This window comes from Conyzicola lurida (genome assembly GCF_014204935.1).
Taxonomy (GTDB): Bacteria; Actinomycetota; Actinomycetes; order Actinomycetales; family Microbacteriaceae; genus Conyzicola; species Conyzicola lurida.
In genome coordinates, this window is sequence record NZ_JACHMJ010000001.1 from 3009566 (window position 1) to 3461261 (window position 451696).

A 451696-nucleotide genomic window follows, 5' to 3' on the forward strand; every position below is an offset into this window, starting at 1 on the left:
GCCGTGCAGTAGCCGTCCAGCCTCACGACGGCGCGCCCCGCATCCATTGCGCAGCGGAGAAAACGAATGTTATTCTCCATGCAATTCCCGGCGTGCAATCCCCGGATCGTGCGCCCTGAACTTACCGTCAGCTCGGCGGCCGGTCCGGACCTTGCTGGCCGCCGAGCGCCACGGAACGCCGTGGCAACTCGAACACGCAGGGGCTCACCGTGATCATCAGCACCGCCGCCGTCGCCGTCCATTCGAGCGCGGCCGCGGCCGCCATGAGCGGGGCGGTGATCACCTGGTGGGCGGTGAGCGGGTGCCTCGTGGTGTGTCTGATCGCGAGCGCGGGCGCCGTCGTCCTCGCGGCGCGTGCACGCCACCAGAACGAGCCGCGCTACCGCCGGCATTCCCCGACGGGGCCTCCCGGCGCGCACGGGCCGGAGTAGCGGCGAGACGTCCGCGAACACGGCGTCGCTCAGCGCCCCACGCATCGGCCGCGCGGCGTTTTTTCGCTTGCGCGCGCGAATATTCGACCGCGGCGGCGAAAATTGACCGCGCGACCGGGCGGTGCGCCGCACCGGGGCCGCGCCGACGCCCGTAGCCGCACAGTGGCCGGCGAGGGGCCGCGCTGCGTTTTATCGCGCACGCGCCCGCACGAACACCCGCGCCCGGCACAAAACGCCGCGCGCCCACACCAAACCTCCGCGACCGCGACGTCGCTCAGCGCCGCACAAGCACCGCGCCGCACACGCACCGAACCCGCGCCACGACTTCGCGGCGCTACGTGCCCCGGGCAGGAGCGGCTACGCGTTGGAGGCGCGCACCATCTCTTCGCGGTCGACGACCTTGATGCGCGTGCGGCCGACGGCCTCGCCGAGGGCGAGCTCGTGCTGGTCCAGGTTGTGCCAGCCGTCGAGGTTGGTGAACTCGACGCCGCGGCTCTCGAGCAGTTCGACGACCGCTGACTCCTCGGGGTGCGCGGGCGCCCACCAGTTGGCCTGGTCGTTCATGACGTGCTTGATCGTCTCCATGGCGTCGCTCTTGGTGTGGCCGATGAGTCCGACGGGGCCGCGCTTGATCCAGCCGGTCGCGTAGACGCCGTGCACCTGCTCGTCGTTGTCGTCGATGACCTGGCCCTCGCGGTTCGGGATCACGCCGCGCTTCTCGTCGAACGGGATTCCCTCGAGCGGCGAGCCGAAGTAGCCCACCGCGCGGTAGAGCGCCTGGATCGGGATCTCGCGGATCTCGCCCGTGCCACGCGTGCCACCCTCGCCGTCGGGCTCGGTGCGCTCGAACTTGATCGACTCGACGTGCGAGGTGCCGGTGATCTCGAGCGGCTTCGCGTGGAAGTGCAGGTGCAGGCGACGCGACGCGCTGCCGGTCTCGCGGGCGCGCCACTGGTTCAGCACCTTGTCGATCACGAAGACCTGCTTGTTGCTCGCGATCGCGGCCTTCGACGCCTCGTCGTACTCGAAGTCCTCGTCGTAGACGATCATGTCGACGTCCTCGAGCTCGCCGAGTTCGCGCAGCTCGAGCGGGGAGAACTTCACCTGGGCCGGTCCGCGGCGCCCGAACACGTGCACGTCGGTCACCGGCGACGCCTTGAGGCCCTGGTACACGTTCTCGGGGATCTCGGTCGACAGCAGGTCGTCGGCGTGCTTCGCGAGCATGCGCGCAACGTCGAGTGCCACGTTGCCGTTACCGATGACGGCGACGGATGACGCGTCGAGCGGCCACTCGCGGGGGAAGTCGGGGTGTCCGTCGTACCAGGAGACGAAATCGGCGGCGCCGTAGCTGCCCGGCAGGTCGATGCCGGGAACCACGAGGGGGGCATCCTTGATCGAGCCGGTGGAGAAGATCACGGCGTTGTAGTGCTTCTTCAGATCGTCGAGGGTGATGTCGCGGCCGAACAGCACATTGCCGAAGAGACGGATTTGGCCCGAGTCGAGCACGTCGCGCAGCGCGTTGATGATGCCCTTGATGCGCGGGTGGTCTGGGGCGACGCCGTAGCGCACGAGTCCGTAGGGCGCGGGCAGCTGCTCGAAGAGGTCGATCGAGACGTCGAAGCTCTTCTCCGCCTTGAGAAGGATGTCAGCCGCGTAGATGCCGGCGGGTCCGGCTCCGACGATGGCCAATCGCAGTTTGGTCATGTTCGTCTCTTTCGATTGTGGGGTTTCGCTACGGCCGTGGACGGCCTACTCAACCACCGGAGTTACGTGTTAGTTGGAGCGCTCGACCACGGAGTCGGCGAAGCGCGTCAGGGACTTCTTCACGGGGCCCGCGGGCAGCGGGGCGAGCGCGGCGACGGCCTCGCGCGCCCAGCGGTGGGCCTCGGCGAGCGTACGGGCGGTGACCTCGTGCGCTCGCAGTTCGGCGATCGCGGCTGTGAGGTCCGCGTCATCCGCCTCGGTCATTTCGCCCTCGGAGATCGCCGTCACGTCGCGCTCGATGCGCGCGAGCAGGGCGGCGGCATCTGCGTCGGTCTCGGCGAGCTCGCGCAGGTAGAGCAGGGGCAGCGTGGAGACGCCGGCGCGCAGGTCGGTGCCGGGCACCTTGCCGGTCTCGCTGCCGTCGCCCGCGAGGTCGATGATGTCGTCGATGAGCTGGAAGGCGACCCCGATCTTCTCGCCGAAGGTGACGACGGGGATGCGGTACTCCTCGGGAGCGCCGGCGACGATCACGCCGATCTCGGCGGCGGCGGAGATGAGCGAGCCGGTCTTGTCCGCGAGCACCTGCAGGTAGTGCGCGATGACGTCTTCGCCCTCTCGCGGGCCGATCGTCTCGTGCAGCTGGCCGAGGCAGAGTCGTTCGAAGGTGTCGGCCTGCAGCTGGATGACGCGTTCCCCGAGTGACGCGACGAGCTTGCTCGCGCGCGCGAAGAGCAGGTCGCCGGTGAGGATCGCGACCGAGTTGCCCCAGACCGCCTGGGCGGAGGGGACGCCGCGGCGCATCTGCGACTCGTCCATCACATCGTCGTGGTACAGCGAGGCGAGGTGGGTGATCTCGATCGCCTTCGCGGCAGAGTAGACCCGGTCGTCGTTGCCGCCGCCGAGCTGGGCGGAGAGCAAAGTCAGCAGCGGCCGGACGCGCTTGCCGCCGGCTTCGAGCAGATAGCGGCTCGTGACATCCGCCATGTCGTCGGCGAAGGACATCTCGACCAGGAGGCCTTCCTCGACGACGTCGAGTCCCTCTTCGATCTCCCTGACGAATCGTCGCTCGTCGCTCGACGCGAAAAGCTTCTCGCCCAGGCCGAGCGAAGAGCTCAGGGTGTTCCTGCGACGAGCCAAAGGAACGCTCGCGTTCACTGCCTGCTCATTTCTAGAGTTGCCATGTCGGCGAAGTTACTGGGGCTGGACGGGGATCGAGCGGGTGGTGCGCTTGGCAATCGACGCGAGCACGGCCGCGTCTTCGGGCTTGCGGCCACGGTGCAGCGCCACGACGCCCGCCGTGAGGTTGCGCCAGGCCACGCGGGTGAAGCCGACGCCGCGGATCCACCGACTCAGCTCGCCCTGGTCGGGCCACGCGCGGATGGATTCCTCGAGGTAGTCGTAGGCCGCCGTGTTGGAGCTGGTGGCTCCCGCGACGACGGGCATCACGTACTTGAGGTACGCGTTGTAGCCGGCGCGCAGCAGAGCGCGCGGCGGCTTCGAGAATTCGCAGATGACGAGACGGCCGCCGGGCTTGAGCACGCGGTACATCTCGGCGAGCGCCGCCTTGGGATCGTTGATGTTGCGCAGGCCGAAGCTGATCGTGACGACGTCGAACTCGTCGTCGCCGAACGGCAGCTGTTCGGCGTTGCCCTGCACGAACTCGAGATCGGGGTGACGACGACGACCCTCGGCGATCATGCCGGGCGAGAAGTCGAACGCGACGACGGAGGCGCCGGTCTTGGTGAGAGCCACGGAACTCGTGCCGGTACCGGCCGCGATATCGAGGATGCGCTCCCCGGGTTGCGGGTCGATTGCTCGCACGGTCGCGAAGCGCCAGATCGGGGCATTGCCCGCCGACAGGACGTTGTTCGTCCGGTCGTAGTGCTTCGCGACGCCGTCGAACATGTCAGCTACCTCGTCGGGCTGCTTCTGCATGTCGGCTTTAGTCACCACACAAGTCTACTGAGATACGGGTTTCACTGTCTGAGGGTACGGCGGGGGTACTGTGGGGATGTGAGTACGCCTGCCGGATCCATTGCCCATCTGGCAGTCGAAACAGCGGTGATCGACGACATCGGTCCCCTGATTCCCCTCCTCGACCCCCGCGATCCGCTGCTGTTCATCCGCCGCGGCCAGGGCATCGCCGGCATCGGCGAGGCGCTCCGTCTCGAGTTCACCGGCCCCACGCGCATGACCGACGCCGCCGCGGCCTGGCGCGAACTGCTCGCCGCCGCGTCGATCGTCGACCCGCTCGGCATCCCCGGCACCGGCCTCGTCGCACTCGGCAGCTTCGCATTCTCCGAACACTCGGCGGCGACCAGCGTGCTCATCGTTCCCTCGGTCATCGTCGGGCGCCGCAACGGCGTCAGTTGGATCACCCGGGTCAACACCGATGCACCCCGGCCGCAGCCCCGCGCGTTCGGCGCGGAATACCGCATCTCCCTCCTGCCGGGGTCGATGACAGCCGACAGCTTCCTCGCCGCGGTCGACACGGCTCTCGAGCGCATCCACGCGGGCGACGTACGCAAGGTCGTTCTGGCCCGCGACCTCGTCGGGCACCTCCCCGAGGGCGCCGACCTGCGGCTCGTGCTCGCGTCCCTCTCGCTCGGCTACCCCGACTGCTTCACCTTCGCGGTCAACGGCTTCATCGGCAGTTCGCCGGAGACCCTCGTGCGCGTGGATGCCGGAACCGTGAGCGCCCGCGTGCTGGCCGGCACGATCAGCCGTGGTGCCGACGCTCAGGCCGACCACGACGCGGCGGTGTCCCTCGCCACGAGCACCAAGGACCTCGACGAGCACCAGTACGCGCTCACCTCGGTGCTCACCGCGCTCGCTCCGCACAGCTCGACGCTCGCCACGAGCGACCAGCCGTTCACGCTCAAGCTCCCGAACCTCTGGCACCTCGCCAGCGACGTCGCCGGCACCCTCAGCGACGGCTCCACGTCGCTCGACCTGATCGCCGCGCTGCACCCCACCGCCGCGGTCGCGGGAGCGCCCACGCAGGCCGCGCTCGACCTGATCCACGAACTCGAGCCCTTCGACCGCGGGCGCTACGCCGGACCGGTCGGCTGGGTGGGCGCGAACGGCGACGGCGAGTGGGCCGTGGCGCTGCGCTCGGCGCACGTGTCGGCCACCGGCCGCGTCACCGCGTACGCGGGCGGCGGCATCGTCGACGGCTCGGTCGCGGCGCGCGAACTGGCCGAGACGAAGATGAAGTTCCGGCCGATCGTCGAGGCGTTCAACTAGACGCCAGGGCGGATTGAGCATGTCGACATCCTCCGACGCGCTCCGTCACTGGATTTCGACAGGCTCAATCCGCTAGCTCGCGGCCAACCGCGCCTTCTCCGCCTCCACGTCGTAGTCCGCGGCGGGCCAGCCGAGATCGAGTCCGCGCAGCGCGTCGAGCAGGAGGCGCTGCACGGCCAGTCGGGCGAACCACTTGTGGTCGGCGGGAACGACACTCCACGCGGCATCCGGGGTCGACGTCCTCTCGAGGGCGATCTGATACGCCTCCTGGTACGCGGGCCAGAGCAGGCGTTCGTCGACGTCGCCGGGGTTGTACTTCCAGTGCTTCTCGGGGCGCTCGAGCCGTTCGGTGAGGCGCTTCTTCTGTTCCTCGCGGCTGATGTGCAGCATGACCTTGACCAGCGTGGTGCCGTTCGCCACCAGCTCGGACTCGAAGTCGTTGATAAGCCCGTAGCGTTCCTCGATCTGGGACGGCGTCGAAAAGCCGCGTACCCGGTGGATCAGCACGTCTTCGTAGTGCGACCGGTCGAAAACCCCGATGTAGCCGGGCGGCGGCAGCTGCTTGCGCACCCGCCAGAGGAAGTCGTGCCGCTTCTCCTCGTCGGTCGGCGATTTGAACCCGAACGCGCGCACGCCCTGAGGGTTGACCGCTCCGACGACGTGCCGCACGATCCCGCCCTTGCCCGCGGTGTCCATGGCCTGGAGCACGAGCAGCACCGACCGCCTGCCGCCGAACAGGCTGTCGGCGAAGAGCCGTTCCTGCAGGTCGGAGAGCTCGTCGGCGCCCGCGGCGAGCGCGCGTGCCCCGGCCTTCTTGCCGCCGTCGAAGCCGGGGGTGGACGCCGGATCGACGTCGGCGAGCGAGAAGCCCGGGCCGACGCGCAGTGAATCGCTCATGGGGGCAAGGGTAGCCCTCGAGTTCGGTGGTTGAGTAGCGCGGTGGACCTGCGGCAAGCGCGCCAGCGTTTGCGCGATCCCAGCGCCGAGGGAGCCTGCGACCGAGGTCGACGCGGCGCCGGGATTTCGACAGGCTCAATCCGCGGGTGGTCAGCGGGCGAGCGGCACCTCGATGATCGTCGGCGCATCCGACGCGGTCAGTCCCGCGTCGAGTTCTCCGCGGTTCGCGATGCGGCGGTACTCCCAGCCGTAGGCCGCGGCGAGGCTCTCGATCGACACGTTCTGCGCCGTGAGCATCACCCGGTCGAGCGGGCCGGATGGCGCGGACGCAGCCACCTCGAGGGAGTCGAAGATCGTTCCGCCGCCGTCGTTGCCGACGATCACCTGCAGGCGGGGACGCGGTTCCCCGACCCCGAACAGCAGAGAGCCGGCGTCGTGCAGCAGAGTGAGGTCGCCGAGAAGCACGCGGGTGATCCCGGCCGCCGCCTGGCCCTCGAGCGCCTGGCTCGCGAGGGCGATGCCGGTCGCGGTCGCGATGGTGCCGTCGATGCCGGCGAGGCCGCGGTTGGCGTGCACGCTGATCTTCTTGCCCGGCACGACGCGGTCCGCCTCGCGGATCAGCCGGGACGCGCCGAGCACGAGCCGGTCGTGCGGCCAGGTCATGCGCCACACGGCCTCGACGAGGGAACGCCGGGTGACGGGGGCGCGCAGGCCGGCCATCACCTGCCGGGAGAACGCGGCCTGGTCGGCGGGTGTGGAGGAGATGGCGAGCTCGACGGCGGGGGCGTCGTGCTGCTCGAGCAGCGCGCGGGAGGTGGTGACCCACCGCCCGAGCCAGGCACGTCCGGCACTCGAGTTGTCGGGCTCGCCCGTGACGCGGATGGCGTCCGCGAAGGTCGCGACGGCGTGGCCCGGGTTGTAGTCGTCGGCGGTGGTCGACCGCACGACGACGGTCGCGACATCCGGTCTCTGGATCAGTGCCGGGATCTCACGGCTGAGCGTGGGGTGACCGAAGACGATGACGCGTTCGACCCGGTCGCCGAAGTCGATCGCCGAGAGCAGCTCGCGGTAGGCGACGACGAGGTTGGGTCCGAAGTGGGCTCCGCTCGACACCTCCGCGAGCAGCGGGGCGCCGAGGGCACGGGCCGTCGACTCGGCGACAGGGCCGGCACCGTGGCCGGCGACGACGACGGTTCCCGGCATCTGGAAGACGGGGAGCGGGTCGCCCGTGAGGCCGGGGGCCGCGTACGTCACGGCTTCGCGGGCATCGGGAACCGGGACGATGGCCGAGAGCGGCTCGCTGAAGGCGATGTTGAGGTGCACGGGGCCGGGGGTGAGCACCGACGTTCCGGCGGCGGTCATCGCGTCGCCGGCGATGGTGGCCGCGACCGCGAGCTCGCCGGGCGCTCCGGTGGGCGCCATCACGTCGAGCGTGGCCCGCACGGCGTCCCCGAAGATGCCGGGCTGCTCGGTGGTCTGGTTCGAGCCGATGCCGCGCAGCGCGACCGGGCGGTCGGCGGTGACGACGATGAGCGGCACACCGGAGTGGTGCGCCTCCAGCACGGCGGGGTGCAGGTTCGCGACCGCGGTGCCCGACGTCGTGATGACCAGCACGGGGGCCGACGTCTCGACCGCGAGGCCGAGGGCGAGGAAGCCGGCTCCGCGCTCGTCGATGCGTACGCGCAGACGGATGCGGCCGGCCTCTTCGAACTCCGCCGCCGCGAGGGCGAGCGCCTGCGAGCGGGAGCCGGGACTCAATACGACATCGCGCACCCCCAGTCGCACGAACTCGTCGAGCAGGGCGACGGCGAACAGGGAGGCGGGCGAGCTACTCCTTGGGTGGGTCATCGTCGAGTTCGGCGAGTTCCTGTTCGAGGCGGCGGATGCGCTCGTCCTGCTCTTCGTCGCGGCGGATGTTCTTCAAGAAGTTGGGGTCGTCGTCGGGCGCGAGGGTGCGGCGCTGCCCCTCGGAATCGGGACGGTCCTTGCCGAGGAAGAACCAGAGGGCCGGGCCGACGACGGGGATGATCACGACGAAGAACCAGGCGGTCTTGTTGAGGGCGCGAATGCGGCGACGGTCGGTGAGAATGACATCGACCATGGTGAAGATCATGAGCGCGATGACCACCACGCCGAAGATAAGTAACAACCGTGGACCCATGCAGTCAATCTTATGCTTCGCGCTGCCTACACTTGTCAGGTGAAGCCATGGTTGTTATATAGCGTGATCCGTCTGGCCCTGTTCGCCGCGGTTCTGACGGTGCTCTTGCTCGTCGGAATCGAGGGATGGCTGGCCGCGATCATCGCCGCCGTGGTCGGGCTGTGTGTTTCCTACCTATTCCTCGGCCGGCTGCGCACGCAGGTGGCGAAGGGCGTGGAAGACCGCCGCACGGGCAAGACCCGCGCCGCCACCGACGACGAGGACGCCGAAGACACCCTCGAGAACAACGACTTCCTAAAAGGCGATCGCCCAGCTCAGGATTAGCCCGTAGGCGAGGCCGGCGAAGCTGGTCAGCTGCAGCACGAGGATCAGCTCCTTCGCGGTCTTCGCGGTCAGCGCGATGATCACCGCGGGCAGCGCGATCAGCAGCGTCGCGTAGGCGAAGTAGGCGTTGACGAACTCGAGCGTGAACACCACGAGGATGCCGTACGGCGCGAGCAGCAGCACGGCGAAGAGAATGCGTGACGCGCGGTTGCCGATCAGCACGCTCAGCGTGCGCTTGCCGGCGAGCTTGTCTTGCTGGATGTCGCGGGTGTTGTTGATCACGAGCACGGCGACCGAGATCAAGCCGATGGCGGTGCCGGCCAGCCAGTTCTCGAAGCTGACCTCTCCCACCTGCACGTACATGGTTCCGGCGGTGGCGACGAGGCCGAAGAACACGAACACGGCGACCTCGCCGAGCGCGTTGTAGCCGTACGGCTTCTTGCCGCCGGTGTAGAACCAGGCGGCGACGATGCAGACGGCGCCGACGGCGAGCAGCCAGTAGAAGCCCGTGAGAACCACGAGGGCGATACCGGCGAGCGCGGCGAGGCCGAAGAACGCGAGCGCGACGCCGAGCACGGCGCGAGGGCTGGCGGCTCCCGATCCGGTGAGGCGCGAGGGGCCGACGCGGTTCTTGTCGGTGCCGCGCACGCCGTCGGAGTAGTCGTTGGCGTAGTTGACGGCGATCTGCAGGCCGAGCGCGACGGCGAGGCAGAGCAGCGCGCGCACCCAGTGCCAGCCGTCGTCGGTGACGATGTAGGCGGTCGCGGTGCCGAGCGCGACGGGGGCGACGGCCAGCGGGAGCGTGCGCAGGCGGGCGCCGCCGATCCATTCGCGGGGCCCGGCCTTCTTCACCTTCGCGACACCGGGCGGGCGTCCGCCGGGGCGGCCGCTCTTTCCTCGGGCGGCGGGGGCTACGGTCTTCTTCTTCGCATCAGGCACGACCCGATTGTATCCAGCGACGGCCGTGGTCTACTCCGCGATGGCAGCGCGCACGGCGACGCGGTCCGGCTTGCCGGAGGACAGCAGCGGCATGCTGTCGAGCCGCACGACGCGGGCCGGCACCGCCGCCCGCCCGAGCCGCTCGGTGACGAGCGCCTTCAGGTCGTCGATCCGGTAGTCGACGGTCGCTACGAGCACGGGCACCTCGCCCCACCGCTCGCTCGTCTCGCGCACGATCACGGCGTCCCCGAGCCCGGGAAGGTCGCGCACCAGCCGCTCGAGCGCCCCGAGCGACACCTTCAGCCCGCCCGAGATGATCACGTCGTCGAGTCGCCCTGTCACGCTCAGCACGCCGTCGACGATCTCGCCCTGGTCGCCGGTGCGGTACCAGCGCTGACCCTGCTCGCTGTGGAACGCCCGGTCGGTACGCTCGGGGTCGCCGAGATAGCCCTCCGCGAGCACCGCGCCCGAGAGCTCGATCTGCCCGTCGACGACGCGCGCCCGGGTCGCTCCGATCGGGACCCCGTCGTACACGCACCCGCCGCTGGTCTCGCTCGACCCGTAGGTGCGCGTCACGTTGAGGCCGAGTTCGAGGGCCGCGGCGATGAGGGGCAGCGGCGTGGCCTGGCCCCCGACGAGGATCCGGTCGAACCTGCGCAGGGCCCCGAGTGCGGCATCCGTCTCGATCAATCTCGACAGCTGGGCCGGCACGAGCGAGGTGTAGCGCTGCGGGTGATCCATGACGCCGGCCGCGGCGATGAAGGCGTCGGCGCTGAAGTGCCCGGGCGCCAGCTCGACCGGGGCGGTCTCGGCGCTGAGCGAGCGCACGAGCACGTTGATGCCGGCGATGTAGGTGGTCGGCAGGGCGAGCAGCCACTGCCCGGGGCCGCCGAGGGCGGTGTCGGATGCCGCGGCCGACGCCAACAGCGCATCGCTCGAGAGCGCGACCCGTTTCGGGGTCCCCGTGGATCCGCTCGACTCCACGACGAGTGCGACGCGCGTCGGCACGGACTCGGGCAGCGGCGACGACGACTCCCCCGCGAACACGGCCGGACCGTCGCCGCCCAGGGCGTGGCGCAGGGCGTCGAGCATCTGCTCGCCGCCGAACTGGCGCAACGCCCGGGTCATCAGTACTGCCAGGGGTAGGGCGACCAGTCGGGCGCGCGCTTCTCGAGGAACGCGTCGCGGCCCTCGACCGCCTCGTCGGTGCCGTAGGCGAGACGGGTGGCCTCGCCGGCGAAGACCTGCTGGCCGACCATGCCGTCGTCGACGGCGTTGAACGCGAACTTGAGCATGCGGATCGCGGTCGGGCTCTTGCCCAGGATCGTGTTGGCCCAGCGGTACGCCTCGACCTCGAGCTCGGCGTGCGGCACGACGGCGTTGACCGCGCCGATCTCGAGCGCGCGCTGTGCGTCGTACTCCTCGGCGAGGAAGAAGATCTCGCGGGCGAACTTCTGGCCGACCTGGCGGGCGAAGTAGGCGCTGCCGTAGCCGCCGTCGAACGATCCGACGTCGGCGTCGGTCTGCTTGAACTTGCCGTGCTCGGCGCTCGCGATGGTGAGGTCGCAGACGACGTGCAGCGAGTGCCCGCCGCCGGCCGCCCAGCCGGGGACGACCGCTATGACGACCTTGGGCATAAACCGGATCAGGCGCTGCACCTCGAGGATGTGCAGGCGGCCCGTGCTCGCGGCGGAGTGGGTTGACCCTGTCGAGACCTCCCCGTCGTTCACCTCGTACAGGTACCCGTCGCGCCCGCGGATCCGCTGGTCGCCGCCCGAGCAGAACGCCCAGCCGCCGTCCTTGGCGCTCGGCCCGTTGCCGGTGAGCAGCACGACGCCGATGCGCGAGTTCTGTCGCGCGTCGTCGAGCACGGTGTACAGCTCGTCGACCGTGTGCGGCCTGAAGGCGTTGCGAACCTCGGGGCGGTTGAACGCGATGCGGGCCACCCGGCCCTCCGTGTCGTGGTGGTACGTGATATCGGTGAGCGAATCGAAGCCGGCTACCGGCATCCAGACGTTCGCATCAAAAAGTTCTGAGACCTCGGGCATGCACCCAGCCTACGAGCCTGTGGCGACCGCCACGACGAGGGCCGCGAAGAGCAGGAGCCCGACGCCGGCGATCGCCGCCAAGACGAGCAGCATCACCGCCACGGTGCTGCGCCGCTTGCGCGGGGCGGTGTCGAGCGTCTGCATCATCGGGGCGGTCGTGACCCCGCCCAGCGCGAGCCGCTTCTGCGTTTCGTCGAGTGTCTCGGGGCGTTGCTCGTCCATGGGGTGCCTTCCGGCTAGGTGCTGCTCGCGACGGTGCCGAAGAAATCGAGGATCTGCATGAGGGTGAACGGGTTGACGAGCACGCTGAGCACGGCGGCGGCGAGCCCCCACCAGCGACCGCGGCCCGCGACGACCGCGAGCACACCGAGCAGGAACGTGCAGACGGTGCCGACGATGACGACCCAGGCGAGGGTCGTGGCACGGGGGTAGTCGCCGGTGGCGCCCGCGCCGACGGCGATACCCTCGATCACGGCGAGCAGCAGGACGGCGACGAAGACGACGGGGCCGAGCAGGCGGCGGCCGCGGCGCGGGCCGGGCTGGGCGGCGTCTCCCGTGTCTCCGCTATAGATGACGCTGGTGCGTGCCGGGTTCTGGTCGGTCATCGGTCTCGCTTCCTCGTCGCGTTTCACCCTAGCCCACCCGTTCGCGGTCGAACCTTGCGAGACTGGGGGCATGCTGGCATCGCTGACTGACATTCTGGCCACCGCTCGCGTCGTCTCGATCCCGCTGCGGCAACGCTTCCGGGGCATCGAGACCCGCGAGGTCATGCTCTTCGAGGGGCCGGAAGGCTGGACGGAGTTCTCGCCGTTCGTCGAGTACGACGACGAAGAGGCCGCGGCCTGGCTGGCCGCCGCGCTCGATTTCGGCTGGGTGCCCACTCCCCCGCTGCTGCGCGACTCGGTCGCCGTGAACGCCACGCTGCCGGCCGTCGAGGCGGCCCGGGTCGCCGACGTGCTCGACCGTTTTTCGGGATGCCGCACCGTCAAAGTCAAAGTCGCCGAGACGGGGCAGACGCTCGCCGACGACGTCGCCCGGGTGGCCGCCGCGCGCGCGTACCTCGGCGCCGAGGGCCGCATCCGCATCGACGCGAACGGCGGCTGGAACGTCGACGAGGCCGAGCACGCCATCCACTCCCTCGCCGAGTACGACCTCGAGTACGTCGAACAGCCCTGTGCGAGCGTCGACGAGCTCTGGCAGATCCGGCAGCGGGTCAAATACATGGGCCTGCCGATCGCCGCGGACGAGAGCGTGCGCAAAGCCGCCGACCCGTTGCTCGTGGCGCGGCAGGAGGCCGCGGACCTGCTGGTGATCAAGGCGCAGCCGCTCGGCGGCATCCACGCCGCGCTCGACATCGCCGATCAGGCCGGGCTGCCGCTCGTCGTCTCCAGCGCGCTGGAAACGTCGGTCGGCATCTCGATGGGCCTGCACCTGGCGGCCGCGCTTCCCGAGCTCCCGTACGACTGCGGGTTGGCCACGGTGAGCCTGCTGTCGCTGGATGTCGCCGTCGATCCACTCATCCCGGTCGAGGGGAGCATCGCGGTGCGCCGCGTCGTGCCGAACGGCCGCGTCTTCGACGACTACGCGGCGCCGGCCGAGCGCGATGCCTGGTGGCGCGAGCGCCTGACCCGCTGCTACGCCCTTTTGGACGTGTGAGCCCCGCCATCGCACGTCCGACAGGATGGCGCGGGCGACGCGCCGCGATCGGTCCTGCCGAGCGTGCGAATCGCGCGATTCGCCCTGTCGACGAGCGCCGCGGGCGGGCGCCGGGCGATCTACAGGCCGCTGTAGGCGTGCAGACCCTTGAAGAAGAGGTTGACCACGGTGAAGTTGAACATGACCGCGGCGAATCCGATGATCGCGAGCCAGGCGGAGCGTGAGCCACGCCATCCACGGGTCGCCCTGGCGTGGATATAGCCGGCGAAGATCGTCCAGATGATGAACGTCCAGACCTCCTTCGTGTCCCAGCCCCAGTAGCGTCCCCACGCGCGCTCGGCCCAGACGGCGCCGGCGATGAGGGTGAAGGTCCAGAAGACGAAGCCGACGAGGATCAGCCGGTAGGCCAGGTTCTCGAGCTTCTCGGCGTTCGGCAGCGTCGCGAGGAACTTGAACCCCTCGCCGCCGCGCGCCTCACGACGCGCCTGCAACAGCTGCACGAGGGAGAGCCCGCCGCCGAGCGCGAAGAACGAGGTGCCCAGGATCGCCACGAAGACGTGGATGACCAGCCAGGTCGACTGCAGAGCCGGCGGCTGCGGTGCCACGGCGACGTAGAGGTTGACGGTCGCGAGCCCCATAAACGCGAGGCAGAAGCCCACGATGTAGGCGCCGAGGAACCGCAGGTCCTGCCAGAACTGCACGGCGAGGAACACGCCCACGATGATCGCCGTGGCGGTGATCGCGAAGCCGTACATGTTCGACCACGGCACGTACCCGGCGGCGAGACCGCGCAGCACGACGCCGACGACGTGCAGCACCCAGCCGACGAGCGCGAACGCCATCGCGAGGCGCAGCGAGCGCGAGCCCTTGTCGCGGCCCGGAGTCGTGTCGTTCGTGGTCTTTTCCAGCAAAGCCGTCGAGCCGGATGCCGCGGCGAGCTGCCCGACCGGACGGGACTCCTGCGCGACCGCAACGGGCACCACGGACGACCGACGGGCGAGGTCTACCGTGAACGCGATGAACGCGAGCGTGTAGATCGCCATCGCCGAGTACACGGCGAGGAGGGAGTACGTCTCAAAATCCATGGTCACGGTTCCACCTTAAGCCCGAGTTGTTTGCTGTGCGCAGCGGCGATTCCCGCGACGGCCTCTTCGAGCCGGGGGTCCTCGCCGCGGGCGAGTCCCGCGTATTCGAGGGTGACGGCGCCGTCGGCCGTCTCGGTCGCCTTGACCCAGACACGGCGGCGCGGGATGAAGAGCCCGGTGAAGAGCCCGGCGAGCACGAGGATCGCGAACAGCAGCACCCAGAACTGGGACGGGTCGTTGTGGATGTCGAACGAGGCGAACCGCTTGACGTCGGTGAGCTCGATCGTGCCGAGTCCGTTCGGCAGGTCGACCGTGTCGCCCACGCCGAGCTGCAACGCGTCGACGTCGGCACCGCCGCCCGCGATGGGGGTGAGGTCGTCGAGATCGAGCTCGTAGACCGACCGCGGCACACCCGCGTCGAGGCCGAGGTCGCCCGTGTAGACGCGCAGCGACAGCACGGGGTTGAGCAGGTCAGGGTAGCCCGAGGCGAGCGCGCCGGACGGCAGCTCGGCCTGGGTCGGGTAGAAGAAGCCGATCATGCCGACCTGTTCGGCGAGGCCGTCGGGGATCTTGATCGTGCCGAGCGAGGTCAGGTTGGTGTCCTGGGGCAGGAACGGCGTGGAGTCGGTCCAGACGACGTTGCCCTCGGGGTCGCGCACCACGATCGTGGGGGCGTAGCCGTTGCCGAGCAGGAACACCTGCGTGCCGCCGATGTCGAGCGGCTCGTTCACCTTGATGTTGGCCTGGCTCTCGTCGCCGTCGGGCGTCGTGGTGGTCACGTACGCCGAGTAGTCGGTGGCCTGGCCGATGGCCGCGGTGTTCTCGAGCTCGTAGGTGGCGCTGAACTCGTCGAGGCTGATGCGGTACGGGGCGAGCACGTCGCTTTCGAAGAACCGGCCCGGGTTGAACGAGTCGTAGTCGCCGAGCACGTTGACGAACTTCTGGCCCTCGACCACGACGCGCTGGCCGCTGTAGCCGTAGCTGCCGCCGATGGCGACCGAGACTAGGATTCCGACGAGCGCCGTGTGGAACACGAGGTTGCCCGTTTCGCGCAGGTAGCCGCGTTCCGCGCTGACGCTGAAGGAGGCCAGTCCCGCCCGCGTCTTCGACGGGTAGAGCTCGGTGCGGTACCCCAGCCGCTTCAACTGCGACTTCGCGAGATCGATCGCGCCCGCGGCATCCGTCTCGACTGTCTGGGAGGTGTACCCGGCCAACCGGGTCAACCGGGCCGGCGTCTTCGGCGGCCGCGCGCGCAGGGCCTTGAAGTGGTGGATCGACCGCGGGATGATGCAGCCGATGAGCGAGACGAACAGCAGAAGGTAGATCGACGAGAACCAGACCGAGGTGTAGGTGTCGAAGACCTGCAGCTTGTCGAGGATCGGGTACAGGTCGGGGTGGTCGACCCGGTACTGGATGACGCCGTTGGGGTCGGAGCTGCGCTGGGCGACGAGGGAGCCGGGGATCGCGGCGAACGCGAGCAACAGCAGCAGGAACAGCGCCGTGCGCATGCTCGTCAGCTGGCGCCAGAAGAACCGCAGGTAGCCGACGACGCCGAGCGCGGGCTGGGTGACCGACTTATCGGGCTCCGGGGAGTCGAAGTGGTCAGAGGGGCGTGACGAAGACATTGATCACCGCTCCCAACTGACTCATCCAGATCGACCACAAGCCTGTCACCATCAGCACACCGATGATGACCAGCATCGAGCCGCCCACGATGTTGACGAGGCGAATGTGCTTTTTCACCCAGCTGACGGATGTCGCGACCCAGCCGAAGCCGAAGGCGACGAGCAGGAACGGGATTCCGAGGCCGAGCGAATAGACGAGCCCGAGAATGACACCCTGCCATGCCGAACCACTGGTCAAGCTGATAGTGGTGATCGCGGCGAGCGTCGGCCCGAGGCACGGGGTCCAGCCGAGACCGAACAGGATGCCGAGCAGCGGGGCTCCCGCGAGGCCGGTGGCCGGCATCCACTTCGGCTTGACCGTGCGCTGCATAAAGGTGAACTGGCCGATAAAAACGAGACCGAGCAGGATGACGAGAACGCCGGCGAACCGCGTGATGGTGTCGCCGTAGATGTAGAGCCAGGTGCCGAGTGCCCCGAACGCGGCGTTCGTCGCGACGAAGACGAGCGTGAAGCCGAGGATGAACAGACTGACGCCGAGAACGAGCCGCGAGCGGTCGCGCTTGCCACCGGTGCCGCTCAGCCCGCCGACGTAGCCGAGGTAGCCGGGGACGAGCGGGAGGATGCAGGGCGAGAGGAACGACAGCAGGCCGGCGAGCAGCGCGATCGGCAGCGCGACGAGGAGTTGCCCGTCGCCGACGAGCTGGCCGACATCGGGCACAGCTAGCCGTCCTCGGCGAGGATCTCGCTGACGATCGTCTCGAGGCTGGACGCGGCACCGATGGCACCGAGGAACCGTGCGGCGACGCGCCCCTGCTTGTCGATGACCAGGGTCGTGGGTACGGCGTTGGGCGCGACGGCGCCGGAGTAGGCGAGCAGCATGTTGCCGTCGTCCGCGTCCATGACCGACGGGTAGGTGACGCCGAGCTCCTCGGCGAAGGCGAGGGACTGCGGGATCTGGTCGCGCACGTTCACGCCGAGGAAGCTGACACTGTCGTCGGCGAACGTCGTGGCGACTTCTTCGAGCTGCGGGGCCTCGACGCGGCACGGCGGGCAGCCGGCGTACCAGAAGTTGAGCACCAGCACCTCGCCGGCGTAGTCCTCGGAGGTCACTGTCGTCCCGGCGTCGGTCTCGCCCTCGAACGAGATGGCCTCGCCGCGGTCGGCGGCGGCGATCTCGGTGACGGTTCCCTCGCCCGAGATGTAGTTCTTGGTAGTGCCGGCCGCGTACTGCTCGGCCAGCGGATCGCTACTGCAACCGGCTAGGAGGGTTACGGCGACCACCGCTGCTGCGGTGAGGGAAAGGGCGCGCTTCACACTGCTCCAAAGTCGACGGATGCTGCGAGCAAGTCTTTCGCAGGTTCCTGATAGTTGACCTCGACGAAACGGTCGCCCTCGCGCTTGAGGGTCGTGATGCTCGAGAGCGCGCAGCGGCGCTTGCGCGGGTCGTGGTGCAACTTCATGTTCTTGACGGAGCGCGCGACCATCACGATCGGCATCTGGTGGCTGACCATGACGACTTCGCCGTCGGGAGCTTTCTCCCACGCGTCGCCGACCGCGGCGAGCATGCGCTCTTCGACGCTCACGAAGGGCTCGCCCCAGCTCGGCTTGAGCGGGTTCATGACCCAGGGCCAGACGCGCGGACGCAGCAGTACGCCCGGGCCGAACTCGAACTTCTTGCCCTCGAACTTGTTGTACGGCTCGATGATGCGGTCCTCGGTGACCACGGGCAGGCCGAACAGCTTCGCCCACGGCTGGGCCGACTCCTGCGCGCGCTGCAGCGGGCTGGCGTAGACGGCGGTGATCGGATTGCCGACGAGACTCGCGGCCGCGGAGGCCGCCATCTTGTGACCGAGCTCGGAGAGGTGGTACCCGGGGATCCGTCCGTAGAGGATGCCGTCGGGGTTGAAAACCTCGCCATGACGCACGAGATGGATGAGAGAGGCGGGCATGCTGCAATTCTACGTTTGCCGGGTGGTTGGGTTAGGCCGCCTGCGGCCTGTATCGAAACCCGTCGCCCGTGGTTTCGATACGGTGCCCGGGCGACCTACTCAACCACCGGTGACGGTAAACTCCTCGGGTGACTGAACGCACCCTCATCAAGAACCTGGCCGCGGCATCCGACGGCCCCATTTCCGTATCCGGCTGGGTCGAGACGGTGCGTGATCAAAAGAAGGTGCAGTTCGTCGTGCTCCGCGACGAGTCCGGCGCCGTGCAGCTCGTGCACCCGCGCGTCTTCAACGACGACGGCACCCCCGCCGAGGACGCCATCGCCGAGACCATCTCCGGTCTCGCGCAGGGCACCTTCCTCACCGCCGGCGGCGAGCTCAAGCACGACGAGCGCGTCAAGCTCGGCGGCGTCGAGATCAAGCTGGACGCGATCGACATCGCAGCCGCCGCAATCCCCGAGACCCCCATCGCCGAGGACTCGAGCGGCGACAAGCGCATGGACTGGCGCTTCCTCGACCTGCGCGTGCCCAAGAACGCCCTCGTCTTCAAGATCCAGACCACGTTCCTGCACGCGCTGCGCACCTACTGGGTCGACAACGACTTCATCGAGATCCACACCCCGAAGCTCATGGCCTCCGCGAGCGAGTCCAAGGCCGAGCTGTTCGAGGTCGACTACTTCGAGGGCAAGGCGTACCTGGCGCAGAGCCCCCAGTTCTTCAAGCAGATGGCACAGCCCGCGGGCTTCGGCAAGATCTTCGAGGTGGGCCCGGCATTCCGCGCCGACCCCTCCTTCACCAGCCGTCACGCCACCGAGTTCACCTCGGTCGACACCGAGTTCAGCTGGATCGAGAGCCACGAAGACGTCATGAAGGTGCACGAGGAACTCCTCGTCGCCGGCTTCCAGGCAGTCAAGGACAAGCACGGCGACGAGATCAAGGCGCTGTGGGACATCGACATCACCGTGCCGACCACGCCGTTCCCTCGCGTGCCGCTCGCCGAGGCGAAGCGCATCGTCGCCGAGCGCGGCTACGAGGTGCCCCGCACCGACGACGACATGGACCCCGAGGGCGAGCGCCAGATCTCGGCATGGGCGCAGGAGACCTACGGCCACGAATTCGTGTTCCTCACCGACTATGCGTCGAGCATCCGGCCGTTCTACCACATGCGTCACGAGGGCGACCCGTCGCTCACCAACAGCTACGACCTCATCTTCAACGGCGTCGAGATCTCCACGGGCGCGCAGCGCGAGCACCGCGTCGACGTGCTGATCGAGCAGGCCGCGCAGAAGGGCCTCGACCCCGAAGAACTGGACTTCTACCTCGACTTCTTCCGTTACGGAGTGCCGCCGCACGGCGGATTCGGCATGGGTCTCAGCCGCGTGCTGATGCTGATGCTGCACCTGCCGAACATCCGCGAGGCGACGTACCTGTTCCGCGGACCGACACGCCTCACGCCGTAGTCGCAGTCCACCGATCGACGGGCCGTTCCAGCACGCTGGGGCGGCCCGTCGTGGTTAACCCGGGGGCCTCGGATCACGGAACAGTTTCACCTTCGACCGCTCACCGACCGCGGTCCGATTCGTTCACTTCGATAGGGCAAGATACGTCCTATGTCCAAGAAAATTGACTCAGCGCGTAAGGACCTCACCAAGGCCCTCAAGAAGCATGCCGCCGTCGTCGGCGCCACCGCCGTCTCTCTGAAGAAGGCGCAACGCGCCGCTTCCGAGGTGCACATCGCGGCGATCGCCTACGCGGCCGCCGTCGAAGCCAAGACGGGGCTCACGAGCCCTTTCGGCGACGCCCTGCAGCCGGGACTCGACACCTCGACGATGGACTCGCTCACCGCCGAGCGGGACGCGATCTCGAAGAAGTCGAAGAAGTAGGTCTCTAGCGGATTGAGCCTGTCGAAATCGTCCTTCGGGTTTCGACAGGCTTCACCCGCCTAGGCCTCGAAGTCGACGGCCGAGCGCAGCTCGACCAGCGGGCGGATCACGTGAGTCGCCGCGACGTGGTCGGGGTGCACCTGGTACGCCTCGAGGTCCTCGAGCGACTCGTAGTCCGCGACCAGCACGACGTCCCAGTTGTTCTCGGGGTACGCCACGTTCGTGCCGACCTGCAACGACAGGATCTGCGGGATGACCGCCGGCAGCGCGGCGAGTGTTGCCGAGATGGTCGCGGCCTGCTCGGCCCGAGCCGCGGCATCCGCCCCATTCAGCTTCCAGCTGACGATGTGCCTGATCATTCCGCGACCTCCAGGATTGCTGCCTTGAGACGCACAGGATCGATGCGCCAGATGTTGTGGACCTTGCCGTTGAGGAGCACGACCGGGATCTCTTCGACGTACTTCTCGTAGAGGTCGGGGTGCTCGAGAATCGACAGCTCTTCGACGGTGACGGATGCCGCGTCGCCGAGTTCCGCGACGACGCCGTCGACCACGTCCCGAGCGGTTTCGCAGAGGTGGCAGTCGGGCTTACTGACGAAGGTGAGCTGGATATCGGGCACCAGCCCAGTCTAGTTAAGACGCAAAAAGCGCCAGACCCGAAGGTCTGACGCTAGTGCTGAGAAGTATCTCTACTTCTTGTTGCGACGCTGGTGGCGCGTCTTACGAAGCAGCTTGCGGTGCTTCTTCTTCGCCATACGCTTGCGGCGCTTCTTGATGACTGAACCCATGGGTACCTCACTGGTTACTGAATTAGACCGACCCGGTCCGATTCGGAACCGCGGAAAAATGTACTGCGTAAGTCTAGCGCATCACGGCTGGGTGACTAACCGGTGTGTGAAATCGGCGTCTGGATGACGGCGACGACGGCCGATTCGGGGATGCGGAACGAGCGGCCGAAACGGATGGCGGGCATTTCGCCGGCGTGCACCATGCGGTACACGGTCATCGTCGAGACCCTCATCATGTCGGCCACTTCCTGGACCGTGAGAAAACGCACATCGGAGAGATCCCCTGACATGTCTGTGCCCCTTTAGCTGCTGGAGCACTCGTTACGGGTGTGACTGGAGTGCTGAAACGTAACACTAGGGGCTGGAGTGAGTCGCTGTCTATGCTTTGTTGCCCCAGCGGCGGGTGACCGAATCGGGCAGCGCGTGCGCGACCTTCTCTGAAGCGCCGTGGAAAGCGGTGCGGGCCTGGTACGAGCGGTCGGCGATGGTGCGGCCGATCGTGGCGCCCACGTCGGTGCCCGCCCAGGCCGCGAAAACCGCGGTGTCGTCGACGGCGGATGCCGCGAGCTCGTCGCCGCCCGCAGCGTCAGACTCCGCGAACCCGTCGCCGACGAAGGGTGCGAGCCAGGCCTGCAGGGCGTCGAACGGGGCGAGTTCGAGGTGGAAGTAGCGCAGGCGCCCCTCCTCGCGCGCGGACACGAATCCGAGCTCGCGCAGCACCCCGAGGTGCTTCGACGCGGTGGGCGTGGTGACGCCGACCAGCTCGGCGAGATCGGCCGCCGTGATCTCGCCGGCACCGCCCCGCTCGAGCAGTGCGGTCAGGATTTCACGCCGCGTGGAGTCGGCAATCGCGTCAAAGTTGTCGGCCATCCCGACAGGCTAGCGAATCCGTGGTCGGAGTAGCATGTCAAGCTGTTCCGAGCACCCGTTCGAAATCGGTAGGAAGAGGTCAGGAATGCGCACTAGGCCCGTGCTGCGCAGCTCTTTCCTCGGCCGCGTCCAAGATGCCTTCGAGGGCTTCGCCGCCGCCACGCCCGCGCGCTTCGCGATCCTGATCTTCGCCGCGCTGGTGCTGGTCTTCACCCTGCTCTTCTCGCTGCCGGTCTCGACCGCGTCCGGCGAGGTCCCCCGTTTCGCCGACGCCTTCTTCACCGCCGTCTCGGTCATCTGCGTCACCGGCCTCTCGACCGTCGACATGGGGTCGTACTGGTCGCCGCTCGGCCACGTCTTCATCCTCATCGGCGTGGAGATCGGCGGTATCGGCGTGCTGACGCTCGCGTCGATCCTCGGCCTGATCATCTCCCGCAAACTCGGTCTGCGGCAGCGCCTGCTCGCCGCCGGCGACGTCAACCCGCTGCGCATGCACAAGGGTTCGATGGCCGAGAGCCAGGCCGTGCGCCTCGGCGAGGTCGGTTCGCTGCTCGTCACGGTGGCGGTGAGCGTCTTGGTGATCGAGATCGGCGTCGCCCTGCTGCTGTTTCCCCGACTGCTGCTGGCCGGGCACCCGCCGCTGACCGCCGCGTGGGAGTCTTTCTACTACTCGACGATGGCGTTCACCAACACGGGATTCCAGCCCACGAGCAACGGTCTCGTGCCGTTCGCGACCGACTACTGGTTCCTCAGCGTGCTGATGATCGGCGTCTTCCTCGGCGCCGTGGGCTTCCCGGTGATCTACGTGCTGATGCGCAACCTCAAGCGCCCGAAGAAGTGGTCGCTGCACGTCAAACTGACGCTGACCACGACCATCCTGCTGTTCGTCCTCGGCGGCCTCGCGTTCGTCGTGCTCGAGTGGAGCAACACCAAGACCTTCGCGTCGCTCGACCTCGGGCAGCGGTTCTTCCAACCGTTCTTCCTGTCGATGATGACCCGGTCGGGCGGCTTCAACACCATCGACATCGGCGAGTTGCACGGCTCCAGCCTGCTCGTCGCCGACATGCTCATGTTCATCGGCGGCGGCTCCGCGTCGACCGCCGGCGGCATCAAGGTCACGACCCTCGCCATCCTGTTCCTCGCCGCCTTCGCCGAGGCCCGCGGCAACGAGGGCATGGAGGCGTTCGACCGCCGCATCCCGGGCGACGTTCTCCGGCTCAGCGTCAGCGTCGTGCTCTGGGGTGCCACGACCGTGGCGACGGCGTCCATCATCCTGTTGCAGATCTCGGGGGCGAGTCTCGACTACGTGCTCTTCGAGGTGATCTCCGCCTTTGCGACATCCGGTCTCAGCACCGGTCTCACGGCGGAACTACCCGATTCCGGCGTGTACGTGCTCGCCGCGACCATGTTCCTCGGCCGAGTCGGTACGGTGACACTGGCGGCCGCACTCGCGGCCAGCCAACGCCGCCAGCTGTTCCGGCGAGCAGAAGAAAGGCCCATCGTTGGTTGACAGAATCGCGCACAACGCGCCCGTACTCGTGATCGGTCTCGGCCGGTTCGGCGCGGCCACGGCCGGCCAGCTCGACCGCCTCGACCGCGAGGTGCTCGCCGTCGACGCCGACGAGGGGCTCGTGCAGAAGTGGTCGGAACGCGTCACCCACGCCGTTCAGGCCGACGCCCGCTCGATCGACGCCCTGCGCCAGATCGGCGCGCAGGAGTTCTCCATCGCCGTCGTGGCGGTCGGCTCCTCGATCGAGGCGAGCGTGCTCATCACGGCCAACCTCGTCGACCTCAAGATCCCCCAGATCTGGACCAAGGCGATCAGCCAGTCGCACGGCAAGATTCTCTCCCGCATCGGGGCCAACCACGTGATCTACCCCGAGGCCGAGGCCGGCGAACGCGTCGCGCACCTCGTCTCCGGACGCATGATCGACTTCATCGAGTTCGACGACGACTTCGCCCTCGTCAAGATGTACCCGCCGAAGCCGATCCGCGGCATCCGTCTCGCCGAATCGCAGGTGCGCAAGAAATACGGCGTCACGGTGGTCGGCGTCAAGGCGCCCGGCAAGGACTTCACCTATGCGACGCCCGAGACCGTGATCTCCAACCACGACCTCATCATCGTGAGCGGCAACTCGGCCGACATCGAGCGGTTCGCGAGCCTCTCCAGCTGACGATTACACTCTCTGGGTGGTAACTGTCATCATCCCCTGGCGCCCCCAGCCGTCGCGGCTCGCCGCCTTCGAAGCAACCTCCGGCTGGTATCGCGAGAACCTGCCGGGCGCCGTCGTCCGCACGGTCGACTCCGGCGAGGTTCCGTTCAACCTGGCGCGCTGCCGCAACGTGGGGATCGCCGAGATCGCGGACCCCGACGAGGTGGTGATCATCGGCGACGCGGACACCATCCCGAGCATCGAGCCGTTGCTCGCGGCGATCGAGGCGGCCGCGACATCCGGCCTGGTGCACCTGCCGTACACGGCCTACCAGTGGCTCGGACGCGAGGGCACCGCCGCCTTCTTCGACGGTGCCCCGCTGCCGTCGATCGAGGCCACACTGGTGCGCGGCGCGTGCTCGGGCGTCTACGTGACGACCCCGCGTACCTGGGCGTCGCACGGCGGGCAGGACGAGCGCTTCCGGGGCTGGGGCTTCGAGGATTCCGCCTGGTTCGCCGCGCACACCACACTGCTCGGCTCGCAGCCGCAGCGGCACGAGGGCAACGTCTACGCGCTGCACCACGAGACGCAGCTTCGCGAGGGCGAGCAGTACGACAAGAACGCCGCGCTGCGGGAGCGCTACCGCGAGGCCGAGTCGTCGCCCGAGGCGATGCGCGAGCTGGTGTTCGGGGCGTAGTTCCCGGGGGTTCGCCGCGCACGCGCCCAAAGGTGGCATAGTGCTGTTCCCGAGCACGCCGGCGAGCATTACACACCCCTGAGAGCGTGGATGCCGCGGCGAGCACACCACGGCGGGCCCTACATCGGCGGCAAAACGCTCTTCGCCCGCCCCGGGAAGCGCACTTTGCCGCCGATCAGCATCGTTTCGCCCACTTCGGCCCCGATTCGCGGCCGACACGGGGCGTTTTCGGGCACAACGACGAGCTCGCACCCGCGAGTGAGGAGTTTCGGTACGGCCGCAGGCGGCCTACTCAACCACCGAGAAGCGCGCGGCGAGCGCGCTCGCGCCCGGGCGTCTCGCGCAGCGACGCGGAGAGCGCGTCCAGCGCCTCGGTCGGCAGCGCCAGCACCCGGGACATTCCGTCAGCCAGCTCGTCGACCGTCGCGGTGTTCGGCGCGAGGGCCACGCCGAAACCGGCGTCCTCGAGGGCGGCCGCGCCCGCGAACTGGTCGGTCGAGAACGGGAGCACGAGCAGGGGCACTCCCGCGGTCATCGCCTCGGTGACGCTGTTGTTGCCACCGTGCGTGACGGCGGCCGCGGCATCCGACAGCAGTCGCACCTGCGGCAGGAACTCGCGCACCAGCCACGACTCGGGCAGCTCGCCGAGCTCGGCCCGGTCGGCCGACCCGATGGCGACCGCCACCCGCAGTCCGAGCGCGTCGAGCGCGGCCAGCACGCGGGCCAGCACGTCGCCGCGCACCGAGAGGAAGCTGCCGAAGCTGACGTAGACGAAGGGGGCGTCGCTGGCCTGGAGCCAGTCCTCGACGGCGGGGTCGACGGGTTCGGAGCGCACGGAGGAACCGATGAACTCGTGCGGCGGCAGCAGCGCGCTGCGCGACGGCGCGTGCAGTTCGCGCGGGTAGTTGTAGAGCAGCAAGTCGCCGTGCTCTGCGAACGCGCTCGACGTGCGCAGGTGGGACGCGCCGAGACCGTCGAGGGCCGCGTTCCACTCGGCGGTGAACGAGTCGCTCACGTCCTGGCAGAGTTGCCAGAGGGCGGCGACGGCCGCGGCATCCGGGGTGAAAGCCGCAGGCCAGGCGGGCGGGAAGCCGTAGACCTCGCCCTCGAGCGGCAGCGCCGACGGGTGGCCGAGCACGACGTCGGCATACGGGGTGCCGTGCGCGAGCAGGGCGAGCCGCGCGCTGAACGCGAGGTGGTCGACGATCACCCGGTCGGGCTGCACCTCGTCGACGACGCGCTGCACGGCGCGAGCGGTCTCGACGGGGTTCCAGAGCAGGTCGTTCTTGCGGGCCGAGGCCTGGAATGCGAGCGTCTCGACCATGCCCTGGCGGGTCGCGTCGAAAAAGCCGCGCAGGGCGTCGTCCTCGCCCGTGGGCTGGTCCTCGGCCTTGATGATGCCGGGGTTCGAGCCGCGACCGAGCTGCAGGTGCACGCGCTCGAAGCCGAACGACTCGACGATCGACGCGGTGGCGGGGCCGGTCGCGACCACGACGCGCTCGCCCGCGTCACGCCAGGCGGTGCCGAGCGTCGCGAGCGGGAGGAGGTGGGAGGCGTAGTCGGGGCTGATGATGAGGAGCGTCACCGGGCGGCCACGCTGTCCGCGTGCTGCTCGGGCGAGCTGACGCCGGTGTAGACCACGCCGAGCGCGCGGGCCATCGCCTGGATGGTGAACGTGCGGGCCACCGTGTCGCGCGACTTGTGCGGGCGCGCGTCGGTCGTCGCCGGTTCGAGCGCCTCGAGCGACATCGCGTCGAGCGCGTCGCTCATCGAGGCGGCGAGAAGCGCGGGGTCGGAGGTGCGGGTGAGGAAGCCGGTGACGCCCTCCTCGACGTAGGTCGCGGGTCCGCCGCCGGCGGGGGCGACCACGAGCAGGCCGGCGGCCATCGCCTCGAGGATCGCGATGCCGAACTCCTCCTTCAGGCTTCCGCAGACGTAGACGCCGCCGGGCGAGGCGAGGCCGGGAACGCCGAAGCGCGCTGCGGCGACCCAGCGGGCGACCTCGTCATTCGGGCGGTGTCCGGGCATGAGCAGGCCTTCGGACGCGGCCGTCGAACGGGACACGGTGCGGTCGATGCGGTCGAGCTGCTCGAGCTCGTCTGCCGAGGGGTTTTCGAGGTCGCCGCCGACCAGCAGCAGGTTGGCGCGCTCGCGCAGCGGACCGTTGGCCCACGCCGCGGCGACGGTCGCCATGCCCTTGATGCGGTGGAAGCGGCCGACCGAGATGAGCAGCGGCAGGTCGCGGCGCTCCTCGGGCAGCTGCGACAGCAGGGTACGCAACGAGGCGAGCGCGGGTGTGGCCGGGGCGCCGGCGGCGTGTTCGGCGGCCTCCTCGACGGCGCGGTCGACGACCGCGAGGTCGATGCCCTCGGGAACGATCGAGTGGCGCTCGGGGTGCGCCGTGATGTCGATACCGACGAGCTCGCGCATGTCGGCCTCGAGGTTGGGCCGCGGGAACAGCACGGTGTGCGCCGCATCGCCGGCGAGACGCTGCACCAGACGGGCGCGGAACCAGAAGTGTTCCTTCTCGTCGGTCTCGCCGAAGTTGGCGCGGGTCAGATCGCCGGCCATGTCGAGGGTGCGGATGACGGCGTGCGGGTCGGGCGCGACGGTGAACACCACCGGGATACCGAGGTCGCGCGCCACGTTGGCCGCCGCGAGGCTGCCCACGTCGGCCATGCGCAGGTGCAGCACGTCGACGCTTCCGGCGGCACGAAGGACACGACGGATGCCGCGTTCCGCAGCCACCCGCAACTGCCACGCGTCCGACGAGGCGACGGGCTCGCTCAGCAGGGGCACCGACGCGTAGGCGTGTCCGCGCACGGTCGAGCCGACCGACGAGAGGCTGTCGAGGGCGTCGGTGGCGCTGCCGCGCGAGAGCGTGATGACCCGCTGGATCGCGGAGTCGTCGGCCGCGGCATCCGCCCCGCCCGACGCGGCGAGCGCGTCGCCCAGCCGCACCAGCAGGGTCGCGATACCGCCGTTGTCGCCGCTGCCCGCACGGGTGAGCTGCGGGTCGATGTCGGCGTGCAGAAAGAGCTGGGCGACCGTGAGTCCGGTCTGCCAGGGTGCGCGCACGACCTCGGCAGCCGTGAGGTCGACGAGGGCGAGACGGGCGGCCTCGGCCACGAAATCGTCGCCGGCGGCGAGACGGGTCACGATGTCGATGCTCGAGGTGTCGCCGGCACGGTCGCCGAGTCCCGCGACGGCGGCGACGCGCACGACGTCGGACTCGGACTCGTTGCGCGCGATACGGATGAGCGCGGCGGTGGCGATGCGGCCCCGGGAGACGCCGAGCGACTCGACGATGCGGCGGCGGGCCCGGCTCTCGGTCACGCCGATGAGCGCGCTCTCGAGACCGATCGCGATCTGGTCGGGCGCGGACGACGCCCACGACTGCAGGGTGCGCTGGGCGAGCATGCCGCTGAACCCGCCCTCGACGACGAGGCCGATGAGCCGGGCGATCGTGGTGAAACGAGGCAGACGGGCGGAGAACGCCCAGGCCGCGTGTTCGCGCAGGTAGCCGCGGTCGCTGGAGAGCAGCTTGGCCAGCACGTCGTCGGCTTCGTCCTCGAAGACCTGGGCGAGCGCGTGGGTGGAGGCGATAGCGGTCAACTGGTCGTCGCCGTCGAGCGTGGCGGCGAGGACACGCACGGTGCGGGCGCCGCCGTTACGGCTCGCGACGAACGCGAGCTCGTCGGCGACCCGCATCGCATCGACGATGTGGGTCGTCTGGCGCAGCTCGTCGAGAGAGGTCTGAATACCCACTGTCGTACTTCCTTATCTGTTGACCATCTTCATTATCAACGGGAAGCCTGACCTCACGCCGCCAAGCCCCCGAACCAGTGAGGGCTTGTCAGCGCGATGCACAGCGAGTAGGTCGGATCAGCCTTCTTCGGCGTCGTCGTCCGATCCCGTGTCGTCGGAGTTCGGAGCGGTGGGGCGTTCCTGATTGGTGCCGCTGCCGGGCATGTCCGGGCGGGTTCCATCGCCGGATTCGCGGGTGCCGTTCGGCCCGCCTCCGGGGAAGCCGCCTTCGCTCATGCCGGGACCGCCGGTCACGGAGCCGCCGTTCGGCAGCGCCAGACCGAGGAGCACACCGCCGCCGAAGAACAGCCCGGCGACGAGCACGGCACCGACGGCGATTCCGGCGATGGCGAGACCGCCGAGCTTGCGCTTCGGCTTTGCCGGGGGAACGACGGGAGGAGCCGGCGGGACCTCGGATGACGGAGCCGCGGTCGGCGCGGAAGCCGCGACCTCCGCGGGGAGAGCCTCGGTGTGCGCGACGGCTGTGGGCGTGGGGTCCGAGCCCTCGGGCTCGGGAATGGCTGCGACGGTTTTTTCCATACAGGCACAGTGCCCGGCGGGGCTATGCGCACCCTATGTGTGCCGTACGAGTGGGCTGGGACTACGCGCCGAGCTCGACGGCCCGCGCCAGTGCGGCGGCGGTCGCCCGGTCGAACGTGGCCTTGAAGCCGGCCCGCTCCAGTTCGGCGACGGCACGCTCGGTCGTGCCCTTGGGGCTCGTCACATTGATGCGCAGCTGAGTGGGCGACAGATCGGATGCCGCAAGCAGCTGGGTCGCTCCGATAAAGGTCCCGTCCACCATGGTCTTCGCCTGTTCCGCGGTGAAACCGAGGTCGACGGCCGTGCGGGTCAGTTCCTCGATCAGGTAGAAGACGTAGGCCGGGCCGGAACCCGAGATCGTGCTCAGCGCGTTGATCTGGCTCTCGGGGATCTCGAGCACCTCTCCCACGGTCTCGAACAGCGCCCGCACGACGGCGAAGTCGTCGTCGCTCGAGCGGGTTCCCGCGGCCAGCCCCGTGACTCCGCGGCCGACGACCGCGGGGGTGTTCGGCATCGAGCGCAGCACGACGCCGGGAACGAGCGCCTCCATCGTCGCGATCGTCACGCCCGCGGCGACGCTCACCACGATCGCGTCGGGCTCGAGGCTGTCGGCGATCTCGGCGAGCAGGTCGGGCACCATGGCGGGCTTCACGCCGACGAGCACGATGCGCGCGCCCCTCACGGCCACCTTGTTCGCGTCGGGGTCGATGCTCGTGGCCAGCGAGGTGACGGTGTCCGAGGCCAGCGCCTCCGCCTTCTCCGTCGACCGGTTGGTGACCCGGATGCCGCCCTCCACGGTCACCCCCGGCTGCAACAGTCCGCTGAGAATCGCGCCGCCCATCGATCCGGTTCCGAGGATGGCAATGGAGGGCAAAGTGATCGTCATGCGACCATCCTAAGATTGGCCCTATGAGCGCATCCGGTGGGAACAGGGCAATAATCGCGGCACTCCTCGCAAACCTGGGAATCGCGGTCACGAAGTTCATCGCATTCGCCTTCTCCGGCTCGAGCTCGATGCTCGCCGAGGGTGTGCACTCGCTCGCCGACACCGGCAACCAGGGCCTCCTGCTGCTCGGCGGCCGCAAAGCGAAGAAGAAGGCCAACGCCGACCACCCGTTCGGGTTCGGACGCGAACGCTACGTCTACGCCTTCGTCGTGTCGATCATCCTGTTCTCCATCGGTGGAGTCTTCTCCATCTACGAGGGCATCGAGAAGCTGCAGCACCCGCACGAGCTCGAGAACGCCTGGCTGCCGATCCTCGTGCTCGTGATCGCGATGAGCCTCGAAGGATTCTCCTTCCGCACCGCGATCAAAGAGTCGAACCACGTGCGCGGCAAGCAGGGCTGGGTGGCGTTCATCCGTCACGCGAAGGCCCCCGAACTGCCCGTCGTGCTGCTCGAAGACTTCGCCGCGCTCATCGGCCTCGCGCTCGCGCTCCTCGGCGTCGGCCTCTCCGTCATCACCGGCGACGCCACCTTCGACGCCATCGGGACCCTCGCCATCGGCGTGCTGCTCGTTCTCGTCGCGATCGTGCTCGGCATCGAGACGAAGAGCCTGCTCGTCGGCGAGGGCGCATCCGTCGCCGACACCGAGGCGATCCGCGCCGCGATCAACTCGCAGCCGCAGGTCGAAGCGCTCATCCACATGAAGACGCTCTACCTCGGGCCGGACGAGCTGCTCGTCGGTGCCAAAGTCGCCTTTGCCAGAACCAGAAAGCTGGCGGATGTCGCGAACGACATCAACGAACTCGAAGCGAGCATCCGCGCGGCGGTGCCTATCGCACGGGTGATCTACATCGAACCCGACGTGTACGTGCGGCCGAACGACGCGAACCCCGCGACCGACGCGATCGTGATCAAGGCCGCCGACTGACCTCCGGCCCCTGAGGCTGTCGAAGGGCCTCGACAGGCTCGACCCGCGACGGGTCAGCGCTTCGAGCTGAAGAAGTCGAGCAGCAGGTCGGCGCACGCCTCGGCCTCGATGCCGGCGACGACCTCGACCCGGTGGTTCAACCTCCGGTCGCGCAGCAGGTCGTAGACGCTTCCCACCGCCCCGGCCTTCTCGTCCCACGCGCCGAAGACCACGCGCGGGATCCGCGAGTTGAGGATCGCCCCCGCGCACATGATGCACGGCTCGAGCGTGACGACGAGGGTCGTGTCGAGCAGGTGCCAGTCGCCGAGCGCCTGCGCCGCCTCCCGGATCGCGAGCACCTCGGCGTGGGCCGTCGGATCCTTGTGCAGCTCGCGCTCGTTGCGTCCCGTGCCGATACGGTTGCCCGCGGCATCCAGCACAAAAGCGGCCACGGGCACGTCGCCGGTGTCGAACGCGAGACGCGCGTCGGCGATCGCCTCGCGCATCCACTCCTCGTACTGAGTCATGCCCACCTCCTGAACCCCACCGAGCCTATTCGACCTCCCGCTGCGGGCGGGAAGCGCGGTGCACTCCAGTAGATTGGGCACATGCGAGTTCACGTTGCCGACCACCCGCTCATCACGCACAAGCTCACCGTGCTGCGCGACAAGACGACACCGTCGCCGACGTTCCGCGCCCTCGCCGAAGAGCTGATGACCCTGCTCGCCTACGAGGCCACCCGCAACGTGCGCACCGAGGTCGTCACCATCCAGACCCCGGTCTCCGAGACCCAGGGGCTCGCGATCAGCACCCCGCGTCCACTGGTCGTGCCCATCCTGCGCGCCGGTCTCGGCATGCTCGAGGGAATGGTCAAACTCGTCCCCACCGCCGAGGTCGGATTCCTCGGGATGGTGCGCAACGAAGAGACACTGCAGCCCGAGACCTACGCCGAGCGTCTGCCCGACGACCTGTCGAACCGCCAGTGCTTCGTGCTCGACCCCATGCTCGCCACGGGCGGATCGCTCATCGCGGCGATCGACTTCCTCTTCGCCCGCGGCGCCGTCGACGTCACGGCCGTCTGCCTGATCGCGGCTCCCGAGGGCCTCGCGGCCGTCGAGAAGGCGATGGAGGGACGCGGCGACGTGACCATCGTGCTCGGCGCGCTCGACGAACGCCTCAACGAGCACGGCTACATCGTTCCCGGCCTCGGCGACGCCGGCGACCGCCTGTACGGGCTCGTCTAGCCTCGACGCCCCTCCACACCCGGCCCGACGCACCACCCGGCCGCTTCGGCACGTTCGACGCGCCCCGAAACCGCGCGGGGTGGCCAGCCGGCGGTGAATTCTTGGTTGAAGCGACAACCGCACTTGACACGACGGTGACTCGTGCCAGATAGTTGCATCTATGACTTTCCACGCGCACTCCCTGTCAGGCCTCACGGCCCGCGGGACCGACGGCATGATGCCGGTCGGCGCGATGTGTTGTCGAATGTGTGCCTAACGGCCAACCCCTCGCCGAGTTCCGCTCTTATTCCTTGAGAGTCCGAGAACTCCAGGTCGCCTCCTTTCATTACGGAGAGCCTCCACCCCCGCGTCACAGAATTACCCAGAAGGAATCACACCCTCATCATTAGAGGCCCTTCACCCCTTTCAAGGACTCTCGAAGCCATGTCGCTCGCAACCATTGACCGCCCGACCACCTCTTTCACTTCCAGCCCCGCACGTTCGCTCGTCGCGACGGAGCAGCTCTCCTCCCCCGTCAGCACGCAGGCGACCGATTCGGCGCAGCCCCGCCTCCGCGCCGTCCCCGCCGGAACCGAAGCCCGCGGCTTCGTGCTCTACGTGGGCGTCGACGAGCTGAAGGCGGAACTCGCCGGCCTCGAGCTCGGCCAGATCGTCGAGCAGCTGAAGCACCTCGTCACCGGCCTCGTGCCCAGCGCCGAAACCTACGCCGCCGTCGCGCTCGCCCCCCAGGGTGCCGGCGGACGCGACGTCGACGTCGTGCGCCTCGCCCTCCAGGACCCGGCCGCACTCGCCCGCCAGCGCCAGACCCCCGCGGTCGAGGCCAAGCCCCGCGGCGGAGTCGTCATCGACATCTCGCGCAAGCGCCTCCTGCTCGACGGCGACACCGCTCCCCTCACCTACAAGGAGTTCGAGCTGCTGCAGTACCTCGTGCTGCGCGAGGGCCGCACGATCGACCGCGCCGAACTGATCAGCTCGCTCTGGGCCGCCGGCGACGACGAGATCCCCAACGAGCGCACCATCGACGTGCACGTGCGTCGCCTGCGCTCGAAGCTCGGCGCCTACGAAGACATCGTGCGCACCGTGCGCGGCGTCGGCTACCGCTTCGACCGTCACGCCGACGTCTCGATCCGCCAGGCGACGACCCCGAGCCCCGACTTCATCTAGGCCCAGCCCTATCCGGGCCACGGCCTCGTCTACCCAGCGGCGTCCTTCGGGCAACGTCGTGTCGGAGGCGGCGGCGTCGTTTAGGCTCAGGGCAAGCCCGGGGCGTTTCCCGCCCCGGTGGAGAACCGGAGGAACACCGTGCCGATCACATCGCTGCTCGCCCTGACCATCAAGCCTGAATCCGTCGACGAGGCGCACGCCGTCATCTCGGGGGTACTCGAGGCGACGCGTGTATTCGACGGCAACCACGGCGTCGACGTGCTGGTGGACGAGAACGACCCCACGCACATCGTGCTGAGCCAATCGTGGGAGTCCTTCGCCCACGACGACGCCTACCGCGCATGGCGTGCGACCCCCGAGGGCGCCAGCAATCTCGGCACGATACTCGCCGAGCCGCCGACGCTCGTGCGGTACAGCGTCGCCGAAGACGTCTGAGCCCTAGCCGGATCTGAGCCCTAGCTGGATCTGAGCCTTAGCTGGATCTGAGCCCTAGCCCACCCGGCGCTCGAGCACCGCGAGGTAGTGCGGGTTGTACATCACGCCCAGCACGTTGCCGAAGGGGTCGATGACCGAGGCGCCGATAAACCCCTCGCCGAAATCCCGTGGCGGCTGGAACGGCTGCGCGCCGAGTTCGATCAGCCGGTCGTAGGCGACCTGCGCGTCGTCGACGTGCCAGTAGACGATCGCGCCGCCCGGGCCGGCGGGAACCGCGTCTGACCCACCCGCTTCCGACCCGCTCAGGTCGCCGAGGAACCTGCTGTCCAGAATGCCGAGTTCGTGCTCGTAGTCGCCGATTCGGAACTCGACGTACTCGGTGCGGTCGAAGTACGGCTCGGTACCCAGCACCTCCGTGTACCAGTTCTTCGCCGCGTCCAGATCGGCCGCCAGATAGGCCACCGTGGTGAGTCCTCGCAACATGGTCCGCTCCTCTCGTCATTGCGATTCGCTGGTTCCACGCTGGGCCGGACCACCGACACGGTCACCCCCGAGAGGCGGAGTCCGCGAGCGGCCCCAGCACCATGTCCCCCGGCGCGCGGAGCGGGCGCCACGGCACCGGACCCGGCCGGGCGGCAGCCGCGACCAGCACATCGGCGGCGACCAGGTCGCCCAGGTCGAGGCCGGTCAGGGACGCGACATCCGACACCGGCACTTGGAACGTGCGGAACGGTCCCAGCGGCGGCGGGTCGCCCGCGGCGATCGCCCGGGCGGTATCGAGATCGACGTCGTCGAGCGCCGGCGTCTGGTCGAGCACGTAGGCGGTAGCCGCGAGTCCCGCGGACGTCGCCCAGGCCGCGGCCTTCCAGAACAGGCGCGGGATCCGCACTCCCCGATATTCCGGGTCGTCGCCGGCAAAGACCGGCCCGGTGAAGACGCTGAGGCGCTGGCGGTTGGCGCGGGCGTGCTCGAGCACGTGGTCTTCGAGCCCGACCCAGAGCTCCTTCGACTGGTTGAACCCCGCGGCCTGCGGTGCCGCGTTGGTGTAGACGAAGCTGTCGACGTTGGCGCGTCGGGCAGCGGCGGCCGTGCCCCAGACCGGGTCGCGGCGCCGCACGAGATGCCCGCGGTCGAGATCGTTGCGCGCGTACAGCTGCGGGCCCGCCTGCTCGTCGGCCGGCACCCGGTCGTCGAGGTGCCAGTCGTCGCTCCTCGCGACATCCCGCAGTAGAGAACCGTCGATGTTGACGGATGTCGCGGCCGCCAGCCTGCGCACCGGGTCGAGCTGCACGGTGAAGTGTTCGTAGTCGAGCACCCGGATCAGCCGCCCCGCAGCGGTGCCGGGCAGGGGCAGTTCGGGCCCGAGGAAGTCGCTCGCGTAACCGGTCATGCGTCCAGCCAAACACGCACCACCGTCACCGGAGGCGTTCGCGCGCGCGTTGCCGCGAATCGACCTGTTTCTCGCGAAGATGGGTCGATATGCGGCATCCTGCGGGGAAAGGGCTGGCGGGCAGTCGGGCGGGCGAACAGTCGGGCGGGCAGCGACGGCGGGCAGCGACGGCGGGCAGCGACGGCGGCTGCGGGCGGCGACTGCGGGCGGCGGCGGGCGCCCGCGGGGCGATCAGCCGCGGCGACGCGTCAGCAGCACGTCGACCAGTGTCGCCGCGAGCACGACGAGCGCGGCGACGCCCAGCGCGATTCCCGCGGTCGCCGGCGTGATCACGCCGACCTGGTCGGGGGTCGGCATCGTGAGGAACACGAGCGAAAGCACGCCGGTCGCGATCGCGACCACCACCGCGAGGGTCTGCCGCACGAAACCGGCGAGCAGGCGGCGGTCGCGGCGGTCGGCGAGCAGCCGCACATTGACGTTGAGGGTGCCGGTCTCGAGCGCGTTGCCGATGCGGTCGAGACGGCGCGGCAGGCGTCGGAGTCCCGGCGCCAGCGCGAGCAGCTCGGTCGTCACGAGGTCGCGCACCGACTCGGGGTTCATCAGCTCGCCCACCTGTTCGCTGGCGAGGGCGCGGGATTCTTCGAGCAGGTCGAAGTCGGGCAGCAGGGTGCGGATGGAACCGTCGAGGATCACGAACGCGCGCCCGGCCGCGACCAGCTCGCTCGGAACGGCGATGCCGTACCGGCCGAAGACGTCGACCGCGGCATCCACGGTGTCGGCGTCTATTTTCGCCCCCGGCCCGAGTTCGTAGGTGATGAACGTGGAGAGGTCGCGGCGGAAGGCCTCTTCGTCGCCGCCGTCGGCGAGCGGGGCGAGGGTGAGCATGCCGTCGGCGATGCGCTGGGTGTCGCCCTGCAGGTAGGCGATGACGAGGTCTTGGATCGTCTCGCGCAGCCCGCGGTCGAGGCGCCCGACCGAGCCGAAGTCGACGAGCACGGGGCGGCCGTCGGCGCGCAGCATGATGTTTCCGGGGTGCAGATCGGCGTGATAGACCCCGTCGAACACGACCTGGCGCACGAAGGCGCGCAGCACGAGGCGCATCGTCGCGGTGAGATCGCGGGAGGTGCCCGAGGCGGCCTTGACCGCGCTCAGGGTGTCGCCCTCGATGAACTCCATCACGAGCACACGGCCCGACGACAGTTCGCCGAACAGCTCGGGCAGCAGCACCTCGTCGGCCCGTGGGCTGCGGGCCTGGGTGGCCCGCAGCGCGGCGAGGTTGATGGCCTCCAGCCGGAAGTCGACCTGCCGCACGAGATCCGCGGCGTACTGCTCGGCGATCTTCTCGATGCCGAGCTGCCTGGCCGCGGCGGAGGTGCGCGCGATGATGCGGGTGACGCGCAGCGCGATGTCGACATCGCGGCGCACCGCGGCGGCGATACCGGGACGCTGGATCTTCACGGCGACCGTCGTACCGTCGGCCAGCGTCGCGCGGTGCACCTGGGCGATGGATGCCGCGGCCACGGGCTCGCGGTCGAACGACGCGAACACCTCGTCGAGGGGAGCGCCGAGCTCGCCCTCGAGCAGGGCCTCCACCTCGTCCCACGGGGCGGGCGCCACGTTCTTCTGCAGGTGTGCGAGTGTCGACGACCACTCCTCGGGCAGCAGGTCGTCGCGGGTGGAGAGCAGCTGCCCCATCTTCACGAACGCGCCGCCGGCCTCCTCGAGCGCGCGACGCAGCCCCTCGGCCTGCGCGAGCCGGGTGACGGCGGCGTCGGGGTCACGGCTGAAGTCGAGCTTGCGGAAGGGAAGCAGCCCGTGCTTGCGGGCGATACGCACGAGCTCGCTGAACCGGCGTCCGCGGCTTCGCAGCGACGCGTCATCCGGCTTCTCGCCCTCCGTGAATTCGCCCAGCTTGGGAAGGGAGACACCTCGCGTTGCGGCCATGGCTCCATTGTGGCCCCGGATGCCGCGTGGACGCTGGGTTCGCGCGCTTCTCGGCCGCCCGCGGGCGTCAGATCTCGCAGCCGTCGGCGCGCACGTCGACGGCGAGGCCGGCCTCGGTCAGCGCCCACGATAGCCGCGCGGTCGTCCGCGCCCGAGGGGCCCGGGCGAAGATACACCGATCGGACGACGAGCGCCTCCTCCTTGCGGCGGCGCGGCTCTCCGAGCGGAGCCGGCGGTGGTCAACGCTGTACGGAGAGCACTTCCGGGCGCTTTTTGGCGGCGCGCTTCGGACGCTTCGGGGTCAGCAGCCAGACCACGAGCCCCGGCACCAGCGCGAGGGGCAGCAGCAGCCAGACGGGCGGGCCGCCGCGTTCCGGCACCCGGTTCTCGACGCGCAGGTCGGGCACGAGGTCGCGGGCGACGTCGGCGCTGCTGAGCGAGGCGCGGGTGAAGTCGGGGGTGTAGGCGGAGATCTGCTCGAGCTCGCCGGACTCGGTGTCTGCCCAGTAGAACCAGGCCCTGTTCTCGCCCGAGTCGTCGCCCGCGTACACGAGCGCCGTGCCGTCGTCACGCCAGCCGATCGCTACGCCGTAGTCGACTCCCGACAGCGGGACGGTGCGCTCGACCGCGTCGCGCCCGGACACGTCGACCACGTGCAGGGCGTGGCCGAGCTGGAAGGCGAAGCTCTCGCCGTCGGGCGCCCAAGCGTCGCCGTCGAGCTGCGCGTACCTCGCAACGATGTCGGTCGCTGTCACCCGGCCGTCGGCGACGTCGATCAGCACCACCCCGTCGTCGGTGTCGGCGACGATGCGCGAACCGTCGGGCGAGATCGCTGCCGAGTTGGTCCCCGCGACCTCGGCGAAGTCGCGCAGTTCGCCGGTTTCGAGGTCGAGCAGGGCGAGGTCGGCGTGCAGCCGGAAGTTCATGTCCTGGTACGGCGTCAGGGTGTCGTCGCTGGTGAGCAACAGGACCGACCGGCCGTCGGCCGTGATGCTCGCCGGGATCGCGCTGCGCCCGTCGTCGATCGTGATCGAGCGGCTCTGCCCGTCGCTCAGGCGCAACACCTCGATACTGCCCTTGCGGCTGCTGCCGGCGATGACCACGAAGGTGCCGTCGGCCGAGAGCACGCTGGCGGCCGGGTCGCCCTGGTTCTCCGGGAACGACCGCCCTTCGGCGGCGCCGAGCCGCCGGTAGGTACTGCCGTCCGTGCCGATCAGCACGGCCTGCGGGAAGTCCATGAATTCCACGCCGACGCCGTTCTGATAGACGACGACCGCGGCATCGACCTCGGAGCCCCGGAGCCCCGCCGTCCACCACGAATAGCTCGCGACCTGGCTCGGGAACACCGCGCCCTCGCTGTCGGTGCCTCCCGTCGACGGCAGGAACGACAAGGCCAGGATCACTAGCGCGGCCACCGCGGTGACAACCAACGCGGGCAGCGGATTGCGGGCGGTGGCGGTCGGCTCCTCGATCTGGTCGGACACGGGTCTCCCCTCGGCGGCGGCGGGTTCGTGCCTGTCACTGTAGGGCTCCGCGCGTTCGCGCGGGCGAATGCGAGGTGAATATTGCGCGCACCTCGACACCTAGGCTGAATCCATGGACCTCCTCGAACCGACACGCATCCGCCACGAACTCGACCAGGTGTCGCAGCACTGGACCCCGCGGGTCGTCGGCCGGGTCAACGACCAGTACGTCAAGGTCGCCAAGCTCCTCGGCGAACTCGTCTGGCACGCGCACGACGGTGAAGACGAGATGTTCGTCGTGGTCTACGGCAGCCTGCGCATCCAGCTCGAGGGCGACCGCGAGGTGGCTCTCGAGGCCGGCGACTTCTACGTCGTGCCGAAGGGCGTACGGCACAACCCCGTCGCGGCGGAGGAAGTCGGGATCGTGCTGATCGAGACGGTGACGACGACGCACACCGGCGACGTCGTCATCGACAGGACCGTGCCGATCGATCGCCAGCTCGGCAGCGCCTGACCACTCCCGTCGACGCGCGACCGACAGGAGGAGATCGCCGCATGAGCCGCTCGACAGGACGGATCGCGGGGCGCCGGCCGCGGCATCCTGTCGACGGACTGCCGTTCTAGGCTGGTCCCATGAATTCTGCCGGCCCGCTCGCGGTCATCGTCACCGACGAGGCCGTCGCGAGGACCGGCGGCGGTGTCGTCGTGCGCCGGTCCGAGCCGGTGCGGGATGCCGCGGCCGCAGCCGCGCCGACGTTCGTCTGGTCGCACGGGGGCGGGTTCTTCCGCGGCGGCCTCGACCAGCCCGAATCCGACGCCGTCGCACGAGCGCTCGCGACCCGCGGCATCCCCGTCGTCGCGGTGGACTACCGGCTCGCGCCGCTCCCCGTGGTCGGGCGCACGTCCACGAGCCGCGTGCGCTTCCCCCTGCCCGTGCACGACGTGCTCGCCGTGCATCGCGATATCGGCGAACAGGCGCCGCACGGCATCGTCGTCGGCGGCGCGAGCGCGGGCGCATGCCTCACCGCGGCCGCCGCGCTCGACGGAGCGGGCATTGCGCAGCCGAAGGGCGTTGTGCTCGCCTACGGGTTCTTCCACGCCACATTCCCGCGCGTCCGCGAGATCCAGCGGCGCGTGCGCGGCCACCGCCGCCTCTCGCACGCGCCGTGGGCGCTCGACGCGATGAACCGCAACTACGCCACGTCACGCGACGGCCGGCAGCAGAGCCTCGCCTTCGCCGGCGGGCACGACCTCCGCGGGTATCCGCCGACCCTGATGGTCGACGCCGACCGGGACGGCATGCGCGCGTCGAGCGAGCTCTTCGCCGCCGAACTCGTCGACGCGGGGGTCGAGGTGGAACGCCACGTGCTGCCCGAGGCCCGGCACGCGTTCCTCAACCGGCCGCACTCCACCGAGTTCGCGACGACGATCGACCTCATCGCGGCGTGGTGCCTGCGGCAGCGCGCGGTGCCGTCGGCCTAGCTCAGGGTGCGATCGAGTCGACGTACCCGCCGTCGACCCGGACCGCGCCGCCCGTCGTCGCCGACGCCTGCCGCGAGCTCAGGTAGACGACCATGTTGGAGATCTCCTCCGGCTCGATCAGCCGCTGCAGCAGGGACTGCGGACGGTGCTCGGCCATAAAGCGGCGCTGCGCCTCGTCCCACGGCACCGACCGGTCGATCAGTTCGTAGACGAGGTCTTCGACACCGCCGGTGTGAGTGGGGCCGGCGATGACGGAGTTCACCGTGACGCCCGACCCCGCGGCCACCTTCGCGAACCCGCGCGAGACGCCCAGCAGGGCGGTCTTGGAGACGCCGTAGTGGATCATCTCGATCGGCGTGACGAAGGCCGAGTCGCTCGCGATGTACTGCACACGGCCCCAGCCCCGCTCCATCATCCGCGGCAGATAGGTTCGAGTCAGGCGCACCGCGGACAGCACGTTGGTCTCGAAATAGCGTCGCCATTCGTCGTCGCTGATCTCGAGAGCATCCTGCGAGCCGAAGATGCCGAGATTGTTGATCAGGATGTCGACATCCGGGAAGAGTTCGGCCGCCGTGCCGGCTCCCTCCTCGGTAGCGAGATCGGCGACGAGGGTCGCCACCTGCGCGCCGGCCACGGCTGACCGGATCGCCTCGGCCGCGGCGTCGGCGCTTTCCGCCCGGCGCCCGTTCACGATGACGTGGGCGCCGGCATCCGCGAGCCCGGTGGCGATCGCGAGTCCGATGCCCTGGGTCGATCCGGTGACGAGGGCCGTGGTTCCAGTGAGATCGAGTTTCATGCTCTCATCCTCACCGATCGGGCTGGCAAGGGCATCCGTTACTCAGAAGCGGGCGACTCCCGGGCGTCGATGGGGCGAGAGTCCACCGAACCACACGACGCTGGGAGGGTCGCAGCGTCGCCCCGCCGACAGGACGAGACGGCCCGGTGAGCCGCTCGACAGGGTGATTTCGCCGGTTTCGGCACCGCCATCCTGCCCGCAAAAGCCCGGAAATACGGGCCTTGAACGGCTCTCAGAAAACTCGCAGAAAAATAACGATTGCATAACTAGCGCTTCGTTACCGCACCGTTATATATTTATCGAGCTGAAGTTGTTTGCTGTGGCAACTGAAGCGGAATGTGATTGCAGGACACTCTTGGTGCAAGGGAGAGGGTCGGTTTCTAGCCTCTGAAACCGACCCTCAATCCTGTTTAACGGGCCTTCTGAACGGCCCTACTCCCCCGGCGGACAATCTGTCGAGTTTCCGCGGGCAATTGCCGCGAAGTCGGTGCAGGTGCATAGAGTTGTCGCGTGAGTGATAAGTCGTTAGCCGTCGATGCGTGGGAATCGCTCTTCCGCGCCCAGGTCTCCGTACTTCGCCAGCTCAACGCGGAGTTCCCCACCGCCGAACTCTCCTTCAACGAATACGACGTGCTGTTCAACCTCACCCGGCAGCCCGAGCGTCGCCTCCGCATCCGCGATCTCAACCGCCACCTGCTGCTGACCCAGCCGAGCGTCAGCCGTCTGGTCGACCGTCTCGTGCAGCGTGAGCTCGTCACCAAGCAGAGCGACCCCGGCGACGGGCGCGGCACCATCGTGAGCATTACGGATGCCGGATACGAACTCTTCCGCCGGGTGGCAGTCATCCACGCCCAGTCGATCCGCGACCGCGTGGGCAGCGTGCTCGACGCCGACGAGCTGCGCCAGTTGACCGCGCTCACCGAGAAGCTGCGCCTAGGCAAGCAGTGAGCGGCGACCAGGCCCCCTCGATCGTCTGGCTGCGCGACGACCTGCGCCTCGCCGACAACCCCGCACTGACCGCGGCCGTCGACCGCGGCGCGCCCGTCGTCATCGTCTACCTGCTCGACGAGGTGAGCAACGGCGTGCGCCCGCTCGGTGCCGCGCTCAAGTGGTGGTTGCACGGCAGCCTCACGTCGCTCGGCGCCGACATCGACGCGCTCGGCGGCCGGCTCGTGCTGCGCCGCGGCGGGGCCGAGACCGAGATCCCGAAGCTCGTCGAGGAGACCGGGGCCGGGGCCGTCTACTGGAACCGCCGTTACGGCCGCGCGCGCGACATCGACGCCGCGTTGAAGTCGAGCCTGCGCGACCGGGGGCTGACCGTGGAGAGCTTCCGCGCCAACCTGCTGTTCGAACCGTGGACGGTCACGACGCAGGACGGCAATCCGTTCCGCGTCTTCACCCCGTTCTGGAAGGCGTGCCTCGAGCAGGGCGTCGCGCGCGAACCGCTGGACGCGCCATCCGCACTCTCATCGGCACCGGCGACGAGCGACGACCTCGAGAGCTGGGCCCTGCTGCCGACCGCGCCCGACTGGGCCGGCGGTCTGCGCGAGCACTGCGCCCCGGGCGAGAGCAACGCGCACGACCGGCTCGAGCGCTTCGCCGACGACGTGCTCGAGGACTACCACCGTCGCGACGAGCCCGGCATCGAGACGACGAGCGGCCTGAGCCCGCACCTGCGTTTCGGCGAGATCAGCCCGCTGCAGATCTGGCACCGGCTGCGCGGCTCGCTCTCGCGCGAGGCGCAGGCGAACGGTGCGAAGTTCCTGAGCGAGGTCGGCTGGCGCGAATTCAACTGGAACATCCTCTACAACTTCCCCGAGCTGCACGAGCGCAACTACCGCTCGGCGTTCGACGCCTTCCCGTGGGCAGACACCCCTCAGTGGGCGATCGACGCCTGGCGCCAGGGCAAGACCGGCGTGCCGCTCGTCGACGCCGGCATGCGCGAGCTCTGGCAGACCGGCACGATGCACAACCGCGTGCGCATGGTCACCGCGAGCTTCCTGATCAAGAACCTGCTCGTGGACTGGCGCGTGGGCGAGCAGTGGTTCTGGGACACCCTCGTCGACGCTGACGAGGCGAGCAACCCCGGCAACTGGCAGTGGGTCGCCGGCAGCGGTGCCGATGCCGCGCCGTACTTCCGCGTCTTCAACCCCGTGCTGCAGGCCCAGAAGTTCGACAAGCAGGGCAGCTACATCAACCGCTGGGTGCCCGAGCTGGAGACCGGGGAGTACCCGCCCGAGCCGATCGTCGACCTCGCGAAGTCGCGCAAAGACGCGCTCGCGGCCTACGACACGATGAAGGCCACGGCGCCCGCACCCGAGTAACGGCCGGCTGGCCAGCCGGTGCGATTTCCCCCGCCACCAGACCGTCCCGCGTGGCCGGCTGCAACAGAAGCGGGATGCCGCACGCCGACGCCGCCGCAGATTGGCAGCCATAACAGGACCGGGTTGCGAGCGCACTCGGCATTTGCGGAGGTTCGGCCGCGCCATCCAATCGACGCCCGTCATGGCGGTGATCGACGGGGCATGACTTTCTTCGTAACCACCCTCGATCGGGGGTCAGGGCGAAAACCCACCAATCCGGTTCCCCGGGTCGATCCGGACCCCCAGTGCACTCGGGAACGACCGGCCTCACTGGTTCGGGGAGATCCGAGGGCCTATATGAAGGAGTTCAGCAATGAACAACATCACGAAGAAGACCATGACCGTCGCCGGTGGAGCAACCGCAGCCGCCGCACTCGTATTCGTCGGTTTCGCCGGACCCGCGTCCGCCGACACGACGAGCGACTCCTCGACGGACAGCACCACCACGAACACCAGCACTGACCTCTTCGGAGACATCTCCGAGCTCTTCGGCTCCGTCTCGCTCGGCACCCCCGTCGTGCTCGCCCCGCAGGTGGGCGACGTGAACGTGGGCGACGTCGCGAGCGGCGACGCACTCAGCGGCAACGACGTCGCCGCACCGGTCGCCTCGGGCAACGATGTGGCCGCGCCCATCACCGCACCGATCGCGTCGGGCAACGAGACGCCCATCGCTTCGGGCAACGACACCGCGGTCGACGCACCCGTCACCGCGCCGGTCACGGCTCCCGTCACCCCCGAGGTGACCGCGCCGGTCACCGCCCCGGTCGCACCGGTCACCGACGTCGCCCCCGAGGTCGTCGCTCCTGTGACGCCCGAGGTCGTGGCACCGGTCGCACCCGAGGTAACGGCACCGGTCACCGGCGGCTCGACCTCGTCTGACATCGGCTCCGACGTGGGCGACCTCGTCGACGGCGTCACCGAGGTCGACGGCCTCGTCGGCGACCTCACGAGCAACCTGGGCCTCGGCTCGCTGCTCAGCCGCTAATCCGGCACCACTGACGAAGGCCCCCGGTTCACACCGGGGGCCTTCGTGCGTCGCGCCGCTATTTAGCGACGCGAGCCAGCCACCTCGCGACGGCGGCGGACCACCAGCAGGGTGAGACCGAGCATCAGCAGCAGCGCCGCACCGCCGGCGGCCGGGCCGACGTCGACGCCGGTGGCCGCGAGCTCGGGCTCTGCAGCCGCGGGCTCCGTCTCGACCGGCGGAACCGCCGCGGCCGGCTGCGTCACCGCGAGCGGCACGCGCACGACGGTGCCCGACTCGGCCGAGGTCACCACGAGCGTGGTGCTCGCCGGGGCGTCGGCCGGAACGGTGAACGCGAGCGCGCCGTCGGCCGCGAACGCCGCCTCGACGGGCGCTGCCGCGCTGCCGTCGAACGCCAGGCTGACCGCGGTCGTCGTCGGGCTGCCGAGCGACGTGAGGTCGAGCGTGCCGAGGGTGAGCGACGCTTCCGCGCCGGCTTCGACCGATGCGGGAACGCCGGAGACGGCGACACCGTGACGGGCGAAGTCGGGCGAGAGCGGGCTGCTCGCCGAGATGTAGCCGATCCACGCGTCGCGGTCGATCAGGCCGGAATCACGGGTGTCGGTGCCGTTCGCGAACTCGCGGAAGTTGTCGCCGCCGAGAACCAGGAAGCTGAACGAACCGATGCGGTAGCCCCGGGCCGGGTCGATCGGCTCGCCGTCGACGGTGATGCTCGTGATGTGCTCGCCCTGCGCCGCGGCCGGGTCGAACGTGTAGTTCACGTTGCTCGAGAGGCCGAGGTTGAGGAACGGGCGGGAGGGCACGTCGCCGTTCTCGTCGAGCTGCCACTGCTGCTCGAGGAGAGTCGCGAACTGCGCGCCGGTGAGCGTGGTCGTCCAGAGGTTGTTGACGAAGGGCAGCACCGCGTTGGCCTCGGCGTAGGTCACGACGCCGTCGCCCTCGCCGACCGCGGAACTCGCGAAGGTGAGGTCGGAACGCAGACCGCCGGGGTTGACGACACCGATCTCGGCGCCGCCCAGCGTCTCGTCGGCCAGACTCGTGACGAGCGAGTTCGCGACCAGGTTGCCGAGCGTGGACTCCGAGGCGCGGTCGTCGCGCTCGCCCTCGGCGAAGGCCGTGGTGATGTCGGCGGTGATCGACCCGATCGGCTGGTCGCCGATGGTCGCGGCGGCGGCGAGCGCGGCGGTGACGATGGTGTTCACCTCGGCGACGCGCGGGTAGGCCGCGATCAGTTCGGCGTCGTCGGTCTCGGTACGCGCGACGTTGCCGGCCACGTAGCTGACGACGTCGCCGGTGGTCGCGTCGACGGTCAGCGCGATCTGGCCGATGTTCTCGCCGTAGTTGCCGGTCTGCAGCACGGGGCGGGTCTTGCCGGGCACGCCGGGAACCGGGGCGTCCCACGAGTACTGCTTGTGGGTGTGGCCGGTGAAGATCGCGTCGACGCTCGCGCTGGTGTTCTGCACGATGCTTGTGAACGCGCTGTCGAGGGCGAGCTCGGCTTCGAGTGTCGCGCCATCGGGCGTTCCCGCGCTCGCGCCCTCGTGGTACTCGGCGACGATGACGTCGGCGAGGCCGGCGCTATCGATCTGCGCGGCGACGCGGTTCACCGCCGCGACGGGGTCGCCGAAGTCGACCGTGGTGATGCCGCCGGGCGAGACGAGGGTGGGCGTCTCGACGGTGACGGCGCCGATCACGGCGATGTCGATGCCGCCGACGGTGAAGATCTCGTACTCCTGCAGCGCGGGGGTGGTCGTGCCCTTCTGGTACACGTTGGCGCCGAGGTAGCTCCAGTCGGCCGCGGTGGCGACGCGGCCGGCGAGGTCGGAGAAGCCCTTGTCGAACTCGTGGTTGCCGACGGCCGAGGTGCGCAGCTCGAGCGCATTCAGCACGTCGATCGTGGGCTGGTCGTCCTGCGACGAGGAGGCGAAGAGCGAGGCGCCGATGTTGTCGCCGTCGGAGAGGAACAGGGTGTTCGCCTCGCCCGCGGCGGCGCGCAGCTGCTCGACGGTTCCGGCGAACTTCACGGTGTTCTCGTCGATGCGGCCGTGGAAGTCGTTGATGTTGAGCAGGCTGATCTCGACGACGTCGCCGGGAGCAGCCATGGCCGGCGCGGTCGCCAGCGGCACGGCGGCGAGTGCGAGCCCGAGCGCGCCGGCGAGGCCGACTCTCGTGCGGGAGCGGTGTGATTGCGTCAAAACTCTGGTCCCCTGTCGTCGGTCGGGCGCTGCGGCTTGTCGCGCCGGTGTCACGAACCTAGCCCCGGCATGTTAACCAAAGGTTTCGTCACGGAGTCGGCGGGTTGGCCGCGCGTGAGCCCACCGGCGTCCGCTCGTCTGAATCAGTCGCGTAGCGACCGGTAGTGCCGATTGCGGGCACCGAGGATCACCGCGCCGATGCTCGCCGCGACGAGGGAGCCCGCGAGGACGCCGACCTTGACGTGGTCGTCGGAGGCGCTGCCCGATCCGAACGACAGTTCGCCGACGAGCAGCGAGACGGTGAAGCCGATGCCGGCCACGAATGCCATGCCGATCATGTCGACCCACTTCAGCGAGGGGTCGAGCTGTAGACCCGGCACGCGGGTGACGAGGAACGTCGTCGCGGTGATGCCGATCGCCTTGCCGAGCACGAGACCGGCGACGATTCCGAGGGCGATTGTGTCGCTGAACGATTCGGCGAGCCCGGCGATGCCGCCGACGGTGACCCCGGCGGAGAAGAACGCGAACAGCGGGACTGCGACGGCGGTGGAGACCACGCTCCAGCGGTCGGCGAAGTGGGCGGCGAAGCCGTCGTAGAGCTGCCGGCCGGACGCGTCGGTTCCGGCCGCGACCCGGGCGCGCTTCGTCGCGATCACGGGCACCATAAAGCCGAGCAGCACGCCGGCGACGGTGGCATGGATGCCGGAGGCGTGGACGAGCGCCCAGGTGACGACGCCCAGCGGGATGAGGATCCACCAGGCGCGGACGCCCCGCTGCACGGCGACCGCGAAGAGGGCGAGCGGAATGACCGCGAGGCCGAGGTAGAGGAAGTCGATCTCGTCGGTGTAGAAGACCGCGATGATGGAGATGGCGAGCAGGTCGTCGACCACGGCCAGCGTGAGCAGGAAGGTGCGCAGCGCGGGCGGGAGATGACGGCCGACGACCGCGATCACGGCGACCGCGAAGGCGATGTCGGTCGCGGCCGGGATCGCCCAGCCCTGCAGCGCGGCCTCGCCGGAGTTCAGGTTCACCACGACGTAGATCAGTGCCGGAACGATCACTCCTCCGACGGCCGCCGCGATGGGCACGATGGCGGTGCGGATGTTGCGGAGCTTGCCCGCGACGAACTCCTCTTTCAGCTCGAGCCCGACCACGAAGAAGAAGATCGCGAGCAGCCCGTCAGCGGCCCAGGCGCCGACGCTGAGGTTCAGGTGCAGCGACTCGGGGCCGAAAGTGAAGTCGCGCAGGGAGTTGTAGAACCCCGCGGCACCGGTGTTGGCCAGGATCAGGGCGAGCACGGTGGCGCCGAGCAGCAGGGCGCCGCCGACGGTGTCTTTGCCCAGCGTCTGGTGGATGCCGCGCCAGATGGAGTGCGGCGCCTGGTCGGCGGGAAAGTGGGGGTCGTGGGCCATCTGGCTGCTTTCGTTATCCCGGACGGGGTCCGGTCGCGTCGAGAGCGGTCGTCTGACCGCCCGCCGACCAGACTTCCCGGCACACCGGTTACCAGCCTACGCGGTCGCGCCGTCGTCACTGTGTGCGAACGGCGACCGACCGGTAGACCACGCCGACCGCCAGCACGACGACCCCGCCGATCACGCCGGCGACGGGCAGCGTCGCGACGAGCACCAGGCAGGCCACCGCCCCGACGATCTGCATCGCTTTCGGGTACCGCCGCTGCGCCGCCGGCTGGCCGAACGCCGCGACGTTGGCCACGAAGTAGTAGACGAGCACCCCGAACGACGAGAACGCGATCGCGCCTCGCAGGTCGACCGCGACGACGAGCACGCTCACCACGACGGCGAGGGCGATTTCGGCGTGGTGCGGCACCCGGTACCGCGGGTGCACGGCGGCGAGCCATCCCGGCAGGTCTCCCTCGCGCGCCATCGCCAGGGTCGTGCGGCCGATGCCGGCGATGAGCCCGAGCAGCGCCCCGAGCGACGCGGCCGCGGCGCCGACGCGGACCACGGGCGCGGCCCACTCCCACCCGCTCGCGGTGACCATGTCGGCGACCGGGGCGTCGGACGACGCGACCCCGTCGGCTCCGAGCGAACCCAGCAGCGCGACGGCCACCGCCGCGTAGACCACGACCGCGGCGGCCAGGGCCACGACGATGGCGCGCGGGATCGTGCGGGCCGGGTCGCGCACCTCCTCCCCCATCGTGGCGATACGCGCGTACCCGGCGAACGCGAAGAAGAGCAGTCCGGCCGACTGGAGGATGCCGTAGACCCCGCCGGCGAGCAGGCCGTCGGCCAGCGGCAGGGCAGGGGGCATGGATGTCGCCCCTGCGGCGACGGCGATCGCGAGGGCGAGCAGCACGACGACGACGATCGCGCGGGTGAGGGCCGCGGTCCGGGTGACCCCGAAGTAGTTGACGGCCGCGAGGGCGAGCACCGCCACCACGGCGACCGGCCGTTCCCATCCGGCCGGAGCGGCGTAGGCGGCGAACACGAGCGCCATCGCGGCGCAGCTCGCGGTCTTGCCGACGACGAACCCCCACCCGGCCACGAAGCCCCACCACGGGCCGAGGCGCTCACGGCCGTAGACGTAGGTTCCGCCCGAGACCGGGTAGACCGCGGCGAGCTGCGCGGTCGAGGTGGCGTTGCAGAGGGCGACGAGCGCGGCGACGGCGAGCCCGATCAGAAGGCCGTTACCCGCAGCCTGCGCCGCCGGGGTGAAGGCGGCGAACACGCCGGCGCCGACCATCGACCCGACGCCGATGACGATCGCGTCGGCCAGCCCGAGTCGGCGGGCGAGCGGAGCGGAGGTCACCTCGGAAGGATAGCGGGGCTCGTCACCAGCCGGCGCAGCGCGTCGTCGATCGAGGGGAACGTGGCGACGACGCGGTTGGACCAGTCGCGCAGCTCGAAGCCGTCCGTTCCGCGCCAGATCCGCGCGGCCGCCATCGCGGTGTCGCGGTAGCGCACCTCCCACCGACCCTGACCGGCGTCGACGAGATCGAAGGCTTCGCTGTAGGTCATGCGGCCCACGGTAGACAGCAGGGGTGAACGGGTGGCCACCGACGGGTGAACGTCGGCCGCGGCATCCGCCCGCCTAGGTGGTCTTCGGTACTCCCATGTAGTCGGGGATCGAGTTCGTCATGCAGTTCATGAACAGGTCGGCCCCCTGCGTCCACGCCGTGGCGGCGTCGGGATCCCACCCGGCCGCGCCCGAGTCGATGTCGGCGTACAGCTTGTAGCCGATCATCGCGACGTCGCCCGCGGCGGCCGCGTAGCCGAGCGGTCCCTTGAGCTTGTCGGCGACTTCCTGAGCGGAATCGGCCGCGGCCGCTCCCTTGGCCTTGATCGAGGCGAGGATCTTCGAGGTCGAGGATGCCGCTCCCTGGCCGGTATCGGTGACCACGGTCGCGGCCTTCGCGTCCTTGAACATGTTGACGGTGACCATCTGCTCGTAGATCTCGGCCTGGCGCTTGGCGTCGACCGCCTTCTGCGCGGCGTTGATCTTGTCGGTCGCGACGCTGCCGATCTTCGTCGCCGCCGTCGAGCTGACCGTGGGCGCCGCTGCCGCATTCGACGCGAGTGCCCACGCCGTGGTGCAGGTGGTGGTAGCGCTGATCATGTCGAGTGTCTGCGAGAGCGCCTTGATGCCGTTGGTGAAGCTCGCGAGCCCCTCGGAGCTGAGGCCGAAGCGGTCGGCGATCGCCTGCACGGCCTGCCCGAGCAGAACCACGAGGTTCGCAGCGAGCATCACCGGGTTGTCGCCGACGAGGAACGCGCCGGCGACCGCCGCCGCGACGCCGACCGCCTTCTTCGCACCGACCGCGATGTTGTTGGCGACCGAGGTGATCCCGTCGACGATCACCTGGCCGATCGACTTCGACTCGTAGTTGGCGTACACCGCGGTGTCGCCGTCGATCGTGACCCAGGCGTAGTTGCCCTCCTGGCCGTCGGGCGCACCGGTGAAGCCGCGGAAGTTCTTGTTGCCGGCGCCGGTCGCCGTGAACGTGACCGAGGTGCCGCCGACGTACTTCTGCTCGCTCGCCGGGGTGTCGGGGCAGTTCGGTTCGACGTCGACGTCGAGCACGTCCAGGTTCGTGCGGAGGGTGAAGCAGTGCACCTGGTAGGTGGCGGTTACCGCCGAATACTTCGCCGAGCCGTCGAGCACGATCGGAGTCTTCGGTGCGATCGAGGTGCCGAGTCCGTTGCTCCACTCGATGAAGGAGTAGCCCGACGATTCGCCCGGTGCCCGGAGGAACACCGGCTGGTCGACCGTGTACGCGTTCGTCGCGATCGGGCAGTCGGGCGCCGCGGAGGCGCCGACGAACTGGCTGCCGACGTTGACCGTCGTCGTGTGCTTCGTGCCGTTCGGGCTGATCAGGGTGACCGACGGCGTCAGCGATTGGCAGGCCCACGCGGTGTACGACGTCTTGCCGTAGGCGTTGACCGTGAGCGAGTTCTGCGCGACACCCTTGATCGCCGCTTCGACGGTGGTGCCGGCCCGGTCCACCTGGCGGCGGGTGGATCCGCTCCATCCGAGCAGGGGGTCCCCTCCAGTGGCCGTGGCCGTCAACGTGATGGTCTCGCCGCCGCCCTCGCCGTACTTGTAGCTGAGCATGCCGGCCGGGCACCCGTTGCCGGGGGTCACGACCGATGCGGTGACCGCTCCGGCGGGACGTGCCGTGAGGCCGACCGGGACACAGCCGTTCTTGCTGTAGAAGTTCGCGCTGAGCGTTCCGGAACGGTCGAGGGTGATGGTGTTGCGCTTCGAGGCGGGGTCGAGCCGGTCGGCGTAGTCGCCGGTGAACCCGCCGAAAGCACCGGTGTTGACGTCGACGGCAGTGACGATATTCACCGTTGTGCCGGGCACATACCAGCCGGCGCCCTTGTTCGGACAGTTGCCCGGCGACGAGACCTCGACGGTGCCGTAGTAGTACTTGTGGAAGTACGAATTGTTCACGAAGACCTCGTTGAAGCCGGTCGCCGTGGCGCTGAAGCTGATGCACTCGTTATAGGTTGCGGTGATCGGCCGGTTCGACTCGGGGCTGACCACGACTGTGCCGACGGAGACCTTCGCGTTCGTGGCGGCGGCGACGGGGGTGACGGGGTAGCTCCAGCGTTCGAAGTACGCGTCGCCGATGGGCTTGGTGGTCGCCGTGACCGTCGACTTGTCGGCGAAGCCCGCACCCGCGGCATCCCAACAGGTATTCGCGCTGAGCTGGGCAGTGCCCTTCGCCGGCGGCGCGAACGAGATGCCGTGGTAGCAGGTGACACCGAACACGGCGCCGATCTCGTTGTCATCGTCGAATCCGGTGTTACGGACGACCGTGTACGACTGGGTGAGCGCCAGCGGGTCGGCCAGGGCGCCGAGGCCGTTCCAGTTGTAGAGCGACTGCGACGGGGCGCTGGCCCGAACCGACGGCGGCCTCGCGGTCAGGCTCAGCACGGTGTCGGGCAGGTACCGCGCCGTCTTCGTCTCGGGGTAGTAGGTCGGCGTGTTCGTCGTGGGATTGCTGTACTTCCAGCCGGTGCCGCAGTTGGGCTCCGGAGACACGTCCACGAACGCGGTCGAGGTCGCCCGGAGCTCGGCGGCGACCCCCACGTTGACGACGACCGTGACGCACTGACGCGCGAAGAACGCCGTTTCGTCGACGGTGCCGTACTCGGTGACGAGGATCGTGCGGCTGGTCCCCGTCTCCTCCGAGTCGGCCCATCCGACGAAGTCGTAGTCGGCGTTGGGCGTAGCGAAGACGATGATCTCCTGTCCGACGAGGAAGCCGGTGCCCTTGTTGCAGGTGGGCGCCGTGAACAGGATGACGCTGCCGCCAGCCGCCGGCGACGCGGCGACCTTCGCCGGAACGCAACTGGTCACGCTCTGCGCGACCGTGCGGCTCTGGCTCTTCCAGTTGACGTTGCCCTCGTAGTTCAGTGTGAACTCGCCGTTCAGCGCGTGCTGCTCGAACGTGTAGCTGCAGGAGCCCTTCAGCGCGGTGGAACGGCAGACCTCGGTACCTCCGCGCGAGATGACGACGGTCGATCCGGCATCGGGCCCGTACACCGCCCACGTCAGGGTGACCGGTTCGCCGGCGATCCAGCGCTTGCTGGCAGCGAATTCCACGGTGGGAGTGCGCGTGGAGGGCTCGACTCGCAACCGCTCCGATGTCACGGCCCCGTAGAGTGCGTCGCCCTCGTAGGTCGCGGTGAGGTCGGTGCTGGCGTCGACGGGGAAGGTCAAGGCGCAGCGCGCTTCGGCGCCGCCCGGAACGCGGCCCAGTTCGGCCTCGCAGACGAGGCCGTTGTAGCTGTCGGTGAACGTGACGGTGCCGGTCGGGTCAGGCGAGGACGCGGCCACGCCCGGACCGAAGAGCACGGTGGCGGTGTAGCGGTACGGCACGCCGACCGCGACCTCGCCCTGGTACGCGGCGGGGGCAAGAGAGATGGTGAGCGGGAGACCCTGGACATAGGCGCCCTGGACGGCCCGCGAGGGCAGGAAGTCCGTCGCAGAGGTCGGGTTGTAGATCGCCGTGACGTCGACGGCACCCTGCGCCTTCGGGGTGTAGGCGACGGACGCGACCCCGTTGGTGCCGACGGGCGCGGTGCCGATGACCTCGGTACCGACCATGAAGGTCATGGTCCCGGTGGGCGGGGCGCTCGTCGTCTCGTTGCGCACCCGCCCCTGCACCGCGACCGACCGACCGATGTAGACGGCTCCGCCGATGCCGACCATGGTCGTGGTCGTCGCTCCCGTGACGTTGCGCGCGAGGGCGTTCGAGGTCTCGGCGACGTAGTTGAAGTCGCCGTTGTAGCGGGCGGTGACGCTCTGCTCGCCCGCGGGCACGACGATCTCGATGAGGGTGCGGTACGACGTGACCGGCACGGTCGCGAGCTCGCGCGTTCCGGCGGCGCCCGTCGCGGTGACCGTGATGGTGCCGGTCGGCGCGACACCGGTGGTCGGGATCTCGACGACCACGGTCTCGGGGGTGCCGTAGCCGACCGGGTCCGGCTGCGATCCGGTGAGCACCGGCACGGGTGCGCCAGGGGTCGTGTCGAACGGCTGGCCGGCGAGGTCCGCCGCCGTCAGATGGGGGTTCGACCCGACGTAGGTGGCGTCGACGTAGTTGCGGCCGACGGCGAAGGTCTTCGACTTCAGTACGGCGACACCGTCGACGACGACGGCGCTGCCCAGGTTCTCGCCGCGGGAGGTGAAACGCACGTAGCCGGGCGTCTCTCCGTACCCGGTAACCGTCGACACGGTCGCCGTGACGACCGTGGGCTTGTCGCTGGTGCTCTCGCCGACGCCGACCGTGACGAGCGCCTTGCCCTGCTGCACGTAGATCTGCTCGAGGTCGCTCGAGGAGTTGAAGTTCGCGGTCGCCTCGAAGCGCGCGACGACGTTCACCCGGTTGAACGGCGAGCCGACCCCGCTCGGGAGCCCGCCCGTGAAGGTCGCGACACCGTTCGCGTCGACCTCGGCCGTACCGACGATGGAGCCGCTGCCGAAGAATGTGACCGTGCCCTCGGGCGTCGAGCCTCCGCTGGCGTTCGCGACCGTGGCGGTCATCGTGACCGGCACGCCGTACACGGTGTTCTGCGCCGACAGCACGAGGTCGGTCGTGGTGGTGGCCGCGCCGACCGAATAGGTCACCGTCGTCGACGAGGTCAGGTACGCGTCGGTGCCGGGCTCGAAGGTCGCCACGTATTCGTGGCTGCCCGCACCGGGCGAGAAGATCGTCTTCGAGCCGGTGCCGCCGTCGAGTTCGATTGTCGCGACGACGACGGTGCCTTCCTTCACGACGATGCGTCCGGTCGGGACCCCGCCGCCGGGGGAAACGACCGCGGCGGTGCCGTCGAGGCGCAGCCGCGTGCCGTACGTGCTGGTGCTGCCGGGCGTGATGACGAGCTGGGTGTCGACGGATGCCGCGGCGACCCGCTGCGCGAGAGCGGACGAGTCGACCGCGGTGTACGAGGCCGATCCCGCGTAGGCCGCGGTGATGCGGCTGGAGCCGAGCGGCAGGGTCGCGACGGCGAGGGTCGCGATGCCGTTGGAGAGGGTGGCCGTTCCGAGAACCGTGTCGCCGTTCCTGAAAGTGACGACGCCGTCCGGGATTCCGGTGGTGCCGGCGGGACCGGTGACGGCGGCGTTGAGAGCGACGCTCTGTCCGGTGACCGCGGGGTTGGCGCCCGAGGTCAGCGCGATCGCGGGGTCGGCCTTCGTCACGACGACGGTGCCGGCGGTCGACGCGGTGGGGACGAACTGGCCCGCGGTGGCCGGGACGAACTCGGCGACGACCGTGTTCGAGCCGACCGGAAGCTGCCCGGCGGTGGTGACGAGCGTCGCGACGGCGCGGATCTCGCCGTTCTGCACGAGCGGGGCGCTGCCGATGCTGACGCCGCCGACGGTGAAGTCGACGGTGCCGGTCGGGGACTTCTCGGAGCCGGGCGCGGTGGTCGCGACGGTGCCCGAGAGCGTGATGGGAGTGCCGTACGCGGTCGAGCCGGTCGGCGAGATGCCGAGCGTGGTCGCGACCGCGGCGGCGCGGACCGTGACCGGGATGTCGGTCGCCCGGCTGGAGGCGTAGACGTCGTCGGCGCGGTAGTCGGCGTAGATCGCTGTCGTGGTCGACGCGAGGTCGCGGATGGTCACGGTGGCCGAGCCCGCCGCGTCGAGCGCGGGCTGCAGCACGGTGCTGCCCGCGAGGCCGTCGTAGCTGATGTAGAACGATCCGGTCGGGACGATTCCGGCGTAGGTGGTCGGAACGGTGAAGGTCACCGACACGGGCACGCCGAATGCGACATCCACGTCACTGATCGACGTCTCAACGGTGCTCGGGGCCTGAACGACTTGGGCGAAAGGGGCGGACCGGGTCGGCGCGAGGTCGGCTCCGTCACCGCTGTAGTCGGCGACGATGGTGCGGCGGCCGGCGGGGAGGGTCGACGTCGGGATGCTCGCGGCGGACGCGGCGTACTCGCCCACGAGCGGCACGTCGGCGGCGATGACCGTCGACCCGCCGCCGGTGACGTCGGTCAGGGTGACCGTGCCGGTCGGCGCCAGCTCGGTACCACGCACGGAGACGCGCACGCGGAAGGTGACCGTGGAGTCGAGCGCGGCGGGAGTGCCCGAACTGCTGATCTCGACGGCGACGGCCGATTCTTCGATGACCTGGCTGAGTGGGGCCGAGGTGCTGACAGCGTAGGTCTGCGCATCCGACGTGAGGAAAGCGGCGGTCACCGCGTGGGTTCCGACGCTCAGCCCCGAGGTGGAATAGCGGGCGATGCCGTCGGAACCGAGGGTGACCGGCGGGCCGGCTGTCGCGCCGTCGATCGAGAACTGCACGGCGCCGCTGGCGACGGGTGCCCCGCCGTCGGTCTGGGTGACGACTGCGGTGAAGATGACCGCGTTGCCGTAGGTCTCCGAGAGGTCGGAGGAGGTGAGGATGGTCGTCGTGCCGTTGCCGAACTCGACGGCGCCGACCGAGCAGCCGACGGCGAGCCGCGCCGCGCCGCGCTGGTCGACGGGCGCGCACGCGACGGCGCCCGTTCCCTGGCCGCCGGCCCCGATCGCGGCGTTGACGGGCGCGCCCGGGTTCGAGGCGATGAGGGAGTGCACCTGCGGCGCGACGGCCGAGACCGACGCGAGCGGGCGCACCGACGGACCGGTGTTCGGCACGGTGCCGGGGCAGGTGGTGTCGCCGCCCGAGACCACGTTGTTCTTGCCGGTGATCTCGTTCGATGACGAGTTGTAGCCGCACGCGGCTACGCCGGCGTTGCCGCCCGCGAAGAGGGAGTTGTTGAGCGTCGTGACGTACCCGTTGATGCCGAAGTTGAAGATCGAGCTCGTGCCGCGGGAGTCGTAGAACGTGCTGTTGTTGACCGTGAGCGACGTGCCGTAGTTGTAGATGTCCGCGCCTCCGGGCACGAAGTCCTGGGTTGCACCCACGGTGTTCGACGAGAAGGTCGAGTTCACGACGCTGAGGCGGCCGTTGTTGATGATCGCGCCGCCCGCGCCCGTCGCCGTGTTGTGGTCGAAGGTCACGCTGTCGACGACGCTCGTCGCGGTGGTCGCGACGCTGAGTCCGCCACCCGCCTGGTTGACTCCGGTCAGTCCGTTGCTGATCTGCACGCTGTTCAGGTACAGGCCCCAGCCGCGGCCGTAGAAGGCCATCACTTCGCCGGTGTTCTGGCCGTCGAGCACGATCTTGTGGTTCGCGCCGGAGATCGTCACGGTACCGGCGGTGCTCGGACCCTCGCCGCCCTGCAGGTCGAACATGAGCGGGCGGTTCGCCGTAACGGGGATCGTATAGTCCCCCGCGAAGACGATCGAGATGGTGGAGTAGGTGCCGGACAACGCCGCGACACGGGCCTCGGCGAGCGCCGCCCGCAGTGTGCAGTCGGCCGCAGCGGAGACGCAGTTCGCCTGCTGGTCGGCGAGCGCGACCTCGTCGACCGTGTCGACCGCCGAGTTCACGACGAACTGCAGCTGGGCGGCGGCGGGCACGGCCTGCGCGGCCCCGACCGGCATCACGAAGAAGCCGATGAGCAGCACCGCGGGCATCAGAAGGGCGACCCGGCGGATGGCGGCGGGCGCGAGCACCGGACGGAACGGCTTCTTCGCGACCCAGGCGTCGCCCGTAGCGTACGGAGCGGTGCGCGAGGTGGGCGGCGTGGCACCGGCGGGCGTCGCCTGGGCGAGCCGGAACAGCACGGTCAGCACGACGACGGGCAGAGCGACGAGCACGGACTGCGCGAGCACCTGGGCGACGAGCGTGCCCGTGTTCGCCGCTCCCCCGCCGCCGAGCAGCGAGCCGAGCGAGGTGAGAGCGACCTGCAGCAGCAGACCGAGCGCGAACGTGCCGGCGAGCACGCCGATCATCGCGACGACGCGGCCGCGCATCAGCGGTGCGCCCTCGCGCAGGGCGGTGACCGGGCCGATGTCGCTCAGCGTGGCCGCGGGGATGAAGAACAGCCCCTCGGTCAGCCAGCGCGCGGCGAACGCGAACGGCACGGCAGCCCAGACCAGCTGGCGCACGGTGGGCCAGCGGTCGAGGAAGCCCGCGCGGCGGCGGCGCACCAGCGCCACCCCGACGGTGAGCACGAGCCCGACGATGCCGAGCACGGAGAGCAGCGGCGACAGCACGATCAGCAGGAGCGTGCCGACCACGAGCAGCAGGGTGGAACGGACGAGCGACCAGCTGCGCGAGTACGAGTGGAAGAAGGCACGGATGGCGCGGGGCTTCGTCCCGGCGAGGATGTCGTCGACCAACCGCACCGAGGCGGCGAGGCCCGCGAGGCTGATCGGGAGTCCGACGATGAGCGTGAGACCGATGACGGCGAAGATGACGGCGGCGATGGGCCCGGTGTTCTCAGCGCTGAGAGCGAAGACGTCGGTGCCGATCACCAGGGAGGCGACACCGGTGATGACGAGGACGCTGGCGGCGAGGGCGACGCCCGTCGCGAGCTGCAGGAGCGCGAGCCTCCACCAACCTGTTTTGTAGAACCGCAGGGTGTCCGTAACCGCTCGCGTGAACATGGTGCTCCAACCACTCGATTGCCGCGCGTGTCGAGAGCAGCTATTGAATGTAGCGAACTAGTGGGAGCGGAGGGTAGCCGTTGGCGACGATTTGTAGCACCCCAAAAGAGGGGCCAGTATCACCAGGTCCCGTCGGGTGATTTGACGGTCGGGACGACGGCCTGAGACCAGTGCGCGCCGTTCGCGTAATGCCCGGTCGCCCACGGCGACGCCCAGATGGCCGATTCGGTCACGGCGGTGGGCGACGACGCCGCGAACGCCGCGACGAATCCCGCGTAGCCGGGGATCTCGTAGAAGGCTTCGGCCGCGTTCTGTGCGGCGAGGTCGAGGTTGTCGTAGGTGCCGGTTCCGCCCGCGCCGCCCGAACCCCAGCCGTTGTTGAGCGGATTGTTGCGGTTCCACCAGTCGTCGGTGCCGTTCTCCTGACGCATCCAGCGCACGAACACCGTCACGTTCTCGTCGGTGAGCGGCAGGTCGGCGTAGAGCAGCACGAGTTTCGCCCAGTCGTAGTTGGTGCCGCCGGCGGCCAGGCTCGCGTACCCCGGTGTGGAGGAGAAGGAGTCACGGGCGACCGTGGGCGCCGCGGCATCCGCCGGCACTGTGACGGACTGGGCGTTCTCTGCCACGAAGGCCTGCACCCGGGCGGCGACCGGCGGCGCGGGAGGGAAGGCGAGCACGGGTCCGGCGCAGAGGGTCAGCACCACCACCGCTGCCGCCACCGCGAACAGGTCGCGCACCCGGAACAGCGGGCGCGCGAGCAGTCGCAGAGCGCGGTGGGAACGGTGGGGAGCGGCCATATACCGGGCGAGCCTACTCCCGCGCCCGGTCTCCGACCAGTGTGCCGCCGCTCGCGCGATCGACGCGGCAGCGGAAACAGATGTGCGAAATCGCTCTGCCACCTCAGCGTGGCAGCGATTTCGCGCACCGTCTGCCATGGTGCGGCACGGGCACGTACGCTCGGAACATGGACTACGTGAAGCTCGGCAGCACCGGTTTGGATGTCTCTCCCATCGCCCTCGGGGCGATGAGCTACGGCGATCCGGAGCGCGGCGCGCACGCGTGGTCGCTGCCCGAGGAGGAGAGCCGCGGGTTCCTGCGCCGCTCCGTCGAGGCCGGGATCAACTTCTTCGACACCGCCAACGTCTACTCAGACGGGTCGAGCGAGGAGATCCTCGGGCGCGCGCTGCGCGAGTTCGCGAACCGCGACGAGACCGTCGTGGCCACGAAGGTGTTCAGCCAGATGGGCACCGGCCCGAACCAGCGCGGCCTCTCGCGCAAGGCGATCCTGCAGGAGATCGACAACAGCCTGCGCCGGCTCGACATGGAGTACGTCGACCTGTACATCATCCACCGCTTCGACCCGCACACCCCGCTCGAGGAGACGCTCGAAGCCCTGAACGACGTCGTGCGCTCGGGCAAGGCGCGCTATCTCGGCGCGTCGTCGATGGCAGCGTGGCAGTTCGCCAAGGCGCTGCACACGCAGCGGGAGCACGGCTGGGCGCGCTTCGTCTCCATGCAGAGCCAGTACAACCTGATCAGCCGGGAGGACGAGCGCGAGCTGTTCCCGCTGAGCCTCGACGAGGGAATCGGCCTGACTCCGTGGAGCCCCCTCGCCCGCGGCCGCCTCACTCGCGACTGGGACGCGACGACCGCGCGCAGCGGCACCGACGAGTTCGGCAAGACGCTGTACCGCCAGTCGGAGGACTCCGACCGCGCGATCGCCGCGGCCGTCGCCGAGATCGCCGCCGAGCGCGGAGTGCCGCGCGCGCAGGTCGCCCTGGCCTGGGTGTCGGCGAAGCCCGGTGTCACCGCGCCCATCGTCGGCGCGACCAAGCCCGGTCACCTCGACGACGCGCTCGCCTCGCTCGAGATCACGCTGACCGCCGACGAGATCGCCCGGCTCGAAGCGCCGTACACGCCGCGGATGCCCGAGGGATTCTGACCGGACGCCGCGGGTTCGCGCGGTGTTTTGTCGCCCGCGCGGCCGAATATTCGGGCGCGACGGCGATAAACCACCGCGCGAGCTCCCGCGAGCGGCTCAGTGTCCGCTGAGCGTCTCGAGCACGGCGTGGTAGCTGCCGTTCGCCTCGGCGAACCGCAGCGGGTACACGCGCTGCACGAGGATCTCGTGCGCGTCGGGCTGCGTCTCGATGAGCGTCATGACCTCGCTGAGGAACTCCTCGAGCGGCATCGCGTTCGGGTCGTCCTGCTGGCCGAGCAGTTCCGTCTGCACCGCGGGCGGCGCAAGCTCGATGACCTGCACGCCCGTGTCGGCGAGCTGCACGCGCAGCGACTCCGAGAACGAGTGGATCGCCGCCTTCGTCGCGTTGTAGGTCGGCGTGATCGGCAGCGGCACAAAAGCGAGCCCGGACGAGACCGTCATGATCGCGGCATCCGGCTTGCCCGACAAATGATCGACGAAGGCGGCGACGAGACGCAGCGGTCCGAGCAGGTTCGTCGTGATCGTGGACTCCGCCACGGCGAGGAAGTCGCCGGTGTGCAGGTCCTCGATTCGCATGATCCCGGCCATGGTGATCAGCACGTTGGTCTCGGGGAACCGTGCTTTTACCTCGTCGGCGGCCCGGGTGATGGATGCCGCGTCCGCCGTATCGACCGTGACGGCTTCGATGCCGGGGTTCTGCGCGACGATCTCGGCGAGCAGTTCCGTACGGCGGCCGGCGACGATCACCCGGTTGCCCGCGGCGTGCAGCCGGAGGGCGAGACCGAGGCCGATGCCCGAGGTGGCGCCGGGGATGAAGATGGTGTTTCCGCTGATGTTCACGGTAGTCCTTAATGTTTCGCTGGTGGGGTCTCCACTTCACCGCGGCCACGGAGGGGCAACAAGGACGCGCTTATCCACTGACTCGCGCAGCGTGGCTACGGCGACCGCGGCGCGGGAGACTGGAGCCATGGAGAATCCCGAGCTGGCCGCCTTCGTGCGCACCCGCCGCGAGGCGCTGCAGCCGGAGGACGTCGGCCTGCCCCGCGGGCAGCGCCGGCGCACACCCGGGCTGCGGCGCGAAGAGGTCGCGGCTCTCGCGGGGATGTCGTCCGACTACTACGCGCGTCTCGAGCGCGGCAACGGGCCGCAGCCCTCGGAACAGATGGTCGCGGCGATCGCCCGCGCGCTGCGCCTCTCGCTCGACGAGCGCGACCACCTGTTCTTGCTCGCGGGGCACGGTGCACCGCACCGGGTGCAGCGCACCGACCACGTGAGTCCCGGGCTGATGCGCGTGCTCGACCGCCTGCAGGACACCCCGGCGCAGATCATGACCGCGCTCGGCGAGACGCTCGTGCAGACGCCGCTCGCCGTCGCGCTGCTCGGCGAGCAGACCGGATACACGGGGGCGCGGCGGGCGAACGTGTACCGCTGGTTCACCGAGCCGGAGTCGCGGTCGGTCTACCGCGCGTCCGACCAGGCAGCACACGGCCGCACCTTCGTGGCGCAGCTGCGGCACGCGCTCGCCCTGCAGGGACCCGGCTCCCCCGCCGCCGCGCTCGTCCGCAGGCTGCGCGGCGAGAGCGACGAGTTCGCGGAGATCTGGGACGCGCAGGAGGTCGGCCGCGAGTTCCACGAGAAGCACTTCGCGCACGCCGAGCTCGGCGAGCTGGTGCTGCACTGCCAGATCCTGCTCGAGGCCGACCAGCAGCAGTCGCTGCTCGTCTTCACGGCGACGCCCGGCAGCGAGAGCTACGAGAAGCTGCAGCTGCTCGGCGTGATCGGCAGCCAGCGATTGAGCGGGGCGCGGGCGTAGCGCTGCGGGGTTCGCGTTCGCGGCGTCACGGCGGGTTCGCGCGGTCTTTTGTCGCCTGCGCGCGTGAATATTCGGGCGCGCAGGCGACAAAACACCGCGCGACCCGTGCAAACCTGCGCGAGCTCCGCACACCTGCGCGCACGTGACGACGCTGAGCGTCGTCGTGGCCGGGAGCTCAGGCGGGGTCCGAATGCCGGTGCAACACGGTGCGGTTGCTCAGCACTCCGGCGAAGAGCACGACCATCAGCCCCGCAGCGGGCACGATGAGCAGACCGAACCGCAGTGCCGAGTTATCGGCGATGAACCCGACGATCGGCGGCGAGACGAGGAACCCCACCCGCATGAGCCAGCTCACGATCGTGAGCCCCGTGCCCGCGCGCAGGCCGGGCAGCTCGTCGGCGGCCTGCATCGCCGCGGGGATCAGCGTCGACACCCCGAGCCCGGCCAGACCGAACCCGGCGATGGTGCCGGCGACCGTCGGGAAGGCGAGCGCCGTTCCCATCCCGAGGAAGACGACGATGCCGCCGACCCGGGCGACCGCTCGCTGCCCGAACCGGTCGACGAGCCGGTCCCCGAGGATCCGGCCGACGAACTGCATGCCCTGCAGCGCGACGAAGCCGGTGCCGGCGAGGAAGGCGGACGCCCCGAGCGGCCCGGCGAGGTAGATGGCCGACCACGAGGCGCCCGAGTCCTCGACGATCGCGCCGGCCGAGGCGATGAGCACGAGGGCGACCAGCACCCCGTACTTGGCGAGCGACGACTTTCGCGCGGCACCGCGGCTGGCGTGTTCGACGGGCGCGGCCTCCGGTTCGGCGGGCTCGGCGCCCGGCAACAGGAAGCGGTACGCCACGAGGGCCGCGGTCGCGAAGAGCACGAGCGAGATCGCGAGGTGCAACGGGATCGGGATGCCGAGCTGCGCGGCTCCCGCGCCCAGGATGCCGCCGACCACGGCGCCGATGCTCCAGATGGCGTGGAACGAGTTGAGGATCGACCGTCGGTAGAGCCGCTGAACTCGCAGGGCGTGCGAGTTCTGCGCGACATCCGTAATCGAGTCCATGGCCCCGGCGAGGAAGAGCCCGGCGGCCAGGGCGAGCCACGACTGGCCGGCGCCTCCGACCAGGATGCCCACCGCGGACAAGACCGCGGCGGCGACCGCCACCCGGGACGAGCGGAAGCGGCGCACGAGGGCGCCCGCGCTCAGACCCGCGAGCAGCGCACCCAGCGGGAACGCGGCGACAGCCAGTCCGAAGGCGGCATTGCTCAGGTCGAGCCCGCGCAGGATCTCGGGATACCGCGGCAGCAGGTTCGCGAAGATCGCGCCGTTGGTGAAGAACAGCACGGCGACGCCGAAGCGTGCGCGCACGGCGACGTCAGAGGGGCGCGGCTTCGGCGACGTGGAGCTCATGCACCCATTGTGCCGTGAGCGCCGCGGGGCTCGTGCCGTCACTGCTGCGTGGCAGCGGCTCCCGGGTCGGGGATCGCATGCTCGGCGGCGCGGCTGACTTTCTCCCAGCTCTTCCAGTCCGTCATCCGCTGTTCGGAAATCGTGAACGCGAGGTCGTAGACCATGTCTCCCAGCAGCAGTCGCGACGGGGGTTCGTCGCTGTCGACGAGTTTCATCACCGCGTCGGCGGCGAGCTTCGGGTCGCTGTCGATGCTGCCGTCCTGCATCTGGGCGGCGATCTCGGCGCGCATCGCCGCATACTCGGGCAGTTCGGACGCGGTCTGCATGCGGTTGTAGAGGTCGGTCCAGTAGCCGCCGGGCTGCACGATCGTCAGCTTGATGCCGAACTGGGCGGCCTCCATGGCGAGCGCCTCGCTGAAACCCTCGAGCGCGAACTTGCTCGCGCTGTAGATGCCGCTGGTGGGAAAACCGCCGAGGCCGCCGATACTCGAGATCTGGATGACGCGGCCGCCGCCCTGGCGACGGAGCACGGGCATCACGGCCTGACTCACCCAGACTGCACCGAAGAAGTTCGTCTCGAGCTGGTCGCGCACCTGCTGCTCGGTGAACTCCTCGATGAAGCCGTTGGCCATGGTGCCGGCGTTGTTGACCACGATGTCGAGGCGGCCGAAGCGCTCGACCGCCGCGTCGACGGCACGGAACACGGCGTCCCGGTCGGTGACGTCGACGTTCAGGCGCAGGGTCGTCTCGGGGTCGAACGGCTCGTCGGACTGCTCGATCGTGCGCGAGACGGCCACCACGCGGTCGCCGCGGTCGATCGCCGCCCGCGCGAACTCGCGGCCGAGACCGCTGCTCGCTCCGGTGATGAACCACACCCTCTGGTCGGTCGTCGGATCCGTCATCCCGTGCCCCTCAATCGCCGTCGGTCTCGGCTCCATCACAGCTGAAACCAATCCAGTTCCGCAACTGCGCCGAACCCATTACCAGCACCCGGGTAATCACATCGGAAGCTCAAACAAAGGATTTCATCATGCGTAAGTTCTACAAAGTCACCGTCGGTATCGCCGCAGCCACCGTGCTCGTCGGAGGCCTCGCCGCCTGCTCGACCGGCACCAGCAGCACCACCGAGTCCTCCTCCTCGCCCAGCGCCACGGTCGAAGCCGACCCCACGCCGCTGGCCTCCATCCCCGCCCTCGACGGCGTCGACACCCAGGTCACCCTGGACGCCGGCTTCCTCGAAGCCCTCACCACCCTCGGCCTCACCCCCGGCGTGACCGGCACCGCGACCCTCGACGCCGCCACCGGCACCCTCGCCTTCCCGATCACCGGCGGAAACGTCGACTACTACGACCCCGCCGAGGACTACCGCCCCTACGTCCAGGGCGAGATCGACCACGAAGGCTCCGGCATCACCCTCACCGGCGGCGACATCACCGTCGGACTCTCCGACTTCGTCATCGACCCCGGCACCAGCCGCCTCACCGGCACCGTGACCGCGAACGGCGAAGAGGTCGGCACCGACGTCTACATCTTCAACCTCGACGGCTCGACCCTGAACCCGCTCGAGACCGACGCCGACGGCAACGCCGTCCTCGAAGGAACCACCGTCCTCGTCAGCCCCGACGCCGCCGGCCTCCTCAACGAGACCTTCGGCACCGACGCCGTCACCGACGAACTCGTCGTCGGCATCGCGAAGATCACCGCCAAGGCCGCCGAGTAACTCTCCGACCACAGCGCTCAAGCCCGTCCCGCTCACGCGGGGCGGGCTTTTTCGCGTCGTGGGCGCCGCGCGACCGGCGCTGGGTGGTGGCAAATTGCTGTTCCTAGGGCCTGGGAACAGCAATTTGCCGCCGATGGACGTCCGACTACCGGTTCAGGGGTGCCCTATTGCGCTTCCCGGCCGGCACGCTGAGCAGCATTCCACCCCTGACGGCCGGGCGGCGTCGCTTACCGGTGCGACCCGCCCGTATCGGCGGCGAAATGCTCTTCCCGTGCCCCGGGAACAGCATTGCGCCGCCGATGAGAGGGCGTATCGGGCGGGCGCGAAGCGAGTTCGCGAGGCGCAAACTATCTCGCGCGCCCGAACCCGCGGAACGTCGTGACGCGTCAGCTTGCGGGCGGCGCGGCCTTCTTCGGTCCGGTGTCGCCGCGGCCGCTCAGCAGCTTCCAGACGGCGAAGCCCGATCCGAGCAGCACGGCGAGGTCGTCGGTGAGACCGAGCGGGCCGGTGAGCAGTTCGGGGATCACGTCGACCGGCGAGATGCCGTAGAGGAGCGCGGCGGCGGCAACGAGAATGGCGGCGGCGGTACGGCGACGTGGGCTCATACGCTCAGGCTAATCAGCGGGCCCGGGCCGGAACAGCCCCCGGGTTGCGCTGCCAGCGATCAGCCAGCCGATTCGCGGATTCGCGAGACGAAGGCGTCGACGTCGCTCCGCGACCGCAGCCGCACCACCCGCAGCGCCGGGTACTCGCGCTCGGCCGCCCGCACCTGCTCGCGTACCAGCCCGATCGACCGCCAGCTCCAGCGGATCATATGGTTCGGCTCGACCAGCACGGTCCAGAGCGGCGGCTCCACGTTGCCCGCCCAGAGCACCTCGTGTCCACGACGGCTCGCCACGGTGCGGCGCACGAGCCGGCCGATGACCAGCCAGCGCGGCAGGTCGAGCCAGACCAGGGTGTCGGCGCGCGACGCGATGAGCGGCCGCGCCTCGTCGTACTGCCACTCGGTGATCCAGCGGTCGCCGCGGATGACCGCGGATACCTCCTCCACGAACCCGGGCCGGATCGTCCAGTCCGGGCCGTGGGCGATGCCGTCGAGCTCGACGGCCTCGGCCCCGAGCAACGGAGCGAGGGTCCGTGCCAGGGTCGTCTTGCCCGCACCCGGCGCGCCCGCGATCGCCACGCGCGACGGTCGCGGATCGAGGGTGTCGGCAGCACTCAGCACGGTCGCGAGCCTAGCGGCGGGACCTGTCTACGCGGTCAGCCCCGGCGCACTCAGCCCCCGACCGGGCGTACCCGGCTTGGCGAGCAGTCCGCGCCGCGCGAGCACGACGCCGATGACGGCGACCGCGACGAGCGGCACCCCGCCCGACACGAGCATGCCGGTCTGCGCGCCGAAGTGTTCGACGACGAGCCCCATGAGCGGCCCGCCGATCGACTGGCCGCCGAGCAGAACGAGCACGTAGAGCGCCATCACCCGGCCCCGCACCCCCGCGTTCGACGACAGCTGCACCAGCGAGTTCGCCAGCGTGATGAACAGCAGCCAGGTCAGCCCGACGGCCGCGAGCGCGACCGCGAAGCTCTCCTCGGTCGGCATCAGACCGCTGACCGTCTGCACGAGCGAGTAGCAGAGCGCCGCGACGACGATGCCGCGCAGGCCGAATCCGCGACGCCGCGTCGACAGCAGCGCGCCGGTGAGCGCGCCGACCGCGACGAGCGTGTTGAACACCCCGTAGCCCGCCGCCCCGACGCCGAACACGTCTTTCGCGTACGCCGAGAGGATCACCGGCAGGTTCTGCCCGAAGACGGCCAAGAACCCCATGATGACGATCGTGTAGAGAATGGCCGGCTTCGACGAGACATAGCGGATGCCGGCACGGAGCTGGCCGCGCTCCCGCGGCATCGACGGGGTGCGGTACAGCTCGCTGGTGCGCAGCCGCGCCAGGCTGACGACGACGAACGCGCAGCCGAGCGCGTTGAGACCGAACGACCAGCCGGCTCCGACGGCCACGAGCAGGGCGCCGCTGAGCGCGGGCCCGATGAGCGCGCCGACCTGGAACGTCGACGAGTTGACGCTGATCGCGTTGCGCAGGTGGAAGGGTCCGACCATCTCGCCGGTGAACGACTGGCGGGCCGGGTTGTCGACCACGGTGACGAAACCGAGCACGAGCGCGGAGAGGTAGATGTGCCAGACCTCGACCGTGCCGGTGAGCACCAGTGCGGCGAGCGTCGCGCTGGTGAGCACGGCGATCGACTGGCAGATCATCAGCAGCGTGCGCTTCGGGTAGCGGTCGACGATCACGCCGCCGAGGAGGCCGAAGACGAGCATCGGCGCGAACTGCAGCGCGACGGTGATGCCGACGGCGGTGACGCTGCCCGAGAGTTCGAGCACCAGCCAGTCCTGTGCGATCCGCGCCATCCACATGGCCGTCATGGCGATGAGGTTGGAGAGGGCGAAGATGCGGTAGTTACGCACCTTGAGGGAAGAGAAGGTCTGCTTCCACGGCGGTGGGGAGGTGAGTTGGGTCAGTGGTTCTGTCGGCGGGAAGCCGACGCTTGTCGCGGTAGTCACGTATGTCCTGGATTTAGTTGCGTACGGCCGGATAAGAGCGGCCCATTCGACGGTAGCGAGCGCGGCACTGATCGCGATAGTCAATTGCGGGTATAACTGGCATTACGTTTTCGAATGAGAGGCCGCCATGTTCGACCCGGTACTGCTCCAGACCTTCCTCGCCGTCGCCGAGACGCGCAGCTTCACCGGCGCCGCGGCCCAGCTCGGGCTGAGCCAGCCGACGGTGAGCCAGCAGATCCGCAAGCTCGAGACCGCGTCGGGCCGGCTGCTCGTCGCCCGTGACACGCGCGAGGTACGGCTCACCGACAACGGCGACGCCATGGCCGGTTTTGCCCGCACGATCCTCGCGGCCCACGCCGCGGCATCCAGCTATTTCAGCGGCTCTGCCACCCGGGGACGCATCCGGTTCGGCGCCGCCGACGACCTGGCCACGACGCAACTGCCGCGCATCCTGCGCCACTTCCGCCAGCAGTACCCGCACATCTCGCTCGAGCTCGTTGTGAACCAGAGCGGCGTGCTGCACCGCCGTCTCAAGGCCGGGCAGCTCGACCTCATCTTCATCAAGCAGTTCCCCGAGGCGACCGACCCCGCGTCGACCGACGTCGGTACCGTGGTGCGAACCGACGAGATGGTCTGGATGGCGCAGGAGAAGACACTGCTCGAACCCGACGAACCGGTGCCGCTGGTGATGTACCAGTCGCCGAGTATCAGCCGCCGGCTGGCGATCGAGGCGCTGGAGGCGGAGGGCCGCACCTGGCGCATCGGCTGCAACACGCGCGAGGTCAACGGGGTGCTCACCGCGGTGCGCGCGGGTCTCGGGCTCGCGGTGTACCCGCACACGCTGATCCCCGAGGATCTGGTGAAGGTGAGCGTGCGGTTCGCCCTGCCGACCCTCGGGCAGGTGCGCTTCACGCTGCTGTCGAATCCGCTCGCGCCGGCCGAACCTGTGGCGGCGCTGACCGAGGCGATCATGGCGCGGTCGCTGGTGTAGCGGCGGGCGGCGGCGCTTCGACAGGCTCAGCGACCGGCTCAGTCGAGCTGGTCGTGCAGCCAGCCCGCGATCTCGTCGCGCAGCGACTGGTCGTAGAGCAGCGAGAGCGCGTGGGCCGTGCCGGGGACCGCCACGTAGGTGACGTCGATGCCGACGGCCTCGAGTGCGGCGACGAAGACCTCGGCCTGCTCGACGGGCACGAACTCGTCGAGGGAGTGCGCGACGAAGAACGGCGGATCGCTCGCGTCGACCTGGTACAGCGGCGACGCGTCTCGCGCGTCGGCGCACTCGTCGAACGACGCGCAGCCGAGGTAGGCGAGCTCCACCCGCTGGAAGTCCTCGGCGAGATCTCCGAGGGCGGCACCCTCGCGCGTCAGGTCGATCGGACCGCTGAGGTCGACCACCGCGGCGACCCGCGATCCGGTCGTCGTATCGCCCTCGCCCCGCGTGCCGAGCAGCGCGGTCAGGTTGGCGCCGGCCGAGTCGCCGAACGCACCGAGCCGCGCCGGGTCGTATCCGAACCGGTCGGCCTGCGCGTCATCCCGGATCCACTCGACGGCCGTCGTGACGTCGTCGATGCCGGCCGGGTACGGGTTCGCCGGGGCCAGCCGGTAGTTGGTCTGGAAGACGACGAAGCCCTCCGAGGCGAGCCACGCGCAGATCTCACGCCACGGGCGTTGCCCCTTGTCGCCGCCGCTCCAGCTGCCGCCGTGCACGCCGATGATCGCCGCGCGCGGCTCCGACGCGTCGCCCTCGGGCATGCAGACGTCGAGCCGCACTCCGCCGGGCGCCCCGTAGTCGAGGTCGTCGACGAAGGCGACGCCGCTGTAGGTCGTCGAGGGTGCGACGAGCGCACCGTCGGGTTCGGCCTGCGTGCAGCCGGTCAGGGCAACGACGCCGACGAGCACCGCGGCGACGAGCACGCGCGGCCGGCGCGGGATCCAGCAGCGCACCGCGTCGCGATAGCGGCGGAACTCGTCGCCGAACCGCTTCTCGAGATCAGCTTCCTCGTGGGGCCGCACGGCGTAGTTCCAGAGCACCGAGCCGATCAGCGCGTAGACGACGACCAGCCACGACGACAGCATCAGGCCGACCGCGGCGCCCTGCACGATGCCGGCGACCGCCATCGGGTTGCGCACCCAGCGGTACGGACCGGCGATCACCAGCGCGGTGGGCATCGCCGCGGGCAGCGGGGTGCCCTTGCCGAGGGTCGACATCGTGATCGCCGCCCAGATTCCGAGCGCCGAGGCGAGGGTCAGGATGACGCCGCCGACGACTCCCACGAACCATGGCGCATCGGACCCGACGCCCCAGCGCTGCTCGAGGAACGAGATCAGCAGGGGCACGACGACCAGGAAGAATCCCCAGAACACCACGATCTGCCCGAACGTCGCGGCGACGTGCAGGAGGTCGCGACTTCGCGGCATCGCCGGGCGGAACGCGAAGGGGCCGGCGATGACCCACTCGGTCGGGATGCGCCCGAGCACGACGAGGCCGAGCGCGACCACGGATCCGCCGGCCGCGGCCACCATGACGACGACGCCCCAGCCCGCCTCGCCCGTGACGGTGGCGAAGCCCGCGAGCCCGACCGCGACGAGCAGCGTCCACGCCGCTGCGACCCAGGCCGCGGGCTTCACCCCGGCCGCGGCGAGCGCGGAGGCGACGACGAACAGCGGGATGTCGAGCACGGCGAGCGCGACCGGGTCGAGACTGCCGAGCGTCGCCTCACGCACGAACGGCGAGAGCGCGACCGCGATCCACCACGCGGCGCCGGCCACAGCCTGAAGCGCGAAGTAGACGCGCCCCCAGATCATGCCCGAACACTAGCACCGGCTCTCACTCGTTCCGCGAAGATTCCACTGTCGCAACTCAGGCAGAAAGTGCGGGGCGGATGTCGCGGCCGCGAGAATCCGCCACCACGCGGCATCCGCCCTCGAACCTGCCTGAGTCGCGACCGGCAGGCCGAGCGGGAAACGAGCGAGCGCCTAGCCAAGGTCGCGCCGCCGCACCAGATTCATCATCACCTGCGTCATCACGACCTCGCCGCGCTGGTTGCTGAGCTCGATGCGGGTGTGCAGGAGTCCGCGGTCGGGTTTCGACGCCGACGGCCGCGCGGCCACGACGGTGAAGCGCGCGGTGAGCTCGTCGCCGGCCCGCACCGGCAGCGGGAATCGCAGTTCGTCGACGCCCGGCGAGCCGAGGCTCGTGCGCTCGTTGAGGAAGTTGTCGACCATGAGCTTCATCATGACCGCGGTGGTGTGCCAGCCGCTCGCGATGAGCCCGCCGAACGGCCCCGACCGCGCCGCCTCCGCGTCTGTGTGCATCGCGTGCGGGTCGAACGCCGTGGCGAACGCGACGATCTCCGCGTCGCTCACCCGGGCCGGACCGAACTCGGCGACGAGACCCACGGGGTAGTCCTCGAAGTGCCGTTCGTGCAGCGGCGGCAGGAAGTCGGTGGTCATGCGCGGGCGGCCTCTCGTCCGACGGCGGGGTGCCGTCCGGCTGCTCGATGCTACCGGCCCCGTGGATCAGCCGCGCTCGTACGCCTCACGCAGCCAGCCGAGCAGTTCGTCGTCGATCTCGTCGACCGCCGTCACGTTCACCCGGTGCGAGCACATGGCGTTGCCGGCGAGCAACCGGTCGGTGACCGGCTCCCCCTTCAGCTGCAGTCCCAGCTGCACCCGCACGGCGCTCGGCGCCTCGATCAGCGCGAACTGCTTCGACCGGCGCAGCGACACCCCGGTCTTCTTGGGCACGATCTCGACGTCGTCGCCGAGCTCCATGGCCGCGGCGACCAGCCTCTCGTAGACCGGGCGCAGAGCGCCCTTCGCCCCGTCGTACTGCGCGGCCACGAGGTCGTCCTCGGTGACGGAGGCGTCGCGGTTGCGGAAGGCGAGCGCGATCCCGTTGGCAAAACCGTGCGTCAGTCCGTGCTCGGTCTTCAGCCAGTTCAGGATGTCGCGGTGCGAGGTCAACCCGCTCGCCTCGACGACACCGATCCACTCGGGCATCGCGCGCCCGGTCTTCTCCTTCAGAAAAGTGAATGGGTCACTCATGACTCGATTGTGGCCCGGGGTGACCCTCGTCGAAAGCCCTACTCGTGCAGCAGCGTGCGCAGCTCGGCGATGCGGCCGTCGCGCACGGTGATCAGGTCGATGCCGCGGGCGACCGGGCTGCCGCTCGGGCCGAAGGTCCAGGCGAGCGCTCCCGCGTCCGCGCCGGTGTAGGCGATGCCGTCGTCGGCGAACTCGAACTCGGCGGGCGCCCCGTCGAGCAGCGCGGCGGCCTTCGCCTCGACCGCGTCCCAGCCGGTCACCGATTCTTCGGGATCGGTGAAGACGACGTCGTCCGTGTAGATCGTCTCGATCGCCCGCCGGCGGGCGGCGGCGTCACGGTTGCCGAAGACGTCGTGCAGGTTCGAGGCGAGTAGTTCGAGCGGGCTGGGCATGGCGGTCTCCTGACGTGGCGGGTGGGAAGGGCGGGCATGAGGTGGAATCAAATCTAGACCGCCTCTCGACATGTTCACGCTGTCTACATAAACTGTTCGGCACCGGTCCGCCACTGTCGCAGCGCCTGTCGGTTCCGGCGATATCCGTTCGATCTCGGCCTGACAGCGAGTGCGCGCCGACCGGAGAGTGCCCATGGCTGACACCGACGAGACACCCGCCGCCGCGGCATCCGCCCCTGTCTACGAGCCGCCGACCGGCGGCGGACGCACTTTCGCCCAGATCCTCGTCAACACGGCCGTCGCGAACGTGACGACGAGCTTTCTCTGGTTCGCGCTGACGTTCTGGGTGTACCTCGAGACGCGCTCGGTTCTCGCGACCGGCATCATCGGCGGCGCGTACATGCTGCTCGTCGCTGTCTGCTCGATGGCTTTCGGCACGATCGTCGACCGGCACCGCAAGCACCAGGTGATGGTGTTCGCCGGCGCCGTCACGCTGGTCTCGTTCGCGATCAGCTTCGGGCTGTACACGGCGTTCCCCGAGAGCGTGCTGCTCGATCTGGGCGGACCGATGTTCTGGTTGTTCAGCGGCGTGATCCTTTTCGGCGCCGTCGTGGAGAACATGCGCAACATCGCGCTGTCGACCACGGTCACCCTGCTGATCCCGGTCGACCGGCACGCGAACGCCAACGGCCTCGTCGGCACGGTGCAGGGGCTCGCGTTTATGGTGACGAGCGTGTTCAGCGGGCTCGCGATCGGCCTGCTCGGCATGGGCTGGACGCTGATCATCGCGATCGCCCTCTCGGCCGCGGCCCTCGTGCACCTGCTGTTCCTCCGCGTTCCCGAGGAGCGGCCGCATCAGGACGGCGAGCGCCAGCCGCTCATCGACCTGCGCGGCAGCATCACGGCGGTGCGTGCGGCGACCGGGCTCTTCGCGCTCATCATCTTCTCTACGTTCAACAACCTCATCGGTGGCGTCTACATGGCGCTGATGGACCCGTACGGGCTCGAGCTGTTCCCCGTTGAGTGGTGGGGCGTCATCCTCGGTATCACGTCAACCGGGTTCATCATCGGCGGCCTTCTGGTCGCGAAATTCGGTCTCGGGCGCAATCCGATCCGCACCATGCTGATGCTCGTCATCCTCATGGGCGTTCTCGGGGCACTGTTCACGATCCGTGAGTGGTGGTGGCTCTACGCCGCGGGCATCTGGCTCTACATGACACTGATCCCGGCGGTCGAGGCGTCAGAGCAGACCGTCATCCAGAAGGTCGTCCCCTTCCGCACGCAGGGCCGGGTGTTCGGTTTCGCGGCGGCGTTCGAGTCCGCCGCGGCACCCGTGACGGCGTTCCTGATCGCGCCGATCGCGGAGTTCCTGATCATCCCTTTCATGAACTCCGACGACGGTCGTTCCAGCCTCGGCTGGCTGCTCGGCGACGGACAGGCCCGCGGCATCGCCCTGGTCTTCCTCGTCGCGGGCATCGTCATGGTGCTCGCCGCGGTCGGGGCGTTCTTCACCAGGTCGTACCGCATCATTTCGGCCCAGTACCTGGGTCAGGATGACGCGGCCGATGCCGTCGGACCGACCGTGGATGCCGGACAGGACGCCACGCATTGACCCGGCGGATCGGGGCTCGAAGACGGCGCACCTCTACCGGCAATCATTCGCGCGCCCGTGCGATTGCACAATCCTCTCGGCGCGCCCGGCGCGAGGCATAGTGTGAGTTCATGTCGACGACGGAGCGCGAAACACGACTGGCGGCGATGTTCGTAACCCTCGCCGACGTGGCCGATTCAGACGCCGGAATCGTGGAAGTGCTCCACGAGCTGTCTCTGGCCACGCTCACCATTCCTGCCGTCGGCGACACCGGCATCCTGCTCGCCGACAGCGCCGGGGAACTGCACGTCGTTGCGTCCTCCAGCGAGCGAGCCGACCACATCCAGATGCTGCAACTCGGCGCCGGCTCCGGGCCCTGTATCGAGTGTTTCACCACGGGCCTTCCCGTGAACGTCGACGACATCGGTACCGCTGCCACCGCCTGGCCCGACTACTACCGAGCGGCCCGTCGACAGAACGTTCGCGCGGTGCACGCTCTGCCTCTCCGCCTCCGCGATCACACCATCGGCGCGATGAGCATCTTCTCCGAACAGACCGGCGACTTTTCCGACCAAGACGCGGCCCTCGCGCAAGCTCTCGCTGACGCCGCCACCATTGCAATCCTGCAGATCCGCACCCGCGACACCCAACGTCGCACCGAGGAGCAGTTGAAGATCGCGCTGGAGAGCCGCGTCCTCATCGAACAGGCCAAGGGGATCGTCGCCGGAGGGCGCAAGATCCCCGTCGACGACGCCTTCGAACTCCTCCGGAGCTACGCGCGCGCGAATCAGGCGAAACTGCACGAGGTCGCCCAGCTCGTCGTCGACCACCGGCTGACGCTCTGACTCTCTGACGTTCCGCTCGGTAGGGTGACCGTCATGGATCCCTACGGCCTGCCGCGCTTCGCGGGCGACGACGCGCTGGCCCGGTGGACCGACCACTCCCGCATCGAGACGCGCACCGTGCGTGTCTTCACGAGCGGGCCGCTCACCGCGACGGTCATCTCCCACCCGGGCGTGTGGGACCTCATCGTGAGCGACGGCCGTGGCGGGGTCGCGTTCTCCGTCCTGCCGCCCGACGAGATCGCGGCAGCACTGCGCGCCCTCGAGTAGCGGCGGTCACTCCGGCCCTGCCGTCGGCTGCTCCTCCGGCAGAAGACGTCGAACCCCTCCACGGGCGAGCATCAGGACGATGATCAGCGCGGTCACCTGGAAGAAGCCGCCGAGGTACACCGAGTCGCCGAACACCAGCGCGACGAGTTCGAGCACGAGGAACTTGCTGCCGGGGAGCACGAGCAACAGCACGACGACGTTGGCAATCCGCACGACGGGGAGCCGCGACATCCGGATTCGTTCTATCGTGCGTTTTTTGACCAGCAGCACGACCTCGAGCACGACCTTGAGCAGGATCGCCGTGAGGAGCGCCAGCACGAACGTCTCCGAGATCACGGCAGGGAAGATCTGCGTGAACAGGCCGAGCACGACCAGGTACACGAAGACGTCGACAAGATCGATCGCTCGGATCCGCACGGGACGAGTGTACTGCGGCCCGTTTCGACGTCTCAGTTGACTTGTGCGGACACTCCTTCAGTGCCGGCGGATGCCGCGACCTCGCGACTGCGGCGGGTGACGAGCCACGACCCGGAGAGCACGAGTGCGAAGCCGACCACGGTCCAGACGGTGACCCGCTCCCCCAGCACGAGCACGCCCGCGATGATCGCGACGGCCGGGTTGACGTAGGTGATCGTGGTCGCCTTGACCGGGCCGATCTCGGCGACGAGGCCGACCATCAGCAGAAACGCGAGGGCGCTGCAGACGACCGCGAGCACGATGATCGATCCGGTGACCTGCGCCGAGGGCCAGGCCGTGGGCCAGCTCTGCGTGAGAACGACGACCGGGACGTAGATGAGCGCGGCCCCGGCCAGCGAGACCGCCACGACGCCGACGCCAGGCAGGTCCGGCATCCATCTCGACAGGATCGCCGGACCCACCGCGTAGCCGACGACCACGACGCCCATCTCGAGCACGCTCGGCAGATCGGAGCCGCCGACGTCGAGCCCGACCAGGCCGGCCACACCGAGCATGCCGATCGCGATGCCGAGCCAGTTCATCCCGGTGAGCCGGGCGGGCCGCCCCATAAAGAACGCCACCGCGACGCCGGCCAGCGGCACGGCCGCGAGCAACAGCCCCGCCGTCGAGCTCGGCAGGGTGCGCTCGGCCGAACTCAGGAAGTACCACGGCACCACAATCTCGACGACCGTGTAGGCGAGCATCGGCTTCCACCGCCGCAGCACGGTGAGAACCTCGCGCCGGAAAACCGCGAGCGGGATCAGCAGAACCGCCGCGAGCGCCGAACGCGCGAACACGACCATGGCCGGCTCGAGTTCGCCGACCGCGACCTTGATGAACAGATACGGGATGCCCCAGGCGATTCCGAGGCCGGCAAAGAGGAGGAGTCCGCGGCGAGTCACGGATCTATTGTGTCCCCGTCATCCGACACGAACAGGGCTCGGGATGCCGCAGGCAGAACCTCGACGAAGAGTGGCAGTTCTGCGTGGTCGGCCGGGGTCACGCCGCCAGGTGGAACGTCGTCGCGAACCGGTCGAGCAGCGCGCCGCGGCCGTGCAGCACCTCGACGACGCCGGTCGCGATCGCCCGGTCGGCGGCGAGCTCGCCGGAGATGACCCGACGGATACCGGGACCCGCCGCGAAAGCGAGGTCGGCGGGGCCGTCGCCTCGGCTCACGTCGAGCGTCCTCCCGTCGACGCGGATGAGCAGCTCGGCCTCCCCGACGCGTGCCGCGTACGCGGTCGCGGGAAGCTCGGCCGCGATTCCCGCGCGGAAGGCGGAGCGCAGGTCCATCGTCATCGAGTCGGGGGTGATGACCTGCTCGTCGCGTGGGTCGTCGAGCGCCTTGAATCCCCACGCCCCGAGCGCGAGCACGACCGGCTCGAGCTCGTGGCCGTAGGGGGTCAGCTCGTAGACGATGACGCGCGAGCGCGGCGCCCGACGCAGCACGCCGGCCGCCTGCAGCTCTTTGAGCCGCGCCGCGAGGACGTTGCTCGGGATCCGGGGAAGTCCCGCGGCGAGTTCGCCGTAGCGGCGCGGACCGACGAGGAGGTCGCGGACGATGAGCAGCGCCCAGCGCTCGCCGATGAGCTCGAGGGCGCGCGTGACGCCGCCGTACTCCCCGTAGTCGCGGGCCGCCATCGGCCTCAGGCCTGCTGATTCGCGAAGGCCTCGGGGCCCTGCTCGGCGGCGACCGGGTCCATCCAGCCGAACTCGAGGAAGTTGCCGTCGGGGTCGGTGAGCTGGCGCTGGTACATAAAGCCGTAGTCCGAGGCCGGACGAGGCTCCGCTCCGCCCGCGGCGATGCCGTCGACGGCAGCCTTGTCGACCGCCTCGCGGCTGTCGAGGAAGATGGCGGTCGACACCGTGGGGTTCACGGCCGGGTCGCCGATGGGCAGGTCGGTGAAGGTCTGGAAGAACTCGCGCACCAGGATCATGAAATAGTTGTGGCCCTCGTCGACGACGACGCACGCGGCGTTGTGGTCGGTGAAGGCCGGGTTGATGGTGAAACCGAGAGCGGTATAGAACGCCTTCGCGCGTTCCAGGTCGGTCACCGGCAGGTTGACGAACATCTGGGCCATTGTGGTCTCCATCTCGTGGGTTCGATATATGAACGACACCACACTTGCAAAAAACAAGTAGCCGGTCAAGACCCCCTCGGAACGGCGGGCTAGTCGCCGCTGTGCGACTCCTCGAACCAGACGGCGATGTTCGGGCTCATAAACAGCGACAGTTGCAGGTCGCCGGCCGTCGCGAAGTCGACGAAACCGCCGCCGAGCAGGGCGGCCGCTGCCAGCCGCGTCTTCAGGGCGGGTACGTCCTGCGACGGATGCAGCACGTACTGCTTGCCGCCGAACCGGATGCGGTGGGTCGTCACGCCGCTCATCGGTCGGCCCCCACGGCGGCAATGCCCGCCGGTTGGTGCACGAGGGCCCCGAGACGCGCGACCGCATCGATCTCGTCCTCCCCGGCGAGGATCATCACGACGACGGTCACCCCGGCGCGGCGGAACTCGTCGATCCGGCCCTGAATCTGCTCCGCGGACCCGACGAGCGCGAGCGCTTCGATCCACGCGTCGGGCATGTCGGCGACGAAGGACCGATACGAACGGGCCGCCAATCGGGCGAACCTCAACTCGTCGGCGAAATCCAGCCCCACGAGCGCCGCGTCCCAGTCGGGTTCCTCCAGCACGGCCAGCGTGGCGCGCGCCTCGGCGACGGCCTCCTCGCGACACTCCGCGTGCGCGGTGACCTGGGCGACCGCGACCCGCGTCGGCGCGAAGACCGTCGCGAGCGCCGCGAACGAGGGCGACGACAGGTACGGGAGGACGACCCCGTCGCCGTCGACCTCGACCGACGAATCGTGGAAGACCAGCGGCGGCTCCTCGACGCACTCGTCGAGGGCGACGGAGAAGTTCACGCCGGAGCTCACCGAGACGTCGATCTCGCCGCCGTTGAGGAGGTGGCGGATCGTCCGCGCGTGCTCGGCAGCGACACCGGCCGCGCCGGATTCCTCGGCGGAGAGGCCCGGCTCGTAGTAGAGCGAGCCCGCGTCGGCCGTGACCGCGGCGAGGAGCCGGTGCGGGAAGATGCGCGCCAGAGCAGCGAGCTCGAGCGACGTGCTGACCGGGTTACGGGCCGGGCAGGCGAGTAACCGCACGCCCACCGTCAGCGTCGACGTGACCGAGAGGATGACGCACGCTTGCGCGACGACCCCGCGGTGGAACGGTTCCTCGACCACCCAGACCTCGCTGAATCCCGAGGACTCTGCCGTGCGGGCGAACGATGCGATCTGTGTCGGATGAATACTGCGGGGAAGAACGACCCCGATGTTTCGAGCCATGCGTAGCTGCTTCCAAGTGCCGGAATAGTCGCCGGTTCGGGCCGGCGGAACGATGGTCCTGTGGCGTGTGGAAGCGGTGACGCCGCGGACCTGGTGAACCGACTCGGCCCATCGGAGCTGGCTGCCCTAATGGTGAGTCGAATTCTATTTTGACGGCTGTCATTATTTTTTCACTAGGTGTTGTGGTGTTACAGCCCGCCTGATAGGCCCGGGCGGACTACTCGCCGTTGTACTCGGCGTCCGTGATGTGCTCTGCCCAGGTGGTGGTCGCCGCGGCATCCTCGGCGTTCTGGATCATGGCGATGTGCTCCATAAAGACTCCGGGAGCGGCGGCGTGCCAGTGCTCCTGGCCGGGAGGCGTGTACAGCGTCTGGCCGGGGTGCACCTCGATGATCGATCCGTCGCGGGTGCCGAAGCGGCCGATGCCCTGGGTGACGCGGAGGTACTGGCCGTGCTGGTGCGAGTGCCAGGCCGTGCGGGCGCCGGGGGCGAACCGTACGGTCGCGACGACCATGGTCTGGTCCGGCTCGTGCGGGAGGGCGATCGGGTCGAGCCAGACGTCGCCGGCGAACTGGGCGGGCGGGTTCTTCGAGGTCGGGATGGCGGGTTCGATGTTCATGGGATTTCTCTACTTCGTTTCGGTGAAGAGCTTCTTGGCGACGCCCATGGCCGACATGCCCTTGGGCCAGCCGGCGTAGAGGGTCACGTGGGTGATCGCCTCGATGAGCTCCTCGCGGGTGACGCCGTTCTTCTCGGCGAGCGCGAGGTGGGAGCCGAGCTGCTCGGTGTTGCCGCCGGCCGTGAGCACGGCGACCGTGATGAGGCTGCGGTCACGGGGCGAGAGCTCCGGACGGTTCCAGACGTCGGCGAAGAGCATGTCGTCGGTGAGCTCGGCGAGCTTCGGGGCGAAGTCGCCGAACATGTCGCGGCCCTTGCCGACCTGCTTGGGGTGGGTGGTCATGGTGTTCCTTCCGATGCTTGGGTCTTGATCTGGGCGAGGGCGTCCATAAAGCCCTCCGAGCAGCCGCTCGACCCGGCGAGCCGGTCGACGGCGAGGTCGTCGACGCTCTGGCCGACGATGGCGTCGGGCAGCGCCGCCGCGAACTGCTGCTGGTAGCCCAGCGAGGTCTCGTCTTCGGCGGGCGTGGTGATCTCGACGGCGGTGACGATGTCGTCGGCGATGGTGAGCGTGACGTCGTGGTGCGACGGGAGACCGCCGTACCAGCCGGTCGCCGAGTACTCGCCGTCGGTGTAGACGGAGTCGGCTGCTTCGGGCGCGGGCGTTTCGGGGGCGGCTGTTCCGGGCGCGGCTGGGGTCGCCGCCGTCTCGGGCGCCTCCGCGCTGCACCCCGTCATCCCGACCGCCGCGACCATGACGGCCGTGCCGACCGCCGTGCGTGAGAAACGCATACTGCGGCTACCGACGCCGTGCCGCCGGAGCGAGCTCCGCCGTGCCGTAGCTGTTGTCGTCGGGGTTGATCGTCTCTCCCGGCGCGACGAGGGCGTCGATGCGGTCGAGGGTCTCGGTGCTGAGCGTGATGTCGGCCGCCGAGATCTGCGACTCGAGCTGCTCCATGGTGCGCGGGCCGATGATCGCCGAGGTGATGCCCGGGTGGTTGATGACGAAGGCGATCGCGAGCTCGATCAGGGTGATCCCGGCGTCAGCGGCGATGCCGGCGAGCGCGTCGACGACCTCGAGCTTCTGCTGGTTCGCGGCGGTGCTCATGTCGAAGCGGGCGGGCGGACGGTTCGCGGATGTCGGCACGGGTGCGGCATCCTTTCGCCACTTGCCCGAGAGCCAGCCGCCGGCGAGCGGGCTGTAGCTGAGCGTGCCCATGCCGTAGCGCTGGGTCGTGGGCAGTACGTCCTGCTCGATGCCGCGCACAAGGATCGAGTACGGCGGCTGTTCGGTGACGAAGCGGGCGAGGTGTCCGTCGCGCGAGGCGACCTGCGCCTCGACGATCTGGCTGCCGGAGTACGACGACGACCCGATGTACCGGATCTTGCCCTGACGCACGAGGTCGGTGAGGGCGCCGAGCGTCTCCTCGACGTCCATCAGCGGGCTGGGACGGTGCACCTGGTAGAGGTCGATGTAGTCGGTGCCGAGGCGGCGCAGCGAATCCTCGACGGTGCGCATGATGTACCGGCGCGACCCGCCGCCGCGGTTGGGGCCCTCCCCCATCGGCATAAAGAACTTGGTGGCGAGCACGACGTCGTCGCGGCGGCCCTTGAGCGCCGCGCCGACGATCTCCTCGGATTCCCCCGCGGAGTAGACGTCGGCGGTGTCGACGAAGTTGATTCCCGAGTCGAGGGCGTGGTGGATGACGCGGACCGAGTCATCGGTGTCCTTGTTGCCCCACGCGCCGAACATCATGGTGCCGAGCGCGAGCGGGCTGACCTCGACGCCGGTGCGTCCGAGAAGGCGGTAGTCCATGGGTGGTCTCCTTATTCGAGTGAGCTGAGGTCGGCGAGTACGCTGCGGGGTTCGGATGACGCGGGCATGTTGCCCTCGTCGCGAACGCCGTCGATCGTTCCGACCGGGTCTGAGTCGAGCGCCGCGAAGACGGGTTCGAGGTCGGCCTGTTCGGCACCGCGCTCGGCCACCAGCTCGAAGGTGAGGTGGTCGGCGGCGTCGGAGGCGAGGCTGTCGACGAGCACGCGGGCGATCTGGCGCCGGGCGACGACCCCGTCGGCGGGGCTCGCCGCGTGGCGGGTATCGCCCTGCAGCAGGGTGATCTCGAGCTGGTCGGCGTCGTTGTAGTCGAACCAGCCGGGCCGCACGATCGTGTACGCGTTGCCGCTGGCGCGGACGAGGCGTTCGCCGCGGCGCTTCCAGTCGTGGCTGTTGCCGCGGCGGGTGACGCCGATGGCGGTCATCAGCGCGATGCGCACCGGTCGGCCGTCGAGCGCCACGAGCACGTTCTTCACGGCGCCGTAGTCGACCGACTCGGCGGCCGTCGCGTCGCCGTAGGACGATCCCTGGGTGAAGACGACGGCGTCGATGCCCTCCACGGCATCGGCGAGGGTCGTCGCGTCGGTCAGCTGGCCGACGATCTTGTGTGCAGCGGGGTTCAGCTTGCCGGCGCGTGCGGCGTCGCGCACGAGCGCCCGCGTCTCGTAACCCTGGCGCACGGCTTCCGTCACGACGTGGCGGCCGACGCTTCCGGTAGCTCCGACGACGAGGACGACGCGGGGCTTCGTGGCGGCGGTCACGCTTCGGGGATCTCTCGCCCGAAGGCCTCGAGGGTGACCGCTTCGGGCTCGGGGCCGCCGCGCACGCCGGTGTCGAGGGCGTCGATGGCGCCCATCTGCTCGGCGGTCAGCTCGAAGTCGAACACGTCGAAGTTCTCGGCGATGCGTTCGGGCTTGGTCGACTTCGGGATGACGGAGCGACCGTGCTGCAGGCCCCAGCGCAGCATGACCTGCGCCGCGCTCTTGTCGAACCGTGCGGCGATGTCGAGGAGGACGGGTTCCTCGAACGCGCTCTTCCCGCCGCCGCGGTACGACGTGATGCCGCCGATGGGCGACCAGGCCTGCGTGACGATGCCGCGCTCGGCATCCGCCGCCTGCACGTCGGGCTGAGAGAAGTAGGGGTGCAGTTCGATCTGGTTGATCGCGGGCACGACGGTGGTCTGCTCGATCAGCGCGTCGAGGTGCGAGCGCATGAAGTTGCTGACGCCGATGGCTCGCACGCGGCCGTCGGCGAGCAGCCGCTCGAGCGCTGTATAGGCGTCGACGGTCTTCTGGAATTCGCCGGGGAGTGCCTGGTGCAGGATCAGCAGGTCGATCTGGTCGACGCCGAGCTTGCCCGCGCTCTTGTCGAACGCGTGCAGAGTCTCGTCGTAGCCGTAGTCGCTGATCCAGACCTTGGTCTCGACGAAGATCTCGTCGCGGGGTACGCCGGACTCGACGATGCCGCGGCCGACCTCGCGCTCGTTGCCGTAGGCGGCGGCCGTGTCGATGTGGCGGTAGCCGGTTCCGAGAGCGGAGACGACGGCGGCCGTCGTTTCTTCGGGCGGGGTCTGGAAGACGCCGAGGCCGAGTGCCGGCATAACGATGCCGTTGTTCAGTGTGATGTCGATCATGGTGTTCCTGACTTTCCGTTACGGGCGGACGAGTACTTTGAGCGCTTCGCGGTCGGCCATCGCCTGGTAGCCGGCGGGCACGTCGTCGAGGCCGATGGTGCGGTCGAAGACACGGCCGGGCTCGATCGTGCCGTCGAGCACGAGGGGCAGCAGCTCGTCGATGTACGCGCGGGCCGGGGCGACGCCGCCGGTGAGGGTGATGTTGCGCATAAACTCGGGGAAGCCCAGGGGCACCTCGGAGAATTGCGGGGCGCCGACGCGGCTGATGATGCCGCCGTCGCGGACCACGGCGATCGCGGTCTCGAGCGCGGGGCGCAGGCCGACGGCCTCGAGCACGACGTGGGTTCCGTCGCCGCCGGTGAGCTCCTTGACGCGGGCTATGCCCTCGTCGCCGCGCTCGGCGACGATGTCGGTGGCGCCGAACTCGCGGCCGAGGTCGGTGCGGGCGCGGTGACGGCCCATCAGGATGATGCGCGACGCGCCCATGAGCTTCGCGGACAGCACCGCGGAGAGGCCCACGGCACCGTCGCCGATCACGGTGACGGTCTGTCCGGGCTCGATGCGTGCCTTCTTGGCCGCGTGGTAGCCGGTCGACATGACGTCGGAGAGGCTGAGCAGCGAGGGGATCAGCTTCTCGTCGAAGCCGGCGCGCACGACGACGAGGGTGCCGGATGCCTGCGGGACGCGGGCGAATTCGCCCTGTCCGCCATCCTCGTGGCCGCCCCAGTGGCCGCCGTGACGGCAGCTCGTCTGGAGGCCCTCGAGGCAGAAGTCGCAGGTGCCGTCAGAGGCGACGAACGGTGCGATGACGAAGTCGCCGACGGCCAGGCCGGATGTCGCGGCGCCGAGCTCCTCGACGATGCCTACGAACTCGTGGCCCATGCGGGAGCCCTCGTCGGTGGCGGCGCGGGAGGCGAAGGGCCAGAGGTCGCTGCCGCAGATGCAGCCGGCGACAATGCGCACGATCGCGTCGGTCGGCTCCTGGATGGTGGGGTTGGGAACGGTTTCGACGCGGACATCGCCGGCGCCGTACATCAGTGTTGCTCTCATGACTCCAGTCAACGCCTCCTTGCGCCGATACGAGAGACCCTGCTGATCGGGGTACTGGCAGTGCCTCCCTTATTTCGCGTCGGCTCGCGCCTCAGCCGCGGTCGTCGCCGCCCAGCTGGCGAGCAGGCGCAGCGACGCCTCGGTCGCCGACGCGGGTTCCGCCCCGTAGACGATCAGCGCCTGGCCGGGATCGGCGGGGAGGTCCATCGTCTCGAAGGTGAGGTCGAGGTCGCCGACCTCCGGGTGGTGCACGGTCTTGAATCCGGTGTCGTGGTACCGCACGTCGTGCGACGCCCAGTGTGCGGAGAACTCGGCGCTGCCGGCGAGCAGCTCGCCGATCAGCTCCTGCAGCAGCCGGTCGTGCGGGTCGCGGCCGACCTCGGTGCGCAGGTTCGCGACGACGTCGGCGGCCGCCTTGTTCCAGTCGCGGAAGAAGACCCGCGCCTTCGGGTTGAAGAACAGGAAGCACACCGTGTTGACCGGTTGCCCGGGCGGCACGTCCTCGTAGATCGGCGAGTACAGGGCACGGCCGAGGGCGTTGCTCGCGAGCAGGTCGCGGCGGTTGTTGCGCACGAACGCCGGGGCGTCGGCGAGGCCGTCGACGACCCGCTGCACCGCCTGCCGCACGTGCGGCGAGGCCTCGCGGTGGCCGCCCGGCTTGATGGTCGCGGTCGCGTTGGCGAGGTGGAAGAGGTGCTCCCTCTCGGGCGCGTCCAGTTGGAGGGCACGTACGAGGGCCTCGAGCACTCCCTCCGAGACGGAGCCGAAATTGCCCCGCTCGAGCTTCGTGTAGTAGTCGACGCTCACGCCGGCGAGCATCGCGACCTCTTCGCGGCGCAGCCCGGCCACTCGGCGGTTGCCGCCGTAGGCGGGCAGTTTCGCCTGCTCGGGCGTGATTTTCGCACGCCGCGAGGTCAGAAATTCTCGGATGTCGTCGCGGGGGTCCATGGGGGCGACTTTACGCCGACCCTCTCTCGGGTGAGAGGCCCTGCGAGTACCTGCTCCCATGGACCCGGGCGACCGGCGGTTAGAACCGGATGAGCGACTTGAGCGCCTGGCGGCTGTCCATCGCCTTGTAGCCGTCGGCTGCCTCGTCGAGGCTGATCGTCTGGTCGAAGACCAGTCCGGGGTTCACCTTTCCCGAGAGGATGTCGGGGAGGAGCTCGTCGATGTAGGCGCGAACGGGTGCCGGACCTCCGGTGAGCGTGACGTTCTTGCCGAACAGGCTGCCGAATCCGATCGGGGCGTCCTCGTACTGCGGCACTCCGACGCGGCTGATCACGCCGCCGGGGCGCACCACGCCGAGGGCCTGGTCGTAGGCCGCACGGTAGCCGACGGCCTCGAGCACGGTGTGAGTGCCGTGGCCGCCGGTGAGCTCGAGGACCTTGGCGATGCCCTCGTCCCCGCGCTCGGCGACGACGTCGGTCGCGCCTAACCGGATACCCAGGTCGGTGCGGGCCGTGTGGCGGCCCATCAGGATGATGCGCTCGGCGCCGAGGCGCTTGGCGGAGAGCACGGCCATCAGGCCGACCGCGCCGTCGCCGATGACCGTGACGGTGGTGTCGGCGGTGATGCGGGCCTGCTTCGCGGCGTGGAAGCCGGTGCCGTAGACGTCGGCGAGGGTGAGCAGCGACGGGAGCAGCTCGGAGTCCTCGGCGACGGGCAGCACCACGAGGGTGCCGTCTGCCTGCGGCACGCGGATCGCCTCGGCCTGGCCGCCGCCGACCCCGCCCGCGGCGAAGAAGCCGCCGTGCAGGCAGGAGGTCTGCAGCCCGTCGAGGCAGAACTCGCAGGTGCCGTCGGCCCAGGCGAACGCGGCCACGACGAGGTCGCCCTTCTTCACCGTGGCGACGTCGCCGCCGATGTCTTCGATGACGCCGAGGAACTCGTGGCCCATCGGCACACCCTCGGCCGCGTCATCCATGTCGTGATAGGGGTGGAGGTCGCTGCCGCAGACGCAGGCGCGGACGATGCGCACGATCGCGTCGGTCGGCTCCTGGATGGTGGGGTCGGGAACGGTGACGGTGCGGACATCGCCGGCGCCGTACATGAATGCTGCCTTCATCTGTTTCTATCCTTCGGTTGGAGTGCGCTACCCAGACAACAGGTGTTCGGCGGTGCGGGGAAGTCCGATCCGATAGGGGCACTGACAGTGACTGCTTCGTCGCGGGACCGCCGCCTACAGTCGAGGGTATGGACAGCAACACCGAGATGAAGGACTTCCTCGCCACCCGACGCGGCCGGGTCCAGCCCGAAGACGTCGGGCTGCCCGCCGGGCGCAACCGCCGCGTGCCCGGACTGCGGCGCGAAGAACTCGCCGCCCTCGCCGGCGTCTCGGCCAGCTGGTACACCCGGCTCGAACGCGGCGACGCGACCGGCGTCTCGGCCGAAGTGCTCGACGCGATCTCGCGCACGCTGAAGCTCGACGACGTCGAGCGCGCGCACCTGTTCGACCTCGCGCAGCTGACCCAGGGCGGCATCCGCCGGCAGCAGCGACGCCGCGTCACCGCGCCGCGGGTGCGGCCGGTGCTGCAGCAGATCCTCGACCAGATGACCGATCTGCCCGCCGCGGTGCAGAACGAGTGCCACGACATCGTCGCGGTCAACGCGCTCGGTCGGGCGCTCTACGCCGACATGTACGAAGCCGGCCACGACACGGTCAACTTCGCCCGCTACATCCACCTGGACCCCCGGGCGAAGCTGTTCTACCCCGAGTGGGACGACGTCGCGGCCATGAGCGCCGCGATGCTGCGCGTCGCCGCCGCCCGCGGCCCGTACAACCGCGACCTCTCCGACCTGATCGGCGAGCTCGCCACGCGAAGCGAGCACTTCCGGGTGCTCTGGGCGTCGCACGACGTGCACGAACACCGCACGGGACTGAAGAAGATCCACCACCCGGTCGTCGGAGACATCGACCTGTCCTACGAGGCCATGTCGTTCCCCGGCGAACCCGGACTGAGCCTCATGGTCTACACGGCGGAACCGGGCAGCCCGTCCGCCGACGCCCTGCGGCTGCTGTCGGCGTGGACCGCGCCGGCCGCCGGCGGCCAGGCCGTGGAGTCACGCGGGCTGTAGAGCGGCGCGGCGGTTCGCGAGACTGCCCGGCACGATCAGCGCCAGCGTCGTGACGAGCGCGAGCAGCAGCAGCCCCGTGCCCGCGGTGAGCGCGGTCGACGCCTCGGCCGTGATCGAGGCCGCCGTCTCCACCCCGGGGGCGGGTGCCGCGATCGTCGCGACCGCGACCAGAATGCCGAGCCCGACCGAGGTGCCGAGCTGGTGGAACGTGTTGACGACGCCGGACGCCGCGCCGGCGTCCTCCGGGGTCGTGCCGGCGATGCCGAACGTCGTCATGGGGGCGAACGCGAGTCCCTGACCGGCGCCGATGAGCAGCATGGGCGCGGCGACCGCGGCGAGGTACCCGCTGTCGGGGGCGATGCGGCTGAGCCAGAGCATCCCGCCCAGCGTCAGCACGATGCCCGCCACGAGCAGCACGGTGTTGCCGACCTTGTCCGACAACCGCGGGATCGTGAGCGCGACCGCGAAGTTCACCAGCGTCATCGGCAGGAACGCGATTCCCGCCTGCAGCGGCGTGAACCCGAGGCTGCCCTGCAGGAACTGGGTGGTGAAGTAGAAGAACCCGATCATCGCGCCGAGGTAGAGGAAGCGGGTGAGGTAGGCGCCGGTGCGCTCCCGGCTCGCGAACAGGCGCAGCGGCATGATCGGCTGGGCGGCGCGGGACTCGGCCACGACGAACACGACCAGGAACACCGCGGCGAGCACGAAGGCGATGACCGTCAGTGCGTCATCCCAGCCGTTCTCTGATCCGTGCAGGATGGCGAACACGAGGCCGCCGACGCCCAGGGTCGCCGTAATGGCGCCGACGATGTCGAACCGGCCCTTCTGCGTCTGCGTCTCGGGCAGGAAGCGTGGGGCGAGCGCGATCATCGCGATGCCGATCGGCACGTTGACGAAGAACCCGGCACGCCAGGAGAACCACGAGGCGAGTGCACCGCCGACGACCATGCCGAGGCTCGCGCCGATTCCGGCGGTGGCGGCGTAGGCGGCGACGGCACGGGCGCGCTCGCGGCCCTCGAAGCTCGCGGTGAGCAGCGACAGGGCGGAGGGCGCGACGATCGCAGCACCGATGCCCTGCACGGCGCGGGAGGCGATGAGGAACCAGCCGGCGGGCGCGAAGGCGATGAGCAGGGAGGCGACCGAGAACACGACGAGACCGAAGATGAACACGCGCTTGCGGCCGAGGAGGTCGCCCGCACGGGCGCCGAGCAGGAGCAGCCCGCCGAAGACGAGCGTGTAGGCGTCCTGCACCCAGGCGAGCTCGGAGGTCGAGAGGCCGAGGTCGGCCTCGAGGCTGGGCAAGGCGGTGAAGATCACCGAGTTGTCGAGCAGGATCATGAAGTAGCTGACGAGGATGATCGTCAGGATGGCGCCCTTGTGGGGAGCACGCGTGGGTGTCGGGTTCATGTATCCATGCCACCACCGCCCGCGAATGGGTGGCAGTGCCGGGTATGACCGGTACCGCGAGTACCCCTCAGACCGGGCCGCCGAAGTCGCGGCCCGGTCTGCACGCGATCAGTTCTCGGGGATCGTGAACTGCCCGGGCGGGCGCACGGCGTCGGGGTCGGGGCCGCCGCGCACGCCGAGGTCGAGGGCGTCGATCTGCCCGAGCTGGTCGGCGCTGAGTTCGAAGTCGAAGACGTCGAGGTTCTCGGCGATGCGCTCGGGCTTCACCGACTTCGGGATGATGCTGCGGCCCTGCTGCAGGTGCCAGCGCAGCATGACCTGCGCGTTCGACTTGCCGTGCTCGGCACCGATCGCGGCGATGACCGGGTCGGACAGCGGGTTCTTGCCCGTCCCGTCGCTCCAGCCCGGGTAGAACGTGATTCCGCCGATCGGCGACCACGCCTGCGTGAGGATTCCCCGCGCCGTGTTGGCGGCCTGGTTGTCCTTCTGCGCGAAGTACGGGTGCAGCTCGATCTGGTTGAGGGCCGGCACGACGGTCGAACCGGCCGCGAGACGCTCGAGGTGCGCACCGGTGAAGTTGCTCACGCCGATCGACCGCACGCGGCCGTCGGCGAGCAGGGTCTCGAGCGCGCGGTAGGCCTCGAGCGTGGTGTCGAACTGCCACGGGGCGGGCTGGTGCAGGATCAGCAGGTCGAGGGTGTCGACCCCGAGCTTGCGGGTGCTCAGGTCGAACGCGTGCAGGGTCTCGTCGTAGCCGTACTGGCTGATCCAGACCTTCGTCTCGATGAAGATCTCGTCCCGGTCGACCCCGGACGCGCGGATCCCCTCGCCGACCTGGCGTTCGTTCATGTAGGCGGCGGCCGTGTCGATGTGACGGTACCCGGTGCGCAGCGCGGTTTCGACGGCGGAAGCCGTCTCGTCCGCGGAGCTCTGGAAGACGCCGAGTCCGAGGGCGGGCATCTGCACGCCGTTGTTGAGAGTGATGTAGTCGGTCATGGTGCCACGGTACGTCGGCGACAGTGGCCGAGGCAGGCTCTGACACAGCCTCCTTGGGCGTTATTCGAGGATGTCGGGCTGGGTGAGTCTCAGCGCTTCGCGGTCGAGCCGGGTCTGGAGGGTGCGCAATGCGGTGTCGCTGATCGTGCCGTCGTCACGGAGCGCGATCATCACGTCGCGCTTGCGTTCCAGCAGCCCCAGCCGCAGGGCCACCGCCTGACGGTCCTGTTCGCGCAGAGTCTCGCTGTCGTCCGTCTCCGGCGACAGCACCGCGCGGTGTTCCTCGTACAGCTCGGCGACCCGGTCGCGCACGTCGTCGCCGATCTTCAGCCGTGCCGCGACCTCGGGCAGGTGGGCGATCGCGTCGTCGGCCGCCTCGGCTTCGGCGCGCGCCAGCTCGTCGTCGAACGTCGTGTCGGGCGCGAAGGTCGCCCAGCGGATGACGAGCGGCAGCACGAGCCCCTGCACCAGCAGGGTGAGCAGCACCACTCCCGCGGTCACGAAGACGATTTCGTCGCGGCCCGGGAACGGCTCCCCCGACGCGAGCACGGTCGGCACGGCGAGCGCGACGGCGAGGGAGACCGCACCGCGGAAACCCGCGGTCGTCGAGACGACCCGCGCGCGGTGCGACATGCGCCGGGTGCGTTGCACGGGTCGGCGGTCGAGCAGCCGGATCAGCGAGATCGACACGATCTGGAACACGAAGCGGATGACGAGCACGGCGATCCACGCGAGCACGGTGAGCAGCAGGAGGGGGCCGAGCTGGTCGCCCGCGACATTCGCGGCGGCAACGTGCACCTCGATGCCGACGAGCACGAACAGGGCGTTGTTGAGCAAGAACGTCGTCAGCGACCAGAACGAGAACGTCTGCTGCCGCGACTGCGGCGTGCTCACCCGGGGGCCCGACTGGCTGAGGGCCAGACCGGCGACGACGACGGCGATCACCCCGGAGGCGCCGACGAGCTCGGCGAGCAGGAAGGCCGCGAACGGGATGAAGACAAGCGCCGCGTTGTTGGCGATCGGCTCGTGGAGCCGCCGGAGCAGCAGCGTGCCGCCCCACCCGGCCGCCGCCCCGATCAGTCCCCCGCCCAGATACGCGAGGGCGACGAGGCCGGTGATCTGCCAGCCGGTGTAGTCGATCTGGCTCACACCGGCGCCGATCGCGATGCTGAAGATGACGAGGGCGGTTCCGTCGTTCATGAGGCTCTCGGCCCGCAGCACCGTCAGGTTGCGATGGGGCAGGGATGTCGCCATGGAACCCACCGCCGTGGCGTCGGTCGGCGCCAACGCCGCGCCGAGGATGAGCGCCGCGCCCCAGGTGAGCCCGAGGGCCGTCGCGATGCCGGCGACCCCGAAAGCCGTCGCGACCACGAGCAGGGTCGACAGCAGCAGTATGCCGCGGAGGTCGCGGCGGATCTCGCGCAGCGACGTGGTGAGGCTCTCCCAGAACAGCAGGGCCGGGAGGAAGAGCACGAGCACGGCCTCCGACGGCAGCTGCACGTGCTGCACCTGCGGGATGAACCCGACCGCGACGCCGAGCAACAGCATGAGCAACGGAGTGGGCATGCGGAGCCGCGGCGCGATCGCGGCGCCGACGACGATGACGGCTCCGATCAGCACGATCACTTCGAGCGCTTCCATGTTTCCCTGTGCTCCCTACGAACTCCAGCTCGGCCCCTGCTTTTCTCACTGTATGGATGCGCGCGGGGATGAGGGAGGCCCGGACAGTGCCCCACCGCTCGCGGCCCCTGCCGCGTTCGACGGATCGGGGCTATCGTGATTGCGAAATCGCGATCGTGAGGGGATTCAGACCATGGACATGCTGACGGGCGAGGAGATCGCCGCCGCGGAACTGACCGACTGGCGCAAGTTGGCCCAGGGGCTGCACGCCCGGTACCTGGTCGACGACTTCGGCACCGGTGCGCGGTTCGTCACCGCCGTCGGGGAGGCGGGTTCCGGTGCCGCGCACTACCCCAGCGTGTCGGTCGGCGCGGGGCACGTCGACCTCAAGCTGGTCAGCGCCGACGCCGTCTACCGCGACGACGACGGCACCGAGTACGTCGTCGAGTGGGTCACCCAGCAGGACGTCGACCTCGCACGGCGGATCACCGACATCGCGGCCGACCTCAGCATCGAGGCCGACCCGGCCGCGGTCAGCGTGCTCGAGCTCGGCCTCGACACGGGTCGGTCATCGGCCATCGCCCCGGTGTGGGCCGCACTTCTGACCGGCGACCCACGAGCCCAGGGCCACGGTTCGCCGAGCGACGAGATCCGGGACCCGGGCGGGCGCATGCCGAACCTCTGGTTCGGCGACGCGGGCGAAGCGGGCAGCCAGCGCTTCCACGTCGAGGTCTACGTCGCGGCCGAGGTCGCCGCGCAACGCATCGCGGCCGCCGTCGCCGCGGGAGGCACGGTCGTCGACGACAGCGGTGCGCCGGGGCTCACAGTGATCGCGGATCAGGACGGCAACACCGGGGTGGTGTGCGTGGCGTAGTTTCCGGCGCGCGCGGTCCTAGTTCTCGACGGTCGCCATGTTGGCCTCGTCGTGGCGGGCTCCGGCCGCGGGGGTGAGGGTGTCGAGACGCTCGATCTGGCTCGGGGTCAGCTCGATGGCGTCGGCCGCGATGTTCTCTTCGACCCGGGCGATGCGGCGGGTGCCGGGGATCGGGGCGATGTCGTCGCCTTTGGTGAGGATCCACGCCAGCGCGGTCTGGGCCGGGGACGCTCCGTTTTCCGCGCCGATCGCCTTCACCTCGTCGACGATCGCGAGGTTGCTGGTGAAGTTCTCCCCCGTGAAGCGCGGGTTGGTCTTGCGCCAGTCGTCGTCGGGGAAGTCGTCGACCGACCGGATCTGGCCGGTGAGCAGGCCGTGGCCGAGCGGCGAGTACGGCACGAATCCGATGCCGAGCTCGCGCAGCAGGGGGAGGATCTCGGCCTCGACGTCGCGGGTCCAGAGCGAGTACTCGGTCTGGAGCGCGGCCATGGGGTGCACGGCGTGGGCACGGCGGATGGTCGCGGCGCCCGCCTCGGAGAGTCCGTAGTAGCGGATCTTGCCCTCGGCGACGAGTTCGGCGAGGGCGCCGACGGTCTCCTCGATGGGCGTGCCCGGGTCCATACGGTGCTGGTAGAACAGGTCGATGTAGTCGGTGCCGAGACGCTTCAGCGAACCCTCGACCGCGCGGCGCACGTTGGCAGCGCTGCCGTCGGGGCCCATGCCCCACGCGCCGTCCGCCTCGTGCGTGAGGATGCCGAACTTGGTCGCGATCTGCACCCGGTCGCGGCGACCCTTGACTGCCTCGCCGACGACCTCTTCACTGTGGAACGGGCCGTAGCCCTCCGCGGTGTCGATGTGGGTGACGCCGAGCTCGAGGGCGCGGTGGATGGTGCGGATCGATTCGGAGTCGTCGGTCGCGCCCTCTGCCGTGTAGGTACCCGCCATGGTCATGGCGCCGAGGCCGATACGGCCCACTTCGAGGCCGCCGAGATGTGCGTTCTTCACTGTCGTTCTCTTCTCTTCGAGGGGCTGGAGCTGTGGTGTGATTCCAGTCAACTCCGGCGCCCAGAAGTGAGACAGTCCCGCCCTATAGGGTCCCCGGCAGGGACCCTCTCCGCGAGGATCTGTGGCGTATGTTCGTCGCATGGACAGCCATAACGAGATCCGCGACTTTCTCGTCTCGCGACGCGCGAAGCTCTCGCCGGAACAGGCCGGCCTGCCGGACTTCGGCGGTCGCCGCAGAGTCGAGGGCCTTCGTCGCGAGGAAGTCGCACTGCTGGCCGGAGTGAGTACCCAGTACTACACGCGCCTGGAACGCGGGACCGCGACCGGCGTCTCCGAGGGCGTGATCGACGACATCAGCCGGGCGCTCAAACTCGACGAAGCCGAACGCTCCCACCTCTATGACCTGGTGCGCGCCGCCAACGCCGGCGCTCACCCGCAGCGCAGGCGGCAGACGAACCGGTCCCAGCTGACCGCGAGCATGCAGCAGACCATCGACGCCATGTCCACGGTCCCGGTCTTCGTGCAGAACGGACGCCTGGATGCCGTCGCCACGAACCGCCTCGGCCGCGCGCTGTTCTCGGTGATGTTCGAGGACGCGCGACCGCCGGTGAACGCTGCCCGCTTCGTGTTCCTCGACCCGGCGGCGCAGGACTTCTACCGGGACTGGGAAGCTAATGCCCGCCAGATCGTCGCTATTCTGCGTGCCGAGGCCGGCCGGTCGCCGTACGACCGACAGCTCAGCGACCTCGTCGGCGAGCTCTCCACCCGCAACGACCTGTTCCGCAAACTCTGGGGGTCGCACGACGTGCGCGAACACCGCACCGGCACCAAGAGCGTCCACCACCCCGTCGTGGGCGACCTCGATCTGACCTTCCAGGGCATGGACCTCGTGTCCGACCATGGGCTGCAGATGCTGGTCTTTTCCGCCGAACCGGGCTCTGCCTCGTACGACGGGCTGCAACTGCTCTCCAGCTGGGCCGCCACGGAAACCTTGGACACCGTGACGGCCGATACCGTCGCCGAAGCCCCCTGACGGCCAACCGCCAGAACGTTTAACGACGAAAGCCCCGCACGACTGTGCGGGGCTTTCAGCGGTGCGCCCGGAGGGATTTGAACCCCCGGCCTATTGATCCGTAAATCCTCGGAACTCAAGGGATTTTCGGCTGGCAGCGGCAATGTCGTTCACACACGATCTTCGCCGAGTGTGGGCAAAATGTGGGCACGGATATTGGCGCGGCATCATGCTGCCGGACTAAACCTACGGCTGAAGGTCTGGCCTGACTGCACCGAGCTCTGTGCCGACCGCAGCCGCTTCTTCTCGTACTTGAGCAGGGCATCGGCGATCAAACGCCCGTCGAGTCCGCGCCGAGCGGCCGCCTCGATGACGTCGGCGAGAACCTCGGCGTCGTCGAGCGCCTGGGTGAAGCCGCTTCCGGTCATCGGAGTGGCGACGTGGGCGGCGTCGCCGACGATGGCGAGGCGCCCGTTGACGACGTGGTGAGGTACGTATTCGCTGATCGGGGTGCCGATGACCCGCCCGGCGCGCAAGCTGGCCTGCATCACCTCGGTCCATTGCGGGGACCAGCGGCCCCGCCCCATTCGCGCCAATTGCTCCGCGAGCTCGTCGGGTATCTCGTCCGCGGAGACGGAGTGGTGCACGACCGAACCCTGCACATTGCCGTTGCGGTAGAGAAGGTCGTTGTGAGTGCTGTCGTAGACGGCCCAGCCGATGGTGCGACGTCCGCGTTCGGTGCCGCCGTCCTCGCCGGGAAAGCTGCCGCCGAGGAGCATGGCGTCGTCGTCGCCGAGGAACACGTTCTGGTCGAACGCACGGTGTCCGCGGATGGACTCTGGAAGGCCGGTTTCTTCCATGGTCGCGATCCAGACAAGGTAGCCCGCGAAGGTGGCATCCGGATGACTCGGGGCGACGGCCGCGCGGACGACGCTGCGATGCCCGTCGGCACCGATGACGACGTCGGCGCGAAACACGCGACCATCGTCGGCGGTCGCCCAGGCCGCGCTATCGCCCTGATCGGCTGAGGTGACCCGCGCGTTGTGAATCACGGTGACGCCGGGGTCGTGTTCGACGGCCGCGTAGAGCGCGGTGAAGATAGTGTGCCAGGAGTGCATTCCGCCGGAGAGAGTGGTCGGCACTCGCGGCGACCCGGGCACGAGGCCCCATCCCGTTACACGTTCGACGAGGCCGTCGGACACGAGCAGTCCGCCGCCCCGGCTCCGGCCGGGACCGCTGCGTTCGAGCAAGGTCACCGCCACGCCGACCCGGGATAGGGTGAGCGAGGTCATGAGTCCGGCGAGGGATCCGCCGACCACGATCGCGGTCGGCGGCCGGTTGAGTGTCCGGTCGTTCACAGAGGTTCCTTACTTGGCGTTGCGAAGGACGTCGAGATCGTCCCGGAGTCGTTGCGGCTCGTCCGCGAGAGGAAGGTTGTCCCGGTCGCGGATGCCGTCGACCGATCCCACCTCATCGGGGTCGAGCCCGGCGAACAGCGGGCCGAGATCGGCCTGCTCGTCGCCGCGTTCGGCGACGAGCTCGAGGGTGCGGCCGATGGCATCTGGTTCGGTGAGGCTCTCGACGAGGACGCGGGCGATCTGCGCCCGGGCGATGGAGCCGTCCGCCGGCGAACCGGTGAATCGGGTATCGCCCTGCAGCATCGTGATGCGGTGCTGGTCGGCGTCGTTGTAGTCGAACCAGCCGGGTCGGATGATCGTATACGGGTTGCCGCTGGCGCGGACGAGGCGTTCGCCGCGCCGCTTCCAGTCGCTCATATCGTGCCGGGCCGTCGCGCCGATCGAGGTCATCAGGGCGATCCGCACCTTGCGTCCGTTCAGGGCGTGGAGGACGTTCTTGACGGCACCGTAGTTGACCCGTTCGCCGTCGTTGCTGCCGTGGGTGAAGATGATCGCGTCGACGCCGTCGAGCGCCTCGGTCAGGGTGCCGGCCTCGGTGAGGTCGCCGACGAACGCTTCGGCGCCAGCATCAAGACGGCGGGCGCGGCGGGATTTGCGTACGAGGGCTCGGGTGGCGTGACCAGCGCGCACGGACTGTTCGACGACCTTGGTGCCGATGCTGCCGGTCGAGCCGACGACGAGCACTGTGAAGGACTTGGGCATGGTGTTCCTGATCTTGTGTGGCGGTGCCGGACCAAGGCCGGTCCGGCACCGCCGGTGCTGAGGATTTAGAAGAAGGTGGGTTCGCGCGGTGCGTAGGGGCCCTCGAGTGCGGCTACTTCTTCGTCGGTCAAAGTGATCTCGAGTGCGGCGGCGGCGTCCGTGAGGTGCTTCGCCTTGGTGGCGCCGACGATCGGGGAATCCACGACCGGGTTCTTCATAACCCAGGCGAGGGCGACGGTCGCCATGGCGACCCCGCGGTCGGCGGCGATGCGCTCGACAGCGTCGACGATGGCCTTGTCGGACTCGACGAACATCGGGCGGCCGAACTGGTCGGTGCCGGGAGTCGAGGCACCGCGCGTGGTGCTCTTGTCGCCCCACGGGCGGGCGACGAGGCCACCGTTGAGCGGGGACCAGATCAGATTGCCGACGCCCTGGTCGGCGAGCAGTCCCTGCATCTCGCGCTCTTCTTCACGCTGGAGCAGGTTGTACTGGTCCTGCATCGAAACGAACTTCGTCCACCCGTTCTGCACGGCAGCGGACTGCATCTTCGCGAACTGCCACGCCCACATCGACGAGGCGCCGATGTAGCGCACCTTGCCCGACTTGATCACGTCGTGAAGGGCTTCCATCGTCTCTTCGACCGGGGTTTCGGGGTCGAAGCGGTGGATCTGCATCAGGTCGATGTAGTCGGTGCCGAGACGGGTCAGCGAGCCGTCGACCTGTTCGAGAACAGCCTTGCGGCTGAGGCCGCCGCCGCCGGGGTTCTGGCTCATCGGCCAGTAGATCTTCGTCGCGAGGACGGTCTCTTCGCGGCTGGAGTATTCGCGCATGGCGCGGCCGGTGATCTCCTCGGAGGTGCCGCCGCCGTAGACATTGGCGGTGTCCCAGAAGTTGATGCCGAGCTCGACGGCCTGCTTGAACAGCGGTGCGGCCGCTTCGTCGCCGAGCGCCCAGGGCTGGAAGTCGTTGGGGGTGCCGAAGCTCATGCAGCCGAGGGTGAGGGCGCTGATCTTGAGACCGGAGTTGCCGAGTCGTGTGTATTCCATGGTTCGTTTCCTATTCAGTGAGTCGGATGGATGTCGCGGGGATCAGGCTTCGGGGATCGGGAAGGCGTGATCGGTGAGGTTGATGAAGCCGGGCGGGGGTCCGCCGCGCACGCCGGTCTCGAGGGCGTCGACCGCCGCGAGCTGATCCGGGGTGAGCTCGAAGTCGAGGGCGAAGTTCTCCGCGATACGCTCTGCCTTCGTCGACTTCGGGACGACCGCCCGGCCCTCGGCGAGGTGCCAGGCGAGCATGACCTGGGCGACGGATTTGCCGTGCTCGGCCGCAATCGCCTTGAGGGTCTCATTCTCGAGAACGCTCGTGGCGCCGGGCGTGTAGGTGGTGACGCCGCCGATGGGCGACCATGCCTGCGTGAGGATCCCGTGCGCGGCGTTGGCGGCCTGGACGTCTTTCTGCTGGAAGTACGGGTGCAGCTCGATCTGGTTGACGGCGGGGACGACCGTGGTCGCGGCGAGCAGCTGCTCGAGGTTGTCGGTGGTGAAGTTGCTGACGCCGATCGCACGGACCTTGCCGTCGGCGAGCAGCTGCTCGAGCGCCTTGTAGGCCTCGATCGTGAGGTCGAACGCGGACGGGAGCGCCTGGTGCAGCAGGACCAGGTCGATGTAGTCGACGCCGAGCTTGCCGGCGCTCTTCTCGAACGAGTGCAGGGTCGCGTCGAAACCGTAGTCGCTGATCCAGATCTTCGTCTCGACGAAGACCTCCTCGCGCGGCACACCGGAGTTGCGGATACCCTCGCCGACCTCGCGCTCGTTGCCGTAGGCGGCAGCGGTGTCGATCAGGCGGTAGCCGGCGCGCAGCGCCTCTTCGACCGCGGCGGTGGTGACGTCGGCAGGGGTCTGGAAGACGCCGAGGCCGACGGCCGGAATCTCGATTCCGTTGTTCAGGGTGATGGTGGTGTTTGTCATATCCCGAACGTAAGCGCGCACCTCTCCCGGGTGAGAGTTCACGATATTCACCCCCAGGGCGGAGGGCTGGGGGTGAATTGTGTGCACTCCCAGAAACAACCGGTACTCGGCTAGCGTCACGGGTATGGATAGCAAGAACGACGTGCAGGAGTTCCTCACCGCGCTGCGGGCACGGCTCACCCCGGAGAAGGCCGGTCTCACGACCTTTGGCGGCGAACGCCGCGTCCCTGGCCTACGACGGGAAGAAGTGGCCCAGCTCGCCGGTGTCAGCACCGCCTATTACACGCGCATGGAACGCGGCGACCTCAGCACCGTCTCCGAGAGCGTCCTCTTCGCCCTTGTCCGTGCACTGCAGCTGAACGATGCGGAATCCGCGCACCTGTTCGATTTGTCGAAGGCAGCCTCCGGTCCCCGTCGCGAAACGCGGGCCAAGCCAGAAGCCCGCGTGTCCCCCGCCGTTGCCCAGCTGCTCGACACCATGCGCGACGTGCCCGCGGTCGCGATGAACCGCATCACCACCACCGTCGGCTCCAACCCGCTGGGACGTGCCCTCTTCCCGCTGCTGTTCCCCGCCGACGGCAAGCCGGTCAACAGCGCTCGTTCCTTCTTCCTCGACGACCGGGCCAAAGAGTTCTTCCTCGATTGGGAGACCAGTGCTCGCGAGGCAGTTTCCGCTCTCCGTCTCCTCGCCGGCCAAGATCCCAGCGACAAGGCGTTGATGGCCCTCGTTGGTGAACTCGCCACCCGCAGCACCGACTTCCGCACCTGGTGGGGCGGCCACACCGTCCGCACCCACGTCTCCGGCACCAAGAGGATCAACCACCCGATCGTCGGCGAGATGACGCTTACATTCGAGACACTGATGCTTCCGTCGAGCGGTGGCATCATGATCTCGACCTACCTCGCCGAACCAGGGTCACCGTCCGCCGACGCGCTCGACCTGCTCCGCAGCTGGAGTGCAGAGCCTGTCAGCTCGGTCAACGACATCTCAGGCACGAGTTAGCTACAAATCAACCCGGTCTCGCCGCGCCGCACCACCCAAGCTCAATTGCTCAGTGTCGAGCTTCTTTTCCTGCGTGATCCCCCTGCCTACCCAGCCGTAGGCCTCTATCAGCCGGGTCGCTCTACTTCCCGCCCCCTCGAAATGTGGGCACGAGCCGATTCGACACCGCCGCTTAACGACGAAAGCCCCGCACGACTGTGCGGGGCTTTCAGTGGTGCGCCCGGAGGGATTTGAACCCCCGGCCTATTGATCCGTAGTCAATTGCTCTATCCGCTGAGCTACGGGCGCATGTCGAGCGATTCGCGGAACCCGCAAATGCCAACTCGAAGACTATACCAGTGGTTTCGGCATCAATTGTCCAAAGCCGAGATCTGACGCTTGAGAGCGACCTGCCGGTACGAGGTATCGATGATCTCCGCGACCTCGGTCCAGTCGGTGTCGGGAGCCTCGAGGTCGACGGCGAGCCAGCCGCCCGGGCCCCAGTACGGCGGCGAATAGAAGGGTTCGCGGGCCAAGTATGCCTCCCGCTCACCCGGTGCGGGCTTGAACACGATGGTGTGCGACCGGTCCATCGATGCCGACATCATCACGAAGATCTTCTTGCCCGCGCGGAAGGTCGGGCGGCCCCATGCCGCGACCTCCACCGACTCCGGGTACGCGAGCGCGATGGCGCGGATCCGTTCGACGAGTGGATGCCCCGGGTCGATTACCAGAGGATGCTCCATGAGGGCGAGGGTAGTCGGGGGTTTCGACAGGCTCAACCCGCTGAGAAACACAATCCGTGCCCGTGTCGGCCCGCTCGATTAAGCTAGACCCCGATGAACACGCCAATCGCCACCCCGTATGAAGACCTGCTCCGTCACGTACTCGCGACGGGCTCGGTGAAGACCGACCGCACCGGAACCGGCACCACGAGCGTCTTCGGCGCGCAGTTGCGGTTCGACCTCTCCCAGGGCTTCCCGCTCATCACCACCAAGCGCGTGCACTTCAAGTCGATCGCCTACGAGTTGCTCTGGTTCCTGCGCGGCGAGGGCAATGTGAACTGGCTGCAGGAGAACGGCGTCACCATCTGGGACGAATGGGCGGATGCCGCCGGCGACCTCGGTCCGGTCTACGGCGTGCAGTGGCGTTCCTGGCCCACGCCGTCGGGCGACCACGTCGACCAGATCAGCCAGGTCATCGACACCCTCCGCACCAACCCCGACTCGCGTCGCATGATCGTCTCCGCGTGGAACGTCGCCGAGATCCCCAACATGGCCCTGCCGCCGTGCCACGCCATGTTCCAGTTCTACGTCGCCGACGGCAAGCTGTCCTGCCAGCTCTACCAGCGCAGCGCCGACCTGTTCCTCGGCGTGCCCTTCAACATCGCCAGCTACGCCCTGCTCACCCACCTCGTCGCGGCGCAGGTCGGCCTCGAGGTCGGCGACTTCATCTGGACCGGCGGCGACTGCCACATCTACGACAACCACCGCGACCAGGTCGCCGAGCAGCTGACCCGCGAGCCCTACGCGCCGCCGACGCTGAACATCACCGCGAAGCGCGACAGCATCTTCGACTACGAGTACGGCGACCTCGAGGTCGTCGACTACCAGCACCACCCCGCCATCAAGGCGCCCGTCGCCGTATGAGCGAGGCACCGCGGCCGGGTGTCGGCCTGAACGGTGTCGGCCTGATTTGGGCGCAGGCGCACGACGGCGTTATCGGGCACGCGGGCGTTATGCCGTGGCATCTGCCCGAAGACCTCGCGCGGTTCCGCGCCGTGACGATGAAACACCCGGTCGTGATGGGGCGGCGCACGTGGGATTCCATCCCCGAGAGATTCCGTCCGCTGCCGGGACGCCGCAACATCGTCGTCACGCGTGATGCGGAGTGGGGCGGGCGCAATGCGTCGGCCGAAGCGGCATCCTCTCTGTCTGACGCTCTTGAAACGGCCGGCGACGGCGACGTCTGGGTCATCGGCGGCGGCGAGATCTACCGTCAGGCCCTGCCGCTCGCCACCCGGCTGCACGTCACCGAGATCGACCTGGCCGTGCCGGGCGACACGGTGGCGCCCGAGATCGGCGACGACTGGGGCGTGGATGCCGCGGGCGACTGGCTCGAGTCGAAGAACGGTATCCGCTACCGGTTCGTCGAGTACCGGCGGTAGACGATGGCGGTCAAGCACTCCCGGCACCGGCGGCGCACCGACGTCGAGGTGCAGCGCGTCTACGACGGCGACGTCTACGTGCGCGTCAACTCGATCGGCGCCACGGGAGTTCGGCCGTTCCTGCTGATCCCGGGAATCGGCGTCTCGTCGACCTACTTCGAGCGGCTCGCCCCGAACCTGCTCGAGTTCGGCCCCGTGTACGCGCTCGACCTGCCCGGCTTCGGCGGCGTGCCCCACCCCGACGACGCCATGTCGATCCGCGCCTACGCCGACCTCGTCGGCAAGGTGATCGACGAGCTCGAACTCGACGACCCGATCGTGGTCGGCCACTCGATGGGCAGCCAGGTGGTGAGCGACCTCGCCGCCCGCCGCCCCGACCTCACGAGCCTCGTGCTCATCGGACCGGTCGTGAACCCCGCCGAACGCCACCTCCTCACGCAGGCGCGCCGCTTCCTCGGGGCGGCCTGGCACGAGCCGGCGACGGTCAAGATCCTCGCGGTGAGCGCCTACCTGTTCTGCGGGTTCAAGTGGTTCTCGCGCGTGCTGCCCAAGATGATGCACTATCCGATCGAAGAGGCGCTGCCGAAGATCCGGGCGCACACGCTCGTCATCCGCGGGGAGTTCGACGGCGTCGCCCCGCGCGCCTGGGTCGAGAAGGTCGGCGAGCTGCTGCCGTCGTCACGACTCTGGGAGATGCCCGGCGCCGCCCACTCGGTGATGTACGCCCATGCCGACGAGGTCGCCCGACTCTGCGTGGAACACGCCCGCTCGACGCCGACTCCCGGCGACAACACGCTCAGAATCGTGGATGTCGCGGCCGACGCCGCCTCGGACCCCGACGTCACGCTCGGCCAGGTCGCCAGCGCGATCGGGGGCCGTCTCGTCGAAACGGTCGGCGTCATCAAGGGCGACGACGACCTGATCGCCGAGGGCAAGACCAAGCACGCCGAGGCGATGGACGGGTCGGACAAGCCCGCCGAGTAGCGCGGCCCCTGTGGGCGCGCTGTTCATCCGAGGGCGCGCAGTTCCTCCGAGGTGGCGCCGCCCTCCGAGGGCGCGCTGAGGTTTGTCTCGGACGCGCCCGTTCGTGCCCCCGCGTGCGCGACAAACCTCAGCCGCGACGCACCAAACCTCCGCGCGCTCGACGACGCTGAGCGCCGCACACCGCACGCCGCACACCGCACACCGCGCGCTGCCTAGTCGGTGGCGGTCAGGGTTCCGTCGACGCGGCTCGCCGAGGGGGCGGGCGACGTGGTGCGGTCGGGCTTGTAGACGACGCGCGAGTGGTAGACGAAGCGGATCACGAACCCGACCGCGATGAGCAGCGCCTGCGCGAGGATGCCCGGCACCGAGGTCGACTCGACGATCAGGAACAGCACCCCCGTGCGCACCGCGGTCTCCGTGCCGTTGAACGCCACGGACTGCGCGAACCTCTTCCACACGGAGTGGGCGCCGTCGCGCAGGTCGTGGAACACGAACCGCTCGAGCAGCACGAAGTTGCCGAGGATCGTGACCACCGCGGCGACGATCGCGGCCGCGAGGTACCAGACACCGAATGCCTGCAGCGCGGCCATGATGCCGAGGTTGGCGACGGCTCCGACGGCGCCGATCGCGGCGAAGCCGGAGAGCCTGCCGAAGCGGAGGGCCGCGATCTGGGCGAGGAACGTGAATCCCTGGCGCAGGTCGGCCTTCGACTCCCCCGCGTGGCGCTCGGCGAAGACGAACGGCTCCTCCACCACGGTGAGCGGGGTGCGGGCCAGGATTTCGAGCAGGATCTTGAAGCCGTGCGGGCGAAGCGTGGAGAGGTCCACCGACGAGCGGCGCACCGCGAAGAAACCGGTCATCGGGTCCGTGCAGTCGCGCAGCTTGATCGGGAACATCGCCCGCGTGAGCACGGTGGCGCCGGTGGAGACGAGGTGGCGCAACGCGCCGGAGAGCCCCGCGTCCGCGCCGCCGGCGATGTGGCGGGAGGCGACGACGACGTCGGCGTTCTCCGACTCGCCCGAGGCGACGAGAACCGGGATGAGCTCGGGCGGGTGCTGCAGGTCGCCGTCCATCACGACGCTCCAGCGTCCGCGGCTGGCTTCGAGCCCCGCGACGACCGCTCCCGAGAGGCCGCCGGTCGCGACATCCCGATGGATCAGGCGGATGGGCAACGGAGACCTCGCCGCTTCGCGCCGCACGGCAGCGGGAGTCTCGTCGCTGGAGTCGTCGACGACGATGATCTCGGCGGCGAGCCCCTCGACGGCGGCTTCGATGCGCGCCACGAGCTCGGCGACGTTGTCGGCCTCGTTATAGGTCGGCACCACGATCGAGACTTCGATCTGCTGTGTCGTCATGGTGCCTCCGATTGTTCGCCGGGCCAGAATCCCGGCGGCACCTCTTGTTCGGAGCCGTCGCGGTTCCGGACGCCCCTTCGGCAGAAATAGTTGGCCGTTGACGCTGTTTCCGCGCCGCGAGTAGGGTTCGAGAGGGCCCAGCCGGCCCGTCACGGAACCCGCCCGAGGAAGTGCGACCATGACATCGACCCACACGACTCCCGTCTCCGGCGGCACGCTGCACTACGAGATCCGCGGCAGCGGCCCGGTGCTGATCATCACCGGCGCACCGATGGGCGCCGCCGCGTTCGCGCCGCTCGCCGACGCGCTGAGCACCGACCACACCGTCGTCACCCACGACCCGCGCGGGGTGGGCGGCAGTGTGCTCCACGACCCGGGGAGGGATTCCACGCCCGAGTTGCGCGCCGACGATCTGCTCTCGATCCTCGACTCGCTGCAGGCCGAGGACGCCGACGTCTTCGGCAGCAGCGGCGGCGCCGTCACCGGTCTCGCGCTGATCACCCGGCACGCTGACCGCGTGCGCACGCTCGTCGCGCACGAGCCGCCCCTGCTCGAGTTGCTGCCGTACGCCGCCGACTGGCGGGAGAAGACCGAGAGCATCATCGAGACCGCGCGCGAGCACGGGGTCGGTGCCGGGTGGGGCGCGTTTATGCGCTCGGCCGGGTTCGACACGGGCAACGCCCCGCCGCCGCCCGAGACCACGCCCACCCCGCAGGAGATCGCCGACAGCGTGCACTTCTTCGAGCACGAGCTGCGCGGCACCACCCGGTACGTGCCGGACTTCGAGTCGCTCAAGCCGCACGTGGGGCGCATCGTCGTCGGGCTCGGCGAGGACTCCGGGCACCTGAACACCGACGCGACGACGCGCGCGCTGGCCGCCCTGCTCGACGTCGAGCCGGTGCTCTTCCCCGGCGACCACGCCGGGTTCATCGGGCAGCCGGCGGAGTTCGCCGCGCGGCTGCGCGCGGTTCTCGCGACCGACTAGGCGCGGGGCCCGCTCGACGGGGGACGCCAGGCCGCGACATCCACCCCGTAGACCCAGCGCTTGCCCGGGAATTCGGTCACCGACCAGACCTGTCCGCGCTCGGGCCAGACGGCGATGTCCTCGGGGCCGGGCGGCAGCACACCCTCGTACCGCGTCCAGGCGTCGGGCGCGCCCGTCCAGAGGTCGCCGCCGAGCTTGTCGCCGCGGCTCGCGTTGACGAACCAGACGCCGTCGACGATGACGACGCCCTGCATCTGGGCGATACCCGGCACGTGGGTGTCGTCGATGGTCGACGCGTCGTCCGCGAGCAGGAAGCGCGACAGGCGTCCGCCCTCCCCCGTGCTGTACTCGCCGACGACGAGCCGCAGCTCGGCGTCGTCGGTCGGATCCTCCGCCACGAACGAGTAGCGCAGCATGCCGTTCTTCGGGGCTTTCGGCTGGCGGAACTCCCCGTGCTGCGGCAGCAGGTAGCGGTAGCCGAACACCCGCTCGCGCTTGGCGTCGAGGATGTCGCTCAGCCGGAACTCGAGCAGCCCGCCCTTCGTCGCGGCGACCAGCAGCCGGTCGCCCGACCAGACGATGCCGCCCGCGTGCACGACCACCGGGTCGAACGCGAGCGTGGCGCCCTCGCGCCGCGGCGAAACCAACAGCACGTGGTGGAACCGGGGGCGCTTCGGGTTTCGCAGGTCGATCACGCTGATGCGCACGCCCTGCTCGACCCCGCGCTTGGGCTGTGCGTACCAGCTCGTGATGACGATCGGCACGCCGCCGAAGTCGCCGGTCGCGATGCCCTGCGGCCACCAACGCTGCGTGAATGTGTCGAAGAGACCCCAGCCGTAGCCGACGACCGCGGCACTGCCGGGCACGCGGGCACGGCGCAGGCGGCGGCCCCGGTCGGCAAGCAGACCGAGCAGGCCGACGCGGGTGTGCGTCGCCGCGGCATCCGCCCGCACTGACGGGTCGGCCGGCGAACCGTGCAGCTCGAAGCGGGTCACTGGCGCTCGGCCACCTGGTAGTCGGAGTCGCTGTAGACGAGCGTGTAGTTCGTGCCGGGGTGCAGCTGCTCGGCGTAGACGGCGGCGTCGGCGGGGGCGTTGCCGCCCCAGGTGCCGTTGGTGCGGTCCATGATGATGTACTCGGCACCCGGGTTGCCCGGATTGCCGAGCCAGAACACCGTCGTGTCGGGCACGAGGTAGTGCATCAGCGCGATGTCGGCCTCGACCGTCGCGCCGTCGGGGATGACGTCCATCGCCTCGTACGCCTGCTCCGCGCGCGCCGGCGGGGTGAAGGTCTCGGGTTTGACCAGCGCGCCGAGCGCCTGGCTCGGCAGCAGCATGATGGCGACGGTGACCACCACGGCAGGCACCGCCTGCGCGTACGACCGCATCCACGGCAGCCGGCTGACCCGCCCGCTGCGAACCGCGTCGACGAGCGCGAGGTACAGCACCGGCATCAGCACCGCGCTGTAGTGCCAGCCCGGCCCCCAGTAGCCCTCGTTGGTCGAGACGAAACGCCAGGCGAGAGTCGGAACCATGATCAGCACGAGCGGCGAGCGCAGCGCGAGGCCGGCGCAGGCGAGCAGCAACAGCCCGACGGTCTCGTAGCGCTTGCTGGGCAGCACGAAGTCGAGGATCGCCTGGCCCAGCGGCTTGAACTCCTCGGTCGTCGAGAGCCCGTAGGCGTAGTGACCTCCCGTATTCAGAAGGGGCAGGATGACGACGAGCGCGAGTATCAGCCAGCCGACGCCCCAGCCGACGAGCGCGAAACCGAGCTTCGCCCCGGCCTTCCAGACGAGGTAGCCGCCGATGAATGCGACGGTCAGCCCGAGGTCTTCTTTCACGAATACGAGCGGCGCGGCCCAGAGTGCCGCGGCACGCCAACGCTGCTCGAGAATCGCCTCGAGGCTCAGCGCCAGCAGCGGCAGCGCGAACGCGATCTCGTGGAACTGCACGTCGACGGCCGCCTGCAGCCCCCAGCTCAGGGCGTAGGACGTGCCGATCAGGGCACCGGGCCCGCGGCCGAGAGCGCGCGTCGCGGCGCGGGTGACGACGAAGGCGGAGACGCCGATGAGCACGTTCTGCACGATCAACAGGGTGAAAGCCGAGGGGAAGACCGCGAACACCGGTCCGAGCAGCACGAGCAGCGGGTGGAAGTGGTCGCCGAGCAGGTTGAAGCCGTCGCCCTTGATCGGCACGATCGGCGCCTCGAACCGCGAGTAGGCCTTGGCCAGTTCGGTAAAGATGCCGAGGTCCCACGACGGGGACTTCAGCGTGATCCACTGCGAGTACGACAGCACGGAGTACAGGGCCGTGGTGACGGCCGCGACGACCCACGCGGCCGGCGGTTGCGCCCTCAGCGCCTCGGCACCGCGCTCGAGACGCACGCGCTGGCGGATGTCGGTGAGGGTCGGCACGTGTGGAACTCTAGCCGAGCGGCGTTACCGTGGAGCCACGCGAATCTGGAGGCGACAATGTTGACCGAGCACCGAGGCATCTCCCCCGCCGTCGACCCCGACGCCTACGTGGCGCCCACCGCCGTGCTGGTCGGGGACGTGCGTGTCGCCGCGGGCGCCCGCATTCTGCACGGCGCCGTGCTCACGGCCGAGGACGGCCGCGTCGTCGTCGGCCGCAACACCGTGGTGATGGAGAACGCGCTCGTGCGGGGCCGCGCCTCCCACCCCGCGATCATCGGCGACTCCGTGATGGTGGGACCGCACGCCCACGTGAACGGCAGCATCGTGGGCGACGAGGCGTTCGTCGCAACGGGCGCCTCGCTGTTTCCCGGCAGCAGCATCGGCGGCGGGGCGGAGGTACGCATCAACGCCGTCGTGCAGGTCAACACGGTGGTCGCCGCGGGCACGGTCGTTCCGATCGGCTGGGTCGCGGTGGGCGACCCCGCGCAACTCTTCTCGCCCGACCGGCACGACGATATCTGGGCGGTGCAGCGGACGCTCGACTTCCCGGGAACGGTCTACGGCGTCGGACGCGACGCCTCGATGCGCGACATCATGCGCGGGCAGTCCGAGTTCTACGGCGAGCACGCGGACGACCGGCCGGTCTGACCCGCGCGTTGCCACGAATCGACCCATCCGGCGCCGGGATGGGTCGATTTGCGGCAACGCGGGGGCCCAGCGGGGCGGCGGGGCCTGGGCTGGGCAGCGCGCGGCGGCTACCGCGGCACCGCCGCGCGGCCCAGCGCCGCGACGATGACCGCCCGCGCGTCCCGCCCCGAGCGGATCGGCAGCAGCGGATAGACGTGCACGTCGCCGACCCCCTCCTGGAAGTCGAGCTCGACGCCGGCGACGCGGGCCCTCTCTACGAGGAGGTGCGCGTCGGGGTTGAGCACGTCGCGCGTGCCGGAGAACAGGGTGATCGGGCCGAGCCCGGCGAGGTCGCCGGCCAGCGGGCTGACCAGCGGATCGAGCAGGTCGAGGTCGCCGCGCCACTTCTCGGCGAGCACCCGGCCACCCGGTACCCCGAGCCACGGGTCGGTCGGCTGCACCGCGGGGATGCGCGGGTTGCTCCAGGTGAGGTCGAGCGCCGGCGAGATGAGCACCGTGCGGGGAAGCACGACGCCGTGCTCGTCGCGCAACACCTGCGCGACCGACAGCGCGATCTGCCCGCCCGCCGAGTCGCCGGCGATGCTCGCGGAGCCGTACCGCTCGATGCTCTCGCGCACGATCGTGGAGACGCCGGCCGCGGCATCCGTCGCCGTCCCGAACGGCACGAGCGGGTAGATCGGCAGGATCACGGTGGTGTTCGACTCGGCCGCGATCTGGGCCGCGAGCTGCCAGTGCTGCAGCACGATCTGGTTCACCCAGCCGCCGCCGTGCACGTAGACAACGCTGCCGGTCGGTGTTCCCCGCCGTGGCGAGACCGTGTAGACCGGCCAGTCGTGGCCGAGCACGACGTCGACGCGCACGTCGGGGCGCAGCCGGCTCGGCGGCCCGTACGTCGACGGGCGCAGCTCGCGCTCGCGCACTTTGCGATGGGCGCCGGCAGCGCTCACGAAGGTGCGGTTCGCACCGGCCACACGCAGGAAGATCGGCACGAGGCCACGGGGAAGGGTGAGCATTTTTCTCCTCGGTTCCCTCCGGATGCTACCCCCGGGTGCCGCAGAGAAACCCTAGAGCGTCATCCGCCTGCCCACGATCTCGGCCGCGACCTCGGCGATTCCGAGCTGGTTGGCCCGCGCGTGGGCACGGATCAGGGCGAACGCGTCGTCCACCGACACCGACCGCGAGTGCGCGACGACACCCTTCGCCTGCTCGATGAGGATGCGGCTGTTCAGCGCGTTCTGCAGCTGGGCCTGGACAGCTCCGCTCTCGCGCAGAGATCTTTCATGCAGGATGCCGATGGTGGCGACATCGGCGAACGCCTGTGCCGCGATCAGGTCCTGGTCGCTCATCTGGCCGAACTCGCTCTGGAACAGGTTGAGCGTGCCGATCGTCGTCTCGCGCAGCCGCAGCGGCACCGCGTAGACCGCGGCGAATCCCTGCTGCAGCGCGGAGTCGCGGAAGCGCGACCACTCCGGCGGCACCGCGCCGATGTCGGAGACGACCACGAGCTCGCCGATCTCGTAGCTTGTGACGCAGGGCCCGGCCTCGGCCGCGAGCTGCATCATCTCGACGAGCCGGCTGGACTCGCTGGTCGAGGCGATGAGTTCGAGTTCGCCGTCGCTGTTGGCGAGCAGGATGCCCGCGGCGGTCGCACCCAGGAGGTCTCGACAGGTCTCCACCAGCAACTGCAGCAGGTCGACGACGTCGTAGCCGACCACGAGCGTGTCGGCGAGTTTCGCGAACGTCTGGAGCAGCTGGCCCTCACGTGTCTCCGTGCTCATTCGGAGGCCTCGATTCCTGTGCTGCGGACGGAGAAGTTCAGCTCTCCGTTGACGATGTCGGTCGCGACATCCATCATCGACCGGTTGGAGGCGAAGGCGTGGCCCTCGATGACGAGACGGGCGTCGTCGATCGGCACGTCGAGCTGGCTCAGCACCATGCCCGTCGCCTGATGGATGACGCGGCGCGAGAACGCGTTCACCGCTTTGTCTTCGCTGCCGTCGCTGCCGATGCGCATGAGCGCCTGGCGCAGCACCTGACGACTGACGGCATCGGCCATCTCGCTCGCCTGGCGCGATTGGATCGGGGTCAGCTCGGTCGGCCGCTTGGAGTAGAGGTCGACGGCGCCGATCCGCAGCGGGCCGATCACGAGCGGGAAGGCGAAAATGGCGCCGAGCTCGTCGGCGTCGATGGCGCGCGCGAAAGCGGGCCAGCGGCGCGGTGACTGGGTGCGCACGTCGGGCGTCAGCACCGGACGGGCGGTGGTCATGGCGTCCCAGCACGGGCCCTCGCCGAGATCGAACTGCAACTCGTCGAGCCGGGCGGCCTGCGGGTCGCTCGCCGAGAGGGTCTCGCTGCCGAGCAGACGGCCCAGCGTCGAGACGGCCGCGCCGGTCACGGGGAACACGTCGACGAAGGGAAAGGAGAACGACGAGCTGTCGTCCGTCTGCCTGCTCAGGGCATCCATTGCCGCGGGAAAGGAACCATTCACCCGATCCACGTTAGCGGCTCGCGAGCGCGCGAAATAAGGGGGTCGACTCAGCTCACGTGCACGTCGGGACGGCGGGCGCGGTCGGTCTCCGCGCGGCGCAGCACCTCGCGGGTGACGGGCGCCACCTCGCCGGTTCCGGTGATGAGGAACCGGAACATGTTGGAGAGCGGATTGCCCTCCGTCCACTCGAAGTAGATGCCCGGCACGACGCCGGTGAGGTCGCGGATCGCGAGCAGCACCGCGGCCGTCGTGTTGGGCACATTGCCGCTGTTCACCTGCAGCACGCGGTAGCCGTGGCGGATCACGCCGCGCACGACCAGGTCCTCCTCGAAGTTCGACGAGTCGCCCGGGTGCACCTCGAGGAACACCACGGGAGCCCGCGCCGGGATGCCGCTGTCGCGGCGTTCGTCGTGCAGCTTGCGGCGGTACTCGTCTTCGCTGCCCTCGTCCGGCTCGTGCGCGATAACGTGCACCGACCCGTGCTGGTCGCTGTCGGCCGTGACGAACTGCTCGGCGACCTCGTCGAGCTCGACCGAGGTCGCGCGCAGCTGGAACGACCGCTGCACGCGCGACACCAGGGAGACGACGAGGATGCCGAGGATGAACAGGGCCGCGATGCGCACGCCGTCGGGCCGCTCCACCACGTTGACGATGGTCGTGTAGACGAAGACGAGCGCGATGACGGCGAAACCGACCGTGCGCTTGCGCTGCTGCTTGTGCAGCGCCGACAGCGTCACGGCCACCGAGGCCGAGGTGATGAGCACGAGCACGCCGGTGGCGTACGCGCCGCCCTGCGCGTCGACGTCGGCCTGGAAGGCGATCGTGATAGCGAACGCGATCACGGTGAAGACGAGCACGAGCGGCCGCACGGCGCGTGCCCACTGCGGCGCCATGCCGTAGCGCGGCAGGTACCGGGGCACGAGGTTGAGCAGGCCGGCCATCGCCGAGGCGCCGGCAAACCAGAGGATGCAGATAGTGCTCACGTCGTACAGCGTGCCGAAGCCGTCGCCGAGGTAGGCGTGCGCGAGGTAGGCGAGCGCGCGGCCGTTGGCCTCCCCACCCGCCTGGAACTCCTCCTGCGGAATAAGGAACGTGGTGACGATGCTCGACGTGATGAGGAAGGCGCTCATGATGAGCGCGGCCGTCGTGAGAAGGCGCTGGGCGCCGCGGATGCGTCCCTCGGGGTTCGCCTCGGTGTCGCGGGCACCGCCGCGGATCTGCGGCATCACGGCGACCCCGGTCTCGAAGCCGGAGAGCCCGAGCGCGAGCTTGGGGAACACGAGCAGCGCGATGCCGACCATCAGCACGGGGTTGCTGTGCTGCGCGGTGAGGGCGCCCCACCAGTCGTCGACGACGGTGAAATCGGCGCCGATGTGGAAGAACGAGACGACGATCACGACCGCGTTGAGCAGCAGGAACACGGCCACGAGCACGACCGCGATGCTGATGGCCTCCTTGAACCCGCGCAGGAACACCGCGGCGAGCAGCCCGACGAAGACGAGGGTGATGAGCACCTCGTTGCCCTCGAACCACGCGGGGGCGAAGGGGTTCTCGACGGCGTGCGCCGTCGCATCCGCTGCCGACAGGGTGATGGTGATCATGAAGTCGGTCGCGGCGAAGCCGAGCAACACGAGCACGAACAGTTTGCCGCCCCACCAGGGCAACAGCCGCTCGAGCATCGAGATCGACCCCTCGCCACGGAAGCTCTCGCGCGCGACCCGGCGGTAGACGGGCAGCGCGCCGAACAGGGTGAGCAGCACGAGCACGATGGTCGCGAGCGGCGAGAGCAGGCCGGCGGCGACGGCCGCGATCGCCGGCTGATAGCCGAGGGTGGAGAAGTAGTCGACGCCGGTGAGGCACATCACCCGCCACCAGGAGTGGGTCTTCTCGACCGACTCGGCGTGCGGCCCGGGGTGCGACGCGGCCCGCGACGGCATGCCGCGCAACAACCAGGAACGGGTGGCGTCCCGGCGCGGGGTGGCGGACGGCGATACCTGCTGTGACACGACGGAACCCTGTTTCTCTGCGAAACTCCCACGGTAGGCGGTCGGCCGCCCACCGCGGGAGTCCGCGGCGTAAGGATTCCGTTAGGGTTTAGGCGCTCGTCGCGTCCTCGACCTCGCCCACGAGTTCCTCGATGATGTCCTCGAGGAACAGCACGCCGGTGGTGACGCCGTCGGCGTCCATCGACTTGGCGACGTGCGAACCGGCACGGCGCATCGACGCGAGGGCGTCCTCGAGGTCGGACGACGCGAGCACCGCCGTCAGCCGGCGCACGCGCTTGGCGGGCACGGGGCTCGTGAACGCGACGCTGTCGGTAAGGTCCATCACGTCCTTCAGGTGCAGGTAGCCGGTCGGCTCCGACTCCCCGTTCGTCAGGATGTACCGCGAGTAGCCGTGCATTGCCACCGCCTTCTGGATGTCGGCGGGCGTCGAGTGCGGCGGCAGCAGCACCATCTCGGCGATGGGCACCTGCACGTCGGCGACCTTCTTGGTGGTGAACTCGAACGCGTTCGTCAGGGCGCCGGACGCGTCGGCGAGCACCCCCTCGCGGGTCGACTGCTCGACGATGTCAGCCACCTCGTCGAGCGTGTACGTGCTCGTCGCCTCGTCCTTGGGCTGCACGCGGAACAGCAGCAGGATCATGTTCGCCAACCAGTTGAGGCTGCCGATCACGGGGCGGAAGACCTTCGAGACGAAGACCAGCGGCGGCGCGAGCAGCAGCGCCGCGCGGTCGGGCACCGAGAACGCGAGGTTCTTCGGCACCATCTCGCCGATGACCACGTGCAGGAACGTCACCAGAAGCAGGGCCACGACGAAGCCGATCACCCCGATCGCCTCGCCCGACAGGGCGGTGAGGCCGAGCGGGATCTCGATGAGGTGATGGATGGCGGGCTCTGACACGTTGAGGATCACGAGGGAGCACACGGTGATACCCAGCTGGCTCGTGGCCAGCATCAGGGTCGCGTGTTCCATCGCCCAGAGCGTGGTCTTCGCCGCCTTGCTGCCGGCCTCGGCGCGCGGCTCGATCTGCGAGCGGCGCGCGGAGATGACCGCGAACTCGGCTCCGACGAAGAAGGCGTTGACGATCAGCAGCACGACGAGCCAGATGATGCCGGGCAGGTACTCGCTCATTTCAGGTCCTTCTTCAGCTCGTCGACGATCCCGTCATGCGTCTCTTCGGCGGGCGTGAAGCTCAGCCTCAGCACCCGGGCGCCGTCCACGCGCTCCACCCGCATCGCGCCCGTCGGCAGCGCGACCTCGTCGCCCACCTCGGGGATCCGGTCGAGCTCGTCGGCGACGAAGCCCGCGATGGTCTCGTGTTCCGATTCGGGCACCACGATCCCCGCGCGCTCGAGCAGTTCGTCGGGGCGCCATCCCGCATCGAAAGTCACGGTCTTACCCGCTCGGATGAGACCGGGCTTGTGGCGGTCGTGTTCGTCTTCCAGCTCGCCGACGATTTCTTCGACGAGGTCTTCGAGGGTGGCGATGCCGGCGGTCCCGCCGTACTCGTCGGTGACGATGGCGATCTGGAAGCCGCTGCGGCGCAACAGACCGAGCAGGGTCTCCACCTCCATCGACTCGGGCACGCGGGCCGGTTCGATCATCATGTCGCTCGCGGTGACCGAGCGGCGCTGCGCCAGGTCGATCGCGAAGGACTGCTTGACGTGCACCACGCCGAGGATGTCGTCGGTGGATTCGCCCGTGACCGGGAACCGGGAATAGCCGGTCGAGTGCGAGAGCTGCAGGATCTCTTCCGCCGTGGCATCCGCCGTCACCCAGCTGACCTGCACGCGCGGCGTCATGACGTCGGCGGCCGAGTGCTCGGAGAACCGGAGGGTGCGGTCGAGCAGCGTGGCGTGGTCCTGATCGAGGAAGCCCTCCATCGCCGAGCGGCGCACGAGCGAACCGAGCTCTTCGGCCGAGCGGGCACCCGAGAGCTCCTCCTTCGGCTCGATGCCGAAGGAGCGGATGATGGCGTTCGCGGTGTTGTTGAAGGTGAGGATGATCGGCTTGAACACCGTGGTGAACAGCGTCATAAACGGCACCACGAACTTCGCGGTCGCGAGCGGCAGCGCGAGTGCGAAGTTCTTGGGCACGAGCTCGCCGATCACCATCGAGAACAGGGTGGCGAGCAGGATGCCGATCACTGTGCCGATTCCGGGCACGATCGCCGCGGGGATGCCGAGCGCGGTCAGCGGGGCCTCGAGCATCGAGCTGACGGCGGGCTCGAAGGTGTAGCCGGTGAGCAGCGTCGTGATCGTGATGCCGAGCTGAGCGCCCGAGAGGTGCGTCGACGTGATCTTCAGCGCCCTGATCGTGGGGCCGAGTCGCCTCTCGCCGCGCGCCTGGCGGTTCTCGAGGTCGTTGCGGTCGAGGTTCACCAGCGCGAACTCGGAGGCCACGAACATGCCGGTACCGACGGTCAGAACCAGACCGATACCGACCATGATCCACTCATTCATCTCTCGCCCCTTCCTGAGCTCGGGCCGCGCGGGTCACGGGGCGGGAGGGCTGAAGGGGCTGGGATCTGTGATGGGGAGGGTCGTCCATGTTTCTCACCATATCGAGCGAACCACGGCTTTGCCTGAGCGACCCCTGCAAACGACGACGGCCGCCATCCGGAATCGGATGACGGCCGTCGGGTGCGGGGTGTTAGCTCGCGACCTGCTCGCGACGCGGCAGGACCCAGCCCGGGCGCACGAAGTGGCACGTGTAGCCGTTGGGGTAGACCTGCAGGTAGTCCTGGTGCTCGTCCTCGGCCAGCCAGAAGTCGCCCAGAGGCTCGACCTCGGTCACGACCTTGCCGGGCCAGAGACCCGACGCGTCGACGTCGAGGATGGTGTCGCGGGCGACGGCCTCCTGCTCGGCGTCGGCGTAGTAGATCGCCGAGCGGTAGCTGCGGCCGCGGTCGTTGCCCTGACGGTCCTTCGTCGACGGGTCGTGGATCTGGAAGAAGAACTCCAGCAGCTCACGGAAGTTCGTCTTCTCGGGGTCGTAGGTGATCTCGATCGCCTCGGCGTGGTCGCCGTGGTTGCGGTACGTGGCGTTCGGGGTGTCTCCGCCGGTGTAGCCGACGCGGGTGGAGACGACGCCCTCGCGCTTACGCACGAGCTCCTCCATGCCCCAGAAACAGCCGCCTGCCAGTGTCGCGGTCTTGGTTGTTGCGCTCATCGTGTGGCCTCCTCGGCTGTAAACAGGTTACGGAAGTCTCCGTAACCCTCCTTCTCCAGATCGTCGACGGCGATGAAACGCAACGCTGCCGAGTTGATGCAATAGCGAAGCCCGCCGCTCTCGACCGGGCCGTCGTTGAACACGTGTCCGAGGTGGCTGTCGCCGTGCGCGGATCGAACCTCGGTGCGCACCATTCCGTACTCGCGGTCCTGCTTCATCACGACGTTAGCCGCATCGATGGGCACAGTGAAACTGGGCCAGCCCGATCGGCTGTCGTACTTGTCGGTGGAAGCGAATAGCGGCTCCCCCGACACGATGTCGACGTAGATGCCGGCGTCCTTGCTGTCCCAGAAACGGTTGCGGAAGGCGGGCTCCGTCGCCGCCTCCTGCGTCACGCGGTACTGCGTGGGGGTGAGGCTCGACAAGGCCTCGTCGGTCTTGCGGTACTCGGTTGGCATTCGGTCCCTCTCTGCTTCCGTCGCTGGCTGCGACGGCATTCGATGGGTACAACGCCGGGGTGCCGCGGTTAGTTCCCGGGATGCGCCGCACACACGGCTCGCTCTCAGGAACCGGGTCCCTTAGCCTGTCGAAGGGTCACGCGTCGGAACGGCGAGTGACGATCTCGGCGTACGACTCATCGTCGAGGAGTCCGCTGTCCGCTGCTTCGATGACGTCGAGGAACGAGCCGGGAGGCGATACCTGCAGGCCGTCATGGCTGTGCGGTGTACCCATGGGCGGGTACTCCCACCGCGCCAGCTCGTCGACGACCTGCTCCCGGGAGATCTGGCCGACGGCAAATCGCTGGGCCACTTCCCATGGCGTCGCGCCAGAAAAGCCAGACCGAGGTGCGGCGACGGGTTCCGCAAAAGCTTCCTCGATGGTGGTCGGCGGAACTCTCAACTCCGCCGCAATCTGCCCCGCGGACAAGCCGTTCGAGAGCGCACGTAGCGCCCGCACGTAGTCGATCCGAGCCAGGTCGAGGCGGTGCTTCAGTACTCGCAACACCACCAGATCATCATCCGGACCGACGGCCCCGTTCGTCTCCGTCACTGCGTGGCCCCCAGGCGTTCGGTCGACGATCTCGCCGTAGATTTCCGCGTCGATGAGATCCCGGTCCAGCGCGCGGAAGACTTCTTGGAACGAGCCGGGTGGCGACACGAGAAGCCCGTCGATGCCGTCGGTGAGCTCCGTGGGCGGGTACTCCCACCGCGCCAGCTCGTCGACGACCTGCTCCCGGGAGATCTGCCCGACTGCGAAGCGTTGCGCGACCTCCCACGGGGTGGCACCCGAAAACCCGGGTCGCGGGTCGGTGACGGGCTCGTCCAGTGCCGCTTCGACGGCGGACGGCGGGCCGCCAAGTTCGGCCGCGATCTCCTTCGCGGTCAGACGCGTCGCCAACGCCCGCAGCTCTCTCAGATAGTCGAGGCGGTCGAGCTCGAGCCGGTGCTTGAGCACGCGGGCTACGGCGACGTCAGCGTCGGCCATCAGCTCGACCGGTCCGCCGCGGCGTTCAGGATCTCGTCGTAGGTGGCCCCGTCGATCAGCCCGTGGCCGGCGGCATCCGTCACCTCGTCGAACGAACCGGGGACCGACACCACCAGCGCGTCGAAGTCGTCGTGCGTGCCCTGCTCGAGCGGGTAGTCCCAGCGCGCGAGCTCGTCGACGAGCTGTTCCCGCGGGATCTGCCCGTCGGCAAAGCGCTGCGCGATCTCGTAGGGCGACGCCCCCGAGAAACCGGCAACCGGCTCGGCGATGTCCGCCGCTTCGGCGAGCGCGGCGCTCACGTGCGAGGGCGACGAACCCGTGCGGTCGGAGATCTCGACCGCCGTCAGCGTCTCGGCGAGTCGGCGCAGCAGCCGCAGGTAGTCGAGCCGCGCGAGATCGAGGTGCAGGCGCAGCGCGCGGGCCCTGCCCAGGTCGGAATCGATGTCAGTGGAACTCATAGGTGCCGCCTCCTATTGAGGATTCTATAAGTATTGCCCGCGAATGCCACGGCCCCTGAGCCTGTCGAAGGGCAAATCACAGTGCACTTCGACAAGCTCACCGACCGAGCGCCAACCGCTCCCGGGCGAGGTCGGCGAGGGTCGCCGCGTGCAACCCGAGCAGCGAATCGTCGAACACCGCGCGCTCGCCGTGCATCGACGGCGCTCCGTCGGCCGCGACATCCGCCGGTCTGGTACCCAGGAAAAGCAGCGTGCCCGGCACCTCCTCGAGAACGTAGGCGAAGTCTTCAGAGGCCATGGATGGCGCGGGCAGACGGTACACCCGGTCGGCGCCGTGACGCGCTTCCAGGGCGGCCAGCACGCGGGAGGTCTCCGCCTCATCGTTGTGGGTCACCGGGTAGGAGTCGATGAACTCGGTCTCGACGGTGCAGCCGTGCGCCTCGCCGATGCCGGTGACCAGCTCGCCGGTCGAGGAACGCACGAGGGCGAAGGTGGCCCGCGACAGGGTGCGGATGTTGACGAACACCTCGACCCGGGTGGCGAGCACGTTGGGCGCGGTCGAGTCGCTGTTGATGCTCACGACCGAGACGACGGCGGGGTCGGCGGCCGGCACACGGCGGCTGACGAAGGTCTGCAGTGCGAGCACGATCGCGGCCGCGGCCGGGATGGGGTCGACGGCGAGGTGCGGGAAGGCGGCGTGGCCGCCGGTGCCCGTGACGTGGATGCGGAGGCCGCTCGCGCTGGCCATGATCGGACCCGGGCGGGAGACGAACAGGCCGGGGTCGGTCGAGCAGTCGACGTGCATCGCGTAGGCGGCGACCGGGCGCTCCCCCGCGGCGTCGAGCACGCCCTCCTCGATCATGATGCGGCCGCCGGCGTGGCCCTCCTCACCGGGTTGGAACATGAACACCACGGTGCCCGCCAGCTCGGACCGGCCCGCGGCGAGCAGCCGGGCGGCGCCGACGAGTCCGGCCATGTGCAGGTCGTGGCCGCACGCGTGCATCGCGCCGTTCGTCGCGGCGTAGTCGAGACCGGTCGCCTCGACCACGGGCAGGCCGTCCATGTCGGCGCGTAGAAGCACGACGGGGCCGGGCAGGCCGCCGCGCAGCACGGCGGTGATCGAACTGAGGCCGGTGCCGGTCGTGATCTCGAGGTCGAGGTCGGCGAGTTGCTCGAGCAGGGTCGCCTGCGTCACCGGCAGGTCGAGGCCGAGCTCGGGTTCGGCGTGGAGGCGACGACGCAGGGCGACGAGTTCAAGGGTCATGACGACGCCCGCACGCGGCGCATCCGCTCGGCCAGCGCGGGGTTCCGGTACGGCCCGGGCGCCTCGAGCGCGGCGGTGACGCGGTCGACTACCTCGGCCGGCTTGTCCTGGCTCATCTTCTCCTTGGCCTCGACCCGGGTGACGCGCATGCGGAACCCGACCGTGCCGTGCACGATGCGCTCGGCGTAGGCGGCGTTCTCGGCGGTGCCGCGCATGCGGAACGGGTTCGGCAGCGGGTCTTCGAAGTGGTCGACGAGACGCTCGAGCACGGCGAGGTTCTCGGCGTCGCTGAGGATCTCGGGCACGCCGTACGCGTGCACGGTCGCGAAGTTCCAGGTCGGCACCGCGCGCTCGACGCCGTACCAGCTGGGCGAGACGTAGCCGCTCGGGCCGTAGAACACGACGGCGATCTCGGAGGATCCGAGACCGTGCTGCTGCTCGTCGGGGCGGCCGACGTGGCTCACCAGCACGAGGTCGTCGCCGTCCTCGAGCAGGAACGGGTAGTGCGACACGACGACACCCGCGGGCGTCGCGCTGACCATGGTCCCCCAGGGGTACTCGCTGATGAGCGCACGCACCTCGGCGATGTCGGTCATTCCGTAGTCGGGATTCTCACGCATCGGCACGGCCCGCCGTCCGGGCGAGGGCGAGCACGAACTCGGGCCAGAGCTCGACGGGGATGTCGTGCCCCATCTCCTCGTAGAGGTGCAGTTCCGCCTGCGGCATCACGCGCGCGGTCTCGAGGGCGGCACTCCAGTGCAGGCTCTGGTCGCCGCGGCCGTGGATCACCACGGTCGGCACCGTCACCGTGGCCATCTCCTCGCGGCGCTCGAGCGGCCCGCGCAGCAGCGCGTTCCACTGCCGCACCAGGCCGGTGGGCGTGTAGGCGCGGTCGAAGTAGCGGCCGCCGAGCTCTGCCGACGCGGCCTCGTCGAACGGGAAGCCGGGCGACTGGTAGTTCCGCTGCCCGCCGATGAACATCGCGATGTAGGCGTCACGGTCGAGCACGGGCGGCACGAACGCGACCGGCTCGCCCGAGTGCTCGCCGACGAGGAACTCGGGGGCGGAGGTCAGCGACGTCGACATGAGGCCGAGAGCCGAGACCCGTGATGGATGGCGCAGTGCCAGCAGCTGCGCGATGTAGCCACCCATCGACATCCCGGTCACCATGGCGCTCTCGACACCGAGGTCGTCGAGCACGGCCACCACGTCGTCGGCCATGTCGGCGAGGTCGTAGGTCGCCTCGTAGTCGTCGGGGCCGCCGGTGGCCTGGCTGAGGCCGACGTCGCGGTTGTCGGTGCGGATGACGAAGAATCCGGCGTCGACGAGCAGGGCGCAGAACCGGTCGTCCCAGCCGATGAGCTGGGCGCCGCCGCCGTGCAGCAGCACGAGGGGCTTGCCGTCGGGCGAACCGTCGGTCTGGTAGTAGACGGCGATTCCCGCGGGGGTGGTGATGAGGGGCATGGCGTGTCCTCGCTAGATCGTGCTGAAGGTGATGCGGCCGCCGAGCAGGGTGGCCGCGACGGGCATCTCGCGGAGATTGTCGGAGAGCGCCGGGTCCTCGTCGACGAGCACGAGGTCTGCGAGGGCGCCCGGGGCGACGACGGCGCCGCGGGTGCTCGACTCCAGGGCGACGTCGAGCGGGAGCCGCTCGGCGGGGTGCCAGGACTCACGGCCGTCGCGCTGCCGGCTCACCGCGGCGCCGATCGCGAGCCACGGGTCGAGCGGAGCGACCGGGGCGTCGGAACCGAGGGCGAGGGTCGCGCCGGCCCGGTGAAGCGACCCGAAGGCGAACGCGCGGTCGGTACGGCCTGCCCAGTAGCGGTCGGCGACGTCGCGGTCGTCCATGGCGTGTTCGGGCTGCACGCTCGCGGTCAGACCGAGGCGGCCGAAGCGGGCGAAGTCGGTGCTCGAGACGAGTTGGGCGTGCTCGACGGTGCCGGCGATGCCGAGCCGCTCGAAGGCATCGAGCACGGCGCTGTTGGCGCGGTCGCCGATCGCGTGCACGGCGGGGGCGATACCGGCGTCGCGGGCGCGTGCGAGCAGCGCCTCGACCTCCTCGGGCGGCACGCTGAGCACGCCGCACGGGTGCGGGTGGTCGGCGGCGATACCCGGGTACGGATCCCAGCAGAAAGCGGTGCGGGTGTTGAGCGAGCCGTCCACCACGATCTTCAGCCGGCCCATGCGGATGATGCCGCTCGCGTCGAGCGCGTCGCCCGTACGCAGCCCGGCCGCGATCGCGGCGTCGAGCCGGTCGGGCCAGACCGAGGTCTCGACGCGCAGCGCGGTGACACCGGCGGCGACCCGGGCGGGCCAGAGGGCGGTGTTGTCGGCGTTCTCGAACTCGACGATACCGACCACTCCGCGCGCGGCTGCGGCGTCGGCGGCCGCGCGGTAGGCGTCGGTGCCGGGCTGGCCGTCGCGGTCGAGCACGTCGAGGGCGGCGATCCACTCGAACTCGCGCAGCACGCCGTCGTGGGGCACCTCGACGCCGAGGTGGCGGCCCGCCGCGGTGTTCATCCACCCGCAGTGCAGGTCGCCGCTGATCAGGATCACGGGGCGGTCGGGCGCGATCGCGTCGAGCGCGGCGCGCGTGGGCGCGTCGGCCCACAGCCCGTCGCGGAACCCGTAGCCGACGAGCACCCGGTCGTCGCGGTGCAGGGCGTCGCGCATGATGCCGACCGCGGCGGCGGCGCTGTCGGCCGGCGCGAGGTCGACGCGCTGGCGGCGCACCACCCACTGGGTGAAGTGCACGTGGGCGTCCCACAGGCCGGGCATCAGCCAGCGGCCGTCGGCCTCGAGGGTCGGGATGCCGCCGGCCGACGCCCCGGCCGGTGCGACCGACGCGACCGTTCCGTCACGCACCACGACGTCGCGCAGTCCGTCGCGGCCGCGCACGCGGGCACCGCGGATGATCAACTCGGTCACGCGTCCTCCAGGTCGAGCGGGCGGCCCATCACGGGCACGGCGCGCAGCAGCTCGCGGGTGTACGGGTCGCTCGGGTCGGTGAGCACGGCCTCGGTGGAGCCGTGCTCGACCACGCGGCCGGACCGCATCACGGTGACCTCGTCGCTGACGTAGCGCACCACGGCGAGATTGTGCGAGATGAACAGCATGGTGAGGTCGAGCCTCTGCTGCAGTTCGCGCAGCAGGTTGAGCACGACGCCCTGCACCGAGACGTCGAGGGCCGAGGTGATCTCGTCGGCGATGAGCACCTCGGGTTCCGCGGCGAGCGCGCGGGCGATCGTGATGCGCTGGCGCTGCCCGCCCGAGAACGAGGCCGGCCCGTCGTCGGCGCGCTGCGGGTCGATGTGCACGAGGTCGAGCAGCTCGCGCACGCGGTCGGTGCGCTGCGCCGCGGTGTGGCGCCTCCCGGTCGCGAGCAGTCCCTCGGCGATCGAGGATCCCACCGACATCCGGGGGTCGAGGGCCGACAGGGGGTCTTGGAAGACCATCTGTACCCGGCGGCGCGCGAGTTTCGCGGCCGGGTCCTTGCTCGTGATGTCGACGCCGTCGAGAAGGATGCGCCCGGAGGCGGGCCTGGTCAGGCCGACGGCGACGCGCGCCACCGTCGATTTGCCGGAACCGGACTCGCCGACGAGCCCGTGGGTCGTGCCGGGGCGCACCGTGAGGTCGACCGCGTCGACGGCGGTGTTGGCCGTGCGTCCGCTGCCGAAACGCACGGTGACGGCCTCGAATCGTAGCTCGCTCATACCGTTATCTCCTCGTCGGCCGCCGCGATCACGGGCAGCACCGCGGTGCGGTCGGTGGTCATGTCGGGAACGCAGGCGATCAGGCCGCGCGTGTAGGGGTGCTGGGCTTCGTCCAGGCGGTCGGCGGCGATCTCCTCGACCACGCGCCCGTCACGCATCACGATGATGCGGTCGCAGAACCCGCTGACCAGCGCGATGTCGTGCGAGATGAAGAGGATCGCGGCGCCCGTGGTGTTCTGCGCCTCGCGCAGCGCCTGCATCACCTGGCGTTGCACGGTGACGTCGAGGGCGGTGGTCGGTTCGTCGGCGATGATCAGCCGCGGGTTGCCCATGAGGCCCATCGCGATCATCGCGCGTTGGCGCATGCCGCCCGAGAACTCGTGCGGCAGCTGGCCGATGCGGCGCTCCGCGTCGGGGATGCGCACCAGGTTGAGCTTGTCGACGGCCCGGCGCAGCGAGTCGGCTCGGCTCATTCTGGCGTGCACCTCGCTGGCCTCGCGCATCTGCCGGCCGATGGTCAGGGCCGGGTTGAGCGAGGTGAGCGGGTCCTGGAAGATCATCGCCTGCTCGAGCCCGAGACGACGGCGTTCGGAGGCGTTCGGCACCGCGGTCATGTCGATCTCGCGGAACATCAGTCTCGTGCTGGTCACGAGGGCGTCGGGGCCGAGGAGGCCGGCGACGGCGGACGCGGTGACCGACTTGCCCGAGCCGGACTCGCCGACGATGCCGACGGTCTCCCCCGGCTGGATGGTGAGGCTGACGCCGTGCACGCGCTCGACCATCCCGCCGTCGCGGCCCGGGAATGCGACCCGCAGGTCGGTCATCTCGAGCGTCGTGGTCTCGTCGGTGACGGGTGCCACGTAGTCGGTGGAGCGGCGGCGGCGCACGGCCTTCGGCGGCAGGCGGCGACCGCCCGACTCGCTGAACACCTCGCCGAGCAGGGCGAACACGACGCCGACGAGGACGATCGCGATGCCCGGCCCGATGGCGGCCATCGGGTCGACGTAGATGCGCTTCGAGCCCTCGTTGAGCAGGCGGCCCCAGTCGTACTCGGGCGCCTGCACGCCGAGGCCGAGGAACGACAGGGCGGCGAAGGAGAGCAGGGTGACCGAGGCGTGCGCCGCGGTGTTGACGAGCAACGGCGGCAGGATGTTCGGCACGACGTGGCGGAACGTGGTGCGCAGGTTGCCGCTGCCGAGCATGCCCGCGGCGCGCACGTAGTCGCTGCCGGCGACCGACGCGGCGAGTGTGCTGGTGAGCCGGGCGAACACGGGGATGCCCGCGAACCCGACGGCGAGCATCGCGCCCACGGCCGTGGTGCCCCAGATCACCGAGAAGAACAGGGCGAGGAGCAGCCACGGGAACGACAGCAGGATGTCGATGAGCCCGGCGACGAGCCGCTGCAGCACCTTGGGGAGCAGCACTGCGATGACGCCGAGCAGCACTCCGCCGACCACGGAGATGCCGGTGGCGCCGAGGGTGAGCAGAACCGAGACGCGGGTCGCGACGACGACGCGCGCGAACAGGTCGCGGCCGAGCTCGTCGGTGCCGAAGGGGTGGCCGAGGCTGGCGCCCTGCTGGCGGTCGGGGATCGACCGCTCGGTGGCGAGGTCGCCGAACACGATGGGTCCGAACACCGTGGCGAGAATCACCAGGACGAGACCGATGGATGCCGCGAGGCCCTGGGGGCTGCGCAGGAACGACGGGATTCTCATGGCTTAGGCCTCCGCAATGGTGGAACGCGGGTCGAGCGCCGCGAGCAGCAGGTCGATCACGAGGTTGGCGGCGAGCACGAGCACGGCGTACATCAGCACGACCCCCTGGATGAGCGGATAGTCCTTCGTGGTGATCGACGACACGATCGTGGACCCGATGCCGGGGATGACGAAGACGGTCTCGATGAGCACCGTGCCCGCGACGAGGCCGGTGAGCACGACACCGCCCGCGGTCAGGGTGGCGGTGACGATGTTCGGCAGCGCGTGCCGCAGGTAGATGAGGTGCGCCGGCATGCGCTTGCTTCGCGCGGTGGTGATGTACGGGGCGTCGAGAACCCGCACCATCTCGACGTGCACGATGCGCGCGAGGTAGGCGAGCGGGCCGATGGCGAGCGCGAGCACCGGCAGTACCGCGTGCTGCACGCTGCCCCAGCCGGCCGAGGGGGCGAGCGGGATCACGATGCTGAACAGCCAGATGAGCACGACCGCCAGCAGGAAGTTCGGCACGGCGATGATCACGCCGAGGAGGCCGGAGACCCCGAGGTCGAGCGCACGGCGACGTCCGCCGCGGGCGGAGACCGCCGTGGCGACGCCGATCGGGAAGGCGCCGAGGGCGGCGACGACGAAGGCGACGACCGAGAGCATCAGCGTGGCGGGCAGGCGCTCGGCCAGCGTGGAGCCGACCGGGCGCTGCGTGCTGATCGAGACGCCGAGGTCGCCGCGGAACAGGCCGCTGACGTAGTTGGCGAACTGCTCGCCGAGCGGCAGGTCGAGGCCGAGCGCGCTGCGCAGCACCGCGACGGTCTCGGCCGGGGCGGTCGGCCCGAGGGCCGCCCGCACCGGGTCGCCCGGCACGAACTGCACCATAAAGAAGGAGGCGACGAGGACGAGCGCGAGCGCCACGGCGGCGCGGGCGAATCTCTTGATCAGGAAGGCGAGTCTCGGCGAGCCGACGACCGCCAGGAGACGATCCCCCCGACGCGCGGGCGAGGGCTCGGTCGGCGTAGTCGCCGGGACGGCCGTGACCACGGTCGAGGGAATCGTCATGGTGTTATCCCAGCATCCGGATGGTGGTCGGCGCGATTGCGCCCGGACGGTCGAGCGTAACGCCGCTGAGGTACATCGGCGTCTCGGTCTCGGCGAGCGGGAAGATGTCGACCCGCTCGATCAGCTCGGCCTCGGCCTGCTTCCAGATGCCGCACGCCTCGTCGGCGGACTCGGCGGTGAAGGCCTCGGTCGCGAGGGCGTTGTACTCCGGGTTCGAGACGGCCATGAAGTTGTAGCCACCGTTCTCGCTCGTCTCACCGAGGAAGAACAGGCTCAGCACCACGGGGCTGGACGGAGCGAGCTGGATGAATCCGGTGTCCCAGTCGTAGCTCTGGTAGAGGTCGGTCGACCATCCGGCCGGGTCCTCCGCCACGAGGTCGGTGGTGATGCCGAGCTCGTTCCATTCCTGCTGCACCTCTTCGGCCGCGGCACCGTGCGACGGGGTTCCCGCGTCGTAGATGAAGCGGATGGTGAGCGGCTCGCCGTCCTTCGACCGCAGTCCGTCGGAGCCGAGCTCGTAGCCGGCCTCGTCGAGCAGCTCGCCGGCCGCTTCGACGTCGGTGTCGGGGAGGGTCCATTCGGGGCCTCCGGCGACACAGGTGAGCGGGATCTGGTTGACGAGCGACACCGACTCGACGGCGTTGCCGTCGGTCACGAGCTCGCCGACCGCGTCACGGTCGAGCGCGAGGGTCAGTGCCTGGCGCACGCGCACGTCGGCGGTCGGGCGGTCGGCACGCTCGTTGAACAGCATCTCGCCGATCGGGTTGAGCAGGCTCTCGGTCTCGAGGCCGGCGGAGTCGAGGCGGGCACGGTCGGCGCCCACGACGGATGCCGCGTTGAGCTCGCCCGAGAGCAGCAGGTTCGCTGCCGTCGCCTCGTCGGTGATGACGCGGCCGAGGATCTCGTCCGGCAGACCCTCGGTGTCGCTGGTCACGCCGTCGGGGCCCCAGGTGTAACCGTCACGCTTCGTGTAGGTGTACTCCGAGCCCGGGGTGGAGTCGGACAGCGCGTAGAGCGCGGTGCCGTTGGTCGCGTCGGTCAGGGTCTCGGGGTCGTCGAGGCCGGCCTGGCAGACCATCTCGATGCTGCCGGTGCCCTCGAGCAGGAACGGGTTGTTGGTCGCGGAGGTGATGGTGAGCACGTTGCCCTCGGCCGCGGCCGTCATGTCGGCGGTGATGCTCGACCCGAACCAGAACGTGCCGTTCGCGGCATCCGCCTGGTAGGAGATGTTGGCGGCGGCGGTCTCTGCTGTGAAGTCCGTGCCGTCGGCGCAGGTGATGCCGTCCTTGAGCGTGTACGCGATCGAAGTGCCGGTGACCTCCCAGCTGTCGGCGAGCCACGGGATGACCTCGCCCTCGGGGGTCGTGTAGGCCAGCGAGTCGTAGCCGAAGGCGACGAGCGCGCGCTGCACGAGCGAGACGCCGGTGAGCGGCGAGAGGCTGCCCGGGTCGTCGTTCAGCGCGACCGAGAAGGTGCCGCCGGAGACGACGTCGGTGCCGCCGTCCGATCCGCCGGACGGTGCACTGCACGCGGTGAGCGCCAGTGCTGTTGCGAGGGTAGCCGCCGCGACGGCGACTACGTGGTGCTGTCTTTTCATGATGCGTCCTTCGGAGTGTGCGAGGCGAGTGGTGCGGGATTCCCGATCAGGGCCAAGGGACCGGCGGCTTTCACGGAGACTTTGAGGGTGGCGCGCGTCGCGTAGGAGACCGGGGTCTCGAGCACGTCGACGATTTCCACGAGGCGCGGGTCTGCCCCGGCCTGGATCGCACGTTCGATGGCGGTGCGTCCCGCCGCCTCGATGGCGGTCGCGCGGTCGGCGTAGTCGCACATCTGGTCGGCGCGGCCGCCGGCGAGGGCGATAGCGGCTCCCACCGCGTTCGCCACGTTGCCGCGGTCGGGGTGGAGCACCTCGCTCGCGCCGAGCACCCGGTCGGGCACGAGGAATCCGCCGCCGCCGACCACGACGAGCGGGAGGCCGACACGGCCGAGCGACATTCTCTCGACCGCCGCCTCGATGCGGTCGTGGGCCACGGCGAGGGCGTTGCCCAGACCGGAGCGGGTGGAACGGTCGAGCGTGGGCAGCGAGCGCCCGTCGATCATTCCGGGCATCTGCATCGCCGCGGCATCCGTCAGTGTCGGTGTCGGACCGCCGAACAGGAGGGCCTCTTCGGTGAGCCGGTAGCCGACCGAGTCGTGGCCGGGGGTGCCGGTCGCCGTGTCGACGATCGTGCCGCCGCCGATGCCGACGCTGAGGATGTCGGGCATACGGAAGTTGGTGCGCACGCCGCCGATCTCGCGGGGCAGCGTCGATTCGCGCGGGAACCGGTCGACGAGCACGCCGAGGTCGCTCGTGGTGCCGCCGACGTCGATGATGATGGCGTTGTCCGCGCCGGAGAGGAAGGCGGCACCGCGGATCGAGTTCGCCGGTCCCGAGCCGATGGTGAGCACGGGGTAGCGGGCCGCGTACTCGACGGCCATCAGCGTGCCGTCGTTCTGGGCGAAGAAGGTGGCCGCGTCGAGCTGCTCCTCCTCGACGACGGTGAGCAGGCCCTGCGTGACATCGCGGGCGACACCGTGCAGCGCGGCGTTCAGCACCGTGGCGTTCTCGCGCTCGAGCAGGCCGAGGGCGCCGATCTCGTGGCTGAGCGACACGGGCAGGTCGACGCCGACGTGGTCGCCGATGAGGGCGGCGACTTCGAGCTCCTGCTCGGGGAACGAGGGGCTGAAGATGCCGCAGACGGCGACCGCGTCGAAGCGGCCCTCGATCGAGTCGAGGAAGCGGCGGATGCCGTCGGTGTCGAGCGGGGAGAGCGGGTACCCGTCGACCAGGTGGCCGCCGCCGGCGAGCAACGAACCGGCGAGCACGGTGTCGCGCAGGTCGGCCGGCCAGCCGGTGAGGCTCGGGTGTTCGGTCGAGGCGGGGGCGCCGAGGCGGATCACGGCGACTCGGCCGAGGTCGCGGCGGCGCACGATCGCGTTGGTGGCGTGGGTGGTGCCGAGCATGACACGGGAGACACGCGAGCGGTCGTCGCCCAGGTCGCCGAGCACGGCGGAGAGGGCGGCGCGGATGCCGCCGGTGACGTCTTCGGTGGTGGCCTGCTTGGTCCAGGCGATCACCGCGCCGTCGGCGTCGAGCACGACCGCGTCGGTGTTGGTGCCGCCGACGTCGATGCCGACGGAGAGGTCGCGGAGGGCGTTCATCGTGCCACCTCCGCGGTCGCGGCGACGCTGGTATCGCTCGTCGGCCCGTCGAACGGCACGTACGGGAAGTCGAAGTCGAACGCCGCGGGGCCGGCGAGCTCGATGCCGCGGGGCGTGCGCCAGAGCGGGTCGCAGGCCCAGGCGAGCACGCTCACCCGCTGGCCGAAGCGCAGCATCTCGGTCGAGATCGCCTCGCCCGTCTCGGAGTCGAGGATCGAGACGAGGTCGGGCACGCTCACGACGACCGCGCCGTCTTCGATCACGACGAGGTTCTCGTTCTGGATCTCGACCCGCACCATGCGGCCGCGGTCGCCGCCGATGCCCTCGATGGTGACGGAGCCGCGGGTGAAGCCGCCAGCGGTGTTGCGGTCGATGTCGATGACTTTGCCGCGCAGCAGCACGGCGGCATCGAGTTCGTCGGCGATCTCGGCGACGGGCTCGGTCGCGGCGAGAAGACGACGGCCGACTTGGATGGCGCGGCTGACAGTCCCCTCGATGACCGCCCCGGGAGCGGTCTCGCTCGTGAGCAGGTAGTGGGCGCCGAGGGCGATTCCGCCGGCGGCGACCGTGAACGCGCGGGCGTGGCGCTCGAGCCATGCGATGTCGACGGTGCGCAGCACGGTGACGTTGCCGACGACGTCGCTCATGACGGCGAACTCGCTCGGCAGGCCCGCGACGTTCATCGAGATCATCGTGGCCTTGGGAAACGCGCGGCCCATGCCGTCGGCGTCGAGCACGGCGAGACCGAGTTCGGCCGCCCAGCCGACGGGCGCGACGCCGTTGCTGCCGCCGATCTCGGCCGCCATGACGGTGGTGATGGGCCGGCCGACGAGACGCTCGACCTCGCGCAGCAGGGTGTGCGCCTGACTTGCGGAGCCGAGCATCTCGATACCGACGGAGGGGGCGCCCATGCCCGACATGATGATGACCGCATCGTCGGCGGTGAGGTCGGCGACACCGACGACCCGCACGGGGCCGTTCTTGTCGATGGCAGTTTCGACCGACAGTTGGGCGCCGTGCACCGAACCGCCGCCACCGGTTCCGAAGACCGCGCAGCCCGCGGCGAGGGGAGCCACGTCGTCGCGCGTGATCAGGCGGACGGGTGGGGAATCGGTGGGGCGCGTCGAACTCATTCCTTGAGCGTAGTGAGGGGGTCAAGCGGGTGGAATGTTTTACCAACCCAAGGAATTGCGGCATATTGGTGTCATGGCACAGATAACACTCGCCCAGATCGTGGAACAGAGCGACGGATTCGACCTGCGGTACCGCGCGGGCGACTCCGACGACGTCGTGGTCGAGGGCGTGGAGATGCTCGCGCTCGACGACGTGGGCGCCGCGACGGCCGGCCACCTCGTCATCGTGCTGACCGGTGCGGGCGACGAACCGCGCGCGTACCAGATCGACATCGCCATCCGACGGGCCATCGCGGTCGAGGCCGCCGCCCTGCTCTTCGTCGGCGAGATCGCCCTGGCCGAGACCTCGCGCACGCTCGCCGACCGCGGCTCGCTGCCCGTGCTGTCGGCGACCGCGGCGCCCTCCGACATCGCGGTCTTCGTCGACCGCATGCTACGCGGCGGCGCGGCCGAGGCCATGGCGCGGGCCGAGCGCGCGGTGGCCGCCGTGGGGCACGCGGCCGATGCGGCTCCGCTCGACGCCAGGGGCGCCATCCTCGATGCCGCCGGTTCCGCCCTCGGCGTCGACCTGGACATCGTCGAGGACCCGACGGTGCGCTGGACCGACTCCGACGCGGTCTGCATCGGTGAGGTGCCGATCGGCCGCCTCGTCTCGCCTGACCACGACACCGCTCTCGCGATCGCGATCCCCGTGGTGGCCGCGGTTCTGTCGCGCGCGCTGCAGCGCGAATCGCAGGCCCGGTTCGGCCCCGCCCGCTCGCGGGCCGACCTGATCGTCGAGCTGCTGCTCGCCGAGTCCTCGCGCATCGACGCGCTCGCGGTCGACGCCGCGCGCGCCGGCCTGCCGGTGCAGCTCGCCCACGCCGCTGCCTGGATCGCGCCGAAGCACCGCGACGACCCGGCGCAGCGGCTGCCGCCGTCGCTCATCGCCGCGATCGAACTGCGCGCGTTCCAGCTCATCGACGGGCGCGACGAGGTGTGGCACCTCGCCGGTTTCCACGACGACCTCGTTGTCATCGCCTCCGAGGAGGCCGGAGCGCCGAACCACCAGCGCCGCCTGCGCGACGTGATCGAGCAGCTGGTCGCGCACGGCAGCACCATCGCGGGCGACGAGTGGACGTTCACCGTGGGGCTCGGCACCCCGCAGTCCGGGGCCTCCGGCCTGCGCCAGTCGGCGACCGAGTCGCGCATCACCGCGGAATCCGCGGTCGCCGCCGGCCGCCTCGGCGCGATCGAGGTCACCGACGTCACCGGCCTGCGCCGCGTGCTGCTCGACTTCTACGCCTCGCCGCTCAGCCGCGCCCTGCTCGACGACGTGCTCGAGCCGCTCGACGCGCTCGGTGCCGAGCGCTCCGCGATCTCGGTGCGCACGCTGCTGGCCTACCTCAGCAACCGCAACTCGCTCGCCCGGGCCGCGGAGATCCTCACGCTCCATCCCAACGCTGTCAACTACCGCATCCGCCGCATCGAGCAGTCGCTGCAGCTCGACCTCGAGGACCCCGACACCCGCTTCGCCCTCGAACTCGCCTGCCGGCTGCGGGTGATGGCGACGGCGCGGTAGCCCGGCCGCGCGTCGCAAAGCCGCACTCCCCTACCGCAGCAGCGCCGACACCCTCTCGGCGAGCTCGCGCGCCGCCGCCTCGACTTCCGCCGCGTTGGCCTGCATGTACTGCGTGGTGCCGACGACGCAGGCGGCCGCAGCGACCGTGCCGCTCGAGTCGCGCACCGGCGCCGACACCGACACGATGCCCGCGTCCTCGAACGCCTGCATCGAGAGCACCCCGTCGCGGTCGACCCGGCGCACGCGCTTCAGGAACACGTCCAGCTCGTGCGCGGTGTGCCGCGTCGGGAACAGTTGCGTGACTTCCTGCGCGCCGAAGTCCATCAGCAGCGTGGGCCCGCCGTCGGAGCCGATGATCGGGTGCGCCCGCCCCAGCCACGACGACATCTGCAAGCCATCGCCCGCCATCTCGAGTTCCTCGACCAGGGTGAAACTGCGCATGCCCTTGAGCACGGTGATGAACCCGCAGGTACGGGTGCGGTTCGCGATCTCCGCGGCGAGCGGTTTGCCCCCGGCGACGATCGTCGGCGCGGCGGCAGCGCGGTACCAGCCGTGCACGATCCAGCCGAGGCCGTAGCGGCTCTGGTCGCGGTTCGCCCAGACGAAACCGGCCCGCCTGCACGACTCGATCAGTCGCAGCGTGCGGTCGGGGCGCAGGCCGACGGCCCGCGCGGTGCCCGCGACCGTGTCGGGACCTGCGGCGAAATGCCGCAGGATGCGGAACGCGGCCTCGAGCGCGCTGGCCCCGGCGGGTGCGGCGAGGTCGGGCTCCGGCGAGCGCGGCTCGTCGATCCACTCCGCGAGCGACCGCTCGATCGTACGGCGTGCGGTGACCACGGCCCGCCGCGCCCGCGGCAGATTCTGGCCGACGCGGTTGATCGGCAGCCGCAGGGCGACCACTGCCACGTGCGCCCCCGCCGGCGTGAGCACCGGCGCGGCGATCTCGACGCTCATGCCGATCGTCGACTCGACCCAGGGCTCCGGCGACTCGACGGCAGCCGCGGTGGCCGTGCGCATCACCGCGCTCCGCTCGTCGGCGACCAGGTCGCCGACGTCGGCCGGCGAGTGCAGGGTCCACAACGACTCGACAGAATCGATAACCCGGATGCCGCCGGCCGACCGAGCGGTCAGAAAAACGGTCTCGCCCGTCTGCTGCGCGGCCAGGGTCAGCGCGAACCGCACCGTGCGCGCGAACGGTGCCGCCGCGCCGCCCGACAGCCGGATCGCGTCACGCCCGAGCCGATAGGTGCCGTACGCGTCGCCGCGGCCGAGGAACCCCGCCGCCTCGAGCTCCGAGCACAGCCGCGACGCGCTGCTCAGAGTCACCCCGAGTTCGCGCGAGATCGTCCCCACGCTCAGCGGCGCGGTCGGGTCGCGTCGGCCCGCGACCACCTGCACCGCGGCCAGCCCCTGCACCACTCGCGAACTCACGGCTGCGGCATCCTCTCGACACAATGTGCAATCTCACACGGGGAGGTTTGCGCTGAGTACGCACTGTAACAGAGCCGGTTCTCCCTTTTCCTATAGTGATCGCACTCGCCCGGCGTCCATGCCGGACGGTCCCCCGCACACGAGGAGTCCCATGAAACCGCCCGCCGCCGAGGTGCCGCAGATGCGCGTGCAGAGGGGTGGCGACGAGCGGCGCGACGTCACCTTCTACGGCGGCGCGGCCGGTCTGAGCGTCGAGCGGTATTTCGGCGCCAGCACCGCGCTGCCCGCCCAGGTCATGCTCTACTCGCTCGCGCCGGGCTCCTCCGAGGGCGAGCACCTGCACCTCGAGGGCCACGACGAGAGCTGCTCCGTCACGAGCGACGACGAGCTGTACGTCGTCGTCGCCGGCGAGGTCGTGATGACCGTCGACGGCGAGCGCGAGGTGTTGCGCGCGGGCGACGCCGCGTATGCCCCGGCGGGCAGCCTGCACGGCGTGGCCAACGAGTCCTCCGAGCCCGCGCGACTCGTGCTCGTCTACGGGCAACCGGTACCACCGACATCCAGAACCACCACGAGCGGAAAGTGAACAGCACCATGGAGACATTCGACGTTGCCGTCATCGGAATGGGTGCGCTCGGCAGCGCCGCCGCGTACCACCTCGCCCGCAAGGGTGTCAGTGTCGTCGCGTTCGAACAGTTCGAGCTCGGCCACGTGCGCGGGGCGTCGCACGACACCTCGCGCATCCTGCGCACGTCGTACGGCGCACCACAGTACGTGCGGCTCGCGCAGTCGGCGTACAAGGACTGGGCCGACTTCGAGGAGGTCGCCGGCGAGACGTTCGTCACCGTCACGGGCGGGCTGATCTTCATCCCGACCGACGGCCCCTACGCGTCCTCCGACTTCACCACGAGCCTCGACGCCGAAGGGGTGCCCTACGAGCTGCTCTCCCCCGCCGACGTGCACGCCCGCTGGCCGCAGTTCACCCTGCCCGAGAACGTCGAGACGGTCTACACCGCCGACACGGGCATCGTCCCGGCTTCGCGCTCCGTCGCCGCGTTGCAGCTGCACGCGCGGTTCAACGGCGCGGTGATCCGCGACCGCACGGCCGTGGAGCGTCTCACGCCCGACGACGCCGGTGTCGTCATCCACACCTCGACGGGCGACGTGCGCGCGGGCAAGGTCGTGCTGGCCACCGACGCGTGGACCAACACCCTGCTCGAACCGCTCGGGGCCGCCATCCCGCTCGAAATCATGCAGGAGCAGGTCACCTACTTCAAGCCGGCCGCGCCCGACGACTACGCCCGCGAGGTCTTCCCGGTGTGGATCTGGGAGGACGAGTTCTGCTACTACGGCTTCCCCACCTACGGCGAGCCGACGATCAAGGCGGCGCGCGACAAGTCCGACAACCTGATGTCGCCCGCCGACCGCACCTACGTGCCCTCGCCCGAGCTACTCGAACAGCTCAGCGGATTTATGGCGGCGACAATCCCGGGCAGCGGCGAGGTGTTGCGTACGGTGACCTGCCAGTACGCGATCACCCCCGACCGCAACTTCGTGCTCGGCCCGCTCGACGAGTACCCCGACATCATCGTCGCGCTCGGCGCCGGCCACGCGTTCAAGTTCACCCCCGCGATCGGGCGCATCCTCGCCGAGCTCGCGGTCGACGGCGACACGAGCGACGACATCTCCACGTTCCGACCGCCGTCGCGCACCGGCGCGCCGGCGGCATCCCCGTTTCCCGCCTCGTTCTAAGGAAAAGAATCATGACAGCATTCGTCGACGTCGGGAACATGGTGCGCTGGGTAGCGAGCCGCGGTGCCGGCACCATCATCCGCGAGATGGCCGAGTACCTCGACGAGGACTTCCGTCGCTGGCAGTCGTTCGACAAGAGCGAGCGCGTGGCGAATCACACCCCGTTCGGCGTGATCGAGCTCATGCCCATCAGCGACCCCGAGCTCTACGCCTTCAAGTACGTGAACGGGCACCCGTTCAACCCTTCGCGCGGCTACCAGACGGTGACCGCGTTCGGCGTGCTCGCAGACGTGCACAACGGGTACCCGGTGTTCCTGGCCGAGATGACCGTTCTCACGGCGCTGCGCACGGCCGCGACATCCGCCCTCATCGCCCGGGCACTCGCCCGGCCCGACGCTCGGGTCATGGCCATGATCGGCGCGGGCAGCCAGTCGGAGTTCCAGGCCATCGCCTTCCGCGAGCTGCTCGGCATCACGCGCCTGCGCATCTGGGACACCGACCCGTCCAGCATCGAGAAGTTCGTGCGCAACCTCAGCGCGCTCGGCTTCGAGATCGAGGTGGCGACGAGCGGAGCCGACGCCGTGCGCGGCGCCGACATCATCACCACCTGTACCGCCGACAAGGCGAACGCGGTCGTGCTCGCCGACGCCGACGTCGTGCCCGGCGTGCACATCAACGCGATCGGCGGCGACTGCCCGGGTAAAACCGAGCTCGACCCCGCGATCCTCGACCGGTCGACGGTGTTCGTGGAGTACCCGCCGCAGACCCGGATCGAGGGCGAGATCCAGCAGATGGATGCCGCATTCCCCGTGACCGAGGTCTGGGGTGTACTCGCGGGCCAGACCCCCGGCCGCGTCTCGGCCGAGCAGGTGACCGTGTTCGACTCCGTGGGGTTCGCGCTCGAGGACTTCTCGGCGCTGCGCTACGTGCGCGACCAGACCGACGGCACGCGGTTCTCGACGTGGCTCGACCTCGTCGCCGGCCCCGAGAACCCGAAGGACCTGTTCGGCTTCTCGACGAACGTGCTGGTGAGCTGAGGCGGGGTCGGGGCCTCGTGATCGGCGGCGAAATGCTCTTCCGGCCTGCGCGGAAGAGCATTTCGCCGCCGATAAGAGCTGTTCAGCCGGCTAGCTCGCGGTGAACTTCGCGATCGCGGCGGTCGCGGCGGTGTCGCTCACCCCGAGGCCGGTGAGCAGGGCGTGGGCCGGCGCGGAATCTCCGCGCACCAGCGCGCCGTACGCGGAGTCCGCCTCGCTCGCGACCGCCGGGGTCAGCTCGCCCCTGATGCCGAGCTGGTCGGCGAGCTGCTGCGCGGTGTCCACGCCGAACGCGCTCCGCAGGTTCGCCGGAAGGCGATAGGTCGAGTACGGGCCAAGTTCCATGGTGCTGTTCCTTTGGTCGGTGGCCACCGGCGGGCCGTCCGAGCTCGACCCTAGGCGACGATGGCGGCGCAGTCGTGGGGTGGACACCCGCCCGAAGCCGTGCAAACCGCTGCATATCGGCGGCGAAATGCGCTTCCCGGCCGCGCGGAAGAGCATTGTGCCGCTGACAAGGGCTGCGATGGCCGGGGCGGCCTCGCATCGTGGAGAGTTAGGCTTCCCCGACGCATTCCCCGCGACATCTACGACTTCGGAGGGCCTGACCGTGAGCACCGACTGGACCGACCACGTGATCTGGTGGCACACCTACCCGTTGGGCTTCGTCGGCGCCCCGATCCACGTCGAGCAGCGCGACGGCGCCGTCGCCCACCGCCTGGGCGCGATGGAGCCGTGGCTCGACCACATCGTCGAGCTCGGCCTGAACGGCCTCATCCTCGGCCCGGTCTTCGCGTCGACCAGCCACGGCTACGACACCCTCGACCACTTCGCGATCGACGACCGCCTCGGCGACGAGTCCGACCTCGTTCACCTCGTCGACACCGCGAGGGAGAAGGGCGTGCGGGTCCTGCTCGACGGCGTCTTCAATCACGTCGGACGGCAGCACCCGTGGTTCCTCGACGTCGAGGCGAACGGTCCCGACTCGCCGCACGCCGGGCTCTTCCGCATCGACTGGCAGGGCTGGACGCCGGGCGACCCCGTGAAGTCCGACGTGTTCGAGGGTCACGACATCCTCGTCGCCCTCGACCACGAATCGGCGCAGGTGGAGGACCTCGTCGTCGACGTCATGACCTACTGGCTCGACCGTGGCATCGACGGGTGGCGTCTCGACGCCGCCTACTCCGTGCCGCCCGCTTTCTGGGCGCGCGTGCTGCCGCGCGTGCGCGAGCGGCACCCCGACGCGTGGTTCACGGGCGAGGTCATCCACGGCGCCGACGTCGACTTCGTCGCGCGGTCGACGATCGACTCGCTCACCCAGTACGAACTGTGGCAGGGCATCTGGCACGGCATCGCCGACGGCAACCTGTTCGAACTCGGCCACGCCATAGGACGCCACAACACCCTGCTCGCCGAGTACGTGCCCTCGACCTTCGTCGGCAACCACGACGTCACCCGCATCGCCTCGGCTATCGGGGCCGACCGGGTCGGCCACGCCGTCGCCGTGCTCTTCACCGTCGCCGGTGTGCCGTCGGTCTACGCCGGCGACGAGTTCGGCTGGGAAGCGGTCAAGGAACAGCGCATCGGCGGCGACGACGCCATCAGACCCGCCTTCCCCGCCCGGCCGCCCCTCGACGCCGAGCTCGACGAACCGTCGGCCGCCCTGCTGCACACGCACCGCCAGCTGATCGGCGTGCGCCGCCGTCACCCCTGGCTCGTACGCGCACACTCCGATGTGGTGGATGTCGCGAACGGGACTCTCATCGTGCGTACCGCGGTCGGCGCAGACGCCGTCATCACCGCGCTCAACATCTCGGACGCCGAACTGCGCGTCCCCGGCACTGCCGCGAACGAGCTGGTCGCCGGCGACGCGGCGCTCGACGGCGACCACATCGTCGTCCCGGCGGGCGGTTGGGCGGTCGTCAGCACCGAGCGGAGCGCCTAGCCCGCCCGCGGATCCCGCGTCGGGGCGACATCCGCCCGCAGTATTTGTTTTCTCGGTGGGATTGCGCCCCATGCCGCCGGGGCGAAGGATGGACGCGTACAAGTGTTGTCCAGGAGTCTCGGGGGAGACGGTTCCCGGCGGCGCGATCTGAGAAATGAGGGGTATCTGATGAGTACGCAGAAAATCCGGGTCGGCAACAAGCGGTTCATCCTGTCGCCGTCGCAAGACCTCGGCGATCTCAAACGGAAGATCGTCGACGCGGTGCTCGCCGGCGGGGCTTTCGTGCCGCTGCTCGCCGCCGGCGACGAGTTCGTGAGCGTTCTGGTGACGCCACACTCCGTCGTGTACATCGAGGAGGCCGAGGGCTACTCCGACAGGGTCGGCGAGCCGGGCGAGTTCGTGTCCGCCGGGTTCGGTCCCGACGAGCCGCTCGCCCTGTACGAGGCGCTGCGCGTGTAGCCCTCGACAACCGCGGGATCTGTCTCAGAGCAGCGGGCGCCCGCCCGTCACGGCGATGACCGCGCCCGTCGTGTAGCTGGACTCGTCGGAGGCGAGCATCACGTACGCGGAGGCGAGCTCTGCGGGCTGGCCGGCCCGGCCGAGGGGCGTGTCGGTACCGAACGACTCGACCTTCTCGGGCGGCATGGTCGCGGGGATCAGCGGCGTCCAGATCGGTCCGGGCGCGACGACATTGGCCCGGATGCCGCGGGGGCCGAGCAACTGCGCGAGCGACGTGGTCAGGTTCGTGATCGCCGCTTTGGTGGCCGCGTACGGCAGCAGCTGAGGCGTCGGACTGTCGGCCTGAATCGAGGATGTCGCGATGATCGACGCCCCGCTCTCCAGGTGCGGCTCCGCGGCCTTCGCGAGGTGGAAGTAGGCGCTGAGGTTGGTCGCCAGCGTGTGGTCCCACTCGGCGTCGTCGATCTCGGCGAGGTTCTCGTGGGTGCGCTGGAACGCGGCGTTGTGCACGAGCACGTCGAGGCGGCCGAACCGCTCGATCGCGACATCCACGAGCCGTCGGCATTCGGCGGGGTCGGAGAGGTCACCGCGCACCAGGACGGCCGTACGGCCTGCCTCTTCGACCCAGCGGCGGGTCTCCTCGGCGTCGGCGTCCTCTTCGAGATAGCCGATCACCACGTCGGCGCCCTCCCGCGCGAACGCGATGGCTACGGCCCGCCCGATGCCGCTGTCGGCGCCCGTGATGATCGTGGTCTTGCCGAGCAGCTTGCCCGACCCGCGGTACGAGTCCTCGCCGTGGTCGGGACGGGGCGTGAGCTCGTCGGTCAGGCCGGGGGCTTCGATCTGCTGTGCGGGTATCGACATGGAGGTCTCCCATTTCGTTCGGTGGTCGGCTTCCTGTCTAGCCCGGGACACGGTTCGGGGCCAGCCCCAGAGGAGCTGGCCCCGATTCCGCCTGAACCGTGTAGGGCGATCAGGTGGTGAGCGTCGGCTGGTTCTCCGAACCGCTGGCCTGCGTGGCGATCTCGATCTTGCGCGGCTTCGCCTTCTCGCTCACCGGCACGATCACGCTCAGCACGCCGTTGTCGTAGTGGGCGCTGATCCGGTCGCGGTCGATGCCGACCCCGAGGCTGAACTGGCGCAGGTAGCTGCCGTACGGGCGCTCCTGCGAGAGCCACTTCGCGCCGTCGGGCTGGGCCGCCGTGCGCTGCGCGCGGATGGTGAGCAGCTGGCCGTCGACGTCCACGTCGACCGACCCGGGATCGATGCCCGGCAGGTCGGCGGCGAGCACGTACTGGTCGCCGTTGCGATACAGATCGACGGGCATCAGCCGCGGTCCACGCCGCAGCTGGAGCAGGTTGTCGGCGACGCGGTCCAGTTCGCTGAAAGGATCAAACGACATGTCCATAATGAGGATTCCCCTTCCGTTGAGGCGAGCCCTGATTGGCTCGACAACAATTTTTTAGCACTCTCAGGCCGAGAGTGCCAAGTGGGATTTCTGGGAGTTCGCCGAGAGCGCACGGCCGCCGTAATCCCCCTTCGCGCTCCGGTGTCGTTGTGCCCTCAACGTCGAGCTGATGCGTTCGGTACCCGGATCGGTGGGAAGGATCGTGGAAGGGAACACCGCGACCGTACCTCAACGTGGCGCGGCAATGGTGTCGTCGCACCGACCGCGGTATGGGCTGGCCTGAGAGAGCGCTCGTGTAGGCGCCGTGGACGAGGCGGCTATCCCAGACACACAAAAACCCGCTAGATCGAGAGGATCTAGCGGGCTTGAAGTGCGGAGACGGAGGGATTTGAACCCTCGGTACCCGTTAGGGTACTCCACCTTAGCAGGGTGGTGCACTAGGCCGAACTATGCGACGTCTCCCTAGTTGTTCGTCAGCAATCATAGCCAATTCCCGCCGGCAGTTTGTGCGCGCCCGCGGAAAGGGCCCTATTGGGCGATCGAACAGGTCGAGTCGGCGGCGGTCTGCCCACGCAGGTCGAGCTCGTCGAGGGGCTCGGCGGTCGCGGCATCCGACGTCTCGGGAACGGCGGTCGGATCGGCGGTCGCGCCTTCGCCGTCGCCCCCGGCCGGCAGCGAGAAGGGCTCGTCGGCGAGGATCTTCGCAAAGAGCTCGCTGGCCTGCGCCTCGACCGGCTGGACCTTGCCCGCGTAGACGCCGGTACCGCCCGTGGTGCTCGGGTACTGCACGAACGAGAAGCGGTCGAGCGGGATGTCCCTGAGCGCGAGCGCGATCGATGCGAGCGTGTCGAGCTGGGCGAAATTGGACGACAGGGTCATCGACGAGGTCGCAGCCCGGGCCAGGTTGTACACCTTCACCGGGTCGCCGAGGGTGTCGCTGCTCTTGATCGTGCGCAGCAGCGACGACAGGAACACCTGCTGCGAGCTGATGCGCGTGAGGTCGCTGCCGTCGCCGACGCCGTGACGCGAGCGCAGGAACGCCAGCGCCTGCTCGCCGGAAAGGGTGTAGGTGCCCGCCTCGGGCAGCACGAGCCCCGAGTACTTGTCGTCGATCGGACCGCTCACGCAGACCGGCACACCGCCGATCGCGTTCGACATGGCGACGACGCCGCTGAATTTGATAAGACCGGCATATTGGATGTCGAGTCCCGTGAGTTCCTCGACGGTGAGCACGGTGCACGGCAGTCCGCCGTACGACAGGCTGACGTTGATCGGCTGTGCGGACATCGCGGAGTAGCTGCCGCTGCCGTCGGCTTCGGGGCAGGACGGGATCCGCACGACCATGTCGCGGGGGATGCTCACCGCGACCGCGTTGGTCTGGTCTTCCGACACGTGCAAGAGCATCGTGACGTCGTTCAGCTCGGCCGAGCCGCGGCCGGCGCAGCCCGACCCGTCTTCGCAGACGTCGCTGCCGACGATGAGGATGTTGAAGCCGCCCTCGATCGCGCCGATCGCCGGCGCTTCGCCCGACTCCTGCCCGGCGAGCTCGACCGTGTCGATTTCGTCGCTCACCTGGGCCGCGACGATCGCCACGATCGACGCCGACGCGACGAGCATGACGGCGACGGCCGCCGCGATGAACTTCACGACCGTCGACCAGCCGCGCGGATGCTTCAACCGTCCGTGGCGCGCGATGGTGCTGGGCGATTGACTCTGAGGCCCCTCGTCGAGTTCATTCATGATGACTCCCGTCGGTGCGTGGTGGCGCAGCGGACTGCGCCCATTGTGCCGGATCGCCTAGTTATTGGCGACCGAGCATGTGTAGTCGGCGGCCGTCTGGCCGGTGATGTCGAGAACGGCGAGCGGGTCGACGGCCGGGTCCGCGGTGGCCGTCGGGTCGACGACCTCGACCGGTGCGTTCGGGTCGACCTCGGAACCGCGGTCGTCGCCGACGTTCGCCAGGGCGAACGGGGTGTCGGCGGCGATCAGGGCGAAGAGCTCGTCGGCCTTGGCCGTCACGGGGGCGACCTTGCCGGTGTAGACGCCGCCCACACCCGTGGTGCCGGGGTACTGCACGAAGGTGACCGATGCGAGCGGGATGTCCTTGAGCGCGAGACCGATCGAGACCAGGGTGTCGAGGCTGGAGAAGTTCTGCGACAGGGTCATCGACTGCGTCGCGGCCTGCGCGAGGTTGTAGAGCTTGAGCGGGTCGCCGAGGGTCTCGCTGCTCTTCAGCGTGCGCACGAGCGAGGAGAGGTAGACCTGCTGCGAGCTGATGCGCGTGAGGTCGCTGCCGTCGCCGACGCCGTGACGCGTGCGGAGGAAGTTGAGGGCGTCCTGACCGCTCATCGTGTACGTTCCCGCGGCGTCGATCTTGAGCCCGGTGTACTTGTCGTCGATCGGTCCGTTGACGCAGACCGGCACGCCGCCCACGGCGTCGCCCATCTTGATGACGCCGTTGAAGGTGATGAGGCCGGCGAACTGGATGTCGAGGCCGGTGAGCGCCTCGACCGTGAGGACGGTGCAGGGAAGTCCGCCGTAGTAGAGCGTCTCGTTGATGGGGCGGGCCGACATGGCCGAGTTGTTGCCCGAGCCGTCTTCGCGCGGGCACGAGGGGATCGGCACGACGAGGTCGCGCGGGAAGCTCACCGCGACGGCGTTGGTCTGGTCTTCCGAGACGTGCAGGAGCATGGTGACGTCGTTGAGCGTGGCGGTGCGGTCCTCGCACCCGCCTTCCTTCTCACACTGGTCGCTGCCGACGATGAGGATGTTGAATCCGCCCTCGTAGGCGCCGATGCTGGGCGGAGGCCCCTCGGTCTCGCCGACGAGGGTGACGGTGGTGACCTGGTCGCTGATCTGGTTGACGACGATGGCGGCGACGGAGGCCCCGCTGACGAGGACGACGACGAGCGCCGCCCCGACGATCTTGAGGATTGTCGCCCAGGGTCCGCTTTTCTTCAGCTGTCCGTGACGAGCGATGCCGGCGACCGTTGCAGACCTGTTTGATCGTGGACGAAGCTCACTCATCGCGGACCCTTTCGGTAGTGGAACGTGGTGAAGTCGAAACAGCGGAGGGCGTGGGATTCGAACCCACGAATGCTTTCACATCACCAGTTTTCAAGACTGGCTCCATCGGCCGCTCGGACAGCCCTCCAGGCAAATCAAGTCCCGAGTGTATCCGATGGCCGACGCGCAACCCTGAATATCGGCCCCTACCGGGTGAAAGGGGGGTTAGAACGAGGCCAGAACCCGCGCGACACCGTCGTTGATGTCTGTTTCGGTCGACTCGTTCGCGGCGGCGACCACCTCGGCCGGCGCCTGCCCCATAGCGACTCCGCGACCCTCGGCGGAGGCCCACTCGAGCATGTCGACATCGTTACGCCCGTCTCCGATCGCCAGCACTCGCGAACGCGGGACGCCGAGCAGCCCGCGTACGCGTTCGAGCGCTGTCGACTTGTTCACGCCGTCGGGAGCGATGTCGAGCCAGGCGGTCCAGCCCACGTTGTAGCTGACCTTGTGGAGACCCATGCGTTCGACGACGGAGAGGAAATCCTCGATGTCGTGCTCGGGCGAGATGACGACGACGCGGGTGGCGTCGTGCTCGAGCAGCTCGTCGAACTCGACCTTCTGGCTGCTCGCCCCGAGAGTGCCGTCGGGGAAGAACCCGGTGAAGCGGTACAGGCCGGTCTCGTCTTCGACGGCGTAGTGCGCCGCTTCGAGGTTGGCCTTGATGGTGGTGAGCACCTCGCCGGGGTTGAACGTTTCGACGAAGTGGCGTGCGTAGCCGGTCGGCGCGTCGGCGTCGCGCTTGAGCGTGATCGCTCCGTTGGAGCAGACCAGGTAGTCGGGAGTGATGCCGAGGCGGTCGAGCACCGGCAGCGTCATCGCGACCGAGCGGCCGGTCGCCAGCATGACCTCGTGGCCGAGACCGCTGACGCGCAGGATCTGCTCGGCCACGCTGTCGCTGAGGGTGCCGTCCTCGTGCAACACCGTTCCGTCGATGTCGAGGGCGATCAGCCAGCGCTCGGCGTCCGTCGACCCGGCGCTCATCAGGCGACCGGCTCGAAGATCTCGAGTCCGCCGAGGTACGGGCGCAGCGCCTCGGGCACGACGACGGATCCGTCGGCCTTCTGGTGCGTCTCGAGGATCGCGACGAGCCAGCGCGTGGTGGCGAGGGTGCCGTTCAGGGTCGAGACCGGCGAGGTCTTGCCCGTCTCGCCGCGGTAGCGGATGTCGAGACGGCGCGCCTGGTACGTGGTGCAGTTGCTGGTCGAGGTGAGCTCGCGGTAGGTGCCCTGGGTCGGAACCCACGCTTCGATGTCGAACTTGCGGGCGGCGCTCGAGCCGAGGTCGCCGGCGGCCACGTCGATCACGCGGTAGCTGAGACCGCAGGCCTGCAGCATCGACTCCTGGTAGCCGACGAGCTTCTCGTGCTCGGCCTCGGCGAGGTCGGGGTGCACGTACGAGAACATCTCCAGCTTGTTGAATTGGTGCACCCGCAGGATGCCGCGATTGTCCTTGCCCGCGGAACCGGCCTCGCGGCGGTAGCAGGTGCTCCACCCGGCGTAGCGCAGCGGCCCGTCGCTCAGATCGAGGATCTCGTCGGAGTGATACCCGGCGAGCGCGACCTCGCTCGTTCCGGTCAGGTACAGGTCGTCGGCCGGAAGGTAGTAGATCTCGTCGGCGTGCTCGCCGAGGAACCCGGTGCCGGCCATGATCTCGGGGCGCACCAGCGTCGGCGTAATAAGAGGCACGAAGTCTTCGGCGAGCGCCTTGTCGAGCGCCATGTTCATCAGGGCCAGCTCGAGGCGGGCACCGACCCCGCGCAGGAAGTAGAAGCGGCTGCCGCTCACCTTGGTACCGCGGGTGATGTCGATCGCCTTGAGCATCTCACCCAGCTCGGCGTGGTCGCGCGGTTCGAAGTCGAACGTCGCCCTCTCCCCCACCTCGCGAAGGGTGACGAAGTTCTCCTCGCCCCCCGAGGGCACGCCGTCGATGATGGGGTTCTGGATGGCGCCGACGATGCGGGCGAACTCTGCCTCGGCGTCGGTCGACACCTGCTGGGCCGCTTTGACGCGGGCCGCGAGTTCCTGGGCTTGGGCCACGAGGGCACGCTTCTCGTCCTTGGGCGCCTGGGCGACCGTCTTACCGAACGCGTTCTGCTCGGCACGCAGGCTCTCGAACTCGCCGATGGACGTGCGGCGTCGCGAATCGGCGGCGATCGCGTCATCCACGAGGGAAACGGACGAACCGCGTGCCTCCTGCGAACGTCGGAGGATTTCGGGGCTGTCGCGCAGAATCTGTGGGTCAATCACCCGATCAGTCTACTTTGGAGCGCATTCGGGCGACCGCGTCTGCCGTGCATTAGCGTTGCCCCCGTGGCGACACCGAAAAATACGCATCCCCAGCTAGCCGCCGTCGTCTACAACCCCATCAAGGTCGACATCCTCGCCCTCAAGACTTCCGTCGCGCGCGCCGCCGAAGAAGCCGGCTGGCAGCACCCGCTCTGGTTCGAAACCAGCGTCGAGGATGCCGGACAGGGTGTCACCGCGGAGGCGATCCGCCTGGGTGCGCGGCTCGTGCTCGCGGCAGGCGGAGACGGCACCGTGCGTGCCGTGGCCGAGGGCCTGCGCGACACCGGCGTGGCGATGGCGCTGCTCCCCTCCGGTACCGGCAACCTGCTGGCCCGCAACATCGACGTGCCGTTCACCGACCTCGATACGACCGTCGACATCGCCTTCAACGGCGTCGACCGTCAGATCGACCTCGGTCTCGCCTCGATCGTGCGCGAGGACGGCGACCGCGAAGAACACGTCTTCCTCGTGATGGCGGGCCTCGGGCTCGACGCCAAGATGATCGCCAACACCAACAGCAAGCTCAAGAAGGCGGTGGGCTGGCTGGCCTACGTCGACGCCGGCCTGCGCTCGCTGCCCGAGATCAAGCCGGTGAAACTGCGTGTGAGCATCGACGGCTCGCCGGAACGCAAGGTCAGCGTGCACACGATCATCATCGGCAACTGCGGCAAGCTGCCCGGCGGCATCCTGCTTTTGCCCGATGCCCACCCGGATGACGGCATCCTCGACTTCGTCGCACTACGCCCCCGGGGGCCGTTCGGCTGGGTGAAGATCTGGAACAAGGTCGCGTGGGAGAACGGGGTGCTGCGCAAGAGTGCTCTCGGCCGTCGCATCATCGACCTGTCGCGCGACGTCAAGGACGTCACCTACCTGACCGGACGCGACCTGCGAATGACTGTCGACGAGCCGCAGCAATTCCAACTCGACGGCGACGAGTTCGGCGAGGCCAAGTCGGTACACGCCTGGGTCGACCCCGGCGCCCTCCTGGTGCGGGTCCCCGCCCACAAGGCGGGTTGAGCCCGTCGAAACCCCCAGCGGGTTGAGCCCGTCGAAACCCAGCGGGAGCGACCTACTCAATCGCCGGGAGTGATGAGCCCGTCGAGCCATTCCCGCGCCGCCGTGAAGCTGTCGTCTTCGTACCGCTGCGACACCTCGATCTCGAGTTTGTCGGCGCGGGGATAGCTGCCGAGGAAGATCACGTTCGGGCTGAAACGCTTGAGACCGAGCAGGGCGTCGGCGACGCGCTCGTCGAGGATGTGCCCGTCGAGGTCGATGTTGAAGCGGTACCGTCCCAGCGCGTCCCCGATGGGGCGCGACTCGATCAGGCTCATGTTCACCCCGCGGGTGGCGAACTGCTCGAGCATCTCGAGCAGGCGCCCGGCCTTGTCGTCGGGGAGCTCCGCGATGATGCTCGTCTTGTCGGCGCCGGTCCGTGGCGGAACCGCGACCGTGCGGCTCACCAGCACGAACCGGGTGACCGCGTTCGGGTTGTCGCCGATACCGTCGGCCAACACCTCGAGGTCGTAGTGCTTCGTGATTCCGGGAGGCGCGACTGCCGCGTTCGCGTGGTCGTGCGTGAGCAGGTTGGCGGCGGCCGCGACGTTCGAGCTCGCCGGGATGTGTCCGTGGCCGGGCAGGTTCTTGTCGAGCCAGAGGTGCGTCTGCCCGTAGGCGACCGGGTGGGCGTTCACGACGGTGACATCGGCGAGCGTCGTGCCGGGGCGCGCGACGAGGACGAAATTCACCGAGACGAGGTACTCGCCGATGATGCGCAGGTCGGGGATCGTCGCGAGCGCATCTTGCGTGGCACTGACCCCGCCCTCGATCGAGTTCTCGATCGCGATCATCGCGGCGGTGCTGCGTCCGGCGACGACGTCGGCGAGCGCTTCGCCCACGTTGTTGACCGACCGCCAGTGCTTTCCCGCGGCTTCCGGAACCTGCGCCAGAGCGGCCTCGGTAAACGTGCCGGCCGGGCCCAGATAGCTGTAGGTCTCGTGCGGGGGCGTGGCGTCGGCGGGCATGCTGTCGAGTTTAGGGCGTGGGATCGAGGGGTGCGGCGACGGCGATGAGGCCAAGCAGACCGACTCAGCCGAGCGGATGCCGAGGGCAAGGGCTTCGCAGACCCGACGGATGCTGGGAAGATGAAGCCATGACAACTCGCGCCGGGCAGCCCGCCCAGGAAACCGATCTCATCAACGTCGAAGAACTCGTCGCCGCGTACTACGAGAAGGTGCCAGACGTCACCAATCCCGACCAGAAGGTGGTGTTCGGCACCAGCGGGCACCGCGGCTCGAGCTTCGACTCCGCGTTCAACGAGACGCACATCGCCGCGATCACGCAGGCGATCGTCGACTACCGCACCGAGCAGGGCATCACCGGCCCGCTGTTCATCGGCAAGGACACGCACGGCCTGAGCCGCCCCGCCGAGACCACCGCGCTCGAGGTCCTCGCCGCCAACAACGTGCGCGCACTCGTCGACGAGTTCGACGACTACGTGCCGACGCCGGCGCTCAGCCTCGCGATCATCGTCTACAACGCCACGGGACACGACGACCAGGCCGACGGCATCGTCATCACCCCGAGTCACAACCCGCCCCGCGACGGCGGCTTCAAGTACAACCCGCCGCACGGCGGACCGGCCGACAGCGACGCCACGAGCTGGATCGCCGACCGCGCCAACGAGCTGATCGCGAACGAGCTGCGCGACGTCAAGCGCGCCGAGCCGACCGCCGTCGAGACCTACGACTACCGCGGCGCCTACGTCGCCGACCTGGCCAACATCATCGACTTCGACGCGATCCGCGCGGCCGGCCTGCACATCGGCGCCGACCCGCTCGGTGGAGCGAGCGTCAACTACTGGAAGCTGATCGCCGAGCAGTACGACCTCGACCTCACCGTCGTCAACCCGCGGGTCGATCCGCAGTGGGGCTTTATGACGCTCGACTGGGACGAGAAGATCCGCATGGATCCGTCATCCCCCTCGGTCATGGCGTCGGTTCTCGCCTACCAGCACGACTACGACATCGTCACCGGCAACGACGCGGACGCCGACCGCCACGGCATCGTCACCCCCGACGGCGGCCTGATGAACCCGAACCACTACCTCGCCGTCGCGGTGCAGTACCTGTACACGCACCGTCCCGAATGGCGAGAGGATGCCGCGATCGGCAAGACCCTCGTCTCGAGCACCATGATCGACCGGGTCGCCGAGTCGCTCGGCCGACGACTCTGGGAGGTGCCGGTCGGCTTCAAGTGGTTCGTTCCCGGCCTGATCGACGGATCCGTCGCGTTCGGCGGTGAAGAGAGCGCCGGCGCGAGCTTCCTGCGCAAGGACGGCACGTCGTGGACGACCGACAAGGACGGCATCCTGCTGGCGCTGCTGGCGAGCGAGATCCGCGCTGTGACCGGCAAGAGCCCGTCGGCGCTGTACGCCGAGCTCGTCGAGCAGTTCGGCGACCCCGTCTACCAGCGCGTCGACGCCGTCGCGACGAAGGCCCAGAAGGCGGCGCTCGGCAAGCTCAACGGATCGGCCATCAGCGCCGAGACGCTCGCGGGCGACCCGATCATCGCGCGCCTGTCGGAGGCGCCCGGCAACGGCGCGGCCGTCGGCGGGGTCAAGGTCGTCACCGAGAAGGCCTGGTTCGCGGCCCGCCCGAGCGGTACCGAAGACGTCTACAAGATCTACGCCGAGTCCTTCGTGGGCGAGGAGCACCTCAAGCAGGTGCAGGCCGAGGCGAAGGAGATCGTCGACGCCGCGCTGGGCGGTTGAGCATTAGTGGGTGCGCGCCGGAGGCGGCGCTACTCGACCACCGACAGCCCGATCGTCACCGCGTCGCCGACACCGACTCCGGCCTTGGTGCGCACGGCCTTCTTGATCGGCAGAACGTAGGCGCCGCGGTCGACGCCGGGGAAGATCGACGTCGACCACTCGGACGAGCCGAGCCGCACGCGCACCTTCACCGCACCGAACCCTGACGGTGGGCGCGGCTGGTCCGCGATCTCGTCGGAGACGTCCTCGGGCAGGCTCGCGAACACCCACAGCTCCTTGCGCGCGGTCCACGCCCAGAGCGTCGACTCGAACTCGTAGCTCTCGCCCGGCATCGCCTTACGGGACCTTCCAGAACCAGGCGAGGGCGCCGGGGTGGTCGACCGTGATCGTGGTGTCGAAGTCGCGCCAGTTGCTGTCGAGGTTATGGCCCACCATGAGGATCTGCTGCACACCGTCGACCACCCGGATGTCCGACACGATCTGGATGTGGTCGGCGCTGTCGTTGTCGTTCCAGTCGAAGACCACGATGTCGCCTACCTCGACCTGGTCGCGCTGGTCGACCGTGAGCCGGGTGAAGCCGAGCTCGGGGCTGGCCAGCAGGTAGTTCTCGAAGCTCGGGGTGTAGATCCAGCTGCCCGAGTACTTGGTCGGCGAGGTGAAGTTCCACCCCGAGGTCTGCGCGATGCCGCGGGCGATGAGCGTCTGGCTGACGAAGTTCATGCAGTCGCCGCCGACGGAATTGAACTCCCCGTAGGTCGCGAGGTTGTAGGTGTCGGTCGACCAGTGCTGGAACGCGTACTGCAGCTGCGCGTCGACGGGCGTGAGCACCGCGCGCTCGTAGGTCAACGGTGCGGCAGAGGCCACCTCGACGGTGTCGGCGTAGACGTGCACGTCCTCGATGGTCGGCACGTACTCCGCGGCCACGGGAACCGCGGCCGTCACCTGGGTATCGCTGACCACCGTGACATCCGTCGCCCCCACGCCCGCGAACGTGACACGGGTCACGTCGCTCAGGTTCTCCCCGGTGATCGTGACGATGCCGCCCGAGACCAGCGACCCGCTGGTGGGCTCGATCCCCTGCACGCTTGCGGTCTGCTCGACGGCGGCGGGGGGCGAATCCGCCGGTTCGGCGCCGGTCGCGCAACCGCTGAACAGCACGGCGGCGGCGGCGAGCAGAGCCACCGCCCCGGTGCGGGATCGAAGCGGACGCGGGTGGCGGAGTATGGGGCGCATAGACATGACCAGACAATTATCGTCCGCCACCCTGTGAAGCTTGCGGAGACCTTGCCGTCGGTGTAACTTTGCACCTCACGCAATATTTACCCCGCCGTCGGATGCGTTCCGCGGCGGCGTTGTCGTTAACACCCCCACAACCACCCCCGATACTCACGAGGTTCCATGTCACGCGTTGACTCCAAGGGCAAGCAGCAGGCCCAGGCGATCAAGGATGTCGGCGGCGTTATGACGCACCGCCAGATCCTGTTCGTCATCTTCGGCCTCATGGCCGGTATGTTCCTGTCGTCTCTCGACCAGACCATCGTCTCCACGTCGATGCGCACGATCGCCGACGACCTCGACGGGCTCAGCCAGCAGGTCTGGGTGACCACGGCGTACCTGATCCTCGCGACGATCTCCACGCCGATCTACGGCAAGCTCAGCGACATCTTCGGTCGCCGCCCGCTGTTCATCATCGCGATCAGCATCTTCCTCGTCGGGTCCATCGCGGCCGGCTTCGCGAGCTCGATGTACGAACTCGCGGCCTTCCGTGCGATCCAGGGCCTCGGCGCGGGCGGGCTGATGGCCCTGCCGTTGGCCATCATGGGCGACATCCTCGCCCCTCGTGAACGAGCCAAGTACCAGGGCTACTTCCTCGCCGTCTTCGGCGTCTCCAGCGTGGTCGGCCCGCTCATCGGCGGACTGTTCGCCGGCACCCCCGAGATCCTGTTCGTGACCGGATGGCGCTGGGTGTTCCTGATCAACATCCCGATCGGCATCGCGGCCCTCGCGATCGTCATCCGCTTCCTGCACATCCCGCACGAGCGCCGCAGCGTGCGCATCGACTGGTGGGGCGCGACCACGATCATCGTCGGCCTCGTGCCGCTGCTGCTCGTCGCCGAGCAGGGCCGCGAGTGGGGCTGGGGCTCGCTCGGCGCCATCTCCTGCTACGTGATCGGCGTACTCGGCCTCGCCGCGTTCGTGCTCAGCGAGAAGCTCATGGGCGACGACGCGCTCATCCCGCTCAAGCTGTTCAAGAGCCACACCTTCTCGATGGCGACCGTCCTCGGCGTGCTCGTCGGCTTCGGCATGTTCGGCGCCATGATGACGCTGCCGCTCTACCTCCAGGTGGTCAACGGCGCGACGCCGACCGAGAGCGGCTTCCTCATGCTGCCGATGATCCTCGGTCTGATGATCTCGTCGATCGTGAGCGGCCAGCTGATCGCCCGCACCGGCAAGTACCAGTACTTCCCGCGCTTCGGAACGGCGTTCCTCGCCGTCGGCTTCTTCGTCTTCACCTTCGCGAGCGTCGACAAGCCCGTCTGGTTCATGATGATCGGCATGCTGTTCACGGGCCTCGGCCTCGGCCAGCTTATGCAGACTCTGACGCTCGCCAGCCAGAACTCGGTGGGCCCGCGCGACATCGGCGTGGCCACGAGCGCTTCGACGTTCTTCCGCCAGATCGGCGGCACCGTCGGCACCGCCGTCATCTTCTCGGTGCTGTTCACGCGCTGGCCGCTCAACATCACGGCGGCGTTCGACTCGGCATCGGTCAAGGCCGGAATCGCCGAGGCGACCGCCGACCCCGCCGTGCTCGCGGATCCCGCCAACAAGACGATCCTCGAGCTGCTGAACGGCGGCGGCAACGCCTCAGAGGCCATCAGTGGCGACACCTCGTTCCTCAACACGAGCGACCCGCGTCTCGCCGCGCCATTCCTCGAGGGCTTCTCCAACTCGGCCGTCTCGGTCTTCTGGATCGCCCTGTGCGTCGTGCTCGTCGCCTTCGTGCTGAGCTTCTTCCTCAAGGCGCCGCCCTTGCGTGCCAAGTCGGCCCTTCAAGAGAACGCGGATGACGCGGCCGCCGCCGTCGCCGCCGAATCCGGTGTCGCAGCCGAGGCCGAGACGCCGAACGTGGCCGTCGCACCCCAGCGGAAGTCGGAATCGCCGCTCGGCTAGAAACTCGCGAAAAATTCTTACGCGACACCTGCAGCCCGGTCTCCCCCGTATTTCTGGGGGCTGACCGGGCTGTAAGCGTTTGCGGTCTCGAAATCGCGTGAGAGCGCTCTCACGCACCGGTTGACAGTCGTGATCTCACACACATAGGGTGATGCCCGATCCCGTGAGAGCGCTCTCACAGCCCGTGTGTGCGCCTGCGGAATCTCCCATCCACGCACACAAAGGAGTGACCGTGAAGGTTTCACGACGCACAACAGCAACAGTGGTCGCGGGCGCAGCAGTGTTCGCCCTCGTCGCGACCGGCTGCAGCAGCAACCCGGCCGAAGGTGGTGAGGACGGCGACATCACCCTCACCGTCGCCACCTTCAACGACTTCGGCTACACGCCCGAGCTCTTCGCCGAGTACGAGGCATCGCACCCCGGCATCACCATCAAGCACAACAAGGCAGCGACGTCGGACGACGCCCGCGCCAACTACTTCACCAAGCTCGGCGCCGGCTCCGGCCTCGCCGACGTCGAGGCCGTCGAGATCGACTGGTTCGCCGAACTGCTGCAGTACTCCGACAAGCTCACCGACCTGTCGTCCGACAGCGTCGACGGCCGTTGGCTCGACTGGAAGGAAGCCGCGGCGACCGACGCCGACGGCAAGCTCATCGCCTACGGCACCGACATCGGACCCGAGGCCATCTGCTACCGCTCCGACCTGTTCGCCGCGGCAGGCCTGCCGACGGACCGCACCGAGGTTGCGGCCCTGCTCGAGGGCGACTGGGACAACTACTTCTCCGTCGGCGAGCAGTTCACCGCCGCGAGCGACTCCGCCTGGTTCGACGCCTCCGGCGCCATGATCCAGGGCATCCTCAACCAGGAGGAAGAGACTCTCGAGTCGAAGGACGGCGAGGTCATCGCCACCACGAACCCCGTCGTCAAGGACGCCTACGAGCAGGTCCTCGCGGTCAGCCCCGAGCTCTCCGCCCACTTCACGCAGTGGAGCGACGACTGGAACGCCGGCTTCGCCAACGGCGCCTTCGCCACGATGCTCTGCCCGAGCTGGATGCTCGGCATCATCGAGGGCAACGCGGCCGAGGTCACCGGCTGGGACATCGCCAACGTGTTCCCCAACGGCGGCGGCAACTGGGGCGGCTCGTACCTCACGGTCCCGGCCCAGGGCGCGCACACCGAAGAGGCGAAGGAGCTCGCCGACTGGCTGACCGCTCCCGAGCAGCAGCTCACCACGTTCGTGCAGACCGGCAACTTCCCCAGCCAGCTGGACCTGCAGACGTCTGAGGAGCTCACCTCGATCACCCGTCCGTACTTCAACGACGCTCCGACCGGCCAGATCTTCTCCGACCGCGCCACCGCCGTCACCGTCGCTCCCTACAAGAGCGTGAAGTACTTCCCCGTGATGAGCACCCTGCAGGACGCCATCACCCGCGTCGACGTGGACAAGACGCAGTCTGCCGACGAGTCGTGGAAGCAGTTCGAAGCCGACGTCGCCGCCCTCGGCTAAGCACCGTCGCTGATCGGGCCGGCCTTCACGGGCCGGCCCGGTCTCTCGTCTCATCCGCCTCGACACCTAGGACCACCATGACAACCGCCCTGCTCGACGACAGACAGGTCAGGCGCATCGCGTTCGGCAACCGGCTGAGCCACTGGGACTTCAAGCTCTCGCCCTACCTCTACGTCTCGCCGTTCTTCATCCTCTTCGCTCTCACCGGACTGTTCCCCATCCTCTACACCGCCTACGTCTCGGTGTACGACTGGCACATCATCGGCGGCCAGGGCGACTTCGTCGGACTCGGCAACTTCGAGTGGGTGCTCGGCCAGGAGAAATTCTGGCTCGCCCTGCGCAACAGCTTCAGCATCTTCCTGCTGTCCGCCATCCCGCAGGTGATCTTCGCCCTGATCATCGCGGCGGTGCTCTCCGACAACCTGAGGGCCAAGACCTTCTGGCGCATGGGCGTGCTCGTGCCCTACGTCGTCGCGCCCGTCGCCGTCGCCCTCATCTTCAGCAACATGTTCGGCGACCAGTACGGCCTGATCAACAACCTGCTCGGCCGCATCGGGCTCGACCCGGTGGGCTGGCACTCGCAGGTCGTGCCGAGCCACCTCGCCATCGCGACGATGGTCAACTTCCGCTGGACCGGCTACAACGCCCTCATCTTCCTCGCCGCCATGCAGGCGATCCCGCGCGACTACTACGAGGCGGCGATGCTCGACGGCGCGACCAAACTGCGCCAGTTCTTCTCCATCACTATCCCGTCTCTGCGCCCCACCCTCATCTTCGTGATCATCACGTCGACCATCGGCGGCCTGCAGATCTTCGACGAGCCGCGCATGTACGACCAGTCCGGCCAGGGCGGCGCCAGCGCGCAGTGGCTCACGATCACCATGTTCATCTACAACCAGGGCTTCGGCCAGACCGGCGGAGGCCAGTTCGGCCACGCCGCCGCGGCCGCCTGGCTGCTCTTCATCATCATCATCGTGGTGGGGCTCATCAACCTCGCGGCGACGAGGGCAATCGCGAGCGCGGGAACGAGAAACGGCAAATGACCACGACACAGGCTCCCGGCTGGTACACCCGTCGCAAGGCGAAGTCCGCCGCCACCAACAAGCCGGGCATCCTCGGCTACGCGTTCCTCACGGTCGTGATCCTCGGTGCCCTGTTCCCGCTGTACTGGTCATTCCTGATCGGTAGCGGCGATTCATCCACTATCACCAAACAGGACATCGACTGGCTGCCGGGCGGCAACTTCCTCAAGAACGCCGCGGCCGTGATCAACGAACCGAGCGTCGGCTTCTGGAAGGCGTTCACCAACAGCATCATCGTGTCGACCGTCGTCTCGGCGTCGGTCGTGCTCTTCTCCACCCTGGCCGGCTACGCCTTCGCCAAGCTGAAGTTCAAGGGCAGCCGCGGCATGCTGCTGTTCATCATCGCCACGATGGCCGTGCCGACCCAGCTCGGCATCGTGCCGCTCTTCATCGCCATGTCGCAGTGGTTCCACCTCAGCGGCACGCTGCTCGCGGTCATCATCCCGGCACTCGTCACGGCGTTCGGCGTGTTCTGGATGACGCAGTACCTGACCCAGTCGCTGCCGGACGAGCTCATCGAGGCCGCCCGTGTCGACGGCGCGAGCATGATCCGCACGTTCTGGCACGTCGGGCTGCCCGCCGCCCGCCCGGCCGCGTCGATGCTCGCCCTCTTCACGTTCGTGGCGACCTGGACCAACTTCTTCTGGCCGTTCATCATCCTGGACAGTAACAATCCGACGCTGCCCGTGGCATTGTCGCTACTGCAGAGCAATTACTTCGTCGACTATTCGATCGTGCTGGCCGGCGTACTGCTGTCCACGATCCCGCTCCTCATCCTCTTCGCGGTGGCGGGCAAGCAACTGGTTTCAGGAATTATGCAAGGAGCAATCAAGGGATGACCCACCTCACCAGCCTCGCCGGCACACCGCTGGCAAGCTCCTCCACGGACAACAGGTCGTTCCCGCCGGACTTCCTGTTCGGCGTCGCGACCGCTGCCTACCAGATCGAGGGCGCCGCCCACGAGGACGGCCGCACCGACTCCATCTGGGACGCGTTCGCCCGCGTGCCCGGCGCGGTCGTCGACGGCCACAACGGCGACGTCGCCTGCGACCACTACCACCGCTACGAGAGCGACGTCGCGATGATGGCCGATCTCGGCCTGCAGACGTACCGGTTCTCGACCTCGTGGTCGCGCATCCGTCCCGACGGCGGCCCGGTCAACCACACGGGCCTCGACTTCTACTCGCGGCTCGTCGACTCGCTGCTCGAGAACAACATCAAGCCGTGGCTCACGCTCTACCACTGGGACCTCCCGCAGGCGCTGGAGGAGAAGGGCGGCTGGGCCAACCGCGACACCGCCTACCGCTTCGCCGAGTACGCGACCGACGTGCACGCCGCGCTCGGCGACCGGGTCGACAACTGGACGACGCTCAACGAGCCGTGGTGCTCGTCGTTCCTCAGCTACATCGGCGGCGAGCACGCCCCCGGGCGCCAGGACGTCGAAGCGGGACTCGCGGCCGGCCACCACCTGCTGCTCGGCCACGGCTTGGCGGTGCGCGAGCTGCGCCAGGCCGACCCGTCGCTCGGCCTCGGCATCACGCTCAACCTCACGGTTCCCGACCCGGTCGACCCGACCGACGCCGGCGACGTGGATGCCGCCCGCCGCATCGACGGGCAGTTCAACCGGTTCTTCCTCGACCCGATCTTCCGTGGCGAGTACCCCGTCGACGTGCTGGCCGACCTCGCCGGCCTCGGGCTCGAGAAGTACGTGCTGCCGGGGGACCTCGAGATCATCTCGACGCCCATCGACGCCCTGGGCGTGAACTACTACCACGGCGAGGCCCTCAGCTCGCATCCCGTCGAGCGCGAGATGTCGACCGCCGCTCCCTCCGAGCGGCCGAAGCGTTCCCCGTTCCCCGCGGCGGAGGGCATCCATTGGCGCCTCCGCGACCTGCCCCTCACGGCCATGGACTGGGAGGTACAGCCCGAGGGGCTCACCCGCCTGCTCGTGCGCATCGACGAGGAGTACACCGGCGACACCGTCAAGCTGTACGTCACCGAGAACGGTGCCGCCTACGACGACGAGGTCGAGCCGGATGGCGCGGTGCACGACGCGGAACGAACCGAGTTCCTGCGGCTGCACCTCGGCGCCATCCTCGATGCGGTCGACGCCGGCGTCGACGTGCACGGCTACTTCTACTGGTCGCTGATGGACAACTACGAGTGGGCGTGGGGGTACCACAAGCGGTTCGGCATCGTGCGGGTCGACTACGACACGCTCGAGCGCAGCTACAAGGACAGCGCCATCGAGTACCAGCGGGTGATTGCGGGGCGCGCGCTGTAGCGTTCGGTTCGGGTTGCCGCGGCTCCGGCCGCGGCATCCCGCACGTCGGGCGAAGTCCCTAGAATTACAGCCACACCACTCGAAGGGCTCCAGCGATGAATGCTGCACCGTTGCGACGCCTCCCGCCCACGCTCGAGGCCGTCGCCGCCGCCGCCGGCGTCTCCCGGTCGACCGTGTCCCGGGTCGTCAACGGCTCCACCCGCGTGAGCCCCGACGTGCTCACCGCGGTGACCGCCGCGATCGAAGAGCTGCAGTACATCCCCAACCGGGCCGCGCGGTCGCTCGCCAACCGGCAGACGATGGCGATCGCCCTCGTCGTGCCGGAGGAGACGACACGCTTCTTCGGCGACCCGTACTTCGCTTCGATCGTGCACGGCATCACCAAGGGGCTCGAGCCCAGCGACTACGTGCTGACCCTGCAGCTGACCAGCCCGTTCTCGCCGTCGGAGAAGACAGTGCGCTACCTGCTCGGCGGCAACGTCGACGGGGCGCTCGTGGTCTCGCACCACTCGGGCGACCACTTCCTCGCGAGCCTCGGCAAGGAACTGCCCGTCGTTTTCGGCGGCCGCCCTCTGCGGCCCGACGAGCAGACGAGCTACTTCGTCGACGTCGACAACACGGCCGCGGCGGAGATGGGCACGCAGTTCTTGATCGATCTCGGCCGCACCCGAATCGCGACGATCTCCGGTGCCGCCGACATGCCCGCGGGCATCGACCGCGCTGCCGGGTGGAAGCGGGCGATGGACGGCGCGGGCCTGCGCAGCGATCTGCTCGCGGACGGCGACTTCACCATGGCCGGCGGCGCGCGCGCGATGCGGGAGCTGCTCGACCGTGCACCCGACCTCGACGCCGTCTTCGTCGCGAGCGACCTGATGGCCACGGGTGCCGTCTCCGTCCTGCGCGAGCGCGGCCGCGTCATCCCGGCGGACGTCGCCGTCGTCGGTTTCGACGACAGTCCCGCCGCGACGAGCGGCGAGGTCGAGCTGACCACCGTGCATCAACCGTCCGTGGAGATGGGCGAGGCGATGGCGCACATGCTGCTCGCGCTGCTGCGCGGCGAAGACCCCGAGCCGGTCAACATCATGCCGACTCGCATCGTGGTGCGGGCGAGTACCTAGTCGACGGGAGTCTCGTCGCTCGCGGACGTGGACGCCTTGGGCGTCGTGGTGATCGAGACCGGGCGGCCCATCAGGGTGAGCAGGACGAGCATGACCGCGCCGACGAAGATCGCGATGTCGGCGACGTTGCCGATGAAGAAGTCCGCGTAGGCGATGAAGTCGACGACGTGCCCGCGGCCGAAGCCGGGGTCGCGGAACAGGCGGTCGCCGAGGTGCGTCGTCGCCCCGCCGAGCAGCAGGCCGAGGGCGACCATCCAGCCGACCGAGGTCACGCGGCGGGCGTACCAGGCGATGAGGATGACGGCCAGACCGGTGAGGATCGCGAAGATCCAGGTGTACTCGGTGCCGATCGAGAATGCGGCGCCGGGGTTGTAGACCAGCACGAAACGGATGAGGTCGCCGATGAACGGCACCACTTCGCCGTTGCCGAGGGCGGACTCCGCCCACCACTTGCTGCCCTGGTCGAGCAGGATCACCACGACGGCGATGAGCACGACGGCCCAGAACAGGCGGCGCGGGGCGGGGGCGGGGGTGGTTTCGGTCACCCGTCGATTATCCCGGACGTAGGGGGTTGAGCCTGCGCGGTGGAGCTATGGGAATCGCGCCAGCGATTCCGCGACCCCAGCGCCGAGGGAGCCTGCGACCGAGGTTCACGCGCAGACGAGTTTCGACAGGCTCAACCCGCTCAGACCGCGAGGCGCGGGGTGTGGTGCTCGAAGACCAGGCTCGTGCGCGTCGACGCGACCGACGGGTGCGCCGACAGGTTGTCCACGACGAACTGGCGCGCGTGGTCGGTGTCACGCGTCGCGATGTGCAGGATGAAGTCCTCGGCGCCGCCGAGGAAGAACACCTGCACGACCTCGGGCAGCTGCCGCATCTCGTCGGAGAACTGCGCGATCGCCTTCCGGGCCCCGACGCGGATGTTCACGCTGATGAGCGCCTCGAGCCCCAGGCCGAGCGACCGCGGGTTGAGGTCGGCGTGGAATCCGCGCACGACACCGCGTTCGATCAACGACCGCACCCGGGTCAGACTCGTGGATGGCGCGATCCCAACCTCCTCGGCGAGGCGCGCGTTCGACATCCGCGCGTCGTCGCGCAGCAGGCGGATCAGCTGCAGGTCGATGTCGTCGAGCGGCTCGTAGCGGCGAATTATCTCCGGGGCCGATGCCATCGATGCATCGCTTGCAGAAGATTCAGGCAACTTTGTCGTCATTTCACGAATTATATGCGGCAGAAACGTGGCCGAAACGAAGCACAGCCAGAATTTCAGCACACCCACCACGAACGGATAAACCATGCGCGTCGGAGTCCCCAGCGAGATCAAGAACAACGAAAACCGCGTCGCGCTGACGCCGGCCGGCGTGCACGAGCTCGTGCGTCGCGGGCACGAGGTCGTCATTCAGGCCGGAGCCGGCGAGGGCGCGCAGATCCCCGACGAGCTCTACATCGCCGCCGGCGCGACGATGCTCGCAACCGCGGACGAGGTCTGGGCCGCCGGCGACCTGCTGCTCAAGGTCAAGGAGCCGATCGCCGAGGAGTACCCGAAGATGCGCTCGGGGCAGGTGCTCTTCACCTACCTGCACCTCGCCGCTTCGCGCCCGTGCACCGACGCGCTGCTCGCGGCCGGCACCACGTCGATCGCCTACGAGACCGTCCAGCTTCCCGACCGCACCCTGCCGCTGCTCTCGCCCATGAGCGAGGTCGCCGGCCGCCTCTCGGCCCAGGTGGGCGCGATGCAGCTCATGAGCCCGAACGGCGGAGGCGGCATCCTCATGGGTGGTGTTCCCGGCACGGCGAAAGCCAAGGTCGTCGTGATCGGCGGCGGCGTCGCCGGCGAGCACGCCGCGGCCAACTCGCTCGGCATGGGTGCCGAAGTGACCGTCGTCGACCTGTCGATCCCGCGCCTGCGCCAGCTCGAGGGCCAGTACCCCGGCCTCAAGACCGCGGTCTCCACGAGCTACGCCATCGCCGCGCTCGTCAAGGAGGCCGACCTCGTCATCGGCTCGGTTCTCATCCCCGGGGCGGCGGCACCCAAACTCGTCACCGACGAGATGGTCGCCGGCATGAAGCGCGGCAGCGTGCTGGTCGACATCGCGATCGACCAGGGAGGATGCTTCGAGGGCAGCCGAGCGACGACCCACGACGACCCCACGTTCACCGTTCACAACAGCACCTACTACTGCGTCGCAAACATGCCGGGCGCGGTCGCGCAGACGTCGACGCAGGCACTGACCAACGCGACGCTGCCCTACGTGCTGCAGATCGCCGACCGCGGCTGGCTCGGCGCGATCACGGCGAACGCACCGCTCGCGAAGGGACTGTCGACGCACGAGGGCGCGCTCTACAACGCCGAAGTCGCGGAGGCGCTCGGCTACGCGTCGAAGGAACTCGCGAGCCTGATCGGGTAGTTGACTGCGAACTTTCACGCGGCGTGCAGGATTCGCACAGGGCACCTCGGGCAGGCTGGAACTCCAGCCACACTGAAAGGCCCGAATCATGAGCAACTTCCAGCGCATGCTGAAACTGGCGTCGAAAGCACTCGACAAGAACGGCCAGTCGTCGTCGACCGGTTCCGGTCAGACCGACTGGCGGAGCGTCGTGCGCACCGTCGCGGACAAGGTGACCGGGGACGAGCGTTCCACGACCTCGCCCGCTTCCTCCTACTCCTCCCGTCCCGATGACGCGCGACCCGCTGCCCAGCGTCCCGCCGCCGCGGGTCCCGCCGCCGCGCGTCCCGCCGCGCCCGCGAGCGCCGAGGACCGCGCGGCGCTCGCCCGCTACGACTACCTGCTCAAGACCGCTGCTCCGGAGCAGCTCGAGCAGGTGCACCGTGAGGCATTCGCGCGCCTCACCCCGGCGCAGCGCGACCAGGTGGACGCGCAGCTGCGTTCCGAGCTGCCCGCGAACGAGCAGCCCGCCTCCGCGAGCCCCGACGACCTCGCCCGCTCGGCGGCGCGCGGCGAAGCGCGCAACCCCGGCTTCCTCAAGGGCCTCTTCTCCAAGGCCTCCGGTCGCGGAGTCGGCGGCGCTGCCGCCGGACTCGGCGTCGGAGCGGTAGCGGGTGCCGGCATCGGCGCCGCGGGCGGACTGCTCGCGGCGGTCGCCGGTGGCGCGATCGTGAGCAGCGTCGCGGCTCCCCTGCTCGAGCAGGCCGCGGGCATGGGCGTCGACTTCGAGAACCTCGCGAACCTCGGCGAGCTGGGCGACTTCAGCGGTCTCGCCGAGGGCGCGGAAGGCTACGTCGGCGGACTCGGCGAGCAGGTCGCGGACTTCGGGTCGAACTTCGAGATCCCGGGGCTCGGCTCACTGGGCGGCCTGTTCGGTCGCGACTAGCGCCGGGCTCGGGCGCGGGTCGTCGGACGCCTCTCGCTGGCAGCCACGCGCCCGTTCAACAGGACGATTTGCCGCGTTCGCACGCTCGACAGGGCCGTTTGCGGGGCGTCGGCCGCGGCATCCTGTCGACCGGCTGGCCCGGGAGCGGCCGTGACACGCTCTAGAGGAGCGACAGCACCGTCACGAGCGCGATCGGCAACCCGCCGACCGCGACGGCGATAGCGCCGAAAATGAAGCCGAGCAGCGACACCCGTGCGCCAGCGAGCATCGGGTCCGCGATCAGGCGACGGCGCGACACCAGACCGGCGGCGATTGCGGCCAGGCCGACCGCCGCCGCGGTGAGCGGGCCGACGAACAGCATCGTCAGCGCGGCCACTCCGAGCGCGAACGACACCAACGCCGAGGTCGCGATTCGCGCGGGCACGACCGGAGGCGCAATCTCGTCCACACCCGTCTCCAATCGATTGATACTCAGCTTATGGGTGCGACCCGGTTTCGGCCAGAGCCACTTCGCCGAGAGCGACCGCCGATCCCGACGCCACGACGCGCGATCGCCCGGGTTTGCGCGGCGAACAGGCCGAGTGGCCGCGTTCGCACGCTCGACAGGGCCGTTTGCGAGGCGTCGGCCGCGGCATCCTGTCGACCGGTGATGGCAGACGGCCGCGCCGACGGCGGATGTTCGAAATAGCTGTGCCGCGCTGAGGTGGCATAACGAAATCGCGGACGCCGCGGGGCCGGGACTCGCCGCCTGGGCCGCACCGCCCTGCTACCCCGTCGCCCGATGGTCGCACTGCAAGCGGAGGCACCTCGTGCGCGGCACAGCACCGAGCCGCGCTGAGGTGTGTCGACCGCGCGCCCGCACGAACCAGCGCGTGCGCAACAAAACTCAGCGCGCCCGGGACAATCCTGCGCGCCCGCGACAAACCTCCGCGAGCGCGACGTCGCTCAGCGCCGCATAGCCGAATGCGCCGCCCGACGGGGTCGACACGAGCGCAGGCAGGGTGGGCTAGTGCCGCGGGCCTCGGCGCTCGACGCGCACGTCGTCGTCGAGGTCGATTTCGACCTTGCCTCCGTAGATGCCGAGGTCTCCGTCGCCGGCGAGCGGGGCGGGGGCGGGCAGCACGGTCTGGCGGTCGAGCTCGATCTGGGCCTCGTTACGCGTCGGGTTGAAGACCTCGTCGCCGATTCCCATCACACCGCCGCGCGGGCCGTTGGTCTCGTTCTTGTTCGAGAGATCGATCCAGCCGAATCGGGAGGCGACGAAGATGGCGATGCACGCCAGTACCACGACCCCGAAGACGATCCACCCGTTCACCCCACCAGCTTAGACAGGAAATGACCCCCGAACGGGGAGAATCACGGGTCGGCCGTTCTGCTCGCGCACCTCGACGGGCAGCCCGTAGACGCGTTCTACCCGCTCGGCGGTGAGTACTTCGGCCGGGGTTCCGACGGTGTCGAGCCGGCCGGACGCGATCAGCGCCACGCGGTCGGCGTAGGCCGCGGCGAGCGAGAGGTCGTGCACCACGACCACGACGGCGCGGCCCGCACGGGCGAGCACGGCGGCGGTCGCCATGACCTCCTCTTGGTGGCGCAGGTCGAGCGCCGCGGTCGGTTCGTCGAGAAAAACCGTCGGCGTGCCCTGTGCCAGCACGCGCGCGAGGGACACCCGCGCCTTCTCGCCTCCGGAGAGCGACGTGTACCGGCGGGCGGCGAGGTGTGCGACATCCGTAGCTCTGATCGCCTCGGCGATCGCCGCCTCGTCGTCGGCGCTGTCGGCCGTGCGCGCCCACGGGCTGCGACCCATCTCCACGACCTCGGCGACGGTGAACGGGAAGCTCACCTGGTTCTCCTGGGTGAGCACGCTGCGCAGCCGGGCGAGTTCCACGTGTCGAATCGAGCGGATGTCGCGGCCGTCGATCCGCACCGACCCGGTGCTCGGCGTGACGTCGCCGCTCAGCACGGAGAGCAGCGTCGACTTGCCGGCGCCGTTCGGGCCGACGAGGGCGAGCAGCTCGCCCGCGACGATGTCGATGCTGACGCCGTCGAGAACGGGGTGCGCGTCGAATGCGACACCGACGCCCTCGGCGCGGATCATGCCCATCCCCCGCTGCGCTTGCGCTGCCGGTAGAGCAGGTAGAAGAAGAACGGCCCGCCGATGAGCGAGGTGAGCATGCCGATCGGAAGGTCGGCGCCGGGTACGACGGTGCGGGCGACGAGGTCGGCGATGCTGATGAGCGCGCCGCCGCCGACCGCGCTCGCGACGATGAGCGGCCGGTGCGACGGGCCGATCGCCATGCGGATCACGTGCGGCACCACGAGCCCGACGAACGCGATGATGCCGCAGAAGGCGACGGCCACGCCGGTGAGCAGGGCGACGAGCACGATCGACACGATGCGCAGCGACTCGACGTTGACCCCGAGGTGGCGCGCGTTGCGTTCCCCGAGCGCGAGCAGGTCGTAGCGGCGGCCGAGCACCACCGCGGCGACGAGCCCGACCAGCATGACCGGCACCACGATGGCGACTTCGCGCCAGAGCGATCCGTTGAGCGACCCGAGCTGCCAGAACGTGATCTGCTCGCGGCTGGCCGTGTCCCCGGCAAAGAGCAGGAAGGCCAGCCCCGCGCCCGCGAACGCGTTGATCGCGATGCCGGTGAGCAGCAGGGTGACGACCTCGGTGCGGCCGTTGGCCCGCGAGACGAAGTAAACGACGAGGGTCGCGGCGAGCCCGCCGAGGAACGCCAGGACCGCGATGCTCCAGCTGCCGATCGCGGTGACGCCGAAGACGATCGCGGCGGCCGCGCCCAGAGCGGCACCCGACGAGACGCCGACGACACCGGGTTCCGCGAGCGGGTTGCCGAAGATCGCCTGCATGACGGCACCCGCGACCGCGAGGGCGGCGCCGACGGCGAGGCCCATCACGATGCGGGGGAAGCGCACGATCCAGATGGTCGATTCGACGATCGGGTCGGCGGGCGCCCAGCCGTTGGGGATGCCCGCCGCGCGCAGTAGCGAACCCACGATCTCGGCGGGGGTGATGGGCAGCTGGCCGACCATCGACGAGGCGAGCACCGAGGCGACGAGCACGACGGCGAGAACGACGGAGAGCAGGATGCCCCGGGAGACACGGGTCACGGAACGCGCTGCAGCCACTCGTCAGTGCCGAACTTCTCGGTCACCAGCGTTTCGGCCTTGGCCCTCTCCTCGGGAGTGATCTCGCTCGGCGTCGCCCCGTAGAGCTTCTCGAACGTCTCCACCATGCGGTCGATGATCGCGGTGCGCTCGAGGCCGGTCTGGCTGCGCAGCGGGTCGACGCGCTTGGCGGCGCTCTTCGTGCCCTTGTCGCTCATCTTCTCGCGGCCGATGCGCAGCACCTGCACCATCTTCTCGCCGTCCATGTCGTAGCTCATGGTGACGTGGTGCAGCACCGCACCGTTGCCGAGACGCTTCTGGGCGGCGCCGCCGATCTTGCCGGTGGGGCTCGTGATGTCGTTGAGCGGCTGGTACGTGGCCTCGATGCCGAGCGACTTGAGCGCGACGAGCACCCAGTCGTCGAGGAACGCGTAGGAGTCGGCGAAGCTCATGCCCTGCACGAGGTCGGCCGGCACGTAGATCGAGTAGGTGATGACGGCGCCCGAGTCCATGAACATCGCCCCGCCGCCGCTGATGCGGCGCACGACGTCGAAGCCGAACTTGTCCGCGTTGTCGCGGTCGACCTCGTTCTTGAGCGACTGGAAGCTGCCGATGACGACCGCCGGTTCGTTCCACTCCCAGATGCGCAGCGTCGGCTTGCGGCGTCCGGCACCCACTTCTTCGGCGAGCACCTGGTCGAGCGCCATCTGCAGCACGGGACGCTCGGCGCTGCCGTGCACGACCTGCCACTCGTAGTCACGCCACGACGTCGCCCGCTGCAGCGCGCGGCGGATCGCGGTCGCGACGCCCTCGGGGCTGAAGCCGAGCAGCGTCGCCCCTTCGGGCAGGGATTTCTGGATGGCGGACGCGATAGTCACCGCGTCCGAGTCGGCGGGCAGCCCGTTGACCGCGTCGTCGATCGCTTCGAGCGCGCTGTCGGGCTCGAGGAAGAAGTCGCCCGCGAGGCGGAATCCCGAGATCCTCTCGTCGACGACCTCGAGGTCGACGACGACGAGCTTGCCTCCCGGCACCTTGAATTCGCCGTGCATAAACGGGCCTTCCTCGTGAGTTGTCAGGTAAGCCTAACTCGCCGAGGGAAGGTGGGCTTCGAGCCATTCGACCAGGTCGGCGTAGACCTCGACCCGGTTGGTCTCGTTGAAGATCTCGTGGCGTGCCCCCGCGTAGACGACGACCTCGACGTGGGTCAGGCCGCCCCGCCGGATGTAGCTCTCGGCGAGCGTGCGCACGCTGCGTTCCCCTCCGAGCGGGTCTTCCTCGCCGATCATGATGAGCAGCGGCACGTCGGCGGCGAGGCGGCGCTTCGGTTTGCCGAACAGGCGCAGCCCGTCGCGCACGCCGAACAGCTTGAGCGCGTCGGCGTAGAAGGTGAGGTCGTCGTCGACGAACCCCTGCGCGACCGAGGCGTCGCGGCTCAGCCATTCGAACCCGGTGTCGCCGAGCGACTTGTGCGTCTTGTTGAGGTCCCCCGCGTTCATGTGCCGCGGCGACCGGTAGGCGGTTCCGGTGAAGACGACGGCGGCGAAGTCGGCGATGTGCTCGTTGATGAGATCCTGGCCGAGCAGCGATCCCCAGGAGTGGCCGAGGTAGACGATGGGGACGCCGGGATGGTCTTTCTGGATGACGCCGGTGAACTGGTGCAGATCGGCGACCGCCGCGCGGTGTCCGCCGTCGCCGAGCCGCCCGAGCTTCGAGCGGTCGCCGTCGTGCTGGGCGAGGCCGGTGCGGCCGTGGCCGCGGTGGTCGTCGGCGTAGACCGTGTAGCCCTGGTTGACGAGCACCTGGGCGAGGTCTTCGTAGCGCGCCGCGTGGTCGCCGAGGCCGTGGGCCAGCTGCACGATCGCCTTGGGTTTGGCGGCGTTCCACACGTAGTAGTAGATCGTCACACCCTGCGCGTCGACGAACTCGTGCTCGTCACGCATCGCGGTGAATGTGGGCACCATAGCCTCCTCGGTTGAGGCAATAGTACTGACGTCACACCGCGAGAAGATCGTTCACTTCTGCGCGCGTCGGCAGGCCGTCACGTGCCCCGATCGCGCGCGTGGACAGCGCGCCGGTGGCCGCCGCGAACCGCAGAGCGTCGGGCACCGTCTGACCCTCGGCGAGCGCCACGGCGAGCGCGCCGTTGAACGAGTCGCCGGCGCCGGTGGTGTCGACCGGTCGGGCCGGGAACGCGTCCTGGTGGTGCGGGGCTTCGCCCGGTGCGACGAGGTCGGCGCCGTCGCCGCCGCGCGTCACGATCACGGTGCCCACACCCACGGCCTGCAGCGACTCGACCGAGCCGAGGGCCTCGAGTTCGGTGTCGTTAGGGGTGAGGATGTCGACGAGCGCGAGCAACTCCGCCGGCAGCGCTTCCGCGGGGGCCGGCGCCGGGTTGAGGATGAACGTCCACCCCTCGGAACGCGCGACGCGTGCCCAGGCCGTCACGGTGTCGACCGGCACCTCGAGACAGGCGAGTACCACGGCCGGCTTCCCGGCGAAGGGCGCGGCCGTGGCCGCGGCATCCGCCCCACTGACCAGGGCGTTCGCACCCGGGTTGATGATGATGGAGTTCTCGCCGCTCGTGTCGATGACGACCGCGGCCACGCCGGTCGGAGCGTCGACCCGGGCCACGCTGTCGAGGTTGACGCCCTCGGCGTCGAGGGCCGCCCAGGCCTGGTCGCCGAGCTCGTCGGTGCCGATCGCCGCGACGAAGCGCACGTCGCCGCCGAGCCGCGCGGCCGCCGCGGCCTGGTTGGCGCCTTTGCCGCCCGGCACGATGCGGAAGGTCTCGCTCGTCACCGTCTGGCCCGGCTTCGGGAAGGCGGCGAGGCCGGTGAAGAGCAGGTCCATGTTGACGGACCCGACGACGATGACGGGGGTGGGGGAGGCGGAAGGCATCCCCCGATTATGCCGGTAGCCACGGCATCGGCACTTTACTTAGCATGGCTAATTACCTATGCTAAGCAATAGATGACGAACGAACTCGCCCACCAGCTGCGCCAGACGATCCTGCGCCTCGCCCGCCGCGTGCGGGCCGAGCGTGCCGACGATGCGATGAGCGACGGCAAGCTGTCGGTGCTGTTCATCCTCGTGAACCAAGGCGCGCAGACGCTCGGCTCGCTCAGCGAGGTCGAGCGGGTCACCCCGCCGTCGATGAACCGCACGATCAACTGGCTCGTCGAGCACGGGTTCGTCAGCCGCGAGAGCGACGCCACGGACGGCCGGAAGGTCGTGATCGACGTGACGGACGCCGGACGCCGGCTCGTGAAGGAGACCCGGCGCAAGCGCGACGCGTGGTTCTCGTCGCGGCTCGCCACGCTGACCCCGGAGGAACGCGCGACGCTCGAGAGTGCCGAGGCGATCCTGAGGAGGCTCGCCGACCAATGAGTGCCATGTTCCGCTCGCTGAGCGGCATCAACTACCGCCTGTGGTTCGGGGGCGCCCTCGTGTCGAACATCGGCACCTGGATGCAGCGCACCGCGCAGGACTGGATCGTGCTGACGATGCTGACCGACAACGACGCCGTCGCGGTCGGCATCACCATGGCGCTCCAGCTCGGCCCGCAGCTGTTGCTCGTGCCGTGGTCGGGGCTCATCGCCGACCGCTTCGACCGGCGCAAGCTGCTCATGCTCACCCAGTCGCTCATGGCCGCGCTGGGGGTGGCGCTCGGCCTGATGGTGCTGTTCGGCGTCGCCGAGCTGTGGCACGTCTACGCGTTCGCCTTCGCGCTCGGCGTCGTCTCGGCGATCGACGCCCCCGCGCGTCAGGCTTTCGTCTCCGAATTGGTGAGCGAGAAGGACCTGCCCAACGCGGTGTCGCTCAACTCGGCATCGTTCAACGCCGCACGCCTCGTCGGGCCCGCGGTCGCCGGCGTGCTGACCGTGGCGGTTGGCGCGGGGTGGGTGTTCCTGATCAACGCGATCACGTTCGCGGCGACCTTCGTCTCGCTCGCCCTGCTGCGCCGCGACAAGCTGCGGGTCTCGGAGCGGGCGCCGCGCGAGCCGGGGCAACTGCTCGAGGGGTTCCGCTACGTCGCCAAACGGCCGGACATCATCGCGATCATGGTCGCGGTCTTCATCGTCGGCACCTTCGGCCTCAACTTCGCGATCTTCACCGCCACCATGGCGCGGGTGGAGTTCGACCACGGCGCCGGCGAGTTCGGCCTGCTCTCGTCGGTGCTCGCGATCGGCTCGGTGACCGGTGCGCTGCTGTCGGCCCGGCGCGAGAAGCCGCGCATGCTGATCCTCTTCTCGGCCGCGGCCGCCTTCGGGGTGAGCTGCGCGATCTCCGCCGTGATGCCGACGTTCACCACGTTCGCACTCGCGCTGATCCTCGTCGGCTTCTCGTCGATCACCTTTATGACGACGGCGAACAGCATGGTGCAGACCACGACCGAGCCCGTGATGCGCGGCCGTGTGATGGCCCTCTACATGGCGATCTTTATGGGCGGCACCCCGATCGGCGCGCCCGTCGTCGGCTGGGTGTCGAACGAGTTCGGCCCGCGCTGGGCGCTCGGCGTCGGGGCCGCGTCCGGCATCCTGGCGGCGCTCGTCGGCGTGGTCTGGATGGTGGTGTCGAACGACCTGCGCGTGCACCGGCACCCGACCCGGCGCATCCGCTTCGTCATCAGCCACAGCATGGGGCGGCTGGGGCGGGCGGATGCCGCGGCCGAACTGGCGCTCGACGAAACGGTGGCGCGCAAGGCGTAGCCGAGCTCGCGGATTGAGCCTGCGAAGGAGGGCGATCGAGGGGTTTTCGACAGGCTCAACCCGCCCCTACTTCTTCAGCGGGTCATTGCCCCAGTTCATCAGCGAGTAGCGCCACGGCGTGTTCTCGATGTCGCCGTCGGGCCGTTGCGCGCTGTGCCGTTTCACGTAGCCGACCACCTTGCGCATCCACTCGATGTCAGCGTGGCTGAGGTCGGCTTTCTTCTTGTGCAGGATCGCGACGATCTTGCGCCCGGAGTGGTGGCCGACGGACTCGGCGCCCTCCGACGACTTCTGCCCGACATCCTTCGACTCGTCGGTGTCGAGCCATTTCTCGATCTGTGTCGCCGTCATGTTCACTGCGGAGTGGAAGTCGTTCCAGACGTCGTCGACGCCCTCGGTGCTTTTCGTCATGATTCCACGGTCGCCCGCGCGACGCGGCATGGCAAGGCCTTGCCAGCTGTCGCGCGCCGTATTTTCGCTATCGCGCCCGAAATTTCGGCCGCGACAGCGAGAAAACACCGCGCCACGGGTTTCGACAGGCTCAACCCGCGAGAGGCGTTACGCCTCCTTCGTGATCTCCACCTTGACGAAGAGCTCGCTGCCGTAGGGGCCCGCGTAGACGCCACGCAGCGGCGGCACGTCGTTGTAGTCGCGCCCGCGCCCGACCGTGACGTGACGGTCGCCGATGTCGATCGTGTTGGTCGGGTCGAAGCCGCGCCATTCGCCGCAGTACCACTCGACCCACGCGTGCGATTCGCCGGCGATGGTCTCCCCGATCGCGGCATCCGGCTTGGGGTGAAGGTACCCGGAGACGTAGCGCGCCGGGATACCGACGGAGCGCAGCGCCCCGAGAGCGAGGTGGGTGATGTCCTGGCAGACGCCCTTGCGCACGGCCCAGGCCTCTTTCGCGGTCGACGTGACCCCGGTGAAGCCCTGCATGTACTCCATGGCGTCGCCGATGGCGGAGCAGATCTCGAGCGCGGCGGCGCACGGGTCGGTGTGCCGGCCGGCGATCTCCGCGGCGAGCGCGACGACCTCGTCGGGCGGATCGGTGCGCCGCGTCTGCTTGATCTGCTCGATGTACGTGGTGGCCGACTCGGCCGAGGCGGTGAGCGCCTCCCAGGTCAGTTCCTGGTCGGCGTGGATGCGCGGGCGCACCTCGACCAGGCTCGTCGCGGTGAGCGATAGCTCCTTGTGCGGAGTCAGGATCTCGAACGACGACACCCGCGAACCCCAGTAGTCGACGTAGTTGTGCTGGCTCGAGATCGGCAGGATCTCGACGTGCGAGTAGAGCACGAGCTGGCCGTCGGCGCTCACGGGCAGCATGCGCGCCTCGTTGTACGACGCGGTCACGTCTCCGCCGTAGTGGAAACCGGTCATGTGCTTGATACGAAGGCGGTTCATGAGCTCTCCCCCACCCAGCTGGGTGCGGCGTTGGTCGGGAAGTACCGCTGGCGGATCGCTTCCGAGGCGGCGCTCGTCGCGGCCTGCACATTGTCCATGTGGCGGGGCAGGTCTTCGAGGATCTCGGCGATCGGCCGGTACTCGAGCTCGCTGCGGATCTGGCCGAGCTGGCGCTGCGCCTGGTCGGAGATGCCCACGCGCTCGGCCCGGGGTTCGAGGTCGCGCATGCACGCCTCGGCCCGGGAGACCGAGAAGAGGATGCTGCGCGGGAACAGTCGGTCGAGTAGCAGGAACTCGGCCGCGTTCTGGGCGCTCGGCATGCCGCGGTAGGTGCGCAAGTATGCCTCGTACGCGCCGCAGCTGCGCAGGATCGTGGTCCACGACGGGCCGCTCGCCTCGGTCAGGCTGCGGGTCGCGAGCAGTCGCGCGGTCATGTCCGCGCGCTCGAGGCTGCGGCCGAGGGTGAAGAACTGCCACGCCTCGTCGCGGCTCGTGGCCGACTCGATGATGCCGACGGCGAGCGCGCTACGTTCGCGCACCCAGCCGAAGAACTCGTGCACCTTGTCGCCCGAGACCTTGCGCGGCATCCGCGCCCGAGTCGTGTTGAGGCACTCCCACAACTCGGTCGAGACGATCTCGCGGGCCCGGCGGGCGTTCTCGCGGGCGGCGCCGAGAGAGTAGGCGATGGATGCCGGCTCGGAACGGTCGACCGCGAGGATCGAGAGGATATCGGCGCGGGTGAGCACCTGGTCCTCGGGTGCCTCGCTGCCCATCACGCTGAGGAGGGAGCGGCAGGCGAGGTCCTCCTCGATCCACGGGTCCTCGAGCAGCAGCTGGAGGTGCACGTCGAGGATGCGGGCGGTGCCGTCGGAGCGCTCGATGTAGCGGCCGATCCAGAACAGGCTCTCGGCGATGCGGCTCAGCATGATGCATCCTCCGACCCGGTCGCTGAGCCTGTCGAAGCGCCCGATGCGGGCCCTTCGACAAGCTCAGGGTCCGCTAGTTTCTGTTGTTGCTGCTGCTCCTGCTGCCCGTTGCCCTTCGGGCCGTCGAGCGGCGAGTGGTCCTGCAGGTGCTCGGCCGCGATGATCGGGATCGCCTGCGTGTTCGTGTTCGACGCCTGGTCGGCGACGAGACCCTGGATGCTGTGGCGCGACACCTGCAGCGGGTCGAGTCCGACGACCCATGTGTCCTTCGAGCCGCCGCCCTGCGAGCTGTTGACGACGAGTTCGCCCTCGGGCAGCGCGACGCGGGTGAGGCCGCCGGGCAGCACCCAGATGTCCTTGCCGTCGTTGACCGCGAAGGGGCGGAGGTCGGCGTGACGCGGGCGCATGCCGTCGTCGACGAGGGTGGGGATGGTCGACAGCTGCACGACGGGCTGCGCGATCCAGCCGCGCGGGTCCTTGATCAGGCTGTTGCGCAGCTTCTCCAGCTCGTCCTTCGAGGCGGCGGGGCCCACGACGAGTCCCTTTCCGCCGGAACCGTCGACGGGTTTCACGACGAGCTCGTCGAGCCGGTCGAGAACCTCTTCGAGCGCTCCCGGGTCTTCGAGGCGCCAGGTGTCGACGTTCTTGAGGATCGGCTCCTCGCCCAGGTAGTAGCGGGTGAGGTCGGGCAGGTAGGTGTAGACGAGCTTGTCGTCGGCCACGCCGTTGCCGACCGCGTTCGCGATCGTGACGTTGCCGAGGCGGGCAGCGAGCAGCAGACCGGGCGAGCCCAGCATCGAGTCGGCGCGGAACTGCAGCGGATCGAGGAACTCGTCGTCGACGCGGCGGTAGATCACGTCCACCCGGGTCGGGCCCGCGGTCGTCCGCATCCAGACGCGGCCTCCCGAGCAGAACAGGTCGCGGCCCTCGACGAGCTCGACGCCCATGAGGCGCGCGAGCAGGGTGTGCTCGAAGTACGCGGAGTTGTAGACACCCGGGGTGAGCACGACCACGTTGGGGTCGTCGACACCCTCCGGTGCGCTGGCCCGCAGTGCCTGCAGCAATTTGTGGGGGTATTCGCCGACCGGGCGCACGCGCATCGATACGAAGAGCTCGGGCAACGTCTGGGCCATGACCCGTCGGTTCGAGATCACGTAGCTGACGCCGGACGGCACCCGGACGTTGTCTTCGAGGACGCGCCATCCGCCCTGCTCGTCTCTGATCAGGTCGATGCCGCTGACCTGGATCCGCACGCCGTTGGCGGGCTCGATACCGGCCGCCTCGCGGTGGAAGTGGCTCGAGCTGGTGACGAGCTTGGCCGGGATCACCCCGTCCTTGATCGCCTCCTGCTTGCCGTAGATGTCGGCGAGGAAGGCCTCGAGCGCGCGCACGCGCTGCTTGATGCCGGACTCGACCTCGAGCCACTCGGCCTGCTCGATCACCCGGGGAACCGCGTCGAGCGGGAAGGGTCTCTCCTCGCCCGCGAAGTCGAAAGTCACCCCCTGGGCCAGGTAGGAACTCGCCAGGGCATCCGTTCTGCCCCGCAGTTCCTCCTGCGTCATCTGCGCGAGCGCGGCGTGGAGCGCCTTGTACGGCGGCCTCGCCTTTCCCGGCGTGGAAAACATTTCATCGAACGCGACCGCGCCAGTCCTGCGCGTGGTGGTGGCGCCATAGTCATCAAACAGGTCGCCCATGGCCCCACTCTAATCGGGCCATGTTGCGGCGTTGTTTCGGCCGTGCGTGTCGAAGATTACGAGCGGTCGGATGCCGCGGGCCGCCGCTCCGCCGTGCCCGGCAGCCCCAGCGCGGCGAACCCGGCGTCGAGCGCGGCCAGTGCGTCCGCGTCGATCTCGGCCGGCCGCCACCGGCTGATCGGGCGGAAGTCGAGCCCCGAACGCCGTGCGACCAGCGCCTTCGCCGAGTTCGGATAGGCGGGCGCCATCGCCGACTCCTGGGCGACGAGCGCGGCCTGCACGGCGGGCGCCCGCTCGTCGTCGGGGTTGGCGCAGAGCCAGGCCACGGTGTCGGGGTAGACGTTGACGACCCAGCCCGAGAGTCCGTGTACCCCGACCGCGACCGACTCGACGAGGCTCTCGATGCCGGCGTTGAAGACGCGCAGCGGCGTGCCCTCGGCCGCGGCGACGCGCTCGGCCATGACCGCGACGTCGTGGCTGGTCTCTTTGAAGAAGGAGAAGCGTCCGGTGTCGGCGATCCAGGCGATCAGATCGGTGGAGAACAGGCGGTGATACGGCAGGGGGCACTCGTAGATGCCGAAATCGACACCGGGGTTGGCGTCGAGGATGCGCTCGAGGCGCGCGCGCAGCTCGGTCTCGGAGGCGTCGGCGTCGACGAGCACCGAGGCGATCAGCACCACCGCGTCCACGCCGGTCGCGGCGAGCCGGGCGGCCGCCCGCGCCTGCTCGTCGGCCGAACCCGAGTCGGCGACGGCCGCGATCACGGGCACGCGGCCGGCAGCACGCGCGACGACGCGGGCGGCGAGGGCGAGCCGCTCCTCCTCGCTCAGGTCGAACATCTCGCCGGAGAGCGCACCGGGGAAGAGGCCGGCCGCGCCCTGCCTGATCAGCCAGTCGGTGTACCCGTCGACCACCGCCCAGTCGATCGTGAGGTCGTCGCTCAGCGGGGTGAGCATCACGGGCCAGGCGCCGGCGGGTAGGGCTGTCATCGCGGGGTCCAATCGTCGTCGATGCGGAAAGCGATTTCCAGCCTACGAGATCGCGGTGACGATCGCGACGGCCGCCGCGTGTTACGCCGTTCGACAGTGCGCCGAAACCGCGCGTAACACGCGTGCCACGATTGAGCACATGCTGAACAGTTCCGACCGCATCCAGACCACCCACGCCGGCAGCCTGCCCCGCACGCCCGAGCTCATCGCGGCCAACGAGGCGCGGGAGTTCGAGGAGGACGGCTTCACCTTCAAGCGCACCCCCGAGTACACACAGCTCGAGGGCGAGGCGGTCGCGGACCTCGTCGCTCGCCAGAAGGCCCTCGGCATCACGGTGCCCGGCGACGGCGAGTACGGCAAGGCCATGTCGAGCGCGGTGGACTACGGCGCGTGGTGGTCCTACTCGTTCCAGCGAGTGAGCGGCCTGTCGCTCGACGGCTCCAACATCTTCACCACCCCGCCCGTGCGCTCGACTCCCGGCAACGTGCGGCTCACCTCCTTCCCCGACCGCCGCGACCGCGAGCTCTTCGCCGAGGCGTACACCGACGGCGTCGAGACCGGCTCCGGCGCCACCCCGTTCCCCTCGACCACCGGCCCGATCTCGTACATCGGCCACGAGGCGATCGCGAACGACATCGCCAACCTCACGAGCGCCCTCGCGGCATCCGGCTTCACCGAGGGGTTCATCACCTCGATCGCTCCCGGCAGCGCCTCGCGCGTACTCAACGAGCACTACGCCACCGAGGAAGAGCACATCTGGGCGTGGGCCGACGCCCTGCACGAGGAATACAAGGCGATCACCGACGCCGGCCTCGTGGTGCAGATCGACGACCCGTCGATCGCCGAGAACTGGGACCAGATCAACCCCGAGCCGTCGATCGAGGACTACCGCGCCTTCACACGCATCCGCGTCGAGGCCCTCAACTACGCTCTGCGCGACCTGCCCGAAGACCAGATCCGTTTCCACCTCTGTTGGGGAAGCTGGCACGGGCCGCACACCACCGACATCGAGCTCAAGCACATCGTCGACCTCATGCTCGAGATCAACGCGGGCGCGTACTCGTTCGAAGCCGCCAACGCGCGTCACGAACACGAGTGGACCGTCTGGGAAGAGACGAAGCTGCCCGAGGGCAAGTTGATCCTGCCCGGCGTGATCGGCCACGCGACCAACGTCGTCGAGCACCCGGAGCTCGTGGCCCAGCGCATCGAGCGTTTCGCCTCGGCCGTCGGTCGCGAGAACGTGATCGCGTCGACCGACTGCGGACTCGGCGGACGCATCCACCCGCAGATCGCCGTCGCCAAGCTGGAAGCGCTCGGCCGCGGCGCCGAGCTCGCCACCGAGCGTCTCTGGCGCTAGCGGCACGGGCACCTCTGCCCATCGAGACCGCGCGGCCACTCTGACTAAGGTGGGAGTGGCCGCGCGACCGTGTCACCGCGCCGGCCCGACACATGGGGGTATTGCGAGTGAGCTTTGACGGCCTCGGCGTTCTGCCCGCTCCCCTCGGCCGACGTGCCCTCTCTTTTGCGGTGGATGCCGCGATCGTGGCGATCGCCGCCATTCCCGCGTTCATCGGCTACCCCCTGCTGCTCGCCGCAGCGCTCGCGGGCGACACGGGTTCGGGCCCGGTGCCGCTCGTCCTGGTGATCGTCGGCGTCGTGCTGGCCGACGCGGTCGTCATCGTGCAGCTCGTGCTGCACGGGCTGCGCGGCATCACCGTGGGCAAGAAACTGCTCGGCCTGCGGTCGGTCAACGTCGACACGCTGGAGAAGCCCGGGTTCTGGCGCGTCGTGCTGCGTGCGATCGTGCTCGGCGCGAGTTCGATCGTCCCCGTCGCCGGCCCCGCGGTGCTGCTCGCCTCCCCCCTGTGGGCGTCGAACGCGCAGAAGCGCGGCTGGCTCGACGCGGTCAGCCGCTCGGTACTCGTCGACGCGCGACTCGGCGTCGACCCGTACGACGCCACGGCGATGCGCGAGGCCCGCAAAGCGCGCGACCGCGCGAACGCCGAGCCCGCCCCCGAGGTTCCGTCGCTCGCCACGGGCACCGGCGCGCCCACTCCGTTCGCGCCGGGCACCCGCTCGCGATCGTCGATCGTCGGCGGCGCCCCCGCGACCGGCGCCCTCGCCGAAGCCGCCCCGGCCACCGCCGATCCCGCGGGTCCGGTCGCTCCGGCGACACCTCCCGCAGTTCCCTCCACTCCCGCCACGGGCTCGGTCGGCCTGCCGCCCGGCTTTGGCCAGGCCGCGGCGGCGACGCCCGCGGCGGAAGCGCTCCTCCTGGGCGAGAACGGTCTGCGCTACGCGCTCAAGGCGACCGCCGTGATCGGCCGCAATCCCGTCGCGGACCCCGCGAAGCCGGAGGCGGCGAGCATCATCGTCGCCGACGAGACCTTCTCGATGTCGAAGACGCACGCGCGGCTCGAGCTCGACGCCGACGGCGTGTGGGTCACCGACCTGAGTTCGAGCAACGGCACCGCCGCCGTGGACACGGCGGGCGCGTCATCCGATCTCACGGCGGGTACGCCCGCCCACGTCGCCTGGGGAGGCACCGTCCGTTTCGGCGACCGGGTCTTCACGGTCCACCAGTCCAGCAGTTTCTGAAGGAGCACCGCTAAGTGAAACTCAAACTGGCGCTCAAGCGCGAGAACGGCGAATCGACCGACATCGTCGTCACCGCCGACGCCACCGCGACCGTCGGCGACGTCGCCCGCACGATCGCCGAGACCGACCCGTCTACGCCGCTGGTCCCGAGCCCGCAGACCGCCCTCACCCTGCAGGTGGGGCCGCCGAACGCCGCGAAACTCGTCATCCTCGACGCGACCGTGCCCATCGGCGACGCCGCCATCGGTTCGGGCTTCGACGCGGTCGTCGTGACCGCGCCGGTGTACCCGGTCGGGGGCGCCGGCAGCGACCCGCGGGCGACCGCCGCCGTTCTGCGCGTCACCGCCGGCCCCGACGCCGGGCGCGAATACCGCCTCCCGCTCGGTTCCTCGACGCTCGGCCGCGACGCCGCCAATGCCGTCGTGATCGCCGACCCGCTCATCTCGAAACGGCACGCGCGCATCGAACTCTCGCCCTCGGGAGTCGACATCGTCGACCTCAACTCGGCCAACGGCATCCTCGTCGACGGTGGACTCGTGCCGCGGCTGTCACTGCCGAGCGGGCAGTCGGTCGTGCTGGGCGACAGCACGGTCACCATCACCCTGATGGCGAACCCGTCGCTCACCGACGACGGCATCCTCGAGCGCGGCGGCCAGCTGCGGTTCAACCGCTCGCCCCGCGTGGAGGCGCGCTACCCGTCGAAGGAGCTCGCGACCCCCGAGGTGCCGATCGACGCCGACAAGCCGCCGTTCACCGTCATCACGATGATCGCCCCTGTTCTGATGGGCGGCACGATGTTCGCGCTCACCGGAAACCCGATCTCGCTGGCGTTCGTCGCCCTTGCCCCCGTGATGGTGTTCGGCAACTACTTCGCGCAGAAGCAGCGGATCGGCAAGAAAACCAAAATCGAAATCGAACGCTTCGAGCTGCAGATCGCCGATCTGGAAGACCAGTTCGAGCAGGAGGCCCCGCAGGAACGCGCGATCCGGCTGCTCGAGAGCCCCTCGGTCGCCGAGGTCTACGCGGAGGCGCACCGCCTCGGTCCGATGCTCTGGACCCGGCGCCCCGAACACTGGAACTTCCTCGACGTGCGCCTCGGTCTCGGCAGCATGCCGTCGCGGCTCACGATCGCCGAAGACGACGGTCGCGGCGGCCTGCCGCTGTTCTCTCGCCGGGTGGACGACCTGCGCGAACGAGTGCGCCTGATCAGCGACGTGCCGGTGGTCGAGAACCCGTTCCTGTCGGGCGCACTCGGCGTCAGCGGCCCGAGCACCCTCGTGGCCGACGCCACCCGGGCGCTCGTCGTGCAGTACGCCGGCCTGCACTCCCCCGCCGAGGTCGGCTTCGCGGCGCTGCTCTCCCCCGATTCCACCCCCGAGTTCGAGTGGCTCAAGTGGCTGCCGCACACGACGTCGCCGCACAGCCCCGTCGGCGCCGCGCCGCTCGCCGACAGCGCCGCGACAGGGCGGGCGATGCTCAACGCGCTCGAAGAGATCATCGCGTCCCGCCGGGCCGACGTCCGGCGGGCGGCCGACGCCCGTGGCGCCTCGGAAGACGACAAGGCCGCCGCCGCCCGCGGCGCCAAGGTCGGATCCCGCGACGCCGGGTCGTTCTTCTCCGACGGTGGAGCGGCCCTCGTGCTGCTCATCGCCGGCGACGCCCCCGTCGACCGGGCGCGCCTGGTCCAGATCGTCGAGGACGCGGCCGACGCGCACGTGTTCCCCATCTGGATGGCCCCGACCGTGGAAGCACTGCCGGCCGCCTGCCGGACGTTCGTCGACGTGACCGGCGGCCTCGAGGCATCCGTCGTCCACTTCGTCCGTCAGGGCATGATCGTTCCCGACGTGCGGGTCGAGGGCGTCTCCGCCGACTACGCGCGGATGCTCGCCCGCCGCCTCGCGCCCGTCGTCGACGCCGGCGCGGTGATCGCCGACTCGAGCGACCTGCCGCGCAGCGTCTCTCTGCTCACCCTGCTCGGTGCCGACCTGTCGACCGAGACCCAGGCCGCGATCGACCGCTGGAGCCAGAACAACTCGATCCACGACCGCAGCGGCCGCCCGCCGATCGCCCGCAAGCGCGCCGGCACCCTGCGCGCGCTCGTCGGCCAGACCTCCCCCGACGCGATGCATCTCGACCTGCGCACGCAGGGCCCGCACGCGCTCGTCGGCGGCACCACCGGTTCGGGCAAGAGCGAGTTCCTGCAGGCCTGGGTGCTCGGCATGGCGGCCGAGTACAGCTCCGACCGCGTCACGTTCCTCTTCGTCGACTACAAGGGCGGGTCGGCCTTCGCGGAATGCGTGAAGCTGCCGCACTGCGTCGGCCTCGTCACCGACCTCAGCCCGCACCTCGTGCGTCGAGCGCTCACCAGCCTGCGCGCCGAGCTGCACCACCGCGAGCACCTCTTCAACCGCAAAAAGGTCAAAGACCTGATCGAGCTCGAGAAGCGCGGCGACCCCGAATGCCCGCCCGCCCTCGTGCTCGTGATCGACGAGTTCGCGGCCTTGGCCGGCGAGGTGCCCGAGTTCGTCGACGGAGTCGTCGACATCGCCCAGCGCGGCCGCTCGCTCGGCATCCACCTGATCATGGCCACGCAGCGCCCGGCGGGCGTCATCAAGGACAACCTGCGCGCCAACACCAACCTGCGCGTCGCCCTCCGCATGGCCGACGAGTCGGACTCGAAGGACGTCGTCGGCGACCCGGTCGCCGGCACCTTCGACCCGTCCATCCCCGGTCGCGCGATCGCGAAGACCGGCCCGGGCCGCCTCATCCCGTTCCAGTCCGGCTACGCCGGCGGGTGGACGACAGACGAGCCGGATGTCGCGGGTGTCAAGATCTCGGAACTGCGATTCGGCGCGACCACGCCGTGGGACCCGCCCGTGCAGGAGTCGAACGAACAGACGGAGGACCTCGGCCCGAACGACCAGTCGCGCATCGTCACCAACCTCGTGAGCGCGGCGAAGGCCGTGGGAATCCCCGCACCGCGGCGCCCATGGCTCGACGATCTGAAGAGCGGCTACGATCTGCTCTCCCTGCCCCAGGAGCGCGACTCGGCGATCGTCATCGGCGTGACCGACAAGCCCGAGAGCCAGCAGCAGCGTCCCGCGTACTTCCGCCCCGACACCGACGGGCACGTCGCCATCTACGGGACCGGGGGCACCGGCAAGACGGCGCTGCTGCGCACGATCGGAATCGCGGCGGGCATGGCCCCGGGCGGCGGACGCGTGACCGTCTATGGAATGGACTTCGGAACCGGCGCGCTGCGCAGCATCGAGGCACTGCCCCACGTCGGCTCGATCGTGGCCGGCGACGACCACGAACGCGTCGCGCGTTTGCTCACCATGCTGCGCTCCGAACTCGACGCGCGCTCGGCCCGCTACACCGAGGTGAGCGCGGCGAGCATCGACGAATACCGCACCCTCACCGGCCGCACCGACGAGCCACGCGTGTTCCTGCTCCTCGACGGATTCGGCACGTTCCGGCAGGAGTACGAGTCCAGCCTCGCCCGGGCGCCGCTCTACAACGCGTTTATGCGCCTGCTCGGCGAGGGCCGCCCACTCGGCCTCCACGCCGTGATCACGGCCGACCGCTACGGCAGCGTGCCGACCGCCGTCAACGCGGCGATCCAGCGCCGCATCGTGCTGCGCATGCCCGACGAAGGCTCGTACCAGATCCTCGACGCCCCCAAGGACGTGCTCACCGAGAAGTCGCCTCCCGGCCGCGCGATCGTGGAGGGCGACGAGACACAGATCGCGGTCATCGGCGGCACGTCGAACGTCTCGGAGCAGACCGCCGCCACCAAGGCCCTCGCCGACCGTTTGCGGGCAGCGGGGGTGCGCGACGCCCCCGAGGTCGGTGCCCTCCCCCGCGAACTCACGACGGCCCAACTCCCCGATTCCGTCGAGGGGCTGCCCGTACTCGGCATCTCCGACGAGGCGCTCGCCCCGATGGGGTTCGAGCCCTCCGGCACCTTCGTCGTCGGCGGACCCCCGTCGAGCGGCAAGACCAACGTGCTGCGTGCCGTCACCCGGGCGATCGCCCGGTCGAACCCGGAGACGAAGTTCTTCCACATCGGCGGCCGCCGTTCGCAGCTGGCGAAAGACTTCGCGTGGATGCGCAGCGCCGTGCGTCTCGACGAGGGGGTCGAGCTCATCAACGAGCTCGTCGAGGTCGTCTCCGACGAGGACATCACCAGCCAGATCGTCATCGTGATCGAGAACGCCACGCAGTTCGCGGGCACCCCGATCGAGAAGCCGCTCGTGTCGCTCGCGCAGAAGGTCAACCGCAGCGACCACCTGCTCATCACCGACGTCGATATCGCCGGCCTCAGCAGCAGCTTCGGTCTGGTCGGCGACCTCAAAGCCGGCCGCACGGGCATCATCCTGAAGCCCGATACCCACGACGGCGACAACGTGTTCAAAGTGCCGTTCCCGCGGGTCTCCCGTCACGAGTTCCCCGAGGGACGCGGACTTTTCGTACAGAACGGCAAGGTATCGCGGGTGCAGGTGCCGCTGGTGGACCCCGTCGAGTAGCACGTGGGTAGTCCTCCCCATCGCCCTCGCTTATGAGGGTCGCTTACGATCGAAACAACGCAGTAGAGAGGTAGTGAACTCATGGGCGACAAGATCTGGCTCAATATGCAGGACCTCGATGACGTCTCTGCCGGCCTCACCGCGACGATCGACGAGTTCAAGAACGCATCGTCGAACAACGACCGCGCCGAGGAGGCCGTCGGCAAGCCCGACGACCGCAACGAACTCTTCAACAAGCTCAGCGACTTCGAGAGCGACTGGAACGATAAGCGCGAGGCGCTCACCGAGAACCTCGAAGGGCTCCTCGAGCAACTCAACAATGTGATCACCGGCTGGCGCGACTTCGACAAGGGCGTCCGCGATTCTCTCGAAGAGGCGGGCGAGGACAACAAACCCACCCCGGCCTCGAACATCCCGGTATAGGACGCATCATGGCTCTGAACTCACCGAACAAGAACTACACGCTGCGAATTCTCGACGGCAATCCGACCGACATCGAGTCGCGCGGAAGCGGCCTCGTCGCACTCGGCACCACGATGGAGACCACTGCTGCCGCGCTCAAGAAGATCAGCGAGGGAACCACCCAGATCGCCGAGTCCGTCGACGCGATCCGCGAGGCCGCGGGCGAGATCGACAGCGATCTCGCGGATGCCTCCGTACGGTACAAGATGACCGGCGAAACCCTGAAGACCTATGCCGCGGCCCTGCTGACGGCCCATCAGACGATCCACCCGCTCATCGACGACATCGAGACGGCGCACTCCACCGCCGAGTCCAAGCGGAACGCCGCAAACGACGCGGCCGGCGACGTCGACAGCCTCGAGACCGTATGGCTCTGGGAGACCGCGCCCACGGAAGCCGAGCTCAAGAAGGCTGCCGCGGCCAGTTCCACCGCGGCCTCCGCCGCGACCACCGCCGAGAACAATCTCGACGAACTGTGGGAGACCTTCGAGACCGCGTTCGGCGCCTGGTCTGACGCCTACGACAACGCCGTGGGCGACATTCAGAAGGCCATCGACACCGCCGACAACAACGACGGGTTCTGGGAGAACCTGAGCGACTTCCTCGACGTTCTCGGCTACATCATCACCGCCCTGGCGATCATCGCCCTCTTCCTCACCGGTCCGATCGCCGCGATAGTTCTCGCCGTCGTCGCGGTCCTCACGGTGATATCCCTGATCGGACATCTCGCGGCCGCCATTACCGGCAACGGCAGCTGGGTGGATGTGGCGGTCGATGTCGTGGGACTCCTGACCTTCGGCGCTGGCACCGTCGCTGCGCGATCGATCGCGAAGGGACTGCTGGGCACGTCGATGCGCACGTTGACCGTCGGCGGGCGCAACGCGGTGCAGACTGCCATCCGATCCACGATGAAGCCCGCCGTGTGGTGGAACCCGCTCGGAAACGCCTGGCGCGCGGGCTCGGCCTTCATCCGGTCGCGCGTGCAGACGATACCCGCCGTCTTCTCCATTCCGAACGCCGGACGCGCGATCACGGGTGGAAGCCAGCGAATGGCGGACTTCCTTGCCTTCACCGCGAAGGTGGAACAGAGGTTCGGCACCAACCCCGGAGTCGCCGCGTGGTTGCAGCAGGCGAAGACCGCCGTGCCCTCGGTGGGCGAGCGCATCGCCAACACGGCACAGTGGGCGGGGCTGACCGCCTTCGACTTCGCCGACAAGGGCCTCAACGAGTTCTCGAACAGCTACGGCGAATTCAAAGACTTCCTCACAACCCCGAAGTTGGGATGATAGAAGAATGACCACCAGAACGGCCCTGACGGACGTCGAACTCGACCGCCGTGTCGCGCGCGGTAAGCGCGTCTTTATGTACGCGGCATTCGCCATGCTCCTCTTCTTCCTCCTCAGCCTGCTGAACTTCGTGCTCGCGGGCGGCAGGATGGGACTTCGCGACACGGCGCGCTGGGACGAGACGGCCGCGTGGCCGTTGATCCCACTGCCCGCGTTCCTCGTGATCGCGGCCGGGCTCGCCGCCGTGATCGGCGTGTTCCTCGCGGTGCCCTACTTCCGCCACGACACGGCAGACGACCTCGTGCTGATGGGGGTCGTCTCCATCATCCTGTTCGGCTTCATGTCGCTGTTCTTCGCCGGCGTGTATACGTCGACGAGCGGCATCCCCACGGATTTCGACAGCTACCCGGAACAGGGCGTCGGCTGGCACTGGATCGCCGCGGCCATTCAGATCCCGGCCGTCATCGCCCTCACCGTCCGCGGAATCTCCCTGTACCGCGCCCACAAACGCAGGAAGCAGGATTCCCATCTCGAATCCGCGTGAGCACACCCGGAAGGCCGACCCCGTGAACCTCGCCGACGAGCTCAAGGGCGTCGCGCCCACGCCGGAACTCTCCTACACGCTGCTCTTCCCCCCGGGATGGGCGCACTTCGGGATGACCCGTGAGGCGGAGAAGCAGCTGGTCTCGAACATCCAGGAGATCTACCAGGAGCGGGGAAAGGCCGAGTTGGCCCTCGACCTGCGCACGCGCACCCACGTGTACTTCTCCAAGCTCCGCCAGATCGGCGCGCGGGCGATCTACCTCCCGATCCGCCGCGTCGACGACATCGTCCTCCCGGTGTCGATCGCCGCCGTTCCGTACTCCGTACCGACGGGCAGCACCATACTCGGGCTCGCCTCGACGCTGGGCAGCGGATCATTCGAAGAGGTGCAGCTTCCCCAGGGTCCCGCCCTCCGCGCGGTCGTCGACCGCAACCGGGTCGACAAGGAAGAGGGCCTCTCCTCCCGCACCATCACCTACCTCGTGCCTACTCCGGGCGAGAGGCCGCGACAGGCGGTCATGTTCAGCTTCGCCATACTGCACCTGACCGGCGAGGAGGGCACGGAGTTCGTCGAAGTGCTCGAGGCTCTCTTCGCGTCGATCATGAGCACCTTCCGTTGGAGACACGAGTGACCGGTTACACCTTCGCCTACGATCCCGAGCTCTGGATCGCGGTTCCCTTGGACTTTGCTCCCACCGAGTGGGCGGACGCGGACGCGTGGGCCGACGACGTGTCGCGGCAGATCTCCGCGGGCGCTCCCGATCCGGAATCCGTGCGTCCGGCGTTCTACGAGACCGCACTCGAGGTGGCGGCGCTCGACACACCCGGTGCCGCGGATCGCTTCTGGTACTTCCCGGTCGACGCGCGCTTCGTCTCCGTGGTGAACGGCTACGCCGTTCCCCGCGACGTCATCGAGGGCGAGGCGACGCTCGAGCAGTTCGCGGGCTCCGACGACGAGTCGATCACCGTGCCGTCGATCGAGTCCTTCGATTCGGCTGTATTCGGCCGACTCGTGCTCGGTCTGACGACCACCGCATTCCAAGACGATGACGACCAGCGCGTCGTCGTCGGCCAGGCGCGTCTCGTCGGCGAGACCGCGGGTCACATCTTCCTCTTCGAAGTTCTCGACCGGGAACTCGGCAGAATCGCCCTGATGCTGGAGGACATGACGACCCTCATGGAATCCGTCCGCTTCTCCGCCGACGAGGGGTGACGACCACCGCGGTGATCGCGCGTGGGTAGTGGTGCCCATAGGCGCCTGACGGATCGTCGATTACGGTGGAAACCATAAACCACGTCCTTTCCGATGAGGGACACAGGAAGGCTGAGATTATGACTTTTCACGCTAGCTACGAAGCAATGGAACAGACCGCTCTGACCCTCGACGGCGGAGCCGACGACATCCGCGCGCAGCTCACCTCGCTCCTCGGCAAGGTCGAAGACCTCCTGGGCGAGGGCTTCAAGACCGAGCTGGCCTCGGGCAAGTTCGGCGACGGATACCGCGAGCTCAACACCGGCGTCAACCAGGCCGTCGAGGGCATCGACGCCATGGCGCAGGCACTGCGCGACATGTCGACCAAGACGCAGGAGCACGACGCCTCGATGGCCGGCAGCTAACCAGCTTCCGATAACGAAGGGCCGGGCGACCATGTCGCCCGGCCCTTCGTCGTCTCGGCTAGCGCGTGCTCTCGCGCACCACGAGCTCGGGCTCGAAGACCACCTGCCGCGGCGGGGTCGCCGGGTCGTCGGCCTGCTCGAGCAGGATCTCGACCGCCGTGCGGCCGATGAGCGCGCTCGGCTGGCGGATCGACGACAGCGGCACGACGGCGGCGCTGGCGAAGTCGATGTCGTCGTAGCCGATCAGCGCGATCTCCTGTGGCACACGCACCTCGGCCTGCATCATGAGCGCCTGCAGCACGCCCATGGCCACGAGGTCGTTCGCGGCGAAGATCGCGTCGGGGCGGTCGGCGGGGGCGCGCTCCACGATCGCGACGCCCGCGGCACGGCCGGCGAGCACGCTGAGCGCGTCGACCTCGACGACCTCGAGCGACGAGGAGGGGTGGTCGGCGATGGCCAGGCGAGCGCCCGCCAGGCGGTCGGTGACCTGGCGGATCTCCATCGGGCCGCCGATGAAGGCGATACGGGTGCGGCCCTGCGCGACGAGGTGCTCGACCGCGAGACGGCCGCCGGCGATATCGTCGACCGAGACGGAGCTGAACGCGCTGTCGCCGCTCGAGCGGTCGACGAGTACGGCGGGGATTCCGCGGTCGCGGAGCCGGGCCAGGCGCGCGGTGATGTCGCCGAACGGCGAGATGAGAACGCCGTGCACGCGCTGCTCCTCGAAGAGGTCGAGGTACGCCGATTCGCGCTCGCTGTTCTCGTCGCTGTTGCCGAGGATGACGGTGAGGCCGGCCTGCGCGGCCTGGTCTTCGGCGCCGCGGGCCACGTCGGTGAAGAACGGGTTGCGCACGTCGAGCACCACGAGCCCGATGGTCTTGCTGTGCCCCGCCCGCAGCTGACGCGCGGCGTCGTTGCGGATGAAGCCGAGCTCGTCGATGGCGGCGATCACCCGGGCGACCGTCGCCTCTGCCACTTTGTCGGGCCGGTTGAGCACGTTGGAGACGGTGCCGACCGAGACGCCGGCGCGCTGGGCGACGTCGCGGACGCTCGCGGGGTTCATGCCGAGACCGCTGTCTCCGACGTCACCGTCGAGCCCCGCACGACGAGGTGCGGTGGGAAAACCACGTGCTTCGGGGCGTCGCTCGGCTCGCCGGAGAGCTCGGCGAGGAGCAGCTCGACGGCAGCGATGCCGAACTCCTCGTGCGGGGCGCGGACGGACGTGAGCGGGATGATCGACGACTCGCCGAACTCGATATCGTCGTACCCGACGAGCGCGATGTCGTGGGGCACGCTCACGCCGTGGTCGACGACGAACGCCTGCAGCAGGCCGAGCGCGAGCAGGTCGTTGACAGCGAAGACGGCGTCGGGGCGGGACTCCTCCGGGCGGCGGGCGATACCGGCAGCCACGACGCGGCCCTCGGCGATGGTGCGGTCGGCGACGTTGATCACCTCGAGCGTCGCCTCGGGGTTTTCGGCGATCGCCTTGCTGGCGCCCTCGAGACGGTCGGCGACCTGCCGGATTCCGAGCGGACCGCCGACGAAGGCGATGCGCTTGCGGCCGCAGTCGAGCAGGTGGCGAACGGCGAGGTAACCGCCGGTGACGTCGTCGATCGAGACGGAGGGTTGCTGGTCGGAGACGGCGCGCTGCCCCACGAGCACCGACGGGGTGCCCCGCTGGCGCAGCTGCAGCAGGCGTTCCTCGATCGGGTCGTGCGAGGCGACGAGAAGGCCCTGCACGCGCTGCGCCTCGAAGAGCTCGAGGTACGCGTCTTCGCGCTCGCGCGAGCGGCCGGAGTTGGCGATGAAGACCGAGAACCCCTCGGCGGCCGCACGCTGTTCGACGCCCTCGGCGATCGTGGCGAAGAAGGGGTTGCTCACGTCGGGCGCGATGTACGCCATCGTCGCGCTGCGCCCCAGCCGCAGCTGCCAGGCGGCGTTGTTGCGCACGAAGCCCAGTTGGTCGATCGCCCGCTGGATGCGCTGCTGCTTCTCGGGCGAGACCCGCGCCGGGTGGTTGATGTAGTGCGAGACGGTTCCGAGGGAGACCTCGGCGAGCGTCGCGACCTCGCGAATACCGACTCTGCTCACCTTCGTCCGCCCTTTCCCCGACGGAGCAGTGGCCCCTGTTCGGTCCGTGTGCCCAGGTCCTACCTCGTGCCCACTTCTTGCAGTGTGCTGAGACTACCGCGCGCGGCGTCAGTCGTCGTCTGGCCCCAGCGCCGGCGGGATCTCGATGCCGAGTTCGACGAGCTGGTCGGTGACGACACGGATCGCGTTGAGCGCTTTGGGAAAACCAGAATACTGCACCGTATGGATGACGGTCTCGATGATCTCGGTGGGGGTGCACCCCACCCGGATCGCACCGCGGGTGTGGCCACGCAGCTGCGCTTCAAGCCCGCCGATGGTGACGAGCGAGGCCAGCGTCAACAGCTCGCGCTGGGCGAGCGTGAGTCCGGGCCGCGAGTAGATGTCCCCGAAATTGAACTCCACCCCGAACCGGGCGAGGTCCTGCGCCAACCCGGTCTGCATCTCGATGAGACCGTCGGCTTTGCCCTCGCCGTAGACCTCGTTGAACCAGTGCTTGCCCTTGTCGAGTCGCTTCGTCATCTGGGGATCCTAGATCGAGTGTCCGCCGTCGAGCGGCAGGATGAGTCCGGTGATGTTGACGGCTTCGGGCGCCGCGAGGAAGACGACCGTCTGCGCGAGGTGCTGCGGCTCGCCGAGCAGCCGGGTGGGGATCTGGTCGAGCAGCGCCTCGCGTCGCTCGGGGGTGTCGTTGTCCCGGCCGGGCGTCGCCTGCGCCCCGGGGGCGAGCGCGTTCACGGTGATGCCGCTCTCGGCGACCTCGATCGCGAGCGCCTTGGTGAGCCCGACCACCCCGGCTTTGGCCGCGGCGTAGGCGGTCGCGCCGCGTACGAGACGGCCGCCGCTGACGGCGGCGATCGAGGCGATGTTGATGATGCGCCCCGACTTCTGTTGGAGCATCGAGGGCAGCACGGCCCGGGTGACGTTGAAGACCGAGTCGAGGTTGCGGGCGATCTGGGTGTTCCAGGTCTCAGCGGTCATCTCGTGGAAGAAGCTGACGGCTCCGCCGCCGGCTCCATTGAGCAGGATGTCGATACCGCCCCACTCCGCGACGACGCCGGCGACCGCGTCCTGCACGGCGTCGAAGTCGGTGAGGTCGGCGGTGGCGGAATACGCGCGTACGCCGTGCGAGCGCACCAGCTCGGCGGTCTCCTCGAGTCCCGCGGCGTTGAGATCGAGTCCGGCGACATCAGCACCCTCTGCCGCCAGCGTTTCGGCGATGACCCGTCCGAGGGCTCCCGCCGCTCCGGTCACGATGGCCCGCTTGCCCTGTAATCTCATGTGGATTCCTCACTGCGGGCGGCGTCTCTGCCGCCCGTGGCCGTTTATTCGTACGTGTAGCGAACCACTTTTACCGGTGGTCGACGTCAGTTCAGTGTTGCACCAGCGTTGAAACGTGTCAAATAGCCAGAACGGACTGCCCCACAACCGAGATCCACAATCGCTGTGTTCCCTTGTTTAGCGCTTGACAGCGTCCGACCTCGGGAATAGCCTCAGCAATTGAAACGTGTCAAACCACAGCCACATCTTCAAGGAGGAAATGTGTCAACTGCATTTGCAGGTCGCCGTAACCGCGCCCTATTCACAGTCATTGCAGGCATCGGGGCAGCATCGTTGCTGCTCTCCGCCTGCTCGTCCGGCGACACCCCGGCCGCGGGCGGCGGGGAAGACACCGCCACCGCACTCACCCTTCTCACCCCGGCGGAGAACTCGATCGTGCGCGACGAGCTCGCCGTGCTCGCCGGCGACCAGTGCGCCACCGAGGACGAGGCCCTCCCGCTCGAGAGCGAGACGGTGGCCCAGGCCGACGTCAACCAGAAGATCACCCTGCTCGCCAGCCAGGACGCGCTGCCGGTCATGTTCGTCGCCGGCACCGCCCAGGTGAAGCCCGACGGCGACCTCGGCAAGAACGATCTCGCGCTCGACTACGAGGCGACCCTGAAGGAGCTCGGCGTCTGGGACAACATCCTGCCCGCCGCCGTCTCCACCGTTAAGGCGGCCTACGGCGGCAACATGGCTAGCCTCCCGTTCCAGTACAACCTCGAGGGCATCTGGTACAACAAGGCGATCTTCGCCGAGAACGACGTCGAGGTCCCCGAGACCTACGACGAGCTGCTCGACGCGTTCGCCACCTTCAAGGAGGCCGGCGTGACGCCGATCACCGAGCCGGGCAGCCAGGGCTGGCCGATCACGCGTCTCATCGGCAACTACATCTTCCGCAGCGTCGGCCCCGACGCGATGAAGGACATCCAGAGCGGTGACGCCAAGCTGACCGACCCCGAGTACGTGGAGGCCGCCCAGGCGATCGCCGACCTCGGCACCGAGGGCTACTTCGGCGAGGGCATCACGTCGCGCGACACCGACACCGCCTACGCCCAGTTCCTCAACGGCGACGCCGCCACGATGTACATGGGATCGTGGCTGCTGGCCAACCTCAACGACGAAGAGCAGAACGTGATCGGCGAAGACAACGTCGGCTTTATGCCCTTCCCGAACGTCGACGGCGGCGCCGGCGACTCCGGCCAGTGGCCCGCCAACGCCGGAGCGGCGACCGCTGTCTCGACCAAGGCCTACGGCCCCAAGGTCGGCGACTGGCTCTCCTGCATCGCCGAGAACTACGGCAGCAGCGTCCTCGCCAACCAGGGAGTCGTCTCCGGCTTCAAGGTGAACGAGGAAGTCACCGACGTGAAGCCGCTGACCGCCGAGATCCAGACGATCGTCTCCGAGGCGAGCGAGACCGTGCTCTGGTTCGAGGCCCTCTTCGACGCCAAGACCACGTCGGACGCCCAGACCAACGTGTCGCTGCTGATCACCGGCCAGATGAGCGCCGAGGACTACATGTCGCAGCTCCAGTCCGACTTGGAACAGGCGCAGTAACCACCGGTTCCACCCGCGGGCGGCGGCCCCTTCTCAGGGGAACGCCGCCCGCACCCGGGGAGCACTGCACCGCCGCGTGCCCCCGACGACTCCAGACAAAAGGAATGCCGTGAAAGACGTCCTCGGTGACAAGAAATCGATCCTGATCCTGCTGGGTCCGGCCCTGCTGGTCTTCACCCTCATCAAGATCGTGCCCGTGCTCTGGTCGTTCGGCCTGACCTTCTTCGACGGCAACCCGCTCGGCGGCTTCGAGTTCGTGGGCATCGGCAACTTCCAACGCTTCTTCTCCGACCCGCAGGCGCTCTCCGCCCTCGGGTTCACCCTCAAGTACGCGATCGTCATCTCGATCGGCCAGATCGCGCTCGGCTACGGGCTCGCGCTGCTCTACGTCTTCGTCCTCAAGAACGCCTCGAACTTCGTGCGCACCGTGGTGTTCTTCCCCACGATCCTGCCGACGGTCGCGGTCGCCCTGCTCTTCAAGAGCCTGTTCGCCGTCGGCGACCAGCAGGGCCCGGTCAACGCGGGCTTCCAGATCATCGGCCTCGAGTCGGTCGACTGGTTCGCCACCGGAGACGGCACCTTCACCGTCGCCATCATCATGGAGCTCTGGCGCTCCATGGGCTTCTTCGCCGTGCTGCTCTACGCCGGCCTGCTCGATATCCCCGACGAGACGCTCGAGTCGGCCCGCCTCGACGGCGCGCACGGCTGGCGTCTGGTGCGCCACATCGTCATCCCGCTGTCGCTGCCGGTGCTGCTCTCCAGCGTCGTCTTCAGCGCCAACAACACCCTCAAGGTGTTCGACACGGTGCTCGCCCTCAACAACGGCGGGCCGGGCGGCGAGACCACGCCGCTCACGCTGTACATGTACCGCACCGTCTTCAGCTACTCGGACTACGGCTACGGCTCGACGATCGCCTTCATCCTGACGATCCTCTGCTTCCTCGTCACCCTCTTCATCTTCCGCTCGGCTCGACGCGACAACACGACTGCGTAGGACAACACCATGACAACCCAGACCGCGATCCCCGTCACTCCCATCAGGTCGGCCGCGCCATCCGGCCCCACCGTTCGCGCGAAGCGCCCCGGCGGCGTCGGCCGCTTCTTCAAGCGCGCTCCCGTGCGCGTGTTCCTCGTCGTGCTCGTGCTCGTCGAGCTGTACCCGCTGTTCTGGCTGCTGATGGGCTCGTTCAAGACGCAGAGCGAGTTCACCTCGAACCCGACCTGGTCGCTTCCGGAGCAGCTGAACTTCGAGAACTACGTCGCCGCCTGGACCACCGGCTCCATCGCCACCAACCTGTGGAACAGCGTCGCCGTCACCGTGCCGTCGCTGTTCTTTATGCTGCTGCTCGGCGTCGCCGCGGCCTACGCGCTCGAGATCATGGTCTGGAAGGGCCGCAACACGATCCTGCTCGCCTTCGTCGCCGGCATCATGATCCCCGGGCAGATGATCCTCGTCCCGCTGTTCACGGTCTACTTCCGCTCGGGCCTGACCAGCACGCTCTGGCCGCTCATCATCACCTACACCGTGATGGGCCTGCCGCTCACGGTGTTCCTGATGGCCGCGTACTTCCGGGCGATCCCGCGCGAGATCTTCGAGGCGGCCACGCTCGACGGCTCGGGCATGATCCGCTCGTTCTTCTCCATCGGAATCCCGATGATGCGCAACGCGATCGTCACCCTCGCCCTCGTGCAGTTCTTCAGCATCTGGAACGACCTGCTCATCGCCCTGACCTTCACGACCAAGAGCAGCCTCGCCACGGTGCAGGTCGGCCTGCTCAACTTCAGCGACGAGTACGGCTCCACCCAGTACGGCCCGCTGTTCGCGGCGATCAGCATCAACGTGGTCGGCATGCTCGTGCTCTACCTGTTCCTCAACAAGCAGATCATGGCCGGACTCGCGGCCGGAGCGGTCAAGGGCTGATGCCGTTCCGACCCATCACGCTGGGTGCGTCCTCCCTCGGAGACAGGGGCGGGGCGGCGGATGTCGCGGCTCTCGCCGACGCCCTGGTGGCGTCGCGCTTCGCCCAGATCGATACCTCGAACAACTACGCCGAGGGTCGCAGCGAGCAGGCGCTCGGTGCCGCGCTGGCCCGCGCCGGCGGGCTACCGGATGGCGCCATCCTGATCACCAAGACGGACTACGACCCGGTAACGAAGGTCTACGACGGCGACCGGGTGAAGCGCTCGTTCGAGGAGTCGCTGACCCGGCTCGGGCTCGAGCGGCTGCCGCTGCTGCACCTGCACAACCCCACGACGATGACGTTGGCCGAGGCGACCGGGCCGGGCGGCGCGATCGAGGCGCTCGTCGGGCTGCGCGAACAGGGGCTCGTCGACGCGATCGGCGTGGCCGCCGGCACCCGCGCGCTGGTCGAGGACTACGTGCGCACCGACGCGTTCGACGCCGTGCTCACCCACAACCGCTACACGCTCGTCGACCGCAGCGCGCAGACCATTCTCGAGCTCGCGGCCGAGCGCGGCATGACCGTCTTCAACGGCGCTCCGTTCGGCGGCGGCATCCTCGCCGACGAGACCGGCACGGCCACGAAGTACGGGTACCGCCCGGCCTCGTTCGCCCTGCACGGCTTCATCGCCAAGCTGCGCCAGGTGTGCGAGCAGTGGTCGGTTCCGCTGCCCGCCGCCGCCCTGCACTTCTCGCTGCGCAACCCGCTCATCCACTCGACCGCCGTGGGTGTGAGCAGCCTCGCGCGCCTGGACGCGCTCGGGGAACTCGCCGCCACGCAGATTCCCGAGGGGTTCTTCGAGGCCGTCGAGAAGCTCGGCACTCCCCCGCTCACCGCGAATGACTGACCACCACGAAACTTTCTCCCCCGGCACCGGCCGACGCCGGCCGCGGGCGGACTTCCTCTCCGACGCCGCGCGCCTGTCCCTGAACGGTCAGTGGAAATTCGCGCTGTCGCCCACGGCGGCGGGCACCGGCCCGGGTTTTACGGACCCGGATCTCGACGACTCGGCCTGGGCCGACATCCGGGTGCCCGCCCACTGGGTCCTCGAGGGCCACGGGCAGCCCCTGTACACGAACACCGCGTTCCCGATCCCGGTCGACCCGCCGCGCGTTCCCACCGAGAACCCGACCGGCGACTACCGGCTCGCGTTCGAGCTGCCCGCCGGGTGGCGCGCTGCCGGCACGGTGCTGCGCTTCCAGGGTGTCGACTCGAGCGGGACCGTCTGGCTCAACGGCGCCGAGCTCGGCCACTCGAAGGGCAGCCGCCTGCCGTTCGAGTTCGACGTCGGCGCGCACCTCGTGCCCGGGGTCAACGTGCTCGCCGTGCGCGTGCACCGCTGGTCGAGCGGCACCTACCTCGAAGACCAGGACATGTGGTGGCTACCCGGCATCTTCCGCGACGTCGAACTGCTCGAGAGACCGGATGGCGCGATCGACGACTTCTTCGTGCACGCCGACTACGACCACCTGACCGGTCTCGGCACGCTGCGGGTCGACGCGGATGTCGCGGGCCTGGTCGATCTGCCCGAGCTCGGCATCCGCGGCCTGCCGACCGGCGCGACCGTCACGGTGCCGGTCGAACCGTGGAGCGCGGAGCTGCCGCGGTTGTACCGGGGCTCGCTACGGGCGGCCCCTGAGTCGGTCCCCGAGCTTGTCGAAGGGCCGAACGCCGCGGGGCCGGTCACTTCGACAGGCTCAGCGACCGGCACTGAGACCATCGCCCTCGCGGTCGGCTTCCGCACCGTCGCGATCACCGACGGCCGCCTGCTCGTGAACGGCAGGCCCGTGTTCTTCCGCGGCGTCAACCGGCACGAACACGACCCCGACCGCGGGCGCTCGCTCGACGTCGAGACGATGCGCCGCGACATCCTGATGATGAAAAGGGCGAACATCAATGCCGTGCGCACGAGCCACTACCCGCCGCACCCCGAATTTCTGCGGCTGTGCGACGAACTCGGGCTCTGGGTCGTCGAGGAGTGCGACATCGAGACCCACGGGTTCATCTACACCGGCTGGGAGGGCAACCCGCCCGCCGTCGCCGAGTGGAAGCCCGCGCTGCTCGACCGGATCGAGCGCATGGTCGAGCGCGACAAGAACCACGCGAGCATCGTGGTCTGGTCGATGGCCAACGAGAGCTGGGTCGGCGACACGTTCGGCGACCTCGAGACCGCCATCCGCGACCGCGACCCGAGCCGTCCGATCATGTACGAGCGCGACCCCAGCTACCAGAACTCCGACTTCTACAGCCTGATGTACCCGTCGCTCGAGGACCTCGAGGCGATCGGCCGCCGCGACGAGGCCCGGCCCGAGAACGTGACCGACGAGCAGGACGCGCGCCGCCGCGACCTGCCCTTCTTGCTCTGCGAATACGCGCACGCGATGGGCAATGGTCCGGGATCGCTGATCGACTACCAACGCATCCTCGAGTCGAGCGACCGGTTCTGCGGCGCCTTCGTCTGGGAGTGGATCGACCACGGCTTCACCTCCCCCGACGGCACCTTCATGATGCACGGCGGCGACATCGAGTTCCGCCCGAACGGCGGGCGCTACTGCCTCGACGGCCTGGTCTTCCCCGACCGCACACCCTCGCCCGGGCTGTTCGAGCTGAAGGCGGCGATCGCTCCCGTTTCCATCGAGGTGGATGCCGCGGCCGGCGTCGCCCGCATTGCGAACAAGCACGACTTCCGCGACCTGTCGCACCTGGCGTTCGACTGGGTGGTGGAGGTCGACGGCCTGCCGGTTGCCCGCGGGTCCCTCGACGTGCCGCCGGTCGCGGCGCGCTCGGCGGTCGACGTGCCGCTGCCCGCGGTCGCCCCGGCGCCCGCGGGAGAAACCTGGGTCACCGTGACGGCGTCGCTCGCGGCCGACACCCCCTGGGCCGACGCGGGCCACGAGGTGGCGCTGGGCCAGGCGCCGATCGACCTTCGGAAGCGGGTTGAGCCCGTCGAAACCCCGACCCGCACCCCCCAGGGTTTCGACAAGCTCAACCCGCCACCTCCCGGTTTCGACACGCTGAACCCGCTTCTCGCCCTCGGCCCCGCGGCCTTCGACCCGCGCACCGGGCGCCTGACTCGTCTCGGCGATCTCGACCTCGACGGGCCGGTGCTCGATGTCTGGCGCGCGCCCACCGAGAACGACCGCGGGCAGGGCCCGCGCAACACGATGGCCGCGACCTGGAAGGCCGTCGGACTCGACCGCCTGCTGCACCGCACCGACAGCGTCGACGCCGACGGCGACCGGCTCACGGTCGTCACCCGCTCGGCACCCGCCGCGCACGGCATCGGCCTGCGCACCGTCTTCGCCTGGACTCTCCGGGACGACGCGCTCGACCTCGCGGTCACCGTGACGCCCGAGGGCATCTGGCGCGATACCCCGATCGGTAACCACGATGTCTGGTTACCGCGCCTGGGCCTGCGCTTCGGCCTGCCGGGCGGCTTCGAGTCGGCCGAGTGGTTCGGCCGCGGACCGGGCGAGAGTTACTCCGACAGCCTGGCGGCATCCCGGGTCGGACGGTTCTCGTCGACCATCGACGCGCTGCAGACCCACTACCCGGTGCCGGAGGAGAACGGCAACCACGTCGGGACGCGCTGGCTCGAGCTCTCGGGCGCCGGCCTGACCGCGTTACGGGTCGAGGGGGCCCCGCACTTCGACTTCACCGCCCGCCGCTGGACGAGCGAGGATCTCGAACGGGCGCGGCATCCGAAAGACCTCTCGGACTCGGGACGCGTCTGGCTCAATCTCGACCACGCCCAGCAGGGGCTCGGGTCTGCGGCGTGCGGGCCGTCGCTGCCCGAGCGCTACCGGGTCGCGCCCGAAGCGACGACGTTCGCCCTGCGGTTCGTGCTCTAGCCGTCGACCGGCTCTTCGATCGGGGTGAGCACGAAGACCGGGATCTCGCGGTCGGTCTTCGTCTGATAGTCCGCGTAGTCGGGGTAGGCCGCGACGGCACGCTCCCACCACGCGGCCTTCTCGTCGCCCTCGATGAGGCGCGAGGTGTAGTCGCGCTTGACGGCGCCGTCCTGCAGCTCGACGTGCGGGTTCGCGAGCAGGTTGAAGTACCAGACCGGGTGCTTCGGGGCTCCGCCGAGGGACGCGACGACCGCGTACTCGCCGTCGTGCTCGACGCGCATCAGCGCGGTCTTGCGTAGCTTGCCCGACTTCGCGCCGACGCTGGTCAGCAGGATGATCGGCATACCGCGCAGGTCGCCGCCTTCCGCGCCATCCGTCGCCTCGAAAAGCTCGGCCTGCTTGCGCGCCCATTCGGACGTGCTCGGTTCGTATTCTCCCAAGAGTGGCATGACTCTATTCCACCACCTACGCGGCCTCCAGCGCGGCGTCATGCCGTGACGACGCTGAGCGACGTCACGCTCGCGGAGGTTTGTCACGGGCGCGCTGAGGTTTGTCGCGCACGCGCACGCACGAACGGGCGCGTGCGAAACAAACCTGCGCGGCGACACGGGGCTGCGCGGCGACACGGGGCTGCGCGGCGACACGGGGCTGCGCGGCGACGCGGGGCTGCGCGGGGCCGCGGCGACCCGGCGCCGCGGGCCGACCCCGCGGCTCTCAGCCCGCGAACTGCTCCCGCCAGAGGTACTCGGGCTCGAAGCCGAGCCGCGACCGCGCCTTGTCGATCGACATCAGCGTCTCGAACTCGCCGAGCTCCTTGGTCACCGGCACCGCGGCGAAGTGCAGCGCGAGCAGCTCGGCCGTCGGCACGGCCGACCCCGAGTCGGATGCCGCGATGTTGTAGACCTCGAGCCCCGGTTCCGCGTGCTCGAGCGCGAGCGAGACGGCGAGCGCGCCATCCCGGGCGTCGATGTAGCTGAACATGAGCGACCGGCGGTAGCCGGGGTCCGCGGCCCGGGCGAAGCTGCCGTACTCGTCCGCCGTCACGACGTTCGTGAAGCGCAGGGCGGTGATCGACAGGGCGGGGTTCCAGCGCACGAGCTGCGCGACCATCGCCTCCTCGAGCACCTTGCCGAGGCCGTAGGTGTTGTTCGCCGCGGTCACCGTCTCGTCGAGCGGCAGGGCGGCCGGCGCCTCGTCGAACGGGAACCCCATCGCCGTGATGCTCGACGCGTAGACGACGGTGTCGATCCCGGCGCGCATCGCCGCCTGGAACACGTTGAACGAGACGGTCAGGTTGTTGTGGAACGTCGTGACGTCGGGCACGAGACCATTGACCGGGATGGCGGCCAGATGCACGACCGCGTCGAGACCCGAGTGCCGCGAGTCGATGCCGAGGAACGCGTCGAGGGTCTGCCCGTAGTCGGTGAAGTCGACGCGCGTGAACCCGGGTCCGGGGGCTCCGGCGATGTCGAGCCCGATGACGTCGTGGCCGTCGGCGCGGAGGCGCTCGACGGTCGCCCGGCCGAGTTTGCCTGTGCTGCCGGTGACTGCGATGCGCATGGGGGTCCTTTGGAGGGAGGTGGATTGAGCTGTCGAAATCTATCGGGTGGGGGTTTCGACGGGCTCGACCCGCTCGAGAGTTTCGATACGGCCGTGGACGACCTGCTCAACCACCGTAGGCCGGGAAGTCGGCGGGCAACGCCGCCGCGGGCACCGCGTGCCCCGCGGCGTCCGTCTCGGTGTGGTGCAGGTGCCCGGTGCGGCCGCCGGACGGGTGCCCGGTCTCGGTGAAGAAGCCCCGCACGGTCTCGTAGACCTCGACGAAGTCGTGGGTGTCGCCCGCGCGCGTGAGCACGATGTCGCCGGCCTGCACGTAGCGTTCCTCCCCCTCGATGAGAATCTTCGCCTTACCCTCCCACAGGAACCACACCTCGTGGTCGTCGTGGAAGTGGCGGTCGAAACGTCCGCCGTCGACGGTGATGGCGAAGCGGCCGATCGTGGCGATCTCGGCCCAGTCGGGCCGATTCTCGGGGTTCAGCCACGATCCGGGTTCGATGACCGGCACTAGTTGCCCTGCGACCAGAGCGGTGCGACTCCGGCGTCGAGGATCACCGCGTCCGGCAGTCCGTCGAGTCCGGTCTCCGCGCCGCCCGGCGTGTAGACGACCGAGAGCCGCAGCGGACGCCACGTCGTGTTGTAGGTCGAGTGCTGGGTGCCCTTCGGGATGTACACGGCGTCGCCCTCGCGGATCGGGAACGCCGGGCCGTCGCCGACGGTCTGCTCGCCCTCGCCCGAGATCACGTAGATGACCTCTTCCTCCCCCGGGTGGTCGTGCGGCGCGTGCCCCTGGCCCGGGTAGATGATCACTTCGCCGACGGTGAGGCCGGCACCCTCGTCGAGGTGCGGGGTGACGAGCCACTTGATGGTGCCCCAGCCGAACGTGCGGGTGGGCACCTCGTCGGGGCGGCGGCCCGCCTGTGCTGATGTGGTCATGGAGTGCTCCTTCACGGTGGTGGCCCTTCGACAGGCTCAGGGACCGGTTAGTTGAACGGGATGGACTTGAAATCGACGAGCTGCTGCTTGATGGCGCGCTCGGTGGGCAGGCGCTCCACCGACGAGGCGCCGAAGAATCCGACGACGCCGGTGGTGTTCGCGAGGATGTAGGCCGCGTCGTCCGGCTCGGCGATCGGGCCGCCGTGGCAGAGCACGATCACGTCGGGGTTGACCGCCGCCGCGGCGTCGCGCATCTGCTGTACGCGGTGCGCCGACTCCTCGAGCGTGAGCGCGGTCTGCGCGCCGATGGTGCCCGCCGTGGTGAGACCCATGTGCGGCACGATGATGTCGGCACCGGCCTCGGTCATCGCGACCGCCTGCTCCACGTCGAACACGTAGGGCGAGGTGAGCAGGTCGCGCTCGGCGGCCAGCCGGATCATGTCGATCTCGAGGTCGAAGCCCATGCCGGTCTCCTCGAGGTTCTGCCGGAAGACCCCGTCGATGAGACCGACGGTGGGGAAGTTCTGCACGCCCGCGAACCCGAGCGCCTTGAGCTCGTCGAGGAACCGTTCCATCACGCGGAACGGGTCGGTGCCGTTGACCCCGGCGAGCACGGGGGTGTCACGCACGATCGGCAGCACTTCGCGGCTCATGTCGACCACGATCTGGTTGGCGTCGCCGTAGGCGAGCAGGCCGCTGAGCGAGCCGCGGCCGGCCATGCGGTAGCGGCCCGAGTTGTAGATGATGAGGAGGTCGACCCCGCCGGCCTCCGCGGCCTTGGCCGAGATGCCGGTCCCCGCGCCGGCGCCGATGAGCGGCTCCCCCGCCGCGATCGTCGCGCGGAACCGCGCGAGCGCTGTTGCCCTGTCCATGTCAGTTCGCCTTTCCGGTGATGAGGTCGTGCAGCGCGTCGGCAGCGCGGCGGGCGAGCCCCGGGTCGTTGATGTTGTGCGGTTCGTCGACGACCGTGACGGAGCTGCCCGCGACGGCGGCGAGCGCGGCGTCGAACAGAGCGTCATCCGCCCCCTCGTCTCTGAACGGCTGGCCGGCGTCGTCGAGGGCGGAGACTCCGCCGCGCGGGATCACCAGCACCGTGGGCGACGTCGCCGCGGCGAGCTTGGCCCCGACGCGGGCACCCAGCTCGGCGCTCTCCTCGGGCGTCGTGCGCATGAGCGTGACCGTGGGGTTGTGGATGAAGAAGAGCCGGTCGTCGAACGCGGCCGGCACGGTGTCGCGCGGTCCGAAGTTGACCATGTCGAGCGCGCCCACGCTGACGACCTGGGGCACACCGGATGCCCCGGCTGCGGTCAGTCGGGACGGCCCGGCCGTGAGGACCCCGCCCACCAGATCGTCGGCGAGCTCGGTGGTGGTGAGATCGAGCACCCCGGCGAGCAGACCGGAGCGGGCGAGCGCCTCGAGGGCGAGGCCGCCCGAGCCGGTGGCGTGGAAGACGAGCACCTCGTAGCCGAGCTCCTCGAGCCGTTCGCGCGCGGCGTCGACGGCCGGGGTCGTGACCCCGAACATCGAAGCGCCGACGAGAGGGCGGTCGTCGTGCGTTGCGGCGGTCGACCGGGCGAGACGTGCCGTCGCCATCGCGGCGATGCCGGCCGCGGCGTTGCCGAGCACCTCGCGCGAGATCTGGTTGATGCCGGCGATGTCGACGACGCTGTACATGAGCGTCACATCGCTGGCCCCGACGTACGGGGAGACATCGCCCGACGCCATTGTCGAGACGATGAGTTTCGGGAGGCCGACCGGCAGGTCGCGCACGGCGCGGGCCGCGATCGCGGAGCCGCCGCTGCCGCCGAGGGCGAGCACACCGTCGAGTCCGTCCGCGGCGAGAAGGTCGGCCAGGACGACGGCCGCTCCCTCGCCCATCGTGGCGGTGGCGAGCCCACGGTCTCCGCGCGAACGGAGCTCGGCGATCGAGCTGCCGGCAGCCTCGGCCACCTGAGACTGGTCGACGGAGATCAGGCCGTCGAAGCCGTGCGGTTCACGGATGCCGGTGTCGACGACCGCGACGCGCACTCCGTGCCGGGCGAGGGATTCGGCGATCCAGCGGTACTCCGCGCCCTTGGTGTCGAGGGTTCCGACGAGGGCGACGATCGCCTCGCGAGTGCTTGCTGCCATCGGTGATCTCCATCGTCGTTGTTGGGTGACCCCATCCTGTTCCAGATTTTGAAACGTGTCAACTCTTGTCCGATTTTTGTCGTGCGTGGTAGAGATTGCGGGTTACTATCGGTTTTGAAACGTGTCAGAACGATGAGCCGTGAGGCACGATTCACCCATTCGCTTCACCGAAAGGACCAGTGCCCAACGATGGTCACACCAGGCGCCGTACGCTTCGAACACCACCGAGAGGCCCTCGGCATCGGTGTCAGCACTCCCCGCGTGTCGTGGAAGACCGTCGCGCCGGCCGGCTGGGTGCAGAGCGCCTACGAGATCGAAACCGCCACCGACGGCGGCACGGTCACGAGCGGCCGGATCGACTCGGACGAGTCCGTGCTGGTGCCGTGGGCCGCCGAGCCGCTCGTCTCGCGCCAGGCGGCGACGGTGCGCGTGCGTGTCTGGGGTGGCGACGACGTCAGCGAGTGGAGCGAGCCGTCGGCCGTCGAGGCCGGACTGCTCGACCCCGTCGACTGGATCGCCGTTCCCGTCACCGGCGACTGGCCCGAGGAAGACTCCGACGACCGCCGCCCGCCGATCGTGCGCCGCGGATTCCGCACGGAGGGCGTGATCGCCGCCGCCCGCCTCTACGTCAGCGCGCACGGCCTCTACGAGGTCGAGATCAACGGCGAGCGCGTCGGCACCGACGCGTTCTCCCCCGGCTGGACCGTCTACCGCGAGCGCCTGCGCTACTACAGCTACGACGTCACCGGACTGCTGGCCGACGGCGAGAACGCGATCGGCGCCTGGCTCGGCGACGGCTGGTACCGCGGCCGACTCGGCTGGCGCGGCGGGTTCCGCAACCTGTTCGGCGACGACCTGTCGCTCATCGCCCAGCTCGAGATCCGCTACGCCGACGGCCGCGTCGATACGGTCGCGACCGACGGCGACTGGAAGGCCGCCCTCGGGCCCATCGTCAGCTCCGGCCTCTACGACGGAGAGACCTACGACGCCCGCGACGAGGTCGACGGCTGGTCCAGCCCGCGGTTCGACGACGCCGGCTGGACACCCGTCGCCACCGGCATCCGCGACCCGGCCACCCTCGTCGCCCCCGAGGGTCCGCCCGTGCGCTGCACGCAGGAGGTCGCGCCCGTCTCGGTGCTGACCACGCCGAGCGGGGCCGCTGTGCTCGACCTCGGCCAGAATCTGGTCGGCCGCCTCCGCATCCGCGTGCGCGGGGCCGCCGGCGACACCGTCACGATCCGCACGGCGGAGGTCATGCAGGACGGCGAGATCTACACCCGCCCCCTGCGCGACGCGAAATCGACCGACGTCTACACGCTCGCCGGGCGCGACGTCGAGGAGTGGGAGCCCCGCTTCACCATCCACGGATTCCGCTTCGCCGAGATCAGCGGCTGGCCGGGCGACATCTCAGAGGCCGTCGCGAACGGCGACATCGTAGCGCGCGTCTACCACTCCGACCTCGAGCGCACCGGCTGGTTCGACAGCTCGAACGCGCTCGTCAACCGCCTGCACGAGAACGTGCTGTGGAGCATGCGCGGCAACTTCGTCGACATCCCCACCGACTGCCCGCAGCGCGACGAGCGGGTGGGGTGGACCGGCGACATCCAGGTCTTCGCGCCAACGGCATCCTTCCTCTACGACGTCTCGGGCATGCTCTCGTCGTGGCTCAAAGACGTCGCCGTCGAACAGCTGCCCGACGGCACCGTGCCCTGGTACGTACCGGTCATCCCCGCGAAGCACATGTGGACGCCCATCCGCCCGGGCGCGGTCTGGGGCGACGTGGCCGTGCTCACCCCGTGGGTGCTCTACGAGCGCTTCGGCGACGCCGGCATCCTCGCCGCCCAGTACGACAGCGCGAAGGCGTGGGTCGACCTGATCGACCGCCTCGCGGGACCCGACCACCTCTGGAACGAGGGCTTCCAGCTCGGCGACTGGCTCGACCCGGCGGCACCCCCGCAGGACCCGGCCGACGCCACCACCGACAAGTACCTCGTCGCCACCGCCTACTTCGCCTGGTCGACCCAGCACCTCGCGAAGACCGCGGCCGTCTTGGGCCGGGTGGATGACGCGGCACGCTACTCCGCGCTGGCCGCCGAGATCCGCGTGGCCTTCGCCGACGAGTACCTGCTGGCCGACGGCCGCATGACGAGCGACGCGCAGACGGCCTATTCGCTCGCGATCACCTTCGACCTGATCCCCGACCCGGGCCAGCTCGACCGGGCGGGGAGCCGCCTCGCCGAACTCGTCGCCGAGGCCGAGAACCGCATCGCCACGGGGTTCGCCGGCACGCCGCTCGTCTCGGACGCGCTCACCCGCGCGGGCGCGATCGACAGCGCATACGACCTGCTGCTCGAGCCCGAGTGCCCGTCGTGGCTGTACCCCGTGACGCAGGGCGCGACCACCATCTGGGAGCGCTGGGACAGCCAGCGCCCCGACGGCACGGTCAACCCCGGCACCATGACCTCGTTCAACCACTACGCCCTCGGCGCGGTCGCCGACTGGTTGCACCGCGTCGTCGCGGGCATCGCCCCGGCGGCACCCGGCTATCGCAGCATCGCGTTCGCGCCCCGGCCCGGCGGCGGCTTCACCCGGGCGTCGGCGCAACACGAGACTCCGTACGGACGCGCGTCGATCGAGTGGCATATCGTGGAGGACGAGCTCGTCGTCGAGGTCGTCGTCCCCACGGGGGCGGATGCCACGGTCGAGCTCCCCGGACAGACGCCGATCCCGGTCGGCAGCGGTTCGCACCGCTTCACCTCCAAGCGCAAGGAAGCACTTACCCCATGAATGCGACGATCTCCCTCCAGCTGTACACGATCCGTGAGGCGCTGGAGGCGGATCCCCGCGCCGCCCTCGCCCGGGTCGCCGAACTCGGCTTCACCACCGTCGAACTCTTCGGCATGGACACCCGCGCCGACGCGTACGCCGCCGGTCTCGCCGAGACCGGCCTCACCGCGGCGAGTGCGCACGCGACCCTCGTCGGCCGCGGCGGGGTCGCGGCCCCCGACTTCGACGCGACCTTCGATCTGGCCGAGCGCCTCGGAGTCACCACGGTCATCGAGCCGTCGACGCCCGCCGCGAGCTGGAAGGACGGCGCCGAGATCGAGCGCATGGCCGACGAGCTCAACGCGGCGGCCGACGCCGCCGCCGAACGCGGACTGCGCGTCGGCTACCACAACCACGACGGCGAACTGCGGGGCCGCGTCGGGTCGGTGAGCGGGCTCGAGTACTTCACCACCCTGCTCGACCCACGGGTCGTGCTCGAGGTCGACGCCTACTGGGTGGTCGCCGGAGGGGAGGACCTCGTGCCGTTCCTCGAGAGAACCGCCGACCGCGTGCGGTTATTGCACGTCAAAGACGGGAAGCTCGAGGGCGACCTCGCCAGCCAGCCCGCCGCCGGAACCGGCGAGACGCCCGACCACCTCGCCACCCAGGTGCCCGCCGGCACCGGTGCCGTGCCGCTCGACGCGGCACTCGCCGCCCTGCCCTCCCTCGAGTTCGCGGTGGTCGAGTTCGACGTCTACTCGGGCGACCTCTTCGCCGGCATCGCCGCCGGCCGCGACTACCTGATCGAGCGGGGGTACGGCGCATGAGCGGCACCGGCCCCGTGGGCGTCGGCATCATCGGCGCGGGCGCGATCAGCGACCAGTACCTGACGAACCTCACCAGATTCCCGGATGTCGCGGTGTTGATGGTCGCGGACCTCGACACCGAGCGCGCCGCAGCCCAGGCCGCCGCGTACGGGGTTCCGGGGTCCGGCACCGTCGACGAGCTGCTCGCGCACGACGGGGTCGAGATCGTCGTGAACCTGACGATCCCGGCCGTGCACGCGGAGGTCTCCACCCGCGCGCTGGAACTAGGCAAGCACGTCTGGAGCGAGAAGCCGATCAGCATCGACCGCGCGAGCGGACTCGCCCTGCTCGAGACCGCGACGCGCACCGGCACGCGCATCGGGGTCGCTCCCGACACCGTGCTCGGCGCGGGAGTGCAGAGCGCGCTGCGCGCGATCGCCCGCGGCGACATCGGCGCCCCGCTCTCGGCCGTCACCGCGTTCCGCGCGCCGGGCCCGGAATCCTGGCACCCGAACCCCGACTTCTTCTTCCAACCGGGCGCCGGCCCCCTGCTGGACATGGGCCCGTACTACCTCACGACGCTGGCCTGCGTCTTCGGCTCGTTCCAGAGCGTGGCTGCCGTCGGATCACGCGCGCAGGCGACGCGGCTCATCGGTTCCGGCCCGCGCGCCGGCGAGCGCGTGCCGGTGAACGTCGACACCCAGATCAACGCCGTCGTGAACTTCGCGGGCGGCGGGGTGGCTCAGAGCGTCTTCAGCTTCGACTCGCCGCTCGTGCAGGTCGGCGTCGTCGAGATCACCGGCGAGACCGGCACGATCGTGCTGCCAGACCCCAACATGTTCGACGGCTCGTCGTTCATCGTGCGCGGCGCCGACCGCACCGAGCTGCCCGCGACCGGGTTCGTCGGCGGCCGCGGTTCGGCCGTGCTCGAGATGGCGCGCGCGATCCGTGGCGGCGGCGACGACCTGCTGCCCGCCGGCCTCGCCTACCACGTGCTCGACACGATGCTGGCGATGGAGGAGTCCGCGTCATCCGGCGCATTCGTCACCGTGGAGAGCGTGGCGCCGCCCGCGCCGCTGCTCGCCGAGGACTGGGATCCGACCGCGCGCACCCTCTGAAAACGTCGTGCCCGGTGTGCTTGACGGCGCACCGGGCGCGCAATAGAGTGGCGTCGTCCGCGAGCCTTAAAACGATTCAACGAAGCCCGCGGCACACAGCATCCATCCCCTCAGCGTCGAGGTTAGGTAACAAGTGTCAGATTCCCCCAGCACCGGAGCGCCCGCGCTCGAACTGCGCAGCATCTCGAAGGCCTTCGGCTCGGTGGTCGCGCTGTCGAGCGCCAGCCTCCGTCTCGAGCGCGGCTCGATCCACGCCCTCGTCGGCGAGAACGGCGCCGGCAAGTCGACGATCGTGAAGATCATCGCCGGCCTGTACCAGCGCGACAGCGGCGACTTCGAGCTCGACGGCGCCAGCGTCGACTTCAGCTCGACCGCCCAGTCGAAGGCGGCCGGTATCGCCGTGATCTACCAGGAACCCACGCTGTTCCCCGACCTGTCGGTCACCGAGAACATCTTCATGGGCCGCCAGCCCACCCTGAGCTTCGGCCGCATCGACCGCTCGCTCATGCGCGAGCAGGCGCTCGGCCTGTTCGCGCGGCTCGGCGTGCGCATCGACCCCGACCGCCCGACCCTCGGTCTCTCCATCGCCGACCAGCAGATCATCGAGATCGCCAAGGCGATCTCGCTCGACGCGACAGTGCTGGTGATGGACGAGCCGACCGCCGCGCTCTCCGGCGTTGAGGTCGACCGGCTCTTCGCGGTCGCCCGCAGCCTGCGCGACGAGGGTCGCGCCCTGCTCTTCATCTCGCACCGCTTCGACGAGGTGTTCGACCTCTGCGACACCGTCACGGTCATGCGCGACGGCGAGTACATCAACACGAGCCCGATCGCCGAGACGACCGTCGACGAGATCGTGCGCCGCATGGTCGGCCGCGACGTCACGACACTGTTCCCCAAAGAGGACGCGGTGATCGGCGACGAGGTGCTCGTGGTCGACGGGCTGACCGAGCCGGGCGTCTTCCACGACGTCTCGTTCTCCGTGCGTTCCGGCGAGATCGTCGCCCTGGCCGGGCTCGTCGGGGCCGGGCGCAGCGAGATCGCGCGCGCCGTCTTCGGGGTCGACCCGTACTCCTCGGGCACCGTGGCCATCAAGGGCAACCGCGTGCCGAAGCGCAACCCGGCGGCGGCGATGCGCCTCGGCCTCGCGCTCGTACCCGAGGACCGCCGCAAGCAGGGTCTCGTGCTCGAGAGCTCGGTCGCCCGCAACACGACCATGGCGATCCGCCGGTCGCTCACCCGGTTCGGCCTGCTCTTCTCCGCCCCGGAAAACCGGGCCGCCGCCGACTGGGCCGGCCGGCTCGAGGTCAAGACCGCGGCGCTCGACACCGAGGTGGGCACGCTCAGCGGCGGCAACCAGCAGAAGGTCGTGCTGGCCAAGTGGCTCGCCACGCACCCCAACGTGCTCATCGTCGACGAGCCCACCCGAGGCATCGACGTCGGCACGAAGGCCGAGGTACACCGGCTGCTCTCCCGCCTCGCCGGACAGGGGCTCGCCGTGCTGATGATCTCGTCCGAACTACCCGAGGTGCTCGGCATGGCCGACCGCGTCCTGGTCGTGCACGAGGGGCGCATCACCGCGTCGATCGACCGGGCGGATGCCACGGCCGAGTCCGTCATGTTCGCCGCGACCCACGAGGAGGTCGTCGCGTGACCACCACCGCCACCGCACCCGCCTCCCGCGTGGGCTCCGTTCTCAGCTCGTTCATCAAGGCCCGCGAAACCGGCATCCTGCTCGCCCTCGTGCTCATCGTCGTCGTGACCACGGCGAAGAACCCGAACTTCCTCTTCAGCAACGACGGGTTCCGCGACCTGCTGCTGACGCCGTCGATCCTGCTGCTCGTCGCGGTCGGCCAGGCGATCGTCATCATCACCCGCAACGTCGACCTGTCGGTCGGGTCGGTGCTCGGCCTCACCGCGTACCTGACGGGACGCCTGTTCATCGACATTCCCGGCATCCCGATCATCGTCGTCTTCCTCGCCGGCCTGGTCTTCGGCGGCCTGCTCGGTCTGATCAACGGCGCCCTCGTGGCCTTCGCCAAGGTGCCGGCGCTCGTGATCACGCTCGGCACGCTCTACGCCTACCGCGGCATCAACGTGCTCTGGACCGGCAGCGACCGCATCAACGCCTCGGACATGCCGAAGCCGTTCCTCGCGCTCGGCACGCAGTCGATCCTGTTCATCCCGGTGCTCACGATCATCGCCGTCGTGGTGCTGATCGTGGCCGGCTGGTACATGCGCAACCAGCGCGGAGGCCGCGAGTTGTACGCCATCGGTTCAGACCCGGATGCCGCCAACCTCTACGGTCTGGGCGTGACACGTCGCGTGCTCGTGGCATTCGTGGTGTGCGGTGCCCTCGCGGGACTCGCCGGCGTGCTCTACGCGGCCCGCTACGGCACGGTCAACTCGCAGGCCGGCAGCGGCTTCGAGCTCGAGGCCGTGGGTGCCGCGGTCATCGGCGGTGTCGCGATCTTCGGCGGCAGCGGCACGGTCTGGGGCGCGGCCATCGGCGCGTACCTGCTCTTCACCATCAACCGGGCGCTGCCGATCCTCGGCGTGCAGGACTTCTGGCAGCGCGCCGTCGTCGGCGTGCTCATCATCGGCGCCATCGTGCTCGACCGGCTGCTCGCGCTTCGACAAACCCGCAAACTCGTGGAAGCGAGGGATTCCGAATGACGTCCTCACTCACCGGCGCCCCCGCCAGCACCCGCTCCTACAAGGACTACTCGCGCCCGCTCTGGCAGCGCGTGCTGCTCACCCGCGAGGGCGCGGTCTACGCGGCCCTCATCATCGTGATCGTCGGCGCCACGGTGAGCGTGCGCAATTTCGGCAGCCCCATCACCATGACCTACCTGCTGCTCGACGTCACCCCGATCCTGCTCATCGCGCTGCCGATGACGCTCGTCATCATCACCGGCGAGATCGACCTCTCGGTCGCGAGCGTCGTCGGGCTATCGAGCGTCACCCTCGGCACGCTGCACCAGGCGGGGCTGCCGATCGAGGCGGCCGGAGCCGTGGCGATCGTGGTGGGGGCTCTCGCGGGAGCGCTCAACGGGTTCCTCATCACGGTGGTCGGACTGCCGTCGCTCGCGGTGACGATCGGTACTCTCGCGCTCTACCGCGGTCTCGCGGTCGGCCTGCTCGGCACCACCGCGGTCACCGACTTCACCGAGTTCTGGACCGACCTCGCCAAGTCGAAGATCGGCTCGACCGGCGTGCCGAGCGTGATGATCCTGTTCGTGATCCTGCTCGTCGTGTTCGCGATCGTGCTGCACTTCACCCCCTTCGGCCGCGGCATCTTCGCCATCGGCCTCAGCCCCGAGGCGGCGCGGTTCTCCGGCATCCACGTGGAACGCACCAAGTTCATCCTGTTCGTGCTGAGCGGCACGATCTCTGCCGTCGCCGGCATCTTCTACACGCTGCGCTTCGGCAGCGCCCGGGGCGACAACGCGACGGGCCTCGAACTCTCGGTGATCGCCGCCGTGCTGCTCGGCGGCGTCTCGATCTTCGGCGGGCGCGGCGCACTGCACGGCGTCATCGCCGGTGTGCTCCTCATCGGCGTGCTCGGCAGCGCACTGCGGCTCGCGAACGTCACCTCCGACGTCATCAACATCATCACGGGAACGCTGCTCGTCGCGTCCGTGGTGTCGACAAGCGTCCTGGCCTGGCTGCGCACCGCGCGCGCCCGACCGGGCGGAACAAACCGCGCACCATCGGCTACCACCAAGAGCTAGTGCGGTTCCACCACCACATTCACAAGGGAGAACAAAGATGTTGTTTCAGAAGAATTCGGGCCGGGTCGGCGCGTTCGCAGCCCTCGCGGTCACGGTAGCGCTCGTCGCCACCGGTTGTGCGGCCGGCGACGACGGCGGAGACGGGGGCGGGGGCGGCGACAGCGGCAACCTCGCCATCACGTTCCTGCCGAAGAACCTCGGCAACGCCTACTTCGACACCTCCGACAAGGGCGGCGAGACGGCGATCGAGGAATTCGGCGGCACCTACGCCGAGGTCGGGCCGTCGGAGGCCAGCCCCGACGCCCAGGTCAGCTACATCAACACGCTCACCCAGCAGGGCGTGGGCGGAATCGTCGTGTCGGCCAACGACCCGACCGCGATCTGCGACGCCCTCAACGAGGCGCGCGACAACGGCGTCAAGGTCGTGACCTTCGACTCCGACACCGACGTCGAGTGCCGCGACATCTTCATCAACCAGGCCACCAGCGAGGGCATCGCGAAGATCCAGGTCGACCTCATCGCCGAGCAGATCGGCGACGAGGGCGAGATCGCGATCCTCTCGGCGACGGCAAACGCCACGAACCAGAACGCGTGGATCGACCTGATGAAGGAAGACCTCGCGGCCAACCACCCGAACATCACCCTGGTCGACACCGTCTACGGCGACGACGACGACCAGACCAGCTTCGACAAGACGGCGGCACTGCTGCAGACGCACCCGAACCTCAAGGGGATCATCTCCCCGACGACGGTCGGCATCGCGGCCGCGGCCCGCTACCTGCAGACCTCGGAGTTCAAGGGCACGGTCGCACTGACCGGTCTCGGCACCCCGAACCAGATGCGCGACTACGTCGAAGACGGTACGGTCACCGCGTTCGCACTGTGGAACCCGGCGGACCTCGGCTACCTCGCGGCCTACGCCGCGAAGGCACTCATCGAGGGTGACATCACCGGCGAGGTGGGCGACGAGTTCAGCGCCGGCGAGCTCGGCGACTTCACCGTCGAAGAGGACGGCACGGTCCTCCTCGGCGACCCGTACACGTTCGACGCCGACAACATCGGCGAGTTCGACTTCTAGACCGTTACAACATCCGGTGGTTGAGCGCGGTGGAGCTATGAGAAACGCGCCAGCGTTTCTGCGACCCCAGCGCCGACCGAGCCTGCGAGGGAGGGTGATACCTCCCTCGCAGGCCACACAAACGAAAGGCCCCCATGACCCAGCGCATCTGCTTCCAGCTCCAGGTGAAGCCCGACCACATCGAGGCGTACACCGAGGCGCACGCCGCCCTCTGGCCGGACATGCTCGAGGCGCTGAAGGCGACGGGCTGGAACAACTACTCGATCTTCATGCGCGACGACGGGCTGGTGATCGGCTACTTCGAAACGGAAGACCTGCAGGCGAATCTCGACGGGATGGCGGCCACCGAGGTCAACGCCCGCTGGCAGGCCGCGATGGCCGACCACTTCGTCGGAATCGACCGCCCCGCCGACGAGGCGTTCAACTACCTGACCGAGGTGTTCAACCTCGACGACCAACTGGCGAAGCTCTGATTGTGAAACCCCGCACGACCAACTACAGTACTTATTGAAACGATTCACTCCGGCGGGCGGCGGATGCCGCGGACCGGGTGACCACAACACGGAAAGAATTCCAATGGTGCAATTCAGCGACATTTCGTCCGCGCTCGAAACCCAGGTCATCGAGCTCCCCTCCTGGGCCTTCGGCAACTCGGGTACCCGGTTCAAGGTGTTCGGAACCCCGGGCACACCGCGCACGATCCAGGAGAAGATCGCCGACGCGGCGCAGGTCAACCAGTACACGGGCCTCTCCCCCAAGGTCGCGCTGCACATTCCGTGGGACAAGGTCGACGACTACTCGGCGCTCCGCGACTACGCGGCCGACCTCGGCATGCAGCTCGGCACCGTGAACAGCAACACGTTCCAGGACGACGTCTACAAGTTCGGCTCGCTCACGCACACCGACCCGAAGATCCGCCAGAAGGCGATCGACCACCACTTCGAGTGCATCGACATCATGCACGCCACGGGGTCGCAGGACCTCAAGATCTGGCTCGCCGACGGCACCAACTACCCGGGCCAGGGCGACATCCGCGGCCGTCAGGACCGCCTCGCCGACTCGCTCGCCTCGATCTACGCCCGCATCGGCGACGACCAGCGCCTCGTGCTCGAGTACAAGTTCTTCGAGCCCGCTTTCTACCACACCGACGTTCCCGACTGGGGAACCTCGTACGCCCAGGTCTCGGCCCTCGGCGAGCGCGCCCTCGTCTGCCTCGACACCGGCCACCACGCCCCGGGCACGAACATCGAGTTCATCGTCGCCCAGCTTCTGCGCCTCGGAAAGCTCGGCAGCTTCGACTTCAACTCGCGCTTCTACGCCGACGACGACCTGATCGTCGGCGCGGCCGACCCGTTCCAGCTCTTCCGCATCCTCTACGAGGTGATCCGCGGTGGCGGCTACGGACCCGAGTCGACCGTGGCCTTCATGCTCGACCAGTGCCACAACGTCGAGGACAAGATCCCCGGACAGATGCGCTCCGTGCTCAACGTGCAGGAGATGACGGCGCGTGCGCTCCTCGTCGACCCCGCCGCGATCAAGGCCGCGCAGGACGCGGGCGACGTGCTCGGCGCCAACGGCATCCTCATGGACGCGTTCTACACCGACGTGCGGCCGGCCCTCGCCGAGTGGCGCGCGGGACGGGGACTGCCCACCGACCCGATGGCTGCGTACGCGGCATCCGGATATCAGCAGAAAATCGCCGAAGACCGCGTCGGCGGCGCACAGGCAAGCTGGGGAGCATAGCCATGACGAACGAGACCGCAGCGCAGCTCATCGCGCGCTCCAACCGCCTGGGCTCCGACCCGCGCGTCACCAACTACGCCGGCGGCAACACCAGCGCCAAGGGCACCGAGACCGACCCCGTCACCGGCGAGCCGGTCGAACTGCTCTGGGTCAAGGGATCCGGCGGCGACCTCGGCACGCTGAAGGAAGCCGGCCTCGCGGTCCTTCGCCTCGACCGCGTGCGCGGGCTGAAAGACGTCTACCCCGGCGTCGAGCGCGAGGACGAGATGGTCGCCGCATTCGACTACACGCTGCACGGCAAGGGCGGCGCGGCGCCGTCGATCGACACCGCGATGCACGCGCTCGTCGACGCCGACCACGTCGACCACCTGCACCCCGACTCGGGTATCGCGTTCGCGACCGCCGCCGACGGCGAAGAGCTGACCGCGAAGGCGTTCGGCGGCAGGGTCGCGTGGGTCGACTGGCGCCGACCCGGCTTCCAGCTCGGGCTCGACATCGCCGCGATCAAGGAGGCGAATCCCGACGCGATCGGTGTGATCCTCGGTGGCCACGGCATCACGGCCTGGGGTTCCACGTCGGACGAAGCGGAAGCCAACTCGCTCTGGATCATCGAGACAGCGGAGGCGTACATCGCCGAGAACGGCAAATCGCACCCCTTCGGCGAAGACCTGCCCGGCTACGGTGCACTGCCCTCGGCCGAGCGCCTCGCCAAGGCCGCGGCCCTCGCCGCCCACCTGCGCTCGATCGCGTCGACCGACAAGCCCCAGGTCGGCTCGTTCACCGACGCCGAGGTCGTGACCGACTTCCTCGGGCTCTCCGAGCACCCGCGTCTCGCGGCCCTCGGCACGAGCTGCCCCGACCACTTCCTGCGCACCAAGGTCAAGCCGCTCGTGCTCGACCTGCCCGCGTCGGCCTCGGTCGAGGAGTCGATCGCGCGCCTCGACGAGCTGCACGAGCAGTACCGTGCCGACTACCAGGCCTATTACGACGCGTACGCGACCCCTGAGTCCCCAGCCATCCGCGGCGCCGACCCGGCCATCATCCTCATCCCGGGCGTCGGCATGTTCAGCTACGGCGCGAACAAGCAGACGGCCCGCGTCGCCGGCGAGTTCTACATCAACGCCATCAACGTGATGCGCGGCGCCGAGGCGATCTCGACCTACGCGCCGATCTCCGACGAGGAGAAGTTCCGCATCGAGTACTGGTCGCTCGAGGAAGCGAAGCTCCAGCGCCTGCCGAAGCCCAAGCCGCTCGCCGGCCGCATCGCGCTCGTCACGGGAGCGGCATCCGGAATCGGCAAGGCGATCGCCACGCGTCTCGTCGCCGAGGGCGCCTGCGTCGTCATCGCCGACCTCGACCTGCAGAAGGCTCAGGATGCCGCGGCAGAACTGGGCTCGACCGATGTCGCGATCGGCGTGCAGGCGAACGTCACCTCGGAGGAGGACGTGCAGGCGTCGGTCGACGCCGCGCTGCTCGCCTTCGGCGGGCTCGACCTCGTGGTGAACAACGCCGGTCTCTCGCTGTCGAAGTCGCTCCTCGAGACCACGGTCGCCGACTGGGATCTGCAGCACGACGTGATGGCGAAGGGGTCCTTCCTCGTGTCGCGCGCCGCGGCCCGCGTCTTGATCGACCAGAAGCTCGGCGGCGACATCATCTACATCTCGAGCAAGAACTCGGTGTTCGCCGGGCCGAACAACATCGCGTATTCGGCGACGAAGGCCGATCAGGCGCACCAAGTGCGGTTGCTCGCGGCCGAGCTCGGCGAGTACGGCGTGAAGGTCAACGGCATCAACCCCGACGGAGTGGTGCGCGGTTCCGGCATCTTCGCCGGCGGCTGGGGCGCCAAGCGCGCGGCGGTCTACGGCGTCGACGAGGAGGACCTCGGCAAGTACTACGCGCAGCGCACGCTGCTCAAGCGCGAGGTACTGCCCGAGAACGTGGCGAACGCGGTGTTCGTGCTGTGCACGGGCGACCTCAGCCACACGACCGGACTGCACATCCCGGTCGACGCCGGCGTGGCCGCGGCCTTCCTGCGATGAGCACGGGTCTCCGATGACGACCGCGGTCGCCGCCGTCGACCTCGGCGCGACGAGCGGGCGGGTGATCCTCGGACACGTCTCGGCGAACGAGCTGAGCATCCGCCCGGTCGCGCGGTTCCCGAACACGCCGGTGCGCACGATAGACGGCCTGCACTGGAACATCCTCGAGCTGTACCGCAGCGTCGTCGCGGGCCTCGGCGCCGCGGCCCGCGAGGAGCCCGCGATCGCCAGCATCGGCATCGACTCCTGGGCTGTCGACTATGCGCTGCTGCGGAACGGCCGCATGCTCGGCGTTCCGTACCACTACCGCGACGAGCGCAACAACGCCGCGGTCGAGGCGGTACACGGACTCGTCACGCCGCCCGAGCTCTACGCCGCGAACGGCCTGCAGTTCCTGCCGTTCAACTCGCTCTACCAGCTGACCGCCGACCGGCTGGCCGGCAGCCTCGATGCAGCCGACGGCGTGCTGCTCGTGCCCGACCTCCTCGGGTACTGGCTCACCGGCCGCAAAGTCGCCGAACGCACCAACGCGTCGACGACGGGACTCGTCAACATCGCCACCGGCGAGTGGGACGCGGCCCTGCTGCGGCGGCTCCAGCTGCCGGCGTCGCTCTTCCCCGAGCTGGTGGATGCCGGCACGAGGATCGGTCCGCTGCTGGACGACGTCGCGCGCGAGATCGGCATCGACCCCGCGACGGGTGTCACCGCCGTCGGGTCGCACGACACGGCATCCGCTGTTCTGGCAGTACCCGCGCAGACCGAGGACTTCGCGTACATCTCCTGCGGCACCTGGGGGCTCGTCGGCGTCGAGCTCGAACGACCCGAACTGTCGGAGGCCGGACGTCTCGCCAACTTCACCAACGAGGGCGGCGTCGACGGCACGGTGCGCTATTTGCACAATGTGATGGGCCTCTGGCTGCTGAGCGAGTCGGTGCGCGAGTGGGAGCGGGGCGCGACCCCGATCTCGTTGCCGGCGCTGCTCGCCGCGGCATCCGCCGTCACCGTCCCCGTTGCCGTCTTCGACGCCAACGACCCCAGATTCCTGACTCCCGGCGACATGCCGGCCCGCATCGCGGAGTGGTGCCGCGAGAACGGCGCCGTCGTGCCCGGGAGTCAGGCCGAGTTCGTGCGCAGCATCATCGAGAGCCTCGCGGCGGCGTTCGTCGACGCGGTGCGCACGGCGTCGTCGCTGTCGGGCAAGCGAGTGTCGGTGATCCACATCGTGGGCGGCGGCTCGCAGAACGAGCTGCTCTGCCAGCTGATCGCCGACCGCAGCGGGCTGCCCGTGCAGGCCGGGCCGGTCGAGGCGACCGCGATCGGCAACGTGCTCGTGCAGGCGCGTGCCGCAGGCCTCGTCGACGGTTCGCGCGCGGCGATGCGGGCGCTCGTCGCGGCCGCGTTCGAGGTGCGCACCTACACGCCACAGGCGCTCTAACCCATCACAAGGAAGTGACCCCCATGAAAATATCCACCATCCCCCAGACCGACCTCGAGACGTCGAACGTCATCCTCGGCCTGATGCGTATCAAGGACCTCGACGACGCCGAGATCCGCGACCTCGTCGCCTCGGCGCGCGACGCCGGCATCAACTTCTTCGACCACGCCGACATCTACGGCGGCTCGCGCCACTTCGCCGAGAAGCGCTTCGGCGACGCGGTCACCTTCACCCCGGCAGAGCGCGAGTCCGTCGTGGTGCAGTCGAAGGTGGGCATCCGGGAGGGGTCGTTCGACTTCTCCAAGCAGCACATCCTCGACACGGTCGACGAATCGCTGGCGGCGCTACGCCTCGAGCACCTCGACATCCTGCTGCTGCACCGTCCCGACACGCTCGTCGAGCCCGACGAGGTCGCATCGGCGTTCGACGAACTGCACGCCGCGGGCAAGGTGCGACACTTCGGTCTCTCGAACCACACGCCCGGCCAGACCGAGCTGCTGAAGCGCTACGTCACCCAGCCGCTGCCGATCAACCAGGTGCAGCTCAGCATCACCCACGCACCGCTCATCGCGCAGGGCACCGCCGCGAACATGGCCGGGCTCGACCAGTCGGTGAGCCGCGACCTCGGGATCCTCGACTACAGCCGCCTCAACGACATCACGCTGCAGGCGTGGTCGCCGTTCCAGAAGGGGTTCTTCGACGGCGTCTTCCTCGGCGACCGCGAGAACTTCGCCGACCTCAACGACGTGATCGACGAGCTCGCGGCCAAGTACGACGTGCCGACCTCCGCCATCGCGGTGGCCTGGATCACGCGTCATCCGGCGAATATCCAGGTCGTTCTCGGCACGACGACGATCTCGCGGGTGCGGGACTCGGCGCTCGGCTCCGACCTGCCGCTCACGCGCGAGGAGTGGTACCGCCTGTTCACGGCGGCGGGGCACTTGCTGCCGTAGCCCGCCGCACCCGGAACGCCCACGCGTACGCCCCGAACGCGGCCGACGCCAGCACGAGCATGATCACCACGGTCGCGACCGGCGTCGCCACCCCGAAGAGTCCGGCGATCGGCGACGACACGGCCGCGAACACCATGTTCGACGCGCCGAGCAGCGACGCGGCGGTGCCGGCGCGCAGGCCGTGCGGTTCGAGCACGAACGCCTGCGCGGCCGGCCCGACCATGCCGAACGAGGTCGTGAAGCAGAGCAGCGGCAGCAGGAACCCGACGAAGCCCGCGCCGGGCAGCAGCAGCACGCTGAGCAGCAGGAGCGCGGCCGACAGCACGAGGGCGGTGAGCCCGACGAGCACGATGCGCTTCGGTGAGTGCCGCCGCGACAGCCGCGCGCTCACCTGCGCGCCGACGATCATGAGCGCGCCGTGGCCGCCGAAGGTGATGGCGTACTCGGTGGCCGTGAGGCCGTAGACGTCCTGGAACAGGAACGCGCTCGAGGCCATGTACGTCATCATCCCGGCGAACATCAGCCCGCCGCCCACCACGCACGCCCGGAACACCGGCGAGCCGAACAGCACCCGGTAGTCGTCGCGCACCCCGGCACCCTCGCGCAGCGCACGCCGCGACGGCGGGTTCGTCTCCGAGCGCAGGAACACCGCGAACGCGAGCACGACGAGCAGCGCGCCGTAGGCGACCAGCACCCAGAACAGCCCGCGCCAGTCGACCACGCCGAGCAGCTGCGCGCCCAGCGCGGGCGACAGCACCACGAAGAACCCGCTGATCACCGAGAGGTTGGCGACGAACCGCAGCATCGCCGCGCCCGAGACGGTGTCGCGCACCAGCGCGATGCCGATGACCGCACAGCCCGCGGCTCCCAGCCCCTGCCCGAAGCGGCTCACGATGAGCCACTCGATGGTCGGGGCGAGCGCGCACGAGACCGTGGCCGCCGTGTAGACGAGCAGCGCGACGGTGAGCGGCTTGGTGCGACCGACGGCGTCGGAGATCGGGCCCGCCGCGAGCTGCCCCAGCGCCATGCCGATGAACGCGCCGGTCAACGTGAACTGCACGAGCGCCGGGCTCGTGCCGAGCTCGTCCTGCAGCTGAGGGAACGCCGGCAGGTAGAGGTCCATCGTCAACGGCCAGATGGCCTGCAGCATGCCCAGCGACGCGACGAACAGCAGACGACGCCGCGCGTCGCCCCGCATCCGGGAGGTCGCCGTCATTCGCCGTCCCGCAGCATCAGGTAGCCGAAGGGGGCCAGCGTGCCCGACGGCACCTCGGCAGGCTCGGATGAGTGGTTGATCAGCGTCACGACATCTCCGCGGCGGGCCGCCTCGACCGTCTCGGGCAGATCGTCGACCACGGGCTGCACGCCGGCGGCTGTGAAGACGTGGGCCAGAACGGAGCCACTCCCCGCGGCATCCGGAATCGTGGCCAGGTAGTACGCCCGACCCTCGCCGACCGCGTTGACCGTGAACGCCGGCCGGCCGTCGAGGCGCCCGCCGACGAACGTGGCGAGCTCGGTCGCCCCGTCGAGGTGGATCTCTTCGGCGAGCAGCGTGCCGGTCGCCTCGACGGCGCCTTTAAGGGGAGCAAACATTTGGCCGGGGCCGGATGCCACGGGACCGGTCACCGAGGACTCCCCGGCGGACGACGGCCCGGCGCCGCTCCCGGCCGGAGGTACCAGCGCGCCGAAGTCTTCGAGCCAGATTCCCAGCGACGGGCCGAGCTGGGTGAGGTAGCCGCCCGCGCGGAAGGCGTCGTTCTCGTCGACGAGGTCGCTGAACGCGCCGATGAGCAGGTGGCCGCCGGCCTCGGCGAAGGCGAGCAGGTTCGCGGCGCCCTCGGCCGTCAGCAGGTAGAGCTGCGGCGCGACGACCACGGCGAACCCGGCGAGATCGCTGGTCGGCTGCACGAAATCGACCTGCACGTGCTGCCGGTGGGCGGCGGCGTGCCAGCGCTGCACGAGCGCGAGGTAGTCGAGCGGTACGGGGTGGTCGGGGTTGCCGATCGCCCACCAGTTGTCCCAGTCGAAGACGATCGCGACGCGGGAATCCCGGGACGCCGGCAGCGGGGGCAGCTCGCCGAGTTCGGCGCCGAGGGCGACGACCTCGCGCCAGGTGCGCGTGCGGGTCCCGGCCTGCGGCAGCATCGCCGAGTGGAACTTCTCGCTGCCCGCCCGCGACTGCCGCCACTGGAAGAACATGATGCCGTCGGCACCGCGCGCGACCGCCTGCGTGCTGAGCGCGGCCATCTGGCCGGGCGCCTTGGGCGCGTTCGTCGGCCGCCAGTTGAGTGCGTTGCTCGCCTGTTCCATCAGGATCCACGGGGTGTCCGGCTTGAACGAGCGCATCAGGTCGCGGGCGAACGCCGCGGCACGGAACGACTCCGGGTCGTTCGGATCGGGGTAGCAGTCGTCGGTGATGACGTCCATGTGCGGGGCCCACGACCAGTAGTCGGCCGGCGGGAACGCGCCCATGAAGTTGGTGGTGACCGGCTGGGTCGCGCCCGCCGCCCGGATGATCTGCTTCTCCATCAGGTACAGCCCGAGCAGCGTGTCGGAGGTGTAGCGCTTGAAGTCGAGCTCGCCGGCCGGGTTACGGCTGTACGGCGCCTTGCGCGGCGGCACGATCTGCTCGAAGTCGGTGTAGCGCTGCGACCAGAAGTCGGTGCCCCACGCCGCGTTGAGCGCGTCGAGAGTCTGGTACTTCTCCCGCAGCCAGACACGGAAGGCGACGGCCGCGTTGTCGGAGTAGTCGTAGTTCACGTGGCAGCCGTACTCGTTGTTGACGTGCCACATGACAACGGCGGGATGACGCGCGTAGCGCTCCGCGAGCGCCGTCACGAGCGCGGCGGCGAGCCGACGGTAATCGGGCGAGGCGGGCGCGAACTGCTGGCGTGATCCCGGCCAGTACGTTGCCCCGTTCTCGTCCTGCGGCAGCATCTGCGGATACGCGCTCGTCGCCCACGGAGGCGGCGAGGCGGTCGCGGTGGCGAGGTCGACCTGGATGCCGTTCGCGTGCAGCAGGTCGATGACCGTGTCGAGCCACTCGAAGTCGAACTCGCCCTCGGCGGGCTGGATGCGCGACCAGGAGAAGATGCCGAGGCTGACGAGGTTGACGCCCGCCTCGCGCATGAGTCGCACGTCATCGTGCCAGACGGCCTCGGGCCACTGTTCGGGGTTGTAGTCGCCGCCGTAGTACATGGTTACTCTCCTTCGAGTCGGTGCAGGGGTGTGTGAGCCGGGGTGTCAGCAGGGGGTGTCAGCCGGCGGTCGAGGACCGCACGACGAGTTCGGGTTCGTAGACGATCGAGCGGTGTTCGGCGTCGCCGGCCAGCTGGTCGATCAGCAGGGTCGCCGCGGTGCTGCCCATGCGCTGGCTGGGTTGGCGCACCGAGGTGAGCGGAATGGCGGCGGCCGCCGAGAACACGATGTCGTCGTAGCCGACGATCGCGATGTCGTGCGGCACCCGGATGCCGGAACCGGTGAAGGCCTGCAGCAGTCCGAGCGCGACCATGTCGTTTGCGGCGAACACGGCGTCGGGGCGCTCGGCGGCGGGCAGCGCGGCGATGCGTCGCCCGTAGGCGATACCGTCTTCGGCATTGAGGTGGGCGCTGATCTCCACCGACACCGTGGCGCCGGGCACCGCGCGCACCGCCTCGCGTAGCCCGTCGAGCCGGTCACGCATCTGGCGCACGCCGAGATCGGCGCCGATGAACCAGATGCGGCGTCGGCCGATCGCGAGCAGGTGTTCCCCCGCGAGCCGGCCCCCAACCACGTCGTCGGTCGACACGGAGGAGAAGGTGCGACGGTCGTCGACGCGGTCGATCAGCACGGCGGGGGTCCCGCGGCGGCGCAGTCCGTCGAGCTTGTCGAGCACGTCGCCCGACGGCACGATGAGCACGCCGTCGACGCGCTGCTTCTCGAACAGGTCGAGGAACCCGACCTCGCCCTCGGGCCGCGACGCGCTGTTGCCGAGCAGCACCGAATAGCCGGCGTCTCTCGCGGCCTGCTCGACGCCGGTCGCGACATCCGTGAAAAAGGGGTTGCTGATGTTGATGACGGCGAGGCCGATGAGGGTGCTGCGGCCGGTACGGAGCTGGCGGGCGGCGTCGTTGCGCACGAAGCCGAGCTGGTCGATCGCCCGTAACACCCGGTCGACCGAGTCTGCCGAGACGCGCTCGGGGCGGTTGAGCACGTTCGACACGGTGCTCATCGAGACTCCGGCGAGCGCCGCGACGTCTTTGATGCTGGACACCCGCACTCCTTTGCAACGATTTACACGACGGGGACGAATGACACCTTAGCAAGGCGCGGCCGCTTTGTGTATCGTTGCAATCATGAGCAACGAGGCTGGCGGGGCAGATTTCGGCGGGGCATTCGACTGGGCAGCACGGCAGGTGAGCGACGGCATCCTGCCCACGGCGGTGCTCGGTATCGCCACGTCGAAAGGTGTGGTGGATGTCGCGGCTGTCGGCCGCACCGACGCCCGGGTCGCGCAGACTGACGACCACTACCCGCTCTTCTCCATCACCAAACCGCTCGTCGGGCTCACCGCCCTTCGCGCAGTGGAACGCGGACTGCTCGCCCTCGACACACCTTTGCAGTCGGCGCTGCCCGAGTTCGGCCGCCGGGACGTCACCCTCACCCACCTGCTCAGCCACACCTCGGGCATCACCGAGCCGCCCATGGACGCCCCCGACCTGCGCGGCGCACTCGTGCGCGGCGGCGAGGACTTCGCGGCCGGAACCATGACGCGCTACTCGACCCTGGCCTTCGAGGGCGTCGCCGCGCTCGTCGAGCACGCGACGGGCGAATCGCTCGACGCCTCCCTCGCGTCCCTGTCCCGCGACGCCGGGATGCCCGGCCTGACCTTCGACCGCGACTGCGACCCCGTGCCGGTCGTGGACGCGGCAGCGGAGGGTCTCGACTACGAGCGGTTCGCCGGACTGCGTCATCCGGGCGCCGGCCTCTTCGCGACGGTCGCTGACCTGCTCTCCCTCGGCAGCGTGCTGCTGCGCGACGACGGGGCGGTGGTGCACCCGTCGACGCGCTCCGCGATGCTGCGCCCGCTCACGGCAGGGCTGCCGAAGCTGGAGCCATACATCGCGTCGCGCGGCCAGGACTGGGGCCTCGGCTGGAACCTGCGGCACTCGGCACCCGGGCTGCTCGAACGCGGCGTCTTCGGCCACGGCGGCTGGGCCGGAACGCAGTTCTGGGTCTACCCCGAGCGCGACCTGTGCTTCGTCCTGCTCACCAACGTGGCGAGCCCCGACCGGCTGGGCCACAACCCCGACACGCTGTTCAACGCGGTGGCCGCGGCCCGCTGACGCTCCGGCCTCCCCTCATCACCGCCGATCGACAGGATGCGGCGGCCGACGCGCCGCCGATCGTCCTGTCGAGCGTGCGAACGGGCGATTTCGTCCTGTCGGGCGGGCCGCGGCGCGCTGAGCTACCGCGCGAACCGCGCGATCACGTCGAGGGTTCGCAGCGCGCCGGGCAACCCGGGGGTGTTGAGATGCCCGTGCAGCACGCCGGGCTCGAGGTACTCCTCGACGGGAACACCGGCCGCGCGCAGGCGGCGGCCCGCATCCCGAGCCGAGGTCAGCAGGTCGTCGTATTCGGCGCCGATCACGAGGGTGCGCGGCAGCCCGGCGAACTCGGCGGTGCCCGGGTAGGCGAGCGGCGGCGGATCGTCGGCGCTCTCGCCGAGGTAGAACTCGGCCATCGCCCGCATCTTCTCGGGGGTGAACCGCGCCGACTCGGGCAACGGTGCCATGCGGTCGACGAGGTCGGATGGCGCTGCCGGATGCTCCACGTGCAGATACGGGTAGGCGAGCACGAGGGCCTCCACGCGTGCCGAACCCCGCAGCGTCAACGCCGCGGCGAGCGCGAGGTTGCCCCCGGCACTCGTTCCGCCGAGCACGACCGGCGCGTCGAGAGCCGACACCACCGCGACCACATCGTCGAGTCCGGCCGGGAACGCCGCGAGCCAGTACCCCACCGAGATGACCCGCACCCCGGCGCGGGCCACCAGCTCGCGCGCCACGGTATCGGCCTCGGGCATATCGAGGTCGCCCGCCGAGAACCCGCCGCCGTGCAGCCAGACGAGGGTGTGGCCGTCGACGCCGTAGGAGCGTACCGGCACCCCGGCGATCGTCGACGAGACGACGACGCACGACGGCGCCGCGTAGTCGCCCACCGGCTCCGCCATCGAGACGCCGGAGGCGAGCCGCTCGACGTAGACGGGGTCGAGACTCACTGTCCGGTGTCGCCGTGGCCCCGCCGCGCCCGCTCGGGGATCGCGACGATGGCGAGCACCACGCAGCCGAGCGCCGGAACGATCAGCGGCGCGAGCTGCCAGGTGACGATCACGGCGAAGACGCCGGTGGCGACCGTGTAGGCGGCACCGGCCGGGTCGCTGCGCACGACGCCGGGAACCAGGGCGATGGACCGGCGCCACCCGCGGTCGGCGGTCCAGAGTCCCGCGGAGGTGAAGAGGGCGAGGCCGACGGCCGCGAGCCCGATCCACCCGACCGCGGCGATAACCGGCCCTCCGGGCAGCGCACCAGAGTTCGCCAGGTCGATGTCGAGCAGAAGCACGAGCACCAGGACGATGCTCGCGACGGCGACGACCGCGCCGCCGAGGAATGCAGCCTTGAACTGGCGCCAGGCCGAGTCGAACGTGGTCTCTTCGGCCAGCAGGTAGCGGCGCATGTGGCCGACCCCGGCGGCGAGCGCCGCCGGCAGCGTGATGAGGGGCAGCGACGCGAGGGAGACGAGCATTCCGACGGCGAGCACCTCCCCCAGCAGCCCGAACCAGTTCTTGGCGCCGGGGAAGCGCGCCGGCGGCACGTCCTCGCGCACGGGACCGCTGCCGGAAGCGGCCGCGCGTCGCGCGTCGCTCGCGGCGCGGCGCCCGCGCTTGTCCGTCACGAGGGTCACCCCTTGAGTCCCTGCGTCGCGACACCCTCGACGAGGAACCGCTGGAACACGATGAAGAAGATCAGGATCGGCAGGAGGGCGAGGAACGACACGGCGACCGTGGCCCCGTAGTCAGACGTGGATGTCGCGTCGTTGTACAACCGCAGCGCGATGGGCAGCGGGTACTTCTCGGGCGAGTTCACGTAGAGCAACGGGCCGAGGAAGTCGTTCCACGTCCAGATGAACGCGAAGATCGCGCTCGTGATCAACGCGGGCCGGATCAGGGGAAGGATGATCGAGAAGAAGATCCTGATGTGGCCGGCACCGTCGATACGGGCCGCTTCGTCCATGTCGCGCGGGATGTTGCGGATGAACTGCACGATCAGGAAGACGAAGAACGCCTCGGTCGCGAGGAATTTCGGCAGGATCAGCGGCACGTAGGTGTCGATCAGGTCGAGCTTCTGGAACATGATGTACTGCGGGATGATGATGACGTGGAACGGCAGGAGCAGCGTTCCGATCATCGCGGCGAAGAAGATGCCGACGCCCTTGAACTTGATGCGCGCGAACGCGTAGGCCGCCAACGCCGACGACGCCAGGACTCCGATGACCGCCAGCACCGCGATCAGCAGCGAGTTGGCGAAGAACCGCCAGAGCGGGATGCCGGCGATGCCGTCGAGCACCTTCAGGTAGTTGTTGATCGTCGGGTTGTCGGGGATCAGACCCGGGTTCTGGCCGAACTCGGCCGAGGGCTTGAAGGTCGAGAAGACCAGCCAGACGAGCGGGTACAGGATGACGGCGGTGGTCACGATCAGCACGGCGAACCAGATCACGGTGTTGACGGTGCCGCGCTTGACCTTCTTGCGCTTGGGTGCGGGGTTGAGCTGGCCCTCGAGCAGCTCCGCGCGGTCGACTTCGATGGTGCTCATTTGCTCTCTCCTGCGTAGTGGACCCAGCGGTTCGAGGTGCGGAACAGGACGAACGCGATGATGGCGACGACGATCAGGAGCACCCACGCCATAGCGGCCGCGTATCCCATCTGCCCGTCGGCGAATCCTCGCTTGTAGAGGTACAGGGTGTAGAAGTTCGTCATGCCGGCGGGGCCGCCCGAGCCGTTGGAGATGATGAACGCGGAGGAGAAGACCTGGAACGCGTTGATGGTCTCGAGCAGCAGGTTGAAGAAGATCACCGAGCTCAGCATCGGCAGGGTGACGGACTTGAACTTGCGCACCGGTCCGGCACCGTCGACAGAGGCGGCTTCGTAGAGCTCCTGGGGTATCTGCTTGAGGCCGGCGAGGAAGATGACCATCGGGGCGCCGAACTGCCACACCGCGAGCAGGATCATCATCGGCAGGACGAGCGAGATGTTCCCCACCCAGCCGCCGATGTTGATTCCGAAGATGCTCAGCGAGGAGTCGACCGGGCCGCCGGAGGAGAACATCGCGCGCCAGACGATCGCGACGGATACCGACGCACCGATCAGCGACGGAGCGTAGAACGACGAGCGGAAGAATCCGGAGCCCTTGTTGCGGTAGTTGAGGAGCATCGCGACTCCGAGCGCCGCCGCCAGCTTCACCGGGGTGCCGACGAGCACGTAGATCAGGGTGATCTGGACGGACTGCATGAACTGCGGGTCCTGGGTGAACATCCGCACGTAGTTGTCGAAACCGACGAACTGGGGATCGGAGAACAGGTTGTACTTCGTGAACGACAAGTAGAGCGAGTAGATCATCGGGCCGAGGGTGAGCCCCAGGAAACCGATCATCCACGGGAGCAGGAAGCTGTAGCCAGCAACGTTCTCTCGGCGGTTCGCCTTGAGGCGCCCCGGGGTCGGGCTCGTCTTTCGCGAGTCGTCAGACGAACCGGAACTCGTCCCGGTGGCGGTGCTCGGCTGCGTCACTGCAGCCTCTTGTGCGATTGACACGTGATTCTCCGATCAGTGAGACGAATCCCGGACCCGCTCGCGCGGGCCCGGGAAACATCAGGTGTTACTGGTTGAGGACGACGTCCATCTCGTTGAAGAACTGGTCGACCGCTTCGTCGACCGTGAGGGTGCCGAAGCCGAGCTCCTGGCCGATCTGGCGGAATTTCTCCTCCAGCGTGCCGGCACCGATGATCGGCACGGGCGGTGCGTCTCCGAGGCGGTCTTCGATAGAAGCCTCGTAGTCGTTGATCTGCGCGTCAATACCCTGGAGGTCGGCGCCCTCGAGCTGCGTCTCCGAGGCCGGCAGGCCGCGGTTCGTTCCGAAGATCGCTCCGACCTCCGGCGAGTTGACGAGGAAGTTCACCAGCGTCGCCGCGGCCTCGGGGTGGTCGGTCTTGGCCGAGATCGTGTGGAGCATGGACGGCTTCTGGTACAGGTCCTTCGCGCCCTCGACGGTCACGGGCGGCTCGACCAGGCCGAGCTCGGTGAAGCTCTCGCCGAGGTTGCCGAGGTAGCCGGCGCCGAAGTTGTCCCAGGTCAGCTCGCTGGTGGTCTGTGCCGCGTCGAAGCCGGAGAGCGGGTAGATCTCCTCGAGCCGCTGCTGCGGGATGGTGACACCGTCACGCACGTCGTCGCCCTGTTCCCAGAACTCCGCGAGGCGGTCCTTGTCGAAGCCGGGCTCCGCGTCCTCGCTGAACAGGTACGAGCCTTCGGCGCGCAGCTGGAGCTCGAAGTTCTGGATGCGTCCGGTCCAGTCCGTTCCGCCGTAGATTCCCTGGGCCGCGCCCGCGTCGGTGACCGTTTCCATCCAGTCCGCGTAGTCGTCCCAGCTTCCGCCGCCCTCGTAGCCCTCGACGCCGACCTGCTCGAGCAGCTTCGGGTTCGTGTAGAGGCCCCAGGCGTTCGTGGACGTCGGGATGCCCGTCGTCACGTCGCCGACGACGCCGATCCCGAGAATGTTCTCGCTGAGGGGGTCGGTGTCGATGATGTTGCCGAGGTAGGGGTCGAGGTCGAGCAGCAGCCCGTTCTCGGAATACTGGCGGAGGTACGAGTAGTCGAACTGCATAACGTCGGGCAGGCCGCCTCCGGCCGCCTCCGTCTGGCGCTTCTCCCAGAACTCGGGGAAGCCGAGGAACGAGCTGTTGACCGTGATGTTCGGGTATTCCTCGTTGAACGCGGCGAAGGCCTCGTCGTAGAGCGCAGCGCGGACGTCGTTGCCCCAGAACGCGAAGTTGAGGGTGACCTTCTCGTCGGGGTCGTAGGTCGTGGCGGGCTCTGCGCCACCACCCGAGCAGCCCGCAAGCACGATTGCCGCGCTTATGCCGAGCCCCACGGCGGCTGCCGCGCGTGATTTTCGAATGCTGAACATCATTGTCCTCCTGGAAACGTCTCTGTTTACCTAGTGCATGGGAACGCCTCCGAGAAAGCGCTTTCCGTCACACTAACAGAGGGTTTGAATTGGGTCAACGACAGTCGTCGCCGCGGCGAAACCGCGCCGCACTGTGCCGCTAGCATTCACCCGACCGCTGTGAATTCCGACCGGCCCCTTCCCCGCGGTTCCCCGCAGCTCACACGAAAGGCTTCTCATGACAGCACAGTCCCGGCTCCCCGAGTGGGCGCGAGACGCGAGTTTCGGGATCTTCGTTCACTGGGGGCCGTACTCGGTTCCGGCCTGGGCGGAGCCCACCGGGGCGTGGGGAGCGGTGCCGCCGGAGGAGTGGTTCGCCCACAACGCCTACGCCGAGTGGTACGCGAACACCGTGCGCATCGCGGGGTCCCCGGCCGAAGCGCACCAGCGCGAGGAACACGGCGGGGCGCCGTACGACAGCTTCCTCGACCGGTGGAAGGCGGAGGAGTACTCCCCGTCGGACTGGGCCGCGCTCTTCGCGGCGGCCGGCGCCGACTACGTGATCCCCGTCACGAAACACCACGACGGCGTGACCCTGTGGGACGCACCGGGGTCGGGCGATCTGACGACCGTCGCCCGCGGTCCGAAGCGCGACCTGCTCGCGCCTCTCGCCGACGCGGTCCGCGCCGAAGGTATCCGCTTCGGCGTCTACTACTCCGGCGGGCTCGACTGGGCGTTCACCGATTTCCCTCCGCTGGAGACCATGGAGCACGTCGACGACTACCGCCCGGTCGACGACGCCTACGCGCGCTACGCCACCGGCCACGTCCGCGACCTCATCGACCGGTACCGGCCCTCGGTGATCTGGAACGACATCGAGTGGCCCGACGCGGGCAAGGCCGACGGAACTCTCGACGCCCTGATGGCGCACTACCGGGCGGTCGTGCCGGACGGCATCGTCAACGACCGATGGGGAACCGATCTCTGGGACTACCGCACGAGCGAGTACTCGCACGACACGCAGAACGAGGCCGGCGTCGGGTGGGAACACAACCGCGGGCTCGGGTTCTCCTTCGGTTTCAACCAACTCGAGGACGAGTCGCTCACCCTCGGCCCGCGCGAGCTGGCCCGCCTCTACGCCGACATCGTGTCGCGCGGCGGCCGGCTGCTCCTGAACATCGGGCCGAAGGCCTCCGGCGAGATCCCCGCTGTGCAGCGCCGCACCCTCGAGGGCATCAGCGCCTGGATGGGCGAGGTCAAACCGCTCACCATCGGCCGATCGCCCGTTGCGGCAGACGCCGTCACCGCGTCGTCACCGAGCGGCGAGGCCCCGTGGTTCCGGGCCTGGCGCGTCGGCGACCGCATTGTCGTCGTCGTCGACTCCGCGGACACCGTGGTCACGGCCACGGGCGAGGTCGTCCGCGTCCAGCTGCCCGAGTAGCAGCGCGCTGTCAGAGGTAGCGGGCGGAGGTGTCCGGCAGTCCGCGGTGCGCGACGAGAGCACCGTCGCGCACCGCGAGCTCGGCGACGTGGATCGCCGTCCGCCGGGCTGCCGGGGCCGAGGCGTCGGAGAGCTCCGACCCGTCGAACCCCGGGTGCGTGAAGTAGAACACCACGGCGGTATCGCCCGTGACCAGGACGTCGGCGTGCCGGCCGATCTCGCGGTCCTCCGGGTGCGCGCCCGGCGATTCGAGTATCCGCGCCGCCTGTCGCGACCACCCGATGCCGTCGGTCGAGCGATACACGCCCTGCCCCTGCCACTCGTCGACGATGAGCCACCACCAGCCGCCGAGCTCGAACACGTTCGGGCCCTCGTGCGGGGCGCCGCCGACGACGAGCCCCTCGCGGTGCCAGTCGTAGCCGTCGGTGCTCACGGCGCTCCAGGTGGTGGAATCCGCCGCCTCGTCCTTGAACCACAGGCGCAGTCCACCGCCGGGGGCGCATGCTACGGCGGCATCGATGACGAAGTCGCCGACATCCACTCGCCCCACTCGGCTCCACGAGACGAGGTCGTCGCTGACGAAATGCACGATGTGGCGATGATGCCCGGCCCAGGCGGAGGGGGTGCCCGCGATCCAGGTGAGGTACATGTGGTACTCGCCGCCGAGGAGCACCACCTCGGGCGCCCAGTGCGTATTGAGTCCCGGCTCGTCCGGTGCGTCGAGCCCGTCGACGACCCCGCGGTACTGCCAGCTGACGCCGCCGTCGGTCGAGACGGCCACCCCGATACGGCTGCCGTGCACCCATTCGACGCCGGGCGCCTCGAGCAGGGCGCGACGCTGGGTGTAGAACATCCACCACTCGTCGGTTCCCTCGCGGCGGATCACCGCGGGGTCGGACGCGCCGTCCCACAGCGCATCGCGGTAGATCGGCGCGCTCACCCGTCGATTCCGGGCCGGTTGTCCACCACCGGCGACTCCAGCGCCCCTCGCAGCGACTCGTCGCTCTGCACCCGGACGCGGCCGATCTGCCGCTCCTCGCGCGCCGACACGTAGAAAGCGGTGACGATCTCCAGCGCCCGCGCGGGCTCGGCCGCCACCGCCGGCAGCCCGGAGCCGCTGAACAGCGACGCGTAGACGCTCTCGAGCAGGGCGTCGTGTCCGCTCGCGACCACCTCGCTGCCGAACGCCCAGCTCGCCGCCTCCTCCTCGCCCACCGACGGAGCGGGCGTGATGCGCCAGTGCGACGGGTCGTGCCCGTAGAGATGATCGACCTCGATGGTCGCCCGCTCGGTGTCGATGCGGATCGAGCTCGTCTGCCGGGGCGACACGACACTGGTCGAGACGGATGCCACGGCACCCGATTCGAAGAGGATGGTGCCGGTCGAGACGTCCTCGGTCTCGACATCGCGGTCCTGCCGCCAGAGCTGGGCCGAGGCCGAGCGCCAGTCGCCCAGCAGGTAGGCGAGCAGGTCGATCTGGTGGATGCCGTGACTGAGGGTGGTGCCGCCGCCCTCGGTCTCCCAGCGTCCGCGCCACGGCACGGCGTAGTACTCGGCGTCGCGGTACCAGAGCGTGTTGCAGGTGGCGAACAGCACCCGCCCGAACGCTCCCGCGTCGAGCAGGCGCTTCACGTGGTCGGCGGCCGAGCCGGTGCGCTGTTGGAAGACGACCGCGAACCGGCGGTCGGCGTCGGCCGCGGCATCCGTCATCGACTGCAGCTCGGAGAGCGACAGAGCCGGCGGCTTCTCGGCGATCACGTGGGCGCCGTGGGCGAAGGCCGTGACCGCCTGCGGGCGGTGCACTCCGGGCGGGGTGCAGAGGTGCACGACGTCGATCTCGTGGGCCGCGAAGAGCGCCTCGAACGAGTCGTAGGCCGCGGCGGCCGGCGCGTTGTCAGCCGCGAACTCGGCGGCACGGCCGGGCAGCACGTCGGCGACCGCGACCAGCTCGGCGCCGTCGATCGCGGCGATGCTGCGGGCGTGCAGAACGGCCACCGACCCTGTTCCGATGATGGCGGCGCGCAGGGTGTCGGTCATGGTCTCTCCAGTTCGATGGGGCGGCGGATCCCGCCCACGGTCACGGTCGGCCAGGCGGGATCGACGGTGAGCACCTCGATGCCGTCGGCGGCGAGCAGCACGGTGTCTTCGATCTTCGCGCCCGGGGCGGTGGGGTTCCAGGCGAAGGCCTGCCCGAGGTGGATGGGGTCTGCGGCGCCGGGCGTGGCCCGAGGGTCGCGGCCGTTGTAGCCGGCAGCTCCCCCTTGGTGGTGGCGGCGCCACTCCTCGGGGTCGAAGCCGTTGCTGCCGTAGGCGGCGGTTCCCGCGGCGAGCACCTCGCCGAGCGTCGCGCCCGGCACCGTCGCGGCGAAGAAGGCCGCCTCGACCTCGCGGATGCGCGCCTCGGCATCGCTCTCGTCGGCACGCGCGGGCCCGAAGCGCACCCAGCGGGTGAGGTTGGCGACGAGCCCGTCGCGGCGGCCGCAGACGACGGCCATCGCCCGGTCGCCGAGAGGGGCCGCCGTGGGCAGCGGATGACGGTGGCCGAGACGGTCGCGACCCGCGACCAGCAGCACCAGCGGGTCGATGCCGCGCGCGATGAGGCCGGCGCCGAGGGCCGCCGCGATCTCGCGCTCGCTGTCGTCGCTGCGGGCCGCGCCCAGCACGACGGTCGTCACCTCGGCGCACTCGCGGCCGAGCTCGCGGTAGGCGTCGAGCTCCACCGGCAGCAGCGCGGCGCGGGCCGTGCGCAGCCGGTGCGCCACCTCGCTCTCGCGGACCACCCGCGGGCCGGCCGGCAGCGCGAGCGGCTCGTACCAGGGCACCTCGACCACGGTCACGTCGTCGGGAAGTTCCTCGGCCTCGAGGCGGGCGCGCTCGTTGGAGTAGAGCACGACGGTGTCGCCGTCGCGGCCCACGACCACCGCGAGCAGCGGGTCGCCGGCGAGGCTGGTGTGCGTGCGGGTGCCGCCCAGATACCAGGCGATCGCGCCGTGGCTGGTGAGCACGAGCTCGTCGGCGTCTGCCCCGTCGAGCACGCCGAGCAGTCGCTGGCGCTTGGCGGCGCGGTCGGTGGCGGTGGTGAGTCCGCCGTCGGGTCGAACCGCCATACTCCGCGCTCCTTTGCGTGAGTTGCAGCCGCACCTTTGTGGTCCGGCTCGCTTCGAGCCTAGAGTGTATCTGAGAAAGCGGTTTCCCAGTCGGGTCGCCGCCTCTCTTTCCGATCAATGACGATGAGGATGAATGAGAATTCTGGTTACCGGCGGCGCGGGCCGACTCGGCCGCTCGACGCTGTCCACGCTGGAGGCCGCCGGCCACGAGGTCGTCAGCATCGACCGCGCCACCGCCCCCGGTTTCACCGGCCGGCAGCTCGACATCGACCTGGCCCACCCGACCGCGTTCGCGGATCTCGTGGCGGCCGAAGCGCCCGACGCGATCGTGCATCTCGCGGCGATCGCCGTGCCGTTCTCGGCGCCGGAGGCCGACATCCTGAGCACCAATTCGCGACTCGCGTTCACGGTGCTCGACGCCGCCCGCCAGCACGGGGTCGCCCGCGTACTGGCCGCGTCGAGCCCGACCGTGATCGGCTACGGCAGCCCCACCGGCTGGCGGCCCGACTACCTGCCCCTCGACGAGCGGCACCCGGCCCGGCCGTGGAACGCCTACGCGCTGTCGAAACAGCTCGTGGAGAACACGGTCGCGATGTTCGCCCGCCAGGCGACATCCACAATCTTCGGCGCCTTCCGCCCGTGCTTCGTGATCTCGCCCGGCGAGTGGGCGGGCGAACCCACGCAGCAGGGCCACACCGTCGTCGACCGCCTGAACGATCCCTCGCTCGCCGCCGTCTCGCTGTTCAACTACGTCGACGCGCGGGACGCCGCCGACTTCGTGCTGGCCTGGGTCGAGCGCGCGGGCGCCGCCGAGAACGGCGAGGTCTTCTTCGTCGGGGCGGATGACGCGCTGGCGCTGGACTCCCTCGACAGGCTGCTGCCCTACCCGGAGGCCGCCGCCCTCACCGGCACGGCCCCGGCGTTCAGCTCGCGGCACGCCGCCGAGCGGCTCGGGTGGGCGCCGACCCGTTCCTGGCGCACCGAACTCGCTCCCGGGCAGCGCGCTCTGCTGCGTTCCCCCGACCACGCCCGCCCCACAACCGACCACCGCCCCGCGACCGAATCGAGCCACCCGTGAGCATCTCCTTCGACGGCGTCCTGTTCTTCCCCGTCACCCCCTTCGACGCGTCCGGCGACGTATCGCTCGACGTTCTCCGCGAGCACGTGTCGACTCGTCTCGACTCCGGTCCGGGTGCGGTGTTCCCGGCCTGCGGTACCGGCGAGTTCCACGCGCTCTCGGTCGCCGAGGCACTCTCGGTGACCCGCGCCGCGGTCGAGGTGACCGTGGGACGCGTTCCGGTCGTGGCCGGCGCGGGCGGCTCGCTCGGGCAGGCCCGCGAGCTGGCGAGAGGCGCCGCGGACGCTGGAGCCGACGCGCTCCTGCTGCTGCCGCCGTACCTCGTCGGCGGTCCGATCGCGGGGCTCCTGGCCTACGTCGACGACATCGCCGCGGCATCCGACCTGCCCGTCATCGTCTACCACCGCGGTACCGCGAAGTTCACCGCCGATGCCATCCGCGAGCTGACGGCGAACCCGAAGGTCGTCGGCTTCAAGGACGGCATCGGCGACGTCGGACTCGCGCAGGAGATCGCGCTGGCCGTCGCCGCGAGCGGCCGCGACGACTTCCACCTGTTCAACGGCCTGCTCACCGCGGAGCTCACCCAGGGCGCCTACCGCGCCATCGGCATCCCGCTCTACTCGTCGGCGGCGTTCGCGATGCTGCCCGAGATCGCGCTCGCCTACTACCGCGCGTACACCGCCGGCGACGAGGTCGTGCGCCAGCGCATCCTGCGCGAGTTCTACCTGCCGCTCGTGCGGCTGCGCGACGAGACCCCCGGATTCGGCGTCTCGCTCATCAAGGCCGGCCTGCGACTGGGCGGGCTGGATGTCGGATCGGTGCGGGCACCGCTCGTGGACCCGACGCCCGGGCAGACCGACCGTCTCGCCACGATCCTCGCCGCCGGGCGCTCGCTCGCGGCCTCGCTCGACGCCCCGGCACACGCGTGACCACGATCACCCGCGTCACCACGACCCCGCTGACCGCGGGCATGCCGCGGCCGTGGGTACCGAGCGCGCCCTGGCTGCACCTCGTGCGGGTCGACGTCGAGTGTTCCGACGGGGTGACCGGCACCGGGTTCTCCTGGACCCCGACGATCGGCGCCGCCGCGGTGCGCGCGCTGCTCGACACCGATATCGCCGAGTTCGTCGTCGGGCGTGAGGCCGACGCGCGGTCGCTCTGGCCGCAGCTCTGGCGCCACCTGCACGAGGCCGGAGGTGGCGGCATCACCACGATCGCGATGGCCGGCATCGACCTCGCCCTCTGGGACGCGGCCGGCCAGCGCTCGTCGCTCGGCCTCGCCGACGCGGTCGGGCGTGTGCGCTGGAGGGTCGGCGTCTACGGCAGCGGCGTCAACCTGCACTACCCGCTCGACGAGCTCGTCGCGCAGACGCGGCGCTGGGTCGACACCGGCTACGACGCCGTCAAGATCAAGGTCGGCAAACCGGATCTCGCCGAAGACCTCGACCGCGTCGCCGCCGTGCGCGAGGTGCTCGGGCCGCACCGGCAGCTGATGATCGACGCCAACCAGCGCTGGGACCTGCCGACCGCCATCACCGCCCTCGCCGAACTCGAGCGCTTCGACCCGCACTGGATCGAGGAGCCGCTGCGCTCGGACGACACCCTCGGCTACGTCGAACTGCGCCGCTCGACGAGCGTGCCCGTCGCCATGGGCGAGAACGTGCACACCGCCTTCCGGGTCCGCGAGCTCGCCGACCTCGGCGCCGCGGACATCCTGCAGCCCAACGTCGTGCGCGTCGGCGGCATCACGCCGTTCCTCGAGATCGCCGCACTGGTCGACGACGCCGGGCTCGTGCTCGCCCCGCACCTGCTGCCCGAACTGAGCGGCCAGCTCGCGATGGCGATCGCGCAGGAGACCCGCATCGAACGGGTCGAGGACGCCGACCTCGACACCCTCGGCCTGCTCGCCGCGCCGAGCCCGGTGGTGTTCGCCGGGGCCACGCTTACCGCGCCCGGTGCCGCCGGAACCGGCATCCGGCTCGTCACCCAGTCGCCGTCAGGCGCTGACAATGACACGCACGCACCGCACTCCCCCGCCACCTCGCCCGCTCCTACGGAGGCCTCATGACCACCCGCGCAGAACTCGACACCATCGTCAGCACCGCCTCTCTCGTCGCGCCGATCGTGGCCTCGACCACCGACATCGAGCGCGCGCTCTGGCTGGAAGCCGTCGCGGACGCCCTCGACGCCCGCGTCGACGACCTCGTCGCGCTCGCGAACGAGGAGTCCTCGCTCGGAGTCCCGCGGCTCACCGGCGAGGTCGCCCGCACCACGGGGCAGTTGCGGCTGTTCGCCCGCGTCGTGCGCGAGGGCTCGTACCTCGACGCCACGATCGACCACGCCGACCCCGGGTCGACGCCGCCGTCTCCCGACCTGCGCCGCGTAATGCGCCCGCTCGGACCGGTCGCCGTCTTCGCCGCCTCGAACTTTCCCTTCGCGTTCTCGGTCGCGGGCGGCGACACGGCGAGCGCCCTCGCGGTCGGCTGCCCGGTGATCGTCAAGGCGCACCCGGGCCACCCGCGGCTCTCCCGGCTCACGGCGTCGATCGTGACCGAGGCGCTGAGAAACGCCGACGCGCCCGACGGCGTCTTCGCGCTCGTCGAGGGCGTGGAGACGGGCATCGACCTCGTCAACTCCCCCGCGATCGAGGCCGTCGGGTTCACCGGTTCGCTGCACGGCGGCCGGGCGCTCTTCGACGTCGCGTCGTCGCGGCCCAAGCCGATCCCGTTCTACGGCGAGCTCGGCTCGCTCAACCCCGTGCTGGTCACCCCCGCCGCGGTGAGCGCCGACCTCGCGGCGGGTCTCGCGGGGTCGTTCACGCTCGGGGTCGGGCAGTTCTGCACCAAGCCGGGCGTCGTGTTCGTGCCGCAGGGGGCGGGCTTCGAGGCGCTGCTCGCCGACGCGGTCGGCACCCCGCAGCCCGCGCCGATGCTCACTCCGGGGCTCGCCGCGACCTTCGCCGAGGGTCTCGAGCGCCTGCAGCAGCGCGCCGAGACGATCGTCGGCGCGCAGCAGGAGCCCGGCAGCGGCACCCCTGTCGTCCTCGCCACCACGGTCGCCGACGTGCTCGCCGACCCCGAGGCCCTGCTGGTCGAGTGCTTCGGACCGACGACCCTGCTCGTGCGTTACGAAAGCGTCGATGAGGCTCTCGCTGCGATCGCCGTCATCGGCGGCACCCTCACCGCCACGCTGCACGCCGCCGAGGGCGACGACGTCGCCGATCTCGCCGACGCCCTCGCCCGCGTCTCGGGCCGCGTGCTCTTCGGCGGCTGGCCCACGGGCGTCGCGGTCACCTGGGCACAGCAGCACGGCGGGCCGTGGCCGTCGACCACGAGCCCGACGCACACCTCGGTGGGGGCCGCGGCCGTGCGCCGCTGGGTCCGCCCGGTCGCCTACCAGTCGGCGCCGTCCGCGGTCCTGCCGCCGGCCCTCCGCGACGAGAACCCTCTCGGCATCCCGCAGCGCGTCGACGGGGTGCTCACACTGCCGTAGTTGCGCCTCCGCTAGACCCCCAGCGACTCGATCAGCACGGGCGCCTCGGTCGCGAGCGACAGGTTGCCCGCGATGCCCACCGACACCGCCTTGACCCCGTCGGCGTACCCGGCCGGCCGGCCGAGCGGGTCGGTCGTGACGCGGTTGAACACGTGGTCGAGCAGGTACGCGTCGCCGCCGCCGTGGCTGCCGATACCGTCGGGAATCGGCACCTCGACCGCAGCCTCCCAGTGGCGCTGCAGCAGCAGGTGCTCGCCCTCGGGCCGCAGATTTCCGCTGGATGCCGCGAGCGGCGTCGCGCTCGGATCCACCACCACGACCCCGTCCTCGCCGACCAGCACGGCGCCGCGCTCGATCACCTCGAGTTCGGCCCGTCCGAGCGTTCCGTTCACCATCACGCGGTAGCCCTCCCACGGGCTGTGCGCGTTGAGCGAGTACGACATCGTCGCCCCGTTGTCGTAGTCGACGAGCAGCGCGAGGTTGTCCTCGATCGTGATGCCCGCGTCGAACACGTCGCGGTCGCGCACGTACCCGTCGTAGTGCTCGTTGTCGAGGTAGAGCGCCTTGAGTCGTTCGTCGGCGGCGAGGTCGAGCACGAACGGGTCGCCGGCGCCGGTGTTGCGTGGCGTGCGGGCGCCGAGACCGCGTGCGGCGGCGTTGTCCGCGCCGTAGAAGCGCAGCCCTCCGCTCGCGAACACGCGCCGCGGGGCCGCGTCGATCCACCAGTTGACCAGGTCGAAGTGGTGCGACGCCTTGTGGATCAGCAGCCCGCCCGAGTTCTCCTTGTCGCGGTGCCAGCGGCGGAAGTAGTCCGCACCGTGCACGGTGTCGAGCACCCACTCGAAGTGCACGCTCGTCACATCGCCGATCGCCCCCGACTGGATCAGTTCGCGCAGCGCCGAGTTGCGCGGGCTGTAGCGGTAGTTGAACGTCGTGACGACGCTGTGGCCGCTCCGCTCGATCGCGTCGGCGATCTGGCGCAGACCCTCGGCGTTGATCGTGATCGGCTTCTCGACCACCACGTCGGCGCCGGCGAGCAGCGACCGCGAGACGAAATCGGCGTGCGTGAAGTCGGGCGAGGTGACGATCACGCGGTCGATGCGTTGCTCGACGATGGTGCGCTCGAGCTCGTCGGGCGTGAAGCGCAGCGGCACCGGTGTGCCGCTCGCGACGAACTCGCCCTGGTAGAGGTCGAGTCGCCCGGGGTTGGTGTCGCTCCACGCCACGAGTTCGGCCACGTCGGCGTGGTCGCCGCGGATCGCGTCGAGGTACATGTGGGCACGGCTTCCGGTGCCGATGAGCGCGTAGCGTTCGCGCACGGAGTCAGTCACGAAGATTCCTTCTCGTCAGGGTGGCCGGCGAGGGCGGACGCCCTGCCGAAGTCCGAGGCCCCGTCGGCCACGACGACCGCGTAGCCGAAGCGCACCTTCTCACCCGGGGCGACGTCGAGCGCCTCGGAGAAGAACGGTGCCGGGCACAGGCCCGCGTATTCGTCGGTCCGCACGAACCACGGGGTGGAAAAAGGCGGTTCGGGATGCCGCGGGCTGCCCTTTTTGTCGACCATGGCGACGGTCGCGCGGTCGCCGCTGTACGCCATCCAGGCGCCGCGCGAGCCCATCGACTCGTCGCCCTCCGCGTGCACAGTGCCGCGCTCCATGGATTCCGGCCCGCGCCAGAACAGCCCGCCGTACCCGGCGTTGTCGCGACCCTCGGTCGACGGCGACCCGAACCGGAGGCTCGACGCGGTCGGATTGCGGAGCACCGTCTCGAAGAGAAGGGTCCAGGCCGCGTCATCCGCCGTGATCGTCAACCGACGTTTCTCGGTCAGCACGAGCGAGCCGTCCTGCGCGGTCCACTGCAGCATCTCTTCCACCTCGACGCCGTCGTCGGTCGCGGCGAGCGCGGTGAACCCGCGGTGGGTGACGGTGCCGTTGTTCGGCAGCTGCGTGTAGCCCTGGTCGCGCACGTAGGTCGGGCCGCCCCAGAAGTTCGTGTGCCCGACGTGCGGCAGCGCGAGGGAGAGCCCCTGGTGCCACGGGTGGTCGGCGGGGCGCGACTGCGTGACTGTCTCGCCGCCGAGCGTGGTCAGCGGGTGGAAGTACGGCCGGGGCGATTCCTGCTGCGCCACGGGCGAGCGGTACACGTAGGTCAGCACGGCGACGCCGTCGATCGACACGACGAGGGAACCGTCGGAACGGTCGTCCACCGTAAATCTCGTCACTTCTTTGCCTCTTCGCAATCGACCAACGTCCCCAGCCTAGCGGGTAAGCGCTTTCTCGGATCAAATGCCGCGACCACGGGCCGGACGGGAATATGCTTTCCCACGTTGGCCCGCGCCACGAACGCGAGCAGTACCGAGGAGATCCGATGCCCACCGCCCGACGCACAGCGACCGTCACCCTGCACGACGTCGCCCGCGAGGCCGGCGTCTCGCTGGCCACCGCGTCACGCGCCCTCAACGGCAGTTCGCGCACCGTCAACGACGACTACCGGCAGCGCGTTCTCGCGGCGGCGCTCAAGCTCAACTACACGACGAACCTCTCCGCCCAGGCCGTGGCGAAGGGCTCGACCACCTCGGTCGCGCTGCTCGTCGGCGACATCGCCGACCCGTACTTCTCGTCCATCGCCGCCGGAGTGATCAAGGGGTCGGAAGACGCCGGGCTCATCGTCACGATGTCGGTCACCGACCGCTCCCCCGAGCGCGAGCTCGAACTCGTGCGCGCGCTACGTGGCCAGCGCCCCCGCGTCATCATCCTCGCCGGAAGCCGCAGCTCGGACGAGGAGCACCAGCCCGACCTGGTCCGCGAACTCGAGGCGTTCGAGGCGGGCGGCGGGCGCGTCGTGTTCGTGAGCCAGCACGAGCTGCCGTTCGACACCGTGCGCATCGACAACTACGGCGGAGCGCGTGCTCTCGCCGAATCGCTCGTCGAGCTGGGCTACACCCGCTTCGCGGCGATCACGGGCGAGGCCGCCCTCATCACCGCCACCGACCGTCTCGCCGGATTCACCGACGGTCTGGCCGCGCACGGCATCGAGATCCCCGCGGACAAGATCGTGCCGGGCGGGTTCACCCGCGACGGCGGCTTCGCCGGAGCCGTCGAGCTCGCCGACCGCGGCCTGGACGGGGTCGAACTCGTCTTCGCGGTCAACGACGTGGTGGCGATCGGCGCGATGAGCGGCCTGCGCTCCCGGGGCATCGAGCCCGGACGCGACGTCGCGGTCGCCGGCTTCGACGACATCCAGACCGTGCGCGACGTGACCCCCGCACTCACCACTGTCGGCATCCCGCTGTTCGAGGTGGGCGAGTCAGCCCTCGCCGTCGCCCTGCGTCCGCGCGAAGCGGGATCGGAACGCGACCTCAGCGTGCCGACCTCGGTCGTGCTGCGGGCGAGCACGCCGGGCGTTCCCGCGCGCTGAGCCGCGCCGTCGCTCTCGCGGCGCGCAGGGTCGTGCCCCGCGTCATCCCTCCCTCGAATTCGCCCGACAGGACGGATCGCCCCGCCCGACCGTTCAACAGGTCAGAACGGATGCCGCGGCCGACGCCATCCTGTCGACGAGGTACCGCGAGCCAGAGAACCGCCGGCCCGTACCCCACGCCTCCGCACCCGGGCCGGCGGCCCGCGCACAAAACATGTTTGCCCAAACGCACCCCTCTCGGTATAGTTCCGGTAAACGCTTTCCCGGTGCGGCACCGCCCGCCCGAGCAATTCAGAGAGAAGATCACCAGTGTCAGAGTCGACAATTGGCATCATCGTCAACGGTGCAACCGGCCGCATGGGCTACCGCCAGCACCTCGTCCGTTCCCTCCTCGCGATCCGCGACCAGGGCGGTGTCGTCACGAAAGACGGCACGCGCCAGCAGATCGAGCTGATGATCATCGGCCGCAACGAGGTCACCCTCAAGGAGCTCGCCGACAAGCACGGCATCGAGCACTACACGACCGACCTCGACGCCGCCCTCGCCGACCCGCGCTGGACCATCTACTTCGACGCGCTCGTCACCCAGGCCCGGGTGAAGGGCATCAAGAAGGCGATCGCCGCCGGCAAGCACGTCTACACCGAGAAGCCGACGGCCGAGTCGAGCGAGGAGGCGTTCGAGCTCGCGCGCCTCGCGGCCGAGGCCGGCATCAAGAACGGCGTCGTGCACGACAAGCTCTACCTGCCCGGCCTGCAGAAGCTCAAGCGCCTCATCGAGTCCGGCTTCTTCGGCCAGATCCTCAGCGTGCGCGGCGAGTTCGGCTACTGGGTGTTCGAGGGCGACTGGCAGGCCGCCCAGCGTCCCAGCTGGAACTACCGCAGCGAGGACGGCGGCGGCATCATCGTCGACATGTTCCCGCACTGGAACTACGTCTTCGAGAACCTCTTCGGCCGGGTGGAGAGCGTCTACGCCCGAACGGCCACGCACATCCCCACCCGCGTGGGCGAGGACGGCGAGCCCTATACGGCGACGGCGGATGACGCGGCCTACGGTGTCTTCGATCTCGAGGGCGGCATCGTGGCCCAGGTGAACTCGAGCTGGGTGGTGCGCGTCGACCGCAAGGAGCTCGTCGAGTTCCAGGTCGACGGAACCCTCGGCAGTGCCGTCGTCGGTCTCTTCGGCGCCAAGATCCAGCCGCGCAACGCGACCCCGCGCCCGACCTGGAACCCCGACCTCGCCGAGACCCACGACTACACGGCCGACTGGCTCGAGGTCCCGGTCAACGACGTGTTCGAGAACGGTTTCAAGACGCAGTGGGAGCAGTTCCTGCTGCACGTGATCGAGGACGCTCCGCACGAGTTCGACTTCCTCGCCGGCGCGCGCGGCGTGCGCCTCGCCGAGGCCGGCCTCGAATCGAACGCCACCGGCCGCCGCATCGACCTGCCGGCCAACTAGGGGCGCACCGTGACCGATCTCCGACTCGTCGACGCGGCGGGTGCCATCACCAACACCGAACTGAAGCCCGCTCCCGGGTACACCCGCCCGACGGGTCCGCTCACCAGCCGGGTCGCCTACGCCGCCGCGCACGTCATCCCGCGGGTGACCGCCGACAACACACCCGGCCGACCGGCCGACATCGACTGGGACGCGACGCTCGCGTTCCGCCGCCACGTGTGGTCGTGGGGGCTCGGCGTCGCCGACGCGATGGACACCGCGCAGCGCAACATGGGCCTCGACGCGGCCGCCACGCGCGAACTCATCACGCGCAGCGCTCAGGCGGCGCGCGAGGAGGGCGGCGCGCTCGTCGTGGGAGTGAACACCGACCACGTCGACGACGAGGTCATCTCGCTCGACGCCGTCATCGACGCGTACAAGCAGCAGTTGCATTTCACCGAGGATGCCGGAGCCGGCGTCGTGCTCATGGCGAGCCGTCACCTCGCGCGCGCCGCGCAGACCGCCGACGACTACCGCCGGGTGTACCGGGAGGTGCTCGCCGCGGCATCCACGCCCGTCGTCCTGCACTGGCTCGGGGCCGCCTTCGACCCGAGCCTGGCCGCCTACTTCGGGTCGACGGACTCGGCCGTCGCGAGCGCGACCGTGCTCGAGATCATCGACGAGAGCGCCGAGCACGTCAGCGGCATCAAGATGAGCCTGCTCGACGCGCACGCCGAGATCTCGGTGCGCGCGCAGCTGCCGGCGACCGCGCGCATGTTCACGGGCGACGACTTCAACTACGTCGGCCTCATCGCGGGTTCCGGGGGCACGCACTCCGACGCCCTGCTCGGCGCCTTCGCCGCGGTCGCGCCCAGCGCGTCCGCCGCGATCCAGGCGCTCGACGCTGGCGACACCCGCGAGTACGAGAGCATCCTCGGCCCGACCGAAGACCTCTCGCGCCAGATTTTCGCCGCGCCGACCTTCTATTACAAGACCGGCGTCGCCTTCGTCTCGTGGCTGAACGGCCATCAGGATGCCTTCGGCATGGTGGGCGGGCTGCATTCGGCCCGGTCCCTCCCGCACCTCTCGGAGATCGTGCGGCTGGCGAACCGGTCGGGCGCCCTCGAGCGTCCCGAGCTCGCGGCCGAGCGCTGGCACGCGCTGCTCGCAGTGAACGGTCTGGGCCGATGACCGCCGCCCACCCGCGCCTGAGCCTCAACCAGGCCACGATCAAGTACGCGACGCTCGACGAGGCCGTCGCCGCCGCTGTGACGGCCGGCTACGAGAGCATCGGCGTCTGGCGCGAACCGGTGCAGGAGGCGGGCATCGAGCGCGCCATCCGGCTCCTCGGCGACAGCGGCCTGCGGGTGTCGAGCATGTGCCGCGGCGGTTTCTTCACGATGGAGGAGGGTGCCGGGCGCCGGGCCAGCATCGACGACAACCGCCGCGCCATCGCGGAGACGCACGCGGTGGGCGCTCCGGCGCTCGTGCTCGTGGCCGGCGGTCTGCCCGCGGGATCGCGCGACCTCGTCGGCGCCCGCGAGAGGGTGCGCGACGCGATCGGCGAGCTCGCCGACGACGCGGCAGCGGCGGGCGTCACGCTCACGATCGAGCCGCTGCACCCGATGTACGCGTCGGACCGGGCGGTCATCTCGACCCTCGGCCAGGCGCTCGACATCGCCGAACAATTTCCGCTGGGCGTGGTCGGTGCTGTGGTGGACACCTTCCACGTCTGGTGGGACCCTCAGATCCTGGAGCAGATCGCCCGCGCCGGCGCGCGGATCGCGAGCTACCAGGTGTGCGACTGGGCGACGCCGCTGCCCGCTGACGTGCTGCTCGGCCGACACTACCCCGGCGACGGCGTCATCGACTTCGCGTCGATCACGGCCGCCGTGGAGGCCGCGGGCTATCGCGGCGACGTCGAGGTGGAGATCTTCAACCAGGACGTCTGGGATTCGCCCCACGACCTCGTCGTCGAGCGCACGCGGGAGAGCTTTGCGGCTTCTGTCGGAATACACCTTTCCTAGCCACAGAGTCGGCGCGTAACATTTCGTAACACAGGCCAGCGCCACCCCGCACGATCACTCTCAGGGAGCTTTTCATGATGAACACGACCGACCAGATGATGAGCATGATGAACGCCGACACGATGATGGGCATGTCGATGGACATGAAGCTGATGCAGGAGTGCATGGAGGCGTGTACCGCCGCCGAGCAGGCATCGCTGATGTGTGCCGACGCCGGGTCGGGCGACAACATGGGCAAGATGATGAGCATGTGCGCGAACACCGCGGACATGACGAACACCATGATGCGCATGATGATGCGTCCGATGGGCTACGACATGACCAGCATGATGGCCATGCTCGAGGCGACCATGATGATGTGCCGCGCCTGCGCCGACGAGTGCATGATGCACGCCGAAATGAGCGATCACTGCAAGATGTGCGCCGAGGTCTGCATGAACTGCGCGAACGCCTGCGAGGCGCTCATGAACTCGATGAAGATGGCCACCGCCTGAATTCTCGCTGGTCGAGTAGGGCCGTCAGCGGCCCGTATCGAAACCGGGGGTTTCGACACATTCGACACGCTCAGTGCAGCGCAGCTCGACCCGCCTACGCGGCGGTCTTGACGCTGTACAGCTCGCGCCCCACGGCCAGCACGCTGTACTGCCCGTGGATGGATACGGGCTCGCCGACGCTGACGCCGACTCCTTCGTGGTTCCAGACACGGGACTCAGCGTCGGTCGCGAGGTCGACGAGGGCGATCCACCCGTCGGGCGCCACCTCGGTGACGACCGCGTCGTGCCAGTGGCTCGATGCGGCGACCGCGGCGAGGCGCTGGATGGGGTGCAGTTCGTAGCCCGTCTCGAACCCGGTGCGCATCATCGCGACGGCTCCCGTCTGGGGCCGTTCTGCGGATACGTCGTCGGGTGAGTAGGTCATGCATCGACAGTAGGGCGCGCTTTCCACCCTGTCACCGACGCCCGTCACACAACGAAACACTGGGTTAGAGCCGCAGGTAGCCCCACGCGATCTGCCACGACTCGCCCCGGTCGAGGCGCTCGAGCACCGCGCGCTGCAACGACGTGTCGCGAGGGAGCGTCGGCACCCTGTCCAGATCGCGCGTGCGGAAGACGAAGTACAGCGCGTCGGTGTGGCCATCACTGCTCTCGCCGAACGGCGTGAAACGGCGGATGAAGGCCCCCACGTTGCTCGTCGCCGCCACCCGGTCGGCCAGGAACGGGTCGAGCATCCACGAGTTGCAGGTCACCACGGTCACCGGCCGGTCCGGGAAGTGCACCGCGAAGAACGCCCGCGCGCGATTGAGGCTCTCGTCGACGAGCGCGGGCAGCAGCGGCCCGGACTCGGGGATGTGCGCCTCGAGCGCCCAGTCCCCCGGCGCCAGCATGCCGGGGACCGAGCGCGACGTGCGCTGCAGGGCGAACTGCAGCCGCCCGAGCGCGAAGAGCCGCGCCGAATAGTGGTGACCGAGCCAACGCCAGGTCTGCAGCCCGAACTCCCCGGTGACCCGTCGGCTGATCGCGACGTGGCGCCCGACGTCGGCGAGCGTGTCCCGCGTCACCGCCTCGGCTATGCCGTGCTCGCGATGCCACTCCACGAGGGCCGGCACCAGCCGCAGGTACGCCGCCAGCCAGACGAGCGGCTCCTGCGTGGGTTCCCCGACCGGGATCTCGTTGAAGCTGCCCATACTGCGGGTGATCGACGCGACGACCTCGGCCACGAGGGCGTCGTCCCCGCTGCGGGCGAACAGCGCCGCACAGTCGGCGCGGTCGGCCTGGTCGATCGCGAGCAGGTCGAGGCGGTCGTCGAGATCCATACCGACCATTCACTCACGCCGGGCGCTAGACAGCGACGACCTCCAGCACGAGAGCCTGCTCGGGAGTGAGCAACGGCATCGGGATACCGACCGTCGCGAGCACCCGGCCGCTCAGCGTGACCGATCCGTCCTCCCACCACGGCGGCGCGACGTCCTGCAGCACGCGCGGCCAGGCACCGAGGCGCACCGGTGTCACGCGGTACAACCGGTCGTCGTCGAGGCCGGGCAGGGTGGCCGGCCCCGTCACGGCATCGCGCGTGGCGGCGACCGCGGCGACGGCGAAGAGGGCGGATGCCGCGTCCGACGCGACGACCCCGTGCACCCAGCGCGCGGGGTCTGCCGCGTCGGCGCGCACCACGGTGCCGGTGTGCAGCAGCCCGCGGTGCCGCTTGTACGCGGCGACCCACTCGGAGACCGCGGCCTTCTCGGCCGCGGTCAGGGTGGTGACGTCCCACTCGATTCCCGCGTGGCCGAAGAGCGCCGTCGCCAGCCGGAAGCTGAGCTCGTGCGTGCGCCCGGTGCTGTGCGCGGTGAGGTCGCCGAGGTGCGCACCGAGGAACTCGGGCGGCACGAGGCCGACGGTCCAGCGGTAGATCGACTGCCGCTCGAGCGAATCGTTGGTGTCGCTCGGCCAGACCCGGTCGGTGCGCTCGATCACGCCGAGGTCGACGCGGCCTCCACCCGACGAGCAGGACTCGATCTCGAGGCCGGGGAACTCATCGCGCAACGCGTCCATCAGCCGGTAGGTGGCGAGGGTGTGGCGGTGCGCGGAACCGCCGAGCAGGTCGCGGTTCTGGTCCCACTTGAGATACGCGATCGGATACTCGCGCAGCAGCGCGGCGAGCTGCCCGTGCACGTGGTCCCACGCGTCCGGATTGTCGAGGTCGAGCACCTGCTGGAAGCGCCACGGCAGCGGTAGCGACTCCTGGTCGGAGCCGAGCACCCACTCCGGGTGCTCGCGCGCGACGGCGGAGTCGAGGCTCACCATCTCCGGTTCGACCCAGAGTCCGAAGTCCATGCCGCGCGACAGCACGTGGTCGACCAGCGGGTGCAGGCCCTCGGGCCACTTCGCCGGGTCGACGATCCAGTCGCCCAGGGCACGGCGGTCGTCCGTGCGCCCGATCATCCACCCGTCGTCGAGGACGAAGCGTTCGACGCCGACGTCGGCCGCGGCATCCGCCAGCTCGACGAGCCGGGCCGCGCCCTGGTCGAAGTAGACGGCCTCCCAGGTGTTGAGCATCACCTTGCGTTCGCCGAGACGACGACGCGACCGGATGAAGCGGTGGAATCTCTGGGCGAGGCCGTCGAGCCCCGCGTCGGACCACGCGCTCACGAGCCACGGCGATTCGAACGATTCGCCGGTCGCGAGCCGCACCTCTCCGGGGTCGAGCAGTTCGCCGGCGCCGAGCAGCGTGTGCCCGGTCGACGCGGATTCGGCCCAGAGGCGCTGGTCGCCGCTCCAGGCGAGGTGCGCGCCCCAGACCTCTCCCCCGCGGAAGCCGAAGCCCGGGGTTCCCGCGACCATCAGGTAGGCGTTGTCGTGACCCGGACGGCCGTGGCGCGCGTCGCGCGTCCAGACGCCGTTCGCGATGTCGCGGCGCTGCGGCTGGCGTTCGCGCGGCCAGCGTCCGGTGAAGTCGAGCAGTTCGCGCGCGCGGGCCGGCACGGGCAGCGTCGCGTCGAGCGAGGCGAGCGCGTACACGGCGTCGGCGGTGTTGGTCACCGTCAGCCGCTGGCGCAGCACGCCCGACGGGGTGAGCTCGACCTCGACGAGGACGTCGAGGCGGGCCGAGGCGAGGGGGATGCGGAGGGACTGGGTTTCGACAGGCTCGGCCCGCTGGTCGTTCCCGTCGAAACCCTTCGCTTCGACAGACCCCGCGACGGTAAACGCAGGCGGGTTGAGCCTGTCGAAACCCTCGTGGTGCCCCGCGATCCCGGGTCTCCCCGACCAGCCGTCGGCGATCACGGGCAGCACCGACTGGCGCAGCGGCGAGTCGATCGAGCTGGGACCCACGGCGGGAACCTGCGCGTCGGCGAGCGCCTCCAGCGCAGCGGGGGTCAGGGCGCCGAGGTCGGCTCCCCAGTGGACGATGACGGGAACGGCCGTGCCGCGGGCGTCCAGCACAAGACTGGAACCCGCGGCACGGAGGTGGTGAATCGACAGTTGACTGTCCTAACTGGCTACTTGTTGACGGGGATCGCCGCGGCCTCGAGGGCCGCGATCGTCTTGTCCTGACCGGTGGCGAGCGCGTCGCCGAGGGTTCCGCTTCCGCCGAGAACCTCGCCGAAACCGTCCGCGACATCAGCGTACGTCTGCGTCATGGTCGGGCCCCAGGTAAAGTCCGCGTTCGTCTGGTTGGCGGCGTCCGCGAAGACGTCGTAGATCGTCTGGTCGCCGTAGAACTCGACGCCCTCGCTCAGGACGGGAAGGCTGAGGCCCTCCTTCGTCGCGGGGTAGAGGTTGGCCTCCGTGTTGAGCGCGGTGAGTGCGTCGGCGTCCGTGTTCAGCCACAGTGCGAACTGCGCTGCCTCGTACGGGTGCTCCGAGCCCTTCAGCACTGCGGTCGACGAGCCACCCCAGTTGCCGGCCTTCTCCTCGCCGGCTTCCCACTGCGGCATCGGGGCGACGGCCCAGTTGCCGGAGGTGTCGGGTGCGCCGCTCGAGATCGAGTTGGCGCCCCAGACGGCGGAGATCCAGGTCCAGTCGCTACCCGTGTTGTACGCGTTGTTCCACTCGTCGGTCCAGGCCGGGACCTTGGAGACGAGGTCGCCCGCGATGAGCTCCTGCCAGTAGTCGGCGACCTTCTCCGACTCGGGGCTGGTCAGCGTGACATCCCACGCGTCATCCTCGTTGGAGAACCACGAGCCGTCTGCCTGCCAGACGAGACCGGCGAACCAGTTCACGTCGTTCTGCGGAAAGTTGGTGATGTAGCCGCCCTGTTCGCGGATCGAGGCCGCGGCTGCCGCGTACTCGTCCCACGTGGTCGGAATCGGGATGCCTGCCGCCTCGAAGAGGTCCTTGCGGTAGTACATGGCCATGGGGCCCGTGTCCTGCGGAATCGCGTAGACCGCGTCATCCTCGCCGAAGGTGACCTGGTTCCAGGTCCAGTCGATGAACTGGTCTTCGCTGTCGCTGACGTTGGCGCAGCTCGCGAGGTCGGTCAGACCGTCCTGCACGCGGAAGTTGGGCAGCGCGTCGTACTCGATCTGGCCGAGGTCGGGGGCGTTGCCGGCGCTGAGCTGGTTGAAGAAGTTCTTGTACGTTCCGCCGTTGCCGTTCGGGCCGGTCTGGACCGTGACCTGGATGTCGGGGTTCTCCTCGTTCCACATGTCGACGACGGTCTCGATGCCGGGGATCCACGACGTGTACGAGAGTTCGACCTTGCCCTCGGCGGGCGTGCAGTCGACCGCGGCGTCGCTGCCGTCGGAACCGCTGCCGGCAGCGCAGCCGGTGAGGCTGACGGCGGCGACGATGCCGAGCGCTGCGATGCGCGTGCTGTTTTTGAGTTGCATGTCTCTTTCCTTTTTCTTCTCTGAATTGGGATGGTGCGGGCGGGAGTGGAGGCGCTATTTGACGCTTCCGGCCCCCAGCCCGCCGCGCCAGAAGCGCTGCAGGCTGAGGAAGGCGATGATGAGCGGGATGATCGACAGGAACGCGCCGATGATCACGAACGTGCGGATCTCGGGGATCTGGTTGACCTGCGAGTTCCAGGTGTAGAGGCCGAGGGTGACCGGGAAGAGGTCCTGGTCGCGCAGCATGATGAGCGGCAGGAAGAAGTTGTTCCAGATGGCGACGAACTGGAACAGGAACATCGTGACCAGGGCCGGCGTCATGAGCCGGCGCGACACCGTGAAGAAGGTGCGCACTTCGCCGGCACCGTCGAGGCGGGCCGCCTCGAGCAGTTCGTCGGGCACGGATGCCGCGGCGAAAATACGCGCGAGGTAGACGCCGAACGGACTGACGATGCTCGGCAGGAACACCGACCAGAAGGTGTTCGTCGCGTTGAACTGGCTGAAGATGAGGAACAGCGGGAGGGCGAGCGCCGTCGCCGGCACGAGCACGCCGCCGAGCACGACGTTGAAGATGAGCTCGCGGCCCGGGAACCGGTACTTGGCCAGCGCGTAGCCGCACATCGCTGCGAACAGGGTGCCGAGCAGTGCGCCGGTGCAGGCGTAGAGCACGCTGTTCAGCATCCACTTGAGGTAGACGCCGTCGTTGTACGCGATCAGGTCGGCGATGTTGGTGAACAGGTTGAAGTCGGCGAACCAGAGTGCGCCGGTGGAACCGAACTGCTCGCGGCTCTTGGTGGAGGAGATGAACAGCCACCAGATCGGCACGAGGAAGTACAGGGTGGAGACACCCATGATGATCATCGCGGCGGTGCGCGAGGCGAGACGCTCTTTGGGGGCTCCGGGGGCCTTGGCCGCTGCCGGCGCCCTCGTGGCTACGTTCGTGCTCATTTGTCGGCCTTACGCTGGGTGAACTTGAGGAACGCGAACGACATAACGAAGGTCGCGAGCGCGAGGATGACCGACATGGCGGCGGCGAGACTGACGTTGGGAACGGCGGAGGTCGCATAGACCGCGAGGTTCGGGGTGAAGGTGCTCGACACCGACGAGGTGAACGAGCGGAACACCTGCGGTTCGGCGAGCAGCTGCAGCGTTCCGATGATCGAGAAGATCGCGGTGAGCGTGATGGCCGGGGCCACGAGCGGGATCTTGATGCTCCAGGCGATCTGCCACTGGTTCGCGCCGTCGAGACGGGCGGCCTCGAAGATCTCTTGCGGCAGGGCGAGCAGCGCCGAATAGATGATGAGCATGTTGTAGCCCACGTAGACCCAGGTAACGACGTTGGCGATCGACCAGAGCACCGTCGACGGCGAGAGCAGGTCGAACTCCGAGGTGAAGCCGGCGAACGGCGACAGGTTGGGCGAGTACAGGTAGCCCCACATGATCGCGGCGATGACGCCGGGCACCGCGTACGGCACGAAGAAGGCCAGCCGGAAGAACTTTTTGCCCTTCACGAGCGGGCTGTCGAGCAGCAGCGCGAGCACGAGTGCGAAACCGAGCATCACCGGCACCTGCACGGCGCCGAAGAGCAGCACGCGGCCGACGGACGCCCAGAACGCCTCGTTCTGGAAGACCAGGATGTACTGCGTGAGGCCGCCGAACACCTCGACGGGCTTGCCGAAAGTGCCGTCGCGCTCGACGACGAGCAGCGACTGGAAGATCGCCCAGCCGATGGGCAGGAGGTAGAAGGCGGCGAACAGCGCGGCGAACGGCGCGATGAAGATCGCGATCGCGCGCTTGTGCCGGATCGGCTGTCTGGTCTTCTTGGGTGCCCGGCTCGGCGTCAGCCGAACCGCGGTGTCGGTGGTCACAGCGATTACCTGCTCTCTCTTATGACGCGCACTTCGCCGGCCGGCACCGTGAGCACGGAGCCGACGGAGGAGTCGGTGACGAGCTCGGTACCGGTGGCGGCGAGATCGAACGCGGCATCCGTGTGGTTGATGACGAAGCGGTAGTCGGCGGCGTCGCCGCGGCGGCGCACCACCTCGACCCCGTCGGGACGTGTCTCGGGGGCGGCGATGCCCGCGGCGTCGGCGGCGGCGCGCACGAGCGCGCGGAACGCCGCCGGGTCGAGGTGCGTGGCGAGGTACCAGGCGCTGCCGGCACCGGAATCGTTGCGGGTAACCGCGGGGTGGCCGGGCAGCGGGCCGTCGACGAAGGTGCTGACGGCGGTCGCGCCGCGCAGGGTGACCCACTCGGTCCAAGTCGAGGCCGTGGAGCCGTCGCTGAGTGCGATCGTCTCGGCCGAGGCGACCGGGAAGAACTCCTCGGTCGAGATGCCGAGCAGCTCGCGGAACGCCCCGGGGTACCCGCCGGGACGCACCCGGTCGTCCTCGTCGACGATTCCGCTGAAGAACGTGATCACGGCGTGGCCGCCGCTCGCGACGAAATCGGCGATGGTCGCGGCATCCGCGTCACTGACGGCGTAGAGGCTGGGCACGACGACCAGCCGGTGTCCGGCGAGGCTCGCCCCCGGCGCGACGATGTCGACGGTGTAGCCCTCGGCGAGCAGCGCGTTGTAGGCACGGTGCACCTGGTCGAGGTAGACCAGTTCGCCGGTCGGGTGCGAGTCGAGGTCGGTCGCCCACCACGACTGCCAGTCGAAGACGAAGGCCACGTCGGTGACGACACGGCTGCCGGTGACCTCGCCGAGACGGTTCAGGATGTCGCCGAGCTCGACGGCCTCGCGCCAGACTTTGGTGTCGGTGCCGGCGTGCGGCAGCATCGCCGAGTGGAACTTCTCGCTGCCCTGCAGCGACGCGCGCCACTGGAAGAAGCTCACTCCGTCGGCGCCGCGGGCAACGTGGGTGAGGCTGTTGCGCAGCATCTCGCGCGGTGCCTTCGCGGCGTTGCGGGGCTGCCAGTTGACGGCGCTCGTGCCGTGTTCCATCAGCATCCACGGTCCGCCGCCGGCGAGGCCGCGGGTCACGTCGGCCGCGAAGGAGAGCTCCTCACGGGTGTGCTCGAGGCGGTTGTCGAGGTAGTGGTCGTTGGCGATGAGGTCCATGTGCGGCGCCCAGGCCCAGTAGTCCTGGCTGCGGATGTGCGCGGTGACCATGAAGTTCGTGGTGATCGGGATGTCGCTGAGCTCGCGGAGCACCGCCTCTTCGCCGAGGTAGAGGCCGAGCAGCTCGTCGGAGCTGAAGCGGGCGAAATCGAGGGCCTGGCCGGGGTTTCCGGTGGAGATCGTCAGGCGCGGGGTGCCGATGTGCTCCCAGGCCGCGTATCTCTGGCTCCAGAAGGCCGTGCCCCACGCGGTGTTGAGCGCGTCGAGAGTCTCGTATTTGGCGCGCAGCCAGGAGCGGAAGGCCTCGGCCGAGACGGCGCAGTGGCAGTACGCGTTGTGGCAGCCGATCTCGTTCGAGACGTGCCACAGCTTGACCGCGGGGTGCGAGGCGTACCGCTCGGCCACCTTCGCGACCAGGCGCAGCGAGTACTCGCGGAACACCGGCGAGCTCGGGCAGAACGCCTGGCGACCGCCGAAGAAGCGTTGCGTGCCATCGGGCATCACCGGCAGCGTCTCGGGGTAGTGGTACGAGAGCCAGGCCGGCGGGCTCGAGGTGCCGGTGCCCAGATTGACGGAGATTCCGTGCGCGTGCAGCACGTCGATCACGGCGTCGAGCTGGTCGAACTCGTACTGGCCGGGCAGCGGCTCGAGCTGGGCCCAGCCGAAGATGTTGATGGCGACGAGGTTGACGCCCGCCTCCTGCATCAGCCGCGCGTCCTCGGCCCAGACGGCCGGGTCCCACTGCTCGGGGTTGTAGTCGGCACCGTAGGTGAACCGGGCGCGCTCGGCGTCGAGGAGTTCGGCTACGGGTGTCTTGCTCACGGGGTCGGGCTCCATCGTCGGTGGTGACGCCGCTTCGCGACGCTCGTGCGTCCAGAGAATCCAACGGTTTCTGTGAACGCTCCCAGAGGAGTGCCCGACAACTCCTCGTTGAGAGTCTGTGAACGCTCCCAGAATAAACAGACGATCGATCGGGTGTCAACCCGGGGTCGGTCGGACCTTCTCCGGCGTCGCCTCCCGCGGCAGTTCGGCTGGCCCTTCCGCGGCAGTAGGGTGTGAACATGATTGCCCGTCGCCTCCCGACCACGAGAGCGACCATCAACGATGTCGCCGCTGTCTCCGGGGTCTCGCGCGGAACCGTCTCGCGTGTGCTCAACTCCGAGGCCTACGTGTCGGAGGCCGCCAAGAAGGCCGTCGAGGACGCCATCCTGCAGGTCGGCTACGTGCGCAACACCGCGGCGCGCAACCTCGTCACCCGGCAGTCGCACGCGATCGGGCTCATCGTGCACGAGCCGCACTCGCTGTTCCTCGAAGACCCCAACATCGGCAGCATCCTGCTCGGCACCAACTCGGTGCTCTCCGACGCCGACTACCAGCTGGTGTCGCTCGTCATCGACTCCGACCGCGACAGCAACCGCGTCGCCGAATACCTCACCGGCGGCTTCGTCGACGGCGTGATCATCGTCTCGGCGCGCGCCCACGACCCGATCGCCAAGATCGTCTCGCAGATCGGTATCCCGGCCGCGTTCGTCGGCCACCCGGTCGACATCGAGGGAATCCCCTACGTGGGAATCGACAACTTCGCCGCGGCCAAGGCCATCACCGCCCGCCTGGTCGGGACCGGCCGCACGAAGATCGGCATGATCGCCGCGGGACTCGACCGCGACTCCGGTCAGGACCGCGTCGCCGGTTTCACCGCCGCCCTCGGCGACGCGTTCGACCCCTCGCTCGTGGTGCAGCAGCCGTTCTACGCGCACGCCAGCGGACTCGAGGGCACGCGCGAACTGTTGCGCCGGGCGCCCGACATCGACGGAATCTTCGCCGCCTCCGACGCGATCGCGGCCGGCGTGCTCGACGCGCTCCGCGAAGCGGGCCGCTCGGTACCCGGCGACGTGGGCGTCGTCGGGTTCGACGACAGCGTGTGGGCGATCCGCACGCAGCCGCAGCTCTCGACGGTGCACCAGCCGGCCGGCGAGCTCGGCCGCGGGGCCGCGGCGTCGGTGCTCGCGCAGATCCGCGGCGAGGCCGTGGACTCGTCGGGCACGTTCCTCGAGACGCACATCGTCTGGCGCGACTCGGCCTGACACCCCGGTGGCCCCGTAGCGAGCGACGGAGGAGCCCGCGTATCGAAACCACGATCGCGCCTCGCAGGTTTCGATACGGCCGCGGGCGGCCTACTCAACCACCGCTCTTCTCGATTGTCAGACAATCTGCTACCTTGTCTGACAATAACGAAGGAGTTCCGATGACGACGGATGCGGCATCCACTGTTCTGCCCGACGCCGTGTACTCGGAGCTTCGGTCGGCGGTCATCAGCCAGCAGATCGCCCCGGGCGCCTCGGTCACCGAGTCGGCCGTCGCACTGCGGTACGGCGTCGCGCGTCCCACGGCCAAGACCGCGATCGAGAAGCTCGTCACCGAGGGGCTGCTGCGGCGCGAGCGGCACCAGACAGCGCGCGTGCCGCTGCTGAGCCGCGCCGACATCGTCGACCTGTTCGACGCCCGCGCCATCGTCGAGAGCGCGGCCGTCGGCGCCCTCGCGACCGGCGGCACGCTGCCCGCCGAGGCCCTCGCCGCCCACCGCGCCCTGCTCGCCGACGCCGACTTCGCGCAGCACGACATCGAGTTCCACCGCGCGCTCGTCGCCGGCCAGCCCAGTCCGCGGCTCGCGCGCATGCACGCGGGGCTGCTCGGCGAGATCGAGCTCTGCATCGGACAGGTGCAGGCCGGCCGCCTGCTCACCGCGGCGGAGGTCGGGGCGCAGCACCAGGGCATCCTCGACGCCGTGACCGCGGGCGACGCCGACCTCGCCGCCCGCCTCACCCGCGAGCACATCGCCGGCTCGCGCGACCGTCTCCTCGACCGATTCGACACGACCCCCCACTAGAAAGCGACACCATGGTTCAGCGCAGAATCCCGAAATACAAAGACCTCCGTCCGTTGATGAACTTCAAGACCCCGGAGCTCAACGCCAAGAAGCGCCGCCTGCAGAGCGCGCTCACGATCGCCGACCTGCGCGATATCGCGCAGCGCCGCACGCCCAAGGCCGCGTTCGACTACACCGAGGGCGCCGCCGAGGCCGAGATCAGCCTGAAGCGCGCGCGCCAGGCGTTCGAGGACATCGAGTTCACGCCGTCGATCCTGCGCGACGTCTCGACGGTCGACATGTCGAGCGAGGTGCTCGGCGGCCGGGTCGCCCTGCCGTTCGGCATCGCCCCCACGGGGTTCACCCGCATGATGCAGACCGAGGGCGAAATCGCCGGCGCCGGAGCAGCCGCCGCCGCCGGCATCCCGTTCTCGCTCTCGACCATGGGAACGACGGCCATCGAAGACGTGAAGGCCGCGAACCCCGACGGACGCAACTGGTTCCAGCTCTACATGTGGAAGGACCGCGACCGCTCGATGGCGCTCGTCGACCGGGCCGCGAAGGCCGGCTTCGACACGCTGCTCGTCACGGTCGACGTGCCGGTCGCCGGCGCGCGCCTGCGGGACAAGCGCAACGGCTTCTCGATCCCGCCGCAGCTCACCGTGGGCACGGTCGTCAACGCGATCCCCCGGCCCGAGTGGTGGATCAACTTCCTCACCACCGAACCCCTCGCCTTCGCGTCGCTCGACCGCTGGAGCGGCACCGTCGGCGAACTGCTCGACTCGATGTTCGACCCCACCGTCACCTTCGAGGACCTCGCCTGGATCAAGGAACAGTGGCCCGGCAAACTGGTCGTCAAGGGCGTGCAGAATGTGGATGACGCGAAGAAGCTGGCATCGATGGGAGTCGACGGCATCACGCTCTCGAACCACGGCGGGCGACAGCTCGACCGCGCCCCGATCCCGTTCCACCTGCTGCCGGACGTCGTGCGCGAGGTCGGCAAGGACACCGAGGTGCACCTCGACACGGGCATCATGTCCGGCGCGGACATCGTCGCGTCGGTCGCGCTCGGTGCGAGGTTCACGCTCATCGGACGCGCGTACCTCTACGGCCTGATGGCGGGCGGGCGCGAGGGCGTCGACCGCACGATCGAGATCCTGGCCGACCAGATCGCCCGCACCATGCGGTTGCTCGGCGTGAAGAGCCTCGACGAGCTGGAGCCCCGCCACGTGACCCAGCTCGAGCGCCTGGTGCCGCGGCAGCGCTGAGCCCCGACAACCCCTTCGCACGTTCGTAATTCAGGCCAGAACCCGAGAGGCGGATGTCGCAGCCGCGAGAATCCGCGGGTCAGCGACATCCGCCCTCGAAACAGCCTGAGTTACGAACATGGGCCCGGTGTCGATACGGGCCGCAGACGGCCCTCCTCAACCACCGGTTGCGCGCTAGTTGTCGGTGCCGCGCAGCCTCGCGATGCCGCTCATCAGGTGGTAGACCACGATCGCCGCGACCGTGCCGAGCACGATGCCCGAGAAGGTGAGCTGGCCGAGGTTGATCGTGAAGTCGGCGATGCCCATGATGAGCGCCACGCCCGCGGTGAGCTGGTTCTTCGGCTTGCTGAAGTCGACCTTGTTCTCGACCCAGATGCGCACGCCGATGATCCCGATGAGGCCGTAGAGCGCGGTGGTCACGCCGCCGAGCACGCCGGCGGGAACCGTGTTGATGATCTCGCCGAACTTGGGCGAGAGGCCGAGCAGGATCGCGACGATTCCGGCGACCCAGTACGCGGCGGTCGAGAAGACGCGGGTCGCGGCCATCACGCCGATGTTCTCGCCGTAGGTCGTGGTGGGCGATCCGCCGCCGAAGGCGGAGAGCACCGTGGCGAGGCCGTCGGCGAAGAGGGCACGGCCGGTGAGGTCGTCGAGGTTGCGGTGGGTCAGCTGGCCGACACCCTTGATGTGTCCGACGTTCTCGGCGACGAGCGCGAGCACGACCGGGAGGAACATCAGATAGACGCCGAAATCGTCGGCGGAGAACGACGGGGCGGTGAACCGGGGAAGCCCGACCCAGGCAGCGTCGCCGACCTTGCTGAAGTCGACCTGGCCCGCGATCGCCGCGGCGATGTAGCCGACCACGACGCCGATGATGATTGAGAGGCGGCCCAGGAAGCCGCGGAAGAACACCGCGGCCACGATGATCGCGAGCAGCGTGATGAGGGCGACGACGGGCGACTCGGCGAAGTTGTTCTTCGCGGCGGGAGCGAGGTTGAACCCGATGAGCGCGACGATCGCACCGCTGACGACGGGCGGCAGCACGACGTCGATCCAGCGGGTTCCGGTGAGGTGCACGACCACGCCGATCACGGCGAGCAGGGCGCCGACCACGATGATGCCGCCGAGCGCGACGGACGGGCCGCCCGACGCGGTGGCCGCGCCGATCGGCGCGAGGAACGCGAACGACGACCCGAGGTAGCTCGGCAGGCGGTTGGCGGTGATGATCAGGAAGAGCAGCGTGCCGATTCCGGAGAACAGCAGCGTGGTGGCCGGCGGGAACCCGGTGATGAGCGGCACGAGGAAGGTCGCGCCGAACATCGCGACGACGTGCTGGCTACCGAAGCCGATCGTGCGCAGCCAGCTGAGGCGCTCCTCGGGGGCGACGATCTCCGTCGCTCCGACATTTTTTCCATCGCCGTGCAGCGTCCAGGGCAGAGCCACGATTCCTCCGTAGGTGGTGCGGGCGGCCGGAAGTGGCGCCTATTGACGATACGTGCGCGGTGGAGCTATAGACAATCGCGCCAGCGATTGTGCGACCCCAGCGCCGAAGGAGCCTGCGACTGAGGGTCGGCTCCTGGTTGCGACGGGCGCTTCGACAAGCTCAGCGACCGCCGTCCACCGGGCCGAGCAGGTTCGTCGCGACCGTCGCGTGCGCCGACTCCGGGTCGCTCGGGTGGAACAGTCCGGCGAGCGCGTCCCGGTACAGCCGCGACAGCTCGGTGTCGGCCCCGTACGACGAGCCGCCCGACACCCGGATCGCCGCGTCGACGACGCTCCTCGCGACATCCACCGCCCTGGTCTTGGTGCCGACCAGCAGCCGGAACCAGGCCGACCCGTGGTCGCCCAGCCCGTCGACGTCCCCGGCGAGCGACTCGATCTGCGGGCCGAGCGAATCGAGCGCGATGGCCGCGTCGGCGAGACGCCAGCGGATATCCGGGTCCTGCGAGTAGGCGAGCCCCGTCTTCATCGAGGTGCGGGATGCCGCGGCCGCGACTCCGAGCTCGAGAGCACGGTCGCCGATGCCGGCGTACACGCTGGAGACCAGCAGCAGGAAGTTCGCGAACAGGCCGAAGATGTACGGATCGTTGACCGGGCCGACCGGGAGGACGCGCGTGATGCGGTCGGGCGCGACCCGGGCGCCCTCGAGCAGCGTCGTGTAGCTCTGCGTCGCGCGCATGCCGAGCGGGTTCCAGTCGCCGAGAGCGCGGTGGCCCGGCGTGCCGCGCTCGATCACGCCGTGCACGAGAGTCGGGGACGCGGCATCCGTATCGTCTCGGCCGAAGACGGCGAGACGGGTCCAGGCGGGCGACAGCGACGTGAAGATCTTGGTGCCGGTGAACAGGTAGGAGCCGTCGGCCTGGGGTGCGGCGACGGTGCGCGAGTCGAACATGACCTGGTCGTTGCCCGCCTCGCTGTTGCCGAACGCGAACAGCTCGCCGGCGGCCGCCTCGTCGATGATCCAGTCGAGTGAGGAGTCGCCCCGCTCGCGCAGTACGCGCGCGATGCCGACCACGACGAGGTGCATGTTGATGCCGAGGGCGGTCGCCGGGGCGTGGGCGGCGAGCAGCCGTTGGTCGCGGGCCACCTCGAGCAGCGGGCGCGATTCGAGATAGCCGGCGGCACGGAGCTCGTCGAGATCCTCGGTGAAGAAGATGTTGTCGCGGTCGTACCCCGCCGCGCGGGAACGGATGCGGGCCAGCAGGTCGGCGTCGAGAACTGTCACGCTCCCCAACTTACGCCCGGCGGGCGTCGTGCGTCAGGCCGCGACGAGCTCCTCGAGCTCGCGCGCCAGGGCGAGGCGGAGCTCGCGGTTGTCCAGCGCGTCGACGAGCCCGTGCACGAGGGCGACGGTCGGCGCGGCGACGCCGGAGAGCGCGGCGGCGGCGAGCACGGCACCGGTCAGGTAGTTGTGCTCGAGCGGGCGTCCGGCGCGACGGTCGAGCAGCATCGAGGTGGCGCTGTTGCGGGGCAGTCCGTCCATGCGGGCGAGGAACAGCTCGGCGGCACCCTCGGGCAGTCGTGCGCCCTCGGCGGTCGCGACCGCGACACCCTCGGCGAGCAGCGCGCGGAACAGCGGACGCACGGCCGGGTCGGCGGTGACCTCCATGGTGCGGTCGGTCAGCGCGGTCAGGGTGTTGAGCGCGGAGTTCATCACGAGCTTCGTCCACGACTCGGTGACGAAGTCGTCGACCAGTCGAACCGAGAGACGGGGGTCGACGAGGGCGGCGAAGGATGACGCGGCCGGGCCCGTCGCGACGGCGAGCGCCCCGAGATCGCGGCAGACCACCAGGTCGCGCTCGATTTTCTCGGCGGCGATGTAGACGATGCCGGGCAGCACACGCTCGGCGGGCACCCACTCGCTCACGCGCTCCGCGTGGCCGATACCGTTCTGCAGCATCACGACGGTGGTGGCGGGTCCGACCAGCGCGTCGAGCCACGGGCCGATGTCGCGGGTGTCTTGCGCTTTGACGGTGACGACGACCCAGTCGACCGGGCCGAGGCCGTCGGGAGTCGCGGCGACTGCCGCATCCACCCGGTGCAGGTCGCCGCTGACGTCGATCGCCATGGGTGCGGACGGCCCGCGGCGGCACAGGGTGACGTCGGCGCGCGCGCTCAGCGCGTCGGCCACGACGGTGCCGATCGCGCCCACGCCGACGACGGCCACGGTGGGACGGTGGCGGGGTGCGACGCGGCGCAGATATTCGGTCATTGCTCAAGGATCGGGTGGTCGCGCATCCTGCGCAACACAGGGCATTTCGTTGCGCACTGTGCTTTATTTGGCATGGCGAGCGTGCCGATATGATGCACTATGCCCAACATCGATGCCACCGACGCCCGCATCCTCCTCGCCCTCGACGACGAGCCAGAAGCGACGACGCTCTCCCTGTCGCGCGCGCTGGGCATCGCGCGCAATACGGTGCACGCCCGTTTGCGCAAACTGGTCGAGCGCGACCTGCTCGGCAGCCCCAGCCAGCGGGTCAATCCGGCGTCGCTCGGCTACGGGCTGACCGCGTTCCTGCGCCTGTCGATCACCCAGAGCAACGCCGACGCGAGGATCGCGGCCCTCACCGCCATCCCCGAGATCGTCGAGATCCTCGCGATCACCGGCGAGGGCGACCTGCAGGCCCGGGTTGTGGCGCGCGACCCCGCCCACCTCTACCGGCTCACCACCGGCATCCTCGAAATCGACGGCGTCACGCGATCGAGCACCGCCCTCGCGATGGCCGAGATCGTGCCGAACCGGATGCGGCCGCTGCTGGAGCGGCACGCTCGCTGACTAGCGGGTGCTGACTCTCGCGCCCGGCCGCGCCAGCGTGAACGCGAGCAGGGCCACGAGCACCGCGACGATCGCGACGATCGCTCCGGCTATGCCGAGAGCCGGGGTTGCCAGCGGCGCGAGCACGACCAGTACCGCTGCGGCGACGATCGCGACCGGGTTGATCACTACGCGGTCGACGATCGGAGCGTGCACCGCCCAGATCATCACGAGCACGATCGCCACGGGGATCGCGACAGCGAAGGCCACCGCCTGCGGCTCGGCGTGCGCCTCGCCGCCGACCGTCTGGACGGCGACCTCGAGCCCGGCTCCCACCGCGGCGAGCGCTGCGAAGACCACGTAGTGCCCGTAGCCCCAGACGAACGACAGATCGCGGCGGCGTTCCAGCCCATCGCCGGCCGGCTCGGAGAAGTACAGCCACCAGAGCACGAAGAGCAGCACGAGACCGGCGAGCGCGACGACGATGAGCTCGGCGCTCAACCCGGTCTCGGCGAGCGCCTCCTGCACGCCGACCGTCGACGCGAGCACGCTCTCGCCCAGCACGATGATCGTGAACAGGCCGTAGCGCTCGGCGATGTGGTGCGGGTGCCAGGCCGTGCTGCCGGTGCGTTCGGCCCAGAGCGGCACTGAGAGGTCGAGCACCGCGATGACCACGAAGAGCCACCATGGCCCGCCGTCGGGCAGGGCGAGCCGGGCGATCCAGAGCGCCTGCACCACGGAGATCGCCGCCGCGTACCGGAACGCCGTCGCCCTCCCCTCGGGGTGCTGCACCCCGGCGCGGATCCAGAGCGCCACGAGCCCGACACGCATCACGAGGTAGCCGACGGTGACGGCGCCGAAGCCCTCGCCCGCGAAGGCCGTCGGAACCCCGGCCGCGAGGATCAGCACCCCGGCCATCTGCACCAGCACCGCCATCCGGTAGGGCACGTCGTCCGTGTCGTAGGCCGAGGCGAACCAGGTGAAGTTCATCCACGCCCACCAGATGGCGAAGAACACCATGAGGTACGGGCCGAGCGTCTCGAGCGCATGGCCCTCCGCGATGGAGTGCGCGAGCTGGGCGGCGACCTGTGCGATCGCCACCACAAAGACGAGGTCGAAGAGCAGTTCGAGCGGACTCGACGCGCGGTGCGATTCGCCGGTGTTGCGCGCGGTCATGCGGGTCACGAGGCTGGGCATGGCACCACTGTATTGGTGCGTGGGGCTCGACAGGATGGCGCGGCCGCCAGCGCACGATCCGTCCTGTCCAGCGGACGTTCCGGCCGATCCGTCCTGTTGGCCGGGCTCGCTGGCAGCCGCGCTACTCCCCCAGCAGCTCGGCGATCGCCTCGACCCCGATGCGCACCTCGTCGAAACTCGTCGAGAGGGGCGACAGACCGAGACGGATGCCGGTCGGGCGACGGAAATCGGGGATGACGCCGCGTTCCCAGAGCGCCGGCATGATCTCCTCGAACCGCGGGTGGTCGATCGTGATGTGGCTTCCGCGTTCGGCGGCGGCCCGCGGGCTGGACAGCACCGCCGACGGCACGAGTTCGTCGACGAGCCGGATGGCGTATTCGGTGAGCGCGACCGACTTGACGCGCACGGCGTCGATGCCGGCCTCCTCGATTGCCGCGATCATGTCGCGCATCGCGAGCATGCCGATCACCGGCGGGGTGCCGCTCAGCATTCCGCGGATCCCCGGCGCCGCGACGTAGCCCTGCCCCATCTCGAAGGGGGTGCCACTGCCCAGCCAGCCCTGGATCGGCTGGCGCATGCCGCCCTGCAGTTCCGACCGCACGTAGGCGAAGGCCGGCGATCCCGGGCCGCCGTTGAGGTACTTGTAGGTGCAGCCGACGGCGAGGTCAACGCCCCAGTCGTCGAGCCGCGTGGGGACGACGCCGGCGGAGTGGCAGAGGTCCCACAGCACGAGCGCCCCGGCCTCGTGGGCGAGGTCGGTGATCGCCGGCACATCGGCCAGGTAGCCGGAGCGGTAGGCCACGTGACTGAGCACCACGAGCGCGGTCTTCTCGCCGAGCACGGCCGCGACCCGGTCGACCGTGGCGTCGCCCGCGTCGATCCAGCGCAGGGTGAGACCGCATTCTGCGGCGATACCCTCGAGCACATACCGGTCGGTCGGGAAGTTGTCCCGGTCGATCACGATCTCGCTGCGCTCCGGGCGCGCGGCGACCGCGGCACGCACGAGCTTGTAGAGCAGCACGGTGGTCGAGTCGCCGATCGTGGTCTGCCCCGGCGCTGCGCCGAGCGCGACGCGGCCGAGGTCGTCGCCGATCCGCTGCCCGAGGTCGAGCCAGCCCTCGTCCCAACCGCGGATGAGCCGGCCGCCCCATTGGCCGCTCATAAATTCAGAGACACGGGCGATGGATGCCGCCAGCGGGCGTCCCAGCGAGTTGCCATCGAGGTACGCGACGACCTCGGGGTCGCGCACAAAACGGTCCCGGAATCGGGCGAGGGTATCGGCGGCGTCGAGGCTCTGGCTCATGTGTCGACGGTACCGCGCTCGTCCTTCCGGGCCACACTTTCCCGAGCCGTCCCGCTCGCCTGTCCAGCCCCGCCGTCCCGCGCCGTACCCCTTCATTCGCTTCCCGCGCCGTCCCCCCTCTCTCGCTGTCCCACACCTCCCCCTCCCTGCTTTCCCGCGCCTTCCCCCTCCCCGCTGTCCCGCGCCTTCCCCTCCCCGCTTTTCCCACCTCCCCCCTCCCCGCTGTCCGACGCCCTGTCCTCCACAGGCGCTCCCTCGGCTGCGTCATCCACAGAAAATAGTGGCTCTGATCAGGGATAATCCAATGTCGGTGGTGGGTGTGACCATACCTGCATGGAAGACATCGGCGACGCCATCGGGCGAATGCGGCAGCTGCACACGGAGCTGACCGCCCTCGCCGGCCTGCCCCTGTCCGCTGTGACAGACGAGCAGCTGTGCGAGTTCACCGTCGAGGCCGAGAACGCGGGCCGTCTTGCCGACGCCGTCCGGGCGGCAGCGGCCGGGGAGGTCGCGGAGAGGTCGCGCCGGGAGCTCGGCGGCGACGGCCTCGCCTCCCGTCTCGGACACGGCAAGGCGGTGCTGCTCCTCTCCTACTTGACCAAGGTGTCGAACGCGGAGGCCGCCCGCCGACTGAAGCTCGGCCAGGCCACGCGGTGCCGCCAGGCGTTCGGCGGGCAGGCGCTGCCACCTCTCTACCCGCGCATCTCGGAAGCACTCGCGGTCGGAGAGATCGGCGTGGAGTCCGCCGCCCGCATCGTGCAGTGCATGGACCAGGCCCGCGCTACCGCGACCGAGGAACAGGTCGCCGCCGCCGAAGCTGAGCTCGTCGACGCGGCCCGCGACGCCAACGCCGACGACATCGCCGTGCAGGCCCGGGTCTGGCGGGAGTTTCTCGACCCCGACGGCGCCGAACCCCGCGACGAACGCCTCTACCGCAAGCGCGCCTTCCGGCTGGGGCGCGAGCGCGACGGCCTGACCCCGTTCAGCGGAGAACTCGAGCCGCTCGCCGCCGCCCTCATCACGGCGGCGTTCGACGAGGCGTTCACGGCACGACGGCCGCGCTTCCTCGCCGACGGAGACGAGCCTTCGCACGAGGTCGATCTCTTGCCCGGCGACGTCGACGACCTCGCCGCGCTCGAAGCCGAGGTCGCGACCGACGACCGCACCCGCGAGCAGCGCCAGTACGACGTCTTCACCGGCCTACTCACCGCCGGAGTCCGCGCCACCGGCACCGAACCCGGCGGAATGCGCTCCACCGCGCAGGTCACCGCCGTCATCACCCTCGACGACCTCCGCGCCGGCACCGGCGTCGGGTGGGTCGACGGCATCGACGAACCCGTCTCCGCGAGAACGATCCAGCAACTGGTCTGCGCCACCGGCTACGCCACGCAGGTCCTCGGCGACGACGGCGAGGTCCTCTACCTCTCCCGCCACAGGCGGCTCTTCAGCTGGCAGCAGCTCCGCGCCATGCTCGTCCGCGACGGCGGCTGCGTCTGGCCGGGCTGCCACGCCCGCCCCGCCGAATGCGACGCCCACCACGTGCTCCACTGGGAGGCCGACGACGGCCCCACCGACATCGACAACGGGGCGCTGCTCTGCCGCTTCCACCACACGATGATCCACAGCTCCGCCTACCGGATGCGCATGATCCACGGAAAACCGCATCTGCTGGCCCCGTCCTGGATCGACCCCGCCCAGCGCTGGATCCCCCTCGGCAAATCCCGCATCGCCCGACTGAACCTGCTGAGAAAGACGGGGTGATGGATGCCGCGGCCGGCGCGCCGCTCCGGACGCCCACAGCGGGAGAGCACGTGCCCGCGCGAGTGACGCACCGTCGCGGAGCAGCGGCGCGAGTGACGCACCGTCGCGGAGCTGCGGCATCATCGCGGCATCACCAGTCGGCGGCTGCCTGGCCGCCGCTTGTTCGCCGGTTCTATCGCGCGATGGCCGCCACGACCTCGGGAGAGATCTCCCAGGGGTGGGGCGTGCCAGGGTTCACCACGATGCCGACACCGTCGACGAGGTTCGCGGCGAGCCACGCGGCCTCTACGTACAGGGCGAACTCGACGCCCTCGGTGAACTGATCCGCGTGGTCGGGCCGCGTGAAGACGCCGACGATGCCGGGCTCGCCATCGCGCAGGAACGTGACCGGACTGAGGCCGTCGTCGGTGTGGCTCAGCACGTACACCTGCGACCGCGCGAGGGTCTCGAGCAGCGTCTCGGGCGAGGTCCGCCCGGTCTGCGCGTCGAGGATCGCCTGCTCGAGCACGACGCTCGGGTCGGGGATCCCCGGTACGCGCAATGCGTCGAGGTCGGCGGCGATCGCGGGGATCCCCGCTGCCGCGAGCTGGAATCCGAGCCCGAAGCCGGGGTTCACGAGTATTCCGACACCGTCGGGAAGATCTTCGAAGATGCGGCGCCCGAGCATGACCGTCGAGTACGGGGCGGCTTCGGCCCAGCGGTCGGCGCGGTCGCGCGAGGTGAATACCGCCATCAGCGACTCACCGTCGGGCTCGAACAGCAGCGGCCGGAATCGCGCGGCGTCGGACGCGACATCCACCACAGAGGGCACGATGATCGCGGCGTCGGCGAACCGCACCAGGAACGACTTCATGTCGAGTTCGCCGTTCATCGCGGCGTCGAGGTCCGCCTCGATTCCGGGATTCGGTAGCCGGGTCTCGCCGGTGCGCAACGTCGAGGTCATGGATTGAGCCTAAGCCGCGGCGATGCGCAGCCCGATCGGCGCCACGCTGGTGCATAATTCTCAACGCCCCGCCGACCCGAGAGGTGTTTGGCGGGTGGGCTACCTGAATCGGTTCGGGCCGAAACAGGTAGCCCTACCCTCCGGGCTAGGGGTCTCTCAGCCCCGAAGCGGGCCCAGCTCACGGGCTCAGCCGGCACGCTCAAACCGGCGGCACGCTCGGCTCACACACGCTCAGATCACGCACGCTCGGCTCAAGCGCGCTCAGCCCGCGGCACGCTCGGCTCACACGCGCTTAGCCCGCGGCACGCTCAGCCCACGCACGCTCAGCCCACGGCACGCTCGGCTCACACGCACTCAGACCACGCACGATCAGCCCACGCACGCACGCACGCACAGCCCGCGGCCCGCTCAGCTCACGCGCACTCAGCCCGCGGCGAGCTCGGTGAGCACCGCGTCGAGCTGGGCCACCGCGAAGTCGAGGTCCTCCGCCGTCGCGACGATCGGCGGCGCGAACCGGATGGTCGAGCCGTGAGTGTCCTTCACCAGGACCCCGCGCGCCATCAGCAGTTCGCACACCTCGCGACCGGTGGCGAGCGTCGGGTCGATGTCGACTCCCGCCCACAGTCCGGCTCCGCGCACCTCGACGACACCGCGGCCGATGAGGCGCCGCAGGTCGAACTGCAGACGCTCGCCGAGCAGTCGCGCTCGCTCCTGCAGCTCGCCGGTCGCGAGCAGCCGCACGACGGCGAGACCGACGGCAGCGGCGAGCGGGTTGCCGCCGAAGGTCGAGCCGTGCTCGCCCGGGCGCAGAACGCCGAGGATGTCCTTGTTGCCGACGACGGCCGAGACAGGCAGGATGCCGCCGCCGAGCGCCTTGCCGAGCAGGTACAGATCGGGCACGACGCCGGCGTTGTCGCACTGGAACGTGGCGCCGGTGCGACCCAGACCGGACTGGATCTCGTCCGCGATGAAGAGCACGTTGTGCTTGGTCGTGATCTCGCGCACGGCCGGCAGATAGGACGCCGGCGGCACGACGATGCCCGCCTCGCCCTGGATCGGCTCGATCAGCACCGCGACCGTGTTCTCGTCGATCGCGGCCTCGAGCGCCGCGGCGTCGCCGTAGGGCACGCTGACGAAGCCCGGCGTGAACGGGCCGAAGTCGGCGCGCGCCTGCTCGTCGTTCGAGAAGCTGATGATCGTCGTCGTACGGCCGTGGAAGTTGCCATCGGCCACGATGATCTTCGCCTCGTCAGGCATCACTCCCTTGACCCGGTATCCCCAGGCGCGGGCGATCTTGATGCCGCTCTCCACCGCCTCGGCGCCGGTGTTCATCGGCAGCACCATGTCTTTGCCGGCGAGCTCGGCGAGCGCGGTCACGAACGGGCCGAGCTGGTCGTTGTGGAATGCGCGGCTGGTCAGGGTGATGCGGTCGAGCTGTTCCTTCGCGGCGGCGACGAGAGCCGGGTGCCCGTGGCCGAAGTTCACCGCGGAGTACGCCGCGAGGCAGTCGAGGTAGCGGCGTCCGTTCACGTCGGTGACCCACGCGCCCTCGCCGTGGCTGACGACGACTTCGAGCGGGTGGTAGTTGTGGGCGGCGTGCAGGTCTTCCTGCTCGAGGTATTCGGTCGCCGTCGACGCGGTCGCTGCGCCCGTCGACGCGCTCACGAGCGCAGCTCCAGCGTGCAGCACTTCACGCCGCCGCCGCCGAGCAGCAGCTCGGAGAGGTCGACGCCGATCGGGTTGTAGCCGCGTTCGCGGAGCTGGCGCTCGAAGTCGGTCGCCCGCGAGGCGATGACGACGTTGAGGCCGTCGCTGAAGCTGTTGAGGCCGAGCACCGACGCGTCCTCCTCGGTGACGATGATCGCGTCGGGGTAGCGCTCGCGCAGGATCGCGAGCGAACGCTCGTCGAACGCGCTGGGCAGGTAGGCGATGTTCGGGTTTTCGAAACCGGGCTGGGGGTCGAGCACCGCGATCGCGGTGTCCAGGTGGTAGAAACTCGGATTGATCAGCGTGAGGGTGATGACCTCGCGGCCGAAGATCTCGCCGATCTCCTCGTGGCTGTTGGAGGCGCTGCGGAAGCCGGTTCCGGCGAGGATCGCGTCACCGACGAGGAGGAAGTCGCCCTCGCCCTCGTTGATGTTGGCGGGGACGCGCACGTCGAAGCCGTTGTCGCCGAACCAATCCATGTAGGCGGGTCCCTCGGGCTGGCGCTGCGGGTAGGTGAAGCTCGCGCCGTAGGCGATGCCGTCGAGCACGAACCCGCCGTTGGCCGCGTAGACCATGTCCGGCAGGCCGTCGATCGGGTCGACGAGCTTCACGTCGAAGCCGAGGTCGAGGTAGGTGTTGTAGAGGGTCTCCCACTGACGCACCGCGAGGCTCGTGTCGGTGGGGAGGGCCGGGTCCATCCACGGGTTGATGCGGTAGACGACGGTGAAGAACTCGGGGCGACACATCAGCACGGTGCGCTTGCTCGCGACACGCGCCGGGGCGCTCAGGGATGGCTCGATGAGGGTCATGAACCCAGTCTCACACGCACCATATGACACGTTTTCGCCGAAGTGCGCACTTTTTCGCCGTCTATGGCCGGGTGAAAGCACCGATTCGCCGTAGTCTGGGCTGATGGACAGTCTCGACTACGGCATCATCGACCAACTTCGGCTCAACGCGCGCGCCGGGTACGGCGACATCGGCGACATCATCGGCCTGTCGGCTTCCGCCGTTAAACGTCGCGTCGACCGGCTCGTCTCCGACGGCGTCATCCGCGGCTTCACCATCCAGGTCGATCCCGCGGTCGACGGACTCTCCACCGAGGCGTATGTCGAACTCTTCTGCCGCGGCACGGTCGCGCCCGACGAGCTGCGCCGCATCCTGTCCGGCATCCCGGACGTCGTCGACGCCGGCACCGTCACCGGATCGGCCGACGCCATCGTGCACATGCGCTCCCGCGACATCGCCTCGCTCGAACTCGCACTCGAACGAGTGCGCGTCGCGCCGAATGTGGATCACACCCGCAGCGCCATCGTCCTGTCGCGACTGATCAGCCGGTCACACGACTAGGACACCGTCACTACTGATCTGCCCCGGCACGTTTGAGTGCCGGGGCATTCTCGTTGTGCCTCGGGCCCATTGGGGGCCTTCGCACCCCGGTGAACGCGCGGATTCGGCTGAGTAACCAACCGGATGGTTATGGTTACCAACCAGACAGTTACGGAGCGTGAAAACGGGGAAACTCCCCCACCAACACCCCAGCCCCTACGCCCCCGGTGGATCGACCAGCAGGCTCACACGGTCGGCCAGATAGACGTCGAGCGCACGGGTCTGCGCGGGGAAAGTCGCGTTCCATCGAACCAGCACCCTCTCGCCGTCGAAGAGAAGAGGGGCGGATGCCGCGTCCAGCCGTTCCAGGTCGATGACAACCGTGTCGAAGTTGACGGTGTCGCCCTCCGCGAAGTCCGCTTTGAACGCGGCGGCCCGGTACCCGCGGCGCACCTCGACGCCCGGCGACTGGTAGCCCGGATACCCGGCCGGCACCGCCCGCGTGATGGTACCGGTGGCGTGCAGTCCGCCGCCCCGGTCGAGCAGCAGCACGCCGAGCGGCCAGACCCGGCCGCGCGGCACCATCACGGGCGCACGGTTCACGAAGAGCACACGCTTCGGCGTCACGTAGTCGGCGAGCGCCTCGTCGGGCACTCCGGCCGCGTCGAGGGTCGCGACGGCTCGCGCGATCGACTCGCGCGCGGCCTCTATCGGAGTCCCGGCCACCCTCGGTCAGTGACCGGTGACGTCGGAGTCGACACCGGCATCCGGTCCCTCGGAAAACTCGGCGATGGTAGCCAACTCGTCCGCGGTCAGTTCGAAGTCGAAAACTTCGAGGTTGTCGGCGAGACGTTCGGGCGTGCGGCTCTTCGGGATCGCAACGAGCCCCTGCTGCACGTGCCAGCGCAGCACGATCTGGCCGGGGGTGCGGTCGTGCGCCCCGGCGATCGCGAGGATGCGGGGATCGGTGAGCAGCCCGGTGTTCGGGCCGAGCGGGCTCCACGACTCGGTCACGATGCCGAGGTGGTCGTTCGCGGCGCGCTGTTCCGCGCGCACGACGTAGGGGTTGAGTTCGATCTGGTTGACCGCGGGGGTGATGCCGGTCTCGGCGACGAGACGCTCCAGATGGGCCGGCTTGAAGTTCGAGACGCCGATCGACCGCGCCTTGCCGGACTCCTGCAGAGCGGCGAAAGTACGGAACGTGGACACGTACTCGTCGCGACCCGGCAGCGGCCAGTGGATGAGGAGCAGGTCGACGTAGTCGAGCTTCAAGCGCTGCAGCGAGGCGTCGAGCCCGGCGAGCGCCCGGTCGTCGCCCTGGAACTGGCCGTCGAGCTTGGTCGTGACGAAGAGCTCGTCACGGGCGAGGCCGGAAGCAGCGATACCGGCGCCGACGCCGGTCTCGTTGCCGTACTTGGCGGCGGTGTCGATGTGCCGGTAGCCGAGCCCGGTGGCGGCGACGATCACCGAGGCGACCTCGTCGTCGTCGAGCGGCCACGTTCCGAGGCCGATCTGGGGGATGGAGTGGCCGTCGTTCAGTCTGATGCGCGGGGCGAGGGAAACCATGACTCCACCCTTGCAGACCAGTCTGGGCGGGCGCCATCCTCGACATTCGATCTTTGTATTGCTACGATGGTACAAACGACGCACAAACAATCGAACGAAGGAGACTTCCATGAACGGTGGAGCCTGGTTCATCAGCATCTTCCTACTCGTCGGACTCGTCGCGGCCCTCGCGGCGTCGTTCACCCGCTTCTACGCACGCTGGCGGGCCTACCGCTACTCGCTCCGCATCCGCGTCGATCTGCCGGTGCGGCTTGAACGCGTCGTGACGAAGCGCCTGATGTCTCTCGAGCGTGGGGGCAGCATCGGCGGCCTGGCTTTTACTGCAGCGGCGACGGCGGCTTTCGCCTCCGGCTTCGGAGTGAGCGACGAGTCGTCACTGACCGGCCTCTACCTGGCGGGCGCCGCGTTCGCCGGCGCCGGCGTCGGCACAGCGGTCGCAGCGTTGACCGGCAGCTCGTCCGTGGCACCCGACCAGCCGCGCGTCGCGCGGTCGGGTGCCGTCGAGGTGCGCGACTATCTCGCGCCCCTGGAACGGATCGGGGCACGAATCGTCGTCGCTGCGGCGGTCGTCGCCCTGCTCGCCAGCACCGTGCTCGCTGCCCCCGGCAACGACGGCGCCCTCTTCGCGATCGCCTTCTTCGCTATCGCCGGCGCGCTCTCACTTGTCCTCTTCGAGGTGGCGGGCCGGCGGGTCGTGGACGCCTCGCAACCCGCCGGCTCCACCGCCGAGCTGGTCTGGGACGACGCCGTCCGCGCCACGACCCTGCGCGCCCTCGTCACGGCGCCGCTCGCTCTGGGCGCCTACTGCCTCATCTTCGGCGTCGTCGGAATCGCGGAGACCGCCGACAGTGCGCTGGTCTCCGTCACCTCGCTCGCATTCGCGGGGATTTTCAGCGGGGTCGCCGTCGCGGCCGCGATCGTCTCTCTGGCAATCAAGCCCGAGAGCTATTTCGTGCGCCGGCTCTGGCCGAACCTGCGCTGGAGCGACACGGCCGACGCCGCAGCGGACGCCGTCTGATGCTCACGATCGACCCGAAATCGCCGGTTCCTCCGTTCGAGCAGCTCCGGCTGCAGTTCGTCGACCAGGTGCGCGGTGGCGAACTCGCCGCCGGAGCGAAGCTCCCGACGGTGCGACGCCTTGCCGACGACCTCGGCCTCGCACCCAACACGGTGGCGCGCTGCTACCGAGAGCTCGAGCGCGACGGCTTCATCGAAACCCGCGGCCGCAACGGATCCTTCGTCAGCGCCCAGGGCGACCCGGCCGCCCAACAGGCGCAGGTGGCCGCGAGGGCGTACGCCGACCGCATCCGCCAGTTGGGTCTGTCGACGGATGACGCTCTGACCTGGGTCACCGCGGCGTTGCGAGAGTAGCGCGCGCCTCCCCTGCTCGCCGACAGGATGACGAGACGCCGGCGGCGCAACGGGTCCTGTTGAGCGGGCGAACGGTGCGAATCGTCCTGTCGGCGGGCGAGGAAGCGGGTTGAGCTTCGGGGGTTTCGATACGCGCCGTCGACAGCGCTACTCAACCACCGGTCCCTACAGCTCCAGCCCGATCATGGCCGCGTCGGGGTTGCCGAAGCGGTGCGCGGTGAGGCTGACGGCCTGCTCCCGGAGGAATGGCAGCAGCTCGACGCGGCCGGCGGCGGTGACCTCTCCGGCGTAGATCGCGAGGTCGGGCGCGCCCTTCACGGCGGCAGCCAGGGCCGACGCGTCGCCTCCCGCGAGCCGGACCCGGGCGGTCGTGATGCCGCCGGCTGCGGCGCGGGTGAGCCACGCGGCATCCGACTCGATGGTGATGCCGAGAACCCGCAACGGGCTCAGCGCTCCGGAGAACCGCTCGACCAGCGTCGCGGGCAGCGGCACGGCCGAGCTGATCGCGACGGTAGCGCGGGCACGGGTCGCCGCGGCGAGCAGCCGCACGAGGTCGCCGAGCGGCGCACCCTCGGCGAGACGCAGGGTGACGGCGACCGGGAGGTAGCGGAACACGTTGCGCTCCACCTCGAGGCCCGAAACGTCGCGGCTCGTACCGAACTCCTGCTGCCAGGCCGCCTCGTCGCTCATCGCGGCGCGGCGCACGGCGTCGAACTCCAGGAACTCGAGTCCGCTCTGGGCCTGCTTGATCAGGCTCGCGACCTCGCGGTCGAGGCCCTCGAGGCGCAGGTCCTCGCTCGGCTCGGCCGGGACCGCGCTCCACGAGCCGAGCGTCATCAGGTAGTTCGGTCCGCCGGCCTTGGTGCCCGCGCCGACGGAGGACCGCTTCCAGCCGCCGAAGGGCTGGCGCTGCACGACCGCGCCGGTGATGCCGCGGTTGATGTAGACGTTGCCCGCTTCGACCGAGTCGAGCCAGGTGGCGACCTCGAGGGGGTCGAGCGAGTGGATGCCGGCGGTGAGACCGTACGCGCTGGCGTTCTGCAGCTCGATGGCCTCCTCGAGCGTGTCCGCGGTCATGATGCCGAGCACCGGGCCGAAGTACTCGGTGCGGTGGAACTCGCTGCCCGGGGCGACGCCCTCGCGCACGCCGGGCGACCAGAGACGGCCGTCGGCAACGGAGTCGTCGGACAGCTCGACCGGCTTCACCAGCCACGACTGTCCCTCTTCGAGCGAGGTGAGCGCGCGCAGCAGCTTGCCGTGCGCGGGCTCGATGATCGGGCCCATCTGGCTGAGCGGGTTCTGCGGAATCCCCACCCGCAGCGTACGCACCGAGTCGACCAGCTGGCGGCGGAAACGCTCGGACTTCGCGACCGACCCGACCAGGATCACGAGCGAGGCGGCGGAGCACTTCTGCCCGGCGTGGCCGAACGCGCTCTTCACGACGTCGGCGACGGCGAGATCCAGGTCGCCGCTCGGGGTGACGATGATCGCGTTCTTGCCGCTGGTCTCGGCGAGCAGCGGGAGGTCGGGACGCCACGAGCGGAACAGCTCGGCCGTCTCGTAGCCGCCGGTCAGGATGACGCGGTCGACGGCGGGGTGCGACACGAGCTCGCGCCCGAGATCGCCCTCTTCGATGTCGACGAGCTTCAGCACGTCGCGGGGAACGCCGGCCTCCCAGAGCGCCTCCACCATGACGGCGGCGGAGCGGCGGGCCTGCGGCGCGGGCTTGATGATCACGGCGCTGCCCGAGGCGAGCGCGGCGAGCACCGAGCCGGCGGGGATCGCGACCGGGAAGTTCCACGGCGGCGTGACCACGATCAGCCGCGACGGCGTGAACGTCGCCTCGGCGACGGAGGAGAGGTCGAGCGACCGGGACGCGTAGTAGTGCGCGAAGTCGACCGCCTCGCTCACCTCCACGTCGCCCTCGGCGATGGTCTTGCCGGTCTCGCTCGCCATGACCTCGATGAGGCGGCCGCGGAACGCGCCGAGCACGTCGCCGGCGTCGTGCAGGATGCGGGCGCGGGTCTCGACGGGCAGCGCGACCCAGGTGTCGGACGCGTGCACGGTGGCGCCGACCGTGGTGAGCAGGGTGTCGAGGTCGTCGATGCGCGCCGCGGCGATGGTGTCGGAGCCGAGCGTCGAGGTCGCGCTGCGCTCGAGGATGCGCAGGCCCCACGCGCGGTTGGACGCGATCGAGTTGTCGGTGTCGGGCTCGTTCTGGAACTCGTGCAGCGCGGAGGCCGGCTCGAGCGAGGCGACGGGGTTGGCGCGGTCCTGCACGCGGTGCGAGCCGGGCACGGCCGGGTCGAGCGCCTCGATCGAGGCGACGAACCGGTTGCGCTCGCGCTCGAAGATCTTCTCGTTGCCGGCGAGCTCGAAGAGCGCGCTCATGAAGTTCTCGGTGCTGGCGTTCTCTTCGAGGCGGCGGATCAGGTAGCTGATGGCCGAGTCGAACTCGGAGGGGTGCACGACCGGGGTATAGAGGAGCAGCCCGCCGACGTCGCGCTTCACCGCTTCCGCCTGGCCGGTGGCCATGCCGAGCAGCATCTCGAACTCGATGCGGTGGTCGACCCCGCGCTGCTTGGCGAGCAGCCAGGCGAAGGCCACGTCGAACAGGTTGTGGCCGGCGACACCGATGCGCACGGCTTCGGTGTGCTCGGGCGTGAACGCCCAGTCGAGCACACGCTTGTAGTTGGTGTCGGTCTCGACCTTGGTCGACCAGGTCGCGAGCGGCCAGCCGTGTACCGTCGCGTCGACGTACTCCATGGCGAGGTTGGCGCCCTTGACGACGCGCACCTTGATGCCGGCGCCGCCGTTCGCGCGCCGCTCCGTCGCCCAGGCGGTGAGTCCCTGCAGTGCGGAGAGCGCGTCGGGCAGATAGGCCTGCAGCACGATGCCGGCCTCGAGGGTGTGCAGCTGCGGCTGCTCGAGCAGTTTCTCGAAGACCGCGACGGTGAGGTCGAGGTCGTGGAACTCCTCCATGTCGAGGTTGATGAACTTGGGTGTGGGGGATGCCGCGGCGAGCTCGTACAGCGGAGTGAGGCGGGCCACGACGCGGGCGACGGTCTCGTCGAAGGCCCACATCGACAGCTGGCTCGACACCGACGACACCTTGATCGACACGTAGTCGACGTCGTCGCGGCTGAGCAGCGCGAGGGTTCCCTCGAGACGGCGGTTCGCCTCGTCCTCGCCGAGCACCGCCTCGCCGAGGAGGTTGAGATTGAGGCGCACGCCGCCCTCGCGAAGCGTGGCGAGGGTCTTGTCGAGGTGCGCGGGCGTCGCGTCGATGACGAGGTGGCCGACCATGTTGCGCAGCACTCGGCGCGCGATCGGCACGATGATCCAGGGGAAGAGTGTGGCGAATCCGCCGCCGAGAGCGATCGCGGCGCGCAGGTACCAGGGCAGGAACTTCGGGATCTGGTGGCTCAGCTGCTCGAGGCTGCGTGCGGCGACCTTGAGGTCTTCGGGGCGCACCACCTTGTCGACGAATCCGATCGTGAAGTCGAGTCCGCGCGGGTCCTTCAGCACCCCGGCGAGGCGGGCCGCGCTCGCGTCGGTCGCGACGTCGGCGCTCTCGGCGAGCCAGCGGCGCACCGTGGCAACGGTCTCGTCGACGAGCTCCGCGGCCGACGGCTCAGGGGCAGTGCCTTCTTGGTTCTGACTCTGGATCGACATGCTCACGAGAATAGGCCTCCCTCTGGGGCGGTTGCTGGATTGCACAAGTGTGCCCGTCGCTTCCATAAAGTAAAAGCGATGGTTCTTGCACGATATTGTTCATAAATACTTAAAAGAACGGATGCCGCCATGCTCGACCTGCGCCGACTCCGCCTGCTCCGCGAGCTCAAGATCCGTGGCACGATCACCGCGGTCGCGGAGGCGTTCTCGTACAGCCCCTCGTCGGTGTCCCAGCAGCTGGCCCTGCTCGAGACCGAGGCGGGGGTGCCGTTGCTCACCAAGTCCGGCCGACGCGTGCAGCTCACCCCGCAGGCCGAGGTGCTCGTCGCGCACACGCACCAGCTGCTCGAGCGGATGGAGCTGATGGAGAGCGAGCTGGTCTCGAGCCTCACCGAGGTGCGCGGCACCGTGCGTCTGGCGGTGTTCCAGTCCGCGGCGCTCGGCATCATTCCCCAAGCGCTCACCCTGCTCGCCGACGAGCACCCGGCCCTGCGCGTCGAGATCACGCAGCGCGAACCCGAGAACGCGCTGTTCGAGGTGTGGGCGCGCGAGTTCGACCTGGTGATCGCCGAGCAGTACCCGGGACACGCCGCTCCCCGCGAGCCCGACCTCGACCGGGTCGCGCTCTGCGCCGACGAACTGCGGCTGGGGGTACCGGCCGGCCGCGGCATCCGGTCTCTCGCCGACGCCGCCGAGCTGCCCTGGGTCATGGAGCCGAGGGGGACGGCGAGCCGGCACTGGTCGGAACAGGTCTGCCGCCGGGCGGGGTTCGAGCCCGACGTGCGCTTCGAGACCGCCGACCTGCAGGCGCACATCCGACTGATCGAGTCGGGTAACGCGGTCGCGATCCTCCCCGACCTGGTCTGGTCGGGCCGCGAGCCCAGCGTCGAACTCGTGCGGCTCACCGGGTCGCCGACCCGCACCGTGTTCACCTCGGTGCGCGAGGCGAGCAGGGAGCGGCCGACGATCGTCGCCTGCCGCGACATCCTGCGTCGATCCGTAGCATTTCTCTGACAGTTCGGTAAGTCGGACGGTCGCGCAAGGCCCGACGAGTACTGTAGGGGCGGGCACCAGCGCAGGGAGAATGCAATGAGCATCGACACCGGCGGCGCGACTCTGCGCCGCGTACCGAGGCAGGACCGGAGCGAACAACGCTTCGAGCTGATCCTCGACACCACGGCACAACTCATCGACGAGGTCGGCTACGGCAACCTGACGACCTCGCTCATCGCGAAGCGCGTGGGCATGTCCGGACCGGGTATCTACCGCTATTTCGACGGCCTCCAGGCCATCGCGAGCGCCCTCGCCACCCGCAACCTGAACCGCTTCCTCGAGCGCGCCGTGGCGATCACCGCCGACGAGACCCTCGAGTGGGAAGACGCCATGGGCGGCGCGCTCGACGCCTACTGCGACATGTACCGCACCGAGCCGGGCTTCCGTTGGCTGCGGCTGGGCGACGCGATCGACCGCCACCTGATCGACGAGACCGAGACCAACCGCACCGTCGTCGCGCGGCTGGTGTCGAACCTGTTCATCACCCGCTACGAGGTCGGCCACCGCGACGACCTGCTCGACCACGCCGAGGTGATGGTCGAGATCGTCGACGGACTCACCGCCCGCGCGTTTATGTCGAACCCGAAGGGCGACCAGTTCTTCATCGACGAGTGCCGTCGCGTCATCATCGGCTACCTCAGCGAGTACCTCGCCGCGACCCTCGAAGAGGCCGAGAAGCAGAACCGGCTCGCGCAGATCTAGCCGCGATCCGGCCGCCGCCGCGGGGTTCCGACGCGGCATCCGTTTCTTATAGGGTCGGCGGATGATCGACACCACGGCGCTGCGCTCCCGCGTTTCCGGACCCGTCCTCGTCGAGGGCGACGACGCCTTCGCCGACGAGGTCGCGGGCTCCAACCTCGTCATCGTCAATACGCCGGATGCCGCGGTGGGCGCCGTCAGCGTCGCCGACGTCGTCGAGGCGGTGCGTTTCGGCCGCGAGCTCGGGGTGCCCGTGAGGGTGCAAGCCACCGGCCACGGCGCGTCGGCGGCGATCACCGACGGCGTGCTGGTGACCACCTCCCGGCTCGACACCGTGCGGATCGACCCCGCGACGCGCATCGCCACGATCGGGGCGGGCGTGCGCTGGGCCGCCGTCGTCGCCGCGGCCGCCGAGTTCGGTCTCGCTCCCGTCGCGGGCTCCTCCGCCCAGGTCGGGGTCGTCGGGTATCTCTCCGGCGGCGGGCTCGGACCGTTCGTGCGCAGCCACGGGTACTCCTCCGACTACGTGACGGGGTTCACCGTGGTGACGGGGCTGGGCGAGGCGGTCGAGGCGTCCGCCGACGAGAACCCCGACCTGTTCTGGGCGCTGCGCGGAGGCAAGCGCGGTCTCGGCATCGTCGTCGAGGTGCGGGTGCGGCTGGTCGAGCTGCCCTCGCTCTACGCGGGATCGCTGCTGTTCGAGTCGCAGCACATCGACCAGGTGGTGCGCGGCTGGATCGAGTACACGCGCTCGGCGCCGTCCGAGGTGAGCACGAGCCTGGTCGCCCTGCGTTTCCCGCCGATCGACGCCGTGCCCGAGCCGATGCGCGGTAAAAACCTCGCGAGCCTGCGCTTCAGCTACCCGGGCGGCGCGGCGGAGGGCGAACGGCTGGCGGAGCCGCTACGCGCCCTCGCGCCCGTCTTCCAGGACGCGCTCGGACCGCTGCCGATCGACCGGGTCGCCACGATCCACAACGACCCGGAGGGCAAGAGCCCGTCGTGGAGCAACGGCACCCTGCTCACGGCGCTCGACGACGACTTCGCCGGCGCGTTCCTCTCCATCGCCGGACCGGCCGCGCGCGTGCCATTCGTCGCGGCCGAGCTGCGCCACCTGGGCGCCGCGGCAGCGACCGACGTTCCAGAGGGGTCGGCCGTCGGCGGGCGTTCCGGCGCATACACCCTGACGCTGATCGGCGCTCCCGAGCCGAGCCTGTTCGCGACGGTCATCCCCGAGGCCGCCGCGCGGGTGTTCGACACGCTCCGCCCGTGGATCAACGCCGAGTCGAACGTCAACTTCTCCAGCCACGGGGGTGCCGGTACGCCGAACTGGTCGGCCGAGACGAGCGCCCGGCTCGACGCGGTGCGGAGGGCGTACGACCCAGACGGCGTGTTCGCGGGATAGGCCATTCAAGCGGCTGGCTAGTGCCCCCGATGATCCTGGATCGTCATGCGCGGTCCGAACGCCGGCTTGCGGAATCCACTCGCCTCGATCAGCCGCATCACGCGCTGGCGGTGTCCGGCGTACGGCTCGAGCAGTTCGAGCATGCCGTCGTCGTCGACCGGCTTGCCGATGAGCGCCCAACCGACCACGGCGGGCAGGTGGTAGTCGCCCACGCTCGGCGAATCGGCGTCGCCGTGCGCGCGCTGCATGGTCTCGGCGGCGGTCCACACGCCGATGCCCGGCAGCGAGCGCAGCTTCTTCTCCACGACCGGTCCCCCGCGGCCGTCGGCGAGGGTGCGTTCGAGAGAGTCGGCGACGGATGCCGCACGCATCACGGTCGCGGACCGCTGGGGCCCGACGCCCGCCTTGTGCCACTCCCACGACGGCACCCGGCGCCAGCGCTCCGCGCTCGGGAACACGCGCATACCGGCGGGCGCGGGACCGGGCGGCACGTCGCCGAACTTGGTGAGCAGCACCCGCCAGGCGCGACGCGCCTCGATGCCCGTCACCTTCTGCTCCAGGATCGCGATGAGCAACATCTCGAAGACCTGCCGGGTGCGCAACAGGCGCAACCCCGGATTGCGCCGACGGGAGTCGGCGAGAAACGCGTTGCCCGCGACATCCAACCCGTCCCACTCGTCCCCGGCACCGAGCAGCTCGGGCACTCCGGCGATCGCCCACTCGGCTCCGGGCCCCCACGCGGCCGCGTCGATTGCCCCCGCGCGCGGCTCGAGGTGCAGGGTCGCGGGCCCGTGCGGGGTGAGCATCGTGCGCCACACGCCGCCGCCGACGTAGCGCAATGTGGGGTCGTGTGTGCCGCGCACGAGAGGACGTAGCGTTAGCGATAGGCTCACGGGTGCGCCCGGCGTATACGTCGTGGTGAAGGCTGCGGATTCCATCGCTCCGAGCCTACGTCGCACCACCCACGCTTGGCTTGGCTAACTGTCGTACCCCCCGAATCGGGAGACCCCCCGAACTGGGAGGGGGGAACGTTCGGTCTTATTTCAGCTTTCCGGTCGGCAACGGGCCTAGTATCGGGGGCTGAGGCCTCCCGAAGTGCGAACCCGAACCGCGCTGGCCTTACCCGAGGAATTACTATGCCCGCTAGCCCTAAGACCGCGCCTCAGCGCAAACGACAGTGGGGTGCAGAGCGCTCGACCGAGCCGCTGCCCACCATTCACGTACGGCCCAGTGACCGCCAGATCGCCCTCGCGCGCCTGGCCATCGTCTTCACGGTCATCTTCTGGTTCCTCTACGTACTGACCACGATCATCTACCAGTTCCTCGAGAACGGAACCGAGAGCTTCCGGTTCACCATCGAGGCGATCTCGTACCTGATCGTCGTCACCTTCCTGAGCTTCTCCGCGCTGATGTACCTCGTCGCGCGGCAGGGTGCCCTCATCCGCTTCCGCGACCACGTGCGCGTGCCCCGCGCCGAGCTCGACCGCCACTTCGGGCAGAACCACTCGTCGATGACGGTCCTGGTGCCGTCGTACAGCGAAGAACCGCAGGTCATCCGCGGCACCCTCTGGTCTGCAGCGCTGCAGGAATACCCCGAGATGCGCGTCGTGCTGCTGGTCGACGACCCGCCCTTCCCGACCGACCCCGAGACCGCCGCCCGACTCGAGCGCGCGCGTGGAATGGCCGACGAGATCACGGACGCCCTCGCCGAACCCCGCGGCCGCTTCAGCACCGCCCGCATGAACTTCGAGTTCGACTCCGTCGCCGACTCGGTCCCCACCATCGAGACCGTGCGCCAGCTCGCGTACCAGTACTTCTGGGCCGCCGACTGGCTCGAGACGATGGCCGAGAACGAGACGATCGACGACCACGTCGACGAGTTCTTCGCCGACCAGGTGCTGCGCGGCCTCAGCAACGAGCTCGCGCTCGTCGGAACCGCGCTCACCGCGGCCGCCGACCAGGGCGAGACCCCCACGCACGAGCGCCTGGCCGAGCTGTACCGCCGCCTCGACTGGACCTTCGCCGCCGACCTGACGACCTTTGAGCGCAAGAAATACGCCTCGCTCTCGCACGAGACGAACAAGGCGATGAACCTCAACTCGTACATCGGCCTCATGGGGGGAACATACGACACCGAGGAGACCGCCGCCGGCCTCGTCCTGCGTCCCACGACCGGTCCCGGCGACTTCACCGTGCCCGACTCGGAGTACCTGCTCACGCTCGACGCCGACTCGGTGCTGTTGCGCGACTACTGCCTGCGCCTCGTCTACTTCCTCGAGCAGCCCGAGAACGAGCGCGTCGCCGTCACGCAGACGCCGTACTCGTCGTTCCGCGGCGCCGGAACGCGCATCGAGCGCCTCGCCGGCGGCTCGACCGACATCCAGCACCTCCTCCACCAGGGCATGTCGTACTACAACGCCGCCTTCTGGGTGGGGGCCAACGCTGTCATCCGCAAGCGCGCCCTCGAAGACATCGTCGAGGTCGAGACCGTCGGCGGGTTCGACGTCAAGCGCTACGTGCAGGACCGCACTGTCATCGAGGACACCGAGTCGAGCGTCGACCTCGGCACGCACCGCTGGTCGATCGTCAACTACCCCGAGCGGCTCAGCTACAGCGCCACCCCGCCCGACTTCGGCTCCCTCGTGGTCCAGCGCCGCCGCTGGGCCAACGGCGGACTGCTGATCATGCCGAAGTTCCTGCGCCAGGTGCGCGACCGCCGCGCCCGCGGCGAGCGCGTCACCTTCACCGAGTTCGCACTGCGTGCCAACTACATGAGCTCGATCGCGTGGGCCAGCTTCGGCCTCGTCTTCCTGCTCGCGTACCCGTACGACAGCCGCCTGCTCAGCCCGCTCGTGCTGCTGACGGCCGCGCCGTACTTCCTGGCGATGGGCTTCGACCTGCGCAACGCCGGGTACAAATTCAGCGACATCGGCCGCATCTACGGCTTCAACCTGATCCTGTTGCCGGTCAACCTCGCCGGCGTCTTCAAGTCGCTGGAACAGGCCATCACGGTCAAGAAGATCCCGTTCTCCCGCACCCCGAAGGTGAAGAACCGCACCGCGGCCCCGTTCCTCTACGTGGTCTCGCCCTACGTGATCGTCATCTTCTCGGTCGTCACCTTCGTGCGCGACATGTCGGTCGGCAACTGGGGCAACGCGGCCTTCGCCGCGTTCAACGCCCTGCTCGCCGGCGGCGCGATCGTGGCCTACATCGGTGTGAAGAACTCCATCGTCGACATCTGGCTCGCCCTCACAGGCTGGCTGTTCGTCGACGTCAAGTCGAAGTCCACGACCGACGACGACACCCCCGACCGTGACACGCCGATCGACTGGCGTTCCGTCCTCTACCGTGGCGACTCGGACGGCAGGGGCTCGACCTCCATCTCCGGCAAGGTCACCCCCGCGTCAGACTCGAAGCAGGCAGCGTAATGAGCACCACCGAAAAAGCCCCCAAGCCCGCCAAGACCAAGCGTCTCTCCATCCCCCGGCTGCTCGTGGCCATCGTCGTCTCGGCCGCGCTCGTGACGGCCGGTGTCGGCGCAGCGCGCACCTGGTGGGTCTCCGCGACCACCCCCGCGGCGGCCGACCCGTGGTTCGCAGCGTACGTCGACGTCACGGCGACCCCGAGCTACGCGTTCGAGAGCCCCGTCTCCGACGCGGCGAAGAACGTCGTGCTGTCCTTCATCGTCACGAAGGCCGGCGAGGACTGCACGCCCAGCTGGGGTTCGGTGTACACGATGGATGAAGCGGCGAGCTCCCTCGACCTCGACCGCCGTATCGCCCGCCTGCAGCAGCAGGGCGGCGAAGCTGTCGTCTCCTTCGGCGGTCTCGCCAACGACGAGCTCGCGTCCACCTGCACCGACGTCGACGAACTCGCCGACGCCTACCAGAGCGTGATCGACCGTTACGACGTCACCACGATCGACCTCGACATCGAAGCCGACAACCTCGCGAACACCGAGGCCAGCGTGCGTCGCGCCGAGGCCATCGCGATCGTGCAGCAGCGCCAGAAGGCGGCCGACGACGACCTCGCCGTCTGGCTCACGCTGCCGGTGGCCCCGACCGGCCTGACGGAGGTCGGCACCGACACCGTCGCCGACTTCCTCTCCGCCGAGGTCGACCTCGCGGGCGTCAACGTCATGACGATGGACTACGGCTCGAGCCGCGTCGACGGCCAGTCGATGCTCGACGCGTCGACGTCCGCCCTCGAAGAGACGCACCGTCAACTCGGCGTGCTCTACTCGCGCGCCGACATCGACCTGACCAGCGAGACGATCTGGAACAAGATCGGCGCGACGCCGATGATCGGCCAGAACGACGTGGAGGGCGAGATCTTCACCCTCGACGACGCGCGCAAGTTCAACACCTACGTCGTCGATCACGCCGCCGGACGCATGTCGATGTGGTCGCTCAACCGCGACGCCACCTGCGGCTCGAACTACGACGTGCGACGCGTCGCCGACTCGTGCAGCGGCGTCGCGCAGGGCGACTTCTCGTTCGCGACACTCCTCGCCTCGAAGATCGTCGGCAGCCCCGAGGACTCGGCGAGCACCACGACCACGAGCGAGCCCGTCGCGGTCGAGGAAGAGGACGACCCGGCGACTAGCCCGTACGCGATCTGGGACGAAGACGCCACCTACCTGATCGGTACCAAGGTCGTCTGGCACCGCAACGTGTACTCCGCCAAGTGGTGGACCCGCGGCGACCTGCCCGACAACCCCGTGCTCGACGCGTGGGAGACCCCGTGGGAGCTCGTGGGACCGGTTCTCGAGGGCGAGACGCCCGTCATCTCCCCCACGTTGCCGGCCGGCACCTACCCGACCTGGGTGGGCACCGACGTCTACGAGGAGGGCGACCGCGTGGTCGTCGACGACTACGTGTTCGAGTCCAAGTGGTGGAACCAGGGCGACAGCCCCGCGGCGTCCAACACCGAGCCCGACAACTCCCCGTGGGTGCGCCTGACCGACGCCCAGATCACCGAGGTGCTCGACCAGCTCGCGGCCGGCGAGGCACCGACGGGCCAGTCGACGGTCACCCCGACCGACGATGCGGCAGTCGGCACCACGGAGACCCCCGCCCAGTAGGCGTCGTGCCGCGCGTCTCAGACGTGCGGCACGAAGTCCTGCCAGGCCACGCGCCTGCCCGCCCGCGGATCCCTCTCCAGCCTGTCTTCCCGGTCGAAGATCAGCGTCACGCGCTTCTGCTCGTCGTAGCGCGGCCAGTCGGCCGAGATCGTTCCGGTGCGGGCGAACTCGATCCAACGGTCGCGCATGCGCGACCCGGTGCGCTTGAACGCCCGGCGACCGCCCAGCGCGCCCATGGCCCGTCCGAACGTGCCGTCCATCCGGTCGAAGAGCGCGAACAGCTCGAGGCCGTGCGTCGCGTCGAAGCCGAGCGCGCGCACCAGCCGCGGCGCGATGTCGAAGCGGTAGAAGTACACCGGAGCGAAGCGCGAGTGCCGCTCGGCGACTTTGACCGTCGGGTACCAGAAGGCGTAGTCGCCGGCGAAGTCCGCGGCGGGACGCTTCTCGGGCAGGCCGGGGTACTCGGCCTTGATGGCCTTGCGCGCCTTCTTCTTCGTGCGGGAGAAGATCGACCGGATGCGCGGCGGCGTCGTGGCGAGGATGTCGAGTCGCCCCGTGAACAGCGAGCCCTCGCGGTCGTTGGTGCCGATGATCAGGGGCACCGGCATCGCCCTGCCGTGCTTGAACGCGTCGAGCGGGCGCTCGGGCAGGAAGTCGCCGTCGATCACCGGGCAGAGCGCGATCGTGCCGGGGTCGCGGTCGGGCGTCAACAGGGTGAGCGCGACCGCTGCCTCCACGAGGTCGCTCGCGTCGGCGAGCTGCAGCATCAACGCGGCATCCTCGAGGGTCGTCGACTCGACCCCCGCGGGCTCGAGCCGGGCGCTGAGGAACTCGAGGAACTCGTCGGCCCAGCGCCGGGTGAGTTCGGGGCCGTAGAGCGCGTTCGTCGGGGCGCTCTGCGCGATGGCACGGGCGAACAGCCCGTGCGCGGCGGGCGTCGCCATCAGGGTGGTGACCGCGTTGCCGCCGGCCGATTCGCCGAACACCGTCACGTTGCCGGGGTCTCCGCCGAATGCCGCGATGTTGTCGCGCACCCACTCGAGGGCGGCGACCTGGTCGCGCAGGCCCAGGTTCGATTCGATCGGGCGCTCCGGCGTCGAGTAACCCGAGAAGTCGATATAGCCCAGCGCACTCAGCCGGTAGTTGAGGCTGACGTAGACGATGCCGCCCTCCCGCACGAGCGTCTCGCCGTTGTGCGGGTGCTCGGCCGACGATCCGACCGCGTAGGCGCCGCCGTGGATGAAGACCATGACCGGCAGGTTGTCGCCCCCGCCGGTCGGGCGCAGCACGTTGAGGCTGAGGCAGTCCTCGCTCATCGCCTGGCCCTTCGCGGCGCCGATGAAATTGCCGCTGCGGGACTGCCAGGCCACGGGGCCGAACCGGCGCGCGTCGCGCACACCCGTCCACGGCTCGGCGGGCCGCGGAGCACGCCAGCGCAGCGGGCCGACGGGTGCGGCGGCGTAGGGCAGGCCGCGCCACGCTTCGAGGCCGCGTTCCCGCACGCCCCGGGCCACCCCCTGTTCCACGGTCACGTCGAGGGAGTCGGTCGTTCCTGCAGGCCGGGTCAACACCGCTCGATGCTAACCCCGCGGGGTGAACGCGCGGTGCGGGGTGGCGGACGTCGGGTTCGACAGGCTCAACCCAGCTGGAAAGTAGAATTGGCCGGTGGCAGTTCCGAAGATCATCCTGTTTTACGGGTTCACCCCGCTCGCCGACCCCGAGGCCGTGCGCCTCTGGCAGCGTGACCTGTGCGAGTCGCTCGGACTCACCGGGCGCATCCTGATCTCGAAGGACGGCATCAACGGCACCGTCGGCGGCGAGCTGAAGAACGTGAAGCGCTACGTGCGCAAAACCCGCGAGTACGCCCCGTTCAAGAACATCGACTTCAAGTGGAGCGAGGGCACCGGCCACGACTTCCCGCGCCTCAGCGTCAAGGTGCGCGACGAGATCGTGAGCTTCGGAGCCCCGGGCGAGCTCGTTGTCGATGAGGCCGGAGTCGTCGGAGGCGGCATCCGTCTCTCGCCCGAAGAACTGCACGAGCTCGTCGCCCGAAAAGAGGTCACCTTCTTCGACGGGCGCAACGCCTTCGAGGCCGAGATCGGCCGGTTCGAGGGCGCCGTCGTGCCGGACGTCGCCAACACGCGCGAGTTCGTGGCCGAACTGGACAGCGGCAAGTACGACCACCTCAAGGACCAGCCGATCGTCACGTACTGCACAGGCGGAATCCGCTGCGAGGTACTGAGCTCGCTGATGGTCAGCCGCGGGTTCGCCGAGGTCTACCAGCTCGACGGCGGCATCGTGAAGTACGGCGAGACCTACGGAGACGCCGGTCTCTGGCAGGGGTCGCTGTACGTTTTCGACAACCGCATGGCGATCGATTTCACCCCGGATGCCGCGGTGATCGGCCACTGCTACCGGTGCGGCACCGCGACCAAGAACATGCAGAACTGCCGCGAACTCTCCTGCCGGGAACAGCTCGTCGTCTGCGAGGAGCACGCCGCGTCGACCGCGTGCGCCGAGCACGCCGCGCAGCTGGCCTCTTAACGAGCGCGACGCCCCGGCCCGAAGGCCGAGGCGTCGCGGAACGACGGACCTAGTAGGTCGTCATGGTGCAGGCCGCGGCGCCGCTCGAGCATGCCGCCGCCGTGATGACGGCGATGAGGATGCCGACCAGGATCGGCCAGACGATCGAGATGATGATGCCGGCGATGGCGAGACCGTTCTTCTGGCCCGCGCCGCGAGCCTGGACGAGGCCGACGATGCTCAGGATGAGACCGAGCAGGGGGAAGAGGAAGGCGAAGACGACGCCGGCGATGGTGATGCCACGTCCGACTCGGGGGACCTCGGTGGGTGCGACTGCTTCAGACATTGGGCTCCTCTGTAGTGAAAACTGTGAAATAGCGACGAATGTCGTGTGAAAACGTCGGCTAACACTATTGGCTATAGGGAGTCCGCGGATAGCTCGCGGCCTCCCCGTAAACGGGGGGCGAGCGCTGGATAGGCCATGATGTACTCATGAAAATCGGCATCCTCACGAGTGGCGGCGACGCACCAGGTCTCAACGCGGTCATCCGCGGCATTGTCTACACCGGCATCGCGACCGGCAAGTGCGAAGAGTTTGTCGGCTTCCGCAACGGCTGGAAGGGTGTCGTCGACGGCGACACCGTGCCGCTCGGCCGGCACGAGATCAAGGGCATCCACAAGCAGGGTGGGACGATCCTCGGCACCTCGCGCACCAACCCGTTCGACGGCATCGGCGGCGTCGACCGCATCAACGAGGTCATGCGCGAACAGGGCATCGACGCGATCGTCGCCATCGGCGGCGAGGGGACGCTGGCCGCGGCCAAGCGCCTGACCGACGCGGGCATCAACATCGTCGGTGTCCCCAAGACCGTGGACAACGACCTCGACGCCACCGACTACACCTTCGGTTTCGACACCGCGGTGCAGATCGCGACCGACGCCATGGACCGCCTGCGCACCACGGGCGACTCGCACGGCCGCTGCATGATCGCCGAGGTCATGGGCCGTCACGTCGGCTGGATCGCTCTGCACTCGGGCATGGCCGCCGGCGCCCACGCCATCCTGATCCCCGAGCAGAAAACCAGCGTCGACCAGATCCTCGAGTGGGTGACATCCGCCCACGACCGCGGGCGCGCGCCGCTCGTCGTCGTGGCCGAGGGCTTCTCGCTCGACACCATGGACGACGCGCACAGCGAGCGCGGCCTCGACGCCTTCGGACGCCCGCGCCTCGGCGGCATCGGCGAGCTGCTCGCGCCGATCATCGAGGAACGCACGGGCATCGAGACCCGCGCCACGACCCTCGGCCACATCCAGCGCGGCGGCACGCCGAGCGCCTACGACCGCGTGCTCGCGACGCGCCTCGGAATGGCGGCCCTCGACGCCGCCATCGCCGGTCGCTGGGGCCACATGGTCGGGCTGCGCGGCACGGACATCATCACGGTGCCGTTCGCCGACGCACTCGGCAAGCTCAAAACCGTTCCGCAGGAGCGGTACGACGAGGCGCGCATTCTCTTCGGGTAGCGCGCGGGTCCAGCCCGTCGAAATTCTGACCCACCCCGTAGCGGGTTGAGCCTGTCGAAACCCACCCACCCGGATTTCGACAGGCTCAATCCCCCTGGGTCGTCATAGGCTGGCCGCATGTTCCGTGCCATCGTCGTCAGCCGTCCGTCCGATTCCGCCGCCCACGCCGATCTCGTCGACGCGACCGACGACGCGCTGGGCGAGGGCGACGTCGAGATCGACGTCGAGTACTCGAGCATCAACTACAAAGACGGCATCGCCCTGACCGGTGCGCCCGGCGTGATCAAGGCACAGAGCCTGATTGCGGGGATCGACCTGGTGGGGACCGTTTCGTCGGTCTCTGAGCCTGTCGAAGGGAGCCCTACGACAGGCTCACCGACCGTAAAGGTCGGCGACCGCGTCATCGTCAACGGCCACGGCATCGGCGAGAACCACCCCGGCGGACTCTCCGAGCGCGCCCGGGTGAACAGCGACTGGCTGGTGCCGCTGCCCGCGGGCATCTCCGCGAGCCAGGCGGCGGCCATCGGCACCGCCGGCTTCACCGCGATGCTCTCGGTGCTCGCAATCGAGAAGCAGCTCTCCCCCGCCGACGGCGGAGAGGTTCTCGTCACGGGAGCCTCCGGCGGCGTCGGTTCGATCGCGATCGCGCTCCTGTCGAAGCTCGGCTACCGCGTCACGGCCTCGACCGGCCGCGCAGCAGAGCACGACTACCTGCGCTCCCTCGGCGCCAGCGACGTCGTCGACCGGGCGACGCTGAGCGAGCCGGGCAAACCGCTACAGACCCAGCGCTGGGCCGCGGCGGTCGACAGCGTCGGTAGCCACACCCTGGCCAACGTGCTCGCCCAGACGAACTACGGCGGCATCGTCGCCACCTGCGGCCTCGCCCAGGGCGCCGACCTCCCCGCCACTGTGATGCCGTTCATCCTGCGCGCGGTCACGCTCACCGGGATCAACTCGGTCTACTGCCCGCGGCCGCTGCGGCTGGAGGCGTGGGGCCGTCTCGCCCGCGATCTCGACCTCGGCCTGTTGGATTCCCTGACGACATCCATCGCCCTCGACGAAGCGATCGGGGTGGCCGGACGCATCATGCGCGGCGATGTGCGCGGACGCACGGTCGTCAGGGTGCAAGACTGAATTTATGAACACGGTCCTGCTCGTCATCGGCGCGGTCTTCGCGGTACTCGCGGCCGTGCTGCACGTCGTGATCTTCCGGCTCGAGAGCATCAACTGGAGCAGACCCGCGGTGTGGAAGCGCTTCGGGGTCGCCTCGCAGTCCGACGCCGACGTCGTGCGCCCGATGGCCTACAACCAGGGCTTCTACAACCTGTTCCTCGGCATCGGCGCGCTGCTCGGCGCCGCCCTGCTGCTCACGCCCGTGGCCCTCGCGGGCTACGGCATCGCGCTCTTCGCCACGGGCAGCATGCTCGCGGCGGCGACCGTGCTGATCCTCTCGAACCGCAGGCTCGCGCGCGCCGCGATCACGCAGGGCACGTTCCCGCTGCTCGCGGTGCTGTTCCTGCTGCTCGCGCTGATCTAGGCCGTGGCGGCCGCGGCGGCCCTCGCGGCACCGGGCAGGGCCTCGAGGATACGCCCCATCGCGGTGTCGTCGAGCGCCGACGACACGAACCACGCCTCGAACACGCTCGGCGGCAGCGAGACACCGGCGTCGAGCATCGCGTGGAAGAACGCGGGGTACCGGAACGCGTCCTGGTCTTTGACCTGCGCGTAGTCCTCGGGGACCGCCGAGCGGAACGCGAACGAGAACAGGTTGCCGGCCCGCTGCACGGTGTGCTCCACACCTTCCGCGGTGAGGGCGGCGGATGCCGCGTCCGACACGGTCGCGGCGGCGAGGTCGAGCGCGCGGTATACGGAGGCGTCCGCGGCCCGCAGCGTCGCGATGCCTGCGGCGACCGCCACCGGGTTCCCGCTGAGCGTTCCGGCCTGGTAGACGGGGCCGAGCGGCGCGAGGTAGTCCATGATGTCGGCGCGGCCGCCGAGCGCGGCGAGCGGCATACCTCCGCCCACGACCTTGCCGAACGTGACGAGGTCGGGCGCGTAGCCCGGAGTCTCGGGCGTCTGCGCCTCGAGCCCGAGCCAGCCGCCGGCGCCCACGCGGAAGCCGGTGAGCACTTCGTCGACGATGAGCAGCGCGCCGTGCGCGTGGGCGGTCTCGGTGAGGAACGCGGTGAAACCGGGCAGGGGGGTTACTACGCCCATGTTCGCTGCAGCGGCCTCGGTGATCACCGCGGCGATGCGGTCGCCGTGCTCGGCGAACACCGCGGTGACCGCGTCGCGGTCGTTGTACGGCAGCACAAGGGTCTGCGCGGCGGTCGCGGCGGTGACGCCGGCCGAGCCGGGCATGGCCATTGTCGCGAGTCCCGACCCGGCCTCGGCGAGCAGGCCGTCGGAGTGGCCGTGGTAGTGACCCGCGAACTTCACCAGCAGGTCGCGCCCGGTGAACCCGCGCGCAAGACGGATCGCCGTCATCGTCGCCTCGGTGCCGGTCGACACGAGCCGCACCTTCTCGACGGCGGGGACCCGTTCGAGAATCAGCTCGGCGAGCTCGGTCTCCCCCGGCGTCGATGCACCGAACGAGAGGCCGCGCGCCGCGGCATCCTGTACCGCCTTGATCACCGACGGGTGGGCGTGGCCCAGAATCGCGGGGCCCCAGGAGTTGACGAGGTCGACGTAGCTGCGTCCCTCCACGTCGGTGATGTACGCGCCCGTGGCCTCGACGAAGAAGCGCGGGGTGCCGCCGACGGAGCCGAAGGCGCGCACGGGCGAGTTGACGCCGCCGGGGATGGCGGCGCGGGCGCGGTCGAAGGCCTGCTGGTTGGTGGTCATGAGCGACGGAGCCTTTCTGCGAGCTCGACGGCCCAGTAGGTGAGCACGACGTCGGCGCCGGCGCGCTTGATGGCGAGCACGGATTCGTCGATGGCGCGTTCGCGGTCGATCCAGCCGTTGGCGGCGGCGGCCTCGATCATCGCGTACTCGCCGGAGACCTGGTACGCCCAGACCGGCACGCTCGAGGTGGCGGCGACGTCCGCGAGCACGTCGAGGTAGCTGCCGGCCGGCTTCACCATCACGACGTCGGCGCCCTCGATGATGTCGAGCTCGACCTCGAGCTGGCCCTCGCGGCGGTTGGCGGGATCCATCTGGTACGCGCGGCGGTCGCCGACGAGCGACGAGTTGACCGCCTCACGGAACGGCCCGTAGAAGGCCGACGCGTACTTGGCCGCGTAGGCGAGGATGGCGGTATCGACGAACCCGGAACCCTCGAGCGCCTCGCGCACGACGGCGGTCTGGCCGTCCATCATGCCGCTGAGCCCGAGCATCTGCGATCCCGACGCGGCCTGCACGAGCGCCATCTCCCGGTAGCGCTCGAGGGTCGCCTCGTTGTCGACCCGGCCGAGCGCGTCGAGGACGCCGCAGTGGCCGTGGTCGGTGAATTCGTCGAGGCAGAGGTCGGTCTGCACGACGAGCGCGCCGCCCGCCGCGTCGACCGCTGCACGGGTGCCGACGTTGAGGATGCCGTCGGGGTCGGTGGCGCCGGAGCCGATCGCGTCCTTCTCGAGCGGCACGCCGAAGAGCATCACACCGCCGATCCCGGCCTCGGCTGCGGCCTCGACCGCGCGCTGCAGGCTGTCGACGCTGTGGTGCACGACGCCGGGCATGGAGCCGATTTCGACCGGCTCGTCGATTCCCTCGCGCACGAACATCGGCAGCACGAGGTCGGCGGGGTGCAGACGGGTCTCGGCGACGAGTCGGCGCATCGCGGGCGAGCTGCGCAGTCGGCGGGGGCGGATGCTGCGTTCGGTCATGTCAGTCCTTGGTGGGCGCGTCTGCGCCCGGTAATCAGTCTTCTGGTGGTTCTTCTGCGCCCGCTGCGACGAACTCGACGAGCGCGTCGACGAGGGCGTCGGCGGAGCGGCTCTCCGCGATGACGTCGACCGTGAGGCCGGCGGCGCGGGCGTCGAACGCGGTGCGCGGGCCGATACAGGCGACGATGGTGCCTTCGGGCAACGGCGACAGCTGCTTGGCGACCTGGCGGGCCACGCTGCCGGAGGTGACGAGCACGGCGCCGATGCGGCCCGATGCGACGTCGGCGGCGACGTGTTCGGCGATGGGCACGCCGACAGTGCGGTAGGCGGAGACGAACTGCACGTCGAGTCCGAGCTCGGCGAGACCGCTGACCAGGGTGGGTTCGGCGATGTCGGACTGCGGGATGAGGACGCGGCCGTTGATCTCGGCGGTCGGCCACTCCTTGAGCAGACCGCGCGCCGAGTTGTCGCCCTCGGGGATGAACGTGACCTGGTAGCCCGCGACCGCGAGCGCGGCGGCGGTGGTCTCGCCCACGGCGGCGATGCGCGTGCCGGGGGGCACGCTCACGCTCTGCCCGGCGAGCACGTCGACCGTCGTCGCGCTGGTGACGACGAGCCAGTCGAACTGGCCGTCCTGCAGCTCGTAGAACGCATTGGCGAGGGTCTGCGCGTCGTCGGTCGAGGCGAAGTTGATGAGCGGCGCGATCACCGGAACCGCGCCGTAGCCGCGCAGCGTCGCCGCCACGGTGTCGCCCCAGCGTCCGCCGCGGGGAACGAGCACGCGCCAGCCCGAGAGGGGTTTCGCCGCTTTCACCGTCACGGGGTGCCTCCGACCGGTGCGAAACGGGCGGCACCGTTCTCGAGCAGCTCGGCGGCGACGCGCTGCGCGACCTCGAGCGAGGGCTGAGGGGTGTCGGCGGCGTAGAGCGCGTGCGAGCTGGTGAGCTTCTCGGTGCCGTCGGGGCTGTAGACCCGGGCGTCGAGGAAGAGCAGGCCGTCGTCGATCTGGCCGTGGGCGCCGATCGGGGCCGCGCAGCCCGCTTCGAGCAGGGCGAGCACGTGGCGTTCGGCCTCCACGATCGTGCGGGTGGGGTTGTGGTTGAGCGCCGAGACGAGCTTCTCGTCGCCGGTGCGCACCTCGAGGGCGAGCGCTCCCTGGCCGGGCGCGGTGGGCCAGCCGTCGAGCGAGAGGAACTCGGTGACCGCGCCGAGACGGCCCAGACGGTCGAGTCCGGCGGCGGCGAGCACGACGGCGTCGAGACGACCCTCGGCCACGTGGGCCAGGCGGGTGTCGACGTTGCCGCGGATGTCGACGACCTCGATGTCGGGGCGGCGCGCGTGCAGCTGCGCGGCACGGCGCGGCGACCCGGTGCCGACGCGGGCGCCGGCGGGCAGGTCGTCCATGGTCAGGCCGTCGCGGGCGCAGAGCGCGTCGCGGGCGTCGACGCGCTTGGGGATCGCGCCGATCGAGAGGCCGGGGTACGCGGCGGTGGGCAGGTCTTTGAGCGAGTGCACGACGACGTCGACGCGGCCGGCGATGAGCGCCTCGCGCAGTGCGCCGGCGAACACGCCCGTGCCGCCGAGGCTCGCGAGCGATTCGGTCGAGGTGTCGCCTTCGGTGCGCACGGTGACGATCTCGATGACGACGCCGGTCTTCGCGGCGAGAGCGCTGGCGATCGTCTGGGTCTGCGAGACGGCGAGCGCGCTGCCGCGCGTGCCGATGCGCACGACGGCGCCGGTGCCCGCGTGGGCCGAGCCGATGGTGGGGTGGTTCGGCGCCGTGTCCTTCGATTGCGTCATGGAAGAACTCCCGCGAGAGCCGGCTTGAAGCCGGCACGCACGTTCTCGCAGCATCCCGGGCGGCAGACGTCGTACCAGGGCCCGAGGTCGGTCATGGCCGGGCGGTCGGCGACGGGCACGCCGTCGCGGCGCTCGAGCACGAGGTCGACCAGGCCGGTCACGTAGGCGGCGTGCACACCGGGGGTGGGAACGCGCACCGCGAAGATGCCGTTCTCTTCGCTGGTCTCCATGGCCTCGGTGTCGAGGTCCCACTTCACCTCCATGTGGTCGCTGACGAAGCCGAGCGGCACGATGACGACGGCCTTGATACCCTGGCCGGCGAGTTCGACGATCGAGTCGTTGATGTCGGGCTCGAGCCACGGCATGCTGGGCGGGCCGGAGCGCGACTGGTAGACGAGCGACCACTTCTCGACGCCCGCAGCCTCGGACATGACCACTTCGGCCACCGCGAGGTGCTGCGCCGCGTACGCGCCGTCGGGGCCGAAGCCGCGCGAGGCGGGACCGGAGCGTTCGGCGTCCGATGACGGGATGCTGTGCGTGGCGAACAGGATGTGGGTCTCTTCGGGGCTGATGCCCTGGGCCGCGACATCCAGAAGCCCCTGTTTGACACCGTCGATGAAGGGCTGCACGAAGCCGGGGTGGTCGAAGAACTGGCGCACCTTGTCGATCTTGATGGTGTCGCCGAGGCCGGTCTCCTCGAGGGCGATCGCGTAGTCCTCGCGGTACTGGCGGCAGCTCGAGAACGAGCTGTACGCGCTCGTGCCGATGGCGATGAGCTTGGTGAAGCCGCGCTGGTTCGCCTCGGTGAGCGCGTCGCGCATGTACGGGGTCCAGTTGCGGTTGCCCCAGATGACGGGCAGGTCGACGCCGCGGCGCTCGAGTTCGGCCTCGAGGGCCGCCTTGAGCTCGCGGTTCTGGTCGTTGATGGGGCTGACGCCGCCGAATGCCCGGTAGTGGTGGGCGACCTCTTCGAGGCGCTCCTCGGGGATGCCGCGGCCGCGCGTGACGTTACGCAGGAACGGGATCACATCGTCCTGCCCCTCCGGCCCGCCGAAGCTGGCGAGCAGGATGGCGTCGTAGGCGACGGGGGTCGTCACGTGCTCGGCGCCCGATGCCGCTTCGTCGGATGCCGCGTTGAGCACGATCACCGGCTCGGGGAGGTTGCTGGCGTCCAACTGGTCGAACGCGCCGTTACTGATGGTCACGCGAGTACCTCCGCGATCTCCGAGATCTCGATGCGACGCCCGGTGTAGAAAGGAACTTCTTCGCGCACGTGCCGGCGCGCTTCGGTGTTGCGCAGGTGGCGCATGAGGTCGACCAGGTCGACGAGTTCGGGGGCCTCGAGACCGAGGATCCATTCGTAGTCGCCGAGCGCGAAGCTCGCGACGGTGTTGGCGAGCACCTGCGGGTACTGGCTTCCCTTGCGGCCGTGGTCGCCGAGCATCTTGCGACGCTCCTCCTCGGGAAGCAGGTACCACTCGTAGCTGCGCACGAACGGGTAGACGGTCAGCCACGCGGCCGGCTCTTTGCCGCGCATGAACGCGGGGAGGTGGTTGTTGGTGAACTCGGCGTCACGGTGCACGCCCATGGCGTTCCACACCGGCAGCAGAGTGGAGAGCTGGCCGCTGCGGCGCAGTTCGCGCAGCGCCCACTGCAGGGTCTGGGGGTTCTCGCCGTGGATCCAGATCATGATGTCGGAATCGGCACGGATGGACGAGACGTCGTAGAAGCCGCGGATGGTGACACCGGCGGCCTCTACGGCGGCGATCGCGTCCTCGAGTCCGCCGCTCCCCGCCGGGCGCGACGGATCGCGCTTCAGAACCGACCACAGGGTGTAACCCAGTGTTTCGGTGAGCGGAGGAGTGGCCTGAATATCGGAGCTATGACCCATAGGGTCTATCCTCCCCCTGTCCGAGGGGAGTTGCGAATCGAGATCTAATCGTCTCCGCTGAGCAGCGCCCATGCTACGAGGCCGATGACGGATGCCGCGACCGCGGTAGCGCCCACGATGAACGGGATCGGGTTCTCGTCGTACGCGATCTTCGCCTTGTCGGCGTAGCGGCTCGCCTGCTTCTTGACGTTGAGCTTGTCTTCGATCGCGTCGAGCGTGCTCTCGAGCTCCGCGCGCTGCGCGGCGATCTTGCTGTCGATGGAGTCGGTCATGTCAATCCCGCTTTCCTGTATCGGTTGCTGTGTCGTGGTGGCCGATGCCCTTGATGGCGTTGACGTCTTGCTTGACGCTCTCGATGGTCTCGGTGGGTACCGGGGGCGTGCCGCGCTTGAGCAGCGAGACGCCGATCAGCACGAGGATCGCCGTGATCAGCAGCAGCGCGCCGCCGACGATGAGCGCCGCGAGCCACGCCGGCAGCGCGGTGGCTATTCCGAGAACGGCGGCCGCGAGCAGCACAGCGAAGGCGAAGAACGCGAAGAACGCGCCCGCCGCGATGAGGCCGACGCCGATGCCGATCTCCTTGACCTTGCCGATCAGCTCCGCCTTCAGGCGTTCGAGCTCGCTGCGCAGCAGAGCGACGAGGTAGCCGGGCAGGTCGCCGATCAGCTTGAACAGCGACCGCTTGGGTAGTTCTTGCCCGCTCATGGCGCCTACTTCGATGCGCTCTTCGACGCGGTCGACTTGGAGGCCGACTTTGTCGGCGACTTACGCGCGGCGGGCTTGGCGGCGGGCTTGCCCGCGACCTGCGAGACGACCTTCTTGGCGCCGCTGGCGAGGAAGCCGGCGACCTCGGGGGCCTTGTCCTTCACGAAACCCTCGGCTTCGTCGAACTGGCGCTGCACTCGCGGGGAGTTCCAGACGTTGCCCACGGCACGCTTGATGTCTTCGTATCGCTCACGTCCGGCGCGGGCACCGAGTACGTAACCGACTCCGATGCCGACGACCAAAAGGATCTTGCCTTTCATGGTTTACTCCGCTTTCGTTTCGTGAATGATTCTTTCAGCGTAACCGGGTTACCCGGCGTGATTGCTGAGCAGAGCTTTCGCTTGTGCCTCTGAGTGCCCAATGATATTTGCCAGTCCCGTTCCGGCGATAGCCTCGCCGACGACGACGATGCCCTCGGGGACGACCTCGCTGACGGCGGCGCGTGACCACTGCACGCGGGCGAAGTCGAGCACCGCGGACGGCTCGAGCGGCACGCCGAGCAGAGCCGCGGCATCCTCCCTCGCGATCTCGGCGAGGCCCTGGTGGTCGGAGGCGTACGACAACCGCACAACGTGCTTGCCGCCGGCCCGCTCGGCCAGCCACTCCCACTTGGCGGTGGCGTGCGTGAGGGCCTTGGCCCGGATTCCGGCGGCACCCTCGGCGACGAGCACGCCGGTGCCGCGCGGGGCCGCGTCGAGCGCCGGCGAGTCGAGCACGAGAGTGGCGAGCGTCACGGTGCGGGGTGGCTGGCGGTCGCCGACGAGAAGGCCGGATGTCGCGACGACGACGGCTCCGCGGAGGGTGTCGCCACCGACCCTGACCTCGCCCGGGGCGACGGCGGTCGCGCGGCTGTTCAGACGGATCTCGGCACCGAGGTGCGTGACGTCGGCCACGAGCTCGTCGACGATGCGCACGAGTCCGCCGCGGATACCGAGGACGGCCGAGCCCGCGGGGGCGGCGGCGCGGATGGTGCGCACCGCCCCGGCCAGGGTGCGTTCGCGGTGGAGGGCGGCGCGCAACTGCGGCGCCACGCGGTCGAGTGCGAGGTCGTCGGGCGACGCCGAGTGCACGCCCTGCACGACGGGTGCCACGAGCTTGTCGACCATGGCGTCGCCCATGCGGGCGCGCACCAGCTGGCCCAGCGTCTCGGACTTCGCACCGACCCTGGTCGGCAGGAGGGTATCGCCGAGGTAGGCGCGCAGGGCGGCGCGGGTACCGATGACCGTGATCACGTCGGCGGCCGCGGGAACCCCGGGTATGCCGAGCAGGCTCGTCGCGGGCAGCGGCACGGCCGGTCCGCTCGTCGGCTGCAGCCAGGCACCCGCGGGGTTCGGCGAGACGATCTCGCCGCCGAGCCCGATCTCGCCCAGCAGCGCCTGCACGGTGCCGCCGCGGGTCGCGAAGCTCTCGGCTCCGGCGTCGAGGGTGATCCCGCCGACGACGTGCCGGGAGATGTTGCCGCCGAGACGGTCGGACGCCTCGACCACGGTCACCCGGAGGCCGCTCTTCAGCAGCCTCCGCGCGGTGACCAGGCCGGCGAGCCCGCCGCCGACGACGACGACGTCGGTCATCCGGCGTGGACCTGCTCGACGATCCGGGTCAGCACGTCGGGGTTGGTCTCGGGCGGCACGCCGTGGCCGAGGTTGAGCACGTGGGCGGGTGCCTCGCGGCCGCGGTCGATCACGTCGTTCACGTGTGCGGCGAGGATGTGCGCGGGGGCGCCGAGGAGTGCGGGGTCGAGGTTGCCCTGCAGCGGCACGGTCCCGCCGAGGCGGCGGTTGGCCTCGTCGAGCGGGATGCGCCAGTCGACGCCCATGACGTCGGCGCCGACGTCGTGCATGTGCGCGAGGACCTCGCCGCTGCCGACGCCGAAGTGCACCTTCGGCACCTCGAGGCCGCGAAGGTGTGAGAGCGCCCGCTTGGAGTGCGGGGCGACGCGGCGCACGTACTGCTGCGCGCTGAGCGACCCGACCCAGGAGTCGAACAGCTGCACGGCGGACGCGCCGGCGAAGACCTGCGCCTTGAGGAATGCGCCGCTGACGTCGGCGCACCAGTTGAGCAGCTCCGCCCAGGCGTGCGGCTCGGTGTACATCATGGTGCGCGTGCGCAGTTGGTCCTTCGACGGGCCGCCCTCGATCAGGTACGACGCGAGCGTGAACGGGGCGCCGGCGAAACCGATGAGCGGTGTCGTGCCGAGCTCGGCGACGGTGCGCTGGACACCCTCGATGATCGGGGCGAGTGCTTCGGGTTCGATGGGTCGCAATGCCGCGACATCCGACACGCTTCTGATCGGATTGGCGAGAACCGGGCCGCGCCCGGGGACGATTTCGACCTCGACACCTGCGAGTTTGATGGGAATCACGATGTCACTGAAGAAGATCGCGGCGTCGACCTTGTGGCGTCGCACGGGCTGCAGCGTGATCTCGCTCGACAATTCGGGGGTCAGGCAGGCGTCGAGCATGGCGTTTCCGACCCGGAGTTCGCGGTATTCCGGGAGCGAACGGCCCGCCTGGCGCATGAACCACACGGGCGGCGTCGCCTGACGTTCGCCGCGGTAGGCGCGGATGAGGGGGGCGTCGGAGGTCCGGCCGTCGACGAGCGGATGGTTATCTGGCAGAGTCACGGAGTTAACATTAGGTTGTGCTCCTGTGTCTGACCGCTAACCACCAGAATGCCAGCTTCGACCTTCTCGAGAAGCTGTCCATCGGTGCACCTGCGGCGGCCTCCACTCTGGTCGCGGGCAGCGCCTTCGTCTCCGGCGCCGTGGTGCTCGCCACCTGCAACCGCTTCGAGGCGTACCTCGACATCGACGAGCCCCTCACGGGCGCGACCGCGGTCGCCGTGCAGTCCACCATCGACGCCATGAGCATCGCCAGCGGCGTGCAGCCCGAAGAGCTGCGTCGCTCGGTCACCGTCATTACCGGGGATGCCGTGGCCGGCCATCTCTTCTCCGTCACGTCCGGACTCGAATCCGTCGTCGTCGGCGAGGACGAGATCTCCGGCCAGGTCGGCCGCGCCCTCGACGCCGCCCGCCAGTCGGGAACGACCTCGTCGAACCTCGACCGCCTGTTCCAGACCGCCACCCACACGTCGCGCGACGTGAAGAACCGCACCGCCCTCGGCGGCGCCGGCCGGTCGCTCGTGCGTCTCGCCCTCGAGATGGCGTCGAGCCGGGTCACCGACTGGTCGCAGACGCGCGTGCTGCTCGTCGGCACCGGCCAGTACGCCGCGACCACGCTCGCCGCGCTGCGCGACCGGGGTGCCGTCGACGTGCGCGTCTACTCCCCCTCCGGCCGCGCCCAGCGGTTCGCCGCCAAGTACGACACCGCGTTCGAGACGTCGCTGCCCGCGGCGATCGGCGCCTCCGACATCGTCGTCACCTGCACCTCGACCATGGCGATCGCGCCGGCCGACGTGCCCGACGACAACCGCCGCCTGATCATCGACCTCGGGCTGCCCCGCAACGTGGACCCTGCAGTCGCCGGCATGCCGGGCGTCGAGATGCTCGACCTCGAGCTGATCAGCAAGCACGCGCCGATCGAGGCCCTCACGGCCGCGACCGACGCCCGCGCGCTGGTCGGCAACGCCGCGGCGTCGTTCACCACAGCCGCCGTCATCGAGCCCGCGATCGTCGCGCTGCGCAGCCACATCTTCGACGTGCTCGACGCGGAGATCGAGCGGGCCGAGCGCAAGGCCGGATCCGCCGACAGCACCGACACCGTCGCCGCACTGCGCCACCTCGCCGGAGTCCTGCTGCACGCGCCGTCGGTGCGGGCGCGCGAACTGGCACGCGAGGGCCGCGCGGACGAGTTCGTGGCGGCGCTCGACGCGCTCTACGGCATCGGTCCCGCGGCCGCCGCGGTGGCGCTGCCCGTCGACGGCCGCGCGGACGAGTCGCTCGCCGGCTGAGCCCCGGATCGGCCGGGCTGACGGATGCGCGCGCTACCCGCGCCCTCGGCACGGCGCGGTCAGCAGCAGCGGCCCTCGGGAGCCGTATCCTGGCGATCGGTGCGGTCGCGCCAGAACTCGCGCTCGGTCATCACCGTCGCACCCTCGCCGTGCACGGTCGCGGCGTGGGCGAGGTACTTCTCGTAGGCGTCCTCTCCCATAACACCGCGCACGTACCAGCGGATCCCGCGCACGACCTCGGCGGCGCGCATCAGTGTGCGCTCCGTTTCGGCGCGGCGGGTAGCGCGTCCCACTGCTTCTGGATCTCGCGCTCGGCCGGGGTCGCGACGAGACCGGCCGGCGCGAAGATCTGCGATTCGACCGCGGCATCCTCGCTGCTTTCGGACGCTCCCCGCCGCGCCGCCCGCACGGTCGCGATGACCGCCGTGACGATCACGATGATCGCGAGGCTCACGAACAGGATCGACAACACGCCCTGCACCATGGTGTTGCGCACCACGGCGTTCATCGCCTCCACCGTCGGCGCCGTGCCGAAGCTCGTCTCGCCCTCGGCGAGCGCCTGCCGGAACGCCGCGTTCTGCGCGAAGTAGCCGACCGCGGGCACCGACGAGAATATCTTCAGGAACGAGGCGGAGATCGTCACCACGGCGGCGAACCCGAGCGGCAGCGCGACGATCCAGAGGAACCGGAAGTAGCCGCGCTTCGCGATGATCGCGAGGCACACAGCGAGCGCGATCGCCGCCAGCAGCTGGTTCGCGATGCCGAACAGCGGGAACAGCGTGTTGATGCCGCCGAGCGGGTCGGTGACTCCCATCAGCAGGATCGCTCCCCAGGCCGCCACCATGATGGCGGTGGCGATCCAGGCGCCGACCCGCCACGACGTGTTCTTGAACTTCGGAAGGACGTTGCCGATCGAGTCCTGCAGCATAAAGCGCGCGACCCGCGTGCCCGCGTCGACCGCGGTCAGGATGAACAGCGCCTCGAACATAATCGCGAAGTGGTACCAGAACGACATCAGCCCGCTACCGCCGATCAGCTGCTGCATGATGTGCGCGAGGCCGACCGCGAGGGTGGGGGCGCCTCCGGTGCGGGAGACTATCGACTCCTCGCCCACGTCATTCGCCGTCTGTTCCAGCATCTCGGGCGTGAGGTTCACCCCCGAGAGGCCGAGGCCGTTCACGAATGCGACAGCGCCCTCGATGGTGCCGCCCGTGGCCGCCGCCGAGGCGTTCATGGCGAAGTAGATCCCCCGGTCGATCGACAACGCTGCGACGAGCGCCATGATCGCCACGAACGACTCCATCAACATGCCGCCGTAGCCGATGAAGCGGGTCTGCCGCTCCTTCTCCACGAGCTTGGGGGTCGTGCCGGAAGCGATCAGCGCGTGGAATCCCGAGAGGGCACCGCAAGCAATGGTCACGAACAGGAACGGGAAGAGCGTGCCGCTCACTACCGGACCGGTGCCCGTCGTCGCGAACTCGCTCACCGCCGGCGCAGTGATCTCGGGCCGCACGATGATGATGGCGAGCGCGAGCATAAGGATCGTGCCGATCTTCATAAACGTCGAGAGGTAGTCGCGCGGCGCGAGCAGCAGCCAGACCGGCAAAACGGCGGCGACGAAGCCATAGACGATGATGCCGATGGCGAGCGGCACCTTGTCGATGGTGAAGAGCGCCACGCCCCAGTCGGTTTCGGCGACCGCGCCGCCGCCGATAATCGCGGCGAGCAGCAGCACGAAGCCGATGATCGACACCTCGGTCACCTTGCCGGGGCGGAGGAAGCGCAGATAGCAACCCATGAACAGTGCGATCGGTATGGTCATCGCGACGGAGAACACGCCCCACGGGCTCTCGGCGAGCGCGTTCACGACGACGAGCGCGAGGATCGCGACGATGATCACCATGATGGTCAACGTCGCCACGATCGCCGCCGTGCCGCCGACGCGACCGAGTTCGTCCCTCGCCATCTGGCCGAGCGAGCGGCCGCCGCGGCGCATCGAGAAGAACATCACGAGATAGTCCTGCACGGCGCCGGCGAGAACGACGCCCACGATGATCCAGATCGTGCCGGGCAGGTAGCCCATCTGCGCGGCAAGCACCGGGCCGACGAGGGGTCCGGCACCCGCTATCGCGGCGAAGTGGTGGCCGTAGAGCACCCGGCGGTCGGTGACCGCGAAGTCCTTGCCGTCGGCCTTGTACTCGGCCGGGGTCGCGCGGCGGTCGTCGGGCTTCACGAGGTGCTTCTCGATGTACTTCGAGTAGAAGCGGTACCCGATGAAGTAGGTGCAGACCGCGGCGAAGACGAACCAGATCGCGTTGACGGTCTCGCCGCGGATGACGGCGAGCATCACCCAGCTCAGACCTCCGAGCAGGGCGACCGCCACCCAGATGACGACCTTCAGCGGAGTCCACCTCCGATCCTCGGCCTCGAGGATCTCTGGGTCTACGGCGACCGGCGGGCGGCCCGATGTGTTCGCGCGTGCAGACGTGTGTGCCATGTTTCTCCCCATTGAGTAACGTGTGTGACCGGTCGGCACCACGGTAACACGGGGCTAGTGCACGTACTCGAGCAACTCCTGGCCCACGGTGCGCATCGCGTCCACCACGCTGAGCCGGCGCGCGAGCGAGTCGTCGTCGAACTGCACCGAGACCGCGTACGACACCGCCGTGCGACGCCCCCGCAGCGCGCCCGCTTCGGACCGCACGCCGGTGTCGGCGCCCGTCTTGTTGATCAGCAGCGTGCCGTGGTCGGCGCTGCGGTGCGACAGCGGGTCGAGACCGAACGCGCTCGCGACCATCGACAGGTCGCTGTTGAGGGAGATCCAACCCATGACGCGCTGGCTCGTGACGGCGTCGACGACCTCCTCCCGGGCGAGCATGCCGAAGAGTCTGGCGAGCTCGGCTGTCGATCCGACGGAGAGTTGTGGCGCGTCATCCGGCCCCCGCGTATTGCGGGCGAAGTCGAGCAGTGCCGTGCGGCTGAGGCCGAGCGACTCGGTGCGGGCCCGCACGGCGTCGAGGCCGACGCGGCTGAGCAGCAGATTCGTCGCGAGGTTGTCGCTCGTCGCGCCGACCAGGGTGGCGAGGTCGGCGACCGGGAGCGCCGGCGCCTGCATGTGCTGCCAGACCCCGCTCTCGCCCACGGTGTTGACGGGCGGCTTGTCGATGATGCCGAGGCCGATGTTCTCGCGCGCGGTCAGCCGCGCCGACACCTCGATGAGCAGCAGCACCTTGCCGATGTCGGCGGTGGGCAGCACGATGCGGTCGTCGATCGAGACGAGCGGCGTGCCGGTGGAGAGATCGAGCACGTGCGCCGACACCTGCGCGCCCTCGTAGGCGAGGCGGCCGAGCGCGCGGAACGAGGCGGTGAACCTCGGCTCCCGCGCGGCGGCGACGTGGCGCCCCGGCGATGCCGCGCGCACTCGATCAGAGCGTTCTCGTACCTTGGCTACATCTGCCACTGCAGGCCTCTACCGTGCGCTCGATACAAGGATCACCAAATGGTGACTCTTTCGGTCGGGTCAAGCCAGAGCGCGTCGGTGGGCGTGACTCCGAAAGTTTCGTAGAAGTCGTCAATATTACGCACGATCTGGTTGCAGCGGAATTCGTTCGGAGAGTGTGGATCGATCGCGATCAATCGGATAACCTCCTCGTCGCGCGCCTTGATCTGCCAGGCCTGCGCCCACGACAGGAAGAAGCGCTCGGCGCCGGTCAAACCGTCGATGACCGGGGGTTCTTCGCCCTTCAGCGAGAGCAGGTAGGCCTTCCAGGCGATGCTCAACCCGCCGAGGTCGCCGATGTTCTCGCCGATCGTGAGGGCACCGTTGACGTGGTGGTCGGGGGTCTGGGCGGGGGCGAGCGCGTCGTACTGCGCGATGAGCGACGCGGTGAGCTTGTCGAACGCGGCCTTGTCGTCGGCGGTCCACCAGTCGGTGAGCTTGCCGTCGCCGTCGTACTTCGAGCCCTGGTCGTCGAAACCGTGTCCGATCTCGTGCCCGATGACGGCACCGATGGCACCGTAGTTCGCCGCCGCGTCGCGCTTCTCGTCGAAGAAGGGGAACTGCAGGATGGCGGCCGGGAACACGATCTCGTTGAATCCAGGGTTGTAGTACGCGTTGATCGTCTGCGGGGTCATGAACCACTCGTCGCGGTCGAGCGGCTGGCCGATCTTGCCCAGTTCGCGCTGGAACTCGAACTCGTTCGTGGCCCGCACGTTGCCGAGCAGGTCGTCGGCCGCGATCGCGAGCGTCGAGTAGTCGCGCCACTTCACCGGGTATCCGATCTTGGGCGTGAACTTGTCCAGCTTGTCGAGCGCGCGCTCGCGGGTCTCCGCGCCCATCCAGGTCAGGGCGGTGATGCTCTGGCGGTAGGCCTCGACGAGGTGGTCGACGAGCACGTCCATGCTCGCCTTCGCCTCCTCGGGGAAGTGGCGTTCGACGTAGATGCGGCCGACCGCCTCGCCGAGGGCGCCCTCGACCAACGAGACGCCGCGCTTCCAGCGGGCCCGCAGCTCGGGCGTACCGGTGAGGGTCTTGCCGTAGAAGTCGAAGTTGGCGGCGACGAACTCGTCGCTCAGGTAGGCGGCGTTCGAGCGCACGACCTGCCAGGCCAGCCAGTCCGTCCACGAGTCGAGGCGGTCCCCGGTCAGCAGGTCGGCGAGGCCGGCGAAGAAGCTCGGCTGGCGGACGACGACTTCGTCGAAGGATGCCGCGGGCACATCGAGCGCGGACTTCCAGACGTCGAAGTCCGCACCCTCCATCACGTCCTCGACGCTCGCGAGGGCACGGGCCTCGGTCCAGGCCATCGGGTTGTAGGTGGCCTCGCTGTCGCGGTTCTTCACCTTGTCCCAGTGGTGGCCGGCGATGTCGGTCTCGAGGGCGAAGATGCGGGCCGCGGCCTCGGCAGCGTTCTCGCGGCCGGCGAGCGTCAGCATGCGCTCGATGAAGGCGACATAGGCGGTACGGATGTCGGCGAACTTCTCTTCGCGGTAGTACGACTCGTCGGGCAGGCCGATGCCGCCCTGCTCGAGGAAGACGAGGTAGCGCTCGGGGTTGCCCGGGTCGTTGTCGACGAAGACGTGCACGAAGCCGCTCGAGCCGCGGCGCTCGAGGCGGCCGAGGGTCGCGAGCAGGTCGGGGATCGAGCCGACGGCGTCGACCTCGGCGAGCAGCGGCTGCAGCGGGGTGGCGCCGAGCTCCTGGATGCGGGCCTCGTCGAGGAAGCTGGCGTAGAGGTCGCCGAACTTGCGCTCCTCGGTGCCGGGCTCTGCCGACTGCGCCTCGACGATGATGTCGCGCACGGCCTTCTCGGCCTCTTCGGCCAGCACGTAGAACGAGCCGTAGCGCGCCTTGTCGCTCGGGATCTCGGTGCGGGCGATCCACTTACCGTTGACGTGGCGGAACAGGTCGTCCTGCGGACGCACCGCCGGGTCGAGTTCTTCGGTGAGGATTCCGGCGGGGAGCTGCGTTTCGGCGGTCATGGTGTCCAGCCTAGGACTCTGGGCTTGGCGGTGGTTGAGTAGCAGTCGCCGAGCTTGTCGAAGCGGGTTGAGCTCGTCGAAGCCGGTTGAGCTCGTCGAAACCCCTCAGCGGCCGACCACCGACGGTTTCGAGAGGCTCAACCCGCCCACCGGGCAGACTGGTCACGATGAAAGACCTCGACCGCGACATCCGCCGCCTCGCCCTGCCTGCCCTCGGTGCCCTCGTGGCCGAGCCGCTCTTCCTGCTCACCGACACCGCGCTCGTCGGGCACCTCGGCGCGACGCCGCTCGCCGGACTCGGCATCGCGAGCGTCGTGCTGCAGACCGTCGTGGGGCTACTGGTGTTCCTCGCCTACGCGACGACGCCGATGGTCGCTCGTCGGCTCGGGTTCGGCGACACCGCGGGCGCCGTGCGCGCGGGGATCGACGGCGTCTGGCTCGCGCTCGCGGTCGGTGCGCTGCTCGTGCTCGTCGGGGTGCCGTCGTCGGGCTGGCTCGTCTCCCTCTTCGGCGCGACCCCGGACGTGACCGAGGCCGCGACGGTCTACCTCTCGATCTCGCTCTGGGGGGTCCCGGCGCTGCTGCTCACGCTCGCCGCGAGCGGGCTGCTGCGCGGGCTGCAGAACACGCGTACCCCGCTCGTCGTCGCGGGGGCGGGCTTCGGCGCGAACGCCGTGCTCAACGCGGTGCTGATCTACGGCGCCGGCTGGGGAATCGCGGGCTCGGCGATCGGCACGGTCGTCGCGAGCTGGGGCATGGCGGCCGCGTACCTGGTGATCATCGTGCGGGCGGCGCGCTCCTCGGGGGCGACGCTGACCCCGCACGTCTCCGGGATCGCGAGCGCCCTGCGGTCGGGCGGCTGGCTGCTGTTGCGCACCGCCTCGCTGCGGGTGGCGCTGCTCGCGACGGTGTTCGTCGCGACCGGCTTCGGCACGGCCGAACTCGCCGCGACCCAGATCGCGCTCACCCTGTTCTCGACGCTCGCGTTCGTGCTGGACGCGCTCGCCATCGCGGGCCAGGCCATGATCGGGCACGGGCTCGGCGCGTCGGACGTGCCGCGCGTGCGGGCGATCACGCGTCGGCTGCTGCAGTTCGGCGTGGTGGGCGGGGCGGGGCTCGGCCTGCTGATCGCGGCCCTCTCGCCGGTGCTCCCGCTGATCTTCACGACGGATGACGCGGTCGTCGGCCCGCTCGTACTCGCGTTGCTCGTGATGGCCGTGGGTGTGCCGCTCGCCGGGTATGCGTTCGTGCTCGACGGTGTGCTCATCGGTGCGGGGGATGCGCGGTATCTCGCAGTCGCCGGCATCCTGAACCTGGTCGTGTATTTGCCGCTGCTGGGGGCGGTCGTGGCGAGCGGCGCGACCGGGGGCGCCGCCGTGGCGCTGCTCTGGGCGGCGTTCGGCCTCGGCTACATGGGGTCCCGCGCCCTGACTCTCGGCTTGCGCGCGCGCACCGACCGCTGGATGGTCGTCGGCGCGTAGTCGGGGGTGCGCGGCGCTACGGCGCCCGAGGTTGCGCGGCGTATTCTCGCCGCCGCGCCCGAAATTTCGCGCGCGCTAGCGAAAATACGCAGCGCGACCGGTAGCGCTCAGCGGACGGGCGCGGGGCCCGTCGTCGCGCCGAGGCGTAGCTCGCTCGTCAGGCTCGCCGGCAGCGCGGGCTCCCCGGCGAGGCTCGCCAGGATCGCGCGTCCCGCGGCACGGCCCTTGTCGACCGCGGGCTGCAGGAGGGTGGTGAGCACGAGGCCGTCGACGCGCACCCCGTCGAAGCCGAGCACGCTGAGGTCCTCGGGCACCCGGAGGCCGAGCGCCTTGGCGGCGCGGATCACGCCGACCGCGAGCAGGTCGCTCTGCGCGATGACCGCGGTCGGACGGTCGGGCGTCGACAGCAGGGCGCGCCCCGCGATCTCCCCCTCTTCGACGAAACTCCCGGCCGCGACGACGCCGCCCGCGTCGGGGAACACGGCGCGGGCACCGCGGATGCGCTCGGTCGCGGTGAACGCGGAACTCTGCGCCTCCCACTCGGGAGTGAGCGGGCCGCGGTCGTGCGACGGACCCAGGGGAAGGGTTACGAGCGCGACTCTCTCGTGACCGAGATCGCGCAGGTGCCGTGCACCGAGCGCGGTGGCCTCGAAGTTGTCCAGATCGATCGGAACAACCCCGGGCATGTGCTCGGCCTCGATCGCGACGATCGGCATCCCGCGCTGGCGCAGCGTGACGACCGACTGGTCGAGGCGGGTGCTGCAGCCGATGAGCACGACCGCGTCCATCGGGGCGACCGCGATGTCGGCCGCTCCCCCGGTGTCGGTGAGCAGCAGAAGAGCGAGGCCGGCCGTGCCCGTGACGTCGGCGATGCCGTCGAGCATCGCGATGTTCATCGGGTCGCGGAAGGCGTCGGCGAGGCGGTCCTCGATGACGACACCCACGATGCCGGAGCGTCCACGCCGCAGCGACTGCGCCCGCGGGTCGGGTCCGGCGTAGTCGAGCTGCTCGGCGGCGGCGAGCACCTTGGCCTTCGTCGCGGCCGAGACCGGGCCGGCGCCGCTGAAGGCGAGTGACGCGGTCGAGGGCGAGACGCCGGCGAGGGCGGCGACCGCGGCGAGGTTCGGGCGGGGAACGTCGCTGCGCGCTGCGACGGCGGCCGCGTCATCCCGTCTCGTGCTTGCCGTGTCTCCCATGGCTTGGTAGCTTAGTCGAATCGATTCGACTCGAATCGATTCGATAGCCAATCACCATCCATGGGATCACCAATGTCACAGTCGCCAGCGCCGGCCCACCCCACCTCCTACCCGGGCGGGCTCGACCGCAGGCAGGTCGTCGCCTGGCGCAACGCGATGTTCGTCATCTTCTCGCTGTGCGGCCTCGGCCTCGCGAGCTGGGTCGCCCGACTCCCGGCCGTGCGCGACTCGCTCGGCGCCTCCACGCTCGACATGGGCGCGCTGATCTTCGGGCTCTCGCTCGGGTCGATCCTGGGGCTGCTCGTCTCGAGCCACGTGATCGCGCGCCTCGGCGCCCGCACCACGATGCGCTGGGCGTTCACGGTCGCCCCGGTCGGCCTCGCCTTCGCGGGCATCTCGGCCAGCCTCGGCACCGGATTCGCCGCGATCTTTGTCGGCCTCGCCGTCTTCGGCGCGTTCTTCAGCGTCAACGACGTGGCGATGAACGTCTCCGGCGCCGCCAACGAGCGTGCCCTCGGCCGCACGATCATGCCGATCTACCACGCGTTCTTCAGCTTCGGCACGATCATCGGGGCAGGCGCGGGCGCCCTCGCCGAGGCCTGGGCCGTGCCGATCGCCGTGCACATGGGGATCGTCGCGGTCGTCATCTTCGGCGCGGGGCAGCTGTCGCTGCGGTTCCTGCAGAGCGAGCACGGAGTCGCCGAGGGCGAGGAGCCCGTCGCCGACGACGACCACTCGAAGAGCTGGCGCGGACGCCTCAGCATCTGGCGCGACCCGCGCACGCTGCTCATCGGCGTGATCGTGCTCGGCATGGCGTTCGCCGAGGGGTCGGCGAACGACTGGCTCACCCTCGCGATGGTCGACGGTCACGGCCTCAGCCGCGCGGGCGGCGCCCTGATGTTCGGCATCTTCGTGACTGCGATGACCGTCGGACGGCTGTGCGGCGTGTTCCTGCTCGACCGGTTCGGGCGGGTGCCGGTCCTGCGCGGCTCGGCGGCGCTCGCCATGGTCGGCCTGCTCATCGTCATCTTCGTGCCCAGCGCCGAGGTCGCGATCGTCGGCATCGTGCTCTGGGGACTCGGTTCGGCGCTCGGCTTCCCGGTCGGCATGTCCGCCGCTGCCGACGATCCGAAGACCGCCGCCGCGCGCGTCAGCGCCGTCGCGACGATCGGCTACGTCGCCTTCCTCGTCGGCCCGCCGATCATCGGCGTGCTGGGCGAGCACTTCGGCATCCTCCGCGCGCTGCTCGTCGTGCTCGTGCTCGTCGTCGCCGCCGGGCTCGCGAGCGGCGCGGCCCGCGAGCCGAAGGGCGCAACCCGCGAGCCGAAGAAAGTCGCGGCTCCCGAGGCCTGAGCCGCGTCATCCGGCCCTCTGCCATTTCGTAACTCAGGCAGGATCCGCCCCGCGCCGCGAGAAACCCCGAAGTCCCGGGATGCCACGGGCCGGCCGGCGAAAACTGCCTGAGTTGCGAGAGTGGGCCCGAAACTGCCACCGCCCTCCGCTAGGGTCGCGCCATGGACCTCGTGGACAACATCCCCCTGCGCGCCAAGCTGGTCGCCTTCGCCGCGTCGCCCGACCAGACCACCTTCACCGACGTGATGCGCATGACCCTGCAGGGCGACCTGCTGCTCGACATGACCGGGTCCGATCTGCGGATGTCCGACGACGGCTCGGCGATCGGCGTCGGCAGCACCCTCGGGTTCGCCCAGGGCACGGGCCCCGATGGCGGCCGCGCCCTGTTCGCGTACACGAACCAGGCCGAGGTCATCCGGGCACACCCCGACGCTCCCGACGACGTGCGCACCCTCGCCCAGCCCGCCGTCGCGACGCTCGAATTCGCGATCGCCCAGGGCTACCAGTGGCTCTACCTCGACAACCTCGGCGCTACGTGCGGCCTCACCCTCAGCGACATGGAGCTGGTGCTGGCCGGCGGCCGCAACGACGAGGTCCGACAGGCCCTGGGGCGTGAGGATGCCGCGGCAGTCCACACCGGAGTCGTCGACGCCCTCGCCCTCGGCGGCGACCTCTACCTGTCGGTCGACGACGAGACCCAGGCCGTGCGCACCTCCCCCTCGGCCGACGGCACCGCGGTCGTGCTCACGTTCACCTCCGCGGTCGAGGGCGCCGCGTTCGACCCGAAGGACTCGTTCCGGGCGCTGCCGGTCGCCGCTCTGATCGACCTCGTGCTCGAGTCGTCGCTCGGCGGCATCGTGATCAACCCGGCCGGCCCGTGGGCGGAGCTCGACCTCGACGACCTGCGTGGGATCCGGTCGGCGCTGCCCCAGTAAGCTCGTCGGGTGCGCCTCGTTATAGCCAAATGCTCCGTCGATTACGCAGGGCGACTGTCGGCGCATCTGCCGATCGCGACCCGCCTCCTGCTCGTCAAAGCGGACGGCAGCGTGCTCGTGCACTCCGACTCGCTCAGCTACAAGCCGCTCAACTGGATGAGCCCGCCGTGCGCGCTCTCCACCGTCGAACCCGACCAGGACCACCTCGACGCCGGGATCACCGAGATCTGGAAGGTCGTGCAGGCGAAGACCGCCGACCAGCTGGTCATCTCGATCCACGAGATCCTGCTCGACACCACGCACGACCTCGGCATCGACCCGGGCCTGCAGAAGGACGGCGTCGAGAGCGACCTGCAGAAGCTGCTCGCCGAACAGATCGAACTGCTCGGCGAGGGCTTCCACCTCGTGCGCCGCGAACACATGACGGCCATCGGTCCCGTCGACATACTGGCGAAGGATGCCGCGGGGGCCAGTGTCGCCGTGGAGATCAAGCGCCGCGGCGACATCGACGGCGTCGAACAGCTGACCCGCTACCTCGAACTGATGAACCGCGACCCGCACCTCGCGCCGGTCGTCGGCGTCTTCGCGGCCCAGGAGATCAAGCCGCAGGCGCGCATGCTCGCCCAAGACCGCGGCATCCGCTGCGTGCTGCTCGACTACGACGCGATGCGCGGCATGGACGACAGCCACTCGCGCCTGTTCTAAGAGCGTCTGTTCTAGAAGCGCCCGCTCTCGAGGCGCCCGACCTCGCCGGCTAGACCCAGAGCAGCCGGCCGAGGAAGACGAACAGCGGCAGGATGACGAGCAGCACGTTCATCGGAAGGCTCTTGTAGACCTTCTCGCCGAGGTGGATTCCGATCGCGACGAGCTGCACGAGCACGAGGCCGCCCGCGGCGAGGATCGTCAGCAGCGGGGCGCCGATGCCGGTCGCCTGCGGCAGGATGAGGCCGATGGCCCCGAGCAGTTCGAGCACACCGACGACCCGCACGACGTTCGGGCTGGTCTTGGTCGTCCACGCGGCCATGGCGCTGTACTTCTCGGTCGCGAAGACCTTCTGCCAGCCCGCGGCGAGGTACAAGAGGGCGACGATCGCGGCGACGATCCAGAGGGCGATTTCCATGGTGATTCCTTCCGAGGCCTCAGGGGCTCCGTTATAGTTACTTTGCGTGCGTAACGCACGAGAAGTATTTATAACCGCACGGAGTCACGTACTTCCATGCCCGTCACGCACCCCGGAGTAAGTAATGGCAATCGCGCCGCAGACAGCCGACCTCACCGCCGTGTGCCGCAGCGACGAACGTGGCGCGGCGCACGTCCGCGACATCCTCGACCGAATCGGTGACAAGTGGAGCATGTTCGTGGTCAGCCTGCTGGAGCGCGGCCCCCAACGGTACGGAACCCTGGCCCGCGACATCCCGGGCATCTCACAGCGCATGCTCACCGTCACCCTGCAGCGGCTCGAGCGCGACGGACTCGTCACGCGCACGAGCTACCCCGAGATCCCGCCGCGGGTCGAGTACGCGCTGTCGCCGCTCGGAGAGAGCCTGCAAGAACCGATCAGCGCCCTCGCCACCTGGGCGTACGCGCACCAGGCCGAGTTCGCCGAGAGCCGCGAGCGGTACGACGCGAAACAGAACTGACACCCGGCCCACCTAAACTGGGCGCAACATGAGCACCCCATACAGCTGCATCCTGTTCGACCTTGACGGAACGATCGTCGACTCGGCGCCCGGAATCACCTCGACCCTCGCCTACATGTTCGAGCGGCTGGGGCTGCCGATCCCCACCCCGAGCGAGCTGCTCACGTACGTCGGCCCGCCGCTGCTCGACTCGTTCCGCGACTACGCGGGGTTCGATGCGGCGCAGTCGGCCGTCGCGCTCGAGATCTACCGCGAGAAGTACCTCAACGTGGGCGCGTACGACGCCACTCAGTACCCCGGCGTCGGACTCGTGCTCAAGGCGGTGCACGAGAGCCCGATCCCGATGTCGCTCGCGACCTCGAAGCCCGAGACACCGGCGACGCTGATCCTCGAGCACTTCAATCTCGCGCGGTACTTCGACATCATCACCGGCGCCTCCGACGACGAAGTACGCAGTGCCAAGAAGGATGTCGTTGCCGAGGCCCTGATCAGGCTGGCAGCCATGGGCGCGGATGTCTCACGGCCCGTCCTCGTCGGCGACCGTGAGCACGACGTGCACGGCGCGGCCGCGAACAACGTGCCGACGATCTTCGTCGAGTGGGGTTACGGCTCGGTCGCCGAGCAGGCCGGGGCGATCGCCACGGTGTCGACCCCCGAGGAGCTGCAGCGCCTGCTGCTCGGCTGACCCGCTCTCGCGGGTTGAGCCTGTCGAAACCCCTACGCGTCCCCGGATTTCGACAGGCTCAATCCGCGCTCGGGCAGTACATCCGCGTCGACGTGTGATCGGTGCTGCGGTCGAACGTGTGCAGCGCCATCGCCTGACCGCACAGCGGGCACGCCTTCTCGGCGGCCGGCGGCAGCGGGTCCTCGTTGTACGGGCCGAGCGGCGGCGGACCGATGTACGGGATCAGCGCGCCGTTAAGGCGGTCCCACCACGGCAGTCTGACCTTCATCGCGCTCTCCTCGTAAATAGTTAGTGCACTAACAATGAGTATACTCACTAGATGACGACAGCCGACCCTCTCGCCCTCGACCGCCAGGTCTGTTTCGCCCTGGCCACGGCCAATCGCAGCGTCATCGCCGTGTACCGTCCGGTGCTCGAAGCGATCGGGTTGACACATCCGCAGTACCTCGTGATGCTCGCCCTCTGGGAGAGCAGCCCGCGCACCGTGCGCGACCTCGGCGACGCGCTGCTGCTCGAACCCGCGACCCTGTCGCCGCTGCTCAAGCGCCTCGAGGCGGCAGGCCTGCTCACGCGCACGCGCAGCGCGAAAGACGACCGCGCCCTCGACATCGAACTCACGGCCGAGGGACGCGCGCTCCGGTCGCAGGCCGAACGGGTGCCCGGGACCATCGTCGACCGGCTGGGACTCTCGGTCGCCGAACTCGAGGAGATGCGGGACGCGCTGACGCGGCTGGTGGCCGCGGCGACCACGCCCGTGGGCTGAACGTCAGGATTTCGACAGGCTCAATCCGCTCGGGCGGCGCGGGCGATCGTCACCCGCGTCAGGTACGGCATGCGGTACTCGGTGAGCCCCGCGGTCTCGGGGTGGGTGTCGAGCAGTTCCCCGAGTCTCGCGAGCAGCGCCTCCCGGTCGGCCACCTCCATCGTGATCACATAGCTGCGTGACGCCACCATCGCGAACAGTTCCTCGCGGCTGAGCGGGTTCTCCCAGCGGAACTCCGCGAACTCGGCGAGCGCGAGCGGCTCCGCGACCGACGGTTCGTGGCTGTTGTACTGCTCCGCTTTCGACTCCCCCATCACCTCGCCGAGCTGCCGCACCCAGTCGACCTCGGGGTCGCGGATGTTCCAGACGAGAGCGAGCGCGCCGCCCGGACGCAGCACCCGCGCCACCTCGGCGGACGCGGCCGGAACGTCCACCCAGTGCCACGACTGGGCGAAGGTGACGAGGTCCGCGCTCGTGTCGTCGAGCGGGAGTTGTTCGGCACTGCCGGCCAGCGAGACGACCGAGGGGTGGTTGCTCGCGAGCCGGGCGAGCATCGCCGGGTCGGGTTCGACGGCGCTGACCGCGAGACCGCGGGCGACGAGCGAGGCGGTGAACTTGCCGGTGCCGGCCCCGACGTCGACCGCGTCGTGCGGTTCGTCGGTCTGGGCGACGATCCAGTCGACCGCTTCGCGCGGGTAACTCGGGCGGCCCTTCTCGTAGTCGCCGACGGCGTTTCCGAAGGACAGGGCATGTTCCGCGTCACGGGTCATGCGTCCCAGCCTACGGAGGCTCGGTGGTTGAGCCTGTCGAAACCCGGACGGGGTCAGGATTTCGACGGGCTCGATCCGCTGAACCGTCTAGCGGGCCAGCCGCTCCACCACCGCGCCGTACACCCGCGGCAACCCCTGCGCCAGCGGCACGATCGCACCCCGCGCCGGCGAACTGGCGGCCGCGACCAGTCCGCTCGTGAGCGCACGGAAGTCCCGCGTGATCCCCCGCCACGCGCGCTCGTAGTCCCCTCCCCCGGTGATCGTGGCGACCGCGGCCTCCGCTTGCGCGAATCCCAGCCGCAGGCCCTCGCCGGTGATGGCGTCGACGTATCCCGACGCGTCCCCCACGAGCAGCACACGTCCGACCCGGCGACGGGACGCGCGCTGCCGCAGCGCGCCTGCCCCGCGCAGCGAACTCGCGGGTTCGCTCTCCAGAAGGTGGGCGAGTGCCGGGATCGCAGCGAGCTCCGCGGCGAAGTCGATGCCCTGCCGTCCGAGCAGCGCGATACCGACCGTGTCGGGGGCGACGGGCGTGACATACGCCTCGACTCCCGGGCTCCAGTGCACCTCGATCAGATCGGTCCACGGAGCGACCCGGAAGTGCTGGCGCAGCCCGAAGCGCCTGCCGCGGCGCGGAGTCTGCAGTTCGACGCCGATCTCCCGGCGCACGGCCGAGTGCAGACCATCGCAGCCGAGCAGCCAGCCGGCGCGCAGTCCGCCCGCGGTGACACCGGCGCCGTCCTGCGTGATCGCGTCGACGCGTCCGGAGACGAACTCCACGCCCGCCGACGCCGCGCGTTCGGCGAGCGCGGCGTGCAACACGGTGCGGCGCACCCCGCGGCCCTCCCCCGACGCGAACCGGTGCTCGGCCCGGCGGTCACCCGAGACGTAGCGGACCCCGCGCAGCGGCATCCCCTCGGGGTCGACACCGAGCCTCGCCAACCGCGGAAGAGCGCCCGGCATCAGCCCCTCGCCGCACGCCTTGTCGATGCCGGCGGACCGCGGTTCCACGACGGCGACCGCGAGCCCGGCCAGCCGCGCCTCGATGGCGGCGGCGAGCCCGACCGGCCCGCCTCCCGCGACGATCACGTCGACGTCGTGGGTCATAGCGACCGCAGCGCCTCGTTCTCGGTGGGTATGCGGAACCGCAGCAGCAGCACGGCGTTGAGCACGGTGAAAACGATCGCCGTGATCCACGCGGTGTGCACGAGCGGCAGCGCGATGCCCTCGACGGCGACGATCAGGTAGTTGGGGTGCGGCAGCCAGGCGAACCGGTACGGGCCCTTGGCCTTCACCGCGCCGGCGCCCGGCACCACGATGACCCGGGTGTTCCACTGCGCACCGAGCGAGGCGATGCACCAGTAGCGCCCGGCCTGACAGGCGAGCGCCACCACGAGCATGGGCCAGCCGAGCCACGGCAGGAACGGCCGGTCGAGCAGGAACACCTCCGCGATGCAGGCGAGCAGGAAGCCCGTGTGCAGCGCGACCATCCACGGGAAGTGGCGCTGGCCGTACTCCACGCCGCCGCGGGCGAAGGCCGCCGCGGCGTTGCGTTTCGAGACCACGAGCTCGACGATGCGCTCGGCCCCGGTCAGCAGTACGAGGGCCAGGTACCAGATCATGCGTCCCACTCCAGTAGTACGAACTCGGCGCTGACGCCGGGGCCGAGCGCGAACAGCAGCCCGGGATCGCCCGCCTCGAACGACCCGAGCGCGAGGGTGTCGGCGAGCACGTGCAGCACGGCCGCCGACGACAGGTTGCCGACACGGTCGAGGCACGCCCAGCTGCGGGCGAACGCCTCCCGGGGCACGCCGAGCGAGGTCTCGAACGCCTCGAGCACCTTGGGGCCGCCCGGGTGCGCGGCCCACCACCCGATGTCCGCGATGCCGAGCTCGTTGCGTGACAGGAAGGCCGCGACATCCGCCGGGAAGTTCTGTTCGATCACCTCGGCCACGCCGGGCGTGAGCACGATCTCGAACCCGGTGCCGCCGACCAGGAAGCCGATGACGTCGGTCGTGTCGGGGTAGATCGCGCTGAGCGTGTCGACCACGCGGGGTCCGGCGGCCAGCGGATGCTCGTCGCCGAGCATCACGACCGCGGCCGCCCCGTCGCCGAACAGGCCGGTCGCGACGAAGTTCGCCATCGTCTCGTCGTCGCGCTGCAGCGTGAGCGAGCAGAGTTCGACGCTGAGCAGCACGCCGACGCCGGTCGGGTGGCCGACGAGGTAGTCGTGCACGCGCGCGATTCCCGCGGCACCGCCCATGCAGCCGAGCCCGTACGACGGCAGCCGCTTGACGTCGTGCCGCAGTCCGAGACGCGGCACGAGAAGGGCGTCGATCGACGGCGCCGAGATGCCGGTGACCGAGGTGAAAAGGACGAAGTCGACGTCGGATGCCGCGAGCCCGGCCTCCGCGAGGGCCACGGTCAAGGCGCGCTCGGCCAGGTCGGTCGCGACCTCGATGAAGAGGTCGTTGGTCTCACGGAAGGAGCCGAGCGAGCGGTAGCGCTCGAGCGGCAGGGCGGTGTGCCGCGTTCCGATGCCGCTCGCCGCGTGCATGCGTTCGATCACCGCCTGCCGGGCGGGCACCGACGTGATGAGCGGAGCGAGCTCGGCCGTGATCTCGCTCTGGGTGTACACATATGGCGGAAGCACGGGAGCGACCGCGGCGATGCGCGTCATGGTGCGAACCTAGCACGCGGTGGCGGCGCCCCCGTCGACGCCGGGAGGCCTCGTCACGCGGCCCCTCCCGGGTTAGGATCACCAGCCGACGGCGAGCGCCAGGGTCGCGAGAGCGACCGTGACGGGCGCCGCCACCAGACCCAGCAGCACGTACCGGGACCACGACAGCTCGACGCCGTTCTGCACGAGCCGCTGATGCCAGAGCAGGGTTGCCAGCGAGGCCCACGGGGTGACCAGCGGGCCCAGATTGGCGCCGATCAGCACCGCGATCAGACGTTCCGGCGAACCCGCAACCGGCTCCAGCGCCAGATAGGCGGGCAGGTTGTTCACGAGATTGGAGGCCGTGGCGCTCACTCCCGCGAGCCGCAGCAGCGAGAGCGGGTCGTCCCCGGTGCCGGATGCCGCGGCGAGCACGGCGCCGAGCCCTGCCGAGTGTGCCGCCTCCATCACGAGGAACAACCCGCCGGCGAAGAGCACGAGCTGCCACGGCACGAGGGAGAACCGCACGACGGACCGCCGACGCACGACGAAGAACGCGCCGAGCACCAGCGCCGCGACCGACGCGGGCACCCAGACGGGGAGGCCGGAGACGAGCGAGGGGATGAGCACCGCGATCGTGACGCCGCTCGCCACCAGCAGCACGCGGTCGTCGATCGGCTCGGACGTCTCTACCCGGTACCGCACGGCGAGATCGCGACGGAAGACCAGGAACAGCACGACCGACGGCACGATGACGCCGACCGCCGCCGCCGGTGCGGTGAGTGCGGCGAACGCGGCCGGTCCGGGGGTGCCGAGCTCGTGCTCGGCGAGCAGGTTGGTGAGGTTGGAGACCGGGAGCAGCAGGCTCGCGGTGTTCGCGAGCCAGACGGTGGTGAGCGCGAAGGGCAGCGGATTGAGGCCGACATGGCGCGCGAGGATGATCACGACCGGCGTCAGCAGCACGGCCGTGGTGTCGAGAGAGAGGAAGACCGTGCTCGCCGTGGCGAGCGCCACCACGAAGAGCCAGAGCAACCAGGCCCGGCCGTGACCCCAGGCCGCAGTGCGTTCGGCCACCCACTGGAAGAGCCCCGCTTCGGAGGCGAGTTCCGTGACCACGGTGATCGCGATCACGAACAGCAGGATCGGCCCGACCCGCTCGCCGAGATCGCCGAGGACGTCGAGGGGGAGGATTCCGAGGGCGACCGCGATCGCACCGACGATCAGCAGCACGCCGCCGACTATCGCGGTGCGCACTGCATCACTCTAGGTGGCTACCGCCCGTTCTCGGCGAGGATCTGGTCGAGGTCGATGCTCGCGAGCAGCGCGTCCCAGTCGAGAGCGCGGGCCTCGTCGGCCACCGCCTCGTCGGCGAACGCCGCGCCGTTGCGGTGCACGACCACTCCGGCCGGCAGCTTGAGATTGAGCTGCGCGAGCACCGCGTCGTCGACGGCCTCCGTGTCGAAGTCCGCGCCCACCTCCGCGAAGTAGTCGGCCGAGACGGTGTACGAGACCGTGGCGATGTGCACCTGTGCCATTTCTGTCCTCCCGGAGTCGAGGCATCCACTATCCCGCCACCCGGCGCTCCTGGCTAGAGACGATCGTCGAGAAGTCCTAAAAACGACGACGAGGGGCGGATGCCGCGACCGCCGGATGCTCCGCGGGCAGACCGTGGCGCTGGCCGTCGGCCGCGAGCGCGACGTTCTTCGCCTCCCACTCGCGGATCGACCGCCTCTCGGGCTCGATCGCGCGGAATTCCTCGCAGCTGATCACGGGTTTTCCACAGGCGCATGCACCGTTTTTCTTGTCATTCTCGTGGTGCAGGCGTTCGAGCCGCCAGAGCACCGCCATCGTGCGGTCGTTCCGCCGGTTCGCGAGCTCGGTGCCGCGGTCGGCCCGGCGGACGACGTCGTTCTCGAGCAGTTCGCGCACGCCGCCCGCTGCGAATTCCCCGGCGACCACGGCGCTGAGCCCGGCCGACTGTTCGCGCAGTTCGGCGATCGTCGCGCTTTCCGCGGCGAGTGCCGCGTCCAATCGCTCGACCTCAGCTTGATGGTTAACCTGCTGGTCAGCGAGCAGATCCGCCCACATCCGCACGTGTTCCCGATCTCGGCGCTCCGACTTGTCGGTTCCCAGATGGTTCACGCAGAGCGCGCAGACCACCTGGTCGCTGGGCGACGAGAATCGGAACGAGCGCGTGGCCAGACAGCAGAGGCACTGTGCCGCGACATCCACGTGGAGTTCGTAGGCGTGGGGCATGGCCGGTTTCTCCTATTCACACACACGTTCGAATGAAAATATGCAGGTGAGTGCTTAACTTCGAATTACATCCCTGTAGTTATCCACAGGGTTTTTAACAGGTACGAAAGATCTATCCACACCCTGTCAGAAAAACTGTTAATAACCCTCGAACGACACTTTCAGCGTTCGATCCGGCCCACGGCGAAGCGGTAGCGGTTGACCAACCGGTAGCCCCCGCCGGAGCGGAATCGTTGGGCCGCGGTCAGCACGACGGACGCGAGGTCGCGCACCACGGAGGCGTCCTCGCCGAGCAGCACGCCGCGCAGCAGGGTCGCGTCGTCGGCGGCGAGCCACGGCACCTCGACCACCCCCGCGGTCACGACGCGGAATCCGGCGTCGGCGAGTGCCTGTTCCAGCCCGCCCGCGAGACGCAGGTCGCCGTCGGGCTGTGGCTCCTCGCCGTCGGCCTCGGCGACCGCCGCCTCGATCAGGTCGAGATCGTTGAGCGCGCCCTCCGCCCAGTTCGCGACCGCGACGAACCCGCCGTCGACGGTCACCCGCGCGAACTCCTCGAGCGCGCCGACGGTGTCCTCGGCGAACTGCAGCGCGTTGACCGCGGTCACCACGTCGAACGAGCCGTCGGCCCATGGGAGGGTCTCGGCGTCGCCGACCCGCACGTCGGCCAGGGGTGCCGCGGCCCGCGCCGCCGCCACCATGCCGGGCGCCGGGTCGATGCCGGACGCCACGGCGCCGAGACCGGTCAGCAGCCGGAGGAACTCGCCGCTGCCGCAGCCCACGTCGAGAACCCGGGACCCTGCCCCGACACCGGATGCCGCGACCAGAGCCCGTTGCGCCGGCTCGGCCGCCGCGCCCCAGAGTTCGCTCCACTCCCCGGCGAGCGCGCTCCAGCCGTCCTGCCCGTCATCGCCCATGCCGACCAGAGTACCCAGCCGTGCACGGTGTCCACGGGGGAATGCCCGGACCCGTTCTACGGTTGCCCACGGGGATGGCAACGTCGCCGCGACAGCACACCTCGAGCGGAAACGGACCCCACACATGCGCACACTGAGTCGTCGCTCGAGCTTCTGGGTCGCGGCATCCGTGGCCGCCATCGCGCTCTGGACCAGCGCCGCACCCACCGTGACCTATCCGCTGTACGCCGCGGAGTGGGACCTCGCCACCGCCACGACCACGGCGATCTTCGCGGTCTACCCGATCACCCTCGTGGTGGCCCTCGCGGTCTTCGGCAATCTCAGCGACTACGTCGGCCGCCGCGTCGCGATCCTGACCGGGCTGGCCGCGTCGTTGCTCGGCGTGATCCTATTCGCCGTCGCCCCGAGCGTCGAGTGGCTCTTCGCCGGGCGCGCCCTGATGGGGCTCGGTGTGGCGCTGTCCCTCAGCCCGGCGACCGCCGCGGTGGTCGAGTTCAGCGCGCCCGGCCAGGCCAAGCGCGCCGGCTCGGTCACCACGGCAGCGACCGCGGTCGGGCTGGTGCTCAGCATGCTCGTCGGCGGGGCGCTCATCGAGTACGCGCCGCTGCCGACCCACCTCAACTTCGTCGTGCTCTCGGCTTTCATCGCCGTGGTGGGGGTGTTCGCGTGGTTCCTCCCGCGCCACAGCCCCGACGTGGCCGCGGGACGCTGGCGTCCCCGCGGAATCGTCGTCCCCCGCGGCATCCGCCATTTCTTCGCCATCGGCGCACTGTCTCTCGTCTCGGCCTTCGCGCTCGGCGTGATCTTCCTCTCCCTCGGCGCCGACATCGCGCAGACCCTCATCGGGTCCGACAACGCCCTCGTCAACGGCTCGCTGCTCGCGGTCAATGCGGCGATGATCGCGGTCGCCGCCATCCTGCTGCGCAACGTCGCCCCCGTCACCCTCGTGATGCTCGGCGCGGTCACGACGGTCGTCGGCATCGGCGTGCTGCTCGCTTCGTCGCTGCAACACTCGCTCGCGCTCTTCCTCGTCGCGGCCGTCATCACCGGGTTCGGCTACAGCATGCTGTTCTCCGGGGGTCTCGGAACCGTGAGCGCCGCGGCGCCCGCCCACCACCGTGCCGGCACGCTCTCGGCCGTCTATCTCGTCGCCTACTTCTTCCAAGGGGCGACCGCGCTGTTCCTCGGTTCCCTCGCCACCGGCTACGACCTCCAGTTCGCGCTCGAGATCGGCGCGGTCGTCGTCACCGTGTTCAGCGTCACCGCGCTCGTGCTCGGGCTGACCCTCGGCCGCGGCACGGCCACGGCGACGGAGCCCGCGCCGGCCGCATGACCGACAATGGCGGTATGACTACCGAGCCGCGCATCCGCCCGATCACGGGCGCAGACATCGACGACATCGTGGCCCTCTCGGCCGACGAGTTCGGTGCGGCCGGCGCCGCCCGCGACACCCTCGAGCTCGCGGTCACCGGCTGGCAGCAGCTGAAGGCGCCCGTCGTCGTGGCACGCTCGGCCGACGGCGCCTTCCTCGGCTACGCCCGCTCGGTACCGAACGAGGTCGATCCGAGCCCGCGTCCCGAGGGGCAGGTCGCCGAGATCGCCGAGATCGCGGTCGTCCCCGCCTCCCGGCGCGAGGGTGTCGGACGCGCCCTGCTCGCGCGCTCGCTCAAGACCCTCCGCTTGCTCGGCTACGCCCGCGTCGTCGCCCGGGTTACCGACGCATTCGCCGTCGACGGCTGGACCGTGCTGCCCGCCGGCCGCGGCCGCACCTGGATCGAACCGTTCATCGCCCGCGACGACCTCTGGTTCCCGAGCGCGCGCTCCGGCAGCTACTCGCCCCTGCTCGTCGTGCCCTTCGACGCCGCCCGCCCGCGGCAGGCCTGGGCGACCCTGCGCGACGAGCCGCCGATCGTCGAGGCCGAGTACGAGCTCGGTCCCGATTCCCGGCGTTCGGATGCCGCGGCGACCACCGCGATCACCGACGCACTCGCGGAGCTGCCGGCCGCGGTCGCCGCGCTGCCGCCGTCACTGCTCCGGTCGCTGATCGAATCGCCGGCGGCATCCACAAAATTCCGATCGAGAGTAGACTCGTAATCAATTATTCGTAGCGGGCCTTGATTTGGGCTCGAGGGCACTCGCCCGTTCCACCCGACTCGCTCGTTACGAAGGCCTGCCATGACCGCACCGTCTCTCTCGGAGATCCGCGACACCCTCACCCGGCTCGAGTCGTCGACCGACGTCTCCGAACGCGACGCCGAGATCCTCTTCTCCGCCCGCGGCGACGAGCTCGACCGACTGCTCGCCGTCTCGTCGACGCTGCGCGACGGCGGCCTCGAGGCGAGCGGCCGCACCGGCGTGATCACCTACTCGAAGAAGGTGTTCATCCCGATCACCTTCCTCTGCCAGGACCGCTGCCACTACTGCACGTTCGTCGAGAACCCCGGCGCGCTCGCGCGCATGGGCAAGCCGAGCTACATGTCGCCCGACGATATCCTCGAGGTCGCACGCGCCGGGGCGGCGATGGGCTGCAAGGAGGCGCTGTTCACCCTCGGCGACCGCCCCGAGAACCGCTGGCCGAGCGCCCGCGACTGGCTGACCGAGCACGGCTACGCGTCGACGATCGACTACATCCGCGCGATGGCGAAGCTCGTGCTCGAGGAGACCGGCCTGCTGCCACACCTCAACCCCGGCATCATGTCGTTCGGCGAGCTGCAGGCGCTGCGACCGGTCGCCCCGTCGATGGGCATGATGCTCGAGACGACCGCGACCCGGCTGTGGAGCGAAAAGGGAGCCGTGCACTACGGCTCGCCCGACAAGGATCCGGCGCTGCGCCTGCGCGTGCTCGAGGACGCCGGACGCTCGAAGGTGCCGTTCACCACGGGCGTGCTGCTCGGCATCGGCGAGAACAACGCCGAGCGGGCCGAGGCCCTGTTCGCGATCCGCGCCTCGCACGAGCGCCACGGGCACATCCAGGAGACGATCGTGCAGAACTTCCGCGCGAAAGAGAAGACCGCGATGCAGAACGAGGACGACCTCGCGCTGCAGGAATACGTGGCGGCCGTCGCCGTGGCCCGGGTAGTGATGGGGCCGGATGCCACGATCCAGGCGCCCCCGAACCTGACAGACGCCACCGAGCTGGGGTTGTTGATCCGCGCCGGGATCGACGACTGGGGAGGAGTGAGCCCGCTCACAGCCGACCACGTCAATCCGGAACGCCCCTGGCCCGAGCTCGACGATCTGGCCGCGCTCACCGCCGCCGCTGGGTTCGAGCTGCGCGAGCGGCTCACCGCGCATCCCCCCTACATGGACGACGCCTGGCTCGACCCGCGCCTGCGCGCACACGTCGACGCCCTTGTGGCACCGTCCGGCCTCGCCGACAAGGACGCGCCCGTGCTCGGCCGCCCGTGGGCCGCGGCCTCCGTCGCCTCGACTCTCTCGCCCGTGTTGCGCCGCGCCGCCGTGGACCCGGCCGGGCTCTCCGACGACGACTACGTGGCGCTGCTCGGGTCGGACGGCGCCGAGCTCGAGGCCCTCGCCGCCCTCGCCGACGAGGTGCGCGTCGCCGCGGTCGGCGACCGCGTGAGCTTCGTGATCAACCGCAACCTCGACTCGTCGCTCGTCTCCGATCCCGCCCTCATCGGCGACCTCGCCGACGAAGCGGCCGCTCTCGGCGCGACCGAGATCTGCGTGCAGGGTCTGGTGCCCGTCGGCGGTTCCTACTTCGACGTCGTCGCGGCCATCAGGTCGCGCCAACCGTCACTGCACCTGCACGCTTTCCGCCCGACCGAGGTCGTCGACGGCGCCGAACGCCTGGGCATCACCGTCGCCGAGTTCTACGCCCGGCTGCGGGACGCGGGGGTCGGCACTGTGCCCGGTACGGGCGCCCGCATCCTCGACGACCGCATCCGCGCCGCGCTCAGCGAGAACACCGACCCGCCCGCCGCCGAGTGGATCGCCACGATCGAGGCCGCGCACCACGCCGGGTTCCGCTCCACAGCGACCATGGTCTACGGGCACATCGAGACCGCGGCCGACCAGGTCGCGCACCTGCGCGCGCTGTCGCACATCCAGGACCGCACCGGCGGTTTCACCGAGTTCATCGCGATGCCGTTCGTGCCGGTCGACTCCCCGCCCGTGGCCGGAGCCCGTCCGGGCCCCACCGTGCGCGAGTCCCGCGCGTTGCACGCCGTCGCGCGGCTCATGCTGCACGGGCGAATCGACCACATCCAGGCCGCGTGGACCAAGCTCGGTCTCGCCACCAGCCAGGCCGTGCTGCGCGGCGGAGCCGACGACCTCGGCGGGCTGTTGCTCGACGGCACGATCGCGCCCGAGGCCGGTGCCGAGGCGCACCGGTCGCTGACCATCGCCGACGTCGAGCGCGTCGCCGCCGAGATCGGGCGCGAGGCCCGGCAGCGCACCACCGACTACGGATCGCCGACGCCCGAGCAGCTCGCGTTCGCCCGGCGCGCCGACGCCCCGCCCGCATCGCGCCTCCACCTGCCGCTGCGCGAACGCCGCGCCGCGCTGGCCGCGTCGTGACCCTGCCGCTCGTCCTCCTCCCAGGGCTATCCGGATCGGCGGCGGTCGACTTCGCGTTCCTCGCCCCGGTGCTCGCGCGGCAGCGCGAGGTGATCGCACTCGATCTCGACGACCGTACGCCGTCGCGTCTGCCCGACGGCCCGTTCGACCTCGTCGGATACTCGGTCGGCGCGGTCGCCGCCGCCGAGCTCGCCCTCACCGCCGACGTGCGCCACCTCGTCCTCGTCGCCGGGGTGCTCGAGAGCGGCGAGCGCCAGCGCCGCTTCGCCCGCGTCTGGCACGGGCTCTCCCCCGCCGACCGGGAGACCTTCGCCCGCTTCGCCGCGCTCGACGGCGACGACGACCCCGTGCTGGCGTTCCGCGACGACCTCGTCGACCGGTTCGCCGCGGCGAACGTCGACGCCGCCGCGATCACCGCGCCCACCCTCGTCATCGGCTGCGCGGCCGACGCGGTCGCCACGGCCGACCAGTCGCGCGCGCTCTTCGCCGCGATCCCCGACTCGCGCTACGCCGAGGTCGACGCCGGACACGCCGTGCTCGCCGAGCGCCCCGCCGAAGTGCTCGGCCACATCGAGGGTTTCCTGAGTTTCCCCGCGCGCTACCCCGCCGCGGCCGTCATCCCGGCGGCGCGGCCGTGAACGAGCGCGAGGATGCCGCCGCCGTCGAGGTCGACACCGTCATCGTCGGCGCGGGCTTCGGCGGCCTGGCCATGGGTATCCGCCTCTCCCGACGCGGTGACGACTTCGTCGTGCTCGAACGCGGCGACGACGTCGGCGGAACCTGGCGCGACAACGTCTACCCGGGCGTCGCCTGCGACATCCCCTCGCACCTCTACTCCTTCTCCTTCGCCCCCAAACACGACTGGTCGCGCTTCTTCGCCCCCGGATCGGAAATTCAGGACTACCTGCGCGACACGGCGAGCGAGATCGCCGACCGCATCCGCCTCGGCACCGACGTGCTCGACATGCGCTGGGACGCCGACGACGACCGCTGGCTGGTAACCACGTCGACCGGTTACTACTCCTGCCGCACACTGGTCGTGGCCGCGGGACGCCTGTCAGAACCCCGGATGCCGCGGCTGTCCGGCCTCGATACCTTCACCGGCGCGGCCTTCCACTCCGCCCGCTGGGACGACAGCGTCGACCTGGCCGGCAAGCGCGTGGGCGTCGTGGGGACCGGCGCCTCCGCGGTGCAGCTCGTGCCGCGGCTCGCCGACACGGCGGCGAGCGTCGTCGTCTTCCAACGGTCCGCGGCGTACGTCGTGCCGCGTCCCGACCGCGAATACTCGGCCGCCGAGATCGCGCGCTTCGAGCGCGACCCCGCCGAGCTGCGCCGCACCCGGGAGCGGCTCTTCTGGAAGGCGGAAGAGGGCTTCGCGCAGCGCATCGGCGTGCCGGCGGCCATCGACGGCCTGCGCGACAGCGCGCTCGCCCACCGCACGGCGCAGGTCGCCGACCCGAAGCTGCGCGCTGCCCTCACCCCCGACTACGAGATCGGCTGCAAACGCGTGCTGCTCTCCGACGACTTCTACCCCGCGTTGGAGCGCGACTCCGTCACCCTCGAAGCCTCCGCGCTCGAAGCCGTCGACGGCGGCCGCGTCACCGCCGCGAGCGGCGCGGAGTACGACCTGGACGTGCTGGTGTTCGCCACCGGGTTCGTCTCCACCCGGCCCCCGTTCGCCGAGCGGGTCGTCGGTCGGGGCGGCATCCGGCTCTCTGATGCCTGGAGCGACGGCATGGTCGCCTTCGCCTCGACCACCGTGCACGGTTTCCCCAACCTGTTCGTGATCGACGGGCCCAACGCGAGCCTCGGCCACAACTCGGCCATCGTGATGATCGAGGCGCAGGTCGAGTACATCCTCGGGGCGCTCGACGCCTCCGCCGGTGCCACGCTCGAGGTGACCGCCGAGGCCCAGGCCGGGTACGTGGACGGCCTCGACGCGCGCAGCGCCAACACCGTCTGGCTCGAGGGCGGCTGCGACAGCTGGTACGTCGACGCCGAGAGCCGGCGGCTCACCCTGCTCTGGCCCGACTTCGCGTTCGCTTTCCGGGATTCCCTGGCCGAGTTCGATCCCGCGCCCTACCGGATTACTTCTCTCAATACAGTCTCGATTTAGACCGCGCACTTTTTTCGTTCAGGAACGTAACGTACGGTCGTTCTACCGGGATTAGGAATTCGAGAGGCACCACTGCATGTCAACGTCACAAGCGCGCGATCGCAGGGCCGCCTAAGTGTCGCAGAACCCTCCTCACGAACCCGTTTTCGTGTCCCTCGACGAGGTCGCGACCGACGTCATCGTCGACCACCATCCCCTCGCCGCCACCCGGGTCAAAGCCGGGCTGATCGTGCTCGCCGCGTCGGTGCTCGTCGGCGCCCTCGTGGCCGCCGCGACGATGCCCTTCGCGGCCGTCGCCGAGACCGCGACCACCGAGGCGGGCGACTACTGGGCGAGCTTTCCCTCCGACCTGACCGTCGAGGCCGCCCTCCCGCAGCACACGGTGCTTCTCGACAAGGACGGCGTCGAGTTCGCCCGCTTCTACAGCGAGAACCGCATCGATGTCACGTTCGACCAGATCTCGCCCAACTTCTCCAACGCGCTCGTCGCCACCGAGGACGCGCGCTTCTACGAGCACACCGGCGTCGACTTCATCGGCATCGCCCGCGCCGCGATCAAGAACTTCGTCAACAACAACACGGCGGAGGGTGGCTCGACCATCACCCAGCAGCTCGTGCAGAACATCCTCGTCAGCAACGCGACGACCGAGGAAGAAAAAGAAGTCGCCCAGGGCACGAGCTACGAGTCCAAGGTGCGCGAGGTCAAGTACGCGGTCAACCTCGAGAAGACGATGACCAAGCAGGAGATCCTCGCGGCGTATTCGAACGCCGTCTTCCTCGGCAACCAGGCCTACGGCGTGCAGGCTGCCGCCCGGGTCTATTTCGACACGGATGCCGCGTCCCTGACGATCCCGCAGGCGGCGATGCTCGTCGCCCTGCTCAAGAGCCCCGTCTACTACGACCCCTACGTCTACCCCGAAGAGGCGCAGGCCCGTCGCGACATCGTGATCGACCGCATGTACGCGCAGAGCTACATCACCGAGGCCGAGGCGACCGAGGCGAAGGCGACCCCGATCACCCTCGTGCGCGGCTCCATCGCCACGGGTTGCGCGGCGTCGGCCTACCCGTACTACTGCTCCCTCGTCAGCGACGAGCTGCAGAACGACGAGGCCTTCGGTGCCACTGCCGAGCAGCGCCAGGAGACCTTCCGCCGCGGCGGCATCACCATCACCACGGCCCTCGACCGCACGGTCGCCGACGCCTCCCAGCGCGCGGTCGAAGAGGCCCTCGGCAACGACAACCGGGTCAAGTCCGGCACAGCGGTCGTGGTCCCCGGCAGCGGGCACATCGCGGCCGTCGCCGAGAACACGACCTGGGACACGAACCAGATCGTCTACGCCACGAGCGCGTTCCAGACCGGCTCGGTGTTCAAGCCGATCACGCTGGCCGCCGGCCTCGAGTCCGGGCTCACCCTCGACACCCGGTACACCGCCAACGGGCCGTACTTCCCCGACGACATGACGGCACCGCCGAAGGGGTTCACCAACTTCGGCAACAGCAACTACGGGTCGATCAACGCCAGCACCGCCATCCGGCAGTCGGTCAATGTCTACTTCGTGAAGATGATCGAAGAGGTCGGGGTCGTCCCCGTCGTGGAGATGGCCAACCGCCTCGGTATCCACAGCATCGACGTCGACGAGCCGGGGCTCGACGTGCAGGCCTCGGTCGCGCTCGGCACCAAAGAGGTCAGCCCGCTCGAGATGGCCACCGCCTACGCGACCTTCGCGGCCGGCGGCTACATGTGCGACCCGATCGCCATCGTCTCCGCCGTGCGCACGAGCACCGGCGTCCCCGTCGAGACCCCCTCGGCGAACTGCCACCAGGAGATCTCGCCCGAGGTAGCCGCCGAGATGGACGACGTGCTGCAGGGCACCTTCCGCGGCGGCACGCTCTCGAGCGTCGGCTCTCTGCCCGGCCGCGAGACCGGCGGCAAGACCGGCACCACCGACGACAGCACCGCCAACTGGACCGTCGGCATGACGCCCCAGTTCGCCACGGCCGTCTGGGTCGGCGACCCGCGCGGCGGCACCGAGTACCCGCTCACCCGCGTCGAGGCGTACGGACGCACCTACTACCGCACCACGGGCTCCGCCATCGCCGGCCCGATCTGGAAGTCGATCATGAGCGACATCCACGTCGACGTTCCGATCGTCGACTTCCCGAACGGCTAGCGCCGGCCGTCAGCAGGGCGACCCTGCGCGGCAGCGCCCTGCCCACGCGGCGGCGCCCTGCCTGCGCGCGTTGCCGCAAATCGACCCGTTCCGACCCCGGATGGGTCGATCTGCGGCATTCCGACGCGCCGCGAGGAACCGCGCACAAAAAAGGCCCCCGGTTTCCCGGGGGCCTTCTCCATGTCGACTGTCTTGGTAAGAGACCTGTGGGTCGTTTACATAACTCTTTTTCACGCCACGCCCTCGCCCAAACACAGGGAACTTTTGCACTCGAAGGGGTCGACTGGAACCAGGATCCTCCGCACACTTTGAGAAAATCCTCCGTGAAGAACTCAGTAAAAATCTAGGTTTTGCGGCGCATCTTCCGCCGCAATCCAACAGAATTCAGGACAATGGCGGGCCGGGCCGGTGTCACTGATCTGTTCAGTAGGTTTTGGCGACGCTTCGCGGTTGTATTAGCTATGGGCCGGGACAAACTCAAGAAGCCGAAGAAGCAGCCGAAGGCAGGCGCGGTGGATTTGTCCGCCATTGTCGGCGAATACGACCGCGAGGGTCTCTGGACACTGCTGCTCGCGGCGGGCGCTTCGCCTACAGTGCGACGGCGTTGGTCGTCGATCGGATTCCTCGTGCATGCGTTTGCGAGAGCGCATTTGTCCGGCTCGAAGCCCACGGCCCCTGAAACGACGTTTGGAAAGTTGCTCGCAGCGGTCGATGCGGCGAATCCGGGGTATTCCGCCTATGAGGACTACCTCGCCCCCGACCCCAGGCTGGCCGTCCGTGTCCGCATCGGCGATTCGACGATCCGTCTGTTTCCCGGTTCCAGCGAGCGGCCGGTTGCCGATGTGGACAGAGCCCTTCTGCTCTCGTCTGCACTAGACGCCAAACTCGTCGGGATACACGGGTTCGGTATCGCTGACCTGCTGGACGTCGTACTTGGATACGTGGACTTGGTCACAGAACGTTTCGCCGTTGTGTGGCCGGGCGGCGAGCTACCTGATGGATCCACGTCACTCACAGCGGCCGAACTGGATGTGGCTCGGAAAATCTTCGAGCTAGGGACACCGAAACAGCTCGTCTCGAACGACCGTCAGAAGCTCGCATTGGAGTGGATGACGTCTGAGGTCAGTGATTTCGATTTCGAGCCGGGACACGCGCAGAGCCCTTTCGGACGGTTCCTCCGGTTCCGCGCAGCACCGGACGAGTCGCCTCGGTGGCTACCTCTCGCTTTCCTGCCCGAGATCCTCAGCTCCGCCGTCGGAGAACTCGCGAAAACAATCTCCAAAGACTCTGCGTCCAACTTCGCGTTCGCACAGGCGTCGGCTTCCGCGACGCGGGAGTACCTGTGGAGGTTCGCGCACATGTTGTATGGGCCGCCCGATCTATCCAAGGGCCCGGCCGTTTCGCCGGAGAACGTGGTTCAGTGGGTCATTCCCTTGGGCGAGCAGCTCACGTTGGCCGTGCAGGTGCTCTCGGGAATGGATGCGGACCGAATCGGATTCCGCGAGGACTTTGCCGTATCGATGGTCGCCCGAAAAGCTGCAACGGGTTCGGGCGTCACCGTGAAGTTCCCCAGAGGTGAGGTGCACCTCGACCGGGGCGTAGAAGTGGTGCCGCTTCTCGTCGTTTCGACACCGGACCACATCATCGTCCCCCAGAGAGGGGGCTTGGCGAGCGTGTCGTTGGACGACCTGCGGTGGATGTCGACCTCCGCTGACAGCGAGTTCGATCTCCTCAACTTCTGCCGCGACGTTTCCTCTCCAGCGATGACGGGCTCAATCGGGTATGAAGCAATCGACTACTGGGAGACCTGGCGGGACAACGGAAAAGCATTCTTCACTGGCGCGCACACCGGCGCGATCATGGTCATCGAGCCGCACGCGAGCGGGGAGGAGTGGAAGAGGACGGCGGAATGGACCTCTGCCGAGCAGGCTCTCGCGGTCTTGGGCCTGCCTGCTTTGAGAGAAACGATTGGCGTCAGCCACGCCCGTGAGGCCCCAGTAGCTGTCTACCGGTGGGTGGACGCCGAACCCGACCTTGACGCCGACGATATACCGCGAGATGTGTCCGGACGCCATTTCAGGCCGGCTCCGGCCGGGTGGTCGGTGCACACCGGTCCAATTCCCGTTGCCATATCCGCCGGAGACGCCACGCGGAACGAACGCGAGCACCGTCAGCTCCTCCACGACATGGCTGGGTCGATCGGTTTCGCCGTCGAAGCTGTTTTGGACGAGTGGACGGCCGCCCATGACGACTCGGGTATTGCCGGATACGTCTTGGATCAGGTGATCCGGGAAGAGAGTGCAGCCGAGACTGGCGCACAGTGGGTGTCAGACGTAACCATTGACGACCGAGGAATCGTCCACGCGACAGTGAACGTCCACTTCGAACGATTCGCCGAATTGGGCGACGGCGACTCTCCCGCGATCCGCTCCGAGTTCGCGACTTGGATGAAGGAACTTTTGGTCGAATCCGGCATCAGCCAGGCCAAGACCGAAAGGGTGTTTGCTGCAGTGCTGGCCGCCCCGCCAACCATGACCCTGAATGTGGCAGAGACTCAGACGAGGCGCAACAATCTTGGCGCTGCTGTCGAAATCGACGACGCCTTCGTCTCCACTGCCAACCGCATGATCGCCGAACGGGTGAAGGCCGCGGGGGTCGTACCGAAATTGTACGAAGGCGACGAGGCGAAAACTCTCGACCGAGATGTGCTTGCGGCGATCGCCCTAGAACTTCTCGAAGAGCGCCTCAGTGAATACAGCAGCGACAAGTTGGTTGCCTTCGGGATGGAACAACTTCAGCGGACGGTAGACAACAGCGCCCGGAAGCTCGAGAACGTCCGACGATCCGCTAGGGAGCTCTCGCTCAGCTGGGATCCAGTCGACCGCGCAGCCCAGACCCACGCGCAAGGACACGTGCTGCGCCGGTATAACGAAATTGTCGTCGAGGCGGCCCTTCGCTCAGCACCATCCGGCGACAAGATCATGGACGAGCCCGCATGGGGCGGAATCCTTGCAGCCGCCAAGGCCTACTTGGAAGCGACCGCACGCAGCGAGAGCATCCACTACCAAGTCACCCCAACGGCGATCAAAATCAGCGATCTTTTCGAGATCACCATCCAAGACGTCACTCTTATGGGTCCTGCCAAGGGCGGGAGAAATCCCTACCAGTTGAACGGCGCCGAGTACTCCGAAGCAATAATCCGGGAAGGCTTCGAAGACGACTGGCCGGAAAGCGCGGTGCCCGCTTCGCTTCATGAGGCCGTCGACGTGGAGATGCTCGCCGCCTTCGGGGCGACTTCGCTCGACATCTATGCGACTCTGTTGTCTCTCGCCGGAATCGAGTACGCGCCTGGCGACACTGAGGTGAAGTCGATGTCGGTCGATCAGATGCTCGCATGGGTGCTCAGTAATACGACCTTGGGCGAGGAGGAGAGCGGCGAAGCCCGTGTCACCGCTGCCCTTGCCTTGCTCACCAGCACCGGCGAGGGCTTGCGGAAGGACGATTGGCGGCCGTGGCTCGCCCGGACCCGTCTGAGGCGCCTGCTCGTTCAACCGCTGCCGACGTTGAGCACTGGTGAGGTTCTCGTCGCTCCGCACTTCCTACTCTCGTCACTGAAAGTGTTTGGCGGCTACCTCAACCAGGGGCAGCTCCCGTGGAGCCAACCCGCGCCTCCTGTTCCTCTCGAACGTGCTCTGGAGCGGTTCCGCGACGCGAAGAACACAGCGCTCGAGAAAGACGTCGTCGCGCTGTTGGTAACGGACGGATGGTCAGTCGTCAGCAACATCAAGGAGACGAAGCCGAAACGGCTCGGGCTCACATCGTTGTCGACCGAGATTGACGCCGTCGCCGGCCGAGCTGGGGATTCGGTCATCCATCTCTTGGAGGCGAAAGATCCCGCAAACGTCTTCGCAATCCCTCAGATCAGCCGCCAGCTTGACGACTTCTACCTCGACGGGAAGAAGAACGCCTATGCCACCCAGCTGCAGCGCAAGTACGACGACCTCGCCCCGCATGCCGACAAAGTGGCCGCTGCGCTCGGACTCCCGCCCAGAGACGCGACAGCCCCGTACCGGGTCGAGGCGACTTTCGTCACCCGTGTTCCCGTGCCGGCGGCGTTCGTCGGCGGGCCGTTTCCGTTCTTGACGGCCGCGACCCTGCTCGACGGCCTGAAAGCGAAGGAGCACTGAACATGTCCGATGACTATCCCGAGATCGCTCCCGGAGAGTACCGTCGCTTCGCCGAGCTGATCCGCGAAGGCGGCGACATCGGTCCCGCCATCGACGAACTCTACGCAACTGTGACCCTAGGTCTGGGGGTCTGTAAACGAACGGCAGTCTGTGTGGATGGGCGAGGGTTGAGGGATGTACTGCGGAGCCCGAACTCAAGACGGATCGGCCTGTCGCAACCCCAAGAACCGCTGTCAGCACCACGGCAACTATTCGCCCACCAACCAGTCAAGCTCCCGTCCGAGGCAGTCGCTCCCGGAGGTGAAGCTCTCCTTGTCGGTCGTTCCTCCGACCCACAGTTCGGTGCCGGTGCCGTCCCGCACCGTCCAAGCCCCAGCCCCAGCCCCAGCGGACAGGGTGGTCAACCATTTCGGCTTGTGGGTGTTCTTCGGCCTTCTGATTGCTTCACTCGCCGGGATCGCGGATCGGCTGCCCGCCGGCAGCGGTGACTTCGGGGTCGCCCTGGTCGCCGTCTCGATCTTCGTGCCGTTCATCGTCACCGTCATGTGCTGGAGCCGCTGTCACAGCATCAACCGCTCGGTTCCGGGGCGTTGCGGGAATCCGAAGAGGTGGTTCGGCGCTAGGTGCCATCACCACAACGGGCTGAACGCGTCCGACTGGGCCGGCCTGCTGTCCCTCGTGATCGGGATCGCAATGATCTCGTGGTGGGCCTTGTAGATCTGATCGGTCGTCGGTGCGGATGTGGCTTGCCGCATGTCTCTGCGATGGAGAGGAGACATGATGCACCGAACAGAGTCTGAGGTCCCCGCCTGCCGCCTCGGGTTGCGCGATACGATCGCTGACGCGCTCACCGCTTCGCCAGTGTCGTACGCCGAGACCGCCCGCGTCACCTTCATCGCAGTGCCCGGTATCACCCACGAGCAGTGGTGGCCGCAACTGGCTGTTTACCTCGACGCGGTGCGGGACGCTGGCGGGAGAGTCGTCGCAGAAGGTCACCTGCTCCACGAACCGGTAGCCGGGCGACGGGCGAGAGCACGCCAGGCGCGACTGGCGAAGCATGCAAGTGACGTCGCTGGCGCCTTGTCGCCGCATGGTTGGGTAGACAGCTCCGGCGTCCTGCCTTACTCCACCGAGGACGACATCGTCGTTCACAACGAGCGTGACCGCTTGATGGCGTGGCGGTGGTGGCATCTCCTCCTCGAGCTGCCGATCCATCTCTTCCTCCTTCGCAGGCGGCCGCCCCGTACCTTCGCGCTCGAATGGGAGTGGTTCGACAGTGCAGAGAACCAAGCGTGGACCCGTGTCGCCCGCGCGGAGGCACTGCTGGAAGCCGCTAGAGCCGTTGACGGAGACACCGTCGTGCTCGTCTCACCGATGATGGCCGCCTATCTCGGCGTAACGGAGCCAGACGGGTGGCAAGAACCATCTGCGACGAGCGAATCCGTGCGATTTCCTAGATCGCGACCGGTCCGCTCCGCTCCGCTCCCGAAGATTCATCCTCAACACCGAGAACGCTTCGTCCTCTGATCGGGGTGCGGGAAGTGATGATCTCGAAGACGGGGCGCGGGAGACCCGGACCTCTGAGCAATTGATCGGAAGGGATGCCCGCGTTTTCGAGGATCTGCACGGCTTGAGGCAGCAGTGACGGCATCTCGAGGACACCGACGTTCCCGGGTTCTGCACGTCGCCACCCTCGCTGGGATATGGCGATCATCGCGTTGCGGTAGCTGACATCGCCCATGATCCCGAGAGCGCGGGCACGGAAGAGAAGTGACTGCATGCTGACTCCCCAGTGTTCTTTCAGCGCTCGCAACTGCGTCCACCCGCTGCCGGTTGTTGATTTGGGAAGATGCGGGCCTATCTCGTCGGCGGGCATGAGGAACTCGGATGCGAATCTGTGCGCTTGGTCTTCGACGATTCGGCCGCCTGGTTCTGCGTCCGAGTGCATGATCAGGTGCCCCAATTCGTGTGCGACGTCAAAGCGCTGCCGGTAGTAGTCGTCCTTTTCAGGATTGAGGACGATGACAGGGCGAGTCGAGCTCTCGAACGAGTAGGCGTCAATCGAAGCTGTCTGTGACGGGCTGAAAACGACCAGCACTCCGGCGTTCTCAACGAGACGGATAAGGTGCGGGACTGGGCCCGTGGCGAGTTTGAGATGACGGCGGGTTTCCCTTGCCGCCTCTTCCGGAAGTCCGGATACCGTCTGAGTCCCGTCCACAGGTACTGATGGAAGGTCAGGGGCTGGGAACTCCACCGACTTTTCGAGCAGCGACGCAACATCGGAAGCTAGCCGTCCATACGCATAGGCCTGGTCTTGCAGCTTCTGGCTGGTGGCCCGGAGGGATCGGAAGTGCGGCATCGCGGGGATGAACGCGTTGAGGCCGGCCGGATGGAAGAAGTGCGGTTCGACCTGCAGCACCAGACTCAGCTTCGCGACAGCGGCTTCGTTGGGCTTCTGCGCGCCGGATTCCCACCCGGACACGGACGCCGGGGCCATGCCGATCCGATCCGCCAGCTCGATCTTCCTCAATCCTGCCAATTGGCGGGCGAGGGTGAGTTTTTGCGGGTCGAAGATGACGGACGCGTTGGAAGACCGTCCCGTCGGACGATTCGTTGAAGACATTGTTGCGAAGGTGCTTTCTATTCCTGTGCCGCGGAGCGCTCGGTGGTTGCCTGTGATCGCAACCGGACGGAAGCGTCGGGGGCAATCGGAACAGGCGGGGTGCCGGGGAGGAGATCCGTGAGTTCGTCAGCCGGGCGGTCGGGAGATCCGAATCCGCCCTGTGCGACCAGCTTCCGCCAGTGCCACGAGCCGTCTCCCGGCTGATCGGAGGCTCGGCTCCGTCCGAAGTAAATCTCGTAGTCGCCGCGCTCTCCATCGAAGCCGTGGGCGAGCACGAAAGTCGTGCCGTCGAATGGCACCCCGAAGTCATGGGCCAGTTCGAACTCGTCGTCGCCTGCTTCCCACAGCGTTGCGTGGCCGTAGTCGAAATGCTGCCGGCCGACGGTCTGCTTGGTTTCGCTCTTGTCGTTCCAGTTGATCCTGTCGACTTCGCCGTATGGCATCGACTGCAGCACCCAACGAACGTTGCCCACCGACCACGCCGGCGAACCTGCGTAGTCGTTGCGCTGGATCTGCGAGCGGTCCAGGACGAGGAACTCGTTGAACGCGTCCGGGTTGAGTCCGGTCGCGAGCAGGTCAAATCCTCTCTCTACGGTTTCGCCCTGCGGCAACTTGTACTTGCCGGCAGCTGCCAGTCGGTCGAACAGGTCGCAGGAGTACTTGTAGGCAAGGAGGCCGATCACCGCCTGATCGTGACCTGCGTCTGGGTCGAAATCCTTGTTAACGCGCCAGAAGACCCATCGACCGACCCAGCGAATAAGCTCAAGCGAGCGGCTGGCCTCGAGCTGTTGCAGCGTTTCAGTTTCTTCCGACATGCGTCGATGATGCCACATTTTCAGTATCCAGTGTACGAAAACGCCGCTTTTCGCGAATTTTCTGTTCTTCCGCGTGACTACAGTGAGCAAGCAACGCGTTCACAGACAGTTGCCGCGGCCAACAACGTGCCCCTCCATCCGGCGGAGCAATTGGCACCCGGCGGAGCATGCGATTCCGACGACCAACCCGTAAGCCGCCGTCGGCGCGCGACGACCACGGGCGACCAGGTGCGCGGAACGTCATCTATCCGTTCGGCAGAAATGAATTCGTCGAAGGATCCACTGCACGCCCTGCCGCATTCGGAACAGATCATCATCGTCTCGCCGTCCCCCGACACGCCCACAAGACCCGCGCCGTCGCAGAAAAGGGCGAATAGAGCGCTTGGCGGAACTGTGGATAACTTGTGCACAGATCGGCGTGGCGAATCCACAGCCTGTGAATAACATCGCTGTAATTCGCACTTAGTGGGGATAAGTCCGCAGAAATACCCCTAAAAGGGGCCTGCATGCCCTCTAGGCACGATAAAACCGTAAGTTTGGCATCTTGTGCACGTTGGTCAAGATCGGCCGTTAGAGGGGCGTGTGTCGCCGCAGTCGTCTAGGATGAGAGGCGTAACAAAAAGAACCCCGATCGGCCATGGTCGAGGGGGCTCGAACGACAGATCGGGGTTGCAGTGTCTTTAGCGGGACTCTTCGACCTTAGGCCCTCGATAGGGCCTACACCAGTTGGCGCTACGCCTGCCGGTCGTGTATCTGTCCGATCACCAAAAGAATCGGAACACGAAAATGGGAAAATCATCCAGTTCAGGAAAGCCCTCCAAGGCATCGCTGTCGAAGGCGGGTAGGACGCTTGCGTCCAACTCGTCGTCGAAGACGTCCAAGTCGAGCGCGGGCTCGACGCTCGGCAAAGGTTAGCCCGTAGGGAGCGCCGGGGCGGTCGGGCTTACGTCCGCCCCGGCACTTCCGCCCGTCGAAGAGGAAAACCAGATGTACACCCAGGAATGCGCTCAATGCGACGGAACCATGGTCCTCGCGGTCGCACCGGTCGAGCGGCGAAAAGCAGGTTCCCAGTTCAGCCACCCCCAGAACATCGACGAGTGGCGGTGCCCGAATGGTCACTTCAGGCCCGTCACCGATTCGGAATGGCGGACCTACCAATAGCTGCGGCTGGCGGCCCGGATAACGGACGGCCACGGATAGTCTTCGGCTATGGAAATCGCATCGTCCGAGGCACGCCAAGCGCTCCATTACTTGAGCTCGGTACAACGACACGGATACGCTCCGACAGCTGCCGAGCTTGATGCCTACGCAGGCGGACCGACCCCTCGGTTTTTTCCTGCGCCTGGCAGCGGGATGATCCGTTGGACCAGCGACTTCGAGGAGTTCCAGCGATCGGAAGACCTGCGCGCGGGAAGAGCGTCATTCGAAAGCTTCGCCACGTATCTTGTCCGCCTAGGTTGGGCGGCGCTCGTCCCGGAAAAGCGGTTGTCGATCACCGCGCTGGGCATTGCGGTGCTCGGCGCGATGAACGACGAAGCCGCATTGGACATCCAGATGGTAGTCGCCAAGGCGATCGACCCCGACGATCCTTTCGCCTACGCGAAGATCATTGGCGAGATCGCGGGAACCGACGACGCGATGGTCGTCGACCCCTATTTGAAAAGCGACGGTCTACAGGACCTTCTCCGTCTGGCCAGCGTCAGCCGGGTCCTCACATCGGACGAGTCCCGTCCGGGGAGGTCCAAACCGAGCCCGAAGATTGCTGTGTTCGAGCACATGGTCGAGGCCTCCGTCGCTTCCGGATTCGAATTGCGGATACTGCCACTGGCGCAGATGCACGACCGGTATGTGATCCCGAAGTCCGGATCTGTACTGAACCTGACCACGAGTTTCAACTCGATCGGGCAACGAATCGGCGTCGCCGTGTGGCTCCCGGAACTGCCGAGTGCCGCGATCAGGGATGCACATGCCGCGCTATGGGCTGCCGGCACGGCAGTCGCACGGCAGTCGCCGCCCGGGCCGGAGAGCGACCCGGGCGCGACGACACTCTGACTATCCGACGTCCTTGAGCAGGTCCGCCGCAGCGAGAGCCTCTGCTTCGCCGATGTAGCGGGCGCGAGTGCTCTCCGGGGCGTTCGGCCACACGGACGGCAGTTCGCCGGTGCGGGTGACGAACAGCAGCCTCGCTACAGTTCCGATCAGTTCCGTGCGTTCCGTCGCGGGTGCTTCGTTGGTCTTGTCCATGATGATGTCCTCGATTCCGACCGGGACGATTTCCTGGTCGGATGGAACATGCGCGGCACCCGCCGGCCGAAAGAACTAGCGGCGAGTCTGGAGCGACGAACGGACCGCGCCCGCGAAGGTCGCCATCTGCTCGAGCGTCCCGTCCCGTGCGATCCGTCCGAGCGCCTGTCCGACTGCGCTGTCCGAGAAGCCGTTTCTCTGAAGCCAGACGAGGATCAGGTCGATGTCGATCGACGAGCCGAACGGCCAGTCGCGCGATGCGTTCGATTTCACGGTCCGTGACGATGCTTCCGGCTTCGATTTGACTGCGATCTCGTCGAATAGTGCCGGCTGAGGCTCCGAGGGACGGGACGCCGCCTGCTTGGTCGGGACAGCAGCTGAGCGGGCTTCCACAGGCTGGGGGCGCCGTACACGAGGCCCGTTGCCGGCGGGAAGTTCGGTCAGCGTGGTGCGGTGTTTGATGAGCACGCTGGGGCCGAAGGACGTATTCGCCCAAGCCCACGCGGACTCGCGGACAGTCGACTGCTCGGTGGTGAAGGTCAGCCATCCGAGTCCCGCCAGAGCGGGCCTTCCGTCAACCAGACCGACGACGTCCAGCTGGGAGTGTGGCGGGGTCCAGCGCAGTATGTCGGGGTAGGAGAACTTCGGCGCAGCACGCCCGACACCTACCCGAGTGAGCCGGTCCGCTTCGTCGTGAAGGTATTTGCGGTCCTGAATCCCGTCCGGGGCAGGAGTTGCTGTTGCCGCGCCGACGACAGCGGCGACCATGGTGGCGATCGTGTCGGTGTCGGTGCCGAGTATCGAGGAGGCGAGGACCGCTGCGTGGCGCGGGTTGTCGGGCAGGGCTGCCGCGAGAACCATCGACGCGACGACGGTCGCCGTGCCGCTCCCGCGGGTGTCTTTGTCGGATAGGCCGAGGATACGGCCCGCTTCGATATAGGCGTCGGCTGCGGATTGGGCGCGGTCAGGGTCCGCGAACGCTCCGATCGCCTCGACCAGCGGCGCGCAGGCAGCCAAGGCGCTGCGGCATTCGTCGACCGTCGCCGACCATGCGACGTCAAGCGACTCATAGGTTTCCGATTCCCATCGCGGCCGCCAGTAGGAGATGAGCTCGTCGTCGCGGTCGAAAGCCAAGATCGCTCGGGCCGCCCGTTCGAGGAGTCCGTGCCAGTCGCGTTGCGACGGTGCGGCGCCGTGTGCGAGAGCATGCGCGAGCGATAGCGCGTGGAGCACCGCTCCGACGAGCGCCCTGGGGTGCCCGTGGGTGACGATCGAGTTGCGGATGACGTCCGTCAGGTACTCGTCGCCTTGTAGGTCCCGTGCAGCCCAGACGTGCGGCTGGATCCGCATCGCGGCGCCGTTGCCGCCCGCCTTGGTCCATCCGGGGAAGAAGTTCGTCGACCAGGTCGCGCCGGACTTGGTCATGTTCGCTGCAGCTGCTCGCGAGGCGCGGCCTCCGCCGAGAGCGTAGGCGGGCCAGACGGTCAGTTCGATGCGGGCGAACGCCTCGACGTCGAAGCCGTCGCCGGAGACCGCCCGCGAGGTCGCGAGACGGAGCTGTGTGTCGTCCGAGTAGGTGCCAGCGGGCAGCTCGATAGCGACGCCGAATTTTCCGCCGACCCGTCGCGTCCAGGCGAAGGTATCGGTCAGGGGCCGGCCTTTGGTCCGCGTGTGGAACAAACGTTCGTCGACGAGTTCGGAGACGAACCCGAGAGCATCAGCCCAGGCGGACCACAAAATCGACGCGCTGGCCCTCTCGAGCCGGACGAGTTCCCGCCCTGAGGGACCGACGGAGGCTGGTTCTGATCCGGACATCGCGCTCCTTTCGTCGTCTGTGTAGCTGAACTGCTGGCGCGACCGACTGCTTTGCGATGAGCGAGCTGCCGGGGTCACGCTGTTTTGAATACGTCTGGATTGCACGCTACAGCAACACCGGAGAGGTCGACTTTCGAGGCAGCGGCGAACACGGCGAGAAACCCGGCGACTTCGTCAACCTGCCCCGGCTCGGCCACGTAGAGGGCGCGTAGGTGCTCGAGGCCTATGGACACGGGGTAAAGGACTTCGGCCTGCGGGTCCGTAGGAAGCGATGAGGGCATTCCCTGGTACCTGCGCGAGATGGACCCGTAGTGTCCCCATTCGACGGAAGGAGCGAACAGCGCGTCGAACGCGTCGACGCCGCTGCCGCGGAGTGCACATCCGTAGGTGTTGTTCGTCGTCGCGAATTCGACGTCGTCGTGCCCGACGATCTCTACGTCGAATGCGAGGACCACCCACCAGATGTCGTCTTCGGGATGCCACTTCTTCGAGGACTTCAACATCCGGCCGTTCACGCGCGAGATCGACAGATTCACCCAGTCAGTCCAGTCGGCGTCGCCGGCACGGCTGGGCGAGTTCATGAGACGTATGTTCTCGAGGTACTCGTCCTCTTCGAGCCGGTCGTGACTGAGGAGCTTCTCGGAAGCGAGGATGCCAACCAAGCCGCGGTTCGTGGTGAAGTGCAGGATCTCGGTGATGCCGCGTTGCTGAGCGCTGGCGAGGACGGCGGCGCCGGCGGCGTTCACACGCTGACTTTCGTGTAGGTTCCGTCGTTCATCAGTGTGACGACCGAGGACGCCTCCGACTTCTTGTATCCGATGGTGACGGACGTCCTCGCACGGCCCAGACCCATCGCGACGAGGCGGCGCAGCGACTCGAACTGCGAATCGCCGGCCTCTTCGCCGTGCGGGGTGACCTGCTGATTCAGACCGAGCAAGATGACATGGTCGAATTCGAGTCCCTTCGCGGAGTGCAAGGTACTGACCGCCACGTTCTCGTCGCCGCCCGGCCAGGTGGACTTCTGCGTGAGCTCCACCCACGCGATCAGTTCCGTGTCGAGGCGTGTGCGCACGGTGTCGAACCAACGCCCGCCTCGCGGCTTCAGGAAGGCAACAGATTCGTTCGCGGCCACCGCCGGCTTCACGACGTTTTCGATCGCCCAGTCCAGCTGGCCGTTGTACAGACCGGTGAGCACGGTCGGCAGGGGCCCGGTCCGCGTAGCTGCAGAGAAGTCGGGAAGCTCGCCGTCGTCTCCGATTTCCAGCCCTTCGACGAACGGTCGCGCGAACGCGGCGATCTCGCGAGTGTTCCTGTAGTTCGTTTTCAGCGTGCGAGTTGTGCCGGGGGCTGCGTTCGCCTCCCGCCATGTGAAGCCGCGGGGGTAGATCTGCTGGGCCGCATCCATGACGAAAGTCACCTGGTGGTCGTCGGCTACGTGCGCCATGACGGTCCTGAGCTGGTTGGCGGAAAAGTCCTGTGTCTCGTCGATAACGACGACGTCCCACGGGTCCGCGGAGATCTTGCCGGCCGCGATGGCGAGGTCGTTCCAGTCAGACCATCCGAATTCGGCTTTGCGGTCCCGGTACGGGTAGATGACCTCGTCGAGCAGGCGGCGTCGGGTGGCCGCCTCCATCCTCGGCGACTGGCCTCGGCCGATACGGCGGAGACCGATGTAGTCCTCGAGCTTCTCGGGCTCGAGACGGCTGAGGACGTATTCGACTTCGTCCTTGACGAAGTCGAGGTCGCCGCCGAATTTGCGGCAGAGCCCGCGCAGCAGCGCTTCGCAGTAGTCCGGTTCGAGCGCGACGGTTTCCGATGCGAGATCACGGGCGAATTTGGCGAAGGTGACCACGCGCAGTTCGAGCCCTTCGAGTTCCTTGATCTGCTCCTGCGCGAGCGCTTCGATGTAGCCCTTGAGCGTCGTGTTGAACGTCAGCACCAGAACGCGCACTGGACCGGGCAGGTCGAGCCGCGCCTTCCGGTTCACCCAGAACGCACACAGTTGGCGGAGTCGGAGCAGCGCTGTCGTAGTCTTGCCGCTACCCGCGGCCCCTTTGATGAGGAGCACGCCCGGTTTGTTCTCGGTGAGCAGCGCTAGCTGTTCGGCGGTCGGCGGGACTTGAGGGAGTAGTCGCATGTCGTTCTCCACGTTCGATGTCGGCGATGGACCCTGCGGGCGTCAGGGTCCGGTCGTGGCGGCTGCGCTGCCGCCACTTAGTGCGTTGAATCAGGTCGTGCAGGAGAGATTGGTGAGAGCGGTCGAGTTCACGCCGACGCCCTTGTTGGCGGTGAGGGTGTGCACGATGGTTGTGCCGTTCATTGCTCTCACCGTTCCGGATGTGCGCGCGTTCGCTATAGAGCGGGCGGACCCGCCGAGCTGCGCGAGGCTGTTCGCTGTACCTTCCGCGGAACATCCTGTGAAGGCGAGCTTCGTGCCCGAGTAGTTGGTGGAGCTGAATGCGCAGTAGCTGCCGGTCGCGCACGTTCCGATTGCACGGGAACCCGGGGAAGGGAACGTGAGGAGGATCGCGCCGCCGTCCCACGAGACCGTCGTCGCCGAAATCTGAACCCCGCCCGGGAAGTCGGCGAGCACGCCGTCTATCTGAGCTTGCAGGCCTTGGTCTTCTTCCGGCAATGCGGAAGCGGGCGCTGCGCCCAACCCCATAAGAAGGAGTGCGGCGGCTATAGCTACTGCGAGTTTTCTCATCTATTCGGATTCTTTCCATGCGGTGTAACTGAGGACGGTCATTGCGGGCAAGTTGGTGTCCTCAAGTCCGCCTAGGTAGACGTCTTCAGCGGAAAGGAGAAGACCGGTGGCTAGGTCGAAAACGAGGATGTCCTTGAAGTTCCCGTCAGCGCGGGTCTCGGTTTCGAGCGCGATGCCTTCCCGCCCGAGCCGGTCGGTGACCGTCCCCGCCAGGACGACGTCAGGAAGCGTCTTGATGATCTGTATGAGCGCGGATGTTTGGCCGCCGGTCAGCGGCCAGTCGACCCGAAGATCCTGGATTGCTTTGAACCATTCGCCGGCGGTGGATACGCTGCTGAGGCCGAGCACGCTGGAGAGATAGGCGCGCATCTCGTCTGCTGACGCCGGCGGCGTCTCGGGGAATAGTGCCGGGTACTCGCCCGGCCCGAAGGTCCCGTCGTCGAGGACCGCGCCCGGCTCCGCAGCAGGCGCCGACTCCGTCTGTTCTCCCCACTTCACAGCCCCAGCGCGAGTCACAATCCGACCCGAGAGGTCATCTGACCAGGTGCGCTCTATTTCTTGAGGTTGAACGAAAACGTCGACGGTCTTGTCCTCGCCGACTGTGATGTTCGCCGACCACGTCTCGTACACGATGGATCGCTGCCGGCTCGGAGTCTCGTTCTGGTTGTTCTGCGCGGCCACGCTCAGCCTCTCCAAGACGTCTTCCAGAGTGCCGTCGACCGGCGAACCAGTGAGAAGCGGCGGCGTCGCTGCGCTCGCCACCGGTCTCGTGAGCACATTCCCCGCGAAGAACACCGATGCGAGGACCAGGACCGCGACGATCGCCGTGATCCAGGCGCGCGCGTCGGCCCTGCGTCGAGAGTGCACGGGGAAGGCCACTGTGCTCGGATTGGTCGACAGGAGAGCTGCGAGATCATCTTCGGCGCGGACCGTGAGTGGTGCGCGCCGTCCGACGGGCGACGGATTCGACGCGCGGATACGGCGTTCGAAATCATCCATGAGCGTTTGCACCCCGCTCCCGCAGGTCGCCGAGCACCTCAGCGGCAGGCCCGCCGAGTTCGTGTTTCAGCGCGTTTCGCGCGCGGTTGAGCCGGACCCACACCGTGGGGAGTTTGCAATCCAAAATGGAAGCTATTTCGGCACCGGAAAGGTCTTCCCAGTACGCCATGAAAAGGATCTCGCGATCGCTGTCTTTCAACCGCATCATCGCCCTACGGGTGTCGGACGCCTCCTCGTTCATGGACGAATGGGCCTCGTACGCTTGGCTCTCGGCTTTGTCCGCGAGGGCCGCGGCGCGTGATCGACGCCGGTATTCGTTTCCGACGACGTTCCGCGCAACCGCGTACAACCAGGCGAGGGTTAGCTCGCCCCCGCTGACGTGATGAGCCCAAGCCACTCGAAACACCTCTGAAGTAACATCCTGCGCCGTCGCGAAGTCGCTGAGACGCCTCGCGACCGTCGCGAGGATCAATGAATAGTGCGCCCGATAGAAAGCAGAGAACTGCCCGTCCGGGTCCAAGTTCGTCATCCGGGGATACTTCCGACCACGCTTCTGCGCCTTCCGATGACTGTCGTTCTCTACAGATGTTTCCGGCAGGGTCGGGTACCTAACAGCCGAGGGTGAAAATCTCCACGAGTTCCGTGAGCATTGATCATACTCATCGTAGGACAACTGCCGCGTTTTCGGGATCGGCCGCGGCAGCCGCGAAGACGGGCGGCCTGGAATCGTCGCCCTACGGGACCTTCGTCGACGGTCGCAGCGGGGCTCTCCGCCCACCTGGTCGGCGTGGTCCGGACGTAGAACTACGCGCCGCTCCTGCACCTGCACCTTGTCCCCGGATAGGTGGAAGTCTCGTAGTCCACCGCGACAGGCCGACGCGCCCATTCCCGCTCTGGGCCGGCACGCCGCGCGGGGGACGGAGGTCGCCTGCACGAGTGCGGGTGGTTGATTCGGCTATGCGGAAATGTCTTCGGTCGAGAAAATCCCCGAGAGGCTGACTGCGAGGCTCGAGACGGCTGGCTCTGCGAGCGCGGGTACCCAGTGGATTAGAACGGGCAGCGGGTCGTTGTCGCCGGTCGGAATGTCCATTTGCCGCTCCTCGATTTTGGAAGACGCCGTTTGGGCCTCAGCGAAGTCATTTCCTGTTCCGCGGGTTTCCTTACAGATTGCCGAAACAAGGTGCTCGGCCCTCGCGATCGTCCACGTCTTCTATGGCACGTCAGCTGATTCGACGCACGCGAACAGGCCGACTCATCCCGGCGACATCCATCTTCCCGTGGGAGATCGTCACCGCCGGCCGGTACGCGTATCGATATTCGTAGCGGTACTCGTCCTGTCGCCACACCGACCCGTCGGTAAGCTCGACGATCGTCTCGCCCGACCATCCCTCCCACGATCCTTGGATGTGGAGTGCCATGATCTGATTCCTCTCGATCGCGATGCGTGGAGCCCGCGTCGCGCGGCACGTGCTTCTCGGCCTAGTCGAAAGTCGAGACTGAGACGGCGAGGGATCCATCCGTCGCCGCCGATTTTCCTTAGAGGAGCGGCGTCCAGAACGGGATGAAGGTTATCGCTGCAGAGATGAGGCCGATCAAGAGCCCGAAGACCGAGAGGCCTCTCGCCAAAGGCCCGCCTTGAAGGCCGACGATAACAAGCAGAATTATCACTGGCAGCATTACGATTCGCAGACTGGGCGTGAACGACGCTACGGCCGCGACGATGGAAAGCAGCCCGAACCAACGGCCCTTGATCAGCTCCGACCGTGGCTCGTTTGACATGACCGGTTCGGTCTGGTTGTCGTCGCTCATTGTGTGATCGTACTCCGGCTCTTCGATTCGTCTATTGGAAAGTTCTCGTGGTGGCCTGCCATGTCAGGCCTCGTGTCGTGAGGACGCCCCGTCGGACGGGACGCCCTCACGACAACTGTCAGGTCTGCGATCTAGCAGTTGCCGAGGACGTGCTCTTAGTAGTTGGTGCTCCAAGCCGTCGATGCGTTGACTCGGAGCGAAAGGTATAGGTCCTCGCTGCTCGTGCCGGTGTGGCTGGTGTAGTAGCTGTGCAGCTGAGCGAGTGCTTCCAGGGAGCCGGACGACTTGGCACGGATGACTGAGAGCGTCGGGAGGGTGGCGCTTCCGTAGCTCGCAACGACCTGCGGGGTGCTGGCGGCCGTGATCTGCCCGAACTGCGCGTTCCTCGAGTAGCTGGCCTTGAACTTGGTCGTGGCGAGCTCGGTGACGATGTTGACCGAGCAGTTCGCGTAGTTGGAGTAGCCGGTGCCCGTCGTGTACGTGCAGCCGGTGATCGCCCTGGCACCGGCGCCGGGTGCGAGCGCCTCTTCGTCGGGGACCTCGAACTCGGTGACCCTCACAGAGCCGTCGGAGAACTTTTCGACGAGGTTGTGGCTCGTCGGGAGAAGCTCTTCGTAGGTCTCTACAGGCACGGTGCTCGCACGCAGCGATTCGGGGATCTCGCCTGCTGCGATCTTGGCGACTACTTCGTCCTGCGTCGCCTGGGGTACCCCGTTCGCGCTGAGGTACTCGAAGACGGGTGCCCATTCCGGGTCGGTCTCTGCAGACGCCGGTGCGGCCAGACCCAGAGACAGGAGCACGGGGAGCACCGCTCCAACCGAGACCGCGGCAAGGGTGCGGGAAGCGATACGTGATTTTGTTGCGGTTCGTTGCGACATTGTTTTCTCCCTTAGAGACCGGTGGTGGACGTAGTGGCGTTGGCGGCGACCTTCAAGTACAGGTACGCCGTGAAGGTGGTTGCCGAGCTGCTGTACTGCGAGACCCCCTGAGCGGTCGCTGGGCCGGCGGCACTAGAGAACGAACGTGTGATCGACAACTGCGGGGTGGTTGCAGTGCCTCCGGTTGCGTACTGGTACGGGGAGCCGACACGTGCGATGGACCCGTTCGTGCCGCCTGAGCGGGTGTAGTCCGCACGGAAATGAAGCTCGAGGTACGCGTTCGAACCCCAGATGTCGCAGTTCGTGTAGTTCGTGTACCCGGTGCCGGACGTGATCGACGAGCAGGTGCCGATTCCTCGCGCATTCGGGTCAGCCGGCTTCGGCGTCTCGAGGGCGACGACAGAAACGGAACCGTCGGCGAACGTGCTCGTCGTGATCTCTTCGTCGGCCGTCGTCACCGTGGCGATGTCGACGGGAACGCTGTCCGCTTTCATCGAATCCAGCAGTTCGCCGGAATTGAACTTCGCCACCAACGACGCCGCTACGTCCTCGTCGACGCCGTGGGCGAGGTACCACTCGATCACCCGCGCGTCGCCATCATTGGCGGGGATCTCCGAAGCCGAAGCTGGCATTGCAGACCCGAAGGCGAATACTGCCACGGCGACAACCGCCGTCAAGACCGATGTTCGTTTCAATCGATTCATTTCCACTCCCGTCAGAAGCGCCGGCGAACCCGCCGACGTATGGATGATTTCCGGCTGGCGACAGAACCTAACCAGACATTGAGTGATCTTCCACTTCCGTTCAAACGCCTACGGATCGCGGGGCGACCGTCAGGTCGGCTGGGAGGTTTTCATCCGTCGCGTGAAGTTCCGACGGCACCACGGGCGAAGAGCGCGTACTGACTGGGTCGCATTTGCCGACCGCAACGATGGAGAGCGCCATTCTGGCGCCCTGCCTTCAAGGGAGTCTGTCTGCTGGCGAGTGTCGTCGCCGGACCGTAATCTGGGTTTCTGCAGGGCCGGCTGCTTCCGAGACGGGAGCAACCTACGTGGGTACGAGCAAGAGATATGCCGATTCGATCGACAAGCGCATGGGCGTCCAGGCCGACCAGTCGATCATGCGTGGCGGAACGCCCGAATCGCTCACGGCGACGGAGCTCGAGTTGAAGACCGAGCCCCTCACCCGCACCCCTCGGCCGTTGCCGGTCACCGCATGGGTGCGTTACGGGCGGATCGGTATCCGGGTCAACGGGCGAGCGGTCGCGTGGACGACGAAGGCGGTGGCCGTGGAGTGGGATTCTCCTGACGGACCGCACCGTGCGTGGGTGTGGGCTTCCGCGGTTGAGCGGAACTGAGCGACATCGCTCAGGCAGGATGGGTTCATGAAGTACGTCGCCACTATCCGCCCTACTGAGACCAGTGAAATAGAAGCCGAAGGTGAAACGCTCGCTCTCGCTCGCATCGAGCTCGAAGCCAAGTTGCCGCCGGGGTACCAGATCCTCGCCATCCGACAGGGCTGATCGACGAAACGGGCAGCCGGCTAGTCGCGTGCTGGTTCGACGTTCCTCCATCCCATCCGCTTATCTGCCGTTTTAATCGTCCAATGCTCTGTCCAACAGGTGGAGATGTTCGAACGGCAGGACGGGTGTCTCGTCGCGCGGCCGTTCCGGCCGCGAAGATTCCGACACGGACCGGTTCGTCCCGAGTGTGTGGAGCGCGTAGGCAACGGCCGCGAGTTGCGCTGCATTGCTGAGCACGTCGAGGGCTCGGGGGGTCTCATTGGGGAGTGGCATCGATTTCAGAGGCTGGTTCATGAACCTCTCATGCGCGGCACACTCGCTGATGTGCCTGCAAAGCGCAGGATCCGCGGGTAACGCCCATCTGCACGGCGGCTTGGCCAATCAACAAGAGTCCAGGAGCCGAACCGATGTCGTCCGGTTTCGATACGGTGACCGCATGGAACTGACTCCTGACGATCTAGCGAGGGCCGGCAACCTCGGCATGGACCACGCGGAGGACGAGAACAACTCGGGCACGCGAACGCCGCCCCTGTACGCGGCGGAGCTGTGGACGACGGTGATGGGAACCGCTCCCAAGGGCGGTTATCCCGCGGATGCGGTCTCGCACCTCCGAGACTCGTACAACCGCGGGCGGATGGACTACTACTGACCAGCACGGGGCTCTACCCCGCAAGCACCGGCGGGCCGCTCGGGTGGTTCGTGGAGTATTTATTCTTCGAGGAGTCGAGCGCCCGCGCATCCCACTCACTCGCGTGACCGCTCCGTTTCGCGGCAGACAGTATCTGCGCACGGCTCGGGCGCCCTTGGCCTGCCATGATCGACTTATGACGCCAGCACACGACGCAGCGAACGCCGTCAACGCAGCCGCCGAGCCGTACCCCGCCCCGGCAATCCACGACGCGAGCCTTTCCGTCGTCGTTCCCGAGGCGCTGACCACCGCACTCCGTTCTTACGCCGCCCAAGCGAAGGGCATCACGACCACGCTCGCGGCCGTGACCGACTACAACCAGATCCGACAGCTCGTCACCGCGGCGACGGAAGCGCAGCGACAGCAGGAACGTCTTATCGCGAGCACGTTGACGCCCGCGTTCGAAGCCGTGTCCCGCTATCACGATGACATCGCGAAGACCGTGACCGCGGCTTCCCGCTTCTACCAAGCGGAGGTCGCGTCGACCTATGCGAATGTCGCCCGCATCCAAGATGCGGCTGCGATGGCTGTGGCGAACGTCACACGGTACGAAGCCCAGTTCGGCGCAATAGCCGCACTCGCCACCAAACAGCAGTCGATGTACGCCACTTCGTTCGATCCCGTCATAGACGCGTTCAACCGCTACCAGGCGATTCCCACGATGACTGCTCTGCAGACTCGGTACGCCGTCCTGGAACAGGGCTTCCGAGCCGAATCGGGCACACCCGCAGACGACTTCGGACGAGTCCTGAAAGCCGCCGACCGGCACCCGTCGTTGAGGGCATCGCTTGACGCCGCCATCGTCGCCACCCAAAAGCCAGGGACGTTCGGCGCCGACTTCGTCGGGTTCCGTACTCGCACGGCCGACGTCGCCGACGCGTTCGACGACGCGGAGAACGACCCGTCGCTCATGGAGCCTCTCGAAGCCCTTCAGGAGTCGGCCCAGCTGACTGACGAAGTGCTCTTCGATCTGGGCGATGCGCTGGGCCTGTGGGAGCGGGTGAAGACCCACCGGCTTTCGGCAGCGCGTCTGGTCATCTGTTACACGATCGGGTTGACAGGGTTCGTCGCCTACTCGGGAACTGGCGCGCCGTGGCCCGTGGCGCTCTTCGACTCGGTCATCGCTGGCGGCGGGATGTATCTCGCCCTGTCGGATCGGGCGCGAGAGAATTAGCCAAACCGGTCGCGCAGCGGTGTTGGCCGGCCTTCCTCGTAGACGACGACGGCGCCCTGCACACGCCACGGGACGCCGTCGCTTCGTATTCGCTAAAACAGCTCGTCATGCCCATATCGGATGACGGTGATCCGCGTCCGCGAAAATAGGTGAGTTTAGGTCGCCGGTACACTTTCGGCATGGAACGTTCCCGACGGACGGGGCAGCAGTCGACATCATGGAAGATCTGCGGCTTCGAGGCCTGGCAGCGCCGGTCGACCTGACCGTCACCGGGTACGACGCGATCGGCGCCCTGGCCGCGCCGTTCCTCGGCCTCACAACCTACCGCGTGCCCGTCGTAGAGATGGGGCGAGTGTCCGTCGACATGCTCGTCGACAAGATCGAAGGCAAAGACAAGGAAGACCGTTCTCACGCGCTCCGTGGGACGCTCGCGGAAGGTCGGACGGCCGGATCGCCACCGGCCCTCTAGGCCACGGCCTGACCCGCGCCGACGTTCTGGAGCGTGATCACGCCCGCAAACAGTTTCGTGACATCGTCGATCTGAACTACCCAGAATTTCGCGGTAGTTCGCGGCGCAGGAATACGGTGCTGTTCACGTCGCCCGAGTCGTCTTCGATCGGGAGTTCTCCGAACCTGCAAGTATTCCGATCACGTTGGGCGCCTGGGCAGAGCTGCTGGCGGTCGGTAGGTCGAACTGGGAAGAATTCCTTCCAAGTCGAATAAAAGCACACCCGTCGGACTGAGCACGCGCCACTGGCCACTCTGCTCCAATGTCAGCTCGGACAGTTGCTTTCCAACTCGCCCCGTGCCGGTCAACGCGCCGGCGTGCTCGCGAGCTCGCGAGATCGACCACTGTCCGGTGTCGGTGTGTCGTCGCCACCTCGTAGACTCGAGGGACAATCAAAAATGAACGAGGAGCAGTTGACCGAGAAGCCCCCTGGCGACCAAGAGTCGTGGAAGAAGCAGGTTCAAAAGAGCGACGATCGGCTGTCTCACTCGGAATCCCAGCAGCCGAAGGACCGTCCGCGTCCTCCGACGCCCCCTGCCAAGGGGAAAAGCTGACGAGCCGGTGAGTTTCCGCCGGTCTGCTCGAGACGAGGCGTTCGACCTCATCTCCGCTGAGCTCAGTACTGAGATGGCCTCCTTCGTCGACCGCAACGCGTCGATGGAACAGCGCGCCACCATCCTCATCGGCGCGGCTAGCGTCGTCGGCGCCTTGCAAGTCGACAGCACGCCGTCCGGTTGGCTGATCGCGAACCTGCTGCTCTCGTTCGTGGCTGCCATCTGCGGTGTCGTCGTGGTCTTCCCGCGGAAGGGCGACGCTTTGGACGTCCGAAAGATGAGGACGGGCATGTCCAAGATGCCGGTGCGAGCAGGGCGCGAAAAACTGCTCGACATCAAACTCGAGGTTCTCGAAGCGGACGAGAAGTGGCTGATGACGCGGGGGAAGTGGGCTCGCACCGGCTTTATCGCGTTGTCCTTGAGTATTGCCCTCGCCCTTCTCGGGGCAGTCGTGCCGAATGACGAACCGCAACCGAGCAAATCGCCCGCCCCAACACCGACATCGACGGTCGGCCGATGAGTGGCGACGACGACGATTGGAAGAAGGAAGTCCAGAAGTCCAATCCCGGTACGTCCGGTAGATCGAGTAAGACCGGCAGGTTCGTCAACTCGGGCAAGTCCGGCAAGACGGCGAAAACGGGTAAGAGCGGAAGGTCGAGCACGACCGGCAAGGGAGCGTGGGTAACCCACTCCGCGGACGGTTGGACCATCGTCAACGCCAGGGGTGTAGAGAGCGGACACTTCCGGACTCAGAAAGACGCGATAGACGGCGCGCGCAAGATCATCAAGAACTCAGGCGGCGGCGAGCTGCGCATCTACGGAAAGAACGGCGCGATTCGGGGAACGAAGACCATCAAGCCGGACGAACACAAACCCACGAAGGGTTAGTCCTGGAAGACGGCGCCGGCAACATGTAGCAGTGGAACGTCATCGAACGGCATGTCCGGTGCTGCTCGCACGTCGTCGACTCGCCTTCGCTTTGCGCTCACTTGCATTCGGGCGACTCCTCCGCGCCCGACTTCGCTGATGGTCAAGAAATCTATATCTGGTTCAGGACGATCGTTCTCGTCCGGCTTGGTGCTGTCTCTCTTCGGTAAGGCCCTCGAGTCCCGCTCTGCGAATCCCCCGGTTCGACTGGCACGTTCAGTAGCATTCTGCGGGCCGGGGCGATCGAGAGCTTTCGGACTCACCAGGAAGACATGCGGCGAAAACGGGGCCCGACGACGTACCAGCCCCAACCTCGTCGAGATTCAGACGCGTCGACCGGTTCAACGCTCTGGAGTTACCACAATTACCGCGTTCTACCAGCGGGTGGTAACAAGCTGGGCCCATATAAACAAAGGGATCGAGGCCCCTTTAGTAGTAGTAGTTACCAGTTACCACCTTTAACAGAAATACATACACTACGAGGCAAAGGGGCATATATACCCCCGGATGGAGGGGAGAGTATGTTCCTTCTACCCTTAGGGGTATACCCCTCAGAAGTGGTAACTGGTAACCGGGGTCGTTTTTTACCCTCTGAACAGCACTTTATAGGGCACCGAGGGCTGGTAATTTTTCGTTGGGGCGGTAACTTGCGTGTTGTCAGGCTGATTTTCCGCGGAAGTATGCGGATCTGGAGCGAGTCTGTCGATGCGCAAGTGGCCGCCGGCTCGAATACCTAACATCCAGCACAGTTCCAGGCGGAGTGCGCACGTCAAAGAGCCAGATGAGATCATCGGAAAATTCCGGAAAGTTTCACCGACAGCCCGTTACTTGCCGCATGTCTACATTGTGAGCCCGAAAAACCCAGCAACATCCCGGCCCGCAGAATGCTACTGAACGTGCCAGCCGGCCCGGGAGACGACGCAGAGTACGGCTCGACTGCGAATACTGAAGACGGCCGACAGCGTATCGCTGCCGAACGCTGCACCTAAGCAACCCGTTCATACTCGAGCTAAGAGCCGGAAGCACGCCCACCCGTGCCCTGCGTTGCGTAGCTTTCGAACTACCACCAGCGCCGGCGACCACACACCGGCCACGACCGGCAGAAGGCCGACCAACGGCCCTACTAGGCAGGTGGACGTGCCCATCAGACGAGGTGGACCACTCCGCAACGTAGGCATAACCAGAAGGGGCTCTCGTCCGAGCCGGCGACGTCGAGGGGCGTCAAGCACGACGGGCAGTTCGGCGTACCGACTTCGGCGAGGTCCACACGCGAACGATAGCAACTTCGACCTTGTGCACTCGAAAGTTATCCCCCTCCTTGATCGTGGGCGCAACTGCTCACATGACATGTGTGGAGTGAACCCGGCTCGAAGGCAACGACATCGAAACAGTGGTCTTAGTGTTCGTGAACCGGGAACACCCGAGGTCCACACGGATCACCCCTTCCCGCGGCGACGGCGGCGTGGACATTCTCGACAGGGCAGCAGCTCCTGACGGGCGTGACGAGGTCTACCAAGTGGCCTGCCCGTGGCGTAGCTCGCTGACGGTCTGGCCAAGGCTCTGAACGGCTGAGCTTGGCCCCAGCTCCGCGCAGCTGTCCGCTGGAAGGCGAGCTTGTTCCCGGACTGCTGATGCCGGCCTCATCGTTTTCAGCGAAAACCCGGCAGTCGTTCGAGACCGATCGTCCGAACGATTCGTTGGATCAAGCTTGACTGGTGCCATCTGAACTCGAGATCCTGCTCGTGTGGAAGCGGCATCATCGTCCAGAATCCCACGTCGCCTACGCGGCATCGGTCGAGGGTCCGCAGCTCACGACCAGGGTCGGTGACGAAATCCATCGCACCGTTTCCGGGAATACGAGCAACGAGCATCAGGTCCAAGTCGAAGAAGTGGGCGCTGGTCAGGCTAAGCACCAACCACTGGCCGGCCTGCTCGAGGGTGAGCTCGGTACGGTCTTCGCCGAGGTCTCCGCCGCCGATCAGTGCGAGCGCGCGATCGTCGTCCATCCCCATGCCTGTGTCCTCCGCCTTCAATCGATCCACGACCACGCCAGGTCGACGAGGTCGAACAGGCCGATGTTCTTTCTCTGCCCGTCGCTCCCGAGCGAGACGACCCGCTGCCCGGTCGGAAGCTCGATCCGATCGGCCACGTGAAGGTGCCCGTGGAAAAGGACCTCGGGGCTCACGCCGTTCCAGAGCGCGGTGATCAGCTGGCGCGATGTTCTCGAATACTCGAGCGCGTCGTCATCCCACCCCTGGGGATTCGTGCTGAGGACTGTTTCGACTCTCCAGGTCCCGCCGACGATCGTCTCGTGTGTGATGAGGACTTCGACCGGGCCGCTGCCGATCGCCGAGGAGACGTCGTCGACGGTCGGTATCTCTTCCGGCCACCATGTTCCTCGAGCTCGTCGGTATGCATAGTCGAGGGAGGCTGCACCGCCGAAGGACATGAAGGATCTGCCGGCCACCCGGAACCGGAAGCCTCTGGGGAGAACCCACACCCGGTCGCTCAGACGTATTGCCTCGCCTGGTCGTGAAGCGAATCGGTTGACGAGCCGCGGCCAGTCCTCATGGTTCCCCGGCGTTACCAGGACCCTCTCGATATGTGCCTCTTGGCACAGGGCGTCGACGGCGGCGAGAAACCCTTTCCCGCGTTTGTCCGGCAGGATCCCGAAGTCACCTGCATGCAGAATCGTCCGTACGTCGGGCGCTGTTTCGTGGAGGGCCGGGATCACGGACTGAACCCACAGTCTGTTGGCGTGCCAGTCTCCGGCGACGGCGATGCGGGTCTCTCCGGACAACGTGACGTCATTCATAACGACGCACGAGTCTCGAAGATGGCGGCCACCCGCGCCGGGTCGCCTCCGCCGATCAAGAACGTGCGGGGTGACTCCCACTCCTCGCTGTCGGCGAGCCTCGGTCGCGGTGCCAGCATCATTCCGCGGACGAACGCGGGATGCATCGACGGCGGGATCGCTTTCACGACTGTCTCGATACCGGGAAGTGCCGAGCCGGCGCCGAACTGCCAGACGGAGTACCGCCACTGCCTGCCGAACGGGAATCCGTAGAGCTTCTGTTCCAGCCGGCGGCGGCGCACCGTCGCCTCGCTCACTCCGAGTATCCGCGCGGTCTGCGCGGTGGTGAACGACTCGGCGACCGTAATCGCCGTGGCTTCCGCGATCTTCGCGGGTGGGACGATCATCGGCTCGGACTACTTGTCGGTGCCCGATGTGACGGCCGCGGCCGGCGGTTGGATGATCGTGGGGACGAATCCGTCCAGCAGACGCTCGGTCGCTGTCCTCGTGTCCGGTTGTTCTCTCAGTGTCCGTGCCGGGGTTGTGCCGGTGGAGGGGTTGGCGGTCTCCAGCCAGACGGCGAACTCGAGCGGCTCCCGTCCGGGCGTCTCCTGGGCGACGAGTTCGGCGAAAGCGCGGGTCTGGCGGCCGTTCGCGTCGAACTGCACCGACGGGTAGAGCCACCGTCGGTCGACCATCACTCCGAAAAGCGTTCCCGCTCTTCTCTGCTGGTCGATCGCCTGGCGGGTGAGTTGCTTCCAGCGGCCGAGGGCGGGTCCGGAGTAGCACGCGCCGATGGGCGGGTCGTCGATGCAGACATCGGGGAGCACCTCGAGCATCCGCGCGGCGAATGCCTCGACGTCGGGGAAGGTGTCGAGGGCGCGTTCGAAGTCGACGCCGGGCAGTCGCGCGGCGATCGCCGCGACGAGCGCGTGACGCGCTTCGACGAGTGCTTCCGATTCGTGCGGGTCTACATCCATGGTGTTGATAGTAATCAACATCGAGATGCTGTCAACGGGGTGTCGGGAAATCCCCGGATCAATTCTGTTCGCGCAGTACACCCACCGTGAACTGGGATTTCCCCTGCAGATCGAGCCGGACGCGGGACCCGCTGCCACTCGATGGGCTCCCGACGGGCGTCTGCCGCGCATGTATAGGGGGGAAGTGAACATCTCACTCCCTTCCGACGGGAGAAACCGATGAACTACACACCGACCATCGATGACGCAGCCTGGGCGTCGATCAAGGGCCTCGTCGCCGATTCGGTCTCGCGATGCTCCGGGAACACCGCATACTCCGACACCGACCTCTACCAGGCGGCCACTCGGTTCGTCGCGTGGACGCAGTCGTCGACCGCGCTGTCGCTCGCCGACGATCTATTTGCCCCGAGCGTGATCGAGGACTTCGTCGCCCAAGGGCTCCCTGACTACGCGCCGGCCTCCCGGGGGAACAGGCGGTCCATTCTCCTGAGGATGTCGGAGACGATCCTCGGCGAACGAGCGTCACGCGTACGACTGAAGGCGTTGCCGTCGTCAGAGCCAAGCCGGCCCTACTCGGATGAGGAGATCAGCAGCCTTCGCAAGTGGGCCAGGGAGCTATCCAGCTTGCGCCGCACTCGGGCGATGGCCCTGCTCGGGCTCGGCATCGGCGCAGGTCTCTCCAGCGGCGAGATCACAGCGCTGCGCTGCGGCGACGTCGCATCCACCGGTGCCGGGGTCGTCGTCTCGGTCTGCGGGGCCCGCGCGCGTGACGTCACCGTCCAACGCGGTTGGGAGCGGGCGGTCAGCGAAGCAGTCTCCGGCGGAGATGACGACCGCTGGGTCTTCTGCCCGGAGCGCACCACCGGCGGCAAGAACATGGTCACCAACTTCCTCGCCAAGAACCTATCCGCTGACGTACGGCCGAACGTCCAGAGGATGCGGGCGACCTGGATCGTCGGACAGCTGGACCGCGGAACTCCAGCTCTCCAGCTAGTGAAGGAGTCCGGCGTGCGGTCGATGGCGGCGCTCAGCCGCTTCGTCCCGTTCGCCGACGCGGCCTGACCCGCCCGCCACAAGATCTTCGTCGACGAGCCTCGCGGTGTTTATAGTTATCGACCATGGACAGCGGTAGCTCCTCCTACGAACCCACCCTCGATACCGCGGTGTGGCTTGCAGTGCGGGAGTTCGTGAACGCCGCCGTCGCCGACTCCTCGGGGAGGACTGCGTATAAGGAGAGCGTTCTCAACGTCGCGGCCTCCCGCCTGGTGGCGTGGTGCTGGGAGAGCGCGGGTCTGCCGTTGGATCGGACAGTCGTGTTCCATCGGGACACGATCGCCAGGTTCATCGCGGTCGGCTGCGGCGGGTGGAAGCCCGCGGCCCGGGGGAACCTCCGATCGCAGCTGCTGCGGATGTCGGAAGCGCTTCTCGGCAGGACGGCGTCGCTGCGGCGGCTCGGGCCGCTGCCGCCGTCGGATCCCTCACATCCCTACTCTGTGGACGAGCTCGTCGCACTCCGCAACTGGGCCTCCGCCCAGTCGACCCCGTTCCGGCGCACCAACGCCGCTGTGCTCCTGGCTCTGGGCGCGGGCGCTGGGTTGTCGGCGCTGGAGATCGGCGAATTGCGCGTCGAGGCGATCGACGTGCAGCCTGACGGCGTGACCGTCGCGATCGAGGGCGATCGTCGTCGCAGCCTACCGGTGCGCCGCGTGTGGGAGCAGGCGCTGGTGGACCGGGTGCGGACGTCGCCGCCGGGCAGCTATGCGTTCCGGGAGAACCGCACGGCGAACTACCCGAATCTCGTCTCGAGCTTCGTGGTACGGAGCTCGAGCATGCGGGTGCGCCCGACGAGCCAACGTCTCCGGGCGACGTGGATCGTCCACCATCTGGCAGCGGGGGTTCCGGTCGTGACGCTGATGCGCGCAGCTGGCGTCGAGTCGCTCGAGGCTTTCACTCGGTACATCCGCTTTGTGAGCGACGATCCGAACCACGCGGAGAGGCTGCGGGAATAGCATCCCAGCCGGCATCCCCTCGCAGCCATAGGACCTCGTGCGGCCGCCAATTCGAGCAGCCCGACAGAAGATGAGGAACACCATGTGCGAAGAAGAATGCGACTCCGTCGGATACCGGGGGTACCTGCCGCACTGGCCGTGCACCATGAAGGTAGCGGGACACGCGCCCGCTCGCACCGGCTCCGAAGAGACCCGAACCGCGCACGACAGCCCCGCCCGCGGCTAGTCCGATAGGGACAGCGGACACGGAAGGGTCCGGTCGGTCACAGCTCCGACCGGGCCCTCACGAGCAGAGCGAGCGACGCACCAGCCGTGGAACTTCCTCGTGACTCTCGCGAGGGCGCAGAACATGGGCATGACGCGGCTGAAGCAGCCGCTAAGCGCCCAGTCGTCCGACCCGCTCTTTCAACAGATCGAACACCCCCGGCAGCATCCGTTCCGCCGCGACGACGTCGACCAGTGTCATGACGATCTCGCCCCGGAGCATCCTCGAGATGCGCGCGTAGTTGAGCTCGTTCATGTCTGAGTAGTTCCGAACGGTGCGGAAGCGGCCCTTGATGAACGCCCGGATCTGCTGCGCGTAACGGTGCTGTGCCTGCGACGCCGCCAGCTGGTCCAGGTCCGTCGACGACGTCAGATCCTCGCGCCACTGCGGTCGACCACCTCTTCGGCCGAACATCGATGGGTCCGTGCAGAAGTCCCGCGGAACGTACTTCGAGTCGGACATCCCCCGATTTTATCAAGTATGCGCTTTTAGCGCAGAAGCGCGCTGCGCGACCTCGCCGTGCCGCTCATGACCTTTGCATGAAATCAGACTCGTTCTCCAGCGACAACATCATCCCCTTCGGCAGCACGGATTGGACCGCCCTGTACGGCGCACTCTCACCGTCTCGACTGAGCGATGACAGCCGCGCGAAGGCCGGAAAGCCGGAATCAGTCGAGATCTACGAGCCCCGGCCACAACACGGTCTTGAAACCTCGCTCGAGTTTCGCGATCGTCTCGAGGTCCGGCCACGTACGGCCCTGCAGGATCCCCTGGATGGTCGAGTGGTCGACGCCGGTTATCTCGCCAGCGGCCCTCAGGCTCATATCGTCCATCGCGGCCTGCAGATTGAGGACGAACTGGCGGGCGACCTCGCCGCTGTGATCGTCGGAGGGCACGTCGGGCCATTTCTTCGTGCGTTCGCTGGGCGAGGAGCGGAACGGCCGGGACATAGGTCGAGCGTAGACGACGCGGCCGAAGGGATAGTGGAATGACGACTCCAGAACCCCTTGAGAGCACCCTAACAGGTGTTTATAGTTATCGACAACTTTTCGATGACATCGACGGAGTGATCCGTAACTTCACGCCTCTCGCCCCGTCCAGATTCTGGAATGAAGAGGTGCAAGAGTTCACCCGTTCCATCGCCACCGAGATGCGAGCGAAGAGCGAGGATCACGCCCGCAACTACATGAGCGCGGTCGCGGGTCTCACTATCTGGACCGTGAACATCGCCTGCCTGCCGCTCGAGCGGTCCTCCGTGCTGTCGGGCCACAACATCGACGCCTACATCCGCAGGGGTGTCAAAGACCTCAGCCCGGTCACCCTCCGCAACCTCCGATCGCGCCTACTGCGGGTCAGCGCTGAACTCGTCGACTACAACCCGCGCCGCCGCGACGCCGGAAAGAAATCCCGCTACGAGAACTTCGTCCCCTACGCACCCAAAGAACTCACCCGCTTCCGCAACCAAGGCTCGACCCGGAGCACGGCAGTGCGCCGGCACAACTGGATGACGCTCCTCGCACTAGGCGCAGGCTGCGGCCTCAACACCACCGAGATCGTCCTCCTTCCCACCTCCGCAGTCCAGTCGACTGGCGATGGCGTCCGCGTGACCGTCGCAGGCAAACGTCCCCGGATGGTCGTCTGCCTCGCCGCATGGGAAGAGGACCTACGGCAGCTGGTCTCCTCGCCGCACGCCGAACACTTCCTGTTCTCGAAGGCCGAGCGACCCACCTACCCGAACGCGTACGTAACCCGGTTCCTCAGCACTGTCGCCAACGACGGGGCCGCCTTCCAAGTCGAACGTCTCCGTTCGACATGGATCGTCAACCACATCGACGCCGGCACCCCCGTCTTCGCCCTCATGCACGCCCTCGGAGTGAAGTCGCTCTCCACACTCGAACGGCTCGAACAGTACGCCGCCGCTCCGGGCGACGACGTGCTCACCGCAGCATTCCGGGGGGCGCGCTCGTGAAGACCGGGATGGGACCTGTCCGCAAGACAGGCACGAAGTACACAACAGACCCGAAGTACAAGGAAGCTATCCAGGACCGGTGGGCAGACCTGCCAGACGGACGCTTCGTCGGCAACGCCAGCATCTTCTCGCATAAGCAGGTTCTCTTCGTAGCGTCCGTCATCGACAACGCCGGCATCGCCGAACTCATCGACGGCTGGCATGCCGAAGACGCAGCGGCGAAGGTCAAGGGACCAGGCGGACGGCCGAGAACAGCCACGGTCACCACCCGCACCGCCCTCACGCTCCTCCTACTGCTCACCGCCGAGCATTCCGCCCAGCTCGTCGACGAGATGGCGTTCGTTGCAATGGCGCGGCTGTCCCCGGAGTCGGCCGCCTACCTCGGCCTCGACGGAGCCATCGCAGCCGTCAACGGTTCGAAGCGGTCCAAAGAACAGTGGTACAGCCCTATATATAGAGCGCTCCGCCGCGCCCTCGACACGATCGACCCGAAACCCCACACGTCCACCAAGCGAGGCAAGTTCCCGACCAACAAAGAGGTCGATGAGATGCGTGAACGTTGGACGGCTGATGAACTCGGAGTCAAACAACGACGTCTCGAACTCGTCAACAACGAACTCATCCAGGCGACCATCGACATGGTCCCCAAGGAGTACGCGCAGCACTGGCAGGGCGACACCTGCATTGACGCGACTGTCGTCCCGGCCTACGGCAAGCGCGGCGCGCCATTCGGTGGAACGCACGGACCGAACGATCCCAGCGCCGGATGGTACCGACGCGACCACGCGCACAACGTCGTCGAAGACGGCGCGAAGAAGAGGATAAAGAAAGCCGTCTTCGGCTGGGATCTCACCATCGTCGTCCAGACCAACCACGAGCCCGACGAGATCGCGAGCTTCCCCAAATTGATCACCGGCATCGGCATGACCGTTCCGGCCAAGGACCTCATCCGCACAGCCACGGACATCTACACCGACATGTCCCGTAGAGGCCTTCAGGTAGGCAGAGTCGTCGGCGACCGCGGCTACGGCGCTTCCGCAAAGGCCGCGGACTTCCAATTGCCGGTCCGCGCACTCGGACACACCATGGTGATGGATTACAAGACAGAACAACTGGGGAAAGGCAGCGGCGAAGAGTTCGGAGGCGCCAAGCAAGTCGAGGGCGCCTGGTACTGCCCTTCCATGCCCGCGAACCTGGTCGACGCGACAATCCTGCTGCGCAAAGGCGAGATCGACAAGAAGACCTACGACCTCCGTATCGAAGACCGACGCAACTACATGCTGCGCCCCAAAGAGAAGCCTGACAAGAACGGAGCCGTCGCAATGATGTGCCCCGCCAGAGGACCCGGCGCCACCGCACGGTGCCCGCTCGCCGAAGGCTGCTCGACAACAGAACTCGACGACAAAGCGGTCACCATCGAGAACTACCCCGACGAAGCCCATCGCGGTGCGATCTGCATGAACAAGACCTCCGTCACCATCCCGGCGACCGCCGGCGCTAAACAGGCCCAAGATCTCCAGTACGGCAGCAAGCAGTGGGCTCGCGAGTACGCGGTCGACCGCAACGGCATCGAGGGCACCAACGCCTACGCCAAAGACGGAGCAAAGGAGGACCTCGAGAACGGCGCCAAACGACGACTCCGTGGATACGCCGCCCAGTTCCTCCTGATCGCTTTCACGGTCGCGACCGCAAACCTTCGCCGCATCCAGAGTTTCCGAGACGAAGACCTCCGCGCGAAGTCGGCCGCTCACCACGAAGTGCGCGTCGAGCGCAAGAAGACACGACGCGAGAACCGTCGCAGTCGCGACGACCGCGAAGGCGCTTGGGGCGACTTCTCCTACGCTGAACCCGACGAGTCGGATGAACCTGCCGCGAAGCCCAAACGCACCCGAACCAAGAGACGCGAGAGGGTAGCTCCACCCTCCTAGTGCGGCGACCCCACTTCATCGATTCCACTCCCGCTTCACCAGACGGTCCAGCGCGCCATGACGGCGCCCGGTTCGCGGTTCATCGCTATGAAGAGCAACTTGGCGCGCCAGAAAACGGTCAAACTGACGCTGCGTCTTGAATATCCCGCCCCTACGCGCCGTATCGATGGTCGACAACGGCCAGAATCGCAGCAGGAATAGCAAAAGGCCCCCGGTTTCCCGGGGGCCTTTTCGTTTTGTTGGAGTTTTGCAAACCATTTGAGCTAGTTATGCAATTGACCCACCTGTGCGCGAGGGGGGACTTGAACCCCCACGTCGTTTCCAACACACGGACCTGAACCGTGCGCGTCTACCAATTCCGCCACTCGCGCCAACTCAGCGAGATTATCACAGTGCGGGGCCTCCCCCGTGCCGCATCATCCGATAGAGGCATGCGCGAGTCATCCCCCGGGCCCAAAAATGCGGGTGTTCGCGGCTACTCACAACCCCACCGGCTAACATCGACGTATTCAGCGGGTTGAAAAGAGGAATTCTTGGGGCTATTAGACAGCTTCGAACGAGGTCTTGAGCGGGCAGTCAACGGTGCCTTCGCCAAGACCTTCAAGAGCGGCGTCCAGCCCGTGGAGATCACGAGCGCGCTCCGCCGCGAACTCGACACCAAAGCGGCGATCGTTGCCCGCGACCGCATCCTCGTGCCCAACAAGTTCACCGTGCGACTCGCGCCGATGGACTACGACCGCATGGCGAGCATCGGACCCGCTCTCATCGACGAGCTCACCCAGCTCGTGCAGCGCCACGCCGCCGCCCAGCACTACTCGTTCTCCGGCCCGATCTCGATCAGCCTCGAGGCCGTCCAGGGCCAGAGCGAGGGAATCATCGAAGTCGTCTCGGTGAACGTCAAGGGAACTGTCGAGTGGACTCCGGTCCTCGATATCGGCGGCAAGCGTCATCCCATCACCAAATCACGCACCATCATCGGGCGTGGCTCCGACGCCGACATCACCGTCGACGACTCGAGCATTTCGCGCAAGCACGTCGAGGTTCTGTGGGACGGCAAGCGGGCCGAGGTCAACGACCTGGGCTCGACCAACGGCTCCCTGCTCAACGGCGCCCGCGTCGACAAGGCACGTCTCGATCCCGACTCGGTCATCGACATCGGCCGCACCCACATCGTCTTCCGCGTCGTCGCGAGTGCCACCAATGACCAGTACTCTGATCTCGGCAGCGACAGGGGCGGGCAACGATGACCAGTGAACTCACGCTCTTTGTGCTCAAAGTGGCCTTCCTCGGCCTGATGTGGGCGTTCGTCTTCGCCGTCGTCTACGCACTGCGCACCGACCTGTTCGGCCAGAAGGTACGAAAACTGCCGGCGAGCGTGGATGCCGCGGCTCCCGTCATCGCGACGGCCGCCCCGGTCGTCGCGGCGACTCCCGCGCCGACGCGCTCCCCGAACGCGTCCGCCGCGAGTTCCTCGGGCGCATCGCGACTCGTCATCACCGGCGGCGCGAAGGAGGGCCTCGAGATCGCCCTGCCGAGCGAACAGCTCACCATCGGCCGCTCGAGCGATTCCGGCCTCGTCATCCGCGACGACTACACGTCGACGCACCACGCACGCCTGCTCAACTGGAACGAGGGCTGGGTCATCCAAGACCTAGACTCGACGAATGGCACCTACCTCGATGGAACGCGGGTAATCGTGCCCACGCAGGTCCCGTTGAACACCCCGGTGAAAATCGGCACGACCAGCTTCGAACTCCGGCGGTAACCCGGTGGCTCCCGGCAACAGCGCCGCGGTCTCCCACGTAGGGAAGATCCGCGCGAACAATCAGGACAGCGGCTATGCCGGCGAGTTCCTGTTTGTCGTTGCCGACGGCATGGGCGGCCACGCGGGCGGCGACGTCGCCTCCGCGATCGCGGTGAAGCGCATCATCGAGACCGACCACCACTACACCTCGGGCACCGACGCCGAGTTCGCGCTGCATACCGCGCTCACCGCGGCGAATGCGCAGCTGGCCGGGACCGTGTTCGACCACTCCGAACTCACCGGCATGGGCACCACCGTCAGCGGCCTGATGCTGGTCAACGGCCAGGTCGTCATCGCCCACATCGGCGACTCGCGCATCTACCTGCTGCGCGACGGCGAGCTCAGCCAGGTCACCGCGGACCACACCTTCGTGCAGCGCCTCGTCGACAGCGGCCGCATCACCGAGGAAGAGGCTGCGGTCCACCCGCGTCGCTCCGTGCTGATGCGCGTTCTCGGCGACGTCGACGCGACGCCCGAGATCGACACCTCGATCATGGCGACCCAGCCGGGCGACCGCTGGCTGCTCTGCTCCGACGGTCTCTCGAGCTACGTCTCGCACGACAAGATCCTGCACACCCTGATGGCGAACACCGAGGCGCAGGCCGCGGCCGACCGTCTCGTGAAAGACGCGCTCGACCAGGGCGCCCCCGACAACGTCACCGTGGTGCTGGTCGACATCGACGAGTCGGGCGTCTCGGCGCACGTGCCGCCGGTCACCGTCGGTTCCGCCGCCAGCCCGCTCGTGTTCGACGGCGACGTGGCGAAGAAGCCGCTGCGCCTGCCCGCGCTGCTGCTGCACCCGCTCAAGGTGACCAAGCCCGACGACAGCCACTTCGAGCCCGAGTCGGACGGCTACCTCGACGAGCTCATCCTCGAAGACCGCCGCCGCGCGAAACGCCGCCGCATCACCTGGCTCGTCGGCCTCATCCTCGTCGTGGTCGCCGTCGTCGGCGGCACCGTCGCGGCCTACCAGTGGACGCAGACGCGGTTCTACGTCGGCTCGAACCAGGGCAACGTGGCGATCTTCCGCGGCGTGCAGCAGGGCGTCGGGCCGATCAGCCTCTCCTCCGTCTACCGCACCACCACGATCGACATCGACGACCTGCCGGATTACTCGCGCTCCACCGTCGAAGCCACGATCAACGCCTCCGACCTCAGCGATGCCGAGCGCATCGTGGAGCAGCTGTCCAATGTCAGCGACCAATAGCCTCCCCGACGCGGTGACCACTCCCGCCGCCGCGCAGAACGCCACGTTCACTGGCAACATCCGCCTCAAACTGCGGGTGCCCGCCAAGCTGCGCAATCTCGAGTTCCTGCTGCTGGTGATCGCGAGCGGCATCAACGCCGCCGCGATCTACCTCGTGCAGCTCGGCGCCCTCGAGGCCGTCGACTCGACCGTCCTCACGCTCACCCTCGGTCTCACCGTCCTGGTGTTCGCCTTCCACTTCACGATGCGGGTCGTGGCACCCGACGCCGACCCGTTCATCCTGCCGATCGTCACGGTGCTCAACGGCATCGGCGTCGCCATGATCTACCGCATCGACATCGCCAAAAACCTCAGCGGCTGGGAGGCGGCGGGCGTACGCCAGATCGTCTGGACCGCGATCGCCATCGCCCTCGCGATCACCGTCATCATCGTCGTGCGCAACCACCGCGTGCTGCAGCGCTACCGCTTCGTCGCGATGTTCACCGGCATCGCCCTGCTCCTGCTCCCGCTGCTCCCGTTCATCGGGTCGGAGAAGTTCGGCGCACGCATCTGGATCGACATCGGCCCGTTCAGCTTCCAGCCCGGCGAGCTCGGCAAGATCGCCCTGGCGATATTCTTCGCCGGCTACCTGGTCAGCGCCCGCGACTCGCTCTCGATGGTCGGCACCAAGGTGCTGGGCATGACCTTCCCGCGCGCCCGCGACCTCGGCCCGATCCTCATCGTGTTCGTCGCCTCGATGGGCGTGCTCATCTTCCAGCGCGACCTCGGCACCTCGCTGCTGTACTTCGGCCTGTTCCTCGTCATGATCTACGTCGCGACCGGCCGCGCCAGCTGGATCATCCTCGGCCTCACCCTGTTCTTCGGCGGCGCCCTCGTCGCCAGCCAGACGCTGAGCTACGTCAACGGCCGATTCGCCGCCTGGCTCGACGCGTTCAACCCCGACATCTACGCCCAGACCGGCGGCAGCTACCAGCTGGTGCAGGGCCTCTTCGGCCTCGCCAACGGCGGCCTCATCGGCACCGGCCTCGGCCAGGGCCGCCCCAACATCGTGCCCCTCGCCGAGAGCGACTACATCATCGCCAGCCTCGGCGAAGAGCTCGGCCTGATCGGGCTGTTCGCGATCCTCGCGCTCTACCTGCTCTTCGTCTCCCGCGGGTTCCGCATCGGCTTCGCCGGGCAGGACGACTTCGGCCGCCTCCTCGGGATCGGTCTCGCCTTCGTCATCGCCCTCCAGGTGTTCATCGTCGTCGGCGGCGTCACCCGGGTGATCCCGCTGACCGGTCTGACCACGCCGTTCCTCGCGGCCGGCGGTTCGTCTCTCGTCGCCAACTGGATCATCGCCGCGCTCCTCCTGCGCCTCTCCGACACCGTTCGCCACCAACCGAGAGTGGTGATTGAGCAGTGAACAAAGAACTCAAGCGCATCAGCATCGTCGTGCTGCTCATGTTCGTCGCCCTGTTCGCGTCGAGCAGCGTCATCCAGGTCGTCGCTGCCGACGATCTCCGTGTCGACTCCCGCAACGTGCGCACGCTCTACGACAGCTTCTCCGCCCAGCGCGGCCCGATCCTCGTCGACGGCGTCCCGATCGCCGAGTCGGTCGCGGTCGACGACAACTTCTCCTACCTGCGCGTCTACGCCAACGGCCCGCTCTACGCCGCCGCGACCGGGTACTTCACCCTCAACCAGGGCAACACCGGCGTCGAGGGCGCGCTCAACGACTACCTCAGCGGCACGTCGAACGCGCAGTTCTTCGACCAGGTGAACCGCATCCTCACCGGACAGTCGCCCAAGGGCGACGCTGTCGAACTCACCCTCGACCCGGTCGTGCAGCAGGTGGCGTGGGACTCCCTCGGCGACAATGCGGGATCGGTCGTCGCGCTCAACCCGAAGACCGGCGCCATCATCGCGATGGTCTCGAAGGCGTCGTACGACCCCAACCTGCTCGCCGTGCACGACACCACCGAGGTGCTGAATGCGTACGACGCGCTCATCGACGACCCGGCCAATCCGCTGTACAACCGCGCCATCGCCGGCGACCTCTACACGCCCGGCTCGGTGTTCAAGCTCGTCGTCGCGGCCGCGGCGATCGACAGCGGCAAGTACACGCCCGATACCGAGTTCCCGAACCCGGTCACGTTCACCCTGCCCGGCACCAGCTCGGTCATCACCAACTCCGAGGGCGGCACCTGCGGCGGCACCGAGACCGTCACGATCGCCACCGCCCTGCGCCTCTCGTGCAACATCCCGTTCGCCCAGCTCGGCGCCTCGCTCGGCTACGACGCGATCGAGAAGAAGGCGGCCGAGTTCGGCTTCGGCTCGAGCATCGACATCCCGATGGCCACCACCCCCAGCGTCTACCCCGAGACCGAGAGCGACGCCCAGACCATGCTCTCCGCGTTCGGGCAGGCGAGCGTGCGGGTCACACCCCTCCAGATCGCCATGGTCAGCGCAGCTATCGCGAACGACGGCGTGCTCATGCAGCCGACGCTGATCGAGAGCGTCCTCGCGCCTGACCTGACCGTGCGTGAAGAGCTCCAGCCCACCGTGTTGAACACCCCGATGACGAGCGGAACGGCCCAGACTTTGACAGAGATGATGGTCAACGGCGTATCGAACGGGGTTGCCAGTAATGCGAGAATTAGCGGAGTCGACGTGGCCGGCAAGACCGGCACGGCGGAGAACGGCACAGGCGAGCCGTACACCCTCTGGTTCACCGGATTTGCTCCCGCAGCGGACCCCGAGGTGGTCGTCGCAGTCGTGGTCGAGAACGGCGGCGGTCGCGGCCAGTCCGGTTTCGGAAATTCAGTCGCAGCTCCAATTGCAAAAAACGTACTAGAGGCGGTGCTAAACAAATGAGACCCACCAGTGGCCTCACCTTCGGGGGCAGATACCAACTTTCCAGTCGCGTTGCGATTGGCGGAATGGGAGAGGTCTGGCAAGCGACAGACCTCGTGATCGGGCGTACCGTCGCGATCAAGATCCTCAAGGACGAATACCTCGGGGATCCCGGTTTCCTCGAGCGCTTCCGTGCGGAAGCCCGACACGCGGCACTCGTCAATCACGAGGGCATCGCCAACGTCTTCGACTACGGCGAGGAGGACGGCAGCGCCTACCTCGTGATGGAGCTGGTCCCCGGAGAGGCGCTCAGCGCCATCCTCGAGCGCGAACGGGTGCTCTCCACCGACCGCGTGCTCGACATCGTCGCGCAGACCGCCAACGCGCTCTCCGCCGCCCACGCCGCCGGCCTCGTGCACCGCGACATCAAGCCGGGCAACCTGCTGATCACCCCCGACGGCCGCGTAAAGATCACCGACTTCGGCATCGCCCGCATCGCCGACCAGGTGCCGCTCACCGCGACCGGCCAGGTCATGGGCACCGTGCAGTACCTCTCGCCCGAACAGGCGAGCGGCCGCTCGGCATCGCCGACCACCGATATCTACTCGCTGGGCATCGTCGCGTACGAGTCCCTCGCCGGCCGCCGGCCGTTCACGGGAGAATCGCAGGTCGCGATCGCGATGGCGCAGATCAACGAGACCCCGCCCGAGCTCCCGATCACCATCTCGGAGCCGGTTCGCAACCTCGTCTACGCCTGCATCGCCAAGAACCCCGCCGACCGTCCCTCGTCGGCAGCCCACCTCGCCCGCGCGGCGCAAGCGCTGCGCCGTGGCGACATCAGCGCCGCGGCCCAGGCCGTTCCAGGCATCCTCGGCGCGGGCTCGCTCGCTGCCACCGCCGGAGCCAACTACGGCCAGAACACGGCCATGGCCACGCAACTGCTCAGCCCGCCGACCGCCGCGACCGCGGCACCGGCCGAGGAAGAGCCGCAGAGGCGTAACCCGTGGCTGTGGCCCCTCATCGCGATCGTCTCGGTCCTCGCCGTCATCCTCGTCGTCGTCATCGTGGCCCTCGTGCTGCCTCCCGCCGACGAAGAGGCCACGCCGACCCCGACCGTGAGCCAGTCGGCCAGCCCGACGCCGTCGGCGACCCCCTCAGCATCGCCGACGCCGTCGCCGACGCCGACGGTGGACGCCATCGTGATCAACGAGGACGACTTCCTCGGCATCAGTGTCGAGACCGCCCGCCGCAACATCGAAGGCCTCGGTCTGAGGATGACGGAGGTGCCGGGTGACCCGGCCCCCGACAGCACGCAGGTCGGTCTCTCCTACGCGGTCAGCCCCACCGGCCCGGTCGAGCCCAACCAGATGATCTCGGTCACCTTCTACACCGCGGTCCCGACCGCGCCGCAGCCGTCCGCCGTCACCGGCGACGCCACGGGCGTGTCCGGCGAGACCGCGACCGTACAGTGGTCGACCTACGCCGGCTGCCCCTCCGGGTTCACGCTCACCGGGTACAGCTTCACGCTGACCAACGCCACGGTGAGCAGTTCCGCGAACCCCGTTCTCGGCCCCGACGCGACGAGCCTCACCATCCGCCTCGGCACCGCCGGCACCCCGGCGACCGTCAGCTACATGGTCTCGTGCGGCGAGCTGCAGTCGCCGGTATCGCCCGCGTTCTCGATCGCGGTCACCGAGTAGCCCAGACTCGCCACCGGCCACCGGGTACACTGGCAAGGAAATTCTGCGAATCCACAACGGGAGATTGTTCGTGACAGAAGGCGTTGCTCAGAGCGTGCGCCTGCTTGCCGGCAGGTACCAGGTTGGCGACCTTCTCGGACGCGGCGGCATGGCCGACGTCCACGTCGGAACCGACTCCCGCCTGGGCCGCCGCGTCGCGATCAAGCTGCTCAAGCCGACCCTCGCGACCGAACCCGCCTTCCGCAGCCGCTTCCGCCGCGAGGCGCAGGAGGCCGCGAAGATGGCACACCCCACCATCGTGCGCATCTTCGACGCGGGCGAGGAGACGATCACCGACGAGACCGGCGCCGAGATCCAGCTGCCGTTCATCATCATGGAGTTCGTCGACGGCCGTCTGCTCAAGGACCTCATCGCCGAGGGCCCGATCGACCCCGCCGAAGCCGTGCGCATCATCTCGCAGGTGCTCACCGCGCTCGAGTACTCGCACCGTGCCGGCGTCGTCCACCGCGACGTGAAGCCCGGCAACATCATGGTGACCGCCAACGGCGGCGTGAAGGTCATGGACTTCGGCATCGCCCGCGCCATCTCCGACTCGTCGGCGAGCATCGCCGAGACCAGCACCATCGTCGGCACCGCCCAGTACTTCTCCCCCGAGCAGGCCCGCGGCGAAGCGGTCGACGCGCGCACCGACCTCTACTCCACCGGCATCGTGCTCTTCGAGATGCTCACCGGGCGCGCACCGTTCATCGGCGAGAACCCGGTCGCGGTCGCGTACCAGCACGTCAACCAGCAGCCCCTGCCGCCGAGCGCGTGGACCCCGCGGGTCTCGCCCGCCCTCGACGCCGTCGTGCTGCGCGCCATGGCGAAGGACCGCTTCGAGCGCTTCCAGACCGCCGGCGAGTTCCGTATCGACGCCGAGACCGCGGCAGCGGGCGCGATCCCCGTCAAGAAGACCGCCCACGCGGGCGAATTCAACTCCACACTGTTCGGGGTCAACCCGAACTCGTCCACCGGGCCCGAGGCCACGTTCCGACAGCTGAACGTCGACCAGAACGACCGCATCCCGCGCACGCAGAGCCGGCCTCCCGTCGCCTGGATCTGGGGCGGCATCACCGTGCTCGTCGTGATGATCGTCGCGCTCGGAGTCTGGGTGCACGACATCACGTCGACTTCCACGAGCTACACGCAGAACGTGGCGATCTCCGTTCCCGACATCGTGGGCAAGAGCTACGAAGAAGGAGCGGCCTTGCTGACCGACGGCAAGCTCGTCCCGTCGCGCATCGACGAACCCAGCAGCGACTTCGCGGCCGGGGTGGTCATCCGCACCGATCCCGAGTCCGGCGTCACCGTGGCTCCCGACCAGGACATCACCGTCTACGTCTCGAGCGGCGCGCGGGCGATCGGCGTCCCGGCGATCGTCGGCGTCGCCGAGTCCGACGCCGCGGCGGCGCTCGTGGCCGCCGGACTCACCGTCGGCTCGTCCACCCAGGACTACTCGCCCACCGTCGCGAAGGGCGCGGTCATCTCCGCCGACCCCGCGCCCGGCACCGAGCTCCCCGAGGGCACCGCCGTCACTCTGGTCATCTCCAACGGCATGGTGAACGTCCCCGACGTGACCCGGCAGACCATCGCCGCCGCACAACCGACTCTCGAGGCTCTGCAGCTGACCGTTCAGTACGAGTCCGACTACGGCTGCAGCGGCAACTCGATCTCGGGCCAGTCGATCGTCGGCGACCAGCCGCAGAAGAGCACCATCACGCTGCGCAACTGCGCCCGCCCGTAAGATCCGGTCGGCCGGCGATCAGGCCAGCGTCACCAGGGGTGTGAGTCCCTTGGCGGCTTCGGCGGCCTCCGGCAGTCCGGCTGTGGCGAGCCAGTTGCCCACCATGCGGTAGCCGCCCTCGGTGAGCACGGACTCCGGGTGGAACTGCACGCCGAAGATCGGCAGCTCGGTGTGACGCACGCCCATGATGACGCCGCCCGCCGTGCGCGAGGTCACCACGAGCTCGCTCGGCACCGTGTCGTCGACGATCGCCAGCGAGTGGTACCGCGTCGCGCGGAACGGCTGCGGCACTCCGTCGTAGAAGCCGCTGTCGTCGTGCTCGATGAGGGAGGTCTTGCCGTGCATCAGCTCGTCGGCGTGGGTCACGGTCGCGCCCATGGCCTCGGCGATCGCCTGATGTCCGAGGCACACGCCGAAGAGCGGCTGCCCGGTCTCCATCACGGCCTTCACAATCGGGATCGAGACCCCCGCGGCCGCCGGTGTTCCGGGGCCCGGTGAGAGCAGCACGGCGTCGTAGTCGGCAATGTAGCCGGCCGCGTCATCCACACTGAAGGCATCGTTGCGTACGACGTCGGTCTCGGCGCCCAGCTGCAGCAGGTACCCGTTCAACGTGTAGACGAAGCTGTCGTAGTTGTCGATCACGAGGATTCTGGTCATTCGCCTACAGTCACTTCCGGGGGGACAAAGAGTTCGTTGACGGCGGGGAAGACCCACACCACCAGCGCCGCGAGGATCGCGGCGACGAGTACGACGGCGAGCACGATCCGCAGCCAGAGCGGACCGGGCAGCAAGCGCCAGAGGGCTGCGTACATCAGTTGCCTCCGGCCTTTACGAGTGTCGCGATTTCGGCCGGCGGCCCGTCTGCACGGGGATACCAGCTGTCGAAAACACCGTACGCGATGATCCGCTCGGCCGCAGAATAATACGGGTGGCAGCTGGTCATCGTGATGATGCGGTCCGTCGACGCCATGCCGGCCATCTGCGGTACCTCGTCGAGCACCCCGACTCCCGTGGGTCGCACGTACTCGGTGCCGCGGTAGACGTATTTGTACCAGCCGTCCTGGGTCTCGACGAAGATGCTGTCGCCGACGACCAGGGTGTTGATGTCGTGGAACGGTGCACCGTAGGTGGTGCGGTGCGCCGCGACGGCGAAGTTTCCCACCTCGCCGGGCATCTGGGTGTCGGGGTAGTGGCCGACGCCGGCCTTACGGTCGTTGATCACGTCGCCGCCGACGCCCTGGGCAATCGAGCGGCGGTAGTCGGCGCCGAACCGCGGCACGATGATGTTCGCGAAACTCTCCGCGGGGTCGGGCGTCGCGAGGACGACGGGCTCGGCTGCGGAGCCGGGAGCGCCGGTCGCCGTCGGGTCCGGGACGGGCGTCGCCGCCGGGTCTGCCGTCGCCGTGGGCGAGGGGGTGGATGTCGCGGCCGGCTCGGTCGCCGGAGAGCTCTCCCACTGCTCGGCCAGCTCGTTCGCGGCCGAGGTCTGCTCCGCCCCGACGATGATGTCGTTGAGCCAGACCTGCCAGCCGAGGAACAGCAGGACCAACACGCCTGCGGTCATGAGCAATTCGCCGAGGACGCCGATCACGCTCAGGCGGCGACGTCGGCGGCGAGGGCGCAGCAACGGCGCGTCGGCCCCCGCCCCCTCGATCTCGCTCATGGGTCGATTCTACGGGCCAGTCCCGGCGCCACTGCCGGGGTGTCAAGGGGTCTCACAACGTTCGGTACCCGTTTCAGGATAAGATTTTCGCCATGGCCCGCAGTGAACGAACCAAGTCCGACCGCCCCGTCGAGGCACGCCCCGGCGAGCAGGCCCCGAACCCGGTGTGGTTCAAGCCGATCATGTTCGGATTTATGCTGATCGGCCTGATCTGGATCATCGTCTTCTACGTCAGCGGCGCCACTCAGCTGCCCATCCCCGACCTCGGCTCCGGCAACATCCTGGTCGGCTTCGGCATCATGTTCGTCGGCTTCCTCATGACGACCCGCTGGCGCTGATTTCTTCACCTCTGGCTGTTCACCTCCGGGGCGCTGAGTCGCCCGGCACGATCGTGGTCCATCGCGGCATCCGCGGTCCAGAAGGCTAACTACACCGCTGTAATTATCCCCACTGTGGACAGCATTGTGGATAACTTTCTAAGCCGGTTACGCGCCGCATGTGGATAACTCTCATTGCGGGTTACGACTGAAGCGCCATATGACCGTCAATGCCGGTTACCGGGGGTCATTCACAACTTACTAAGAGGGTTACCCACAGCGTGTGGATAACTTTCTTAGAGGGTTACCGCGGCGATCGTGACGGCGACGAGAGCCACGGCGATACCGGCGACGGCGGCGATCTGTGCGCCCTTCTGCCGGGGTCTGCGAGTGGCCAGGTAGACGGCTGCGACGCCGGCGCCGACGATCAGGCCGCCGAGGTGCGCCTGCCAGGCGACGTTCGGCACGACGAAGCCGATGACCAGGTTGAGGCCGATCACGATGACCAGCTGCATGTTGTTCCCGCCGAGACGGCGCTGGATCACGAAAAACGCTCCGAGCAGCCCGAAGATGGCACCCGAGGCTCCCACGACGACCGCGCCGGGGGCGAGCAGCAGCACGGCGACCGAGCCGCCGAACGCGGCCAGCAGGTAGAGCGCGAGGAAGCGCCAGCGTCCGACGAGATTCTCGATGATCGGTCCGAAGATGAACAGCGAGTACATGTTGAACAGGATGTGCAGAATCGACGTCGGCGAGTGCAGGAAGGCCGACGTGATCATCCGCCACGGCTCCACAGCGGTGAACGGCGGGTAGTACGCCAACGCCTGGTAGACGACGCCCTGCGTTACCCACTCGAGCAGGTAGAGCAGCACGTTGATACCGATGAGGGTGTACGACACCACCGCCACACCGCTGGTGGGCCGAAGCGACGAACGGATCCGCGTGACGGCGGCCGGCTTCGTGCGGGGGGCGCTCTGTCGCGCCTCCCTCACACACTCGGGGCAGTGCACCCCGACAGCAGCCTGCGTCTGGCATTCCGAACAGACTGTGCGCCCGCACCGCTGGCAGAGGATGAAACTCTGCCGGTCAGGATGCCGGTAGCAGAAGTTGTCCGGATTCCGGGCGGTATCCGTCACTGGTCGGACTACGCCTGGTCGACGGTGATGCTCTCAATGACGACGTCACTGAGGGGCTTGTCGCCGGAGTTCGTCGGGACGGCCTCGATCGCGTCGACGACGCGCTTCGACTCGTCGTCGGCGACGAGGCCGAAGATGGTGTGCTTGCCCTGCAGCCACTGGGTCGGAACCGTCGTGATGAAGAACTGCGAACCGTTGGTTCCCTTGCCGCCGCGCGTGCCGGCGTTCGCCATGGCGAGGACATAGGGCTCGTTGAAGTTGAGCTCGGGGTGGATCTCGTCGTCGAACTCGTAGCCGGGGCCGCCGATGCCCTGGCCGAGCGGGTCGCCGCCCTGGAGCATGAACTGCTTGATGATGCGGTGGAAGATGACACCGTCGTAGAGCTTGTCGGTCGAGACCTTGCCCGTGGCGGGGTGCGTCCACTCCTTGGTACCGGTCGCAAGGCCGACGAAGTTGTCGACGGTCTTGGGGGCGTGGTTACCGAGGAGGTTCACCTTGATGACGCCGAGGTTGGTCGTGATGGTAGCAACAGCTGTATGCAAAGACATGGTGCTAATTCTTACATAGCGCCACTCTCGATTGTCCGTTAGTGCACAGCCCGCTCCCAGTCCTAGCCGTTTCGCTCGGTAGAGTGGCGTGACAAGATTGAAAGTGTTCGCTGCACAACACCGACGGAGGTTTTTTCAATGGGACTGTCACGGAAGCGGCAGCGAGAATTCACTCGCCTGAAGAAGCAGGCCGAGGAATTGTTGCAGAGCCAGAAGGATGTACTGGAGCACGCCAGCGGCGTTGTGAAGGAAGCCGGCCACCAGGCCGCAAACTACGCGCGCGAAGAGGTAAGCCCGCGCGTCAAGGACACGTACGAGGCGAAACTCCAGCCCGTCGTCAACTCGGGAGTCACCGCCACCCGGTCGGTCGCCACCCACACCAAGGACAAGATCGTCGACGACGTGCTTCCCGCCGTCTCGTCTGCTCTCGCATCGGCTATCGCCGTTCTCGAGGCCGCCAAGAACCCCCAGGTTCGGGATGCCGTCAAGCACTTCTCGAAGAACGCCGACGAGGTCACCAAGCGCGTCTCGAAGGGTGCGGACAAGCTCTCGAAGACGGCCGACAAGTTCGGTAAGAACGTGGCGAAGAACGCGACCCAGTTCGGCACGAAGGTCGGCGTGGTCCAGCCCAAGAAGAGCAGCGGCCCCGGCAAGTACATCCTCATCGGCCTCGCCGTCGTGGCTGTCGCCGGAGTCGGCTACGCCGTGTGGCAGACGCTCCGCGCGGACGACGACCTCTGGATCGACGACGAGACCGACACGTCGGGCGACACCGTCGCCGCAGACGCCGTAGGCGCCTAGTCACACCCGCTGTACCGACGAGAGCCCGCTTCGGCGGGCTCTCGTTCGTTAACCCCCAGCGGGTTGAGCCTGCGCCGTGGCCCCGAGAAACGAAAAGACCGACGCTCGAAGACGTCGGCCGAGAAGAAGAACCTGTGGAGCCTAGGAGAATCGAACTCCTGACCTCCTGCTTGCAAAGCAGGCGCTCTACCAATTGAGCTAAGGCCCCTTGCGGGAAGACACGCTGTCAACGTGCTTGGTGGGGATACCGGGATTTGAACCTGGGACCTCTTCATTATCAGTGAAGCGCTCTAACCAACTGAGCTATACCCCCGCGGGCAGATACGAGAGTACCGCACCTGCGCCAAGATACCCAATCGAGCACCGAAGTGCCCGGGCGGGCTTAGTTATTGGTGAAACCGACGAGCAATCCTCCGGTGATGCGCACGCTGAAGTTGTACAGCACGCTCGTGATCGCGCCGAGCGCGGTACCCACGATGATGTTGAGGATCGCCACGACGACGGCGAACAGGGAGACCTGGGCCAGGTTGAACGTGTCGGTGATGCTGAAGTTGTCGTCGCCGAGAATCTCGGAGAGCGTCGCGTCCAGCGTCGAGAAGATGTTGGTCGACTGCAGCACGAGGTAGATCAGAATCGTCGCCACGACGAGCACGATGCCGAGCGACACCGCCACGAGGAAGGACAGCTTGACCGTCGACCAGAAGTCGATGTAGACGAGCTTCAGGCGGACCTGCTTGGTTGCTACGGGGCGCTGCGACTTGCGCTGCAGCTTTTCGGCGACGCTACTCATCTACTGACTCGTCCTCTCCAGTGACAACGGGTTCCGCGGTGATTTCTCCCGCCGGAGCCTCGCCATCCTGATTAACTAGGTTGCGTTCGCTGTTCTTCGCAAGCGCGATAATTCTGTCATCCTCGGCGAAACGGGCGAAAACGACGCCCATTGTGTCCCTGCCCTTGGCGGGAACCTCGGCCACGGAGGAGCGTACCACCTTGCCGCTGGCAAGAACCACAAGCACCTCGTCGTCGTCGGAGACGATCAGTGCGCCCGCGAGATCGCCCCGGGCGTCCTGCAGCTTCGCCACCTTGATGCCGAGGCCGCCACGGCCCTGCACGCGGTACTCGTCGGTGGAGGTGCGCTTGGCGAAGCCGCCCTCGGTCACCACGAACACGTAGCCGGCGTCGGTGACGACGCTTGCGGAGAGCAGTTCGTCTCCCTCGCGGAAGTCCATGCCCTTCACACCGGAGGTGGAGCGGCCCATGGGGCGCAGCGCCGAGTCGGAAGCGGTGAAGCGGATCGACATGCCCTTGTGCGAGACGAGCAGCACGTCCTGGTGGTCGTCGACGAGCATGGCCGAGACCAGTTCGTCTTCGTCGCGCAGGTTGATCGCGATGATGCCGCCGGAACGGTTGGTGTCGTACTCGCTCAGTGCGGTCTTCTTGACGAGGCCGCGGCGGGTGGCGAGCACGAGGTACTTCGCGGCCGCGTAGTCGGGGATGTCGAGGATCTGGGCGATCTCTTCACCCGGCTGCAGCGCGAGCAGGTTGGCGACGTGCTGGCCCTTGGCGTCGCGCCCGGCCTCCTGCAGCTCGTACGCCTTCGCGCGGTAGACGCGGCCCGTGTTGGTGAAGAACAGCAGCCAGTGGTGCGTCGTCGTGACGAAGAAGTGCTCCACGACGTCATCCGCCCGCAATTGGGCGCCCTTGACGCCCTTGCCGCCGCGGTGCTGGCTGCGGTAGTTGTCGCTGCGGGTGCGCTTGACGTAGCCGCCGCGGGTCACGGTGACCACCATCTCCTCTTCGGGGATGAGGTCTTCCATGCTCATGTCGCCGTCGAAGCCGAACATGATCTCGGTGCGGCGATCGTCGCCGAAGCGGGCGACGAGCTCGGTGAGCTCCTCGCTGACGATCTCGCGCTGGCGGGCCGGCGTCGCGAGGATGTGGTGGTACTCCGCGATCTTGGCTTCCCACTCGGCGGCCTCGTCGACGATCTTCTGTCGTTCGAGGGCGGCCAGGCGGCGAAGCTGCATGTCGAGGATGGCGCGTGCCTGCAGCTCGTCGATGGTGAGCAGTTCCATCAGTCCATCGCGGGCGGTCTCGGTGTCGGCGCTGCGGCGGATGAGGGCGATGACCTCGTCCAGGGCGTCGAGCGCCTTGAGGTAGGCGCGCAGGATGTGCATGCGCTCTTCGGCCTTCTTGAGGCGGAAGGTGGTGCGGCGGACGATGACGTCGACCTGGTGGTCGATCCAGTGCGTGATGAAGCCGTCGATCGGCAGGGTGCGCGGAATGCCGTCGACGATCGCGAGCATGTTCGCGCCGAAGTTGTCCTGCAGTTGGGTGTGCTTGTAGAGGTTGTTCAGCACGACCTTGGCCACGGCGTCGCGCTTGAGCACGATCACGAGGCGCTGGCCGGTGCGGCCGGAGGTCTCGTCGCGGATGTCGGCGATGCCGGCGATCTTGCCTTCCTTGACGAGCTCGGCGATCTTCAGCGCGAGGTTGTCGGGGTTGACCTGGTACGGCAGTTCGGTGACGACGAGGCAGGTGCGGCCCTGGAGCTCTTCGACGTTGACCACGGCGCGCATCGTGATGGAGCCGCGGCCCGTGCGGTACGCGTCCTGGATGCCCTTGACGCCGAGGATCTGCGCGCCGGTCGGGAAGTCCGGTCCCTTGATGCGCTGCATCAGCGCCTCGAGCAGCTCCTCGCGGGGCGCCTCGGGGTTCTCGAGAGCCCAGAGGGCGCCGGAAGCGACCTCGCGCAGGTTGTGCGGCGGGATGTTCGTGGCCATACCGACGGCGATACCGACCGAGCCGTTGACCAGCAGGTTCGGGAAGCGCGCGGGGAGCACAACGGGCTCCTGCGTCTTTCCGTCGTAGTTGGGGACGAAGTCGACGGTCTCCTCGTCGATGTCGCGCACCATCTCCATGGCGAGCGGGGCCATCTTGGTCTCGGTGTACCGAGGGGCGGCCGCGCCGTCGTTGCCGGCGGAACCGAAGTTGCCTTGGCCGAGCGCGAGCGGGTAACGGAGGCTCCACGGCTGCACGAGTCGCACGAGTGCGTCGTAGATCGACGAGTCGCCGTGCGGATGGAACTGGCCCATGACCTCGCCGACGACGCGGGTGCACTTGTTGAAGCCCTTGTCGGGACGGTAGCCGCCGTCGTACATCGCGTAGATCACGCGGCGGTGCACGGGCTTGAGGCCGTCGCGCACCTCGGGCAGAGCGCGCCCGACGATGACGCTCATCGCGTAGTCGAGGTACGAGCGCTGCATCTCGAGCTGCAGGTCGACCTGATCGACCTTGTCGTGACGCGTGTCGACGACCGCGTTCTCGAAGGTGGGTTCGTCGGCGCCGGTGCCGTCTGTGGGTTCTGTTACGTCAGCCATGATTCAAAAATTCCAGTCATTTCGCGGATTGAGCCTGTCGAAATCTCACGTCGCTACACGCTGGCGAGGTCTCGACAAGCTCGACCAGCGATGATTTGTTCTAGATGTCGAGGAAGCGCACGTCTTTGGCGTTGCGCTGGATGAAGTTCCGTCGCGATTCGACGTCTTCTCCCATGAGAGTGGAGAAGATCTCGTCGGCGGCGGCCGCGTCATCCAGAGTCACCTGCAGCAGTGTGCGGGTGGCGGGGTCCATCGTGGTCTCCCACAGCTCGCTGTAGTCCATCTCGCCGAGACCCTTGTAGCGCTGGATGCCGTTCTCCTTCGGGATGCGCTTGCCGGCGGCGAGGCCGACCTCGAGCATTCCGTCGCGTTCGCGGTCGCTGTACACGAACTGGTGCTCGGCGTTGGTCCACTTGAGGCGGTAGAGCGGCGGCTGGGCGAGGTACACATAGCCGTGGTCGATCAGCGGGCGCATGTAGCGGAAGAGCAGCGTGAGCAGCAGGGTGGTGATGTGCTGGCCGTCGACGTCGGCATCGGCCATCAGCACGATCTTGTGGTAGCGCACCTTTTCGGGGTCGAAGTCCTCGCCGATGCCCGCGCCGAACGCGGTGATCATGGCCTGGACCTCGGCGTTGCCGAGCGCGCGGTCGAGGCGCGCCTTCTCCACGTTGAGGATCTTGCCGCGCAAGGGCAGGATCGCCTGGAACTGCGGGTCGCGGCCCTGCACGGCGGAACCGCCGGCCGAGTCGCCCTCCACGATGTAGATCTCGCTGAGCGAGGGGTCCTTTGAGGAGCAGTCGCGCAGCTTGCCGGGCATGCCGCCCGACTCGAGGAGTCCCTTACGGCGGGTCTGCTCGCGCGCCTTGCGGGCGGCGAGCCGCGCCTGCGACGCCTGGATCGCCTTGCGGATCACGTCGCGCGCCTGCGTGGGGTTGCGGTCGAACCAGTCGCCGAGCTGCTGGCCGGCCACGCGCTGCACGAACGCCTTCGCCTCGGTGTTGCCGAGCTTGGTCTTGGTCTGGCCCTCGAACTGCGGTTCGGCGAGCTTGACCGAGATGACCGCGGTGAGCCCCTCGCGCACATCGTCGCCGGAGAGGTTCTCGTCCTTCTCCTTGATGATGCCCTTCTCACGCGCGTACCGGTTGACGAGCGTCGTCAGCGCGGCGCGGAAGCCCTCTTCGTGGGTACCGCCCTCGTGGGTGTTGATCGTGTTGGCGTAGGTGTGCACGCTCTCGGTGTACGCGCTGGTCCACTGCATCGCGACCTCGAGCGAGATCTTGCGGTCGTGGTCTTCCGACTCGAACGCGATCACGTCGGGGTGGATGAGCTCGGCCTTCTTCGCCTTGTTCAGGTACTCGACGTAGTCGACGAGACCCTTCTCGTACATGTAGCTCTCGACGACCTCTTCTTCGCCACGCTCGTCGATGAGCGTGATGCGCAGTCCCTTGTTGAGGAACGCCATCTGCTGGAAGCGCGCGCGGAGGGTCTCGTAGTCGAACTCGACGGTCTCGAACGTCTCGGCGCTCGGCCAGAAGGTCTGCTGGGTCCCGGTCTCGTCGGTCGCCTCGCCCTTGACCAGCGGCGCGGTGGGTACACCGTTGACGAAGCTCATGCGCCAGACGTGGCCCTGGCGGCGGACCTCGGTGTCGACGCGGCTTGAGAGCGCGTTCACCACGGAGATACCGACGCCGTGCAGTCCGCCCGAGACCGAGTAACCGCCGCCGCCGAATTTTCCGCCGGCGTGGAGGATCGTCATAACGACCTCGACGGTGGACTTCTGCTCCTGCTTGTTGATGTCGACCGGGATGCCGCGGCCGTTGTCGCGCGTTCGGATGCCGCCGTCCTTGAGCATCGTGACGGTGATCAGATCGCAGTGGCCGGCGAGTGCCTCGTCGACGGAGTTGTCGACGACCTCGTAGACGAGGTGGTGGAGGCCGCGGGGACCGGTCGATCCGATGTACATACCGGGACGCTTGCGCACGGCTTCGAGGCCCTCGAGGATCTGGATCTGATCCGCGCCGTAGCTCTCGTCGTTCGCGCTGCTGGTCAGTGCGTCCGAAACAGCCGGTGCGTCCGAAGATGCGGGCGCGTCCGAAGAAACAGGTGCATCTGATGGTTCGATCGCATCCGGTGAGATTTGCGGTTCTGCTTGGCCGTCGTCGTTCTGGTTTTCACCGGGAATCGTCGCCATCTGAAATTGTGCTCCTGCCGCGTCTGTTGATCACGCCATCCGAGTTTATGGTCCCGGTGTGGGACGCACTCGACGGCCTCTTAAGTCTACCAAACGAACTCTCGCGACGGGGGCTGGCAGCCCTCCTGCGCCTCTTATTCTGCGAGGGTGACCAGTTTTGCCTAGTTAGCCGTAGGTATCGCGTGGGCCACGGCCTGGAATTGATCTGGGGCCGCGTTTCCACGACGGGGCGTTCGGCCCTTCAAAGCGCACCGACTGGATCTTCGCATCCGGGTACCGCAGCGCGATGTGCGTCGTGATCTGGGTACGCATCAGCCGCAGCTGCGTCGCCCAGGCCGTCGAATCGCACTGCACGGTCAACACGCCGTCCTCGATGCCGGTCGGCGTGGAGTGCTCGGCGGTCTCGGAACCGGCGATGTCGACCCACGCGGCGATGAGCTCCGACTGGGCGAGCGGGGACGTCCAGCCCATCGTGCTGGTGAGGCCCGCGATCGCCTCGGACAGGCCGAGCGGGTCGCGGCCGGCGCCGAACGGCACGCTCGCGCCATCCACCCGCTTCTCACGCTTTTTGGCGTCGTTCGACTTGAACGTGCCGGTTCCGAACAGGCTGCGGAACCTCAGGTAGACCGCGCGGGCCTCGTCGTTCTCGCGATCGGGGGGTTTCGTCATGACTCCTCGCCGTCGGTTGTGGGTTCTGCTTCCACGATACGTCCGGACTTGATCCGGACGATATGGCCGGCGAGGGCGTCGGGCACGTCGTCGAGCACGGCCGCGGTGATCAAGACCTGTTCGAAACCATGGATGGCGCTGGCCAGACGACCGCGTCGGGATTCGTCGAGCTCGGCGAACACGTCGTCGAGGATCAGGACGGGGTCGCCCATCACCGATTCGCGGCGGAGTACCGCGGCGGCGGCGAGTTTCAGCGAGAGCGCGAACGACCACGATTCGCCGTGGCTCGCATACCCGCGAGCGGGCAGATCGTTGAGCTCGAGCATGAGGTCGTCGCGGTGGGGTCCCGCGAGGGTGATGCCCCGGTCGACCTCTCCGCGCCGAAGGCGTGCGAGCGCCGCGCGAAAATTTTTTGCGATTTCTTCACGTTCGAGCGCCCCTGCACGCACCGCCGACTGCTCGATCGTGGCCTCGTCGCTCGTGTCGTTGGCGAGGATGCTGAGGTAGCTGGCCATCGAGGCGTGGTGGTCGGCGCCGGCGATCGCCGCGTACGCCCGGGTGACCTCGGGAAGCAGGTCCGCGATCAGCGCGCTGCGGGCCTGGATGATCTCGGAGCCGAACTCGACGAGCCGTTCGTCCCAGATCTCGAGCGTAGATAGTTGGTTTTCGCGCAGACCGGACGCCCGGGCCGACTTGAGCAGAGAGTTGCGCTGTTTGAGCACGCGCTCGTAGTCGACCATCACCCCGCCGAGGCGGGGATTGCGTTGCACGAGCAGCTCGTCCATAAACCGGCGGCGACCCGAGGGTTCGCCGCGCACGAGGGCGAGGTCTTCCGGCGCGAACAGGATGCTCGAGAAGTACCGCGGCAGGTCGCGGGTCTTGATCGCCGAGCGGTTGATCTGCGCGCGGTTGGCGCCGGTGCGGTTGATCTGCACCTCGGCCAGTACCTGCCGCTCACCGTTTTCGAGCCGGGCACGCACGATCGCGGCATCCTGACCCGCCCGGATCATCGCGTGGTCGCTCGATACGCGATGCGAGCCGAGCGTGCTCAGGTAGCCGAGCGCTTCGACCAGGTTGGTCTTACCCTGCCCGTTGCTGCCGACGAAGACGTTCGCGCCCGCCACCATCCCAACATCAACGGTTTCGTAGTTACGAAAGTCGGTGAGGTTGAGATGGGTGACGATCACGGGCGGGGTGGGACTTAGTCCGCCTTGCGGACGGAGTGTCCACCGAACTGGTTGCGGAGTGCGGCGACGGCCTTCATCGAGGGCGAGTCACCCTGGCGTGAGACGAAGCGCGCGAAGATCGCGGCGCTGATGGTGGGGACGGGGACGGCGTTGTTGAGCGCCTCTTCGACGGTCCAACGACCCTCGCCCGAGTCCTCGACGTAGCCCTCGATCTCCTTGAATTCCGGATCTTCCTTGAGCGCCTTGACCAGGAGCTCGAGCAGCCAGGAACGCACGACGGTTCCCCGCTGCCACGCCTCGAAGGTGCCGGTGACGTCCTTGATGATGTCCTTGCGCGAGTCGAGGAGCTCGTAGCCCTCGGCCCATGCCTGCATGAGCGCGTACTCGATGCCGTTGTGCACCATCTTGGCGTAGTGGCCCGCGCCGATTTCGCCGGTGTGCACGAAGCCCTCGGCGCGCGGTCCCTCCGGACGGAGTGCGTCGAAGATCGGCATGGCGCGCTCCACGTCGGCCGCGTTGCCGCCGACCATGAGGCCATAGCCGTTCTCGAGGCCCCAGACGCCGCCGGAAACACCGGCGTCGACGTAGTTGATGCCCTTCTCGGCGAGCAGTGCCGAGTGCTTGAAGTCCTCGGTGAAGCGCGAGTTGCCGCCCTCGATGACCAGGTCACCTTCGGACAGTACGGCGGAGAGCTCGGTGATGACGCTCGTGGTGATAGCGCCGGACGGCACCATCACCCAGACCACGCGCGGGGCGGGAAGTGCTGCGGCGAGGTCGGCGAGGCTCGCGACGTCCGACACGGCGGGGTTGGGGTCGTAGCCCGTGACCTCGATGTCGCCCTTGCGGAGGCGAGCACGCATGTTGTTGCCCATCTTGCCGAGTCCAATGAGCCCAATATGCATAGCGAATCCTTTGTACGAGTTGTGGTGTGGGTTAAAAAAATTTGGTTCTGAAAATCGCTGTTTCGCGACGATCAGCGCAGCAGCAGGTTCGGCTGCAGCAGGTACTTGTAGTTGTCGGCGCCGGCCTGGTCTTTGGACGACTGGCTCGTAATGAGCACGGGTCCCGGCTTGTTCGGGTTGTCGGTCTTGGTGAACGAGATGCGCACGAACTCCGAATGCACCGCGCCGAGTCCGTCGAGCAGGAAGGCCGGCTTGAGCGAGACGACGGTGTCGACACCGGTGAGGAACGCGTCGATGGTCTCGGATGCCTGGGCCTGCTCGGAGCCGATGGCCTCGAGCGTGAGTCCGTCGACGGAGAACGAGAAACGCAGGGCGGCCTCGCGCTCGAGCACGAGCGAGACGCGGCGCACGGCTTCGATGAGTTCGGCGGTGTTGATCACGGCGTAGTTGTCGACGACCTCGGGGAAGAGGCGCTTGACCGGAGGGAAGTTGCCCTTGATCAGCAACGACGTCACGGTCTTCTTATCCGCCTGGAACGCGATGAGCTCGCGCTCGTCGCTCGACGTGATGGCCACGGAGATCGAACCGCTGTGCCCGAACGTTTTGCCGATCTCGAGCAGGGTGCGCGCGGGTACCAGCGCGGTGATGACGTCGGTGACCGATTCGTCGGCGGTCCACTCGATCTCGCGGACCGCGACGCGGTAGCGGTCGGTGGCGATGAGCGAGAGCTTGTTGTCGCTGATCTCGAGCTGCACGCCGGTGATGACCGGGGTGACGTCGTCGCGCGAAGCAGCAACTGCGACCTGCGACACCGCATTGGCGAAGAGTTCGGCCGGCAGGAATCCGGACTGCTCGGACACCTGGGGCAGGGTCGGATATTCCTCGACCGGCATGCTCAAGAGGGTGAAGTGCGCGGAACCACAGGACACCGTGATGCGGCCCTCTTCGGTGGCGAAGGTGACGGGTGCGTTCGGGAGTCGGCTCGCGATGTCGGCGAGGAGCCGTCCCGAGACGAGCACGCGACCGGGATCGGTGACCTCGGCGGCGATTTCGGTCTGCGACGAGACCTCGTAGTCGAACGACGACAGCGTCAGCCCGGATTCGGCGGCTTCGATCAGGATTCCACTCAGAATCGGCAGGGTGGTGCGCTGAGGAAGCAACTTCACGGCGAACGAGACTGCCTCACTGAAGACGTCGCGATTTACCTGGAACTTCACGGAGTAACCCCTGTCACTGGTGGATGGTGGTGTGGCCGGTTAATACTGGCACAGGCCGAACGGCCGGGATGCGGCCTGGACCCCAAGGTTATCTCTCGCTAACCAATAGGAATTTAAAAGAACAACAGTGTTAACCGCTGTGCGAACTGTGAGTAACTACAAGAATTCCGCGGCACGACTGGAAACTACACGAGTGTGAGTTGTTGAGGGACTGTGGAATTAACCGACAAGTTTTGTCACTACTCCGAAACCCTGTCACGGCAGTTTCCACAGAAACGTGTAATTCGCCAACATCCTTTCCGGCGAGTTTCCACAGTTATCCACAGGCATTTCATACTGTGTGAAAACTAGCGATTTCGCGTCAACGCTCAGTTCTTGCCGAAGCGGTGGTTCTGCTTGATGCGGCTGGTGAGCTCGGTGACCTGGTTGTAGATCGAGCGTCGTTCCTTCATCAGCTCGGTGATCTTCTTGTTCGCGTACATCACCGTGGTGTGGTCGCGGTTGCCGAACAGCTGGCCGATCTTGGGCAGCGACAGGTTCGTCATCTCGCGGCAGAGGTACATCGCGATCTGCCGTGCGGTCGCCACGGCCTGCGACCTCGACGAGCCGTAGAGGTCGTCGACCGTGAGCTTGAAGTACTCCGCGGTGTGGTTGATGATGTCGACCGGCGCGATCACATTGTCGTCGTCGAGCGTGATGAGGTCCTTCAGTACCGTCTGCACCAGGGCCAGATCGACCGGCTGGCGGTTGAGGCTGGCAAACGCGGTGACGCGGATGAGGGTTCCCTCGAGCTCGCGGATGTTCGACGAGACCTTCGACGCCATGTACTCGAGGATCTCGTTGTCGACCTGCAGCTTCTCGCTCTGCGCCTTCTTGCGCAGAATCGCGATGCGGGTCTCGAGGTCGGGCGCCTGCACGTCGGTGATCAGGCCCCACTCGAAACGCGATCGCATGCGGTCTTCGAAACCGGTGAGGGCTTTGGGTGGCAGATCGCTGGTGATGACCACCTGCTTGTTGTGGTCGTGCAGCGTATTGAAGGTGTGGAAGAAGGCCTCCTGTGTGGAGTCCTTCCCCTGGAGGAACTGGATGTCGTCGATCAGCAGGATGTCGATCTCGCGGTACCGCGACTGGAACACGCTCGACCTGTTGTTGGCGATCGAGTTGATGAAGTCGTTGGTGAATTCTTCCGAGCTGACATACCGAACACGGATGCCGGGATAGAGGCTTTCGGCATAGTGGCCGATCGCGTGCAGAAGGTGGGTCTTGCCCAGACCCGAGTCACCGTAGATGAAGAGGGGGTTGTACGCCTTGGCCGGCGCTTCCGCCACGGCGACGGCCGCGGCATGCGCGAACCGGTTGGATCCGCCGATGACGAAGTTGTCGAAGTTGTACTTGGGGTTGAGACGCGAGTCCGAGCGACGGCCGGGAGTCGAGTCGGCGGGAGACGGCACCATCGCCGGCTCGATGTAGGCGGCCTGCTCCCCCATCGGTGCATCCTGCTCGAGAGAGTCGTGCTGGATGTCGGGGTTGACCACGATCGCGAAATTCGTGACTTCCTGGTCTTCGCTCAGTCCGGCGATGGCATTGAGCAGGGGAAGGCGGATGCGCTGTTCGAGCATTCCGCGGGTGAGTTCGTTCGGTACCTCTAGGTAGAGGGTGCCGGCCATAACGCCCTTGGGTTCGACGAGGCTGATGAAACCGAGGAGCTGCGGAGTGATTCTCTCGTCGGACGTGAGTCTGGTGAGAACCGATTTCCATATCTCGGTGGTGCTGTCAGCTGTTTCCGCCATGCGAATGTGTTTCCTACAATCAAAAAGTTATTCACAGAGTTATCCACTGATGTGCTAACCGCTGCGCGTCGGTGATTTACCGGTTCTGCCCCGAAGAATGGCTGAGCTTCACACCTTAGTTCGTACCCCTGTGCACTCACCAACCCCAAGTTATCCAGATGTGGATAACCTTGAACTACCACCTCAGGTTTGACCCCGACGGATTAACGCCGTAGTTTTAACCAGTTGACTTCTGCCTTCGGGCCAAACCTCGTCTTTCCGGCCTTCAGAGCTGGGCTTTGGAGATACCACTATGAGCAAGAGAACTTTCCAGCCGAACGTACGCAAGCGCGCCAAGGTGCACGGCTTCCGTCTTCGTATGCGCACCCGTGCCGGTCGCGCGATCCTGGGCGCTCGTCGCCGCAAGGGTCGCACCGAGCTTTCCGCGTAGCACTTTCCACAGCAGCCCGCCGTGTCCCGTTCCTCGACGACGCGTGTCTTTCAGACGCGTGATCGTTCGACACGGGCACGAGCGGGCTTCTGTCGTTCCCGGATGTGCGCGTCAGACTCGGATCCGACCATCGGCTTCCCTGGCGGCATCCGTGCTCGCTAAGGAAAACCGCGTACTGAGTGCCGCCGATTTCAAATCGGCGGTGCGCCGGGGCAAGCGTGTTTACAGCCCGCACGCGGTGATCTACCTGACGAAGCCCGAAGCCGAAGCACCCACCCGGTTCGGATTCATCGTGGGGAAGAACGTGGGCGGGGCAGTCCAGCGCAATCTGGTGCGACGCCGGCTCCGATCCATCGCGCGCGAGCTGCTGCCGGACGCCGGCGAGGGTCGTGATGTCGTCGTGCGGGCACTGCCAGGCGTTGATCAACTGCCCTGGGATACCCTGCAGTCGGAGATCGCGGTCGCGATCGACGGGGCGAAATCGCGGAACGGGAGTGAACGACGATGAATCGGACGATGTCGTTCGTGTGGCTCGCGCCCCGCAACCTCTGCGTGATCATCCTCCGCGTGTACCGCGCGGTGATCTCCCCCCTGTACGGCGATGTCTGCCGGTACTACCCCTCGTGCTCCTCTTACACTCTGCAGGCAATCCAGCATCACGGCGTCGTCCGCGGGATCTGGCTCGGAACGAAGCGCATCGCGCGCTGCCATCCGTGGGCCGCCGGCGGCGTCGACGACGTTCCCGTACGACCGACCGAGCGGTACTCGGTAACTGACTTCGGTTTTGTTTATGCACATAGCCATGGAAAGGGCTGACCCCACCAATGCCAGATCTCATCGGAACAGTACTGTGGCCCATTAAGTGGGTCATCGAGGCGATCCTCGTCACGTTCCACTCCGCACTGAGCGCCCTCGGTCTCGACCCGGGCGCCGGCCTGACGTGGGTCCTCTCCATCGTGTGCCTCGTGCTCGTCGTGCGTGCAGCCCTGATCCCCATCTTCGTCCGCCAGATCAAGAGCCAACGGCGCATGATGGAAGTCGCCCCGCAGCTCAAGAAGATCCAAGACAAGTACAAGGGCAAGAAGGACCAGTTCTCCCGCGAGGCAATGTCGCGCGAGACGATGGAGCTCTACAAGAAGACGGGTACCAACCCGTTGGCGTCCTGCCTCCCCCTTCTGATCCAGATGCCGATCTTCTTCAGCCTGTTCTCCGTGCTCAACGAAGCCAAGCCCCAGGCCGACGGAAGCTTCAAGGCCGGCGTCGGGCTGCTCACCCAGCAGCTGTCCGAGGAATTCGGCACCGCCTCGTTGTTCGGCGTCGCGCCTCTGCGTCTCAGCATCCAGACCGCGCTCGAAGCGGGTAACACCGTCGTCGTCGTCATCGCCCTCGTCATGGTGGTCATCATGACCGCGTCGCAGTTCATCACCCAGCTGCAGATCATGTCGAAGAACCAGAGCCCCGAGATGAAGGCCAGCCCGACCTACAAGCAGCAGCGCATCCTGCTGTACATCCTTCCGCTGGTCTTCGCCTTCTCCGGCTTCGCGTTCCCCATCGGTGTCATGTTCTACTGGCTGACCTCGAACATCTGGACGATGGTCCAGCAGTTCATCGTCATCCGCAACATGCCGACGCCCGGCAGCGAGGCCGCTCTGGCCCGTGAGGCCCGTCTGGCGAAGAAGGCGCAGCGCCGAGGCATTACCATCACTGAGATGGCCGAGCTCGAGCCGGAAGAAGCGAAGAAGTTGTCGACCCAGCGCGTTCAGCCCGTGGGCAAGAACCGCGCCAAGAAGCAGACTGGAAACAAGAAGTGAGCGACGTGACCGAGACATCCACCCTCTCCCCCGCCGGCGAGCCCGAGGCCGTCGTCGACGCCCCGACCACTGACGTCCCCGAGACCGATGCGCCCACGACGGGCCAGCTCGAAGAAGAGGGCGAGATCGCGGCCGACTACATCGAAGAGCTGCTCGACATCACCGACCTCGACGGCGACATCGAGATCGACACCCGAAGCGGCCGTGCCTACGTGTCGGTGAACTCCAGCGAGGACACCAACCTGCGCGTGCTCTCTCGCCCCGACACTGTCGCGGCGCTCCAGGAGCTCACCCGTATCGCGGTGCAGACGAAGACCGGCTCGTTCTCGCGCCTGATCCTCGACGTCGGCGGTTCGCGTGAGGCCCGAGTGGCCGAGCTGACCATCCTCGTCGACAAGGCCGTCGAGCGCATCGAGGCGGGTGCGGATTCCGCCGCCCTCCCCGCCATGTCCTCGTACGAGCGCAAGCTCGTGCACGACGTTGTGGCGGAGCGTGGTTTCTCGTCGCAGTCAGAGGGCGAAGGCCGCGACCGTCACACCGTTATTACGCGCGCCTAGTTTCACGTGAAACATTGAACGACATCGCAGTAGAGACCGAGCCGGAACAGGCAGCAGCGCTGTTCGGTGACCGGATCGACCTCGCTCGGACCTACACCGCGGATCTCGCCCGCCGCGGTGAAGAGCTGGGGCTCATCGGCCCGTTGGAACTCCCCCGGCTCTGGACCCGTCACATCCTGAACTGCGCTTTCGTCGCCCCGCTCCTCTCCCCCGGTGTGGTCGGCGATGTGGGAAGCGGTGCCGGGCTGCCGGGCATCGTGCTGGCGATTGCCCGTCCCGATGTGAAGTTCATCCTGATCGAACCGATGGAACGTCGCGTCGACTGGTTGACCAGCCAAGTGACGGGCCTCGGTCTGGAGAACGTCACGGTGATGCGCGCCCGTGCCGAAGAGGCAAAGTTCGACTGGCCGCTCGATCAGGTCACAGCCCGAGCGGTGAGTTCGCTCTCGAAGCTCATCCCGCTCACCGCGCCGCTCGTGAAGGCCGGTGGCGAGATGATCTTTATGAAGGGTGCACGCGTCGAGGAAGAACTCGCCGCGGCGAGCAAGGCCGTGCGCAAGGCGAGACTGTCGAATATCGAGGTACTCGTTCTCGGTGAGGGCATCGTTCCCGAAGTGACCAGAGTCTTTCGGGCTACAGTTGATTGATCGGTCGAACGGCATTCGCTGAACGACGGACGACCACGGTCGTGCACCCGGCAGTCTGCCGCGTGCGGACCGGCCACGGTCGTCACTGAACCGGTCCGGCTCACCATCCAATCAAGAAGGTTTCACGTGAAACATCCCGACGACAATCTCGCCGAGGTCCCCGGCCAGGTTTTCTCGCCAGGGCAGGTCTCCTCCTCCCCCAGCGTTGGAGGATTCGGTGCGTCGACGGGGTCTGTGAGCGCCATTATGGGCATCGAGCGTCACGCGCCGGTGTCTCAGGCTGCGTCTTCTGAGCCTGAAAAGGCTCCTGTAGCCCCAGTTTCGACTCCGAAGGCCGCCGCATCGGCCTCTGCCTACGATGATTCCACCCCGCTCGCGCGAGAGATCGCGGAGATGACCCGTCGTCGCCGCATCCTGGCCGGCGAGGATCTACCCCTCCCCTCCGCACCGCGCGTGTTCACTGTCGCGAACCAGAAGGGCGGCGTCGGCAAGACCACTACCACCGTGAACCTCGCCGCGGCTCTCGCTCGCAGCGGCGCCCGCGTGCTGGTCATCGACCTCGACCCGCAGGGCAACGCCAGTACCGCGCTCGGCGTCGAGCATCGTTCGGACACGGTCAGCGTGTACGACGTCATCATCAACGATGAGCCGATGGCAGACGTCATCCAGAAGAGCCCTGAATTCGAGGCTCTTTACTGCTTGCCCGCCACAATCCACCTCGCCGGCGCCGAGATCGAGTTGGTATCGCTCGTCGCGCGCGAGCAGCGGCTGCGCACGGCGCTGGACAAGTTCCTCGACGAGTCCCCCGAGCCGTTCCACTACGTCATCATCGACTGCCCGCCGTCTCTCGGCTTGCTGACGATCAACGCTTTTGTCGCAGCGCGCGAGGTGCTGATCCCGATCCAATGCGAGTACTACGCCCTCGAGGGCCTGAGCCAGCTGCTCAACAACATCAAGCTGATCGAACGCCACCTGAACCCCGCGCTCACGGTGTCGACGATCCTCCTGACGATGTACGACTCCCGCACCAATCTGGCGAACCAGGTGGCGGCGGAGGTACGCGAGCACTTCCCCAAGGAGGTCCTGGACACCTTGATCCCCCGCTCTGTCCGCATTTCCGAAGCACCCAGCTATGGCCAGAGTGTCATCAGCTACGACCCGAGCTCGCCCGGATCGCTCTCCTACCTGGAAGCGGCCGCCGAGATCGCACGACGAGGAGCACCTGCCTGATGGCCTCACCCAAACGAACCGGACTCGGCCGCGGAATCGGCGCCCTGATCCCCGTCAGCGAAGATTCCGAGGCCCAGCGCCCCGTCGACGTGTTCTTCCCGGCCAGTTCCAACGAAAAGCAGGGACTTCTCGCGGTTCCCGGCGCTCGACTGGCCAATCTGAACCCGGCCGAGATCGTGCCGAACGCCCATCAGCCCCGCACGGAGTTCCGCGAAGAGGAACTGGCCGAGCTGGTCGTGTCGATCCGTGAGATCGGCGTTCTCCAGCCGATCGTCGTGCGCCCCCTCGTCGGTGCCGTCGACGGCGGCCCGCAGTACGAGCTGATCATGGGCGAGCGCCGCCTGCGTGCTACTAAGCAACTCGGCCTCACCAGCATCCCCGCGGTCATCAAGAACACGGCTGACGAGGACATGCTGCGCGACGCGCTGCTCGAGAACCTCCACCGCGCAAACCTGAACCCGCTCGAGGAAGCATCCGCGTACCAGCAGCTTCTCACTGACTTCGGCATCACGCAGGAGCAGCTGGGCGACCGGATCGGTCGCTCGCGCCCCCAGATCACCAACACGCTCCGCCTCCTGCGTCTCCCCGAACCGATCCAGCGCCAGGTCGCCTCGGGTGTCCTCAGCGCCGGGCACGCCCGCGCCATCCTCTCGGTGGTCGAACCTGCCGCGATGGACCGCCTCGCCACCAAGATCGTCAACGAGGAGCTCTCGGTGCGTGCCGCCGAGGCCGCCGCCGGCAAAGAGGCGCCCAAGGCCAAGAAGCCGAGGGCCGAGGCCGGACGTCGACAGGGCCAACTCGACGAGATCGCCGACAGCCTCGGCGACCGCCTCAACACCCGGGTCAAGGTGAACCTCGGTGCGAGCAAGGGCACCATCGTGATCGACTTCGCGACCGTCGGCGACCTCAACCGAATTCTCGGCGAGCTCGGCCAGGACGGTTTCCGCCGCTGACGACGATTCTCCCCTCCCCCGGCACAGCCATTATGTGCCGGGGGATTCGTCGTTTTCGCGGCAAGTTTCACGTGAAACATGCTGATTCAGCTCTGTGAGAGCGATTCTGAGCGGATTCTGTCGCTCACCGGGACAAGGATTCGGGCCCATTTCGCGCAGAATCGGTCTGAGAGCGGTCCATCTGAACTTCATTGTGGGCGAATGACGCGTCAGACATGCCTGAAGGCCCAGGCCGTCCGATACGGAATCGATTCTCGGACCGTGCCGAGTGACTCCGCGGCCGAGTCGGGTGCATCGGTGCGGCCGCGTCTGTTCGGGCGTGTCTGTTCGGGCGTGTCTGTTCGGGTATGTCTGTTCGGGTATGTCTGTTCGGGTGTGTCTGTGGTCGCGTGCGAAGTCGAGTGAAGGGTCGCGAATGAGCAGCATCGGACGAGGAGCCGCGAACGACGATCCTCGAACGACGATCCTCGAACGACGATCTTCGAACGAGGAACTTCGAACGAGGGGTCCGAAGGTGGCATCGCTCGCTGAGCCGTCGCGCGCTACGGGCTGGAGAGCGGAGAGGTGGCGCGGTGGCGCGGTGTGGAGGTGGCGAGATGTGGGCCGCACCGCTCCCCCGCTCTAGCCACGAGTGAAGGATGGGTCACGGTCGCGGTGGCCGTGTGTGAAGTGAACCATCACGGGGCGTGACTCGAGGCGGCCGAACGAGGGGTCGTTGACCGCGTGGCAGTCGATCGAACAGATCGACTGCGAGTACCCCCATGAGAGCTGTCACCGGAAATGCAGGCTCACGGCACAGTGCACGGTTCGACCGGATCACCCGTGTAACCGCCGAGTAAAGTGCAATTGACCAGCACATTAAGCGGCGTCATCCGCCATGTTTCACGTGAAACTACGGACGCGCCTCGCGGATCGCAGCCTCGGCGAGAGCCGAGTAGACCCAGCCGACGTCGTGTCCCGCGGCCTCGAGGGCGAGCGGGAAGAGCGACGTCTCGGTCAGGCCGGGCAGCGTGCTGGCCTCGAGGAACCATGGCGTTCCGGCGCCGTCGACGATGAGGTCGATGCGCGAGATATGGCGCAGGCCGAGAGCGCGGTGGGCGGTGATGGCGACCTCCGCTGCGCGGGCCGCGACCTCGTCGCTGATGCGGGCCGGGGTGTAGAAGCGGGTCTCCCCCGCCGTATACCGGGCCTCGAAGCTGTAGACGCCCGAGATCGGCTCGATCTCGATGGCGGGGAGGGCGACGGGGCCGTCTCCGGTGTCGATGATGGAGACGGCGATCTCGACGCCGACGATCTTCTGCTCGATGAGCGCGACGTCGGAGTAGGTGTAGGCGTTGACCATGGCGCGGGGCAGCTCCTCGGCCGTATCGACGATGCTGACGCCCTGTGCGGATCCGCCCTGGGCGGGCTTGACGACGACCGGGACCGGAAGGTCGGCCGAGATGATCTCGAGCACGGCGCTCGCACCCAGCTCGCGGAACGTATCGCGCGGCAGGGTGATCGAGGTGGGCGTGGGTACTCCGGCGCGACCGACGATGACCTTGGCGGTGGGCTTGTCCCAGGCGAGGCGGGATGCGTCGGCGTGAGAGCCGACGAAGGGCAGTCCGAGGAACTCGAGGAGTCCGCGGAGTGCTCCGTCCTCACCACTGGCGCCGTGGAGCGCCGGCCAGATGACGTCAGGCTGGGTCTCTTCGAGGAAACCGAGGAGCGAGGCATCCGGGTCTCTCATAATGATCTCGATGCCGTGCTGGGCGAGGCTGTCGGAGACGCGACGCCCCGAGCGGAGCGATACGTCGCGTTCGTGCGAGAGTCCACCGGCGAGGATGACGATGGTACGGGGAGTTGAATCGGTCATTCTGACAGGCCCTAGTTGATGTTCGGCGGCGGGCTGGTGACCCGGTCGGAGGATTTGACGATCTCGAGCTGTCCGGTGTTCGCGAACGTATCGAGCAGTTCGATTTCGCCGTTGATCACCTTGGTGAGACGGCGGATACCGAGGCGGATCGAGTCGGGGGTCGGGTAGCAGAACGAGAGGCGGATGTTGTGCCGGCCGTCGCCGTTCGCGAAGAACGCGGTACCCGGGGTGTACGCCACGAGTTCCTTGACGGCGCGCGGCAGCATCGCCTTCGAGTCGAGCTGCGGCGGCAGCGTGAGCCACACGTAGAACCCGCCGTCGGGGTTGGTCCAGGTGAGGTCGGGCAGGTGCTCGGACAAAGAGCTGACCAGAGCCTCTTTACGCTCGCGGTAGATGCCGCGGAAAGTGTCGATCTGGGCACGCCAGTCCGACGCCTCGAAGTACGACGTGATCACGTTCTGAGTGAATGCGCTCGGCGACAGCACCGCCGATTCGTTGGCGAGGATGAGTTTCTCGCGGATGGCGTGCGGCGCGACCGCCCACCCCACGCGGAGTCCGGGTGCGAAGGTCTTCGAGAAAGTGCCGAGGTAGATGATCCCGTCCGTGTCGACGGAGCGCATGGCCTGGGGCGGGGGCCCGTCGAAGTAGAGCAGCCCGTACGGGTTGTCTTCGAGGATCAGGATGTTGTTGGCCTTGGCGATCTCGATGATCTCGAGCCGGCGCGCCCAGCTGAGCGTGACTCCGGCCGGGTTGTGGAAGTTCGGGATCAGGTAGAGCAGCTTGATGGTCTTACCGGCGGCACGCGTGTGCACGATGGTCTCGCGCAGCGACTCGGGGATCATGCCGTCGTTGTCGGTCGCGACGTGCACGACGTCGGCCTGATACGAGCGGAAGACGCCGATGGCTCCGACGTAGCTGGGGCTCTCGGCGAGGATGACGTCGCCCTTGTCGATGAAGAGCTTGGTGACGAGGTCGAGGGCCTGCTGCGAGCCGGTGGTGACGACGACGTCGTCGACGCTGGCGCGGATGCCCTCGAGCGCCATGACCTCGAGGATCTGCTCGCGGATGGCGGGCGTGCCCTGGCCGGACCCGTACTGCAGCGCCTCGGGACCGTGGTCGCGCATCACACGCTCCAGCGCTCCGCTGACGAGCTCGGGGGGCAGTGCGGAGACGTAGGGCATTCCCCCGGCGAGCGAGACGACTTCGGGGCGGGAGGCGACGGCGAACAGGGCTCGGACCTCGGAGGCGCTGAGGCCGGCGGTACGGTCGGCGTAGTGCCCGTACCAGGGGTCGAGGTTGTTTCCCGTATTCGCAGTTGTCATGAGTATTTCCCGTTCGATTGTCGTTCAAGGATATGGGGTGCGGCCCGTTGGCCCCGTCTGGATACGAAAAAGCCCCGCCCGAGTGTGTCTCGGGCAGGGCTCCTGTTCGCGAGTGGTTACGCGAGGAACTCCGCCAGGTCGGCCTCGATGGCCGGCTTGGGCTTGGCGCCGATGATGGTCTTGACGACCTCGCCGCCCTTGAAGACCTTCATCGCGGGGATGGAGGTGATCTGGTACTTCATGGCGATCTGCGGGTTGTCGTCGACGTTGAGCTTGACGATCTTGATCTTGGAGGAGTGCTCCGAAGCGATCTGGTCGAGGATGGGCGAGACGGCGCGGCAGGGGCCACACCACTCTGCCCAGAAGTCCACCATGATGGTGTCTTCCGAGTTGAGAACCTCGTCGGTGAATGTGGCGTCGGTGACGTCGAGAGCAGTAGACATATCTATTCCTTCTTGTTCGAGTGGTGGGCAGGAGCCGTTAGACGGCTACCGCTTCTGCAACGGGTTCGGCGGCGGGAGCGGCCTGGACCGCGGACGCCACCAGGTCGGTGGGGAGGCCGGCGAGGAAGTGCTCGGCGTCGAGGGCGGCGACCGTACCGGACGCAGCCGCGGTGACGGCCTGGCGGTAGGTCGGGTCGATCACGTCGCCCGCGGCGAAGACGCCGCTGAGGTTGGTGCGCGACGTGCGGCCCTGGACGGCGATCGTGCCCTCGGTGGTGAGGTCGAGCTGGCCGTGCACGAGGTGCGTGCGGGGGTCGGCGCCGATCGCGATGAACAGTCCGCCCAGGTTCACGGTGGACTCGCTGCCGTCGACGGTGTCGATGAGGCCGACACCGCTGACAAGGCCCTCGCCGTAGATGTGTGCGACCTCTTTGTTCCAGAGGAACTCGATCTTCGGGTCGGCGAACGCGCGGTCCTGCATGACCTTGGAGGCACGCAGTTCGTCCTTGCGGTGGATCACGTAGACCTTGTCGGCGAAGCGGGTGAGGAACGTCGCCTCTTCCATCGCCGAGTCTCCGCCGCCGACGACCGCGATGGTCTTCTTGCGGAAGAAGAACCCGTCGCAGGTGGCGCACCAGGAGACGCCCTGGCCGCTCAGTCGCTCTTCGTCTTCGAGCCCGAGCTTCCGGTAGGCGGAGCCGGTCGCGAAGATCACCGAGAGTGCCTCGTGCACGTCGCCGTTACCGAGCGTCACGCGCTTGATATCACCGGTGAGGTCGAGGGACACGACGTCGTCGAGGACGACCTCGGTGCCGAAACGCTCGGCCTGGGCCTGCATCGCGATCATGAGGTCGGGTCCCTGGATGCCCTCGGGGAATCCGGGGAAATTGTCGACCTCGGTGGTCTTCATGAGCTCGCCGCCGGCCTCGACCGAGCTCGCGATGAGCAGGGGCGCGAGGTTGGCGCGAGCGGCGTAGATAGCCGCGGTGTAGCCGGCGGGGCCTGAGCCGATGATGATTACTTGACGCACGAACGTCTCCTTATTAGCTTGCACTAGCCGGTATAACAAAGTCGTTCCCCAGCCTATTCCGCAGAACGGGCGGGGTGGATGCCACGGGTCGCCTTTCGAGAACCCGTGCGGTCAGATTAGCCCCGTCGTCTGAGTCGGAGCACGACGGGTCGCACGATGGCGCCGAGCTCGGGGTTGCGCATCAGCACCAACAGGCCGAAGTAGACGATAGCCATCACGCCGCCGATGAGCGCCATCGACAGCGCGGCGGGGACGGCACCGGCGACAGCGAACCCGCCTGGGTGGGTGCCGCCGAGGGCGAACAGCAGGGCGACGCCCGCGCCAGCGGCGGGAAGAGCCGCCAGGAAGAACGTGGCGTACTGGCGCAGGATTCGGCGACCGTCGATGGAGCCGAGGCGACCGCGCAGGGCGAATGCTGCGACGAGAGCCTGCACGGAACCAGCTATGGCGGTTACAGCGGCGATGCCCACGCCGATCCACTGCGGGGCAAACCAGGCGCCAACAGCGAGAGCTCCGACGACGAAGATCACGGACTGCAGTAGCTGCAGAAAGAACGGAGTGCGAGTGTTCTCCACCGAATAAAAAGTGCGCTGGATGACGAACAAGATGCTGAACGGCACGAGCCCGACCAAGAAGGCCATAACGACGAAGGCCATGGCTTCGATTTCTCCGAATGGCGCCCCGAGGGGTGAAAGCAGCGAACTGAACGGATACGCGAGCACGACCAGGCCCACGGCGCAGAACACCATGAACAGACCGATCGAGCGAAGCGACGCCGAGAAATCAGCGCGCACCTCGGTGAGATTGCCATCCCGGGCGTGCGAGCTCATTCGCGTGAAGTAAGCGGTGGCGATCGATACCGCCACGATCGAGTGCGGCAGCATGAAAATGAGCCAGGAGTTGCTCAGTACCCGTGCCGAGGGGTAATTGGTGCTCGCCGCTCCCGAGGCCACATTGGTCTGCACAATCCCGGCGAGCTGCGTGACGAGAATCATGCCGAAGACCCACGCTGCTGCTTTGCCGGTGGCGCCGAGGCCCACTCCACGCCAGTGGAAGTCGGGACGGTAGGTGAGGCCGGCACGGCGCCAGAAGAAAAACAGGCTGAGACCCTGCACAGCGATGCCGAGGGTCGCAGTGCCGGCGAGGAGTGCCGTCATGGCGGGCGTCCAGGTCACCGAGTCGCGGTGCGCGGGGTCTCCCCCGAAAACGATGATGAAAACGATCATGCCGGCGATGGCGACGAGGTTGTTAAGGACTGGCGTCCATGTGAAAGGGCCGAAGATCTTGCGGGCGTTAAGCACCTCGCCAAGGAGGCTATAGATCGCGTAGAACAGCACCTGGGGCAGACACCAGTAGGCGAAGGCCGTGGCCAAGGCGATGTCGTCGGGAGACAGACCGGGCGACGTCGGGGTCGCCTCTCGTGTGGTGATCGAGACCAACCATGGTGCAGCGAGAGTCGCGATGACCGCGATGACGACGAAGACCGTGAGCCCCAGTGTCACGAGCCGGTTGAGGAAGCGTTGGCCGCCGTCGTCGTGGAGACCCGCGCGCACAATCTGGGGCACGAGAACGGCGCTGAGCAGCCCGCCGGCGATGATTGCGTAGACGCTGTTGGGCAGTTGGTTCGCAATGGCGAAGGTGTTGGAGCCAGCCCCGACGCTTCCGATCGCCTGAACGAGCACCCAGGCGCTGACGAAACCGAGCAGACGGGACACGATCGTGCCCGACGCGAGCAACGCCGACGCGCGCCCCAGCCCGCCCGAGGTCGTGGTCGTCACTCGGCGACGTCGCTCTCTGCATCAGAGGGAGCCGAAGCGACCGGAGTCGGGTTCGCCGCCTCGCGCCGCGCATTGCGCCGGCGGATGATCGTGCGGGCGACTCCGAAGCCGAAGACGATGAAGACCAGGATGCCGAGGGCGACCGTGATCGGGGTCTCCCAGCCGGCGTAGACGTTGATGCGCACCATGGTGGGCTCGCCGAGCTGCACGCCCGCGGTGCTGTAGACGATCACCGAGATGTCCGCCGTGCCGTTGGAGAGAGACTGCACCGGGATCTGGGCGCGCTTCTGCGAGTCGGGCTCGATCGTGACCGGCACGCTCGCCTCCTCGATCTCGAGGATCGGGGTGGGAGCCGTGACACTGACATTGACGGTTACAGGCTGGCCCAGCGCATTGCTCACCGTGACGGGCAGCGAAGCGCGGTCGGCGACGAGGGTGATGTCGCTGCTCTGCACCACCTGAACCGACTCGTGCAGCACGACGGATTCCTGCTGGAACAGCGTCAGGGCCGAACCCCACCCGCCCGGGTACGAGTTCCACGCGGTCGACAGGGTCGCGAGCAGCCGGAGGCGGCGCTCCCCCGTGATCAGCAGCGGGTTGGCGGCGACGGTGGCGAAGGCGGAGTCGGAGACCTCGGTCGCGAGCAGCGACTGCGCGGCGGCGACCCGCTCGGCCGTCTGCGGTGTCTCGACCAGAGTGGCCCCCGCGGGTGGGGAGGAGACGATGGAGGACAGGCCCGCGACATCCGAACTGGCAAGGGTCTCGATCGCCGACATCGTGATGCCGAGCCTCGACGCCGACCCGAGGCTCTCGCGGTCGACCGCGAGCAGCACGGTCGCCCCGGTGTCGCTGCCGGTCGCGGCTGTCGCGTCGATGGCCGCCTGCAGCACTCCGGCCGACGACTGCCAGTCCTCGAGGGTGGGCGCGTTGATGGCGTCGTCGAACAGGTCGGAGAGCGTGTCGTCGGTAACGACCGCGGACGTGTCGTTCACGGTGGCGTGGGCGAGGGTGTCGTCGCTGCGGTCGACATTGCCCGAGCTGAGGATCGTCGTGGTGAAGCCGCTCGTTCCGATCGACGCGATGTCGGTCGCGACCACCGTGCCGGCGACGGGCCAGGCCACGGCGTTCAGCGAGTAGTCCCAGTCGAGCAAGCTCTGCGTCGTGGGGAGCGCGGGGGCGCCGCCGGCATCGGGGGTGGCCGCGGGGTCGGGCGTCGCGGTCGCGCTGGCTGCGGCGAACCTGGCCGGGTCGACCGCGAAGTCGAACGAGGTCGGGCCGAGCACGCTGCCCGCGCCGGCCTGCAGGGCGACCGTGATGTCGGAGTCCGCGTAGGTGAGCGCGAACGTCTCGTTGGTCGCCTCGCCCAGGCGGTCGAGCCAGTCGAGCGCCGACTGCGGCGCGGCCGTGCCGAGCACGCGGATGGAGGCGAGGATCATCGGGTCGATGCCGATGGCCACGGGCGTGTCGATCACGGCTTCGAGATCACGGGTCAGGATGCCGCTGGCCGACGTATAGCTCTCGAGCGTCGTCGCGCTGAGCAGCGCCGTGCGCGACTCGGGCGTCGTCAGCGGGAACACCGCGGCGACACGCGCGATGCCGGGAGGATCGCCCGGGGCTGCGCTGGCGGCGGCGGGGGCTACGAGCGTCGCTCCGAGGAGGCCGATGACGACCGCACCTAGCGCGCTGAAGGGGCTTATGGGCACGGGCGAACTCCTGAGGATCGCATCGCCGTCATGGGGAGAGTCTATTCTCTTGGCTATGGAGAGCGTCGCTACGGCACTACACAGGCTGGGCGAACTCGCAGAATCCCGGCACATTTCTCGGCTCGCGCGCAGTTTTGCCGCGGCCGGACACGAACTCGCCCTTGTCGGCGGGCCGGTCCGTGACGCGTTTCTCGGTCGCCCGGTCAACGATTTCGACTTCACGACGAGCGCGACGCCCGACGAGATCCTCGCGATCGTCGCGCCGATCGCCGACGCGCACTGGGACATCGGCCGCGCGTTCGGCACGATCGGCGCCCGGTTCGGCGGCGACACCGTGGAGATCACGACGTACCGCACCGACGCCTACGACGGCGAGACCCGCAAGCCGGTCGTGGAATTCGGCGACTCGCTCGAGGGCGACCTCGTGCGTCGCGACTTCACGGTCAACGCGATGGCGCTGCGGTTGCCCGAGCTCGTGCTCGTCGACCCGTCCGGCGGTATGGACGACCTCCTCGCCCGCCGCCTGACCACCCCCGGCACGCCCGAGGTCAGCTTCGGCGACGACCCGCTGCGCATGATGCGTGCCGCCCGGTTCACCTCGCAGCTCGGCTTCACCGTCGACGACGGGACCCGCGCCGCCATGACCGCTCTCGCCGACCGACTGCCGATCGTGAGCGTGGAGCGCATGAGCGACGAGCTGTCGAAGTTGCTGCTCACCGACGACCCCGTGCCCGGGCTGCGCCTGCTGGTCGACACCGGCCTCGCCCAGATCGTGCTGCCCGAACTTCCCGCGTTGCGTCTGGAAGTCGACGAGCACGCCCACCACAAGGATGTCTACGAGCACAGCCTCACGGTGCTGACCCAGGCGATCGACCTGGAGAAGGCGCGGCCCGGCATCGAGTCGCCCGACCTCACCCTGCGCATCGCCGCCCTGCTGCACGACATCGGCAAGCCGCAGACCCGGCGCATCGAGGGCGGCGGGGTCGTGACGTTCCATCACCACGACGTGGTCGGCGCCAAGCTCGCGGCCAAGCGGCTCAAGCAGCTGCGCTTCGACAAGGAGACGATCGCCGCGGTCGCCAAGCTCATCGAGCTGCACCTGCGCTTCTTCGGCTACTCCGAGGGCGTCTGGACCGACTCGGCCGTGCGCCGCTACGTGCGCGACGCCGGAGACCAGCTCGAGAGGCTGCACATCCTCACCCGCGCCGACGTGACGACCCGCAACGTGCGCAAGGCCGACCGGCTCTCATTCGCCTACGACGACCTCGAGGAGCGCATCGCCGCCATCGCCGAGGCCGAGGGCATCGCCGCCGTGCGCCCCGACCTCGACGGCGAACAGATCATGGCCCTGCTCGGCCTGAAGCCCGGACCGGAGGTCGGCGCGGCCTACCGCTACCTGCTCGAGGTCCGTCTCGACGAGGGGCCCTTGGGGCCGGATGTCGCGGAGGAACGGCTGCGGGCCTGGTGGGCGGCGCGCTCGACGGGCGAGTAGAAACTGTCTCAGCTGGTTACGGGTTAGGGCCTCGATAGGCTCGACCCGCTGGAGGCGGATCGAGCCTATCGAAATCCTCTCGGCGCTCGACAGACTCAACCACCGCCACCGGGCTAGTTCTCCTCGATGAACGTCTCGAGCAGCTCGCGGGCCACCGGGTCGGGGTACTGCACCGCGGGGCTCTTCATGAAGTAGGCGGATGCCGCTTCCAACGGTCCGCCGAGACCGGCGTCGAGCGCGATCTTGGCCGCACGGATCGCGTCGATCACGACACCGGCCGAGTTGGGCGAGTCCCAGACCTCGAGCTTGTACTCGAGGCTCGTCGGCGCGTTGCCGAAGCCGTGGCCCTCGAGGCGCACGTAGGCGAACTTGCGGTCGGTGAGCCACGGCACGTGGTCGCTCGGGCCGATGTGCACGTCGTCGGCCGGAAGGTGAGCGGCGATGTTGCTCGTCACGGCCTGCGTCTTGGAGATCTTCTTCGACTCGAGGCGCGAGCGCTCGAGCATGTTCTTGAAGTCCATGTTGCCGCCGACGTTGAGCTGGTACGTGCGGTCGAGCACGAGGCCGCGCTCTTCGAACAGGCGGGCCAGCACGCGGTGCGTGATGGTGGCGCCGAGCTGGCTCTTGATGTCGTCGCCGACGATCGGCACGCCGGCCGCGGTGAACTTGTCCGCCCACTCCGGGTCGCTTGCGATGAAGACGGGAAGCGCGTTGACGAAGGCGACGCCCGCGTCGAGCGCGGCCTGAGCGTAGAACTTGGCGCCGTCGTCGGACCCGACGGGGAGATAGCAGACCAGCACGTCGGCCCCGCTGTCGCGCAGTACCTGCGCCACGTCGACCGCGGGCGCATCCGACTCGGTGACGACCTCGCGGTAGTAGGAGCCCAGTCCGTCGAGGGTCGGCCCGCGCTGCACGGTGACACCCGTGGGGGCGACCTCGGCGAAGCGGTAGGTGTCGTTCTTGCTGGCCCACATGGCCTCGGAGAGGTCGACGCCGACCTTCGCGTCGTCGACGTCGAAGGCGGCCACGAACGACATGTCGCGGATCGAGTGCTCGCCGAACCGGGTGTGCATCAGTCCGGGGACGACCGATTCGTCGTCGGCGGCGGCGTAGAAAGTTACGCCTTGGATGAGGGCATTGGCGCAGTTGCCGACACCGGCGATGGCGATCCGGATGGTCATGTGTACTTGTGCTCCTTGAGGGATGGTGCTCGTACTGACTACACTAGGCAGGTTGCCCCGGTTAATTTGGCCAGGGCACACGTCAACACCCTCCTGCCACAGATCGTCTGTGGCCGTAAAGTCCGAAGGAGGTGGGTTAGTGACGAATCAGTACGAACTCATGGTCATCCTCGATCCAGAGATCGACGAGCGCACCGTGGCTCCGAGCCTCGATAAGTTCCTCAACGTCATCCGCAACGATGGTGGAACCATCGACAAGGTAGATGTCTGGGGCCGTCGTCGCCTTGCATACGAGATCAACAAGAAGGCCGAGGGCATCTACGCCGTCGTCAACTTCACCGCGACCCCCGCAGCGACGACCGAACTCGACCGCCAGCTCGGTCTGAGCGAAGCCGTTATGCGCACCAAGGTCCTCCGCGCGGAAGAGGGCTTCGCCCAGGTCGCCGCCGCCAAGAAGATCGCCGACGAGAAGGCCGCCCGCAAGGCTGCTGCACCCGCCAAGGCTCCCGCTGCTACTGACGCCAAGCCCGCCGCTGCTTCCGCAGCTGCAGCCCCGGCCGCAGAGTAATCATGGCCGGCGAAACCATAATCACGGTTGTTGGCAACCTCACGGGTGACCCGGAGCTGCGGTACACGCAGAACGGCCTCGCGGTAGCCAACTTCACGATCGCTTCGACCCCGCGCAACTTCGACCGCGCGGCCAACGACTGGAAAGACGGAGATGCTCTCTTCCTGCGCGCAAGCGTGTGGCGTGAGTTCGCCGAGCACGTCGCGGGATCCCTCACCAAGGGTTCGCGCGTCATCGCTACCGGTCGCCTGAAGCAGCGCTCGTATGAAACCAAGGAAGGTGAGAAGCGCACGAGCATCGAGCTCGAGGTGGACGAAATCGGTCCGTCGCTGCGTTACGCAACCGCCCAGGTAACCCGTGCAGCTTCTTCCCGCGAAGGCGGCGGAGCACGTGGTGGTTCACCGCAGGGCCAGGTTGCCGAAGAGCCGTGGGCCGCAAGCGCGCCCGCAGCCTCGGCCGCTGGCGACGTGTGGAACACGCCGGGCAACTACACAGACGAAACGCCCTTCTAGGCGCTCACTCACTTTTTAGGAAAGAAGTAAACCCATGGCTGGAAAGAGCAGCGGCGACCGCCGTAAGCCCATCCGCAAGGGCAAGGACGGCAAGAACGCCGCTCCTGCCAAGTCGATCCGCGTTGGCGTCATCGACTACAAGGATGTTGCAACCCTTCGTAAGTTCATCTCGGACCGCGGAAAGATCCGCGCCCGTCGCATCACCGGTGTCTCCGTCCAGGAGCAGCGCCTCATCGCCCGTGCCGTCAAGAACGCGCGCGAGATGGCACTGCTTCCCTACGCCGGCTCAGGCCGTTAAGGAGCATTGATATGTCTAAGTTGATCCTCACGCACGAGGTCACCGGCCTCGGTGCACCCGGCGACGTCGTCGACGTCAAGAACGGTTTCGCTCGCAACTACCTCATCCCCCAGGGCTTCGCCGTGGCGTGGACCCGTGGTGGAGAGAAGCAGATCGATTCGATCAAGGCAGCCCGCGCAGCGCGCGAGCACGCCACCCTCGAAGAGGCGCTCGACCTGAAGGCCCGCCTTCAGGCCACGACCGTCTCGCTCAAGGTGAAGACCGGAGACGGTGGCCGCCTGTTCGGTTCCGTCAAGACCGGCGACATCGCTGACGCGGTTGCCGCTGCCGGACTCGGCAACGTCGACAAGCGCAAGATCGAGATCTCCGCGCCGATCAAGGTGATGGGTACCCACGAGGCAACGATTCGTCTTCGCGACGACCTCGTTGCAACGATTACCCTCACGGTTGTCTCCGCGAAGTAGTCCTCAAAAAACGGGTGGTAGCGGTGGGCTGAGGCCCACCGCTACCACCTTTTTTGACGCTTAAGTCAAGGTTTTGTGCACAGGTTTAGATTAAAAATCCCAACCTTCAACGTCCACTTCAAACATGTTTCTACACACACAGTGTGGAAACTAAATTACCTGATCAGGCGGCAAATACGGATAAATATCCGTAAGTTACTAACAGTTCACTCCACAGGTTCCCCACACAACTTCCGGCGTTTCCCCGTCTGATTCCACATGTTTGTCCACAGGGTCGTTTTGTGGCTCGTGGTCGGCATCCATATCGTGAACCCCGAGTGAAAATTCCGCGCGGACAGCGCCTCCCGAACCGGGCGGCGACGGACCAGCAATGGAGCGGTCCGGTCACGAGCGCGGTGCACGAGTGTGTCGCGCACGAGAGTGTCGGGGGCCGCGGCCACAACTAGAACCACCTAAGAATTGGGAGATTTCACGTGTCCATTGCGCATCTCGGACTTGCCGGCGATCAGACCCGCGGCGACAGCCGCGGGGGCGACCGTGACCGCGTCCCCCCACACGACCTCCTGGCCGAGCAGAGCGCCATCGGCGGCATGCTGCTCAGCAAAGACGCCGTGGCCGACGTCGTCGAGGTCGTGCGCGGGGTCGACTTCTACATCCCCAAGCACGAGATCATCTTCGACGCGATCCTCTCGCTGTACTCCCACGGCGAGCCCACCGACGTCATCGCCGTCACCGACGAGCTGACCAAGACCGGCGAGCTGCAGCGTGCGGGCGGCGCCGAGTACCTGCACACGCTCACCGGCCTCGTGCCCACGGCCGCCAACGCCGGGTTCTACTCGCTCATCGTCACAGAGAAGGCCGTGCTGCGCCGCCTGGTCGAGGCGGGCACGCGCATCGTCCAGATGGGCTACGCCAGCGAGGGCGAGGTCGTCGACCTCGTCAACAACGCCCAGGCCGAGATCTATGCCGTCAACGGCGGGGTGGAGACCGAAGACTACGTCCCGCTCTCCGACGCCGTCACCGCGGCGGTCGACGAGATCGAGGCCGCCAAGGGTCGCGACGGTCAGATGATCGGTGTGCCCACCGGCTTCGCCCAGCTCGACGCTCTCACCAACGGCCTGCACCCCGGCCAGATGATCATCCTCGCCGCGCGTCCCGCCATCGGTAAGTCGACCCTCGCCCTCGACTTCGCCCGAGCGGCCGCGATCCATAACGACATGCCCGTCGTCGTATTCTCGCTCGAAATGGGCCGGAGCGAGATCGCCATGCGTCTGCTCTCCGCCGAGGCGTCCGTCCCGCTGCAGTCGATGCGTAAGGGCACCGTGCACTCGCAGGACTGGACCACGATCGCCCAGACGCGTGGCCGCATCAACGACGCACCCCTCTACATCGACGACTCCCCCAACATGACGCTCGTCGAGATCCGCGCGAAGTGCCGCCGGCTCAAGCAGCGCGTGGGTCTCAAGATGGTCATCATCGACTACCTGCAGCTGATGACCAGCGGCAAGAAGGTCGAGTCGCGCCAGCAAGAGGTCTCGGAGTTCTCCCGTTCGCTCAAGCTGCTCGCCAAGGAGATCGGCGTGCCGGTCATCGCGATCAGCCAACTGAACCGTGGTCCCGAGCAGCGGGCCGACAAGAAGCCCGCCCTCTCCGACCTCCGCGAGTCCGGATCGCTCGAGCAGGACGCCGACATGGTGATCCTGCTGCACCGCGAGAGCGCCTACGAAAAGGACAGCGCCCGCGCGGGCGAGGCGGACCTCATCATCGCCAAGCACCGCAACGGACCGACGGACACCCTCACCATCGGGTTCCACGGCCACTTCTCGCGCTTCGTCGACCTGCCGCCGGGAGCCTAGGCCCCCGCAACGCCGACGCACAGAAACGGGTCGCCCCGGTGGCGTAAAGTTGAGGCGAGCCCGTCGGAAAGAGGTCGCTCCCGTGTCTTCTGCAGACGTCACCACCACCCATGCGAGCCGTTACTGGCCCTGGGTGCTGCTGCGCGCCCTGCCCGCGGCCGTCGTCGCCGTGGTCATCACGTTCTCGGCCGACCACTCGGCGGCGCTCGGCTTCGTCACGTTCGGCGCCCTAGCCCTGGCTACCGGCGCCGTGCTGCTGATCGGCGCGCTCCGGGCACTCGACGCCGGTCCGGTGCGCACCGTGTTCGTCGTGCAAGGGATCATCGCCGCCGTGGTGGGCCTGCTCGCGCTCGTCTTCCCGGGCGGAGGCCTCGGCCTGTTGATCCTCCTCGTCGGCGGCTACGCGGTCCTGACCGGGTTCCTCGAGCTATACAGCGGGCTGCGCAGCCGCGGCCGCATCGACTCGTCCAAAGACTGGATCTTCCTCGGCGGCCTCACCGTGCTGCTCGCGGTCGCCGCGCTCGTCATCCCGCCGGGCTACAACCAGCCCTTCGTCGGGCCGGACGGCGTCGAACGCGCACTGACGGCATCCATCATTCTCGTCGGCTTCATCGGCGCTTACGGCGCCATCGCTGCCGTCTACCTCGTAATAGCCGGGTTGAGCCTCAAATGGGCCGACCGGGCGGTGGCGGCTACAGCCGCGGAAAGCGGCAACTAATCGTGGCTAAGCCCAGTAGGAAAGACCGCACGAGGCCCGCGGAACTCCTCATCCTCTCCGCCGTCATGGCGATTTTCACCGGACTCATCGTGCTCATGTCGACGCGCGACATCGTTCTGTCGCTCATCTTCGTCGGGATCGTGTTCATTCTCGTGCTCGTCGTGCTGGCGATGCTCGTGCTCGCCGTGCGTCCCGACGGCGACGAGCTCCACGACCTGGACGAGCAGGACCACCCGGGCGGTCACTGAGCCCAGCGTCATCCGGCCCCCGTATGTAAAAAAATACGAGGGCCGGATGCCGCGGCGCTACTTCTGGACGAACCTGACCAGGTCGCTCGCGAGGCCCGCGTATCCGGCCGGCGTCAGCACGCGCAGTCCGTCCTTCGCTTCTTGTCCGATGTCGAGCGCGTCGATGAACTCGACGAGCTCCGTCTGGCCGATGCGGCGGCCACGTGTGAGCTCCTTGAGCAGAGCGTAGGGGTCGGAGATCGAGCTGCGGCCCGCGGTGATCTCGGCGCGGATGACGGTCTGGATCGCCTCGCCCAGGATCTCCCAATTGGAGTCGAGATCGGCGGCGAGGGCGGCGGTGTCGATGCTGAACTCGCTCAGACCGCGGCCGAGGTTGTCCATGGCGAGCATCGAATGGCCGATCGCGACACCGATGTTGCGCTGCGTCGACGAGTCGGTGAGGTCGCGCTGCAGGCGCGAGGTGACGAGGGTCTGCGAGAGCGACTCGAGCAGGGCGCTGGAGAGTTCGAGGTTCGCCTCGGCGTTCTCGAAGCGGATCGGGTTGATCTTGTGCGGCATCGTCGACGAACCGGTCGCCCCGGCCTGCGGGATCTGGGTGAAGTAGCCCATCGAGATGTAGGTCCAGATGTCCGTGCACAGGTTGTGGAGGATGCGGTTGGCGTGGCTCATGCGCTGGTAGAGCTCGGCCTGCCAGTCGTGCGACTCGATCTGGGTGGTGAGCGGGTTCCACTCGAGGCCGAGCGAGGTGACGAACTCGCTCGAGATGGCCGGCCAGTCGAGGCCGGGGTCGGCGGCGACGTGGGCCGCGAACGTTCCGGTGGCGCCGCTGAACTTGCCGAGGTACTGGGTGGCCTCGACCTGCGCGATGACGCGCTCGAGGCGGTAGACGAAGACGGCGAACTCCTTGCCCACGGTGGTGGGCGTGGCCGGCTGGCCGTGGGTGTGGGCGAGCATCGGGGTGTCGCGGTGTTCGACCGAGAGTGCGCGGAGCTTCTCGATGATCGAGCGCAGTCGCGGGGTCCACACCTCGCGCACCGCGGAGCCGATGGTGAGCGCGTACGAGAGGTTGTTGATGTCCTCGCTCGTGCAGGCGAAGTGGGTGAGCTCTGCGACGTCGTTCAGTCCGAGGTCGGCCAGCTTGTGGCGCACCAGGTACTCGACGGCCTTCACGTCGTGACGCGTGGTGGCTTCGAGCGTGGCGAGTTCGTCGATCTCGGCCTGACCGAAGTCGGCGACGAGGGCGCGCAGCGCGCGGGCCTGCTCGTGGTCGAGGCGGCTCGAGCCGAACAGCTCGTGGTCGGTCAGGTAGAGCAGCCACTCGACCTCGACCTGGACGCGGGCGCGGTTGAGCCCGGCTTCGGAGAGGAACTCACCGAGTCCGGCGACGGACGCCCTGTAGCGGCCGTCGAGCGGGCTGAGCGGTTGTTCTGGCAGTGGACTCATTTGACACCCTGAATTCCTGGTTTGATCTGATCGAAAAGTGCGGAGCTCGCGTGCTCGATCATGGAGAGGATCTGATCGAAGAACGCGGCGTCCGAGTAATACGGGTCGGGTACGTCGAGCTGGCTCGACTGGTCTTTGTCGAAGCTCAGCAGCAGCTGAACCTTCGAACGGTCGTGCTCGGTCGACGCCCACGCTTTGAGGATGCGCTCCTGGCTGTGGTCGAAGACCACCACGAGGTCGAGCTCGTCGAACCACCCGGGATCGAACTGTTTCGCGCGGTGCTGGGCGCCGTCGTAGCCGTGCGCGGCGAGGGCGGTGATGGTGCGGTCGTCGGACCGCTCCCCCACGTGCCAGTCCCCGGTGCCCGCCGACATCACGCCGATGCGGTTCTCGAGCCCGGCCTTTCTGATCAGGTCGGTGAAGACGACCTCGGCCATCGGCGAGCGGCAGATGTTGCCGGTGCACACGAAACAGAGTCTGAAGAGCGCGGACTCGTCGAACATGCGCTCAAAACTCATGGGGCCATTCTCGCGTAGATTCCTCTCCCCCACAGCCCGGCCGAGAACCCCGGATGCCACGGGTCGGCTCACCGCGGCACCCGCGGCTGTCGGGCGGGTCGAGCATTGTCGGGTGACAGACCACTCGATCCTCGGCCTCCCCGACCCCGCCGACCTCGCGGCCCGCGCCGCGCTGGGTTCGCAACTGAGTGGACTCGGGGAGGTGGTGGGCCGGCTGGAGCGACTGCGCGGCATGGTGCCGGCCGCGGGGCCCGGCAGCTGGCGCGGACCGGCCCAGAGCGCGTACCGGGCGAGCGTGGCCGACATCGGGCGCGGGCTCGACGAGGCGATCGCGGCGGCGCACGAAGCCCGTCGGTCGACCGAACGCGCGATCCACACGATCTCGGCACGGGTCGGCTGACCGTGGGCGACATCGTCATCAGCGGGGGCGGGTCGATGGCCGTGGCCACCGACGAGCTCTTCACCGACGCCCAGCAGCTGGAGTACGTGCGCGGGGAGGCGTCCGACCTCGCTCGCGCGATCGACGCCGTCGACGCGCGATTCGGCGACGCGCTGCTGCGGCGGGCCGACGCGCCCGTGTCTGCGCTCGACGCCGAGGCCGCGCTGGACCGCACGCGTCAGCTGCTCGCCGAGGTCGACTGGAAGGCGGGCTCGGTGGCGCTGCTGCTGCGCGCGTCGGCCGAGGGCTACGGGTACGCGGAGGCGGCGGCGGAGCGGGCCACCCAGCAGTTGGCCGCGACGTTGGGCTACGGCGTCGGCGCGCTGCTGCCCGTGTTCGCCACGCTGGTCGCGCCCGCGCTGCCGGTGGCGCTCGCGGGGCTGCTCGGGGCGGCGCTCGCGATGCCGGGCGGACCGGCCGCCCTGCCCGGCGCGGTCGGCGACTGGCTCGGCAGCAACGGCCGGGTGTTGACCAATCCGGTGACCGTGGCGCTCGTGCGCGCCGGGGTGATGAGCGTCGACGACCTGATCGGCGGGGCACTCGGACTGCCGCCCACCCTGGTGCGGGCCATCGGCGACGAGGGCATCGGGCTCGCCGGCATCGATACCGCCGGTGCGGCGATCATGGCGCTCGGGGGCGGAGTGGGCCTGCTCAAGGAGTCGCCCGTCGCCACCCGGGCGAGGACGCAGCGCGACGTCGCGGCGGCGCCGCGCGGGCTCGCCGAGCGCATCGACCGGCTGCCGCAGCGCCGGCGAGACGAGAACGGGCAGCCCACGGGGTCGCACATCAGGATCGAGCGGTACACGCAGCCCGGAGAACCCGACCGGTTCGAGGTCTACATCACGGGCACCGCGGACTTCTCGCCGGTGTCGGGGCGCGAGGCGTTCGACCTGACCAGCGACATCGGCGGGGTGGCCGGTCTGCCGGCCGGAGCGGTGCGGGCGGTCGAGCAGGCGATGGCGAAGGAGGGCATCACGGCCGAGTCGCCCGTGCAGTTCAACGGCTTCTCGCAGGGCGGGTTGATCGCCGCGAGCCTGGCCGCCTCGGGCGACTACAACACGAAGGGCGTCTTCACGGCGGGATCGCCGACGGCGCAGATCGACGTGCCGCGGGGCATCCCGGTGGTCGAGCTGGAGCACACCGACGACATCGTCCCCGCGCTCGGGGGCACGCGCGTCGACCGCGACGCGATCGTGGTGGAGCGCGAGGCGTTCGCCGGCCGCGACCTGCCCGACGGGGTGGCGGTGCCGTCGCACGACCGGGGCGAGTACCGCACGACGGCCGAGATGGCCGACCGCGCACGCAGCGCGATGCTCGCCGGTGCGATCGACCGGCTCGACGCGTTCGGGGCCGGGGCGACGGCGATCACCGCGACGACCTATGTGGCGGAGCGGTCACGCAGATGACTAACCGTCTTAGGGGGTTACTGCGCGTGAGGCGACCGTAACCGCACAGTGCGGTTACCGTGGCGAGTTAGCCGCGCGAGCGGTCGGAAGTCGTCAGCGGGCGGGCGAACAGGCCGAGCACCCAGCCGATGAAGCCGAGCACGATCGCGCCGAGAACGCCCCACCAGAAGCTGTCGACGACGAGACCGAAGCCGATCAGGCTCGAGATCCAGCCGACGAGAAGCAGCAGCAGGGAGTTGACCACGAGCGCGAGCAGGCCGAGCGTCAGGATGTACAGCGGGAACGCCACGATGCGGATCGCGTTGCCGATCACCGCGTTCACGATGCCGAAGATGAGGGCGACGATCAGGTACGTGATGACCTGCTCGAGAGTGTCGCCGGGCGCGTACGCGTTGACGTGGATGCCGCTGACGATGAGGGTCGTCAACCAGAAGGCGACGGCGTTGATGATCAGTCGGACGAGAAAGCGCTGCATAGTCACCAACTATGCACCGCGCGCTCCCACAGCCGCAATTAGGCTTGGGCTTCGTGAACGCCAGCGAACAGCCCCCCAGAGTACGACTGCGCCCCGAGATCGAGAAGATGCAGCCCTATCGGCAGGGCAAGCCCGCCGCCGAGGACGCCTTCAAGCTGTCGTCGAACGAGAACCCGTTCGACCCGATCCCCGCCGTCCTCGAGGCTATCGCCGCGTCGAGCGTGAACCGGTACCCGGATGGCGCGGCCACCGCCCTGCGCGCCACCCTCGCCGCGCACTACGGCCTCACTCCCGACAACGTGCACATCGGTGCGGGCTCGGCCTCGATCCTGGCCCAGCTCATCACCGCCGCCGCCGGCGTGGGCGACGAGGTCGTCTACTCCTGGCGAAGCTTCGAGGCGTACCCGGGCCTGGTGATGGTCGCCGGCGCCACGAGCGTGCAGGTGCCCAACACCGGGGACCACCGCCACGACCTCCCCGCGATGGCCGCCGCCGTGACCGACCGCACCCGCGTCGTCATCGTCTGCAGCCCGAACAACCCCACGGGCGCGATCGTCACCAAGGACGAGTTCGTCGCGTTTATGGCGACGGTCCCCCAGACGGTGCTCGTGCTGCTCGACGAGGCATACATCGAGTTCGTCACGGACCCGACGGCCGTGCGCGGCACCGAGCTGCTCGCCGACTACCCCAACCTCGTGGTGCTGCGCACCTTCTCCAAGGCCTACGGTCTCGCCGGCCTGCGCGTCGGCTACGCCCTGGGCGCGGAGTACGTTCTCGACGCGGCGCGGGCATCCGCCATCCCGCTGTCGGTCATCGAGGCCGCACAGCGCGCGGCCATCGTCTCGATCGAGCACCAGGCCGAACTGCTGGAGCGCGTCGGGCACCTCGCCGAGCTGCGCGACCGCATCTGGACCTCGCTCGGCGAGCAGGGGTGGAGCATCCCGCGCCCGCACGGCAACTTCATCTGGCTGCCCACCGGCGAGCACACGGCGTGGGCCGCCGAGGTCTTCTCCGACAACGGGATCGTCGTCCGCGCGCTCGCTCCCGAGGGTCTGCGGGTGAGCATCGGCGAGCACGAGTCTGTCGAGAAACTCCTAAGGGCCGCGGAAGAGGTTGTGGTGAAGCTACGAACGCCGTCGACCGAAGCCACGTTAGATTAGTCAAATGTCTTACACCGCCGCGACGGTCCAGTTGCTCTCCCCGGAGGGCACGCTCGTCGAGAGCGATGCCTCGGCCGAGTACCTCCCCCTCATCGACGCCCTCAGCGACGACCAACTGCGCGATTTCCACCGCCAGATGGTGGTGATCCGGCGGTTCGACCAGGAAGCGGCGAACCTGCAGCGCCAGGGCGAACTCGGCCTCTGGGTCCCGAGCCTCGGCCAGGAGGCCGGCCAGGTCGGGTCCGCGTACGCGTCGCGCCCGCAGGACCACATCTTCCCGTCCTACCGCGAACACGTGGTCGCCCGCATCCGCGGCATCGACCTCATCGGCATCATCGGCCTGCTGCGCGGTACGACGCACGGCGGCTGGAACCCCGAAGAGACCAACTTCCACCTGTACACACTCGTGCTCGGCTCGCACACCCTGCACGCCACGGGCCGCGCCATGGCGATGACCCTCGACGGTGCCACCGGCACCGGCAACCCCGAGACGGACGCCGCGGTCATGGCGTACTTCGGCGACGGGGCATCGAGCCAGGGCGACGTCAGCGAGGCCTTCGTCTTCGCGGCGAGTTACCAGGCGCCGGTCGTCTTCTTCCTGCAGAACAACCACTGGGCGATCTCGGTGCCGGTCGAGGTGCAGTCGCGCACGCCGCTGTACCTGCGGTCGAGCGGCTTCGGCATCCCGGGCATCCAGATCGACGGCAACGACGTCCTCGCCAGCTACGCGGTCACCAAGCAGAACCTCGACGCCTCGCGCAGCGGCCAGGGCCCGCGCTTCATCGAGGCGCTCACCTACCGTATGGGTGCGCACACCTCGAGCGACGACCCGTCGAAGTACCGGCTCGACAGCGAAGTGGAGTACTGGAAGCAGCGCGACCCGATCACCCGCTTCGAGACCTGGTTGCGTTCGCGCGGCGAGGGTGACGCCTTCTTCGCGGACGTCGACGCGGAAGCGGCCGACGTCGCCTCCGACATCCGCAAACGCACGCTCGCCCTCGGGGTACCGCCGGTCGGAAAGATGTTCGACCACGTGTACTCCGAGCCGCATCCCGTCATCGAGGCACAGAAGCAGTGGCTCGCCGAATACGAAGCATCGCTGGAGAACGACGGATGAGCATCGTGACCCCCACAACAGCCGCTATCGAGACCGCGCTCGAGACCATGCCGATGGCGAAGGCCCTCACCGCCGGTCTGCGCAAGGCGATGGCCGACGACCCCAAGGTCATCCTGATGGGCGAGGACATCGGCCCGCTCGGCGGCGTCTTCCGCATCACCGAGGGGCTGCAGGCCGAGTTCGGCAAGAACCGCGTCATGGACACCCCGCTCGCCGAGTCCGGCATCATCGGCACGGCGATCGGCCTCGCGATGGGCGGCTACCGTCCCGTCGTCGAGATCCAGTTCGACGGTTTCATCTTCCCCGGCTTCGACCAGATCGTCTCGCAGCTGGCGAAGATGACCAACCGCCACGAGGGCCAGGTCACCATGCCCCTCGTGATCCGCGTGCCCTACGGCGGACACATCGGCGCCGTCGAGCACCACCAGGAGAGCCCCGAGGCGTACTTCGCCCACACTCCCGGCCTGCGCGTCGTGAGCCCGAGCACCCCGCACGACGCCTACTGGATGATCCAGGAGGCAATCGCGAGCAACGACCCCGTGATGTTCTTCGAGCCGAAGAGCCGCTACTGGCCCAAGGGCGAGGTCGACCTGTCCCAGAACTCCGCGCCGCTGCACTCGAGCCGCGTCATCCGCCAGGGCACCGAGGTCACGCTCGTCGGCCACGGCGCGATGATCAACGTGCTGCTCGGCGCCGCCGAACTGGCGGCGGAGGAGGGCACGAGCGTCGAGGTCGTCGACCTGCGCTCGCTCTCCCCCATCGACTACGACCCCATCGTCGCGAGCGTGCAGAAGACCGGACGCCTCGTCGTCGCCGCCGAGGCCCAGGGCTTCGCGTCGATCGGCAGCGAGATCGCGGCGACCGTCACCGAGCGCGCCTTCTACTCGCTCGAGGCGCCCGTGCTGCGCGTCGCCGGGTTCGACACCCCGTTCCCGCCGGCCAAGCTCGAGACCGTCTACCTCCCCGACGTCGACCGCGTGCTCGAGGCCGTCGACCGCGCAATGGCTTACTAAGAAACCAGGCTCATGAGCACTTTCGAATTCCTCCTCCCCGACGCGGGCGAAGGCCTGACCGAGGCCGAGATCGTCGAGTGGAAGGTCAAGCCGGGCGACACCGTCGCGGTCAACCAGATCCTCGTCGAGATCGAGACCGCCAAGTCGCTCGTCGAACTGCCGTCGCCATTCGCCGGCACCGTCACCGAGCTCTTGGTCGAACCCGGCCAGACGGTCGACGTCGGCACCGTGATCATCCGCGGCTCCGGTGAGGGCGGGCCGGATGCCGCGGCGAGCACGACCGCCGACCCCGACGCCCAGCTCGCCGTCGCCGACACCGCTGCCTCGATCTCCGCGGAGACGGCAGAGGCCGAGAAGCCGGGCGCCGTGCTCGTCGGCTACGGGATCAAGGGCGGCGTGAACTCCCGCCGCCGCCGGTCGGGGGCTGCGCCGGCCGCGGCCGCGGCCGCCCCCGTGGTTCCCTCGGCCCGTCCCGCGTCGGTACCCGCCGCCGCGGCATCCGTCATCATCGCCAAGCCGCCGATTCGCAAGCTGGCCAAGGACCTCGGCGTGACCCTCTCCGAGGTCGTCGCGACCGGTCTCGCCGGCGAAATCACCCGCGACGACGTCATCCGGCAGGCCAGCCAGGCCAGCGTGTTCCGCAACATCCAGACGCCGGAGTGGTCGGACGAGCGCGAAGAGCGCATCCCGGTCAAGGGCGTGCGCAAGGCGATCGCCACCGCGATGACCAACAGCGCGTTCACGGCGCCGCACGTGAGCGTGTTCGTCGACATCGACGCGTCGCGCACCATGGAGTTCGTCAAGCGCCTGAAGAACTCGCCCGACTTCGCGGGCATCCGCGTCTCGCCGCTGCTGATCGCCGCCAAGGCCGTCATCTGGGCCGTGCGCCGCAACCCGATGGTGAACTCGACCTTCACCGATAAAGAGATCACGGTGCACCATTACGTGAACCTCGGCATCGCCGCAGCGACGCCGCGCGGTCTCGTCGTGCCCAACGTCAAGGACGCCAACGAGCTGTCGCTGCGCGAACTCGCCGTGGCGCTCGAGCAGCTGACGATCACGGCGCGGGATGGCAAGACCACCGCCGCCGACATGTCGAACGGCACGATCACGATCACGAACCTCGGCTCGTTCGGCATGGACACCGGTACGCCGATCCTCAACCCGGGCGAGGTCGGCATCGTCGCTCTCGGCACGATCAAGCAGAAGCCCTGGGTCGTCGACGGCGAGGTGCGCCCGCGCTTCGTCACGACGCTCGGCGGCAGCTTCGACCACCGCGTGGTCGACGGCGACGTGGTCAGCCGCTTCATCGCCGACGTCGCGAGCGTGCTCGAGGAGCCCGCGCTGCTGCTCGACTAGTCGACACTTCGCGGATTGAGCCTGTCGAAATCCCCGCACCACGCGGCCGGGATTTCGACAGGCTTGCTCCGCTTAAACGGTATGCCATACTGTTGATAACGAATCTCATTACGTTTATCGATCTAGAAACGACCCCATGCGCATCCCCACTCCCCGCACCGCACTCGTCGGCGGAATCGCCGTCGCCGCCCTCGCCCTCACCGGCTGCGCCGCGAGCGACACCCCGGCCGAATCGACCGGGCTGTCGATCGTCGCGTCGACCAATGTCTACGGCAGCATCGCCGAGTCGATCGGCGGCGACCTCGTCACAGTTACCAGCCTGATCACCAGCGCCGCTCAGGACCCGCACAGCTACGAGGCCTCGGCCCAGGACCAGCTCGCGCTCTCCAAGGCCGACCTCGTCATCGAGAACGGCGGCGGTTACGACCCGTTCATCGACACGCTGCTCTCCGCCGCGTCGACCGACGCCCCCGTCGTGAACGCGAGCGAGGCGTCGGGCCTGCTCGAGGCGGACCACGACGATGCGACGAGCTCAGCGACCGAGGACGAGGACCACGAGGGCCACGACCACATCGAGGGCTTCAACGAGCACGTCTGGTACAGCTTCCACGGCGTCGAGCACGTCGCCGAGGAGATCGCCGCGCAGCTCGCCGCGCTCGACGCCGACAACGCCGCGACGTACGAGGCCAACTACGAGGCATTCGCCGCGCAGCTCGAACAGCTCGATGCCGATGCCGAGGCGCTGCACACGACGACCGAGGGTCTCGGCGTCGCGATCACCGAGCCCGTGCCGCTGTACCTGCTCGAGGCGGCCGGCTTCACCAACCAGACTCCCGACGAGTTCTCCGAGGCGATCGAAGAGGGCACGGATGTCGCGCCCGCCGTTCTGCAGGAGACCCTGGGTCTCTTCGCCGACGGGTCCGTCGCGCTGCTCGCGTACAACGAGCAGACCGCCAGTTCGGAGACCGAACAGGTGCGCGCCGCCGCCGAGGACAACGATGTGCCCGTCGTGCAATTCACGGAGACCCTCCCGGATGGCGCAGACTATGTCTCGTGGATGACCGACAACCTGAGCGCGATCTCCGCAGCGCTGGGCTGATGCCCGGCCCCGAATCACCCGAAGCCCCCGTTCTCCGATTCGAGAACGGGGCGCTCGGCTTCGGGGACCGCTCGCTGTGGACCGGCCTCGACCTGACCGTGCGGCCCGGGGAGTTCCTCGCGGTGCTCGGTCCCAACGGCTCCGGCAAGACCAGCCTGCTCAAGACGATCCTCGGCCAGCAGAAGCTCGATTCCGGTACGGCGACGCTGAGCGGGCACCCGATCCGTCGGGGCGACCGCCGGGTCGGCTACATCCCGCAGCAGAAGCTCGTGCCGCCGGGCACCCCGCTGCGCGGCCGCGACCTCGTCGCGCTCGGCGTCAACGGGCACCGCTTCGGCCCGCCGCTCACCCGCCGCGGCGACCGCGAACGCGTCGACGAACTGCTCGAGGCGGTCGGCGCGACCGAGTACGCCAACCAGCCCGTCGGCACCCTTTCCGGCGGCGAGCAGCAGCGGTTGCGCGTCGGCCAGGCCCTCGCCGGCGACCCCGTGCTGCTGCTCTGCGACGAACCGCTGCTCAGCCTCGACCTGCACCACCAGCGCGCGGTCTCCGAGCTCATCGACCAGCGTCGGCGCGAGCACAACACCGCGGTCGTCTTCGTGACCCACGACGTGAACCCCGTGCTCGGCGTCGTCGACCGCATCCTCTACCTCGCCGGCGGCAAGTTCCTGCAGGGAACCCCCGACGAGGTCCTGCGCTCCGACGTGCTGAGCGACCTCTACGAAACCCCGGTCGACGTCATCCGTTCGCACGGCCGCGTCATCGTGGTCGGCGTGCCCGACGGGCACGACCACCACGACCACCACGACGAGGAAGCCGAATGACCGAGGACCTCGCCGACATCTGGGGCCGGATGTTCAACTTCGCCAACTACGGCGAACTGCTCGCCCTGGTGCAGAACTCCATCGTCGCGGCAGCCGTGCTCGGCATCGTCGGCGGCCTGATCGGCGTCTTCGTCATGCAGCGCGACATGGCCTTCGCGGTGCACGGCATCAGCGAGCTCTCGTTCGCGGGCGCCGCCGGGGCGCTGCTCCTCGGGGTCAACGTCGTCGCCGGTTCCCTCGTCGGCTCTCTCATCGCCGCGGTGCTCATCGGCATCCTCGGCGCCAAGGCGCGCGACCGCAACTCGATCATCGGCGTGCTCATGCCGTTCGGCCTCGGGCTCGGCATCCTGTTCCTCGCCCTCTATCCCGGCCGCAGCGCGAACAAGTTCGGCCTGCTCACGGGCCAGATCATCTCGGTGGACATCCCGCAGCTCGGCCTGCTCATCAGCCTCTCGGTCGTGGTGCTCGTCGCCCTGCTGCTGGTCTGGCGCCCGCTCACGTTCGACAGCCTCGACGCCGACGTCGCCGCGGCGCGCGGAGTGCCGTCGCGCGCCCTCTCCCTCGGCTTTATGGTGCTGCTCGGCCTCACGGTCGCCGTCTCGGTGCAGATCATCGGCTCGCTGCTCGTGCTCGCCCTGCTGGTGACCCCGGCCGCCGCGGCCCTGCGCGTGTCGTCGTCGCCCGTGCTGGTTCCGCTGTTGAGCATGGTCTTCGGTTTCGTCTCGGCGGTCGGCGGCATCCTGCTCGCCCTCGGCGGTTCGCTGCCGATCAGCCCGTACATCACGACCATCTCGTTCCTCATCTACGTGGTGTGCCGCATCGTCGGATCCCGCCGCAGCCCACGCCGGCTGCCCCGGGCGCTCGCGACGGCCGGGCGGTAGAATCGCCGCATGAAGCGCAACACCTGGCAGCGGGAAGCTGTCCGCGAGGCCCTCGGCTCGTCCGAGGGGTTTGTGAGCGCCCAGGCTCTTCATTCCGCACTGCGCGACACCGGCTCCCCCATCGGACTGGCCACGGTGTACCGCGCGCTCGCCGACCTCGCGGTCGAGGGCGAGGCCGACTCGCTGCAGCAGGAGGGCGAGAGCCTGTACCGCGCCTGCACGCCGGGCAGCCACCACCACCACCTCATCTGCCGCAACTGCGGGCTCACCGTCGAGATCGAGGCCGACGCGGTCGAGGTCTGGGCCAAGACCGTCGCCGCCGAGCACGGCTTCACCCAGCCGAACCACATCGTCGACGTTTTCGGCTACTGCGCCGCCTGCTCTGTCGCGCTCGCGAAGTAGAAGTACAAGTAGACGCCGCTAGCCCAGCAGCTCGGCGACCGCCCGCAGCGCGTGCACGTCGCCCTGCACGAGCAGCGTCGTGACGACCGACTCCTCCCACGCGGCGAGATCGTCGCGGATCTTCTCGGGCGGCCCCACGAGCGCGATCTCCTCGACCAGCCGGGTCGGCACCGCCGCGATCGCCTCGCTCGTGTGGCCGGCCAGGTACAGCTCCTGGATGCGGTCACACTCGGCCGCGTAGCCGAGCCGGTCGATCACATTGCGGTGGAAGTTGGCCTCCCGAGCGCCCATCCCGCCGACATACAGGGCGACGAGCGGGCGGATGACGTCGGCTGCAGCCTCGACGTCGGCGTGGGGCACCACGGGGATCTGCACGGCCACCTCGAACCCCTCGCGCGCGGACCGGGCTGGGTCGCGCAGCCGGAATCCGGCCTCGAGTTGCGCCGCGGCATCCGCGTTCGCTTTCGGTGAGAACAGAAAGGGCAGCCAGCCGTCCGCGATCTCGGCCGCGAGGGCGACGTTCTTGGGGCCTTCGGCGGCGAGGTAGATCGGCAGGTCGGCGCGCAGCGGATGCACCGTCGACCGCAGCGGCTTGCCGAGCCCGGTGGCGTCGACGCCCGTGTACGGCAGCGGATAGTGCGGTCCCGGCGCGGTGACGGGACCGGAACGGGCGAGGATGTCGCGTACGATCGCGAAGTACTCGCGGGTGCGGGCGAGCGGCTTCGGGTAGGGCTGGCCGTACCAGCCCTCGACGACCTGGGGACCGGAGACGCCGAGACCGAGGATGACGCGGCCGCCGGACAGGTGGTCGAGGGTCATCGCGGCCATCGCGGTGGCCGCGGGGGTGCGTGCCGACATCTGCGCGATGCCCGTTCCGAGCCGCACCGTCGCGGTCTGCGAGCCCCACCATGCGAGCGGGGTGAACGCGTCCGAACCGTAGGCCTCCGCGGTCCACACCGATTCGAAGCCGAGCCGCTCCGCCTCGAGTATCGCCTCGAGGGCGCCGGGCGGCGGGCCCTTGCCCCAGTAGCCGGTCGCGTATCCCAGTCGCACAGTGCCTCCGCCCGTTGATTTTCCGCGGTTTTCATTTGCGGCGGCGGGCCGCGATCCCGTAAGCTAGACCCTTGGCCGGGACTATCCCGGTCATCTTGTACGCCAACTCCCCTTAATCCTCACGGAATCTGACGGAGTTCTGCGCGTGCCGACAAGAAATCTTGGGTAGGGCACCTCGTCCTACGGTATCTAAGGAGAAGACCATCATGGCAGCAACCTGCCAGGTGACCGGAGCCGTTCCCGGCTTTGGGCACAACATTTCGCACTCGCACCGACGCACCAAGCGTCGCTTCGACCCGAACGTCCAGAAGAAGACGTACTACGTTCCTTCGCTGCGCCGCAACGTGACGCTGCAGCTTTCCGCAAAGGGCATCAAGGTCATTGACGCCCGTGGCATCGAGTCTGTCGTCAAGGACATTCTCGCTCGTGGGGTGAAGATCTAATGGCAAAGGCACAGGACGTACGTCCGATCATCAAGCTCCGCTCGACGGCTGGCACCGGTTACACCTACGTGACCAAGAAGAACCGTCGTAACGACCCCGACCGCCTCGTGCTCAAGAAGTACGACCCCGTAGTGCGCAAGCACGTCGAATTCCGCGAGGAGCGCTAAACATGGCTAAGAAGAGCAAGATTGCAAAGAACGAGCAGCGTAAGGTCATCGTCGCGCGTTACGCGACGAAGCGCCTCGAGCTGAAGAAGGCTCTCGTCGACCCGGCCGGAACGGACGAGTCCCGCGAGGAGGCCCGCGTCGGTCTGCAGAAGCTTCCCCGCAACGCGTCGCCCGTGCGCGTTCGTGGCCGCGACGCCATCGACGGCCGCCCCCGCGGTTACCTGAGCCAGTTCGGTGTTTCCCGTGTTCGCTTCCGCGATATGGCGCACCGGGGCGAATTGCCCGGAATTACCAAGTCAAGCTGGTAGATTTCTTCCGGTTCCCCAGACTTGTGGCTTTTCGTCACTAGTTACAGGGGCCAACTAACTGCACGAGGTCCGAGGAGGACATTCCATGGCTGACAAGTCACTAAACCGTACCGAGCTCGTCGCGGCAGTTGCCGCAGCATCTGGCCAGAGCCAGGCTGCCGTCAACGGCGTTGTCGACGCACTCTTCTCCGTTCTGTCCACCTCGGTGGCCGACGGCGTGAAGGTATCCATTCCCGGATGGCTGGCAGTGGAGCGCACGCACCGTGCCGCTCGCGCCGGACGCAACCCGCAGACGGGTGAGGCCATCGAGATCAAGGCGAGCTACGGCGTCAAGCTGAGCGCCGGATCTAAGCTCAAGGCCGCGGCCAAGGACTCCAAGTAGTCTTTGCTCTCGCCTAACACCTCAGGGGTGTGAACCTTATGGTTCGCACCCCTTTTGTGGTTAACGGGGGTGGCAGGGTTTCGATACGCGCCGTAGACGGCGCTACTCAACCACCGGTCAGCTGGCGCAAAGTAAACTAGCTGGATGCCACGAGTCGTTCGGATAGTGGGGCCTGCGCTCCTGCTCGTTGTGGCACTCTTCTCGGCCATCGCCGCTCTCGTCTTCGGTGGCGGAGCCGCCGCCGAACCGATCGCCGACCCCGGCGACGTCGTGCGCTTCGGTCTGCCGCTGGCGAAGCTGGTCGTCAACATCGGCGCCGCGGGCACGATCGGCGCCCTGGCCCTCGCCGCCTTCGCCATGGCCAAGGAGAAGCCCGAGTTCGGGCTCGCCCTCGACATCGCCGCCGGCTCGGCCGCGGTCTGGGCCGTGGCCTCCGCCGCCACCGGCTTCTTCAGCTTCATGACGCTGTACCTGCAGCCGATCTCCCTCGACGACCGCTTCGGCGACCTGCTCGCCACGTTCCTCACCCAGACCGAGATCGGCCAGTCGTGGCTCTGGACGGCGCTCATCGCCGCGGCCCTCACCGTGCTCTGTTTCGCCGTGCGCAACCAGACGCTCGTGCTGTTCATGGCGGTCGGTGGCGTACTCGGCCTGATCCCGATGGCGCTGCAGGGCCACGCGGGCGGTACGGAAACGCACGACGCCGCTACGAGCGCGATCTGGCTGCACATCGTCTTCGCCGCCGTCTGGCTCGGCGGGCTGCTCACCCTGGTGATCTCGGCCCGCACCCTCGACAACGGCCGGATCGTGCCGCTGATCGCCCGGTACTCGACACTCGCCATCGTGAGTTTCGTCGTGGTCGCGGCATCCGGCTATGTCAGCGCCGAAATCCGCGTGGGCACTCTCGACAACCTGCTGACGCCCTACGGGATCCTCGTGCTGGTGAAGGTCGGGGCGCTCGGGGCGCTCGGACTGTTCGGGGTCATCCAGCGCCGGTACCTCGTCGGACGCATGTCGGCGACCGGGTCGCGCAAATACTTCTGGTGGCTGGTGAGCGCCGAGCTCGCCTTTATGGGTCTGGCCTCCGGCGTCGCGGCGGCCCTCGCCCGCACCGCCACCCCGCAGGCGCAGGTCTCGGCCTCCGACGTCGAGGGCTCCACGCCCGCAGAGCTGCTCACCGGCGCCCCGCTGCCGCCGGTATTCAGCCCCGACCGCCTGTTCACCCTGTGGAACTTCGACCTGCTCTGGATCATCATCTGCGGATTCGGCGTGTTCTTCTACCTCGCGGGCGTCTGGCGCCTGAAGAAGCGCGGCGACTCCTGGCCCGTGCTGCGCACCGTGCTCTGGATCGCCGGCCTGGTCGTGCTGTTCTACATCACCAACGGCGGCGTGAACGCCTACGAGAAGTACCTCTTCAGTGCGCACATGCTCGCCCACATGACGCTCGGCATGATGGTGCCGGTGCTGCTCGTGCCCGGCGCTCCCATCACCCTCGCGCTCAGGACGATCATGAAGCGGGATGACGGAAGCCGCGGTCCCCGCGAGTGGATCATGCTCGCCACCCACTCGAGCTACTTCGGGTTCCTGTCCCGGCCGCTCGTCGCCGCGGTGCTCTTCGTCGCCTCGCTCTGGATCTTCTACTACTCCCCGCTGTTCCGCTGGGCCACCGAGGACCACCTCGGCCACCAGTGGATGATCATCCACTTCCTGCTGACCGGCTATCTGTTCGTACAGTCGCTCATCGGCGTCGACCCGTCGCCGCACCGCGCGCCCTACCCGTTGCGCCTGCTCGTACTGCTCGCCACGATGGCGTTCCACGCGTTCTTCGGCCTGTCGCTGATGACCGGCACCGGGCTGCTGCTCGCCGACTGGTACGGCGCGATGGGCTGGGGCAGCGACGCCCTCGCCGACCAGCAGGCGGGTGGCGGAATCGCGTGGAGCGTCGGCGAGATCCCCACGGTGGCGCTCGCCATCGCCGTGGCGATCATGTGGTCGCGCAGCGACGAGCGCGACTCCAAGCGCTACGACCGCAAGGCGGACCGCGACGGGGACGCCGAACTCGAGGCCTACAACGAGATGCTGGCCGCGCGTTCCACTACTCGTACACGGCCGTAATCAGCAGCGAGTTGTTCGGCTGGAAGGTCAGCGTGTACGCGACCGTGAACGGCACGTCCTCGTCGAAGGTGCTGATGCTGCCGTCGCGGTAGGCCTGGACCTCGACGACGATGTGGGCGGTCGCGGGAGTGCGCGGAACCGCCCAGCTGCCGGGCTCGACGCCGGGAACGATGGTGACCACCGGGTCGGCGACCATCGACCACGCGGCCGGGGAGTTGACGCGGTTGGCGATGGCCTGGCCGAACGGGCAGCCGGTGGGCATCAGCACGTCCTGTGTGGTGCACTCCTGCAGGTATTCCGACACGTTCTCCTGCACCTCGGTGACGAACGCCTCGTTCGCCTGCACGTCGACCGCGACATCCGTGATGCCGCCGATCTCGCTCACCTCGACGGGCTGCGCTGCGGCTGTCAGATAGGTCGACTCGTGGTCGACCACGTAGAGGCCCGGGGCGAAGACGAGGTAGGTGGCGGGGGTGTCGGCCGCCGTCGTGGTCGTGACGTCGTAGCCGTTGACCCGGAATTGGTCGTCGTGCAGCACCGTGACCGAGACGGTGTTCAGCGGGCTGGTGACGAAGCGCCACTGCGGGAACAGCCCGAACCGGGTGCCGTTGCGGGCGACGATGAATTCGCTGCGGGCCGTGGTCGCCTCGGCACCCTCCGCGGAGAGGTCGTACTCGACGACGACGGTGTGGGTGCCGTCGGCGCCCGGGGTGTCGCTGACCACGCGCACGTCGTCGAGGTCGCCCAGGGCGTCGCCCGTGAGCAGGTCGTCCGCGGCGTCGTTGCCGGTGCGGACACCGGGCAGGGCGAGAGCGCTGGCGGTGTCGTGGCGCTCGAGCGCCTCGAGGTACCGGCCGACGAACCCGTGGGCGCTGTACAGATCGGCGTTGAGGGCGACGACGGACGCGGCGAACCCGCCGATGAGCAGAACCACGACGGCCGACCAGGTGAGCAGGGTGCGGCGCATGCTCACATCCTAAACAACGCTGTGCACAGGCAGCCGAGTGGCGCGGGCCGGGCGGGTACATTGGGAGGGTGACAGGCCCCCAGCTATCCCCAGAGCAGGCGGCGGTCTTCGCGGCGATCGAGACGACCCGCGAGAACATCTTCGTCACCGGCCGCGCCGGCACCGGAAAGTCGACGCTGCTCAACCACCTGTCGTGGAACACGTCGAAGCAGGTGGTGATCTGCGCTCCCACCGGCGTCGCCGCGCTCAACGTGGGCGGGCAGACGATCCACTCCCTGTTCCGGCTGCCGATCGGTGTCATCGCCGACCACGAGATCGAGCACACCGCCGAGGTGCGCAAGCTGCTCAACACCATCGACACGCTCGTGATCGACGAGGTGTCGATGGTCAACGCCGACCTTCTCGACGCCCTCGACCGCAGCCTGCGTCAGGCTCGACAGCGCAAGCGCGAGCCGTTCGGCGGCGTTCAGGTCGTGCTCTTCGGCGACCCGTACCAGTTGGCACCCGTGCCGGGCGACGCCGACGAGCGCGCCTACTTCGCCGACCAGTACCGGTCGATGTGGTTCTTCGACGCGAAGGTCTGGGACGAGGCCGACCTCAAGATCTACGAGCTCACCACGATCCACCGGCAGCACGAGGGCGAGTTCAAGTACATGCTCAATGCCGTGCGGCACGGCCGGGTGACCGCGGAGATCGCCGAGCGCCTCAACACCACCGGTGCGCGCGACGCTCCAACCGACGGCATCATCACGCTCGCCACGACGAACGCCGCGGTGAACCGCATCAACGCGACCGAGCTCGCGCGCCTGCCCGGCAAGGTGCTCACCGCGAAGGCCGAGATCGCCGGCGAGTTCGGCGGCCGGGCGTTCCCCGCCGACGAGGCGCTCGAGCTGAAGATCGGCGCGCAGGTGATGTTCCTGCGCAACGACGCCGACCAGCGCTGGGTCAACGGCTCGGTCGGCACCGTCACCAAGATCGACCAGTTCGTGCACGTCGAGATCGACGGTGAGGTGCACCAGGTGCAGCCCGCCGTCTGGGAGAAGTACAAGTACTCCTACTCGTCCCTCACCAAGGCGCTCAAGAAGGACATCGTCGCCGAGTTCACCCAGTTCCCGCTGCGGCTGGCCTGGGCCGTGACGATCCACAAGTCGCAGGGCAAGACCTACGACCGCGCGATCGTCGACCTCGGGCAGCGCTCGTTCGCCCCCGGGCAGACCTACGTGGCGCTGAGCCGCATCAGCGCGCTCGACGGGCTGTACCTGAGCCGCGACCTGCGGCCGAGCGACATCATCGTCGACGAGCACGTGCAGCGATTTATGTCGCGAGCGACGGCGGTGCCGGGTATCGAGGCGTAGCCGCTCGAGCGGGTTGCCTACGCGGCGGCCGTCGCCTTCGCGGTGGCGAGGTCGACGAACAGCTCGGTGTTGAACCGGTACGCGACCATGACCTCGTCGATCACGCGCTCGCGCTCCTCTTCGCTCCAGTCGACCGCGTCGAGCTGGGCGCGGTACACGTCCTTGAACTCCTTCGGCTTCGCGATCTGGTCGAAGAGGTAGAAGCCGACGCCGTTGGTCTGGAACCCGAACTGGCGCTGCATGAGCGTGCGGATGATCTGCCCGCCGGACAGGTCGCCGAGGTACCGCGTGTAGTGGTGGGCGATGAACCCGCCGCTCCATTTCTGCGCGGCGACCTGGTTGATGCGGTCGACGTAGCGGGCGGTGGTCGGCAGCGGCACGATGCGCTCGAGCCAGTCGTCGCCGATCAGGAACTGCAGGTCTGCCTCGAGAGCGGGGAGACGGATCAGCTGCGGGGTGACGAAGGCCGCGGCATCCACGTCGTCCTTCATGCTGTCGCCGGCCGCCTCGAGGGCCTTGTAGATGAAGTAGTGCTGGGCGACGAGCGAGACGTAGTCGTCGCGCGAGCCCTTGCCGGTCATCAGGTCGTCCATGAAGCTGGCGCCCTCGCTGTCGCTGTGACCTCCGCGGGTACGCTCACGCAGTGCTTGGGAGAAGGGTAGGACGACAGACACGGTGGCACTCCAAGGGGTCAGTTAGGTAACCCTAATACTAGAGTGCGGGTCGTCCTGCCGAAACACTTCATTGTGAATTAACGGATGCCGCGGGCCTACGCCGAGCCGGAGAACTGCTTCTCTGCCCCGAGGCCGGCCGCGAGCAGCACGACGGCGGTGCCGAAGTGCAGGGCGTTGTCCGCCCCGTTGAGCGCGAGCAGGTTCGACTCGGTACCGACGACGTACAGGCCCACGAGGCCGAGCAGCAACAGCAGCGCGCCGGCGACCGAGTTGATGCGCCGGGCGGTGCGGGCCTGCCCGAATCCGACGGCGATCATGAGCGCGCCGACCACGAGGTGCAGGATGTTCTGCAGCGGATTGACCTGGAACGCGCCGAGCAGCAGCGCCTCGTTGTCGGTCGCGACGAACGCGACGCCGACGGTGACGGTGAAGCCGAGCAGGCCGACGACGAGGTAGACGACCCCGACGACGGTCGCCACGAGGCGGTTGGGTGAGGTGACGATGTCGGGGTCCTAGTGGGGGCGGGGCGTGACGTCGAGGCGCTCGCAGGCGATGTCGTAGAGCGCGACGATCTCGCGGCGGATCTCCCCACGCTCGCTGATCTCGCCGGCACCCCACGGCACGGTGAGCTCGGCCGCGGCGTCGCCCGCCTCGTAGCTCCAGGTGCCGCCGAGCTCGTCGAGGTCGGTCATCACCGCGTTGGAGGCGTCCTTCGTGGCGAAGGCGCGCACGATCAGGAGGTTGTCCTCGGGGTGGTCGTTGTTCATGTGGTCCAGCACGGCGGAAATGGTGGACTGTTCGAAGATTGGCACGAAATCTACGGTAGCCGGTATCCGGGCCACGAGAGCATGAAGCATGGCAATTACCCCCGATACGAAGAACTGGACCTGGGTGCTCGACCGGCCCTGCGGCGAATGCGGTTTCGACGCGGCATCCATCAGACCCGAGGATGTCGCGGGGATTCTGCGCGCGAATGCCGCGGCCTGGCCCGCCGTCCTGGAACGGTCGGACGTGCGCGAGCGGCCCGACGACCACACCTGGTCGGCTCTCGAGTACTCGGCGCACGTGCGCGACGTGTTCCGGCTCTACGACGAGCGGCTCGCGCTCATGCTCGAGCAGGACGACCCGCTCTACCCGAACTGGGACCAGGACGTCACGGCCGTGGAGGAGCGCTACAACGAGCAGGACCCCGCCGTGGTGTCGGCGGACCTCGTCGCCGCGGCCGCCGTCCTCGCCGACCACTTCGACGCCGTGGACGGCGAACAGTGGCTACGGCCGGGCCGGCGCAGCGACGGGGTGGCGTTCACGGTCGAGAGCTTCGCGGTCTACTTCATCCACGACCCGCTGCACCACCTGTGGGATGTGACGAAGTAGTCTTCGGGCCGCTCTCGGCTGATTGCGTACCGGCCTAGTCGCCGAGGTGCTTGTCGAGGAACGACGCGGTGCGGGCGAAGGCCAGGGCCGCGGCGCGGGTGTCGACGGTCGCGGGGATGCTCGCGTTGGCGAACGAGTGCTCGGTGCCGAGGTAGATGAACTCGGTGACGGGTGTGCCGTGGTCTTCGAGGCGCGCGACGAAGGAGTCGGGTTCGGCGCCGACGTTCCAGTCGTCCTCCTCGGCGAGCTGCAGCAGCACGGGGCACGGGATGATGCCGTGTTCCTCGACGCCGAGGGTGGCGTAGTAGGCGACCACGGCGTCCGCGTCGCCGCCCTGGGCGTGCAGCAGGGCGAGCCAGCCGCCCATCGAGAAGCCGATGAGCCCGACCCGTGCGGAGCCCTCCGCGCGGGCCTCGAGCACGATGTCGTCGAGCAGTGCGAGCGCGCGGCCGGGGTCCAGCCCGTCGCGGAGCTGCGCCGCCGACTCGGCGTCGGTGGTGCAGACGCCGTCGTAGAGGTCGGGCACCACGACCCGGTAGCCCTGGCCGGAGAGCGCGTCGGCGAAGGGGTCGAGCCACGGAAGCCGCCCGTACCAGTCGTGCACGATGATGACGAGGGGCGACCCGGGCAGTCCGTAGTAGAGCGGCACACCGGGCGACGGAATCGGAACCAGCTCGGCCATGACGCTCCTCGATGACTCGGGCGGGCACTCTCCACTCCCGCCTCTCCAACGATACAGAGCGACATGTTGTGGCGGGGGAGGCTGGCGCTGGGGAATGCTGGAGTGGGGGGTGCGTGTTGGCCCTCAGGTGCGCCATCCGCACGCTCTCATCCCGTTAGGAACCCATGGACCTCTTCACGCCCGTCGACTTCGGCTCTCTGCACCTCGCGAACAGGCTGGTGATGGCGCCGCTGACGCGCGTGCGCGCCGGTGAGGACGGCGTGCCGACCGACCTGATCACCGAGTACTACGAGCAGCGCGCGAGCCTCGGACTCATCGTGACCGAGGGCACCTTCACGAGCGAAGAAGCCAAGGGCTTCTCGGGCCAGCCCGGCATCGTCACCGACGAGCAGCAGGCCGGCTGGGCGCGCGTCGCCGCCGCCGTGCACGCCGCCGGCGGTCTCATCGCGATGCAGGTCATGCACGCGGGCCGCGTCACGCACACCGACATCTCGGGCACGCCGCGCAGCGTCGCCCCCAGCGCGATCGCCATCGACGGCGAGACCCGCACCCCGCTCGGCAAGAAGCCGCACCAGGTCCCCGTGGCGATCCCCACCGAGGAGCTGCCCGCGATCGTCGAGGAGTTCGTCGCCGCCTCGCGCCGCGCGCTCGCCGCGGGCATCGACGCCGTCGAGCTGCACGCCGCGAACGGCTACCTGCTGCACGAGTTCCTCGCGCCCAGCTCGAACACCCGCACCGACAACTACGGCGGATCGCCCGAGAACCGCATCCGCTTCGTGGTCGAGGTCGTCACCGCCGTGGTCGATGCCGTCGGCGCCGACCGCGTGGGCCTGCGCATCTCCCCCGAGCGCAACATCCAGGGCGTCATCGAGGACGACGCGGCGGATGTCGCGATCACCTACGGTCTGCTCGCCGACGCGTTGAAGCCGCTGGGCCTCGCGTTCCTCGACTACATGCATCCCGAGCCCGCGGGTGCTCTCGCCCAGGACATCCGTGCCCGGGTCGGCGCCCCGTTCATCATCAACACCGGTTTCGCCGAGGCGACGACCCGCGAGGACGCCGTCGCCATCGCCGACGCCGATCTCGCCGACGCGGTCTCGATCGGCCGCGCGGCCATCGCCAACCCCGACGTCGTCGCCCGCTGGAAGGACGCCACGCACGAGAACGAGGCCGACCCGTCGACCTTCTACGGCCCGGACGCCCGCGGCTACACCGACTACCCGACGCTCGCGGGCTAGTTCTTCTAGCCGGTTGAGCTCGTCGAAACCCTCATCGTCGGGCTCGACCCGCTTCTGTGGTGTGCGGCGCTCAGCGTCGTCGCGTGCGCGGAGGTTTGTGCGGGGCGCGCTGCGGTTTGTGGCGCCCGCGGGGGCACGAACGGGCGCGTGCGCGACGAAGGTCAGCGCGCGGCCAGTCGGAGCAGATCACCCGTGCACTCCGGGGTGTATCGTCGGGTTCGACGGGGAGAAATGAGCGAAGCTAATAAACACCTCGGTGCGGGGCTGATCTTTATCGCGGTGGGTATCGGGATGATAATCCTCGCGTTGGTGCAGCATGCTCTCGAGTTCAAGTACCTCATCGGCGTCGTAGCACTCTGGATACTCGCGATCTACCTGCTCCAGTCCTCGGTCCGGCTCCGCCGCGAGAAGTGACTCACAGGCTCGACCCGCGTCTGTGGTGTGCGGCGCTCAGCGTCGTCGCGTGCGCGGAGGTTTGTGCGGGGCGCGCTGCGGTTTGTGGCGCCCGCGGGGGCACGAACGGGCGCGTGCGCGACGAAGGTCAGCGCGCGGCATGGGTTGCGACGAGGTCAACCCGCGGCGGGCTCGAAGCGCATCCAGTCGATCAGCATCGTCGAGACCGCCGGGGTCGTCTCGTCCGGGTCGCCCGGCCAGTTGCCGCCGATCGCGAGGGTGAAGAGCGCGCGGAACGGTGCGTCGTCGAAGACCCACTCCATGCCGTCGGGCATCGTCGCCTCGGTGAGACTCGCGACGAGCACGCCGTCGATCGAGATCCGCACGTTGCCGGGCGTGCGGGTCACCGCGTAGACGTGCCAGTCGTCGCCGAGGGGTTCCACATGGTCGGTCGACGCGTTGGCGACGACGTCGGTGCCGGACGCGGACGGCCCGTGGATGTTGTGGTGCGAGGTGCTCGTGTCGTTCGGGGTCTCGACGACGTCGATCTCGCCCGACTGCGGCCAGCCCACCTCGCCGATGTTCGACCCGAGCAGCCAGAACGCGGGCAGCAGGCCCTGGCCGGTGGGCAACGTGATGCGCGCCGACAGCGTTCCGTACGAGAAGGCCTGCGTCGTCACGATGCTCGACGACCGGTAGGCGGTGCTGCCGTCGGCGTTGGTCGTGATCGTCGCGGAGATCGCCAGGTGCGAGGCGCCGTCGAGCGCGACGTTGTCGGCGGTGTACTCCTGCAGCTCGTTGTTGCCCCAGCCGCCCGCGCCGAGGTTGAGCGCCCAGAGCGCGGAGTCGATACCCGCACCCTCCGCGCCGTCGAACTCGTCCTGCCACGCCTCGGTGACCACGGCGGGCTGGGTTGAACCCGTCGCGCCGCTCACCGTCGCCGCCCCGGCAGCGACGCTGACGATGACGACCGCGCCGGCGATGCCACGGCGGAGACGGCGATTAATGCTGCTCCAACAGCGAGACCGGGTCGCCGATCGCGCGGTCGAGGGCGGCCTGCACGCGCTCGGCGTCGAACACGTTGCCGTGGAAGAACGCGGTGACCTGCAGGGCGCCACGCAGCTGCAGCACGCCGATCACGAGGTCGTCGGGGGCGCTCGGCTCGGCCCAGTGGGCGAACTGCTCCTCGCCCTTGCCGACCAGCCAGGGAGCGGTGTCGAGTTCGCGACGCACGCCGAGGTTCGTCAGCACGACATGGGCCGCGGGCGCGGCCGCGACGGTGGTCGGCGGCTTCGCGAAACGGCGGCCGGTGAGCCGGCTGCGCAGCGCACCGACGAGCATTGCGGCGAGTGGGCTCGCGGCATCCACGTTGTCTTTGACGATCTGGGCGATCTGTCGGGGGTCGTCGGAGAGCCCGGCGGGAACCGGGAGGCCGGCGATGAAGTTGCCGTTCGTCACGACGCCGTCGGGCAGGTAGCGGCGGGAGTCGTAGATCAACGAGCTCTCGCCGCGCACGGGGATGCCCTCGGCGACGAGCGCGCGCCGCACGGCGACGAGCAGCGCGGTCGCCAGCGTCACGGATCCCGGCGTGGTGCGCACCCAGGACTTGAGGTCGCGGGCCGCCTGGATGGTTCCGCGGGAGTAGGCGAGGTCGGCGTGACGCTGCCACGGCACGACCGCGGAGGACTGGGTACGGGCCTCCGGGGTCGTGTCGAAGCGGGTCGTGTCGAAGCGGGCTGTGCCGAGTGGGACCGCGCCTAGCGGGGTCGCGCCGCGACGGGTCGTGCCGAATGAGGTCGCCCCGAGACGCGACCGCTGCGACTGCAGCACCTTGGCGACGCGCAGCGGGTTCTTGCCGAACGTCTCGCGCACCGCGAGCGACAGCGGCGCGGTCGCCTCGGGCTTGAGCAGCCAGCTCGGGAACTCTCGTCCGGGGGCGGCGATCGCGATGTCGAACAGGGCGAACAGGATGTTGATGTCGCCGAGCAGGTGCGTCATGCGCAGCACGATGAAGTCGCCCGCGATGGTGAGCTGGAACGGCGGCGGGGTGGCGTCGTCGCGGATGCGGTCGCGCAGCACGTCGACGACCTGGTCCTCGGTGATCGGCGGGATCTCGACGACGAGCCCCTCGCACCACTCGCGCAGGCCGGCACGGTCGTAGGTCCAGGTGTCGCCGGCCTCGTTCAGCTGCAGGCCGACCCGCGACTGCGGGCCGAGCTCGGCGGCGGCGAGCAGGTTGTCGACCAACTGCTGGCGCGGCGGCACGGACATCGGCCCGGCAACGAAGACGAGGCGCTCCCGGCCGCTCATGCGGTCGAGGTCGCTCACCGGGATCCGGACGGGACCCGCCGTCGTGTCGTCGCGCCGCGCCGTCATCTGGGTCGCACTCACCGGTGTCCGCCGGTGTACTCGAACAGCTGGAGGTCGGGGGTGTCGATGACGGTCGTCCAGCCCTCCTTGACCCGCAGCTGGTCGGCGAGCCGGTCGAGGGAGCCCGCCGGGTACGCGCCGTAAAAGTCGCTGTAGATCTTGGTCTGGGTGGTGACCATCACGTAGGTGTCGGTGCGCAGGTCGGCGAGCTGGCGGGTGAAGGTGTCGACGACCTCGGTGTCGCGGAACGAGGAGCCGGCCCAGCCGTTCCACGTGGTGAGCGAGGCGTCGTAGTGCGAGTCGATCTCGGCGAAGTCGACGTACTCGGCGACCGGGCGCAGCGGCACGCCGATGGTCGGGCTGAGCAGCTGCGCGGGACCCTCGGTGTTCTCGAGCCAGTTCTCGACGGCGTTCACCGAGTCGGTGCGCACCAGGTTGGCGAACCAGGCCCCGTAGTACGCCTGCAGGCTGCCCAGGGTGATGACGACGAGCGCGAGGGCCGTGAGTGGCGGGATGACGCGGCGCAACCAGCGCGACGGCACGGTCAGCGGAGACACCTGGATGGCGCGCACGAGCCACGGCGCGATCAGCACGGCGCAGCCGGGGACCGAGTAGAGGAAGACGCGGAAGATCGCCTCTCCCCCGTAGTTCTGCGTGAACAGCAGCGAGAAGCTCGAGAAGGCGAACACGGCCGGCACCCAGATCGGGCCGAGGCCGCGCATCGGCTTGTAGAGCAGGCTGGCCGCGGCGATGACCGCCGCGCTGCCCCACAGGGCCACCGACGGGATGCGCGAGGACAGCGCCGTGAAGGTCGCGCCGTCGCTGTAGACCGCGCCGTTCGCGAGGCTCTTCGAGTTGGCGATCGGGTCGAAGTTCGACAGCACGCCCTGGCCGGAGACCTGGTCGATGTTGATCAGCAGGTCCACGCCGACGATCGCGATGAAGACCAGTCCGATCAGGCGGGGGCGGATGTGGCCGGTGACACCGAGCACGACCGTGATGATCACGAGCCAGTACGGGGTGAGCTGGTGGGTGAGGGTCAGGGCGAGGAACAGCGGCAGCGTCATCCACCCGGCTACCGGGTGCTTTTTCGACTGCACGAGCAGCGTCAGGATCAGCGTCGCGAGCAGGATGCCGAACGCCTGCGGCGACAGGTAGTCCTGACCGACCCAGTTGGCGACGGTGGCGATGAAGGCGCCGACGACGGCGACGAGCACCCGCTGCCCGAACGCGCGGCAGAGCAGGAAGACGGCGCCGGCGAAGGCCACGTCGCAGAGGGCGGGGAACCAGACGGCGATGAGGTGCGGGCTGACGCCGGTGACGTCCGAGAACCAGGCGACGGCCGCGAAGGCGCCGGGCCAGCCGTTGTAGATGTCGGTGCCGTGCGACAGCTCGCCGTTCTGCTGGATGTAGTCGATGACGCCGAGGTGGCGGAAGATGAACGTCGATCCGGGCTCGTTGACGGCGATCGTGGCGGTCAGGCGCCCGACGAGCACGATGACCACGGTCGCGAGGGCGGCGTCCAGCGTGTTCGCGCGGCGCACGGCCGCGACGAGGGCGACGGCGGCGAGCACTCCGCCGGCCGCGAGGCCCGGCACGCCCGCGAAGAGCAGGCCGTAGATATTGACGGTCGCGCTCGCGACGTGCGGCAGCGCTGTCGCCCAGAGAGCGACGGCGAGTACGAGGATCAGGCGGGCGGGCGTGACGACTCGCGCGAACATCGAAGGACGAGGGGCGGATGCCGGAGCGACACGTCGCCCGGTGGGAGCGGTCTGCACCGTGGTCACAGGGCGACCGCCTTTCGGTGACGCGCTTCGTCGGAGGGGACCCAGCGCAGGGCGCCGGCCACCGTGGTGACGAGCGCGAGGACGACGAGGAACGCGTGGGAGTGCCAGGCGCTCGCGATGGCCATACCGGAGGGGACGAGGATTGCGAGGGCGAACCCGATGCCGGGCACGGCGACGGCGGTCGTCAGCGCGGGCAGGCGCACCCAGGCGCGGAGTGCGGCGCCGGGGCCGACGAAGACCAGCAGCGCCACGAGCACGGCCTGCACGGTCTCGGGGAACGGGAAGGCGGAGAGCAGACCGGCGATGCCGGCGAGGGCGGCGACCGCTCCCCAGCGGCTGAGCTGGCGGCGGCCGATCGTCAGTGGCACGGTCGGCTCGGGAGCGAGAGGGGCCGCGGCGGGCAGCGGGATGCCCCGGCCGTCGAAGCGCTGGCGGGCGTACCGGGCCGGACCCTTGAGCGCCGCGCGGAGTTCGAGCGCGCCGAGGCCCTTGACCAGGGCGGCCCAGTCGGCGTCCTCGGTGGTGACGGCTTCTGTGCGCGGGGCGGAGGAACCGCCGGCGCCGATCGAGAGCAGTCGGCGCACGCCGCCGACGCCGCGCGCGAGCACGAGGGGCAGGGTGTCGGAGTCGAGCACGAGCTTGGTCAGCCAGGCGCCGAGGCCCAGGCCGTAGCCCTCGGCCTGGGTGCGCAGGGCGCCGATGTCGGCGCGGTGGCGATGCCAGACGAGTGCCGACGGTTCGACGACGAGGGTGCCGCCCGCGAGCAGCACGCGGCTGAACATGTCGATGTCCTCGCCGCCGCCCGTGCGGGTGCCGACGCCGAACGCGGTGTCGAAGCCGCCGATGCGGGCGAGGGTGCTGCGGCGCAGGGCGAAATTCGCACCGGTGCCGAACTGGCCGACCGAGAACGGGAAGGTGGGAAGGTCGGCGGGCTTCTCGTCCATCGAGAAGACGCGCGGGGTGAGGTTGTGCGACCAGGTGACGCGCTCGTCGAAGTACGACTGCACGCGGGTGCGCAGTTCGCCGCTCGGAACCAGGCCGACGACGCAGTCGGCGTCTTCCGATCGGGCGAATCCGGCGACGAGGCCGTCGAGCCAGCCCGCGTCGACCAGGACGTCGTCGTCCGTGAAGGCGATGAACTCGCCGGTGGCGTGCGCGATGCCGGTGTTGCGGGCGCCGGCGAGGCCGGGGAACGGCTCGGTGACCAGGGTGACGCGCGGGTCGGCGAAGTGCTCGGAGACCAGGTCGGAGGTGGCCGACGTCGCCGAGGCGTTGTCGACGACCACGACGTCGAAGTTCGGGTAGTCGACGGCGAGGATCGAGGTGAGCGCGGCCGAGAGGATCGACGAGCGGTCGCGGGTGCAGATCACGACGGTGACCGAGGGGCGGCGGTCGAGGGCGGGCCGGGTCGCCGCGGCCGGGAGGGCCTCGGTCTGGGCTGCGAGTTCGGCGGGGTCGATCGTGCCGTCGGTGAGGGCGACATCGACGAAGCCGCGTACGAGCGCGCCGTCGCGCACCAGCACCCGGGCGCGCGCGTAGTCCGCGCCGCCGACGGCGACCACGGGCAGTGCCGAGACGGATGCCGCGGCGACCTGGTTCTCGTCGACTACGCCGACCCAGCGGGCGCGGCTCGAGTCGGGTGCGCCCTCGCTGGGCATGGGGGCGACGAGTTGCAGCTGTGCGCTCACGCGGACTGCCTCCTGCTCTTGAACAGGCCGGTGAGACCGACCACGGCGAGCACGACGGTGCTCAGAAGGACGCCGACGGCAGTGCCGACGGCTCCGAAAATCGGGGTGAGGATGAAAACGGCCGGCAGCAGCACGGCGGCGCCCACGGCGTTCCATACGAGCAGCTCGGTCGTGCGGTGCTGGGCGCGCATCAGTCCGGTCCAGACCTCGAAGGCGGTACGGATGACGGAGCCGACGACGAGCAGGCCGAGCACCACGGCGCCGTCGTTCTCGACGTAGTACGGACCGAAGACGCCGAGCAGCACGGGCGAGCCGGCGATGAGCACGGCGGCGATGACCGCGACGCAGAGCAGCACGCGGCGCCACATGCGGAAGGCGATCTGGCCGCCGGAGTTGCCGCCCGCCGAGTTGATGGTGAGCGAACCGGAGACGCCGATGACGACGAGGTCGAGCACGAGGCCGATCTGGTAGCAGATGGCGAAAACGGCGCCCTGGGCGGGGCCGGCCAGCGCGGTCACGATGAACGAGAGGGAGAGGCCGATTCCGAGGTTGAGAGTGGATGACGCGCCATCCCGAACGGTGAAAGCGAGGAACTTCGCACGCAGGTCGGCGAGGGACGGGGTCTCGGCGGGGTCCGGCTCGAGGTCGAGCGTGCGCTCGCGGCGGTTCAGGGCGCGCGGAAGCACCACGACGTTGACGACGATGACCGCGATCAGGGCGGGGACGATCGCGGAGACGAGCATCGGGTGCTCGGAGGTGCCGACGACGGCGACGATGGCGGGCAGCAGCCCGAGCTTGAGGATGTTGGCGGGGGCGTTGATCCAGAGCGCCATGCGCATCTCGCCGAGGCCGGAGAGGGTGGTGTCCTTGACGACGAACAGCGACCACATCGTCGTGGTGGCCATAACGGCGAGGACGGTGACGACCGGGGAGAGGCCGGTGTCGATGACGAGGGTGACGAGGACGCCGGCGACGAGGCCGGTGCCGAGGCCGAGGCCGACGACGAGGCGGTAGGCGAGGCCGATCACGCTCTGCGCGAGGCGTTGGCTCATCGGGAGGGTGGCGAGCAGGGCGTTGCCGGCGCCGGTGGCGGCGACGGCGGCGGCCGCGGTGATGATGGAGAAGATCGCGGTGTCGACGCCGAGGGTCTCGGGCGGCACGACGCGGGCGGCGACGATCCAGAAGGCGAAACCGGCGAGGGAGGTGACGCCGTAGTTGCCGAGGATCCAGAGCGAATCGCGGGTGACCTTGTTGCTGAGCAGGTTCGCGGCGGCGACCGTCGGGGCGACGGAGGGCGCCACGGGCGCGGTGACGTGGTCGGTCACGAAGCTGCCCCTTCCAGCTGTCGGGCGCTGTCATCCGCGGCGGCTGTCGCGACCTTCCCGAGCGTACCGCGGGCGTAGCCGGCCGCGACGAAAGCGAAGGTGAGGACGATGGCGGCGGCGCTGGCGAGGTTGCCGCGGCCGAGCTCGCGGGCGATTCCCCTGGGCAGCACGGTGCGGGTGTACGCCGCCTCGGTGCCGAGCGACGACTTCATGCCGAGCATTCTGCTCAGCGCGGCCTTGGAGATGCCCTCGGAGTAGCCGCGGCGCAGCAGGTAGCTCCAGCTGAGGCGGTTCTCGGTGACGCGGTGGTTCACTCGGGCGGCCGGTTCGAACACGATCCGGGCGGACTGCTCTCTGGCCGTCATCCGGATGCACGCCTCGGTCTCTTCGCAGCCCAGGGGCAGAGTGCCGACGCGGCCCATGTCGGGGTTGAAGCCGCCGACGGCGGTGATCGCGGTGCGACGGAACGTCATGTTGCAGCCCATGAGGTTGCGGACGTCTGCCTGAGTGGTCGGCTGGCCCTGATAGGTGCAGCCGACCACCCAGAGGAGCTCGGGTGGCAGCGTCGACGGCGCCTGGCCGTCGGGCCACACGGGCAGGGCGCTGCCGCCGACCCCGACGACGGTCGGGTCCGTGTAGGGGGCGAGCAGCAGTTCTAGCCAGTTCTCGGATGCCGCGGCGGCATCGTCGTCGAGGAACGCGACGATCTCGCCCGTGGCCCGGGCGATGCCGGTGTTGCGGGCGCCCGAGAGTCCCTGGCGTTGTTCATTGGTGATGACGGTGTGCTGGGGCCACGCGTCGACCGCGCGGCGCAGCAGCGCCGGCTCGTGGTCGATGACGACGATCAGCTCGCTGGCGACGCTCTGCCGTTCGACCGAGGTCACCGCCGCCGCCAGGTCGTCCCAGCGGATCTGGGTGTACGCGCAGATGATGACCGAAGTCGACGGGTAACCGCTGCTCACGCAGCATCCTCGAGCGAACGAACCGCGGTGGCGACGTCGGCGGCGCGGATGACGCGCTCGGCCTTCGGGGTGCGCGCGCGGAAGTTGCTCGGGAGGGTCGCGGCCGCGGCGCGCTTGATGCTGGACCAGCGGCGACGCTCGTCGAGGATCGTCTTGAGCACGCGGAGGCCGTCGGTGACCGCGTTCAGGTTGCTGACGCCGTGGATGCGCAGCTTCTCGACGCTGGGGACCTCGGTGATGGCGAGCTCGGCGGCGACGATGCGGCAGTTGATGATGGTCTCGATTTCGAAGCCGTCGCCCCACAGCATCTTTCCGTCCTCGCGACGGGGAAGCGAGGTCTCGGGCAGGTCGAGGTCGGCGACGACCTTGGTCCAGAAGGCGTTGTAGCCGTAGCAGAGGTCGGTGTACCTAGTGCCGAGGAGGATGTTGGTGAAGGTGCTGAGGCCCCAGTTGCCGATGCGGCGGATGACGGTGATGTCCTCGCTGCCGCCACCGGCCATGAAGCGCGTGCCCTTGGCGAAGTCAGCGCCGGCGACGAGCGCGTCGACGTAGGCCGGGATCTCGTCGGCGTCGGCCGAACCGTCGGCGTCGAACATCACGATGATGTCGCCCGTGACCGCGGCGAAACCGCAGGCGAGCGCGTTGCCCTTGCCGGTGCGGGTCTGCTTGACCACGACGATCTCGGGCATGACGCGAAGGGCGGTCTCGATCGTGTCGTCCACCGAATTGCCGTCAACTAGAATCACCTCGTGAACCGGGGGGAGCTTCTCCAGGATCACCTCGAGGTTGCGCGCTTCGTTGCGGGCAGGGATCACGATGCTGACGCGGGGCGTGGTACCCGTGAACGGGTACTTGGCTGCGGTGGCGATGGTGTTCATGGTGTATTCCAATTCTGTGTCGGGTGCAGACTGGGGGGACCGAACTACCGGGTAAGCAAGCGGTCCACGACGCTGAGGAGGGGTGAATGAGCATCAACGTATTGGGGCTTTTCCGCCCCCGCAACTTGCCCCTTTCGGGGGCGTTCAGAACCTCAAGATCGCTACTGGGAGGCCTCTTTCAGGCCGCCGCGACACCCCGCGACGATGCCCCTCTACTGCACCTGGTTCCGCCCATGCCCGGCGAATCCACGCCGTCGTCGGCCGAGGACGGCGACGACCGCCTCTGTGTCTGCGGCCACAATAGCGATGCTCACCAGCACTTTCGTCCCGGAACCGACTGCAGCCTGTGCGGCGCGAGCGAGTGCAAGAAGTACCGGCCGAAGCGCAGGTAGCCCCCGCGTTCACCCTCGCGGGTTGGGTCCGTCTCAGCGGGGCGCCGACCCGATGTCACGGGCCGATTTCGCGCCCCTCTTGAGGTGATCTTGAGGGAACGCTTGGCCACTTTTTGGGGTTTCTTTGCAATCCGATCGGCGCTCGGCGACGGGGTGTGACCCGTCCGGGGCCGGGCCGGAATACGTGGAGCGGATGACGGGAATCGAACCCGCGCTATCAGCTTGGGAAGCTGAATTATGCCATTCTCGTCCCTTACCATTTCCCTACGATCCCGCACCAAATCAACTTTTGAGCCGGATCGAGTGAGCACCATTGAGCGCTGGATACTGTCACGCTCCCGTCTTAGTGTCACGGATCTGTCACGGAGTTGAGCGTGATTGCTCGCAAGGAATCTACGAGACCCCGCACTTCGCGCCCGAAGTGAGATCTTCTTTAGACTGGCGCAGTGCGCAGCGACGATTTTTGGAACACCGTTCATAACTCGTGGGGCATCAATACAACTCTCAACACCGCCTTGCTGGATTCGATTACTCGTGGTCCAGTCGCTGAGTTTTCGGACATCGAAATTGCGGTGGCCCTAGCTCGGTTGGCCCACGAAGAGTTTCAGGAGTTCGGGACCAGCGCCCATCAGGCGGCGACCGAACCGGGGTCGCGTTCCATCCTCACAGCCCTTCGCGCCGTCACCCGCCGCCTTGGAATCCCCTTCGATCCGCCGTTCACGGACTTCACCAGATTCCGCACCTACTGGATAGGACAAGGAGCGGCGGGGGCCGGGGGCTGGCAAGCGCGGCGCGAGATCCTCGACCGAATATTCGAGCCACTTCACTCGGCGCTCGCTCTTCGCGAAGCTGGTTCCATCCAGTCCACCTTGGCGGAGCCAATCTCGCCCCACAGAGTAACCGGATGGCCGCGCGTGGATGAGGAGATTGCCGAGTTGCGTCGTCACTTTGAGATCGCAACCTCGCCACAGGATTATCGAAACATCGGCAACGACTGTGTGACCGTGTTGGAGGCCATCAGCGCTGTTGCATACGATCATGCGATCCACGGACGCGAAGGACAGCCAGAGCCGCCCGTAGCGAGCACGAAAGAGCGGCTCGACCGCTTTGTTGAAGTGTCAATAGTCGGCGCCGAAAATGCACCCATCCGCAAGGTCGCGCGGGCAGTGATCGAACTAGCCCAGGCTGTGAAACACCGGCCAGCGGGCAACAGGCGGGATGCCGGTATCGCAGCGGATGCAGCCATTCAGCTCGCAAATCTTTTGCGACGAGCGCAAGAAACACCAGCATCGGCTCCGCCCCTTAATCGCTAGCCCCGGTTAGACATCCGAATCTGTCACGGAACTGATCGCAATTGCGCGCAGGTTGTGTCATGAGCCAGTTCCGGCGTAGAACCATCACGACCACCACATGTCGTTCAAATGCTCCAGATCTCTCCGGCGACTCTCTATCGTGCTGGCGGATTGGGTGAGCGGGCTTGGCTACGTTTCTTCCTCGCTGGCATCCCACTTAATGAACTCATCTAGGAAGCTCAACGTCGCACCTCGGTCACGGGGCGCGTTGATTGCTTTCGTAGCGTCCGAATCGCTCATGGCGAGGACTTTCGCCCTGAGCCTCGCGGGAACTGTGTATGACGTGTACCTGTACGCGGATTCGACGAGCTGTTCCACTGCGTGCTGGAGCGGTCGGTCCCCGACGATATTGATTGGTTCTATGTAGTCCCACCAATCGTATGTCCTCTTGAACTGTCGTCTCAATGCGCTCGGATTTGCGAAACTGAAGTCAAGTCGAACGTGAAAGGCATATGCGTCGATACCCCCGATGTAGGGCGCGGGAGAATCAAGCACTGCTTCCGTCAGTCCCAACGCTGATCGATCGAAGGCATGACTGTGGCCCGGTTTTAGATCCGGAATTGAAACCGAGGCGATATTTTCGGCGCTCCAAGGCGAGATCCCAATGGTGTCTCGCTTCCGGCTTAGCCGAATGCCGCGGTAAGTCGTGGTCCCATAATTGGTGACTCTAATCAATGAGTCTTCGTCCTCACGGGTGATCAGAACTGGATGCTGCATATCGTCCGCGGGACCGCTTTCGACCCACCTTTTCCATCGAGATTGCAGACGCCTAACTCCGCCGCGAATGACCCATTCCAGGAAGAGCGTGATCGGTGCACCGACAACGGCACCTATCAAGATGAGGACAAGTTCGTTCATCTGGAAAGAATGGCAGATTCAGCTGTCGCTGAAGCTCCGTTAGTGCATCTCCCGGGCGAGTGACTGAACACAGCGCGGAAAGCGAGCAGGCTGCCACTGCCCCAACGTGTCACCTAAGGTTGCGGCCATGGAAATTTCTCATGGATCACCGTCGTGCTGGCTGTTTTGCCCACGATCGCCGTACTCGTAGGATCGGCGATCAACGATGCGGCCAACGCCAAATCCCAGCGTGCGCAACGAGCGGAACCGGGGCACGTATATGTGTGGAGCGGATGACGGGAATCGAACCCGCGCTATCAGCTTGGGAAGCTGAAGTTCTGCCATTGAACTACATCCGCGTGCGCCGCCCGACATCGGCGGCTCGACTGCCAGTGTACCGGCCGGGCTTTGAGCCGCGCGGTCTCGACAAGCTCGACCGACGAGAGTAAATAGACTGTCAGCCATGCTGCTTTCTGACAGGGACATCAAGGCCGAGCTCGCCTCCGGACGCATCGGCCTCGAGCCGCTCGAGCTCGGGATGGTGCAGCCATCGAGTGTCGACGTTCGCCTCGACCGCTTCTTCCGGTTGTTCGACAACCACAAGTACCCGTTCATCGACCCGGCCGAGGACCAGCCCGACCTCACGCACCTGGTCGAGGTCGACGCGGACCAGCCGTTCATCCTGCACCCCGGCGAGTTCGTGCTCGGATCGACCTACGAGCAGGTCACCCTGCCAGACGACATCGCCGCCCGCCTCGAGGGCAAGAGCTCGCTCGGCCGCCTCGGCCTGCTGACGCACTCCACCGCCGGCTTCGTCGACCCCGGCTTCAGCGGCCACGTCACGCTCGAGCTGTCGAACGTCGCCACCCTGCCGATCAAGCTCTGGCCCGGCATGAAGATCGGGCAGCTCTGCTTCATGCGGCTCACCAGCCCGGCCGAGAGCCCGTACGGCTCAGGCATCTACGGTTCGCGCTACCAGGGACAGCGTGGCCCGACGGCCAGCCGCTCGTTCCAGAACTTCGTGCACACCGACGTCAGCGACACAGAGGCCGGCCGCCCCGGCAAATAACCCGGGCAGATGGGCGAGTGGATGCCGCGACCGGCGACACGCGTGCGGTGGCGGTGTTCACAACTCAGGCTGAACGCCGCGCTCGCCGAGTTCAGCCGCGCAATGACGGGCCCGCGCTCCGCGCGCCGTCGATCCGGCCTGAGTTACGAACCGGCCGTGCGGGTGACGGACTAGTACGCGCCCTCGACGGGCGTCGCGGCGTCGGCGCCGGCTTCCTCGGCCAGCACCTGGCGCGAGCCCGAGACGCCGAGGCGGGTCGCGCCGACCTCGATCATCGCGCGGGCCGTCTCGTACGAGCGGATGCCGCCGCTGGCCTTGACGCCGGCGCGACCGGCGACAGTGGCGGACATGAGCGCGACGGCGGCGACGGTCGCTCCCCCGGTCGGGTGGAACCCGGTCGACGTCTTCACGAAGTCGGCGCCCGCGGCGACCGCGGCGAGGCTCGCGCCCACGATCTCGTCGTCGGTCAGTGCCGCCGACTCGATGATGACCTTGAGCACCTTCGGCGCGGGGATCACCGAGCGCACCGACGCGATGTCGGCCTCGACCAGGTCGAAGCGGCCGGCCTTGGCCGCTCCCACGTCGATGACCATGTCGACCTCGTCGGCGCCGAGCGCGATCGACTCGGCCGCCTCGGCGGTCTTCACCGCGGTGGTGTGCTTGCCCGAGGGGAACCCGCAGACGACCGCGACCTTGAGGTCGGAGCCGGCCGGGATCGACAGCGGCAGCATGTTCGGCGAGACACAGACGGAGTAGACGCCGAGCTCGACGGCTTCCGCGACGAGGGCCGCGACATCCTCACTGGTCGCCTCGGGCTTGAGCAGGGTGTGGTCGATGATTCCGGCAATGGTCATGGGGTGTCCTTTAGAGAGAGGCGGATGACGCGGCGAGCTCGTCGAGCTGCCACACGAGCCACGGGCTGAAAGCGAAGGGTGCCGCGGCCGCGGCGTTGCGCAGCGACTGCGGTTCGATCCACGAGAACTCGGCGACCTCGTCGGCCTTCGGCGCGATCGCATCGTCGGTGTAGGCGCGGTAGACGGGGCAGATCTCGTTCTCGACGATGCCCGAGGCGTCGACCGCGCGGTAGCGGAAATCGGGCAGCACGAGCTCGACCCGGGTGACCGTGATTCCGAGCTCGCGCTCGGCGCGTCGCGCGATCGCGTCTTCCATCGACTCGCCCGGGGCGGGGTGGCCGCAGAACGAGTTCGTCCAGACCCCCGGCCAGGTCAGCTTCGACAGTGCGCGCCGCGTGACCAGCACTTCTCCCGCCTCGTTCATCACGTGGCAGGAAAATGCGAGGTGCAGCGCGGTCTCGGTGGTGTGCACGGCGAGCTTGTCGGCGACGCCGATGGGCAATCCGTCGTCGGAAAGAAGGACTACCTGTTCGGTGTGGCTCATGGTCGCGGTACTCTGCCTAAGTGAATGGTCCCGACCTGATTTCCGTCTCGATAGCGAGGCAAGCACAGGTCGACGTCGTGCTCGAACGCTTCTTCAGCCTAGCCAAGAACCGCGCGGCCGCCTTCGGCGAACAATACGTCACGCTCTGGGAGACCCTCGAGAGCAACACGATCGGCGGCAAGCGGTTCCGCCCGCGCATGGTGATGGCGGCCTACCAGTCGCTCGGCGGCGACGACGTCGAGGCCGCGGCCTACGTCGGCGCGGCGTTCGAACTGCTGCACACCGCCCTCATCGTGCACGACGACGTGATCGACCACGACTTCGTGCGCCGCGGTGTCGCCAACATCTCCGGGAGCTACCGGGACGCGGCATCCGCCCGCGGCAGTTCCGACCAGGTGGCCGAGCACAGCGGCATCTCTGCGGCCGTGATCGCCGGGGACCTCGCCCTGTTCAACTCGTACCGGCTGATCGACCGCAGCGGCGTCAGCGACATCGTGCGGTCGCGACTGCTCGAGGTGATGGATGACGCGCTGTTCGCCTCCGCCGCCGGGGAACTCATCGACGTGGACTTCGCGATCGCCGACGAGATGCCCCGCGTGGACGACATCCTCACCATGGAGCGCCTCAAGACCGCCGTCTACTCCTTCGAGTGCCCGCTGCAGGCCGGCGCCATCCTCGCCGGAGCGTCGGAGGACGTCATTCAGACTCTCGGCGACTTCGGCCGCGAGATCGGCATCGCCTACCAGCTCGTCGACGACCTGCTGGGGGTGTTCGGCAAAGAGGCCGAGACCGGCAAGACCACGGTCGGCGACCTGCGCGAGGGCAAGCGCACGGTCATGATCTCCTACGCGACGAGCACGGCAGAGTGGCCCGGGATCGCGCCGCTCATCGGCAAGCACGACCTCACCGACGACGAGGCGCAGCGCGTGCGCGACGTGCTCATCGCCTGCGGTGCCAAGTCGTTCGCCGAGGGTCTCGCCCGCTACTACGCCAACCGCGCGCTCGCCCGCCTCGCCGAACCGCACATCCCGCCGGCCCTGAGAATCGAGCTGCACCCCGTGGTGGATGCCGTGCTCGGCAGGGTCAAGTGAGCCGCCGCGCGCTGTACGACCGCGTTGCCGAGGAAACCGCGAGTGTCGTCATCCGCCGGTACTCCACATCGTTCGGGCTCGCCGCCAAGCTGCTCGGACCCGGGGTGCGCCAGCACGTCGAGAACATCTACGCCCTCGTGCGGGTGGCCGACGAGATCGTGGATGGCGCGGCCGTCGAATCCGGATTGGACGCTGTCGGCGCCGCCCGCCAGTTGAACGAACTCGAGCGCGAGACCGAGGCGGCGATGGCCGATGGGTTCAGCTCGAACCTCGTGGTGCACGCCTTCGCCCTCACCGCCCGCGAGACCGGCTTCGGTGCCGAGTACACCGCGCCGTTCTTCGACTCCATGCGCACCGACCTCACCGCGAGCGAGCACGACCAGGAGAGCTTCGACCGCTACGTCTACGGCTCTGCCGAGGTCGTCGGTCTGATGTGCCTCCGCGCGTTCATGCAGGGCGTTCCCCTCACCGAGGCGGAAGACGCCCGACTCGTGCACGGAGCGCGGGCCCTCGGCGCGGCGTTCCAGAAAGTCAATTTTCTGCGCGACCTTGCCGCCGACTTCGAGACGCTCGGCCGCAGTTATTTCCCCGGCGTCAGCGTCGACTCGTTTACGGAAGAGGACAAAATCCGCCTGCTCGACGACATCGACTCCGACCTGCGCACCTCCGCCGCGGTCATCCCCTCCCTGCCGCCGACCAGCCGCAAGGCGGTCGCACTCGCGCAGGGACTGTTCGCCGAGCTCTCGGTGCGATTGCGCGCGACGCCGGCCGACCAGTTGCGACGCGTGCGCATCCGTGTGCCCAACCCGGTGAAGGCGCGCATCGCCGCCGGTGCCGCCCTCGGCCGCACCCCCTCGGCGAATCGGGTGGGAGCGTGAGCCGCGTCGTCGTGATCGGCGGCGGCATCAGCGGGCTCGCCTCGGCGGCGCTGCTGGCGCGTGACGGCCACACGGTCACCGTGCTCGAACAGAAGGGGTCGCTCGGCGGCCGCGCCGGATCGTGGGAGAGCGAGGGATTCCGCTTCGACACCGGCCCGTCGTGGTACCTCATGCCCGAGGTCTTCGACCACTTCTACAAGCTGCTCGGCACGTCGAGCGAGGAACAGCTCACCCTCGTAACCCTCGACCCCGGTTACCGGGTGTACTTCGAGGGCCTCACCGAGCCCGTCGACATCTCCGCCGACCGCGCCGAGAACATCGCCATCTTCGAGTCGATCGAGAAGGGTGCGGGCAAAAAGCTCGACGCCTACCTCGACTCGGCGCTCGACACCTACGACATGGCGAAGAAGAAGTTCCTCTACACGACCTTCGCCGACCTGCGCCCGCTCGTCACCCGCGACGTGCTGCGCCGCACCGGCAAGCTCGCGCGCATGCTCACGATGCCGCTCTCCCGGCTGGTCGCGCGCACGGTGCGCGACCTGCGCCTGCGCCAGATCCTGGGCTTCCCCGCCGTGCTGCTCGGCTCGTCGCCGTACATCACGCCGAGCCTGTACCACCTGATGAGCCACCTCGACCTGGCCGACGGGGTGCTCTACCCGATGGGCGGCTTCAGCCGCGTCATCCAGAGCATCGTCGACCTGGCCGGCGCCGAAGGCGTCGAGATCGTCACGGGCGCGACGGTCTCCCGCATCGTCGTCGTCGACGGTATTGCGAAGGGCGTCGAGTACACGGATGCCGCGGGCGCGACCGTCGCTCTCGACGCCGACCTCGTGGTCTCCGCCGCCGATCTCCACCACACCGAGACGCAGCTGCTCGAGCAGCCCGACCGCAGTTACCCCGAACCGCACTGGGAATCGCGCGTGCCCGGGCCGAGCGCCCTGCTGCTCTACCTCGGGGTCGAGGGCGAGCTGCCCGAGCTCGAGCACCACACGCTGCTCTTCACGCGCGAGTGGAAGAAGGGCTTCGACGCGATCTTTGGCGACCCGAGCTCGGTGCCGAACCCGGCGTCGATCTACGTCTGCAAGCCGAGCGGCGTCGACCCGGACGTCGCCCCCGACGGCCACGAGAACGTGTTCGTGCTCGTCCCGATCCCCGCCGACCCCGGTATCGGACGCGGCGGCATCGAGGGCGGCGGCGACGCGCGCATCGAGAAGCTCGCCGACGTGATCATCGACCAGATCGGCGCCTGGGCGGGTATCCCCGACTTCGCCGCCCGCGTCACGGTGCGCCGCACGGCCGGCCCCGGCGACTTCCAGGCCGAGCTCAACGCCTGGCGCGGCACCGCCCTCGGGCCGGCGCACGTGCTCAAGCAGAGTGCGTTCTTCCGCGAGGGCAACAAGAGCAAGAAGGTCGAGGGCCTGTACTACGTCGGCGGCTCGACCATCCCCGGCATCGGTCTGCCCATGTGCCTGATCAGCGCCGAGATCCTCGTCAAGCGCCTGCGCGGCGACACGAGCACTACTCCCCTGCCCGAACCGCTCAGGTCCACCGTCTGATGGGTCTGCTCTACCTCGTCGCGCTGCTCGTGGCCCTCACCGGCATGGTGATGCTCGACCGGCGCTTCACGCTCTTCTTCTGGGCGGATGCGCGCCGCGCGGCGGTCGTTCTCGTCTCGGGGCTCGTGTTCTTCGTGCTCTGGGATCTCGCCGGCATCGGGCTGGGCATCTTCTTCCGCGGCGAGACGGACTTCATGACCGGGATCCAGGTCGCGCCCGAGCTGCCCGTGGAGGAGCTGTTCTTCCTCGCGCTGCTGGTCTACGTGACGATGGACCTCTACGGGTTCGCCTGCCGGTCGCTGAGCCTGTCGAAGCGTGGCCTGAGACTCTCGGGGCCGGCGAAACCGTCGAGCACGTCGAACACGTCGAGCCCCTCGGCCTCGTCGGAAGACGGTGCCCGATGACGTACTGGTCCCTCAACGCGATCTTCCTCGGCGCCGTGGCGCTGGTGGCGCTCGCCGCGGTGCTGAAGGCCCGCCGCGCTCCCGGCTCGGGCGTGCGCTGGCCGGCCGTCGGTATCGCCGCGATCGCGCTGCTCGTCACGACCGCCGTCTTCGACAACGTGATGATCGGCATCGGACTCGTCGACTACAACCCCGACCTCATCAGCGGCGCCTTCGTCGGCATCGCCCCGCTCGAGGACTTCGCCTACGCCGTCGCGGCCGTCGTGCTGCTGCCGTCGTTGTGGGCGCTGCTCCCGGCGCGGCGACGCCCTGCCGGAGCGATCCCGCGCGCGAGCGACGGAGCCCCCGGCAACCCCGACCCGCGCGCTATCAACCCGCGCCCCACAGCCCCGCGCCCGACCACCCCAGAGGACCCGGCATGATCAGAGCACTATTCGTCTCCTCACGTCCGCTGAGCTGGGTGAACACGGCCTTCCCGTTCGCGGCGGCCTACTTCATGGCCACCCGTGAGATCGACCTCGTGCTTGTGCTCGGCACGGTCTACTTCCTGATCCCGTACAACCTCGCCATGTACGGCATCAACGACGTGTTCGACTACGAGAGCGACCTGCGCAACCCGCGCAAGGGCGGCGTGGAGGGCGCACTGCTCGACCGCGGCATGCACCGGCCGACGCTCATCGCGGCAGCCGTCACCAACATTCCTTTTCTCGTCTACCTGGTCGTCGTCGGCAACCCCCTCTCCTGGTTGGTTCTGGCGGTGAGCGTCTTCGCGGTGATCGCCTACTCCGCTCCGGGACTGCGTTTCAAGGAACGCCCGTTCGTCGACTCGATCACCTCGAGCACCCACTTCGTCTCCCCCGCAATCTATGGGCTGGCGCTCGCCGGGGCGGTCTTCACGCCGCAACTGTGGATGCTTCTCGCCGCGTTCTTCCTGTGGGGGATCGCCTCGCACGCGTTCGGCGCGGTGCAGGACGTCATCGCCGACCGCGAGGCGGACATCGATTCGATCGCCACCGTCATCGGCGCGAAGGCGACCGTGCGGCTCGCGGTCATCGCGTACCTGCTCGCGGGCGTACTGCTGCTCTTCACCGAGTGGCCGGGGCAGCTCGCCGCGCTGCTCGCCCTGCCCTACGCGATCGTCTGCGCAGCGTTCTGGTCGATCACGGATGCCGCAGCCGAAACCGCGAACCGCGGCTGGAAGAAGTTCCTCGGCCTCAACTTCGTCACCGGTTTCTTCGTGACGATGCTGCTGATCGCCTACGCGCTGCTCGGCAACTGACGGGCGCCGCCGCACAACAGGGCGGCAGCGTCCCGGGGGCGCGATCCGTCCTGTCGACCGTGCGAACGGCCCAAACGGTCCTGTCGGGCGGGGGTGGAAGAGCTCGAGGGCAGAGCGCCGTCAGTTCGCGCTGGTCGGCGCCGGGTTCTCCGGACCGAACTCCCTGTCGAGCTCGGCTTCGAGCTTCGCATTCTCGACGAACTCGACGTAGCGGTCCGCCTGGTCCTTCGTGATCGCGGTCGACGCCCCGCAGTAGACGCAGTCCACGAAGCGCGTCTTCGACAGCGGGAACAACGGGATGAAGAACAGGCTGAACCGCAGCACCTTGAGGTACACCCGCTGGGCGGCGGGCTGGTGGCAGTTGCCGCAGACGAAGTTCACGATCGCGAGGAGTGTGACTCTGGTGCTGGCGCCGAAGATGATCATTTGTTGAGACTAGCCTTTGCCGGAGTCGCCGTCACTGGGTAGCTCTGCCCATCCCTCGGTCGGTCTCGGGCGGAAAGGTCGGCGAGCGGCGACCTCACTCCGCGAAGCCGAGGTTGCGGGCGACCCGCTCGAGCACGCTCACGGTGGTCAGGTACTCCTCCTCGGTGACGCCGCGAGTGCTCAGCGTGCGCTGCTCGGCGACGACGAGTCCGAGCCGCTCGAGGGCGGCCTCGCCCCGAGGGGTGAGCTCGTACGAGGTGGGGGTCGCGTCGACCCAACCGCTCTCGATGAGTTCGCCGAGGTGCTCCACCGACGACTCCGCCGCCGCGCCCTCGGTCGCCGGGGCGAGGAAGGGGGCGACGGCGGAGTCGAGCTGGGCGACCGTGGCCGGGCCCTGGGCGAGCACATTGAGCAGCTGCCACTGTCGGCGGGTAACCCCGTGCTCCTCGAGCGTGGCCGCGAACTGCTCGTCGATCAGGCGGTCGACGAGTTTGAGCCAGAAACCTATCGGTCGATGATCAGCCATGCCGCGAGGATACGCCCGGGGCTCGGCGCGGCGGAAGGTCTAGTACTCGAAGCCCAGCTCGGCCGGGTACTCGCCGAGCGCGGTGAGCTGCGTGGCGGCCGCCTGCAGGTGCGCGAGCGTGAGCCCGAGCGTGCCGGGCCCGAAGCTGACCCGGGAGACGCCGAGGTCCGCGAGCTTTTTCAGGGGCACGGATGTCGGATTGGAGATGACCGACACCTTGCCGTCGATCTCGGCGAGAGCGCGGGAGACGAGCTCCTCCGTTCCGAGGCCGAGGACGAACACCACGTCGGCACCGGCGCCCAGGTAGGCGTTGGCGCGGGCGACGGCGTCATCCCACTCGCCCCCGCCGGCGAGTACGTCGACGCGCGCGTTGATCACGAGCGGGACGCCGGTCGAGACGGCGGCACGGCGCGCGGCGGCGACGCGCTCCGCGGCGACCTCGAGCGGGAACAGGGGCGCTTTGGCCGCGCCGATGCTGTCCTCGATGTTGATGCCGGCCGCTCCGGCCGCGATGAGTCGGGCCACGTTCGCCTCGACGCCGGCGGCATCCGGGGAATAGCCCTTCTCGAAGTCGACCGAGACGGGAACGTCCACGGCGCCGATGACGACGCCGGCGGCAGCGATGGCCTGGTCGACCGTGAGGCCTTCGCCGTCCTCGACCCCGTGGGCGAACGAGACGGCGTGGCTCGCGGTGGCGAGCGCCTTCACGCCGGGAGCGCCGGCGACGATGCGGGCAGTGACGGCGTCCCAGACGTTGGTGACGATGAGGGGCGTGCCGGGCACGTGGAGCGAGCGGAGGAGTTCTGCCTTGGCGGCTGTTGTCGTTGTCATGACCTCAGCCTGTCAACGATCGGGCCGGAAGGAGAGCGTGTTTCGGACTCTTACGGTGCTTTCAGAGCCAACCCGGTCAGTGCGCCTTCGGTGCCACCTTGACGAACAGCATCAGGATCAGGCCCGCGAGGATCACCAGCGTGATGGCGAGGATGCCCCAGTACTGCGCGCCGAACAGGGCGATCGAGCCGGCCCAGAGCAGCGGCGAGATGAAGCTCGCGGCGCGGCCGGTGGTCGCGTACAGTCCGAAGATCTCGCCCTCGCGGCCAGCCGGGGTGACGCGGGCGAGGAGCGAGCGGCTCGACGACTGGGCGGGACCCACGAAGGCGCAAAGGATCAGGCCGCCGATCCAGAACACGATCTTGCCGGAGTCGTGGAGCGCGAAGACCGCGGTGCCCGCGACGACCAGACCGATGAGAGAGAACAGGATGACGGCACGGGGACCGAACCGGTCGTCGAACCGGCCCGCGATGATGGTGCTGAGCCCTGCGACCAGATTCGCGGCGATGCCGAAGCCGACCACCTCGAGGAAGCCGAAGCCGAAGGTCACCGCGCCGATGACGGCGCCGAAGGCGAAGATTCCGGCGAGGCCGTCGCGGTAGACGGCGCTGGCGAGCAGGAACCAGAAGGTCTGGCGCGCCTCGCGGAACAGCTTGCGGATGTCCTTTACGAGCACGCCGTAGCTCGCGAAGAAGTTCACCTTGGCGCGGGCGCTCGCCGACGGCGCGACCTCGGGCACGTTGAGGAAGATCGGGAGCGCGAAGAGGATGCTCCACACCGCGCAGCCGACCGCGACGAGGCGGAAGGGCAGCCCGTTCTCCTCCGAGACGCCGAACCAGTCGGCGGAGTAGGCGACCACGACGATCACGAGCGCGAAGATGCCGCCGATGTAGCCGAAGCCCCAGCCGAGCCCGCTCACCTTGCCGACCGTCTTCGGGGTCGAGACCTGCACGAGCATCGCGTTGTAGTTGACTCCCGCGATCTCGGTGAAGACGCTGCCGATCGCGACGAGCGAGATGCCGAGCACGAAGTACTGCGCCGACCCCTGCACGAAGAAGAGCAGCAGCATCGAGACGACGATCGCGACGGTGTTCAGCCCGAGCCAGAACTTGCGGCGGCCCATCGCGTCGGAGCGCTGACCGAGCACCGGAGCGAGCAGGGCGATGAAGACGCCCGCGATGCCGATGGCGAGGCCGTACTGGCTCGAGAGTTCGGAGAGCCCGGCGTCGTAGATCGGGTCGCCCTCCCCCAGCGCAGCGATGTCCGGCGGCAGGAAGACGTCGGTCGTCAGATAGAGGGCGGTGAAGATGAAGCTCAGGATGACGGTGTTGAAGGGCTGCGTCGCCCAGTCCCAGAGTGCCCACGACCAGACCTGCTTGCGCGGGATGACGCGGCCCTCCTGCAGGTCGAGCCCGACGGCCGCGATCGCCCCGGTGTTCGCCACGGCGGGCACCGTCACCGTCGTGGCCGAATGGTCGCGGGCGGGCTTCTTCTCATTCATGGTCACAGGGTAGTGGGCACGGGGAAACAACGGGTTACCGACGCGAAACTGGGAGTTGAGCCGGAGTGGCTCAAGTTTTCGCCCATCAACTTGACAAAGTTTTGGACCGGTCTCAAACTTGATACAGCGCGGCTCAACTTAGGTCGGGCCGCACACATTCTTTACACGGAGGAGATAGAGCACATGGCTCGTGCAGTAGGAATTGACCTGGGAACGACCAACTCGGTCGTCGCAGTACTCGAGGGTGGAGAACCCACCGTCATCGCCAACGCGGAAGGATTCCGCACGACCCCCTCGGTCGTCGCCTTCACGAAGGACAACGACGTGCTGGTCGGCGAGACCGCCAAGCGCCAGAACGTCACCAACGTCGACCGCACCATCTCGTCGGTCAAGCGCCACATGGGCACCAACTGGACCGTCGACAT

General features: G+C 68.5%; 437 protein-coding genes, 7 tRNA genes and 3 pseudogenes (1 of these 447 only partly in view). 187 read left to right on the forward strand and 260 right to left on the reverse strand.

Going from position 1 to position 451696, the window contains the following annotated elements:
* Positions 1–209: 209 nt before the first annotated feature.
* A complete protein-coding gene (locus HD599_RS14660; protein WP_184238863.1) occupies positions 210–431 on the forward strand; it encodes a hypothetical protein in 222 nt (73 codons plus the stop codon).
* 357 nt (positions 432–788) lie between these two features.
* Here HD599_RS14660 and HD599_RS14665 read toward each other — a convergent pair whose 3' ends face one another.
* The 3 genes from HD599_RS14665 to ubiE form a co-directional block, all read right to left on the reverse strand.
* Positions 789–2135: an FAD-dependent oxidoreductase gene (locus HD599_RS14665; protein WP_184238865.1), complete on the reverse strand. Its 1347-nt coding sequence runs from the start codon at positions 2133–2135 to the stop codon at positions 789–791.
* Positions 2136–2204: 69 nt separating this feature from the next.
* Positions 2205–3290, reverse strand: a complete 1086-nt coding sequence (locus tag HD599_RS14670) for a polyprenyl synthetase family protein (protein WP_184238867.1) — start codon at positions 3288–3290, stop codon at positions 2205–2207.
* A gap of 36 nt (positions 3291–3326) precedes the next feature.
* On the reverse strand, positions 3327–4085 hold the full coding sequence (gene ubiE / locus HD599_RS14675; RefSeq protein ID WP_425489164.1) for a bifunctional demethylmenaquinone methyltransferase/2-methoxy-6-polyprenyl-1,4-benzoquinol methylase UbiE: 759 nt from the start codon (positions 4083–4085) through the stop codon (positions 3327–3329).
* Between the two features lie 63 nt (positions 4086–4148).
* Between ubiE and HD599_RS14680 the strand changes: the two genes are divergently transcribed.
* The gene (locus HD599_RS14680; RefSeq protein WP_343062097.1) at positions 4149–5381 is read left to right on the forward strand and encodes an isochorismate synthase; all 1233 of its coding nucleotides are present in this window, start codon (positions 4149–4151) and stop codon (positions 5379–5381) included.
* A 72-nt stretch (positions 5382–5453) separates the two neighbouring features.
* On the opposite strand, the gene HD599_RS14685 is transcribed toward HD599_RS14680, so the two are convergent.
* From HD599_RS14685 to HD599_RS14695, 3 genes are all read right to left on the reverse strand, one after another.
* Positions 5454–6278, reverse strand: a complete 825-nt coding sequence (locus HD599_RS14685) for a polyphosphate kinase 2 family protein (protein WP_184238870.1) — start codon at positions 6276–6278, stop codon at positions 5454–5456.
* A gap of 150 nt (positions 6279–6428) precedes the next feature.
* On the reverse strand, positions 6429–8126 hold the full coding sequence (gene menD / locus HD599_RS14690) for a 2-succinyl-5-enolpyruvyl-6-hydroxy-3-cyclohexene-1-carboxylic-acid synthase (RefSeq protein ID WP_184238872.1): 1698 nt from the start codon (positions 8124–8126) through the stop codon (positions 6429–6431).
* Entirely contained in the window at positions 8107–8427 is a 321-nt protein-coding gene (locus HD599_RS14695) for a PLD nuclease N-terminal domain-containing protein (protein ID WP_246376207.1), read from the reverse strand. Before HD599_RS14695 ends, menD begins: the two co-directional genes overlap by 20 nt.
* 51 nt (positions 8428–8478) lie before the next feature.
* Between HD599_RS14695 and HD599_RS14700 the strand changes: the two genes are divergently transcribed.
* Positions 8479–8763: a DUF4229 domain-containing protein gene (locus tag HD599_RS14700; protein ID WP_184238876.1), complete on the forward strand. Its 285-nt coding sequence runs from the start codon at positions 8479–8481 to the stop codon at positions 8761–8763.
* Here the strand turns inward: HD599_RS14700 and HD599_RS14705 are convergent.
* The 5 genes from HD599_RS14705 to HD599_RS14725 are packed head-to-tail and all read right to left on the reverse strand — an operon-like array spanning position 8734 to position 12355.
* Positions 8734–9702 (reverse strand): 1,4-dihydroxy-2-naphthoate polyprenyltransferase, encoded by a 969-nt coding sequence (locus tag HD599_RS14705; RefSeq protein WP_425489165.1) that lies wholly within the window; start codon positions 9700–9702, stop codon positions 8734–8736. The genes HD599_RS14700 and HD599_RS14705 overlap by 30 nt on opposite strands.
* Before the next feature lie 30 nt (positions 9703–9732).
* Positions 9733–10830: an AMP-binding protein gene (locus HD599_RS14710; RefSeq protein ID WP_184238878.1), complete on the reverse strand. Its 1098-nt coding sequence runs from the start codon at positions 10828–10830 to the stop codon at positions 9733–9735.
* Complete coding sequence (locus HD599_RS14715; protein WP_184238880.1) at positions 10830–11750, reverse strand: 1,4-dihydroxy-2-naphthoyl-CoA synthase; 921 nt, start codon at positions 11748–11750, stop codon at positions 10830–10832. The genes HD599_RS14710 and HD599_RS14715 overlap by 1 nt, the downstream gene beginning before the upstream one ends.
* Before the next feature lie 9 nt (positions 11751–11759).
* The gene (locus HD599_RS14720; protein WP_184238882.1) at positions 11760–11972 is read right to left on the reverse strand and encodes a hypothetical protein; all 213 of its coding nucleotides are present in this window, start codon (positions 11970–11972) and stop codon (positions 11760–11762) included.
* Between the two features lie 14 nt (positions 11973–11986).
* On the reverse strand, positions 11987–12355 hold the full coding sequence (locus HD599_RS14725; RefSeq protein ID WP_184238884.1) for a hypothetical protein: 369 nt from the start codon (positions 12353–12355) through the stop codon (positions 11987–11989).
* Positions 12356–12425: 70 nt separating this feature from the next.
* On the opposite strand from HD599_RS14725, the gene HD599_RS14730 reads away from it, so the two are divergent.
* Positions 12426–13406 (forward strand): o-succinylbenzoate synthase, encoded by a 981-nt coding sequence (locus tag HD599_RS14730; RefSeq protein ID WP_184238886.1) that lies wholly within the window; start codon positions 12426–12428, stop codon positions 13404–13406.
* 119 nt (positions 13407–13525) lie between these two features.
* Here the strand turns inward: HD599_RS14730 and ccsB are convergent, their stop codons facing one another.
* Genes ccsB through HD599_RS14755 form a run of 5 tightly spaced genes read right to left on the reverse strand, consistent with a single transcriptional unit; the run spans position 13526 to position 18065 of the window.
* The gene (ccsB, locus tag HD599_RS14735) at positions 13526–14491 is read right to left on the reverse strand and encodes a c-type cytochrome biogenesis protein CcsB (protein WP_246376850.1); all 966 of its coding nucleotides are present in this window, start codon (positions 14489–14491) and stop codon (positions 13526–13528) included.
* 2 nt (positions 14492–14493) lie between these two features.
* Positions 14494–16116 (reverse strand): cytochrome c biogenesis protein ResB, encoded by a 1623-nt coding sequence (resB, locus tag HD599_RS14740; RefSeq protein WP_184238888.1) that lies wholly within the window; start codon positions 16114–16116, stop codon positions 14494–14496.
* Positions 16094–16834, reverse strand: coding sequence for a cytochrome c biogenesis protein CcdA (locus tag HD599_RS14745; protein WP_184238891.1), 741 nt, complete (start codon positions 16832–16834; stop codon positions 16094–16096). Before HD599_RS14745 ends, resB begins: the two co-directional genes overlap by 23 nt.
* Positions 16835–16836: 2 nt before the next feature.
* The gene (locus tag HD599_RS14750; protein ID WP_184238892.1) at positions 16837–17430 is read right to left on the reverse strand and encodes a redoxin domain-containing protein; all 594 of its coding nucleotides are present in this window, start codon (positions 17428–17430) and stop codon (positions 16837–16839) included.
* Positions 17427–18065, reverse strand: a complete 639-nt coding sequence (locus tag HD599_RS14755; protein WP_184238894.1) for a histidine phosphatase family protein — start codon at positions 18063–18065, stop codon at positions 17427–17429. Before HD599_RS14755 ends, HD599_RS14750 begins: the two co-directional genes overlap by 4 nt.
* Before the next feature lie 128 nt (positions 18066–18193).
* Between HD599_RS14755 and aspS the strand changes: the two genes are divergently transcribed.
* Together aspS and HD599_RS14765 are read left to right on the forward strand one after the other, a co-directional pair.
* The gene (gene aspS, locus HD599_RS14760; protein ID WP_184238897.1) at positions 18194–19522 is read left to right on the forward strand and encodes an aspartate--tRNA(Asn) ligase; all 1329 of its coding nucleotides are present in this window, start codon (positions 18194–18196) and stop codon (positions 19520–19522) included.
* Between the two features lie 150 nt (positions 19523–19672).
* Positions 19673–19945: a hypothetical protein gene (locus HD599_RS14765; RefSeq protein ID WP_184238899.1), complete on the forward strand. Its 273-nt coding sequence runs from the start codon at positions 19673–19675 to the stop codon at positions 19943–19945.
* Between the two features lie 59 nt (positions 19946–20004).
* On the opposite strand, the gene HD599_RS14770 is transcribed toward HD599_RS14765, so the two are convergent.
* The 5 genes from HD599_RS14770 to HD599_RS14790 form a co-directional block, all read right to left on the reverse strand.
* Positions 20005–20304, reverse strand: a complete 300-nt coding sequence (locus tag HD599_RS14770; RefSeq protein ID WP_184238901.1) for a Dabb family protein — start codon at positions 20302–20304, stop codon at positions 20005–20007.
* A complete protein-coding gene (locus tag HD599_RS14775; protein WP_184238903.1) occupies positions 20301–20564 on the reverse strand; it encodes a glutaredoxin family protein in 264 nt (87 codons plus the stop codon). Before HD599_RS14775 ends, HD599_RS14770 begins: the two co-directional genes overlap by 4 nt.
* 69 nt (positions 20565–20633) lie before the next feature.
* Entirely contained in the window at positions 20634–20732 is a 99-nt protein-coding gene (locus HD599_RS14780) for a 30S ribosomal protein bS22 (protein ID WP_003792170.1), read from the reverse strand.
* A gap of 95 nt (positions 20733–20827) precedes the next feature.
* The gene (locus HD599_RS14785) at positions 20828–21022 is read right to left on the reverse strand and encodes a helix-turn-helix domain-containing protein (RefSeq protein WP_184238905.1); all 195 of its coding nucleotides are present in this window, start codon (positions 21020–21022) and stop codon (positions 20828–20830) included.
* A gap of 88 nt (positions 21023–21110) precedes the next feature.
* Positions 21111–21602 carry an ArsR/SmtB family transcription factor gene (locus tag HD599_RS14790; RefSeq protein WP_184238907.1) on the reverse strand — a complete coding sequence of 164 codons (492 nt, stop codon included), beginning with the start codon at positions 21600–21602 and terminating at the stop codon, positions 21111–21113.
* Positions 21603–21687: 85 nt separating this feature from the next.
* Between HD599_RS14790 and HD599_RS14795 the strand changes: the two genes are divergently transcribed.
* Genes HD599_RS14795 through HD599_RS14805 form a run of 3 tightly spaced genes read left to right on the forward strand, consistent with a single transcriptional unit; the run spans position 21688 to position 24452 of the window.
* The gene (locus tag HD599_RS14795) at positions 21688–23112 is read left to right on the forward strand and encodes a TrkH family potassium uptake protein (protein WP_184238909.1); all 1425 of its coding nucleotides are present in this window, start codon (positions 21688–21690) and stop codon (positions 23110–23112) included.
* Positions 23105–23776: a potassium channel family protein gene (locus HD599_RS14800; protein WP_184238911.1), complete on the forward strand. Its 672-nt coding sequence runs from the start codon at positions 23105–23107 to the stop codon at positions 23774–23776. Before HD599_RS14795 ends, HD599_RS14800 begins: the two co-directional genes overlap by 8 nt.
* Before the next feature lie 16 nt (positions 23777–23792).
* Positions 23793–24452, forward strand: a complete 660-nt coding sequence (locus HD599_RS14805; RefSeq protein WP_184238913.1) for a hypothetical protein — start codon at positions 23793–23795, stop codon at positions 24450–24452.
* 292 nt (positions 24453–24744) lie between these two features.
* Here the strand turns inward: HD599_RS14805 and HD599_RS14810 are convergent, their stop codons facing one another.
* The 4 genes from HD599_RS14810 to proC form a co-directional block, all read right to left on the reverse strand.
* A complete protein-coding gene (locus HD599_RS14810; protein ID WP_184238915.1) occupies positions 24745–26037 on the reverse strand; it encodes a nucleotide disphospho-sugar-binding domain-containing protein in 1293 nt (430 codons plus the stop codon).
* Positions 26034–28220: a glycosyltransferase gene (locus HD599_RS14815; protein WP_184238917.1), complete on the reverse strand. Its 2187-nt coding sequence runs from the start codon at positions 28218–28220 to the stop codon at positions 26034–26036. The genes HD599_RS14810 and HD599_RS14815 overlap by 4 nt, the downstream gene beginning before the upstream one ends.
* Positions 28221–28337: 117 nt before the next feature.
* A complete protein-coding gene (locus HD599_RS14820) occupies positions 28338–28799 on the reverse strand; it encodes a hypothetical protein (RefSeq protein WP_184238919.1) in 462 nt (153 codons plus the stop codon).
* A gap of 61 nt (positions 28800–28860) precedes the next feature.
* On the reverse strand, positions 28861–29685 hold the full coding sequence (gene proC, locus HD599_RS14825; protein WP_184238921.1) for a pyrroline-5-carboxylate reductase: 825 nt from the start codon (positions 29683–29685) through the stop codon (positions 28861–28863).
* Positions 29686–29708: 23 nt separating this feature from the next.
* Between proC and HD599_RS14830 the strand changes: the two genes are divergently transcribed.
* Positions 29709–30671: a cation diffusion facilitator family transporter gene (locus HD599_RS14830; RefSeq protein WP_184238923.1), complete on the forward strand. Its 963-nt coding sequence runs from the start codon at positions 29709–29711 to the stop codon at positions 30669–30671.
* A gap of 53 nt (positions 30672–30724) precedes the next feature.
* On the opposite strand, the gene tadA is transcribed toward HD599_RS14830, so the two are convergent.
* Positions 30725–31177, reverse strand: coding sequence for a tRNA adenosine(34) deaminase TadA (gene tadA / locus HD599_RS14835; protein ID WP_184238925.1), 453 nt, complete (start codon positions 31175–31177; stop codon positions 30725–30727).
* Positions 31178–31258: 81 nt separating this feature from the next.
* Here tadA and upp point away from each other — a divergent pair, with 81 nt between their 5' ends.
* The 3 genes from upp to HD599_RS14850 all read left to right on the forward strand — a co-directional run bounded on the left by upp (position 31259) and on the right by HD599_RS14850 (position 33493).
* The gene (gene upp, locus HD599_RS14840; protein WP_184238928.1) at positions 31259–31894 is read left to right on the forward strand and encodes a uracil phosphoribosyltransferase; all 636 of its coding nucleotides are present in this window, start codon (positions 31259–31261) and stop codon (positions 31892–31894) included.
* A 423-nt stretch (positions 31895–32317) separates the two neighbouring features.
* The gene (locus HD599_RS14845) at positions 32318–33058 is read left to right on the forward strand and encodes a winged helix-turn-helix domain-containing protein (RefSeq protein WP_184238931.1); all 741 of its coding nucleotides are present in this window, start codon (positions 32318–32320) and stop codon (positions 33056–33058) included.
* Positions 33059–33196: 138 nt separating this feature from the next.
* On the forward strand, positions 33197–33493 hold the full coding sequence (locus HD599_RS14850; protein ID WP_184238933.1) for an antibiotic biosynthesis monooxygenase: 297 nt from the start codon (positions 33197–33199) through the stop codon (positions 33491–33493).
* Between the two features lie 54 nt (positions 33494–33547).
* Here the strand turns inward: HD599_RS14850 and HD599_RS14855 are convergent, their stop codons facing one another.
* The 4 genes from HD599_RS14855 to HD599_RS14870 form a co-directional block, all read right to left on the reverse strand.
* Positions 33548–33976, reverse strand: a complete 429-nt coding sequence (locus HD599_RS14855; protein ID WP_184238935.1) for a VOC family protein — start codon at positions 33974–33976, stop codon at positions 33548–33550.
* A gap of 61 nt (positions 33977–34037) precedes the next feature.
* Positions 34038–34883, reverse strand: a complete 846-nt coding sequence (locus HD599_RS14860; protein ID WP_184238937.1) for a DNA/RNA non-specific endonuclease — start codon at positions 34881–34883, stop codon at positions 34038–34040.
* A 231-nt stretch (positions 34884–35114) separates the two neighbouring features.
* Positions 35115–36827: an ABC1 kinase family protein gene (locus HD599_RS14865; protein ID WP_184238939.1), complete on the reverse strand. Its 1713-nt coding sequence runs from the start codon at positions 36825–36827 to the stop codon at positions 35115–35117.
* 239 nt (positions 36828–37066) lie between these two features.
* Entirely contained in the window at positions 37067–38311 is a 1245-nt protein-coding gene (locus tag HD599_RS14870) for a WD40 repeat domain-containing protein (RefSeq protein ID WP_184238941.1), read from the reverse strand.
* Positions 38312–38423: 112 nt separating this feature from the next.
* Here HD599_RS14870 and HD599_RS14875 point away from each other — a divergent pair, with 112 nt between their 5' ends.
* Positions 38424–38804: a cupin domain-containing protein gene (locus tag HD599_RS14875; protein ID WP_184238944.1), complete on the forward strand. Its 381-nt coding sequence runs from the start codon at positions 38424–38426 to the stop codon at positions 38802–38804.
* 119 nt (positions 38805–38923) lie between these two features.
* Entirely contained in the window at positions 38924–39772 is an 849-nt protein-coding gene (locus tag HD599_RS14880; RefSeq protein ID WP_184238946.1) for an alpha/beta hydrolase, read from the forward strand.
* A gap of 1 nt (position 39773) precedes the next feature.
* Here HD599_RS14880 and HD599_RS14885 read toward each other — a convergent pair whose 3' ends face one another.
* The gene (locus tag HD599_RS14885; RefSeq protein WP_184238948.1) at positions 39774–40568 is read right to left on the reverse strand and encodes an SDR family NAD(P)-dependent oxidoreductase; all 795 of its coding nucleotides are present in this window, start codon (positions 40566–40568) and stop codon (positions 39774–39776) included.
* Between the two features lie 510 nt (positions 40569–41078).
* On the opposite strand from HD599_RS14885, the gene HD599_RS14890 reads away from it, so the two are divergent.
* The 3 genes from HD599_RS14890 to HD599_RS14900 all read left to right on the forward strand — a co-directional run bounded on the left by HD599_RS14890 (position 41079) and on the right by HD599_RS14900 (position 43916).
* The gene (locus tag HD599_RS14890) at positions 41079–41516 is read left to right on the forward strand and encodes a MarR family transcriptional regulator (protein WP_184238950.1); all 438 of its coding nucleotides are present in this window, start codon (positions 41079–41081) and stop codon (positions 41514–41516) included.
* Positions 41513–42892, forward strand: a complete 1380-nt coding sequence (locus HD599_RS14895) for an FAD-binding domain-containing protein (protein WP_184238952.1) — start codon at positions 41513–41515, stop codon at positions 42890–42892. Before HD599_RS14890 ends, HD599_RS14895 begins: the two co-directional genes overlap by 4 nt.
* A gap of 352 nt (positions 42893–43244) precedes the next feature.
* Complete coding sequence (locus HD599_RS14900; protein WP_184238954.1) at positions 43245–43916, forward strand: hypothetical protein; 672 nt, start codon at positions 43245–43247, stop codon at positions 43914–43916.
* Between the two features lie 62 nt (positions 43917–43978).
* Here the strand turns inward: HD599_RS14900 and HD599_RS14905 are convergent.
* The 6 genes and pseudogenes from HD599_RS14905 to HD599_RS14930 form a co-directional block, all read right to left on the reverse strand.
* A pseudogene (locus HD599_RS14905) lies at positions 43979–46018 on the reverse strand (bifunctional metallophosphatase/5'-nucleotidase); the annotation flags it as partial.
* Positions 46019–46254: 236 nt separating this feature from the next.
* A complete protein-coding gene (gene nhaA / locus HD599_RS14910; protein WP_184238956.1) occupies positions 46255–47523 on the reverse strand; it encodes a Na+/H+ antiporter NhaA in 1269 nt (422 codons plus the stop codon).
* Positions 47524–47638: 115 nt separating this feature from the next.
* Positions 47639–48880, reverse strand: coding sequence for an amino acid permease (locus tag HD599_RS14915; protein WP_184238958.1), 1242 nt, complete (start codon positions 48878–48880; stop codon positions 47639–47641).
* Positions 48877–49089 (reverse strand): hypothetical protein, encoded by a 213-nt coding sequence (locus HD599_RS14920; protein ID WP_184238960.1) that lies wholly within the window; start codon positions 49087–49089, stop codon positions 48877–48879. Before HD599_RS14920 ends, HD599_RS14915 begins: the two co-directional genes overlap by 4 nt.
* 73 nt (positions 49090–49162) lie before the next feature.
* Positions 49163–57592: a beta strand repeat-containing protein gene (locus HD599_RS14925; RefSeq protein WP_184238962.1), complete on the reverse strand. Its 8430-nt coding sequence runs from the start codon at positions 57590–57592 to the stop codon at positions 49163–49165.
* 119 nt (positions 57593–57711) lie between these two features.
* Positions 57712–58389: a hypothetical protein gene (locus HD599_RS14930; RefSeq protein WP_184238965.1), complete on the reverse strand. Its 678-nt coding sequence runs from the start codon at positions 58387–58389 to the stop codon at positions 57712–57714.
* Between the two features lie 167 nt (positions 58390–58556).
* Between HD599_RS14930 and HD599_RS14935 the strand changes: the two genes are divergently transcribed.
* Positions 58557–59534: an aldo/keto reductase gene (locus HD599_RS14935; RefSeq protein ID WP_184238967.1), complete on the forward strand. Its 978-nt coding sequence runs from the start codon at positions 58557–58559 to the stop codon at positions 59532–59534.
* 96 nt (positions 59535–59630) lie between these two features.
* Here the strand turns inward: HD599_RS14935 and HD599_RS14940 are convergent, their stop codons facing one another.
* Positions 59631–60374, reverse strand: coding sequence for an SDR family NAD(P)-dependent oxidoreductase (locus tag HD599_RS14940; RefSeq protein WP_184238969.1), 744 nt, complete (start codon positions 60372–60374; stop codon positions 59631–59633).
* A 127-nt stretch (positions 60375–60501) separates the two neighbouring features.
* Here HD599_RS14940 and HD599_RS14945 point away from each other — a divergent pair, with 127 nt between their 5' ends.
* Complete coding sequence (locus HD599_RS14945) at positions 60502–61347, forward strand: helix-turn-helix transcriptional regulator (RefSeq protein ID WP_184238971.1); 846 nt, start codon at positions 60502–60504, stop codon at positions 61345–61347.
* Positions 61348–61522: 175 nt separating this feature from the next.
* Here HD599_RS14945 and HD599_RS14950 read toward each other — a convergent pair whose 3' ends face one another.
* Positions 61523–62752, reverse strand: a complete 1230-nt coding sequence (locus HD599_RS14950) for an MFS transporter (RefSeq protein WP_184238974.1) — start codon at positions 62750–62752, stop codon at positions 61523–61525.
* A gap of 38 nt (positions 62753–62790) precedes the next feature.
* Complete coding sequence (locus tag HD599_RS14955) at positions 62791–63654, reverse strand: SDR family NAD(P)-dependent oxidoreductase (RefSeq protein WP_184238976.1); 864 nt, start codon at positions 63652–63654, stop codon at positions 62791–62793.
* 128 nt (positions 63655–63782) lie between these two features.
* Between HD599_RS14955 and HD599_RS14960 the strand changes: the two genes are divergently transcribed.
* The gene (locus HD599_RS14960) at positions 63783–64472 is read left to right on the forward strand and encodes a hypothetical protein (protein ID WP_184238978.1); all 690 of its coding nucleotides are present in this window, start codon (positions 63783–63785) and stop codon (positions 64470–64472) included.
* Positions 64473–64858: 386 nt separating this feature from the next.
* Here HD599_RS14960 and HD599_RS14965 read toward each other — a convergent pair whose 3' ends face one another.
* From HD599_RS14965 to HD599_RS14975, 3 genes are read right to left on the reverse strand one after another with little or no spacing between them, the layout of a single operon-like run.
* Positions 64859–65077 (reverse strand): DUF1232 domain-containing protein, encoded by a 219-nt coding sequence (locus tag HD599_RS14965; protein ID WP_184238981.1) that lies wholly within the window; start codon positions 65075–65077, stop codon positions 64859–64861.
* Positions 65078–65136: 59 nt separating this feature from the next.
* Positions 65137–65697: a P-loop NTPase family protein gene (locus HD599_RS14970; protein ID WP_343062100.1), complete on the reverse strand. Its 561-nt coding sequence runs from the start codon at positions 65695–65697 to the stop codon at positions 65137–65139.
* 27 nt (positions 65698–65724) lie between these two features.
* Positions 65725–67044, reverse strand: coding sequence for an MFS transporter (locus tag HD599_RS14975; protein ID WP_184238983.1), 1320 nt, complete (start codon positions 67042–67044; stop codon positions 65725–65727).
* A 127-nt stretch (positions 67045–67171) separates the two neighbouring features.
* Between HD599_RS14975 and HD599_RS14980 the strand changes: the two genes are divergently transcribed.
* On the forward strand, positions 67172–68035 hold the full coding sequence (locus HD599_RS14980) for a LysR substrate-binding domain-containing protein (RefSeq protein ID WP_184238985.1): 864 nt from the start codon (positions 67172–67174) through the stop codon (positions 68033–68035).
* 38 nt (positions 68036–68073) lie between these two features.
* Here the strand turns inward: HD599_RS14980 and HD599_RS18105 are convergent, their stop codons facing one another.
* From HD599_RS18105 to HD599_RS15000, 5 genes and pseudogenes are all read right to left on the reverse strand, one after another.
* Positions 68074–68796, reverse strand: a complete 723-nt coding sequence (locus tag HD599_RS18105) for an alpha/beta hydrolase (protein ID WP_246376855.1) — start codon at positions 68794–68796, stop codon at positions 68074–68076.
* Between the two features lie 168 nt (positions 68797–68964).
* Positions 68965–69849: pseudogene (locus HD599_RS18110) on the reverse strand (methyltransferase family protein); the annotation flags it as partial.
* Between the two features lie 171 nt (positions 69850–70020).
* Complete coding sequence (locus HD599_RS14990) at positions 70021–70497, reverse strand: MaoC family dehydratase (protein ID WP_184238989.1); 477 nt, start codon at positions 70495–70497, stop codon at positions 70021–70023.
* A gap of 66 nt (positions 70498–70563) precedes the next feature.
* A complete protein-coding gene (locus HD599_RS14995) occupies positions 70564–71091 on the reverse strand; it encodes a DUF5655 domain-containing protein (protein WP_184238990.1) in 528 nt (175 codons plus the stop codon).
* Positions 71092–71129: 38 nt separating this feature from the next.
* On the reverse strand, positions 71130–71483 hold the full coding sequence (locus tag HD599_RS15000) for a nuclear transport factor 2 family protein (RefSeq protein WP_184238992.1): 354 nt from the start codon (positions 71481–71483) through the stop codon (positions 71130–71132).
* A gap of 193 nt (positions 71484–71676) precedes the next feature.
* Between HD599_RS15000 and HD599_RS15005 the strand changes: the two genes are divergently transcribed.
* The 3 genes from HD599_RS15005 to HD599_RS15015 all read left to right on the forward strand — a co-directional run bounded on the left by HD599_RS15005 (position 71677) and on the right by HD599_RS15015 (position 74186).
* Positions 71677–73095 (forward strand): MFS transporter, encoded by a 1419-nt coding sequence (locus tag HD599_RS15005; protein ID WP_184238994.1) that lies wholly within the window; start codon positions 71677–71679, stop codon positions 73093–73095.
* 110 nt (positions 73096–73205) lie between these two features.
* Entirely contained in the window at positions 73206–73919 is a 714-nt protein-coding gene (locus HD599_RS15010) for a GAF and ANTAR domain-containing protein (RefSeq protein WP_184238996.1), read from the forward strand.
* A gap of 33 nt (positions 73920–73952) precedes the next feature.
* Complete coding sequence (locus tag HD599_RS15015) at positions 73953–74186, forward strand: hypothetical protein (RefSeq protein WP_184238999.1); 234 nt, start codon at positions 73953–73955, stop codon at positions 74184–74186.
* A 6-nt stretch (positions 74187–74192) separates the two neighbouring features.
* Here the strand turns inward: HD599_RS15015 and HD599_RS15020 are convergent, their stop codons facing one another.
* The 15 genes from HD599_RS15020 to HD599_RS15090 form a co-directional block, all read right to left on the reverse strand.
* A complete protein-coding gene (locus HD599_RS15020; RefSeq protein ID WP_184239001.1) occupies positions 74193–74603 on the reverse strand; it encodes a hypothetical protein in 411 nt (136 codons plus the stop codon).
* Between the two features lie 32 nt (positions 74604–74635).
* The gene (locus HD599_RS18370) at positions 74636–75544 is read right to left on the reverse strand and encodes an EamA family transporter (protein ID WP_184239003.1); all 909 of its coding nucleotides are present in this window, start codon (positions 75542–75544) and stop codon (positions 74636–74638) included.
* Between the two features lie 97 nt (positions 75545–75641).
* Complete coding sequence (locus HD599_RS15030) at positions 75642–76283, reverse strand: winged helix-turn-helix transcriptional regulator (protein ID WP_184239005.1); 642 nt, start codon at positions 76281–76283, stop codon at positions 75642–75644.
* Positions 76284–76288: 5 nt separating this feature from the next.
* Entirely contained in the window at positions 76289–76723 is a 435-nt protein-coding gene (locus HD599_RS15035) for a VOC family protein (RefSeq protein ID WP_184240653.1), read from the reverse strand.
* An 89-nt stretch (positions 76724–76812) separates the two neighbouring features.
* Positions 76813–77028, reverse strand: coding sequence for a hypothetical protein (locus HD599_RS15040; RefSeq protein WP_184239007.1), 216 nt, complete (start codon positions 77026–77028; stop codon positions 76813–76815).
* Positions 77025–77984, reverse strand: a complete 960-nt coding sequence (locus HD599_RS15045) for an LLM class flavin-dependent oxidoreductase (protein WP_184239009.1) — start codon at positions 77982–77984, stop codon at positions 77025–77027. Before HD599_RS15045 ends, HD599_RS15040 begins: the two co-directional genes overlap by 4 nt.
* A gap of 217 nt (positions 77985–78201) precedes the next feature.
* A complete protein-coding gene (locus HD599_RS15050; RefSeq protein WP_184239011.1) occupies positions 78202–78603 on the reverse strand; it encodes a (R)-mandelonitrile lyase in 402 nt (133 codons plus the stop codon).
* A 9-nt stretch (positions 78604–78612) separates the two neighbouring features.
* Positions 78613–78945, reverse strand: a complete 333-nt coding sequence (locus HD599_RS15055; RefSeq protein WP_184239013.1) for a carboxymuconolactone decarboxylase family protein — start codon at positions 78943–78945, stop codon at positions 78613–78615.
* Positions 78942–79394 carry a calcium-binding protein gene (locus HD599_RS15060; protein WP_184239015.1) on the reverse strand — a complete coding sequence of 151 codons (453 nt, stop codon included), beginning with the start codon at positions 79392–79394 and terminating at the stop codon, positions 78942–78944. The genes HD599_RS15055 and HD599_RS15060 overlap by 4 nt, the downstream gene beginning before the upstream one ends.
* A gap of 7 nt (positions 79395–79401) precedes the next feature.
* Positions 79402–80418, reverse strand: coding sequence for an aldo/keto reductase (locus HD599_RS15065; protein WP_184239017.1), 1017 nt, complete (start codon positions 80416–80418; stop codon positions 79402–79404).
* Positions 80419–80429: 11 nt separating this feature from the next.
* Positions 80430–81197: an NAD(P)H-binding protein gene (locus HD599_RS15070; RefSeq protein ID WP_184239019.1), complete on the reverse strand. Its 768-nt coding sequence runs from the start codon at positions 81195–81197 to the stop codon at positions 80430–80432.
* Positions 81194–82069, reverse strand: coding sequence for an aldo/keto reductase (locus HD599_RS15075; protein ID WP_184239021.1), 876 nt, complete (start codon positions 82067–82069; stop codon positions 81194–81196). The genes HD599_RS15070 and HD599_RS15075 overlap by 4 nt, the downstream gene beginning before the upstream one ends.
* A gap of 18 nt (positions 82070–82087) precedes the next feature.
* Positions 82088–83119, reverse strand: coding sequence for a zinc-binding dehydrogenase (locus HD599_RS15080; protein WP_184239023.1), 1032 nt, complete (start codon positions 83117–83119; stop codon positions 82088–82090).
* 69 nt (positions 83120–83188) lie between these two features.
* Positions 83189–84067: a helix-turn-helix transcriptional regulator gene (locus tag HD599_RS15085; protein ID WP_184239025.1), complete on the reverse strand. Its 879-nt coding sequence runs from the start codon at positions 84065–84067 to the stop codon at positions 83189–83191.
* Positions 84068–84146: 79 nt separating this feature from the next.
* Positions 84147–85184, reverse strand: coding sequence for a zinc-binding dehydrogenase (locus HD599_RS15090; protein ID WP_184239027.1), 1038 nt, complete (start codon positions 85182–85184; stop codon positions 84147–84149).
* 128 nt (positions 85185–85312) lie between these two features.
* On the opposite strand from HD599_RS15090, the gene HD599_RS15095 reads away from it, so the two are divergent.
* Positions 85313–86194, forward strand: a complete 882-nt coding sequence (locus HD599_RS15095; protein ID WP_184239029.1) for a helix-turn-helix transcriptional regulator — start codon at positions 85313–85315, stop codon at positions 86192–86194.
* Here the strand turns inward: HD599_RS15095 and HD599_RS15100 are convergent.
* The 3 genes from HD599_RS15100 to HD599_RS15110 all read right to left on the reverse strand — a co-directional run bounded on the left by HD599_RS15100 (position 86180) and on the right by HD599_RS15110 (position 90238).
* Positions 86180–87601 (reverse strand): MFS transporter, encoded by a 1422-nt coding sequence (locus tag HD599_RS15100; RefSeq protein WP_184239031.1) that lies wholly within the window; start codon positions 87599–87601, stop codon positions 86180–86182. The two genes, HD599_RS15095 and HD599_RS15100, sit on opposite strands and share 15 nt — an antisense overlap.
* Before the next feature lie 108 nt (positions 87602–87709).
* Entirely contained in the window at positions 87710–88597 is an 888-nt protein-coding gene (locus tag HD599_RS15105; RefSeq protein ID WP_184239034.1) for an aldo/keto reductase, read from the reverse strand.
* 60 nt (positions 88598–88657) lie between these two features.
* Positions 88658–90238, reverse strand: a complete 1581-nt coding sequence (locus HD599_RS15110) for a Na+/H+ antiporter (RefSeq protein ID WP_184239036.1) — start codon at positions 90236–90238, stop codon at positions 88658–88660.
* A gap of 172 nt (positions 90239–90410) precedes the next feature.
* On the opposite strand from HD599_RS15110, the gene HD599_RS15115 reads away from it, so the two are divergent.
* Positions 90411–91091 carry a 4a-hydroxytetrahydrobiopterin dehydratase gene (locus HD599_RS15115; protein WP_184239039.1) on the forward strand — a complete coding sequence of 227 codons (681 nt, stop codon included), beginning with the start codon at positions 90411–90413 and terminating at the stop codon, positions 91089–91091.
* A gap of 18 nt (positions 91092–91109) precedes the next feature.
* Here HD599_RS15115 and HD599_RS15120 read toward each other — a convergent pair whose 3' ends face one another.
* Complete coding sequence (locus HD599_RS15120; protein ID WP_184239042.1) at positions 91110–92096, reverse strand: aldo/keto reductase; 987 nt, start codon at positions 92094–92096, stop codon at positions 91110–91112.
* A gap of 139 nt (positions 92097–92235) precedes the next feature.
* Here HD599_RS15120 and HD599_RS15125 point away from each other — a divergent pair, with 139 nt between their 5' ends.
* Positions 92236–93129, forward strand: coding sequence for a helix-turn-helix transcriptional regulator (locus HD599_RS15125; RefSeq protein WP_184239044.1), 894 nt, complete (start codon positions 92236–92238; stop codon positions 93127–93129).
* 206 nt (positions 93130–93335) lie between these two features.
* On the opposite strand, the gene HD599_RS18375 is transcribed toward HD599_RS15125, so the two are convergent.
* From HD599_RS18375 to HD599_RS15145, 4 genes are all read right to left on the reverse strand, one after another.
* Entirely contained in the window at positions 93336–94466 is a 1131-nt protein-coding gene (locus HD599_RS18375; protein ID WP_184239046.1) for an FAD-dependent monooxygenase, read from the reverse strand.
* A gap of 9 nt (positions 94467–94475) precedes the next feature.
* Entirely contained in the window at positions 94476–95228 is a 753-nt protein-coding gene (locus HD599_RS15135; RefSeq protein WP_184239048.1) for an SDR family oxidoreductase, read from the reverse strand.
* Positions 95229–95293: 65 nt separating this feature from the next.
* Positions 95294–96274 (reverse strand): aldo/keto reductase, encoded by a 981-nt coding sequence (locus HD599_RS15140; RefSeq protein WP_184239050.1) that lies wholly within the window; start codon positions 96272–96274, stop codon positions 95294–95296.
* A gap of 42 nt (positions 96275–96316) precedes the next feature.
* Complete coding sequence (locus HD599_RS15145; RefSeq protein WP_184239052.1) at positions 96317–97195, reverse strand: aldo/keto reductase; 879 nt, start codon at positions 97193–97195, stop codon at positions 96317–96319.
* Positions 97196–97319: 124 nt separating this feature from the next.
* On the opposite strand from HD599_RS15145, the gene HD599_RS15150 reads away from it, so the two are divergent.
* Positions 97320–98198, forward strand: coding sequence for a helix-turn-helix transcriptional regulator (locus HD599_RS15150; protein WP_184239054.1), 879 nt, complete (start codon positions 97320–97322; stop codon positions 98196–98198).
* Between the two features lie 212 nt (positions 98199–98410).
* Here the strand turns inward: HD599_RS15150 and HD599_RS15155 are convergent.
* Both HD599_RS15155 and HD599_RS15160 read right to left on the reverse strand, forming a co-directional pair.
* Positions 98411–98486 (reverse strand) — tRNA-Arg (locus tag HD599_RS15155).
* A 62-nt stretch (positions 98487–98548) separates the two neighbouring features.
* Positions 98549–98923, reverse strand: a complete 375-nt coding sequence (locus HD599_RS15160; RefSeq protein ID WP_184239057.1) for an MmcQ/YjbR family DNA-binding protein — start codon at positions 98921–98923, stop codon at positions 98549–98551.
* 93 nt (positions 98924–99016) lie between these two features.
* Between HD599_RS15160 and HD599_RS15165 the strand changes: the two genes are divergently transcribed.
* From HD599_RS15165 to HD599_RS15175, 3 genes are read left to right on the forward strand one after another with little or no spacing between them, the layout of a single operon-like run.
* The gene (locus tag HD599_RS15165) at positions 99017–99826 is read left to right on the forward strand and encodes a thymidylate synthase (RefSeq protein WP_184239058.1); all 810 of its coding nucleotides are present in this window, start codon (positions 99017–99019) and stop codon (positions 99824–99826) included.
* Entirely contained in the window at positions 99823–100344 is a 522-nt protein-coding gene (locus HD599_RS15170; RefSeq protein WP_184239060.1) for a dihydrofolate reductase, read from the forward strand. Before HD599_RS15165 ends, HD599_RS15170 begins: the two co-directional genes overlap by 4 nt.
* A 3-nt stretch (positions 100345–100347) precedes the next feature.
* Positions 100348–101328 (forward strand): alpha/beta fold hydrolase, encoded by a 981-nt coding sequence (locus HD599_RS15175; RefSeq protein ID WP_184239062.1) that lies wholly within the window; start codon positions 100348–100350, stop codon positions 101326–101328.
* 212 nt (positions 101329–101540) lie between these two features.
* On the opposite strand, the gene HD599_RS15180 is transcribed toward HD599_RS15175, so the two are convergent.
* A complete protein-coding gene (locus HD599_RS15180; RefSeq protein ID WP_184239064.1) occupies positions 101541–102683 on the reverse strand; it encodes a glycosyltransferase in 1143 nt (380 codons plus the stop codon).
* A 178-nt stretch (positions 102684–102861) separates the two neighbouring features.
* On the opposite strand from HD599_RS15180, the gene HD599_RS15185 reads away from it, so the two are divergent.
* On the forward strand, positions 102862–103668 hold the full coding sequence (locus HD599_RS15185) for an alpha/beta fold hydrolase (protein ID WP_184239067.1): 807 nt from the start codon (positions 102862–102864) through the stop codon (positions 103666–103668).
* Here the strand turns inward: HD599_RS15185 and HD599_RS15190 are convergent.
* Both HD599_RS15190 and HD599_RS15195 read right to left on the reverse strand, forming a co-directional pair.
* The gene (locus tag HD599_RS15190) at positions 103665–104663 is read right to left on the reverse strand and encodes a hypothetical protein (RefSeq protein ID WP_184239069.1); all 999 of its coding nucleotides are present in this window, start codon (positions 104661–104663) and stop codon (positions 103665–103667) included. The two genes, HD599_RS15185 and HD599_RS15190, sit on opposite strands and share 4 nt — an antisense overlap.
* Positions 104660–106081, reverse strand: a complete 1422-nt coding sequence (locus HD599_RS15195) for a DUF2079 domain-containing protein (RefSeq protein WP_184239071.1) — start codon at positions 106079–106081, stop codon at positions 104660–104662. The genes HD599_RS15190 and HD599_RS15195 overlap by 4 nt, the downstream gene beginning before the upstream one ends.
* A gap of 57 nt (positions 106082–106138) precedes the next feature.
* Between HD599_RS15195 and HD599_RS15200 the strand changes: the two genes are divergently transcribed.
* Entirely contained in the window at positions 106139–106729 is a 591-nt protein-coding gene (locus tag HD599_RS15200) for a gamma carbonic anhydrase family protein (protein ID WP_184239073.1), read from the forward strand.
* A gap of 107 nt (positions 106730–106836) precedes the next feature.
* On the opposite strand, the gene HD599_RS15205 is transcribed toward HD599_RS15200, so the two are convergent.
* The 20 genes from HD599_RS15205 to HD599_RS15300 form a co-directional block, all read right to left on the reverse strand.
* Positions 106837–107742, reverse strand: a complete 906-nt coding sequence (locus HD599_RS15205; RefSeq protein ID WP_184239075.1) for an alpha/beta hydrolase fold domain-containing protein — start codon at positions 107740–107742, stop codon at positions 106837–106839.
* Between the two features lie 51 nt (positions 107743–107793).
* Entirely contained in the window at positions 107794–108507 is a 714-nt protein-coding gene (locus HD599_RS15210) for a GAF and ANTAR domain-containing protein (RefSeq protein ID WP_184239077.1), read from the reverse strand.
* Positions 108504–109217 (reverse strand): GAF and ANTAR domain-containing protein, encoded by a 714-nt coding sequence (locus HD599_RS15215; protein ID WP_343062102.1) that lies wholly within the window; start codon positions 109215–109217, stop codon positions 108504–108506. The genes HD599_RS15210 and HD599_RS15215 overlap by 4 nt, the downstream gene beginning before the upstream one ends.
* A gap of 47 nt (positions 109218–109264) precedes the next feature.
* Entirely contained in the window at positions 109265–111154 is a 1890-nt protein-coding gene (locus HD599_RS15220) for an APC family permease (RefSeq protein ID WP_246376868.1), read from the reverse strand.
* Between the two features lie 157 nt (positions 111155–111311).
* Positions 111312–112352 (reverse strand): hemolysin family protein, encoded by a 1041-nt coding sequence (locus tag HD599_RS15225; RefSeq protein ID WP_184239081.1) that lies wholly within the window; start codon positions 112350–112352, stop codon positions 111312–111314.
* Entirely contained in the window at positions 112349–113683 is a 1335-nt protein-coding gene (locus tag HD599_RS15230) for a hemolysin family protein (RefSeq protein ID WP_184239082.1), read from the reverse strand. Before HD599_RS15230 ends, HD599_RS15225 begins: the two co-directional genes overlap by 4 nt.
* A 190-nt stretch (positions 113684–113873) precedes the next feature.
* The gene (msrA, locus tag HD599_RS15235; protein WP_184239084.1) at positions 113874–114392 is read right to left on the reverse strand and encodes a peptide-methionine (S)-S-oxide reductase MsrA; all 519 of its coding nucleotides are present in this window, start codon (positions 114390–114392) and stop codon (positions 113874–113876) included.
* Positions 114389–114850, reverse strand: a complete 462-nt coding sequence (gene msrB, locus HD599_RS15240) for a peptide-methionine (R)-S-oxide reductase MsrB (protein ID WP_184239094.1) — start codon at positions 114848–114850, stop codon at positions 114389–114391. Before msrB ends, msrA begins: the two co-directional genes overlap by 4 nt.
* A 136-nt stretch (positions 114851–114986) precedes the next feature.
* Positions 114987–115877 carry a hypothetical protein gene (locus tag HD599_RS15245; protein ID WP_184239096.1) on the reverse strand — a complete coding sequence of 297 codons (891 nt, stop codon included), beginning with the start codon at positions 115875–115877 and terminating at the stop codon, positions 114987–114989.
* Positions 115877–116335, reverse strand: coding sequence for a hypothetical protein (locus HD599_RS15250; protein WP_184239098.1), 459 nt, complete (start codon positions 116333–116335; stop codon positions 115877–115879). Before HD599_RS15250 ends, HD599_RS15245 begins: the two co-directional genes overlap by 1 nt.
* A gap of 97 nt (positions 116336–116432) precedes the next feature.
* A complete protein-coding gene (locus HD599_RS15255) occupies positions 116433–117599 on the reverse strand; it encodes a M20 metallopeptidase family protein (protein ID WP_184239100.1) in 1167 nt (388 codons plus the stop codon).
* Positions 117596–118219 carry an FMN-binding negative transcriptional regulator gene (locus HD599_RS15260; protein ID WP_184239102.1) on the reverse strand — a complete coding sequence of 208 codons (624 nt, stop codon included), beginning with the start codon at positions 118217–118219 and terminating at the stop codon, positions 117596–117598. The genes HD599_RS15255 and HD599_RS15260 overlap by 4 nt, the downstream gene beginning before the upstream one ends.
* Positions 118212–119063 (reverse strand): alpha/beta fold hydrolase, encoded by an 852-nt coding sequence (locus HD599_RS15265; RefSeq protein WP_184239104.1) that lies wholly within the window; start codon positions 119061–119063, stop codon positions 118212–118214. Before HD599_RS15265 ends, HD599_RS15260 begins: the two co-directional genes overlap by 8 nt.
* A 12-nt stretch (positions 119064–119075) precedes the next feature.
* Positions 119076–120527: an amidohydrolase family protein gene (locus HD599_RS15270; RefSeq protein ID WP_184239106.1), complete on the reverse strand. Its 1452-nt coding sequence runs from the start codon at positions 120525–120527 to the stop codon at positions 119076–119078.
* Positions 120524–121312 carry an ABC transporter ATP-binding protein gene (locus tag HD599_RS15275; protein ID WP_184239108.1) on the reverse strand — a complete coding sequence of 263 codons (789 nt, stop codon included), beginning with the start codon at positions 121310–121312 and terminating at the stop codon, positions 120524–120526. The genes HD599_RS15270 and HD599_RS15275 overlap by 4 nt, the downstream gene beginning before the upstream one ends.
* Positions 121309–123027, reverse strand: a complete 1719-nt coding sequence (locus HD599_RS15280) for a dipeptide/oligopeptide/nickel ABC transporter permease/ATP-binding protein (RefSeq protein WP_184239120.1) — start codon at positions 123025–123027, stop codon at positions 121309–121311. Before HD599_RS15280 ends, HD599_RS15275 begins: the two co-directional genes overlap by 4 nt.
* Before the next feature lie 3 nt (positions 123028–123030).
* Positions 123031–124074, reverse strand: coding sequence for an ABC transporter permease (locus HD599_RS15285; protein WP_184239122.1), 1044 nt, complete (start codon positions 124072–124074; stop codon positions 123031–123033).
* A gap of 4 nt (positions 124075–124078) precedes the next feature.
* The gene (locus HD599_RS15290) at positions 124079–125671 is read right to left on the reverse strand and encodes an ABC transporter substrate-binding protein (protein WP_184239124.1); all 1593 of its coding nucleotides are present in this window, start codon (positions 125669–125671) and stop codon (positions 124079–124081) included.
* Complete coding sequence (locus HD599_RS15295) at positions 125668–127275, reverse strand: hydantoinase/oxoprolinase N-terminal domain-containing protein (RefSeq protein WP_184239126.1); 1608 nt, start codon at positions 127273–127275, stop codon at positions 125668–125670. The genes HD599_RS15290 and HD599_RS15295 overlap by 4 nt, the downstream gene beginning before the upstream one ends.
* Entirely contained in the window at positions 127272–128408 is a 1137-nt protein-coding gene (locus HD599_RS15300) for an S-methyl thiohydantoin desulfurase family protein (RefSeq protein ID WP_221420525.1), read from the reverse strand. Before HD599_RS15300 ends, HD599_RS15295 begins: the two co-directional genes overlap by 4 nt.
* Positions 128409–128481: 73 nt before the next feature.
* Here HD599_RS15300 and HD599_RS15305 point away from each other — a divergent pair, with 73 nt between their 5' ends.
* The gene (locus HD599_RS15305; RefSeq protein ID WP_184239128.1) at positions 128482–129969 is read left to right on the forward strand and encodes a PucR family transcriptional regulator; all 1488 of its coding nucleotides are present in this window, start codon (positions 128482–128484) and stop codon (positions 129967–129969) included.
* 30 nt (positions 129970–129999) lie between these two features.
* On the opposite strand, the gene HD599_RS15310 is transcribed toward HD599_RS15305, so the two are convergent.
* Complete coding sequence (locus HD599_RS15310) at positions 130000–131400, reverse strand: IclR family transcriptional regulator domain-containing protein (RefSeq protein ID WP_184239131.1); 1401 nt, start codon at positions 131398–131400, stop codon at positions 130000–130002.
* Positions 131401–131551: 151 nt separating this feature from the next.
* Here HD599_RS15310 and HD599_RS15315 point away from each other — a divergent pair, with 151 nt between their 5' ends.
* Genes HD599_RS15315 through HD599_RS15325 form a run of 3 tightly spaced genes read left to right on the forward strand, consistent with a single transcriptional unit; the run spans position 131552 to position 134189 of the window.
* Complete coding sequence (locus HD599_RS15315) at positions 131552–131986, forward strand: cupin domain-containing protein (protein WP_184239133.1); 435 nt, start codon at positions 131552–131554, stop codon at positions 131984–131986.
* Between the two features lie 8 nt (positions 131987–131994).
* A complete protein-coding gene (gene solA / locus HD599_RS15320) occupies positions 131995–133152 on the forward strand; it encodes an N-methyl-L-tryptophan oxidase (protein ID WP_184239135.1) in 1158 nt (385 codons plus the stop codon).
* Between the two features lie 11 nt (positions 133153–133163).
* Positions 133164–134189, forward strand: coding sequence for an ornithine cyclodeaminase (locus tag HD599_RS15325; protein ID WP_184239137.1), 1026 nt, complete (start codon positions 133164–133166; stop codon positions 134187–134189).
* Between the two features lie 90 nt (positions 134190–134279).
* On the opposite strand, the gene HD599_RS15330 is transcribed toward HD599_RS15325, so the two are convergent.
* Entirely contained in the window at positions 134280–134534 is a 255-nt protein-coding gene (locus HD599_RS15330) for a hypothetical protein (protein WP_184239139.1), read from the reverse strand.
* Positions 134535–134796: 262 nt separating this feature from the next.
* Between HD599_RS15330 and HD599_RS15335 the strand changes: the two genes are divergently transcribed.
* Both HD599_RS15335 and HD599_RS15340 read left to right on the forward strand, forming a co-directional pair.
* Positions 134797–136131 carry an alpha-amylase family protein gene (locus HD599_RS15335; RefSeq protein WP_343062103.1) on the forward strand — a complete coding sequence of 445 codons (1335 nt, stop codon included), beginning with the start codon at positions 134797–134799 and terminating at the stop codon, positions 136129–136131.
* A gap of 168 nt (positions 136132–136299) precedes the next feature.
* Positions 136300–136590 (forward strand): hypothetical protein, encoded by a 291-nt coding sequence (locus HD599_RS15340; protein WP_184239143.1) that lies wholly within the window; start codon positions 136300–136302, stop codon positions 136588–136590.
* Between the two features lie 24 nt (positions 136591–136614).
* Here HD599_RS15340 and HD599_RS15345 read toward each other — a convergent pair whose 3' ends face one another.
* The 8 genes from HD599_RS15345 to serS all read right to left on the reverse strand — a co-directional run bounded on the left by HD599_RS15345 (position 136615) and on the right by serS (position 143313).
* Entirely contained in the window at positions 136615–137454 is an 840-nt protein-coding gene (locus HD599_RS15345) for an SDR family oxidoreductase (protein WP_184239145.1), read from the reverse strand.
* A gap of 109 nt (positions 137455–137563) precedes the next feature.
* A complete protein-coding gene (locus HD599_RS15350; protein WP_184239148.1) occupies positions 137564–137998 on the reverse strand; it encodes an Hsp20/alpha crystallin family protein in 435 nt (144 codons plus the stop codon).
* 373 nt (positions 137999–138371) lie between these two features.
* Positions 138372–138460: transfer RNA gene (locus HD599_RS15355), tRNA-Ser, on the reverse strand.
* A gap of 66 nt (positions 138461–138526) precedes the next feature.
* Complete coding sequence (locus HD599_RS15360; protein ID WP_184239150.1) at positions 138527–139738, reverse strand: LCP family protein; 1212 nt, start codon at positions 139736–139738, stop codon at positions 138527–138529.
* A gap of 57 nt (positions 139739–139795) precedes the next feature.
* The gene (locus HD599_RS15365) at positions 139796–141025 is read right to left on the reverse strand and encodes an LCP family protein (RefSeq protein WP_184239152.1); all 1230 of its coding nucleotides are present in this window, start codon (positions 141023–141025) and stop codon (positions 139796–139798) included.
* 42 nt (positions 141026–141067) lie between these two features.
* Positions 141068–141152: transfer RNA gene (locus HD599_RS15370), tRNA-Ser, on the reverse strand.
* Between the two features lie 77 nt (positions 141153–141229).
* A complete protein-coding gene (locus tag HD599_RS15375; RefSeq protein WP_184239155.1) occupies positions 141230–142048 on the reverse strand; it encodes an HAD family hydrolase in 819 nt (272 codons plus the stop codon).
* Complete coding sequence (gene serS / locus HD599_RS15380; protein WP_184239157.1) at positions 142048–143313, reverse strand: serine--tRNA ligase; 1266 nt, start codon at positions 143311–143313, stop codon at positions 142048–142050. The genes HD599_RS15375 and serS overlap by 1 nt, the downstream gene beginning before the upstream one ends.
* 63 nt (positions 143314–143376) lie before the next feature.
* On the opposite strand from serS, the gene HD599_RS15385 reads away from it, so the two are divergent.
* Complete coding sequence (locus tag HD599_RS15385; protein ID WP_184239159.1) at positions 143377–144369, forward strand: diacylglycerol kinase family protein; 993 nt, start codon at positions 143377–143379, stop codon at positions 144367–144369.
* 56 nt (positions 144370–144425) lie between these two features.
* Here the strand turns inward: HD599_RS15385 and pheA are convergent, their stop codons facing one another.
* A complete protein-coding gene (gene pheA / locus HD599_RS15390; RefSeq protein WP_184239161.1) occupies positions 144426–145373 on the reverse strand; it encodes a prephenate dehydratase in 948 nt (315 codons plus the stop codon).
* Between the two features lie 128 nt (positions 145374–145501).
* Between pheA and pgm the strand changes: the two genes are divergently transcribed.
* Positions 145502–147121: a phosphoglucomutase (alpha-D-glucose-1,6-bisphosphate-dependent) gene (pgm, locus tag HD599_RS15395; RefSeq protein ID WP_184239163.1), complete on the forward strand. Its 1620-nt coding sequence runs from the start codon at positions 145502–145504 to the stop codon at positions 147119–147121.
* A 29-nt stretch (positions 147122–147150) separates the two neighbouring features.
* Here the strand turns inward: pgm and HD599_RS15400 are convergent, their stop codons facing one another.
* Together HD599_RS15400 and HD599_RS15405 are read right to left on the reverse strand one after the other, a co-directional pair.
* Positions 147151–147453 (reverse strand): DUF1905 domain-containing protein, encoded by a 303-nt coding sequence (locus HD599_RS15400; protein ID WP_184239165.1) that lies wholly within the window; start codon positions 147451–147453, stop codon positions 147151–147153.
* 4 nt (positions 147454–147457) lie between these two features.
* Positions 147458–148360 (reverse strand): amidase domain-containing protein, encoded by a 903-nt coding sequence (locus HD599_RS15405; protein WP_184239167.1) that lies wholly within the window; start codon positions 148358–148360, stop codon positions 147458–147460.
* A 159-nt stretch (positions 148361–148519) separates the two neighbouring features.
* Here HD599_RS15405 and HD599_RS15410 point away from each other — a divergent pair, with 159 nt between their 5' ends.
* The 6 genes from HD599_RS15410 (at position 148520) to HD599_RS15435 (ending at position 156283) form a co-directional block, all read left to right on the forward strand.
* Complete coding sequence (locus HD599_RS15410; RefSeq protein WP_184239170.1) at positions 148520–150292, forward strand: MDR family MFS transporter; 1773 nt, start codon at positions 148520–148522, stop codon at positions 150290–150292.
* A gap of 226 nt (positions 150293–150518) precedes the next feature.
* A complete protein-coding gene (locus HD599_RS15415; RefSeq protein WP_425489166.1) occupies positions 150519–151799 on the forward strand; it encodes an ABC transporter substrate-binding protein in 1281 nt (426 codons plus the stop codon).
* 77 nt (positions 151800–151876) lie between these two features.
* On the forward strand, positions 151877–152842 hold the full coding sequence (locus tag HD599_RS15420; protein ID WP_184239174.1) for a carbohydrate ABC transporter permease: 966 nt from the start codon (positions 151877–151879) through the stop codon (positions 152840–152842).
* Positions 152839–153720, forward strand: a complete 882-nt coding sequence (locus tag HD599_RS15425) for a carbohydrate ABC transporter permease (RefSeq protein WP_184239177.1) — start codon at positions 152839–152841, stop codon at positions 153718–153720. The genes HD599_RS15420 and HD599_RS15425 overlap by 4 nt, the downstream gene beginning before the upstream one ends.
* Positions 153717–155165 (forward strand): GH1 family beta-glucosidase, encoded by a 1449-nt coding sequence (locus HD599_RS15430; RefSeq protein ID WP_184239179.1) that lies wholly within the window; start codon positions 153717–153719, stop codon positions 155163–155165. The genes HD599_RS15425 and HD599_RS15430 overlap by 4 nt, the downstream gene beginning before the upstream one ends.
* Before the next feature lie 95 nt (positions 155166–155260).
* On the forward strand, positions 155261–156283 hold the full coding sequence (locus HD599_RS15435) for a LacI family DNA-binding transcriptional regulator (RefSeq protein WP_184239181.1): 1023 nt from the start codon (positions 155261–155263) through the stop codon (positions 156281–156283).
* Here the strand turns inward: HD599_RS15435 and lspA are convergent.
* A complete protein-coding gene (lspA, locus tag HD599_RS15440; RefSeq protein WP_184239183.1) occupies positions 156280–156828 on the reverse strand; it encodes a signal peptidase II in 549 nt (182 codons plus the stop codon). The two genes, HD599_RS15435 and lspA, sit on opposite strands and share 4 nt — an antisense overlap.
* A gap of 140 nt (positions 156829–156968) precedes the next feature.
* Complete coding sequence (locus HD599_RS15445; protein ID WP_184239185.1) at positions 156969–157454, reverse strand: Lrp/AsnC family transcriptional regulator; 486 nt, start codon at positions 157452–157454, stop codon at positions 156969–156971.
* A 124-nt stretch (positions 157455–157578) separates the two neighbouring features.
* On the opposite strand from HD599_RS15445, the gene ald reads away from it, so the two are divergent.
* Together ald and HD599_RS15455 are read left to right on the forward strand one after the other, a co-directional pair.
* Positions 157579–158691: an alanine dehydrogenase gene (gene ald / locus HD599_RS15450; protein ID WP_184239187.1), complete on the forward strand. Its 1113-nt coding sequence runs from the start codon at positions 157579–157581 to the stop codon at positions 158689–158691.
* Positions 158692–158779: 88 nt separating this feature from the next.
* Positions 158780–159616: a hypothetical protein gene (locus HD599_RS15455; protein WP_184239189.1), complete on the forward strand. Its 837-nt coding sequence runs from the start codon at positions 158780–158782 to the stop codon at positions 159614–159616.
* A 160-nt stretch (positions 159617–159776) separates the two neighbouring features.
* On the opposite strand, the gene HD599_RS15460 is transcribed toward HD599_RS15455, so the two are convergent.
* The 7 genes from HD599_RS15460 to HD599_RS15490 all read right to left on the reverse strand — a co-directional run bounded on the left by HD599_RS15460 (position 159777) and on the right by HD599_RS15490 (position 165643).
* Positions 159777–160064, reverse strand: coding sequence for a hypothetical protein (locus HD599_RS15460; RefSeq protein WP_184239191.1), 288 nt, complete (start codon positions 160062–160064; stop codon positions 159777–159779).
* A 558-nt stretch (positions 160065–160622) separates the two neighbouring features.
* Positions 160623–160931 (reverse strand): hypothetical protein, encoded by a 309-nt coding sequence (locus tag HD599_RS15465; RefSeq protein WP_184239194.1) that lies wholly within the window; start codon positions 160929–160931, stop codon positions 160623–160625.
* Between the two features lie 9 nt (positions 160932–160940).
* On the reverse strand, positions 160941–161711 hold the full coding sequence (locus HD599_RS15470) for a heme ABC transporter ATP-binding protein (protein WP_184239197.1): 771 nt from the start codon (positions 161709–161711) through the stop codon (positions 160941–160943).
* Positions 161708–162766 (reverse strand): iron chelate uptake ABC transporter family permease subunit, encoded by a 1059-nt coding sequence (locus HD599_RS15475; protein ID WP_184239199.1) that lies wholly within the window; start codon positions 162764–162766, stop codon positions 161708–161710. The genes HD599_RS15470 and HD599_RS15475 overlap by 4 nt, the downstream gene beginning before the upstream one ends.
* Complete coding sequence (gene lplAB, locus HD599_RS15480) at positions 162745–163794, reverse strand: lipoate-protein ligase LplAB (RefSeq protein WP_184239201.1); 1050 nt, start codon at positions 163792–163794, stop codon at positions 162745–162747. Before lplAB ends, HD599_RS15475 begins: the two co-directional genes overlap by 22 nt.
* Before the next feature lie 33 nt (positions 163795–163827).
* Positions 163828–164703 carry an alpha/beta hydrolase gene (locus HD599_RS15485; RefSeq protein ID WP_343062106.1) on the reverse strand — a complete coding sequence of 292 codons (876 nt, stop codon included), beginning with the start codon at positions 164701–164703 and terminating at the stop codon, positions 163828–163830.
* Positions 164704–164737: 34 nt separating this feature from the next.
* Positions 164738–165643, reverse strand: coding sequence for a ribokinase (locus HD599_RS15490; RefSeq protein WP_184239205.1), 906 nt, complete (start codon positions 165641–165643; stop codon positions 164738–164740).
* A gap of 72 nt (positions 165644–165715) precedes the next feature.
* Here HD599_RS15490 and HD599_RS15495 point away from each other — a divergent pair, with 72 nt between their 5' ends.
* Together HD599_RS15495 and HD599_RS15500 are read left to right on the forward strand one after the other, a co-directional pair.
* Positions 165716–166132 (forward strand): MarR family winged helix-turn-helix transcriptional regulator, encoded by a 417-nt coding sequence (locus HD599_RS15495; protein WP_184239207.1) that lies wholly within the window; start codon positions 165716–165718, stop codon positions 166130–166132.
* Positions 166129–167454 carry an MFS transporter gene (locus HD599_RS15500; protein WP_184239209.1) on the forward strand — a complete coding sequence of 442 codons (1326 nt, stop codon included), beginning with the start codon at positions 166129–166131 and terminating at the stop codon, positions 167452–167454. The genes HD599_RS15495 and HD599_RS15500 overlap by 4 nt, the downstream gene beginning before the upstream one ends.
* 66 nt (positions 167455–167520) lie before the next feature.
* On the opposite strand, the gene HD599_RS15505 is transcribed toward HD599_RS15500, so the two are convergent.
* The 5 genes from HD599_RS15505 to HD599_RS15525 all read right to left on the reverse strand — a co-directional run bounded on the left by HD599_RS15505 (position 167521) and on the right by HD599_RS15525 (position 172467).
* On the reverse strand, positions 167521–167865 hold the full coding sequence (locus HD599_RS15505) for a DUF3140 domain-containing protein (protein WP_184239211.1): 345 nt from the start codon (positions 167863–167865) through the stop codon (positions 167521–167523).
* Positions 167866–168012: 147 nt separating this feature from the next.
* Complete coding sequence (locus HD599_RS15510; protein ID WP_184239213.1) at positions 168013–168858, reverse strand: transglutaminase family protein; 846 nt, start codon at positions 168856–168858, stop codon at positions 168013–168015.
* Positions 168855–169784 carry an alpha-E domain-containing protein gene (locus HD599_RS15515; protein ID WP_184239215.1) on the reverse strand — a complete coding sequence of 310 codons (930 nt, stop codon included), beginning with the start codon at positions 169782–169784 and terminating at the stop codon, positions 168855–168857. Before HD599_RS15515 ends, HD599_RS15510 begins: the two co-directional genes overlap by 4 nt.
* The gene (locus HD599_RS15520) at positions 169778–171478 is read right to left on the reverse strand and encodes a circularly permuted type 2 ATP-grasp protein (RefSeq protein WP_184239217.1); all 1701 of its coding nucleotides are present in this window, start codon (positions 171476–171478) and stop codon (positions 169778–169780) included. Before HD599_RS15520 ends, HD599_RS15515 begins: the two co-directional genes overlap by 7 nt.
* Positions 171479–171534: 56 nt before the next feature.
* Positions 171535–172467 carry a dihydrodipicolinate synthase family protein gene (locus HD599_RS15525; protein WP_184239220.1) on the reverse strand — a complete coding sequence of 311 codons (933 nt, stop codon included), beginning with the start codon at positions 172465–172467 and terminating at the stop codon, positions 171535–171537.
* A 139-nt stretch (positions 172468–172606) separates the two neighbouring features.
* Between HD599_RS15525 and HD599_RS15530 the strand changes: the two genes are divergently transcribed.
* From HD599_RS15530 to HD599_RS15570, 9 genes are all read left to right on the forward strand, one after another.
* Positions 172607–173824, forward strand: a complete 1218-nt coding sequence (locus HD599_RS15530; RefSeq protein ID WP_184239222.1) for a cobalamin-independent methionine synthase II family protein — start codon at positions 172607–172609, stop codon at positions 173822–173824.
* A gap of 107 nt (positions 173825–173931) precedes the next feature.
* Positions 173932–175065: an RDD family protein gene (locus HD599_RS15535; protein WP_184239224.1), complete on the forward strand. Its 1134-nt coding sequence runs from the start codon at positions 173932–173934 to the stop codon at positions 175063–175065.
* 14 nt (positions 175066–175079) lie between these two features.
* Complete coding sequence (locus HD599_RS15540) at positions 175080–179594, forward strand: FtsK/SpoIIIE domain-containing protein (RefSeq protein ID WP_184239226.1); 4515 nt, start codon at positions 175080–175082, stop codon at positions 179592–179594.
* Between the two features lie 81 nt (positions 179595–179675).
* Positions 179676–180017: a hypothetical protein gene (locus HD599_RS15545; RefSeq protein WP_184239228.1), complete on the forward strand. Its 342-nt coding sequence runs from the start codon at positions 179676–179678 to the stop codon at positions 180015–180017.
* A gap of 8 nt (positions 180018–180025) precedes the next feature.
* Positions 180026–181342, forward strand: a complete 1317-nt coding sequence (locus HD599_RS15550; RefSeq protein ID WP_184239230.1) for a hypothetical protein — start codon at positions 180026–180028, stop codon at positions 181340–181342.
* 7 nt (positions 181343–181349) lie between these two features.
* A complete protein-coding gene (locus tag HD599_RS15555) occupies positions 181350–181886 on the forward strand; it encodes a hypothetical protein (protein ID WP_184239232.1) in 537 nt (178 codons plus the stop codon).
* Between the two features lie 22 nt (positions 181887–181908).
* Positions 181909–182517 (forward strand): hypothetical protein, encoded by a 609-nt coding sequence (locus HD599_RS15560; RefSeq protein ID WP_184239234.1) that lies wholly within the window; start codon positions 181909–181911, stop codon positions 182515–182517.
* Positions 182514–183098, forward strand: a complete 585-nt coding sequence (locus HD599_RS15565; protein WP_184239237.1) for a hypothetical protein — start codon at positions 182514–182516, stop codon at positions 183096–183098. Before HD599_RS15560 ends, HD599_RS15565 begins: the two co-directional genes overlap by 4 nt.
* Before the next feature lie 119 nt (positions 183099–183217).
* On the forward strand, positions 183218–183502 hold the full coding sequence (locus HD599_RS15570; RefSeq protein ID WP_221420526.1) for a WXG100 family type VII secretion target: 285 nt from the start codon (positions 183218–183220) through the stop codon (positions 183500–183502).
* A gap of 58 nt (positions 183503–183560) precedes the next feature.
* Here the strand turns inward: HD599_RS15570 and HD599_RS15575 are convergent, their stop codons facing one another.
* From HD599_RS15575 to HD599_RS15590, 4 genes are all read right to left on the reverse strand, one after another.
* Positions 183561–184565, reverse strand: coding sequence for a LacI family DNA-binding transcriptional regulator (locus tag HD599_RS15575; RefSeq protein ID WP_184239239.1), 1005 nt, complete (start codon positions 184563–184565; stop codon positions 183561–183563).
* Complete coding sequence (locus HD599_RS15580; RefSeq protein WP_184239241.1) at positions 184562–185593, reverse strand: substrate-binding domain-containing protein; 1032 nt, start codon at positions 185591–185593, stop codon at positions 184562–184564. The genes HD599_RS15575 and HD599_RS15580 overlap by 4 nt, the downstream gene beginning before the upstream one ends.
* A 108-nt stretch (positions 185594–185701) precedes the next feature.
* Entirely contained in the window at positions 185702–186112 is a 411-nt protein-coding gene (locus tag HD599_RS15585) for a carboxymuconolactone decarboxylase family protein (RefSeq protein WP_184239243.1), read from the reverse strand.
* A gap of 9 nt (positions 186113–186121) precedes the next feature.
* Positions 186122–186871, reverse strand: a complete 750-nt coding sequence (locus HD599_RS15590; protein ID WP_184239246.1) for an SDR family NAD(P)-dependent oxidoreductase — start codon at positions 186869–186871, stop codon at positions 186122–186124.
* Between the two features lie 261 nt (positions 186872–187132).
* On the opposite strand from HD599_RS15590, the gene HD599_RS15595 reads away from it, so the two are divergent.
* From HD599_RS15595 to HD599_RS15615, 5 genes are all read left to right on the forward strand, one after another.
* Positions 187133–188467, forward strand: a complete 1335-nt coding sequence (locus HD599_RS15595; RefSeq protein WP_184239248.1) for an extracellular solute-binding protein — start codon at positions 187133–187135, stop codon at positions 188465–188467.
* 109 nt (positions 188468–188576) lie between these two features.
* Positions 188577–189461 (forward strand): ABC transporter permease subunit, encoded by an 885-nt coding sequence (locus HD599_RS15600; RefSeq protein ID WP_184239250.1) that lies wholly within the window; start codon positions 188577–188579, stop codon positions 189459–189461.
* A gap of 9 nt (positions 189462–189470) precedes the next feature.
* Entirely contained in the window at positions 189471–190388 is a 918-nt protein-coding gene (locus HD599_RS15605; RefSeq protein WP_184239253.1) for a carbohydrate ABC transporter permease, read from the forward strand.
* On the forward strand, positions 190388–191275 hold the full coding sequence (locus tag HD599_RS15610) for an aldo/keto reductase (protein ID WP_184239255.1): 888 nt from the start codon (positions 190388–190390) through the stop codon (positions 191273–191275). Before HD599_RS15605 ends, HD599_RS15610 begins: the two co-directional genes overlap by 1 nt.
* The gene (locus HD599_RS15615) at positions 191268–194279 is read left to right on the forward strand and encodes a glycoside hydrolase family 2 TIM barrel-domain containing protein (protein WP_184239257.1); all 3012 of its coding nucleotides are present in this window, start codon (positions 191268–191270) and stop codon (positions 194277–194279) included. The genes HD599_RS15610 and HD599_RS15615 overlap by 8 nt, the downstream gene beginning before the upstream one ends.
* On the opposite strand, the gene HD599_RS15620 is transcribed toward HD599_RS15615, so the two are convergent.
* The 6 genes from HD599_RS15620 to HD599_RS15645 form a co-directional block, all read right to left on the reverse strand.
* A complete protein-coding gene (locus HD599_RS15620) occupies positions 194276–194728 on the reverse strand; it encodes a nitroreductase family deazaflavin-dependent oxidoreductase (RefSeq protein ID WP_184239259.1) in 453 nt (150 codons plus the stop codon). The two genes, HD599_RS15615 and HD599_RS15620, sit on opposite strands and share 4 nt — an antisense overlap.
* 265 nt (positions 194729–194993) lie before the next feature.
* On the reverse strand, positions 194994–195839 hold the full coding sequence (locus HD599_RS15625) for an NAD-dependent epimerase/dehydratase family protein (RefSeq protein ID WP_184239261.1): 846 nt from the start codon (positions 195837–195839) through the stop codon (positions 194994–194996).
* A gap of 106 nt (positions 195840–195945) precedes the next feature.
* Positions 195946–196344, reverse strand: coding sequence for an AraC family ligand binding domain-containing protein (locus tag HD599_RS18120; protein ID WP_184239263.1), 399 nt, complete (start codon positions 196342–196344; stop codon positions 195946–195948).
* Positions 196344–196772, reverse strand: a complete 429-nt coding sequence (locus HD599_RS15635) for a cupin domain-containing protein (protein WP_184239265.1) — start codon at positions 196770–196772, stop codon at positions 196344–196346. Before HD599_RS15635 ends, HD599_RS18120 begins: the two co-directional genes overlap by 1 nt.
* A 47-nt stretch (positions 196773–196819) precedes the next feature.
* Positions 196820–197644, reverse strand: coding sequence for a phosphoenolpyruvate hydrolase family protein (locus HD599_RS15640; protein ID WP_184239268.1), 825 nt, complete (start codon positions 197642–197644; stop codon positions 196820–196822).
* A 1-nt stretch (position 197645) separates the two neighbouring features.
* A complete protein-coding gene (locus HD599_RS15645) occupies positions 197646–198902 on the reverse strand; it encodes a Tm-1-like ATP-binding domain-containing protein (RefSeq protein WP_184239270.1) in 1257 nt (418 codons plus the stop codon).
* 189 nt (positions 198903–199091) lie between these two features.
* On the opposite strand from HD599_RS15645, the gene HD599_RS15650 reads away from it, so the two are divergent.
* The 12 genes from HD599_RS15650 to HD599_RS15705 all read left to right on the forward strand — a co-directional run bounded on the left by HD599_RS15650 (position 199092) and on the right by HD599_RS15705 (position 214571).
* The gene (locus HD599_RS15650; RefSeq protein ID WP_184239272.1) at positions 199092–201689 is read left to right on the forward strand and encodes an alpha-L-rhamnosidase; all 2598 of its coding nucleotides are present in this window, start codon (positions 199092–199094) and stop codon (positions 201687–201689) included.
* Positions 201686–202495, forward strand: coding sequence for a sugar phosphate isomerase/epimerase family protein (locus tag HD599_RS15655; RefSeq protein WP_184239274.1), 810 nt, complete (start codon positions 201686–201688; stop codon positions 202493–202495). The genes HD599_RS15650 and HD599_RS15655 overlap by 4 nt, the downstream gene beginning before the upstream one ends.
* Complete coding sequence (locus HD599_RS15660) at positions 202492–203592, forward strand: Gfo/Idh/MocA family protein (protein ID WP_184239276.1); 1101 nt, start codon at positions 202492–202494, stop codon at positions 203590–203592. The genes HD599_RS15655 and HD599_RS15660 overlap by 4 nt, the downstream gene beginning before the upstream one ends.
* Positions 203593–203725: 133 nt before the next feature.
* A complete protein-coding gene (locus HD599_RS15665; RefSeq protein ID WP_184239278.1) occupies positions 203726–205243 on the forward strand; it encodes an ATP-binding cassette domain-containing protein in 1518 nt (505 codons plus the stop codon).
* The gene (locus tag HD599_RS15670; RefSeq protein WP_184239280.1) at positions 205240–206265 is read left to right on the forward strand and encodes an ABC transporter permease; all 1026 of its coding nucleotides are present in this window, start codon (positions 205240–205242) and stop codon (positions 206263–206265) included. Before HD599_RS15665 ends, HD599_RS15670 begins: the two co-directional genes overlap by 4 nt.
* Complete coding sequence (locus HD599_RS15675) at positions 206262–207323, forward strand: ABC transporter permease (protein ID WP_184239282.1); 1062 nt, start codon at positions 206262–206264, stop codon at positions 207321–207323. The genes HD599_RS15670 and HD599_RS15675 overlap by 4 nt, the downstream gene beginning before the upstream one ends.
* A gap of 37 nt (positions 207324–207360) precedes the next feature.
* On the forward strand, positions 207361–208401 hold the full coding sequence (rhaS, locus tag HD599_RS15680; RefSeq protein ID WP_184239285.1) for a rhamnose ABC transporter substrate-binding protein: 1041 nt from the start codon (positions 207361–207363) through the stop codon (positions 208399–208401).
* 134 nt (positions 208402–208535) lie between these two features.
* The gene (locus HD599_RS15685; RefSeq protein ID WP_184239287.1) at positions 208536–208874 is read left to right on the forward strand and encodes an L-rhamnose mutarotase; all 339 of its coding nucleotides are present in this window, start codon (positions 208536–208538) and stop codon (positions 208872–208874) included.
* 103 nt (positions 208875–208977) lie between these two features.
* On the forward strand, positions 208978–210144 hold the full coding sequence (gene rhaI, locus HD599_RS15690; protein WP_184239289.1) for an L-rhamnose isomerase: 1167 nt from the start codon (positions 208978–208980) through the stop codon (positions 210142–210144).
* Positions 210145–210146: 2 nt separating this feature from the next.
* Positions 210147–212183 (forward strand): bifunctional aldolase/short-chain dehydrogenase, encoded by a 2037-nt coding sequence (locus tag HD599_RS15695; protein ID WP_184239291.1) that lies wholly within the window; start codon positions 210147–210149, stop codon positions 212181–212183.
* 13 nt (positions 212184–212196) lie between these two features.
* Positions 212197–213618 carry a rhamnulokinase gene (locus tag HD599_RS15700; protein WP_184239294.1) on the forward strand — a complete coding sequence of 474 codons (1422 nt, stop codon included), beginning with the start codon at positions 212197–212199 and terminating at the stop codon, positions 213616–213618.
* A 23-nt stretch (positions 213619–213641) separates the two neighbouring features.
* Positions 213642–214571 (forward strand): aldo/keto reductase, encoded by a 930-nt coding sequence (locus HD599_RS15705; RefSeq protein WP_184239296.1) that lies wholly within the window; start codon positions 213642–213644, stop codon positions 214569–214571.
* Here the strand turns inward: HD599_RS15705 and HD599_RS15710 are convergent.
* The 3 genes from HD599_RS15710 to HD599_RS15720 are packed head-to-tail and all read right to left on the reverse strand — an operon-like array spanning position 214543 to position 218823.
* The gene (locus HD599_RS15710) at positions 214543–215787 is read right to left on the reverse strand and encodes a multidrug effflux MFS transporter (RefSeq protein WP_184239298.1); all 1245 of its coding nucleotides are present in this window, start codon (positions 215785–215787) and stop codon (positions 214543–214545) included. The two genes, HD599_RS15705 and HD599_RS15710, sit on opposite strands and share 29 nt — an antisense overlap.
* Positions 215784–217769, reverse strand: a complete 1986-nt coding sequence (locus tag HD599_RS15715) for a beta-galactosidase (protein WP_184239300.1) — start codon at positions 217767–217769, stop codon at positions 215784–215786. The genes HD599_RS15710 and HD599_RS15715 overlap by 4 nt, the downstream gene beginning before the upstream one ends.
* 58 nt (positions 217770–217827) lie before the next feature.
* Positions 217828–218823 carry a LacI family DNA-binding transcriptional regulator gene (locus HD599_RS15720; protein ID WP_343062109.1) on the reverse strand — a complete coding sequence of 332 codons (996 nt, stop codon included), beginning with the start codon at positions 218821–218823 and terminating at the stop codon, positions 217828–217830.
* Positions 218824–218905: 82 nt separating this feature from the next.
* Between HD599_RS15720 and HD599_RS15725 the strand changes: the two genes are divergently transcribed.
* Positions 218906–219895: a serine hydrolase domain-containing protein gene (locus HD599_RS15725; protein WP_184239304.1), complete on the forward strand. Its 990-nt coding sequence runs from the start codon at positions 218906–218908 to the stop codon at positions 219893–219895.
* A gap of 122 nt (positions 219896–220017) precedes the next feature.
* Here HD599_RS15725 and HD599_RS15730 read toward each other — a convergent pair whose 3' ends face one another.
* From HD599_RS15730 to HD599_RS15750, 5 genes are all read right to left on the reverse strand, one after another.
* Positions 220018–220827, reverse strand: coding sequence for an alpha/beta fold hydrolase (locus HD599_RS15730; protein WP_184239306.1), 810 nt, complete (start codon positions 220825–220827; stop codon positions 220018–220020).
* On the reverse strand, positions 220824–221510 hold the full coding sequence (locus tag HD599_RS15735) for a DUF624 domain-containing protein (protein WP_343062110.1): 687 nt from the start codon (positions 221508–221510) through the stop codon (positions 220824–220826). The genes HD599_RS15730 and HD599_RS15735 overlap by 4 nt, the downstream gene beginning before the upstream one ends.
* A complete protein-coding gene (locus tag HD599_RS15740) occupies positions 221507–222418 on the reverse strand; it encodes a carbohydrate ABC transporter permease (RefSeq protein WP_184239308.1) in 912 nt (303 codons plus the stop codon). The genes HD599_RS15735 and HD599_RS15740 overlap by 4 nt, the downstream gene beginning before the upstream one ends.
* Positions 222415–223266: a carbohydrate ABC transporter permease gene (locus HD599_RS15745; protein WP_246376885.1), complete on the reverse strand. Its 852-nt coding sequence runs from the start codon at positions 223264–223266 to the stop codon at positions 222415–222417. The genes HD599_RS15740 and HD599_RS15745 overlap by 4 nt, the downstream gene beginning before the upstream one ends.
* A 211-nt stretch (positions 223267–223477) precedes the next feature.
* Positions 223478–224782 (reverse strand): ABC transporter substrate-binding protein, encoded by a 1305-nt coding sequence (locus tag HD599_RS15750; protein WP_184239317.1) that lies wholly within the window; start codon positions 224780–224782, stop codon positions 223478–223480.
* Between the two features lie 217 nt (positions 224783–224999).
* Between HD599_RS15750 and HD599_RS15755 the strand changes: the two genes are divergently transcribed.
* The gene (locus HD599_RS15755) at positions 225000–226202 is read left to right on the forward strand and encodes an alpha-L-fucosidase (protein WP_184239318.1); all 1203 of its coding nucleotides are present in this window, start codon (positions 225000–225002) and stop codon (positions 226200–226202) included.
* A 10-nt stretch (positions 226203–226212) separates the two neighbouring features.
* Here the strand turns inward: HD599_RS15755 and HD599_RS15760 are convergent, their stop codons facing one another.
* The 3 genes from HD599_RS15760 to HD599_RS15770 are packed head-to-tail and all read right to left on the reverse strand — an operon-like array spanning position 226213 to position 229309.
* Complete coding sequence (locus tag HD599_RS15760; RefSeq protein ID WP_221420528.1) at positions 226213–227142, reverse strand: glycoside hydrolase family protein; 930 nt, start codon at positions 227140–227142, stop codon at positions 226213–226215.
* A complete protein-coding gene (locus HD599_RS15765) occupies positions 227139–228239 on the reverse strand; it encodes a Gfo/Idh/MocA family protein (RefSeq protein ID WP_184239320.1) in 1101 nt (366 codons plus the stop codon). Before HD599_RS15765 ends, HD599_RS15760 begins: the two co-directional genes overlap by 4 nt.
* Positions 228236–229309 (reverse strand): M24 family metallopeptidase, encoded by a 1074-nt coding sequence (locus tag HD599_RS15770; RefSeq protein ID WP_184239322.1) that lies wholly within the window; start codon positions 229307–229309, stop codon positions 228236–228238. The genes HD599_RS15765 and HD599_RS15770 overlap by 4 nt, the downstream gene beginning before the upstream one ends.
* 133 nt (positions 229310–229442) lie before the next feature.
* On the opposite strand from HD599_RS15770, the gene HD599_RS15775 reads away from it, so the two are divergent.
* Genes HD599_RS15775 through HD599_RS15790 form a run of 4 tightly spaced genes read left to right on the forward strand, consistent with a single transcriptional unit; the run spans position 229443 to position 233879 of the window.
* On the forward strand, positions 229443–230387 hold the full coding sequence (locus tag HD599_RS15775) for an NAD-dependent epimerase/dehydratase family protein (protein WP_184239324.1): 945 nt from the start codon (positions 229443–229445) through the stop codon (positions 230385–230387).
* A 2-nt stretch (positions 230388–230389) separates the two neighbouring features.
* Positions 230390–231316, forward strand: a complete 927-nt coding sequence (locus HD599_RS15780; protein WP_184240660.1) for a 5-dehydro-4-deoxyglucarate dehydratase — start codon at positions 230390–230392, stop codon at positions 231314–231316.
* Positions 231313–232455, forward strand: a complete 1143-nt coding sequence (locus HD599_RS15785; protein WP_343062113.1) for a mandelate racemase/muconate lactonizing enzyme family protein — start codon at positions 231313–231315, stop codon at positions 232453–232455. Before HD599_RS15780 ends, HD599_RS15785 begins: the two co-directional genes overlap by 4 nt.
* Entirely contained in the window at positions 232452–233879 is a 1428-nt protein-coding gene (locus HD599_RS15790; protein ID WP_184239326.1) for an aldehyde dehydrogenase (NADP(+)), read from the forward strand. Before HD599_RS15785 ends, HD599_RS15790 begins: the two co-directional genes overlap by 4 nt.
* A gap of 11 nt (positions 233880–233890) precedes the next feature.
* Here the strand turns inward: HD599_RS15790 and HD599_RS15795 are convergent, their stop codons facing one another.
* The gene (locus HD599_RS15795) at positions 233891–235210 is read right to left on the reverse strand and encodes a Gfo/Idh/MocA family protein (RefSeq protein WP_425489167.1); all 1320 of its coding nucleotides are present in this window, start codon (positions 235208–235210) and stop codon (positions 233891–233893) included.
* Positions 235207–236100 carry a DUF6807 family protein gene (locus HD599_RS15800; RefSeq protein ID WP_184239328.1) on the reverse strand — a complete coding sequence of 298 codons (894 nt, stop codon included), beginning with the start codon at positions 236098–236100 and terminating at the stop codon, positions 235207–235209. The genes HD599_RS15795 and HD599_RS15800 overlap by 4 nt, the downstream gene beginning before the upstream one ends.
* Positions 236101–236246: 146 nt before the next feature.
* Between HD599_RS15800 and HD599_RS15805 the strand changes: the two genes are divergently transcribed.
* The 5 genes from HD599_RS15805 (at position 236247) to HD599_RS15825 (ending at position 241251) form a co-directional block, all read left to right on the forward strand.
* Positions 236247–237296, forward strand: a complete 1050-nt coding sequence (locus tag HD599_RS15805; RefSeq protein WP_184239330.1) for a LacI family DNA-binding transcriptional regulator — start codon at positions 236247–236249, stop codon at positions 237294–237296.
* Positions 237297–237653: 357 nt separating this feature from the next.
* Positions 237654–238751 (forward strand): Gfo/Idh/MocA family protein, encoded by a 1098-nt coding sequence (locus HD599_RS15810; RefSeq protein WP_184240663.1) that lies wholly within the window; start codon positions 237654–237656, stop codon positions 238749–238751.
* 9 nt (positions 238752–238760) lie between these two features.
* The gene (locus tag HD599_RS15815; protein ID WP_184239332.1) at positions 238761–239921 is read left to right on the forward strand and encodes a DUF993 family protein; all 1161 of its coding nucleotides are present in this window, start codon (positions 238761–238763) and stop codon (positions 239919–239921) included.
* Positions 239918–240757: a sugar phosphate isomerase/epimerase family protein gene (locus HD599_RS15820; RefSeq protein ID WP_184239334.1), complete on the forward strand. Its 840-nt coding sequence runs from the start codon at positions 239918–239920 to the stop codon at positions 240755–240757. The genes HD599_RS15815 and HD599_RS15820 overlap by 4 nt, the downstream gene beginning before the upstream one ends.
* A gap of 74 nt (positions 240758–240831) precedes the next feature.
* A complete protein-coding gene (locus HD599_RS15825; protein ID WP_184239336.1) occupies positions 240832–241251 on the forward strand; it encodes a four-helix bundle copper-binding protein in 420 nt (139 codons plus the stop codon).
* Positions 241252–241345: 94 nt separating this feature from the next.
* Here HD599_RS15825 and HD599_RS15830 read toward each other — a convergent pair whose 3' ends face one another.
* The 7 genes from HD599_RS15830 to HD599_RS15860 form a co-directional block, all read right to left on the reverse strand.
* Complete coding sequence (locus HD599_RS15830; protein ID WP_184239338.1) at positions 241346–241675, reverse strand: hypothetical protein; 330 nt, start codon at positions 241673–241675, stop codon at positions 241346–241348.
* 64 nt (positions 241676–241739) lie between these two features.
* Positions 241740–242570, reverse strand: a complete 831-nt coding sequence (locus tag HD599_RS15835) for an acyltransferase domain-containing protein (protein WP_184239340.1) — start codon at positions 242568–242570, stop codon at positions 241740–241742.
* A gap of 25 nt (positions 242571–242595) precedes the next feature.
* Positions 242596–244695, reverse strand: a complete 2100-nt coding sequence (locus HD599_RS15840) for an alpha-galactosidase (protein ID WP_343062115.1) — start codon at positions 244693–244695, stop codon at positions 242596–242598.
* 56 nt (positions 244696–244751) lie between these two features.
* On the reverse strand, positions 244752–246083 hold the full coding sequence (locus HD599_RS15845) for an ABC transporter substrate-binding protein (protein ID WP_184239350.1): 1332 nt from the start codon (positions 246081–246083) through the stop codon (positions 244752–244754).
* 54 nt (positions 246084–246137) lie between these two features.
* Positions 246138–247031, reverse strand: a complete 894-nt coding sequence (locus tag HD599_RS15850; RefSeq protein ID WP_221420530.1) for a carbohydrate ABC transporter permease — start codon at positions 247029–247031, stop codon at positions 246138–246140.
* The gene (locus HD599_RS15855) at positions 247028–247951 is read right to left on the reverse strand and encodes a carbohydrate ABC transporter permease (protein ID WP_425489168.1); all 924 of its coding nucleotides are present in this window, start codon (positions 247949–247951) and stop codon (positions 247028–247030) included. The genes HD599_RS15850 and HD599_RS15855 overlap by 4 nt, the downstream gene beginning before the upstream one ends.
* 5 nt (positions 247952–247956) lie before the next feature.
* A complete protein-coding gene (locus tag HD599_RS15860) occupies positions 247957–249984 on the reverse strand; it encodes a beta-galactosidase (protein WP_184239352.1) in 2028 nt (675 codons plus the stop codon).
* 224 nt (positions 249985–250208) lie between these two features.
* On the opposite strand from HD599_RS15860, the gene HD599_RS15865 reads away from it, so the two are divergent.
* The 3 genes from HD599_RS15865 to HD599_RS15875 all read left to right on the forward strand — a co-directional run bounded on the left by HD599_RS15865 (position 250209) and on the right by HD599_RS15875 (position 253281).
* The gene (locus tag HD599_RS15865; protein ID WP_184239354.1) at positions 250209–251231 is read left to right on the forward strand and encodes a LacI family DNA-binding transcriptional regulator; all 1023 of its coding nucleotides are present in this window, start codon (positions 250209–250211) and stop codon (positions 251229–251231) included.
* Between the two features lie 134 nt (positions 251232–251365).
* Positions 251366–252034 (forward strand): GntR family transcriptional regulator, encoded by a 669-nt coding sequence (locus HD599_RS15870; protein WP_246376213.1) that lies wholly within the window; start codon positions 251366–251368, stop codon positions 252032–252034.
* 11 nt (positions 252035–252045) lie between these two features.
* Entirely contained in the window at positions 252046–253281 is a 1236-nt protein-coding gene (locus HD599_RS15875) for an alpha-hydroxy acid oxidase (RefSeq protein WP_184239357.1), read from the forward strand.
* Positions 253282–253455: 174 nt separating this feature from the next.
* On the opposite strand, the gene HD599_RS15880 is transcribed toward HD599_RS15875, so the two are convergent.
* The 3 genes from HD599_RS15880 to HD599_RS15890 form a co-directional block, all read right to left on the reverse strand.
* Entirely contained in the window at positions 253456–254724 is a 1269-nt protein-coding gene (locus HD599_RS15880) for a solute carrier family 23 protein (RefSeq protein ID WP_184239359.1), read from the reverse strand.
* 160 nt (positions 254725–254884) lie between these two features.
* Entirely contained in the window at positions 254885–256015 is a 1131-nt protein-coding gene (locus HD599_RS15885; protein ID WP_221420531.1) for an acyl-CoA dehydrogenase family protein, read from the reverse strand.
* 24 nt (positions 256016–256039) lie between these two features.
* On the reverse strand, positions 256040–256993 hold the full coding sequence (locus tag HD599_RS15890; protein ID WP_184239363.1) for a ketopantoate reductase family protein: 954 nt from the start codon (positions 256991–256993) through the stop codon (positions 256040–256042).
* A 99-nt stretch (positions 256994–257092) separates the two neighbouring features.
* On the opposite strand from HD599_RS15890, the gene HD599_RS15895 reads away from it, so the two are divergent.
* Positions 257093–257560, forward strand: a complete 468-nt coding sequence (locus tag HD599_RS15895; protein ID WP_184239365.1) for an Lrp/AsnC family transcriptional regulator — start codon at positions 257093–257095, stop codon at positions 257558–257560.
* Here the strand turns inward: HD599_RS15895 and HD599_RS15900 are convergent, their stop codons facing one another.
* Complete coding sequence (locus HD599_RS15900) at positions 257561–258736, reverse strand: low temperature requirement protein A (RefSeq protein ID WP_221420532.1); 1176 nt, start codon at positions 258734–258736, stop codon at positions 257561–257563. It lies immediately after the preceding gene.
* 121 nt (positions 258737–258857) lie between these two features.
* Positions 258858–260039, reverse strand: a complete 1182-nt coding sequence (locus HD599_RS15905; protein WP_184239366.1) for a kynureninase — start codon at positions 260037–260039, stop codon at positions 258858–258860.
* A 333-nt stretch (positions 260040–260372) separates the two neighbouring features.
* On the opposite strand from HD599_RS15905, the gene HD599_RS15910 reads away from it, so the two are divergent.
* Positions 260373–261800 carry an HNH endonuclease signature motif containing protein gene (locus HD599_RS15910; protein ID WP_184239368.1) on the forward strand — a complete coding sequence of 476 codons (1428 nt, stop codon included), beginning with the start codon at positions 260373–260375 and terminating at the stop codon, positions 261798–261800.
* Between the two features lie 172 nt (positions 261801–261972).
* On the opposite strand, the gene HD599_RS15915 is transcribed toward HD599_RS15910, so the two are convergent.
* From HD599_RS15915 to ddaH, 3 genes are all read right to left on the reverse strand, one after another.
* The gene (locus HD599_RS15915; RefSeq protein WP_184239370.1) at positions 261973–262743 is read right to left on the reverse strand and encodes an SseB family protein; all 771 of its coding nucleotides are present in this window, start codon (positions 262741–262743) and stop codon (positions 261973–261975) included.
* A gap of 423 nt (positions 262744–263166) precedes the next feature.
* Positions 263167–264408 (reverse strand): ornithine--oxo-acid transaminase, encoded by a 1242-nt coding sequence (rocD, locus tag HD599_RS15920; RefSeq protein WP_184239373.1) that lies wholly within the window; start codon positions 264406–264408, stop codon positions 263167–263169.
* Complete coding sequence (ddaH, locus tag HD599_RS15925; RefSeq protein ID WP_184239375.1) at positions 264405–265259, reverse strand: dimethylargininase; 855 nt, start codon at positions 265257–265259, stop codon at positions 264405–264407. Before ddaH ends, rocD begins: the two co-directional genes overlap by 4 nt.
* A gap of 103 nt (positions 265260–265362) precedes the next feature.
* On the opposite strand from ddaH, the gene HD599_RS15930 reads away from it, so the two are divergent.
* On the forward strand, positions 265363–265800 hold the full coding sequence (locus HD599_RS15930) for an Lrp/AsnC family transcriptional regulator (protein ID WP_184239377.1): 438 nt from the start codon (positions 265363–265365) through the stop codon (positions 265798–265800).
* Between the two features lie 195 nt (positions 265801–265995).
* Here the strand turns inward: HD599_RS15930 and HD599_RS15935 are convergent, their stop codons facing one another.
* The gene (locus tag HD599_RS15935) at positions 265996–266505 is read right to left on the reverse strand and encodes a hypothetical protein (protein WP_184239379.1); all 510 of its coding nucleotides are present in this window, start codon (positions 266503–266505) and stop codon (positions 265996–265998) included.
* Between the two features lie 6 nt (positions 266506–266511).
* On the reverse strand, positions 266512–267345 hold the full coding sequence (locus HD599_RS15940) for an aldo/keto reductase (protein WP_184239382.1): 834 nt from the start codon (positions 267343–267345) through the stop codon (positions 266512–266514).
* Between the two features lie 109 nt (positions 267346–267454).
* On the opposite strand from HD599_RS15940, the gene HD599_RS15945 reads away from it, so the two are divergent.
* A complete protein-coding gene (locus HD599_RS15945) occupies positions 267455–268363 on the forward strand; it encodes a hypothetical protein (RefSeq protein WP_184239384.1) in 909 nt (302 codons plus the stop codon).
* Entirely contained in the window at positions 268363–268716 is a 354-nt protein-coding gene (locus HD599_RS15950) for a GntR family transcriptional regulator (protein ID WP_184239386.1), read from the forward strand. The genes HD599_RS15945 and HD599_RS15950 overlap by 1 nt, the downstream gene beginning before the upstream one ends.
* Positions 268717–268881: 165 nt before the next feature.
* Here the strand turns inward: HD599_RS15950 and HD599_RS15955 are convergent, their stop codons facing one another.
* On the reverse strand, positions 268882–272391 hold the full coding sequence (locus tag HD599_RS15955; RefSeq protein WP_184239388.1) for a bifunctional proline dehydrogenase/L-glutamate gamma-semialdehyde dehydrogenase: 3510 nt from the start codon (positions 272389–272391) through the stop codon (positions 268882–268884).
* A gap of 129 nt (positions 272392–272520) precedes the next feature.
* Between HD599_RS15955 and HD599_RS15960 the strand changes: the two genes are divergently transcribed.
* The 3 genes from HD599_RS15960 (at position 272521) to HD599_RS15970 (ending at position 275545) form a co-directional block, all read left to right on the forward strand.
* Entirely contained in the window at positions 272521–273405 is an 885-nt protein-coding gene (locus tag HD599_RS15960) for a LysR substrate-binding domain-containing protein (RefSeq protein WP_184239391.1), read from the forward strand.
* 75 nt (positions 273406–273480) lie between these two features.
* Positions 273481–274146 carry a TetR/AcrR family transcriptional regulator gene (locus HD599_RS15965; protein WP_184239393.1) on the forward strand — a complete coding sequence of 222 codons (666 nt, stop codon included), beginning with the start codon at positions 273481–273483 and terminating at the stop codon, positions 274144–274146.
* Between the two features lie 61 nt (positions 274147–274207).
* On the forward strand, positions 274208–275545 hold the full coding sequence (locus HD599_RS15970) for an FAD-binding oxidoreductase (protein WP_184239395.1): 1338 nt from the start codon (positions 274208–274210) through the stop codon (positions 275543–275545).
* Between the two features lie 17 nt (positions 275546–275562).
* On the opposite strand, the gene HD599_RS15975 is transcribed toward HD599_RS15970, so the two are convergent.
* Positions 275563–276483, reverse strand: a complete 921-nt coding sequence (locus HD599_RS15975) for a DNA-3-methyladenine glycosylase family protein (protein ID WP_184239397.1) — start codon at positions 276481–276483, stop codon at positions 275563–275565.
* Between the two features lie 198 nt (positions 276484–276681).
* Here HD599_RS15975 and HD599_RS15980 point away from each other — a divergent pair, with 198 nt between their 5' ends.
* Together HD599_RS15980 and HD599_RS15985 are read left to right on the forward strand one after the other, a co-directional pair.
* Complete coding sequence (locus tag HD599_RS15980; RefSeq protein ID WP_184239399.1) at positions 276682–278973, forward strand: glycosyltransferase family 2 protein; 2292 nt, start codon at positions 276682–276684, stop codon at positions 278971–278973.
* Positions 278973–280628 carry a chitinase gene (locus tag HD599_RS15985; RefSeq protein WP_184239400.1) on the forward strand — a complete coding sequence of 552 codons (1656 nt, stop codon included), beginning with the start codon at positions 278973–278975 and terminating at the stop codon, positions 280626–280628. Before HD599_RS15980 ends, HD599_RS15985 begins: the two co-directional genes overlap by 1 nt.
* Positions 280629–280645: 17 nt before the next feature.
* On the opposite strand, the gene HD599_RS15990 is transcribed toward HD599_RS15985, so the two are convergent.
* Entirely contained in the window at positions 280646–282199 is a 1554-nt protein-coding gene (locus tag HD599_RS15990; protein ID WP_184239402.1) for a carboxylesterase family protein, read from the reverse strand.
* 94 nt (positions 282200–282293) lie between these two features.
* Between HD599_RS15990 and trhO the strand changes: the two genes are divergently transcribed.
* Positions 282294–283172, forward strand: a complete 879-nt coding sequence (gene trhO / locus HD599_RS15995; protein WP_184239404.1) for an oxygen-dependent tRNA uridine(34) hydroxylase TrhO — start codon at positions 282294–282296, stop codon at positions 283170–283172.
* 49 nt (positions 283173–283221) lie between these two features.
* Here trhO and HD599_RS16000 read toward each other — a convergent pair whose 3' ends face one another.
* A complete protein-coding gene (locus HD599_RS16000) occupies positions 283222–283497 on the reverse strand; it encodes a hypothetical protein (protein ID WP_184239406.1) in 276 nt (91 codons plus the stop codon).
* A gap of 146 nt (positions 283498–283643) precedes the next feature.
* Here HD599_RS16000 and HD599_RS16005 point away from each other — a divergent pair, with 146 nt between their 5' ends.
* From HD599_RS16005 to HD599_RS16015, 3 genes are all read left to right on the forward strand, one after another.
* Complete coding sequence (locus HD599_RS16005; RefSeq protein WP_184239408.1) at positions 283644–284672, forward strand: 6-phosphofructokinase; 1029 nt, start codon at positions 283644–283646, stop codon at positions 284670–284672.
* 117 nt (positions 284673–284789) lie between these two features.
* Positions 284790–285806: an MDR family oxidoreductase gene (locus HD599_RS16010; RefSeq protein WP_184239410.1), complete on the forward strand. Its 1017-nt coding sequence runs from the start codon at positions 284790–284792 to the stop codon at positions 285804–285806.
* Between the two features lie 4 nt (positions 285807–285810).
* Positions 285811–286209 (forward strand): DUF1304 domain-containing protein, encoded by a 399-nt coding sequence (locus HD599_RS16015; protein ID WP_246376214.1) that lies wholly within the window; start codon positions 285811–285813, stop codon positions 286207–286209.
* Here the strand turns inward: HD599_RS16015 and hemL are convergent.
* Genes hemL through hemE form a run of 11 tightly spaced genes read right to left on the reverse strand, consistent with a single transcriptional unit; the run spans position 286206 to position 295572 of the window.
* Positions 286206–287516 carry a glutamate-1-semialdehyde 2,1-aminomutase gene (gene hemL, locus HD599_RS16020; protein ID WP_184239412.1) on the reverse strand — a complete coding sequence of 437 codons (1311 nt, stop codon included), beginning with the start codon at positions 287514–287516 and terminating at the stop codon, positions 286206–286208. The genes HD599_RS16015 and hemL overlap by 4 nt on opposite strands.
* Complete coding sequence (gene hemB, locus HD599_RS16025) at positions 287513–288493, reverse strand: porphobilinogen synthase (RefSeq protein ID WP_184239414.1); 981 nt, start codon at positions 288491–288493, stop codon at positions 287513–287515. The genes hemL and hemB overlap by 4 nt, the downstream gene beginning before the upstream one ends.
* Positions 288494–288527: 34 nt before the next feature.
* The gene (locus tag HD599_RS16030; RefSeq protein ID WP_184239416.1) at positions 288528–289313 is read right to left on the reverse strand and encodes a uroporphyrinogen-III synthase; all 786 of its coding nucleotides are present in this window, start codon (positions 289311–289313) and stop codon (positions 288528–288530) included.
* Positions 289310–290293: a hydroxymethylbilane synthase gene (gene hemC, locus HD599_RS16035; RefSeq protein ID WP_184239418.1), complete on the reverse strand. Its 984-nt coding sequence runs from the start codon at positions 290291–290293 to the stop codon at positions 289310–289312. Before hemC ends, HD599_RS16030 begins: the two co-directional genes overlap by 4 nt.
* The gene (locus HD599_RS16040; protein WP_184240670.1) at positions 290290–291441 is read right to left on the reverse strand and encodes a ferrochelatase; all 1152 of its coding nucleotides are present in this window, start codon (positions 291439–291441) and stop codon (positions 290290–290292) included. The genes hemC and HD599_RS16040 overlap by 4 nt, the downstream gene beginning before the upstream one ends.
* A gap of 53 nt (positions 291442–291494) precedes the next feature.
* Complete coding sequence (gene hemQ / locus HD599_RS16045) at positions 291495–292184, reverse strand: hydrogen peroxide-dependent heme synthase (protein WP_184239420.1); 690 nt, start codon at positions 292182–292184, stop codon at positions 291495–291497.
* A 44-nt stretch (positions 292185–292228) separates the two neighbouring features.
* Positions 292229–292456 carry a DUF3618 domain-containing protein gene (locus HD599_RS16050; RefSeq protein WP_184239422.1) on the reverse strand — a complete coding sequence of 76 codons (228 nt, stop codon included), beginning with the start codon at positions 292454–292456 and terminating at the stop codon, positions 292229–292231.
* 1 nt (position 292457) lies between these two features.
* Positions 292458–292889, reverse strand: a complete 432-nt coding sequence (locus tag HD599_RS16055) for a phage holin family protein (RefSeq protein WP_184239424.1) — start codon at positions 292887–292889, stop codon at positions 292458–292460.
* A 5-nt stretch (positions 292890–292894) separates the two neighbouring features.
* Positions 292895–293209 (reverse strand): YtxH domain-containing protein, encoded by a 315-nt coding sequence (locus tag HD599_RS16060; RefSeq protein WP_184239425.1) that lies wholly within the window; start codon positions 293207–293209, stop codon positions 292895–292897.
* A 48-nt stretch (positions 293210–293257) separates the two neighbouring features.
* On the reverse strand, positions 293258–294520 hold the full coding sequence (locus HD599_RS16065; protein ID WP_184239427.1) for a protoporphyrinogen/coproporphyrinogen oxidase: 1263 nt from the start codon (positions 294518–294520) through the stop codon (positions 293258–293260).
* Positions 294517–295572 (reverse strand): uroporphyrinogen decarboxylase, encoded by a 1056-nt coding sequence (gene hemE, locus HD599_RS16070; protein WP_184239429.1) that lies wholly within the window; start codon positions 295570–295572, stop codon positions 294517–294519. Before hemE ends, HD599_RS16065 begins: the two co-directional genes overlap by 4 nt.
* Positions 295573–295589: 17 nt before the next feature.
* On the opposite strand from hemE, the gene HD599_RS16075 reads away from it, so the two are divergent.
* Entirely contained in the window at positions 295590–296858 is a 1269-nt protein-coding gene (locus tag HD599_RS16075; RefSeq protein ID WP_184239431.1) for a glutamyl-tRNA reductase, read from the forward strand.
* A 59-nt stretch (positions 296859–296917) separates the two neighbouring features.
* On the opposite strand, the gene HD599_RS16080 is transcribed toward HD599_RS16075, so the two are convergent.
* From HD599_RS16080 to HD599_RS16095, 4 genes are all read right to left on the reverse strand, one after another.
* Positions 296918–297109, reverse strand: coding sequence for a YbdD/YjiX family protein (locus HD599_RS16080; RefSeq protein WP_184239434.1), 192 nt, complete (start codon positions 297107–297109; stop codon positions 296918–296920).
* The gene (locus HD599_RS16085; RefSeq protein WP_184239436.1) at positions 297109–299355 is read right to left on the reverse strand and encodes a carbon starvation CstA family protein; all 2247 of its coding nucleotides are present in this window, start codon (positions 299353–299355) and stop codon (positions 297109–297111) included. The genes HD599_RS16080 and HD599_RS16085 overlap by 1 nt, the downstream gene beginning before the upstream one ends.
* 54 nt (positions 299356–299409) lie before the next feature.
* Positions 299410–300279 (reverse strand): serine hydrolase, encoded by an 870-nt coding sequence (locus tag HD599_RS16090; protein WP_343062117.1) that lies wholly within the window; start codon positions 300277–300279, stop codon positions 299410–299412.
* A 71-nt stretch (positions 300280–300350) separates the two neighbouring features.
* Positions 300351–302336 (reverse strand): M13 family metallopeptidase, encoded by a 1986-nt coding sequence (locus tag HD599_RS16095; protein ID WP_184239441.1) that lies wholly within the window; start codon positions 302334–302336, stop codon positions 300351–300353.
* A 167-nt stretch (positions 302337–302503) separates the two neighbouring features.
* Between HD599_RS16095 and HD599_RS16100 the strand changes: the two genes are divergently transcribed.
* Positions 302504–303817, forward strand: coding sequence for an MATE family efflux transporter (locus HD599_RS16100; protein WP_184239443.1), 1314 nt, complete (start codon positions 302504–302506; stop codon positions 303815–303817).
* Between the two features lie 107 nt (positions 303818–303924).
* Here HD599_RS16100 and HD599_RS16105 read toward each other — a convergent pair whose 3' ends face one another.
* Positions 303925–305013 carry a LacI family DNA-binding transcriptional regulator gene (locus HD599_RS16105; RefSeq protein WP_184239445.1) on the reverse strand — a complete coding sequence of 363 codons (1089 nt, stop codon included), beginning with the start codon at positions 305011–305013 and terminating at the stop codon, positions 303925–303927.
* Between the two features lie 72 nt (positions 305014–305085).
* Between HD599_RS16105 and HD599_RS16110 the strand changes: the two genes are divergently transcribed.
* From HD599_RS16110 to nucS, 3 genes are all read left to right on the forward strand, one after another.
* On the forward strand, positions 305086–306366 hold the full coding sequence (locus HD599_RS16110) for an MFS transporter (protein WP_184239447.1): 1281 nt from the start codon (positions 305086–305088) through the stop codon (positions 306364–306366).
* 161 nt (positions 306367–306527) lie between these two features.
* Positions 306528–307301, forward strand: a complete 774-nt coding sequence (locus HD599_RS16115; RefSeq protein WP_184239449.1) for an SseB family protein — start codon at positions 306528–306530, stop codon at positions 307299–307301.
* 9 nt (positions 307302–307310) lie between these two features.
* A complete protein-coding gene (gene nucS / locus HD599_RS16120; protein WP_184239452.1) occupies positions 307311–308006 on the forward strand; it encodes an endonuclease NucS in 696 nt (231 codons plus the stop codon).
* A gap of 49 nt (positions 308007–308055) precedes the next feature.
* Here nucS and HD599_RS16125 read toward each other — a convergent pair whose 3' ends face one another.
* Positions 308056–308421, reverse strand: coding sequence for a DoxX family protein (locus tag HD599_RS16125; protein ID WP_184239454.1), 366 nt, complete (start codon positions 308419–308421; stop codon positions 308056–308058).
* A gap of 124 nt (positions 308422–308545) precedes the next feature.
* Between HD599_RS16125 and HD599_RS16130 the strand changes: the two genes are divergently transcribed.
* Positions 308546–308941: a winged helix-turn-helix transcriptional regulator gene (locus HD599_RS16130; protein WP_184239456.1), complete on the forward strand. Its 396-nt coding sequence runs from the start codon at positions 308546–308548 to the stop codon at positions 308939–308941.
* A 28-nt stretch (positions 308942–308969) separates the two neighbouring features.
* Positions 308970–309626 carry an HAD hydrolase-like protein gene (locus HD599_RS16135; protein ID WP_184239459.1) on the forward strand — a complete coding sequence of 219 codons (657 nt, stop codon included), beginning with the start codon at positions 308970–308972 and terminating at the stop codon, positions 309624–309626.
* 58 nt (positions 309627–309684) lie between these two features.
* On the opposite strand, the gene HD599_RS16140 is transcribed toward HD599_RS16135, so the two are convergent.
* Complete coding sequence (locus HD599_RS16140; protein WP_184239461.1) at positions 309685–309894, reverse strand: hypothetical protein; 210 nt, start codon at positions 309892–309894, stop codon at positions 309685–309687.
* Between the two features lie 51 nt (positions 309895–309945).
* On the opposite strand from HD599_RS16140, the gene HD599_RS16145 reads away from it, so the two are divergent.
* Positions 309946–310389, forward strand: a complete 444-nt coding sequence (locus HD599_RS16145; RefSeq protein WP_184239463.1) for a MarR family winged helix-turn-helix transcriptional regulator — start codon at positions 309946–309948, stop codon at positions 310387–310389.
* A gap of 20 nt (positions 310390–310409) precedes the next feature.
* Here the strand turns inward: HD599_RS16145 and HD599_RS16150 are convergent, their stop codons facing one another.
* From HD599_RS16150 to HD599_RS16185, 8 genes are all read right to left on the reverse strand, one after another.
* Positions 310410–311159: a class I SAM-dependent methyltransferase gene (locus tag HD599_RS16150; protein ID WP_184239465.1), complete on the reverse strand. Its 750-nt coding sequence runs from the start codon at positions 311157–311159 to the stop codon at positions 310410–310412.
* An 87-nt stretch (positions 311160–311246) separates the two neighbouring features.
* Positions 311247–312266, reverse strand: coding sequence for an NAD(P)/FAD-dependent oxidoreductase (locus HD599_RS16155; protein ID WP_184239467.1), 1020 nt, complete (start codon positions 312264–312266; stop codon positions 311247–311249).
* Positions 312263–312781 carry an isoprenylcysteine carboxyl methyltransferase family protein gene (locus tag HD599_RS16160; protein ID WP_184239469.1) on the reverse strand — a complete coding sequence of 173 codons (519 nt, stop codon included), beginning with the start codon at positions 312779–312781 and terminating at the stop codon, positions 312263–312265. The genes HD599_RS16155 and HD599_RS16160 overlap by 4 nt, the downstream gene beginning before the upstream one ends.
* The gene (locus tag HD599_RS16165) at positions 312778–313839 is read right to left on the reverse strand and encodes a type III polyketide synthase (RefSeq protein WP_184239471.1); all 1062 of its coding nucleotides are present in this window, start codon (positions 313837–313839) and stop codon (positions 312778–312780) included. Before HD599_RS16165 ends, HD599_RS16160 begins: the two co-directional genes overlap by 4 nt.
* 78 nt (positions 313840–313917) lie before the next feature.
* Positions 313918–315072, reverse strand: coding sequence for an SLC13 family permease (locus HD599_RS16170; RefSeq protein ID WP_184239472.1), 1155 nt, complete (start codon positions 315070–315072; stop codon positions 313918–313920).
* Between the two features lie 17 nt (positions 315073–315089).
* The gene (locus HD599_RS16175) at positions 315090–315353 is read right to left on the reverse strand and encodes a hypothetical protein (protein ID WP_184239475.1); all 264 of its coding nucleotides are present in this window, start codon (positions 315351–315353) and stop codon (positions 315090–315092) included.
* Between the two features lie 76 nt (positions 315354–315429).
* Positions 315430–316074 (reverse strand): hypothetical protein, encoded by a 645-nt coding sequence (locus HD599_RS16180; RefSeq protein ID WP_184239477.1) that lies wholly within the window; start codon positions 316072–316074, stop codon positions 315430–315432.
* A 161-nt stretch (positions 316075–316235) separates the two neighbouring features.
* A complete protein-coding gene (locus tag HD599_RS16185) occupies positions 316236–316988 on the reverse strand; it encodes a class I SAM-dependent methyltransferase (RefSeq protein ID WP_184239479.1) in 753 nt (250 codons plus the stop codon).
* Positions 316989–317112: 124 nt separating this feature from the next.
* Here HD599_RS16185 and HD599_RS16190 point away from each other — a divergent pair, with 124 nt between their 5' ends.
* From HD599_RS16190 to HD599_RS16225, 8 genes are all read left to right on the forward strand, one after another.
* Entirely contained in the window at positions 317113–318321 is a 1209-nt protein-coding gene (locus HD599_RS16190; protein WP_184239482.1) for an MFS transporter, read from the forward strand.
* A 14-nt stretch (positions 318322–318335) separates the two neighbouring features.
* Positions 318336–319082: a GNAT family N-acetyltransferase gene (locus tag HD599_RS16195; RefSeq protein ID WP_184239484.1), complete on the forward strand. Its 747-nt coding sequence runs from the start codon at positions 318336–318338 to the stop codon at positions 319080–319082.
* 81 nt (positions 319083–319163) lie between these two features.
* Positions 319164–321527 carry a 7,8-didemethyl-8-hydroxy-5-deazariboflavin synthase CofG gene (gene cofG, locus HD599_RS16200; RefSeq protein WP_184239487.1) on the forward strand — a complete coding sequence of 788 codons (2364 nt, stop codon included), beginning with the start codon at positions 319164–319166 and terminating at the stop codon, positions 321525–321527.
* Positions 321524–322165, forward strand: a complete 642-nt coding sequence (locus tag HD599_RS16205) for an alpha/beta fold hydrolase (protein WP_184239490.1) — start codon at positions 321524–321526, stop codon at positions 322163–322165. The genes cofG and HD599_RS16205 overlap by 4 nt, the downstream gene beginning before the upstream one ends.
* Complete coding sequence (locus tag HD599_RS16210) at positions 322162–323643, forward strand: flavin-containing monooxygenase (RefSeq protein WP_343062119.1); 1482 nt, start codon at positions 322162–322164, stop codon at positions 323641–323643. Before HD599_RS16205 ends, HD599_RS16210 begins: the two co-directional genes overlap by 4 nt.
* Before the next feature lie 148 nt (positions 323644–323791).
* The gene (locus HD599_RS16215; protein WP_184239498.1) at positions 323792–325813 is read left to right on the forward strand and encodes a transglycosylase domain-containing protein; all 2022 of its coding nucleotides are present in this window, start codon (positions 323792–323794) and stop codon (positions 325811–325813) included.
* A gap of 461 nt (positions 325814–326274) precedes the next feature.
* Positions 326275–330000 (forward strand): hypothetical protein, encoded by a 3726-nt coding sequence (locus HD599_RS16220; RefSeq protein WP_184239500.1) that lies wholly within the window; start codon positions 326275–326277, stop codon positions 329998–330000.
* Between the two features lie 396 nt (positions 330001–330396).
* Entirely contained in the window at positions 330397–330717 is a 321-nt protein-coding gene (locus HD599_RS16225) for a hypothetical protein (RefSeq protein ID WP_184239502.1), read from the forward strand.
* A gap of 736 nt (positions 330718–331453) precedes the next feature.
* On the opposite strand, the gene HD599_RS16230 is transcribed toward HD599_RS16225, so the two are convergent.
* Together HD599_RS16230 and HD599_RS16235 are read right to left on the reverse strand one after the other, a co-directional pair.
* Positions 331454–332623, reverse strand: a complete 1170-nt coding sequence (locus HD599_RS16230) for an XRE family transcriptional regulator (protein WP_184239504.1) — start codon at positions 332621–332623, stop codon at positions 331454–331456.
* A 17-nt stretch (positions 332624–332640) separates the two neighbouring features.
* Positions 332641–333438, reverse strand: a complete 798-nt coding sequence (locus tag HD599_RS16235) for a hypothetical protein (RefSeq protein WP_184239506.1) — start codon at positions 333436–333438, stop codon at positions 332641–332643.
* A gap of 1209 nt (positions 333439–334647) precedes the next feature.
* Between HD599_RS16235 and HD599_RS16240 the strand changes: the two genes are divergently transcribed.
* The gene (locus HD599_RS16240) at positions 334648–335490 is read left to right on the forward strand and encodes a hypothetical protein (protein ID WP_184239508.1); all 843 of its coding nucleotides are present in this window, start codon (positions 334648–334650) and stop codon (positions 335488–335490) included.
* Here the strand turns inward: HD599_RS16240 and HD599_RS16245 are convergent, their stop codons facing one another.
* The 12 genes and pseudogenes from HD599_RS16245 to HD599_RS16295 all read right to left on the reverse strand — a co-directional run bounded on the left by HD599_RS16245 (position 335491) and on the right by HD599_RS16295 (position 344522).
* A complete protein-coding gene (locus HD599_RS16245; RefSeq protein ID WP_184239511.1) occupies positions 335491–335682 on the reverse strand; it encodes a hypothetical protein in 192 nt (63 codons plus the stop codon).
* A gap of 75 nt (positions 335683–335757) precedes the next feature.
* Positions 335758–337497 carry an ADP-ribosylglycohydrolase family protein gene (locus HD599_RS16250; RefSeq protein WP_184239513.1) on the reverse strand — a complete coding sequence of 580 codons (1740 nt, stop codon included), beginning with the start codon at positions 337495–337497 and terminating at the stop codon, positions 335758–335760.
* Positions 337498–337571: 74 nt separating this feature from the next.
* A complete protein-coding gene (locus tag HD599_RS16255; protein WP_184239515.1) occupies positions 337572–338243 on the reverse strand; it encodes a DarT ssDNA thymidine ADP-ribosyltransferase family protein in 672 nt (223 codons plus the stop codon).
* Positions 338240–339646 carry a 3'-5' exonuclease gene (locus tag HD599_RS16260; protein WP_221420534.1) on the reverse strand — a complete coding sequence of 469 codons (1407 nt, stop codon included), beginning with the start codon at positions 339644–339646 and terminating at the stop codon, positions 338240–338242. The genes HD599_RS16255 and HD599_RS16260 overlap by 4 nt, the downstream gene beginning before the upstream one ends.
* 201 nt (positions 339647–339847) lie before the next feature.
* A pseudogene (locus tag HD599_RS18395) lies at positions 339848–340204 on the reverse strand (peptidase inhibitor family I36 protein); the annotation flags it as partial.
* Positions 340205–341203 carry a hypothetical protein gene (locus HD599_RS16270; protein ID WP_184239520.1) on the reverse strand — a complete coding sequence of 333 codons (999 nt, stop codon included), beginning with the start codon at positions 341201–341203 and terminating at the stop codon, positions 340205–340207.
* The gene (locus tag HD599_RS16275; protein WP_184239522.1) at positions 341196–341732 is read right to left on the reverse strand and encodes an RNA polymerase sigma factor; all 537 of its coding nucleotides are present in this window, start codon (positions 341730–341732) and stop codon (positions 341196–341198) included. The genes HD599_RS16270 and HD599_RS16275 overlap by 8 nt, the downstream gene beginning before the upstream one ends.
* Positions 341733–342158: 426 nt before the next feature.
* Positions 342159–342293, reverse strand: a complete 135-nt coding sequence (locus HD599_RS18240; RefSeq protein WP_281381847.1) for a hypothetical protein — start codon at positions 342291–342293, stop codon at positions 342159–342161.
* Between the two features lie 130 nt (positions 342294–342423).
* On the reverse strand, positions 342424–342621 hold the full coding sequence (locus HD599_RS16280) for a hypothetical protein (RefSeq protein WP_184239525.1): 198 nt from the start codon (positions 342619–342621) through the stop codon (positions 342424–342426).
* A 118-nt stretch (positions 342622–342739) separates the two neighbouring features.
* Positions 342740–343012, reverse strand: a complete 273-nt coding sequence (locus HD599_RS16285; RefSeq protein ID WP_184239527.1) for a hypothetical protein — start codon at positions 343010–343012, stop codon at positions 342740–342742.
* 155 nt (positions 343013–343167) lie between these two features.
* Positions 343168–343890, reverse strand: a complete 723-nt coding sequence (locus tag HD599_RS16290; protein ID WP_184239529.1) for a hypothetical protein — start codon at positions 343888–343890, stop codon at positions 343168–343170.
* Between the two features lie 11 nt (positions 343891–343901).
* Positions 343902–344522: a hypothetical protein gene (locus tag HD599_RS16295; protein WP_184239531.1), complete on the reverse strand. Its 621-nt coding sequence runs from the start codon at positions 344520–344522 to the stop codon at positions 343902–343904.
* Positions 344523–344941: 419 nt separating this feature from the next.
* On the opposite strand from HD599_RS16295, the gene HD599_RS16300 reads away from it, so the two are divergent.
* The 7 genes from HD599_RS16300 (at position 344942) to HD599_RS16330 (ending at position 349224) form a co-directional block, all read left to right on the forward strand.
* Positions 344942–345247, forward strand: coding sequence for a hypothetical protein (locus HD599_RS16300; RefSeq protein WP_184239533.1), 306 nt, complete (start codon positions 344942–344944; stop codon positions 345245–345247).
* Between the two features lie 27 nt (positions 345248–345274).
* On the forward strand, positions 345275–345412 hold the full coding sequence (locus HD599_RS16305) for a hypothetical protein (RefSeq protein WP_184239535.1): 138 nt from the start codon (positions 345275–345277) through the stop codon (positions 345410–345412).
* A gap of 436 nt (positions 345413–345848) precedes the next feature.
* On the forward strand, positions 345849–346061 hold the full coding sequence (locus HD599_RS16310) for a hypothetical protein (protein ID WP_184239538.1): 213 nt from the start codon (positions 345849–345851) through the stop codon (positions 346059–346061).
* A 175-nt stretch (positions 346062–346236) separates the two neighbouring features.
* Positions 346237–347274, forward strand: a complete 1038-nt coding sequence (locus HD599_RS16315) for a hypothetical protein (protein ID WP_184239540.1) — start codon at positions 346237–346239, stop codon at positions 347272–347274.
* A 145-nt stretch (positions 347275–347419) separates the two neighbouring features.
* Positions 347420–347743: a substrate-binding domain-containing protein gene (locus HD599_RS16320; RefSeq protein WP_343062165.1), complete on the forward strand. Its 324-nt coding sequence runs from the start codon at positions 347420–347422 to the stop codon at positions 347741–347743.
* 666 nt (positions 347744–348409) lie between these two features.
* Entirely contained in the window at positions 348410–348856 is a 447-nt protein-coding gene (locus HD599_RS16325) for a hypothetical protein (RefSeq protein ID WP_184239551.1), read from the forward strand.
* Complete coding sequence (locus HD599_RS16330) at positions 348853–349224, forward strand: DUF2188 domain-containing protein (RefSeq protein ID WP_184239553.1); 372 nt, start codon at positions 348853–348855, stop codon at positions 349222–349224. The genes HD599_RS16325 and HD599_RS16330 overlap by 4 nt, the downstream gene beginning before the upstream one ends.
* 1688 nt (positions 349225–350912) lie before the next feature.
* Here HD599_RS16330 and HD599_RS16335 read toward each other — a convergent pair.
* The 4 genes from HD599_RS16335 to HD599_RS16350 are packed head-to-tail and all read right to left on the reverse strand — an operon-like array spanning position 350913 to position 353037.
* Positions 350913–351275, reverse strand: a complete 363-nt coding sequence (locus tag HD599_RS16335) for a hypothetical protein (protein WP_184239555.1) — start codon at positions 351273–351275, stop codon at positions 350913–350915.
* A gap of 17 nt (positions 351276–351292) precedes the next feature.
* Positions 351293–352078, reverse strand: coding sequence for a metallophosphoesterase (locus tag HD599_RS16340; RefSeq protein ID WP_184239557.1), 786 nt, complete (start codon positions 352076–352078; stop codon positions 351293–351295).
* Complete coding sequence (locus HD599_RS16345) at positions 352075–352464, reverse strand: helix-turn-helix domain-containing protein (RefSeq protein ID WP_184239560.1); 390 nt, start codon at positions 352462–352464, stop codon at positions 352075–352077. Before HD599_RS16345 ends, HD599_RS16340 begins: the two co-directional genes overlap by 4 nt.
* A gap of 9 nt (positions 352465–352473) precedes the next feature.
* The gene (locus HD599_RS16350; RefSeq protein ID WP_184239562.1) at positions 352474–353037 is read right to left on the reverse strand and encodes a hypothetical protein; all 564 of its coding nucleotides are present in this window, start codon (positions 353035–353037) and stop codon (positions 352474–352476) included.
* A gap of 219 nt (positions 353038–353256) precedes the next feature.
* On the opposite strand from HD599_RS16350, the gene HD599_RS16355 reads away from it, so the two are divergent.
* Together HD599_RS16355 and HD599_RS16360 are read left to right on the forward strand one after the other, a co-directional pair.
* Complete coding sequence (locus HD599_RS16355; protein WP_184239564.1) at positions 353257–354099, forward strand: hypothetical protein; 843 nt, start codon at positions 353257–353259, stop codon at positions 354097–354099.
* A gap of 56 nt (positions 354100–354155) precedes the next feature.
* Positions 354156–355046: a site-specific integrase gene (locus HD599_RS16360; protein WP_184239566.1), complete on the forward strand. Its 891-nt coding sequence runs from the start codon at positions 354156–354158 to the stop codon at positions 355044–355046.
* A gap of 376 nt (positions 355047–355422) precedes the next feature.
* Here the strand turns inward: HD599_RS16360 and HD599_RS16365 are convergent, their stop codons facing one another.
* A complete protein-coding gene (locus tag HD599_RS16365) occupies positions 355423–355773 on the reverse strand; it encodes a hypothetical protein (RefSeq protein ID WP_184239569.1) in 351 nt (116 codons plus the stop codon).
* 206 nt (positions 355774–355979) lie between these two features.
* A complete protein-coding gene (locus tag HD599_RS16370) occupies positions 355980–356261 on the reverse strand; it encodes a helix-turn-helix domain-containing protein (protein ID WP_184239571.1) in 282 nt (93 codons plus the stop codon).
* A 167-nt stretch (positions 356262–356428) separates the two neighbouring features.
* Here HD599_RS16370 and HD599_RS16375 point away from each other — a divergent pair, with 167 nt between their 5' ends.
* Together HD599_RS16375 and HD599_RS16380 are read left to right on the forward strand one after the other, a co-directional pair.
* The gene (locus HD599_RS16375) at positions 356429–357280 is read left to right on the forward strand and encodes a hypothetical protein (RefSeq protein ID WP_184239573.1); all 852 of its coding nucleotides are present in this window, start codon (positions 356429–356431) and stop codon (positions 357278–357280) included.
* A complete protein-coding gene (locus HD599_RS16380; protein WP_184239576.1) occupies positions 357277–359208 on the forward strand; it encodes a hypothetical protein in 1932 nt (643 codons plus the stop codon). The genes HD599_RS16375 and HD599_RS16380 overlap by 4 nt, the downstream gene beginning before the upstream one ends.
* A gap of 287 nt (positions 359209–359495) precedes the next feature.
* Here the strand turns inward: HD599_RS16380 and HD599_RS16385 are convergent.
* Positions 359496–359579: transfer RNA gene (locus HD599_RS16385), tRNA-Leu, on the reverse strand.
* Positions 359580–359741: 162 nt separating this feature from the next.
* Between HD599_RS16385 and HD599_RS16390 the strand changes: the two genes are divergently transcribed.
* The 7 genes from HD599_RS16390 to pknB all read left to right on the forward strand — a co-directional run bounded on the left by HD599_RS16390 (position 359742) and on the right by pknB (position 368537).
* Positions 359742–360455 carry an FHA domain-containing protein gene (locus HD599_RS16390; protein WP_184239578.1) on the forward strand — a complete coding sequence of 238 codons (714 nt, stop codon included), beginning with the start codon at positions 359742–359744 and terminating at the stop codon, positions 360453–360455.
* Entirely contained in the window at positions 360452–360973 is a 522-nt protein-coding gene (locus HD599_RS16395; RefSeq protein WP_184239580.1) for an FHA domain-containing protein FhaB/FipA, read from the forward strand. Before HD599_RS16390 ends, HD599_RS16395 begins: the two co-directional genes overlap by 4 nt.
* Positions 360974–360977: 4 nt before the next feature.
* Positions 360978–362219 carry a Stp1/IreP family PP2C-type Ser/Thr phosphatase gene (locus HD599_RS16400; RefSeq protein WP_184239583.1) on the forward strand — a complete coding sequence of 414 codons (1242 nt, stop codon included), beginning with the start codon at positions 360978–360980 and terminating at the stop codon, positions 362217–362219.
* Positions 362203–363624 carry an FtsW/RodA/SpoVE family cell cycle protein gene (locus HD599_RS16405; protein ID WP_184239585.1) on the forward strand — a complete coding sequence of 474 codons (1422 nt, stop codon included), beginning with the start codon at positions 362203–362205 and terminating at the stop codon, positions 363622–363624. The genes HD599_RS16400 and HD599_RS16405 overlap by 17 nt, the downstream gene beginning before the upstream one ends.
* Positions 363621–365075, forward strand: a complete 1455-nt coding sequence (locus HD599_RS16410; RefSeq protein WP_184239588.1) for a penicillin-binding transpeptidase domain-containing protein — start codon at positions 363621–363623, stop codon at positions 365073–365075. Before HD599_RS16405 ends, HD599_RS16410 begins: the two co-directional genes overlap by 4 nt.
* Complete coding sequence (locus HD599_RS16415; protein ID WP_184239590.1) at positions 365072–366754, forward strand: serine/threonine-protein kinase; 1683 nt, start codon at positions 365072–365074, stop codon at positions 366752–366754. Before HD599_RS16410 ends, HD599_RS16415 begins: the two co-directional genes overlap by 4 nt.
* Before the next feature lie 70 nt (positions 366755–366824).
* Positions 366825–368537 carry a Stk1 family PASTA domain-containing Ser/Thr kinase gene (pknB, locus tag HD599_RS16420; RefSeq protein ID WP_184239592.1) on the forward strand — a complete coding sequence of 571 codons (1713 nt, stop codon included), beginning with the start codon at positions 366825–366827 and terminating at the stop codon, positions 368535–368537.
* An 18-nt stretch (positions 368538–368555) separates the two neighbouring features.
* Here pknB and HD599_RS16425 read toward each other — a convergent pair whose 3' ends face one another.
* Genes HD599_RS16425 through HD599_RS16435 form a run of 3 tightly spaced genes read right to left on the reverse strand, consistent with a single transcriptional unit; the run spans position 368556 to position 370200 of the window.
* Positions 368556–369194, reverse strand: coding sequence for an anthranilate synthase component II (locus HD599_RS16425; RefSeq protein WP_184239594.1), 639 nt, complete (start codon positions 369192–369194; stop codon positions 368556–368558).
* A complete protein-coding gene (locus HD599_RS16430; protein WP_184239597.1) occupies positions 369191–369349 on the reverse strand; it encodes a hypothetical protein in 159 nt (52 codons plus the stop codon). The genes HD599_RS16425 and HD599_RS16430 overlap by 4 nt, the downstream gene beginning before the upstream one ends.
* Positions 369349–370200: a class E sortase gene (locus HD599_RS16435; protein WP_184239599.1), complete on the reverse strand. Its 852-nt coding sequence runs from the start codon at positions 370198–370200 to the stop codon at positions 369349–369351. Before HD599_RS16435 ends, HD599_RS16430 begins: the two co-directional genes overlap by 1 nt.
* Positions 370201–370292: 92 nt before the next feature.
* Between HD599_RS16435 and HD599_RS16440 the strand changes: the two genes are divergently transcribed.
* Positions 370293–370538: a cell division protein CrgA gene (locus tag HD599_RS16440; RefSeq protein WP_184239601.1), complete on the forward strand. Its 246-nt coding sequence runs from the start codon at positions 370293–370295 to the stop codon at positions 370536–370538.
* A 275-nt stretch (positions 370539–370813) separates the two neighbouring features.
* Here the strand turns inward: HD599_RS16440 and HD599_RS16445 are convergent, their stop codons facing one another.
* Together HD599_RS16445 and HD599_RS16450 are read right to left on the reverse strand one after the other, a co-directional pair.
* Complete coding sequence (locus HD599_RS16445; RefSeq protein ID WP_343062122.1) at positions 370814–371419, reverse strand: rhomboid family intramembrane serine protease; 606 nt, start codon at positions 371417–371419, stop codon at positions 370814–370816.
* A gap of 242 nt (positions 371420–371661) precedes the next feature.
* The gene (locus HD599_RS16450) at positions 371662–372201 is read right to left on the reverse strand and encodes a peptidylprolyl isomerase (protein WP_184239605.1); all 540 of its coding nucleotides are present in this window, start codon (positions 372199–372201) and stop codon (positions 371662–371664) included.
* A gap of 138 nt (positions 372202–372339) precedes the next feature.
* Here HD599_RS16450 and HD599_RS16455 point away from each other — a divergent pair, with 138 nt between their 5' ends.
* Positions 372340–373002 (forward strand): hypothetical protein, encoded by a 663-nt coding sequence (locus HD599_RS16455; protein WP_184239607.1) that lies wholly within the window; start codon positions 372340–372342, stop codon positions 373000–373002.
* A 135-nt stretch (positions 373003–373137) separates the two neighbouring features.
* Here HD599_RS16455 and HD599_RS16460 read toward each other — a convergent pair.
* From HD599_RS16460 to dnaA, 10 genes are all read right to left on the reverse strand, one after another.
* Positions 373138–373210 (reverse strand) — tRNA-Ala (locus HD599_RS16460).
* A gap of 28 nt (positions 373211–373238) precedes the next feature.
* Positions 373239–373315 (reverse strand) — tRNA-Ile (locus tag HD599_RS16465).
* Positions 373316–373384: 69 nt separating this feature from the next.
* A complete protein-coding gene (locus HD599_RS16470; RefSeq protein WP_184239609.1) occupies positions 373385–373792 on the reverse strand; it encodes a DUF3566 domain-containing protein in 408 nt (135 codons plus the stop codon).
* Positions 373785–376382, reverse strand: a complete 2598-nt coding sequence (gyrA, locus tag HD599_RS16475) for a DNA gyrase subunit A (protein ID WP_184239611.1) — start codon at positions 376380–376382, stop codon at positions 373785–373787. The genes HD599_RS16470 and gyrA overlap by 8 nt, the downstream gene beginning before the upstream one ends.
* A 100-nt stretch (positions 376383–376482) precedes the next feature.
* Positions 376483–378573, reverse strand: a complete 2091-nt coding sequence (gyrB, locus tag HD599_RS16480) for a DNA topoisomerase (ATP-hydrolyzing) subunit B (protein WP_246376215.1) — start codon at positions 378571–378573, stop codon at positions 376483–376485.
* A 165-nt stretch (positions 378574–378738) separates the two neighbouring features.
* Positions 378739–379242: a DciA family protein gene (locus tag HD599_RS16485; protein WP_184239613.1), complete on the reverse strand. Its 504-nt coding sequence runs from the start codon at positions 379240–379242 to the stop codon at positions 378739–378741.
* Entirely contained in the window at positions 379239–380429 is a 1191-nt protein-coding gene (gene recF / locus HD599_RS16490; protein WP_184239615.1) for a DNA replication/repair protein RecF, read from the reverse strand. Before recF ends, HD599_RS16485 begins: the two co-directional genes overlap by 4 nt.
* Positions 380430–380443: 14 nt before the next feature.
* Positions 380444–381331: a phosphogluconate dehydrogenase (NAD(+)-dependent, decarboxylating) gene (gene gnd, locus HD599_RS16495; RefSeq protein WP_184239617.1), complete on the reverse strand. Its 888-nt coding sequence runs from the start codon at positions 381329–381331 to the stop codon at positions 380444–380446.
* A 71-nt stretch (positions 381332–381402) separates the two neighbouring features.
* On the reverse strand, positions 381403–382548 hold the full coding sequence (gene dnaN, locus HD599_RS16500; protein WP_184239619.1) for a DNA polymerase III subunit beta: 1146 nt from the start codon (positions 382546–382548) through the stop codon (positions 381403–381405).
* A gap of 368 nt (positions 382549–382916) precedes the next feature.
* The gene (gene dnaA / locus HD599_RS16505; protein ID WP_184239621.1) at positions 382917–384338 is read right to left on the reverse strand and encodes a chromosomal replication initiator protein DnaA; all 1422 of its coding nucleotides are present in this window, start codon (positions 384336–384338) and stop codon (positions 382917–382919) included.
* A 292-nt stretch (positions 384339–384630) separates the two neighbouring features.
* Between dnaA and rpmH the strand changes: the two genes are divergently transcribed.
* The 8 genes from rpmH to HD599_RS16545 all read left to right on the forward strand — a co-directional run bounded on the left by rpmH (position 384631) and on the right by HD599_RS16545 (position 389966).
* Positions 384631–384768 carry a 50S ribosomal protein L34 gene (gene rpmH / locus HD599_RS16510; RefSeq protein WP_184239624.1) on the forward strand — a complete coding sequence of 46 codons (138 nt, stop codon included), beginning with the start codon at positions 384631–384633 and terminating at the stop codon, positions 384766–384768.
* A gap of 151 nt (positions 384769–384919) precedes the next feature.
* Positions 384920–385276, forward strand: a complete 357-nt coding sequence (rnpA, locus tag HD599_RS16515) for a ribonuclease P protein component (protein ID WP_184239626.1) — start codon at positions 384920–384922, stop codon at positions 385274–385276.
* A gap of 8 nt (positions 385277–385284) precedes the next feature.
* Entirely contained in the window at positions 385285–385584 is a 300-nt protein-coding gene (gene yidD, locus HD599_RS16520) for a membrane protein insertion efficiency factor YidD (protein ID WP_246376216.1), read from the forward strand.
* Between the two features lie 8 nt (positions 385585–385592).
* Positions 385593–386579, forward strand: a complete 987-nt coding sequence (gene yidC / locus HD599_RS16525; protein ID WP_184239630.1) for a membrane protein insertase YidC — start codon at positions 385593–385595, stop codon at positions 386577–386579.
* Positions 386576–387136, forward strand: a complete 561-nt coding sequence (locus HD599_RS16530) for a R3H domain-containing nucleic acid-binding protein (RefSeq protein WP_184239632.1) — start codon at positions 386576–386578, stop codon at positions 387134–387136. The genes yidC and HD599_RS16530 overlap by 4 nt, the downstream gene beginning before the upstream one ends.
* Before the next feature lie 14 nt (positions 387137–387150).
* Positions 387151–387783, forward strand: coding sequence for a 16S rRNA (guanine(527)-N(7))-methyltransferase RsmG (gene rsmG / locus HD599_RS16535; RefSeq protein ID WP_184239634.1), 633 nt, complete (start codon positions 387151–387153; stop codon positions 387781–387783).
* Positions 387784–388176: 393 nt separating this feature from the next.
* Positions 388177–389013, forward strand: a complete 837-nt coding sequence (locus HD599_RS16540) for a ParA family protein (protein ID WP_184240674.1) — start codon at positions 388177–388179, stop codon at positions 389011–389013.
* A complete protein-coding gene (locus tag HD599_RS16545; protein WP_184239636.1) occupies positions 389013–389966 on the forward strand; it encodes a ParB/RepB/Spo0J family partition protein in 954 nt (317 codons plus the stop codon). The genes HD599_RS16540 and HD599_RS16545 overlap by 1 nt, the downstream gene beginning before the upstream one ends.
* Before the next feature lie 892 nt (positions 389967–390858).
* Here HD599_RS16545 and HD599_RS16550 read toward each other — a convergent pair.
* The 6 genes from HD599_RS16550 to HD599_RS16575 all read right to left on the reverse strand — a co-directional run bounded on the left by HD599_RS16550 (position 390859) and on the right by HD599_RS16575 (position 398097).
* Positions 390859–391821 carry a D-alanine--D-alanine ligase family protein gene (locus HD599_RS16550; protein WP_184239638.1) on the reverse strand — a complete coding sequence of 321 codons (963 nt, stop codon included), beginning with the start codon at positions 391819–391821 and terminating at the stop codon, positions 390859–390861.
* Between the two features lie 11 nt (positions 391822–391832).
* On the reverse strand, positions 391833–393143 hold the full coding sequence (locus tag HD599_RS16555) for an aminotransferase-like domain-containing protein (protein WP_184239640.1): 1311 nt from the start codon (positions 393141–393143) through the stop codon (positions 391833–391835).
* A 116-nt stretch (positions 393144–393259) separates the two neighbouring features.
* A complete protein-coding gene (trxA, locus tag HD599_RS16560; RefSeq protein ID WP_184239642.1) occupies positions 393260–393586 on the reverse strand; it encodes a thioredoxin in 327 nt (108 codons plus the stop codon).
* 37 nt (positions 393587–393623) lie between these two features.
* A complete protein-coding gene (gene trxB, locus HD599_RS16565) occupies positions 393624–394616 on the reverse strand; it encodes a thioredoxin-disulfide reductase (protein WP_184239644.1) in 993 nt (330 codons plus the stop codon).
* Between the two features lie 116 nt (positions 394617–394732).
* Positions 394733–396394, reverse strand: a complete 1662-nt coding sequence (gene murJ / locus HD599_RS16570; RefSeq protein WP_184239647.1) for a lipid II flippase MurJ — start codon at positions 396392–396394, stop codon at positions 394733–394735.
* Positions 396391–398097, reverse strand: a complete 1707-nt coding sequence (locus HD599_RS16575) for a DUF6049 family protein (protein WP_184239649.1) — start codon at positions 398095–398097, stop codon at positions 396391–396393. Before HD599_RS16575 ends, murJ begins: the two co-directional genes overlap by 4 nt.
* A gap of 55 nt (positions 398098–398152) precedes the next feature.
* On the opposite strand from HD599_RS16575, the gene HD599_RS16580 reads away from it, so the two are divergent.
* Positions 398153–399589 carry a CCA tRNA nucleotidyltransferase gene (locus tag HD599_RS16580; protein ID WP_184239651.1) on the forward strand — a complete coding sequence of 479 codons (1437 nt, stop codon included), beginning with the start codon at positions 398153–398155 and terminating at the stop codon, positions 399587–399589.
* A gap of 113 nt (positions 399590–399702) precedes the next feature.
* Here HD599_RS16580 and HD599_RS16585 read toward each other — a convergent pair whose 3' ends face one another.
* A complete protein-coding gene (locus HD599_RS16585; RefSeq protein WP_184239653.1) occupies positions 399703–400770 on the reverse strand; it encodes an inositol-3-phosphate synthase in 1068 nt (355 codons plus the stop codon).
* A gap of 139 nt (positions 400771–400909) precedes the next feature.
* Here HD599_RS16585 and rpsF point away from each other — a divergent pair, with 139 nt between their 5' ends.
* The 7 genes from rpsF (at position 400910) to HD599_RS16620 (ending at position 405434) form a co-directional block, all read left to right on the forward strand.
* Positions 400910–401338, forward strand: a complete 429-nt coding sequence (gene rpsF, locus HD599_RS16590; protein ID WP_184239654.1) for a 30S ribosomal protein S6 — start codon at positions 400910–400912, stop codon at positions 401336–401338.
* Between the two features lie 2 nt (positions 401339–401340).
* A complete protein-coding gene (locus HD599_RS16595; RefSeq protein WP_184239656.1) occupies positions 401341–401850 on the forward strand; it encodes a single-stranded DNA-binding protein in 510 nt (169 codons plus the stop codon).
* Positions 401851–401884: 34 nt separating this feature from the next.
* Positions 401885–402148, forward strand: a complete 264-nt coding sequence (rpsR, locus tag HD599_RS16600) for a 30S ribosomal protein S18 (protein WP_184239658.1) — start codon at positions 401885–401887, stop codon at positions 402146–402148.
* 11 nt (positions 402149–402159) lie between these two features.
* Positions 402160–402612 carry a 50S ribosomal protein L9 gene (gene rplI, locus HD599_RS16605; protein ID WP_184239660.1) on the forward strand — a complete coding sequence of 151 codons (453 nt, stop codon included), beginning with the start codon at positions 402160–402162 and terminating at the stop codon, positions 402610–402612.
* A 473-nt stretch (positions 402613–403085) separates the two neighbouring features.
* A complete protein-coding gene (gene dnaB / locus HD599_RS16610) occupies positions 403086–404468 on the forward strand; it encodes a replicative DNA helicase (protein ID WP_184239662.1) in 1383 nt (460 codons plus the stop codon).
* 82 nt (positions 404469–404550) lie between these two features.
* A complete protein-coding gene (locus HD599_RS16615) occupies positions 404551–405186 on the forward strand; it encodes a DUF308 domain-containing protein (RefSeq protein WP_184239664.1) in 636 nt (211 codons plus the stop codon).
* A 2-nt stretch (positions 405187–405188) separates the two neighbouring features.
* Entirely contained in the window at positions 405189–405434 is a 246-nt protein-coding gene (locus tag HD599_RS16620) for a hypothetical protein (protein WP_184239666.1), read from the forward strand.
* Positions 405435–405491: 57 nt separating this feature from the next.
* On the opposite strand, the gene purB is transcribed toward HD599_RS16620, so the two are convergent.
* Positions 405492–406877: an adenylosuccinate lyase gene (purB, locus tag HD599_RS16625; protein WP_184239668.1), complete on the reverse strand. Its 1386-nt coding sequence runs from the start codon at positions 406875–406877 to the stop codon at positions 405492–405494.
* Complete coding sequence (locus tag HD599_RS16630; protein WP_184239670.1) at positions 406874–407395, reverse strand: low molecular weight protein-tyrosine-phosphatase; 522 nt, start codon at positions 407393–407395, stop codon at positions 406874–406876. The genes purB and HD599_RS16630 overlap by 4 nt, the downstream gene beginning before the upstream one ends.
* Positions 407396–407507: 112 nt before the next feature.
* Between HD599_RS16630 and HD599_RS16635 the strand changes: the two genes are divergently transcribed.
* Positions 407508–407795, forward strand: a complete 288-nt coding sequence (locus tag HD599_RS16635; protein WP_184239672.1) for a hypothetical protein — start codon at positions 407508–407510, stop codon at positions 407793–407795.
* 2 nt (positions 407796–407797) lie between these two features.
* A complete protein-coding gene (locus HD599_RS16640) occupies positions 407798–409240 on the forward strand; it encodes a hypothetical protein (RefSeq protein WP_184239674.1) in 1443 nt (480 codons plus the stop codon).
* Between the two features lie 67 nt (positions 409241–409307).
* On the opposite strand, the gene HD599_RS16645 is transcribed toward HD599_RS16640, so the two are convergent.
* A complete protein-coding gene (locus HD599_RS16645) occupies positions 409308–409715 on the reverse strand; it encodes a phage holin family protein (RefSeq protein ID WP_184239676.1) in 408 nt (135 codons plus the stop codon).
* A 53-nt stretch (positions 409716–409768) separates the two neighbouring features.
* Between HD599_RS16645 and hisC the strand changes: the two genes are divergently transcribed.
* The 8 genes from hisC to HD599_RS16685 all read left to right on the forward strand — a co-directional run bounded on the left by hisC (position 409769) and on the right by HD599_RS16685 (position 417570).
* Positions 409769–410875 carry a histidinol-phosphate transaminase gene (gene hisC / locus HD599_RS16650; RefSeq protein WP_343062126.1) on the forward strand — a complete coding sequence of 369 codons (1107 nt, stop codon included), beginning with the start codon at positions 409769–409771 and terminating at the stop codon, positions 410873–410875.
* A 4-nt stretch (positions 410876–410879) separates the two neighbouring features.
* Entirely contained in the window at positions 410880–411992 is a 1113-nt protein-coding gene (locus HD599_RS16655; RefSeq protein WP_184239680.1) for a thiamine pyrophosphate-dependent dehydrogenase E1 component subunit alpha, read from the forward strand.
* The gene (locus HD599_RS16660; RefSeq protein ID WP_425489169.1) at positions 411989–413005 is read left to right on the forward strand and encodes an alpha-ketoacid dehydrogenase subunit beta; all 1017 of its coding nucleotides are present in this window, start codon (positions 411989–411991) and stop codon (positions 413003–413005) included. Before HD599_RS16655 ends, HD599_RS16660 begins: the two co-directional genes overlap by 4 nt.
* 12 nt (positions 413006–413017) lie before the next feature.
* A complete protein-coding gene (locus tag HD599_RS16665) occupies positions 413018–414364 on the forward strand; it encodes a dihydrolipoamide acetyltransferase family protein (protein ID WP_184239682.1) in 1347 nt (448 codons plus the stop codon).
* A 136-nt stretch (positions 414365–414500) separates the two neighbouring features.
* A complete protein-coding gene (locus tag HD599_RS16670) occupies positions 414501–415463 on the forward strand; it encodes a metal ABC transporter solute-binding protein, Zn/Mn family (RefSeq protein ID WP_184239691.1) in 963 nt (320 codons plus the stop codon).
* Complete coding sequence (locus HD599_RS16675) at positions 415463–416287, forward strand: metal ABC transporter ATP-binding protein (RefSeq protein WP_184239693.1); 825 nt, start codon at positions 415463–415465, stop codon at positions 416285–416287. The genes HD599_RS16670 and HD599_RS16675 overlap by 1 nt, the downstream gene beginning before the upstream one ends.
* Positions 416284–417168 (forward strand): metal ABC transporter permease, encoded by an 885-nt coding sequence (locus HD599_RS16680; RefSeq protein ID WP_184239695.1) that lies wholly within the window; start codon positions 416284–416286, stop codon positions 417166–417168. Before HD599_RS16675 ends, HD599_RS16680 begins: the two co-directional genes overlap by 4 nt.
* A 9-nt stretch (positions 417169–417177) precedes the next feature.
* Positions 417178–417570: a Fur family transcriptional regulator gene (locus tag HD599_RS16685; RefSeq protein WP_184239697.1), complete on the forward strand. Its 393-nt coding sequence runs from the start codon at positions 417178–417180 to the stop codon at positions 417568–417570.
* Between the two features lie 18 nt (positions 417571–417588).
* Here HD599_RS16685 and HD599_RS16690 read toward each other — a convergent pair whose 3' ends face one another.
* Positions 417589–418623, reverse strand: a complete 1035-nt coding sequence (locus tag HD599_RS16690; protein WP_184239699.1) for an LLM class F420-dependent oxidoreductase — start codon at positions 418621–418623, stop codon at positions 417589–417591.
* Positions 418624–418829: 206 nt separating this feature from the next.
* On the opposite strand from HD599_RS16690, the gene rpmB reads away from it, so the two are divergent.
* From rpmB to HD599_RS16715, 5 genes are all read left to right on the forward strand, one after another.
* Entirely contained in the window at positions 418830–419066 is a 237-nt protein-coding gene (gene rpmB / locus HD599_RS16695) for a 50S ribosomal protein L28 (protein WP_184239701.1), read from the forward strand.
* Complete coding sequence (rpmG, locus tag HD599_RS16700; protein WP_184239703.1) at positions 419066–419233, forward strand: 50S ribosomal protein L33; 168 nt, start codon at positions 419066–419068, stop codon at positions 419231–419233. Before rpmB ends, rpmG begins: the two co-directional genes overlap by 1 nt.
* Positions 419234–419235: 2 nt before the next feature.
* Positions 419236–419541 (forward strand): 30S ribosomal protein S14, encoded by a 306-nt coding sequence (gene rpsN / locus HD599_RS16705; protein WP_184239711.1) that lies wholly within the window; start codon positions 419236–419238, stop codon positions 419539–419541.
* Between the two features lie 85 nt (positions 419542–419626).
* Positions 419627–419923 (forward strand): HU family DNA-binding protein, encoded by a 297-nt coding sequence (locus tag HD599_RS16710; RefSeq protein WP_184239713.1) that lies wholly within the window; start codon positions 419627–419629, stop codon positions 419921–419923.
* A gap of 144 nt (positions 419924–420067) precedes the next feature.
* Positions 420068–422038, forward strand: a complete 1971-nt coding sequence (locus tag HD599_RS16715; protein ID WP_184239715.1) for a bifunctional copper resistance protein CopD/cytochrome c oxidase assembly protein — start codon at positions 420068–420070, stop codon at positions 422036–422038.
* Here HD599_RS16715 and HD599_RS16720 read toward each other — a convergent pair.
* Complete coding sequence (locus tag HD599_RS16720; RefSeq protein WP_184239717.1) at positions 422019–423005, reverse strand: hypothetical protein; 987 nt, start codon at positions 423003–423005, stop codon at positions 422019–422021. The genes HD599_RS16715 and HD599_RS16720 overlap by 20 nt on opposite strands.
* Before the next feature lie 68 nt (positions 423006–423073).
* Between HD599_RS16720 and HD599_RS16725 the strand changes: the two genes are divergently transcribed.
* A complete protein-coding gene (locus tag HD599_RS16725; protein ID WP_184239719.1) occupies positions 423074–424360 on the forward strand; it encodes an AAA family ATPase in 1287 nt (428 codons plus the stop codon).
* A gap of 17 nt (positions 424361–424377) precedes the next feature.
* Here the strand turns inward: HD599_RS16725 and HD599_RS16730 are convergent, their stop codons facing one another.
* The 3 genes from HD599_RS16730 to HD599_RS16740 form a co-directional block, all read right to left on the reverse strand.
* Positions 424378–425034: a biliverdin-producing heme oxygenase gene (locus HD599_RS16730; protein WP_184239721.1), complete on the reverse strand. Its 657-nt coding sequence runs from the start codon at positions 425032–425034 to the stop codon at positions 424378–424380.
* Between the two features lie 95 nt (positions 425035–425129).
* The gene (locus HD599_RS16735; RefSeq protein ID WP_425489170.1) at positions 425130–425513 is read right to left on the reverse strand and encodes a DUF4383 domain-containing protein; all 384 of its coding nucleotides are present in this window, start codon (positions 425511–425513) and stop codon (positions 425130–425132) included.
* Positions 425514–425546: 33 nt separating this feature from the next.
* On the reverse strand, positions 425547–425846 hold the full coding sequence (locus tag HD599_RS16740; protein ID WP_343062129.1) for a DUF2470 domain-containing protein: 300 nt from the start codon (positions 425844–425846) through the stop codon (positions 425547–425549).
* A gap of 43 nt (positions 425847–425889) precedes the next feature.
* Here HD599_RS16740 and HD599_RS16745 point away from each other — a divergent pair, with 43 nt between their 5' ends.
* Positions 425890–426408: a DinB family protein gene (locus HD599_RS16745; RefSeq protein WP_184239725.1), complete on the forward strand. Its 519-nt coding sequence runs from the start codon at positions 425890–425892 to the stop codon at positions 426406–426408.
* 34 nt (positions 426409–426442) lie between these two features.
* On the opposite strand, the gene HD599_RS16750 is transcribed toward HD599_RS16745, so the two are convergent.
* The gene (locus HD599_RS16750; RefSeq protein WP_184239727.1) at positions 426443–427090 is read right to left on the reverse strand and encodes a dienelactone hydrolase family protein; all 648 of its coding nucleotides are present in this window, start codon (positions 427088–427090) and stop codon (positions 426443–426445) included.
* Positions 427091–427254: 164 nt separating this feature from the next.
* On the opposite strand from HD599_RS16750, the gene HD599_RS16755 reads away from it, so the two are divergent.
* Both HD599_RS16755 and HD599_RS16760 read left to right on the forward strand, forming a co-directional pair.
* Positions 427255–428328 carry an oxidoreductase gene (locus HD599_RS16755; protein WP_184239729.1) on the forward strand — a complete coding sequence of 358 codons (1074 nt, stop codon included), beginning with the start codon at positions 427255–427257 and terminating at the stop codon, positions 428326–428328.
* A 231-nt stretch (positions 428329–428559) separates the two neighbouring features.
* The gene (locus HD599_RS16760; protein WP_184239731.1) at positions 428560–428742 is read left to right on the forward strand and encodes a hypothetical protein; all 183 of its coding nucleotides are present in this window, start codon (positions 428560–428562) and stop codon (positions 428740–428742) included.
* 155 nt (positions 428743–428897) lie between these two features.
* On the opposite strand, the gene HD599_RS16765 is transcribed toward HD599_RS16760, so the two are convergent.
* The 7 genes from HD599_RS16765 to HD599_RS16795 form a co-directional block, all read right to left on the reverse strand.
* Positions 428898–429656 (reverse strand): family 16 glycosylhydrolase, encoded by a 759-nt coding sequence (locus HD599_RS16765; protein ID WP_184239733.1) that lies wholly within the window; start codon positions 429654–429656, stop codon positions 428898–428900.
* 67 nt (positions 429657–429723) lie between these two features.
* Complete coding sequence (locus HD599_RS16770) at positions 429724–431112, reverse strand: hypothetical protein (RefSeq protein ID WP_184239735.1); 1389 nt, start codon at positions 431110–431112, stop codon at positions 429724–429726.
* Positions 431109–432878, reverse strand: a complete 1770-nt coding sequence (locus HD599_RS16775; protein ID WP_184239737.1) for a hypothetical protein — start codon at positions 432876–432878, stop codon at positions 431109–431111. Before HD599_RS16775 ends, HD599_RS16770 begins: the two co-directional genes overlap by 4 nt.
* The gene (locus tag HD599_RS16780; RefSeq protein WP_221420537.1) at positions 432875–434566 is read right to left on the reverse strand and encodes a glycosyltransferase; all 1692 of its coding nucleotides are present in this window, start codon (positions 434564–434566) and stop codon (positions 432875–432877) included. Before HD599_RS16780 ends, HD599_RS16775 begins: the two co-directional genes overlap by 4 nt.
* Positions 434563–435891, reverse strand: coding sequence for a lipopolysaccharide biosynthesis protein (locus HD599_RS16785; protein WP_184239739.1), 1329 nt, complete (start codon positions 435889–435891; stop codon positions 434563–434565). The genes HD599_RS16780 and HD599_RS16785 overlap by 4 nt, the downstream gene beginning before the upstream one ends.
* Positions 435888–436853 (reverse strand): glycosyltransferase, encoded by a 966-nt coding sequence (locus tag HD599_RS16790; RefSeq protein ID WP_184239740.1) that lies wholly within the window; start codon positions 436851–436853, stop codon positions 435888–435890. Before HD599_RS16790 ends, HD599_RS16785 begins: the two co-directional genes overlap by 4 nt.
* Positions 436850–437731 (reverse strand): glycosyltransferase family 2 protein, encoded by an 882-nt coding sequence (locus HD599_RS16795; RefSeq protein ID WP_184239743.1) that lies wholly within the window; start codon positions 437729–437731, stop codon positions 436850–436852. Before HD599_RS16795 ends, HD599_RS16790 begins: the two co-directional genes overlap by 4 nt.
* A gap of 838 nt (positions 437732–438569) precedes the next feature.
* Here HD599_RS16795 and HD599_RS16800 point away from each other — a divergent pair.
* Entirely contained in the window at positions 438570–439436 is an 867-nt protein-coding gene (locus HD599_RS16800) for a hypothetical protein (protein WP_184239745.1), read from the forward strand.
* A 168-nt stretch (positions 439437–439604) separates the two neighbouring features.
* Here HD599_RS16800 and HD599_RS16805 read toward each other — a convergent pair whose 3' ends face one another.
* Together HD599_RS16805 and HD599_RS16810 are read right to left on the reverse strand one after the other, a co-directional pair.
* Entirely contained in the window at positions 439605–440333 is a 729-nt protein-coding gene (locus HD599_RS16805; protein WP_184239747.1) for a hypothetical protein, read from the reverse strand.
* Between the two features lie 264 nt (positions 440334–440597).
* Positions 440598–440671: transfer RNA gene (locus tag HD599_RS16810), tRNA-Gly, on the reverse strand.
* Positions 440672–440775: 104 nt separating this feature from the next.
* Here HD599_RS16810 and dcd point away from each other — a divergent pair.
* Entirely contained in the window at positions 440776–441381 is a 606-nt protein-coding gene (gene dcd / locus HD599_RS16815; RefSeq protein ID WP_184239749.1) for a dCTP deaminase, read from the forward strand.
* Positions 441382–441551: 170 nt separating this feature from the next.
* Here the strand turns inward: dcd and deoC are convergent, their stop codons facing one another.
* The gene (deoC, locus tag HD599_RS16820; protein WP_184239751.1) at positions 441552–442235 is read right to left on the reverse strand and encodes a deoxyribose-phosphate aldolase; all 684 of its coding nucleotides are present in this window, start codon (positions 442233–442235) and stop codon (positions 441552–441554) included.
* A gap of 10 nt (positions 442236–442245) precedes the next feature.
* Positions 442246–442779: an isopentenyl-diphosphate Delta-isomerase gene (gene idi / locus HD599_RS16825; RefSeq protein ID WP_184239753.1), complete on the reverse strand. Its 534-nt coding sequence runs from the start codon at positions 442777–442779 to the stop codon at positions 442246–442248.
* 20 nt (positions 442780–442799) lie between these two features.
* Here idi and HD599_RS16830 point away from each other — a divergent pair, with 20 nt between their 5' ends.
* Genes HD599_RS16830 through HD599_RS16855 form a run of 6 tightly spaced genes read left to right on the forward strand, consistent with a single transcriptional unit; the run spans position 442800 to position 447987 of the window.
* A complete protein-coding gene (locus HD599_RS16830) occupies positions 442800–443870 on the forward strand; it encodes a polyprenyl synthetase family protein (RefSeq protein ID WP_343062130.1) in 1071 nt (356 codons plus the stop codon).
* Entirely contained in the window at positions 443867–444748 is an 882-nt protein-coding gene (locus tag HD599_RS16835) for a squalene/phytoene synthase family protein (protein WP_184239755.1), read from the forward strand. Before HD599_RS16830 ends, HD599_RS16835 begins: the two co-directional genes overlap by 4 nt.
* Positions 444745–446304 (forward strand): phytoene desaturase family protein, encoded by a 1560-nt coding sequence (gene crtI / locus HD599_RS16840; protein ID WP_184239757.1) that lies wholly within the window; start codon positions 444745–444747, stop codon positions 446302–446304. Before HD599_RS16835 ends, crtI begins: the two co-directional genes overlap by 4 nt.
* Positions 446304–446708, forward strand: coding sequence for a lycopene cyclase domain-containing protein (locus HD599_RS16845; protein WP_184239759.1), 405 nt, complete (start codon positions 446304–446306; stop codon positions 446706–446708). The genes crtI and HD599_RS16845 overlap by 1 nt, the downstream gene beginning before the upstream one ends.
* Positions 446705–447130 carry a lycopene cyclase domain-containing protein gene (locus tag HD599_RS16850; protein WP_184239761.1) on the forward strand — a complete coding sequence of 142 codons (426 nt, stop codon included), beginning with the start codon at positions 446705–446707 and terminating at the stop codon, positions 447128–447130. Before HD599_RS16845 ends, HD599_RS16850 begins: the two co-directional genes overlap by 4 nt.
* Positions 447127–447987 carry a prenyltransferase gene (locus HD599_RS16855; protein ID WP_184239763.1) on the forward strand — a complete coding sequence of 287 codons (861 nt, stop codon included), beginning with the start codon at positions 447127–447129 and terminating at the stop codon, positions 447985–447987. Before HD599_RS16850 ends, HD599_RS16855 begins: the two co-directional genes overlap by 4 nt.
* A gap of 120 nt (positions 447988–448107) precedes the next feature.
* Here the strand turns inward: HD599_RS16855 and HD599_RS16860 are convergent, their stop codons facing one another.
* The 4 genes from HD599_RS16860 to HD599_RS16875 form a co-directional block, all read right to left on the reverse strand.
* Positions 448108–448413, reverse strand: a complete 306-nt coding sequence (locus HD599_RS16860; RefSeq protein ID WP_184239765.1) for a zinc-ribbon domain-containing protein — start codon at positions 448411–448413, stop codon at positions 448108–448110.
* A gap of 94 nt (positions 448414–448507) precedes the next feature.
* The gene (locus HD599_RS16865; protein ID WP_184239767.1) at positions 448508–448939 is read right to left on the reverse strand and encodes a MarR family winged helix-turn-helix transcriptional regulator; all 432 of its coding nucleotides are present in this window, start codon (positions 448937–448939) and stop codon (positions 448508–448510) included.
* Positions 448940–448978: 39 nt separating this feature from the next.
* The gene (locus tag HD599_RS16870; protein WP_184239769.1) at positions 448979–449770 is read right to left on the reverse strand and encodes an isocitrate lyase/PEP mutase family protein; all 792 of its coding nucleotides are present in this window, start codon (positions 449768–449770) and stop codon (positions 448979–448981) included.
* A gap of 76 nt (positions 449771–449846) precedes the next feature.
* Positions 449847–451271: an MFS transporter gene (locus tag HD599_RS16875; RefSeq protein WP_184239771.1), complete on the reverse strand. Its 1425-nt coding sequence runs from the start codon at positions 451269–451271 to the stop codon at positions 449847–449849.
* A gap of 183 nt (positions 451272–451454) precedes the next feature.
* On the opposite strand from HD599_RS16875, the gene dnaK reads away from it, so the two are divergent.
* Positions 451455–451696: the start of a molecular chaperone DnaK gene (dnaK, locus tag HD599_RS16880; RefSeq protein WP_184239779.1), read on the forward strand. 1633 nt of this gene lie beyond the right edge of the window; 242 of the gene's 1875 nt are visible here — the first part of the coding sequence; its start codon is at positions 451455–451457; its stop codon lies off the right edge, out of view.

Bases quoted from the DNA above. Each gene is read 5' to 3' on its own strand.
- HD599_RS14665 (WP_184238865.1), bottom strand. From the start codon at position 2,135: ATGACCAAACTGCGATTGGCCATCGTCGGAGCCGGACCCGCCGGCATC.
- HD599_RS14685 (WP_184238870.1), bottom strand. From the start codon at position 6,278: ATGAGCGATTCACTGCGCGTCGGCCCGGGCTTCTCGCTCGCCGACGTC.
- menD (WP_184238872.1), bottom strand. From the start codon at position 8,126: ATGACCCACCCAAGGAGTAGCTCGCCCGCCTCCCTGTTCGCCGTCGCC.
- HD599_RS14710 (WP_184238878.1), bottom strand. From the start codon at position 10,830: ATGACCCGGGCGTTGCGCCAGTTCGGCGGCGAGCAGATGCTCGACGCC.
- HD599_RS14715 (WP_184238880.1), bottom strand. From the start codon at position 11,750: ATGCCCGAGGTCTCAGAACTTTTTGATGCGAACGTCTGGATGCCGGTA.
- HD599_RS14720 (WP_184238882.1), bottom strand. From the start codon at position 11,972: ATGGACGAGCAACGCCCCGAGACACTCGACGAAACGCAGAAGCGGCTC.
- HD599_RS14725 (WP_184238884.1), bottom strand. From the start codon at position 12,355: ATGACCGACCAGAACCCGGCACGCACCAGCGTCATCTATAGCGGAGAC.
- HD599_RS14730 (WP_184238886.1), top strand. From the start codon at position 12,426: ATGCTGGCATCGCTGACTGACATTCTGGCCACCGCTCGCGTCGTCTCG.
- ccsB (WP_246376850.1), bottom strand. From the start codon at position 14,491: ATGGATTTTGAGACGTACTCCCTCCTCGCCGTGTACTCGGCGATGGCG.
- resB (WP_184238888.1), bottom strand. From the start codon at position 16,116: ATGTCTTCGTCACGCCCCTCTGACCACTTCGACTCCCCGGAGCCCGAT.
- HD599_RS14755 (WP_184238894.1), bottom strand. From the start codon at position 18,065: ATGCCCGCCTCTCTCATCCATCTCGTGCGTCATGGCGAGGTTTTCAAC.
- HD599_RS14765 (WP_184238899.1), top strand. From the start codon at position 19,673: ATGTCCAAGAAAATTGACTCAGCGCGTAAGGACCTCACCAAGGCCCTC.
- HD599_RS14770 (WP_184238901.1), bottom strand. From the start codon at position 20,304: ATGATCAGGCACATCGTCAGCTGGAAGCTGAATGGGGCGGATGCCGCG.
- HD599_RS14780 (WP_003792170.1), bottom strand. From the start codon at position 20,732: ATGGGTTCAGTCATCAAGAAGCGCCGCAAGCGTATGGCGAAGAAGAAG.
- HD599_RS14785 (WP_184238905.1), bottom strand. From the start codon at position 21,022: ATGTCAGGGGATCTCTCCGATGTGCGTTTTCTCACGGTCCAGGAAGTG.
- HD599_RS14790 (WP_184238907.1), bottom strand. From the start codon at position 21,602: ATGGCCGACAACTTTGACGCGATTGCCGACTCCACGCGGCGTGAAATC.
- HD599_RS14795 (WP_184238909.1), top strand. From the start codon at position 21,688: ATGCGCACTAGGCCCGTGCTGCGCAGCTCTTTCCTCGGCCGCGTCCAA.
- HD599_RS14820 (WP_184238919.1), bottom strand. From the start codon at position 28,799: ATGGAAAAAACCGTCGCAGCCATTCCCGAGCCCGAGGGCTCGGACCCC.
- proC (WP_184238921.1), bottom strand. From the start codon at position 29,685: ATGACGATCACTTTGCCCTCCATTGCCATCCTCGGAACCGGATCGATG.
- HD599_RS14830 (WP_184238923.1), top strand. From the start codon at position 29,709: ATGAGCGCATCCGGTGGGAACAGGGCAATAATCGCGGCACTCCTCGCA.
- tadA (WP_184238925.1), bottom strand. From the start codon at position 31,177: ATGACTCAGTACGAGGAGTGGATGCGCGAGGCGATCGCCGACGCGCGT.
- upp (WP_184238928.1), top strand. From the start codon at position 31,259: ATGCGAGTTCACGTTGCCGACCACCCGCTCATCACGCACAAGCTCACC.
- HD599_RS14845 (WP_184238931.1), top strand. From the start codon at position 32,318: ATGTCGCTCGCAACCATTGACCGCCCGACCACCTCTTTCACTTCCAGC.
- HD599_RS14855 (WP_184238935.1), bottom strand. From the start codon at position 33,976: ATGTTGCGAGGACTCACCACGGTGGCCTATCTGGCGGCCGATCTGGAC.
- HD599_RS14860 (WP_184238937.1), bottom strand. From the start codon at position 34,883: ATGACCGGTTACGCGAGCGACTTCCTCGGGCCCGAACTGCCCCTGCCC.
- HD599_RS14865 (WP_184238939.1), bottom strand. From the start codon at position 36,827: ATGGCCGCAACGCGAGGTGTCTCCCTTCCCAAGCTGGGCGAATTCACG.
- HD599_RS14875 (WP_184238944.1), top strand. From the start codon at position 38,424: ATGGACCTCCTCGAACCGACACGCATCCGCCACGAACTCGACCAGGTG.
- HD599_RS14880 (WP_184238946.1), top strand. From the start codon at position 38,924: ATGAATTCTGCCGGCCCGCTCGCGGTCATCGTCACCGACGAGGCCGTC.
- HD599_RS14885 (WP_184238948.1), bottom strand. From the start codon at position 40,568: ATGAAACTCGATCTCACTGGAACCACGGCCCTCGTCACCGGATCGACC.
- HD599_RS14900 (WP_184238954.1), top strand. From the start codon at position 43,245: ATGAACAACATCACGAAGAAGACCATGACCGTCGCCGGTGGAGCAACC.
- nhaA (WP_184238956.1), bottom strand. From the start codon at position 47,523: ATGGCCCACGACCCCCACTTTCCCGCCGACCAGGCGCCGCACTCCATC.
- HD599_RS14920 (WP_184238960.1), bottom strand. From the start codon at position 49,089: ATGACCTACAGCGAAGCCTTCGATCTCGTCGACGCCGGTCAGGGTCGG.
- HD599_RS14925 (WP_184238962.1), bottom strand. From the start codon at position 57,592: ATGTTCACGCGAGCGGTTACGGACACCCTGCGGTTCTACAAAACAGGT.
- HD599_RS14930 (WP_184238965.1), bottom strand. From the start codon at position 58,389: ATGGCCGCTCCCCACCGTTCCCACCGCGCTCTGCGACTGCTCGCGCGC.
- HD599_RS14935 (WP_184238967.1), top strand. From the start codon at position 58,557: ATGGACTACGTGAAGCTCGGCAGCACCGGTTTGGATGTCTCTCCCATC.
- HD599_RS14945 (WP_184238971.1), top strand. From the start codon at position 60,502: ATGGAGAATCCCGAGCTGGCCGCCTTCGTGCGCACCCGCCGCGAGGCG.
- HD599_RS14950 (WP_184238974.1), bottom strand. From the start codon at position 62,752: ATGAGCTCCACGTCGCCGAAGCCGCGCCCCTCTGACGTCGCCGTGCGC.
- HD599_RS14955 (WP_184238976.1), bottom strand. From the start codon at position 63,654: ATGACGGATCCGACGACCGACCAGAGGGTGTGGTTCATCACCGGAGCG.
- HD599_RS14960 (WP_184238978.1), top strand. From the start codon at position 63,783: ATGCGTAAGTTCTACAAAGTCACCGTCGGTATCGCCGCAGCCACCGTG.
- HD599_RS14965 (WP_184238981.1), bottom strand. From the start codon at position 65,077: ATGAGCCCACGTCGCCGTACCGCCGCCGCCATTCTCGTTGCCGCCGCC.
- HD599_RS14980 (WP_184238985.1), top strand. From the start codon at position 67,172: ATGTTCGACCCGGTACTGCTCCAGACCTTCCTCGCCGTCGCCGAGACG.
- HD599_RS18105 (WP_246376855.1), bottom strand. From the start codon at position 68,796: ATGCCCGAGGGCGACGCGTCGGAGCCGCGCGCGGCGATCATCGGCGTG.
- HD599_RS14990 (WP_184238989.1), bottom strand. From the start codon at position 70,497: ATGACCACCGACTTCCTGCCGCCGCTGCACGAACGGCACTTCGAGGAC.
- HD599_RS14995 (WP_184238990.1), bottom strand. From the start codon at position 71,091: ATGAGTGACCCATTCACTTTTCTGAAGGAGAAGACCGGGCGCGCGATG.
- HD599_RS15000 (WP_184238992.1), bottom strand. From the start codon at position 71,483: ATGCCCAGCCCGCTCGAACTACTCGCCTCGAACCTGCACGACGTCTTC.
- HD599_RS15005 (WP_184238994.1), top strand. From the start codon at position 71,677: ATGGCTGACACCGACGAGACACCCGCCGCCGCGGCATCCGCCCCTGTC.
- HD599_RS15010 (WP_184238996.1), top strand. From the start codon at position 73,206: ATGTCGACGACGGAGCGCGAAACACGACTGGCGGCGATGTTCGTAACC.
- HD599_RS15015 (WP_184238999.1), top strand. From the start codon at position 73,953: ATGGATCCCTACGGCCTGCCGCGCTTCGCGGGCGACGACGCGCTGGCC.
- HD599_RS15030 (WP_184239005.1), bottom strand. From the start codon at position 76,283: ATGGCGGCCCGCGACTACGGGGAGTACGGCGGCGTCACGCGCGCCCTC.
- HD599_RS15035 (WP_184240653.1), bottom strand. From the start codon at position 76,723: ATGGCCCAGATGTTCGTCAACCTGCCGGTGACCGACCTGGAACGCGCG.
- HD599_RS15040 (WP_184239007.1), bottom strand. From the start codon at position 77,028: ATGAGCGGCGTGACGACCCACCGCATCCGGTTCGGCGGCAAGCAGTAC.
- HD599_RS15045 (WP_184239009.1), bottom strand. From the start codon at position 77,984: ATGGCTCGAAACATCGGGGTCGTTCTTCCCCGCAGTATTCATCCGACA.
- HD599_RS15050 (WP_184239011.1), bottom strand. From the start codon at position 78,603: ATGAACATCGAACCCGCCATCCCGACCTCGAAGAACCCGCCCGCCCAG.
- HD599_RS15055 (WP_184239013.1), bottom strand. From the start codon at position 78,945: ATGACCACCCACCCCAAGCAGGTCGGCAAGGGCCGCGACATGTTCGGC.
- HD599_RS15060 (WP_184239015.1), bottom strand. From the start codon at position 79,394: ATGCGTTTCTCACGCACGGCGGTCGGCACGGCCGTCATGGTCGCGGCG.
- HD599_RS15065 (WP_184239017.1), bottom strand. From the start codon at position 80,418: ATGGACTACCGCCTTCTCGGACGCACCGGCGTCGAGGTCAGCCCGCTC.
- HD599_RS15075 (WP_184239021.1), bottom strand. From the start codon at position 82,069: ATGATCGACATCACACTGAACAACGGCATCGTTATGCCGGCACTCGGC.
- HD599_RS15080 (WP_184239023.1), bottom strand. From the start codon at position 83,119: ATGAGAGCAACACTGATGTACGGCGCCGGCGATGTCCGCGTCGAAACC.
- HD599_RS15085 (WP_184239025.1), bottom strand. From the start codon at position 84,067: ATGGACCCCCGCGACGACATCCGAGAATTTCTGACCTCGCGGCGTGCG.
- HD599_RS15090 (WP_184239027.1), bottom strand. From the start codon at position 85,184: ATGAAGGCAGCATTCATGTACGGCGCCGGCGATGTCCGCACCGTCACC.
- HD599_RS15095 (WP_184239029.1), top strand. From the start codon at position 85,313: ATGGACAGCAACACCGAGATGAAGGACTTCCTCGCCACCCGACGCGGC.
- HD599_RS15100 (WP_184239031.1), bottom strand. From the start codon at position 87,601: ATGAACCCGACACCCACGCGTGCTCCCCACAAGGGCGCCATCCTGACG.
- HD599_RS15105 (WP_184239034.1), bottom strand. From the start codon at position 88,597: ATGACCGACTACATCACTCTCAACAACGGCGTGCAGATGCCCGCCCTC.
- HD599_RS15110 (WP_184239036.1), bottom strand. From the start codon at position 90,238: ATGGAAGCGCTCGAAGTGATCGTGCTGATCGGAGCCGTCATCGTCGTC.
- HD599_RS15115 (WP_184239039.1), top strand. From the start codon at position 90,411: ATGGACATGCTGACGGGCGAGGAGATCGCCGCCGCGGAACTGACCGAC.
- HD599_RS15125 (WP_184239044.1), top strand. From the start codon at position 92,236: ATGGACAGCCATAACGAGATCCGCGACTTTCTCGTCTCGCGACGCGCG.
- HD599_RS15135 (WP_184239048.1), bottom strand. From the start codon at position 95,228: ATGCCCAAGTCCTTCACAGTGCTCGTCGTCGGCTCGACCGGCAGCATC.
- HD599_RS15140 (WP_184239050.1), bottom strand. From the start codon at position 96,274: ATGGAATACACACGACTCGGCAACTCCGGTCTCAAGATCAGCGCCCTC.
- HD599_RS15145 (WP_184239052.1), bottom strand. From the start codon at position 97,195: ATGACAAACACCACCATCACCCTGAACAACGGAATCGAGATTCCGGCC.
- HD599_RS15150 (WP_184239054.1), top strand. From the start codon at position 97,320: ATGGATAGCAAGAACGACGTGCAGGAGTTCCTCACCGCGCTGCGGGCA.
- HD599_RS15160 (WP_184239057.1), bottom strand. From the start codon at position 98,923: ATGGAGCATCCTCTGGTAATCGACCCGGGGCATCCACTCGTCGAACGG.
- HD599_RS15165 (WP_184239058.1), top strand. From the start codon at position 99,017: ATGAACACGCCAATCGCCACCCCGTATGAAGACCTGCTCCGTCACGTA.
- HD599_RS15170 (WP_184239060.1), top strand. From the start codon at position 99,823: ATGAGCGAGGCACCGCGGCCGGGTGTCGGCCTGAACGGTGTCGGCCTG.
- HD599_RS15175 (WP_184239062.1), top strand. From the start codon at position 100,348: ATGGCGGTCAAGCACTCCCGGCACCGGCGGCGCACCGACGTCGAGGTG.
- HD599_RS15180 (WP_184239064.1), bottom strand. From the start codon at position 102,683: ATGACGACACAGCAGATCGAAGTCTCGATCGTGGTGCCGACCTATAAC.
- HD599_RS15185 (WP_184239067.1), top strand. From the start codon at position 102,862: ATGACATCGACCCACACGACTCCCGTCTCCGGCGGCACGCTGCACTAC.
- HD599_RS15200 (WP_184239073.1), top strand. From the start codon at position 106,139: ATGTTGACCGAGCACCGAGGCATCTCCCCCGCCGTCGACCCCGACGCC.
- HD599_RS15205 (WP_184239075.1), bottom strand. From the start codon at position 107,742: ATGCTCACCCTTCCCCGTGGCCTCGTGCCGATCTTCCTGCGTGTGGCC.
- HD599_RS15210 (WP_184239077.1), bottom strand. From the start codon at position 108,507: ATGAGCACGGAGACACGTGAGGGCCAGCTGCTCCAGACGTTCGCGAAA.
- HD599_RS15220 (WP_246376868.1), bottom strand. From the start codon at position 111,154: ATGCCGTCGCGGGCCGCGTCGCACCCCGGGCCGCACGCCGAGTCGGTC.
- HD599_RS15225 (WP_184239081.1), bottom strand. From the start codon at position 112,352: ATGAGCGAGTACCTGCCCGGCATCATCTGGCTCGTCGTGCTGCTGATC.
- HD599_RS15230 (WP_184239082.1), bottom strand. From the start codon at position 113,683: ATGAATGAGTGGATCATGGTCGGTATCGGTCTGGTTCTGACCGTCGGT.
- msrA (WP_184239084.1), bottom strand. From the start codon at position 114,392: ATGAGCGCAACAACCAAGACCGCGACACTGGCAGGCGGCTGTTTCTGG.
- msrB (WP_184239094.1), bottom strand. From the start codon at position 114,850: ATGCCAACCGAGTACCGCAAGACCGACGAGGCCTTGTCGAGCCTCACC.
- HD599_RS15245 (WP_184239096.1), bottom strand. From the start codon at position 115,877: ATGGCCGACGCTGACGTCGCCGTAGCCCGCGTGCTCAAGCACCGGCTC.
- HD599_RS15250 (WP_184239098.1), bottom strand. From the start codon at position 116,335: ATGAGTTCCACTGACATCGATTCCGACCTGGGCAGGGCCCGCGCGCTG.
- HD599_RS15255 (WP_184239100.1), bottom strand. From the start codon at position 117,599: ATGACCCTTGAACTCGTCGCCCTGCGTCGTCGCCTCCACGCCGAACCC.
- HD599_RS15260 (WP_184239102.1), bottom strand. From the start codon at position 118,219: ATGCGTGAGAATCCCGACTACGGAATGACCGACATCGCCGAGGTGCGT.
- HD599_RS15265 (WP_184239104.1), bottom strand. From the start codon at position 119,063: ATGCCCCTCATCACCACCCCCGCGGGAATCGCCGTCTACTACCAGACC.
- HD599_RS15275 (WP_184239108.1), bottom strand. From the start codon at position 121,312: ATGAGCGAGCTACGATTCGAGGCCGTCACCGTGCGTTTCGGCAGCGGA.
- HD599_RS15280 (WP_184239120.1), bottom strand. From the start codon at position 123,027: ATGAGAATCCCGTCGTTCCTGCGCAGCCCCCAGGGCCTCGCGGCATCC.
- HD599_RS15285 (WP_184239122.1), bottom strand. From the start codon at position 124,074: ATGACGATTCCCTCGACCGTGGTCACGGCCGTCCCGGCGACTACGCCG.
- HD599_RS15290 (WP_184239124.1), bottom strand. From the start codon at position 125,671: ATGAAAAGACAGCACCACGTAGTCGCCGTCGCGGCGGCTACCCTCGCA.
- HD599_RS15295 (WP_184239126.1), bottom strand. From the start codon at position 127,275: ATGAACGCCCTCCGCGACCTCTCCGTCGGCATCGACGTCGGCGGCACC.
- HD599_RS15300 (WP_221420525.1), bottom strand. From the start codon at position 128,408: ATGAGTTCGACGCGCCCCACCGATTCCCCACCCGTCCGCCTGATCACG.
- HD599_RS15305 (WP_184239128.1), top strand. From the start codon at position 128,482: ATGGCACAGATAACACTCGCCCAGATCGTGGAACAGAGCGACGGATTC.
- HD599_RS15315 (WP_184239133.1), top strand. From the start codon at position 131,552: ATGAAACCGCCCGCCGCCGAGGTGCCGCAGATGCGCGTGCAGAGGGGT.
- solA (WP_184239135.1), top strand. From the start codon at position 131,995: ATGGAGACATTCGACGTTGCCGTCATCGGAATGGGTGCGCTCGGCAGC.
- HD599_RS15325 (WP_184239137.1), top strand. From the start codon at position 133,164: ATGACAGCATTCGTCGACGTCGGGAACATGGTGCGCTGGGTAGCGAGC.
- HD599_RS15330 (WP_184239139.1), bottom strand. From the start codon at position 134,534: ATGGAACTTGGCCCGTACTCGACCTATCGCCTTCCGGCGAACCTGCGG.
- HD599_RS15340 (WP_184239143.1), top strand. From the start codon at position 136,300: ATGAGTACGCAGAAAATCCGGGTCGGCAACAAGCGGTTCATCCTGTCG.
- HD599_RS15345 (WP_184239145.1), bottom strand. From the start codon at position 137,454: ATGTCGATACCCGCACAGCAGATCGAAGCCCCCGGCCTGACCGACGAG.
- HD599_RS15350 (WP_184239148.1), bottom strand. From the start codon at position 137,998: ATGGACATGTCGTTTGATCCTTTCAGCGAACTGGACCGCGTCGCCGAC.
- HD599_RS15360 (WP_184239150.1), bottom strand. From the start codon at position 139,738: ATGAATGAACTCGACGAGGGGCCTCAGAGTCAATCGCCCAGCACCATC.
- HD599_RS15365 (WP_184239152.1), bottom strand. From the start codon at position 141,025: ATGAGTGAGCTTCGTCCACGATCAAACAGGTCTGCAACGGTCGCCGGC.
- HD599_RS15375 (WP_184239155.1), bottom strand. From the start codon at position 142,048: ATGAGCGCCGGGTCGACGGACGCCGAGCGCTGGCTGATCGCCCTCGAC.
- pheA (WP_184239161.1), bottom strand. From the start codon at position 145,373: ATGCCCGCCGACGCCACGCCCCCGCACGAGACCTACAGCTATCTGGGC.
- pgm (WP_184239163.1), top strand. From the start codon at position 145,502: ATGACAACTCGCGCCGGGCAGCCCGCCCAGGAAACCGATCTCATCAAC.
- HD599_RS15400 (WP_184239165.1), bottom strand. From the start codon at position 147,453: ATGCCGGGCGAGAGCTACGAGTTCGAGTCGACGCTCTGGGCGTGGACC.
- HD599_RS15405 (WP_184239167.1), bottom strand. From the start codon at position 148,360: ATGTCTATGCGCCCCATACTCCGCCACCCGCGTCCGCTTCGATCCCGC.
- HD599_RS15410 (WP_184239170.1), top strand. From the start codon at position 148,520: ATGTCACGCGTTGACTCCAAGGGCAAGCAGCAGGCCCAGGCGATCAAG.
- HD599_RS15420 (WP_184239174.1), top strand. From the start codon at position 151,877: ATGACAACCGCCCTGCTCGACGACAGACAGGTCAGGCGCATCGCGTTC.
- HD599_RS15425 (WP_184239177.1), top strand. From the start codon at position 152,839: ATGACCACGACACAGGCTCCCGGCTGGTACACCCGTCGCAAGGCGAAG.
- HD599_RS15430 (WP_184239179.1), top strand. From the start codon at position 153,717: ATGACCCACCTCACCAGCCTCGCCGGCACACCGCTGGCAAGCTCCTCC.
- HD599_RS15435 (WP_184239181.1), top strand. From the start codon at position 155,261: ATGAATGCTGCACCGTTGCGACGCCTCCCGCCCACGCTCGAGGCCGTC.
- HD599_RS15445 (WP_184239185.1), bottom strand. From the start codon at position 157,454: ATGGCATCGGCCCCGGAGATAATTCGCCGCTACGAGCCGCTCGACGAC.
- ald (WP_184239187.1), top strand. From the start codon at position 157,579: ATGCGCGTCGGAGTCCCCAGCGAGATCAAGAACAACGAAAACCGCGTC.
- HD599_RS15455 (WP_184239189.1), top strand. From the start codon at position 158,780: ATGAGCAACTTCCAGCGCATGCTGAAACTGGCGTCGAAAGCACTCGAC.
- HD599_RS15470 (WP_184239197.1), bottom strand. From the start codon at position 161,711: ATGATCCGCGCCGAGGGCGTCGGTGTCGCATTCGACGCGCACCCCGTT.
- lplAB (WP_184239201.1), bottom strand. From the start codon at position 163,794: ATGCACGGCGAATTCAAGGTGCCGGGAGGCAAGCTCGTCGTCGTCGAC.
- HD599_RS15490 (WP_184239205.1), bottom strand. From the start codon at position 165,643: ATGCCTTCCGCCTCCCCCACCCCCGTCATCGTCGTCGGGTCCGTCAAC.
- HD599_RS15495 (WP_184239207.1), top strand. From the start codon at position 165,716: ATGACGAACGAACTCGCCCACCAGCTGCGCCAGACGATCCTGCGCCTC.
- HD599_RS15500 (WP_184239209.1), top strand. From the start codon at position 166,129: ATGAGTGCCATGTTCCGCTCGCTGAGCGGCATCAACTACCGCCTGTGG.
- HD599_RS15505 (WP_184239211.1), bottom strand. From the start codon at position 167,865: ATGACGAAAAGCACCGAGGGCGTCGACGACGTCTGGAACGACTTCCAC.
- HD599_RS15510 (WP_184239213.1), bottom strand. From the start codon at position 168,858: ATGAACCGCCTTCGTATCAAGCACATGACCGGTTTCCACTACGGCGGA.
- HD599_RS15515 (WP_184239215.1), bottom strand. From the start codon at position 169,784: ATGCTGAGCCGCATCGCCGAGAGCCTGTTCTGGATCGGCCGCTACATC.
- HD599_RS15520 (WP_184239217.1), bottom strand. From the start codon at position 171,478: ATGGGCGACCTGTTTGATGACTATGGCGCCACCACCACGCGCAGGACT.
- HD599_RS15525 (WP_184239220.1), bottom strand. From the start codon at position 172,467: ATGACAGCCCTACCCGCCGGCGCCTGGCCCGTGATGCTCACCCCGCTG.
- HD599_RS15530 (WP_184239222.1), top strand. From the start codon at position 172,607: ATGCTGAACAGTTCCGACCGCATCCAGACCACCCACGCCGGCAGCCTG.
- HD599_RS15545 (WP_184239228.1), top strand. From the start codon at position 179,676: ATGGGCGACAAGATCTGGCTCAATATGCAGGACCTCGATGACGTCTCT.
- HD599_RS15550 (WP_184239230.1), top strand. From the start codon at position 180,026: ATGGCTCTGAACTCACCGAACAAGAACTACACGCTGCGAATTCTCGAC.
- HD599_RS15555 (WP_184239232.1), top strand. From the start codon at position 181,350: ATGACCACCAGAACGGCCCTGACGGACGTCGAACTCGACCGCCGTGTC.
- HD599_RS15570 (WP_221420526.1), top strand. From the start codon at position 183,218: ATGACTTTTCACGCTAGCTACGAAGCAATGGAACAGACCGCTCTGACC.
- HD599_RS15575 (WP_184239239.1), bottom strand. From the start codon at position 184,565: ATGAACCCCGCGAGCGTCCGCGACGTCGCCCAGCGCGCCGGCGTCTCG.
- HD599_RS15585 (WP_184239243.1), bottom strand. From the start codon at position 186,112: ATGACGAAGCGACTCGACAAGGGCAAGCACTGGTTCAACGAGGTCTAC.
- HD599_RS15590 (WP_184239246.1), bottom strand. From the start codon at position 186,871: ATGAGATTACAGGGCAAGCGGGCCATCGTGACCGGAGCGGCGGGAGCC.
- HD599_RS15605 (WP_184239253.1), top strand. From the start codon at position 189,471: ATGACAACCCAGACCGCGATCCCCGTCACTCCCATCAGGTCGGCCGCG.
- HD599_RS15610 (WP_184239255.1), top strand. From the start codon at position 190,388: ATGCCGTTCCGACCCATCACGCTGGGTGCGTCCTCCCTCGGAGACAGG.
- HD599_RS15615 (WP_184239257.1), top strand. From the start codon at position 191,268: ATGACTGACCACCACGAAACTTTCTCCCCCGGCACCGGCCGACGCCGG.
- HD599_RS15620 (WP_184239259.1), bottom strand. From the start codon at position 194,728: ATGCCACTCTTGGGAGAATACGAACCGAGCACGTCCGAATGGGCGCGC.
- HD599_RS15625 (WP_184239261.1), bottom strand. From the start codon at position 195,839: ATGCGCATCGCAGTCACCGGCAGCACAGGCAAACTCGGCCGGGCGACC.
- HD599_RS15635 (WP_184239265.1), bottom strand. From the start codon at position 196,772: ATGACCACATCAGCACAGGCGGGCCGCCGCCCCGACGAGGTGCCCACC.
- HD599_RS15640 (WP_184239268.1), bottom strand. From the start codon at position 197,644: ATGGACAGGGCAACAGCGCTCGCGCGGTTCCGCGCGACGATCGCGGCG.
- HD599_RS15645 (WP_184239270.1), bottom strand. From the start codon at position 198,902: ATGGCAGCAAGCACTCGCGAGGCGATCGTCGCCCTCGTCGGAACCCTC.
- HD599_RS15650 (WP_184239272.1), top strand. From the start codon at position 199,092: ATGGTCACACCAGGCGCCGTACGCTTCGAACACCACCGAGAGGCCCTC.
- HD599_RS15655 (WP_184239274.1), top strand. From the start codon at position 201,686: ATGAATGCGACGATCTCCCTCCAGCTGTACACGATCCGTGAGGCGCTG.
- HD599_RS15660 (WP_184239276.1), top strand. From the start codon at position 202,492: ATGAGCGGCACCGGCCCCGTGGGCGTCGGCATCATCGGCGCGGGCGCG.
- HD599_RS15675 (WP_184239282.1), top strand. From the start codon at position 206,262: ATGACGTCCTCACTCACCGGCGCCCCCGCCAGCACCCGCTCCTACAAG.
- rhaS (WP_184239285.1), top strand. From the start codon at position 207,361: ATGTTGTTTCAGAAGAATTCGGGCCGGGTCGGCGCGTTCGCAGCCCTC.
- HD599_RS15685 (WP_184239287.1), top strand. From the start codon at position 208,536: ATGACCCAGCGCATCTGCTTCCAGCTCCAGGTGAAGCCCGACCACATC.
- rhaI (WP_184239289.1), top strand. From the start codon at position 208,978: ATGGTGCAATTCAGCGACATTTCGTCCGCGCTCGAAACCCAGGTCATC.
- HD599_RS15695 (WP_184239291.1), top strand. From the start codon at position 210,147: ATGACGAACGAGACCGCAGCGCAGCTCATCGCGCGCTCCAACCGCCTG.
- HD599_RS15700 (WP_184239294.1), top strand. From the start codon at position 212,197: ATGACGACCGCGGTCGCCGCCGTCGACCTCGGCGCGACGAGCGGGCGG.
- HD599_RS15705 (WP_184239296.1), top strand. From the start codon at position 213,642: ATGAAAATATCCACCATCCCCCAGACCGACCTCGAGACGTCGAACGTC.
- HD599_RS15710 (WP_184239298.1), bottom strand. From the start codon at position 215,787: ATGACGGCGACCTCCCGGATGCGGGGCGACGCGCGGCGTCGTCTGCTG.
- HD599_RS15715 (WP_184239300.1), bottom strand. From the start codon at position 217,769: ATGTACTACGGCGGCGACTACAACCCCGAACAGTGGCCCGAGGCCGTC.
- HD599_RS15725 (WP_184239304.1), top strand. From the start codon at position 218,906: ATGAGCAACGAGGCTGGCGGGGCAGATTTCGGCGGGGCATTCGACTGG.
- HD599_RS15740 (WP_184239308.1), bottom strand. From the start codon at position 222,418: ATGAGCACCATCGAAGTCGACCGCGCGGAGCTGCTCGAGGGCCAGCTC.
- HD599_RS15750 (WP_184239317.1), bottom strand. From the start codon at position 224,782: ATGTTCAGCATTCGAAAATCACGCGCGGCAGCCGCCGTGGGGCTCGGC.
- HD599_RS15755 (WP_184239318.1), top strand. From the start codon at position 225,000: ATGACAGCACAGTCCCGGCTCCCCGAGTGGGCGCGAGACGCGAGTTTC.
- HD599_RS15765 (WP_184239320.1), bottom strand. From the start codon at position 228,239: ATGACCGACACCCTGCGCGCCGCCATCATCGGAACAGGGTCGGTGGCC.
- HD599_RS15770 (WP_184239322.1), bottom strand. From the start codon at position 229,309: ATGGCGGTTCGACCCGACGGCGGACTCACCACCGCCACCGACCGCGCC.
- HD599_RS15775 (WP_184239324.1), top strand. From the start codon at position 229,443: ATGAGAATTCTGGTTACCGGCGGCGCGGGCCGACTCGGCCGCTCGACG.
- HD599_RS15790 (WP_184239326.1), top strand. From the start codon at position 232,452: ATGACCACCCGCGCAGAACTCGACACCATCGTCAGCACCGCCTCTCTC.
- HD599_RS15805 (WP_184239330.1), top strand. From the start codon at position 236,247: ATGCCCACCGCCCGACGCACAGCGACCGTCACCCTGCACGACGTCGCC.
- HD599_RS15810 (WP_184240663.1), top strand. From the start codon at position 237,654: ATGGGCTACCGCCAGCACCTCGTCCGTTCCCTCCTCGCGATCCGCGAC.
- HD599_RS15820 (WP_184239334.1), top strand. From the start codon at position 239,918: ATGACCGCCGCCCACCCGCGCCTGAGCCTCAACCAGGCCACGATCAAG.
- HD599_RS15825 (WP_184239336.1), top strand. From the start codon at position 240,832: ATGATGAACACGACCGACCAGATGATGAGCATGATGAACGCCGACACG.
- HD599_RS15830 (WP_184239338.1), bottom strand. From the start codon at position 241,675: ATGACCTACTCACCCGACGACGTATCCGCAGAACGGCCCCAGACGGGA.
- HD599_RS15835 (WP_184239340.1), bottom strand. From the start codon at position 242,570: ATGGATCTCGACGACCGCCTCGACCTGCTCGCGATCGACCAGGCCGAC.
- HD599_RS15845 (WP_184239350.1), bottom strand. From the start codon at position 246,083: ATGCAACTCAAAAACAGCACGCGCATCGCAGCGCTCGGCATCGTCGCC.
- HD599_RS15850 (WP_221420530.1), bottom strand. From the start codon at position 247,031: ATGAGCACGAACGTAGCCACGAGGGCGCCGGCAGCGGCCAAGGCCCCC.
- HD599_RS15860 (WP_184239352.1), bottom strand. From the start codon at position 249,984: ATGGAGCCCGACCCCGTGAGCAAGACACCCGTAGCCGAACTCCTCGAC.
- HD599_RS15865 (WP_184239354.1), top strand. From the start codon at position 250,209: ATGATTGCCCGTCGCCTCCCGACCACGAGAGCGACCATCAACGATGTC.
- HD599_RS15875 (WP_184239357.1), top strand. From the start codon at position 252,046: ATGGTTCAGCGCAGAATCCCGAAATACAAAGACCTCCGTCCGTTGATG.
- HD599_RS15890 (WP_184239363.1), bottom strand. From the start codon at position 256,993: ATGACCGAATATCTGCGCCGCGTCGCACCCCGCCACCGTCCCACCGTG.
- HD599_RS15895 (WP_184239365.1), top strand. From the start codon at position 257,093: ATGCCCAACATCGATGCCACCGACGCCCGCATCCTCCTCGCCCTCGAC.
- HD599_RS15900 (WP_221420532.1), bottom strand. From the start codon at position 258,736: ATGCCCAGCCTCGTGACCCGCATGACCGCGCGCAACACCGGCGAATCG.
- HD599_RS15905 (WP_184239366.1), bottom strand. From the start codon at position 260,039: ATGAGCCAGAGCCTCGACGCCGCCGATACCCTCGCCCGATTCCGGGAC.
- HD599_RS15910 (WP_184239368.1), top strand. From the start codon at position 260,373: ATGGAAGACATCGGCGACGCCATCGGGCGAATGCGGCAGCTGCACACG.
- HD599_RS15915 (WP_184239370.1), bottom strand. From the start codon at position 262,743: ATGACCTCGACGTTGCGCACCGGCGAGACCCGGCTACCGAATCCCGGA.
- ddaH (WP_184239375.1), bottom strand. From the start codon at position 265,259: ATGACCCTCATCGAGCCATCCCTGAGCGCCCCGGCGCGTGTCGCGAGC.
- HD599_RS15930 (WP_184239377.1), top strand. From the start codon at position 265,363: ATGGACAGTCTCGACTACGGCATCATCGACCAACTTCGGCTCAACGCG.
- HD599_RS15940 (WP_184239382.1), bottom strand. From the start codon at position 267,345: ATGGTTTCCCTCGCCCCGCGCATCAGACTGAACGACGGCCACTCCATC.
- HD599_RS15945 (WP_184239384.1), top strand. From the start codon at position 267,455: ATGAACGGTGGAGCCTGGTTCATCAGCATCTTCCTACTCGTCGGACTC.
- HD599_RS15950 (WP_184239386.1), top strand. From the start codon at position 268,363: ATGCTCACGATCGACCCGAAATCGCCGGTTCCTCCGTTCGAGCAGCTC.
- HD599_RS15955 (WP_184239388.1), bottom strand. From the start codon at position 272,391: ATGTCGATCCAGAGTCAGAACCAAGAAGGCACTGCCCCTGAGCCGTCG.
- HD599_RS15960 (WP_184239391.1), top strand. From the start codon at position 272,521: ATGCTCGACCTGCGCCGACTCCGCCTGCTCCGCGAGCTCAAGATCCGT.
- HD599_RS15965 (WP_184239393.1), top strand. From the start codon at position 273,481: ATGAGCATCGACACCGGCGGCGCGACTCTGCGCCGCGTACCGAGGCAG.
- HD599_RS15970 (WP_184239395.1), top strand. From the start codon at position 274,208: ATGATCGACACCACGGCGCTGCGCTCCCGCGTTTCCGGACCCGTCCTC.
- HD599_RS15975 (WP_184239397.1), bottom strand. From the start codon at position 276,483: ATGGAATCCGCAGCCTTCACCACGACGTATACGCCGGGCGCACCCGTG.
- HD599_RS15980 (WP_184239399.1), top strand. From the start codon at position 276,682: ATGCCCGCTAGCCCTAAGACCGCGCCTCAGCGCAAACGACAGTGGGGT.
- HD599_RS15985 (WP_184239400.1), top strand. From the start codon at position 278,973: ATGAGCACCACCGAAAAAGCCCCCAAGCCCGCCAAGACCAAGCGTCTC.
- HD599_RS16000 (WP_184239406.1), bottom strand. From the start codon at position 283,497: ATGTCTGAAGCAGTCGCACCCACCGAGGTCCCCCGAGTCGGACGTGGC.
- HD599_RS16005 (WP_184239408.1), top strand. From the start codon at position 283,644: ATGAAAATCGGCATCCTCACGAGTGGCGGCGACGCACCAGGTCTCAAC.
- HD599_RS16010 (WP_184239410.1), top strand. From the start codon at position 284,790: ATGTTCCGTGCCATCGTCGTCAGCCGTCCGTCCGATTCCGCCGCCCAC.
- HD599_RS16015 (WP_246376214.1), top strand. From the start codon at position 285,811: ATGAACACGGTCCTGCTCGTCATCGGCGCGGTCTTCGCGGTACTCGCG.
- hemL (WP_184239412.1), bottom strand. From the start codon at position 287,516: ATGACCACCAACCAGCAGGCCTTCGACCGCGCCCGCGCCGCCATCCCC.
- hemB (WP_184239414.1), bottom strand. From the start codon at position 288,493: ATGACCGAACGCAGCATCCGCCCCCGCCGACTGCGCAGCTCGCCCGCG.
- hemC (WP_184239418.1), bottom strand. From the start codon at position 290,293: ATGACGCAATCGAAGGACACGGCGCCGAACCACCCCACCATCGGCTCG.
- hemQ (WP_184239420.1), bottom strand. From the start codon at position 292,184: ATGGGTCATAGCTCCGATATTCAGGCCACTCCTCCGCTCACCGAAACA.
- HD599_RS16050 (WP_184239422.1), bottom strand. From the start codon at position 292,456: ATGACCGACTCCATCGACAGCAAGATCGCCGCGCAGCGCGCGGAGCTC.
- HD599_RS16055 (WP_184239424.1), bottom strand. From the start codon at position 292,889: ATGAGCGGGCAAGAACTACCCAAGCGGTCGCTGTTCAAGCTGATCGGC.
- HD599_RS16060 (WP_184239425.1), bottom strand. From the start codon at position 293,209: ATGAAAGGCAAGATCCTTTTGGTCGTCGGCATCGGAGTCGGTTACGTA.
- HD599_RS16065 (WP_184239427.1), bottom strand. From the start codon at position 294,520: ATGACCGACGTCGTCGTCGTCGGCGGCGGGCTCGCCGGCCTGGTCACC.
- HD599_RS16080 (WP_184239434.1), bottom strand. From the start codon at position 297,109: ATGCGCGCCGCCGAGGTCGTGCGCGGGATCCGCTGGTACGTGCGCGGT.
- HD599_RS16085 (WP_184239436.1), bottom strand. From the start codon at position 299,355: ATGGCACACACGTCTGCACGCGCGAACACATCGGGCCGCCCGCCGGTC.
- HD599_RS16095 (WP_184239441.1), bottom strand. From the start codon at position 302,336: ATGACCGCCGAAACGCAGCTCCCCGCCGGAATCCTCACCGAAGAACTC.
- HD599_RS16100 (WP_184239443.1), top strand. From the start codon at position 302,504: ATGAAAGACCTCGACCGCGACATCCGCCGCCTCGCCCTGCCTGCCCTC.
- HD599_RS16105 (WP_184239445.1), bottom strand. From the start codon at position 305,013: ATGGGAGACACGGCAAGCACGAGACGGGATGACGCGGCCGCCGTCGCA.
- HD599_RS16110 (WP_184239447.1), top strand. From the start codon at position 305,086: ATGTCACAGTCGCCAGCGCCGGCCCACCCCACCTCCTACCCGGGCGGG.
- HD599_RS16115 (WP_184239449.1), top strand. From the start codon at position 306,528: ATGGACCTCGTGGACAACATCCCCCTGCGCGCCAAGCTGGTCGCCTTC.
- HD599_RS16125 (WP_184239454.1), bottom strand. From the start codon at position 308,421: ATGGAAATCGCCCTCTGGATCGTCGCCGCGATCGTCGCCCTCTTGTAC.
- HD599_RS16130 (WP_184239456.1), top strand. From the start codon at position 308,546: ATGGCAATCGCGCCGCAGACAGCCGACCTCACCGCCGTGTGCCGCAGC.
- HD599_RS16135 (WP_184239459.1), top strand. From the start codon at position 308,970: ATGAGCACCCCATACAGCTGCATCCTGTTCGACCTTGACGGAACGATC.
- HD599_RS16140 (WP_184239461.1), bottom strand. From the start codon at position 309,894: ATGAAGGTCAGACTGCCGTGGTGGGACCGCCTTAACGGCGCGCTGATC.
- HD599_RS16145 (WP_184239463.1), top strand. From the start codon at position 309,946: ATGACGACAGCCGACCCTCTCGCCCTCGACCGCCAGGTCTGTTTCGCC.
- HD599_RS16150 (WP_184239465.1), bottom strand. From the start codon at position 311,159: ATGACCCGTGACGCGGAACATGCCCTGTCCTTCGGAAACGCCGTCGGC.
- HD599_RS16155 (WP_184239467.1), bottom strand. From the start codon at position 312,266: ATGACCCACGACGTCGACGTGATCGTCGCGGGAGGCGGGCCGGTCGGG.
- HD599_RS16160 (WP_184239469.1), bottom strand. From the start codon at position 312,781: ATGATCTGGTACCTGGCCCTCGTACTGCTGACCGGGGCCGAGCGCATC.
- HD599_RS16165 (WP_184239471.1), bottom strand. From the start codon at position 313,839: ATGACGCGCATCGCCGCGGTCGCTCCCGTGCTTCCGCCATATGTGTAC.
- HD599_RS16175 (WP_184239475.1), bottom strand. From the start codon at position 315,353: ATGGCACAGGTGCACATCGCCACGGTCTCGTACACCGTCTCGGCCGAC.
- HD599_RS16180 (WP_184239477.1), bottom strand. From the start codon at position 316,074: ATGCCCCACGCCTACGAACTCCACGTGGATGTCGCGGCACAGTGCCTC.
- HD599_RS16185 (WP_184239479.1), bottom strand. From the start codon at position 316,988: ATGGGCGATGACGGGCAGGACGGCTGGAGCGCGCTCGCCGGGGAGTGG.
- HD599_RS16190 (WP_184239482.1), top strand. From the start codon at position 317,113: ATGCGCACACTGAGTCGTCGCTCGAGCTTCTGGGTCGCGGCATCCGTG.
- HD599_RS16195 (WP_184239484.1), top strand. From the start codon at position 318,336: ATGACTACCGAGCCGCGCATCCGCCCGATCACGGGCGCAGACATCGAC.
- cofG (WP_184239487.1), top strand. From the start codon at position 319,164: ATGACCGCACCGTCTCTCTCGGAGATCCGCGACACCCTCACCCGGCTC.
- HD599_RS16220 (WP_184239500.1), top strand. From the start codon at position 326,275: ATGGGCCGGGACAAACTCAAGAAGCCGAAGAAGCAGCCGAAGGCAGGC.
- HD599_RS16230 (WP_184239504.1), bottom strand. From the start codon at position 332,623: ATGTCTTCAACGAATCGTCCGACGGGACGGTCTTCCAACGCGTCCGTC.
- HD599_RS16235 (WP_184239506.1), bottom strand. From the start codon at position 333,438: ATGTCGGAAGAAACTGAAACGCTGCAACAGCTCGAGGCCAGCCGCTCG.
- HD599_RS16240 (WP_184239508.1), top strand. From the start codon at position 334,648: ATGGAAATCGCATCGTCCGAGGCACGCCAAGCGCTCCATTACTTGAGC.
- HD599_RS16245 (WP_184239511.1), bottom strand. From the start codon at position 335,682: ATGGACAAGACCAACGAAGCACCCGCGACGGAACGCACGGAACTGATC.
- HD599_RS16250 (WP_184239513.1), bottom strand. From the start codon at position 337,497: ATGTCCGGATCAGAACCAGCCTCCGTCGGTCCCTCAGGGCGGGAACTC.
- HD599_RS16270 (WP_184239520.1), bottom strand. From the start codon at position 341,203: ATGGATGATTTCGAACGCCGTATCCGCGCGTCGAATCCGTCGCCCGTC.
- HD599_RS16275 (WP_184239522.1), bottom strand. From the start codon at position 341,732: ATGACGAACTTGGACCCGGACGGGCAGTTCTCTGCTTTCTATCGGGCG.
- HD599_RS18240 (WP_281381847.1), bottom strand. From the start codon at position 342,293: ATGGACATTCCGACCGGCGACAACGACCCGCTGCCCGTTCTAATCCAC.
- HD599_RS16280 (WP_184239525.1), bottom strand. From the start codon at position 342,621: ATGGCACTCCACATCCAAGGATCGTGGGAGGGATGGTCGGGCGAGACG.
- HD599_RS16285 (WP_184239527.1), bottom strand. From the start codon at position 343,012: ATGAGCGACGACAACCAGACCGAACCGGTCATGTCAAACGAGCCACGG.
- HD599_RS16290 (WP_184239529.1), bottom strand. From the start codon at position 343,890: ATGTCGCAACGAACCGCAACAAAATCACGTATCGCTTCCCGCACCCTT.
- HD599_RS16295 (WP_184239531.1), bottom strand. From the start codon at position 344,522: ATGCCAGCTTCGGCTTCGGAGATCCCCGCCAATGATGGCGACGCGCGG.
- HD599_RS16305 (WP_184239535.1), top strand. From the start codon at position 345,275: ATGAAGTACGTCGCCACTATCCGCCCTACTGAGACCAGTGAAATAGAA.
- HD599_RS16310 (WP_184239538.1), top strand. From the start codon at position 345,849: ATGGAACTGACTCCTGACGATCTAGCGAGGGCCGGCAACCTCGGCATG.
- HD599_RS16315 (WP_184239540.1), top strand. From the start codon at position 346,237: ATGACGCCAGCACACGACGCAGCGAACGCCGTCAACGCAGCCGCCGAG.
- HD599_RS16325 (WP_184239551.1), top strand. From the start codon at position 348,410: ATGGCCTCCTTCGTCGACCGCAACGCGTCGATGGAACAGCGCGCCACC.
- HD599_RS16330 (WP_184239553.1), top strand. From the start codon at position 348,853: ATGAGTGGCGACGACGACGATTGGAAGAAGGAAGTCCAGAAGTCCAAT.
- HD599_RS16335 (WP_184239555.1), bottom strand. From the start codon at position 351,275: ATGGGGATGGACGACGATCGCGCGCTCGCACTGATCGGCGGCGGAGAC.
- HD599_RS16340 (WP_184239557.1), bottom strand. From the start codon at position 352,078: ATGAATGACGTCACGTTGTCCGGAGAGACCCGCATCGCCGTCGCCGGA.
- HD599_RS16345 (WP_184239560.1), bottom strand. From the start codon at position 352,464: ATGATCGTCCCACCCGCGAAGATCGCGGAAGCCACGGCGATTACGGTC.
- HD599_RS16350 (WP_184239562.1), bottom strand. From the start codon at position 353,037: ATGGATGTAGACCCGCACGAATCGGAAGCACTCGTCGAAGCGCGTCAC.
- HD599_RS16355 (WP_184239564.1), top strand. From the start codon at position 353,257: ATGAACTACACACCGACCATCGATGACGCAGCCTGGGCGTCGATCAAG.
- HD599_RS16360 (WP_184239566.1), top strand. From the start codon at position 354,156: ATGGACAGCGGTAGCTCCTCCTACGAACCCACCCTCGATACCGCGGTG.
- HD599_RS16365 (WP_184239569.1), bottom strand. From the start codon at position 355,773: ATGTCCGACTCGAAGTACGTTCCGCGGGACTTCTGCACGGACCCATCG.
- HD599_RS16370 (WP_184239571.1), bottom strand. From the start codon at position 356,261: ATGTCCCGGCCGTTCCGCTCCTCGCCCAGCGAACGCACGAAGAAATGG.
- HD599_RS16395 (WP_184239580.1), top strand. From the start codon at position 360,452: ATGACCAGTGAACTCACGCTCTTTGTGCTCAAAGTGGCCTTCCTCGGC.
- HD599_RS16405 (WP_184239585.1), top strand. From the start codon at position 362,203: ATGTCAGCGACCAATAGCCTCCCCGACGCGGTGACCACTCCCGCCGCC.
- HD599_RS16415 (WP_184239590.1), top strand. From the start codon at position 365,072: ATGAGACCCACCAGTGGCCTCACCTTCGGGGGCAGATACCAACTTTCC.
- HD599_RS16425 (WP_184239594.1), bottom strand. From the start codon at position 369,194: ATGACCAGAATCCTCGTGATCGACAACTACGACAGCTTCGTCTACACG.
- HD599_RS16430 (WP_184239597.1), bottom strand. From the start codon at position 369,349: ATGTACGCAGCCCTCTGGCGCTTGCTGCCCGGTCCGCTCTGGCTGCGG.
- HD599_RS16435 (WP_184239599.1), bottom strand. From the start codon at position 370,200: ATGAGCGAGATCGAGGGGGCGGGGGCCGACGCGCCGTTGCTGCGCCCT.
- HD599_RS16440 (WP_184239601.1), top strand. From the start codon at position 370,293: ATGGCCCGCAGTGAACGAACCAAGTCCGACCGCCCCGTCGAGGCACGC.
- HD599_RS16450 (WP_184239605.1), bottom strand. From the start codon at position 372,201: ATGTCTTTGCATACAGCTGTTGCTACCATCACGACCAACCTCGGCGTC.
- HD599_RS16455 (WP_184239607.1), top strand. From the start codon at position 372,340: ATGGGACTGTCACGGAAGCGGCAGCGAGAATTCACTCGCCTGAAGAAG.
- HD599_RS16470 (WP_184239609.1), bottom strand. From the start codon at position 373,792: ATGAGTAGCGTCGCCGAAAAGCTGCAGCGCAAGTCGCAGCGCCCCGTA.
- gyrA (WP_184239611.1), bottom strand. From the start codon at position 376,382: ATGGCTGACGTAACAGAACCCACAGACGGCACCGGCGCCGACGAACCC.
- gyrB (WP_246376215.1), bottom strand. From the start codon at position 378,573: ATGGCGACGATTCCCGGTGAAAACCAGAACGACGACGGCCAAGCAGAA.
- HD599_RS16485 (WP_184239613.1), bottom strand. From the start codon at position 379,242: ATGACGAAACCCCCCGATCGCGAGAACGACGAGGCCCGCGCGGTCTAC.
- gnd (WP_184239617.1), bottom strand. From the start codon at position 381,331: ATGCATATTGGGCTCATTGGACTCGGCAAGATGGGCAACAACATGCGT.
- dnaA (WP_184239621.1), bottom strand. From the start codon at position 384,338: ATGGCGGAAACAGCTGACAGCACCACCGAGATATGGAAATCGGTTCTC.
- rpmH (WP_184239624.1), top strand. From the start codon at position 384,631: ATGAGCAAGAGAACTTTCCAGCCGAACGTACGCAAGCGCGCCAAGGTG.
- yidD (WP_246376216.1), top strand. From the start codon at position 385,285: ATGTCGTTCGTGTGGCTCGCGCCCCGCAACCTCTGCGTGATCATCCTC.
- yidC (WP_184239630.1), top strand. From the start codon at position 385,593: ATGCCAGATCTCATCGGAACAGTACTGTGGCCCATTAAGTGGGTCATC.
- HD599_RS16540 (WP_184240674.1), top strand. From the start codon at position 388,177: ATGACCCGTCGTCGCCGCATCCTGGCCGGCGAGGATCTACCCCTCCCC.
- HD599_RS16545 (WP_184239636.1), top strand. From the start codon at position 389,013: ATGGCCTCACCCAAACGAACCGGACTCGGCCGCGGAATCGGCGCCCTG.
- HD599_RS16550 (WP_184239638.1), bottom strand. From the start codon at position 391,821: ATGACCGATTCAACTCCCCGTACCATCGTCATCCTCGCCGGTGGACTC.
- HD599_RS16555 (WP_184239640.1), bottom strand. From the start codon at position 393,143: ATGACAACTGCGAATACGGGAAACAACCTCGACCCCTGGTACGGGCAC.
- trxA (WP_184239642.1), bottom strand. From the start codon at position 393,586: ATGTCTACTGCTCTCGACGTCACCGACGCCACATTCACCGACGAGGTT.
- HD599_RS16580 (WP_184239651.1), top strand. From the start codon at position 398,153: ATGGAGAGCGTCGCTACGGCACTACACAGGCTGGGCGAACTCGCAGAA.
- HD599_RS16585 (WP_184239653.1), bottom strand. From the start codon at position 400,770: ATGACCATCCGGATCGCCATCGCCGGTGTCGGCAACTGCGCCAATGCC.
- HD599_RS16595 (WP_184239656.1), top strand. From the start codon at position 401,341: ATGGCCGGCGAAACCATAATCACGGTTGTTGGCAACCTCACGGGTGAC.
- rpsR (WP_184239658.1), top strand. From the start codon at position 401,885: ATGGCTGGAAAGAGCAGCGGCGACCGCCGTAAGCCCATCCGCAAGGGC.
- rplI (WP_184239660.1), top strand. From the start codon at position 402,160: ATGTCTAAGTTGATCCTCACGCACGAGGTCACCGGCCTCGGTGCACCC.
- purB (WP_184239668.1), bottom strand. From the start codon at position 406,877: ATGAGTCCACTGCCAGAACAACCGCTCAGCCCGCTCGACGGCCGCTAC.
- HD599_RS16630 (WP_184239670.1), bottom strand. From the start codon at position 407,395: ATGAGTTTTGAGCGCATGTTCGACGAGTCCGCGCTCTTCAGACTCTGT.
- HD599_RS16645 (WP_184239676.1), bottom strand. From the start codon at position 409,715: ATGCAGCGCTTTCTCGTCCGACTGATCATCAACGCCGTCGCCTTCTGG.
- HD599_RS16655 (WP_184239680.1), top strand. From the start codon at position 410,880: ATGTCTTACACCGCCGCGACGGTCCAGTTGCTCTCCCCGGAGGGCACG.
- HD599_RS16660 (WP_425489169.1), top strand. From the start codon at position 411,989: ATGAGCATCGTGACCCCCACAACAGCCGCTATCGAGACCGCGCTCGAG.
- HD599_RS16665 (WP_184239682.1), top strand. From the start codon at position 413,018: ATGAGCACTTTCGAATTCCTCCTCCCCGACGCGGGCGAAGGCCTGACC.
- HD599_RS16670 (WP_184239691.1), top strand. From the start codon at position 414,501: ATGCGCATCCCCACTCCCCGCACCGCACTCGTCGGCGGAATCGCCGTC.
- HD599_RS16675 (WP_184239693.1), top strand. From the start codon at position 415,463: ATGCCCGGCCCCGAATCACCCGAAGCCCCCGTTCTCCGATTCGAGAAC.
- HD599_RS16680 (WP_184239695.1), top strand. From the start codon at position 416,284: ATGACCGAGGACCTCGCCGACATCTGGGGCCGGATGTTCAACTTCGCC.
- HD599_RS16685 (WP_184239697.1), top strand. From the start codon at position 417,178: ATGAAGCGCAACACCTGGCAGCGGGAAGCTGTCCGCGAGGCCCTCGGC.
- rpmB (WP_184239701.1), top strand. From the start codon at position 418,830: ATGGCAGCAACCTGCCAGGTGACCGGAGCCGTTCCCGGCTTTGGGCAC.
- rpmG (WP_184239703.1), top strand. From the start codon at position 419,066: ATGGCAAAGGCACAGGACGTACGTCCGATCATCAAGCTCCGCTCGACG.
- rpsN (WP_184239711.1), top strand. From the start codon at position 419,236: ATGGCTAAGAAGAGCAAGATTGCAAAGAACGAGCAGCGTAAGGTCATC.
- HD599_RS16710 (WP_184239713.1), top strand. From the start codon at position 419,627: ATGGCTGACAAGTCACTAAACCGTACCGAGCTCGTCGCGGCAGTTGCC.
- HD599_RS16715 (WP_184239715.1), top strand. From the start codon at position 420,068: ATGCCACGAGTCGTTCGGATAGTGGGGCCTGCGCTCCTGCTCGTTGTG.
- HD599_RS16720 (WP_184239717.1), bottom strand. From the start codon at position 423,005: ATGCGCCGCACCCTGCTCACCTGGTCGGCCGTCGTGGTTCTGCTCATC.
- HD599_RS16745 (WP_184239725.1), top strand. From the start codon at position 425,890: ATGGCAATTACCCCCGATACGAAGAACTGGACCTGGGTGCTCGACCGG.
- HD599_RS16750 (WP_184239727.1), bottom strand. From the start codon at position 427,090: ATGGCCGAGCTGGTTCCGATTCCGTCGCCCGGTGTGCCGCTCTACTAC.
- HD599_RS16755 (WP_184239729.1), top strand. From the start codon at position 427,255: ATGGACCTCTTCACGCCCGTCGACTTCGGCTCTCTGCACCTCGCGAAC.
- HD599_RS16760 (WP_184239731.1), top strand. From the start codon at position 428,560: ATGAGCGAAGCTAATAAACACCTCGGTGCGGGGCTGATCTTTATCGCG.
- HD599_RS16795 (WP_184239743.1), bottom strand. From the start codon at position 437,731: ATGAACACCATCGCCACCGCAGCCAAGTACCCGTTCACGGGTACCACG.
- HD599_RS16805 (WP_184239747.1), bottom strand. From the start codon at position 440,333: ATGAACGAACTTGTCCTCATCTTGATAGGTGCCGTTGTCGGTGCACCG.
- dcd (WP_184239749.1), top strand. From the start codon at position 440,776: ATGCTGCTTTCTGACAGGGACATCAAGGCCGAGCTCGCCTCCGGACGC.
- deoC (WP_184239751.1), bottom strand. From the start codon at position 442,235: ATGACCATTGCCGGAATCATCGACCACACCCTGCTCAAGCCCGAGGCG.
- idi (WP_184239753.1), bottom strand. From the start codon at position 442,779: ATGAGCCACACCGAACAGGTAGTCCTTCTTTCCGACGACGGATTGCCC.
- HD599_RS16845 (WP_184239759.1), top strand. From the start codon at position 446,304: ATGGGTCTGCTCTACCTCGTCGCGCTGCTCGTGGCCCTCACCGGCATG.
- HD599_RS16850 (WP_184239761.1), top strand. From the start codon at position 446,705: ATGACGTACTGGTCCCTCAACGCGATCTTCCTCGGCGCCGTGGCGCTG.
- HD599_RS16855 (WP_184239763.1), top strand. From the start codon at position 447,127: ATGATCAGAGCACTATTCGTCTCCTCACGTCCGCTGAGCTGGGTGAAC.
- HD599_RS16860 (WP_184239765.1), bottom strand. From the start codon at position 448,413: ATGATCATCTTCGGCGCCAGCACCAGAGTCACACTCCTCGCGATCGTG.
- HD599_RS16865 (WP_184239767.1), bottom strand. From the start codon at position 448,939: ATGGCTGATCATCGACCGATAGGTTTCTGGCTCAAACTCGTCGACCGC.
- HD599_RS16870 (WP_184239769.1), bottom strand. From the start codon at position 449,770: ATGACAACGACAACAGCCGCCAAGGCAGAACTCCTCCGCTCGCTCCAC.
- HD599_RS16875 (WP_184239771.1), bottom strand. From the start codon at position 451,271: ATGAATGAGAAGAAGCCCGCCCGCGACCATTCGGCCACGACGGTGACG.